Origin of the sequence: Asticcacaulis aquihabitans (genome assembly GCF_032490435.1) — a bacterium.
In the GTDB taxonomy this organism is placed as follows: Bacteria; Pseudomonadota; Alphaproteobacteria; order Caulobacterales; family Caulobacteraceae; genus Asticcacaulis.
This window is the reverse complement of record NZ_JAVGWM010000002.1, coordinates 57,672-519,044: the sequence shown is the minus strand read 5'-3', so window position 1 is coordinate 519,044 and position 461,373 is coordinate 57,672. Positions and strand designations below refer to the sequence as shown.

Sequence of the window (461,373 nt, the reverse complement as noted above, 5' to 3'; positions counted from 1 at the left end):
TTCACTATAAGACAAAAGCTGCGGCGGTACCGGCGTCGCGTAATCCTTGGTCTTATGGTCAAACGCGTCAAAGGTGAATACCCACGGCCCCTTCCCTGCCTTGATATTGAAGGCGCCTTGCAGCCCCTGGTCCACGCTTGTGCCTTGCAGAGCCAGCGTGCCCTCATACCCCTTGGCCGGGGCCTGCGACGGAATGCGGTCGTCAATGACGTTAATCACGCCTCCTATAGCGTTGCCACCGTAAGCCAGAGCGGACGGGCCGCGCAACACTTCAATACGACGCGCCTCTGTCGGGTCGCTTGGCACCGCATGGTCTTGTGACAGGGCTGAGACATCGACCATACCCATGCCGTTGTTGAGGACTAGGACACGGAAACCTTCCAGGCCACGTATAATCGGACGGCTGGCCCCGGGCGAGAAACTGGACGAGCGGATGCCAGGCAAGTAGGCCAGCATATCGCCCAATCCTGTCGGAGGCCTCTGGTCAATTTCATCGCGCGTCAAAATATCGACATGCGACATCAGGGCGTCTTTCGAAATCCGGTAACCGGTACCTGTCACGACGACAACCGTCGGGCCATTTTCTGTGGTTGCGGACACATCCTCAGCCTGCGCGCCAAATGCCATGGCCAATGACGATAAACCCGCCAGGAGCGTGGCTTTAGTGAGGGGACGGGTATGGAAAGGGAAATACATGGCGAAAACCTCGGAAATGCTGCGTCGCCACATCTGTTATGTAATAACATACATTTGGTCAAGCCGTAAAACCGCCGCAAAATTGCAATCGTGCAACATTTCGTCCGGGTGACGCCCTTGGCGTCTTTGATGTCAACTAGGTTGGCCCTATTGACCGTGGCTCTTGATGATTTCCGAAAACGCGAATGACCACGGCAAACGCCGCGGGCCGAAACCGATCAGGCAACGCGGATTTCGTTGTCGGTCAACAACCTGCTCGACACGTCATACGCCCTTCCACTTGGCGGCGTGAGCGTCGACAATTACCTGGCTTCAAACGGAATGGCGGCCTTCGCGCCGGCGCGGGGCATGGGACGATCGGTCAATCTCAGCTTCAGTCGACCATTTTGACATCTTGGCGGCGACAGGGCGTGGCTGGAGGCAACGTCCTGCCGCCGTCTTATTGACTTCCGATTTCATCCTTTGCCGTGCGCCGGCCACGTCTTTTCTGGGCGGACGCGGCGGCAGCAATCGTAGCCTGTTCGACGGATCAGGCCGTAATATCTTCCGATGGGCGGCCGATCGAGCTATAGGTAAAACCGTGCCGCGCAACCTCTTCCTTGCGGTAGACATTGCGAAGGTCGACCAGGACCGGCGTCCTGACCAGAGACCTTACCCGCTTGAGGTCAAGACCACGGAATTCATTCCATTCGGTAACGATGACAACGGCATCTGCGCCGGTCACCGCGTCGTATGCGCCTTCACAATAGGTGATCGGCGGCAGGACGGATTTGGCCTGCTCCATGCCTTCCGGATCGAAGGCGCGTACCGTTGCACCTGCCTCGGTCAGTTCCGAAACGATGGTGATCGACGGTGAGTCGCGCATATCGTCGGTTTCCGGCTTGAACGTCAGGCCCAGTATGGAGACGGTCTTGCCCTTGACATCCCCACCCAGCGCCTTGACGATCTTATCGGTCATCTTGGACTTACGGGCATCGTTGACGGCCACCGTGGTCTCGATAAGGGTGATGGGCGCGCCGAAATCCTGAGCTGTTTTCACCAACGCCAAGGTATCCTTGGGGAAACACGACCCGCCATAGCCGGGCCCAGCATGCAGAAACTTGGTGCCGATACGATTATCCAGGCCTATGCCGCGCGCCACTTCCTGCACATTGGCACCGACAGCCTCGCAGAGGTCAGCCATTTCGTTTATATAGGTGATTTTCATGGCCAAGAAGGCGTTCGCGGCGTACTTGATCAGTTCCGAGGTACGGCGCGTAGTAAACATCAGCGGCGACTGGTTGATGAACAGCGGACGGTATACCTCGGTCATTACCGGTCGGGCCCGTTCATCCTCGATACCGACAACGATACGGTTGGGGATCATGAAATCCTTGATCGCCGCGCCTTCGCGCAGGAACTCCGGATTGGAGACGACGGCCACATCAGCATCGGGGTTGGTTTCACGAATGATGCGCTCAACCTCGTCGCCGGTGCCAACCGGCACGGTCGACTTTGTGACGACAACGGTGAAGCCATCGACCGCCTGGGCGATATCGCGGGCCGCAGCATAGACGTATTTCAGGTCAGCGTGACCAGTTTCCTTGTTTGTCGGCGTACCCACGCCGATGAAGACAACGTCGGAAGCGGCAACGGCGGCCTTGATGTCGGTCGTGAAGCTCAAGCGGCCGGCCTTGACGTTATCGAGGGTCATTTCCTCCAGACCCGGTTCGAAGATCGGTATAATGCCTTTTTTCAGGCCTTCGATCTTCTCCGCATTCAGGTCCATGCAGATCACGTCATGCCCAAATTCGGCGAAACATACACCCGACACCAGGCCGACATAGCCGGAACCGATCATTGTAATTTTCATCGTTAGGCCCTCTTTGCCGTAAACTATTGCATCGCACCAAAACCCGGATTTTTACCCCAAGGCAAGCGCTTTCTCCCAAAAAATGGGTTAATTGAACACTTTAGGTTACAGGCGTTCGTCCCGCCGTAGCACTATACGGCGCCGTCGTGCTTGTCCTTGCGGCGCCGTCCCAGCAACATCCGGCTTTCCAGATGGGCCCGCAAAGCGCCGTAATAGGCACGCAGGAAGTTTTCGTCATTGGGGACGTCTTCGGGGTTTTGAGGCTCCACCCAGCCGATGCGTGTCTTGATCTTGTCGGCAACCGCCTTCATCACCGCGGGCTTGCGCTCGCGCAGAACCTGCTCAAGCACACTCAGTTCCATCTCGCCATAGGCCAGTTGCTCGGTCGTGAAGCTTATCCCTAGGCCTCGATCGCCATCCAGGTCAGCCAGGTCATAGCTCAATGCCGCTTTTGGCATGTGGACCACCCGGGTGCCTGCCAGGAAATCGCCCAAACGGGCATGCTGTTTGTTGAACAGCGGCAGTAGCAAAAGCGCCAATGCCCACAAGGCGGCCAGGGCGGCGGACCCGCTTTTTTCCCCTGCCAGAAACACCCCGATCAGGGTCACCGGCAGGTATAGCTCGACTTCCCGCAAGGCATTGCGCGTGAAAATAGCCGCCGGTGTCAGGCGCCCGCCATCGTGGGAGATGACCCGCAGCTTCATGAAACGCTTTCCGGGTGTCGCGGCCTTCGGGCCCATTTCGAAGAAGATAAAATAGCCCGAACGGATGAAAAACATGAAGAACAGCAACAGGATCTGCACGAATGAGCTCAGCGCCTTGTGTGTCTTGTCAAAATCGACATGGATGGGCAGCGCGATCCAGACGATAAAAACGATGATTGGAACGAAGACGATGATCAGCATGTCGATCAACAGCGCGCCAACCCGCTCGCCGAAGGTCGCGTTGATGAACGGCAGCACCACACCTTCGGGCGTCAGAATATCAGACGTGGTACGACCGGTTTCGCCATAGGACGCATTGGCGACCAAATCGCGCTTTGGAGCAGCCTTGGCAGCTTTCGCGGCGCGCGCCATCAGCCCCCCTCCCCTGTCGCGGGCGAACGGCCGGTGAAGGCATCCGCCGGCGTCTTGCGCCCAACGCCCAGGAAGTAGCAAGACCATATGGTCAGCATGACAAGACCGATAAGGATGCGCCACAGGCTGTCGGTGATGGTCTGGCGGCCAATGCCTTCGAGACAGCCCGCTACCGTCAGCATGATGGCGACACCGATCATGGCCGTGCCGCTGAGTAGGCCTGCCTCGGCCAGAGCCGTGCGCCGGGTGGCATCGCCGGGGAACATGAGACGCCGGGCGATGTGAAAGCCGCACGCCGCGGCAATGATGAGGGCGAAAAACTCCGTCGTGCCGTGGATAGTCAGCCACGCGACGAATTCGTAGCCCAGTCCCTTGGAGGCAAACAGCCAGATCATGGCGCCTGCGGTGATGCCGGTATAGAGGGTGATGGCGAATGTCGGTAATCCGAAGATCGCTCCCATGGCGAAGGTCATGATGGCGACACGGACATTGTGCGTCATCAGGAAGACAGCAAACGGCGACAGGGCGTGGTCTTCCGCCCCCCCCATGCTTTTGCGCAGGGACTCCACCGATGCGCCCAGATCTCGCCCTTGCGCCTGATCCGACGGCAGCAGGACATTGTACCAATTTGAATCAAAAGCGCACAACAGCCAGCCGGCAACACCGCCCACTATGAGAATGAGAAAGGTCAGCAACATTTCGCGCGCCAGCTTGCGCACCGCGTTGGGCCAGGCATGGATGAAAAAGCCGCTCAATACGTCCTTCAGCCGCGTCTGCGGGCCATAGATGTAAACATAGGCCCGCACGCACAGGGCTTGCAGGTAGGTGATCATGTTACGGTCGAGCGAAATCGACTGCGCCATAGACAGGGAAGACATGGTCGAGCGGTACAGCACCGGCAGGTTCAGCAGTTCATCGACGGAAAAGCTGCCCAGTCCCCGGCGCTCAGCCTTGTCAAGCTGACCGGACAAGGCGCGCCAATCGCCCTGACGGGCTTCGCGAAACTTCTGGCTTTTCAGGCGCAGGGCGGGCCTGGGGGCATCGGACGGGCCGGGACGATCAACCATGGGGTATCCTCTCCTACAACCGGTCGGCGCGTTTGAGCGCCAGGTATTTGCTGACGATTTCGGTCGCCATGTGCTCTGTCGGTGTTTCCAAAACCTCGACGCCCTGGCGGCGCAGCTGGGCGAAAACCTTTTCACGCTGGGCCGCCAGCCGGCGGGCGAAAACGGCGCGCGTCACGTCCTCGGGTGCCTCGGGCGTCTTCGCCATCAAGGTTTCGACCACCTCATCCTTGAACGCGACGAATAACACCAGGTGCTTCTTCGACAGACGATTGAGGCTTTCGACCATCAGGTCGGCGCTGATCTCATCGATGAAATCGGAGAACAGAATGATAAGCGACCGGCGCGCGACCTTGGCGTTCAGATCGGCGAGCGCCAAGGTATGGTTCGATTCCTCAGGCGAATCGTCCAGGGCGGACAACTGGTAGGACAGGGTATGAAAGCCGTTCGTCCCGGTGATCGGCGGGGCCGAATGATAAGGCTTGGCGGCGAAGGCAAAGGTGCGGACATTGTCCCCGACCTTCAAGGCCGTGTAGCCCAGCAAGAGACCGGCATAGATGGCGCGGTCGAGCCGTTTCAGCCCGCCGAGCGGCTCTCCCATCAGGCGGCCGGTGTCATAGGCCAGGACGATGTGGTGATTGCGTTCGGCCTGGTATTCGCGCGAAAACAGCTTCATGTGGCGCGCGGACGAGCGCCAGTCGATGCGGCGATGATCCTGGGACGCGTCGTATTCGCGCAAGGCATGGTATTCAGAGCCATTGTACAGCTGGTTCTGCACCCGCACGCCATAGATATTGTCGAGCGAAAAGAGCTCGGCAGCGTCCTGTTGCACACCCTGTATGTCAGGCGTCACCACAATTGAGATATCAAGAGGTAACTTCGCCTGGACGTAGACGAGACCCAGAGTGCCTTGCCAGCGCAGCCAGGCGGCATCAATGCCCCCTACCCCCCGGGCATCGGCCGTGAGTCTCAGGTGGCCATGGAAGACCTCCCCGTCCCGGGCCAGCCTGCGGTCGTAGACGGAAGCCGCCAGGCGCGGGTGAAGACCCAGCCGCAGCTCGATCACGGCCGGCTGACGCCACTTGGTAAACCGCACGCTGAACGGCACGTCACAGGTGCGCCCGACACCCAGAACGGGCGGGGCCTTCAGGTCGATGACAATCCCTTGCCCTACAGGCGCAAAGACGCCATCAAGCAGGGCCAGCACGAACAGCAAAAGGGCCACCAACGGCACCCAAACCCACACACCCGGCGCAAATATGCCGACCCCGAGCGCGACGATAACGCTCAGGCCCAGCAGTACAAGCAGGCGGGGGGTGGGGTAAATGGGCATGGGTTACCGTGGAATTTCGATGCGCTCGAGCAGACCCTGGAGGACGCGGTCAACGTTTTCCCCCTCGATCTCGGCCGACGGCGACAGAAGGACGCGGTGACGCATGGTGGCGGGGTATAGCGCCTTGATGTCGTCGGGCAGGACGTAGTCGCGACCATCAAGCACTGCACGGGCGCGGACGGCGCGGGCCAGCAATGCGCCCGCGCGCGGCGATGCCCCGACCGACAATTGCGGCGTCTCGCGCGTGGCGCGGATCAGGGCCACGATATAGTTGAGATTGGCGTCATTGAGCTTGACCGTCGACACCACCTCGATGGCTTCCTTTAGTGACGCGGCGCTCAATACCGGAGAGACTCCAGCCAGCACTGGATCCGTCGCCGCCGCATTGCCGGCACTGTCGACGATGCGCTTTTCGTCCTCGACCGACGGATAGCCCAGGACATGCTTGAAGAGAAAGCGATCGAGCTGGGCTTCCGGAAGGGGATAGGTGCCCTGCTGCTCGATCGGGTTCTGGGTGGCAATAACCGTGAAATGCGGCCCCAGATCATGTTTGACACCATCGAGCGTGACCGAGCGCTCCTGCATGGCTTCCAGGAGGGCTGCCTGGGTTTTCGGCGGCGTGCGGTTGATTTCGTCAGCCAAGAGGAGGTCGCAGAAGATAGGCCCCTTGGTGAGAGTGAAACTCGAGGTCTGGAAATTGAACAGGTTGGAGCCGAGCACATCGCCGGGCAGCATGTCCGGCGTGAACTGGATGCGGCCGAATTTCAGGCTCAGCGACTGGCAGAATACGCGGGCCAGAAGGGTCTTGGCCGTGCCCGGCGGGCCTTCCAGGAGGACGTGGCCACCGGAAAACAGGGCCGTGAGCAGCAGGTCGACCGTATCGTGCTGGCCTATAATGACCTTGCCGATTTCGGCGCGCAGGCGCGCGGCCAGGGCTTGAATATCAGGAATGAGCACGTTGTATCTCCGTCTTCCAGGCGTGCAGTTTGAGCGTGATGCCGATGAGTTGGTGCACGGTGAGGACCTTGGCCGAGCGGGCCTTGAGGTCGGTGAATGAATCGGTCGTCTTATGCGCCTGGCCAATGCGTTCGGCCAAATCGTCAGGCGCTTCGGCCAGGGGACCGGTATGGCGACCGGCAACATAGCCGCGCTCGCGAATGACGCTGTCGCGGATCAGATCGGCATAGGCCGGACCGAGGCGAGTTTCTTTTAGCGTAATGGCCATCAGGCGGGCCGCATTGTCGGCCAGGGTTTGCACACCGCGACCCAGCGGCGCATTCAGGGGCGCCTCACGCGCCGGTCCAAAACGGGCGAAAGCGGCCCACATGAGGCCAAGCCCCGCGATCAGCAGGCACAAGGGCACGCCAATAAAAGGCGGACGCGCTAGCGCGTGAAGCAGGTCATGATCGAAGCTGATCCCGTTGAAGGTCAGGTTGAACACGATGCGGCTTTTTGCCCCCGCAGGCGCCGCAGTCGGGGTCACCGCGTCGACCAGAGTGAGGGCGGTGACCACCTTCTGTGGGTCGGCCAGGATGAGATTGTTGAGCAGGTCGGGGTCGCTGAGCAGATAGACCGGCACCTTTGGCTGAGGACGACCGCGCGTAACGATAACGCGCGACAGGACGGGCTGGCCTTCCGGTCCGGTGAGGATGGGTTGCAGGTTGGGCCCTTCGATCGACTGCAGGGCCGTAATACGGTTGACCGCTAGCGGCGTTTTGAAGAGGGCCTGTCGGGCGGCCGGTGTCAGGGTGACGGCGCGGGACACGCCTTCGTGCGTGGTGGCGCGCTTGCCGGCCTTGCCCGTGGTGACAACCGCCTGCATGTCGCGTTTGATGGCATAGTCCGCCTTGTCGAAGGTCACCAGGCGATCCCCGCTACGCACTGTCCGTGTGAAAGCGTCCTCGCTCGGGGCCCTGGAGGCCGTTTTGTCATCCGGCGCCGGCCTGTCCGTCATGGGGGCGAGTATCTTCAACGCATCAGATATCGTGCTCGTACCGATCAGGCTTTGCCCCATAGCCCAACGCGGATTGAGCCGGTCAGGTCCGGCCTGCCACTTGGGCGCGACGATCAACACGGCCCGGCCGAGCGGCGATTGCAGGACGTGGCGGGATCGCCGGGGATCTGGGATTTGAACCGCACCGTATTGCGAGTCGACCAACGACGCGGCTACGCTGGCGGCTGAGGCGGAGGTGTCGCTATCGGCGCTGGACGGCGCGGGACCGACGGAGTCTGAGGATGAGGTTGGGGCCCCCGAGCTGCCCGAAGCGGTGTCCTCATCCTCGAAATTATAGGCATAGGTCAAGGTGCCGCCATCGTCATCCAGCGTGATGATTTCGATATCAGCGGTGTCCAGTCGCGGCCCGTCCTCCATCCGATTGACCGTGATGGTGTGCCCCCTCGCTTCGAGCAGCCGTCGCAAGCCGGAAAATCCTTGCGCCGACACGGCCGTGATATTGGCCGACTGTCCACCTTTCGGCTCCGAGTTCACGTCCAACAGGGCGATCGCCGCCATGGCGAATAGGCCCAGGCACAGGAAGGCCGCAATCGCGGGCAACCAGCCCGACGCCTTGCCCAGGCGCTCTCCCAGTGTCTTCTTCACCGCCGTCATGCGATCCCCTCCGCGGCCAGGAAGGCAACATAGGCCGCGCGGCAAGCGTCGAAACCGGCCTTGCCGACGGGAATGCCCGCAAAATAGCTTTGTTCCACCCACCGCACGATGTCCGCGAAGGCCGGACGGGCGGCTTCCGGCAGCAGGGGATGAGTGAGAATATCGCGGGCGGAATAGTGTTTGCGCACCAGATCGCGGCGGAAATTATTGATATCGGCGACCGAGCGGACAAGAAGGAGGTGGACGGCCTCGTCATACTCACCTTTTTCGGCCAGGGCATCGATATCGGCCAGGAGCGCCACGACGGCGTCTTTCGTGGGCCGCCAGGGGGGTTCGCCACGCAAGTGATCGCGGGCAAACAAACGCTGGAACCGTGACGTGATCAGCAGTCGTACCACCGGCGACAAAAGCAGCGCCAGCAGGGCAATCGCCAAGGCACCCAATATCCACGGCATGAACGGTCCGAGGGGTTTGAACAGGTGCGCCAGGTTTTGGAAAAATTCACCCACTGCATCGGCGACTTTTTTCCAGAATTTGAGTGCTTCCAGATCCGGTTTTGGTGGCGCGGTGAAGGTCGTTTGCAAATCATGCCGGGCATTGACCTCGGCAATCAACTTTTGCGCCTCAGTAGAGGTCAGGGGCGCATTCGGATCAACCTTGCCCGCAGAGTGCGCAGCCAGTGGCAAGGTGCTTGTGGCGGCCCCTGTCTGCGTCAAATTTGTACACCCCCAAAATTGCCGGCCGGTGGATGCCCCCACATCCACACACCGCTCGATCTTAAGCGGTGCTTGTCGGACCTTAGGGTGCAAAACGCACTATGGTCAAGTGTCTAAGCACATGTCACCGCTCGCGACCGTCGGTGTAGGCGCAGACGGCTCAATAAGGCCTGCCAGCCTGAGATCAGTCCAAAGGCTGGATGGAATTTGCGTTCGATAATAGGCCAGGTTCGAGGTGACGGTGTCTGGCCTGCCCATGCCCGGAATAACGCTGACCACAGAGGGATGCGCCAGCGGAAATTGCAGGGCCGCCGCCGCCATGGGAACCCCATGGGCGCGGCAAATGTCTTCAATCCGGGCAACTCGCGCAACGATTTCAGCCGGCGCAGGCCCATAGTCATAATTAGCAGGCCCGTTTCCAACGCCCTTGATCAAGATGCCCGAATTATAGGGCCCACCCAGCACGATAGAGACATTACGCGAGACGCACCGCGGCAAGAGGCTGTTTGCAGGCGCCTGTTCTAGAAGCGTATAGCGTCCGGCCAGCAGCACAACGTCGATGTCCGCATGATCGAGCACCTCGTGGCAGACCGCTTCTTCATTCACACCCAATCCGATCGCGTTCACCCGCCCAGCTGCCTTCAACGCGTGCATGGCCTTCAAGCCGCCGTCGATAAACTCACGGAAATGGCGTGGCGCCGCTTCCCCGTGGGTGAGTGCGCCGATGTCATGGGCATATATTATGTCCACCCGATCCCGTTTCAGCCGCTCTAGACTGGCGTCAAAGGCGCGCATGACACCGTCATAGCTGTAGTCGAAGTGTTCCTCGAAGGGGTCTGCATCCATAAAGCCATGGCGCAGGGTCCCCATCGGCGGGCGGGCAATCGGCGTCAAGCGTCTGCCCACCTTCGTGGAGATCACCACGTCATCTGGCAGAAACGCCCCTAGGCGCCGTTCGCTGAGGCCGTGGCCGTATCTGGGAGCGGTGTCAAAATAGCGAATCCCCAGGTCCAAGGCGCATTGCACCGTCGCCTCGGCATCATCGTCAGACACAGCCCGATAGAGATTGCCTATTCCCCCACCGCCGAAGCCGATTTCCGATATGGTGGCCTGCGTCACTCCGATCCGATTGGCCGGGATATGTGTCATTGCCCGGCCTCCGATACAGGGGAGGTTGATTCTGACGTCGCCCCGGCTTTACGGGCGTAGATCGCAATTACGGCAAAGCAAACCGCTGGCAGCACGAACGCATACTGCAGGTGACCGGTTGTCTGACCCAGCCATCCCATTGCCGGCGGAAAAATGGCGCCGCCAATGATCGCCATGATTATGTAGGAGGCGCCAATCGAGGTCCTGGGCCCCAGTCCCTTGATGCCGGTTGCAAAAATGGTCGGGAACATGATCGACATAAAGAAGCTCGTCAGACCCAACGCGATGACCGCTATTATTCCGGGCGACACGATGACAGCGAGGCAGAGTGCGATATTGAAGAGCGCATAGATAAACAGCATGCGTGTCGGGCTGACGCGAGTCATGAGCGCGGTCCCAATGAAGCGCCCGATCATGAACAGGGCCAGGCTGGCCGACAGCATGAAGGCGGCCTGTTTTTCAGAAAACTGGGGTGTCATTTCCTTGACGAAATCGACGAAGAAACTCCAAATTCCCACCTGCGCGCCCACATAGAAGAACTGAGCGATAACGGCGCCAAGCAGGTTGGTCTTGCCCGGCGTGGCGATATCGCCGCCGGCATGATCACTTTGCGACACCTTGGGAAGCTTGACGAAGGCAATCGCCAGAGCCAGTGTTATAACGACTGCGGCCAGCACAAGGTAAGGGACTTGAACCATCCTGGCTTCGCTGACGCGGAAGGCCAAAACCTCGGCCGCAGACATGGTTTTCAAGGTATCATGGCTATGCTCGACACCGGAAAATATGAATAGGCCACCAAGGATCGGCGCGAGCACGCCCCCAAATCCGTTGAACGCCTGCGCCAGGTTCAGGCGTTGCGAGGCGCGCCCGGGATCGCCAAAGGCTACGATGTACGGATTGGCTGCCGTTTCCAGGAAGGCCGCACCTGAGGCCAGGACGAACAGGGCAGCGAGGAAAACACTGTATTCACGCACAATAGCCGCCGGAAAGAACAGCAAGGCACCGCAGGCGTAGAGGGAGAGGCCGGCCAATATGCCCACGCGGTAGCCAAACCGCTTCATTAGGAATCCGGCAGGCAGGGCCATCAGAAAATAGGCCAGGTAGAAGGCAAACTGGATCAAACCCGCTTGCGCACGTGTCAGATCGAGAGCTTTCTGAAACTGTCGAATAAGGATGTCGTTGAAATTGTTGGCGATCGCCCACAGGAAAAACAACGACGTCACCAAGACAAACCCGGCGGTGTACCCGCGGGTGATAAAGCTGCCCGTCACCGGGCCAGTCCGCCCGGATTGACCGGACGAGCCTGATAGATCCACCATTTTGTCCTCCTGTATATGCGGCTTTGCCGCTTATTTTTTAGCGATCAGAATGTGGCGATCGCCTTTAGTACCGAACCCTGGTTTGCGATCAGGTCCTTGATCATGGTCGGTGTATCCATGAGATCAAAATTGTGGGTCCGCAGCATGTCGCTGGGGATGGCGCCGGAACGCAAATTCTCGATCACATATTCGAAATCCTCACGGGTCGCATTGCGGCTACCCAAAAGGGTGGTCTCCCGTTTGTGGAATTCAGGGTCGGAGAACGCGATGGTGTCCTTCACGACGCTGACCAGGACGTACCGGCCGCCGTGCGCAACATAGGAAAAGCCCTTCTCTATGGCCTTGCCATTGCCGGTGGCATCGAAGACGACGTCAAAATATTCACCGTCCGAACGGGCTTCGAGAAACGCTTGCAGCTCTTCCCCTACCTGTTTTACGTGCTCGATACCGACCTTGTCGCGCGCATATGCCAGGCGCTCCTGACTGGTGTCGATGAGCGTGACCGCCGCCCCGGCGAACGTGCAAAACAGCGCGACACCGACGCCGATGGGTCCGGCGCCGACAACCAGCGCCCTGTCCGCCTTCGTCACCTGACCGCGCCGCACGGCGTGCGCGCCAACGGACAGGAACTCCACCATGGCCGCCTGATCCGGTGACAGACCATCCACCGCGATCACGGCAGGGGCCGGAACGCAGATAAATTCGGTCATGCCGCCGTCGACATGAACACCGAGGACTTTGATGTTGACGCAGCAGTTTGGCTTTTGCTTACGGCAGGCGACGCAGGTGCCACACGGGATATAGGGATTTATGGTAACAAGCTGCCCAATCTGAAGAGGTGACCCCGCATCGACACCGGCGACCTCGCCAGCCAGTTCATGTCCCATGACGCGTGGGTAGGCAAGAAACGGCTGATTGCCTGAAAAGATATGGTAGTCAGTGCCACACAGTCCAACACGCCGAATACGGATCATCACCTCGCCGGGTTTGCGGACCGGTGCGGGCCTGTCTTCAATGCCCAGAGAAAACGGTTTGTCGCAGACGATGGCTTTCATGGCGTATCACTTCAAAACAGGAATTAAATATCATCTGTGGCAGCTGCTATCATATATAACACTTTGCACGCAAGTCAGATCAGGCGTGCGGCAAAAGAAACCAAGGAGGTCCCGTAAAAGCCGCCAGACGCCCGCGCCTAGCCTTTCACGCCATGACGTTTAACTCCTGTCTCGTCCCCAACCTAGGTGGCCGATCGAGGGCGGACTCCATGACCTGAAGGCACCGGACCAGGACACATTTCACTGGCCGGATTTGGTCGCGTCTCTGTGATGCCCCAGCCTCGGAGACGTCGTCGGGCAACCCATTCCACCCGCTTTTCATGTCGCATCTGCCCCTCACCCCGTCACCGCGTACCTCCGTTGCCAGCCACGGCGTCAAGCCTGAGATATTGTGCGGGCAGGCCGTCTATATCGACGGTGACCTGGATTTTCCCCGGCTGATTCAGGCCGCGCAGCACGAAGGCGAGTTGGCCGTGGAAGGTTGTTCGCTTACCGGACTGGAAGCTGGCGGCGTCCATGGGATTGCCGTTGCCGATACCGGCCAAGGCCGCAGCACCGGACACATGCACCGTCACCTGGCGGTCGCCATCGCGGGCGTAGATGGGCGTTCCGTCGTCATCGAGAAGTGTCAGATTGACATAGGCCAGATCCTCACCATTGGCGACGATTTGGGTCTTATCGCTGTGGAGTTGCGCCCTAACGGGATCTCCCGCCGTCCGCAATTCCCATCGCCCTGCCTCGCGCCCATCGCGGTAGCCTATAGCCACCAGCTTGCCAGGTGCGTATGCAACGGAATAGGTCGCCTTGTACTGGCTGGCCACACCTACACCTTTGCGCCCAAGGCTTTTGCCATTGAGGAATAGCTCCACCTCCGGGAACTCGGAATAGACGTCGACTTCGACCGCCTTGCCAACTTGGTCCGGCCACGTCCAGCTTGGGTGAACATCATCCAGCGACCAGTCAAGATGCGGCGGAGTGGTCGGGAAAAGACCGCGATCGGGCAGGTCCTGCGTCTCTTTTGGCTGCCGAACAAAAGCGGAGATCGGGTCAATCCCGGTTTTCCACAACACTTCGCGGTAATAGGCGGCGGGGCGCTTGCGCCCGATGGCGTCGATTTCGCCGCAATAGGCGAGATGCCAGGGATAGGGGCCTAACTTCTGCCAGTCCTGGCTATACCCCATCCATCCGATGCCGGTCTCGCCGATATAGTCTACGGCCGTCCAGACGAAATCACCGATTACCCAGGGCATGGTTTCAACCGGGTGCCAATAGTCAAAGGCATCCTTTGAGGTCGATTCTGATGTGAACATGACACGATCGGGGAAACGATCGTGATCACCCGCAAACAAATTGGCGTGGTAATTATAGCCCGCGACGTCCCCTGTTGCGAACTGCGCGTCGTCCAAAGGTGGCTCGGCATTCACCCCTTGCGTCACCGGGCGCGACGGATCGAGGCTGCGCACCACGCGCGCCAGTTTGCGGCCCGTTTCGACACCCAATGGCGTCCCGCTTTCTGGAATTTCATTGCCGATGCTCCAGAACAACACGCTCGGATGATTGCGCCCGCTGACAACGAGGCTGGTGATGTCCCGCTCCCAGTTGTCCGCAAAGAAACGGGCATAGTCCTTAGGCCGCTTGTTCTTGTTCCAGGCGTCAAAAGCCTCGTCAATCACCAGCATCCCCAATTGATCGGCGGCATCGAGCGTGGCCTGGCTGGCAGGGTTATGGGCCATACGGATAGCATTGTAGCCCGCCGCCTTCATCAGGGCCACCTTTCGCGTGTCGGCATTCGGAAACCCCGCCGCGCCCAGCATGTAATTGTCGTGGTGGATATTGCCGCCCCTAAGCCGTACCGGTTGGCCATTGATGCGAAGTCCCTTGACGGCATCCACGCTGATCGTGCGAATACCAAAACGCGTGCGGCGCTCATCGACGACGGCGCCGCCGACGCGGACCTGTTGCACCAGCGTATAAAGGTTCGGTGACTCCGGCGACCACAGGGCCGGATCGGGCACGGTCAGGTTTTGCTTATGCGCCATACGGCCCTTCGCCGGCGCCGATAGCCGGATCGCGGCGCTCGCCACGACGTCGCCGTTGGCGGCCACAACCCTATTGACCAGTTCTACGGATTTGGCGCCGGCAGCACAGTTGGCGACAGTTGTGGCGACGGAGACTTCACCGGTCTTAGGCGTCGCCACGGGCGTCGTGATCGCTATGCTATCGGGCTCGATATGCGCGCAATTCATGAGGTCGAGTGACACCGGCCTGATCAGGCCGGTTCCGGCGTACCAACGCGATGACGGGTCTTCATGATTGACACGCACCGCAATCAGATTGTCGCCGGCCCGCAACTTACCGGTCAGGTCGATGGAAAAGGCGGAATAACCGTAGCGATGGGTCGCTACCGGCTGACCGTTCACCCAAATCTGGGCGTCCATGTAAACAGCTTCGAAATTAAGCCGCGCGACCTGGGCCGCCTGGGCTGTGCTGAGACTCAGGTGCTTGCGGTACCAGACTATACCGCCCGGCAAATAACCGGAATCCTGGCCCGCCTCAGCATTGGCGTCGAAGGGCGTTCCATCCGAGCCATCCATGATAGAGGCGTCATGCGGCACAACGATACGCGTCCAGCCGCGATCATCATATCCGCCCTGATCCGCCCCCGCAGCGTCAGTCTTGTGAACAAGCCAGTCTTGCGACAGGTTCAGCTGTTCCGCTTTCGACGCCGCAGGCTCAGCCGCGATTAGACCCGCGAGAAGCAGTACGCGCGCAAAGGGCGTGAGGTTCAACATGTGTTTTCCTTCCATCGGATTTTACTTTTGCGTTGACGACGCGTCGCCCAGAGCGACGGCAGGCTGTCCGAGAGCAACGCCCCGCCCCGACGTGGTAATGTAGACCAGTCCGTACTGACGCGGATCGCCGATGACCTGACCGCCGAGACCGCCGCCATACTGATGCGCATCGTCATTGATTCGGACCCAAGACCCACCCGCGTCATCGGAGCGGAAAATTCCCCATACGCCTTTGTAGCGCCCCCACATATAAACCGCCGGATAGTCCTGTCCGGTAGTGCTTTTGCCGAAGCCTATGGCCGCCGCTTCCGAAATATCGCGCACCTGCTTGAACGGAGAGTCCGGATCAGGAGAATGGAAAAGGCCTTGCGGTGTCGGCACCCAAATGTCGCGCAGCCGGCCGGGAACAGCGCGCGGCTGGCCCAATGACCGCCAGGATTCGATCACGGGCAGGCCTCTAACGAACACCTTGAAACTCAAGCCGCCATCAGTGCTGACGGACAGGTTACCGGCACTGGCGTCATAGGCGTAGAAAACACCCTCAGTCGAGCGGTCTGAAAAAACCGGGAAGGCGCGCCCCTTCATCTGCGGGAAACCTTGCGACGGCAGCCAGGACTTACCGCGATCGAGTGAAGAATAGGCATCGCCCTTGCCTGTCACCCAGACCATAGCCGCGCCCCGCGCCGATACAGCGATGCGCCCCGGTGCGTACCAACCGTCGGCGTCATGCGTAACAATCGGTGGCGCCGATGGCATGTCCGCCCAGGTCTTGCCGTTATCGAGTGAATAGAGCGCGTGGCGAGTGGCCGCATCGCCATCGGCGACACGCACCACGAATCCCGGATTGAGCTCGGCAAAATCTATAGAGCGGTTCGACCCGGCCGCCGGCTGGAAATAGCCGCCTTCGGCGGGCGGAGACGCTTCAAAGTTCAGATACCGGAAGCCCCCGACATCGCCAACCGCCGCCATGAGATGCGCGCCGGCGGGCGGGCTAATCAGGTCAAGCGGTGCCGTCTCTTCAAAATTACCAACCTCAAACGTCCACGTCACCGGTTTTGCGGAATCGGCATCGGCGAGATTTTGCGTCATCCACAGGCCGTCACCTGTGCCGTAGATGGCCTCGTTCGGATCGAATGGATTGATCTCTATGTCGGACATCCAGTGGCCCATGGCTTCGTGACCGTTGCGACTAAGGCTCATCCACGGATAGCCGTTGGCATCATGCTTTGACGTCGCTCCGATGTCGATCCAGTGTGCGCCGCCGTCCGTGCTGCGGTAAGCCGTGTCGCCGCCCCACCAACGGTCCAGCGTCGTTACAACCAGGGTGCCGGGCACACTTGCCGCAGCGCTTGCCCCGGCATAACAGAAGCTAGGGCCACCGTGGCCCGGCTTTTGTGGCGTAATATCGGTCCAGCTGCCGGCGACCGTATCGTAGCGATAGACCGCGCCATCTTTGCAATCATTGGGGCCGGGCGTGTCCGAAAAGGTGACGTAGAGACGCCGGCTGTCGCCATCGAACACGCCATGGTGCGCCATAAAGCCTTTCGGGGCGCCCTTGACCACCTGCCAGGAGACGCCGCCATCGTGGCTGACGTAGAGGCCGGCGTTTTTCGCCTTCACGCCGGCATACAGTGTGGGTGTCGGCGCTCCCCTCTGACCCGAATCCCGATCGAAGAGCACGAAGGTGACATAGGCTTCCGGAAACGAAGAAACGGCGCTCCAGGTCTTGCCGCCGTCGGCGCTTTTGAGCAGCCCCCCCGTCGTCGTACCCAAAAACAGAATATCACGCGCATTGGGATCGACCTGCAATCGCTCGCCGGTGTTGCGCCCGTCCTCATTCCCGCCCAGCTTGACCGGCAGATCGGTCTTTCGCCAGGTCTGACCCTGGTCGTCTGAACGTAGAACCGCCCCGTTGCCGCCCCATTGGCTGGTATAAAGTCCCGCCGCGACATAAACCGTATTCGCATCCTGCGGATCGACAGCCAGGCTGAAAATGCCTAAGCCATCGGCGCTGCTCGCGCTATCGAGTAAAGGCATCCAGAGCTGCTCAGCCGCGTCCCAGCGGTAAGCGCCGCCAACATCCGTACGGGCATAGAGTAGCCCTTTCTTCTCGGGATGATAGACGAAGCCATCGACAAATCCCCCGCCGCCCATGGGCGCCGTCGCCCAAATATAGGGTTCACTTTTTACCGGGGCGGTTTGTGCCAACGCCTCGCCGGCCATTAAAACCGCTACAATAGCGCCCAAAGCAGCGCCCATGCCCCTGTGTTTCATCATCTGTCTCGTTACTTTATTTATTTTTAGCCGAAGACCTGAGACATGCCCATTTCATCCCCGCCTATTGTAAAAGGGTGACCTTGGATTCTATGGCCTTAGGCCATTTCCAATTGATCATCCGGTCAACGCACGTCGCAACCAAGATGGCACAGTAGGTAAAAAATTCAAAAGTAAAATTTATTTTTAAATGCAAATCCCCGATGTCGTTGAACGGCATGGCAATTCAGTTTCTCCCTTCGCCTGCTATACGTGTCGCTGTTTTTGCTTTTCATATATGGTGGCGATTGGTAAGACTTAATTCAAATCAGCAGGGACGCTGCTAAACGGCCGCGACGGGATCGCCCGCCGATGAGCGGACGCATGAAGGCAAGTTATGGCGAAACCAGACGTATCCGTTCAGGACGAAATAGACGAGAGCGAACTCAAGTATCGCGCGCCTGCGTTGGAAAAAGGACTGGATATTATTGAGCTCCTGGCGACATCGCCCAAACCCATGCCACCAAAGCAAATCTCTGAGCACCTGAACCGATCTGTCAGTGAATTGTTCCGCATGATTGCCGTTCTGGAGCATCGCGGCTACGTGATCATGGCTGAAAATCAGAACGGTTACGAACTGACGAACAAGCTGTTTTCGCTGGGCATGTCGCGCGGCATCAGCAAAAATCTGCTCGACTACGCTATTCCGGCAATTCGGACGCTCAGCGACGAAATTCTGCAGGCGACGCACATTGTCGTTGCTTCGGACGATCAGGTGGTCGTGATTGGCCAGATGGACGCGCCCGCCGCTCCCAGCTTTCACGTCCGCGTCGGATATCGTCAGGGTATAGTCGAAGCGATCGCCGGCACGGTTTTATACGCTTTCCAAAACCCGATGAGTAAAGCCGCCTGGCGTAAAGCCCTGCAACCCACCGTATCTGAAAGCGAATGGACGCGCTTTGAGCAACAGGCCATACGCGCACGTGAAAACGGCTACCTGATCGCTCAGAGCGCCTATTCGGAAAGCATTACCGACATTGCCTGCCCGGTCTTCAACGATCGCGGCCTGGTCGCCGCCATCACTATACCCTACATTCGTAGCAAGCTGAGCATCAGTGTCGAGGCCTGCGCTCACGCCCTTGTAGACACCTGCACCTCCTTGTCAAATGCACTCGGCGCGCAGCCGCGCGACGCTTTCTAACCCGTCGTTTAAGGGCGGCACTCATAGCGCACAGGCAGAACATAACAGCGGCGAAGATGGCAATTGCCTGGCGCTGAAAGCGTGTGGTCACCACAATCCGCCAGTTGATCGTCGAAATAGAGAACGTCGGTGAGAGCGGGTGTGGCAGTAGATATTTTCAGGGATCAGGTCGGCAAGTACCTCGCCCCAGTCCATAACAAGTTAACCACTTACCTTATTAGCAAATTCATGAATTGATACTATTCCGGTAACATTACGCTTTGTAGACTTAGTAGGGGTAAAGGTGTTTGCCATGGGGCTATCGCGTTTTTATTCCCGCCTCAGCATCCATCTGACAGGGGCTGAACCATCCTCCACTAACATGTCGATGAAAACCAGCACAGTTGCAGACACCTTTGCTGCAGCGATGCGCACCAGCATGTGCTACTTCCTCGTCTTTGCCGCTTTCTATTTTTTTATTAATACCCTTTTCTACCGTGTCGAAGGTGATCCCGGTTTCGTGCCGGCGGTATCCTTAATTACTCTGTTTATGTGTGTGGCTTTCTGGGCGTACAACCGTCAGCGCGCGTCGGTTATCCGTCTGGAAATTACCGGCCATGTCATCGGGTTTTCTTTTATAGGCAACGCGCTGCTGGATATCTTTGCCGGATACCAACCGATCAAGCTGATGTATTTGGTCCTGCTGGTCCCAGCCTTCGCTGTGTCTGGTGTACGTCCTCGAGTCGTCTACACCACTTCGCTGGCGTCAATCACCGGCCTTCTCGCGGCGGCCTATTGGTTTGACCCAGGTCAGTTCGTAAATTGCTGCTGGGTTGGGTTCACCAGTCTGGTTATAGCCATCGGGCTATCACGGGTGACGCGCTCGGCCATGCTGCGAGCTGTCAAATCCAAGATTGACTCAGACCTTAACCGTGATCAGGCGATGTCGCTCGCCACCTATGATACCCTGACCGGACTGCCAAATCGACGGGCTTTCCTCAAGGCCCTGGACAAACACTTGTCCCACGATGCCAGCTTCTATCTGGGCCTCGTTGATCTGGATGGATTCAAGCCGATCAACGACATCTACGGACACAACGCTGGCGATCAAGTCCTTATCGAAGTTGCCAGACGCCTGAGCGTGGCCTGCGGCGAGGCGTCAACCGTTGCCCGTCTGGGCGGCGACGAGTTCGCCATTATCTTGCTCGAACTCGACGAACCCGGCTTACGCATAGTGGGTGACGCCATTTGTGCCGCTTTGGCCGAACCCTACAGCCTGGATAACGAAACCGCCTATCTGTCGGCGTCGGCAGGCTTCACCGAACGCACCTTGGGTGAGCGCAACCCATCCAAGCTTCTGGAACGATCAGATTACGCTCTTTATGAGGCCAAGGAACGCAGTCGCGGGATCGCCGTGCTGTTTGATCGCGGCCACGAAGAACTCATCCGGTCAACAAAGGCCGTCGAGCAGGCGCTGCGTGGCATTGACCGGGAAAGGGAACTCACCCTCGCCTTCCAACCGCAATACGACTTGAACGAAAACCGTATTGTTGGATTTGAAGCCTTGGCGAGATGGCATAGTGACAAACTGGGGCGCGTGGCGCCGGATGTGTTCATCCGCGCTGCCGAGCGGTCTGGCTTAATTACAAGCCTCACGCACACGCTGCTGGAGAAAGCCCTAGGGGCCGCGGCCGCGTGGCCAAGCGATATCCGGATATGTTTTAACCTGTCGGCGCGCGACCTGCTGTCGCCGAAGTCCGTCGACAGAATACTCGAGGTCGTTCGCGAATCCGGCGTTGCTGCGGATCGGATTGAGCTGGAAATCACCGAAACGGCGATGCTCACTGACTTCACCCAAGCCCTGAGGTCAACCTCGCGCCTCAGCGGCATCGGTTGCCGTATTGCCTTGGATGATTTTGGATCCGGGTATACGAATTTCAGCTACTTAAATCGCATCAAGGTCGACACGGTGAAAATCGATCGCTCATTTGTTTTGGCGCTTGGGCAAAACACCCACGCCAAAAAGATTATCAAGTCGATGATCGAGCTCGCCAGTAATCTGGGCATGGAACACGTCGTGGAAGGCGTGGAAACCGCAGAGGAACTGGCCGAAGTCCGGTCGGTTGGCGCCACGATGATTCAAGGGTATATCTTCGGCAAGCCAATGCCGGCTGACGACATTGCTGCCTACCTATCTAAGCATACCCCCCAGAAATGCGAGTCCCTGGCTCCGAAGCGTATCCAAGAGCTTGTCTCCGATATGGCCGGCTAGACCGCGTCCCCACCTGCTGGCGTCAGATCAGCGCTCTGCACGGGCGTCCGGCCGACGTTTTATGGGTAGTTTCCGAGGATGGTGAAGTCTGCCTGCGTACGATAGGGTTTAGGACGTAAAGCCTCGCCTACCAGCCTCGTTAGCCGCTTATCCAGGCAGCCCGTATCCGTCCGGATCCCGTCGGTCATTTGTGGTCGCGGTTCGCCCGCTTCAAAAGGACCGCAGATGCGGAAAATATTGATCGTCGAAGATGACCTCATGATTGCCGATATGACCGAAGAATTCCTGGTCGCGTCGGGTTACGAAGTTTGCGGCATTGCCCGCACAGTCGACGAGGCTATTGGACTGGCAAAATCCGATGTCCCCGACCTGGCTATTATAGATTTACGTCTGGCGGGGGGTGGATTTGGCACCGATGTCGCGCTAGAGCTGCAAAAAATTAAACGGATAGGCATCCTGTTTGCCAGCGGCAATATTTCACAGTTCAATCTGACATCAGACGACGGCGATGGCTCTTTGGTGAAGCCATATCTGACAAAAGATCTGCTCTGCAGCCTGAGTATCATTAGCGACGTCGTCACCACAGGATCAAGCGACCTGCCACACCCGCGCGGCTTCAAACTTTTGAAGCCCCCCACCCCTGATCGTAAGACCTTGCATGCCCGATAACAACGTCGCCCGAATACATAAGCTTCTTCGACAGCAGGCGGCGATCGCCAGTTTTGGCAGCTTTGCGCTGCGTGAGAACGACCTGCATAAGGTTCTAACCGAAGCCGCCCGGGTTTGTGCATCCGGACTTGATGTGCCTTTCAGCAAGGTCTGCCGCTATCGATCGGAAGAAAATGACCTGCTCGTGGAAGCTGGTTACGGCTGGAAGCCCGGCGTTATAGGCAATGTGGTGTCACGGGCCGATGAAAGTTCTCCACAGGGGCGCGCGTTCATCACGAAAGAACCGGCCATCTCCAAAGATTTGCGCACGGACACCACCTTCGTGCTGCCGGCGTTTTACGCCGACCATGGCATCATTTCGACCGTCGACGTCGTGATCCATATCAAGGATAAACATCCTTATGGCGTGCTTGAAATCGACAACAACGTCCAGCAGGACTACGACCAGCACGACATCGACTTCTTGACGGGTTTCGCCAACGTCCTGGCCGAAGCCGTGGCAACCTCGGCCAGAACCGAGCTGCTTCAGGCGACAATCCAGGAGATGAAGATCCTCGTCGAGGAAAAAGACCGGTTGCTGGATCAGAAAAAGGTTCTTGCTGAAGAACTGCAACATCGGGTCCGAAACAATTTGCAGCTCATCTACGGGATGCTGACCAAGCAATTGGATGACACGAGCGACGAATACGGTCAGCGGGGTTTGAGAGCGATTGCAAGGCGCGTCTTTACCCTGGCAAAGGTCTATGAGAACCTGCTGGGTACCGAGATGACCCATACAACGGATTTCGGCATCTATATGAAATCGTTGTGTGTGAACCTCGCCGAAATCCAGGACGGCAATACAGACAATATCGACCTGACTTGCGAGAGCGCGTCCATTACCCTTGATCTGGATATGGTGACGGCACTCGGCATTATCGTTGCTGAGCTGGTCACGAACAGTTTTGACCACGCCTTTCCTGCGGGAAACGGTACAATAGCCGTTTCCCTGATCATCGGTGCGGACACGCCTGAGACAGCCCGCCTGACGATACGCGACGATGGCACCGGCTTCGTTGAAAAGATCGGCAGTAAGCGCCACGGCGTGGGGCTGGTTCGGCGCCTTGTCCAGCAGATTGGTGGAGACATTAATCTCGCTTCAGACAAGGGCACACTCTGGACGGTGACCTTCCCCGCAATACCCGCATCCGGACCGGATCTGCCAAAGGCAGCTTAAAGCAAACAAGTAGAGTGCCGATCTGATGTAGTCAGATCGAGATGCGCTCCAATGCCGGCGCGGACGCCGGTCACGCCTCTTTTTCCGCGTCGGGTCTCATGACAATTCGTCCCAGTTCCGGCAATGACTTGGCCCCCAGTTTTCGCATAATCGATGCCCGGTGACTCTCAACCGTGCGCTGACTGATGCCGATATCGGCGGCTATGTTCTTGCTGGGACGCCCCCCCACTACAAGCATAAGGATTTCTTTCTGGCGGGGGGTGAGCTTGGCAATATGCTCAGCCGCGGACCTCTGCTCGTCATCGCGTTCATTGATTTGGCGAGAGGCCGTGACAGCGACTTTTACGGAATCGACCAGACGACGGCGCGTCACCGGCTTTTCAAGAAAATCAGACGCGCCGGCTTTCATGGCTTCGACAGCCATTGCGACATCGCTATGCCCCGTCATCATAAGGATGGGTATCCTACTGCCGTTTTTGCGCAGCCAGCGCAGCAGTTCGATTCCACTCATGCCCGGCAAGCGGGCATCCAGTAGCAAACACCCACCCTCGCCGGGTTGATATGTCATCAGAAACGCTTCGCTATTATCATAATCTTCGACCGCCAACCCTTCCGCCTCCAGCAAGCACCGTAGGCCGTCGCGGATCAGTAAATCGTCGTCGACGATGTAAACAATCGGGCGTTTGTCAATTGCATCCGAAGGGGGCGAGATCCCAGGCGCTAACATGTTAGCCGATGACAACCGTGCTGACGACGAACAGACTTTGGGCGGAGCGTGTGAAGCCGTCTGTACCAAGGAACTGCCGCTTCTGCCATTTCAACGAACGCACATGCGGCCGGGATATCCGACGGACAGAGGTGAGCCTGCGTATTTTCCGAGTCTATCACAATTTTCGCCTTCTGAGATATATATTGACTCCTGACTCTAGGCGTTTTGCAAAATAAAAGCTGACGCTCTAAAGTTATTCGGGCCGACTTCGTAATTTTTCTAAAGTCATGGAGCCCCATCATGCGCCTCGCCAGCTTCATTCGTGAAAATATAGCGCCAATAGTTGCCGATTGGGAGAGCTTCGCAATAACCTTAGACCCTTCCGGCGCTCGAACCGAGTCTTTAGTGATAAGAGATCACATTCAGGAAATTCTCGAATTCATAGTGGCGGATATTGAAACCACGCAGACAGACGGCGAGCAGGTTGAGAAATCTCGCGGTGAAAAACCCGAACAGCACTATCCCAGTGCTGCGGAGGTTCACGCGTCATTGCGTTATGATGGGGGCTTCAACATGGAGCAGATGGTCTCAGAATATCGCGCACTGCGGACAAGCGTTGTTCGGCTGTGGAAAGCATCGGGCATCGCGCTGAACATGCCGGACTTTGACGATCTTACCCGCTTTAACGAGTCGATTGATCAGGCGCTAAAGGAATCGATTTCTGACTATTCAAAAAAACTTGAACTATCCCGCAACCTGTTTCTCGGTATTCTCAGCCACGATCTGCGCAACCCTTTGGGCGCCGTATCAATGTCAGCCGAGCTGACAATGAAAATCGGAGAATTAAGTGGCCGACAACTTATGCTTCAGTCTCAGATTGTCGAGAGTGCAAGCCGGGCCAGCGAAATCGTCGGCAATCTTCTGGACCTTACGCGCGCCCGGCTGGGCTCTGGCTTACCGATCATTCGCCACGTAATGGACATGGGCTTTGTCAGCCGCCTGATCGTCGATGAGATGCGCGCCATTCATCCCCATCAGGAGTTTCTGTTAAACGTGTCAGGCGACGTGAGTGGCCTGTGGGACAAGGCCAGGATCGGCCAGGTGTTTTCGAACCTGATCGGCAACGCCGTCCAGTATGGGTTCAGGACCACACCGGTTGCCATACGCGTGGAGGGCGCGCCAAACGAGGTCGTCCTTTCTGTACATAACGAAGGCGTGCCGATTGGTGCAGACGCTCTGCCTACTCTGTTCAACGCCCTCACGCGGGCCCAACCAAACGACGACACAAAAAGCCGGCCGCTATCGGGGAATTTGGGCCTGGGGCTTTTTATTGTTAAGGAAATAATCACGGCGCATGGCGGAACAATCAGCGTATCATCATCCGAAAAAGACGGAACATGGTTCAGGGCGCGCTTCCCGCGAACGGACAAGGTCGTAGACATTAAAAGCAAGACGCTGGGCACCAAACCTGACTCGGCCGCACAGTTATCAGACCGCGTTCCGGTCTGATCGGATCGAAACAGGCGCTAGTTCTTAATGAGAGTGCGGGGTGTATTTTCGCCCTTCCACCACAACTCCATAGCCTTGCCCGTCAGCACCACGTGCAGCCTGTCAACGCCGTCTACCGCAAAAAGATTTTCGGTATTTAGCGCCCGCATTTGACAGGGGCGCGGCCAGAGCGGGTGGCCTGGACGGGCCAGCCACAAAGCGCCGTCCTGATAGGTGACGATATATTTGTCATAGACGCCGGTCAGAGTTTGGGCGACCGCCGGCGACACGGTGACGGGATGCAGGCGCGCCTGGACTTCAATTTTCGCCCACGCATAGTCGGCCCGTTGCTCAGGAGACGCCGAAGAGATATCCAACCGGCTAAGGGCAAGCGCCTGCGCTGCGTCCAGGGCCTGCGCGGGATCGACCTCTATGTCCGGGGTTACGCCGACGCCCTCCCAATTGCTCTGACTTATCGGATGTACCGGACGGCCATATGAGACGCTCAGCATAAATCCCGGAGCAATCGGGACGAAGCTATTGTTATTGGCCGCGCCTGCCGTTTTTGCACCAACCAACTGGCCAAGTTTGAACTGTTGTACATCATAGGCGAACCCTTCCGCCGCCGAGCCGACAGCGCTATCGACCAGCACGTAAAGCGGCTTGCCTATCATCCGTCCCGCGGGGACATTGTCCAGGATGTGCACCTGCATAGGTGTTTCATTGCCCTGCAGGAAGGTGATTTCGAGGGTGCCCGCCTTCATGAAATGACTGACCAGATAGAGGACAGCCTGGCCCGATCCGCCGCCATTTCCGCGCAGGTCGATGACGACGGCATCGCCGCCTTTCAGGAAGCGCATTGCGTCGTCATAGGCCTGACCGGTTTCATCATCGACCCATTCAAAGCCGTCGATTTTCAGGTAACGGATGTTGCCGGGCAGGATGCGCAGGTCGGTTAGACCGAAATTATCATGCCGAGCCTGCGCCGCATCATAGGCCGCCAATTCATCATCCCCACCCGCCTGTGCCGGTTTTTGGGCGGCGGCGTATCTGGCGGGATCGTAGGACAGATAGGCGTGACGATCGTGACTGCTATCACGCAGGTCGGCCGTAATAAGAGCGGCCAACTCAGACGGGCTATCGACATCGTAGCGGCCAGACGTCAGGGACTGATCAAGCTTGGCGATTATGGCGGGCACCGTCTCGGGAAAGACGTAGGTCTTTTGAAACTCTGCCTTTACAGCCGCAATGGCTCGGTCGCGATCCGCACGGGTTATGGCGCCCGCTGCCTCGCCTTGCCTACCTGTCGCGATCTGGGCGTAAGCCGGGGCTGTCCCGATCAGAAGACAGACACCCAAAATGACGGACAATAGGGGCTTTAGGCACGTGACTATGGACTGTGTCATCCCACTTTTCCATTGCCGACGCCCTCAAGCAGCTTGAACCAAGGCGAGACAATACCGTTATCGGTGTTCGCCAGCATTACGACTTCCACATCATCCTGCGGAAATCGCGCGACAATGCTGTTATATCCGCTAATGCCCCCGTTGTGACCGATAGAGAGGTGGCCATAGGCTGTTGTGCTCTCTAGTCCGAAACCGTAGCCATGCGCTGTAATAAAGGCGGGCGGCTTGCCAGGCGGGCCGCCAGACGGCCACCAGATGGACGTGTCGGCAAGTTGGCCATCATTTAAACGTGCCGGCCTTGCCATGGTTGCCAAGTCGGCCTTCGGCAGCAAAGTGCCATTCCATAGTGCGGTTTGCCAAACCATCATGTCGCGCAGACTGGACCGGATTGCCCCGGCCGAAAACGGCAACATACCGTCATCTGCCGCGGGGCTTAGCTGCCCTCCCACCAAGTTATAGCCGATGGCGCGATTGTCCACCTTATCACCCGTGTGGTCGATGACCGTATCCGTCAAGCCGAGGGGCGTGAAAATATGACCCGCCATATAGCGCTCAAGCGGTTGACCGGAAACCTGCTCAATGATGGCGCCCAACAATACGTAGCCTGAATTGCTATAGCTATAATGTGTCCCCGGATCGAAGTCGTAGAGTGTCTCGACCTTCAATAAACGGTCAATGAATTCATCTGCGGTCGTCCAATGCGGACTGGAACCTGGCGGAAAGCCCCGCACGAAATCGTATATACCGGCTGTGTGACTGAGCAACTGAGCCAGTGTGACGTCGTGCCCACGTGGGAATGACGGAAAATAAAGGCTTAGCCGGTCATCCAGTTTGAGCTTGCCCGCATTTTTAAGCTGGATGATGGATATTGCGGTGAAGGTCTTTGTAATCGACGCTATCCGAAAAACACTCCGGTCCGTCACAAGGGTCTTACTGGCCACATCGGCAAGACCATAACCCTTGCTTAGAATAACCTGCCCTTTGTGTTTCAGGCCCACGGCAAGGCCTGCGCACTGACCACTGCTGATTTGTTCTTGCGCCAAACGATCCACGAAACTGGCGCCATGATCGCCCGACGCGGCCAATGACCGAGTCGCCAAACATACCGTTCCAATTCCGGCGCCGACGATTAAATTGCGTCTCGATAACATGGCGTCTCCCGTCCCCATTTCCCGTCCTCCATCTATGTTGGCGACGATATACGAAATCCTTCGTATGCCAAGTTAACTTTCTGACAGGGTATCGTTGCAACGGACAGGCGCGCGTCTAGAACCTTTAACCTCTCAAGTCCTTGATGGCGCGCGCCAAGACTGCGTCTCTCTCCGCGGCGATGTCCTCAATCGTCGAGAAAACAAAAACGTCGGGCAGGAGTCCAGTGTCCAGTTGTGGCGTTTTGGGGTATTGACCGATCAATGGTAGATCAACCTCCAATCCTGAGTTCTTCAGGCGCAGGAAAAAGAAACAGCCCCCATTTATACCGCGCCGGTTTCCACCTGTCGGTTCGCCGTAGATAGAGGCCAGCTTCAAATCGCGCATGACCTGGATAAATTGAAAGGTGGCTGAGCTATTTTGTGCGCTGCTGAGAACGATGACCTTGCCCTTGAAACGCGGCCCTTTGGGCTGGATCGGCTGTATTGCATCACTGTCGTCTGCCAGAGCGAAATAGCCGTTTCCGAGATCTGTCGCGCCTTCGCCCAGATGGTGGAAGCTACGGTCCCATGTGTCCAGACAAGGCCGCAAGTCCTCCGGAGTCGACCGGAAACGAACCAGCCTGTCGATATCAGTAGCCGGCGACACCGGTTCATCGATCAGGTGCGCCAGAATTTCACGGCCGCAGTCCAGACCACCTTCGTTTTCCCGGATATCGATAATCAGTCCCGTGACAGACGTTTCAGCGATCTTCTGGAACATATCGTCGATCTTTGCCCGCCAGTCCCACTTGGCGTCGTAAAGCGCCCAGCCGGGCATTTTGATGACGGCTATGCCAGGCATCGGGAATGAGAGCGTCCAATAGTCGGGGCTGTCACGTGTTGTTTTTTGCGGTGACGCCTTCAAACGTGCGGCGCGGTCGATAGGTTCAATGTTCAGAGTCCGAACATCGCTCTCCGGACGCTTGCGGACCCTCAGCCTAAGTGTGGAGCGGCGGGGCGGATAAAGCAGGCTATGGAAAACATCGAAGGTTTCGAAGGCATCGGCGCCCTGTACATCCAGCAGTTTACGCCGCTTTGCGTCGTTTGAGCCATCAGCCCTCAGGTAGGGCAGCAGTGTGCTCTGAATGTCCGAGACCGGGACGCCGTCGATCGACAGGATTTCACTGCCTCGGACTATTCCATCGACGCCGAGCGGATTGTCGGTTACGACCATACGCGCGCCTGTCCAGGTGAAGAAGAACGGCAGCCGTGTCTTGCGCTCGAAAAGCTGTGCCGCGACACCATCTGACTGATTGTAAAAATTGCCGTAGGTGTGTCCACATTTGATCGCCGCCGTTAGCCGGGCGATGTGCAGATATTGCGTATCTAAGGAGGCCGGCGCCTCAAGCACACTAGCCAAATCGTCCAATCCCGCATTGAATTGTGCCGGCGTCTGATAGCGATAAATGCCGGGATGCAGCAGGGTGTAGGCCCGTCGCAGGGTTGGCAGGTCAGCGCGCAAAGCGGCCGGATCTACTTCTCCCGCAATAGCGGGCAAGGCTGGGTTAACAGCCAGCGCAGCCATACCTGTTAACCAGGACCGACGATTAATGTTATGCATGTGATGCCTCCTGACGCACGGCCAGACACCGCAAATCCGGAGGATTGTCGCCTCATTGGCCGCCTAAATGCGCGATTGGCGGAATCTGCGCCGCCTTGACCTGCCTATAGGCAGAGGGCGTCATGCCGGTAACCGCCTTGAAAGCACGGTTGAAATTAGCCTTGGAGGCAAAACCAGCCTCCGCCGCCAATGTGAGAAAATCGCTTGTTGCGCCGGCATCCAGCCAGTTGGTAATTGCGCGAACCCGGTACGCATTGATAAAGCTACTGAAGCTCTCTCCCGAGCCTTCGCGCAGACCACGCGACAGAGTGCGTTCTGACACGGCCAGACGCTTAGCCAGACTGGGCAATGACAGCGCCTCATCCCGCCACCATCCCTCAGCCTCAATACGGAGGCGCCATTCTCTCACCAGAGCCGAATAGTCTGTTCGCTGCGCCGGCTCCGGCGTCGTGTAGGCATGTGGCCAGTTCAAACCACTGTAACGCCACCCCATAAGTCCCAGGATATAGACCAGCAGGCAAAACGCGATCATCACGGGAAAGCGTTGGAAATAATCGAGGGGATGAACCCACCAATGCCACGCGGAAAATCCGATTGCCATCAGCCAGTACACCCCGATAGTGCCCAATATGGCACCGAGCCAGGCGGTGCGTGGCCGCGCGTCTCCGAACCGTTGGACCAGCCACGCGGTATATGCGAGGTAGGCGCGACCCGACAAAGCCAGGTAGACGCCCAATTGAATGAAATAAAATCCCTGGACGAAGGGGGCGACAAGATGTCGGTCCGTCCCGGTAAACCAGGCCCACTTTTCAGGCATAGGCAACGCGAAACACACGACCTGATATGCCAGATGCATACCCAGCGGCGCAAAATGAAAGCCAAGTCCGTTTGGGCGTACGCCCGTCGTCAGGCAAACAACATAGATCCAAAGCAAGGGGCCGAACGAGAGTGACCAATCGAGCGGGCAAAAGGTGAGCCATGGCCATCTATCATAAGCGCCTGCGTAGCCAATGATGTAGACGACTACGCTCAGCAGAACGGCGCCCAGAAGCATCGACAGCGCGGCATTGGCGAAACGGTTATGTCGACTCCGCAGGATGAGCGCCGCCAAGACCGCGCCATTTGCCGCGCCGATAGAGAGAATTACAGAATAGAGAGTCATAGCCCTACCCGGCCCCTACGGATTAATAGACTTACCCCTACCACCATGCATCAGATTCTGAAATTCGGACGGACCTTACCTCGCGCAGTGATATAAATCCCGTCTACTTCGGTAAGGCGATCCAAACCTTGGCATTGGGGTAGTCGATTATGAGGGTGGTGCGGTAAAAATAGTCCAACCCCACAATACCATCTATCTGGCTGCCGGCAGCGGTACTGATGCCGGTCAAACTGTCCGTTATGGTCACGTTTTTCAGATCGAATTTGACCGTTCCCACGGCCAGGTTTGCATCCGCGCGCTTAACGGTCACCGCCCCGCCCGCACCACCGAGGACGCCTTCTCCTGTGGGCGTAATGTGGGCGCGGGCGGCGGTCTCTGGCGACAGGCTGGTCACAGTGGCGCCCGTGTCTATTTCAAAGGTGAATGGGCCCTCTCCGTTGACCTTTGCCTGGACGAGAATGATCGGCTTTTTTGCCGCCAGGGTGAAGGCGATGGCCTCCCCCTCGGACGGTGCGGACGCCGACAGATCGATCTTGCGCATGGGGTAGTTGATTGAAAATCTGCGATCGCGAAGGAATTGGTAGCCTATGATGGCGTCTACCGGACGCCCTATCTGGCCCGCCATATCGTCGATCATAGGCAAGACGGCAACAGGAGTATGAACCAGTTTCACCGGTCCAAGTGAAAAAAATGGCAGGTCAGCCGTTCGGTAGCCCTGGCGTTTGCTTCCGACCGCGGTCGACGTCTCCGGAACTATTTCATCGGACAGTGCAAGCGACAATGATTTTGCCACCTTAGTGCTCAAGAAAAGCGAAAAGGGCGCACCCGCGCCCGTATCAAGCACGACCGACACCGGGGCACGGCTCTCGCCCAGTTGGCCCTTGACGACGAGTAATGGCGCTTTGGCGGACGCGTACTCAAAAGGAAGGGTATCAAGCATTTTCTCTGGCTCCCGTGCGTGCTTATTTCGCGACCTGTATCCAGGTCGAATTCGGTTGGGTGAGGATTGCTTTGAGGATGGCCTCCGAGCGCTTCTGCCCGTAGCCCTTTCCATAGGCGCTCGATGTGATGGCGACGACCAGGTGACGACTGGGCACAATATAGATCTTGTTGCCGCCGTTCCCTGACGCAAATGATACGGTGACCGGTTGGCCGTCGATTTGCTGGTTTTTGGCGTACCAGAAATAGCCGTAGCCATTCGCATAAGGATCAGTATCCGAAATGGTGACCTTGGGCGATAAGGCGTCAGCAAGCCAGGCTTCGCTGACAATACGGCGGCCTTCATAAACGCCCCCTTCGCGCACCATCTCCCCGATCTTGGCGAGATCGCGCGTCGTCAGCAACAGATTGCCCTGTCCTTTCGTATAGCCAGACGCATCCGATGCCCAGTGCCAGCGGGTGATGCCTAGCGGCGCGAACAAAGCGGTACTGGCGAAGCTTTCCAATGACCTGCCGGTGGCCTTGGCGACCACAACACCGGCCGTGTATGCCGTGACGGAATTGTAGCGATAGCGCAGCCCCGGCGGATCGGCGCGCGGGACAGACAAGACGAAGGCAAGCGGGTCGGCAGCATCATCCATCCTGTCTTCGTTACCCGGCGAAGCCGGGTCCTCATCGAACGCAGCCAGGCCTGAGCGCATGGTGAGAATGTCCCTGAGCGGCACCTCTCCCACCGGGCGGCTCTTCGCCTCAGGCCAGTAAAGGGAGACCGGATCGTCTATGCCGTGGATCGCCTTGCGATCGATAGCGATACCCACCAGAAGCGAGGTGATGCTCTTGCCCGCCGAGCGGATGTCATGCAGCGCGTCTGGCGTTTCACCGTTGTAATAGCGCTCAGCGACGATGTGTCCATCGCGCAGTACCACGACACCCTTTAGGTCAGAATGTGCGTCCTGATCGAAGTGCGTCAGCACGGTGTCAAGCGTGGTTTCACTCCTCGACACAGCCGGCATAAGGCTTGCCACTGCCAATAGGAACACCAGGGCAATCCGGGTCTTCATTGCATTGTCCGATCCCTATTATCGCTCAGGGAACGAATAGCGCCTCCATCTGACCAGCCGTCAATTTAACATTAGGTAATTTTCAAGCGACGACCCGGACGTAAGGTTCAAATTCAGACCTCCCTTGCCTCCCTATCGATCTTGGTCGCTACGTAGTGAACGCTGCAGAGCCACCACAGCGCTGTCTGGAGTCGAGATAACGCGGCGATGGGTGGCGCGTTCTACCGCCCGGTGCGCACGAGCCATTGAAAACTGTCCCAACACGACCGCGTCAACATCTCCAATGCGCCCCGCCGCATCTGCAACGAGACGGTCATGGAGGTCCACATCGCCAGCCTTGAGGGCAGCCAAAGCGCCTTCCGCCAGGACGGCATTGACCTCTAGTGACCGACCACGCGCCTTCGCCATATCAACCAGTTCCCGCTTCAATGCAGCCAGCGAGGGACCGAAGGTTACGATAAGGCCTATGCGGTCGCCTGCCTCAAGCGCCGCTTCAAAAGCCGATTCATTGGGGCGCAAAACCGGTACGGGGAGTCGCGCCTTGACCGCATCAATGGCGGGACCAAAGGCCGAACAGGTGAAAAGGATACCTTGGGTTCGCCCGCCCTTGCCTTCGCTGGCCAAGGCATAGTCGGCCAGAATTTGAAAACGATCCATCATGGCTCTATCCAGCGTGCCGGTGTGCGCGAGATCGACTGCCAGTGAGGTATCGAGCAAGTCGAAGGTATACGCCTCAGGCCATAGCCTGGCGAAGGCTTCGCGGATCGGCAGGACGGATTCTTCCAGCGCATGAATCAGCGCGATGCGAACCGGTTCGTTCATGACAGGTTGACCTGAAGGATGCGGATCAGTGCCGCATCGCGCTCGGCCGCCAAAGCTTCGATATTGCGCCCTCCGGCCTCGTCAGCAATGCCATCTATCAGCTTTTTACAAACGTCCGGCGTCAGCTTGGGCGAGCCCAGCATGACCCAGCGTCGTTCCTGACTGGGACCGAGGTGCTTGAGATAGGCCTCGATGCCACCATCGCCGCCTCCGAGGTGATAGGCCATATGCGCGCCAATCACCGACCAGCGCAGGCCGGGCCCATGTACAAGCGCCGCATCGACCGCGCTGACGTCGGCGATATCCTCGGCGACAATATTGACCGCCTCGCGCCACAAGGCTGAAGCCAGCCGGTTGGCGATATGCCCCACCGCGTCGCGTTTCAGAACCACCGGCTGGCGGCCCAAGCCAGTGTAGAAGGCAAGGCTCAGCGCGCGAATTGCGGCGTCTGCGGCGTAGATTTCGACTAGCGGCATCAGGTGTGGTGGATTGAATGGATGCGCGGTGATCAGACGCTGCGGCCGCTTCATTCCGACTGAAAGTTCTGACCAGGTCAGGGACGAGGTGCTGCTGGCAATGATAACGTAATCATCGATAGCCGCCTCTATCTGCGCGTAAAGTGTCTGCTTGAGTTCCAGCTTTTCCGGCGCATTTTCCTGTACCCACGTCGCGCCAACGAGCGCTGTTTCCAACTGATCGGTGAGGGCCAGGCAACCGGTATCGGGTCTCCCCGTCGGCATCAGTTGCCACACCTGCTTGCGGGCGTTTTCGACTCGTTGCTCGAAACCAGCCAGCACTGTCGTAGATGGGTCCCAAGCCACGACGTCGTGGCCATGAGCGGTCATTAGGGCGGCCCAGCTCTCACCGATCAGACCGCAGCCGATGATGGCTATCTTTTGCCGAAACAACCCCTCTGTCATCGGACCAGCGCGCCTTCCAGCACATCCAGCCCTTCATCGATCAGGGCATCTGAGATCGTCAAGGGTGGCAGGAACCGCAGGGTTTCACCAAAGACCCCGCAGGAAATTTGGATCAAGCCCCCCTCAAAGGCCTTGCCGATGACGGTCTTGACCGTTGCTGCATCCGGCAGGTCAAAGGCGTTCATAGCGCCCAGGCCGCGTATATTCGTGACCGGTTGGAGATCGTTACGCTGCGACCATTGCGTAAAGCGACTGCGCAGGCGCTCACCGATTTCAGCGGCACGCGCCACGAGGTCTTCTGCCTCGATAACATCCAGAACGGCCAACGCCGCCGCGCAGCTGAGAGGCGCGCCGCCATAGGTCGAGCCCAGGCCGCCACCATCCACCGTATCCATGATCTCCGCCCGTCCGACGACCCCCGAAATCGGGAAACCACCACCCAAGGCCTTTGCCATGGTCATCAGGTCGGGTTCGACGCGACTGTGCTGCATGGCGAACATCTTGCCGGTGCGTGCAAAGCCGGTCTGCACCTCGTCGGCGATCAGCAGAATGCCATGCTCATCGCACACCTTACGTATGGCCCTGAGCAGTTCCGGCGGGGCGATATGAAAACCGCCTTCGCCCTGCACCGGCTCTATGAGGATCGCCGCCACCTGATCGGGATCGGCGTCGGTTCGCAGGATACTGTCGAGCATCTTGAGACTGTCTTCAACAGTCACGCCGTATTGTGCCACCGGAAAAGGGACGCGCCAGATCTCAGCAGGCAGGGTGCCGAAGCGTTTTTTATAAGGCACCACCTTGCCGGTCAGGGCCGTGGTCATCAGGGTGCGGCCATGGAAGGCACCGGAAAAGGCGATGATGCCTGTGCGGCCGGTGGCGGCGCGGGCAATTTTCACCGCATTCTCAACTGCTTCGGCGCCGGTATTGAAGAAGATAGTCTTGGTGGGGGCCGCAATAGGGGCGATTGCATTCAACCGTTCGGCCAAGGCGATATAGCCTTCATAGGGCATAACCTGAAACGCGGTGTGGCTGAAGGCCTTGAGCTGTGCTTCAACCGCTGCGACCACCTTCGGATGGCGGTGGCCGGTATTGCAAACGGCGATGCCGGCGGCGAAGTCGATATAACGACGGCCTTCGATATCCCATATCTCGGCGTTCTCAGCGCGTGCCGCAAAGACTTGAAGACCGTTGACCACGCCTTTCGGAATGGCGGCGATGCGGCGGCTATATAGTTCGGCATTGGTTGTCATGATGTTTTTCCTCAGGCCGCAGCCACGGTTTCGATTTCAATGCACCAGCGGGCGTCGTAGAGCCCCGCTAGAACCACGGTAAAAGCCGGCTCTGCACGCATGCCTAACACGTCATTGCGCACGGCGATCATCTCGGGAATGTATTGCCGATCGGCCAGGTAGACGCGTACGCTGACCAGGTTCTCCAGCCTCAGACCGGCTGCCTCCAGTTGATGAACGACATTGGCCCAGGCCAAGCGGCACTGGTCGCTAATGTCGGACGGAACTACGCCATCCCTGTCCTGCGGCACCTGACCGGCGATAAACACCAGGCGTTCGGCCTGGTCGACGGCGCAGGCCTGGGCCCACCCCGTCCCACTTGGGTTGATCGGAGTCTTTTTCATTTCAATTTCCGTAACTTAAGACGTTAAATGCCCCCAAGGGCGAGGTATTTGATCTCGATAAAGTCTTCGAGGCCGTATTTGGAACCCTCCCGGCCCAGGCCGGATTCCTTCATTCCGCCAAAGGGGGTTGCGGGGTTGGAGGTCAGGACTTCGTTGGCGCCTAGCAGGCCATATTCCAGCGCTTCACCCACGCGGAAGACCCGACCAATGTCGCGCGTCCAATAATAGGCGGCCAGGCCATAGGGCGTGTCATTGGCCAGTGCGATAACCTCGGCCTCGGTCTCGAAGGAATACAGCGCCGCCACGGGTCCGAAAATCTCGGTGCTGAATATGTCCATCTCCCGCGTGGCTCCCGTTAGCAAGGTCGGCGCAAAATACTGGCCGCCGCGTTCATGCAGGCCGCCGCCAAGCGCCAGATAGGCCCCCTTCTCGACTGCATCCTTCACCAGACCACCGACCTTATCGAAGGCTGCCTGATTGATCAGCGGCCCAATGCGTGTGCCAGCTTCCAAGCCCGGCCCGACCGGCATTTCCGCGATAGCCGCCTTCAGGCGCGCGGCAAATTCCGCCATGACACCCGACTGGACGTAAATACGGTTAGCGGCGACGCAGGCCTGACCGGCATTGCGGAACTTGGTGATAATCGCCCCCGCCACCGCTGCGTCGAGATCGGCATCGTCAAAGACGATGAAGGGGGAATTACCGCCCAGTTCGAGCGAGAGCTTCTTCACTGTGCCTGCACACTGCTGCATCAGCAGCTTGCCAACACGAGTCGAGCCGGTGAAGGAGATTTTGCGCACGTCCGGGTGCGTCGTCAGCACACCGGCAACGTCTTCTGCGCGTTTAGCGGTCACGACCGACAGGACACCGTGCGGGAAACCGGCGGCCTCGGCCAGCATTTGCAGAGCGAGCGCCGACAAGGGCGTATCCTCGGCCGGCTTGATGACGATGGTGCAGCCCGCCGCCAGCGCGGGCGACACCTTGCGCGTGATCATCGAGCTTGGAAAATTCCACGGTGTGATGGCGCCCACCACGCCGATCGGCTGTTTCAATACCAGGCAGCGCTTGTCCGGCGCATGGCTCGGGATAATGTCGCCATAAAGGCGCTTACCCTCTTCGGCGAACCACTCGATGAACTGCGCACCGAAGACGATTTCGCCGAGAGCCTCGGCCAGCGGCTTGCCTTGTTCCAGAGTGAGGAGTTCGGCTAGCGCATCCTTGTTTTGCAGGATCAGATCGTACCAGCGGCGAAGTATATCCGCCCGGGCCCGCGCCGTCAGGGCGGACCAGTCGGCAAGGGCTGACTTCGCGGCGAATACCGCCGCCTCGGTTTCCGCCACGCCCATGTCGGGTACATCGGCGATATGGCTACCGTCAGCCGGATTGGTGACCGCGAACGTGGCCGTGGTGCGATGTCTCAAGCCCAGCTCCTCGGCAAAGGCTGAGGTCTCGAACAGCAGTTTGGCGCCAGCGGAGGACAGGTTATGCGGGGACGTCATATCAGATATATCCAAGCTTTTGGGCCGTGGCATCAAGCGCGCGCGTCAGGATGGCAACCATGTCGTTGATTTCGTTCCGGGTGATGGTCAGGGGCGGGCTCATCACCATGGATTGTCCGACGGCGCGAGCGATAAGCCCCTTGTCGTAACAGGTTTCGCGACAGAAGATGGCGGCGTTGTCCTCCGGAGTGCAGACCTCGCGCGTCGCTTTGTTGCGCACCAGTTGCAGGGCCGCCATCAGGCCGACACCGCGGCGTTCGCCGACCAGCGGATGGCTTTGCGCCAGGTCTTCCAGCCGGGATTGGAAATAGGGGCCGATATCGTCACGCACACGCGCGACCAGATTTTCACGTTTAATAATGGCGATATTTGCCAAAGCCACGGCGCAGGCCACCGGATGACCGGAATAGGTATAGCCATGCGGCCACAGGCCACCCCGCTCAATGACGTCGAAGATGCGATCATGCACCCCCACCGCCGCCACCGGGATGTAGCCGGAGGACAGGCCCTTGGCCATCGGCATAAAGTCAGGCTCTATGCCGATGGTCTGCGAACCGAACCACGATCCGGTGCGCCCGAAACCACAAATGACCTCGTCGGCGATCAGCAGGACATCGTATGTCTTGCAGATGCGCTGAATTTCCGGCCAGTAGGTCTCTGGCGGTACAATCACGCCCCCTGCCCCTTGTATCGGCTCAGCAATAAAGGCCGCCACCGTATCGGCACCTAGCTCCAGGATGCGCGCTTCCAGTGCCTGTGCAGCCTTCAGGCCATATTGCGCCGGCGTCAGGTCGCCGCCATTCACATACCAGTGCGGATGTTCGATGTGCGTGATCTGCGGCAACACACCGCCATCATTGTCGTGCATCAAGGGCATGCCGCCGAGACTTGAGGTCGCCACCGTCGAGCCGTGGTAGGCCAGGGTCCGGCTGATGATGGTGCGCTTGTGCGGCTGGCCTTTCAGCTGCCAGTAGTAGCGCGCCAGGCGGATAATGACTTCATTGGCTTCCGAGCCCGAATTGGCGAAGGTGAAGTGATTGATGCCATCCGGCGTCAGTTCGGCCAAGACCTCGGCCAGTGCGATCATCGATGGCGTAGCGCTCTGGAAGTGGTTGTTATAGTAGGGCAAAGCCGTCATTTGGGCGTGAGCGGCATCGGCCAGCTCAGGGCGACCATAGCCGACATTGACGCACCATAACCCCGCCATGCCGTCCAGGATGCGGCGGCCATCGCTTTCGATGACATGGCACCCCTCGGCCCCGGTGATGATGCGCGAGCCCTTGTCACGGATCACCGCCGGATCGGTAAACGAATGAAGATGATGGGCGCGGTCCGCCGCCTGCCAGTCAGCGGTGGTGCGAGGCGCTTCGTTGCGCGGCCAAGTTTCGGTCAGCGTGTCCATGATTTCAGCACCTCTACCGTGGAATTGAAAAAATCGTTGTCGAGAATGGCCTCGGCGCCGCGCGGCTTGGCACGCGAACTCAGGACGGCGATCAGCACATCCTGCGCCGGATTGAGGTACATGTACTGGCCGAAAATGCCACGCGCCGCATAGGCGCCGTCGGCCAGGGACCCGTTGATGTCGGGGACGGTCCACCACATGTAGCCATAGTCGAGCCGTTCACCGCCAACCATGCGCGACGCTCCGGCCTCGGCCATCCAGCCCTCGGGCAGCACGGACTCACCATCGATGACGCCGCCGTTCATAATGAAACGGCCAAAGCGGGCATAGTCGCGCAAGGGTGCGCATAGCCCGGAGCCGGCGACTTCAAGACCGCCCGGCGCCTCCAGCCACCAGTAGGCGTCCGCCTCCATGCCGAGGCGAGACCAGATGCGTTCCGACAGATAATCCGACAACCACCGGCCCGTCGCCGCCTTCACCAGGGCGCCGACCACATGGGTTTCGCCGGTCGAATAGTTCCACAAGGTGCCAGGCTCGGCAACGCGTGGCAGGGAGGCCATCAAACGCATAATTTCACCCGGCTTTTGCGCCACCTGCAGGGCCAGCATTTTCCGGCGCTCGGACGCCGGATTGACCTGAGTATCGTCCCACTTCACGCCGGAGGTCATCTGCATCAGGTGACGGATGGAAACCCCATCATAGGCCGAGCCGGCCAGTTCCGGCAGGTAGCGGGTCAGCGGCTCTTCGACGCTCTGGATATAGCCATCATGAATGGCGCAGCCGACAAGCGTGGTCGCCACCGACTTGGCCATCGACATCGACACCCAGTGCTCTGATGGTGCATTGCCCAGTTCGTAGCGCTCATGGACAATCTCACCGTTCTTCATAATCAGCAGCCCGGCCACGCGGTTGCGTGAGACATAGTCATAGAGGTCATAGACGGCTTCACTTTTTGGGCCATTGGCCTGAATTGGAAAATCCTCAATCTGGTTTGCAGCATAAGACAGGGGCCTGACCGGCCCACCACGGCGGATCACCCGCGTGGCAAAGGCGCGATGGGTGTTTTTCAGGGTATGCGCCTGGAAATCCGGCATGAGCTGCCCGGCATATAGCTCGGTCATGTCACCGACATCGCTGCCGGTAATGCCCTCTTCGATCGGGGAGACCATCGCCGGCATTCCCGGCATCTGCAAACGTGACAAAAGCGATCCCCTCTATGGTAGTATTGACGCCTAATCCCTACGCCCAAAGCCCCCTTGAGCGAAGGTGCGAACCATGGAAAGGGCGGTGCGCCCAAAACACCACGGCAAACAATATGCCTTATAATGCAATAGCTTATGCCAAAAAAAAGCGCTTACGCTGCCGGCCGGTTAAAGCTGGCCAGTTCCTTATTGAGTTCATCAAGCAACCAGCGCCGATAGCGCCGTATCAGCGGCGTCTCCCAACGGTCCGCGCGACCGATGATCAGATATTTTCCCTCGGTATAGGGCTGGAAAGCCGGATTACCCCGCCCGATTTCCACCAGTTGTCCCGACTTGAAGAACGCCTGCCCTACCAAAGCATTGACCAGTGCCACCCCGCGGCCGTGAAGGGCGGCATCGAGTGTCAGATGGCCCTGCCACAGGCGTGGGCCGGTCAGGTCCAGTTCGTCATAGACCCCGTGAGCGGCCAGCCAGTGCGCCCAGCTGTCGAAGTCCATCTCATGCAGCATCCTCTGGTGAATGAGGTCGCGCGGCGTCTCGATGGGTCCCGCCTGGGCGAGATATTCCGGCGAGGCCACAGCCATGACAGCGACGCTGGCCACTTCCTGGGCGCGCATTTCCGCCGGCAACTTGACCGTGACGCGGTAGGCAGGAACAAAACGGATCTCGATGTCGGACTCGTTGAGTCCCGCCAGGGCGTTACGGTCAAGCGAACGCAGTTCGATATCGACATCGGGATGCAACTTCTCGAACATGCCGACCCGGCGCGACATCCAGTGCAGCGCAAAGCCGGGCGAGCAGGCAATGTTGAGATGATTGTGATAGCCACGCCGCATCAGGTCGATGGTGGAGGCGGCAATAGCATCCATGGCACTGGCGATATCCTTATGGTAGCGGCGCGCATCCTCGGTCAGCACCACCCCGCGCGCCGTGCGCTCGATCAGGCGCGCGCCGGTCCACTGCTCCAGTGTTTTCAGGTGGCGGCTGATGACCGCATGGTCGCGGCCGAGGCTCCTCGCTGCTTGGCGTACCCCGCCGAGACGCGCCACGGCATCAAAGGCGCGCAAGGCCTCGAAGGGCGGAATGGTCTTGCGTGACGGCGGATTATAGGCGGCGCCGCGATCCTCTTCATGCGTATCCATCCGGCACTCCAACTATACGGGCTTCGGCAACAAGATGCGGCGCAGCGGCGCATAAAGTGCGAGCAATATAAGCGTGCCCGCCAAACCAATCCCTGCATGTAACAACCAGAATAGCGGTGGATGCAAGGGCTCGTAAAAGCGGCCGAGCCAGCCTGAAAAAATACCGGCAATGAACAGGCCAATATAGTAACCGCCGACCATCATCGATTTGACCTGAACGGGCGCACTGCGGGCGACCAAAGCCAGAGCAACCGGTGAACACAGCAAATATCCCGCGCCGATGACAAAGTGAAAGACCAGCGGCCAGACCACCGCCACCTTGCCACTGCCAGCCACCCACTGGCCCACGCTGAGCAACAGACAACCGCCGCCGAACAGGGCGCAGCCAATGGCCAGCTTGACGATATCGGTGGGCTCCAGCCCACGCTTTCCCAACGCTTTCCACATAGCCATAGTCACTGGCGTCAGGGCCAATACGGCGAAGGCGTCCAGCGACTGGAACCATGTAACAGGTATGCTGAGGCCAAAGCCGATACCGAGGCTGACATCATCGCGCAGCCATACCGGATAGGTGTTCCATATCTGGGATTGTACCGTCCAGAACAGCGAGGTGATCAGGATCAGTCCACACAGCACCCCAATTCGCCCCCACTCGGCGCGGGTCATGCGTGCCAACTGCGCTTCTGTTTTCTTCGCGGGCTCCTTGAAATGTTTCAGGCCGCGTAAATAAATGCCAATACCAACCAGCATGCCTACACCTGCGGCTCCGAAACCATAGTGCCATCCGTAGAGCTCGCCGAGCGTGCCGCAGACGAGCGGCGAAACAAAAGCCCCGACCACCACTGACGTAATATACAGGGTGTACCCGTCGTCGATGCGGCGATCGCCCTCTGGATAGAGCGCCCCGACCTGTGCCGCCAGATTGCCCTTGAGAAGCCCAGCCCCGCAGATGATGCAGCCGAGAGCCGGCAAGAAGGCCGGTTCGAATGCCATCAGAAAATGCCCGATGGCCAGCAGCAGCGCCCCCGTCAGCACCGCCGGAGTGCGCCCAATAAGACGGTCACCGACCAGCCCACCGACGACAGGTCCGAAATAGACCAGGGCGACATAGATGCCGAATATTTGCGCCGCCAGCGCCTGCACTGACAACGGCCCAGTGACGCTTTCAACCAACGATTGGAAGGTACTGAATCCCCAGACGTGATCAACCACGCCCGGCTTCAGCAGGCGGCCCGTCATATAGAGCATAAGTAACGCCTGCATGCCGTAGAAGGAGAACCGCTCCCACGCTTCGGTAAAGGCGATATAGGCCAGGCCTTTGGGATGCCCCATAAAATCGTCTTTGCTCATCAGGCACTCCACAAAAAAATTGGCCCGCCACAATAAAGCGGCGGGCCGGTACAGGTATCAGAAGGTACGCGACAGGCTGACACCGACGGTGCGCGGCTTGGTGCGCGACGACTGCTGCCAGGCGTCGTAAGGATCGACCAGCAGGTTCTCATTCGTCAGGTTGGTGACGTAAAGTTCCGCGGTGATATCGGACCAGGTCACGCCGATCCTGGCATTGAGCAGGTTGATCCTGTCGGAGGCCTGAGTGCGCGGGACGAGGATGGAATCGTCGGTCGCATAGGTCTTGTCACGATAGACGTAATCGACGTGAACGAAGCCCGGCATATTGGCCGCCCAGTCGAAGCTGTAATCCGCCGCGATGGTGGAGGAGAATTTCGGCGCATAATCCAGGCCGTCACCGACCTGGAAGTTGGTCGTTTCCCCGGCGGCCAGATTGATCTTGGTGACCTCGCCATCGATATAGGCAGCATTGGCAGAGAGCGTCAGGGCCGGGGTCACGCGCCAATCGATCGTGCCTTCCAGTCCCTTGATCTCCATCTCGCCGATATTGCGCGTATAGCTGACATAGCCGGCCGGGAAGTTGAAGAACTGACCGGTGCGCAGGGCGTCGTCATACTGGCTGTAATAGGCCGCGATATCGAAGCGCACCTTACCGTCGGCCACAATCCCCTTGGTGCCCAGTTCGTAGTTCACAAGTTTTTCGGGATTGTAGGGCGGCAGGCCGGCGCCATTGAAACCGCCCGACCGGAAGCCTTTGGAAATATTGCCATAGAGGTTCCACTTCTGCGTCAGGGCATAGGTGAAATAGACGCGCGGATCGGTCGAATCGAAGGTCGCCTTCTGCACGGTGCCCGCCAGGTCGGTGGCGGTTTCATCATCCTTGAAGGACCGAATACCGACACCGACGAGCAGCTTGTCCGTGACCTTATATCCGATATCAGCAAAGGCGGAGACCGATTTGGACGTATCGTACTTGCGGTAGGTGAAGGGATAGGTGCCGCCGGCATAGTAGGAGATACCCCGGTCGTCGAGATTACCCTGCGCATCCTTGTAGAAGGCGCCAATGGTATATTGCCACGGACCTGTGCCTTCGGAGGTGAGGCGAATTTCCTGAGTGAACTGCTGGGCGCGATCGGTAATGCCGTCGAAGCCCTCGTTCTCGATGCCCGCCGACGTCGTCTTCGGCCCGGCGATGTAGGTGGTTGTGTAGTCGCGGTCGAGCTCGACAAAGCTGGTTGAGCTGGTCAGGCGGCCAATGCTCATCTTGTAATTGGCTGTGACGTTTAGGATCTGCGAGCGATCATGGCGTGGCGGTAGCAGGTCATAATCCGGACTGACCGGCACAGGGCGAGTACGGTCCGGATTTTCGTAGTCGAGACCAAATTTGCTCTTCATCGAATAGGTTGTGGCCGTGGCGGTCAGGTCGAAATCGTCGGTCGGCTTCCAAAGCAGTTTGGCGCGGAAATTATAGATGTCCTGATTGTTGCCGTCTTTGATGCCGAGGCCGGGCTGGTCGATCCAGCCGCCGCCGGTTTCATAGTCGCCCGCCAGACGCAAGCCCAATGTGCCCTTGATCAACGGCAGGCTGACGGCGCCAGACACCTTGGTATTTGTGTCGCCCTTGTCAATCGACGAGACATCGCCCTTGATAAAGCCGTCCACGCGGTTGAGGTTCGGACTCTTGGTGATAAACCGCACTGTGCCCGCCATGGCCCCCTGGCCATAGAGCGTGCCCTGCGGCCCTTTGAGCACTTCCACCCGCTCGAGATCGAGTGCGCGCAGGTCGACCTGGCGGAAGCCGCCGGTCAGGGTCACCGGTACATCGTCCATATAAGACGAGACCAGGGCATCGGACCCGCGAATATTGGTGGCGCCACGCAGGAAGATCTGCGAGGAGCCCGGACCGTCGTAACGCAGAATCAGACCTGGCACCGAATAGGACAGGTCCTGGACCGTTTGGATATTGCGCTTTTCCAGCGTATCGGCGCTCAATACATTGACCGCCACAGGCACGTCGATCTGGCGCTGACGGCGCTTCTGCGAGGTTACCACCACTTCGATGACCTCATCCGTCTCCGGAGCGGCCGTTTCCTTGGTCGCTTCCTGAGCCTGTGCCACCGCCCCAATTCCACTCAGCACACCACTTACCAGCAGGGCCGACAGGAGTGCGCGTGCCGACACACCCCCTTTAGCCGTCTTGAAAAATCTCGATGTCATTTCTTGTTATCCCCTTCGTGTGTGTGGATATCCACGGCATCAGATTGTTTTTGTGACGGTCCTGTGAATAGGCGCGTAGCCGGTCCAGACCGGTGCGCGCCACGCACCAAACCGCCTACTTTTTCGCCTTCTGCTTGATCCCGGTCTGTTTCCACAGGCCCGGATTCATAACAAGCGTGCCGGACTGGTTGAAATCAAGCACCGTTGGGTAGCGGCCCGGCACGGCGAAGGTGCCGGGCCCCGACGGCACCAACTCGACCGCCTGATCAAGCGGCACATTGAACGCCTTGCGCGCACCGGTGGCCCGGCCGAACAGTTTGCCGTCCTTTTCGGTCACCGAAACGGTGACAAAGTTTGAGAACCGGTAGTCGCCTGCGTAACCCGCCAAGGCTTTTGCAGAAACAGCTGGCTGCGGCGTGATGACCGGCAACGGGTCCTGCGCCGGCACAGAATTGAGGATAGCATCCCACATAAGATCGGAAGCGATGGCGCCGATTTCGGTGCTGTCGGCAATACCCTTCTCGGCCTCAATTTCACCGGTGGATACGGCATAGAGCGCGTCGCCGTCATTCATCGTCGAGAAGGGCTGGATGCCGCGCGCCATGGAGGTATGAACCTGGATCGCCAGACGTTGAAGTTCCGCCGCATCCATCTTTTGATTTACGACCACTAGGCTGATCGTGGTGTTATGCATCGGCCCGCTCGGCGTGGCCCATCCGGCCTTGCGGCTTTCCGGCAGGTTATGCATCAAATCATTGACCGTTATATTGGCTGGCCAGCCGGCATCGTTGTAACAGGCGGCCAACTTGCCGTCCCGGTTAACCACCACGCCGTAAGGGTTGGCTACGGTAAAGACAGCGATCTTCAGGTCGCCAATCTGGCGAAACGCGCCGCCCTGCCCGGAGTGCGCCTTGCAACCGAAGAAGTAACCGGACATGGTCATGCGTCCGGCCCCGGCCGCGCCGTTGCGGAAAACGCCCGGCTGAGCGGCGCGGTAGGCCGCTTGAGCCAGTTTTTTGTCGGGGTAAATTTCATTGAGGCGCCGGTCGCCATAATCGAAAATGATAGCGCCCAATGCCACCGCGATGGAATCCCAGTTGCCGGTATTCCTGCCGTCATCCTTGAGCGCGCTGGCCACCGCCGTAGTGCTCTCCAGGCCGTAGGCCGAACCGCCGGCAAAAACGACCGCGTCAAAATCCGAGGTCGGATAGCCCAGCCGCGCCAGATCGGTATTGACGGTGCCAGGTGCTCCGCCGCGCACATCCACAGCCGCCATGACCTTCTTGTCGAAACTGAATACCGTCACGCCGGTCGGGCCTTCGCTATATTCGCCGGTGCCGATCTTCAGCATCGGCCAGTCGAAATGCAGTTCCTTGCCGCCGGAATTGATCAGCGGCTTGAGATTGGCCTGACTGTCCGGCGGGGTCGGTGCTGGCGTCTGGGCCACGACGGGGCCGACCGTCAGCGCCAAAGCAAAAGCCGAGGCTGAGACAAGAAGCAGAAAAGACTTGGTCATGTGTATATCCTCGTGGACTGATTAGACTGGGGCCAGCAGCAGACTATGCCGCATTGCAAAAAATGTCGCGTGTGGTGCGCCAGAGTCACCACCTAAGCCACATGCGCGGGCAATATTGGGAATAGAACCGAAAATGCGTCGGGCGTGATGGCCGATGAAGTCAAGCTAGATCAAGGATTTGTGACTGTCAGGATGCAAAGACCGGAGGCAGCGGTGACGCAGGCTCACCACCAGCGCTGCCTTTTATGGGTGTTGCCCGTCAGGAGGCGTGGGTATGATTACCGGCCGTCTGTGTCTTTTCCGCACGCCGAACAGTCAGGAAGAAATATGAGCCCCAGCCTTTTCCGCGCCGAACCCTATATCGCCGCCGACCCCGCCGCCATAGTGCGCGACTACCCATTCGCGACCCTGATCCTGCCAAACCTGTCGGCCACTACCACAGCCATCGTTTTCGAGACGGACGACAGCACCCGAACCTTGATAGGGCATATGGCCGGACGCAATCCGCAGGCCAAAGCCATGCACACAGGCGACAAGGTCCTGACAATTTTCACCGGACCACATGCCTATATTTCGCCCCGCTGGTATGTCGAAAAACCGGAGGTTCCGACCTGGAACTATATCGCGGCCCACGTGCGCGGCACACTGGAAGTGATCGAGGACGACGCCGGCCAAACCGAGGTCTTGCGCCGAACAATTGAAGTCGCCGAAGGTGGATTTGACGATCCTTGGACGATCGACATGGCCGCCGAAGGGCGGGTGGCCTTTCTGCTGCCAAAAATACGATCCTTCCGCATCCATATCGACACTATCGAAGGCACGACCAAGCTCAGCCAAACCCATCCGGAGGGTGACCGACATCGCATCATCGCGGGCCTGAAAGATCGCGTCTACCCGACTATTTCCGATCTGATGACATAACCGAGCGACCTCCTGAAAGGGAAGGTCAGGCTCAGTTGGCGAGATTTTCAGTATCGACGTGCGCTTTGCTTGAAAAGCCACACCTGACCGATTGCCCTTCGCGCGGACAGCACTTGCCATCCTCGTTCTGCGGCAACGTCCCGGCCCTATGCTGGCCTTACCGCACCAGTATGACCTCCGAGACTTACAGAAGCGATTGCAAAATAATATATACGGTATACGTTAATTTCTTCCGATGTGGATTGGGAGGAATGGACTATGAAAATTGCAATCGCCATCGCGGCCTTGCTAGCCACCAGCCTGAGCCTGGCATCGACCGTTCCGGCTGTTGCCGCGACCGCACCGGTAAACCGTAACGATGCGGCCTTTCAGTCCATTTGGAAATCGGAATGGAAATGGCGCAAAGCGCTGACCGGTGACAATGACGACGACAGCGGCGAAGACGCTATCCGATCGCACTTCCCGGATGTGTCTAAGGCGGCGCAGGATGCCAAGCTGATGCGCTGGACCGACACCTTGAGCCAACTCGATAAAATCGATCTCCAGGCCCTGTCGCCGGAGCAGCAGGTCAATTACACGGTCTATCGCAACCAGATCGAGACCCTTGCGGCGCGGCAGACGTTCCGCAGCTACGAAATGAGCTTCGGTTTCTGGAGCGGCCTGAGCTATGCCGCGCGCAAGCCGATGCGCACCGAGCAGGATTACCGCAACTATATTGCCTACCTGAACGACGTGCCGCGCTATTTCGGCCAGAACATTGATAATATGCGTGCTGGGCTCAAGCGCCGCTTCACCCCGTCCCAGGTCTCCCTCCAGGGCCGCGACTCGTCAATCGCTATTACTTTCGAGAACAAGACGCCGGAACAGACGGTCTTCTATACGCCGTTTCAGAACATGCCTGCCTCAATCCCGGCTGACAAACAGGCGCAATTGCGCAAACTGGGCACGGAGGCTATCGCCCAAAGCGTCATCCCCGCGCACAAGACCCTGCTGGCCTTCGTGCGTAACGAATATATCCCTGGCGCACGCAAGACCATCGCCGCCTACGACCTGCCTAACGGCAAGGCCTATTACCAGTCGCTGATCCGCGAATATGTAACGCTCGACCTGACGCCTGACCAGATTCACCAGATCGGTCTGGACGAGGTGGCAAAGATCCGCGTCGAAATGCAGGCCGTTATGGACGAGGTCGGTTTCAAGGGAACGCTCCAGCAGTTCAACGACTTCCTGCGTACGGATCCGCAATTCTACGTCACCACGCCACAAGCCTTCCTTGATCGTGGTGCCTGGATTTCCAAGGAATTTGACGGCAAGGCGGCGCAGTATTTCGGACGCGCGCCGCGCATGCGCTTCGCCGTGGTGCCAACGCCCGACGCCATCGCGCCCTACAACACAGGTGGCAATGGCGGCCCCGGCGTGCTGATCCTCAATACCTACGACCTGAAATCACGCCCGCTCTATACCCTGCCCGCCCTCGTGCTACACGAAGGCGCCCCCGGCCATGCCTGGCAGATGCCACTGGCTTTGGAAAACAAGACCCTGCCCGATTTCCGTAAGTCGACCTATATCTCGGCCTATGGCGAAGGCTGGGCGCTATATGCCGAGCGCCTCGGCGTTGAGATGGGCATGTATCACACGCCCTATGATCGCTTCGGCATGCTGACCTACCAGATGTGGCGCGCCTGCCGATTGGTGGTCGATACCGGTATGCACGCCAAGGGCTGGACACGCGATCAGTCGATCGCCTTCCTGCGCGATAATACCGCCCTTTCCGAGCACGAGATCACCACCGAAACCGACCGCTATATCAATACGCCTGGCCAGGCGCTTTCCTACTATATCGGCGAGATGACCATCTGGAAGGTGCGCCACAAGGCCGAGGCCGCCCTGGGCGATCGGTTCGATATCCGCCAGTTCCATGACGCCGTGCTCGACCTAGGCTCCGTGCCCTTGCCGGTGCTGGAAGCGCGCATCGACCGTTTTATCGCCGAGGGCGGTAAAGGCCCTTACGCCGAGCAATAGGAATTTTCGCATGATCCGTTACAGCGCACCCCTTACCTTGGCGGCTCTCCTGCTGACTGGTGGCATGGCCCAAGCCGCACCGGTCACGTCTGCCGTCGCCTGTGCCAGTGCGTCCGATTCAAAAATGATGACCCTGGTGGCGGATTTCGAAGCCTTGTCGGCCGCGCGCGATCCCGTCCGTGAAAGCGGCAACGGCAACCTGGCGGCACTGGCGCAATGGCCGGATGACAGCACCGCAGCCCTGAAAGCCTACCGCCTGGCGCTGAACGGTCTGATGTCGCGCCTGAATGCTATCTCCACCACCGGCCTTTGTCCTGATCAGGCCCTGAACCAGGCCCTGATCAGGGACCGCCTCGCCCTGGAAATCGATGGCCTGCGCTTTGACGAGGCCCGCCTGCCCTTCAATACGGGCGATGGTTTCTACACCGTGCCTGACTATGCCGCCGCCGGCGTCGTCCTGCGCACAGAGCCCGAGGCCCGCGCGTGGATCGCCAAGCTGAAAGCCCTGCCCGCCTACTACGCCACCGAAACGGAAAACATGCAGCGCGGGATCGCGACCGGCTTTATGCGGCCAAAGCGGGTCGCGACCAAGGCGCTCGCGGTGATGGAAAAACACGCCGCGCAAGCCGTGGCCGAGCATAGCCTGCTCAATCCGTTGAAAAACCTGCCGGACAGCCTCCCGGCCGCCACGCGCGCCCAACTCGTGGCCGAAGGCACGCAGGTCATCGCCACCCAGGTGCGCCCGGCGGAGGACGCCCTCGTGGCATTTTTCAAGAACGACTATGTGCCCAGGGCGCCGGAAAGTATCGCCATCGGCGATCTGCCCGACGGGCGGGCCTATTACCAGTACCTGATCCACCGCAACGCCTCTACCGACATGACGCCAGAGGCCATTCACGAACTGGGCCTCAACGAAATGAAGCGTATTCGCGCTGAGATGGATGCCGACATCAAGGCCAGTGGCTTCAAAGGCAGTTTCGCCGAGTTCCAGACCTTTATCCGCACCGATCCGCAGTTCATCGCCACAAGCCCTGAAGACTATTATGCGAAGGTCAGTGCGGTGCTGATCCGAGTCCAGGGCTTGCTTCCGCTCTATTTCCGCAACCTGCCGCGCCAGCCGGTAACGGTCCACGAAGTCGATCCGCAGCTCAAAAGCTCGTCGTCTGGCTATAACCCCGCCAGTCTTGCCCAAGGCTTGCCCGGCACGGTGGTCATCAATACGGACCATCTCGATCAGAGTCCGACTTCGGGACTGACCGCCTGGACGCTGCATGAGGGCCTGCCGGGTCACCATCTTCAGATCGCGCTGGCCCAGGAAAATGACGCCTTGCCGAAATTCCGCCGCCGTGACGACATCAATGCCTTTGTCGAGGGCTGGGCGCTCTACAGCGAACATCTGGGTGTGGAGATGGGCATGTACCGCACGCCATATGAGGATTTCGGCCGCCTATCCTTGGAGATGTGGCGTGCCTGCCGACTGGTCATCGACACGGGCATGCACGTCCAGGGCTGGACCCGTGATCAGGCCGTGGCCTGCCTGCGCGACAACACCGGCCTGAGTGACCGCGCTATCCAGAACGAGGTTGACCGCTATATCGGCTGGCCGGGCCAAGCCCTGGGCTACAAGATCGGCGAGATCCGCATCCGGCAACTGCGGGCCAAGGCCGAAGCGGCGCTGGGGCCGAAGTTCGACCTGCGCGACTTCCACGACCAGGTCCTGAAAAACGGCCCCGTGCCGCTTGATATCCTGTCGCAGCAAATCGACACGTGGATCGCGCATCAATAAAGAAGGCGATGCGTCAGCAATAAGGCCCGAAGATTGACCGGCGAGCCCTATCTTACTGGCCAGCCGGCTCATCAGGCCACCGCCTTCGTACGCTCGTCAATAATCCTTCCCTCTATGCTTCCCCAGGCACTTGGAAAGGAAACCCCGGTTGCGCGATTCCGAACTTAACCTTGCACTCAACTCGCCCGAAATCGACATTATTTAGTGGAGGTGTGTCAAGGCTTCTGGACTCGGTTAGTGATTGATATTGGCGTGACAGCGTAAGCCATGATGTACAGATGTGGCATCTATTTACCCAAGGTTAAGTATGCGCGCGATTTGTCCAAAAAACATAAATTGAAAATTAATCTATCCACGACATGTCTTAATAGTTTTCAATAAAAACCCAATGGCAAACATAGATAAGTAGGAGTCATGCAGTGGGAAGCTGGAATATGTTCACAAAGGTTGGATTTAACACGGCACAGGCAAAACTTGACGCTCTAAACCGGTCTTTAGCTACCATAGAATTTGCTATGGACGGTACGGTTCTTGATGCCAATGAAAACTTCCTGCGCGTTATTGGATACGATCTCGGCGAGATCAAGGGCAAACATCACAGTCTCTTTGTCGATCCTGCCTTCGCAAAGAGCGCCGAGTACGAGCGCTTCTGGCAAGATCTGAGACGTGGCACGTTCGCCTCTGGAGAGTTCCTGAGATTTGGCAAAGGCGGCGCAAAGGTTTGGCTGGAAGCAACCTATAATCCGGTATTCGATGAGCATGGAAAGCCTGAGCGGGTAGTTAAGTTCGCCTCGGATATCACGGCCAAGAAGAATGAAACCAGCCGCTTGATGACCATGATTGACGGCATGCCGGTGGCCGTTATGACGGTCGATCCAAAGAATGATTTCCGCATCAATTATCTCAATGCCACCTCTGAGAAAACCTTGGGCGCGATTGAACAATATCTGCCGGTCAAAGTGGCGGATATGTTGGGCGCCTCGATCGATATCTTTCACAAGAACCCCTCGCACCAACGACAGATGTTGGCTGACGATCGACTTCTGCCGCATAAAACAAAGATCAGGATTGGGCCTGAAGTTCTCGAACTACAGATAACAGCCATCAAAGGGCCCGATGGCGAGTATATTGCGCCAATGTTGACCTGGGCGATCATTACCAACCAGGAAAGTATTGCCACGGACGTGTCACAGGTCGTCGCCGCTGTGTCCCAAGCGGTTGACGATATGCAGCGCTCCGCCGACGGTTTGGCGGGGGCTGCCGAGAATGCCAGCGAGAAAGCGTCCTCGGTAGCGACCAGTTCCGAACAGATGACCGGTGCTATCCATGAAATCTCCGGACAGGTAAGTCGGGTATCGGATCGCGCGCAGCAGATTGCGATACAGGCCGCAACTACGGATACGACAGTGCGCTTGCTGGCTGAAAATGCACGCAAGGTTGATGCCGTTGTCGCTATGATCAATTCAATTGCTGCACAAACCAACCTTCTCGCCCTGAACGCAACCATCGAATCCGCACGTGCGGGAGAGGCTGGCAAAGGGTTTGCCGTAGTCGCTGGTGAGGTTAAGGCCTTAGCCGGACAGACAGCCAAAGCGACCGATGAAATCACGCAGCAGGTGAGCGCAATTCAAAAATCGACCGAAGAAGCCGTTTTGGCCATCGGAACCATTACCCGGGCGGTGGATGAGCTGTCGAACCTGACAACCGCCATGGCCGGCGCCGTTGAGGAACAGGCGGCGACCACACAAGAAATGTCCACCAATATTACCGGTGTTTCCACCGCCGCCGCAGCGACAGGAGAGCTTGCTGGCAGCGTGAGCGCAATCGCCTCCGTCTTGGCGGGACACTCTGACGGATTGAAGGGCAGCGTTGAGCGTTTCCTGAAAGCGGGTTGATGGCCGTGCCAGGAGGAGAAAGCGTATGAACTCACTTCGTTTATTTTTTTGGCTTTCGCTGTGCTGGCCCTGCCGCTATAAGGTTATGTCGAGGCTCGCGGGCTTATAACTTAACCTACGTTCATACCATGCTTAGAACATGACAAGCAATCCGCGCACAGTCTAACAGAGTAGGCGAATTTTTTCCGCCGCGTCTGTTTGGGTCCTGAGTTGTATCACCTTGACGGCGCATCCGAAAACGACCCTGTCGGTGCCGATTACATGATCGTATTGATCATGCAATCGGCATTTGACATACACGCCGGTTTGATCTCTGTGCCGTAAGCGCCTATTCGGTACGATCTGTCGACCTGCGGAACGGCCCGGCATAGTCCGGACGGGTTTTGCGTCGCCGGTCAGGACCGGTATAGCTCGGAATGGCAATCCATTCCCGCTTGCTTCTCATGACGCGCTGGACATGGTCCATGAGGACCTGAGCCGTAAACGGCTTGGCGATGATTTCGTTTACGCCAGCGTCACGTGCCTTGGTGACATTACTGCGAACCGTGTGCCCGGTAATCATGATGATCGGCAGAGTTCTATTCGGGCTGTCGGACCCCTGACGTAAAAGTTTCGCGGTCTCTATACCATCCAGTTGATCCATCACCAGATCCAGGATCATCAGATCCATCGGAGACGTTTTAAGAATTTCAAATGCATCGACACCGCTTGAAGACTGTTTGACGTTCCTGACTCCCATGGTCCGAAGGATTTCCGAGACGATTTTCCTGATGTTGTGACTGTCATCCACGACCAGAACATTCAGGAGCGACAAATCGATAGGCCCCGTCGCTTCCGCTTCCCTCTTTTTCATCAGTGTAGTCCTCGAACGCTGCTAAGTTACTGGTAGTTCCTCTCAGGCAAGTCTTCGTGCGGGCGAATAGATGACGCAGAGTGACAGTCGACCAAGAGCCTGCTTTTGTCCGGCGGTTCCAAATCGCCTGCACGTGACCCAGACTGAACCCTGACTATTCACGGAAGGTTAAGACGACCGGGCGCGTTACTCTATGCATTCCCATATCCGAGCCCATATCCGAGCGCTGACCATTACGCCTGAGTGGGTAAATGTGGCTAATGCCGGCGCGGGAGCGCCGGCGGTTCACCCTTATGCCGCCCTCACCGTTGCCAGGAACTTGTCCATTTCGTGGTGCAGCCTTTCCGCCTGCTGAGCCAATTCAGCCGACGCATTTAATACCTCGGTGGCCGAGGTGCCGGTCTGCTCCGCCGCCAGCGCAACGCCGGTAATGTTGGAGGTCACTTCCTGAGTGCCAATCGACGCCTGGTTGACGGCTTGAACGATTTCCTGCGTTGCCGCCGTCTGCTGCTCGACGGCCGAAGCGATTATTGTGTTGGTCTGATTGATGTTCTGGATCGTGCCTGAAATATTGGCAATAGCCGAGGCTGCCTTGGCGGTGGCTTCCTGGATGTGCGCTATCTTGGCGGATATCTCGGTTGTCGCACTTGCTGTCTGTCCGGCCAGAGCCTTGACTTCAGACGCAACAACAGCAAAGCCCTTTCCGGCCTCTCCCGCGCGCGCCGACTCGATGGTGGCATTCAGTGCCAGCAGGTTTGTCTGGCTAGCTAGCCCCGCGATCAGATCGACCACGCCGCCAATACTGGCCGTCACTTCGTTCAATTCCTCCACGATTTTGACAGCTCCGCTCGCTTCTCGGACGGCTTCTGATGAAATGGTTGCCGACGTCTCGACCTGGCGGCTGATTTCGTTGACCGAAGCGCCAAGCTCCTCTGCCGAGGATGCCACAGAGGTGACATTTGCCCCCGCCTCTTCTGCCGCCGCCGAGACTGCGATGGATTGAGCCGATGCCTGTTGCGCCGTTGTGGACAGCTGTTGAGCGGAGGCCTGCATTTCTGTGGCCGCGCTCGACACCAAGGTCACGATGCCACCCACAGAACGTTCGAACTCGTTCGCCAACTTCAGCATGATCTCGCGGCGATCCTGGTCCTGCCTTATACGCTCGGCCTCGGCGCCCGCGGCTTTCTGAAGGGCTTCCTCTTCCGTCACGACGCGAATGCGATCCACCGCACGTGAAATGTCCCCAATTTCGTCACGACGCTCAGCCCCGACAATTTCACGCAGTTTTTCACCCATGGCCAGCCGGCCAAGCGCTTCCGTCAGGCGCGCGATAGGGTTGGCGACATTATTTGCCATGATAGCAATAACGATGACGCCCAGCACGGCCACAATCCCAGCGCAAATCAGTTCCCAAAGGACATCGCTGCCACCCCGCTTTTTGAGCGAATTCGACAGCCTGTCGGCATCCGCCATGACGACGGTGCGGGGAACAGAAATGATGACCGACCAATACTGCCCGCTACGCCCCAGCTGCACCGGCGCGTAAACCCGCATATCATCGTGCTTTTTGTCAAAGTTCACGGCAGATTTGCCCGCCTTTATGACATCTATAGCATTCCAGGCCAGGGGATCGAAGGGTTGAATGGACTTGCCTATCGCCTCTGGAAAAGCGCTGGATGCGACAACAAGACCGTCTGAAGTGACAATCGTTACATTGCCCTTGCCATCGTAAATCGACTTCTTGACGTCCAAGGCCAGGGCCTGAACGAAAGACAGATCAAAATCGGCACCCGCCACACCTTTGAATTGGCCCCCTATCATGATGGGAACCGACATGGTGGCGAGGAAGACGTTACGACCTTGCACAATGTAAGGCAGAGGCGCCAGGATGCTTTCATGTCCGGTCGTTTCCGGCCCGATAAACCAGCCTCCCTTCACCAAGCCGTTGGAATGGAGGTCTTTACTGTCATATTCCACCAGGGGCTGGATGGCGATCTGGCCCTGGCCGTTGCGCGTCCAATATGGCAAGGCCCGCCCCGTTGCGTCCGAACCGACATCTTTTCGGTTCATATATGCGGCGTCTGCGCCATCGATCGCATTTGGCATCCATGCACTGTAGGTGCCGTTGAAGCGCGGGTTGTCCTTGAGAACGCTGACCAGAATGTCATTGAGTTGGCGGCGCCTCTCCCCCTTCGGGGCGCCATCGGGACCGGCGACCACTTCTAGACTGCGCGCCATATTGCGAGCCGAGGAGAAGGCTGTGTCGACTTCCGTTCCAACCTTACCCGCCTGAGCAGAGGCCAGCCGGGTAAGGGACTCGCTACTACTGCGGTCAAGCAATCCCTGGACGTTTTCGTTTACAAAATGTGTCGTTTTTCCTGACGAAAAGACACCATACCCGACCAATGCCCCCGTTGCCGTTAATAGGCATAAAGCGGACAGGGCCACGATCTTGGTTTTTACAGAGTGAATGTTCATTTGCTCCTCCAGCCGCCTAACAAGGCGTGGAGAAACCCTCAATCCCACAAAATTAATATGGTCTTAAAAAGACTTTCTTGGCTATAATAAAAGTATCCAAAATACTTGTAAAATTATCGCATTGACGCAATTTGCGACAAAACACCAAATATCAATTTCAGTAAAATGTTACCAATCCATGTGTAAGCGGCAAATTTATATTATATAGAAAAGAAAAATATTCATCATATAACCAATAACAAACTGCCAAATATTGAGAATGTATCAAGATGGAACAGATATCAACTTATGCGTGCAGAGCAATAACGTCGAAGAAAATTGCCCAAACCTTCACTACGTTTTTAAAAGAAATGAATTATTAGCTTTTTCATAACATCGTTAGATCACTACAGAGGTTGAGGAATTGAGCATGTTTAAGAGTTCGCAGGCAGAGGCGACATTGTCAGCCTTTTCCAAATCGCAGGCGCTGATCGAATTTGCCATGGACGGCACGATCCTGACGGCCAACGACAATTTCCTGACGGCCATGGGATATAGGCTCGACGAAATCAAAGGCAAACATCATAGCCTGTTCGTATCCGTCGCCTATGCCCAGACGGAAGACTACAAGCAGTTCTGGCGGCGATTGAACCAGGGCACATTCGATACGGCTGAGTATCTGCGCATCGGCAAGAATGGAAAGGAGGTCTGGATCCAGGCCTCCTATAATCCGGTTCTCGACAAGCGCGGCAAACCGTTCAAGGTCGTCAAAATCGCCACCGATGTGACTGCGCAAAAGCTGAAGACGGCCGAATTCGAAGGCCAGATTGCCGCCATAAACAAGGCTCAGGCGGTTATCCACTTCGATCTGAACGGGGTCGTTCTGGACGCGAACGAGAACTTTCTCACAGCTCTGGGGTACGATCTATCGGAGATCAAGGGGCGGCCTCATTCGATGTTCGTTGACCCCGCCTATCGCGACAGTGCCGAATATAAGCAGTTTTGGGACGCGTTGAGGCGCGGAGAATTCCAAGCCGCGGAGTATCGGCGCATCGGCAAGAATGGAAAAGAGGTCTGGATCCAAGCCTCCTATAATCCCATATTTGACGCCAAGGGCGTTCCTTTCAAGGTGGTGAAGTTCGCTACCGATACGACCCCGCAGGTTCACGAGCGCATGCGCCGCGAAAAAATTCAGGTGGGCATCAGCCGCGACCTGGGTGAAATAACGGTCGCCATTACCGACGTTGCCAAACTCGCGTCGGGAACGGCCACGGCCTCTACCCAAACCTCTTCAAACGTACAAGTCGTCGCCGCCGGGGCGGAGGAACTGGTGGCATCGGTTTCCGAAATCAATCATCAAGTCCACATGGCTCTCGAAGTGTCTCAGGCGGCTGTGCAAAAAGCGACAGATACGACCGAGATCGTGTCGGGCCTGTTCGAAGCAACGCAAAATATCGGCGAGTTTGTGGTTCTCATCAACCATATCGCCTCGCAAACAAATCTCCTGGCCCTAAACGCCACCATAGAGGCGGCTCGGGCCGGAGAGGCCGGCAAGGGATTTGCGGTTGTCGCTTCTGAAGTCAAAACTCTTGCCTCCCAAACGTCAAAAGCTACCGACGAAATCCGCAGCCAGATTGCCGGCGTTCAAAACTCCACACAAAGTGCAGTTGATGCGATAAGTCAGATCACCGACGTGATTGGCCAGATCAATAACATTTCAACAGGGATCGCTGGCGCCATGACCGAACAGTCGGCCGTTGTGCGGGATATCGCCTCCAACATGCAGTTGGCAGCCGATAGCGTGGAGACCATCACAAATAACGCCACGACCATTGCCAGCGCCGCTGCGCAAGTCGACCAATCCACCCGGAGTGTGAGCGAAGCGGCCCGAGCATTAGGCTAAGCGGCGTCAGGTGTCTAATCTTACCGTAAAAATGTCCAAAGCCTGCCGTCACTTCCTTCAAAAATAGGGAAGTGCTCGCATAACGGCTGAAAAATTTACCGCCGCTTAACTATATAATACGATTTTTGAGGAACGGCGGCATCTGGCCGCCGTTTCCGTCGCTATCAGGACCTTCGCCTCCCTATGTCAGACCTGTTGAAGCTTAAAGCACAACGTGACCGGTTTCTGGCCTTCGCAATGGCTGCGGCGGATATATTGGTAGAGGTTGACCACGACTCAAGGACGCTATCGACCTTCGGCGCCACGCAGACCCTGCTGCAGGGGGACAGCGCGGGGGAGCCCTTCGCGGACCTGTTCGTCGAGCAGGACCGCCCCCTTGTGGTCCGCTTGCTGGCCAAGGCCTGGGATAGCGGGCGCATCGAACCCGTCGTTGTCAGGCTCCGACAGAGCAATGGTAACGCCCTTCGGGTGAATATCGGCGCCTGTCATTTTCCCGGAGGGAAAACCCTATTCATCACCCTGACCTTGTTGTCGGCCCTGCTCGCCCGGCTGGTGCCCCAAATCGATCCCGTCACAAGCCTCCTCTCCCTGGAGGAATTTCGCGAACTCGCTTCCGTCGTTGTCGGTCAAGCGGCCGATGACGCCGCATATCCGAAAGCCATGCAGCTTATCGACCTTCCGGGACTGGCCAATGTTCTGGAGGGCCTGCCCGCAACCAAATCGGCACAGGTCTTGGCGGAAGTCGGCGCTGTTCTGCGCGCCAATGCGCTAAGCGGCAACCTGGCGGGTCAAGTCGGTCCTGATCAGTTTGCCGTTGTAACCTCCGGCACAACCCCATCGGATGCTGTCCAGCAGCGGCTGGATGTCAGCGTTTCCGACGCCCTGAAAATGGCCGGCACAAAGAAAAGCGTCACATCGCGCGTCGTGAATATCCAGATCGATGCCGGCGATCTGACGCCGGAAAGTGCGTTCAAGGCCATTTCTTACGCCCTGCAAAGCTTCGCGACCGGCAATGAGGCCGACCTGAAAAGATTTCAATCGGGCCTTTCTGCCGCCCTCGAAGCCACAGTCGGCCGATACAGCCATACGCGGGATCTGATTACGCAACGTCGATTTGAACTGCATTTCCAGCCGGTCGAGGACCTGCTGGCGCGTACAGTCCATCATTTCGAGGCCTTGGTACGATTTGACAATGGCCAGTCCGCTTACGAGACGGTGCGGTTCAGCGAAGAAATCGGCTTGGTCCAGGAACTCGATCTCGCAACAACCGAACAGGCGATAAGGGCTCTTGAGGGACGTTCAGACATCTCCCTTGCGGTAAATATCTCCGGAGCGTCGATCGAAAACGATGGCTTCAGACACGCCTTGATGAGTCGACTGGCAAGCGCGCGCGCGCTGAGCGAACGGCTGCTCTTCGAAATAACCGAATCAAGCCAGATTACCGACTTGGACACGGCTGCCGCGTTTCTTGGCAGCGTGAGGCGCCGCGGCTTCAACCTCTGCCTCGATGACTTCGGTGCGGGGGCAGCTGGCTATAACTATTTGCGCGCCCTTGAGGTCGACTATGTCAAGATCGATGGCAACTTCCTCCAGGCTGCCGTCACGAATGAGCGGCAGCGTGCCCTCATACACTCGATCAAGGTTCTGTGCGATGACCTTGGCGCCAGCATAATAGGTGAGATGATCGAAACGGAAGAGATCCTGCAACTGGCCAAGTCCATGGGGCTCAGGTACGGGCAAGGCTATCTTCTGGGTAAGCCGCTGAAAGCCATTCCCCCTCGGGCCATGCCTCCGCCAGCCAGGCGCCAGGGATACAAAGAATCCTGGGGATGACTGCGGTGCAGTTTTACTGACGGTTTTTCGGACAAGCCTTTTGCAACTGAGTTTCTGCAATTGGCGCATCCGAACCCAATAGTGCGTGTAAGCGTTTAATTTGCTCTGAAACCAGGTGGCTGGCGCACGGCATTGTCCCGCGTTTTGCTGCACCTCCATCTATCAAGAGAGACTACCTATGAGCAGGTCAAGAGCCGCAACCAGTGTAGCCCCCAGAAAGCTGGGGCGCGATTTGCGCAGTCTCGTCAATCTCGGAGAGACAGCGTCCACCAGCCGCGTGTTAAATCTGTCCCAGATACACCTCGCCGCCGCCAATGAGTCTGATTACGCTAGACGGCCGTTTTTCAGGGACTCGCGGCTTAACAAAGCGATCCTCATAAAGCATACCCTGCGCACCAACGAGCTGGAGATATTTCCCAGACCCCGGCGCACCGCGACAAAAATTATTCTGCCCTTTGATCCGGCCGACCTCAAACTCGGGGGGGCATCGGTTTTCGTCGGCCAACGCGGCTTTGACACCTTCTGCAAGTCGCAGCTGTCCTCGAATTCAGATATGGCGGTGAATCCGGATGTCCAAATTTTGGGCCTGCTCGACTCAATTCCCGCTCTCGATCCCTTCCTGGTGCGGGAACTACTGGCTCGTAATGGCTTTAAGCCCGCCCATTGCTACCTCAAGATTTCACCGGCCGATATCCAGCGGATGATCGGCTTTGCCAACGCGGAAATTGAACGGCTGGTGAAACGCGCGTTCGGATCGACCATTAATGGGGCGTCCCTAAAGCTTGCCACCAAGATCTTGTCGAACGAGCTCGACCAGGAATTGACCCCCCTAAAACATACCCTGCGTCTGTCGGATGCCGAATTCTCCGAAGGTATTTTTTCGTGGCGCGGCTTCCTCTATTTCAAATGGCGGTTCTTTGAGCTTCAGGAAGAGATGCGCGGCGTGATTGCCGGCCTGTCAACCTACCAACCGGCGGGCAAGCCCGATGATGCGGTAAAAGCCTATCTGGAGGAAGCTCGCCCACGCCTGGGGCGCAGCATCGGCCAGACCATGATCCATGTGGGACGCAGCCTTGCGGTCTATGACCAGGCCTATGCCGGATTGGTCGACCGGGCCGACCCGTCACGGTTCAGAACCTTTCTGCTGGATGGCCCAAAATTGTTCTACGCGCTGGGCGAAAGCATCGCTATCCTCGGCCACATCGCCTCCTTCTGGCAGTATCGCATGGGTCAAACCGATTTAAAGTCGCGCCTTCACGTCGAAGACTATGCCGACATACTCATGGACTTCGAGGATAGCCTGTCGAGCCTGGACGGCGAAGAATGAGCGGCCACCGTCCCAAAGGCAACACGCGCGAATTCCGCAACCTCGCCAATATCGCCGAGACCGCCTCCACGTCCCGCATACTGAATCTCGCCTACGTCCATCATCACGCCAACGAAGAACCTGAGTACAAAAAGCAGCCATTTTTTCAGCATCCGACCTTAAACAAGGCAATACTGGTCAAGCACACACTGAGACCGAATGAACTGGAAGCCTTTACGCGAGATCGCCGTACCGCCACAAAAGTCATTCTGCCCTTCGATTCAACGGATCTGAGATTAGGTGGTGGCGCACTGTTTGTCGACCAGGTCGGCTTCGAACGCATCCTCAGGGAGGTGTGCGGCGGAAGCGCGATGGACATTCAGAGTGATCTACGCATTTTGAAGATGATCGACGCCCTCCCCTCCCTTGACCCCTTCATACTCAAGGAGTGTCTCGCCAGACAAGGCGTCCATCCGGCCGGCTGCTATTTCGTCATATCGAAAAGCGACATTGCTTCGATGATGTCCTTCGCCAATGACGAAATCGACAAACTTGTACGGATTGCATTCGGCGACTCGCAGAGCACCGCGTCGATGCAGTTTGCCAGCAAGATACTGTCTGACAACGTGGACAGTGAGCTTGATCCGCTGCGCGCCACCCTTAGGCTCAATTCAAGTGAGTTCTCGGAAGGACTGTTCTCCTGGCGTGGATTTCTGTATTTCAAATGGCGATATATTGCTTTGCGCGAAGAATTAGGACGCGTGATCGAGGGCCTGGCCAAATATCAACCGCGGGGTTTCACCGACGCTGATCTGAAGGAATATATCACCACCGCGCGGCCCCGCATTGCAAAGGACATCATGGCGACACTGGCCAGTGTCGGCAAAATCCTGGAAAATTACGATTCCGCCTTTGCCGCCCTGACGAAGGACCTTAACCCAACGCCGTTTCGGACCTTTTTGATCAATGGTCCGGCCATGTTCTTTGAACTGGGCGAAAACGTTGGTGTCCTAAGCCATATCGCGTCGTTTTGGTCCTACCGCATGGGCGGGAGTCGCACGCACCGCCTGTCGTTGCTGGAGTTTGCGGAACTGCTGATCGATTTCGAAGAGAGTCTGGCCTGCGTATTCGTCGACAGATAGACGCAACAAGCAAATCAATGCTTGAACCTTCCCAAACCCGCTCACTCAACGCTTGGGGCGTATAATGGACCGAAACGCAGCCCGTCAGCGATGAGCTCTGGCGAATTCGGCATGGAAATCGTCGAGAGAAATTGTGCCGTGGTCGGCATCGGTAAAATTTAATTGCAAGGCCTGCGAAGTCAGGAAGAAGTCTTTCGGCGACGACGCGTACAAGGGGTCAACCACGCCCTTCCAGATTTCGGCAACCAACTGGTCCCCTTCCATTCGGATTTCAAAATCACCGAGATCGGGAATAGTGAATGTACCGGCAAATGGAGCCAGTTGAGATGTGGGCAGCGTAACCGCCCGCCGCTCAATTGAATGAAAATCCGGCCAATTATATGCAGCCGCGACACTTCGCAAGATTTCGTTTCCAAGTTGGAAACCCTGATCGCCATTAGTCAATATCACCGCGCCGTCACCGCTGTAGGCGTACCCAACGATTGTGGCCTTGTAGCCGGCATTTGAGCCATCGTGATAAAAATACGGACCCTTGTCGCTTCCGCCTATCCTGAAAGCGAGGCTGGAATCCCCCTTGCCCTTCTTCAGCATTTCGCGAGCCATCGCTACAGAAAGCACGTTAGATTTGCCATTCAACGCCTTTTGGACCTCCAGAACGTAGGCCGCGAGATCCGGGGCCGTGGTCCACAAACCGGCCGCCGCCATCTCCGGGTAGCTATGTGCGCCGCCGGCAATCGCTACACCTTTATTGTCGAACGGTTGAGCGACATTTTGGAAGCGTTGGTCAAGCGGCTGGCTAAAGCTGCTGTGGCTCATGCCAATGGGCTTTAACACTGTCTGATCCAGGATATCCGGAAATGTTTTACCCGTTGAGTCGATCATCATTTGCTGAACGATGGCGTATCCCCCACCGGAGTAGCGGTAGTTTGTGCCAACCGGTTGATCTACGACGACGGGCGGCGAATTTGCTGGGGGTATGCCATTAAGCACGGACACCAGTGGCGGTACCTTTTGGTCGGCCGCATATCCCTGAAAACCATGCACGGTCGTGCCGGCCGTATGTGATAAAAGCAGCCGCAAAGTGACGGGCGTAACCTTGGTGAACGCGTTGTCCGGCAGCTTCCAGCTTTTCAGCGTGTCGTTGACCGGGGTGTCGAGGCTTAGCTTGCCCTCATCTACCAGATGCAACGCCGCCATGGCAGCAACTGGCTTACTCACGGATCCTGCTTGGAACATTGTCTGCGAGGTAACGGCATGACCGCTCGGCCCAGCGATGCCAAACCCCTGGCTCCAGGCCACCTTGCCATCGTGAATAACCGCGATGCTGACGCCCGGAACATGCAGTTTTCGCATCTCGTCGGTTAGGGTGTAGAGTGTGGGAGGCGCCCCTTCCAGAGATACTGCCGGTCGCAGACCGTTGATCACGGCTTCGACCTCTTTCGACTGAGCATGAACTTGAGTCGTGGCGGCACCCAATAACAAGGCCACCAAAAACGATAGGGGAAGGTTCTTCATCTGAAATCTCTGTCCTAAACGTCCATAACGACACGTCATCTTCGTCGTTCGAAGGCGTAGCCGTTACATGGCAAATCAAGGATATTGCTATGTCACCTCGCTCTTATGGCAAGTTAAGCTTTGGTTATGTTTGCCGACGATTTTGGGATGATTAGCCGCCTCTTACGAAAACGTCGACTTTGCGCACAGGTCCTCTTCTCGCTGCTTTGCCGGCATGACCGCGGGTAGGCTCGGACGCCGCGCTGATCGCCATCTGCGCGATTCACAACCTAACCGCCCGGTGAGCCCGGGACGGTACACCTAATCCAAATTGCGCAGACACCTGCCCCGACTGTCGCTACCCCTGTCGTGACGCGCGCGCAAACGCTTTCCGTATGGGACGTTTCGACAGCAACCTGAGGCTTGCCAACCGGCTCGAGCTGTCTATCGGATAAAGACTGTATCGGCTTCAATGCTGATCATGGCGTTCATTAGTTTGGTGTCCAACTCTTTGCAGAGATGTTCCAAATCAACCAGCTTGAACGGTTTGGCGAGTATGTAATCGACATGAGCCCGGCGGGCGCGATTAATGGCATCGCTAATGCTGCCGTTATCTGAATAGTCCCCGGCCGTCATGACGGCAATGTTAAGATCCGGCTGCAACGCCTTATACTCGTGCAGGTGATCCAAAGAATTGTCTTCCTCCAGAAAAATATCCAGAAGGAGCAGATCGAAGACGGAGGTCCTTAGTTTTTCATAGGCCTCCGCATGGGATGCAACACTCTCGGCATGCGCGCCAAGCTTATGAAACATCGCGCCAATCGCGTGGGCTTGGGTGCTGCTGTCTTCTACGATCAAAATAGTCTTTGTCATGTCACTACTCACTAAAAAAACGCTATAAACCGCATGCTGGCACTATCGGTGTACAGCGTTCGCTCTTTACGCCGCCCTAACGGTGGCCAAAAACTTGTCCATCTCGACGTGTAATCGCTCCGCTTGGGTAGCCAATTCGGCGGAAGAGCTAAGCACCTGGGAGGCCGCCTCTCCCGTTTGCTCAGACGCCTGGGCCACGCCTGTGATATTGGACGTCACCTCCTGCGTGCCAATCGAGGCCTGATTGACGGCCTGGACGATTTCCCGAGTGGCGGCGGATTGCTGCTCGACCGCAGAGGCAATCATCGTGGAGGTGCGACTGATATTCTGGATCGTGCCCGTGATGTTCTGAATGGCGGAGGACGCCTTGGACGTCGCTGCCTGTATTTGGGTAATCTTGTCCGATATGTCCGTCGTTGCCTTGGCGGTCTGCGCCGCAAGAGCCTTGACCTCAGAAGCGACAACCGCAAAGCCCTTGCCGGCCTCGCCGGCGCGTGCCGATTCAATAGTTGCGTTGAGGGCAAGCAGATTGGTTTGCCCTGCCAAGCCAGCGATCAGATCGACCACACCACCGATCGAGGACGCAACCCCATCGAGTTCCGCGACGATACGCACCGCCTCATCGGCTTCGCGCACGGCCTCCGAAGAGATAGCGGCCGACGTTTCGACCTGCCGTCCAATTTCAGCCACCGAGGCGCCCAACTCCTCGGCTGACGACGCCACCGACGTCACATTGGCGCCCGCTTCTTCTGCCGCAGCAGACACTGCCACCGACTGGGCCGAAGATTCTTGCGCGGTCGCGGTAAGCTGTGCCGCCGCCGCCTGCATCTCGGTCGCCGCGGACGAAACCAGGGTGACAATCCCGCCGACCGACTTCTCGAAATCATCGGCCAACTTCAATGTTGCCGCCTTGCGCTCGGCTTCCGAGCGCTCTTTTTGCTCCGCGGCCTGACCACGCATAGTTTCCGCGTCTGTAAGGCCCTTACGGAATATTTCCACCGTGCGCGACATTTCGCCCAATTCGTCCTTGCGATCCTGTCCTGGAATGCTCACCGAAAGCTGCCCCCGCGCCATGCCGGTCATCATATCGGTCAGGCCACGCACCGGCTTAACAATGCCGGAGAGTGTCAGCCAGAAGGCCACAGCCATGACGGCAAGCAAACCGCCTACGACCGAGGCATAGGTGAGCCAGATCGTAGAGTGCGTTTGAGCCGTTGTGGCTGCCGCGAGCTTGCCCAGACTGGCTGTAAGCCCGTCATTAAAGGCTGTGATCTTGGCAGAGACACGCGACAACGCTGGCTCGCAGATATCCAGCATGCCCCTTGCCGCCTTTACGGAATCATTAGGGTCGGTAGAATGCGCCAGACGCAGCGTTTCCGCACACGCCCCAGACAATGCGGTCTCAAAATCATGCTTTATGGCCGCAACCTGATCCGCTTCCTGTGGCGCCGCCTTGGCGGCTGCATCGAGCTTACCAAGTGTGAGGTCACGGGATGCGGAAAATGTTTTGTCCGCCTCGGCAATCGCCTGTGGGTCCGTCACAAGCGCCAGACGAAAAATATCGCGAGAGACCGCAATTACACCCCGGTTGGCACGGGCAGCATTTAGAATAGCGACCTCAGGCCCCGTAAGCACGGCACTATAGCGCGTGTCGATGTTGCGCATGTTGTTCGTCGCAAACACGGTTGCCGCGATCGAGACCATGCCCAGAGCCACCAATAGTGACAAGGATTTTGCCAGGATCGGCCAATTCTTGTAATTCATTTGCTCAGTTCCACATTCTGACGATGAGTCATTGTTCTTAACCCCATCATTTCGGTATCGCCCATGAGGTTGATGACGCGGGACTGGGACCGCACCTCTTCCAGTTTCAGAATGTCCTCACAGAAATCGACGATTGCCTCCTCAGGCAAAATGTCCGGAAAATCGTCAAAGATGCCGTATTCAGCAAAGACATGATCCTGCTTGGGCGAGCGCACTGCGCCCCCCATGGCCCAAACGGTAAAGCGACGTTTGGCAATTCTCGAACGCGCTATAACCGCAATGTCCGTATGACGGGTATCGCGCTGGAGGCGTTCGAAGATTGTATCGATGGCCAGGCCATTTCCTTCAAGGACTTGGATAAAATTATGCTTATCGAAGAACAGAAAGCCGGTGACATGATGGACATAGTTGTTGGCGCGCGAGCTTTCCATAATCCCACGAAAATCACTGAGCGGCCCCCGGTTTCCCGGTACATAACGACTCGTATATATCAGTCTGCAAAGCATCTTATTACCTTTATCTCTTGCCCGCCTGGCCTTACACCCGGCGATAACCAAATCGCCTCCCCTGCCTCAGGGGCGCCGACGGACCAGCGTTTCTTTACGAAACTTTATAACAATGGCTTTAACTCGACATTTAGAGATCGTTACAACATCGTAACAATTATCATTTAAACTCACCGTTTCTTTGATACGTACGTATCATTTTCCGCGTCTCGGGTGACCAGTAGGGGAATGGCTGTCAGGGCGTTTGGCGCTGCCAATCAGCGATGGACCTTACCAATTGCGATAACACTCGGTTTTAGGTGTAGCTGTAACTGAAGATCGGCGCCCAAATGATCAGCCCCATTCAGCCACTGGACAAAGTCACCCTCCTCGTAGTTGACGATACGCAGGACATCCGCGATTTGCTGGAGGCCGCCCTGTCACGACGCGGCTTTCATGTGCTGACTGCCGATGGCGCGGCCCAGATGGATGCAATCCTGCATAACCGCAGAATTGACCTGATTATCCTCGACTCCATGATGCCGGGCGAGGACGGACTGTCGATATGTAAACGACTGACCCAAGCCAAGGGCCCGCCGATAATCATGCTGAGCGCACGCGGCCAAGATGTGGACCGGCTGGAGGGGCTCGAATTAGGCGCCCAGGATTACGTCGCCAAGCCCTTCAACGCGGATGAATTAGCAGCGCGCATCCGGATCGTTTTGGGCCGGCAAGCTGTTTTTGGTGCCGTTTCCGCAAGTGGGACAACATTACATTTCTTTGGCTGGGCGCTCGATAACGTGTCACGGCGGCTCACAAGTCCATCTGGCCATGAGCTGATCCTGTCCGAAGCTGAATTCGCGCTCATGTCCGTATTTCTAAGATATCCCGACCGAGCGTTGCAGCGAGAGCAACTCGTAGCCAAGATGTCGGAGCTTCACGAAAGCACTACGGAGCAGGCCATTGATACGCTTATCTCGCGATTGCGCCGCAAACTTAAAAACGCTTATCCCGATGGCGATGAATGCGAAGAATTGATCCGAACCGTCTACGGGAAGGGCTATATGTTCAGACCTGAAAGTGGCATCATCAAATGATAGTCCGAAACGTGCGCCTCTCCTTTCGCAAGGCGCTTCAAAGGCAGGCATGGAGACCTTAGCGTACAGTTCATCAGCCAATTCGGATGGGGACGACTTCGAATTCGCCCCCTGTGGACTCGTCGCCTGCGACACATCCGGGCATATACTGCGCGGCAATGCCGCTTTTAGAGGTTTGATCGGATATTCAGCCGAAGCCATAGCCGGCCAGACCTTCAAAGCTTTGCTAACGCCAGGCTCAGCCGTTCAACTGGAATGCGCCCTATTGCCGGCCTTGGCGACACACAGCCAAGCCAGCGGGTTTTGGCTCGACCTGCGCGGCGCAGATGCGGGCGTGATCCCCGTCATCATCAGCGCCAACCGAAGGCAGACATCAGACGGCGAAGCGAGAGACTTATTTTCCATAGTTGCGGCCCCTATTCGTACTCTACCGTCCGCAGACGATGTCATCCAACGTGAACGTCAGGAGCGCTCAGAGGGCTATCTGGCTCTGGTTGAAAAACTGGCTCGCGTCGGTCATTGGCATGTTGATCTCAAAACAAGAGAAACTTACTGGTCGCCGGAAGTGTATGCCATACACGGTTGCGACCCGGCTGCGGGCAAGCCCCAACTTGACGAGGCGATCAATTTTTACCACCCCGACGACCGCGACTCTGTGGTCTTGGAAATTACAGAAGCGCTCCAAACCGGCGAACCGTTTGGTTTCCGCAAACGATTGATACGCCGGGATCGCGGGGATATCCGTATAGTCGATTCCGTTGGTGTCGGCCAATTCGATGCCTCGGGAACCCCCGTTGCACTCTTCGGGGTGTTTCGGGATGTCACGGACACGGTCGAGGCTTACGAAAAACTGGCGGCGAATGAAGCTCGCATACGCCTCTTGGCGAATAATATGCCTGGCTTGGTCGCATTCTGGGATGCTGATCTTATCTGTCGATTTGCCAATAAGGCCTATGAAGAATGGTTCGGCCGCTCCAATGACGAGATGATTGGCCTGACCATTCAGGACCTGCTGGGGCCTGAGCTATTTGCCCGCAATGAGCCCTTCATTACGGGCGCCTTAAAGGGGGAGAAGCAGGCATTTGAGCGAACCCTTATAACATCGTATGGCGAGACCCGCTACACTTGGGCCCAGTATCTGCCTGATATTACCGCCAGAGGCACTGTCCGAGGCTTCTATGTGCTGGTGACAGACGTAACCACCCTGAAGCTTAAAGAACTGGCTCTGGAAACGCTGAATACCGAACTCATCGCAGCGCGCGAGAGAGCTGAGGTTGCCGCAGAAGCCAAGGCGCGTTTTCTGGCCACGATGAGCCATGAAATCCGCACCCCGCTTACAAGCATCATCGGTTTCTCCGGACTTTTGTCCGAGAGCAATCCGGCTGACAGCGAAGACGGACGCTTCAGCCGCAAGATTCAAACGGCCGGCCAGCACCTCCTCGCCTTGGTCGATGATATTTTGGACCATGCCAAACTGGATGAAAGCCGCTTACGCTTGGACCTCGCCCCTTGCGATCCGGCCGCCATAATCCACGAGGTAAAAGATCTTCTCGCTATCCAGGCAGAGGCAAAACACATCGACTTGAGTGTCGACATTGTCGGCACTCTACCCAAGTCCATAATGCTTGATGATACCCGCTTCCGGCAGGTTCTTCACAATCTGATCGGGAACGCGATAAAATTCACCGATAAGGGTCATGTCCGGATCATTGCCGCCTCAGTCCGCAGACTGGGCGGCGAACACCTGGACGTCTGCGTCGAGGATACAGGGCGAGGCATCAGCCCGGAAGGCAAATCGCAACTGTTCCAAAGATTTTCGCAGGTTGACAGCGGCGCCGGTCGGTCACGCGGCGGCACAGGGTTGGGCCTTCTTATATGCAAACAACTCATTGAGCTCATGGGCGGAACGATTGACGTCGAAAGCGAACTCAACATAGGCACGCGCCTGTCGTTCTCCATTCCCGTTTACGCCGTATCTGTCGTCACTGACGTGACGTAAATGTGTAAAAAACGGCAGGAGCCGCTGACACCGCCGCAGCGCTTTCATTAGATAGTTTATAGCACGTCAATACACACATTTTCGAACTACACATGCAACAACTGCTCCGTTACAGTAAAAACAACAGTTTTATAGCGATAAAATTTAATACAGATAGAGATATTTGGGCAAAATATATGGTAAATCCATAATCCGTTTTGCAAAAATACTTACAAATAATGTTGGATTAGACGCGACAATACGCCTATAATGTGTGCTTTCGATCACTGAACCGCCAATATGCCCTCATACGTCCGTTCCCGTTTGCTAAACGCGCGCGAGTTTACACAGGCTGAACTGTTCCATCTGAAACAGAACGACCCGGTTTTCAGATCCACCGTGATCGAAGATCTTCGCAGTGTTATGAAATTTGAACACTATCTCTTTGCCGGCATCGACCTTCAAAGCTGCGAAGCTGACAAGGGCTTCGTGCTGGAAACGGATATGCCCAGGGCGCTCACGGATAGTTATCAGCAACAGCAGCTGTTCGACGTGGACCCATTGATGAAGGGCCTGTCAGCGGACCGCCCCACCCTATCCTGGTTCGATATTCCCGATGCGGCCGCCGAAGCCGCCACTGTAAAACCCCTGATGACGCTGCTCGACCTGTACGCTATTGCGCCTCGCACGGTCGTGTCATTTTGGAATGACAAGAACCAGCTGTATGGATGCGCCATTTTTACGCGATCCAGCCGATTCAATGCACACGAGCGCAGCCTCCTGCAATGGACAGGCAAACGCCTTCATGACGACATGTCAAAGCCGATACTCAAAGCCTTCAACGCTCAGGTCGGCCTGAACGCAAATGAGTCCCGATGCCTGCAATTGGCGTCTTTTGGCATGACGAGCGAGGAAATCGGCCTGGAAATGGGATTTCCGACCGAAACAATAAACACCTATATCAAACTCGCTACACGGAAACTGGGGTCCAAAAATCGCAGCCAGGCGGTAGCCGACGCCCTTAGATTAGGCATTATACAATGATTTTCCGGAGCACAGCTAAGTGTACTGGCGCGCACTACCGAACGGCCTGATGCGAGGTCGTGAACCCCGGCGCAGATTGGAACCTCCCCTTCCTCCCATACGGTCTTTAACCGTCGCACGTTGACCGCAATGCTTTGCCCGCGAAGAGTCTAGACGGTATTCGCGACAAGGGATAAGCATGGAAGGGTGAACACGGTTTTCTCCTCTATCCGGATTGGGCGATATGCGCCAGACCTGATCATGGATGCGCACGTCCATGACGAGGTTAGCTTTTCGCTTGTTCTGGCCGGCGGTTATGAAGAAACGATACGTGGCCGCAGCGAAACCCATGTAGCGGGGACACTGCTGGTTTGTCCCAGTGATGAACCGCATGCGCAACGGTTTGGACGCGGCGGACTGTATAAACTCGTCTTTGATCCGACGCCCGAAACCGTCGCGCGCGTCGAAGATATGACTAGACTGGCCGACGCGCCTATCTTGCGCTCGCTGGCCGTGGCTGACGTCGGACGCCGCATCCTCAGCGAATTACAGCGCGACGATACGTTTTCGCCCCTGGTGATTGAAGGGCTATCGCTTGAACTCATCGGTCAGTTCGCGCGCGGTCATGCCACAGGCGCTGGCAGCGCCCCCCGATACCTTAAGGCGGCAATGGAGTATATGCGTGAGGCGGAGACCGCGTCGCTCAGATTGGCAGATGTGGCGCTGGCTGTCGGTTGTGACCCTGCCAAGCTGTCGACTACATTTCAGCATCACCTCGGTTGTACATTGGGGGAATATCAGCGGCGCATGCGCGTCGAACGGGCGGCGGCCCTCCTGGCAACCGGGCGTTTGCCGATCAGCGAAATCGCGCTGATGTGCGGTTTCAGCGACCAACCGCATTTGAACCGGGCCTTCAAGGCTCAGATCGGCACCTCACCGGCGGCCTATCGGCGCAGCCAATCCTGATATGTTCAAAATCCGCAATCTGTTCAAGACAGCCGATAGAACGCGAGCTTAATAGGCCCTGTAATTCGCCGCGAGAGGGATGAGGCATGCGCACGCGCCATTTTTTTAAGCAGATGTTTGTTTCCGGCCTGGCAATGGCTCTGCTGGCATCGGGCTCAGTGCAGGCCGCCACGACAGCGCCCTACGATCCTGCGGCCTGGAAAGCCGACTATGCGCAGCTTAAAAGCGTTCTCGAAAAGGAATATGCCAACCTGGCATGGTTCGGGTCCTTCGAAGGCGGTGCTGATTTGCCTTGGCTCGACAAACGCACTCAGGCTGCGCTTGCAGCCGCGCGCACAGATGATGAGGCACGCCTGGCGCTCACTCAGTTTGTCGCCAGATTTCATGACGGTCACTTTTCGGTCCTGCCGACCCTGACCCCTGCCGCGACCCCGCCGTTGACGGTGAGCCGACAAGACTTCGATCCAAATGATCCCGTAAGTACCTGCGCGGGCCTGGGCTTCCTGCCCTCCAGTGCCATCGCCTTTTCCATGCCTCTGGAAGGGCTCCCGGGTTTCAAATTGCGCTTTGACGGCATGAGCTCCGTCTATCGCGCTGGCATCGCCACAACCGCGGCAGGCATCAAAATCGGGGTGATCCGCATTCAGAACTTCCGTATGCGCGCCTTCCCTGGCGCCTGCACCCTGGCATGGGCCAAGCTGGTGCGCGATCAGAAGCCGATCACCTCCGAAAGCGTGCGCGATGCGGCCTATAAGCTCTGGTTTGACGCATTCCGCGACGAAATGGAGGCCTTGCGCGCCGATGGCGCGTCGATGATACTGGTCGATGTCGGCAATAATAGCGGTGGCGATGATACCGGCGATTACTTTCCGCGTATGCTGACGGATAAGGCCGTGAAATCGGCGCCGCTGCGGGTGGTCGCCTCCCCTACCGGTACCCAATATCTCAATGAGTCTATCCGAGATATCGATGAAGCGCTTGCCGACACGCTATCGCCGGCTGCCCACGATGCGTTTGTCGAAGCACGCGCCTACTACGCTCATGCCAAAGACCAGGTAGCGACCAGTGCGTGCGACATGTCGTGGGTCTGGCGCGACCGCCGCCACTATCCTGCCATTGCCTGTACCCGGACCGTCGCCGCGGGCTATGCCGGCGGTTACTTCGCGGGTTTGCCGAAAGGCATTTACGGTGACAAATCGGCGTGGCTGTCTCTGCCGTCGGAAATCGAGGATCGCTGGGGGACGTGGACGGGTCCGGTATACGTCCTGACCGATGGTAAATCCTATTCGTCAGCCGAGATGTTTACTGCGGTCGTGCAGGACAACCATATCGGTAAGACGGTCGGCCAAAAAACAGGCGGTGACGGTTGCGGCTTCATGGTCGAAGCAGAGCCTGTGACACTCACACATTCGCGCCTGCGCCTGCGCATACCTAACTGTATGCGCATACGAGCCGACGGTCGCGATGAGGTGGCGGGGATAAGTCCTGACCTGCCCATCCTGCCGACCGAGGGGGAAGACGACCGCCAAAGGGCCGCGCGTATGCTGGAAACGATCGCTGCGGATGCGGCGAACCATCACTGACTGCGAGTAGGTTATCATGCCAAAGCGCTTGACAAATAGCGCCTCGGTTTGGGCCTGGGCCATGAAGACATTGAGGTTTGCTTCACCACGCCCGTACAGTGCGATGGCGCCCATCTTGAAGTCATCAAACTCTTTACAGCTGTACAGACGTACTCAAGGTGCAACGTCGACAAAGTTGTAGGTACACGCAATGCAGGTCGTCGCGAACCAAAATAATGGGCCAGTTCTGCGTTAAGTGACGTAAGGCTTATGGTTTGCGGAAGATCACTGCTTGAGACCGGCCATACATTGTTTGAAACCAAACAATATTCGCCTTTGCTTGGCGGCGGACATTTTTTCTCACGCCCGATAAAAATCGCCGAACAGGCAGCCGCAGGCGTCCGTCTTGGTCTTACAATCGTAGAACATCGCGCCAGAATCCAAAATATATATTTAAATTCAGCATCTTAAGATATTTTATCGCGCCATAATCAAACCGTCTGATCACCTATTTGCTGACGTTTTCCCGAATCATTGACTTTTGTCGCGTTAACGATGAATTAACCTTATTGTTCGATTGAACGATTATATGCGGCTTTTAATGACAAAAGCTTCAATATCAGTGCCGGAGGCGAAATTGAGTTCAAATCAACGGAACGATGGTGAAATTGGTGCAACACAATTTGCCGAGGCTGAACGCATAGGTCAACTCGCCGAAGCCGGCGAACTTATGGTCGAACGGTTACGCAAAACAGCCTTCCTTCCTGGCGAAATCAAAGGGCTCAATGTCCGTCTCGGCGTGGCAGAAGCAGCGCAGTTGCTCGGGTGCTCTACAAACCGCATCCGTATGGCGGAAGATGATGGACGTTTGCCGGCGCCCCCCGAAAGTGAAACCGGCCGCAGACTGGGTTACGATATTCCGGCGCTTCTGAACATGCGAAAAGTGCTGGGCGCCTCTCCGCAGCGCGCGCCAGAAGACCCGCCCGCAATCATTACGGTTCAGAACTTCAAGGGCGGCGTCGGCAAATCAACCGTCACGACACATCTGGCGCATTATCTCGCCGTTCAGGGCTATCGGGTGCTGGTGGTAGACTGCGATAGCCAGGCCACAACCACGACCCTTTTCGGCTTCAACCCTCATTTCGCCATTACGCGCGAGGAGACCCTTTACCCATACCTGTCGATCGAGCCGACCCAGGACGATCTGAGCTACGCGGTAAAACACACGGCCTGGCCCAATGTCGATCTTATTCCCTCTAACCTGCAAATGTTCGATGTTGAGTACGAATTGGCAGCCACAGGGACCGGCGGCGGCAATGTTCTGGCCTCCCGCTTCCGCAAGCTGCGTCAGGGTCTCGCCGAACTTGCGCAGAATTACGATGTTGTCCTCCTCGATCCGCCGCCCGCCCTGGGCACGATTTCGCTGGCGGTCATGCAGGCGGCCAATGCGCTTTTGGTGCCGCTCGCTGCGACGACGCCGGACTTCTGTTCGACGGTGCAGTTTCTGTCGATGCTTAACCAGGTGATCAATCAGTTGAAAGAGGCCGGTATTCGCGTCGAATATGACTTCTGCCGCCTCATCTGCTCAAAATTCGCCACCAACGATCCGTCCCATGCCCTGATCCAAAGCTTGATGGAAAAGACCTTCGGCGGCGCACTGTTGCCGGTACCTATGCTGGAATCCGCGGAAATCAGCCATGCCGCGCTACGCATGATGACCATTTATGAGCTCGAAAAGCCCGTCGGTACGCCGAAGACCCACAAGCGGTGCCGAAACAATATCGACGAAGCTATGGGGCAGATCGAACAGCTGATCCGCCGCCGATGGGGCCGGGTTGAGAGCGAACCGTCCGCGCTGATGATGGCGGCGGGCTGAGGAGCGCACGATGTCAAAAAAGCAGTCTGATTACCTGTCCTCATTGCTCGGCTCGGACGCAACGCCCCCCTCCCCTACTCCGGCCCCGGCACCTACGCCCTCGGCACCCAGACCGACCGCGCCCGCGGAAGCTGGCGCGCGCCCCGCAGCAATGAACCTTCTGGCGCGGGACTCGGCGTTATCCCGGGTGGCGAGTGGTGAAGTCCGTCAAGTTACACAGCTGCTTCTTGACCCGGCGCGCGTGCGTATCTGGCACGGCAATGCGCGGCATCAGGCGTCGCTGACCGAAGACACGGTTCGCGATCTTATAGACGCCATACTCTCGGAAGGTGGCCAGAAGGTCCCGGCGATTATCCGGCGCGTCCAGGATGACCCAAAATACGATTACGAAGTCATTGCCGGCTCGCGCCGTCACTGGGCAATAAGCTGGCTTCGCGCCAACAATTATCCCGACATGATGTTCCTCGCCCAGGTTCACAGCCTCGATGACGAGGCGGCGTTCCGGCTGTCGGATATCGAGAACCGGGCTCGTAAGGATGTCTCCGACTTCGAGCGAGCCAAGACCTATGTCGAGGCCCTGCGGCTGCACTATAACGGCAAGCAGGTCCGCATGGCCGAGCGTCTGAAGCTATCTGAAGGTTGGCTATCGAAAATGCTGAGCGTTGGCGCCCTGCCCGACTGGTGTGTCAATGCGTTTGCGAGCCCGGCTGACATCCAGCTGAAGACGGTGTATCCGCTGGCAAAGAGGATACAGACGGCCCTGATAGCTGAGCCTGAACTGGTGAAAGCCATGAAGGCCGTCGCCGCCAAGTTGTCGGCTGATCAGGCGCAAGCCCGTGCAAACGGCAAGACGGCCGTTCTGGCTATCGATGTTGTCAAGCAGCTGATGGATGCGGGTTCGGATGTCGAGACGACTGAGCCGTTTATCAAGTTCGACGCACCGAGCGGCAGGACAGCGCTCAGTGTGTTGTCGTCTAATCGGAATGGTGTTTCGGTGCGGGTGCATGCCGGCTCCGGCGCCACAGAGGCCGAGCTGGTGGCCATGTTCCGCTCAGCGCTTCACGCGGTGGAAAAGCAGGGCAGGGGCCAACGCGGCTGATATCTTTCCCCGGGGAAAGTGGTTAACGCAAATTAAGCCTTCTATTTCCTTCGCGGCCAGCGGCGTCAAACATGAGCTCATGCAGCGGTATGGCTGGCGGCAACACTGATCATCTTTCCCCGGGGAAACTGGTTAACAGACTATGGATGACCGAGGCGGACCGGGGCTTCGGGGACGCCCGACTTCGCTTTAGCCAGAATCGTTGTACGGTCTTCTTTCCCCGGGGAAACTGGTTAATTTCGCCGTGTAGAAGGAAGACGGTTAATGGAGCCCTCAGAGAAAAAGGACCAGATCGACTTGTTCTTGCCCTATCTGGCTGACCTCAATCTAAGAGATCAGCGGGAGGTAATGGAACGGCCGTTTTTCAGCCTGGCCAAGTCCAAGCGGCTTAAGCCCATTGACTATACCTCGCCAGACGGCAAGACCTTTGTTCACGTCTCGGCAAACCCGGACTATGGCATGGCCACCATATGGGACGCCGATATCCTCATCTACTGCGCGAGCGTTTTGAACGACCTCAAACAGCGTCGCGTCAACGACATTCCACGCACGCTCAAGATCATGCCCTATGATCTTCTCCGTTCCATTGGCAGACCCATCTCCGGACGTTCCTACGATCTTCTGGGCGCGGCCCTCGACCGACTGCAATCGACCACAGTCAAAACCAACATACGCGCTGAGAAACGGTTTGAGGCGACCTTTTCCTGGCTGGATAACTGGAGCCAGCTCGTTGACGCCAAAACCGAAAGATCCAGAGGCCTGAGCATCTCGCTCTCCAGTTGGTTCTACGACGGCGTTCTGATGAACGGCGGAGTGCTGTCTATCGACCGCGCCTATTTCGACATCACGGGGGGCCGGGAACGCTGGCTTTACAAGGTGGCTCGCAAACACGCCGGCGGTGCCGGCCCCGAAGGCTTTGCGATCGCCTTGCCGACCCTGTTCGATAAGTCCGGAGCAGAAGGGCAGTATCGTCGCTTCAAATTTGAAATCGCGGCGATCGTGCGTCGTAATGATTTGCCTGGCTTTGAGTTACGGCTGGCCGACGCGGTCACGACCCGTGAACCCCTGTTGGTCATGACCCGCCGTCAAGACGTCGCGATGGGTGACGGGGAGGGCGCACAGGCTATGGCGCCGGTGAGTTTCGATGCCGCCAAGTCACCGGCCCCCGTTTCAAAGACAGCTTCAGCCAGCCATACCGGCGAGCCAAGGAACTACCTGACAGACGACACCTTGTCATACCTGCGCAAGCACTACCACGGATGGGACTTTCATGCCCTGCATGCCGAGTTCCGGGGATGGTTGGCCGAAAGTGCCGACCGTAGCCCGGAACGGTATCAAAGTGCTTTTATCGGCTTTGTGAAACGCTATCACGAAAAGAACCGACATCAGCTGAGGGCCTGACTGGCCCAAGCGTTCCCGAAATGACAGCACTGAATCAGTGCCAAGCTGTGATTCGTGAATAACTGAGGAAAGATGAATCGTTTTGAACGAGTTTCCAGCATAATGCCCCGAAATAGATTCAATAGTTCCACCTTATCCACAAGGCTTCGACACATCAGGAACGAGCTTTGATCCATCAGGGACAATCCCCTGATACATCGGGAACGGCCCAATTGATCCATCGGGAACAATCCCCTGATACATCAAGAACAGCGTGGCCTCGCAGATCCTTTGTTACAAAGGGAAATTTAAGGGTTAGGCCACGCTTAACCTTCTAAAGAGTCTTATTTAACCCTCTAACAGGCGTCTGATATTTAAAGATATTTTTGAAGGACAGGTTTAAGCGCGTTCCACCCGGGCCACGCCCCTTAGGCATAAGGACCATCTTTCTTGGCCCCTTGAAAGGAACGCGCGATAGTCTCACCAACTAAGGCATACAGACATTCAAGACAGGCCGTTTCGCCGTACGCAAAAGTGCAGAGCGTGTGAGAACTGAAGAAGACGCTTGGCCGATGGCTCAATATACGCGCCCTGCCTCGTAGCACCGTAAGCGGAAACCTTGTGGATGCGCCATCCGTAAATAGCCAAGATGACAGGTTCGTACCCGAAGGTCGGAATTCGACTTTTAAAAATCGCCAGCACTTAGGGGAAATATAATCGCCCCGTAATGGATTTGGCTGGCCACAAGTGATTATCTGCGTCGTACCAGGTCTTAAACTACGGTAAGTAATTGATAAATTTAATTAATAACGAATTTGTATTGATATTTGTGCTTTCGCTAAAGGACACAAAGCCAGTGGCGCCGCATATATCCTAACGGACACACATTTTGATACCGAAGGACTTAGTTGCCCTTCACCATTCAACTGCCTGCTGGCGGCACTGTAAGCCGTCTGTGGCAGGTACAAGGTGTGGAGAGAGGGCAGTTGACCGGAGCGGCTATAATGGCTGTAAACGCGTCCGGCGACGCTTGTGAATAAGCGCTTGAAGCTACGGAACGCTAGATACACAGCCCTCTATTCTCGTAACCGTCAGGGTTCATAGGGCTTTTTGACCCACAGACTGACCTATTGCGCCTGTTTTAGGTGCGCCCATGGTTAAGAACCACAAATTTGCCACACCATAACAAAAACATCTCACAAAATCTCACATTTACGCCCCTAAAATACACATCTGTCACAAACCACCGGTAAACGACCCTCCGTGGCCGGCCGCGGGGGGCATCTTCCGTGCATCGCGATCGCCCCGCACGATCTTATTTCACGGAGAGTTTTTATGAAGAAAATGCTCATGACGGGCGCGGCCGCAGGCGCGCTTTTCTTTCTCGCCGCGTCATCTTACGCGCAAACAGCTGCCTCGACCGAACCCCAGGGCAGCCAGGCGACGACGGACGGCCAGATCGCCAAAGAAGATCAAGCAACTGAGGTCGTGGTCACCGGCTTTCGGAAATCGCTTAGCGCTGCCCGCGATATAAAGAAGCGGTCCGTAATCCAGAAAGACGTGATCGTCGCCGAAGATATGGCGAAGTTCCCGGAACTGAACCTGGCCGAGTCGTTGCAGCGCCTACCGGGTGTGCAGATCACGCGTGAGGCGGGCGAGGGCCGGCGTATCTCGTTGCGCGGCCTGGGTCCGGATTTCGCCCGCGTACAACTTAACGGCATGGAAGTGCTGGGCAATGTCGACTCTGCCCAGGACAGCCGTGGCCAGCGCTCACGCGACCGGGCCTTCGACTTCAACATCTTCGCTTCGGAGCTGTTCTCGAAGGTAGAAGTCGAAAAGACCTTCCAGGCGGCCCAGAACGAGGGCGGCATGGCCGGTACGGTCGGGCTCTTCACGGGCAAGCCTTTCGATTACGGCCCCGGGCCGAAGGCCGCCGTCGTGGCAAAGCTTGGCACCAACCAATATACCAAGGACGCGCAGCCACGTATCGCCGCCCTGTACAGCTATAACTGGGATAACAAGTTCGGCGCGACCGTATCCGTTGCCTATACCAAGCGCGAGACAACCGAACAGGGCCACAATACCTATAACTATAGCCAGATAGGCAAGACCGATTTTTCCGATCCAACCCATCCAAAGGGTAAGGCGTATGATCTGGTGGCCGCCGGCCTGGATATCTCCCATCTGAGTGCCGCCCAGCAGACCAGGTTCTTGGCTGGTGATCTGTATTTTGCTGACGGCAACCGCATTTCCTCTTGGGATGCGAAACTGGAACGCCTTGGGGTGACGGGCGCGTTGCAGTGGAGGCCCACGGAAAATCTCCTGCTGACGCTGGATGTTTTGCACGGAGAGGTTACCACCCACCGCGACGAGCTGCACCTGGCCACCCGGCCGATTAAAGGCCTGGGCTCTACAACGCTTGATACCAAGGCGGGCGGGGTTTGGCCTGCTCAGTTCCAGACGGGCTCGGTCCTCAACGACTTCCGGGTGGACAGCAACAACTATGTCACGATGACCAATGTCAGCAATGCGACCTTTGGCAGTGAGCACCGCCGTGAGTTGAACGAAAACCGCTTCAACCAGGCGGCGCTGAGCATGAAGTGGGACGTCTCCGATCGCCTGCTTATCGACGGCCATGTCGGTTACGAGAAGTCGACCTACAAGACCCCCTACGACGACAAACTCTATATGCGCGCCAAGGGCAATCTCATCGCCGACTATGGCACCGACGGCCAGTCAGCATCGTTCCAGTATCCGAATACCGACCTGACGAATCCGGCCAATTACGCGATGGATAACTTCTACTATCGCGCCTTCCATAATGGCTCAACTCTGCAAGAGGGCGTGCTGAACCTGTCCTATAAGGCGAACGATGTGTGGACCCTGCGCGCCGGCGTAGCCTACCACAAGTTTTCGCAAGATGGCGCCAGCTATTATTATGATGGCGGCGATAACGGGACGACGGGCAAAACGCGGGGAACGTCCGTTGCCGATATCACCTCCGTATTCAGCAACAGCTTCGGTTCCTGGCTGATCGGTGACTACGACAAGGCGTTCGCCAAGTACAAGGAATATCATCGCCTGGTGCCAAACACCGACGGGACGGGCGGGGTCATCAAAGATATCGAGAACGTCTACAAGGTCATGGAAGCGACGAGCTCGGCCTTCGTTCAGGCCGATTGGGATAGCGAACTGTTCGGCAAGCGCTTCCGCGGTAATGTCGGCCTGCGCGGCTATAGCACCGATACCCGCAGCACCGGCTGGATTCAGGGTGACAGCTACGCATACCTGGGGACAAGCGACGTGAAGGGCAGTTATTCCGGAGTTCTGCCGGCCCTGAACACCGTACTGGAAATGACGCCGGAGGTCTTGGTACGCTTCTCCGCCACACAGAACCTGAACCGACCGGGGCTGAGCTCGATGGCCGCCCAAGGCAGTGCCTTCCAGAACAATACCGACAAGTGCGATTGGTCCAAGCCCGCAAACAAGGACAACTGCTATGTCTCGGCATCCCGCGGCAATCCGGACCTTAAGCCGTACAAGGATGACACACTCGATCTCGCGGTTGAGTACTACTTCGACAAGGTGGGCCTGCTGTCAGCTGGCGTATTCCAGAAAAAAATCACCAACTTCATCGACAGCCTGACGCTCCACGATATCCCCTTCAGCCAGACAGGGGTTCCAGTCGGTGCCGTTCCGGGCGCGAATGCAAACACCAACGTCACCGACTTCTCGATGCCCATCAACGTCTCGGGCAGCAAGACTCTGACAGGTGTGGAACTGGCGGCGCAGAGCCAGCTATCATTCCTGCCGGCACCGTTCGACAAGCTGGGCATTTTGGCGAACTACACCTATGTTGACACCCCTCCGGCACTCACCGGCATATCCAAGACCAGCTATAACGCCACCGTCTATTATGAAACCAAAACCTGGGGTGCCCGCGCGTCCATGAGCCACCGCAGCATTTGGTACACGGGCCACAACAGCTCTGTCATGAGTGCCGATACCCGTGGCTTCCAGGGCTCCACATATGTGGACGCTGCAGCCTTCTACAACGTGACGCCGAGGCTCCAGCTTACCCTGGATGCGATTAACCTGACCAACCAAAAGGATACACAGTTCTGGGGTCAGAGCGAGTATCTCTACAACCAGAACCAGAGTGGCACGACCTACATGGTCGGGCTCAGCTACAAGTTCTGATAGCGACGCGTAACCGACTGAGCGCTCCCACCCCCGTCAGGGCGGCGGGAGCGCGTTTCCCGTGTATAGGACCCTCGTAAAGCCGTGCCCCAGCCGTGATTGTTTCCCATCGCCACCGTTTCATCTTCGCTGCTGTACCAAAGACGGGCACCCATTCCGTCAGGCAGGCCCTGCGCGAACACATGGGCGATGAGGATGCGGAACAGGTCGGGCTGTTCGTCAACAAGCGCTTCCCGTGGGAGGGGCTTGCGGCGATCCGTCATGGCCACCTGTCTTTGCAACAGGTGCGTCCGTACCTGGGCGACGACGCCTTCAACGGCTATTTCAAGTTCGCCTTCGTGCGCAATCCCTTTGACCGTTTCGTGTCCTACTGCGCCTTCATGCTGCGTGACAGCGACACCTTCCAGCAGCGACCGCGCGAGGTGATGCGCCACTTTCTTTTCGAGGCGCCGCCAGAACAGCATATTCTGTTCCAGCCCCAAGCCTCATTGCTGGCCAGCGTTGACGGTAAGACGCTCTTGACGGACACGGTCGGCCGGGTCGAGGATATGCAAGCCTCCTATGATGCGATCTGCGCCCGTATCGGTATTCCGTCTCGCCCCCTGGACCGCGTTAACGGCAGCCGGCATGGCGACTATCGCGACTACTACGACCAGTCCTTGATCGATGGCGTTCGCGCACGTTACGCCCAGGATCTGGACGTGTTTGGCTATAGCTTTGAAGGCCTGCGATGACCGCCCTCTCAATCGAGCCTGTCGCCAATCCGCGCAAGACCTCAAGCGTTCGCCAGCTTGGCCCCGTCGATATCGCCGTGTTGCGCGAAGCCGTTCTGGCGATACCGGAGGACGTCTGGGAGGCGGAGAATGCCAGCAAGCCAAACAAGTTTGAGGTACTGGGCTGTACCCGCCACATCGTCTTCCGCTTCATTGATAGTCCCCGCGATTGGCGCAGATCTCATGATCGTTCGGCCTGGCCGCAATGGCGCAGCCTACTGGAGCCGGTTTTGGCCCAGGCTGTTCGTGACTACGGATATGCGCGCGGGGTGTTTCCTCGGGTGATGCTGGCCAGACTGCCGGCAGGCGGGATCATCCACCCGCATATTGACGCCAACCCGGCGGCGAAGTGGCCGCACAAGATTCATGTGCCGGTGTCGACCAATCCCGGCGTGGTGTCTTTTTTCGGCGGCGCGGACCACCACTTCCCGGCGGGCCAGGCGGTGGAAGTCAACAATCTCGGTCCGCATTGGGTGCGCAACGGCGGCGACAGCGACCGTGTGCATCTGATCTTCGAATATTATGACATCGATCAGCCGGACCCAAGCTGGCTGGAGCCGTTCCTGCTTGCCGGAGCGCCAAGATGACGTCGGCTGCCGATTCCGAGGATCGTGACGCCGGGTTACGATCCGCCCGACATCTGCGTTTGGCCCAGCGCGTGCGGGAGGCCCTGACCGTACTCGACCGTTTGCAGGCGCACTATCCCCAATTCAGTCGGTTGTACCAGGAACGGGGGCACTGTTACATCCAACTGGGGGATGCACCGGCGGCGATCGACGCGTTGCGGGAGGCGGTCCGCCTAAACCCGACCTTGCCGGCGAGCTGGGATATGCTGGAACAGCTTTACCGTATGCTCGGCGACACTGATCAGGCGTCCGTTGCAGCGCAGACCCTGGCGGTTCTGAGGCAATTGCCCCCTGAGGTGGTGGTGGCGAACAGTCTGTACGCCGATGGCGACCTGTCGCCGGCAGAGGCTGTCTTGCGGGACTACCTCAAAAGGGATGGCGGGAATGTCGGCGCGCTGCGCCTGCTGGCGCGTATATGCACGGACACAGGCGCGCCGGAGGAGGCTGAAGCGCTGTTGACATCGGTGCTCGACCGGGCGCCGGACTACCATGCGGCGCGCCTTGACTACGCCATGGCCCTGTTGCAGCAGCAGAAGCCCCTGCAAGCGCGACAGGAGGCCGAGCGCCTGCTTGGGCACGATCCCGATAACCGCGACTACCTCAAGCAATATGGCGCCGCCTGTGTGGCCTTGGGTGACCACGAGCCGGTGATCGATCTTTACGAGCGGCTCTTGACGGGCGAGGGTCAGCTGGGGGGAGGGGAGGCCGCGTCGGAGACCGCCGACCTACGCGTATGGCGCGCGAACGCCCTGAAGATCACCGGCAGGCAAGCCGAAGCGATTGCCGATTATCGAACCGCCCTGGCAGCGCGGCCGGAGTATGGTGTGGCCTGGTTCGGCCTCGCCAACCTCAAGACCTATCGGTTCAGTGATGATGACATCGCACACATGGGTGCCGCCGAAGCCCGGCCGGATGTTCAGGACATGGACCGCGTCTACCTGTGCTTCGCGCTTGGCAAGGCGTTTGAGGACCGGGGCGACTATGCCACCTCGTGGCAATATTACGCACGCGGTAATGCGGTGCGGCGTACCACCAGCCGCTATCGCCCGGAGGTCGCGGATGCCTGTGCAGATCGCCTAAAGCAGGTCTTCACCGCCGAATTCTTCGCTGCGCGCGAAGGTTGGGGGGCGGCCGATCCGGCGCCTATCTTTATCCTCGGGCTGCCGCGTTCTGGCTCGACATTGATCGAGCAGATACTGGCCTCCCATGCCGCCGTAGAAGGCACACAGGAACTGACCGAAATCAGCCGCTATGCCGGCGAACTCTGCGGCCTGGATCCAGATTGCGGCCTGCCGGTGAAGATTGAGGCTGTGACACGGCTGAGCGCCAGCGAGGTGCGTAGACTGGGCGAGCGTTTTCTGGCCGAAACCCGTGCCTATCGGCGTCTGGGTCGGCCGTTTTTCATAGACAAGATGCCGAATAATTTCTGGCACATCGGTCTTATCCATCTGATTTTGCCGCGCGCGACACTCATCGATGTGCGCCGCGAGCCGATGGCCTGTGGCTTCAGCAGCCTCAAGCAACTGTTCGGCACAACAAATCAGGAATTCTCTTACGGTGTCGATGACATCGCGCGTTATTACAGAACCTATCTCGGTCTCATGCGGCATTGGAACGATGTGCTTCCCGGCCAGGTGCTGCGCGTTTCCTACGAGGACATGGTGGAGGATCTCGAAGGCGGCGTCAGGCGGCTTTTGGCCCATTGCGGATTGGACTTTGAGCCCGCATGCCTGCGGTTCCACGAGACTCGGCGCAGTATTCGCACCCCCAGCTCTGAGCAGGTACGTCAGCCCATTGGCCGGGAAGGGCTTTTGCAGTGGCAAAATTACGCCCCCCGGCTTGGTCCCTTGCGAGAGGCGCTGGGCGATTCATTGACTGACTACAGGTATTGACCCATGCGGCTGTCGCGTCCCTTCTTTCAACTCCCCGTACTTTTCGACGTGGACCGTTTGCAGGCTGAGGTCGCCGCCTTGCCGGCTGAGGCATGGGTGGCACACCCTGACCAGGTACCAGGCAACAGCGCCGCGCGGCTGATTAGCGCCGGTGGTGAAGAAACGGATGCGCACCAGGGACAGATGTTGCCGACGCGCTGGCTTTCGGCCATGCCCTATTTGCGCCAGAGTCTCGCGGGCTTCGGCGTCGTCTGGAGCCGCTCACGGCTGATGCGTCTGGCGCCGGGCACTGGCGTTCCGGAGCATGCCGATATCAATTACCATTGGCATAGCCGGGTGCGGCTGCACATCCCGATATTCACGCGACCGGAGGTGCGCTTTCACTGCGACGGGCAATCCGTGCATATGGCCGCCGGTGAAGCCTGGATCTTCGACAACTGGCGTCGCCACCATGTGGAAAACCGGTCCGATGTCGAGCGTATCCATCTGGTCGCGGATACGTCGGGCACGGCATCGTTCTGGCAGTTCGCCTGCGGGGAGGCGCCGCCACGCGCGCAATGGCCTAGGGTAGGGTGGGACCCGCAGGCCCGTTCACAGCTGCTCACCGAAGGCGACCAGCGTGCGCCTGTGATGCCCCCAGCCGAAGTACAACTGCTTGTCGATGATCTGCGCGCAGAATTGGTGGTCGCGGAGGCAGCTGGTGGTGCCCGAAGCGCCGACGGTCAGCGCCGTGCGGGGCGATTCAATACGCTGCTGGAAAGCTTTGTGCAGGACTGGCGCCAATTGTGCGCGCTGCATGGCACGGGCGGGGCCGCGCGTGCGGACTTCCAGCGCCTGGCCGGCGCCGTGCGCGAGGCGGCCGAACCCCTCGCCGATGGGCTGGTCATGCGCACCAACAACGCGAGCGCCTGGCTCGTCCTCGAGAAACGGGTTTTGCAGCATCTGGTCGCGGACGCTGCCGCGTCTCAGCCGCGCGCAAGCCTGTCGGGCGGGGCCGACCGCGCGCTGGAAAGGCCGATCTTCATCATCGCGGCGCCGCGATCCGGGAGCACACTGCTTTATGAGACATTGGCCTGCACGCCAGGCTTCAACACCTTCGGTGGGGAAGCGCATTGGCTGATCGAGGACCACCCCGCCTTGCGCCCTGGCGCACCCGGCGTGGATTCCAACCGGCTCACCGCCGCAGATGCCACGGTCGAAATTTGCGCCGCGATCCGGCAGTCCGCCGTGTCCAGGCTCCAGGGGCTGCTGGGGCATCCGCCGGCCGAGGGCGCGCCACTGCTGGAGAAGACACCCAAGAATTCCCTGCGCATACCTTTGATCAAGCAGGTGTTCCCGGACGCCCGGTTCATCTTCCTGTGGCGTGATCCGCGCGAGAACCTGAGCAGCATTATCGAGGCCTGGCGCGCCGGCGGATGGATCACCTATCGCGCCTTGCCCGGTTGGGAAGGTCCGTGGTCGCTGTTGCTGCCGCCGGGCTGGCAGTTCCTGCAACATGCGCCTTTGGAAGCCGTCGCGGCGTGGCAATGGCGGTGCGCCAATGACACTGCGCTCGATGATCTGCGGCAACTACCGCCCGAAGACTGGACCAGCGTCAATTATCACGATTTCCTGGCCGATCCTGCCGAGGCGGTGCGCCGCCTGTGCCGGTTTTCCGGCGTAGCCTTTGATGCGGCGCTTCAGGCGCGTACTGCGGGCCAGTTGCCGGCGTCGCGTCACACCCATACCCCGCCGTCGCCTGACAAATGGCGGCGCAATGCGGACGCCATTTTGCGTGTCTTGCCGGGCCTCGACGCCACATGGCATAGGCTGCGTGCTCTCGGCTGACCTTAGGTTTAAGGTCAGTTGGCGGGAAAATCCACAAAATCCAACTTAGAACTAATAAAAAGGCACAAAACGCCACATATGCTGCCCAAATCTACACAAATTTGTCACAGGCAGAGGGTAACCGTCCGTTGAGCGGCTTGGGCGTCTTCGGCACTTACTGTGTCGATCATAAGGCCTCTCAATTCATATTTGCAAGCGCCGCTATCTGATCTTGTCCGGTCAATCTGACCGCTCGACAAGACGCAGGGCGCTAACCCTAAGCGACCGAATGAGGAGCCCGTTATGCCAGGACGTGACCGCCGAGAGTTCATAAAGGCTCTGCTCAGTGGTGGCGCAGCCGCCGCGTTGTATCCCTCATTGGCCCGCGCGTTTGAAATTCCCGCTCATACGTCTACCGGTACTATCCAAGATGTTGAACATGTCGTTATCCTGACCCAGGAAAACCGCGCTTTCGACCACTATTTCGGCGCGCTGAACGGCGTGCGCGGCTTTGGCGATCGGTTCGTCATTCCCGCGCCAGACGTGGGGCATCAGGTCGGCCGCACCGTCTTCGTCCAGCCCAATGAGGACGATACCGAACCTCATCTGATCGCGCCGTTCCGGCTGAACACGCGGCAGAATTTTGCCGTTGGTCGTCACGACGGCACGCCGCACGGCTTTACCGACGGTCAGGCTGCCTGGGACAACGGCCGGATGGGCCAGTGGACGCGCAGCAAGCATAACCATTCCATGGGGCACTTTACGCGCGAGGACATTCCGTTCCAGTACGCTCTGGCCGAGGCCTTCACCCTGTGCGATGCCTATCACAGCGCCATGCACCTGTGCACCAATCCCAACCGACTCTACATCTGGACCGGGACGCACGATCCCTTAGGCCAGCATCACGGGCCGGCGATTGACAATGCCTACGACAGCCTGGACGCCGACGGTTACGGTCATGGCGGCTATACTTGGACCACCTATCCCGAACGCCTTCTGGCCGCTGGCGTCAGCTTCCAGATTTATCAGTTGATGGAAGACAATTTCACCGACAACCCCGTTGTGGGCTTCAAGGTCTTCCGCGATGCTATGGCAAGCCGCCCACGATCGCCCGCCCAAACGGCGCTGGTCGAGCGCACGCTGACCACGCGCGGCCTTGACCGGTTGAAGTCGGATGTCATGGCCGGACACCTGCCGCAGGTGTCGTGGATCGTTGCGCCGGCGGCCTATTCCGAACATCCCGATCCCTCGTCGCCGTTCCAGGGCGCGGAATATACCGCACAGGTCCTGGATGCACTGACTGCCAATCCGGCCGTCTGGGCCAAAACCGCGCTGATCGTCAATTTCGACGAAAATGATGGTCTGTTTGACCATGTGCCGCCACCGGCGCCGCCGGCGCGCGATCCGAAGGCCCCGGAGCGCTATTTTGGCGGGTCGACCGTTCCGGTCGACGATGAATATCATGTCAAAAGCCAGAACGCCGAAGACGCCCAGTACCTTAACCGGCCGTACGGCCTGGGCCCGCGTGTGCCAATGTACGTCGTCTCGCCGTGGAGCCGGGGCGGTTATGTCTCGTCGGAAGTGTTCGACCATACCAGCATTCTGCGCTTCCTCGAGCTGCGGTTTGGCGTTGCCGAACCCAATATCAGCCAGTGGCGCCGCGCGGTCTGCGGCGATCTGACAAGCTGCTTCAATTTCCGGACGCCGAATGATACGGCCTTCCGCGACAGGCTGCCCGAAACACGCACCCTGTCCGATCGCGCAGGCGCCCTGCCGCGCACCCGTCCGTTCCCGCCGGAAACCCTAACAGCGCCGGTCCAGGAGGCCGGTCCGCGGCGCCGGCGTGCTACGCCTTACCGCCTCGACCTGACGGTCGCGCCCGGACGCCTGACGCTGCGCAATGACAGTCGCGAACGCGCTGCGGTTTTCCACGTTTACGACCTTGATCGGCTGACCGCTAACCCGCGACGTTACACGGTCGGTGCGGGCCGGTCGTTAGATGCCGATCTGCCTGATCTGAAATCAGGCGCCGACTTGTTTATTCTGGGGCCGGGCGGATTTCATCGCCGATTCACAGCGACCGCCCTCCGTTTTACGGCATCCGTCGTGCAAGACGCGGGCGGGGTTTATTTGCGCTTGACGAATCTGGTGTCGGCACCACTCACCGTTCAGATTCTCGACCTCAGCTACGGCCAGCCGAGCCGCTCCGCCGCGCTGGAAAGCGCCGCCGTCACGCTTCCGCTAGACCTGTCTCAAAGCCACAATTGGTACGATCTCGAAGTGCTGTGCGACGGTCAGGTTGTCCGATTGGCGGGCTATGTCGAGACGGGCGGGGAGGGGGTCAGCGATCCGGCCGCCTTTGGTCCGGCCCTGCTGAACCGCGAGACGAAGGGCATGATCCTGTCGCGAACCTGAACATATCCGCTGCCGGGCTGACGTGCCCGGACATATTGACTTCTCGACTGACTAAGTGAAGCATGGCCGCCGCACTCGGCTCGGGCGGTCTATCCAACAGGTTTTTTCAAACGCATGCTACAAGAAACGCGACAGGCTGAAATCCTTAACCTTTTGCAAGTGCACCGCAGCCGCCAGATATCTGAACTGGCAAAGCACTTCGACGTCTCGGAAGAGACGGTGCGCCGCGACGTCCGGCATCTCGAAGATGAGGGGCACGCTCACCGCGTGCGTGGAGGCGTAAAGCTAAGGGAGACGGCGTTTGAGGCACCGTACATGGTGCGCCGTAACGAGAACGCGCCCCAAAAGCGCGCCATTGCGCTCAAAGCGGCGACCCTGGTTGAAGACGGTATGACAATACTCATCGATTCCGGCTCAACCGCCTACTGGCTTAGCCGGTCATTGGCCAAACGGCGCAACCTCACCGTCATCACCAACGCGCTGGAAGTCGCGCGCGAAATCGCTGGCAAGAACAATTGCCGTGTGTTCTTTGGCGGTGGCGAAATCAATCACGACTATCAATCGTGTTTTGGCCAGGAAACCGAAGCCTTTATGAGCGGGTTTACCCCCGAGATCGCCTTCTTCTCGATTTCCGCTGTCGATTCCCAGCGCGGTTTGCTCGATGTCCATTATCCGGAAGCGACTCTCAAAGCCAAGCTTGCGCCGCTGGCCTCCAAGGTTGCGGTCCTGGCCGACTCGACGAAATTCGAGCGCCAGGGCATCGTCAAGACGCTCGACTTCGACCAGATCGACTGGTTCGTCACCGACGCCGAGCCTGGCCCCGACCTGCTGCGCGCCCTGGCCGATGTCGAGCTTCTGATCGGCTGACCTGTCGGCGCCTTTTTTCAGTTGCCGTAGATGCGGCAGAGCAAATCGATGACCTGACGGGCGGCGTCATCGGCCAGCCGGTAATAGATGGTCTGCGCGTCGCGTCGCGTGTCAACGAGGCCCTCGGCGCGCATCTTTTGAAGGTGCTGCGAAGCCGCACTCTGGCTCAGACCCACAAGATCAGTCAGTTCACCCGCGCTTTGTTCGCCTTCGCTCAGCTTGCACAGGATCATCAGGCGCTGTTCGCTGGCCATGAGTTTTAAAAGGCGCGTCGCCTTCTGGGCATTGGCCGCGAGCACTGTCGCGGATGCGTCTTTCATCATGAGACCTTGCCTTTGCTGTCGTGACCGCCACGCATGACGATATAGATGGCCGGAATAACAAGTACAGTCAAAAGCGTCGAGGACAGAAGCCCAAACAAAAGCGAAATCGCCAACCCTTGGAAGATGGGGTCGGTCAGGATAACACTGGCCCCGATCATGGCGGCCAACGCGGTTAGCAGGATAGGCTTGAACCGCGTGGCGCCGGCATCAAGCAGGATATCCTGGAGAGGTCTTCTGTTGCCGTCGGCATCATGCGTGTCGGCATGACGGATAAAATCGACCAGAAGGATCGAATTGCGCACGATAATCCCGGCAAGCGCAATAAACCCAATCATCGAAGTCGCGGTAAACGGCGCACGGAACAGGATATGGCCGATGACGATACCGATCAGGGTGAGCGGTACCGGTGTCAGGATGACCAGTGGCAGCTTGAAGCTTTTGAACTGGCCGACGACCAACACATAGATGCCGAGCAGAGCCACACCAAAGGCGGCGCCCATATCCCGGAACGTGACCCAGGTGATTTCCCATTCGCCATCCCAAAGGACGGTGGCCTTGCTCTCATCGGCGGGCTGACCGTTCAGACGGATGGCAGGCGTGGGGAGATTGCCCCAGTCGGCAGTCTTGATCGCGTTGTCGACGGCGAGGATGCCATAGATGGGGGCTTCATACTGGCCGGCCATTTCGCCCAGAACCATGTCCACGTCACGACCGTCGCGGCGATAGATATGTGTCGAAGCGGTCGCTGGGGTGGCTGTCGTAACCTCTCCCAATGACACCAGCCGTGTGCCGGTCGCTCCGGTTGAGGTCGCCACCGGCATGGCCTGGAGCCCCTGGTCGAAGGTGCGTTGCGTTTGTGGCAGGCGCAGAGAAATTTCCAGCGGATCGCGGCCGTCGCCGCGATCCGAGTAGCCGAGCACCTGGCCATTCATCAGGGCATTGACGGAAGCGTAGACCTGGCCATCGGATAGGTTTAAGGCTTCGAGACGTTGGCGATCGGCGACGATAGACAGTTTGGGCGCCGGCACACCATAGCTGTCATCGACATCGACGATATAGGGTATGGATTTGTAGATGGCCTTGACCTTGTCAGCGACGGTCCGACGTGTGGCGGCGTCTGGGCCATAGACTTCCGCGAGGAGCGTGGCCATGACGGGAGGTCCCGGCGGGGCTTCGACGACTTTCAGCACACCATTGGCGGGGAGGGGGATAGCCTTCAAGCGGTTGCGCAGGTCGATGGCGATGGCATGACTGGCGCGCGAGCGCTTGTCCTTTGGCGCCAGCAGCACGTTGAGATCACCCTGTTCGGGATTGGTTCGGAAATAGTAGTGCCGGACCAGGCCGTTGAAGTTGAAAGGCGTGGCGGTGCCGGCATAGGAGTCGATGGCCTCGACCTCCTCCATTTGGGTTGTGATCTGGGCTGCCTGATTGAGGATGCGTTGCGTCGCTTCGAGCGACGTGCCTTTGGGCAGGTCGGCGATCACCTGAAGCTCCGACTTGTTGTCGAAGGGCAAGAGTTTGACCGTCACCGTCTTGGTGGCGAACATGGCGCATGACACCAGGGTGGCGACGCCCACGCCCGCCAGGAAACGGCCGGCGCTTTTCTTGTCCTTAATGATGGTGACCGCCACCCGGCGATAGACGGCGCCGATGAAGCCTTCGTGGTCGTGGCCATGTCCGGACTCTTCTCTGGCCTCTTCGCCGCTCTTTAGGGTCTTGCGGGCAAAACGGATCATCAGCCAGGGCGCCAGGATAACAGCGACAAAGAAGGAAAAGATCATGGCCGCCGAGGCATTGACCGGGATCGGCGCCATATAAGGCCCCATCATACCCGAAACGAACAGCATGGGCAAAAGGGCGGCGACAACCGTCAAGGTGGCGATCACGGTCGGATTGCCAACCTCCGCCACGGCGTCCACGGTCGCGGCCAGGCGAGTCCTGCCATCATTCATTCCCCAGTGTCTCGAGATGTTCTCGATCATGACGATGGCATCGTCGACCAGTATGCCGATGGAGAAGATCAGGGCGAATAGGCTGACCCGGTTGATGGTGTAGCCCATCAGGTTCGAGGCAAACAGGGTAAGCAGGATCGTGGTTGGAATAACGACCGCCGTAACACCGGCCTCACGCCAGCCGATGGCAAAGCCGATCAGGATGACGATGGAGACGGTGGCTAACCCTAAGTGAAACAGAAGCTCATTGGCTTTTTCGTTAGCGCTTTCGCCGTAGTCGCGTGTGACCGACACCTGGACGTTGCCAGGAATCAATGACCCCTTCAGGCTTTCAACGCGCTGAAGGACGGCACCTGACAGAACCACCGCATTGGCGCCCTTGCGCTTGGCGATGGCGAGCGATGCGGCAGGGGTTTGCGCCCACGCGCCGTTGCCGAGTTGCGAATAGCGGAAAACACGCGACTGGTCTTCACGCGGCGCCTGAATGACATTGGCGACGTCGCGGACCAGCACAGCCTGGCCGGAGACGGATGGCACCGTGATCACGCCGATATCTGCGGCTGTTTGCAGGGACTGACCCGCCGTGACGGTAACGGCCTGAGACTGCTGGCGTATGGTTCCGGCCGGAAAGCGGGTATTTGCACCCTTGATGGCCGTCATAAGCGCGTCGAGCGTGACACCGCGCGCCGTCATGGCGGCGGCGTTGGGTTCGATGCGGATTTCTTCGGGGCGTCCGCCAACGACAAAGGTCAGGCCGACATTGTCCACCTTGGACAACTCGGTTCTCAGCTTCGTCGCCAGATTATAAAGGGCGGTATCGTTCAGCCGATCGCCGGATCCGGGTTTCGGGGACAAGGTGATGATCATCGCGGGTACGTCATTGATGCCGCGCGTCTGGACAAGCGGCGCCTGAATGCCGACGGGGAGTCGGTCCATGTTGGCGTCGAGTTTCTCATGAATGCGGATGGCCGCGTTATCGGGATCCGTGCCAACCTTGAACCGCGCGGTTACCAGCACGTGGTCGTCATCGATGAAGCTGTAAACATGATCGACGTCATCGACACTTTTGACGATGGTCTCGAGCGGCTTGGCGATCAGTTGTTCGGCGTCGACCGCTTTCAAGCCGGGGGCGTCGACGCTGATATCGATCATGGGGACGCTGATTTGGGGCTCTTCTTCGCGAGGGATGGACAGAACGGCCAGCAGGCCGACCAGGATAGCCACGATCAGGAACAGGGGCGTGAGCGGTGACCTCAGGGTCGCCTGGGTCAGGCGTCCCGATAGACCCAGCGACCTGAAGTCAGGCATGTTGTTTGAGGCGCTCACTTGGCAATTCCGTACGCTGCTACGCGGTCACCGGCGGCTAGCCCGCCAAGGACTTCGACTTCATCGGGGTCTGCGGTTGGCGCCGTCTGGACAGTTGTCTCAAGGACGCTTCCCGTTTTTTGCACGATCCGCACATAGTCCAGACCATATCGCGTCACGATAAAACGCTTGGGGACAATGACAGCCTTGCGCTGACCGACGCCCACATAGGCGACGACTGTCTGACCGATGGCCACGTCATCCAGACCGGCGGCCGTGACGTCAGCCACGATCTGACCTGCGGTGACGGACGGGTATATTTCAGTAATCGTGCCGGTCGCCCGTGTTCCATTCGAGTCGAGGGTTATAGACTGCCCAATGCTCAGGGTTCGACCCTGGCCTTCAGGTAACTCGATGCGTACGACACGGTTCCCGGCAGTGATCGTCGCGACCGACTGACCGGCCATGACAACTGACCCCACGGGCACGGTTGCATGGATGACCCGTCCTGAGCCGGGAGACAGGATGGCGCCTTGGCGCGCCCCTTCACCACTGGCTGCGGCCTGCGCCCGCGCGGCGCGGACATTCGCGTCGGCGGCCGCGGCGGCCGCCTTGTCCTGATCCAGCTTGGCCTGCGCGTAGATGCCCTTGTTGAACAAGGTCTGCGTCCGGCCCAAGGCCGCACGCGCAAGGCTGGCCTGTGCCTCCGCCGCGACAGCCGCCTGATCGTAGGCGCCGGTTTGAAGATTGAGTTTTTGATCCTGCACGAAACCGATAATCTGGCCCTGTGTCACGACATCGCCCTCACGGACTTTCAGGGCCGTCAGGATCCCGGAGACGCGCGCGGTCGCTTCACTCATCTGACGCGTGGTCAGGGTGGCGGCGAGCGGTTTCATATCAGTGATCACCTTGGGCGCCACTGTCAGCGTTTCGCCCTTGAAAGCCACCGCCTGTTCAGGCGTATCCGAGGAGCCGCAGGCGGAAAGCCCCGCGCCGGACAAGGCGAGGACAAGAACAAGAGGGGAGATTTTTGACCGGAGCATGCGGGTTTCCTGATGGTCTTTTCCTGATGGTCTGGGCGTTTTCACAGACGCTCGTTATCGGATCGTCGGCAGGCCGCTGGCCTTCCAGGCGCCGATCCCGCCCGCCAGGTGATGGTCTACCTTCAGGCCACGCTTGCGGCATATGCCGACCGCTTTGGCGGACCGAACGCCCCCTTGGCAATGCATCACCAGCATCTTGCCGTTAGCATCCGGAAGGGTTGCCGTTTCCAACTCGGAAAGCGGAACATTGACGGCATCCTTGATGCGTTCGGCCTTGTGTTCGTGGGCCTCACGCACATCAACGAGGACGATTTGCCCCTGTTCCATGCCCGATTTGACCTGTGCGGCCGAAAGGTTTTTGACGGAAAACGCGCTGAACATGGCCTCTGCCCCAAGCTATAAAGGATTTGGTTGTATATTCGAAAAAACGAATATAAGGAAATAAAGAATAAATGTCAATACCCGTGGTGAAGACGACCTTTTAGGACGGGCAGTCTGTTCTTGTCTTCAACCGGTCCACACGTCCGGCAGTTGCTAGCTACACACCGGCCACCTGCGGGACTCGTAAACCTGTCTGACGCTCGCCATTCATACCCGGCGTGCACAGGACGACAGTTGGCGGCCGATCCAGCAATGCACGCGTTCGGCACGTCTCCGTAATGGTGCAACGGTTGCACACCAAGCGTTCGGCCTTTTTCAGGTTGGTTATCGCCACGTGATTGCCCGTAACCACGATGCCGAAGGGTTTGAGTTTTTTGAGCGAGCGTGAAAAGGTTGCCAACTCCATATGAAGCCGGGAGGCAATCAGGGTTTTGGAATAGGGCAGGTCGAAGCTTCGCGGGTCGAAACCATAGGGTACGCATAGGCTCTGAAGGTAGCAGGCGATCAGCTGGGGCGCCGACAGGGTGGAGAAGTGTTCGGCGTCCTTGAGAGCGCCGCGCAGCCGATCCGCGAGACCGACCAAAAGACGTGGGGCCAGCCTGGCCAAGTCGTTCATATTATCTCGCATCCAGTGGATGGGCAATTCCAGGATGATAGCCTCTTCGACAATGCGGGTATTCGCCGTGTGCGCGGTATCGAGGGCGATGATTTCTTCGGCATTGACGCAATCACCAGCAATCAGGATATCGCTGGTTATCTCGTGACCATCGGGTGTGCCCCGGTAGACTTGAACCGTGCCCTTGCAGACAACGTAAAAATTCTGGATATCGGCGCCTTGCCGGAAAATATAGGCGCCCTTCGGATAGGCTCTGACGCGGCTGTTCTCGGACAAGAGCCGACTTTCAACTGGGCCTATATCTCCAAATAGGGGCAGGGTCGCCATCGGGTCGATGAACATATTGCCATTTCCTAACGTCAGGCCAGTCCTTTTGGACATAAGACAAGGCATGCGCTTAAGAACCGTAAGAGCTCAAATCGCATACGCCTAGGCTCGGAAAGTACTCAATTGGTTATGGTTGAACGAATTTATGGCGGCGTCCCACCTCGGCGCTTATTGCGATGTTTGCATGCCAACGTTCGAAATCATCATACGCCTCATTCATAAAATCTATCATCTTTTCAAAAATTTGACTGGGGTCAAAAGAATGGACGGATATCGCATTTAGTATTGGATCTGCGGACACGAAACCGAAATTAGCAGGAATTCAGGAATGACCCGAGATGGCTAGGCTGCGGCTTTGGCTCGACTATCGTCACCGGTCTCGCGATTGCTAAGTAGGCCAGCCTAGAAAGAGATAAGATGTCTACCCGTCGCGAACTGATGGCCTTGGGTGCGGCAACTGCGTTGTCGGCCTGCGGGGCCTCCCGAAGTCCTTCGGCCTATGATCGACTGGCGGAGACGATTCGTAAGCCATTAGGCCCTCAGCCCGATTTGCTCGAATTGGTTCGTTTTGCGGCTCTGGCCGGCAATGGTCACAATACCCAGGCCTGGCGCTTTGCCGTCGCCCCTTCACGGGTCAGCATCCTGCCTGATTTCAGCCGGCGGACGCCGGTTGTGGACCCGGACGACCATCACCTATTTGTCAGCCTGGGCTGCGCGGCCGAAAACCTTGTCCAGGCTGCCGAAAGCACAGGTCGCCCGGCGAAAGTCGCCTTTGTCGAGGAAGGGGAGGGACGGCTCGATATCGACCTTGGATCGTCGCGATCAAGTCCTGCCAATCTGTTTCAGGCCATCCCGCTGCGCCAATGTACGCGGTCGGAATATTCAGGCGCATCGGTTCCTTTGGCCGATATCAAACGCCTGGAAACCGCAGCGGCTGCCGATGGCGTTTCGGTATTCATCCTGACGGACCGCTCAAAGCTAGGTACGGTCAGGGATTTTGTCGTTCAAGGGAATAGCCGGCAGATGGAAGACGCGGCGTTTCGCGCTGAACTGAAGCGATGGATACGCTTTAACGACACGGACGCCATCACAAAACGGGATGGCTTGTTCACGGCCGCATCCGGCAATCCGCAGCTTCCCACCTGGGCGGGCGATGCTATCTTCCCGTTTGTCTTTACGGAAAAATCTGAAAACGACACATATGCCAGGCAGATGGCGTCCTCGTCGGGTGTGGCCGTATTTGTCGGGGACAAAGCCGACCACGCGCATTGGATCAAGGTCGGTCGCTCCGTCCAGAGGTTTGCTTTGCAAATCGCGGCGTTGGGTATGACATATGCCGTCATTAATCAGCCGGTGGAGGTTGCGTCTGTGCGCCGTGCCTTCGCCGGCTGGCTGGGTATCGACAAGGCGCGTCCGGATTTCGTGTTGCGATTTGGCTACGCCAAAACGAACCGAGGCTTGCCGAAGTCTCTGCGCCGTCCTGTCACCGACATCGTCATCCAAGGATGAGCTATGATATCGTCCGTCTGGACGGCGTTTGAGGCGGTGGTGACCAAAGCCATCATTTGCGCGTCCCTTCCCCTGGCCCTTTCCCTGGGGTGCTTTATTTCGCAGGATTTGATCACAGACAAACCCAGCTTTCCCCATTGGCCTATGCTGCAATGGGTCAAATGGGATGAAAATTATGTCTATAAAGTCCATTCTGTGCGTTTTCAGCGGCAATGCCGACGAGGACACAGCGCTGAGCGCGGCCTTCAATATGGCCTACACAGCAAAGGGCAGTCTCCGGGTTTTGCATATAGCTGCGCCGCCCATCCTTTATGGCGCCGCGATCGGAGCGACCTATGCGTCCGGGCCATACCCCTCCGGCGACCTGGCCAGTATTCTGGAAAAAGATGCCCGTGAATTGACCGAAACGGCGCTTAAGGCGGTCATCCGCCTCTCAAAGACGCATATGGTCAGCTTGGTTGAAGACGGTATTCAGGCCACAGCCGGTCGAGCACAGGCTAGCTTCCGAGCCTTGGTTGGGACGGTGAGCGAATGCCTGCCCAGCGAAGGACGTTCAGTCGATTTGGTCGTCGCCGGCTATGACAATAGCTATGGCGGTAACTTTGAGACGATATTGGCGGCGCTGTTCAAGACCGGCAGTCCGGTATTGGCCATCCCGCGACTGTCGGATGTCGTTGTGTCCGAGACAGGATATGCCCGCACGGTGGCAGTTGCCTGGGATGGCAGCTTGGCCGCGTCGCGCGCCCTTCGGGCGGCCATGCCCTATCTGGTGCACGCAGAAACCGTCTATCTGGTCAGTGTCGAGGGCATGAACGACCCGGTCGATACGGTCGGTAACCGAGACATTATCGGCTACCTGGCGGTTCATGGCATTTCTGCTCAGTTCATCCATTGTGAACGCGTCGCACACAGCATTGGGCATATCCTCCTTGAAAAGGCCGATGACCTGAAAGCGGATCTTCTGGTGACGGGAGCCTATGGCCGCGGTCACATTGGCGAGATGATTTTAGGCGGGGTGAGCAATCATCTCCTGAAGCATTCGCGATTGCCGCTTTTCTTAGCCCACTGAGGCCCCTTGGTTATGACGGCACCTCGTTCAGACGAATTGGGATCACATGTGTCCGTGAGCCAGGGCGATAAAAGCCTATGCCCGAAACCGCGTCTAAGCGTTACTGACGCCATCTACGCCCAACAGACGGTGTTTGATTTTCAGCCACAACCGGTGCCCGTCGTGTCGATACATGCGCTCCTCTATGCGGCTGTCCAGGCGCCGACGGTCCAGTCCTCCGAACAATATGCCTTTGCAATTGTCCAGGGCCGGCAAGCCCTGGCTGAACTGTCGGACTGGCGGGCGCGGCCGTCTAGTGCCCTTGTGGATCAAACACTTGAAACGTCTTCGCCGCCGGCTGTGGGATACTTGGCGGCGGATGACCGCAACATTTTTTTCAACGCCGGCACGCTGATCGTCGTCTATGGGGCGTGTGCTGCGACACTCGCCCTGCCTGACGTCTGGCTGGCGGCGGGCAACCTCACCCTGGCCGCCTGCGGCATGGGTTACGGGACGCGTATTGTCGTTGAAGCGATAGAGGCGTTGAATTCGCCGGAATGGCGGCGACGGCTGAAGGTGCCGCCGCATTTATGTGCGGTCGCGCCGATCATAGTCGGGGTCGCCGCAGGTGCCCGGTCGGAGACCTCGCGCAAGGCGCCTGATATTGTCAGCTGGTCGACATAGGGCTCCGCTTTTTCGCGTCAGGTCCTAAGCTCGCCATAGCTGTACGGGTATCATACCGGAGCCCGACGACTCCAGTCGATAACGTTTGCAAGACGCACAGCCATCTGATCGGGGCGGTTTCGTCCCTGAAAATCGGACGTCATCCAGTGGACAACCATGCCCACAATGCCGCTGATCAGAAATACAGTGGCATCGGTTTCTTCCGCGTCGCCGCGTGAGGCGCGGACGGTGCGGTGGGCGACGAAGGGCAACAGGTCTTCAAAGATGTCCAGCGAACCAACCCCGGCACGCACACGAAGATAAAAGTCTTTGTGCGCCTTCAGATGCTCAAAGATCGGCAACGCGCGGGCGACTATGTCATCTTTTATGCCCTCCGTACCCAAGGCGGCGAGGGCAATCGGTTCGACGGGCGGAAAGGCCGCACTCAGGCGTTTGAGGGCCGCCGCCTTTGCCGCCGTCTGCAAGTCCGGGAAGTGCTGGTAGAAGGTGGGACGGCTTACGCCTGCGCATCTGACCACGTCTGTGATTGAAATCTCGCTTAAGGCCCGTTCGTCCAGTAGGTCCGATATGGCTCTGATCAAAGCCTCAAACGAGCGCAAAAAGCGGGGGTCGTCTGTATTTTCTGCCAATGGCTTGCCTCTCAACTCGCATCGCTTATTTATTTTACGTTTGTTAAATAGCTTTTTATCGTTAACATAGCTTTGGCCTGTCGCAAGGGCGCGTGCAAGTAAGGTGTTTGTCATGTCAATATCGTCCGTTGTCCCCCGCCCCCCTTTAAAGCCGATTATCGGCAACCTGACTGAACTCGATGTCGACTCCCCTGTCCAAAGCCTGATGGCTTTGGCCAAAACCTACGGTCCCTTCTTTAAATTGACGATCTTCGGCCAGGATATCTATGTGGCCGGTTCACAGGCGATCGTGAATGAACTATGCGATGAAAGCCGTTTCCACAAAGCCATTCATCCGCCGCTGGCGGAATTGCGCTCTGTCGGCGGAGATGCGCTCTTCACTGCCCATGACCACGAGCCGAATTGGGGAAAGGCGCACCGCCTGCTTATGCCGGCCTTTGGGCCGATCGGCGTGCGCGGCATGTTCGATAAGATGCTGGACGTCGCCGAACAGATGTTCGTGCGCTGGGAGCGCTTCGGACCCGGTGCGGTCATCGACGTCGCGGACAACATGACCCGCCTGACCCTCGACACCATCGCCCTGTGCGGCTTCGATTATAGATTTAATAGCTTCTACCAAAACGAGATGCATCCCTTTGTTGCAGCCATGGTCGGGACTTTATCAGAAGGGGGGCGCCGCGCCCGTCGCCCAGATATGATCAACTCGCTCCTTTGGGCGAAAAGCCGACAATATGAAGCCGATCAAGCCGTACTCAGGGACGTCTCCCGCCAATTGATCGCAGAGCGCCGCAAAGACCCGTTGGGCGCTGAGAAAGACGATCTTCTGAACATCATGCTGAACGGGGTCGATCCGGTCACCGGCGAGAGACTGAGTGACGAAAATATCGGCTATCAGATGGTCACCTTTCTGGTCGCCGGGCATGAGACGACCAGTGGCCTTCTGTCATTTGCCACCTATCTGCTGCTTAAAAACCCTGACGTGTTACAAAAAGCGCGGGCGGTCGTGGATGAAGTGCTCGGCACCGACACGCCGCGCATCGATCACCTGGGGCAGTTGCGCTATATCGAGCAGATACTGATGGAAACGCTGCGCCTGTGGCCGACGGCGCCGGCCTTTGGGGTGCGCCCCCGCGAGGACACTCTACTGGCCGGGCAATATCCCTTGTCGAAGCGGGATACCGTCATGGTCCTGGCCCCGATCCTACATCGGGATCCGGCCGTGTGGGATGCGCCTGACGCTTTCCGCCCTGAACGCTTCTCTCCGGAAAATGCCGAAAAGCTGCCCCCTAACGCGTGGAAGCCGTTCGGCAATGGCATGCGCGCCTGCATAGGGCGTCCCTTCGCCATGCAGGAGTCTCTGCTCGTTCTGTCGATGATGCTGCAACGCTTCGACTTTGTGCTCGACAATCCCGCATATACGCTGGAGGTCCATGAAACCCTGACTCTGAAACCACAAGGACTGACCATCCGTGCCCGTGCCCGCGGTGATCGCAGCCCCCCTGTTCGTACGCACATTCCGACTGCGCCGCAAAAACCGCTCACGCGCCCAACGGCCCCGGTGGTTCCGGGTGAACAGGCCACGCCGCTGCTGATCCTGTACGGTAGCAATACGGGATCGTCAGAGGCTTTCGCCCGCCGCATCGCGGGCGATGCCCCCGCCCAGGGCTACACGCCACAGGTGGCGGCCATGGACGACTATTCTGGCCGGATGCCAGACCAGGGTGTCGTCATCGTCGTCACCGCTTCGTATGAAGGCCAGCCGCCCGACAATGCCCGCCAGTTTGTTGCCTATGTCGAAAGCCTCTCCCCTGGCGCTCTGACAGGCTTGCGCTTCGCCGTGTTTGGATGTGGCAATCGTCAATGGGCGCGCACCTACCAGGCCATACCCAAGCGGGTGGACACGGCATTGGCGGCGGCGGGCGCTGAGCCAATCAAAGAGAGAGGCGAAGCCGATTCCGGTGGTGACTTTTTTGGCGCCTTCGACGCCTGGTACGCGACGCTGTGGCAAGATATAGCCAAGGCGCTCGGCAAGTCGGCCGTCGAAACGGGAGGCCCAGTGCCTCTGGCGATCGAGTTCGTCCCGTCAGGGCGTGAAAACATCCTGCGTCTGGGCGATCTTAAGCCCGGCGTGATCGTGGATAACCGCGAGCTGGTGGATATGACGGCGGCCGGCGCCAGATCAAAACGCCATATTGAAATTCGCTTGCCTGACGGGATGTCATATCGTAGCGGCGACTATCTGGCCGTTCTGGCACGAAATCCCCAATCAAATATCGAGCGCGCCTTACGCCGTTTTGGTCTGGCGGCGGACACCCATGTGGTCGTCCGTAAGGGGGGCACGGCATCGAACACCCTGCCTACGGACATACCCATAAGCTGTGGCGACCTGTTGGCGCACTATGTTGAGCTGAGCAGTCCCGCAACCCAAACTCAGGTTGCCCGGTTGGCCGGGGTCACAGCCTGTCCACCGGAAAAAGCCGAGTTGCAACGGCTGTGCGGCGACGCCTACGCCGCCGAGATCCTGGACCGTCGCGTCACCCTGCTTGACCTGCTTGAACGATTTCAGTCCGCGGGTTTGGAGTTTGCCGAATATCTCGCCATGTGTCCGCCCATGCGGGCACGGCAATATTCCATTTCCTCTTCGCCGCTTTGGAAGCCTGATCATGTCACGCTTACGCTTGCGGTCGTCGACGGGCCGTCCCTGTCAGGTCAGGGGCGTCATCTGGGTATCGCTTCGACCTATCTCGCCAATCTCAAGCCCGGCGATCGGGTGTCCGTCGCTGTACGTCCATCGAATACGCGCTTCCATCCCCCTGAAAACCCCGCAACCCCTATTATTATGATTTGTGCCGGTTCTGGACTTGCCCCTTTCCGCGGCTTTCTTCAGGAACGGGCTTTGCAAAAGGCGGCCGGGCAAGCTGTCGGGCCCGCTCTTCTGTTCTTTGGTATCGACTCACCGGATGTCGATTACCTCTACCGCGACCAACTGGAAGCCTGGCAACTGGCCGGTGTTGTCAGCGTACGTCTGGCCTGCTCGGACGCGCGAAAGAGGCGGTCAGAAATGGGGCCAGAAACCGGGCCAGAAACGGGGCCAAAAACGGAGCAAGAGACGCAATATGTGCAACATCGCGTCTGGTCAGACCGGGCTGAGGTTGCCGATCTTTTTCGTCAGGGTGCCATTGTCTATGTCTGTGGAGATGGGCGCCGCATGGCGCCGGCTGTCCGCGAAACACTGATCGATATCTATCGAGACGCCACACGTGCGGACGACGACGCGGCGCGCAAGTGGGCCGACAGGATTGAGCACGAGAGGGGACGGTATGTCTCCGATGTTTTTGCATAGGAGCATTGGTTCTTTAAGGCAGGTATCGACCCTCTCTCTATTTCACCCGAAAATCACGAATGTTAATCTTGTAGCGGTTGACCTTGTCGTAAAACGTTTTTCGGGGAAGCTTGAGGCGCTTCATCGCCTCCGCTGCGCTGCCCTGGCAGCTCGCCAAGGTTTCACGAAGCAGGGCCGCTTCGAAGGCGGCAACGCGTTCAGGCAGGCCCTGATCTGCATCGACCAAACCGGGTTCAGAGACCGTCGCCACATCAAGCCCCAGGGCGTATCGTTCGGCATATTGTTCCAGTTCTCGCACATTGCCGTGCCAGTCGTGCGCTTGAAGGTGCCGCGCCACGTGCGCGGTGAGCGAGGGGACGGGGCGTTTCAGGCGGGAAGCGGCGGCGACGAGAAAATGTTGAAATAACAAAAGAATGTCTTCCTTTCGGTTTCTGAGCGGCGGCACTTTGAGCGTCACGCCACTCAGGCGATAATACAGGTCTGCCCGGAATGTGCCGGCGTCTACCGCCTCGCCGAGATCGCTTCGGCTCGAGGCGATAATGCGTAGCTCGATGGGGCGGGGCTCATCAGCGCCCAAAACCCACAGTTCCCGGGCTTCGACCACACGCAAAAGCTTGGCCTGAAGCGGCAGGCTTAGACCTTCGATATCATCCAGGAACAGGGTGCCCTTCTGGGCCTTTTCAATTTTACCCACGCTTTTTCGCGACAGCGGCGCGCCGGCGTCCAGCCGCGTACCGGTTTCTACACCAAAGAATTCGGCCGCGAAGATCGCGTCGGGAAGCACCGCGCAATTGACATGTACGAACGGCTTGCCTCTTCGGTCGCTTTGGCGATGGATGGTGCGTGCCACCCGTTCCTTGCCGACACCGGTTTCGCCGGCAATCAGGATGTCGACATCCGCCTCCGCGATCTGCGCAATCGTCTGGCGCAGGTGCTGCATGGCGGAACTCTCACCCAGGAGCCGATCATCGTCTTCGCGAGTGGCGGCGTAAAGCGCGCGTAGCTGCCGGTTTTCAAGGGTGAGGCGACGTGCCTCAAGCGCCCGGCGCAGGGCGGCGGTTAGGGTATCCATAGCGAAGGGTTTGGTGAGGAAGTCGTAGGCGCCGTCCTTCAATGCCTTGACCGCCATGGGCACATCCCCATGACCGGTCATGAGAAGGACGGGAATGGCTTCGTCTATGGCCTGGATGCGTTTGAAGACCTCAAACCCGTCCATGCCGGGCATCCGCACATCCGTAACGACGACGCCTGTGAAATCTGGAGTGAGCGTCTTCAGGGCGTCGTGTCCACCGGCAAAGGCTCGCGTTGCGAACCCAGCCAGTTCGAGACCCTGCACGTGCGCGGCGCGCAGATCGTCGTCGTCGTCGATGAAGACGACGGTTGTGGACGAGAGGGCGTTCATGTGGATGCCTTCCGTAGCGAGACGATAAAGCGCGCGCCGATCGTGACATCAATATCCGCCATCAGTTCCCCACCGAAATCGGACACGATGTCACGGGCAATGACGAGGCCCAGTCCCAATCCTTTGGGCTTGGTGGTCTTGAAGGGAATGAATAGCGCGGTTTTGATTGCGTCAGGCAGCCCCGGACCATTATCTTCGACGATCAGGCGCACGATGTCCTCCTGATCCTCCAGGCGCAGAGTAACTGAAGGATTGGCCGCGGTCTCCACCGCTTCGAAGGCATTTTGCAGCAGGTTGACGAGGACCTGCTCCAGCCGGACCCGCTCCCCCCATACGCGAAGACCCGCATCGATCTTGGGCCGCTGAAAGCGAACCTTGTGAGACTTAAGGCGACTGTGCGTCAGAAGGATAGAGCCTTCGACCGCCTCGCTGAGAGAGGTCGGTTGGCTTTCGCCCGTCGCTTTCCGGGAAAAGGCGCGTAATTCACCGGTGATGTGACCGATGCGATCGCTCATGCGCACGATGGTTTCAAGGTTGGCCTTGATCCCAGCGGGTTTCAAACCGCTCAAGGCGTTATCGGCAAGAGCACGAATCGTCGCCAGTGGCTGATTGATTTCATGCGCCACGCCCGCGGTGATCTGGCCGAGTTGCGCCAGCTTATTGGCTTGAACCAAATCGGCCTGCAAGGCGTTGAGCCGTGCCTGAGCGTTGCGTCGCTCCTCTATCTCCTCGGACAGTTTGTCATTGGCGTAGCGCAGGGCATGGGTGCGCTCGCCGACGTCGCGCTCCAGACGGGTCAGGTAAGCCTGATCCGACTGTGCCTTGAGCCGCAGGTTCTGGCGCCGCCGCAGGGTCCAAACGATGGCACCGGCCAGCAAAACTTCCAGAAGCAGCAGAATGGCCGATGCCGCCAGACCGGCCGCGCGGGCTGCCTCGGCGGACCGGTACACGTGAAGTTGCCACCCGTTCATGCCTTTGATGTCCAGGGCTTGACTGACCTGGTCAGGGGCGGCCACCGGCGGGCTTTTGAAACGCCAGGCGTCATGCGCCGTCACGATGACCTTGTGGTCGCTGTTGGTTACGAAGGCCGTATCTCTCAGGCGGCTCCAGTCGGTCTCAAGCGCATCAAACTCAAGCTTGACCACGACGACGCCGATGACATGGCGGTCCGCCACAACGCTGTGCGACAGGAAAAGGCCCGGACGATGGCTGACCGTTCCCAAAGCAAATTCGGCCGCTTCCGTCTGCCGGACGGCGTCGGTGAAATAGCGACGAAAGCCGTAGGATGAGCCTACGAAGCTTTCTGGCTGGGTCCAGTTGCTGGCGGCAACCGCCACCCCCTTTTTGTCGAGCAGATAGATGACGGCGCCATGCGTTTCGTGACGCAGGTTTTCAAGTTTGGCTGAGATGCCGTTCAGGCGCACCGGATCCGGGGATTCGAGAGCCGCTCGAACGTCACTGTCGGCGGCAAGGACGGCGGGGACGGCCCGCTGTTTATCGATTTCACTTTGCAGCGCTGACGCCCTGAGCTGCGCCGAGGTGTGTACGTCCTGCCTCAGGCCCTCCAGCGCCTGATTATAAACGAGATGGAAGGTCGCAACCACAAGGCCCAAGCCCACGACAGCAGCGAGCGCTGAAAGCGCCTGAATGCGTCGCGATAGCCGCGCGAAAGCCGCGAAGACAAATAGAGACTCGGTCATACCAGCCACTCGACCTGTGTGAAAATTCGCACAAATAAGGCATGTAGCTGTGTGGATATCAATACAAATATGCCTACTTCCTGTAGATGCGTCTAAATTTTCCTCATAAAATCAAGATATTGCCTCCTGCAAAAATTCCGTTGTTTTCGTGGCCCTTTGCCGCAAATACTCATCCCCCAGAGGCGCGGGTAAAAAGGCGCCAGACGAGGAAACGCGGCAATGCCCCCTTCGGGACTTGCGGCTCAGCAACAGGAGACAGGCATGGCCTATAGTTCATCCGTATCGGCGCCCGGTGAGGCGGCCAAGAAGGGCAAATGGTATAGCCATCTTTATCTACAGGTCATCGTCGCCATTACCGCCGGTGCCCTGATTGGCCATTTTTACCCGCAGACCGGTGAGGCGTTGAAGCCGCTGGGCGACGGCTTCATCAAGCTCGTCAAAATGATCATCTCGCCGGTGATCTTCCTGACCATAGTCACGGGCATAGCCGGCATGGGCAGCCTCAAGGGCGTGGGCAACGTGACTTGGAAGGCCTTCACCTATTTCTTCACCTTTTCGACCCTGGCCCTGATTGTCGGCTTGATCGTCGCCAATGTGGTCCAGCCGGGCCACGGCATGAATATTGACCCCAACACCCTGCACAACGAGAAGGTGGCCGAATATGCCGCCAAGGCGCATGAGAGCACGATTACGGGCTTCCTGATGGGGATCATTCCGGACACCTTCGTGTCGGCGTTCACCCAGGGCAATATCCTGCAGGTGCTCTTCGTCGCCATTCTCTTCGGCATTTCGCTGATCCTGATCGGTGACACGGCCAAGCCGGTGGTCAGCCTTCTGGAATCGGTCAGCCACGCCATCTTCCGCATGGTGAACATCTTGATGAAGGCGGCCCCCATCGGCGCCTTTGGTGCCTTCGCCTTTACCATCGGCAAGTACGGTATTGCCTCGGTCGTGAACCTGGCGGCGCTGGTCGGTACCTTTTACTTCACCTCGGCTCTGTTCGTAGTCGTGGTGCTGGGCGCCGTTGCGGCTTTCAATGGCTTTTCGATCTTCAAGCTGATCGCCTACCTTAAGGCCGAACTGCTGCTGGTGCTGGGGACGTCGTCGTCGGAATCCGCCTTGCCCAGCCTGATGGAGAAGATGGAAAAAGCGGGTTGCGCCCGGCCGGTTGTTGGCCTGGTAGTGCCGACCGGCTATTCATTCAACCTCGACGGCACCAATATCTACATGACGTTGGCGGCTCTGTTCATCGCCCAAGCCACAAATATCCACCTGACCCTTGAACAACAGCTTCTGCTCCTGTCAGTCGCCATGTTGTCCTCTAAGGGCGCGGCTGGGGTTACTGGTGCCGGCTTCATCACGCTGGCGGCCACCTTGTCGGTGGTGCCCACCGTTCCCGTGGCGGGCATGGCGATCATCCTCGGTGTCGATCGCTTCATGTCGGAATGCCGATCGATCACCAACTTCATCGGTAATGCCGTTGCGACTGTCGTCGTCAGCCGCTGGGAAAAGGCCATCGACATGGATGTCTTCAAAGCCGCGCTCAATGGTGAGCCGCGCGCCATTTTGCCGGTTACCCAGGTCACCACCCTCTCGCCGGGTCTCCAGGCCGGTGAACAGAGCGCCGACTAGACCGGCAAGCCTCTGACGCCCAAGCCCCGCCGATTTCGCCACATAACTCGGCGGGGCTTCTTTATCTGAAAACAAAAACGCACAACCCACGGAGACGACATGTCGTACACCGAACCCCTTCGTCTGGCCGGAATTCTGGCCGTTATCATCTGCGCAGCGTCGGCTCCGGCCTATGCCGAAGCGGTCGAACCCAAGCTATCCGGCCAAATTACCCTTCTGTCCGATGGCATTTATCGCGGCGTCAGCCAGACGGACGGACAGCCACAATATATTGCCGGTTTGCAGCTCGCCTATGGCAAGGTCTTCATTGGCACCCTCTTCAAATCCATGCGCGATCGCACGACCGGCGTCGACAACCAGACCCAGGCGCTGATCGGATACAAGACCGCTTTCGACGGCTATGACGTCACGGCCCGTGCCATCTATAAGCAATATAATGGCACCAAGCCTGGCATCGACAACGCGTTCATGGAATATGAGGTCAATGTGGCGCGAAAATTGGCGCCCAACACGACGGCGCGCCTAAACCTGGCCTATACCCCCGACAATTACGGTAAGGCGAAGGAAGCCACATACGCCGAAGTTGTTCTCGAGCAAAAGATTTGGCCCAGCTTCAGTTTGCAAGCCGGCACGGGCTTTCGGCATAATTCGGGCAGTGTCGATTACAGTACCGTCCTGTTCGGCGCGACCTACACGACCAAGCACAAACAGAGTGTATCGCTTACCTTCACAAACACGGATCGCGGCGCGCTTGGCGACAAGTATGGCGACAGTCTGTTCCTTACGGTTTCGCAAAAATACTGAGCTGTGTGTGAGAATTAGTGGATTAATATGGTCGTTGGCGGCGGAGCAATTGTAGTCCAAAATTTAGGGTTCAGTGAAGGATGGCCATAAGGCTGATAAAATTCTAAGGTCTCCCTTCCGTGGGTCCAGGATACAAACTGATGAGCAGTCTCTACTCTAAAAAGAGTTCCTCCGAATTTTCCGGTGACTATACCATCGAAGACTCCGGGCCGCAGGGACGCTTGGCCGGCTCGTTTGCGCGCCGTTTGGCGATCGATATTCTGAGCGGGGTTTACAAACCCGGTGACATATTGCCCCATCAACTCGATTCAAGCGAAGCCTTGCAAATATCGCGGACGCCGTACCGCGAGGCCCTGAAGATTTTGACCGCAAAGGGGTTTGTGGAAAGTCGCCCAAAGCGAGGAACCCTGGTTTGCGAGCGGCTCCGCTGGAACCTGCTCGACCCGCAGGTTATGGGCTGGATGTTCGAGACCACGCCATCGAAAGAGTTCATCGATGGCTTGTTTGAACTGAGACTAATAAACGAACCGGCGGCTGCGGAGTTGGCCGCCGAGCGCCGGTCTGATGACGAGGTCGCTCGGATGAAAGTGGCTCTCGATGTCATGGGGGCCGAGGGCCTGTCGTCCGAGGTCGGGCGTCTCGCGGACCTGGAGTTTCATCGGATTCTTATCACGGCGACACGCAATGAAGTCCTGGCCTCGTTGAACAGTTCCATTGCCGCTGCCATCGCCTGGACGACGCGGATAAAATCCAATGATCCTCAGGATGCCCGGAACAGTTGGCCGGACCACGCACGCGTTTATGAAGCCATCGCCGACAAGAACGCGCGGGGCGCACGATGGGCCATGGAATGTCTGGTTCGTTATGCGCTGGATGATACACATCGCTCGCGCGCGCAAAACCTCTAGGCGATCTAAAAGCCGGGTGGGTTCGCCGCGCAGTATTTTGCGATGTAGTCGTTGTGACTGGGCATCGCCGCTACGGCCGCAGCCTGTACGGAGGCGATGTGCTCCATGTGCTTTTGCGCCTGTGTCGGTAAAACGCCTTCAGCGAGCGGGTCATAGGCTTGCGGCACCAAACCTTGCCCGTCCATGACCGCAAGCCAACTGGTTTTGGAGAACAGGTCATCGGATTCGCGAAAGACACGTCCGGAATGGCGATAAATGTCTATGCGTTCAGCGAGCGTATCCGGAATCGACATATCCGCCAGCGATCGCCAATAGTCTGTGTCGCGTCGTTCCGTGGCATGAAAATGCAGAATGATGAAGTCGCGAATGCTTTCATATTCGTTGGTCATCAGGCGGTTGTAGCGCCGAACATCTGCGGGTTCGCAGCTTCGATTTGGAAACATCTCCAATAGGCGCGCTATTCCGGCTTGCACCAGGTGGATGCTGGTGGATTCCAAAGGTTCCATAAAGCCGCTTGCCAAGCCTAGCGCCAGACAGTTTTTAATCCAAAACTCCCGTTGACGGCCTGTGCGAAACTTGATTACGCGCGGCTCCGCGAGAAGATCACCGGTGACATTTGCAGTGAGCAGATCCAGGGCCTGCTGGTCTGAGGCGTGATGGCTGGAGTAGACGTATCCATTTCCCGTGCGATGTTGCAGCGGTATGCGCCACTGCCAACCGGCCGTACGCGCCGTGGATGTCGTAAAAGGCGTGGGCGGTGCCAGGTTTGTGGAGGGGGCCGCAACCGCTCGATCATTGGGTAGCCAGTGGTTCCAGTCTTCAAACTTTACCCCCATGACTCCGCCCAGGAGCAAGGCGTTAAAACCCGAACAGTCGATGAAGAAATCCGCTTCGATACGACGACCGTCCTGGGTGCGAACCGCTTCGATGAACCCGTCGTCCGGCCGTTGTGAGGTATGGGCTATACGACCCTCAATACGTATCACGCCTGCCGCCTCAGCGCGTTTGCGCAAGTAACGGGCATAGAGCGTGGCGTCGAAGTGGTAGGCATAGGCCAGGTGCGCCAGAGGACCGCCTGCCCCGGCGGGTCGCATGAAACACCCCGCGGCGGCGGCTCTTGCGCAGACGGAGAAGTCATTTAAAGGACGGGAGGCGCCAAGATGGCGGCTGCGTTGCCACAGAGCTTCAAAAGGTACCGCTCCGGCATCGACGCCATAAATTCCGAACGGGTGAAAATACCGATGTCCGATGCGTAACCAATCGGCAAACTCAATGCCGAGTTTGAAGGTTGCCTGCGTCTCCCTCATAAACTCGACTTCATTGATGCCGAGCAAGGCATTGAAGGCAAGAATGGGCGGTATTGTCGCTTCGCCGACCCCGACCGTGCCGATTTCCTCGGATTCAATAAGGGTGATGGCCGGGCCGGACTTTCCCAGCACTTTCGACAGTGCGTTTGCGACCATCCATCCGGCTGTTCCCCCGCCCACTATGACGATTGTTCTCAAGGGACCCGTCGTGGCCATTTCGATTCCGTTCAAAGCAAAAAATGCGGTGCCGCAACCAGATTTTGGCGTTGTCATCGCCATGTCAAGTCGAAGAAAAAAGCCGGCGCCGTCCTAAAAGGCGGCGCCGGCAGGTGAGGAACAACCAAAGGGAGTTAGTAGGTCGCTCGTACAGATATGCCGAACCGACGATCGTTCATCGTGTATTGGAGGGGTTGACCCGGGGTGTCGATATAGGTCACGCCCAATCGGTTCAGCAGATTGACACCGTCGATAGACACAGAGATGTGCGAGTTGACGTTGACGGAGATCGAGGCATCCAAGGTGGCGTAGGGGGCCTGATACTGCATGGTTCCGTTGGCGCCACTTCCGGTCGTTGTATCGAAATATTTGCCGCGCCAATTCCAGGCCAAACGACCGGAAAGGGGTCCTTTTTCATAAAGGGCTACGAGGTTATAACTGTCACGTGACAGCTTTTCGAGCGGCAAAGACTTGGTGACGGGCGCGCCGTTGACGGTCGTCGTAAAGGAGGTGTCGCTGTTGGCGTAGGTGTAGTTCGCCTGGACACCGAGACCGTTAAACGGTGAGGGCAGGAAATCGAAGAACTGCTGGTAGGCAACTTCGAAGCCTTTGATGGTGCCATTGCCGGCATTGGTAGACGTCGCGGTATCGTAAGTCCGCCCACCGAATGTCCGGGGTACATTATCGCCATAGATGAAACCGTCGGTCTTTTTCAGGAAGACGCCGCCGGTCAGAGAGCCATTTTGCGCGAAATACCATTCCGCCGTCAGGTCGTAATTATCGGACGTGATCGGCTTGAGATAAGGGTTGCCTTGGCTTGCGCTGGCATGACCTGTTTTGGGGTTGATCTGGTTGGCTGCGCCGAGCGACAAATTGGTCGAGAGCTGATCGAAATTCGGTCGGCTAATAGCGCGCGAATAGGCCGCGCGGAATTGCAGAGTGTCGCTTGCCTTTACCCGGACGTTGAAGGACGGCAGGACGGACGTGTATTTGTTGGTCGTCTGAATCTGCTCTGTGGTGCCATCCGCGTTAAACTGAGTGCCGACCGAGGCCAACTTGGTTTGGACAACACGGACACCCATATTGCCGTCGACCGGGAAGTCGCCGACCTGGAAACCGTAGTCGGCCGAAGCAAAGCCGCCAAAAGTCTTTTCGTTCAGGGTCGTTATATCGGCCGGGTTGAAGGAAATCTGGCGTTGCGCACCGACCAGCGCGTAGGTCGCGCCCAGGCTATTCCACAGGCCCGAACCACCGACGAACTCCGGATAAAGGACACCACCTGGCAGGGTCTTCTTATCGAAGAAGTCGGGTGAAGGTCCGAACTTATACAGTTGTGGCCACTGGCTAAGCGCTGGCAGCGCCGTGCCGTTGGGCTGAGAGCAACTCGGATCCGCCCCGTTGGCGTAGAGACAGACACCATGCCAGGTGCCGCGCAGGTCGATATCGCTGTCGGTCGCGCGCAGGCCGCCGTGGAGCTTTTTCAGGAAGCTGCCTTCCATTTCATATTCGACATCGTAAGCCGCAGCAGTCTGATCCGCCGTATTTCTCGTCAGCGAGTCAGCGATGTAGGTCACAGTATATTTCGAGACGTCGGTGAAGGCGGCCGGATTGTCCACGTTCCACACCGGGTTCTTTCCGCGCAGATCGAAAGTCACGACTTCCTGGTTGGTTGCCGTGTTGGGATTTTCACCGGCCACCTTGTGCTGCGACAAAACAAGACCGTTGCGATCAGCATCATAGACCGACTGCAGGTATTGAAGATCGAACTGCATTTTCAGGCGAGAACTGACCTGCCACTTAGCATTCAACGTATAATTTCCCGTGTGGGTTCTCAGCTCCTGGTCAAACCGGCCCGATTCATACGTTTGCTTGGCAATGGCGCCGCTCGTTGCATAGCCCTCGTCGTTAAAGGTCCATGTGGCACCCGGTTGAGGCGTGGGAATGGCCTCGTTCGTCGTCGGGTTCATCAGGTAATTGTCGATCGGATAGAAGTAAGCCCCGGTCCGGTCGAACTTGTAGTCGGTATATTGCGCTTGAGCCGTAATGAGCAGCGTGTCGGAGGGCCGCCATTGGAAGGCAGCGGCAAGGCCCAGTCTGCGACGGTCGCCATTGTCATCGTAAATCTGGAAGCCGAGTGGAATTTTGCCGTTAGCCGGAAGACCGGAAACCGTGCCGGCTGTTGGAGCGACCTGTTGCCCAACGAGGATCGCATCCTGACGGTAATCGCTCTTTCCGTAAACGGCGTTGATCAGCACGCCCATTTCACCCAGGTTCGTGTTGAACCGGTTGCTGTACAAGCCCGATATTGCGCCGCCGTATTTATCAGCGCGGTCGTAATAATTGCCCTTTACCGTGGTGCTGATGACCTGGCCCGGAGCATCGAAGGGCAGGCGGGTGCGCAGGTTGATCGCACCGCCGACGCCGCCTTCGACGATGTTGGCAGGGGGGTTCTTATAGACGTCGATGCCGGCGAGCAATTCAGGCGGAATGCCTTCAAGGTCCAGCGCACGACTGCCGGCAGCGGAGAACACCGCGCGGCCGTCGAGAAGGTTTAGAGTCTGGGTCAATCCTCGGATCGTCACTGCGGGTTGCGTGCGATGGTCGAAATCCGTGGCGCCTTCGCCGTAGCGACGTTGAATCTGTATGCCTGTGATACGCTGCAAGGCCTCGGTTGTGTTGGCGTCGGGCAGTTTGCCGATATCCGTCGCCTGGACCGAGTCGACGATTTGGTTCGAATTCTTCTTGATTGCGGTGGCTGACCTAAGCGAAGCTTTTACACCCGTAACGACCACGACCGTCGCATCGGCTTTATTTGGCGAGGGTTGCGGCTCGGCGCTTTGCGCCTGAGCGATGAGCGGCAGCAGCAGTGCAGCGGCCCCGGCAGTCCCCATTAAGAGTGTCCTGTAGGCTCTGAATTTAGGCATAAATTGTCCTCCTGTTGTGGCATGGGCTTTTTTTCCCACTTATTGGCCCGTCCGCCTGAGCGGTGGTAGTAGAGCCTGGCAGCCCGTATAAATCGCACTTATTATTTTGGCAACAAGGCAAATGTATTATAATTCAAACTTGCCATCATTTTGTCTGAGTGTTGCCAATTGTACACATTCCCGTAAGTGGCCACGCTCATTGACGTGTTGAGCGCCTTTTAGATTTGGTGATCCTTTGCATTGCGCCGTAGGATGGAGCGGAAGCAAGTTTGAGCTTTTTAATCATACATAAAATGAATTTTACAAGTGATGGGTGCCGCTGCGAAGCAGGGCTGCAGCTGTCCTTTCAGATTGGGGCTTGGCTCCGACTTCCGGGTATTTTGCCTAATTTAATGGTCTTTTTTGTACTCCCGCCGACTATCGCACCGTTTAGCGCTTACGCTAGAAGGGGCCGCATATTGAGTCATTTGGGCAGTCTTTCTAATGTGATTAAATGACCGGATAACGCGGGCTGTAAATCGGCGTCGCCTGATATGGACTGGTGCTGTCGATCGCGCTTGGACGGAAGTATGTAGATTTGCTCACGTCGTTGGTACAGCCGCGACGAATCCGGTTCGGACGATCAAATCGCGCGCAATTTCTCGAGATAGATTCAAACTACAAAGGGATTGCGCTTTTTAATAATCATACATATTGTGCGTGTGCAGGGCAGTGGATATGAAGGATGATACATTGTCATCCTCATTTTCGGCGAGCCATACCCGCCTCGTCCGGGCGCGAAGGCTGCCATGCTGCTTTTGGTCGGGACCAATCAAAAAAGCTGTCGAACGACCGAAGGCGTTGTTCGTATGGAGGAAAACATGAAAACTCAGTATAAGGTCTTGGCAGCTGTGCTCGGTTTGGGGGCATCTCTGGTCGCGTCTTACGCCGTTGCGGCCTCTCCGCTGGTTTCCGATCGGTTTAATGCGGATCCGTCGCCACATGTTTTTGACGGCCAGGTCTATCTATATGCGACCAATGATCAGGATAATTCCGGCAAGTATTGGGATTCGACGGATTGGCGTTTGATTTCGTCATCCGATCTCGAGCACTGGCGCGATGAAGGGTCGTTCCTTAGCGTAAGCGTGTTCAAATGGGCCTCGACGACCGCTAAGGCTTGGGCACCAGACGTCAGCGAGAGGAATGGCAGCTATTATTTCTATGCGCCGATTGGGGGAGATCGCATCGGGGTAGCGGTTTCCAAATCGCCCAAGGGGCCTTTTACGGATGCGCGCGGAACGCCATTGATCGATAAGGCCCGCGACGTCAATGTGGGGGATGAGCCGATAGACCCGGCAGTACTTATCGACGATGATGGCCAGGCCTATTTGATGTTCGGGACGCGCGTGCCCAAGATCGTCAAACTCAAACCAAATATGATTGAGATGGATGGCCCGATACAGGATGTGAAGATTAACGGCCTTCCAGAGGGGGAAAAGAAGGTCGGTTACGGCGAAGCACCTTATCTCAATAAATTTGGCGGGCTATACTACTTCACGTTTTCGACGGGGTGGCCGGGACAAATTGTGTATGCGACTTCCAAGTCGCCCACCGGGCCTTATGATTACCGTGGAGTCGTGCTGGATTATCTGAAGATAAGCACGAACCATCAGGCCATCATCGATTTCCACGGCAAGACCTGGCTGTTCTATCACGACAAACGTCTGCCCGGTGGTGGCGACTACAAGCGTTCGATCACATATACGCCCCTGACGATCCGGTCAGACGGCACGATCGACCAGGTGGTTCCCTAATACCATTCTAATCGGCGTTTGACCTCACGTGTCGGCGAAAGCGCCGCTTTCAGCAAGGAAGGTTTTGACGTTTTCAATGTGCTGCCACATGGCCACATAGGCCGCGTCGCCGTCCCGTTTGCGCAAAGCTTTTAGAATTGTCTCGTGATCGGTAACCCAATTGTCCCGGTAATTTGCCTCTTTCACGCGTTCATGAAGATTTCGCCACATGGGACTGTCATCGCGTCTATGCCATAACTGATTGACAAGCAGGGCCAACTCCTTGTTTTGCGTCGCCTGAGCGATGGCCATGTGGAACTGTATGTCCAGGGCTTCCTTGGGTTCTGCAAAGTGGGCGCCGCGATGGTTGGTCCAGGCCTGCTCGATTGCGGCAAGGTCGCTGTCCGTGGCGTTTTCAGCCGCTAGTCTGGCAATGTGACTTTCAAAGATCTGACGGGCTTCGAGGAGCTCGAACGGAGCTGCCGGGGGTTTGCTCTCAATCGCGCTTGAAGTCTCATACAAACTGTCGTCGGGCACAATGGATTGGTAGGCCGTGCGGGTGATGTAGATTCCGGAACCTTGCCGCGGGTCGATGAGGCCTTTGACGTCCAGCATGACCAGGGCATCGCGAATGACGGTTCGGCCCACGTCGTACCAGGCCGCCAGGTCTCGCTCAGGCGGAAGCTTGCCTGTCGAATGAAACTCGCCAGCTCTTATTCGTTGGACCAGATCGTTTCCAATATCCTGGTAAGCGCGGCGTTCCTTGAGGGCGGTACCTGCTTCCGGTGCCGGCTCGTTTGCGCTCGAGGCAAGTTTATCCATTTTAGTTTCTGTTCGAATGTGGTGAAGAGACAATATGAAGCGTTGGCATGTCCGGCAGATCAGGGGCCCGATGGGTCGGTCCGGACGGCCCCGTAATGGGGTTGAGCGCCATCCAGATCTATCTCTATTCGGTCGATGGTAAGGCCAGGATCGGCCGGATAAAGCCTCAGAATATGCTCCCCGGCGGGCAGGGTTTTGAAATTGAAGCCCTGTATCGAGCTATTGGCCAGGACGTTGTCGCGCCACTGATCGCTGCGGCCCGTAGTCGAGAAATCAAGAGGCTGCATGGGGCCGTCATCTAGGCTCACCATGCCGCCGAGCCCCTGGATGGGCGTCGCCGGATGGGTTGGCAGGGCCACTATCTTGACCTTACCGCCGGACGCGGAGGATGTCGCAAACCGGTAGGTGAGGGGCGTACGCTGAATGGCCTCTTGTACCGGGACGGACGAGAGCGTCAGGCGGGACCGCAAAACGCTTCCGAAACTGCCCAGTCCACTGACGGTTTCCCAGTCGCGACCCAAATCTGCGACATCCGGTCCAAGCGTCAGCCGTTTGTTGTCCTCGCTTGTCAACGAAGAGGGCAGGGGCGGAAGAATGCGGACATAGAGATGATGTTCGGCGCCACCGCATCTCAGAACAATGTCCCTGTCCGCAGGAGGCGCCAGGCCGTCATAGCGCAAGGTGAGCTTGGCCTCGTAATTATGACTTGCATCCAGGACGCCTGCCTCGCGGCTTAGGGTAAGTCCACCCCCCGGGCTTTGGTTTTCAATAGACCAGTCCGACGTGGCCGGCTGATGGGCGAATAGGGTCACCGGTCGTGTTTGGGCACGCCCGGAAACGAAGGTGAGCGTGTTGTGATCATTGATCCATTGTCCGGACAATGACAGGTCGCATCCGCTGTTTTGAGAGGTCGACCACTGCGGCCAGACGGGTTCGTCGAATACGGGCAGGCGTCGGGGCGCCATATCCATCATGCCCTGCCATTTGCCGTTAAGAAGCGCATTATAGCGTTTGGTATCTTCCACCAGCGCCGTGTGAGCGGCCTTGGCCTGATCGACATAGCTGTTTGCGCTCGCTCGCTGTTCGCGGGCGTAAAACTCCGCCAGATCGAGACTGAGTATCCGGATGTTGAGTTCGGCACTTGCGCGCACGGGATAAAGAACCAACTCGTAGAAAGCAGCTTGCCGATCTTCCGGCAGTTTTGCGGCGATGGCCTCGGCCTGTGCAGTGATATCCCGATAGGCGCCTATGCGGTTGAGCGCTTCCTGATCACCTGAAGTGACGTAGCGCGTCGGGCGGTTTGGCGTTACCCATTCTGTTTGTCCAAACCCCATGAACTCAGGCTTGCGTTCGAAGGACAGATCATAGTAGCGCCGCATTAGGGCCGTCAGGGGAGCGGCATAGTCCGGGCCAAATTGCTCACTCATGAACACCTGCAGGTGGTCGTCGGCCGGCTGATGAAAGCGGTTTGCATCAAAAGCCAAATCGAGGAAATACTCGGTCAGATATTCTATGGGCTTTATGTCACCGACATTTACGATCCACATTTGGCGCACATTGGCGTCGAACGCTCGTCCCATTTCCTCCCGTATCAGGCCTGGGTGGGTGGTTCCGAGCCAGAGATAGTCATGAGGGCGACCCCAATAGGACAGGTGGTAGTAAATCCCTGCTCCGCCGGCTCTCTTTTGCTCGACCGGCCCTGACAGATGCCGCAGATAGCCGTAATTGTCGTCGGTCCACATCAGTGTCACATCATCTGGGACCGACAGGCCAGCGTCATAGGCCTCCTGAAGCTCGTGATAAGCGACATAGACTTGGGGGATCGAGGCCACAGGTTGCTTCAGGCTCTTTGTCAGCAAGCGTTGTTGCAATCCGATGACGTCTTCCAGCACCTGACGGCGGGCCTGAGTCGTATCGGCACCCTGCATTGGTCCGTCGTGGATACCGCGCAGACCGACCGTGTAGATGTTTTCATAGGGCTGGCTCTGCTGAATGCGCTCAGACCAATATCGGGCGATTTCGTCGCGGTTGCGCGTGAAATCAAAGGGCCCCCGCCGGGTTTCATCCCATTCACGCAGGTTATTGCGCATCATTGGCTCGGCATGGGAGGTGCCTATGACAATCGCGTAATTATGCGCCAGGGCGGGGCTGGCCGGATCGCTGTAAAAGGGGGCCGACACCGCGTGCATGGCCGGCCAAAGCGTGTTGGCTTTCAGGCGCCACATAAGTTCAAAAACGCGGGCATAGGTTTTGGGGCCTATATTACCCTTGGACGCATCGAGCGTCTTCGCGGCCCAGGGCTCAAGGCCCCAGTCTTCATCGTTGAGAAATATGCCGCGATATTTAACGGACGGCGTCGTTGACGTGAACAGGTCCTCGGACACGGTCAATCGAGGCTGGTGTCTCGGGGACACATCCGCCCACCAAGACCAGGGGGAGACGCCAAGACTTCGCGTGAGGTCCACCACGCCGTAGATGGTTCCGCGAACATCGGATCCGGCAATAACGATGTAGGTCGCCTTTCCCTCGTGCACGACAAAGCGACGATAGACTTCCCATTGTCCCGACAGGTCGTCCACTTTGACGCCAGCCTGTGCGGCCAATTTACGGATCTTCGGCGCGCTTGCCAGGCCCAGCAGGATACAGGTTGACCGACAGGCTGCAGGCTTTGCCACGACGACCGGCATCTGGCCCGACAGATCGTGTAAATCCGCGGCCAGCATGGTGGAGGCAAGCTCAAACGTCTTGCCTGCGCCGCTATCGTCGCGGTGGACTTCAGCAATCGTCTTGCCGTCAAAAATGGAGATGTCGGCGTGGGCGTGAACCGCGCACACGAAGCCCGTCAATGACAGGGCGGCAGCTAAGAGCCGACTTCCTAAGGACGTCACGGTTCGTTATCCTCGTCTGTAGAAAAAGTATCTGTCGCGGATCAAAACCACGGTTTCCATGCCGATCAATTTTGGTCAACCATTTGTGGATTTAAATGCGATGTTGCGGACAAATACAACAATAAATCTCAATAGGTTATCCGCCTGTCACTTGGGGCAAGCGGCTTAAGGACCGAATTTTGCCACGCTCAAGGGTTGAACTCCTTTGGGATCATGTTGAAATTTATAGACAAATTTTTGCAATCTTGTATCGTTTCTGTGACTTCGCGACGCTGCTGATCATAGCAAAATGGTCGTTTGAGGATCGGGGAGGACACCAATGCCGCAAGGGGCCATTAAGAAGGTTGTTATCGCGGGCGGAGGCACGGCGGGGTGGATGACGGCTGCCTGGTTTTCCAAGATACTGCGCGATGACTTTGACGAGATTGTCCTGGTTGAAAGCGAGGAAATCGGCACGGTCGGCGTGGGCGAAGCGACAACACCCTACATCCACATCTTCAATCGCTGTCTCGGTATAGACGAAGACGCCTTTGTCAGGTTTACCAAGGGCACGTTCAAGCTCGGGATTGAGTTTGTGAACTGGGGCCGCCAGGGCCACGCCTATCACCACTCCTTCGGGCCTTACGGCCGCGAATATGGCGCCTTGCCGTTTCATGCGATCTGGCTGCGGCACTACTTGGCAAATCCTAAGGACCGCCTGGAAAATTACAGTCTGCAGTCCCTCGCATCTTTAAATGGCCGGTTTATGCGGCCAACGGGCGCAAATTCGCCTTTGGCGGAGATCGCCTACGCCTACCATTTTGATGCGTCCCTGTATGCGCGCTTTCTGCGCTCGATTTCAGAAGCGGCGGGCGCCCAGCGCATTGAGGGGAAGATTCAGACGGTTAAGCTTGACGCGCAAGGCGCGATCGAAAGTCTATGCCTGACGGACGGCCGTGTTGTGGACGGTGACCTCTTTATCGACTGTACGGGCTTTCGGGCGCTTCTGCTGGGCGAAGCCTTGGGGGTTGGCTATATCGACTGGTCCAAATACCTCCCTTGTGACCGCGCCATTGCCGTACCGACACGACGTGACGGTGCGCCGGCCCCTTTCACGAGGTCCACGGCGTTGAGCGCCGGCTGGCAGTGGCGCATTCCGTTGCAGCACCGGGATGGGAATGGGCATGTCTTCTCCAGCGCCTTTATGGATGAGACCAAGGCAATGGAGGATTTGTTTGCTAATCTCGGTTCAGCTCCTATCGGTGACCCGCGGCCTATCCGGTTTACGACGGGACGCCGGGAGACATTCTGGAAAAAGAACTGCATAGCGGTTGGTTTATCCGCGGGGTTCCTTGAGCCATTGGAATCCACCTCGATCATGCTCATTCAGAACGCGATACTGCGCCTGCAATACCTGTTTCCGGATAAGGGCTTTTCGGCGGCAGACACAGCAGCTTACAACGCCGCTATGGTGCGTGAGTACGAGGATATTCGGGATTTCCTGATACTACACTACAAGGTAGGTGTTCGCCAGGATTCGGAATTTTGGCGCTATTGCCACCAGATGGACATACCTGACGGATTGCAGCATCGCATCGACCTGTTTTCGAGCCGAGGCCGCATTCCCGAAGAACGTGGTGAGCAGTTCCGTACGCCCAGTTGGCTGGCGGTCATGGTGGGGCAAGGACTGTGTCCGGCGGCGCCAGATCCGCTTACTCTGAGCATACCGTCAGATCGCATTGAGACCTGGCTGTCCGATCTGCGCAGCGTCATAGGCAACTGCCTCGATCGTATGCCCATGCATGCGGACTTTATCGCGCGCCATTGTCGGACCGATGGGCTTGAAGTGGCCTGAGGTCACAGAGTTCTAAAAATTACGGCGTTTCACAATTACAGGGTCACCTGCGTCGGTTCCGCCCGTAAGGCTTATTCGCCTGCCGTCATCGCCATAGATGGGGGGACCGAGTATTGCGCAAAAAAGAGGCCTGACGGTTGAACCGCCAGGCCAGGAATCGCGCACAGGGAGACTTTGTCGCGGATGAAGACTCGGTTGCCGTGAAAGAGGCGCGGCCCGGGGGAGCGGGACACGCCTCAAAGGTTCCGGCAGGGTTAGAAGGTCGCCTTGACCGTAACCGTATAGGTGCTGCCGTCGTAATCGATCCAGCGGACCAGCTTCGTGTCGTTTTCATATTCGAAACGCTTGGAATTGGTCATGTTATACGCATCAAAGGCGATAGTGACTTGGTCGTTGATATTATACGACGCTGACATATCGAGCTGACCGCGCGCCTGAACCGAACGGGCGCCGCCGCTGTAGGTGCCGTTCGCGTTGAGCGGATAATCCGAACGCCAGTTGTAGGTGGCGCGGATACCCCACTTTGCCGTCTCATAGTATCCGATATAGTTATAGGTATACTTCGAGATACCAGGGAACGGTGCGAGAGACGGGCTCTTGGCCTGAGTGAAGGCGTAGTTGAAGTTACCGCCGAAGTTCTTCCAGAAGCCGGGCAGGAAGTCCAGATTCTGTTGGATGTTGAACTCCAGGCCATGCACGTAGGTCGGCTTGTCGAGGTTGTAGCTGCCGGAGGCGAAGATATATACGGTTTTCGAGCTGGACCCCAAGCTGGTGGCGATACAGTTCGTGCCGTTCCATGTCAGAGCGCCATAGCCCCAGTTAGAGCCGTCAGACGGGCACAGGATGGCCGGGTCGCTGGTGCCGGCAATGCGTCCCGTGATCTTCTTGTCGAAATAGGCAATCGACATCAGGCTGTTGGGGCGGTTGTACCATTCCAAGGACAGGTCGTAAGAGTCGGCCAGGTAAGGATGGAGCTTGTTGTTGCCGATCGTGACGGAGGCATTATAGACCTGCATCGACGGTGTTGAGCTGCTCCCGTCCAGCGTAGGCTGGCCGAAGATCGACACAGGCGAATATTGACGCGCTTGCGGTCGGACGTAGGTCTTGTAGTAAGCGCCGCGCAAAACCAGGTCATCACGGATGTCGGCCGCAAAGATGGCGGACGGCAACCAGTAATGGTACTTGTTGTCTATCTCATGTTGCGAATAGTTTGACAGGGCACCAACGCCGTCTGCGAAGGCACTGGTTTGGTCGAGTGTCTGGATCTTGTTGTCGGTCGACTCATACCGCACTCCGAAATTACCCCGTACGCGATGCCCGATCAGCTGGGTGTCATACTTGGCCTGGATATAGGCTTCCGTCAGGTCGTTGCTGTTGGTGTAGTTGTAATTGGCAAAAGCCCCGTCGGCGTAAAGGATATTCAGCCCGACGCTCGACAGCCCGCCGTTATTGTACAAGCTAACAGGCGTCACGGCACCCAGGAACTTCTCGACGTCAATAACCTGCCAATTCTTGGAAATGGACGCGTTACCACCCATGAAGTCGTTTATTGATGGCGCCGCGATCAGCATGTCTTGCGTGATCTTGCTCGTGTTCAGGCCATAGGCCATGTTGCGGAAGCCTTTTGACTTGAAGCGGTTTTGCTCCAGTCGAACGCCGCCTTGGATGCTGGTGATAGGGCCGAAGTCGATATAGCGTTCAAGGTCGAATTGGGCCGAGTTCACCTGATTGTAGGCGTAGCTTTCAGAGCCAGAGGCATTCAGATTGTAAACGCCATCGGCTGTGTACAGGTTTTCCGGATCGCATGACGTCCAGTTCCAGGCATTCGCCACATAGGTCGGCGAGGTCTGACAGCCGCCCGTCGAAGCTGTCGCGTTATAGAACGGATAGTTGAAAATCGCGTTCTGGGGCGATGGTGTGACGTTGTAGGCGAAATCGCCAAGCTTGCCGAGGCCGGTGTTGAAATTGGCCGTAATACCGTTCGTGCCTGTGGACGACGGATTGGTCTGCAAGTCGATTTCGGTTTCAAGCGACGAACTCATGCCGTTCGAGATCGACAGCACTGCCGCGGCGCGCCACTTGTCGTCATGCCAGTCGGCATTGGCGACAAGGCCTTTGGACTGCTGGTGCTGCGAATAGAGACGCGTCGACGACTTTGCCGGGAAGTTGGTCATCGTAATGTTGGGATACAGATAGCGGCCGTCAGACGTCGCGACGGGATCGCCGTTCGTCGCCACCGTACCCGCACCATCCCACATGGAGTTGATCAGGAAATACTGCGTCGTCTTGGGCAGGTTACGATCGGTGTAGAAGCCGACAACGCCCAGTTTGGTATTGTCATTGGGCTTCCACTCGACGCCTGCCGACCCGGTCCAGAGGTTACCGACGTTCATACGCGTATATTGACGCAGAGCGCTGTCATACCAGGCGCCGGCGGTGCCTTTCGAGCCAGTCGTGCTGTTGATATAGGTGGCCGCTTGGGCATCAGTCACACCCAGCGCACTTGCCAGAGACTGACAGAAGGCGGTTCCTGAGCTCGTGCAGGCGGTTGGCGAGTAGAATGCACCGTACTTCGACGCGAAATTGGCCGCTGACAGACCGGTGTTTGTGGCGTCGAGCACGCTGTAGGTGTTGAAGCGCAGGGTGTCGCGACGGAAATTTTCGTGTTTGTAGGCGATGGTGCCGAAAACAGCGAGGGTGGGGCTTATGTGCTTATTGTAGCCGAGTGTATAGGCCGGTGATGACAGGTCGCCCAAGGTGTTATATTCGTACGACGCCTTGGCGAAGCCACCGTCCTTGCGGGATAGGGCTGGCGCAATCTGCATGTCGACATTACCGGACAGGCCGCCCGACTGGGCGTTGGCCATCGGCGACTTTTCAATCATGAAGGCGCTGAAGATGTCGGAATTGAATGCACCCAGCGGCCCCGACGAATCGTTGGACAGTGCGGGTGGATCGGCGAAGGCCTGACCGTTCAGGGTCGTGCGGGCATAGGAGCCAGGCATGCCGCGCAAATTGATGGTGGCGTTCCGCCCTTCGGCCTCCCGGTTGATCTGGACGCCGGGAACGCGCTGAAGTGCTTCGCCGACATTGAGGTCAGGAAAACGTCCCAGGCCATCGGAGGAGATGCCGTCGGTGATCTCGATATTGTTACGTTTGGACCGCACCGCGTCCGCATAGCTTTTCTTGAAGCCGGTAACGATGACTTCGGTCGCGGCGCCGTCTGTGCTGGCCGCCGGCGTTCCTGTAGTTGAAGCTGCGTCCTGAGCCCATGCGACTCCGGTCGCGCCGCTCATCAATATGGTGGCGCAAAGCAGGGCTTTTTTCAGCCCGCGTCGCCCGGTTGTAGGCATCGTCATATAGTTTCTCCTCTGAGACCTCCAGTCGGCTTTGCCGCCGGGGTCATTGTCTTTCCCACTTATAAACATGGATCTAGCTTATTGAGCGCTTGACCTATTAGGGTTTGAGAGTTTGATTGGCCAACCAATTGTCCCAAAAAAATTACACCATAAACCGGTGTGGTTAACCTCCCGCAGAAGTCTGACAATCCTCACAGCTATATTTTGAGGTTATCGTATTCAGGAGAGATATATCTGATGAATTCTTCAAGTCCCCGATATAATTCTAGCAGATACCGCGTTATAGTTGAGTTTGCTTTAGGTATAATGTGGCGGATTACATCGAAAGGTGTCTCAACTGTGTTCGTACTATGAAACGATGATGTCAGAAGTCAACGACAATTCGACGTTTTGATGATGTTTCCATTTCATTTCGATTGCAATTTTGTTTTGCGCTGCACCGATTTTACCGGTCGGAAAGTTACAGCCATATATAAAACTCAAATTATTTCAAAGGCATAATTAGTAGACAAATCAAGAATGCGCTGGCGAAGTGGTGGACCAGTTCCCTGCGCAGCTGTGGCAATTGAACCACACCCTCGAGACGCCTAATCTTGTCTGCGAGCGTCTTGGCACGTCATTTTTGGCTGAAGGTTTTGTCTTGACAGACGTCTCAGCGGCGAATCTGGTGCTCAAAGGAGATCTACCTGATCTTGCAGACAGTTCAGCTTGGCGTGGTTGCTTGCGTGCGACGCACGGAGTCGTTAGTCTGAAAACTGTCGGCGGCGAGCGCGCTACGCGGCGGGCGCTTTCGTTCATGTGAATGTCAATTTTGATCTCGAAATGAAGTGGCCAACGGACGCGTGGCTCCAGATAGGAAAATCAACCGCATGGCATCATCTTCGCCAGCCTTGGGTAACCGGATCGATTCCGATAAAGACGTTCGCGCCTATCGCACTGTGGGAGAGTCTCTGCTCGAGCGTATTCGCAAGGGCGAGTTCCGAATGCTGGGGAAGCTGCCGACGGAACGTGAATTGGCCGAAATGTACAATGTCGGGCGTGCGGTCATCCGGGACGCTTTGGTCATGCTGGAAGTCAAGGGTCTGGTGCAATCGCGCCAAGGGTCAGGCATATATATTACCCGGCGTGCGTACGAACTTGAGACCGCGGACACAGGCGAGTCGGTAAAGGCGCGGCCCTGGGACAGCTTGGCCCCCTCCGGCCCGGCTGAATTTCTGCAGGCTCAGCAGTGGTTTGAAAGCCATCTGTCTCGTCTGGCGGCGCTTTCTGCAAGCGAAGATGACTTGCTTGAGTTAGAGCGCTTGAGCGAAGAATGCCGCACGGCTCCCCATGCAGGATCTCGCGCCTATACGGAAATGCGGTTTCATCTGCGTATCGCCCGCGCGACGCAGAATCCGGAATTGATCAGCCTGGCGCATCACCTCTGGCAAAGACGTGACAACAGTCCCTTGTGGCATAACTTTAATGGTCCGGCGACGGAGCTGAAAGGGGATCGCTGGACGGCCGCGCGTGACAAGCTGGTTGCGGCGTTCCGCAGACGCGACGGGGACGCCGCGTTTGTGGCGATGTGGCAGTATATAGAGGAAATCGGGACCTTCCTGACGCATGCCAATGCCGTTGCACCGGACTTGGCCGGTCAGGGTGGGGGCGAGCCCGACTCGGATCAGGCGTAAGCACACCAATTTTGGTCGACGCGCCGTGATTTTGGTGCGCCAATCTGGATGGGCCAGGTGTGAACGTTCGGCACGAGGTTGGGTGCACGTCGTTGATGGGGGCGGCCTCAGCTATTTTTTTGTAACATATTGAAAATATTTAATAAATAATCGTCGTCCTTGAGGCTTCTTCGCAAGGGAGGCGTGGGCTTTTATCTGTGGCAGTCGGATCCGGGGTGGATAGCATATAGGCGGATACGAAATTGACAGGCCAATTTTAGCTGTTATAGTCCATGTCATGGCAATTGGTGCACCAATGTAAAAATTGGTTCTATTGCCTTGAGATGAGGTCCACATAGTGCGGATGTGGATTTGCAAAAGAGTTTGCGCCTTGAATCTAAGGTTGCCCCCATTGGGTCGGGCGCCTTGTATTTACTCTGGAGTCACGTGTTGCCGCACCTAAGCCGCCGCCATTTCCTTGCAACCAGTCTCTCTGTCACTGCCGTTGGCCTTGGGCCGGCTTCAGCCTGGTCGTCGATTGTTCATTCCGACCCCTCACGTAGTGCACATGCCGTTGCGACCAGACTTCTGGGCAAGCGCGCGCACTCTGTTGCCTTTCAACTGGTGTCATCGCCGGATGACGCGCCTTGGTACGCCGTTAAAGCGGAGCAGGGGCGGTTGACGGTGACGGCAAATAGCCCGGTCGCGTTGACGCGTGGCCTCTACAGCTATCTAAAAGATGAGGGCCTGGCCGATGTGAGTTGGGAAGGCGATCGCGTAGACCTGCCGCGCCACTGGCCCAACGCCGTCGGCGCGCGCGTCAAAAGCCCTTTCCGGCACCGTGTCTATCTGAACACCTGCGCCTTTGGATATACCACGCCGTGGTGGGGATGGCGCCGGTGGGAGCGTGAGATCGATTGGATGGCTTTGCACGGCATCGACATGCCGCTCGCCATGGAAGGCCAGGAATATGTCTGGCAGGCCTTGTGGCGCGAAAACGGTCTGAGCGAGAGCGAACTTCAGGCCTATTTCTCCGGGCCGGCCTTCACGCCCTGGCAGCGTATGGGCAATATAGAGGGCTATGACGCGCCCCTGCCTCAGGCCTGGATTGTCAAGAAGCGCGATCTGCAGCAGCGTATTCTGGGTCGCTTGCGCGAGCTCGGTATGACGCCGATCTTGCCTGCCTTCGGCGGTTATGTTCCAAAAGCCTTTGCCGAAAAGCACCCGGAAGCCCGCATCTACAAGATGCGCGCCTGGGAAGGGTTTCACGAAACCTACTGGCTTGACCCTGCGGATCCTTTGTTCGCCAAATTGGCCGGCCGGTTCATCGCGCTCTATACCGAAACCTATGGCGAAGGGCAGTACTACCTCGCCGATTCGTTCAATGAGATGCTGCCGCCGATCGCGCCCGATGGCTCAGATGCCGCCAAGGCGACCTATGGTGACGCAACCGCCAATACCAAGGCGGTAGCCGACGTCGATCCGGCCGTGAAGGCGGCGCGTCTGGCGGCCTATGGCGAAGCCATTTATGCGTCGATCCGTCAAGCGCGGCCGGATGCCGTCTGGGTCATGCAAGGCTGGCTTTTCGGCGCAGACCGTGCCTTTTGGTCCAGCGATGCCATCGGCGCATTTCTTAGCAAGGTGCCTGACGAGAAGCTGATGGTCCTCGACATCGGCAATGACCGCTATCCCGACGTCTGGACGCGGTCCGATGCCTTCAAAGGCAAGGCGTGGATCTACGGCTATGTCCATAATTACGGCGGCTCCAACCCGGTTTATGGGGATCTCGACTTCTATCGCAGCGACCTCAAGGCGATTACGCAAAGCGACGCGAAGCGCAACCTGAAGGGCTTCGGGCTGTTCCCCGAGGGTCTGCACAGCAACAGCGTCGTCTATGAATATGCCTATGACCTTGCCTGGGGCGACGTGCCGGTTTCTGATTGGCTCAAAACCTATACCCGTGCCCGATATGGCCAGACATCGCCAGCCTTGTTATCGGCGTGGAGCGACCTGCAAAAGGCAGTGTACCAAACACGGTACTGGACGCCGCGCTGGTGGAAAAGCCGGGCCGGGGCATATCTTCTCTTTAAGCGCCCCACGCTCGATGCCACCGAATTTCCAGCCCTGCCGGGCGATCGGGACGGTTTGAAAACGGCCGTGAGCGCCTTGTTGGCCCTGGCGCCAACCTATGGCGCATCAAAGCTGTTCCGTAACGATGTTGTCGATGCGACCCGTCACTACACAGCCTTTGAACTCGATGCCTGCATTCAGGCGGCGATCGCCGCCTATCAGTCTGGCGATCTGACCAAGGGCGACGCCGACGTCAAGCGCCTGACCGATCTGGTCTTGCGCCTGGACGCGCTTCTGGGTGCGCAACAGGAAACCCTCTCGAGCTGGATCGACGACGCGCGCGCCTATGGCGACACGGCGGCGGAGAAGGTCTATTACGTCGAAAATGCCAAGGCGCAGGTGACGGTCTGGGGCGGTAAGGGCAACCTCAACGACTATGCCTCCAAGGCGTGGCAAGGGCTTTATGCCGGCTTCTACCTGCCACGCTGGACGCGCTTTTTCGCGGCGCTGCGTCAATCGATAATTGATAAGACTCCCTTCGATCAAGCCCGCTTTACGACGATCATCACCGACTGGGAACATGAGTGGGTGAAGGCGGATCAGTTGTTTGCTCGCCATGTACCGGCCGATCCGATGGCGGACGCCAAAGCTCTGCTGGAGGCCTGTCGATGAAGGCTGCGCGTTACACGTCCCTGGATGTATTCCGCGGCCTGACCGTTTGCGTCATGATCGTCGTCAATACAGCCGGCGCCGGGGCTGAGCCCTTCGCCACGCTGCAACACGCCAAGTGGTTCGGCTTCACGCTCGCCGATGCGGTGTTTCCGGCCTTCCTGTTCGCGGTTGGCAATGCCATGAGCTTCGCCATGAAGCCGGGCGTGAGCCATAAGGATTATCTGCTGAAGGTGCTTAAGCGCACCGCCATCATTTTCCTGCTTGGTTACCTCATGTACTGGTTTCCCTTCGTACATCAGACGGCTGACGGCAGCTGGGCGCCAAACCCCATTGGGGACACCCGCATCATGGGAGTACTGCAACGCATTGCCCTGTGCTTTGGGGTGGCCGCGATCGTCTGTCGCTATCTGTCGGTCAAATATCTGATCGCCTTGTGCGTGGGGCTATTGTTTGGCTATTGGGCTATTCTTATGACGTTCGGCTTGCCTGGTCAGCAGCTTACGCCTTTGGGCAATGCCGGCGCCTTGCTTGACCAGGCGATGTTGGGGATCAACCACATGTACCGCAAGGGCCATGGCTACGACCCGGAAGGTCTGCTCAGTACACTGCCCGCTATCGTCAATGTCATTGCCGGCTTTCTGACGGGTAGATACATTGCCCGTAGCGCCAGCAAACCGGCTCTGGTGCGCAACCTGCTTATCGGCGGGGCGATCCTCATAGCCGCCGGCCTGCTGTGGAGTCTCGACTTCCCGCTGGCCAAGCGTATCTGGACGAGTTCTTTTGTCCTGCTGACGATCGGTATCGACCTGGTCATCCTGGCCGGGCTCATCACCTATGTCGAGATTGCCGGCCAGACGCGCGGCACCCGGTTCCTTGAGGTCTTCGGTCGCAATCCGCTGGCCATCTACCTGTTCTCGGAACTGTTCGTCACGGTTCTGCAACTCATCAAGCTGAACGGGGAAGGGCTGTACGATTGGGTGGGTATCCATGTGTTCCAAGCGCTCATGCCGGGCGCGATAGGTTCGCTCGCCTGCGCCATTGCCTACATGCTCGTTTGCTGGCTCGTAGGTTACGGGCTCGATCGCAAGAACATCATCATCAAGATCTGAAAGCGTCTCATGGCCAGTCCGCCCATTTCCTCCCAACCCACCCCGCTCGATGCCCAATCGTCGCGTCTGGCGGTGACGATCATAAGCGGCCTGTTCTTCATCTTCGGGTTTGTCACCTGGCTGAACAGCCCCCTGATCACCTTCGTAAAGCTTGCCTTTACGCTCGATGATGTCTCCGCCTTCCTCGTGCCAATGGCATTCTACATGTCCTACTTCTTCCTTGCCTTGCCGTCTGCGGCCATCCTGAGGAAAACGGGCATGAAAAAGGGCATGGCGATCGGCTTGTTTGTCATGGCGATCGGGGCGGCCGTTTTCGGTCAGTTCACCACCTTACGCCTCTTTCCCGGCGCGCTGACCGGCCTGTTCATCATTGGTGCTGGGCTGTCGCTGCTGCAAACGGCCTCGAACCCTTACATATCTATTGCGGGCCCTATCGAACGCGCTGCCCAGCGCATCGCCATTCTCGGCATCTGCAATAAGATCGCCGGCGCGCTGGCGCCGGTCGTCTTCGGGCTTCTGGTCATGCAGGGGGTCGGCGAACTGGACGCCAAGGTTCAGGCCCTGACCGATCCGGCGGCGCGTGAAGCGCTTCTCGATGCGTTCGCACACAAGGTCTATGGACCCTATATGGCTATGGCCGTCCTTCTGGCTTTACTGGCCTACGGCCTCCTGAAGTCGCCCCTGCCGGAAATCAGCGATACCGTCAACGTGCCCACGACCGGCGAGACGGACAAGCGCAGTCTGTTCAGCTTTCCCAATCTGTGGCTGGGCTTTGTCTGCATCTTCTTCTATGTCGGGGTTGAGGTGATGGCCGGCGACGCCATTGGCACCTATGGACATGCCTTCGGCCTGCCGCTCGACGAAACCAAGTTCCTGGGCACCGCCACCATGGTCGCCATGCTGATTGGCTACATCCTTGGATTTGTCACAATCCCGCGGTTCGTCTCACAGGAACGCTATCTGGCCCTCTCGGCCATACTGGGCGTGCTCCTAACCGCCTGCGCCTATCTGACAAAAGGGTATGTGTCAGTCGGTTGTGTCGCTGCCTTGGGATTCGCCAATGCCATGATGTGGCCGGCTATCTTCCCGCTTGGTATTCGCGGGCTGGGGCGATTTACGGAAACCGGCGCTGCGATCCTGGTCATGGGGATCGCCGGCGGTGCGGTGCTGCCCCAGCTGTTTGCCTACTTCAAGGCGCATTACGACTTCCAGCTTGTCTTTCTGCTCATCATGGCGCCCGCCTACCTGTATATTCTCCTCTTCGCCCTTTTCGCCGGTCGTCAGACCAAGCCTGCCGCCTAATCTTCAGAGTTCATGTCCATGTTACAGGCCAATAAGCCCCTCTATTATATCGGTATCGACGGCGGCGGCACCAAGTGCCGAGCCCGTCTGAGAAACCGCGCCGGCCAGCTGCTGGGAGAAGGGTTGGGCGGCCCATCCAATATCCGGCTTGGGTTGGGCGAAGTTTGGCACAACATTATGATGTCAGTTGACGAAGCCTTGTCCGCAGCCGGTCTTACCCATGCGGATCTCGAGGATATTCATCTCGGGTTGGGCCTTGCGGGGATTACCTCTTCGACCAGCGCTCAGGTGACCATTGATTCCGGTCCGGGCTTTGGCGCCATCTACGCGTCCAGCGATGCGCACGCGGCGTGCCTTGGCGCCTTTTCCGGCGATGACGGTGCCATCCTAATTACGGGCACGGGCAGCGCAGGTTATATTTTTTCCAACGGCGTGGGGCAATCCATCGGCGGATGGGGTTTCGAAGTCGGTGACGATGGGTCTGCGGCGGGTCTGGGGCGGTCAGCCTTGCGGGCGGCCCTGCGCAGTCACGATCAAATTGCGCCTGTCTCCGATATGACGCGGGAGATAATCGCCGAGCTTGGCGGTCATACCGCCGACGTCATTGCTTTCGTCACGACGGCGACCCCGAGTGATTTTGGCGCCATGGCGCCCATGATCATGCGTCACGCCATGAATCGAGATGCGGTGGCCTTGCAGCTGGTACAGGATGTGGCGGACGAAGTGGGCCGCTATATCGCCAGGCTGCGCGACATAGGCGCTGTGCGCATTGCACTGGTCGGAGGACTGGCCGAGCCCATCCTGCCGTGGCTCAATCCGGCCGTACGGTGTCTCTTGACGGCGCCCGAACAGGACGCAGTCGAAGGCGCTATTCTGTTGGCGCAGGGGCTGGGCAGTGGGTTTAACTCTCTGAGTGAACTTGTATGAGGGCGCCGCCGGAAGATAGGCCAGCCGACCATAAGGCCAGTTTTATGGAAACGATCGGTCCGCTCATCTCGACCGACACAACGCCCTTATATCTGCAGATTCAGGCCAGGCTGCGTGAAGCAATTGTCAGCAAGGTTTTTATGCCGGGCATGGCCCTGCCAACCGAACGGCATCTGGCTGAGGGTTTCGATGTCTCGCGCATCACCGTCAGAAAGGCTTTGGAAGGCCTGATGCTGGAGGGGCTGGTTACGCGGCGGCGCGGTTCTGGGACATTTGTCGCTCACCGCCTGGAAAAGAGCTTTTCCGCCTTGTCATCCTTTTCCGAAGACATGATTTCTCGGGGACGTCGACCGGAATCACGCTGGCTAAGCAAGACGGAAGGCGTCGTCACCCCTGAAGAAGCGCTGGCGCTGGGTTTATCTCCCGGCGCGCAGGTGTGCCGGTTTCAGCGTCTGCGCATCGCAGACGGCGCCGTGATGGCCTTGGAGTATACCACCGTCCCCAGCTTTTGCCTGCCTTCGCCCGGTCTGGTGCGGGAGTCGCTTTATGCCGCCTTGGAAAGCACGGGTCATCGCCCGGCGCGGGCCCTGCAAAGACTGCGGGCCCTCGCTCTCGATGCGCGCCAGGCTGAAAAATTGGGTGTCGCTCCGGGGGATCCGGGCTTGTTTATTGAGCGCCGCGGCTTTCTTGCCGATGGGCGGACCTGTGAGATCAATCACTCCTACTACCGCTGCGACGCCTATGACGTCGTTGCGGAAATCAATCAGATCGGCGGCGTTTAGGCCCATTTCCAGGATCGATTTATGCCCAAACCTATCTCCACAGACGCGCCACCCCACCTGCTAAAGGTCACCGAGACCCTGTGAGTTCAAGACAGCTATGACAAAAAGCCTTTGCTTTACCAACGGACACGTTCTTACGCCGCACGGTCGCGAGCACGCCCTCTATGTTAACGAGGGCCAGATTGCCAGCTACGTCGCTGCGCCGGCTACTGAGACCATTGATTTGGAGGATGGCTTTCTTGTGCCCGGGTTTCTGGATACGCAGGTCAATGGCGGTGGCGGAGTTCTATTCAATGACTCACCGGATGTGCAGACGATCGCGGCGATCGGCGATGCACATGCGCAATTCGGTACGACCGGCTTTCTGCCGACGCTGATCAGTGACCGGCCAGCGGTTATCGACCGGGCCATGCGCGCCGTTGAGGCCGCCATTGCGGCGGGTGTTGCAGGCGTGCTGGGTATTCACATCGAGGGCCCGTTTATTGCCGAAGCGCGAAAAGGAATTCACGATCCGGCCATGTTCAGAAAACTGGATGCCGAGACGAAGGCCCTGCTTGGCAGCCTGAAGCACGGGCGCACCTTGGTTACACTGGCGCCGGAAACATGTACCCCTGAAGATATCGCAGACTTGACGGCAATGGGGGTGACCGTGGCTGCCGGTCACACGGACGCCAGCTATGAGAATGTCCGCGCCGCCCTCGGTGCCGGGCTAACCGGGTTTACGCATCTTTATAATGCCATGTCCCCGCTTCAGCATCGCAGCCCCGGCGCCGTGGGCGCGGCTTTGGAAGATGAAGCCAGCTATTGCGGGCTAATTATGGACGGGTATCATCTGCATCCTGCGGCGGCACGGGTTGCCTTACGCTGCAAGGGGCCTCAGCGCCTGATGCTCGTGACGGACGCCATGCCAACGGTCGGTGCGGACACGGATCGGTTCCTCCTTGGTGACAAGCTCATTACCGCCGTAGACGGCAAGTGCGTAGACAATAATGGAACCTTGGCCGGCTCGGCCCTGGATATGATCTCGGCCGTTCGCAATGCAATGCGCGATCTTCGTATTGGGCTTGAGGACGCCGTCTTTATGGCGGCGTCCGCGCCGGCGGCCTTCATGGGCGTGTCAGATATAACGGGCAGCCTGAAGCCGGGACTGCGGGCGGATATGGTCTGGCTGAATCGGGAGTTTTCCGTCCGTGGGGTTTGGCGAAACGGATCCAGATACGGGTTGGAAGGCTCGCTACGCGCGGCCTGAACTCATGGCATTTTACTCAGTCGGTCTTCCCAATTAAGCGTTGAGTTCCTCCCCGAACTTTGGAAGGCAGGCCTTGGGCGCTCACATCGTCGCTAGGTGAGCGCCCATTTTTTTGCCGTATGCGGCCCGATTTAAAGCAAGGCCGCTCCGGGCTAGGCCGTCAAGCCCTCTCCCATGATTTTCAGCGCCGGTGTGAAAGACGGGCGGGCGCCGGGCAGCTTTATCGTCAGGCCACCCATGCCGAGCTCGAAGTCGAGCGCTTGACCATGCCCCAGCAGTTCGACCCGATCGATCCGGCCCTTGCGCTGTGGCCTGCCCGACGCCATGCAGGTCAGGACGAGGAAGCCACTGTCAGGCCAGTCTTGGGCGATTGCGTAAAGCGCGCCGCCCTTGGTGGTATAGCGGATATCTTCGTAGGTAAACGGCTTGGCGTCGCCTTCATTCATCATGCCTTCGACCGGCAGGAACGGGCCTTCGCCATAGATGTCCCACGGACGGGTAGCAAAGATCGCGTCTCCATTGATCGCCAACCACTCCCCGACACCCGTGACGATCTTCTCCTCTTTTTCATCAATAGACCCGTCGGCGCGAACCGGAATGTTGAGAAGAAGATTGCCGTTTTTGGATACCACGTCACACAGGCGTTGTATCACCTGCTTGGCGGTTTTGTAGCCGTCCCGTTCATATAGTGGGCGATCATAATGCCAGTTGCCGATGCAGGTATCGGTTTGCCAGGGCAAGGGGCGTAAATGGTCTGAGAAGCCCCGTTCAACATCCTCGACAATGGCGCGGCGTTGCAGCTCGTCGAGTTTCTTGCCGTTGATGACGACATCCACCTTGCCGTGCCAGTCGAGGCTGCGATTATAGAAATAGGCCGCTGCGTCCAGACCCGCTTGTTCTAGCGGCAGGCCATAGTCGTCAAAATACAGAAGGTCTGGCTTGTAGGTGTCGATCATGTCCTGGGTCCGCGCCAGCCACTTTTTGACAAAATAGGGGTCGTGGGGTGGGACGGTTTCAAGCCATTGGCCCGAATGCGCCTCGTGGTAGGCGCCCATTGCCTTGATTGTATCTATGCCTTCGGGCGGCACCATATCGCCTTGAGGACCGGTATAGAGTTCCTGCGGATCCAGGCCGTCCCACCACAGACCCCTGCCGTCAGCTTTTTTCAGACGGTAGGCGTCATAGCGCAATCCCCGGACTGGGCCTTCGGGATCATAGCCATAGGCGGTCTGCCACCAGTGCCAGGCATGTGAGAGGTGGTTGGATAAGCCAAAGCGCAGGCCGTGATCCCGGGCGGCCTTGGCCCATCCGGCCATGGTATCGCGCTTGGGACCGACCTTGGCGATGTTCCAAGCCTGGTACTTGGAGTCGAACATATCGAAGTTGTCGTGGTGGCCGGCCATGGCGACGAAATATTTGGCACCGGCCTTTTTATAGAGGCCAACCAGCCGGTCGGGGTCCCAGGCGTCGATTGTCCAGTTCTTGAGGAGTTCCATGAAACCGAACTGGGCCGGATGACCGTATGTCTTGACGTGATGATCGTAGGCTCTGTCACCCTGTAGGTACATGCTGCGCGCATACCAGTCGCCGAATTCCGCAATACACTGCGGTCCCCAATGGGCCCAAAAGCCAAGCTTGGCATCGCGAAACCAATCCGGCGTTTGATAGCCAGACGCCAGCGACGACCAGGCCCCCGTAAACCGCCGGCCTTTTGACTGGGCGTTAGGGGCGATTACGCTGCTGGCGGTCGCCGCCGCGATTACTGAACGCCTTGAAATCTGCATTACATTCTCCGAAAAAGTATGACAATTTAGGCAATCAGTCGGCGTGCGCCGTCAAGCTCAGACGGGCGGTGGGCAGACCGTCCGTAGAGGCTGTTATGACGACAGGCGCGGGTGAGGCGGCGCGTCGCGCACGCACAACCGCCTGGGCGAGACCGTTGAAAAGATGGCGGGACGAGGCTTGGTCGGCTTCCAGACTGGTCGGGTTGCCATTGCCAACACCGGCAATCCGTGCAGGTCCGGAGACAGCAAACTGTATCAGGTTGTCGGCGGTAGGCAGCGGCGTACCATTTTGGTCGAAAAGTTCAGCTCTCACCAACACGATATCTTGTCCGTCGGTACGCAACTCTGCCCTGTCCGAGGTGATCGTCAGTCGGGTCGCGAGCCCCGCAGTCCGGCGGGAGGTCTTCATGACCACCTTTTCGCCCTTGAAACCGTAAGCCACGAGTTCGCCCGGTACGTAGGGCACCGTCCATTGGACATGCCCGTCCTTGGGTACGGTCTGGACACCGAGTGAGCGTTTATTGAGGAAGAGTTCTACGCGGTCCAGATTGCTGTAAGCCCAGACGTCGATTGGCTGACCCTCGCGGCCTTGCCATGTCCAGTGCGGTAGCAGGTGGAGCACCGGTGCGGACTGCCACCAGGCCTTATAGTAATAGTAGATATCTTTTGGGAAGCCGCAGGTATCGAGGATGCCAAAGTGTGATGATATTTCCGGCCATCGGTTAAAGGGCGTCGGCTCACCGCGATAGTCGAATCCAGTCCAGACGAGCCCGCCGGACAGGTAGGGTTTGGCGTTGTATAGCGACCACCACGCGCTGGCGGTCAAGGCGTAGGACGGCGCATCCAGATCATAGGCCCTGACATAACCCTTCACCTCATCGCGGACATATTCGCCACGCGTGGATACGGCGCTGGCTGTTTCGGTCCCGATGATGGGCATGTCCGGATACAGCTTCCGGAAGGGCTCGATACTCGATTCATGATAGTTGAAGCCCATGACGTCCAGGGCAGGCGTAATCCCTTGGCCCTGGTAATGGTTCATGGCGGCCGTAATCGGGCGGGTAGGGTCGAGGGACTTGATAAGCCGGCGCATTTCCGTGGCGATCTTGAGCCCGCGTTCGGTACCTTGCTGGGCGGTTTCCTCGTTACCGATCGACCAGAGTATGACACTGGGATGGTTGCGGTCGCGCCGGATGAGCGTTTCCAGCTGGCTCAGGCCCTCAGGTGTCGCGGTCATGAGGCGGGTTTCGTCGATGACAAGCATACCCAGTTCGTCGCAGGCGTTTAAAATGGCCTCTGACGGCATGTTGTGCGCGCACCGCCAGGCATTGGCGCCCATATCTTTCAGTTCTTTGACGCGCCAAAAATGCAGGGCGTCGGGAACGCCGGTACCCACGCCGGCGTGGTCCTCATGGTTATTCGCGCCGCGAATTTTCAAACCCTTGCCATTCAGGAAAAAGCCATCCTTGGCGTCGAAACGGATGTCACGAAGGCCGAAGCGCGCGGTATAGACATCCAGACACTCCCCCTTTTCCCAAATCTCGCAGCGCGCTGTATACAGATGCGGATCGTCCAGATTCCACAGCTTCGGATTGGCTACCGCACAGGATTGGGCGACGCGCCCCTCGCTGAACGCGGGCACCTCCAGCGATGAACTGACCTTGGCCGCAGGGCGCCCGGCGCCATCATATATCTGGCTGACTAGGTCCAGGGTTCGGGCGGTTCCGGAGGCATTTTTGATCGCCGTCTCCAAGGCTATGGCGCCGGACGTTTCCCCGCGGACGCAGACGCCCCATTGGGGAATATGGACCTTATGTGTCTTGACGAGCCAGACGTGGCGATAGATGCCGGCGCCCTCGTAAAACCAACCTTCACCCAGGCTGGCGTCGGTCCTGACCAGCAGGATGTTTGGGCCGCTGGTATTGATATAGCTGGTGATATCGACATTGAACGGCGTGTAGCCGCTCTCATGGCGGGTCAGGATATAGCCGTTGAGAATAATTAGGGCGTCCCTGAAGACGCCGTCAAATTCAAGCGTCAGGGTTTTGTTGGCGTCTGCTGCCGTCAGGTCAAACACCTTGCGATACCAGCCGATGCTGTTTTCGGGAAACCGGCGGCCAATCGCCTTATAGCCATGACCCGCGCCAGGGTCGCCGTCTTCCGGGTTTTCCGGCGGAATGAAATAATCGTTGCGCGCGAAGGGCAGGGTCACGGCCCAGTCGTGCGGGAGGTCCACGGCTTGCCAGAGGTGCGCATCGAAGTCGGCGCGCGCGGGTTCGGCGATTTCGTCTTTGCCTTGCTTGGCATAGGTCTTCTGGTCGCGCCCGAAACCGAAGTCCCTGTTGACGTCGGCGGCGTGCCCCAGGGCAAAACGCCAGTCGAAATCGAAGAGTATCCGCTCCCGCGGCGCCAGCGCGGTTGAGGCCTGAGTGGACGACCCGCTGCCGGCTTTGCTTTGCGCCGCGAAGACAGGCAGCGGCAAGGCGGTCAATGCGGTGGCGGCGTATATGACCGCGCGTCGGTCTGGATTTTTCATAGACGTTTCCATTTTCGAACCCCCGTACTCAGGCAGGCGCGCGCGTGAGCTGGCGGGCAATTGGTTTGCCAATATGGGCTAGACTACATGGCTTTTTGCGAATGGATAGCGAAAAAATGCGCAAGCAGTCGCTAGATTATCACCTTTGGCGCACTTTTCGGCTGAAATAGACGCTTTAGCGGCCAAAAAACACAATATTGGCGGGCCAATATTTGATATCTAGGCAATGCTCGGGTAAAAATTCGTTTGCCAATTTTCATTTCGAATATAAATTAATCAGACAATTTAGCGTGACGGAGGATGATGTGGGATTGGTCGGTACACGGTTTGGGAAGACGCTCGTTACTTTTGCCATGGTAGCCTTCGGGGCCACCGTCTCCGTCCCCGCCTCAGCAGGTACGCCGATTTCTCAGCGTTTTACAGCCGATCCGTCGCCGCACTATTTCAATGGCCGGTACTATCTGTATGCCACCAATGACCAGGACAACTCAGGAAAATATTGGGATTCCACCGACTGGCGTGTTTTCAGCTCGACAGACCTGCAACACTGGAAAGATGACGGCTCTTTCTTATCTGTGTCCGTGTTCAAATGGGCGCGTCCGGATGCCAAGGCTTGGGCGCCAGAGGCGGCCAAGCGCAATGGTAAATACTACTACTACGCACCCGTCGGCGGGGACAAGATCGGGGTCGCGGTCAGCCGAAGCCCTGAGGGGCCATTTGTTGACGCTCGCAGCGACGCACTGATTGACAAGGCCAGGGATGCCAATGCCGGCGCCGAGCCCATTGATCCGGCCGTGCTGATTGATGATGACGGGCAAGCCTATCTTGTTTTCGGGACGCGCGTGCCGAAAATCGTTCGGTTGAAAAAGGACATGATCCACACTGACGGGCCGATCGAAGACCTCGTCATTAGGGGCTTCCCGGCGGAGGACCCTAAGAAAAAATATGGTGAGGCACCGTTCCTGCATAAGCACAACGGGCTCTACTATTTCAGTTTTTCGACGGGGTGGCCGGGCCAGATCGTCTATGCGACGTCACGATCGCCGATGGGACCTTATGCTTATCGGGGCGTGATCCTCGACTACCTGCCAATTTCGACCAACCACCAGGCGATTATTGAGCATAAGGGCAAGTCCTGGCTCTTCTATCATGACAACCTGCTTCCCGGCGGTGGCGATTTCAAGCGGTCCATCGCCATAGAACCTATGACCTATAATCCTGACGGAACAATCAACCAGGTTTACCCGACGAAATCCCTTGGCTCGCCTACGCCTTAAACCTTTTGTCGCCTGGGGCGATCACCATAAACTCAGGACGGGGCCGTATCAGGAGATGGAAATGAAGATCGTCGGATGTCGCCTTCTGGCGTGTCTTTTACTGCTGGCTCCCATGTCTGCCGGGGCAGGGCAGCCACTTTACCAATATGTGAACCCGATGGTGGGTGTGGGTAATGACAATCAGGGTGACACCGTGCCCGGTCCCGCCTTGCCCTCAGGCTCCATACATCCCAGTCCCGAAACCCTGACCGGCAGCAACGCCGGCTACGACCCGGCGGCCCCGATCAGCGGCTTTGCCCAATTGCACACCCAAGGGGCGGGCGGGGTGACGACCTATGGCACATTTCTGGTTTCGCCGCAGATTGGCATGCCGGTATTCGATGAAGCCGATCACCTGTCCGATAAGCAGGACGAGCGCGCGGCCGCCGATATGTACGAGGTCACGCTGACACGGTATCGGACACATGTGGCGGTAACCCCCGCCCACTATGCCGCCATCTATCGTTTCTCCTTTCCGCAGAGCGACCAGGCGCAACTCGTGTTCGACATCACCCGCAAGATTAAGGGGCTTACCGCGTCTGATCTCGCTGACCTCACTCTCTATCCGTCCGAAGGCAAGATCATTGGCCACGTGAAGGCGAAAGGGTATTGGAATCCGGCCCTGGTCGACATTTGGTTCTGCGCCAAGGTGAACCAGCCGCCCAAGACATGGGGTATCTTCCAAAACGGCCAGAGTCTGGCTGGGCAGACGACAGCCCAATCGACCGCAGACCAGCGATTAGGCGCATGGTGGACCTTCGACACACAGGGTGAGACACCCGTCTTGATGAAGATCGCCGTCTCCTTTACCTCGGCCGCCAAGGCCCAGGCCTTGTTGGATGAGGACATTCCGGGCTGGGATTTTGAGACGGTGCGCGAGGACGCGCAAAAGGCCTGGGATAAAACGCTTGGCCAAATCGAAATTTCAGGCGTGCCGGACCCTGACCTTACGCGGTTCTATACCGCGCTTTATCATACGGCCATCCAACCGCGTGACCGCTCGCGCGACCAGTCAAGCGCCAATCTCGGCACGCCGCACTGGGATGACTATTATACGCTATGGGATACATATCGCACTGAGTTTCCATTGATGTCGTTGATCCGGCCGCGCGACTATGCCGGCAATATTGCCTCTATCGTGCGGGCATTTGATCAATATGGTGCGTTCGACACGGCTTTTATCGCCGGCCACCCTTATCACGTTGGCCAAGGGGGTGACGAGGTCGACAATATCATTGGCGAAGGTCTGATCCGCGGTGTGCCGGGCGTCAATTGGCGTGAGGCCTACCGCGTTACGCATTTTAATGCCTTCCAACGTCGCAGCCCGCGCTATCAAAGCCAGCAATATTTCGCGGTTGGCGACAGAAGTCCGGAACCGGACAATCAGCGCGCACGCTCTGGCTCATCCACTATCGGCTTCGCGTTAAATGATTACTATGCCGCCAAGCTGGCCGCGGCCACCGGACATAAAACGGAGGCGCGTCTGCTGCTATCGCGTTCGAAAGCGTGGCGTCAGGTCTGGAACCCAAAGGCGGAAAGTGACGGATTTCAAGGCTTCATCCAACCCAAATATCCAGACGGCGGTTTTCAGCCGATAGACCCGAAGCTGGGCTGGGATGGCAAAACCTATAACAATGTCGGTTTTTACGAAGGAACGTCGTGGATCTATTCTTACGACATGCTGCACGACATTTCCGGAATGGTTGCCGCCATGGGCGGACGCGAGATGTTCGTCAAGCGTCTGGACCATGCCTTGTCGTCCGGCCTGATCGATATTACCAATGAACCCTCGTTCGCCACGCCCTGGCTCTTTAGTAATGTGGGGCGGCCGGATTTGAGCGCCTATTGGGCCGATCAGGTTTTCAAGAAATTCACAGCCGATGCCTATCCCGGAGACGAGGATAACGGCGCCATGAGCTCACACTACGTCTTCAACCGCATCGGTTTGTTCCCGAAACTGGGAACCGACCTGTTCTATCTGCACGGTCCTCACCAGCCACAGACGGTTATTCATCTGGAAAACGGCAAAACCTTTACGATTATCGCGCGCAATGCGGGACCGGAAGCGATCTATATTCAGAAGGCGCTCTTGAATGGCGTACCCGTATCCGCCCCCTGGATATCGCAGGCTGATATCATGAGGGGCGGCAGGTTAGATCTGACACTCGGTGTGCGGCCGGGGCATTGGCTAAGCCAATCTCCAAGCAAATAGGCTTGGCCGGCACCTAAAGGCCTGATCCAGGCAGATCCCAGATCTGCTTGGGGCTGGCGGCAAGGCTGCGATCGGCACCGGGGTGCAGATCGAGAACAATCACCTCATTCTCACCAGTCTTGAGCCAGCTTGCGGGCACGAACAAAGCCTGTTGGGGCCCAACCGACCAATAGCGCCCCAGATTGTGGCCGTTTATCCAAACGTGACCCTTACCCCAGCCGCGCATGTCAAGGAAGGTGTAGCCGGTTTCTGCCAGGGTGAAGGTGGCGCGATAAAACGCTGGGCCGGTGCTGGGGCCGGTGGAAAAGGCCAGCTTCGACACATTGTCGAGCGGCAGAGAAAAATGGTCCCATCCCGTGAGCGCCGCGTCACCGAGCTTCGCGTCGCCAATCAACCCCTTTTGGTCCTTGCCGATATTGGCGCCGTAATTGCAATGCCCCATCGTATCGACGAGAATGTCGAGCCGGTCGCCCGCCTTGACCGAAACATCCATGCCGGTTTCCCTGTAGCGGCGGTCAAGCGCTCCCAGCGCCCGGCCGTTTACCCCAACGATTGCGTAGTCACGCACATCGCCAAAGCGTAGCTTGCCCTCTGCGGCGGTTTTGGACGTATGGCGATATAGAACGAGGCCGTTGTTTTGTCCGAGGGCTTCCAGCGTCTGTGGTGATGTGGATGTTACGGGGGCAGGCAAAAGCTGATCCAAAGCCGCGCCCTGCGTCAGGCGGAACCGGGGCAGGCTGATGGCTTTCTCAGGCTCGGGCATGGGCGCGAACGTGTCTGCGGGCAGATAGGCTTTGAACAAGGCCTGGACCGCCAGGTATTTGGGCGTTGGCCGGCCGGCCTCGTCCAGGAGCGCGTCATAGTCGTAACTGGAAATCTGCGGCTGATATCCATCCTTGTTCCAATTGGCGCCGGCCGTAAAGCCAAACGATGTGCCCCCGTGCAGCATGTAGAAGCTGATGGAGTACTTATGCTCCAGCATCCATTTCAGGCTGTCGATCAGGGGTTGGGTGGGCATGGTCTCATGGATACGGCCGAAGGAGTCGAACCAGCCGCCCCATAGCTCCGAACAGAAATAGGGGCCCGTTGGCCGAACCTTGGCGCGATCGGCAAATTCCTTTTCCGCCTTGGCCATGGTGCCGAAATTGATACCGCCCACCAGGCCAGGGATTGAACCATTGGCAAAATATTCCGCTGGATCCGCCGTATAGAGCATGCCGGCAAAGCCCGCCGCGCGGAGCGCCTTCATTTGCTGGGCCAGGTAGTTTTGGTCCTTGCCGAAGGCACCATACTCATTTTCGACCTGCGTCAGAATGATGGGGCCGCCCTTGTCGATCAACAGGGGAGTGAGTTCCTGGCCAAGCCGTTTCAGCCAGGTCTGGACCGGTTTGAAATATCGGGGATCGGTGGAACGCGGTTGAATGTCGGGCGTCGGGAGCAGCCATGCGGGGAAACCGCCGCCATCCCATTCGGCGCAGACATAGGGGCCTGGGCGCAGATTGACCCACAAGCCTTCTTCCTGCGCCATGCGGATATAGGCGGCGATGTCGAGATTATCTGAAAAATTATAATGACCAGGGGTCGGTTCGTGGGCATTCCAGAAGACATAGGTCGTCAGGGTATTGAGCCCCATCGCCTTCAGCTTACGCATGCGGTCGCGCCAGCACGCCCGTGGAATCCGCGGATAGTGCATTTCTCCCGCCAGAATCTGAAAGGGCTTGCCATCCAGCAGGAACTGGGACCCGTCCGCTTCGAACCGCGCCGTGGCGGCAAGCGCCGGTGCCACGGGCGTCAGGATGCCGGCGGCGACAAGGGTGGCTGAAGATTTCAAAAACGAGCGTCGGCTGTCCATTTATATATTCCATAATAGGGTAAGCGCTGCCCGGCGAGGGCGGCGTGCGGCTTTCCTGGCATTTTGTAAGACAATTAAGCGTCAGGCAATATGAAAAGCGATACCCGATGAAGCGCGTCTACCTTGTAGACAGATCCAATGTTAAACGCTTCGAAGCTCAGAAAACGACTAATATGCTGAATAGATATATGTTTTCTTCCCCGTTGATCTATCTGTCCGGTCAGTAATTGGTCGCCAACCTATCAAAATAACACAAAGGTGATCGACAAATGACGGCATGAAGCCCCCCTGACGAGCCATCGCTTCAGATGAGGCGCGCCAGCGAGACCCCTCTACTGGAGCGAATACCTAGGTGCGCGGGGCAGAAGCGCTTCATTGGTATTCTCTTTTTCAGCTCAAGCGCCGCATAGGCGATGGCGGGCAGTTGCCCTTGCCAGACGTCATGCCAGAGCAAAAAGACGGGTTCGATTATCCACGACCAAGTGGCGATCCCACTGCAGGCGGTCTTGATTTAGTGCGGCTAGTTCATGTCGTTGGGGCGTTTATGACAGAGACTCGTGGAGAAGCTTATTTTTTGCCAGCGACCGTGAGCAGGGCGTCCAGAATGTCCTGATCCTTGACGGCGAGGGTGGTTCGATCGATTAGGCTCCCGGTGTCCCATAGGAAGGGCATTAGACCGTTTGCCAGAGCTTGTTGGGCGACATATTTGTTCCAGTAGGTCACTGAAGCATTGTGCTTTACCAGGTCCAGCGGCGTGGTTTTGCGCCAGCAGCCGAACTCCCCCATGATGACCGGGATGCCCTTGTCGACGAAGTGCGTCTTCATCGCTTGCATCTGCTGGTCGACATAGTCCTCCTCACCCCATGTGGCATTGCGGTCAGGCTCTATCGTCGAGTGGTTGTTTTTACCCCAGTAGTAGAACATCTTGCCCCAGGACTGATCTGTGGTGATGACTGTAAGCTGGGAAGGCGCATAGTAGTGGATTTCGAACATTAGACGATTTGCCGCTGTATCGGTGGGCATGTTTGTCCACAGAGAGACGGCATATTCTGTGTTTGTGCTTGGCGCCTGAACGACCAGAACACGGTAGGCGTTTTTGCCACCGGTCGCCCGCACGGCGTTGACAAAAGTCTGGTGGTAAGCGTTTAGGGCGTTCATCTGCGTGGCCTTATCGGCCGCGGGTTCATTTGCACTGGCGAATATCAAACGCTCATCAAAGTCGCGTAAGTGTGTGGCGATCTGCTCCCAGAAAGCTTTTTGCTTTGCGGCGACCGCGTCCTTGCTGGCATCATCGACGTGATTTTCCAGCCACCCGCCGTCCCAGTGGATATTGAGTACGACGTAGAGGTCGGCATTTATGCAGTATTGCACGACCACCTTCACGCGGTCGAGCCAAGTGGCCGAAATCTTGGCCGTCGTCTTATCCGCATACTGATCCCATGAGCAAGGCAGTCGGATGGCGTCGAAGCCCAATGACTTATACTTGTTCACCAGATCCTGGGTGATCATCGGATTGCCCCAGGCGGTCTCCCCTCCCGTGGCTTCCAGTGTATTTCCAATATTGACGGCCAGCTTGATCTTGGCGGCGACACCGACTGCGGTGGTGGTCATGCCCGCCGAATCCGCGGGAATTGGGCTCGTATTGTAGCTTGGGTAAAGCCACGAGGACGAAGAGCTTGAAGACGATGAGGAGGATGAAGACGACGACGATGACGACGATGACGACGATCCGCCGGATGAACCCGATGATCCTGAGGTGCCGCCACCCCCGCCACCACACGCGCTGCAGGTGCCTGCGATTGCAGCTGTCGACAATAGAAACTTACGCCTACCAATCGTCATGGGCTTTTCCTTAGTGTTTTCTTTTATCGGCAGTAAGGTCTGCGCGTTCGTGTCCGGATATGGTCTGTGCCTGCGAGGCACCGGAACGGTCACATTGTATTTAAAATTCAAATTTGCAAATAAAAATTATAACGATAAATAATTTTCGGAAATCTGATGCAATTTCGGCGCAGTTTCAAAATAGTTTTTGTTATCAAAAGGGAATTTCGATATTTCGGAATGTAGGCTGGCTCAATAATAATTTATATATAAAAATAATGCTTCGATTTCGCGTTTATTCAGGGTTTCTAAGGGGGCTGCTTGACCTGGCGGGTTCGACCAGAGCCGTGTGAATTACCAGCGTGCCGAAGGCGATGAGAAAGGTGCTGGCGCTCGCAAGAACGAACGTCGGCCAGGCGGGGCTTACATGCAGGGCGAAAGTACCAAGCCACGAAAAGGCGACAAGCCAGGCCAGCGGCCCAGCCACAATGTTCGCTATCACTAACGGACGCAGATACGGTTTTAGCCGCAACCCAATCAGATCGGCCTTGCTGGCGCCGAGGGCGTTTCGGATCGCGATTTCCTTACGGCCCGTCCTGTAAATGTGGATGGAGAGGCCTATCAATCCAAAAATGGAAACAGCCACCCCTATAACGGACAGCAGCCCGAACACATACCATTGTTGATACATATCGGCATATTCGGTGTGAACGTAATCGGAATAAAACCGGGCATCCATTGGACCCGCTCTCGGATAAGTCTGCAGCCAGATTTCGCGAATATGGCCGAGTGCTGACGCTTCGGCCCCGGGCGTGAGTTTGACACTCAAGCGGTTAAAGAATGCAGACTGGTTGTCGAATATCATTGGTGGTGCGGGGTCGCGAATATTGGCCAGGCGTATGTTATCAACTACGCCGATGATTTTTGACGAGAGATCTCCCGTGTCGCGCGCGAGATTTATTTTGGCTCCGATGGCGTCGTGAGGTTTACCAAAGCCTAATGCTTGCAGGGCCGCCCGGTTGATAATCACTTCGCGAGGGGGCGTAAGCGACGGACTGATGGTTGTGAAAGTGCGGCCAGCCAAGGGTTTGATGTCGTAAAAATCGAAAAAATACGGATCGACGGATTGTCGCTGGGCTTGGATGATCCGCCCATCGCCTCTGCGTATCCAATCAGGCCAAATGTCGCGTTGCTCCGGAAGTCTGCGAGAATAGGTAGCGTTTTCAACACCCCTTACGGAAAGCAGGGGGTGTCTCAGGCGTACATCGGCCGGTACGTCTGAGGCGGTATTTATGAGCAGGACGCGGTTTGCCTGATGATTTAGCCCGTCGCTCGTCGCGAACCGCCATTGTCGATAAACGGTATGGGATGTCGTTAACAATAAGATCAACAACGAGAATCGCGTGATCGTCCAAAGCGAGCGCGACAGGGATGCGCCGCCAATTGAAGGTGTAGGATTGCGGCTATGACGCGGATGCGCCGAGGCCAGTGCCAGAGCGGGATAGATGGCGCCCAGCATAGCTAGGCTGAACCCGACCGCCAGGCTTCCGAGCAGAAACCAGACCTCAGACCATGGCGACCGGCCAACGCGCATTATTGGATCGAGCATGGGCAGAAAGCGCTCTACCCCGGCTGCAGCGAGCGTCAGGGAAAGGCAGACCAGGATGCCGGCTTCAACCAAGATTTGTAAAAAGATATGATGAGTTTCAGCACCTAAGGTCTTGCGGATGGCCATCTCGTGACGACGTTCGTCAATTTGTAGCGTCATCAGCTCGCTGAAATTGACAACAGCTAGCACGACGATGAGAACGGCGACCGCGATCATGGCCACAATTGTGTCGGGGTGACCGCGCGCCGCAATGGGCGAATCGGCCCGGGGCAGAAAGTGAAGCTGGGTCAACGGAACGATTTCAAATTTCGTTGGATGTTCGCGAGAGGACACACCGTTGCGTGATGCCAGCAAGGTTAAGGACTTTGTCGACAGCGATGTGCCAGGCTTAAGGCGCACAAATGTCAGGCACGAGGTCCAGTTCCACTCCGGATGAGAGTCGAGAATGGAAATCATGCTGTAGCTGGACTCGCTGGAGATGAAAATCTGGTTTCCGAAGCTGGTATTGTCCGGAAAATCAGCGAGTACCGCCGTAATTGTTACCTTCAGCCAATCGCTCAAGACTACCGTCTGCCCGACGACGTCTTCGCGTCCGAAAAAGGTGCGTGCCATTTTCTGCGTCAGCACCATACTATCCGGTTTCTGCAGGGCTTTGCTCAAGTCTCCCTTCACGGCGCTGAATCGAACAACATCGAAAAAATTTGAATCTGCCCAATAGAAGGACTGTTGCGTGACGATGTGTGGCGTTCGCATCGGCCACTCGGCTGTTACAAGGCGCGATACGGCCTCTATCGAGGCGCTGTCGTGCTGCGGCCATTTCGCCATGCCTGCTGGCGATTGGTCGCTGCTTATCTGGTCGCCGGCATCGGGTGTATAAAGGGTTCTGAGAAGGTAAATCTGATCGGCGCCGGGAATGAAGCGGTCAAAGCCCAGTTCGCTTCTGACCTCCAGCGCAACGATGAATGCGGCGGCGAATCCGACAGCAAGCCCAAGAATGTTCAGCAGGCTCATACTCCAGTAACGGCTCAAAATCCGAGTGGGTTGCCATAAGCTCCGCACCAAGAGAATCATGACAGGCGCCGGCGCGTGAATTGAATTCTGCCGTCCAGCATTTCCACGATGCGCTCGGCCTGATCGGCCTGGGCTGGGGAATGGGTAACGATGACTAGCGTGCAGCCTTCGGCGTGAACGGCTTGCAGGATATTGAAGATTTGTGCGGCATTCTCCGAATCCAGATTACCGGTCGGTTCGTCGGCCAGAATGATGGACGGCTTTCCAACTATGGCACGCGCGATGGCGCAACGCTGCTGCTGACCGCCGGAAAGCTGATTGGGGAGATGGCGCGCCCTGTGCGCGATACCGACAAGGTCCATAACCTCTTCAACGCGCTCGTCAACATCGATGTCCGGCCGGCGGCGGTACAGCAGGGCCAGCTTGATATTTTCATAAACGCTGAGGCTGTCGATCAGGTTGAAACTCTGAAACACAAAGCCGATATCAAGCGCACGCAGCCTGGCAAGGCTGCTGGAGGTGGCGTTTGCCATGTCCTGGCCACGAAATGACAGGCTGCCGGTTTCCGGACGATCGAGCGTGCCCATGACGTTGAGTAGGGTCGACTTGCCACAGCCTGACGGGCCGCAAATGGAAACGAACTCACCGCGCTCGACGTCCAGGGTGATGTCGCGAAGCGCTTTAACGCGCCGCCCCGCCGTTTGGTAGGTGAAATTGACTCCCTTTAAGCGAATTAAGGGTCCAGTCGAATGCGTGGTAAAGCTTTGTGGTGGCAAATGGAAACCCGGGGGAGAGCGCGAGGCGCATGGCGTCGCCAGCTTAGTACAGGCCTTGCAGTAAGTTAAGCCACCAATGCATGTGTGATGGCGGACGCGCTGAGGTGCTTCGCGGCAGCCATCATGGCATCACGGCATTGTTCAAGGGGGGGCGCGCCGCGGCGCTTTATGTAGGGCGCGATGAGCAGCGCAACCTGTTCGCCTGCCTGGAACACCGGCGCGTAGAAATCTATCACATCTGGCAGGGAAGGGTTGGGTTGTTGACCCGCTTGGGCAACACCGTCGACGGTTGCTGGAGCTTGATATACGAGACCGACAGGCATGTTTACGTAGAATGAAGTCGATGGCGCGCTTTGAAAGACGACGCGGAAGCCATTCTCCTGGCGCACGGCGAGGTGGCAGGATTGTTGCAGTTTTTCGGCCAGCTGGTTCAGGACCAATGTAGCGGTTGCCGCCATGTCCTTATCAGCCATACGAAAGAAAGCGGTGTGCCTTTGGGCGATTGTCATGTGATGCTTCCTGCCGACGATCTGTTTTATCTCTTCTTTTTTTACAGTTTAGCCGATTTTGACAAATTTGCTAACCGGCGAAATTCATTTGACTTTTTGTCATATTGGGTGAACTTTCAGGCCCCAGTTGTCCGAACTGTCCGGAATCGTACATGCCCGAAGCGCGCAAAACTCTGCTTTTTGTCGATGATGACGCCGACATTCTCAAAACGGCCGACCTGTTGCTAAGCAAGGCAGGCTATGGCCTGCTTACCGCGTCCACGCCGATGCAAGCCTACGCGCAGCTGTCCGTCCAAGCCGTCGATCTGATCCTCCTCGATCTAAATTTCTCCCACGCGCAGACCTCCGGTGAGGAAGGTCTGGTCTGTTTGCAGGAATTGCGAAAGTACGCGCCGGATGCGCCGGTGCTGGTAGTGACGGGGCACAGCGGATTGACCGTCGCGGTCCGCGCCCTAAGGGCCGGTGCCAAGAATTTTATCATGAAGCCGTGGAGCAACGACAAGCTGATCGCAGCGATAGAAGACGCGATCGCCCAGGGGCGCCAGCCACCTCCCGTTAGGCCAGGTTTGACGTCAGAAACGTCGCCGGTTTCAGATGCGGAATTCATTATTGGCGATACCGAGGCAATGGTGCGGATTAAGGCCCTGGTGGATCGATACGCACCCCTGACGGTTCCGGTGTTTCTGTCAGGTGCGTCGGGAACGGGCAAGTCCCACATCGCCCGCGCCCTGCACAATCGGTCCGGTCGAGCCCATATCAAGGTTGTTGAGGCAGCATCGGTATCGACGATCAACATGGATATGCTGACAGACGCGACCCTCATTCTAGAGGCAATTGAGCGGCTCGATGCCGAGTTTCATCAGGTGTTGCTGGATTGGCTGCCAATTTTCGAGCATCGCAATGTGCGAGTCATCGTGACTTCAGGGCGCGCGCGCGCGGATCTCGATTTGCCGCGTGGATTGATTTATGCCCTCAGCACGCTTGAAATCAACATTCCGACATTGGCAGAACGTAGTGGCGATGTCGGTGTTTGGGCTGAGCATTTTGCCAGCCAGTGCGCGTACAGGTTAAATCTGACGCGTCGCACCTTGACCCCGGAGGCGATCGCACATCTGAAAGCCGCCGTATGGAACGATAATCTGCATGCGCTGCGGCAAGTCATGGAACGGGCTGTTATAGAAACTGACGGCCCTGTTCTTGGCCCTGGTGATCTGTGTACGCCCACGACTGATGATGTGGACCCCAAGATTGCCACCTTGAGTTTGGAAACGACAGAAAAGTTCGTGGTCGAGTCAGCTCTGAAGCGCAACAATTTCAACGTATCTAAGGCTGCCGTGGAATTGGGCGTGACCCGGCAGGCCCTCTATCGTCGCATGAGTCGTCATGGTCTATAGGCAGGCTATCATACGGCTGGTCTGTGTATTAGGTGTGGCGGTGGCCGCCATCTTTGCCTTTTCGTCGGCGCGCGATCAGATGTGGGCCAACATGGCCTTAGGTCTTTTGGGGCTGGCGTTGAGTTCCAGTGTGCTTCTGATGACTGGCGAGGATAGGGCGCGCCATGACGCGCCCATCGTGCCGCTTAGCGTCCGGCCTGAGATACAGCCGCAACCCTTCTCTGCCATGTTGGATCAGGTCCCGATCCCTTTACTTAGGTTTATCGAGGGTGAGGGCTTTTACGCGTTAAACCTTGCGGCCAGGCGCCTTTTGAGCGTCGATGATTTTATCAGCGAGCCTCCGGCGGCGCTTATGACGGCGGTCACGCGCGCCGAAAGGGGTGCTCGTGCGTCAATCCCGCTTTTTGACAGTGTTTACGCGTTGGGCATAAGTGAAGTGTCGTTTGAGGGGCGCAAAGAGAGATTTATCAGTCTGACAAACATCCAGGCCGAGGTGCGTATTGCCGAAGCGACGGCACTGGGCGACACCCTCAGGGTCATCAGTCACGAGATCATGAACTCACTGACCCCTGTTGCCTCCCTTGCTGAGACGGCTCAGCACTATCTTGAAGATGAAACGTCCGAAGGCATTCAATCTGCCAGAGAGGCGCTAGCCTTGCTGGACAGACGGGCGAAGGGCCTGAAACGTTTCGTCGAAGGATACCGTTCACTTGCCCGCTTGCCGCAACCGGTGCCACGATGGGTAGATGTCAAAAGCTTCGTCATGGATGTGGTGCGTGTCTTTGAGCGAAGTGCCGTGGCCCAAGGCGCTGTCATAAGCCTGCAACTGGAAGAAGGAAGCTTCGCCTTCGATATGGACGAAGCTCTTATGGCGCAGGCTATGATAAATGTCCTTACCAATGCTGCCGAAGCGACGCGCGAAAACAAGGGGCCGCGTCGTGTCCACGTCACCCTGCAGCGCCTGGAACATGATGTGGGTATAACGGTAGCGGATAATGGGATTGGGATAGAGGCCGCGATGCGTGAGCGCATTTTCCACGGCTTCATAACCACCAAGCCTGAAGGCGCCGGTATTGGCCTGTCCCTCGCCCGCCAGATTGCATTGGCTCACGGAGGGGATCTGCGTCTTCAGGATCGGACAGCGGATTGGAGTTCGGCATTTTTGTTCAAGTTGCCGCTAAGGGGCCGTGAGGCCGGGGGCGGGACTCAATTGGCACCCCGCGATGAAAGCCGCTGCGAGTAATAAGGCCGATAGACGTATGTGCTCGTATGTCGCGGGGTGCGACCCAAACTACGTCTTTCAGCCGGCCTTGGTCTCCTTTCGTAGAGAGCGACACAAGCATAGTACCATGCGCGGCTTTTAGGGCCAGCGCAGTTATGCGTGTCACGGCAGATATTCAGGTCGCGTAAGTTAGGTAACCCCTCAGAACGCGTCTTCCGGGTGCCCTAAAAGCCGCACACGGTGGTAGGCGTTGGAGTCCCGGCGCGAGCGACCATCATCCTGCAGACCTGGCCTTTGCCATCCTATCCAACCAGATAATCGCCAGACCAGAAGCTGACGTGCGCAATCCGTCATGCGCCAGTATCTGTTTGCAATATGTGGCGCGCCTGGATGATGGACGGAGGGTTTCGAATGGAAGTCGACACTGCTGCGGTCGATATGTCGGAAAAGCAATAAATTCCGATCGTGTCGAACTTGACACCAAAAGATGATATATATATTACATATGTAGGGCGGGTGTTCGAGGTCTGGCGCCGCTTTTGTCAACTTCAAGCCAATCGTTAATTGGTAAATCAAAGAGAGGGAGAGATATGCGGAATAAATTTCTAAAGGGGACGAGCGTCTTGGCGGTTGCTGGTGCGTTGTCATCGGTGGTCGTCCCAGGTATTGCCAGCGCGCAGGCACAAACGCAGGCGCCGGCCAGCGATGATCAAGCTGTAGAGGTGGTCGTTACAGGTATTCGCGGAAGTCTCTCCGCTGCCGCCCGTAACAAGCGCCAGGCCGTGGTGAGCCTTGATTCCATTACGTCTGAAGATTTGGGCAAGTTCCCGGACGGTAACGTGGCAGAATCCTTGCAGCGTATCCCGGGCGTATCCATCGACCGCAGCCTGGGCGAAGGCTCGAGCGTAACTGTTCGCGGTTTTGGTCCGCAATTTAACAACGTCCTTCTCAATGGTCGCAGCATTGCAAACGACGGTGGTGGTCGCGGCTTCGGCTTTGATAACATCGCTGCCGAATTGATCAGCGGCGCCGATGTTTATAAGACCTCGCGGGCCTCGATCCCCGAAGGCGGTATCGGTTCAACCATCAATCTGAAGACGCCGCGCCCGCTTGATATCGGGGTAACGAAGGGTGTGGTGAGTCTTAAGGCGCACAACGAAAGCCTCAGCGGCAAGACGACGCCTAGCGCCTTCGCACTCTACAGCACCACCTTTGATGACGGTAAGATGGGCCTGATGGTGTCCGCCTCCTACCAGCTGCGTGACGCCCGCGAGGATTCGTTCAACGTCAGCGGATATGTTCCCAATGACTCTATCGGAACCCAGGCGGGGCAAACCAACGGTTATGGTCCCAACGTCAATCCGAACGTTCGTCTATTCACCAATGTTCGCTTTCCCCGCAACTATAACCTCAATCTGAGTGAACAGCGCCAAGAGCGGACGGGCTTTACGGCCACTTATCAGTATCGGCCCAGTGAAGACCTCACCTTTACCGCAGACGCCCTTTTCAGCCGTTACAACATCAAGCGGACGGTCGCCACGGGCGCCTTCTTCTTCCTTGAAGACCAGGTCCGCACGGCGGCCATTGACGCTAATCGTGATGTGGTCGAGCAAACAGAGAACGGCCAGTGGGACATGGTTATGCAGGCCTATCCCCGCAAATCCGACACAACGGCCTTCGGTGTAAACCTGGATTGGCGGCCCAGCGACAAGCTGACCGTTGTCGGCGATTTGTCGACCTCAAAGGCAAGCAACACAGGCGGGTCCGGCTCCTACTATGTTGTCGTCGGCATCCCGACCAATATTAGCTGGAAGCAGCCGGCGGACGGCAGCCTGCCGCAACTTGAGGTTCTGGGTGCCAGCATCTCGGACCCAAGCAACGCCCGTGCACACTACGCAACGCGCGGCGGCAGCAACACCTCGACCTCAGTTGATGAAGGGCGGCTTGACGCAACCTACGTCGTTGACCGCGGTGTGTTCAGCTCGGTCCTGTTTGGCGTGGCGTTCAACAATACGCGCAAGGACAACGAGTCTTACGGCATCGGTGACGCCTATTGCACCTATTGCGGCTATCCGGTGGTCTTGCCGCAACGGTTCCTCACCCCTCTCGACTTAGGCAGCGATTTCCTGGGCGGAGGCCTTGGCGCCAATGCGCCTTTGAAGTTCTTCTCCTTCGATGGTTTGAAATTGTTGGATTATCTGGGTTCGCCGGAAGCCTTGGCGCAACTGGATACCTACTACGGTCGCGCGCCGGGTTCGGTGGCGGCTCAACTTCAGGCGAATGGCGGCTACACGCTTAAGCGTCAGCCCAGTTCCTACTGGGTCGAGGAGAACACAAAGTCCGCCTATATAGAGGCCAACTTCGCGGGTGAGGCGGCGGATATGCCTTGGTCGCTTAATGTCGGTGGTCGCTATATCAGCACGAAGGTGCGCGCGGCGGGATCGGACCGGCAGCTTGTCGATATCAATTGGATATCATTAGGCAACCAGACCCCTGTCTATGCCAGTGCGACACCCGTTGAGCGCACGGTTGAGGCCAGTTACAGCAAATTCCTGCCCAGCCTCAATTTCAAGCTCAACATCACCTCACACCTGCTGGCCCGTTTCGGCGCTTCGGAAACGCTGACGCGCCCCAGCCCCAGCGACATGCGTCCGAACACTTCGATCGATGACGCCCGTCAGGGGAACATGCTCGCCAGCGGCGGCAATCCGGCGCTGAAGCCTTACCTGTCCAAGAATCTGGACCTGTCGCTTGAGTGGTACCCGAAGAAAAACTTCAATATGGCCATGGCGATCTTCAGCAAGGATGTCACCGACTTTATCGATTACGGCGTCGCGTTGGAATCCTTTACCATCACCAATGCACAGCGCCTGGATACGACGAGTGTCATTAACGGCAATACCCACCTCGCCGACCCGGCCTTTACGGCAACAACCGCCAGCTTCCTGACCCGCCGGCCGCGCAACCTGGCCAATACTCGGGCGGAAGGTGTGGAACTGTCGGGGACCTATAGCTTCGACTTCTTGCCAGGCTGGTGGAGCGGCTTTGGTGTGACCGCGAACGCGACCTTGGTTGACAGCAACGCCAAGGTGTCGAGCGCGTCACAGGTCGCCGGGCGTACCTTTGCCCTGCCGGGCTTGGGTAACTCGTATAACCTGATAGGATTCTATGAGAAGGGCCCGATCTCGGTTCGGTTGGCTTACAACAAGCGTGACCGCTTCCTGTCCAGCCTCAGTGGCGATGGCTCCGGCGGGCCGGTCTTCACCCAGGGATACGCACAGTTCGACATGCGTGCCTCCTACCAGATCAATGACCGCGTCGACGTCTTTGTCGAAGGCACCAACCTGACCAAGGAGCACCTTATCCAGAAGGGATATTACGACGCGGAGCTGCTCAGCGACAATCTGGATGGCGCCTTCTACAACGTCGGGGTCCGCATGACCTTCTAATACCCTTCGTCTACTTCTCCTCCCGTGACGACTGTACCTCGCGGTGCCCTAACAGGCACCGCGCTTTTTTTGAGGGCAGGCCGTCTAAGCCGCTTGATTTCGCGAAATTTCTGAGTTTGGCATTTCTATCATCAGCCAGGTCTGTTACGAGTCACGGTCCGGCTGTATGCTGGAGATTGCAGGATTTATAGGCACGACATATGCGAGCAAGGCTGACCCCAACCAACCTGACACAGTCTATCGTTCAAGACCTGGGTGTGGAGATTGTCACCGGGAAGTACCGTGACCAGGTGTTCCCAAAAGAGGTTGAACTTTCGCAGCGATATAACGCCGCACGGACGGTGACGCGCGAGGCGGTCAAGATGCTGACGTCGAAAGGCCTCTTGTCGGCGCGCCCCCGTCAGGGCACCCGTGTCGAACCGGAAGACCACTGGAATCTTCTGGACCCGGAAGTTTTGCGCTGGCTTCTCGAACGTAATTTTTCTCTGGGTCTGCTGATAGAGTTCACGCAGATTCGGTTGAGCGTCGAACCCGGCGCCGCGGCCCTGGCGGCCAAGGTGGCAACAGGCGAGCAACGGGCGGCGATCAACAGCGCCATCGGCCGAATGTTCGCGGCGGAGCGGGGCGAAGATGATGCCTTGACGTCGGATATCGACTTTCATGTCGCCGTCCTCCAGGCCAGCGGCAACCGCTTCTACCGTCAGATGCGTGAGATGATTGAAACCGCCTTGCGTTTCAGCATCAGAAAAACCAATGATTTTAAAGGTGTGCGACTTGCCAGCGTCGTCGACCACAAACGCGTCGCCGATGCCATCTTGGCCGGTGACAGTGCCGAAGCTGAAACCCGGATGCGGGATCTAATTCAAGGGGCCCTGGACTTAATGATTAAGGTTCAGGCCGATCAGAATCCTCAGCGCTAGGTAGCATTGCTTCCTAGGGCCGCACGCCCGATAAGGGCCATGGCCCGCCTAAATCACATTCACGACGCCGACAACGCCCGTATCGGACGGCGCTTAACTGCGCCTTCGGTTCAGGTGCGTGCCATGCGCCGACCGGCGCCGATTAGGTCGTCAAACCTTCACCTTATCAGTCTCTATTCGGGCGTTCGCTGACACCCGCGTCACATTTGTGATTGACAAGGCGTGGAGACGTCTGCACATGTATATGTAATATAAGTATTAATATTTAACTGCCGCCCTTTGACCAATTGTGTTCGATATGTGTCGCGACGCCGGCCCGCTTCTGCAACGTGACGCCATGCGTCCAAATTCCATCAAACCCGTCTCTACAAGGCGTAAAAATGACTGTTGAACTTGCTCCCGTGTCTGCTCCTGATTTCGGGCTGCCGCTCGCAAAACCGTCCATTCCAGTAGAGACCTACGATTCGCGGTGCCGGGACGCCTATGTGCGTGCGGCCTGTGATTGGGTTGCGGTCTATGCGGATCGTGAACACTTTTCCAACATCGCCTATCTGTGCGATTTCGAACCGCGATTTGAAGAAGCGCTTCTGATGCTGGGGCCAAATGATTGCCGGGTGATCATCACCGGCAATGAATGTGTTTCGTTCGCGCAGGCCGTTACGCGCCTCTCGACTTTTGACGTGAGGCTTTGCCAGGCGATGAGCCTGCCGGGCCAGGATCGCAGCCAAGCGCCAAGTCTGACGGCCGTGTTGCACGACATCGGTATCCGTTCCGGACACAGCATAGGGCTTGTGGGGTGGAAGCCGCCTGCCACGGAGGTCGGGGAAGATGCCGGCTTTTTCTTCCCGTCTGTCTATGTCGATGCCTTGCGCCGGATAGCGGGGGATGCCTCGGCAGTTGTTGACCGAACCGATGTCCTGATGCACCCGGAACAGGGGCTGCGGGCCACCGTAGACGCCGACCAAATCGCCGCCTTCGAGTGGGCGGCTTCCCGCGCGACAGCGGCCGTTTGGCGCATCGTGACGAATGTGAGGGAAGGGGATAGTGAATTAGAGGCTGCTGCGCGGATGGCCTATGCGGGTGAGCCGCTCAGCGCGCACGTCATGCTGGCTTCGAACAACGTGTCGGGGCCGGTGGTCGGATTGCGCAGCCCCACGGCGCGCCGGCTGTCGCGGGGGGATGGCGTGACCACGGCCGTCGGCTACTGGGGCGGCTTGTCCGCCAGGGCCGGTTTGATCAGCGACGGGGACGATGCATTCCTGAAGACGGCGTCCGCCTATTTCAAGGGATTGGTCGCCTGGTATGCGGCTGTGGATGTCGGCGTCGCCGGACGCGACGTATTTTCCAAGGTTGGTGACACCTTGGCGCAGGGGGGCTTGGCCTCGATGCTCAATCCGGGACACCTCTGTGGTCACGAGGAATGGATCAATACCCCTATTCGACCGACGGGGGATTACCGTCTGAGATCTGGGATGGTTTTTCAGGTTGATATTATCCCGACCCCCATGCCGTTGGGATGGGCTTTGAACTGCGAAGATCCGGTCGTTCTGGCAGACGCCGACCTTCGGGCCGATATCGCCGCCCGTCATCCCGATGTTATGAGCCGGATCGACGCCCGGCGGACCTTCATGGCTCAAGCCCTCGGCATAGACTTAAGCCCAGCCATTCTCCCGCTCGGCTCGACGCCCGGATGCCTGCCGCCGTTCTGGCTAAAATCCGGACATCTGCTGGTAAATGCATAGGGAGGGGGCTGTGGGCGCGCATATTCCACCGAAAGGCCTTGTCCTCGGTCTGCTCTGCTCGGTTTTGAGCTGGCTCTGGCTGCCGGGCGTCAGCTCGGCTGCCATCCGCAATGTGACCATCACTCGGGATGACTGGGGCATCGCGCACATCCACGGCAAGACTGATGGTGATGCTGTTTTTGGCATGATGTACGCGCAAGCCGAGGACGATTTCGGACGCATCGAACGAAATTATCTCCAGGCGCTGGGGCGCACCGCAGAAGTGGACGGCGAGGCGGGCATCTGGACCGATCTACGTCAGCGTATGTTCGTAGACCCGGTGGCGTTACAGGCTGAATATAAGCGCAGCCCCGCCTGGCTACGCGCGCTCATGGAGGCATGGGCCGACGGCTTGAACACATATCTGGCCAAGCACCCGCAGGTCCATCCAAAAGTCCTGACGCATTTCGAGCCGTGGATGGCCCTCAGTTTCTCCGAGGGCAGCATTGGCGGCGACATCGAACAGATTCCGCTGAGCCGGCTGCAAAGCTTTTACGGTGGGACGCAATTGGCCTTGTCGGATATGGAGCGCGGCATTGCCTATCATGAGCCCACCGGTTCTAATGGGATCGCCTTGGCGCCGTCGCGGACGCGCGACGGTCATGCGCTTCTGCTGATAAACCCCCACACCAGCTTCTTCTTCCGCGCGGAACAGCAGGTGACGAGCGATGAGGGGCTGAACGTCTATGGCGCGGCGACCTGGGGGCAATTTTTTATCTATCAGGGGTTCAATGCATCGGCGGGATGGATGCACACCTCAAGTGGCGTTGACGCAATTGATGAATTTGCCGAAACCGTCAAGGCCCTGCCGAATGGTCGCTGGGCGTATCTGGATGGAAAGCGCTGGCGTCCCCTTGAGCGCCGCCGCATTACGATCACCTACCGCCTTCCCTCCGGCGAGAAGGCGGATCGTGCCTTTACCGTTTATAAGACCGTCAATGGTCCCATCATGGGGGCCGTGGAAGGCAAGTGGATAGCGGTAGGGCTCATGAACCGTCCCCTTGAGGCGCTTCAGCAGTCTTTTTTGCGCACCAAGGCGACGGATCTGGATAGCTTTTTAGGCGTCGCCAAGCTTCGCGCCAACTCGTCCAATGACACCATCTTTGCCGACCGGAAGGGCGAAATCGCCTATCTTCATCCCCAGTTTGTTCCCCTGCGCGACGATCGCTTCGATTACACCGGGCCCGTTGACGGTAGCGATGTGGCGACGCGTTGGAAAGGCCTTCATGATCTCGAAAGCCTGCCGCATGTCTATAACTCAAAAAGTGGCTACGTGTTCAACACGAACAACTGGCCATGGACGGCCGCCGGCGACGACAGCCCGCGCGCCAAAGACTATCCGCGGTACATGGACCAGGCGGGTGAAAATCCCCGAGGCCTCCATGCGGTGAAGCTCCTTCAGACGGCAGATAAGGTCTCACTGGAGGGCCTGCGAGATATCGCATACGATTCGTGGCTGCCCACCTTTGACAGGCTGTTGCCCAGCCTAGATAACGCTTTTAACGCTTTGGCACCGACGGACCCGCGCCGCGCCCGTTTGGCGGCGCCGATAAAGCTTCTGTCAGATTGGGACCGGCGGTGGAGTAGCGGCTCGCAGGCCACCTCCCTGGCCGTTTTCTGGGGCGAAGCGCTATGGCGCCGGGCGGCCACGCCCGCTGCTGCGTCCCGCATCAGCGTTTGGGACTACATGGAGCAGCGCAGTTCAGCCGAAGATCGGCTGGACGCCCTGTCCGAAGCTGTTGCCAAGCTGGAAGCGGATTTTGGCACATGGCGAGTCGCCTGGGGGGATATCAACCGCTTCCAGCGTAATGATGGCGAGATTGAACAAGCCTTTGACGACAGCAAGCCGAGCTACCCTGTGCCCTTCACCTCTAACCAGTGGGGGGCGCTCGCCTCATTCGGCGCCAAGGCCTATCCCGGCACGCGTCGCTATTACGGGACATCGGGAAACAGCTTTGTCGCCGTCGTGGAGTTTGGTCCGCGGATACGTGCCTATGCGATCAGCATCGGCGGCCAAAGCGGGCATCCCGACTCTGTCCATTTCTCGGATCAGGTCGATCGGTATGTCGCGGGTAACCTGCGTCCGATCTATTTTTATGCGGATGACCTCAAAGGGCATGTGGAGAAAATCTATTCACCATAGGACAAAATTGCCCAGATGGTTATAAATAATATAAATAATGTCGCAGCAAGGCGTTTGCCGTCAGAAAAAGGGCAGTATCGTATAGTATATGTTTAAAATTATTTTCCGGCTAAGTGTTTGCATTGATAGAAATTTGGGAAATATAAGCGCCAAAAGGCCGGAAGATATAATTTTATAGAATATTTTATTACGGCAAAGATTGATCAATGGGAAATGTATATACCCATTATATTTAAAATTTTGATGTCATTTATTTCTGTTAAAGCCGGGAATTTGTTGTTTATATTTAAATTTTTTCAACTGTTATTCTATATTCTTGGATTTCAAAAATTGCGACTGGTTAATGTCCGACGAGCGTCATTTATAATACATATATTGACGTTTGACCCGCCACATAATATTTGTTGATGGGCCAGGCCGCGTACAACGGGTGGAATGAAATGCGAGTTTTTTATGCTGAAATATAAGCAAAGTGCTGTTGCGGGGGAGACTGACATGGAGCGATTACAGGCCACACACCGGTCAAAAATCGTCCGTATCGAGACGTTCCCGGTTCCCCCGCGCTGGATGTTTGTGCGGGTTGAAACCGATGACGGTCTCATCGGTTGGGGAGAGGCCAGCCTTGAGGGGCACACAGAGGCCGTGGCAGGCGCCTATGCGGCCTTGCAAGACCGCTTTCTGGGCTTCGATGCCGACCGTATTGAGGACGTGTGGCAGACGGCTTATCGCTTAGGCTTTTATCGCGGCGGGCCGGTGCTGATGTCGGCCCTGTCGGGCCTGGATCAGGCCCTTTGGGATATAAAGGGAAAGCGGCTAGGCGTGCCTGTGCACCGGCTTCTCGGCGGGCAGGTGCGCGACCGGGTCGCCGTCTACGCCTGGATCGGCGGCGACCGCCCGTCGGATGTCCTTGATGCGGCGCGCGTGCGCATGGAGCAGGGGTTCAAATCGGTCAAGATGAACGCAACGGAAGACGCCGCCTGGCTCGACAGTCCGCGATCGTTGGACGGCGTTGCGCAGCGGCTTGCTGACGTCCAGTCACTGGGGCTGGACGCGGGCCTGGATTTCCACGGGCGGCTCCATAAGCCCATGGCCAAGCAACTCGCGATGATCCTGGAGCCTTTGCGCCCGCTGTTTATCGAAGAGCCGCTTTTGAGCGAGCATCCCGAGGCGATCCGGCAATTATCGGCTTTGACCCGCATCCCCATCGCCATGGGCGAGCGCCTCTATTCGCGCTGGGATATCAAACCCTTTTTGGAAGCGGCAAGCATCGATATTCTTCAACCCGATGTCAGCCATGCCGGCGGTATTTCCGAGGTCAGGCGCATGGCCGCCATGGCTGAGGCCTATGATGTGGCTCTGGCCCCTCACTGCCCCTTGGGGCCAATCGCTTTGGCGGCCTGCATGCAAATTGGCCTGGCAACCCCCAATTTCGCCATTCAGGAAATGTCGCTCGGTATTCACTACAATACCGATGGCCATGACCTTTTGGCATACCTGAAAAATCCTGAGATTTTCGATATCAGGGACGGTATGGTCGAGGCGATTTTGGGCCCAGGGCTTGGCGTTGTTGTTGATGAAGAGAAGGTCCGCGAGCTTAGCCGTGACTGTCCGCCGTGGCGTAATCCCGCCTGGCGGGGCCCCGATGGCTATGTGCGGGAATGGTGAAGATTATGCGATTTGCAGATAAGACGGCCATTGTGACGGGCGCGCTAGGCGGCATCGGACTGGCGTGCGCGCGGCGTTTGTCGGCCGAAGGCGCCAGCCTGGTTCTCGTGGACAGGGTGGTTGAGGGCGCCGAGACCCTCGCAGAAGAATTGCGCACCCTGGGGGCGCCCAAAGTCGTTTTCACGCGCTGCGATGTCGCGGCGGAGGACGATGTGGTGGCGGCGTGCAAACTGGCCGTGGAGCAGACCGGGCGGCTTGACGTTGTGATCAATGTCGCCGGCATGATGATCTATAAGTCGATCGCGGATCTGACGGCAGCGGAGTGGCACGAACTATTGGGTGTAAACCTGGTGGGGGCGGCCCTTTTCACGCGCGAGGCGTTCCGCCTGATGTCGCCGGGTGGGGCTATTGTAAATATCTCCAGTATTCACGCCGTCCAGACCTCGCCACTCGTGGCACCCTACGCGGCAGCGAAGGCGGCCCTTGCGTCTTTGACGCGATCCAGCGCCATTGAAGGCGCATCGCTCGGCATACGCGCCAATGCCATATTGCCGGGGGCCATCGATACGCCCATGCTGTGGGCCAGTCCAAATCTCAAGTCCGGTGCGGAAGTGCTGGAGGAGGGTGATGTCGGCTACCCGCATGATATTGCTCATGCTGCTGCCTTTCTGGCGAGCGATGAGGCCGCCTTTATAACGGGGGCCAGCCTAAATGTGGACGGCGGCCGGTTGGCCAAGCTGTGACGTCGCCTGTCTTTTTCGGTCGTCTGGCCGATGGCCAGGTGGTCCACAGCCTGACGTTAGCGGCGCCTGGCGGGCTGCATCTGGAGGTCATGACCTATGGGGCGACGATACGCAGCCTGAAAACCCCATCCGCCACGGGGCTTGTCGAGACCCTTATTGGCTTTGAGACCCTGTCCGACTACGAAGCGGATAAGACCTACCAGGCTTGCATTATCGGGCGGACGGTAAACCGCCTGCGAAAAGCCGCCTTTACACACGGGGACGGGGCGTGGCGGGTTACGCCAAACGAAGGACCGAACCATCTGCATGGCGGTGCGTGTGGCCTGAGCCGCCGAGTCTGGCAGGCCGATGCCCGGCCTTCGGATGAGGCGCCAATCGTATTGCGGTACGTATCACCGGCGGGGGAAGAGGGGTATCCGGGGAACTTGGCTGTCGAGACGACCTTGTCTCTGCCATTGCCGACAACCCTGCAGATTGACTATAGGGCCGTGGTCGATGCGCCGTGCCCCATTGATCTGACCCATCATCTTTATTTCAATCTCGACCAGGCCATGGGTGGCGATATCTCGAGCCATGTTCTGGGCATCCAAGGCGATGAAGTTCTTGAGGTCGATGACGCGTGTCTGGCGACCGGCTTGCGGTTGCCGGTCACGGACACGCTCTTTGATCTTCGCCATCCGACAGCCCTATCGGACGTGCTGGCGCAACAGCACCCGCAATTGACGAACATTGGCCTGAACCAGAGCTGGGTTCTGGAAAGGAGCGCCGCGCCCGCCGCCACATTGTACGCGCCGAAAGCGGGTCTCGGACTGGCGCTTCACACCGACCAGCCCTGTCTGCAAGCCTATGCGGGACTGTCGCGCGATGTCGCCGCGCACGGGGCGATCGCGCTCGAACCGCAAGGTTTTATCGATGCGGTAAACCAGCCGGCATTTCCGAGCCCCTGGCTCGCGCCCGGCCAAGTCTATCACCGTACCAGCCAATATAGATTTCAACATCCCAGCCAAGATTGATTGGCTGTGCCGAGTTAGCGGACCGCCCTCTACTTCGGTGTCAGAGGGCAGTCCACCTTTGCGGGCTATCGCTTTCCGGTCAGGCTGGCTTCAATCTCTTCCAGGGTTCTGCCCTTGGTTTCCGGAACGAACAGCGCGATAAAGATCACGCCCAGCAGACAGAAGGCGCCGTAGCACCAGAAGGTTCCCGCCGCACCGAGATGCTTATTCAGAATCGGGAAGGTGTAGGTGACGGCAAAGCAGGCAATCCAAAGCGCCGATACGGCAATCGACATCGCCAGGCCCCGGATGCGGTTGGGGAAAATTTCCGACAGCAGCACCCAGGTTATGGGGGCGAGAGAGGTCGCATAGGCGGCAATCACCGCAAGCGTGAGCCCCAGGATCAGCGGCCCCTTTATTCCCAGGAAGAAGGCGACACCGAGCAGGCCGTGTATCACGGTGATGATTGCCGTGCCCCATAGCATGAGCGCACGGCGCCCGAGGCGGTCCACCGTGAAGGTCGCGACCAGGGTGAACAGCAGGTTGATCGCGCCGGTAATCACAATGTTGAACATCACGCCGCTGAGGTCGTAGCCGGCGCCGCGATAAATTTCCTCAGCGTAGTTGAAGATGACATTGGTGCCGCTCCACTGCTGCAGCACCGCCAGGCCAATCCCCATCAAAACCAGACCGAAGACCAGTGGCTTGAAAAGGTCTCGCCAGGCGCCTTGTTCCGAGCGTTCGCGCGCAAGCATGCTGTCCACATCGCGTATCTCGTCCTCGGCATAGGCCGCGCCACCGATGCGCGTCAGGACGGCCTTGGCTTTCTCGGTCTGGCCCTTTTTCACTAGCCAGCGTGGGCTTTCCGGCACCAGGAAGGCGCAAAAGAAAAAGGTCAGGGACGGGACGGCAACCGCGGTGAACATCCAGCGCCAGCCGTATTGTCCTTGCCAGGACTCGCGGATCGTATCCGCCGTCGCGCCATCGGCAATATGACCGGCGATCAACAGATTGACGACCTGGGCGGCCAGTATGCCGACGACCACGGTGAGCTGATTGAGCGTGACCAGGCGCCCGCGCCATTGCGCCGGGGCGATCTCGGCGATGTAGGTGGGGGAGACATTGGACGCGATGCCGATGGCGACGCCCCCCAGAATGCGCCAGAGAATGAAGGTATCAAATGTATGTGCCCAGCCCGTTGCCACGGACGATATCCCGAACAGGGAGGCGGCGGCGATCAGGAGCTTTTTGCGGCCCAAGCCGTCGCTAAAAATGCCGGAGCAGATGGAACCGATCAGGCAGCCCAACAGGGCGCAGCTATTAGCCCATCCAATTTGCGCCTCTGACGTCAGGCCGAAATAGGGTTCATAAAATGGCTTGGCGCCGCCGATAACCACCCAGTCGTAACCAAACAAAAGGCCGCCGAGTGCTGCAATCGAAGAGATCATCCAGACGTAGCCCAGATTGAACTTGTAAGGCGATGTTGCGCCAACGGCGCGATCGTCCTTGGACACTATGTGCATATGCGCTGTAATCCCTGCAGAAGTTATTTATAAGTGGCCGCCGTCAGTGGTATGATGCGGCCTGCGCCACCCACCTTAGGGTCGATGCACTACAACGTCAATATATAATACATATATAGCGGTTGTCGCTCGCGCCATTTCAGGCAAGGCTGCGGAACTGGATCACAATCTATTGTGATTTCCATTGTGAATGAAAGACCTTCATTTTCCATGCCGACAGCTATTGACCCGTCATTTCACCTCTGCAATAGATATATGTAATATAAATAGGAGGATGCTATGGGTGTTTCGGTTATAAGCAGGCGAGCCACATGCCTCGGGCTCATGGGAGGGCTGGCGGTTGCGGCCTTGCCTATGCGTTCAACGGCCAGCGCAGGCTTTGACGCCGCCACCCGGGTGTTCCGTCTGGATGGCGATGGCGTAACCTATGCGTTCGGGATCGATAGCGCAGGCCAGGTGCAATCCCTGCATTGGGGTGGGTCGCTCGCTCTGGACGACCAGATTGCCTCCGCACCCAAGCCCTCGGACTATTCCGGCTTTGATCGTGCCAACTCCATCACGCCTCTTGAGTTCGCCGCCTTCGGTGGCGGCCTGGTGGTCGAGCCATCGCTTAAAGTCGCGTTCCCCAATGGGGTGCGCGATCTGGTCCTGAAATACCTGGATCATAGCATAACTGCCGACGGCATTACCCTGCGGATGAAGGACATAGCGGCCGAGGTATATGTCCAGCTTCGATACGGTATGGACAAAGCCACGGGTATTTTGTCGCGATCCGCTGTCGTGGACAACAAGACCAAGGATTGGATACGGGTTGACCAGATGGCGGCCGCCACGCTCAACCTGCCGTTCGGCGAAGACTACGAACTCAACTACCTCACGGGCCGCTGGGCGGCGGAATGGAGCCTGCAAAAGCGCCCGCTCGAAGCCGGCACGACCGTGCTGGAAAGCCGGTTGGGTATGACCGGTTCACAGAATAACCCCTGGTTGGCGGTCAGTCGCGAGGGGCTGACGGACGAAGACAGCGGTCCCGTATGGTTTGGCGCGCTGGCCTGGAGCGGCTCATGGCGTATCACGGTGGAAAAGGACATTGTCGGGCATCCCCGCATTACAGCGGGCTATAATCCGTTCGACTTTGCCTACCGCCTGAAACCCGGCGAGCGCCTCGAAACACCTGTCTTTTACGCCGGCTTCAGCAATGGCGGCATGGGTGGTGCGTCCCGCCGCATGCACCGTTTTCAGCGGACGGTTATCCTGCCGGGGGCGCCGGAACCCAAATTGCGCCCCGTGCTGTACAATTCCTGGGAGGCGACGGAATTTGCCGTCGATGAAGCGGGGCAAATCGCCTTGGCCGAGAAAGCCGCGACCCTGGGTGTCGAACGTTTCGTCATGGATGACGGCTGGTTCGGCCAGCGCAACAATGATCATGCCGGCCTTGGTGACTGGACCGTCAACCGGGACAAATTTCCCAATGGTTTGGCACCATTGATCAGCCGCGTTCGCGCACTGGGTATGGAGTTCGGCCTTTGGGTCGAGCCCGAAATGGTGAACCCGGATAGCCAGCTATACCGCGCCCATCCGGACTGGGTCATCAATTTCAAGGGGCGTCCGCGCACCGAAGGACGCAACCAACTGGTCCTCAACCTGGCGCGCACCGACGTGCGAGACTATGTGCTGAAATCGCTTGATCTGCTTCTGCGAGACAATGACATCGCATTTTTGAAATGGGATCATAACCGAAGCTGGTCGGAGCCGGGATGGCCGGAACGCGCGCCTGAGGATCAGCAGAAGCTTTACGTCGACTATACCAAAAACCTCTATTGGATACTGGCGGAACTGCGTCGTCGTCATCCGAAGCTGGAAATCGAGTCATGCGCCGGCGGGGGCGGCCGGGTCGATCTGGGAATCATACATTTGACCGATCAGATCTGGCCCACGGACAACACCGATCCGTTTGACCGGTTGAAAATGCAGGACGGGTTCTCGCACGCCTACATGCCGGGGGTGATGATGGCGTGGGTGACGGCGTCGCCGAACTGGGTCAACAAGCGCTCCACCTCCCTTGAATACAGATTCTTATCCGCCATGCAGGGGTGCCTGGGCATTGGCGACAATCTCAATCATTGGAACGCGGACGACTTTGCGACGGCGAAGCGTTTGGTCGCAGAATATAAGTCGATCCGTCAAACCGTGCAGCGGGGCGACCTCTATCGTCTCATTTCTCCGCAAGGGGGCTCTGAACGCTCGGCGACCCTGTCGGTAGCCGAAACGAAACGCCAGGCTGTCCTGTTCGCGTTCCTGCATTCCAGTTCCACATTCGACGAGACGCCGCTGATCCAGTTGCAGGGGCTCGACCCTGACCGCCGCTACACAATGCGTAGTATTGCCGGCGCGGTGGATGATGATACGCCCAAGGTCGCGAGTGGGTCCTATTGGATGAACCGCGGTGTTCGTATCCCCTTGAGAGGGGACTTCCAAGGCGCCGCGCTTGTATTTGAAATCGTCTGATAGAGGAAATTAGAGTTGACTATCCCCTTTGATGCCGCACGGTTTGCCCAATCTTTGGACGGCGCCGTTGCTGAACTGGATCGCGCCGCCGCCTACGGTTTGGCTGTCGCCACGGAGATTGACCGAATTTATTTTGTGGCGCCGGGCGCCCCGAACCGCATCATGCAAGGCCTACGATATTGGATCGAAAGCTTGAGCGCGAACGTCGAGGTACGCTGTTACTATCCTGCGGAATTTATGGCGATGAACCCGCCGCGCCTCGACGAACGCACGCTTGTCATTATGGCTTCGAAGTCTGGAAAGACGATGGAATCCGTTGCGGCGGCCAAATTTTTACAAGATAGGCCGTGTCGCAAGCTTGTGATTACCCAAGCCACTGACCGCCCTATCGCGCAATATATCGACACGCAATTTCTGCTCGGCGAAACACATGAGCCCTTCTATGGCGTATTCATGATCCTGCAGGCGCTGATTGGGGGCATCTTGGCGGGCAAGGACGCCTGGCCACACCTGCCTGCGCTGCTCAGCTCCCTAAAAGCGCTGCCGGCCGTGCTTGCCGATACGGTCGTCGGGCAGGACGCCCGCGCTGCCAAGGAAGCGGAAGCCTATAAGGATGATAGGCTTCTGTATCTTTTGGGGGCGGGGCCCATGTTTACAATGACCTATTATGTTGGGGTCTGCATTCTACAGGAAAGTCAGTGGATGCACTGTATTCCAGTAGAAGCCGCTGAATTATTCCATGGACCTTTCGAGGCCATAGATGAGACCGTTCCGGTTATTCTTATGCTGGGGGAGGACGCAAGCCGGCCGATCATCGAACGGGCTCTGGCGTTTTGCCAGAGATACACCCCCCGAACGATCGTGTATGACTCGCGTGATCTGGCCATGCCCGGTATCGATCCGATCATCCGCCCAATAGTGGCGCCCTATGTTTTGGGCATTGCGGTCGAACGCATCGCGGCGCACCTGGCGGAATTGCACGGGCAGCCATTGAGCACGACACGATATATGGGCAAGGTTCCCTATTGAATGCCACTGTGTTGACAGGTCTCATATTCCGGAATGATGAATCCGATACCGCAGAAATCTAGACTTGACCATATGAGGAGCCATAGGACTATACCTTAAGGGTGGCCTTGGCTGGCCCTGAAAGGGAGTCTTGCATGCGTTTGACATGGGTGTGGTTGGCGATCGGGTTAGCTGGAGGTATTGCCGGCTGTCAGCGGAGTGAGGTCCCGGGGAAGAGTGCCGCCGTTCAGGAGATTGCCTGGCGTGAGGGCGACGTCGACGACGCCCTTGCGGAGGCTAAAGAGAGCGGCAAGCCAATCTTGCTCTATTGGGGTGCCAAATGGTGCCCGCCCTGCAACCAACTCAAAACCACCCTGTTTAAGGACCCGGCCTTTATCGCCCAGACACGGCGGTTCGTCCCTGTCTATCTCGATGGCGATACGACAGGGGCGCAGCACTGGGGCGAGCGGTTTGGCATTCGCGGCTACCCGACCATAATTGTCCTTCGCGCCGATGGATCCGAGATCACCCGTTTGTCAGCGGCGGGGCGTCTTTCGGAAGTGTTGCGTGTCGCGGCGGGTCGCACGACGTCGATAGACAGCTTATTCAGCAAGGCAGAAAAGACGCCTTCGGCGCTATCGCAGGATGAGTGGCAACTCCTGGCGGCCTTCGATTGGCAGAACGATCCCAAGCATTTCAGCGATCATGCCCATGCGGCCTCATTACTGGGCAGCTTGGCCGAGGCGGCGCCGGAGGGGCCTCTCAAACGACGGTTCGCAATGCAGGCCCTGATTGCCGCCGCTGAGAAAGGCGCGGACGGAAAATATAGGCTCAGTCCGGCTCAGCAGACGCAGATCGAGCAGCTTCTGCCCGCTATTCTTTCCAATCCGGGGGAGGTGGCGTCTAATCGTCAGGATCTTAGCTATTGGGTGCCCTCACTCATTGCCGCCGTGCCGGACAGTGCGCAACGTAAGGCTATGGGAACGTCCTTGATCAACGCGCTCGATCGCGTCTATGCGGACGACAGCCTGCCCCTGCCAGACCGGCTGGAAACGGTCAATGCGGACATCATACTTGATAAGGCCAGTCAGGATACACCCCGTCATGGAGTGGCTTCAAAGGCGGTGCTGAGCAAGGTAAGAGCGCGGGCCGCCTGGGCGGATCGGGTGGCCAAGGACCCCATGGTACGCCAATCTGTCATATCGAATGCCGCCGATCTGCTTCATGAGGCGGGTGATAATGCCGGTGCCAGGGCCTTGCTCGAAGGTGAGCTCAAGCGCTCTGCTTCGCCCTATTATTACATGCTGGAACTTGCCAGCCTGTCTGAAGAGGAGAAGGATGCGAAAGGGGCAATTGCCTGGGCGCGCAAAGCCTTTGAGGCGTCTGAAGGGCAGGCTACCCGCGTCCAGTGGGCTATTGAATATTCCGAAACCGTCATGCGCCAGGCGCCCGGGGACAAGGCGGCCGTAGAGGCCAGCGCACAGGCGGTGATTGACGCCTTGGGCAAGAGCGGCGGCGGTTACTATCAACGAACGCGCGTCAAGGTCGATGCCTGGGGCAAGCTGGTGCGCAAATGGAGTGACGCCCATGATGGCGGCACCGTATTGGCGCGCCTCAATACGCGGATGGCCAGCGTTTGTGCGGGGCAAGGGGAAGCGGCTGCCAGTTGCCGCGATTGGGCACAGGCATGATGGGTACAGCAGGCAGGTGCTGACCGCGACCTTGAATAGGTAATTTAGGGTGTGGTGACGTCCCTGTCGGAGAAAGACTTGAGCGCTAGTCCGAGGACGTCGATAAATTTCTCAAACACCTGCTCGGCCAGCCCCTCCAGTGCTGCCTTGAGTACAGGCAGGCCCTGCGCGTCCCTTAAACGGGAATTAGTTTTTTCTTCATTAGCCTTGATGCTGGCCAGGCTGGCGGTCGGCGAACAATGGGGGCAGAGCGCATCGTCAATCGAAGACCTGCGCCGCATCGTCCGGCCGCATCTTGTCGCGACTGAGGCGCAGGCCGACATATACGGCAGCGGTAAAGATCATTCCGGCCAGAGACGACAAGCCGTTGCCTAGACTCATGATCAGGGTGTCGGCGAGGCCTCCCGGCATCGGCAAGGCGCTGCCAAGGCCTGCGCCCAGCACCTCCAGCAGCTTGTCGAACAGGTTTGAGGCGATGCCGTTGACGACGCTCAGGCCGAACAGCGTCCAGCGGTGGCCGCGCGTCAGGACGAACGAGCGTTTGACGCTTCCCCACAGGCCCAGTCCCTGTTCGCTGACATAGGCGGGAATGGCGACATACGCCGCCATCAGGAACATGAAGCAGGGAAAGACCAGCAGCAGAAAGGCGAATCCGGCGACAACACCGGTCATAAGCAGAATCAAAACCAGCGGAAGGGCGTTAAAAAGCGCATGGCCCAGCACACCCGGCACGGAAACGGGCTTGCCGACGGCGCGCAGGACAGCGACCTCGGTGATGGCCGACAGATTGATCATGTAAAGCAGCAGGGTAATGAGGCCGCTACCTGCCAGCCAGGCTTGGGCCGATCCGGATGCGCCTTCCCATTTTTCCACCCAATTGGCGGGTTGCAGTCCCAGGCCCGCGTACAGGCCGTAATTGATCGCCAGCGTCGGCAGCACGGTCAATATCAGGCCCAGGATGAAGAACAGGGCGAAATTGTCGCCGATCAACCGGAAGAAACGGTTGTAGGCCGAACCGAAAGAGAAGGGCATGGTGATCCTGTTCTAGCGTATCCGCTTAGCCTATGACCGCATGCCGGTTCTGCCAAGGCCTATTTTGTCTTGCGTAAGGGCGCCGTTGAGGCCCGCAGGACGACATCGTGCTGCAGCACGACATGGGGCGCCGGGTTAGGCCATTCGACGCTGTCGGGGCTGCTGCTGAGCGGTGACAGGCGCGTAAACAGCAGATCCCCCGCCGCCGCCCCCAGACGCGTCACTGGCTGACGTACGGTGGTGAGCGAAGGCCACAGCATTTCCGAAGTCGCAATGTCGTCGAAACCCACGACCGAGCAGTCGTCCGGCAGGGTGAGGCCCAGCTCATGGGCCACGCTGATCACCGCCGCCGCCATTTCGTCATTGGATGCAAAGATCGCCGTCGGTCGGTCGGGGCGTTCCAGAAGGTTATGCGCACTCGGTAGGGCCGAAAAATATCGGAAGCCGCCATCTTCTATGAGGCTTTCGTCGATCGCCAAGCCCGCTTCGCTCATCGCCTGCTCGAATCCTTCCCACCGTAGTAGGGTGGCAGAGTGTCCGGGCAGCCCCCGGATGAAGCCTATACGTGTGTGCCCGAAGGCGATCAGGTGCTGGGTCAACTGGTAGGCCGCGCGTTTTTCGTCAATGCGGACCGATGGCAGGTGGCGGGCCTCGGTCACGGGGGCAACCCGGACATAAGGCACGCCGGCTTCGTCAAGAACGCCGAGCACCACCTCATTGTCCGTCAGGGGCGCGGTCAGAACCGCACCGTCGAGCTTCAGGCGCCGCACCAGGTCTTTGGTACGCCGTTCGATATCCGGGCTTTGGTAGTCCAGCTCCTCGACGACCAGGTGATAGCCGAAATAGTGGCAGCGGCTAAGCAAGCCGATCTGGATGTCGCTGGTGTAGGCGCCACCCGGATCGCCGTAGAGCTGGGCTACCACATATGACTTATCGGGTGTCTGGGATCGCATCCCGCGCGCTGATTCATTGACCTCGAAGCCGAGTTCGGCGACGGCGGCGCGAACTCTGGCCCGCATATCGGCGGACACGTGGCGTTCATTATTGATAACGCGTGAGACGGTCTTGATCGAAACACCGGCGCGGCTGGCCACATCGATAATGGTCGGCTTACGTATATCGCTTGGCGGCATCAGTGCTTTACCGGCAGGAATTTATCAGCGTGCGGCATTGCAAAACTGTCGTGGCGGGGCGTTGTGGACATGCAGACCTGTCTCGTGACGGGAGGCTATGGGTAACGCTAACACGCGGTTGGAAACACGGCAAGCTTGCCCTTGGCGAGGGACAAGGCGCAGGAATATGATTTTATTGATATTTTTGTAATCTCTCAAAGCAAGTGACGCGATTTGGCCTTACGCTATTGTCAGCATTTCAAGACAGATTTTGAGACTTGGCGATCGGCGGATAAATTTTTTTGCACTAATTTTCAGTAAAAATATATTATATATCAATATCTTGTATTTTGTCGGCCAGGAATTATCTATCTGACAACCTTGTCAGCCTAGGTTTACATATGGTGGGCTTACGCGTACGAAGGCGACGTCACGCATCCGGCGAGGAATGGCTGTGATTGCAACGTCTCCCTGTTGCAATCAGTTCGCGCAGGACAATCACGGCCCTCCCGGTTCCCGAGACTCGGAGGGCCACTTTATTGTTTCTGATAAACCCGAACATAGTCGATTTTGAACTGCCAGGGCAGGCTTGAGTCGTCCACACCTGTCTTGCCGCCAAAATCGCCGCCGACGGCGAGGTTCAGGATCAAGTTGTGCGCGCGGTCGAAGGGCCAGGTGCCCGTGTTGCCCTTGCCGTCATTGCGAAAATGGAAATAATACCGGCCGTCAATGCCTTCTTTGATCTCATTAGGCGTCCACAGAAGACTATAGGTATGCCACTGGCCGCACACCGCTGGCATAGCCTTCAGAATGCCTTTTTGCGTGCCCTTTACGTGGTTATACAGGCCGGTATGGATGGTGTGATAGATGACATCCTTGTCCCATCCGACATATTCCATGATGTCGATTTCGCCGTCGTCGGGCCATTTCAGCCTATCGGTTGCCGGAAGCTGCCAGATGGCGGGCCAGACACCCAAACCGCATGGCAATTGGGCGCGTACCTCGACATAGCCGTATTTGTAGGTCTTCTTCGATAACAGGCGCGCCGAGCTATAGTGCTGGCCGCCCCAATCCGATTTGTCCTTAAGGTCTTCCTTACGCGCCTCGATGATGAGGGTGCCATCCTCGACTCGCGAGTTCTCTGGGCGGGCGTTGGCGTAATATTGCCGTTCGTGGTTGGCCCAACCGGTCTTGTTGGCCTTGGTGTCGTATCGCCAGAGCGCGGGATTGGGCAGGCCCGGCGTATCGAACTCATCGGACCATTTCAGCGTGTAGCCGGTGGGCACACCGCCCGGTTCATCTATGGCTAGGGAATCTTTGGCGGGCGCAATCGACGGGTCGGCGTTGGCGGCCAATGGCATAAAAAGAGCCATGACGACCAGGCAGGATATATGGGTGTGGGACATCACGGGACAGGCTCCTTAAAAAGCGTTTCCAATCGTTTCGCGGGCGCCTTTGCGGCTTATAGTGCGAGGCTAGCAGAGTGGCGGGGCCTAGGCAAACCAGACAACGATGGCACCGGTTAAGATTAGGAGGGCGACGGATAGAATGCGGTAGTTCTGATACCATTTCACCTCCCTGAGATGGTCGGTTTCGGCTTTCCAGACATCCTTGGCGAACATCAGGTGGCTGACGGTCGCTGGGTCCGGGGCCGGGCGGAACAGGCTGCCTATAAGGAGGGCGGCGCCGGCGATGACGAAAATGACCACGGCGGCGACCAGGAAGTGCAGTGGAAAGACGTGAAACTGAAAGGCGTCGACGAACAGAACCAGACTGGCGGTCGTCCCGACGATGAGGCCGGCTGCTGCGCCGGCCGTATTGACGCGCTTGATGAACAGGCCCGCCAGGAAGACAGCGGCGATTGGGGGAACGAAGTAGCACAGGACCGCCTGGAGATATTTCCACAGCGTGTCCTGGAAATGGATGATCTGAGGCGTCCACAGAACGGAAATGACCATTAGCGCCACAATGACGATCTTGCCAGTGCGCACCAGTTGTACGTCCGTCATGCCGGGACGCAGTTTGCGGATAAAGTCCATCGTCAGCAGGGTCGAGGTCGAATTATAGACGGCAGACAGATTAGCCAGGATTGAAATCAGGCAAGCCGCGAGGATAAGTCCGATGAGGCCGTGCGGCATGACCTCGAAAACGATGTGCGAAAACACCTGGTCGGGCTGGGCGAGGTGAGGAAAGAGCAACACCGCTGCGGCGCCCGGCAGGATGACCAGGAACAGATTGGTCAGTTTCAGCGCGCCGCCCATCAAAGAGCCCCAGCGGCCGTGGTCCAGAGACTTGGCGGCCAGAACGCGTTGGACCATGATCTGGTTTGTGCACCAGAAGTAAAAGCCGATGAGCGGCACGCCCGTCAGAAGGCCCGTCCATGGCATGTCCTTGTCTGAAGCGGGCATGACCAGCTTCAGATGCGCGGGGTCCAGTTGTGACATGACGTGGTTCCAGCCCCCGGCGGCCTGAAAGGTGAAGAAGGCGATGCCGGATGCGGCAATGACCATGACCAGTCCCTGCACACTTTCGACCATAATGACCGCCCGCAGGCCGCCGGAGATCAGGAAGGCGCCGGCCAGTAGGGCAAGCAGGGCGCAGACCTGCCAAAGCACCCAGTCGGGAAAGAGGATCTGGAACAGGACGGCCCCGGCGAACAATCCGCCCGCGGCATCGAGGAAAATACCCAGAACGACCGACAGGGCCGAAACGTAGGTGCGCACGAACTTGCCGTAACGCAGCTCCAGGAACTCCGGCACGGTAAAGACCTGAGATTTGATATAGGTCGGCAGGACGAAGGCGCAGAAGATGGTTAGCACGACCGCGGCCATCCATTCGTAATTGTAGACAGAAATGCCGTGCGAATAGGCGGCTCCGGTCAGTCCGACCAGGGAGGTTGCGGAAATGGTCGAGGCATAGAGTGCAAATCCGATGCGTGGCCAGGAGGCCGAATTGCCGCCGAGAAAGTGTTCGCGCGCCTTCATCTGGCGCCGACGATCCAAGACACCCATCAGGATCAGGCCGCCAACGTACAGACCGAACACACCCAGATCGAGCCAGCTCAGGTTTTGGATCAAAGGCATGTTGGCGTGTTCCCCGTCTTTTTTTCAGGGTATCGGATTTCGCGCGGGGTGCAAGCCGCCTTGCATCGGCGGTCTGACCTCCCACATGCACACCATGTCCAAACTCGATAAATTTGGCGCCTTGCCAGACGATCACGTGCCCGACCTGTTGGGGCCCGGTTTGAAGCTTGTTTTCTGCGGCACGGCTCTGGGGCGCGTTTCGGCAGAGCGTCGCGCCTACTACGCCAATCCGGGCAACTTTTTTTGGCGAACCCTGCACAATACCGGACTGACGCCGGGCTTGGTCAGGCCGCAAGACTATGCGCAGTTGCTCGACTACGGCATTGGCCTGACCGACCTGTGCAAGGCGCACTATGGCAATGACAACCAATTGCCCGCCGGTGCGCTCGATGCCGAAGCCCTGCGCCAGAAAATTCTTCGCTATCAGCCGGCTATCCTGGCCTTTACCAGCAAGACGGGCGCCAGTGTGTATCTCGGGCGAGCGACCGGTGACATCGCACTCGGCTTTCAACCGGAAAAAGTCGGGGATACCCGAATTTATGTCTTGCCTTCGCCGTCAGGTCAGGCCCGTATCTTCTGGAATCAACAGGCCTGGCAGGATCTGGCCGACACCGTGCGCGGTGTGTGACACACCGGTAGGAGACCCCATGTCCGAGTATGATTTTGCCGTGATCGCCAGCCCCTTCGCCCCGGTGACACCGGGCGAGCTGGCCCTGATCGAAACCGTCGGGATGCGGGCCGGTGCAATCATATTGGTTATCGAAGGGGCGGATATTGCTCCGTCGGTGCAGATGCCATGGACGGCGGAGGAGCGTGAAAGTTTGCTGCGCGCCGGCCTGGGGGAGGAAAGCCAGGGCGTCTTGATTACTTCGGTTCGTGATCATCGCTATCGCCCGGACTTGGCCGCCGCCGCCTTGCGGTCCGCGGTCGAGGCGATTGCCGGGCCGCAAAGTCGTATCCTCAAGGTCGGCGGTATTGACGTCGAGGAATGGGACTATAGCGAGGCGCCCGACTTCTCCGCTGACGCAGAAGACATGCGCGGGGCCTTTTTCAATGAGGGCCCCGAAGCCTTCGAAAGCGAAGTGCCTGACGCCATGGCGGATATACTGATGTCTTTTGATGGTACGCCGGGCTACCTCGCGCTATACGAGGAACAGGTCTATGTCGAGGCCTATCGTGACAGCTGGGAAGCGGCGCCCTATCCGGCTACGCTCGTCACCGTGGATGTCATCATCATAGCCTCTGACCGGATTTTGCTGGTCAAACGCGGTGCTATGCCGGGTAGGGGGCAATGGGCCTTGCCCGGGGGCTTTATCGACGTTGACGAAACCCTCGTCGAATCGGCCCTGCGCGAGCTTCAGGAAGAAACGGGCCTGGACCTGACGGAGGTTGCGTTCGAACTGGTGGCGCGCGAAGTGTTCGATGACCCGAAAAGATCCTCCCGTGGCCGCGTGATCACCCATGCGTTCGTCTTCCGCCTCGACGGCGAATTGCCGGACGTCGCGGGCGCCGACGATGCCGAAACCGCGACATGGCTACCGCTCGTCGAACTGCCGGCACTCCGCGGCCACTTCTTCGAGGACCACGGCGCCATTCTCGACCATTTCGGTCTGTTGCCACCCGATTGATCGGGCTTAAGTGCCGTGCCATGGTGCCGTTTCATATGAAATGAGGCTGTCATGCGTAACCCTGCACCCCGTCTTGTCCTACACCTCCTGACCACGCCCTTGGCACTTGTGGTGGCGTTGCCGGCGGCAGCTCAGGTCGCCGCGCAAACGCCCGACGACCAGTTCAGGGCGATCTACACGGCGGAATGGACCTGGCGCCAATCCCTGCTGGCTAGTGGCGAAGACAATGTCGATACTGGGATTGCGCCACATCTGCCTGATGTCAGCGCCAAGTCGCAAGGTGAACGGCTGGCCTATTGGCAGGGTGTCGAGAGCAAGCTGGCCGCCGTCGACCAGACCGCGTTGTCGCGCGAAAACCAGATCAATTTCCAGGTCTATAAGGGCCAGATCGACGCCTATGTCGCCGAAGGGCGGTTTCGCGAATATGAAAAACCGGTCAATTCCGACAGCAGCTTCTGGAGCGATCTGGCCTATGTCACCGAAGCCAATTTTCATACGGTTCAGGATTACAAGAACTATCTGAGCCAGTTGAACGACATGCCGTGGTATTTCGATCAGCAGATCGTCAATATGCGGGCCGGGCTCAAGCGCCATTTCACGCCCCCGCAAGTCACCCTGACAGGCCGTGAGGTCTCCGTTCGGACCGTCATCGACGCCAAACCGCAGGATAGCGTCTTCTACAAACCGTTTCTCACCATGCCGGCGACCATTCCCACCGACGTCCAGGCCGACCTGCGCGCCCAGGCGGTCAAGGCGATCACCACGTCGGTGGTGCCGGCGCATAAGACCCTCTACGCCTTCCTGACGACCGACTATATCCCGCACGCGCAAACGGCGCTCGGCGCCAGCCAATTGCCGGACGGCGCCGCCTATTACCAATCCAAGATTCGTGAATACACCACGCTCGACCTGCCACCGGCGCAGATACACCAGATCGGCCTTCTGCAGATGGCGCTTATCCGCGAGCAGATGCTGGACGTGATGAAGTCCGTACATTTCGACGGCGACCTGCCGGCCTTTCTGGCCTTTTTACGCGCCGATCCGCAATTCTACGCCAAGACGCCGCAGGACCTGCTCGATCGAGCCGCCTGGACGGCCAAACGGTTCGACGGCGTTGCTGGCAAATGGTTCGGCCGCCTGCCGCGTCAGCGGTTCGGTATCGTACCTGTCGCCCCGGAAATCGCGCCCTTCTACACCTCCGGGCGCGGTGGGCCGGGCACCTACTACGTCAATACCTATGATCTGAAGTCGCGGCCCCTGTTCCAGCTGACTGCCCTGACCCTGCATGAATCGGCGCCGGGTCATGCCTTCCAGATGCCGTTGGCCCTGGAAAACAAGACCCTGCCGGAATTCCGTCAGAAAACCTATATCTCGGCCTATGGCGAAGGATGGGCGCTTTACTCCGAATATCTGGGCGTTGAGATGGGTATGTATGAAACACCCTATGACCGGTTCGGTTATCTCAGTTACCAGGCCTGGCGGGCAGCCCGACTGGTCGTTGATACCGGCATCCATGCCCAGGGGTGGACGCGTGCCCAGGCCCAGGCCTATCTGCGCGAAAACACCGCCTTGTCCGAGCATGAGATCGAAACCGAGGTAGATCGCTATATTTCCTGGCCGGGCCAGGCCTTAAGCTACTATCTCGGCGAAATGGCGATCCGAGATGCCCGCGCAAAGGCGGAGCAGGCGCTGGGCGAACGGTTCAATATCCGCGCCTTTCACGACGCTGTTTTGGAACTGGGCTCGGTCCCCTTGCCCGTCCTGACGGCCCATATTGATGCCTTTATCGCCAATGGCGGTGTCGGGCCCTACCCGGACGAGGAAAAGTAATCACCCCCGCTGACGATAAAGCGAATGTCTGCACATCTGGCTCGCTAAAGCGACCGTGTCATCGCTCCAGCACCACCATAGATAATCCACGTTCGCTATGAGACCGCCGAAATATCTCAGAGCAGTCTAAGGAGGTGCGGGGTACCGGGTGGGAAACAGCGCGTGGCGACATAATATGCCTGCGGTAACGGGATATTTTATGGACTTGCCCTGAATCGAACCGATAACGTGATCTTCGGCAGGTTACTGAGGTATCCTTTTTGGTTAACACATTGATATTGTATCTCCAAAAAAAGCCCTATAGAGGGAAAACCTCTCTTTTTAGGCGATTCCAGTGAGCAGCGCACCAAGACATCCCACAAGTCCATTCCATCAGATTGCGGTTGATCGATTGATAGAAGCGCGAATAGCCAAGTCATGGAGCCAGTACGACCTGGCAAAGGTATGGAGACGCCATCAGAGTATAGTCGCCAAGGTTGAAACCTACCAACGCAACCTGGAACTGATTGAGTTCCTCAACCTATGTACCCTCCTGGATATAGATCCGGTGCCTTTGGTCGCCCAGATTCATAAGCAGATTAAGGTTGAACAATCGGTTTCGCCGGCACCTAAGGCTATTCCCAAGGGAAACGTCCGCCTAAAATAGCGCGATAATGCCGCCGTTCGGCCCCCGTAAGCGGCCTCTCTGCAATGATGCGGCGTCTGCCATCGCGAATATCGGCCCACTTCAACGTCATCAAGGCCGGTGCCCTACAAATGAACCTGAATGTCATCGGGCGGTTTTCAATCGCATCGCTTACCAGAACCGTTTCGAATGCGGCCCACATGTCTTTGCCGAGCAGTTGATTGAGATAATCGGTGTATGCGTCAGTCCCCACATCCGTGCCATCGGAGGGGAGGCCAAATTCGATCTCGTAAATCACCCGACATATCTTTCAACTGTAAAATACCGGCCGTTAATCTAGCGTTAACCGGCGCCCGCTTTAATTCGATTATCGAATTAGGCGGTAGGCCATACGTCTTTTTCGCGTGACGATTGTGTCTTTGGCCGACCTGCCGCTACCGCCGGGCGGTCAGGCCACGTCTCTCACCAGAGTGCATGCCGTCCGCACGGCCTGTCGTGTGCATAGTCCCTCTGTGTGGTGAGGTTTAACTTCCAAGCTTCGGGGGTCGTTTAGCAGTCTTATGGTCATTCCTCGGATAGCTATCGGTGATAGGCCGCGTGCGCCTTATCGCGTCAAAATAGATATTGGCGATGCTGACAAACTCGTGAGCTTCCGCCTTATGGGAAGGGTTCCCGGCTGGGTGTTCGCCCGTCACTTTCTCGAAACGTCACAGAAACTGAAGGGGACGGGGCTATATAATATACTCATCGATACGCGCAGGCTCGATACAGTTTCTGACTACAGGGGTTATCAGTTTCTGGCGCGTAGATGTTTACACCTACTCACCCAGACGGCACCCGCCCGCAAGTTGGCCGTGATCAGCCCCGCCATGGATGACCGCGTCCAAGGGGGCGTCCTGGCGGAACTCTATCCCGCCAAAACCATGAGGACCTTTCCCGCCATCGACGAGGCCCTGGCGTGGTTGAGTCCGGGCGACCTTGACTGAAGCTGTCTCTTTTATTCTGGGCGTAAGTGGCCGGCGGCATCTTCGCCTTAAAGGCTATGCCTCGGAACTTCGCGCGGAGATGCAACATGCCTTATAGCCGCAAACTGACCTCACTGCATGTCATTTCGATCATGGAGCAGGTGGCAAAGCTGGGGCGGATTGAAATTTCAATCGCCAGTCCGGAAGAACCGATTGTTTTTTCAAACGGGCTGAAGCACCTTCTGGGGTTAAGTGACACCGAGCCTATGGCCCTTGATGTGGTGTCGCGTGCCATTCATGCATCGGATCGAGCCTTGTTCATTGAGGACATGACGGTCATTCGTCGGGGGCATGAACCGCCGCCCAGGACATATCGCCTGGGCGGGGCGATCGCGCAGGCACGCTATATATCTCTGAAGTACCAGGCTTTGCTGGGAGGGGACGGGCGCGTTCAGAAGATTGTGGCCCTCGCCCAAGACGTAAGTGCCGAAGAAACGCTGCTGCGTTCAAAAACCTACAACGCCCGTCGCGTTGACGCCCTGATGGCATATTTTGGCGTTGAGTGCATCTGGAGTGCAGACGCTGGCGGTCGTCTATTTGAACATTTTACGACGGGCAATCTCGAAGGGGTGGTGCCGAATTTCGATCCTCTGTCGGCCGACTCCATTCATCCGGGTGACCGGGAGGTGGCCCTGTCGGCCATAGCCCGCGCCATGTCGGCCGGGGAAGATTTTTCGGTCAGCATGCGGATATTCGGTGCGGACGGCGTGCCACGAAAATACCACAAGAAGGGCATGGTCATCCGGGAAGACGGTCGCCCGCTTGAATGGTGGGGTGTAATAATAGAAGACCGAGCCCTGTCGGCCTTGCTACCGGCCGAACTGGATCACGCCATCAAGCTTGCCACGGGAGCGACTCTGAGAGCGCTATGCGGTATAGTCGGCTATACGCATGACGAACTGGCGCGCCACACGGGTATTTCGCGTACAACCATTCATCGCATGTTCTCGTCTGATGAACCGCTATCCGGTCAATTCAAATATAAGACGGTTGAAGCCGTCATTCAAATATTCACGCAGCACGGAATTCGATTTTTCGTGGATCCAGAGGGTGTGCTCGCCTTCTCGCACAGAAAAGATCGAAAATGAGGCATCAAAATTCATCTCTTTAACAGTGCAGAACTATTTTTAAGTGCAACTTTTGAAACTTCAATTTTTTGAATGTGGCAGTAACTTCAAATTTCTCTCCTAAATGGCGATTAGTTAAAATGAAACACTGGGCACACTTTTGCACCTTAATTTTCAGTTTGAGCCGAAATTGGCTATAAACGTGTCAATTTGGGAGACGTCTTAGGGTAGCATAAGCCCGCATAATTAAATTTCACCTCACCAAGTTCATTCACCATGATCTGGCAGGGCCTGGGGGTCGTGCACCGGCACGGCGGCCGGGTTCGGTCTATCTCGAATTCTGGAGAGTGTTTATGAACTTTAACAATATAAAGATTCAGGCAAAGTTGCTGATGCTTGTGGGGGCCATCAGCGCGATCACGGCATTTATAGCCTATTTCGGCGTCACCAATTTTAATCACCTGGCGGCGACGCTGGCGGAAGTTGACCGTGTGGACACGGCGGCGACGGTCGGCGCGCGCATGTCACAGGACGTGATTATGGCGAACCGTTCAGAATATCGGATTGCCGCTAGTCCAACGGAAAAGACGATCCAAGAGGCCAGGGAGGTAAGTGACGCCGCCAACAAACGTTTCCTGGAGCAGGCGGAACAGACCGCTAAGGTGGCGAATGCGCAGGAAAGCGCGCTGCTGGAGTCCACAAAACAGGCCTATAAGGAATATCGGGAAGGCTTGGAGGATGTTTATGCGTTGGCTGAAGACGTCAAAACCAAGGCGCATCTGGATGGAGAGCAACAACGTCTTTACCAGGCCGTAGCTCAGAACCGTGCGCGGGCCAATAAGCTGGCCGATCTTGTCAAGCAATATGAAACCACGATCGATCAACGGGGAACGGCAACGGCAGATAAGGCTGTAGCGGAAAGCAAGAAGTTAAGCCTGATCATGATCGTAGTTGCCATATCCGGTGTGTTGGCGGGCCTAGTCATCGGCTGGCTTATGGCCACGTTCGGCATTGCCAAACCGATCGCGCGTTCAGTTGAGCAACTGCGGGGTCTGGCCGATGGCCGGCTAGAGACGGTTGTGACGGGTGCGGAACGACACGATGAATGCGGCGACATCGCCAAGGGACTGGCCATCTTCAAGGAGAATGCGCTGAAGGCCCGCGAATTGGAAGCCTCCGCGGCTGAGCTTAAACAAAAGGCCGAAGCGGAACGCCGCCAGGGTATGCTGGACCTGGCCAATGAATTCGAAAAATCAGTCGGCGGGATCGTCACGACCGTGTCAGGCGCCGCGACGGAGCTTCAAGCCGCCGCGCAGCAACTAAGTGCCACGGCCCACGAGGCTTCGGCGCAGTCGCTGGCGGTATCCTCGGCAGCGGAAGAGGCGGGCTCGAATGTGGCGTCGGTTGCGGCTGCCACTGAAGAACTGGGCGCGTCTGTCTCGGAAATCGGCCGTCAGGTGGAAAACTCGGCTCAGATTTCGGCAACTGCCATGACGGAGGCCGCCGAAGCCGGGCGGATCGTCGAACAACTCAATGAAGCCGCGACCAGCATCGGCGGGTTTGTGGATATGATTTCGGGACTGGCCAGTCAGACCAATCTTCTGGCTCTGAACGCCACCATAGAGTCGGCCCGCGCCGGGGAAGCCGGTAAGGGCTTTGCTGTGGTGGCCTCTGAAGTCAAGGCGCTGGCCGGCCAAACGGCCAAGGCGACGACCGAGATTTCCGAAAAGATTGCTCAAATTCAGGAATCGACGAGCCGTGCCTTCAAAGCCATGCAGAACATCGGCGGCACTATCAACCACATCAACACCGCGTCGACAGCTATCGCCTCGGCCGTTGAGCAGCAAAATTCGGCGACCCAGGAGATCGTACACGCCGTCAACCAGGCCGCTATGGGCACGACCGAAGTGACGTCTAACATCGGCGGTGTCGCCGATGCAGCGGAGCAGACCGGCAGTGCGGCAGCCCAGGTCCTTAGCTCGTCCAGCGAACTGGCGCAACAGGCAGAGCGCCTGCATCACGAGATGGACAAGTTCTTGGCGAACGTGAGGGCGGCCTGATGGACCCAGCTATGACGTCAGGGCGGATTACGGTTCATCCGTCTGCCCTGACCCAGGCGGGCGTCACCCGCCTGGCCTCACACCTCTCGGCTGAAAGCTTGCGAGATGAACGATTGACCCTGGTAACGATGACGCAACTGAAGTTTGACCTGTTGCGTCAGGAATGCCTCGACCTCGGTCGTGTCATGGCGGCCACGCAGCCCGAGGCCGTTCAGATGATGATGGAAGGTCTTGAGATATTCACGGAGAATTTCCTGAAACTTGCTGAGCAAGTTGATGCAGCGATTGCAGGAAACGGAGAGGAGGGCGGTATGGGCAGCCCGTCCGAAGCGTAGCGTAAACAGTAAGCGTAGCGTCTCAGTAATGTCCGAGTAGCGTTCCAGTAGCGTCTCAGTTGGTAAGCGTACACTTCTCCGGCCGATGGCGGTCGTTAGCGATCGTCATCGGCTCGCCCATTGTCACTTGGAGCCTTATCATGAAAGTCACAGATATGACGCTTCAAGAGAGTACAGACCTGTCCCGACTCGCGGTTTTGATCGTCGACGACAGCCACAATATCCGTAAAATCGTCTGCGAGATCCTGCGCAGCAACGGCTTCAAAAATGTTAAGGAAGCGGCGAGCGGCATAGAGGCCTTTGAAGTTCTTAAGGTCGCGTCCATTGACCTCATGATCCTGGATCTGGTGATGGATCAGCTGGACGGTATCGAAACCGCAAAGCTTTTGCGTCGCGGCTCTGACAGCCCCAATAAGACCCTGCCCATCATTATGATTACGGGCCACACGGTTCGCAGCAATGTCGTCAAGGCGCGCGACGCCGGCATAAACGAGATCATTGCCAAGCCCTTCACGGCGCAGGTTCTGATTGACCACCTTAAAACGGTAATGAGAAGCAAGCGGCAATGGATAGATGTCGCAACCTATACGGGGCCCGACCGGCGCCGACGAGCGTCCGAGGCCTATGCTGGCCCCATGCGCCGGGCAAGCGATGGCCTGAGTGCAGAGTCGGCCGCTGATGTTGACGGCCCGTCTTCAGCCGTAGGCTAACTGTTGCTAAGCCCTTGTTGGTTGTGGTGAACGCCAATGTCGATCCTAGCATAGCGGTTCTCAGTCATTGAGGGCGTTTGCAAACCGATGAATGAGGCCACCTATTGCAGCGCCGCGGCCAGCTTGGCCGTCATACGCGATATTCCCGCTTCATCAGAAATCAGATCATGTCTCAATTCGATGAGAACCGCTGGAATGCCGCGGTCATCTCCATGAACTGGCACGCCGTAATCTTCTTCCCGGCTTGTCTGATAGGGAACATTGGCTTCTATTTTGAAACCGGGCTCACGCAGCCGATCGAGCAACTCAAGCCCGAAAGTTTCCGCCGCGCCGAATAGCACGCCGGCATGCCACGGTCGGACCTCGTTCAGATAGATCGGCGTGAAACTGTGAATGCTGACCAGACGCGTGGGGCGTCCAGCCTGCTGGCGTAGGTCGAGGGCGGCCGTGACCGCGTCCTGATAGGGCTGGAAAATTCGTTCGATTCTGCATAGGCGTTCTGCGGGATCGAGCGCCAAATTGCCGGCAATATCGGTAGCCTCCGACCGTGTAACTATACTGCTTGGTGCTTCGACCGGCCGGTTCAAATCGATGAGCAGGCGCGAATAAGTGCCGAGGAATGCCAGAGCGCCCAATGCATCCGACAATCGCCGGGTCACTTCCGCCGCACCTAGATCCCAGGCTATGTGGCGGGTGAGGTCATGCGGCGTCAGGCCCAGTCCGCTGTACTCCGCGGGGATATGGTTCGAGGCGTGCTCACATAGCAAGACAATGTCGGAAGCGCCGTCGGCATTGCATATCTCGACAGGATTGGGCCAGTTTACGCCAGTCATGTCACCTCTTCCGTCACGACAACAAATTCACTCAGGACCGCCGGGCCGAACTGGGTCGAGATCGGCACGTCGGTGGCGTCGCGGCCGATCGCCATTAGGATGCGACCGACGCGTGGCGTGTTGTGGCGGGCGTCGGCCGTGTACCAGTGTCCGCCGAGATAAACCTCGAACCAGCCGGAGAAATCCATGGGCGATGGGCTCTTTTCTACTTTTATATCGCCAAGATAGCCGGTGCAGTAGCGCGCCGGGATATTCATGCAGCGGCACAAAGTCAGAGCCAGGTGAGCGAAATCGCGGCAGACTCCGACTTTTTGCATATAGCCGTCAAAGGCGCTGCGGGTCTTGTCGGCCAATTGGTAATCGAAGCGAATGTGGTTGTGCACGAAGTCGAGGATGGCCTGGACACGTGGCCAGCCGGGCTGTGTCTGGCCGAACATTTGCCACGCGATGTCGCCTAACTTGTCGGTTTCGCAGTAGCGTGAGCCTAACAGGAAGATGAGGACGTCATCGGGCAGGTCGCGGACCTCATGTTGCACGGCATCGAACGGCACGTACTCGGGCAGGCCCGAGTCGTAGACGATGAACTCCGTGGAAATCGTCGTTTTTCCGGCAGGCGCGGTTATACGCGTGCAGGTATTGCCAAAGCTGTCGGTGTAATCCCAAGCCTTTACACCGTGCGAAAACGTCAGCTCCTGTGGTGTCAATAAATCAGCTCGGCGTGACGGGTGAATATTGAGGCACAACAGCATCGGTGTGGGAACTACACAGGTGTAAGTCAGCGTGTAGCCGGCTTTAATTTGCATGGGGAACGCTCACAATATCGGGGGTAAGGGTGTGTCTGAGGTGGTGACGTTGACCTGGACAGTCATGCCCAGATAGTCGTGGCGTGTGCCGGTATGGGTGCCCCACAGGGGAAGTGCCTGGCGCGGATCGCGCGTGACGCCGACACGGATCAGGTCGCGATTGCCAATGATGCCATTCGTGGGATCGAATTCGACCCAACCGGCGCCGGGCAGGAAAATCTGCGCCCAGGCATGTGTGGCGCCCCCGCCCAGGTTTTCGCCCGTGTCACGGGCCGGGGAGTAGATGTAGCCTGTCACGAAGCGCGCCGCGAAACCGAGGGCCCGCGCCGCTTCAATCATCAACAGAGCGAAATCCCGGCACGTCCCGCTTAACGAATAAAGCGTCATTTCAGGGGTCTGAGTACCGGGATTGCTGCGGCGATTATATTTAAATTCGGCTTTGATGGCGTAGGTCAGGGTTTCCAGCAGCATAGCCGTATCTGTCTTCCCCGCCGGATTGATAAATTTGCGTGCCCAGGTTTCGGTCGCGCCATCGTCTGGATACTGGCGTTTCAAACAAGGGGCCAGGTCGGGAAGATCCTCTTCGTCATAACTGAACGGCCAGGTCCGTGCGTCCGCATCCATACGGAAATGCGGACCGAGCTGAGGCGTGTGATCGAGGAGGATATCGGTCTCAAAGCGGAGCTGGTCGGCGGCCTGATCAAATTCCGCTACGGCAAGGCAATTGCCAAAGACATCATGGACCCAGAAAAGGTCGCTCGGCAGCGGCGAAATGTTCAGGGTGGCGTCCAGCAGACGCTGGTCGTAGCTGTCGCGGGGCCGGAACATCAGGCGATGCTGGCCAAAGCCTACCGGCTGGCGATAAGCGTAGGTGGTCAGGTGATGAACCCTAAGTATCGTCACGCGTACGCCCCTCATTGATTGAAAAGCCATAGCGGACGCAGACGTTTTTTTTGGATGTGTTTATTGGAAGATTTTGCAAGATTTTCGATAGGGAGGCAGGGCTGGAATGGCCAATCTGATGGGTCTCTACTTACGCGCCGCCTTTCGTCGCTGTTCCAAAGCCAGGTTACGGCGAGGAGACTGGTTGGGTGCGCGAGACGGAACTATTTGCTTTTCCAAGTCATATATCGAAAAGGGCCACCCGGACGGGTGGCCCTTTTCGATTTAACGGGCGATCATAATCGTATTTAAGTAGCGCTATCCTAAACCGGTATCTGCGCAACCTTGTCTTTGAAGTCTTTCTTCGGGTCCGAGCCGAACAGCAACTTTACGCCGGCGAGAAGGCTTGATGCATCTACCCAGACCTTGGCTTCGGTCGCGTCAAAGCGTAACAGGACAAGATTTGGGTCATCTTTTCCGCCCTCGTACCAGGCGGCGATAAACGGATTCCAGAGACGGTCGATAACGCCGCGATCATTGTCGATGGATACGGTGCCGTCGATACTCGCGAACAGGTCATGGCCCTTCGCCGAAAACGCCAAGCTCGCCTTGTCGCCCGGTTGCAGGGTGGAGACCGCCAACGTTTGTTTGCTGGTAAACAGCCAGAATGGCCCTTCGTCAGAATCTCCGTCAATAAGGACGGTCATCGGCTTTGAGCCTGGAGTGCCCTCCAGCCAGAACATGGCAGTCCGGTCGCTGCGGATCGCGTGCCAGAATTTACGCTCTATGTCGTTTGTATCGGTCATGTAAGTCTCCTTGGTTGTCGCGCCGCAACGCACGGCGATCGGGTGTAAATTTGGATTGGAAAAACGCGGGCCGGCGACGCCGTTGCCCTGGTCAGCAATGTCTATGAGTGCACCCGTTGAAACGGGCATTTCCAGTCGGCGCCGACGTGGCGCCCACTATACTGGCTGGCTTCCGATGTTTCGCCGAACCTCGCCAGCATCGGGTTCTGGACGCCAGCCAAGGCGACGTCACGCTGAATGATGCTCTCGCGCAAGGTTTCGTATTTGCCTTCCGTTCTTAGCCCCTCAAACTGGTCGTGGGCATTGAAGACCACGGCCGGCATGTCGAACTTTCGGGCAGGGCGGCTGGCTTCGGGATGAAGGCCAACAACAAAGAAGGCTTCGCCGGCGAAACTGAGCGAAAAGTTATTATCATCGACATCGGCGCTGACGCGCGGGTCGTAGGCATGGCCGGCCTGGGCATCCAAGCCTTCTAATGCCTGGAGTCGATTCCACAGGGCCGACTCGAACTGCTCTTCGGTCAACCGTCCTGCGGTGTTGAAGATGACAACGAAACTTTGGAACGGGCCTGGCGCCGCCTGGTAGGCGCGTGCGAAGTCGCAGAGGCTGTTATAAATGGCAGTATCGTCGCGCGGGCAGCGGATATCACCGACCGTCAAAAATTGCATGCGCTGGCGGGAGAGGGCGGATTTCGCGCCGACACACGGAAAGGCCTTGTCTTTGATCTTGGCTTCGAATTTTTCGACGAGTTTTGCGTCGTTTTCACATTCTTGCTGAACGTCAACTTTTATAAACACTGTACACCTTCCTGAGTTGGCGCGCAGTGTATCGTCATGGGGATAAGGAGGCGGCCCGCTTCAGGTTGGCCTCGCACAAGCATCGGGTAAAATACTTCCGAAACGACAAACTTATAAAATAGCCCAAAATAACAACATATTTGCGCGTTTATTATATTCTTGGCGCATTTCGATATCTCAGAATCTTGTCCAGTTTCCTACTGTCGGCTCTGCACACAGGGAGCCCCCGCATGATAACCGAAATTTCGCCCCGGTCCGGAACCGCCTTCAGCCTGAAAAAAGGTCAGCGCCTGCGCGTGATTGACCCGATGGGCGAGCAGGTATCCGACATGCTGGCTTTCAACGCCCAAGACACCGATGAGGTGATTTCGTCAGGACGGACGCTCGACTATGCATCCAAATTGTTCCTAAGCGTCGGTGATCCCCTCTATTCGAACCGGTCCAATGTCATGCTGCGGATCGTAGAGGATACGGTCGGTCGGCATGACTTTTTACTGACCCCCTGTTCGAAGGAAACGTTCCAGATCATCTATGGGGATGAACATCCGCACCACGGCTGCTTCGGCAACCTGTCTCACGCGTTGGCGCCCTACGGCATCAAGCCGGATCAGATTCCTGTGGCGTTTAATATTTTCATGAATGTTCAGGTCAATGGCGAGACGGGCGAACTTAAAGTCGATCCGCCCCTGAGCAAGGCCGGCGATCACGTCCTGTTCGAAGCGGAGATGGATCTGATTGTGGCCTTGACGGCCTGTTCGGCGCTTCAGTCGAACAACTATGCGTTCAAGCCCATCCACTATGCCGTCGAAGAACAAACGGTCGATCTGATCGCAGGCGCAGACATCTGATATGCGTGACGTTTGCTGTGCGACCTGTGGCAACAGGCCTTATTTGGAAAACCGCAGCTGGCCGACGTGTGGTGCGAGGCTGGCGTTTGTGACCGAAACGCAAAGCCAAACCGACTTCTCGAAGGTCGTTTCCGCATGATTGCCGCGCCAGACATCGCATGCCAAAGGCTCAAATGGAAACGTTCCGAGATTAAAGTGCACCCGTGCCAAAAGTAGCGGAAATTCTTATCGCGCGTGGCGAAGGGTTTGTCACGGAGGTTACCGGCGAGGTGATGCTCCTGTTCGGTGGTTTTGCGGGTGACCGGCATTTCAGCCTCACGCGCGCATCATGTTCGCGGACACCGTGGCATCCGCGAGGGACCCCAATTGCCAATACGCGACAAATCTCCATCGTGTCCGTAGAAGAGTGTGCTCTGGTGGCTGCGGCCATGGGGGTGTCACGGATCTATCCCTCGTGGCTTGGCGCCAATTTGGCGACGAAGAATATCGCCGAGCTGTCAACACTGCCACCCTCGACCCGGATCATATTCCCGTCCGGCGCTACCTTGTTCATCACTGAAGAAAATGTGCCCTGCAAACATCCCGGCAAGGTCATCGCTCAGGAATATGGCCATCCCGAGTTGGCCGGCGAATTCGTCAAAGCGGCGTTGCATCGTCGAGGTCTTCTTGCCCTTGTCGAACGGGAGGGGCTGATCAATACGGACGATCGTCTGAGACTCGTCATTCCTCGCCGCCGGGCCGAGTGACGCGAGCCCTCAATGCTCGTCGTCTTGGGGGTGTTTTTCCCGGGTCGTAAAAAATTGAATAAGGCTACACAAACCATCGCCGATTACTTGATTTTCACCACTTAACCTCCATATACCATCCATGTGGATGGTATATGGAGTGTGATTATGCCGACTGGCAAACCGAAGCAACCGGACAATGAAAAGATTACGATCAATCTCGGCTATGTCGATCTTGGCCAGATCGATCTTCTTGTGTCGGAAGGCTTTTATGCCAACCGGAGCGATTTCATACGGACGGCCATTCGCAACCAACTGGATCGTCAGCAAGACGCAGTGCGTCAATCCATCGTCAGGCGTCAGCTAGATCTTGGCATGCGGATCATAACCCGTGCCGATCTCGAAGGCTGCCGATCGCGCAACGAACGGCTGGACATAAAGGTCGTCGGTCTTGCGACCATCACCAGTGATGTCACACCTGATCTTGCCGCCGCCACCATCGCGTCGCTCGAGGTCCTCGGCGCTTTGCAGGCATCGTCCGAAGTCCGAGCGGCCTTACGTGACCGAATACGCTGAGTAACGGTAACCCAAAGCAAGAGTAACCCAGAGTAAGAGTATGAAAATGAACATAGACATGGCGGAAGTGACGCGTCTTACGCGCCTTGGCAAGTTGACTGAGGCTATGGCCGTACTCCGAGGCCACGGTGGGCCAAAGGTCGGTGCCGGCAATATGACGATGACTGCTGAGATCGAGATGCGGCAGACGGCGGATGGCGCCTGGTCCGACGCTTCGGACGCTGCGTCTCCCCCTCAGCCGGACCGCGCGCCGCCACCCGTCAAACCGCGAATTGACCTCAAGGACCTGGTCGGTAAATTCCGCGCCCCGCTGCAGGCGGGTGCGCATGGCCGAAACCGCCCGCCAATGCCACCCGGCGCCCACTTTTCGGAGCACACTTTCGGGCAGGGCTACACGGCCCGGCGCTACAAGCTATATGTTCCAAGTAGACGTGCCGGAGGGCAGCCTGCGTTGGTTGTGATGTTGCATGGCTGCACACAGTCACCCGATGACTTTGCTATCGGTACAGGCATGAACGACCTAGCCGAAAGAAATGGCTTTCTAGTCCTCTATCCCGAGCAGTCGGCGGCGGCGAACATGAACCGTTGCTGGAACTGGTTCAACGATACCGACCAGCGCCGAGACCATGGCGAGCCGGCACTCCTGGTCGGTATGATCCGGCATATCATCGGCGTGCACGCGATTGACCCTCAAAAGGTGTTCGTCGCGGGTCTGTCGGCGGGCGGCGCCATGGCGGCTATACTGGGGGCTCGGTACCCGGAAGTCTTTTCCGGCGTTGGCGTTCATTCGGGCCTGGCGGTGGGTGCCGCTCACGATATGACGTCCGCCTTCGGTGCCATGAGCCAGGGGGGATCTCAATCCGGGGTACTGGCCGGGGTAGGCCGTGTGCCGACGATCGTGTTTCACGGCGATCGAGATGGAACGGTAAACAGCCGCAATGGCGACCAGGTCGTCGCGCAGGTTGTGAATGGTCGCGCACTTACGCGAACAACGACGTCCGGCCAAGCCGTTAGCGGGAGGGGATATGATCAGACCCTGTACTCAGACCCGAACGGCACGACTGTGGTCGAGCACTGGGTGATACACGGCGTGGGGCACGCGTGGTCGGGAGGGCATCCCGAGGGTTCATACACCGACGCGCGCGGCCCAAGCGCCAGCGAAGAAATGGTTCGTTTCTTTCTTCAGGACCGTGGACTCTAAACCGTATCGCGCCCGCGTCTTGCCTAGCCGATGCAAGACACGGTGATCTGGATGATTTAGGGCGCAGAGCACCCTCAAACGGCCCTACTGGCTTATGGGCAGCTTACAACCCGTTCGTACATTGCCGACTGAAAACCACACCTCGTGGGCCTTAGATGCCAGGCAAGCTTCGGCGGCCCGGGACCTTATGATTGGTCCAAGCACCGTTGCACATCTCCATCTGATCTCGACGGCCGTGGCCGGGAAAGTACCGAGGCTTGCTTGAATCCTATTTATGACTGCGCGATAATCGGCGGTGGCCCTGGCGGTCTGACGGCAGCGCTATATCTCGCGCGCTTCCGGCGCAATGTCGTGGTCATCGATGCCGGCGACAGCCGGGCAAGCCTCATTCCTGTCTCTCACAATTTTCCGGCTTTTCCTAACGGTGTGACGGGGTCGAGTCTGCTTACCCGGCTGCATGAGCAACTGGCGCCGTATGATATTGAAACGGTTACCGGCACTGTGATGGCGCTAACCAACCGTGGCGGCGATTACGCCATAGACCTGGAGAGCCAGACCCTGGCGGCGCGCTTCGTGATCGTGGCGACGGGTATTGCCGATCATGGCATGTCAGAGGCGAACTGGCGAGCAGGCATTGAGGCCGGTGGATTGCGACTATGCCCCGTGTGTGACGCCTACGAAGTCATAGACAAGGCGGTCGCGGTCATCGCCCGCACGGAACATGCGGCGGCTCATGCCGCGTTTTTGCGGGACTATACCGATCGGTTGACACTCTATCATGTGGGCGACGCATCCGCCTTCAACACCAACGATACTGACGCGCTCGAGCGTTTGAATATTCAGATCATCCATGCCTTAGATGCCCGTGTCGAGGTCACGGCAGATGGGCGCGCCGGCATACGCCACGCTGGCCGCCTGAACCCGTTCGACGCTGTCTATCCCATGTTCGGATGCCATCCGCGCAATGATTTGGCCAAGACGCTGGGTGCCGACTGCGATGAGGAAGGAAAGCTGATTACCGATATTTACCAGGAAACCACCGTACCCGGTTTGTTTGCTATCGGCGACGTCGTGAGCGGCTTGAACCAGATCAGTGTTGCGACGGGGCAGGCGGCAATCGCCGCCACCCATGTCCACCACGCTCTGCGAACCTGAAACCGACCTTCGTACAGGCGCAAAAGGCTCAACCGGCAACCGACACCACCCCGATCATGATGGCAGCATAATGGGCGGCCGCGCCAGCCAAAACGTGTCCGTGCCATATGGCGCGCCGGAATTTGTGGTGTTTCAGCATGAACAGGACCGCGCCCAGTGTATAGAGCACCCCGCCCGTCGCCAGCAGGATCAAAGCGGGGAGGGGGGTCGCATGGACGAGAGGTTTGATAGCGACCAGAATGACCCAGCCAAGGACCATATAAAATCCGGTGATAGCCAAGTCGCCGATGCGGGGTAAAAACAGCCTGGCGAGTACTCCGGCGGTGGCGAGGCTCCAAACGACGGCGGTCATGGCTATGCTCCAGACTCCATGGAGCAATTGTGTGGTGAATGGCGTGTAACTGGCGGCGATCATAAGGAATATGCCGGCATGGTCGACGCGATACAGATAGGGTTGCCATCGCGCGTGCGCGAAATTGTAGGCGGCTGAAAAAGACAGCATGGCCAATAAGCCCATCGCGTAGATAGATACGGCGGCGACACGTCCCACCACGCCATGGCTGACCGCAAGACCTATGGCCACCCCTCCGCCAACGAGTGCGAGCGTAATGGCAAGAATATGAATGACGAGGTCGGCGTTGCGCGCGGAAGCTGTCGGATAATGCGGCTCCGGGCCTGCTATCCAGTCTGCGCGGATCGGCGTTGGGACAACTGGGGATCCGGGGCGGGAAGGTAGGACTGTCATGACGTATAGGACTCACAAAGGGCTCTAAAGTCGCGGAGCCTAAAGCCTGAATCGAGCCAGATTGGGGGCTTGTCGTCAGAGGGTCAGCGCTGTTCGTTCACCGCACAGCTCTACGATAACGCGCCGTAAAAAATCGATCGTCATTGCAGGCATGGGACTGGCGCGGGCGGGGGGTGGCGATTCCAGGAAAGGGAAAATGATCCGCGACGTCTCGAATATGGGGATGCGCCGTCTTTCGCGCCAGGCCTTCCAGCATGAGCACGCCTATAGCCTACTATACCTTCAGGCGGCACAAGCGCAGGATTTCGTCGACAACCGCTTCCCTACGGCTGGCGGCGTGAGTCACATCTCCCATGTCGTGCTCAAGCAGGTGTGCGACGGTCCATCGGTTCGACACGTTGTAGAAACAGAGCGCGCTGATCGAGGTATGCACGTCGATCGGACGCACGTCCTTGCGAAACACGCCACTGTCCGCCCCGCGTTGCAAAATCCGCGTGAGTTGCTGAAGGGCAAACAGACCCCGTGTCCTGGCTTCTTTCAGATACCGCATGTGCTCGCCCTGATGAATATTCTCGACCATGACGAGGCGAACGAACTCCGGATGTTCCATATGGTAGGTGAACTTCAGGCGTACCAGTTGGGCCAATGCCTCTTCAGGCGGCAAGTCCTCGACACCGATGGCTTCTTCGCGCGAGCGGATGTCGGCGTAGCACCGCTCAAGAACGGCCCGGTAAAGGCCTTCCTTGTTCTCAAAATAGTAGTAGATCATACGCTTGCTGGCCGCCGTCAGTCCGCCGATGTCGTTGATACGGCTGCCCGTCAGGCCATCGCGGGCGAAGGCGTGTGTCGCGATCTCCAGGATGTCTTCTTTTGTGCGCTCCGGATCATTGATCCGCGCATTACTGGCGGGTGTGGACTTTTTGCGGGGCTGTACAGCAGGCGTTTTCATCGGCGCGTTTCAGGAATCCTGTCTTCGGAGCGGTATCAGGCTGTCATTGCGCCGGGCCTGCGGTCAACAAAAAAGCGTATGCCCGATCAATCCGCGATGGCGGAATACTGTTCGAAAGCCGCCATAGCGTCTGCCGCATACATCAAGGACGGTCCACCGCCCATATAGATGGCTAGGCCGACCACGTCGCGAAACTCATCGCGCGTGACGCCGAGTTTTATGAGGGCCTCAGTGTGGAAGCCGATGCAGCCGTCGCAGCGTGTGCTGATGCCGATACCGAGCGCAATCAGCTCCTTCGTTTTCTTGTCAAGTGCGCCGTCACGCAGGGCGGCGCCCGCAAGGCCTGAAAAGGCCTGTGTCACCTCGGGTATTTCCTTACGCAGGTGCTTGAGGTTGGCGGAGAGATTGCGGGTGATATCGGGATAAGACTTGTCCATGGGGTGTGTCCTGTACATGGAAGACAAAAAAACGGTCAGCGTGGCGGGCAGGCCTTGAGGGCGTCGGCCAGATCGCGGCCACTGGCCACTTCGGCGACGATCCGTGATTCCCAGGCTTCGCGCGCCTCGGCGTGATCTATCGCAGCTTTGGCGTCGGCGGCGGGCAGTATGAAAACCCCGTCAGCGTCGCACAGGACGAGGTCGCCCGGTGTAACGACGGCGCCGCTAATGCTGACGGGTGTGTTGAGGCGGCCACCGAGGTTCAGGCGGCGCGTCGTAAGCGCACTGACGCCTCGGCTCCATACCGGCAGCCCGACCGCCAGGATCTCGGCTGTGTCCGTGATGGGACCGTCGACGACAACAGCGGTCACCCCGGCGCGCTTCATGGCCAGTGCGACAATTCCGCCAATACAGGCGTAGAGGTCGTCGTGCAGGCGGTCGATCATCACCACGTCGCCGGGCCGCACCTGTGCCAGCATCTGATGAAGCAGAGTGGAGTCGGGGCCGGGCAGGGCCACGGTGACCGCCGTACCCGCTACGGCACTGGCAGCGGTTAAGGGACGGATATCGCGTCGGCAGAACCCCCACAGGTGCGTGTGACCGAAGGTCGAGGTATGCAGACGCGACAGGCGCGTCACCAGATCGGCGGGCGCCTGTGTCGGCATCGGGTGGATCTGATATCTATCCATTCGGCATCTTCGGATCGCAGGTTTTGAAATGCGTCAGGAAGTCCGCCACATAGGCCGTCAGCCACTCGGTCATCGCCGCCCCGGCGGCGGCTGTGCTGAGGCGGGCATCGCCGCCGCCGACGCCGTCCGGCGCCACCTGGGTCACATCGAGTGGCACATCGATCTGACTACCTTGAAACAGCAAGTTGCTAAACTGGCCGGTGATGGGCAAGCCGAATGCGGTCTTACGTTCCGCCGCACTCAGCAGGTCCGGACGCATCAGGTCGGGCGTCAGGTGCATGGCGACCGAGGTCAGCGGATCGGCACCGTGGCCACGCGCCTGAGGCGCGTTGGCGCCGTGAATATCCTGCCAGACGGGGTCCGGCATCAGCCGCCACAGGTTCAGGCTGGGCACCACAACGCCCCATTGCCGGCGGATTTTGTGCGTCACGTCGGCGATCAGCGGCGCATTGGTCGAGTGGCCATTGCAGATGACAATATGGACGATGTCATGATCCAGAAAGGCGGTCAGCATGTCTTCCAGCACACGGCTGAACGTGTCGGCCCTGAGTTGAATGCCTCCGGCCATACCGCGGAAGAATTCGGCATAGCCGAAGGGCAAGACCGGTGCGCAGACGGCGTCCGCCCGTTCGGCGGCGGCCAGGGCGATGCGCTCGGCGACGACATAGTCACCCATGGGGGCGTGCGGCCCCTGTTCTTCCTGTGAGCCAAGGGGGAGAAGAATAACCGGGCGGTCGGTTTGAAGGCGCTCAGCGAACTCGACCCAGGTCAAGTCTTGCAGGGCGTGGCGGCGTTTGGTCATAGCGTGTCCGCCGTATGTAATATCTTGTTTTGCCCCACCGGGATCTGTTGGCGCACGCGGTCGGACAGAGCCATGTCGATCGGCGCGCTGACAAAACCGGTGCCTTCGGCGGCGCGGGCGACGACACGACCCCACGGATCGACAATCATCGATTGGCCGAACGATTGGCGCGGACCGGCAGGCGTGTCGTAGCCGCCCCATTGCGCCGCCGCCAGGAACCAGGTTTCGGTTTCGATGGCGCGGGCGCGGATCAGCGGCTCCCAATGGTCCTGGCCGGTAAGCTGAGTAAACGCGGCCGGCAGGGCGATCAGATCGGCGCCGCGTTTCATCAGCGCTTGGAACAACTCGGGGAAACGCAGATCGTAGCAGATGGCGCACCCGACCCGAAGGCCTTCGCAAGTATAGGTGACGATATCGTCGCCGCGCAGCACGGTGGCGGATTCGTGATATTGCGCGCCGTCGGCGGTCGTGACATCGAACAGATGTATCTTGCGATAGCGGGCGACTTCGTTGCCGGCGCGGTCGAAGACGACCGTGGTGTTGTAGGCCTTTCCGGGAATGGCGGACTGTTCGTAAAAGGAGCCGCCGTGGATCCAGACCTTATGGGTGCGGGCGAGATCCTGTAACAGGCGGTAGGTGTCACCTCCGCGCGACGGTTCGGCCACGGCGGCCGCACCCGAAGCGCCGCCCAGCCATTCGCAGTGTTCGGGTAGCAATATCCAGTCCGGCTGATCGGCCTCGACGGCGGCGGTGACCAGATCGCGGATTTGCCGCAAATTGGCTGCCTTGTCGTTACGGCTGTTCATCTGAATGACGCTGGTTTTGAGCATATCTGTTACTTCTTACGCGATAGCGCGCCGTCGTAGAGCGCATTGAACATGAGTTTGAAAGCGCCCTGGGTCTGGGCGCGCAGGGCCACCTCCGGCCCGAACAGGAAGACACGTCCATTGCCATAGGACAGGTCAACCACGGCGGCTGTGCCCTGAAGATAGTCCGTGCCCAACGCCCAGCCGCTGTGGACGATGTCCTTGCCTTCGAAGCGGATCGGCGTGTGCGCGTCTGTCGCTTCGGGCCTCAGGCGAAAGACCGGACTGGAATCGAAGAACAGATCGACCTTGGGCTCCAGGCCGTAGCCAAGCGGGGTGGTCGTGTCGGTCGTGGCGGTTAGAAGCGCACCGGGCACATAGAATTGGGTGCGCGGCAAGACCTGTTCCTGGCCGTCCACGACACGGGTCGTACCGTTTTGCACCGGCAGGCCGAACGCATCGATAATGCCTTGCGACGTACTGCCAATCGCTATGAGCGCGCCGCCGTTTTTCACAAAATCCTGCAAGGCGGGAATGGTTTTTTCCGTCGTGATTGTACCCAGCCAGTCGCGATATTCGGCGGGAATTCGCGACGGATCGGGCTGCTTGTTCTCGAAACGGCCGCGGAACATGCCGCCGCCCTTGCTGGTGAAACGGTTCGGCAGGAGGCTGTCAGACATCAGGACGATATCGTATTTCGCGTTCAGACGGCCGCGATCGAGCGCCTGAGGATGGACAATGGTGTAAGGAAATTCGAACTGTTCGAAGATCCAGCGCGTCCACCCTGACGGCATGACGCCGCCATAGACGTCGACCAGGGCGATCCGCGGCGCCTTCAGCGCGGTCTTGGGTGATTTGGGGGTGGTGTCGAGTGCGTAGGCGTCGATGCCGAGTTCAGCGCTGGCCGACCGGACGATGGCGCTGGCCTGCGGCGTGTTGGGTACCCAGATGGCGCCCGATTCCGGTTTGCCGTCGCCCACTGCCGTGGGGGCCCTCAGCCAGAAGGCCTGTTGCCGCGCCTTCATCAGCCGGTTGGTCAGGATAAAGCTGTTATTGGTGGCATGGCTGATCAGGAAGCCGGCCTTGCCCGAACCCACAACGCGACCCGGATAGGGTTTCAGTAAGCCGTCGACCGTCTCTGTGGCCACGCTTACGGCTTCGAGCGCTCTGTCGTAATGGACGCCCATCTGGTAGGCGAGGGTATAGCCGGAAGCATCGGCCGGGGGGATGGGCGGGCCGCCGGGATATTCGAAATTCTCGGCATAGTCCTGGGGCTCGAACATATCGCGCAGATGCGGACGATAGGCCTGCGCTGCCTTGACGATATAGCTGCCGGCCGGGTAGGCCTTGCCCTCTTGTGTGAAGGCGGTCCGGGCGCGTTCGACCGTGACCCCCATCTTGATCAGGGCATTGAGGAAACGCACGGCCGTCGGGAAATCGTGCTGGTCGGGGCTGATGATGTAGGCGCGGGCGTCGCGGTAAGCCGGATCGTGCAGGACATCGTCGTAGAAACGCGAGTCGATGGAGCTGGAGCCGGTGGTACGCGTCGGCACCGGTTTCTGCCCGGCGGCCAGCGAAGCGGCGTGCATGGCGGCGATCCGGTCGGGTGTGACGGTCCAGCTGTCGCGATTGCCGGCGTCGATGCTGTCTTTGCCCATGCGGTAGATGTTGTAGAGCACCTTTTCGCGATTGGCGGCCGCATAGGTCAAGGTGGCGCGGTTGATCGCCACGCTATAGGCCACCGATTGCGCCATGGTCCACATTTGCGGCGCGACAGGGGCGGGCTGGTCGTTTTTCGGCAATTGCCGTTCGGGCACAAGCTGGATAGGTTCGGGCGTTACGCCGCCGATGATTTCGACGAGCAGGCCGATAGCATTGTGGAAATAGGTCGAGGTGCGCAGATTGCCGTTGGTCCAGGTGTCGTAGTGGGCGTCCGAGCGCGTGACGGCGCCGACCTTGCCTTCGGAGAGCAAGCGGCTGTTGAGCGCCGCGCCGACCTCTTCCAGGCTGGTGATGGCCAGCGGGTGGTAGTTATAGTTGAAGGGATCGCGGAACGGCGGAATGAAGACCACCGTGCCAGCGGGGCCGACCTGATGCTGGTTGAGAATGATCTGCGGTCGCCAGTCATGGTACAGGACACGGGTAATGTTCTGCGTCTCGGCCATTTCCGCCATGTAGAAATCGCGGTTGTTATCGTGGCCGATATAGGGGTGGTAGAGCTTGGGCAGGCTGTCGAAATTGGTCTCGCGGTCGGCCGGGTTCTTGAAACGCATGTACCAGTCGGCGACATATTCCTGGCCATCGGGATTGTCGGCGGCGAAGAGGACGATGACATTGTCGCGGATTTTCCGCGCCTCAGCATCATCGCTCGATACGATGTCATAGACCTCCTGAATAAGGGCATGATCGGTTTCGACCTCGCTGGCGTGGATGCCACCATCAACCCAGACGATCGATTTGCCCTTCGCGGCCAGATCGCGGGCTGCGTCGTCGCTCAGGCCTTCGGCCCGGCCGAGACGGACGGAAATATCCTTGTACTGGTCAAGCAGGGCGAGGTTTTCCGGCGAGGAGACAATGGCCATGATCTGGCGTCGCTTTTCCGTGGTCGGGCCGATATCGACCAACCGGATGCGGTCGCTCTGGGAGGCCAGAACCTGCCAGTATTTTATCGTGTCGCTGTAATTGGGGACGTAGCGGTTTTCGCCCATGACGTGACCCAGAACCGCTTCGGGGGGGCTTACCGTGGCACCAAGCGCCGTAGTGGCCATGAGCAGGGCGACAAACGCTGCGGTTAAGGCGGGAATGGGGGTCATAGGGACGGGTTCCGGAAACGATCGGGCGTGAAAGCGATAACGATGAATGAGGTAAGGGCTGCCGCCATGACGTAGAGGGCCGGCGCGATATTGGAGCCGGTCTTTTGCACCAGTAAGGTGGCAATGAAGGGTGCAAATCCGCCAAAGAGCATGACGGCGCCGTTATAGCCGATCGACAGGGCCGTGTAGCGTATACGGGTGGGCAGTTGCTCACACAGGAAGGTCGGGCCGACACCGCTGAACAGGCCGCTGAAGACCCCCGCCACCGCGGTGGTCAGGATGACCGACGCCCCGGTGCGAGCATGGTCCATATAGGCAAAAAGGGGATAGGCCAGGATCAGAAAGCCGCCAGCGCTTGCCATCAGGAACGGCTTGCGGCCAATCTTGTCCGACAGAAAGCCGGCCAGCGGAATAACGAGAATGTTGGCCAGTGCGCCAACCAGCGTGCCGGTATAGGCGATACTCGGCGCCACCTTGAGAATGCGGATGGCGAAGCTGACCAGAAAGGCGCCGAACGTATAGCCGGCCACGGTCCAGATGATCACGCTGCCGAAGATGGTGGCGATTGCCCCACCGTGACGACCCAGGGCTTCGCGCAGCGGCCGGACGGGCGCATCACTGCCTTCGGCGGTGTAATGGGGCGTGTCCTCGACATGGGCGCGCAGATAAAAGCCGACCGGTGCGACAAGGAAGCCGAGCAGGAAGGGGATACGCCAACCCCATGCGTCGACCGACGCGGCCGGCAGGACGAGATTGAGCAGGAGGGCGGTCAACACCGCCGAGACGACGGCCAGCGAGGTGCTGAGTTGCTGCAACGCGCCGAACAGTCCACGACGGTTGGGCGGGGCGTATTCGACGATGAAGGTGGTTGCACCGCCCCATTCGCCACCCGCCGCGAAGCCTTGCAAGAGCCGGCAGATCACCAGGATGATCGGGGCGGCATAGCCGATATGGGCGTAGGAGGGGATCAGTCCGGTTATGCCGGTCGATGCGGCCATCAGGAACATGGTGATGATAAGCGAAACCTTGCGGCCGAAGCGATCGCCCAAACTGCCCAGAACGATGGAGCCGACCGGGCGCATGACGAAGCCGACGCCATAGGTGGCGAAGCTGGAGAGGATCGAGGTCAAGGCGTCCGCCGCCGGAAACATCGCCCGGCCGATCTGCGCAGCGAAGTATCCATAGATGATGAAATCGAACAGTTCGAACCAGTTGCCGATCATCGCCGACCCGAGGGCCTTTGCTACGGCCGTCTTGGAAGGGCGGGGCTTGTCGATGGACGGGCTTTCAGAGGTCGGCACAGCAGATGTCACAACGCAACTCCGGTCGGCATGAGAAAAAGATTATTTGGTGGATTCGGGCGGTGACGGCTTGAGCAGAGGCTGGGCGACATGTCGCGGTGTCACCACCTGGCCATTTTCAACGAACAGGATGCCATCCTTAAACACCAGGTCGACCTTTTGCAGATCCTCCAGCGACTGATCCGGGTTGCCGCGCACCACAAGAATATCCGCCAGCTTGCCCGCTTCCAGGCTGCCGATCTTGTCATCCATGTCGAGCAGGCGCGCATTGACGATGGTGGCAGCCTTCAGAGTATCGGACAGGCTGTAGCCGCCTTTGACGAACCATTTCAATTCGGCGAGATAGACATTCGGGACCATCTTGTTGGCGTCGCCGATGGTGTCCGTGCCGACGCCCATGACAATGCCCGCCGCCTTCATCTTCTTGAACAGGTCGAAATCGTCCTGGCTGGTCATGGCAAAGCGGCGTGAGGTCGAGCCATAGAAGCCGCCATTGCGGTCGATGACGTTTTGATAGACCTGCAAGGTCGGCACTGAGGCCGTATGGTTTTTGGCCATAAGGGCGATGGTGGCGTCCGTTCGAGGCAGGGGGTGTTCGATCATGTCGATACCGGCCTTGACCGCCATTTCGGTGTAGATGCCCTCGCAGTCACAGGTAACCTTCAGGCCCAGCCGATGCGCTTCATCGACCGCGGCCTGAACTTCGTCCGGCGCGAAATGGCTGGCGATCTTGATGACGCTGGCGCCGTCCTTGAAAACCCGGCGGACCGCGCCGCGCCAGGCATCGGCGCCGTCAACCTCAATCGCATAATCGTGGCCATGCGTCGGGGTGAGGGGGCGTTCGGTGGCGTGGCCGCCCGTTCCGGTAATGATATGGCCGGCGGTGAAGACGCGTGGAGCGGGTATGGCATTGTCAGCGCTCCATTGCGCCAGCACGTAGGGCGCCTCACCAATGCCATTGAGATCGCGCACGGCCGTAAAGCCGGATTCGATCATCCAGCGCAGGTTACGGCTGCCGCGCATGGCGCCGTCGACGGCGCTGCCCTGTTCGTCGATATTGGCGTCAGAGTCGGGATAGGTCAGGTGGACGTGCATGTCGATCAGGCCCGGCATGACCGTTTCTCCGGTCACATCGACGATCCGGGCGTCGGCCGGCCAATCCGCCGCGCCAGCTGGCAGGATGGCGCGGATATGGTTGTCTTCGATCACGACGGTGGCGGGACGTGTCGCCGCACTGACCGAGTCAAAGACCCGTCCGCCCCGCAGGACAGTGATCCGGCCCTTTTCGGCGGCGGGTTTTTTGGGAATACGGCGCGGGTCGTCAACCGTTTCAATCCCCTTCAGAACAGGCCTGCGGTCCTGGAGCGTGACTTGCGCCTGGGCCGTGGCGCTCAGAGCCGTCAGCGCCAGAAGGCTGGTGGCTGCAATGCCCAATGCCAGGCGGCGCGACGGATTTACGAAAACGGACAGGGACATGGCTCGGCCTCTTGGGAGGAAGGGGGACAGTGACCCCGTTTGATCACTGTCCTATACGCTTTACAGGTCTGCTTTACACGCCTAGCCGATGGCTACTTCTTCCACGACAGGCGGGCATAGTAGTAGCCGCCATAGCCGCCGAAGGGGGAGTAGGCCGCATAGGGTGAGCTGCCGATGGTGTTGGCGATCGTGTTCTTGTCCGGATAGACATCGAGCAGGTTATAGGCGCCAATAGCAAAACGGTAGCCGTCGCCGAACTTGCGCGACAGTTCCAGGTCGGTGATGTACTTGGCGCCGAATTTTTGATCGGTGGCGCTGGTCGCTCCCAGCAGATTGAACTCGCCATACCGGGTTTCCTTGATGCTTACCGCGTAAGCTCCGGCGGTCCAGTCTGCACCGAGGATCACCTTGTCCTTGGGTTGCAGTTCGGTGATATAGCCCTGGGTTTGGCGATCGAACAGGGTCAAGCCCAGGCCCGCCAGGGCGGCCGGCGTGTCCGCGATGTGGCGGATTTCGGTTTCGTTGTGGTTATAGCCAAGAGTCGTGCGAAGGGTGCCAAAGCGCGCGGTGGCAAGTGTGTAGGTCGCCACAAGATCGACCCCCTTGGTCGTCGTATCTATGGCGTTGGCGAAGTATCGGACATACTGATTGCCGGAGAAACCGTTGGCGATCAATATCGTCTTCACGCCCGCGCTGGACAGAAGGCCAGTGAGCTGTATCCGGTCATCAAGCTCGATCTGATAGGCATCGAGGGTCAGGGTAAAGCCGTGGCCGGGCGTCAACGCGAAGCCGCCGCTGTAGTTGCGCGATTTTTCCGGCTTGAGCGGCTGAGCGCCGAGCGCAACGCCGACGGGAGAGTCGGTCTTGACGATCTTGGACTCGATCAGCTGGTAGGTGGTGCCGACCAGGTTGAACTGGGTGCCGGTCTGCGCATATCCCATTTGGGCCAGGGACGGCGCGCGGAAGCCGGTGCTGGCGGCGCCACGGACCGTCAGCCAGTCGGTGACCTTGTAGCGGGTCGAGATCTTGCCGCTGACGACATCGCCTGCGCTGTCGTCATAGGTTTCAAAACGGGCTGCGGCGGTAACCAGCCATTTCGGCGTTACATCAAGCGCCAAATCGACATAGGCAGCCGTAACATTGCGCGAAATGTCGGCTTCGTCGCTTGGCAGGACGATAATGGCACCTTGAGCCCCCGTCAGGGCCGGCTTTCCGGCATTGGTGCCGCTGGTGTAATAGTAGCCGCCGTTGACATAGGCTGCCTTGTCGAGCGCATGGGTCTGGTAGTTCTCGTGACGGAATTCTGCGCCGGTCGACACCTGGAGCGCCTTGCCGCCGAACACGTCGAAATGCCGCGTCAGGTCGAGATTGGTCGTCCACTGATCGAACTGGGAGCTGTAGGTTTCAAAGCGGGTAGGGCTTGCCGCGCCCAAAGACGCGTTGATGGAACTGTCGGCGCCGTTGATCACATGGTCGCGGCCGAACGTGGTCCCCAGATTGCTGTCCCAGCCCTTGAAGGTGCCCTTGACGCCGGTCGAGACCTGGAAGTCATATTCCTTCATCGTATAATAGGGCGTGAAGCCGTTGGGATAGATGGCGGTGATATTGCTATTGGCGTTGGGCTTGCGGCCGGCCTGGCCCGCGCGGCCATCGCGCGTCGTAACTGTGGTGACGGCATAGAGCTGCGCATTGTCGTTCAGCGGAAGAATGGTGTTGGTGACAAGATCCAGGCTGTGCACCTCGGGCAGGCCGCCCTGATAGGTGCGGCGATTGGCCGAGGCTTCGCGCGGGTCGGGCTTGCCGCCGATCGTGTCATAGAACGTACCGGTGACGTCTGAATTTCGCACGACCTTGTCGGCCGACTTCAGCGCCAGGGAGACGGTTGTCGAGCCATCGTGCGGCAAGGCGAACCCTTGCGAAGCCTGCACGGAAATCGTGGTGCCGTCACCTTCGAAGCGCTGGCCGACTTCCACGCTGCCAGCGCTGCCGGACTTGTTCGACTTGAGGATAATGTTGATGACGCCGGCGATGGCGTCGGAACCGTACTGAGCCGCGGCACCGTCACGCAGGATTTCAATGTGGTCGATGGCGCTGGCCGGGATCAGGTCGATATCCACCGGATTGGCGCCGGCGGACACATTGCCGGAGTTGAGATTGATCAGCGAGCTGTTGTGGCGGCGTTGTCCGTTGACCAGAACGAGGACGTGCACGCCAGACATGCCGCGCAGACCGGCCGGGCGGACAATGCTGTCCTGGGACGAACTGCCGACCGACATAGACTGATAGGACGGCACCAGTTGGGTCAGGACGTCACGCAGTGGCATGCTGCCGGCCAGTTTGCCAATCTGGTCTGCGCCGATGATGTCGATGGGCGCCGGGCTGGACGTGACCGTGCGAGGCTTGCCGCGCGAACCGGTGACAATGACTTCGGTGGTGGTATCGGAAGTGGTCGCCGATTGGGCCATGACCGGTGCGGCGATGAGGGCGGTGAGAGCTGACGCGGTCAGCAAGGTGGTGCGTAAAGACATGTTATCCCCTTAGATTTAACCTAGAATGCAATGGATGTAAGGGACTTGGGAGCGCACCTTACGGCCATTTTTAGTGTTACGTGCAGACACATTTTTATTATTCAGTAGCGTCAGTGTTCCAAATGGTACACTGAACATATAGAAAATCCCCACCAGATCAATTTAGATTTATTGACATGAGGGTTTAGGCGTCAGGCGGCGCTGGCATCCCGGTCTGTGACCAGGCTTCCCAGATTCAGGCTTCCCAGGGCCTGGTCAAGATCGGCAATAAGGTCGTCAACATTTTCCAGGCCGATATGCAGCCGGATCAGCGGTCCGAGCTCGGACTTGGAGCGGCAAACACGTTGGGTCAATTGGGGGTTGGCATTGATGGCAAGGCTTTCGAAGCCGCCCCACGAATAGCCCAGTCCGAACACCGACAGCCGATCGAGGAAGGCCTCGACCTGCGGCGCGAACCGGGGCTGGAGCTCCAGACCGATCAGTCCATTTATGCCGCTGAAATCGCGGGCCCAAAGAGTGTGGTTCGCGTCATCAGGCAGGGCGGGACACAGAACGGACCGCACCTGGGGCTGTCCTGTAAGCCACTTGGCGACAGCCAGGGCGGAAGCTGCATGATGTGTCATACGTGTGTGCAAAGTACGCAGGCCGCGGATCGCCGCATAGGCGTCGTCCGGTGACACCATCCAGCCGACTTCCCGATATGCGGTCTTGAGCCGGGCAGCCGCGGCACCGGTCGCGGCCGCGCATCCCATGAAGACATCGGAATGACCGCAGACATATTTGGTAAGGGCTTGCACGCTGACGTCGACGCCGTGATCCAGCGGTTTGAACAAAAGACCGGCGGCATAACTATTGTCGATGACCGTGAACACGCCGGCATCGCGTGCCAGGGCGGCAATGGCGGGCACATCCTGTATTTCGAAGGTCAGGGAACCGGGCGACTCCATGAATATCACGCGGGTCTTCGGCGTGATAAGACCAGCGATATCGTTTGCGCCCGCGGTGGGCGCGTAATAGCGGGTCGTAACACCCAGGCGCGTCAACATGCCGTCGAGAAACCGACGCGTCGGGCCATATACCGTGTCAACGGCCAGAACCTCATCACCGGCACTGGTCAGGGCCAGCAAAGCACCGGTGATGGCGGCCAGGCCGGAGGGATAAAGGGTAACGTCTTCGGCGTTTTCCAGTTTTGCCAGCATGTCGCGTAACAGGGTGTGCGTTGTCAGGCCGCCACGTCCGTAGGTCTGTTGCGATTTGTCATAAATCTCGCTGGCTGACGACAAAAGGAGGGTCGAGCCCCGGTGTACCACCGGCGCGGCAGTCTGGCGTGCTGCGCGGCCGTCGGAATGACTGCTGATCAGCCGAGTGCTAAGAGACAGGTTGGGTGAGGACGACATACGCAGGACCAGATTCCATGTGGGTGTGAGAGAACCCTAACACGATCCATCGAAAAAAATCTCCACCGTTTTTCAGACGAATTTGCCAAGATTGTGGTATGAATGTTCTAGAAAATGGTCAAAAATGCAAAAATAAATGACTAAAGTACATTTTTATCTCTGTTCCATTTGGTACACTTTTACAATCACGATGTCGCCTTGAGGGGAAGGGCGGTCGTATGCTTGATCTCTTCCATGGCGAATGCGGAACTGACGTCGGTAATCCGAACCTGAGAGATGAGGCGCTTGTAGGCCCGGTCATAGGCGGCCATGTTTTCCACCTTAAGCTTGAGCAGATAATCGACTTCACCGGTCATGCGGTAAAACTCGACGACTTCCGGCATTTTGTGGACGACCTCGGCAAAGTGGCTGAGCCATTCCTCGCTGTGCTCGCTGGTCTTGATGCTGACGAAGACAATCAGGTCGATCCCCAGCCGCGCCGGGTTCAGAAGCGTCACCCGGCGGCTTATGACCCCGTCTTCTTCCAGGCGCTTCATGCGGCGCCAGCAGGCGTTCTGCGATAGGTGGACGATCTCGGAGACCGCCGCGACGGACAGTGTGCCATCCTCTTGCAAGGCACTCAGAATGCGAACATCGGCGTCATCGAGGGCAACACGGTCTGACATGTAACGTTCCTGCAAGAGATGGAATGATTGCTTCGGCATATCCGAGGGTGGTAAATAAAAGTTACGCGGCCCACTCTCCTGTGTCGAGACTGGCAAGTGTATTTGTTCAGCCTCAGTTGCGGCATTACCTAACGGGCCAACGACTGACAGTGTCGGCAAATGCGGGTCGAGGGGACTAAATCCCGGATGTTGGACCTCGCAACCATTGCGCATCAGAGCGCGTGTAAATACGCCCTGAGATTGAACTGCGTAGTTTTAATGATGTAATTTTACAACATTTGTGAAATTCCCAGAGAGCCGACACTGAATTGGCCACTGAGATGATTGACAGCGTGTAGTTTAAGTAACTTAACTAATGTAATTACGCTACATGGCGTGATCTCACTCATAGGGAAGATGAATGCGATGAAAAGGATTTTGCTGGCTGGGGCTGCAATGGCCACGCTAATGCCTATGGCCGCGATTGCCCAAACGGCCGCACCCGGTGCGGCATCAACCAATGCGGCCGATCCGGCTACAGAAGTCATTGTGACGGGTATTCGCGCCAGTTTACGTAATTCACTTCAAGCCAAGCGCACGGCTGAGGCGGTGGTTGATTCCGTCACCGCGGAAGACGCCGGCAAATTCCCGGACACAAACATTTCTGAATCTCTGCAACGCGTACCCGGCGTGGCCATACAGCGCAATGCCGGGGAAGGGCAATTTGTCTCCGTGCGCGGCTTGGGGCCAGAATTTAATAATGTCCTCGTCAATGGTCGCACCATCCCGACCGACAATCAGGGCCGCGAATTTTCATTCGATGTCTTGTCCGCTGATCTTATCTCGCGCGCTGACGTCTATAAGACGTCATTGCCGGAGTTGCCTGAAGGCGGCATCGGGGCAACCATTAACATCCAGACTGCAAGGCCCCTGGATACACGCGGGACTCATGCAAGCGTTAATGTCTTTGGCTCGTATGACTCGCTGACTAAAGATTATTCGCCGAATATGAGCGGCATCTTTTCCTACGCCAATCCGAGCCACAATTTCGGCGTCGTCGCCTCCTTGTCCTACACCGACCGGGAATCCAAGCAAAATTCAGTTCAAACAGATGTCTGGGTGTCTCGTCCGGCGACGGTCATTACCGGTTCGGAATCTTCAGTCGGTCTGCCGGCCAGCGCTGCGACGACTCAGACCTTCCTTATGCCGAGCAATCTGGGCTTTCACCAGCAGGAGGCCTCGCGGAAGCGTGTCGTGGGTAATCTTACCTTCCAGTTCAAGCCGAACGACGACTGGCTGATCACGATCGACAGCCTTTATTCGCGCCTTGACCAGAAGATGACGGATTCGATTTACAGCGCCTACTTCAACCCTGCCTTCATTAATCCTGTGATCGCGTCGGACGGCACTGTCCAGAGCTTTACCCGCCCGGGAACGACCTTCGTTGCCAATAACCCCGCGTTGGCGTCACAAGTGGGCGCGTCTCAGAATGACAACATCGTCACGACCAATAATCGCCTGGCCAACACCTACGTCTTTGGGGTCAATTCAAAGTGGACGGTATCCGATACGCTCAAGGTTGAAGGCGACCTGTCCTTTTCGCGGGCGACAGGCACTGGGGTGAATCCGTATATCGTCATCGGCGAGCAATCGGTTAATGGCCAGACCTTTACTCTGAACGCGGGCGGCAAAACCCCAATCCTGACTATCCCGGATACGGTCACCGACCCCAGCCTGATGCGCTCGCACTGGTCGGGTATCAGCGGAAGCAGTGTCAATGACAATATCCTGGATGGGCGTCTTGAGGCGAAGTGGACTCATCACAAAGGCTTTTTCAAAGGGTTGACCGTTGGTATCGACTACTCCGACCGCGAAAAAACAGACGCTTATTCGTCTTCGCCTTATGGATGTGCCTACTGCGGCTACCATTATGCTGCCAATCCGGCTTTGCTGCAGCTGCAGTCGTTCAACAACTTCATAAGTGGTGTCCAGGTCCCCGTGGCGGCACACTTCACCTATGATCCCAATGCCGTTGTAGCCTGGCTGCAAGATCCATCCAATCTGGCGCACTCTAATGATCCGGCGACGGCGCTGTCCTTCCCGGGCGGTCCCCTTACGCCCGTGCCTCAACCCTCCGGCACCATCGACGTCACTGAAAAAGTGACATCGGCCTATGTCGATAGCAACTGGTCGGGTGACAACTGGTCGGGCAATATCGGCCTGCGCTATGTCAACGTAAAATCGCAATCGGTAGGGTACGGCACGCCCTTGCTCACAGCCATAACCAACTATCCGGCCGATTCAAACTACCAGTTTACTTACGGCACGCCGACCCGCCTCACGAGCTCCAATAACTACTCGGACTTGCTGCCCTCCGCCAATCTCAAGGTCAGTCTGACCGAAGACATGCTGCTCCGGTTTGGCGCGTCTCGCACACTGACGCGGCCCACGCTCACCGACCTGGGTATCAGTAATACCTATGGCGGCTACTATGGCGCCCCGACCTCGTCCGGCGGCAATCCCGACCTGAGGTCGATGCATTCGAACAATTACGATGTGTCCTGGGAATGGTATCTGTCCAAAATCAACTATCTGGCCGTGGCCGCGTTCCACAAAGATGTGACCGATTTCATCGAGACGACAACGGTTTTACAAACGGAACCCGTCATTCCCGAAAAGGTCTATGATACGCGTCCGCGCAATGGCGCCAAGGGGACTATCAACGGGTATGAAGTCTCCGCTCAGTACGCGCTTGATGAGACCGCCGGTTGGGCGTCTGGCTTCGGCGTGTCGGCCAACTATACCCATGTCGATGCGACGGCGGTCCGATCCGATACCGCCAACACATGTGGCTATGACGGTTTGTCTCCCGATTCATATAATGTGGCCGGCTTCTACGATAACGGCACCATTCAGACGAGGCTCGCCTACAACTGGCGATCTGCCTTCCTCGTGAACTGCTTTGGCTCTGGCGTCCTGCCGAGAAACCGTGCGGCCTACGGTCAGATGGACTTCAGCCTTCGCTACAATGTCACCGGTCAGATTCAACTCTATGTCGATGGTGTCAATCTGACCGACAGTCTTGTTAAAGAGTATGAGGTGGATAAATCGCACTTCCTCCTGCTGGAACAGGATGGCCGACGTATTAACTTCGGCGTGCGCTACAAGTTCCAGTAACATAAGCAGAATAAAGGCATCCGGACCGGCAATCCCGGCCCGGGTGCCTTTTGTTGACATGCATGCGGTGCGTTTTTAAGGCCGGCGACAGGGCCATCCAAATAGGTCAATCAGCACGTGTCAGACTATTGACACCCATTTTATGTGTAGTTTATATTGTGTAGTATAACTACTTTTGCGCAAACGGGTGGGTACTGATTATTGGGTGCCGCCTGGAACTGGAGACACTATGACCATCACCCGAATTGGCGATCCAAGATCCGGCAGCGGGGGGCAGATGCTCCCGTTTTCGCAGGCGACAGAGGCGGGCGGCTTTGTTTTCGTCTCCGGCCAGGTCGGTTTTGACGCCAGCGGTGAGATCGTACAAGGCGGTATTGTTGCGCAAACAAAGCAGACCATGGACAATATTGTGGCTATCCTTGCCAAGGCCGGATGCACCTTGGCCGACGTCGTGAAGGCCAACGTCTGGCTTGACGACACGCGCGATTTCCAGGCCTTCAACCGCGTCTATGCCAGCTATTTCGATGGTCAACAATTGCCCGCACGCTCTTGCGTCCGGTCGCAGATCATGATCGACGCAAAGGTCGAGATCGACGTCATCGCCTATAAGGCAAAGTAAATGGTGGCGGCTGTCTATGCCTATCCATGGAATTTTCACGATCTCGACGGCGCGGTTTCACGCGTCCGGGCGATCGGAGCCGATGAAATAACGCTGGCGGCCAGCTATCACGCCGGCAAGTTTTTGCAGCCCGGAGATGTCAAGGCTCGGGTTTATTTCCCGGAAGACGGAACGGTCTATTTTCGCCCCCGCAAGGCGTATGGATTGGTCCAGCCGAAAATGTCTGCCCTGACGACAGAGCACGATATATTGGCAGACCTGTGCGCACGCGACGATATCGCCGTAAATGCCTGGGTCGTCCTCAATCATAATACGCGGCTGGGCATGCTTCATCCGGAGCTTACGGTCCGCAATGCCTTTGGCAACGGCTATCCGTATAGTCTGTGCCCGTCTCAAGCCGAGGTGCGCGCCTACGCGGTGACCCTGTGCAGCGACATGGTGGAAAATTATCGCTTGAAAAGCCTGTTGCTGGAAACACCCGGTTTCCTGACCTATGGCCACGGCTTTCATCACGAGTTCGCGCAGGTCGAACCCAATGCCTGGCTAGATGCTATGCTTGGCCTGTGTTTTTGTCAGTCATGCCGTGCTGGTGCCGAGCAGGCCGGGATTGACGCCTCGGGCCTGGCCCATCGCATATGTGCGGCGGTGGACGGTTGGTTGGCGGGGGCAGAGGCCTCGTCGCTTGACCATTGGAACGAAAACGATCCGGATCTGGCCGCCTATCATCGCTTCCGCTGTCAGGTCGTAACCTCTTTGGTGGCTGATATTCGCGCCGCGGTTACGCCGACCGTGCGCGTCAAGGTGATTGCCACCTGCCAGCGGCCGCACGCCACGGCTTATCTCGAAGGCCATGACCTGACCTTACTCGACGCGGTCAGCGATGGTCTTGAGCTGCCGCTATACCAGTCTTCGCCTGAGGCTGTGCTGGCGGACGGGCGCTATGTTCTGGGGCGCGTGCCGCCATCCCGTACCAGTGTCATTCTGCGGCCGGGCTATCCGGACATGACTCGGGAAAGCGATCTGACTGAAACGCTTGACGGCCTGGAAGCTCTGGGGCTGTCAGATTTTGCCTTCTACAACTTCGGCATGTTGCGTGAAATGAACCTGGACTGGCTCAAACGCGCACTGACAAAAAAGGTCCATTATGTTTGATTTCAGCGGAAAAGTCGTCCTGATCACCGGGGCGGCCGGCGGGATTGGCCAGGGTTTGTGTGACGCCTTCCTGGGCTGGAATGCCACGGTGCTCGCGCTCGACCGGGATGGCGACGCCTTGGCCCGTATGGATACGCGCCTGAAGACTGTCGCGGTCGACCTGACCGATCTGACGGCGACCAAAGCGGCGATAGACGGCCTGATGGCCCTGAGCGGTCCGGTGGACATTCTGGTCAACAATGCCGGCGCCGCCGCCGCGACCTCGCTGGCAACCCTGAAGCCGGAAGACTGGACACACGATCTCGCGATCAATCTGAGCGCGGCGTATCACTGCGTCGAAGCCGTGAAGGCGGCGATGTTCGCACGCAAGGCCGGCGTGATTATCAATATCGGTACGGTCAATGCGGGTCTCGCCATAGGTCACCCCGCCTACAGCGCGGCCAAGGCGGGCTTAATAAGCTATACCAAGGCCTTGGCCGTGGAATATGGCCCGCTGGGCATACGCGCCAATCTCGTCGCCCCGGGTACGGTCAAGACCCAGGCCTGGGCGGATCGCGCGGCGAAAAAGCCGGAAGTCTTCGACGATCTCAAAAAATGGTATCCGCTGCGTGATTTCGCAGATCCGAAGGACATCGCAAATGCGGTCGCCTTCTTGTCCAGTGATCTTGCCCGCATGATTACGGGCGTGGTTCTGCCGGTTGACGCAGGCCTGACTGCTGGCAATCCCGTGCTGGCTGCCGAGCTCACCCTGGAGCGGTTCTGATGATCCTTGATCTTGAGCCAATCCTCGATTTACGTCTCAGCGGGGGGATAAAAGGGCTGCCGGCATCGGCGGACGGGCTGAGGCTAGGTGAGGTTGGGGCACGGGGGTGGAACCTGCTCGACGGTTCAATTCCCCTTCCGGCGGCGATTGTACGCAGTCGTGTACTGGCGGCCAATCTCCATGTTTTTCAGGCCTATATCGATCAGGCGGGCGCTAAATTGGCGCCACACGGCAAAACGAGCATGTGTCCGCAACTGTTTGATCGGCAACTGGAAGCCGGCGCCTGGGGGATGACGGTGGCGACCTTTTCCCAGGCAATGACGGCTTTGACTTACGGCGTCAAACGGCTGCTAATCGCCAATGAGTTGGTTGGGGAGGCGGAGATCCGGGCGCTTGCGGCTCGTCAGGACGCTGCGCCTGATAGCTTGATAATAAGCCTGGTCGATAGCCTGGCCGGCGTCGAACGGCTTGAAGCCATTTTGGCGTCCGCGGGGGCCATTCGGCCGTTCGAGGTGCTGGTTGAACTGGGGATTCCCGGTGGCCGGACGGGTGCGCGTACGCGCGACATTGCTCTCGCCGTTGCGCGCCGGGTGGCGTCGTCGCCTATGCTCGTCCTGCGCGGCGTGGAGGGATATGAGGGCCTTATCGTCTCAGGCGATGCGGCGGAGGATGCCATCAAGGTCAATGCCTTCCTCGATGACCTTTTGGGTGTCTTCACCATCTGCCGGGAGGAGGGTCTGTTCGCGGGCGAGCCCATCCTGAGTGCGGGGGGATCAGCTTATTTCGACCTGGTGGCGCGCGGTTTGAAGACCGACGGCCTCACGCCGCTGCTGCGCAGTGGCTGCTATCTGACCCACGATACCGGCTTTTACAACCGATTGCTCGCCCATGTCGGTGAACGCGGTGTGCTGGGCCAAGCACCCGCTCTGAGGCCCGCACTGGAAGTATGGGCACAGATTGTCTCCCATCCCGAACCGGATCTGATCATCGTCAATGCCGGTCGTCGCGATTTGTCAGATGACGCGGGATTACCGAAGGTCGAATATCACGCAACCCCAGGCCCGGGCGCGTCTGCACAGCCTGTCGAAGGCTGGTCGTTTTTCCGTATGAATGATCAGCACGGCTATATTCGTCTGCCCGCCGGCGCTTCAGCGCGCATTGGCGACTATGTCGGCCTCGGTATCTCTCACCCCTGCACCACGTTCGACCGCTGGCCTGTTCTCCTTGAAGTCGACGACGCCTATGCCGTGACCGGCGCCCTCAAGACGTTTTTCTAAAGAGTCGTTATTTTCATGTCTCCAATTCCCGCCGATATTCTCCTGCTGAACGGCCTCGTCTTCGACGGTGGCGGCGATGCCCCCTATGTCGCGGACATCGCGATCCGTGACGGTGTCATCGCGGCCATAGGCCAACTCGGCGAATTGCCATCGCGCCAGCATTTCGATCTTGCGGGCAAGGCGGTCGCGCCTGGATTTATCGACGTTCATTCTCACGATGACTATGCCTGTATCCGCCAGCCGGAAATGACGGCCAAGATCAGCCAGGGCGTGACCACAGTCGTGGTCGGCAACTGCGGTCTATCGATCGCCCCCTTGCGCTTTCAAGGTGCGCCTGAAGAACCCTTCAACCTGCTGGGGGACGACAAAGCCTTCTCGTATGCCAGCTTTGCCGACTATGCGAAAGCTATCGATCAGGCCCGTCCGGCCGTGAATGTGGCGGCATTGGTCGGCCATACAACCCTGCGCAAGATCTGCATGGCCGACCTGGGCAAGGCTGCGAGGCCAGATGAGCGTAGGCACATGCAGGCCTTATTGGCCGAAGCCTTGGAAGCTGGCGCCACGGGCCTAAGCTCCGGCGTCTATTACGCCCCGGCTGCCGCCGCGGATGTCGATGAGCTTACAGCTCTCGCGCGCACCGTCAGTGACCACGGCGGTGTCTATGCGACCCACATTCGCAGCGAATATGACGGCATTGCTGAAGCTTTAGAGGAGGCGTTTACCACCTCAAGCCCGGCGCAGACGCCGCTGATCATTTCGCACCACAAATGCGCGGGCGTGCGCAACTGGGGGCGCTCGGCCGAGACCCTGGGCCTGATCGACAGGGCGGCCAAAACGCAGCCAGTGGCTATGGACACTTACCCCTACACGGCAGGCTCCTCGGTGCTTAATCCCGACCTGTGTGATGGTGAGATCAAGGTTTTGATCAATTCGTCCGAAAGCCATCCGGATCAGGCTGGACGTTACCTGAGTGACGTTGCCGCAGATTGGGGCATAGATGAGCGAGAGGCGGCGAAACGCCTGCTCCCCGGTTATGCCTGTTATTTCCAGATACACGAGGACGATATGCGCCGCATCCTGGCGCACCCGCTTTGCATGGTGGGGTCTGATGGGCTTCCCAATGATCAGAATCCGCACCCGCGCCTGTGGGGCACCTTCCCGCGCGTGCTCGGCCACTATGCGCGCGACCAGAAACTGTTTTCGTTGGCCGAAGCCGTCGCCAAGATGACGGCGCTACCCGCGCGCCGCTTCGGTTTTCATGACCGCGGCCGTCTGGCCGTGGGCATGGCCGCCGACGTCACTGTCTTTGATATGGACACCGTGGCTGATCGCGCCACTTTTGAAAAACCGATCCAGATTTCAGCCGGTATCGACGAGGTCTTCGTCAACGGCGTGCACAGTTGGTCGCACGGAGAGGGGCTGGCGCGTGCCGGCGGTTTCCTGTCGCACAGGACAATTCCAGCTGAGGCTGCCGCCGTCGCTGGTGAATAACAACAAAATAAAGGGAAACAGAGCATGCCGACACCGGGACAATCGTCTGGACAATCTTCCGCAGGGGCGGCGCTTGAGACCACGCCCTGGGGCTCTGTTTTCATGTTTTGCGGCCTTTTCGCCATCTTTGGCTTTGTGACCTGGCTCAACGGGCCGCTGATCACCTTCTCCAAACTGGCATTTTCTCTAAGTGACATCGAAGCCTTCCTGGTGCCGTCGGTTTTTTATCTCTCTTATTTCTTTCTCGCTTTGCCTTCGGCCTTTATCCTGCGCAAAACCGGCATGAAGACCGGCATGGCGCTAGGCTTGCTGGCCATGGCTGTTGGCGCAGCCGGTTTTGGCCAGTTCGCCTCCATGCGTCTATTCCCGCCGACGCTCGTTTCGCTGTTTGTTATTGGCGCCGGCCTGTCCCTGCTGCAAACAGCTTCCAACCCCTATATTTCCGTCCTGGGTCCGATCGAATCCGGGGCGCAACGCATCGCTCTGCTCGGCATTTTCAACAAGCTGGCAGGGGCCGCCGCTCCGGTGCTGATCGGCACATTTATTCTCAATGGGATTGGTCATATGCAGGCCCAGGTGGATGCCGCCCCGACCGCTGCCGCGCGCGACCTGCTGCTCGATGCCTTTGCCGCTCGTATTCATCTGCCGTACCTTTTGATGGGTGCGTTCCTGGCCGTCATTGCCGTCTTGGTCTATAAATCACCCTTGCCCAATATCAGTGATGACGCCAACCCCGGATCGGGCAAGAGCTTTGTCGCCGCCATCCCGCAGATGTTTTTCGGTTTTCTGGCCATCTTCTTCTATGTGGGCGTCGAGGTCATGGCTGGTGACGCCGTCGGCACCTATGGCAACGGCTTCAATCTGCCGCTCGACCAGACCAAGTTCTTCACCAGCTTCACCATGGTGACGATGCTGATCGGATATCTCTGTGGTTTGGTCGCCATTCCGCGGTTTATCAGCCAGGAAAAGTATCTCACCTTCTCGGCCGTGCTCGGTATTCTGTTTAGTGTCGGCGCCTTTCTGACCAAAGGCTATACCTCGGTAGCCTTCGTCTGGGCGCTTGGCTTTGCCAATGCCATGATGTGGCCGGCTATCTTCCCGCTGGGTATCCGCGGCTTGGGGAAGCTGACCGAGTTCGGGGCGGCTTTTCTCGTGATGGGTATCATTGGCGGCGCCGTCATTCCGCAACTGTTCGCTCATTTCAAGGACCAGTACGGTTTCCAGCTCGTCTTTCTTTGTCTGATGGTCCCCGCCTATCTGTACATCTTCCTTTTCGGTTTGTTTGCGGCACGGCTGGCCAAGCGGGGCTAACAGTCTGTTGTAAAGGAATGCAATTTTGCTACAACGAACAGCATGACCGTATTGAATGACATCCTCACGACCATTCGTGACCGCGCCCCGCATGAAGATGGCGTAAATCTGAAAATAGGCGAAGAGATCCTGCGTGATCCGGCCGCCGTCGTTGATGTCAGTATAAAAAGCTTCGCTAACCGCATTGGGGTTAGCGAGCCTTCAATCATACGCTATTGCCGGTCCATAGGGTGCGAAGGCTTCAAGGAATTTAAAAAATATCTCGCTCAGTCTCTCGTTCTTGAACAAAAATTTTCCAAGGCGACAGCGGCAGAAGCGGGCGGTGATACGGGCTTGCAAGGCGGGGATGAGCGGTTTGACCGCCTCAGCACCAGTGTGGCCATCGCCTTAAGATCGGTGAGTGAAACCGAGCATTTTGAGCAAATCGACGCCGCCGCGAAAGTGGTGATGGCGTCATCCATGATCGCCGCTTTTGGCGTCGGCGGCAGTTCAGCCATACTGGCGATGGAAGCACAAAACCGCTTTTTCCGGCTGGGACTGCGGGCGGTCGCGCACATAGACAGTTATATGCAGCGGATGACAGCCGCGACCCTGAAAAAAGGGGACTGCGTGCTTATTGTATCGTCGACGGGACAACCTGATACCCTGGCGGAAAGCGCGCGCATCGCCCGAAGCTACGGCGCGACCTGTATTGCCATGGCCCCGCTGAATAGTCAGCTGGCGGGTGTGGTTGATATTCTCATCCCCATAGAGCTCGCCATGGATATTCCGTACCACCAACCAAATCCGGTCCGGTTCGCGCAACTGTTTGTGCTCGACTGCATCGCTGACCGCGTGGCGCTCATGATCGGCAAGCCGGCAAGTGAGACGCTGAGACGCGTCTCTTCGGCCGTCTCGCTGCAGCAACACTATCTGCCTACGGGTGACTAGCCGGCGTCAGTTCGAGTGTTTTCACCTCAAATGGCTTGAGATGAAGCGTGACGGGCTGTCCGGCATAAAGGGTCATATCCGTCGCCTTGGCGCCTTGCCAGGGCGTACGTGCGTCATAGACCTTGGCCGCGTCCGCAGGCAACTCCAGAGCAAGGCCGATGTCGAGGGCAAAGTCCTGGCTCTTGTCAGAAGGATTGCGCAGGGTGATGATGCCCTTCTGCGGTGCCCAAGCGGCCCAGCCATAGACCTCAAGGCGACCGGGATCGCCGCCAATCCAATGGGTGTCCTTTAGAACCTCGGCATTCGCCCGGGACCATTTTGCGCCTTCGGCAAGAATATCCCAGTCCGAAGCGCTGAGTAGAGACGGCGTGATATACATTTCCTGCAAGGCCGTTCCGCTGCCGAAATAGGAACGCACCTCGTCGCCAAATTCGTGGTTTGGGTCCGTGTCGAGACCCAACGCATGCTGGGCGTAGATGACGCCGTGCAGCATGACAGAGTTTAATGGGAACAGAGGACCGCCGATCACAATATTTTCGTATTCTTCGCGATCGCGATAGGTCATCCAGCGCTGACGTGGGGTACCCACGCCGGCAAAGGCGTGATCCTGACCGCCGCGCCAGATCGAATCGGCATAGTGCAGCCAGGCTGGCGACGGGTATGTACCGGTCGTGACATTGATGAACAGGTCCGGTTGCGCGGCACGCAAATCGTCGATCAGGTGAATGGCGGCGTCAAAATCACTGTTGAACCGGCTACCGGGAAACACCTTGTCCGCATTACCGGTGCCGTCCAATTTGAACTGGTTGACGCCTTGCCGCGTCACGAGGTCCAAGGTCGCCTTGCGGAAATCGTCGTAGTATTTCGGACCTGACAGGGCAAAGCCGCCCTCGACGATCTCGTAGCCTGTGGTTTTACCCTGGGCGACGCGTGCGGCCTTGCCCGTATTATAGCCGCCCCACGGCGATAGCCAGACACCGGGTGCTGCGCCGTACTTGGCGGCGGCATCGCGCAAGGGGACGAACCCGCGCGGGAAGGCTTTGCTGAAGTTCCAACTGCCCGACAGGTCGTCCCATCCATCATCAAACAGGAAGGAATCCAGCTTCACACCGCGTTTGACGGCCAGTTCGGTGCCGAAGGCATTGATACGGTTTAACGCATCGGCTTCCGTGTAGGCAGAATCATACCCGATATCGTACCAGGAATTATAATGCAGGAACGTGCGATAAGGATGCGCGCGTTCGGCTTCGATATAGCCGAGAAAGTCCCGGCGCAATTGGCCGGGCGAACTTACACCGATCACCGCAGAAATTGTCAGGCTCTGGCCCTTACGCAGGGGTAGAGCGTTATCGAGCCAGACGGACACCTTGTCCTCTTCGACTATGGCCCGACTATTGGCCAGCGGGTTTTCGAACATGATATAGTCATTGCCGGCAATGACGGGAGACCCCGCCACCTTGCCGGACACCTCTGCGCCCGGTGCTATTGTTTCCAGCAGACTCACCTTGGGAATCATCTCGTCCCGGGTCAGGGCGGTAATGGTTACGACTTCGCGCAAGTACTTGGCATTTTCGGGCTGCACCAACCGCCAATCAATACGCAAGCGACCGTCCTGAGTGGTGAAAGTCCCCTGGACCTGTTGCTGCGGCCTTGTGTCTGACAGCCGTGACGCCTTCGAATCACCCGGTACAGTGAGCAAACGCAAAGAACCGGTCAGCTGAAGATCGGCCAATGTCACCGTCGAACCATCGCTTAACGAGAGTGAGACCGGGGAGGGGACGCTTAAGGTCCTGCCGGTCAGCTTGTCGATAAAGCGAACATCCGAGACGCGATTGTCACGGATCGTCCATGTCAGGCCGCTGGTGGCGTTGCCAAGAGATTGTACAGGTTCTTCCGCAGCGGCGGTCCCTATTAAAGTCGCCGCCGAAAGGATTGCCAGGACAGAGGCACAGATGTTTCGCGCTGACATGCAAGTCTCCGTATATGTAGCGTTGCTACACAATATGCGCTACAGTTTTTGGGTAATGTCAATTCCTAAATACGGCATATCGCAAGGCGACCGTGTCGGTTGGTTATTGAGCCAGGCTTTCTTTATGCCGCTCAGCAAGCCCGGGCCGGAGCCTGAATACCCAGAGTTGCCAATCTGCAACAGGCCCATCTCAATTGTAATATAATTATAACAAATTTTTAACAGGGTTTGACATTTGTAGCGAGTGTAGCATTATTCGTGTAGCTTATGTAGCTAGGCCAACGACAAGAAGAAGGGGTGAAGAAGGATGAATAACTCGAAGAAACAAGGCGGTGTATCGCGAGCCGCACTTGCGTTTGCGCTGTTTTGCGGACTTTCAGGAGCGGCGGGGCAGGGGCTTGCCGCGCCTCAGGACACCAAAGCGACTGCAGATACCAAAGCAGACGAGGGCGATAAGACGCTAGACACGACCGTTGTCGTTGTCGGCTCCCGACAAGCGCTCAAAACGGCCCAACAAACCAAGAAATCAGCCGATACGGTTGTCGACTCGATCACCGCTACGGATATAGGCGCCTTTCCGGACAAATCGGTTGCTGAGGCGCTGCAACGGGTGCCGGGTGTGACGGTCATGCGGTCGGTCGCGGGCGGGGACGTCATGCACTTTCCGGCCGAACCGACGGGCGTCATTATTCGCGGTCTTCAGCAGGTGAAATCGGAATTCAACGGTCGCGACATCTTCAGTGCGGGGTCGGCATCGGGTCTGAGCTGGGAGGATATCTCACCTGAAATGCTGTCGGGTGTTGACACGTACAAGAATCTTACCGCCGATATGCTGGAAGGCGGGGTTGCGGGTACGGTCAATTTGAAAACGCGGCTCCCCTTCGATCAAAAAGGCCAATTGGTTTCGGCGACGTTGGAGGCCGACTATGGCGATCTCAGCAAGAAATGGACGCCGAATGGTTCCGCGCTGTATTCCAACCGCTGGCATACGGAGTTGGGGGACTTCGGTTTCCTCGCCGATATCGCCTATTCGCAAATTGAAACCACCAGCCAAGGTGCGATTCTGCCGCGCATGATGCCATTTGCGGCTGGAACCTATACGAGTAACATGAACTTCATCCCGTCGGGGATCAGCTACAACGACACGGTTTATGACCGTACGCGCAAAGGCGTCTCGCTGGCGGGCCAATGGGCCAGTACGGACAACCATTTCAAGGCGACACTCCAATACAATAAGTCGACCTACGAAAACACCTGGAACGAAAATCAGTTGCTCAGCTACTGGGCCTGGGTTGATCCCGCAACCACGAACGAATCGACGGTCTGGACCGATGGCTCGCTTATCGCGCCACCCGATGCGCCTGGGCTTGGCATCAATCAGGCCGGGGGCGGCACGCCATTCACCTTCGGCGCCGATGGCTTATTCCAGAAGGGTGTCATAACAGCGTCCGCAGGGGGCTGGGGCTATGGCGCAATTGCGGACTGGGGCGCGGACCCGGTGTCCTATGCGGCGGGATCGACCGACCAGTACGGCACCTATAGCCAATACGGCATCAACAAACCGGTCTATCAACCCTGTCTGAACTCAGGGGTGACGCACGCCAACCAGCCGTGCCGATTGGCCCCGTCTGTCAATCTGGCCACCCGCTACAGCACGGAAACCCGGACGGTCGAGGACACCGCGCTTAATTTCGTCTGGACGCCAACCGACAGGTTAAAACTGACCTTCGATGCCCAGCATGTCCTGTCGGTCAATACCCACTACGACATCACCTATCGTAACGGCACCTACGCCAATCTGGCGGTCGATCTGACGGGTGATTTGCCAAGGCTGAACTTTGAACTGCCGTCCGGGTACAATGTGGTCGGCACAAATCCGTTGTCCGACTATCGCAATTATTTCAATGAATCGATCATGGATCACCTTGAAGACAGCAAGGCCTCCATGAATGCCGTTCGGATCGATGCCGCCTATGCCTTCGACAATCCCTGGTTCAGCGAAATCAGAGCCGGTGTTCGTATGTCCGAACGTGACCAGCTCAACAAATGGTCGGCTTATAACTGGCAATCAATCTCCAGCAACTGGGGCGCCAATCCGGCCGATTCCTTCCACCTTGATGCTCCGGCGACGGCGAACTTCGCCGGCTATCCCGGCACCTACTGGCAGACGACCGCGTTTGGTACAGACGGCCTGCTTAAAGGCCTGATCGGGCAGAACACGTTTGTGACCATCAAGCCGGATTACCTCAAGGACATCAACCTGATGGAATCAACCTTCGGGATGACGGCGCAATCGGCGAACGGAAAGACTCCGTCTTCCAACTGGGATCCGATCTGCATGCGCGCCGCCAATATCTCCGGCACTTGTTTCCAGCCGGGTGAAATCCTGAATGTAAAGCTAAAGCAGGATTCCGCCTATGTCATGATGAAGTTCGGCGGTCCGGAAGCGGTCGTATTCGGAGACATTACCTTGTCAGGTAATATAGGTGTCCGACTGGTCGAGACGAACCTGACCAGTGTCGGGGCTGTCAATTTCGCCGTCCCGTTCACCAGTGAGGAATTGACCTGCCTGCCACTGAGCCCGGAACAGATCGCGGCCCTTGGGCCCAATCAGTACGCCATCTCACCGGGGTGCCTGGCCCGGAATTCCCTGGCGGATCAGTCCTTCTCGAACGGTGGCTTTGCTAGCTCGACGGTCAAGACCAAGCATACCTATACTCTTCCCAGCCTCAATCTGAGGTTCTCGCTGCCGGACGGTTGGATTGTGCGGTTCGCCGCCTCGCGCGGCATGTATATGCCTGACATAGGCCTTCTCAAAAACTATACAACATTGCAGCGTAGCTACGTGCCGCAGTCGGCCATTGCTGTTGGTAATCCCAGCGTCGTTCTTAACAGCGCCGGCCAGCCGGTGAGCTATATCTACGGCTATTCAGGCAGCACGGGTAATCCCCGCCTGCGGGCAATCCAGGCAGATCAGTTCGATCTGTCGGTCGAACGCTACTTCGCCGAGGTTGGGTCATTCAGCTTCGATATCTTTAGCAAAAAGTTCTATGACTACATTCAGAACGGTACGTTCGTGGTCCCCATGACCAATAATGGCGTCACGCGCAATGTGGCTGTCAATGGTCCGGTGAACGGGGATGGCGCCAGCGTAAAAGGTTTTGAAGTGGCTTATCAGCGCTACTTCACCTTCCTGCCCAAGCCGTTTGACGGCCTAGGCATCCAGGCCAACTACACGCACCTGCACAATGAAGGTGTCAAGAACGCCAACCTGACGCTCGACACGGCGGATGGTTCCACCATTACCCGTTCCGCTCAGGAAGGCATGATCAATCCCGGACGCCTGGAGCAGCTTTCAGATGACTCCTACAATTTGATCCTGATGTACGACAAGGGCCCCTTCGGTGCCCGGCTGGCCTATAACTGGCGATCGAAATATGTCAATTCGGTCAATGATTGCTGCATCGGCTTCCCGGTTTGGAATGCGGCCGAAGGCTTCCTGGACGGGTCGCTGCGCTATGCCCTCAACACGCATACAGAAATCGATCTCCAGGGCACCAACCTACTCGATACCCGGCCTAAGATTTATCAGGAGGTTCTGGGACCAACGGCCGCAAACCCAAACCAGGCGCCTCTGTTCCTACCGGCGGGGACGTTTGCTTTCGATCGTCGCATCCAGGTCAGCATACGCCTCAAGTACTAGCTCCCACCAGCGTCGGTGGGGGAAACCTTCTCCTGGTCTATGCCGCCTCCCTTTTCACGGCATGACCTGACTCAAGGCGCGCAGCGGATTTGCTGCGCGCCCCTTTTCATCATAACCCTTCAGGGACACTGCCGATGAGCGAGTCTGACAAGACATCAAGACGTGTTGTAATCGTCGGTGGTGGGACAGCCGGATGGATGGCCGCGGCCTGTCTGTCGAAGGTGTTCGGAAGTCAAAACCTGACGGTGACCCTCGTCGAGTCGGCGGAAATCGGAACCGTCGGCGTCGGCGAAGCGACGATTCCGATGATCAATATGTTCAATATGATCCTCGGTATAGACGAGGCCGACCTCGTGAAAGAAACCGAGGCGACATTCAAGCTTGGCATTGAATTTGTCGACTGGGCTCAGTTGGGCCAACGCTATTTTCACCCGTTCGGCAATTACGGGGTCAATATGGAGGGCATCAACTTCTTTCACTATTGGTTGCGCCTGGCCAAGCACGAGGGCGCGCGAGAATATGGGCAATTCAATCTGGAAACCCTGGCGGCCAGTCAGGGGCGATGCGGGACAACCGCCGATGACACGCCACAGCTGAAACTCAACAAGGCCTATCATTTCGACGCCCGGCTTTACGCGTTGTTCCTGCGAAAATATAGCGAAGCCCGCGGCGTCCATCGTATCGAAGGCAAGGTTTGCCACGTCGAACTGGATTCCGAATACGGCCACGTGCGTCATCTTGTGCTCGAAGACAATCGCATCGTAGCCGGCGATCTGTTCATCGACTGCTCCGGCTTTTCGGGTTTGCTCATTGGCAAAGCCCTCGGCGTACCCTATGTGGACTGGAGCCATTGGCTGCCCTGCAACCGCGCGGTGGCGGTAGCGTGTGAAGCCGTTGAGGCGCCTTTGCCCTATACCCGTTCGACCGCGCGTGAGGCGGGGTGGCAATGGCGAATCCCGTTACAACACCGCACGGGCAACGGCTACGTCTTCTGCGACGCCTTTCTGCAAGAAGACAGGGCGGCGGAACACCTGCTTTCGCATCTGGACGGGGCGCCACTCGCCGAACCGCGACAGCTCAAATTTACCACCGGTCATCGGTCCCGCATGTGGGAAAAGAATGTCGTCTCCCTCGGACTCGCATCCGGATTTCTGGAGCCATTGGAATCGACGTCGATCTACCTGGTCCAAAGTGCGCTGGCCCGCCTTATGGCGCTGTTCCCGGCCGGCGACGTCAATCCGAATATCCGCGCCAAGTTCAATGACGACATGAACAGTGAATACGAGCGGATCCGCGATTTCCTGATCGCCCATTACAAATTGACCAAACGTGATGATAGCCCGTTCTGGAACCAGTGCCGCACGATGGAGGTGCCGGACAGCTTGACGGCGCGGCTGGATGCCTTCGAAAAGGAAGGGATACTCCTCGAATATCCCTTCGACCTGTTCAAGGAAACAAGCTGGTTTGCCGTTCTGGTAGGGCAGGGGCTCTTTCCAAAGTCGTATCATCCGCTGGCCGACGCATTGCCGCGGGACGCGTTTTTAAGCCGTATGACGCAGGTGCGATCGATGATTCTGAAGCGACTGCCAACTCTGCCATCCCACGCCCAATACATAGCACGCATTAAGGGGGCGCAATGAGCACCTTCGCGACTCCTTAAGGCGATCTGCCAGCCTATTGAAAGGCCAGGATCAAATCCCTCGACGGCCGATCAAATAAACCCCTTGCAACTCAATGAAAGCACTACAGATGAGGACATGTTTTTTGCCATTGGTTGCCGTGATGGCCTTCGTCACGGCGACACCCGGCCTGGCCCAGGCCAAGCCGCTCAGGCATAGTGCGGTGTCGTCGACGCTCTCCCCCTCTTTGGTGGGCCACGGCGTGTGGCTTGGCGCACCGGTGGGGGCGGCAAAAACGCCGCCCATGGGATGGAATAGCTGGAATGCGTTTCGCACCGAGGTTGATGAAGACAAGGTCATGGGTGCGGCCAAGGCCCTGGTGGATGAGGGGCTGGCGAAGCTGGGATATGTCTATGTAAATCTGGACGACGGCTGGTGGCGCAAACGGCGCCTGTCGGACGGCCGCATGATCGTGAGAACCAGCATCTTCCCGTCCGCAGCGACACCTGACGGCAACACCAGTTTTCGCCCGTTCACGGATCGTCTGCACGCCATGGGTCTGAAGGCTGGGATTTATACGGACATAGGGCGCAATGCCTGCTCCCAGGCCTTTGATCTGCATTCACCGAATTTGCCGGAAGGGTCTGCCGCTGAGCGCGAGGTCGGGCTCGACGGGCATGTCGAGCAGGATATCGGCCTCTATTTTGGTGAATGGGGCTTCGACTATATTAAGGTCGACGCCTGCGGATTGGCGGATTACGCGCCAGGATCGGCTCTGGTCAAGGACAATGGCTATATCGGGTTAAAGCCCGAAATCTATCGCGATGCCATCAACCGGACCGACGATGCGGCGGTGAAAAAGCGCTATGCGCGGGTCGCGGCGGCTTTGAAAGCGGCGAACCCGGACCAGGACTATGTCTTTTCTATTTGTGACTGGGGCATGGCCGATGTCCGGTCCTGGGGCAAGGACGTCGGCAGCATGTGGCGCGCCAGCAGCGATATCACCCCGAACTGGAGCAGTATGCTCCACAACTATGACGCCGTGACCAAGCGCGCGCTCTACGCGGGTCCCGGCCATTGGAACGACCCTGATATTCTTTACATTGGCCAAGGTGAATTTGACGCCGATCATTTGACCGAGGCCAGGACGCACTTTTCGCTCTGGGCAATGATGAGTGCCCCGCTGTTGATCAGCTACGATCTAAGGGCGGCCCCGTCATCGCTTTTAAGTATCTGGAGCAATGCCGATCTCGTTAAGGTCGACCAGGACCTCGCCGGCAATCAGGCGACCATTGCCTACGATTCTGACGACGTCCAGGTGTTGGTGAAGACCATGGCGGATCATAACAAGACCGTGGCCGTGTTCAACCGCACAGCGTCACCGGTGACGGTCGCCCTTCTGGCCAGCCAATTGAAGTTGCGCGACGATGCGCCGGTCGAACTTGTGGATCTTTGGTCGAAGAAGAAGAGCCAATTCAAGGGACAATTGAGCATCACCCTCGCGCCCCACGAAACGCAGGTCTTTTCAGCGAGCGGCGAACGTGAATTGGCGGATGGCGTCTATCTGTCCGAAATCCCGGGCGCGATCAATGTGGCGGATGACGGCGTGAAAACACCTGCCCCCGACCCAACCATTCACCGCATGATCGATCCCTGGGCAGGCACCACATCCGGCAGCGTCCATCCGCAATATGCGGGGTGGGGCGGGGCCCAGGCCGACGCGACCCCTTACGGCCAGGGCTTTCAAATCGCCGGGGAAGCCTTTCGCAGTGGCATTGGCGTGCTGAGCAACTCGTTGTTGCAGGTGAAGACCGACGGCGCGTACAGGACCTTGCGCGCACGGGTTGGCGTGGACGATTCAACACCCAATCCAGGCCGCGCCGTGACCTTTTACGTCTATGCGGATGGCAAGCTTATTACTCAGACGCCGCCCATGAAATTCGGCGACAAGGCCCGTGAGATTACGGCCGATATCAGAGGACGCCACGTCATCGAATTGGTCTCAAGCAGCGCAACAGCGGCAAACGAACAGCCTGTTGTCGTTACCTGGGGTTCGGCCCAGCTGCTGAAATAGACAATGCAGTCCTGTAAAAGCGCTTACGACGTAACCGTTGAGGCTTTCACGTGCGACATTGCACCGGTCAACGAACCAGTGGTGTTGCGCGGGCTGTGTGCCGACTGGCCATCTGTAAAGGCGGCGCATGAGGGAGATTCTCAGATCGCCGCCTATCTTAAATCCAGGGCGGTGAGCGGACCGATTGAATTCCTGACGGCGCCACCGACTATCAAGGGCGAATTCTTTTATGGAGATACGCTGCAAACGCGCAATTTCCAGAAGGCGCGCGCCCCCTTTGGCGACGTGCTCGACCAGTTGCTGGCCTTGGCGGCAGAGGCCACGCCCCCCGCCATCTACATTCAGTCAACGCCTGTAGATGGCTGCCTGCCCGCTTTCAGGGCCGGGAACAGTATGCCTCTGCTGCCCGATTCCGTGAGCCCCCGCGTTTGGATCGGCAATACCGTTCGTATCCAGACCCATTATGATCTATCGGACAATATTGCGGTGGTCGTAGCGGGGAAACGGCGGTTCACCCTGTTTCCTCCCAATCAATTGCCGAACCTGTATGTGGGGCCGTTCGAACAGACGCTTGCCGGCTCGCCCGTCAGTCTGGCCGACATTGAAATGCCCGATTTTGCCAGGTTCCCGCGTTTGCGAGATGCGCTTGAAACCGGGCGCGTGGCTGAGCTTGACCCGGGTGATGCCCTCTTCATTCCGTATGGTTGGTGGCATCATGTCCGGAGTCTGTCGGCGTTCAATGTCCTGGTGAACTACTGGTGGAACGAAAGTCCGTCACACCTGCAGGCGCCCTACGGTGCGTTGCTACACGCGATGCTGATGGTGCGTGACATGCCTGAGCGCCAACGCGACGTCTGGAAAACGATGTTCGACCACTTTGTTTTCGGCGCGCGCGGTGAAGCGGGCGCCCACCTAAAGCCAGAGGATCGGGGCATGATGGCAAGATTGACCGCAACGGGGCATGAAAGCGCCTTCAAGACATTCGTCAACGGTCTGGTCCGTCAGGTGCAGTCGTTACGTTGATAAAGCGAAACCGGATGGTTGGCTGAGAGCGCCTTCATTGCTTCACCGAATTTCAACTCTGGTTCCCAAGCTGAAGCCGCCCAGCGACGGGTTCCAATTTTGCATCTTCGCGGCGTCGTCCGCATTAGCAAAGCGGATGGAAAAGCGTGAATCTTTGGCCAACCGACTATCGGCATCAGGCAGCGCCAGCCAGATTTCCTGTACGCCTGTCGGCAAATCCTTTGGAATCACTATATCCAGCATCGCGGCGCTATCGGTATCCGGCAGCCACTGTCGTGGGTCCGCGCTGTGTGATGTGATCCTGTGTACCGCACCGGATACTGGATCTCTAAGCACAACCTCCACGGCCCGGGGGTTGTAGAGCCGCGCCCAGCCGGAATTTCGCACCACAATCGATATCGAAAGCGGTCCTCCCCTTGAGGCGTTGGCCGGATGTGTCGCACTGACCAAAGCAAACCGGTAGCCCATACGGCGGCGGACGTCGGTCATGCAGCCGTCTTTGATCCAATTGTCGTGGAAAAGCCGGCGATAGTAGTCATCGTTAAGATAGGTGAGATTGTATCGCGCCCCCTCGCTCAAGATATCGCTGCATGCCGTGCGCGGCTTGGCGTTTGGGTCATCCGCGGGGTTACAGGTTTCGCCACCAAACGGGCCCAGGTCGCCAAGTTCGTCGGTGAATGTCTGCTGTTCCGCGCGCAAGGCAGGCTCTTCATCATATGTGCCGACGTCCGTCTGGCTCGCCAGGAAGCAGTCATTGTGGAAGCCTAATCGAAACGCACCGCTTAGGGCTGCGGTCAAAGGGGGCAGATGTGGTGACCAGTCGCGAATGTAAGGAGGATAGCGAAATTGAACGAACCGCGTGTCCGGGACAGCGTCGAGAAGTGCCGTCTTGATTTGGTTGCGATTTTCCGGTGACGTGAGGTCGTTAGACGAGGTATGCCACTCGCCCCATGCGCCTATAAAGCCGGCTTGTACAAAAGCGATGACATCCGAATTCCGGCGCAGCACAGGCTTGAGTTGGGCCAGATGATCTTTCACGCGCGCAATGGGCGCATCCTGCGCGTCACGATATTCGGTTTCGCCATTTGGGTAATTATAGGTCGCACGAACAATCAGCTTGACGCCGCCGCGACGCGCCGTCGCAAACCCTGCTTCAATTTTTTTGAGATAGGATTGGGGAAGGTCGGCGTCACGATAGGCGGCAAGATTAATCCTGGCATAGATCAGTCGATAGCCGTCGGCGTAGGCCTTGGCCACTTCATCAGCGCCCAGTTTGTCAAGGTCAGTAGACGCGGCCCGGTAGAAACCGCGCTCCGGATTTTCAAACTCAGCGTCTGTGGGCGTGAAGGTCGCTTGGGCTATGGCGATGTGTTCGCGATCCGCCACTGCTGCTCCGCCAGACGTTTGTGCCTGGGCGTGAAAGGGCGCACTCGCCAAGAGGACCACGAGGGCCATCAGATGAGCCGAATCGCGTAGAGATCGCCGCATATTCATCGTCGCAAGTGTCATTATTTGACCTGTTCTGGCTTGGCGATTTTCACAAACCGTATTGGTGTATAGGCGCGCATTCAAATGCACCCCCCACCGATCGCCGTCGCACCTGTCGTATGAACGCGATCGGTGGGGGATGCCTTAAGCTAGAATCTATAGCTGACGCCCAGTTTGACCGAGGCGCCATAGCGATAATAGCCCTGAGGCAACAAGCGATTGCCGTTTATGCTATAGGTATTGGCTTCATTGAGGAGGTTTTGGCCTTCAAGTGTGATGTCGGTCCGGTCATTGATCTTGTAGGACGCATGCGCCGTTACCCAGGTGATCGGATCGGCCTGTTCGTTATAGCCTTCGCCCAATACGTTGATCGCCGTGACGAAGCCATCGGTGTGGTCGCCGGTAAGACTAAGTGAGACGCGGCCGTGCTCATAGAACACGCCGAGCGAGTAAACCGATGGCGCAATGCCTTCTAGCGGACGCTCCTCATCGCCGACCCAGCTTTTGGCCCAGTTGCGCGTATATTGTGCGCGCATGCCAAGGCCATTTTCGAGGAAGTGTTGCAGGCCGATTTCGATACCTCTGACCTTCGCATGATCCCCATTGATAGGACGGCTGATATTGAACAAATGGCCGGGTACGCCGATGTCCTGACCCGGTTCCCAGCTGGTCGTGATCTGGTCCTTAATCTGCTTGTCGAAAACCGCGAGATTGAATATCGAATTCTTGCCGAAATACCACTCAAGTGACGCATCGAACTGATCGGCGGAATAGGGCTTAAGCGCGGCGTTGCCGCCGTAAACTTGGGTAAAATCACCCCATGACACGCTCTCTGTGGTGCTAGTAGGCGCGAGCGTTTCTACCGAAGGGCGGGCCATGGTTCTGGCAGCGCCCAGGCGCAGGCGAAGTTCCTCCGTAATGCGGTAGTTGAAGTTCGCAGACGGAAGGACGTAGGTATACTCATTGTCCTGACTGACTGGCGTGGGCGCCGCATAAACGGCCGTATAGTTGAACGCGCCGTTTTCGATGATGTTCAGAATCTTCGCATCCCAGGCTTGAGCGGTGGTGTTCGTCCGTACCACGCGAAGACCGGCATTGCCGGTCCAGCGTTCGCCGGCAAGATTGGCCTGCACATAGCCGGCCCAGGTCTTTTCCGTTACGCGATAACTCTGAAGCGGGTTCCATACGGGGGCCGCAGAGGCGTAGGTATAGACCTCGCCGGGGTCTCCACCCGCCCGGGGATGTCCGTCATAGGCCGCGAGAGCTTTCTGATAATTTGCGACATCGAAGGCGAGGAAAGTGTGCGGGAAATCGGCATTCACCCCGTTCATGAAATTAGGCAGCGTAAAGCTGTGCGAAACAACGTTGCCAGTAAGATCGCCGACATTGATAGCGTGGTCGCCCGAATAGTAGTCGGCACCGCCCGTCAGCGAGTTATTGATCAGATCGCGTGACTTGCTGCGGTCGGTATAACTGACACCGAACTGCAGGTTATCGACCCAAAACCGACCAACCGCCCACTTGCCTGAGACCGTCGCCCCGTTAATGGCATCGTCGATATTGTCGCCGGAAAGAGAGAAGTAGTGTGTGTTGAAATCGGCATCGGTAAACTGCCCGTTCGCCAGGCCGCTGGCCAATTCGCGCCCATCGTCGAAGTTGACGGTCACGTTCGGCACCGCCGCGCCGGTGAGGGAGATGTGGGCTGAGTTGGGCTGGTTCATGCGAAGCACAACATAGCTGTCTTGCCCGCCTGAATGCCGGGACGATGTCGAGCGATATATGTCGCCGGTCAGGGTAAGCGTATCCGACACGCGCCATTCGGCATTGGCGCCATAGAGCTTCGTCTCGACGACGCGATATGTGGTTTGATTGAGCAGTTCCGGATTGAGCCGCAATTCCGGATCGGGATCAGTCATGTCGAAACTGGTGACGATGCCGTTTTGGATCACCATGTTGGACCAGCGTCCCGGCGCATAGAGCGGATAAAAGGACTGCTGATAGCCGACCTGGGGAGAATCGAGTTTCGTTGTCAATCCATCGATAACCAGGCGGAAGTTATCGTTGGGGCGCCATTCGACCTTGGCCGTGTAGGCAGACCGTTTTTTCTTCTCCAGGATAGAGCCCACGCGGAATTGTCCCGGGCCAATCAAGCCATATTCGTCCGGGTCAAGTACCCCATTGTTATTCGGGTCGATGTTGCCGCCCCATGCATTGCCATAGAGCCAGCTTGGGTCATTCGGGTCCGGATTACGCGTCCAGCCGCCATCGTTTCCGGCCTCATCCGTACGATCATTGCGGTTTTCCAGAACAATGCCAAAAAGAACGCCCAGCTTATCGTCGGCAAATGTATTGCTGTAGACGCCCGAAAACTTCTTGCCATCTAGCTTCGACATCAGATTTTTGTCGCCCTCTAGGCGTAAAATCCCATGTTGTCCCCGTTTGTCGAACGGACTGGCCGAGCGCAGATTGATAAGGCCGCCAATGGCGCCTTCCGTCAGCGACGCCTCAGCCCCCTTGATCACATCCGCGCCGCTAATGACGTCGGACGGCAAAACATCATAGGCAAAATCGCGGCCTGCACCGTCGGTGGCAAGGATGCGGCCGTTGAAGGTAGAGAGGGTGTATTCGGGGCCAAGTCCCCGCACACTGACCTTTTGCCCTTCGCCGCCCGCGGTGCGAGATATCGACACGCCGGTGATGTGGCTCAAAGAATCGGCGACATTGTCATCAGGGAACATGCCCAGTTCAAGGGCGCTGATCGAATCCTGGACAGTCGTGGCATCCCGTTTCAGCTTGACCGCGCGCGCGACACTGCCGCGTACGCCCACGACGACAACTTCCTGCGTGGGCGGATCGACGGCATCCTGCGTCGGCGGGGTCTCCTGGGCATAGGCCAACGACGCGGCGAAACTGAGCGTCACGAGTGCAACGCCCGAAGTGAGCCATTTTTGATATCGGGATGTCGTTGGCATGAGTCTGTCTCCTTAAACCGCGAATGAATGAGGTGGATGGTTCCCTTATCTTGCGATTTATGTACGCCTTCACTTTTATGTCTACATAAACTTTCGTTATATATGCAAAACGAAAGAAAAAGGTAGTAAATTTGACACATTTTCGGATGTCATCTCATATACATTGGGCGCTACAGCTGCCTGATCGGATGGCGCGAAACTCGATAATGGCCGCTGGCGGCCCTTTATGCGTGGCCGCTATCTGCGGGCGCCAGGTCGAGCGAGTAGGCGAAGGGCTCGGGCAGCCCTATCAATTTACGAGTGCTGTCTAAAAGCGCGTCGCCACCCTGCGGATATGTGGCTACATGTTTTGATGAATATGTAGGTACGTGACTACAATGATGCCATATTGCAACAGGGAAAAAATCAATAAAGATAATGGGTTAGTATTTCATATTTTCTCGCGAGCCGGGATTGCGGCAGGTAGAATCCGTCGATAGCGTTTTCATCCTGACCGGAAATATTCGGCGAGGGGAAACGCACATATGAAGAAGATAAAGAGCATTTCGCTCTATAGCGGCCTTTTGACGGCTGCCCTGATGGCCACGACCGCTTGGGCGGAACCCGTCATTTCTAGCGTGCCGACGGCGCAGGCCGACGAGAACGCAACGGAAGTCATTCTTACAGCCCGCAAGCGCTCGGAAGCCATCCAAGACGTGCCGTTGTCGATCAGCGCGATCAGTGGGGTCGATCTGGAACGTCGCGATGTTCAGGACGTCAATGCGCTTTACGGTCAGGTGCCTGGCCTGTTCACGGCGCCGGGCTCTGTCAGCAACTCGAGCGATCTGGCCTACCTGACCATGCGCGGTGTCGGCTTTAATGCCGGCCTGGAACCGGCTGTCGGCGTCTTTATCGACGGGATGTATCAGCCGCAGATCGGTTTCGATACCGCCATGCTTGATTTACAACGTGTCGAGATCCTGCGCGGGCCGCAGGGCACGCTGTTCGGACGCAATACGCAGGGCGGCGCTGTCAACATGATCACGCGCAAGCCGGGCCCAGAACCGCATGGTCGTCTGTCGGTCGAGGGCGCGACTTTCGGCACGATTCGTGCGCTTGCCACCCTTGATGGTCCGATCGCAGCCAATCTGTATGGCGGACTGAGCGCCTCTTACGGCCGATCCGATGGCTTCATCTACAATACGGTTCTGGGCCAACATCAGGACAATTACGAACAGAGCGCCGTTCGCGGCACGCTGCGCTGGATACCGCGCGAAGGCCTCGACCTCACCCTGATGGCCGACGCCAGTCGCCGCCGTTACAATGAGGCCGTTCGCGGTGTGCGCCTGGCAGGCAATCACCGCCAGAGCCCGATCGATCAGGATCGGCCGGATGCCAAGCACAATCATGGCCTTCAGCTGAACGTCACGGGTGACCTCACCGATCATCTCACCTTCACCTCGATCACTGGCTATCGGTATTCGGATTCCGACAATCTGCTCGATATGGATAATCGCGCCAGCACGGGCGGCACGGCGATCCTGCCGGCCTATCTGGGGTTGGCACCGTCTCCGGTGGCGGTGCATGGCGCGACATTGGCAGCCCAGGTCGATCAGGCCTTTACAAGTCAGGAATTCCGTCTCGAAGGCAGCAGCGAAAAAGTGAACTGGCTGGCGGGATTATACTATTTTGAGCAGGACCAAAATCAGGCGCGCCAACGCCAGGCGGGGCCCGGAGCGGCCCCGACCGTTCCGGCAGCATTCTATATAAACGAACGCTTCAAGGACGTCCGCAAGGGGGCTGCGGCGTTCGGTCAGTTCAACTATCGTCCGGCGCCAGAGATTGAACTGACCGTTGGCGCGCGCTATTCGCAGGAAAAGGTCGACGGCACCGGTAGCAAGGTCTCTGTATTCGGTGCGCCCCTCAACCGGGCCAGCCCTCTGGTGCGGGACGGCCATCCGGATTTCGATAATCTGTCATGGATGGCGTCGGCCGCCTATAAATTAGCGCCGGACGTATCCGTATACGCCACTTACGCCGAAGGCTGGAAAGCCGGAGGTGTGGACCGCTATCCCGGCCGCGCCGACAATCTGGTCTATAAGGACGAAAATTCCCGCAATTACGAGCTCGGCGTGAAGTCGGTGTTTCTCGATCGCCGTCTTGTCCTCAATGCGTCCGCCTATCATATCGACATCGAAAATCAGCAACTGAACAATGTCATTCCCGATCCGCGCGGTGGTCCCGTCCCAATTACAGTCATTCAGGATGCCGCCCACAGCCACGTCAACGGTTTCGAAGCCGAACTGACCGCCCGCCCGCTAAAGGGTCTGCGTATAAATGGCAGCCTGTCCTATTCCGACGGCGTTTTCGACGATTTCGTGCGGACCTTTTCGCCGACCGATATATTCGACATGTCCGGCACACCCTTTGAAAATGTACCGAAGGTGACGGCCTATGCCTCTGCGCAATATAGCCGCAATCTTCCTGGTGGCCGCACGCTCGATCTCTTTGCCGAATATAGCCACGTCGGCAAGATCATTTTCCAGGACAATACCCGTATGTCGAAGGCGCGGGACCAACTGACGACCCCGGCCTATGACCGGGTCAATGTCAGCGCTGCTGCCACCCTTCGGTCGGGGCTGCGTGTCACCCTCTACGTCAATAACCTGCTCAATTCTTTCGACTACAGTTACGCCTCCAGCGACCCGTTCCTGGGCGGAGATGTCTTCGTCGTACCGCTTGCGCCGCGCCAGGTCGGCCTGCGCCTATCCAAGACATTCTAAGGGGAGGCACGGATGTCCAGACAAAAGGAAAAAACCTACATGCCGGGTCCGGTGGTCATCGCGGCATGGCCTGAAGGCGTCTCCGGCAATATACTGAACGGGCAGGGGGAAAAGGCGTTTCGTCAGGCATCACCGATGTTCTGGCACCCACCAACCCAGCATCCCTTCGGCACCTTGCAACAGATCGCCAGTGACGGTTGTCGTGTGACGCCCGAAGCCGTAGCGGCGTTTCTGGCAGCCCGTGATTATCCGCCATTGGTGCCTATTTGTCCGGAACGGATCGAGCGGACACCGCAGGAATGGACGGCGATGGCGCGCGAATTTGCCCTGGCCAACGAATCCGACCTTTTCGGCGCCACGACCGTCAAGACCCATTATATTGTCGAAAGCTATGCAATCGACGTGCCCAATGTGCTGATGCTGGGGTTTGCCCACGATTACGACAATCTAAAGCAGGTTCCCAGTTCTCCCGAAAATGGCGCCGGCATAGCCGAGGTCGGCCGCCAGTATGCCCGTTGCACCCGCGCGTCCTACAAGCTGGCCAATTGGATCCGCCAACAAGGCTTCTTCGGTTATCCGTACCCGGGCCCGCGCGCCGATGCCTTGCTTTTGATACCCGCAGCGATCGACGCCGGCCTTGGGGAGTTGGGCAAGCACGGCTCGCTGATCAATCGCACCTATGGTGCCAATCTGCGTCTGGCGGGCGTGACGACGGACATGCCGTTGGTCTTCAATAAAGAAGATATTTTCGGCTCGGATGACTTCTGTCTCAATTGTCGGGTGTGCGACGACGCCTGCCCCCCGGGCGCCATCACCGATCACAAGCAATGGGTAAGAGGTGTCGAACGCTGGTATGTCGATTTCGACAAATGCATTCCCTATTTTGCGGAAAACGCCGGATGCGCCATCTGTCTGGCGGTATGTCCGTGGTCGCGTCCAGGCGTGGCTGATAATCTGGTGGTGAAGATGGCGCGTCGTCGCGAGGCGCAGCTGGCGGCCGAGGGCCATGATGCTAAGAGGCAGACATGACCGTACCTGCCAAGCATGCGTCGCCAGGGCTTGTCTTCTGCCTGTGCTTTATTGCCGGGTTGTGCGAAGGATATGACCTACAATCGGCGGGTATTGCAGCCCCGAAATTTGCTCCCGTTTTTCATCTCGATCCAACGCACCTGGGTTGGGTATTCAGCGCCAGCACCTTTGGCCTGTTTGTCGGCGCCTTGGTCGGCGGGCGCCTGGCGGATCGCGCCGGACGACGTGGCGTTCTTATTGCGTCCATGGTCACATTTGGCCTTTTCAGCATCGGCACGGCCTTGGCCAGCGATACCGCTGGCCTGCTGGTCATGCGGTTTTTGACCGGGCTTGGGCTTGGCGGAGCCATGCCCAATCTGATCGCTCTGACCGCCGAGACGGGCCGACCAGAACGGGCGGCGATGCGCGTCACCATTTTGAGTTCAGCCATGCCGTTCGGCGGCTTCCTGGTTGGAGGGCTAAGCGTTGCCCGTCCGGACATTGACTGGACAAGCATATTCTGGATCGGCGGCGTGGTGCCTGCGATCGTCGCTGCATTTATGGTGTTTATCCTGCCGGAATCCGCCGCCTTCCGCGGCGATCGCACGCGGGGTATACGGGCCGGCATTAATGACGTGTTGGCGGCGGAGGCGCGCCTGACGCCTACCTTACTCATGTGGACAAGCGCCTTCTTCACGTCACTGGCGCTTTATCTCCTTATTAACTGGCTACCTTCCCTGCTGGTCGAAAAGGGATTTCTCAAGACGGACGCGTCGAAAATAGCTATGGTTCTAACCCTGGGTGGCGCGGCCAGCGGCTTTGTCTTTGGTGTCTTGGTTCGATTAAGACACCGGACCTGGCTCTATGGTCTCACCTGGCTTGGCATGATCCTGAGTGTGGTCGGTATGGCAGCGACGGGGCATGATCTTCTGCAGGCCTGTATCGCCGGGTTCGGGATGGGCTTTTTTCTCAGCGGCGGCGGGTTCTTACTCTATGCCCTGGCGACGGAAGTCTATCCATCATCCGGGCGGGGCACGGGCGTCGGATTTCTGGTCGCAGTGAGCCGCCTGGGCGCCGTAGCTGGACCTTTGTTGGCGGGCACGCTGCTGACAATCCACCGCACGGCCGCCGAGGTCATGCTGGCCCTAGTGCCGTTAATTAGTATCGCATTGATATCGGCTCTGGCACTTGCGGCAAACAAACCCGCTCTGGTCCGGCAAGGGACCGGGTGAATATGCCTCTTTCGATACGGCGTCTGGGCTGAATTGAGCGCGTTACCCTTTGCCAAGCGGTAATGGGGGGCCATCGGTATTTGAGGCATCGCGCTTTGCTGTCGGCAATAGCGCCTCGGTGCGCCGACGCCATCGCCGGGACCGCCAGGGACCGGCGGCCTGTCCGCGCTGAAACTGGAGGAGGGGGCGGCGGAGGATATCACGCAGGTGAATTTGCAGCCAAACCGACACGGAGGACAGAATCATGCCATGAGCGCCACTTATCAGGGCTTTGCGCTGCGTTGCCCGATAGCACCTCGTCGCCAATTTTTCGAACCTGCGAAGGCCAATCCGAATGTCTGCTCACGCCCCGTCAGTACCTTTTTCCGACCTGTCTCCGCGCATCGTCGTGTTCGGCGTCGGGGGCGCCGGTGGCAATGCCGTGAATAATATGATCGAGTGCGGGCTTGTTGGGGTTGAATTTGTGGTGGCGAATACCGACGCCCAGCACTTGGAGCGGTCCGGGACGAAAAACCGTATCCAGTTGGGCGCCCTTGTCACGCAAGGCCTCGGAGCGGGCGCCAATCCCGAAGTGGGCCAACGGGCGGCCGAAATATCGGAAGCCGAAGTCGCTGAGTTCCTCGCTGGCGCGCATATGGTTTTCATCACCGCCGGCATGGGCGGCGGTACGGGCAGTGGCGCGGCGCCTGTCATCGCCAGAATTGCGCGCGAGCGCGGTATCTTGACCGTGGGTGTGGTCACTAAACCTTTCACATTTGAAGGACGGCACCGGATGCGTTTGGCGGATGCCGCCATCGGTGAACTGGCGTGCTATGTCGACACCCTGATCGTGATTCCGAACCAGAACCTGTTTCGGGTCGCCACGGAGAAAACGACCTTTGCGCAAGCGTTCGGCATGGCAGATGACGTTCTGCGCGCCGGGGTGCAATCCATCACCGACCTGATCGTCCTGCCTGGATTGATCAATCTCGACTTTGCCGACGTGCGGGCCGTGATGGCCAATATGGGCATGGCGATGATGGGAACCGGCGAAGCGACCGGTGAGGGCAGGGCGTTGCAGGCCGCCCAGAACGCTATTCAGAATCCCCTGCTGGACGAAGCCTCCCTGCACGGCGCCAAGGCCATCCTGGTCAATGTGACCGGCGGGCTCAATCTCAGCCTTCACGAAATCGATGAGGCGGCAAATGCTATTTCGCAATGGGTGGACCCTGAGGCGAATATCATCTTCGGCGCGGCGCTCGATCGTGACATGGGCGACCTGATCCGCGTCTCGGTCGTTGCCACCGGCATGGATGTCAGGACCGCCGCCGCTGTGTGAAACGGGCCTACGCGCTGATACGAAACGCTCCGGTTGTATTTCGATATGCCTATGTGTTTTCGGTTTCCCGCATTCGGCCTTGAATTGTGTCTCAATCGAAACAAAAAAAGCGACAAAGGTTGCGCATTTTTCGTTTCCTAACCGGTTTTACTTTCCGCTGTTGAGGTTGCAAGGTTGAATTTGTGCCCCGTTTGGGAGATAAGCGAAAGCTAAGGCGGGCGGGATGCCTGCGACCAGGGCTGAGACTATGGCGGAAGACACTGTGAAGCTGACGCGCGACACCTCCGAGCGCCGGCGTGAGATTACATCCATGCTCAAGTCGCGCGGCAGCGTGCAGGTTGTGGCGTTGTCCGAACAGTTCGGCGTTTCGATGCAGACGATCCGCAAGGACCTGCATTATCTCGAAGAGCACGGCATAGCTACGCGGGCCTATGGCGGGGCGATTTCATCCGAAGTGGTGACGGTGAATGCCGAGCCTCCCATCGAAACCAAGCGCGTTATTCATACTGAAGAGAAGGAACGTATCGGTCAATTGGCAGCGGCCATGGTCGAGCCCGGCGATTCCATCATGCTGGATTCGGGCACGACTGCCCTGCAGATCGCACGCTTTTTGCCCGATGACGAAGACATTACGGTCGTCACCAACGACTTCGGTGTCCTGTCGGCCCTGACGCAAAAGCGAAAAATAAAGATCATCATGCTGGGCGGTGAATTGCGCCGCAAGAACATGGCCTTCTATGGCGCCCAGACGGTGGCGGCGCTTGATGAACTTCTGCTCGACAAGCTGTTTCTTGGTGTCGATGGGTTCGATGTCGAACGCGGCATCACGACGCATCATGAGCCTGAAGCGCAATTGAACCGTAAAATGGTTGAGACGGCGCGTCAGGTCATCGCCATCACCGACTCGTCGAAGTTCGGCAAGGTGTGTCTGCACCGGATCATCGATATCAGCGAGATAAACGCGTTGATTACCGATTCAGATGCGCCGGACTATATCCGCGATGCCGCCGACCGCTTTGGCTTCACCTTGCACCTCGCGTGAGCAAGCTGGCTACTGCCTCATAAATCGCGGCGCGCGTTCTTGTAATAGATCTTGTCCATTACCGCCTTGGGCAGGGCAAGCCCCTGTGCGTTGGTGTCAATATCGGCGATGTGCGGGCTGCGCGCTGTCGCCAGATAGGTCCAGTCTGACAGCCAGTCGTCATGCGCTGACGTCTACACCGTCAGCCTAATGTCATCTTTAAAAAGCAACGAAAACGAAATTTAATGTTTCGTTTTGATGTCTTTTTGTTTGCCTTTTTAATTTGACTTATGCAAGATTAAAACGAACCCTGTCGCCAACGGCGGGCGATAGCGGAGGGCAGACCATGACAAGCCAACCATCAACCTCCCCAAAAACGGCAACGGCCCTGCATCGCCGGGGGCTGCTGAAACTGTTGTCGGGCACAATGATCGCCTCCGGTTTGACGCCACCGCCCGTCTTTGCCCAGTCCGCAGCAATCGCCACCGTCGGCGATAGCGCTATTTCGGTTGAGTTCGACCTCGGGCTCAACAGCCGCATAAGCCTTGATCCGACCGGCAATAGGATCGGATTAACGGAGTTCGCGCCGTCAGAAACCGTTACACTCTCCGACGGCCGGGTCATTGATCGTTTTTCCTTCAAGGAAAAAACGCAGAAGAAAATCCGGGACGAACACGGGGATGGGACCGTCTTCGTTATACGGGGAACGTCGGCGGAAGGCCTGGAAAAGGTCGTGCAGATTAGGCTTTACGACCGCTTTCCGGGCTTTGCTCTGACGCGCGTAACCTACCGCAACACGCAAGCGACCCCGGTGGCGGTCACGCGCTGGACCAGCCACGCACACACCCTGAAAGGCACAGCCTTCTGGTCCTTTTCCGGCTCTTCGCACGATGACCGAAGAGATTGGGTTCAGCCGGTCAAGGCTGGATTCGACCAGCCGAATTTCATGGGCATGAATGCGTCAGACTATGGCAGCGGCACACCGATTGTGGACGTCTGGCGGCCCGACGCCGGGCTGGCGGTGGGCCACATAGAATTAACACCCAAACTGATTTCCCTGCCGCTGGTCGCAACGCCGGCCGGGGCGGGCGTTGCCATCTGTCGGGATCACCCGGTGACCCTGACGCAAGGTGACGAACTGACCACGCTCGATACTTTCGTATCGGTTCACCAGCGCGACCATTTCGCGACACTCGACACCTATCGCCGGGTTATGGCGGATCGCGGGCTGGCCGCGCCAAAACCGCCGGCCTCGTCCTATGAGCCGGTATGGTGCGCCTGGGGCTATCAGCGCAATTTCACGGTTGAGGAAATCGAGGGCACCCTGGCCAAGGCCAAGGCAGTCGGCCTGAGTTGGGCGGTGCTCGATGATGGCTGGCAAACCTCCGAAGGCGACTGGTATCTCGATACGAAGAAGTTTCCGCATAAAGACGCCGACATGGTTGCCTTCGTGCAATCGATCAAGAGGGCGGGACTCAGGCCGCGTCTGTGGCTGGCGCCACTCGCGGTCGACCCAGGCACGGATCTTCTGCACGATCATACCGACATGCTCTTGCTCGATCAAAACGGCGCAGTGCAGAACGTCACCTGGTGGAACGCCTTTTATCTATGTCCTGCCTATCGGCCGACCCAGGACTATTACCGCCAGCTTGTTCGTAAAATCATCTGTGAGTGGGGCTTCGAAGGGCTCAAGCTTGACGGCCAGCACATGAATGGCGTCGCCCCGTGCTACAATCCGGCGCATAATCATGCGCATCCGGAGGATTCGGTCGAGCAACTCCAGACCTTCTGGAAGCTGATTTACGACACAGCCAGGGAAGCGAATCCGGACGTGGTCGTGGAATTCTGTCCGTGCGGCACGTCGTATGCCTTCCATAACCTGCCATATACCAACCATGTGCCCGCCTCCGATCCGCTAAGTTCGTGGCAGGTGCGTCTGAAGGGTAAGTCATTGAAAGCCCTGATGGGCGGGGACGCCGCCTATGCCGGTGACCACGTTGAACTGTCCGACGGCGGGGATGATTTCGCCTCAACTGTTGGGATCGGCGGCATTGTCTCGACAAAGTTCGCCTGGCCGGGGCCGGGTCACGAAAAGGGAGAAAACTATCAACTCACGCCGGAGCGCGAAGCTCTTTGGCGCAAGTGGATAGGCCTTTACAACACCAAGCGGCTTGCGCAGGGCCAATATCGCGGTGATCTCTACGATATCGGCTTTGACAAACCCGAAGCCCATGCCGTCGAAAAGGACGGCAAACTCTATTACGCCTTCTATGCGTCGAAATGGGCGGGTCCGGTGGAACTGCGCGGCCTGACGAAGCGGCGCTATCGGCTCGTTGACTACTATAACAATACCGGGTTGGGCGAGGTCACCCCCGCTAAGAACCGTCTGGCGGTCAGGTTCGACCGTTTTCTTCTTATCGAAGCCATACCTGTTTAGGGCCACGCCATGAACGAACCCGTGCCTGAACCGTCCGTCAATACCGCTGTGGCGGGCAAACGCTGGCTTATCTATGCCTTGGGCGTCGTAGGCCTGTGGGGTGTGTGGGGCGCCTTTACCGGCATTTCGGCCCAGAAGGGGTTTCCCGAAACCCTGACCTATTGCGTCTGGGCGGTCACCATGATCTTGCCGGCCCTCTATGTCTTGGCAAAGGCCGGATGGAAGCTCGATCATAGTCCACGTGCCGTCCTGTACGGCCTGATTATCGGCCTCCTGGGGGCTGGCGGCCAGATGGTGTTGTTCTATGCGGTGAATACCGGCCCGGCCTATCTCATCTTCCCCATCATCTCCTTGTCGCCGCTGGTGACAATCCTGATGTCAGCGATCTTCCTGAAGGAACGGACCACGCGGCTGGGGCTGTTGGGCGTCGTTCTGGCGTTGATTGCCTTGCCATTGTTCGACTTCTCACCGGAAAAAGGCTTTTCCTTCATGAATGGCGGAGTGTGGTTTCCGCTGGCCCTTGTGATCATGGCCTGCTGGGGCATTCAGGCCTATTTCATGAAGCTTGCCAACCATACCATGACGGGCGAAAGCATCTTCTTCTACATGATGGTGACGGGCCTGATGCTTGTTCCCGTGGCGCTGGCTATGACGGACTTCGCCAAGCCGATCAATCTGGGCCTGGAGGGGCCGTGGCTGGCGTCCGGCATTCAGATTCTCAACGCCATCGGCGCGCTCTGTCTTGTGTTCGCCTTTCGATATGGCAAGGCCATTGTCGTCGCCCCGCTAACCAATGCCGGTGGCCCACTGGTTACGGCGGTGATCTCGCTTGTCGTCGCCAATGTGATTCCGGGCGAACTGAAAATTGTCGGGTTGGTGCTGGCAGTCATCGCCTCGGCGCTGCTGGCGCTGACCGCCTGAGGCGACGATCCGAAATCTCAGATCTTGTCCTTCACGCAGCGGAACCCGATGGCGCCTGACCGGTCGATGCTGGGCGCCATCAACAGGTACTTGCCGTGCTCGGTCAGTTTGTAGGCCTGCGGAAAATACCAGCGTGAGCCCTGCGGCTTATAATGACTGCCGCCCTTGACGATGGCGGCGCGGGTGTGCGTGTCGCGATATTCGTCGGTCCATTGCCAGACATTGCCGACCATGTCGCGGACGCCGAACGGACTTTCGCCCGCAGGATGGGCGGTCACATCCGCGGCGGCCGCCATGTCGCGACCCGTATCCGGCGTAGGGACATGCCCGGCGATCCAGTCGTTCCCCCACGGATAGGTTCGATCGTCCTGACCCTGGCCGGCATATTGCCATTCCCATTCGTGAGGCAGCCGCTTTCCGGCCCAGGCTGCGTAGGCACGCGCGTCTTCGATGGAGACCCAGGTCACGGGCTTATTGGCCCATCCGGAGGGGTAGGTGCCGTTGACCCAGTCCTTGAGGAGGTTATGCGCATCGGCGGGCGTATAGTGTGTGGCATCCATGAACTGCTTGAACTGAGCATTGCTGACTGGATAGCGGTCCATGTAGAAGGCATCGATGCGCATGTCTTGCGTGTGGTAGCGCCGCGCGGATGCTTCCCATGGGTACTGGACGTCGACACCTTCATCATTGACGCCCTCGATCATGATGCCGCCGACCTTGAAGGTGTAATCACCGGCCGGGATGAGGACCATGCCAGTGGGCGCGGTTTTTACCGGAGCTGTCTTGGGTATCTCCACCAGCGACTGGGTCGCGGTGACCCATTGGTCGGAATAGCTGGCCAGCGGGCGGACGCTGGCAGTTTTCATGATGGACAGGAAGGGCGCCAGTTCATCATCGGGCTGAGCGGTCTCAAGGATGGCGGCATAGCCCTTGGGCTCCATATCGAAGGTCAAGACAGTCTGCTTGCCGTCGGTGCGCGGCGTGAGCGCGTCGCCTGTCCAGAGATTGTAATAACGCATGCCCGGTTTGGTCGGCACAACCATCTGGCGGCCGGAGACGGCGTAGGCGTTGCGGTTGACAATGGTCCAAAGCGTTTCGGTGCCGGTGTCGGACGGCCATTTGCTGGCAAACACCCCGAACGTTTCCATCGGCGCATGAGGCTCCCAGTCGCGACTAACCAGAAGACGGCCATATTGCCGTTCTATAAGCGAAATCCGGCGCAGGGCCTCGGCGTCGCGATCGGGCAGCTGGTTCCAGATGCCCCAGACATTTTCCCAGCTTTCATAGCCGGTGCCGTTGAAAAAGGCAGATTGCAGCAGATCGCCGTGGGTGTGGGCCCAGCGGTCGTTGACGTGAACCATATGACGGGGTTCGAGCCATTTGTATCGGCTGACCGAGGGTACGAAGTCAAACCGCCAGTATCCCCAGGTCATGTGATTGTAATTGATCATCTCGTCCGAGCCCAGACCGATTTCAGGTTCGAGCGCCAGGGGGTGCCCCAGCGCATCGGAGGCCTTGCGAAAGGCATAGGGCAGTCCATCGAGGGTGTCGCCATTGATCCCGTCCGCCCCGACCGCCGCCAGGTCACGCGTCAACGCTTCGGTATCGGGTGCGCCTTGATCACGCGTGCCGCGGTCCCAGACCATGACGGGGAACAGAACCTTGACGCCCGCCTTATGAAAATCGGCAATCATTTCCTTCACCGCCTCGCGGCCGCCAGGCAGGTCGTTGAACAGGTCATAGGCGTTGCGGCTGTCCACGCCCAGGTTCGGATAGGTATGCCATAAAAGCACGCTATCGACGCCGCCATAACGGCTTTTCAGATCGGCGAGGTATTTTTCAACCGTATATGTGCGCGACACCGGATCGTAAAAAAATCGGTCGTGGACCATGGTCTGGGTTTGGACGAAACTCGACTGCGTCCAGGCCAACTCCGGTCGCGAGTATTCAGCCGAAGACAGGCCAGTCCGCGCCCGGCGTTCGTCCCGCCAGTGGCGGATGTCGGCGAGCCACGCCGCCCGCTCGGCTTCGGAGCAAGCATATCGGCGATCCTCATTCCAGGCCGGCGGTGTATTGCAGGCCGGACCGGAGATCTGCTGCGGCCAGATTTTGGCGGCAACGTCTTGAGAGTGCGCGGACGCACTCCAGAAGCCAAGCAGACTTAAACCGATAAGTGCGCGAAATTTCATGTCTATTCCCTGATATTTTTGTTCATTATCCGGTCCGCACTGCATCTAAGACGCAAGGCTGCCGGATTGTCTTCGTTAGATGCGCCTTGCGGCATTTACGCGTTTGGGGGGCTGCCGCGACGCTTATACCCTCGCATGGTTTGCCTTATCGCCTCAGCTCAAGATCAGCCTCGGTGAACGCATTGCTCTTCAGCAATAGATTTAGCTTAACCCTGTTCATCCCTTTGAAACGTTTCAAAATCGGGTAACTGCTTACATTTTTCAACTGAGCTGTCAAGCCTGCGGGGGACAGACCGATCCGCGATGCACAAGGCGCACAGGCAGTTGCAGGGTTTCCGGCGCTACGTCGGGCGCCTCCATGCGTGCGAGCAGGCGGCTCAATCCCGTTCTGCCGAGCGTATAACCCGACTGGTCCACCGTCGTGAGTCCCGGTCGGGTGATGGCGGCGACATCCAGGTTGTCAAAGCCTATGACCGAAACGTCGGCGGGGCATGACAGGCCGCGCGCCTCGAGCGCCGACAGCACGCCCAATGCCATAAGATCATTGCTGGCAAATATGGCCGTGGGTGGGGCGGGCAATGACAGGAGGCGTTGTGCCGCCCGCCGCCCGCTGTCGATGTCAAAGGCACCCTGCTCGATGTAGTCGTCAGGCGTATGAAGACCGCTGGACGTCAGTTCGGACAAGAAGCCCCATTGCCGATCAAAGGCATTGCTGAATTGATCGGGCCCCCTGATGATGGCAATTCGGGTGTGGCCCGCTTGTAGGAAATGCCGGGCGACGAGCCGTCCGCCTTCCGCATTGTCGGACACGATGACATCGCCGTCCCAGTGCACAGGCTTCCGGTCAAGGCACAGGGTCGGAATGCCGCTTAGCCGCCCGTCATGCAAAGGGTGGTTCTGTTCGTCACCGACTGACGGGATGATCAGGAGCCCGCTCAGTGAATACGACGCCATGGTGCGCAGGTAGGCGGCTTCCTTGACGGGGTTATTATCTGTGTTGCAAAGCACGACCTGAAGGTCGTGTTCGAAGGCGAGATCTTCCGCGCCGCGCACAACCGACGGAAAATAGGGGTTCGTGATGTCCGGAATGATCATGGCGATCATGCGCGTCCGCTGTTGCCGTAAACCGCGAGCCACCGGGTTTGGCGTATAGCCCAGATCGGCAATGGCCCGTTCGACGCGCGCCTTGATATCGGGGCCGACGCCCGCGCTGCCATTTATGACATGAGACACCGAGCCCACCGACACGCCGGCGTGTTTGGCGATCTCCTTAATCGTCACATTCGCAGACAAGGCGTCGTCCCCCAGAAAAGGTGCCAAAAAGGAGAATGGATATATCACGACCTGCGGGGCCAAGAGCGGCGACGTCTATGGCGGTGGAATCACAGGAGACTATTTCACAGGCAGCCGGGATATCACAGGCTGATCTTCTGACCTTAGCGGCCGTCTTGCCGGATTGCATTCGTGCCAATCGAATTTCTTTTTATAACGTTTCCGCAGCGGATTTGCATCTATGGAGCTTTTTTTCAGTAGAAATTGTAAAAACTACCGTTTTATATGTTTCGTTTTCATTGTTTTGATTGCGTTCCTGCCGGCGAAGCGCTAGGGTTTGGATGAACGCCATCCCTATGGAAGGAAATCCCATGAAGACCATGCTCGATCTGGTTGCCCGTCATAAGGCGGGCAGGGCCGTGGGCATCACATCGGTGTGCTCGGCTCATCCCTTAGTCGTCGAAGCGACGTTTGCGCATGCGCTCAAGGTGGGATCTGACATCACCCTGATCGAGGCGACCTGCAATCAGGTTAATCAGGACGGCGGCTACACGGGCATGACGCCGGCCGATTTCGTTGCGTTCGTCCATGCCATTGCCGATAAGGTCGGATTGGCGCGCGATCGCATCGTGCTGGGGGGCGATCATCTCGGGCCCAATCCCTGGACACACCTGGCGGCCGAAGCGGCCATGGCCAAGGCCGAGGTTTTAGTTGCGCAGTATGTCGCCGCCGGCTTTCGCAAAATTCATGCGGACTGTTCTATGTCCTGCGCAGACGATCCGGTGCCGTTACCCGAGGCGGTGATTGCGCGTCGCGCTGCCCAACTGATCGCCATTGCCGAAAAGACTCACCAGGGCGTGGGGGGGGAGGCGCCTGTCTATGTGATTGGCACGGAGGTGCCCGTGCCCGGGGGGGGGCATGAGGATTTGCCTGAACTGGAAGTCACGACGCCCGATGCGGCTTTGGCGACGATCGGCACGCACAAGACCATCTTCGCCGAACTGGGTCTGAGTACTGCCTGGCCGCGTGTTATCGCTACTGTCGTCCAGCCGGGGGTCGAATTCGACCATCACAAGGTCATCGACTATGATCGCGCCAAGGCCGCCAAACTCAGCCGGGCACTGGACGGGCAGGCGACCCTTGTCTTTGAGGCGCATTCGACCGATTACCAGACGCCCAAGGCCCTTAGAGAACTCGTTGAGGATCACTTCGCCATCCTGAAGGTGGGGCCAGGCGTGACCTTCGCCTTGCGCGAGGCGCTCTGGGCGCTTGACGCCATCGAGCGAGAATGGATAGCACCGGATCGTCAGTCGCATTTTCGCGATGTCGTGGTAGAACGCATGACCGCAGACCCCAGAAACTGGGCCAAATACTATCACGCCACGGGCGCTGATCTGAAATTCGATCTGCAATATAGCCTGTCCGACCGCATACGCTACTATTGGCCGGATAGCGAAATCACCGCTGCCCAGCGTACCTTGTTCGACAATCTGGCCGAACAGGTCCCGCCTTTGGCTCTGATCAGCCAATATCTGCCTGACGCCTATGCTATCATACGCGATGGCGGGCTTGAGCTGACACCTGAAAATCTGGTCATTGCCCATGTCGGCGCGACCCTCGACGCTTACCACTCTGCCTGTACCCCCGCCCTGGAGTTGATTGATGCCTGAGACCGTAGCCCATTTGGGCCTAGACGAGACCGCCTTGGAAAAGCTGGGCGGATTATGGACCGCGCGTGAAATCGAACAACAGCCGCGAATGTTGCGTGAGACGCAAGCCCTGCTGATGGCCAAGACGGATGTGATTGACGCCTTTCTTCAGCCCCTTCTGGCCCGCAAGGTCCGTATCATTCTGATCGGTGCGGGTACGTCGGCCTTTATCGGCGAATGTCTGGCGCCGGCGCTGTCGGCGCGGTTGAAGCAGCGCGTCGACGCCATTCCAACCACCGATCTGTCATGCGCGCCGCAGCTCTATTTCGAAAGCGACACGCCGACGCTACTGGTGTCTTTCGGGCGGTCGGGCAATAGCCCGGAAAGCGTCGCCGCGGTCGAACTGGCCGACCGTTTCGTCACGGATTTGCACCATCTGGTGGTCACCTGTAACGCCGACGGCGCGCTGGCCGCTTACGGCAAGGCGCCAAAGGGCCTGACACTTCTTTTGCCCGAAGCGACGCATGACCGAAGCTTTGCCATGACGTCGAGCTTTTCATGCATGATGTATGCGGCCCTGACCGTATTTTCAGGCATTCCCGCCATGCAGGCTCGCATTGGTCCCATTGCGGAGGCCACACAAGGCGCGCTTGAAGACTATGCAACCATGATGACGGCGCTGGCCTCCGAAGGGTATGAGCGTATCGTCTATCTCGGCAGCCATATTTTTCAGGGCCTGGCGCGCGAATCCGGGCTCAAGCTGCTCGAACTCACCAATGGTGCGCGCGTTACGCTGTTTGACTCACCACTCGGATTCCGCCATGGCCCTAAGACCATCGTCAACGCCAAGACCCTGGTGGTCGTCTTTTTCTCCAACAACGCCTACACCCGGTGTTACGACTCCGACCTGCTCGATGAATTGCGCCGGGATAATGACGCGGCGCGCGTAGTGGCCATCACCGCCCAGGACGGGGTAGGGCTTGAAGCCAAGGACACCGTGCGTATTCGCGGGCTGGAAACAGCCGACGATACCGACCTTTTGTTCCCGTACATCGTCGGCCCGCAAATCTTCGCCTTCCAGGAAGCCTTGAACCACAACCTGACGCCGGATAAGCCTAACACGTCGGGCACGGTCAACCGTGTGGTGCAGGGTGTGCGGATTCACGAACTGGGATAGGCTTGGACGGGGAAGACTGCGATGGGCTATCTGCTCGGCGTCGACGGCGGCGGAACCAAAACCGAGTTTGTGCTGGTCGACGAGGCGGGGCATGTGCGCGCGACCTGCCAGTCGGGCACAAGCTACCATATTCAGATTGGCTTTGACGGGTTGCGCAACTGTCTGTCGTTTGGCGTTCAGTCCGTGCTCGATCAGGTCGGCGCAACCGCCGCCGACATTGCCTATGCCTTTTTCGGACTGCCGGCCTATGGTGAAGACTCCGCCGCCGAAGCCATGCTTGATGTCCTGCCTGAGGCCGTGCTTGGGCACAGGCGATACGCGTGCGGCAATGATATGATTTGCGGCTGGGCCGGCTCGCTGGGTGGCCAGGACGGCATCAATATCGTAGCCGGGACGGGCTCGATCGGTTATGGCGAACACCAAGGCTCTTCGGCGCGCGGCGGTGGTTGGGGTGAGGTGTTTTCCGATGAAGGCTCCGCCTACTGGATCGCCATTTCCGGCCTGAACGCCTTTTCACGCATGGGGGACGGACGCCTGACCAAGGGGCCGCTCTACGACATCTTTATGCAAGCCATGGCGCTCAAAATGGATCTGGATATTTGTGGCCACGTCTTTGGCCGCGAAGCGCCGTCGCGCGATCGTATCGCGGCTCTGTCGAAATGGGTCGCCGAGGCGGCCGCGCAGGGCGACCGGGCGTCCTTACGCATTTTCGAGTCCGCAGGCTTTGAACTGGCGATGATCGTCGATGCCATTCGCCTCAAATTGAACTATGCGCCCGACGCGCCGGTCAACCTATCCTATTCGGGCGGTGTATTCCGCTGCGGAAGTCTTATCCTTGATCCCCTGCAGCGCCATCTCGAGGCTGCTTATCCGGCCTATCGGCTTGTGACACCCCTCTATGCGCCCAGCATGGGCGCGGTCCTGTATGCCGCCCGGCTTTTGGGGCGGCCGTTTCCACCTGAGGCGATGCGGCGTTTTCCTACGGCGTGACAGCCGGCCGACCAACGCGTACTTAGCGGAACCGATCCTGGGATAGTAGGGACGATATTTGCTGAAATTTTACAAAGATTTGCGGCTTATGCAATCTTTATCAGCCAACCGCGGCAACGATATTTCGTCCTTGCGGGCACGCTCGCATCTATAGGCTCGATGCAGGGGAGCGCGGCCGCTCCCTTATCCTGCGCAACTGGGATTGTCCGCGGGATGAGAGCATCTGGAAGGGGCTATGTCGTTGAATTCCAATTACTGCCGCGTACTGTCGGTCGGGTCGTTGTCTTGTGCTGCCTGCCACTTTGGCGTCGGCGTCAGCGATCAATTCTGCCGCCACAGCTTTCAAGCCAACGTGCCGGGTCCAAAAATTTCCGCCTATATTGTCAGAGTACCAGAATGAAGAAAGTCCTGTATGAGCACACCAGCGTGAAAGACCGTCAGATCGAACTGACGAGTTTGCGTAATCTGAAAATGGCCCGTTCTGCACACGCCTATGTACGCGGCAATACGGCCAAGTTCTACGAATGGCTGGCCGGCAAGGCGGAATTGACCGTGCCGGAGGGGCCGCCCGTCTGGATTTGCGGTGATTGCCATGTCGGCAATCTTGGGCCCATTGCGAATGCCAAAGGCAAGATCCAGATTGAGATTCGTGACCTCGACCAGACCGTAATAGGAAATCCGGCGCATGACCTCATCCGCCTGGGCCTGTCTTTGGCCAGCGCCGCGCGCGGTTCTGATTTACCCGGCATCATGACGTCTAAAATGATGGAGCAATTGATCGAAGGCTATGAGGCGGCTTTTTCCAAAGAAGAAGAGAGCGGTGATATGCCCATGCCGGAAGCCGTAGAGGCCGCCATGCGCCACGCGATCGGCCGGAAGTGGAAGCAATTGGCACAGGAGCGGATCAAGGGGGCATCGCCGTCCATTCCCTTGGGCAAGCACTTCTGGCCGTTGACAAAAGCCGAACGCGCAGCCGTTGCGGACCTGTTCAACGAAGAAAAGACCCGCCGGCTCGTTACATCCTTGCGCTTCCGCGATGATGACGCGTCGATCGAAGTGCTTGACGCAGCGTTCTGGGTAAAAGGCTGCTCTAGTCTCGGCAATCTGCGTATAGCCGTGCTTGTCCGCGTCGGTGGAAGCAAGGGTGAACTGTGTCTTATGGATATTAAGGAGGCTGTCGACCCGCTCGCCCCGAAATATGGCGATGTCGCCATGCCGAGAAACAACGGGGAGCGGGTGGTTCAAGGGGCCTGGCATTTGTCGCCAGCCCTGGGCGACCGCATGATAAATGCTGAGCTTTTGGGGAAAACGATCTTTCTGCGCGAACTTCTCCCGCAGGACCTCAAGTTTGAAATTGAACATCTGACGCCCGAAGAAGGCACCAAGGTTGCCAAGTTTTTAGCCCATATTGTCGGCAAGGCGCATGCACGCCAGATGGATGCGGATAGCCGGGCCAAATGGCTGTCGGAATTGAAACGGAAGCGTAGCAAGACGCTGGATGCGCCGTCATGGCTATGGACGAGCGTGGTCGATCTGGTGATGATGCATGAAGGCGCCTATCTCGATCACTGCCGCAAATATGCTCTGCTGGAAACCGGATAGGCAGGTCTCAGATTCCGGATAATCCAGTCCTTCTGTGGCCCGGCCGCGAAGGCTTGGGTTTCAGGCATGACACGTTAAATTCAAGCGTGACACGAAATGGCCGATATATTGCCTGCGATACGCTTTAGCCGCGAAGGGGTCTGTCGGTTCGCTGACTCGTTTTTCCCCAAGAGCGCCATGTCCCAAAAGCCATCTATCTTCATCGCCACGCCTTGTTTCGGTGGTCAGGTCACTCAGACCTATATGCAGTCCATCATCAGCCTGATGAGCTACTGCTCCACACGTAATATAGATCTGACCTTGGCCATGCTCGGGCATGATTCCTTGATAACACGCAGTCGCAACACGCTTGTATCGGCATTTCTGGAGACTACGGCCACCCATATCCTGTTCATAGATGCCGATATCGGGTTCGCGCCGGAACAGGTGGAGCGTATGTTACAGGCGCAAAAGCCGTTGGTCGCGGGGATTTATCCGCTCAAGGTGCGCGACTGGAGCCAACTCGCTCCCGAAATTGCTCCAGATCAGGCCACACTGCATTATGTCGGCGAACCGTTGAGTGACGGAGAGCGTGACGGCGACTTCGCGACGGCCAACTATGCCGGCACAGGCTTTATGCTCATTCGGCGGGACTGTGTCGACGAAATGCGGGCCTCTTATCCGCACCTGACCTACAGCCATGTCCATTCCTTTCCGCGCCCTAAGGTGTTGGGGACACAGCACGTCGCCCTATTTGAGTGCCTGATCGAGCCCGGGACGGGGCTCTATCTCAGCGAAGATTTCGCCTTCTGCTATCGGTACCGCGCTATTGGCGGCCAAGTATGGCTCGATACGCGCGGAAACCTGACCCACGTCGGTAGCCACGATTTCGTTGGTCATCCTCAGGCACGATTTGGAAAATCGTTGGATATACTGGACTTGAGTCCACATATGGCGGGTGCATGACCTATCAGATACGGTCGCTTTACAATTGATGGCTGTTTCCTTAGTCCCACACTATTCTTTAAGGCGTATGACCTCCTGTCTAACGCGGGGCGGGACGATCCGAGTCTTGTGCCCGGGCCATTCAGAGGTATTTAATGTCACTCTTTGTCAAAGACGGTCTCACCCTGTTGCCCGAGCTTATGGACAATGCCACGCTTAAGTCCAACGTGTTTCATAGGCCGGTGGTCGGCCGAGATGAGATCGGGCGCGTGCTTGGCGCCTTTGAGACACTGTACCGCGACGTCGTGGATATCGAACGCGCCACGACCCCTGCGCGCGAGCTGATTATCAGTTGCGCCACACTCCCGAGCGGTCAAAGAACCACGATCACTATTGTGGGACTGCGCGACAGCGAGGGCTGGATACAAACCGTATTGATGACCCATGAACCGCAACCGGCCGTCGATGAACTGGCACGCGACACGGCTCAACTGATCTGAAAGCCGGCTGTTCGAAATAGCTTAACAGGCGACCCGCCGCAACTGACCGATTTGGGGATGAACGCGCCAATGATATAATGATATAAAGATATCTTTATATCATTATTGACTGCGGAGTGCGGCTGACCTATGGTCATCTCGTCGTGGTTCCATGCGCTTTCGGGTGTGTGGCTAAGAGGGAAGCCGGTGCGCCGTTGAGGCAAGGCCGGAGCTGCCCCCGCAACTGTAAACGGTGAGCTTTTGTCCATTTGCCATTGGAGTGTAACTCCGAGAAGGCGGACAAGGGTGGTGACCCGTGAGCCAGGAGACCTGCCATAGACCTCATATCCATCTCGGGCGGGGTGCTCCGGTGATGCGTTGCCGCCTTGCCGACGACCGTCTGCGAGGGCGGTGGCGTGCACCTGGTTTTCCCGCTCACATCCAAGAGGAAAATCGTGTCAAACTCTCAAATTCCCATAGCCACCCTGGGCACACCGCGCATCGGGCTGAAACGCGAGCTGAAATTTGCCCTCGAAAGCTACTGGTCGGGCAAGTCCAGCCAGGCGGAGCTATTGCAGACGGCCAGGCATTTGCGCGCCGTCAACTGGGCGCGCCAAGAGGCGCGGGGGGTTGATATCATCCCGTCCAACGACTTCTCGCTTTATGATCAGGTGCTTGACACCAGTTTCATGGTCGGCGCCATTCCCGCCATCTATGGCGAACAGGTCGATCTCGATACCTATTTTGCCATGGCCCGCGGGTCCCAGACCTATGTCGAACTCGATGTGTGCGAACATGGTCATGCTCACCATGTCCACGGCGTTCCCGCTCAGGAGATGACCAAGTGGTTCGACACCAATTACCACTATATGGTACCCGATTTTGCAAAGGATCAGGTGTTTAAACTGACCTCGACCAAGCCTGTGGATGAATTCCTTGAAGCCAAAGCGCTTGGCTATCACACCCGTCCGGTTCTGGTTGGCCCCGTGACCTTCCTGCGTCTCGGCAAGAGCCGTGAGGACGGCGTCAATCCGTTATCGCTGATCGATCGCCTGATTCCCGTCTATGTCGAGATTTTGACCCGGCTGCGCGATGCCGGCGCCGATTGGGTTCAGATCGACGAGCCCGCCCTCGTCCTCGATGGCAATGCCGAAACGCGCAAGGCGCTGAAAACCGCCTATGCCGCCTTCAATGCGCAGGTGCCTGGTCTCAAGATCCTTGTCGCCAGCTATTTCGGCGGTCTGGAAGAAAACCTCGATGTCGCGACCTCGCTGCCGGTTGCCGGCCTGCACATCGACCTCGTCCGTGCGCCTGAACAACTCGAAACCGTCCTGGCTGAAGCCCCCAAGGACCTCGTCCTGTCACTCGGTGTGATTGATGGTCGCAACATCTGGCGTGCTGACTTAGCTCGCATCGTCGACCGATTGGAACCCGCCATCGCCGTCCGCGGCAAGGACTTGATCCAGATCGCACCGTCCTGTTCCCTGCTGCACGCCCCAATCGATCTCGACTTGGAAGATGCGCTTGATGGCGACGTCAAGTCTTGGCTGGCCTTCTCAGTTCAGAAGATGAGTGAACTCTCGGCCATTGCCGGCGCCCTGAGGGATGGCCGGGGCTCGGTCAAGACGGCCCTGGATTCGGCAACCTCAGCTGCCGCGGCCCGCAAGAACTCCGGCAAGGTGCACAGCTTCGCTGTAGCCCAACGTCTCGACGCCGTAAGCGCCGCCGACAGTCGCCGCAAGAGTGCGTTTACCGCCCGGGCCGCCCTTCAGCGCACACGCTTCAACCTGCCGACTTTTCCTACCACCACTATCGGTTCATTCCCACAGACTTCGGACGTCCGCCAGGCCCGCTCCGCCCACGCCAAGGGTAATCTCTCCGATGCGCAGTATGAGGCCTTCCTTCAGGAAGAAACCGCGCGTGCCATCAAATGGCAGGAAGAGGTGGGCCTTGACGTTTTGGTTCACGGCGAGTTCGAGCGCAACGACATGGTGCAGTATTTTGGCGAGCAATTGTCGGGCTTTGCCTTCACCAGGCACGGCTGGGTGCAATCCTATGGTTCGCGCTATGTCCGCCCGCCGGTTTTGTTCGGCGATGTGTCGCGTCCGAACGCGATGACCGTCGCCTGGTGGCAGTATGCCCAGTCGCTCACCGCCAAGCCGATGAAGGGCATGCTGACCGGCCCCGTTACCATTCTCAACTGGTCGTTTGTTCGTGACGATGTACCGCGTTCGCTGGCCTGCCGTCAGATCGCGCTCGCCATCCGTGATGAGGTCGGCGATCTGGAAAAGGCCGGCTGTCAGATGATTCAGATTGATGAGGCCGCTCTGCGCGAAGGTCTGCCGCTACGCAAGCGGGATTGGCAGACCTACCTCGACTGGGCGGTCGACAGCTTCCGGCTCTGTTCTTCGGGCGTCGCCGACGAAGCCCAGATCCATACCCATATGTGCTACTCCGAATTTAACGACATTATGGACGCCATTGCTGCCATGGATGCCGACGTCATTTCCATCGAGACGTCGCGCTCGAAAATGGAACTGCTCGACGTTTTCAAATCCAGCAAGTATCCGAACGAAATTGGGCCGGGCGTCTACGACATCCATAGCCCGCGCGTTCCCGACATCGGCGAAATGGTCGAACTAATGTCGCTTGCCCGTCAGCGCCTGGACGATGCTCAGCTTTGGATCAACCCCGATTGCGGCTTGAAAACACGCAAATGGGAAGAAGTCCGTCCGGCATTGGTAAACATGGTGGCCGCCGCTGAAAGGTTGCGCGCACCTGCCTGACTGATTGGCCTAAATAACCCGGCGGCAAGGCCTGATCTTGCCGCCGACGCCAGACGCGACGACCAAACCTTGCAGGCAGCAGCGCTGACTTACCCGTTCCTTACAGCGTAACCCCTGCGCCGCATTTCCTGTTTATCCGTGGCGCCGCATCGTCCGTCGGCACGACATGGGAACCGTCTCAGTCGTATCGGCTTTCCGCGATCTCAGCGGCGCAAAGGTGGTCTCGTGGCAAAAAAATCGAAGCCGGTCACGCAGGTGCCAGGATTTTCGTCGGAAACCCTGGCGGTGCGCAGGGATCTGGCTGAGGCACCCGCGTCGATAAGAACGTTCACCATCGCAGACGTGAGCGTGGATGTCTGTCCCGGACGGGATACGGTCTGGGTGATCGTGCGCCGGCCTGGCAAGGGCGGGGTTGTTTTGCGGACAAACCCGTGGCCGGGCCCTTATGATCTCACAAGCAAGACTCAGGAAGCTGCGCGGGGTGTTTGGGAGGTGAGGGCCAGCGTTGGGACCTGGACCGTGGACATCGCCGTCCTTGACGCGCGCGTCTTGCGCATCAAGCTTAGCCTCATGCCCGCGACGGATTTGCTGCTCGCCTTCTGGCCACGCGACCTGTATGTGCTCGATGAAAATGATGATCCCACCCGGGCACTGGGAGAGGTCGAGGCGGCGCAGCGTGGTGTTAATGGCGGCCTGTGTTATTTTCATATGACCGAGCCTGGCTTCGGCACCGTTTTATACGCGCAAAACCTGACAGCGCTGAATGAGTACTTCAAGGCGACAAAAACGAAGCCCGATGGCGTTGTGGGTGGGCGGTGGCCCTCGCTGGGATATCAGCCACCGACATCGCCCATGGGATATGCGCCCCCGGAATCGCCGTTGTCGGCAGGGCAGGAGATCGTACTTTCGGATGCGCTCCTCTCTTTCAGGGAGGACGAAGCCCCCGACGAAATGAAAAGCGCCAGGCTATTCATAGAAATGCTGGCGGATATTTACCCCCACCTCGACAAGCCTGATGTGAAATTTCACGACTGGATTGACCGCGCCGAACGAACCCTCAAGGATTTGGCGCACGCGCCCCAGGCCAGCCTCACACACTATGGCCACACCTATCTCCATGCCTATACCGACGCGGAATATCCCGACAGCATGGTTCAGATGTCGGTCTTGGCGTCCTTGCGTGAGTGGGAACTGGCTGAAGGCCGAAGCGAAACGTTGTCGCACGATTTGGCGGCGGGAATAGGCCGGTTTTTCGATGCGGATCTCCGAACCATCCGACGCTATTTGCCGAACGTAGGAAAGGACAAGAATCCGGATGCCGTCGATTCCTGGTACCTGTTCCATCCGTTGATGAATCTGGCGAGGCTTGCCAAGGCCGGCAATGCACAGGCAGAAAAACTGTTTCGGGAATCGCTGGATTACACAGTGAAGTCGGCACGGCATTTCCAATATGTCTGGCCGATACAGTTCAACATCGCTGATTTTTCTGTCATCACGCCGGCGCGCAGTCCGCAGGGCAGGGGACAGACAGATGCCGGCGGTCTGTACGCCTATGTCATGCTGCTAGCCCACGAATTGACACAGGATTCGCTATATCTGGAAGAGGCGAGGGCCGCTCTGCATGCCCTGGAGGGCAATCGTTTCAATCTGGCTTACCAGACCAATCTGACGGCCTGGGGGGCGGTGGCCTGCCTGAAGCTGTGGCTGATGGAGCGCCAGTCGGGGTATCTGGACCAGAGCCTCGTTTTCGTTGCCAGTTTTCTGCACAATTGCGAACTGTGGGACTCAGACATTGACAACGCCCGGCATTATACCAATTTTTTCGGTGTCACCTGCCTGCATGACGCGCCGTACATGGCCGCTTACGAATGCTTTGAAACCTTCGCGGCCTTCGATGAATACCTGCGCCTGGGCTATGACGATATCCCGCCAGCGGCCAAGCGATTGTTATGCGAATATCGTCGCTTCGCGCAGGATTTGACCTGGTATTTCTACCCTGACGCCTTGCCCGAGGATGCAATCGCGAAGGATAATGTGCGCAACGGCTACATTGACCGCAACCTGTCCTTCCCTCTCGAAGACCTGTACGGCGACGGGCAGCCGGCCGGTCAGGTCGGGCAAGAAATCTATGGCGCGGGCGGGGCATTCATCTTTGTGGCCCGTGCCTTTAATGCCTGTGGCGACAAGCCGTTTCGGCTGTTTTGCGATTTCCCGATGGATGTCTCGCATGAAGAGGACGGCGCGGTGCGTGTAAAGCTTCAGGGACCGGTCGGGCAGGCCGGTCGTTTTCGCATTTTGAAAAAGGGGCGAAAGCACCTGCCCCCCATAGCGATGACACTGGCCGAAACACAGATTGTGGTGGCGTCGCGAGCCTCCACGGGGCAGTTCCACGACTACGAGGTGCCCGCGGATTGCATGCTGATTTTGCGTATAGGTGACTCCGGGAAAAAATGACCACCTAGCGGCGACAAAAATCGCGAGGAGACTAGTGGAACTTCTTCTGGATGGTCCGATTGCCGCGCGGTCCGGTATGTTGTGGCGTGCTCTCGCGGTTTTCATCGAACAGTTTTCGCCACCTCTCGACCCTGGCCGCTGAAACGCTGCCTGTGGCGATCGCGCTGCGTACAGCGCACCCGGGTTCATGCGCGTGTGTGCAGTCGCGGAACTTGCAGGTGCCCGCCAGTTCGACGATCTCCGCGAACAGGGTGTCTATACCGTCGGAGACTCCGCTGACATGCAAATTGCGCATGCCGGGATTGTCGATGATCCAGCCGCCGCCAAAAATAGGGTGCATCGACCGCGAGGTGGTGGTGTGACGCCCCTTGGCATCATGCTCGCGGATATCGCCGGTTTCTTGCGAAACGCGCCTGGCGGTGCCTCCCAAGGCGTTCACCAATGTCGATTTGCCGACACCTGAAGATCCGGTCAAGGCAATCGTCTTACCATCGACGCACCACGGCGCCAGAATGGCGGGCGCGTCCTGCGCCAAGGCATTTAGGGCAATAACGGCAAGGTTGCGTTGCAGGGCCTGCGCTTCATCGACAAAGGCGTCGGGCGTTTCGGCTATATCCGCCTTTGTCAGGATAATGACGGGCGACGTGCCCGCTTCATTGGCCATCGCCAGGTAGCGTTCCAGCCGGGCCGGATTGAAATCGGCATTGCAGGAGGTAACAATGAACAAGGTATCGACATTCGCCGCCGCGAGTTGCGGTTCTGAGCGGCCTTCAATGCGCCGTTGCAACAGCGTATTGCGGTCGAGGCGTCGGATCAGGCGATCCGATGACGCTTCCACCAAAACCCAGTCCCCAACGGCGTAATCGGCGGTTTTGAGCACAGGCGGCAACACAAGAGACTGAGTGCCGGATACCGACAGGGAGACAAGGCGGGTACGGTGAACCTCTATGATACGATGCGCCGCGAGCGCCGTTTCATCTTCCGAGACCTGACTGGCGAAAAACGCTGTCCAGCCCAGATGTGCCAGTTGTTCAGAATGCGAAATCGCTTGGTCGACTACAGGCAAGACGGTAAAACAGTCGGCATTGGCGGGCTCCGGCGATCTGTGAGGGGCTGATGCGGGGCATGATCCGCGCCCGACTGGCGCTGATATAGCATCATATCAACGCCAGTCGCAGGGAATCGTAACCGGTCGTGGCCTTATCTTCAGACGCCTGATGTTCAGACGTTGGTGCCGCTGTCTTCTTCTTCGAGCGTTACGGCGACATCGGCATTGGCTGACAGGCGTACCTTATCGCCTTCAATATCGGCAACCAGACCCAGACTGATAAAGTGATGGTGGGCTTTATGGGTCCCCATGCCGCTGTCGAGCTTCCTAAGCTTGATGCGGTTGCCTTCCACGCGGTCGACTGTGCCCACGTGGACACCATCTGCGCCAATGACTTCAGCGTGTTCCTTGATCTCTGCGGCGTCTACCATATCTGTCTCCTAGAAGCGTGCCCATATGAAAAGCAATGGCTGGTCAGATCTGTCGGGCAACGAACAGCTGACCTGTCCGGTTTGGCGCATGATTGTGTAAAGTTGCAATGTGGAGGTCGGGCGGCGTTAAGCGGTGCTTTTTTACATCTGGTCGGCTAATCTGGCGTCAATGAAAAATGACCTCCCCAAAACCCAGCCGCAAACCGCATTCACCGTCCAGACGCGCTTAATCTCTGTCGCTGCCTTAGCGATGTTAGCCGTAACAATATTTGCCATGTACAAGATAAATCTGTCTGTAGAGGCCAATCGTGTGATGGAGGGTTTTGCAAACGCCCATACGCTGGACGCTTCGGCACCATAGCAACTTTCAGTTGTACGCTTCGACCATTCGTCGTCAGGTTCCTATGCGATGATGGGTTGCGGGGTTGCGCCGGGGCGCTAAGCCGCCATATTGAGTTCTCTTGAGACAAAGCTGCACAGCTCCGGAGATGACGCATGGCTGACAACGACCCCGCCAATAACCAGCCAGCGGGATACGTCCCGCCCAAGGTCTGGCAATGGGACAGGCAGAACGGCGGCCAGTTCGCCAATATTAACAGACCGATTTCCGGCGTCACACACGATCAAACACTCCCGGTTGGCAAACACCCCTTGCAGCTCTACTCGCTGGGTACGCCCAATGGCGTCAAGGTGACGATCATGCTTGAGGAGCTGTTGGACGCCGGTCATGCCGACGCCGAATATGATGCCTGGCTGATCAACATCGGTGAGGGGCAGCAGTTCGGCAGCGATTTCGTATCGATCAATCCTAATTCGAAAATACCGGCGCTGATGGATCATTCGACCCAGCCAACCACGCGAGTGTTCGAAAGCGGATCAATCCTCTTCTATCTGGCGGAAAAGTTCGGCGCCTTCCTGCCAACCGAACACTATCGGCGGGCAGAAACCATGAACTGGTTGATGTGGCAGATGGGATCGGCGCCGTTTGTCGGCGGCGGATTTGGACACTTCTACGCCTATGCGCCGTTCAAGATCGAATATGCCATCAACCGATATGCCATGGAAACCAAACGCCAGCTGCACGTTCTGGATACGCAGCTTTCCAGGACCGAATATGTCGCCGGCGATGACTACACCATTGCCGATATGGCGATCTATCCTTGGTATGGTGGTATTGTGAACGGCGCCTATTCTGCGGCCGAATTCCTCTCAGTTGGGGACTATGGCCACATCCGCAGATGGATGGACATGCTGGAGGTCAGAAACGGCGTTAAGCGCGGCAGGCTTGTCAACAAGATCACCGATGGATTGCGGGAACGGCATGACGCAAGCGATTTCAACGCGTTGCCAGGCTTCGAAATCTGACCGCGGGGCGAATTGCGCTCGCCTTCTCCCTAAAGGGTTCGCGCTTTCGCGCGTAAGGATATGGATATTGCGCCTTTACGATGAGGGATCGCTCAACTCATCATGCGAGCTTCCGAAAGATCCGCTTCGCGAATAAGCTTCTTGACGGCTTCAGAACCGACACGACCTTCGTCACCCAGACGCACGATTTCGCGGCGCTCCGCCACCAGGCCGACCTTGAGGAGTTCACGCTCGACCTGGCGCAGATGACGTGAACTCTCGGGATTGTCGAGGGTTACGATGACGGCATCTATCCGGTGCCGGTAACGCGCCATGACGCGTAAGCCCGCCTGTGCATAGATGTCCGCGTCCGCCCGCCCGACCGCCAATGTATGCTGGGCTTCTTCGATAGCCTTGATCGCGGCTTCGGCGGCGGCGACACGGGCGATGTCCTCTTCGGATTCGGAGGTTTCCGCTGGCACGGACAGGTTTTTCAGCACCAAAGGCAAGCCGATGCTGGCAATGATCAGGGACAGGACAATGACGCCGGCGGCCAGGAAGATCGCCAGGTCGCGGGTGGGAAAGGCCGTCCCGTCCGTCAGCGCCAATGGCAGGGTCAATATGCCCGCCAGGGTGATGGCGCCCTTTACGCCCGCCAGCGACGTAGCCGCGACAAGGCGCAGATGCGGCCGCTGTGGTGTTTCACCCCGCTTTCTGGCGCGAAACATCGTAAAGCGCAGGGATATCCACACCCACAGGAAACGCGCGGATATGAGCACCGCTGTTATAATAACAACGTCGAGCGGTAGCCACCAAGGCTCAGGATGTCCGATTTGCCGCGCCGTATCCATCGCGCCTGCGAGAATCTTGGGCAGTTGTTCCCCAAGCAGGATGAAGATGGCGCCATTGGCGACGAACTGCACCATGTCCCAAACGACGTCGCGCCGAATGCGACCTATCGCCGGTGAACTGGCGGGATTTTCAACAAAGCTCATGGTGAACCCCGCCGCAACAGCGGCCAGGATGCCGGAGCAATGAAAATGTTCGGCCAGTAGATAGGCAGCAAAGGGAATGAGCAGGCTGATCAAGATGAACGAGCCCGGATCGCTGCCAAATCGCTTCGAAATCCAGTGCTTGCCGCGTCCGGCGCACCATGACACGGCAAAGCCGATGCCGAGCCCGCCGATCGCCAACCAGGCAAACGTCGTCACGGCGCCGACGAGGGAGAAGGCCCCCGTCAAGGCGGCGGCGATCGCCAGGCGAAGACAGACAAGCCCGGAAGCGTCGTTCAAAAGCGCTTCGCCTTCCAGAATATGCATCAGACGCTTGGGTATGGGAACGCGCGCGGCGATAGCTGACACGGCAATTGGGTCGGTTGGCGCAAGCACGGCGGCCAGGGCGAAGGCGACCGGCAACGGCATGTCCGGTATCAGCCAGAAGATGAAAAAACCGATCCCGATAACGGTAAAAATCACCAGCCCGAGCGCCAGCTCCAGAATGGTGCTGATGTCTCTGAAGACGCCTTCCTTAGGGATGCGCCAGCCGTCGAGAAAGAGAAGCGGCGGCAGAAAGAGCAGAAAGAAGATTTCCGGATCCAGTTCCACGCCGACCGTCAGAACGGTCGCCATCAATGCGCCAAGCCCGATCTGAACAAGCGGAAGGGGAAGGTTGAACGGCAGTACGCGATTGATGAGCCCGCTGACGACGACCGCGAACAGCAGGATCAGGATTATGGAAATGGTCTCCAACGAGAAGGACCCCTTTTAGGTGTGCACATAGATTTAGAAACGACTGAACGCGTGCCGAATGGTAGCGGACTCAGTGTGGTGAACGACCCAGCCTATCAATCGTGGGCGGACGCATCACGCGGGAAAGTCAAAATCGCTATCGAAGCGACGTGATTCCGCGCGTTGACCTATACCTAACCCGCCTATCGCGTGAATGACAACCACTTCTGCGTCTGCTTCGGCAGATAGGCGATACGTCTGGCCGTGGGGGTGCTGTCTATATGTGTGCGTATCTAATCGCGCGAATTAGAAATTCTCTCTAACTCATACTAATTTAGTATGGTATTTATGCAGCGCCTGGCAACCGGACACACCGTGACGATGGCTCGTCATTTACGGAGTTACCCATGTCCCCGTCCAAGCTGTCACGTCGTTTCGTTCTCTTCTCCCTGTCCGCGGGTGTAGCCGCGACCGCTGTGGCGTGCAGCCCTAAGGCGGGCAAGTCCGGCGGGGATAACAAATCCCGCACATTGACGGCTACCATCGGATATCCTGAGCCCCACACCCTGTTTGCGCCCGGCGGCGGCGGCGGCGGTCCTGGCTTTACCGGATCCAAGGTTCTTGAACGGCTGGGCCGTTTCAACAAGGACCGGAGCTTTTCGCCCGTATTGGCCGAAAGCTGGGTCATCGCGCCGGACAAGAAAAGCGTGACCTTCACGCTGCGCCGGGGAATCAAATGGCACGATGGCAAGGACTTTACCGCCGATGACGTTGCTTGGTCCGCAAAGGAATATTGGAAGCCTTTCTATCCGCAAAGCATCCTCGACTATCTCGATGGCGTCGATGTGGCGGGCTCCCATGAGGTGACCTTGCGTTTCGACCGGCCGGTGCCGGAATTCAGCCTGCAACTGCTCTTCTCTAATGGCCCGAACTATATCCTCCCCAAGCATCTATATGCTGATAAGGATATCCTGCTCAATCCGGTCAATGCCGCCCCGATAGGGACGGGGCCTTGGCTATTTTCCAAATGGGTGCGCGGCAGCCACGCGGAATTTACCCGCAATCCATCCTACTGGCGGGCTTCCAAAGGCAGTATAGACAAGCTGATCATCCGATGGTGGCGCGAACCGGCCTCGCGGGCCGCCGCCCTGGAGACGGGAGAACTGGATGCAGGGTTCTCGAACCCGGTTCCACTCAACGATATCAAACGTTTACAGGCCAATCCGAATCTAAGGGTGCAGTTTGAGGATGAAGGGCTGGCGATGTCGGTCTACTTCAACGTCAAAAATCCGGTTGTATCCGATGTGAAGGTGCGCCGCGCCCTGGCCCATGCCATCGACAAGGACTTCATCGCCAAGACCATATATTACGGTTACGCCAAACCAGCCATCAGTCCCATTCTGAGTACGAACGACCTGTACTTTACCGACGACGTGCCCAAATATGCCTTTGATCCGTTGCTGGCGGCAAGGCTTCTGGATGAGGCGGGCTATCCGGTAAAGCCCGATGGCAAGCGGTTTGCGATAAAGCTTTTGGCCAGCGGCTGGTCGGAAGAGAACGGCAAGGTAGGCGCCTATCTCAAGCAGGTTTTCGCCGATCTGAAGATTGACGTAAGCTTGCGCGTGCCGGATCGCCCCAATTCCCTGAAGGCGCTCTACACCGACTACGATTTTGACGTGGCCTATAGCCAGGGCGGCGGCACGTCCGATGATCTGCGGCCTGAACTGGTGCAGTTATTCACGACGGCGGGTATCAAAAAAGGACTCATTTTCCGCAATGCGTCGCGATATTCCTCGCCGCAGATGGATGCTTTGGTCTCGCGCATCACCATCGAGATCGACCCTGAGAAGCGTAAGGATCTTATTCAGCAATTTGCCCGCTTGGCCCTGACGGACCTGCCGATGCTACCTGTTGTCGAATGGCCCAGCCACGTCATTTTCCGCAAGACCGTGCAGTTAAATACGACCGCTGCCTATCAATCGACCGACTCCTGGGCCGACGCGGAAAAAGCGTAACGAGGCGGTTTGTATCCGCTGAGTGGAGTTGGGCAGCTTAGCTAAACCTATCGGATAGGATTTTTGTTATCGCAGGTGCGGAATTGGCTTTGACACAAATTCATATCAATTTAATATGAATTAAAGGCATGACGGACCACCGGCGCCTTTGGGTGCGCCGCCAGGGGTGGCGCAATGCAGTATCTGGCCGAGGAACGGCTGAGGCTGAGCCCATCCACACTTTCATCATTGGTATTATCCGCGCGGGTAACTCGCTGAGCGGGCGCGCGAACACACTGGAGAACTCTTTTGCGGGGCATTCATTCCAAGGCGCTGGTATCGACCGGCGCCCTCATCCTATCCTTGTCGTCTATATGGGGCGCGGCCGTTGCAGGCGTCGCTCCTACGGCGGAAAATTCTGACGTAGCAAAAAACGCGGCCGATTCGGCTGGTGACAGCGCCGAATCCGAGCCGATCGAAGTGACGGTCACGGCGGAGTTTCGTCGCACAAATATCCAGAAGACGCCGGTGGCTGTCACGGTCATCAATGCCGACATGCTGCAAACAAAGGCCGTGGAAAATCTGCGTGACGCCAACACCCGCATCCCCGGCCTTTTTGTGGCACCAACGGCGCTGACTTTTTCGACTGGAAGCTATTATATCCGCGGCATCGGCGAAACCGATTCCATCGCCAACCAGACCGTCGGCACCTATATCGACGATGTCTATATCTCGCGGCCCATCGGCGGCACGTTTGACTTTAATGATGTGCAGGACGTCGAAGTGTTGCGGGGGCCGCAAGGCACCCTGTATGGCCGAAATTCGTCGGCGGGCGCGATCAAGATCACCACGAAGACGCCGGGGAATGATTTTGGCGCCTTTGGTGAAGTCAGCGTCGGCGATCATTCAACATCCATCTTCCGGGCCGGTGTGAGCGGGCCGCTGGTCGAGGACAAGCTGGCCGGTAGTTTGGCGGTCGTAAAGCGCTATCGTCAGGGGCTGGTATTCGACAAGACCCTGGACACCTATGTCGGAACTGTCGATACGCTGGGTGTGCGCGGCAAGCTCAACTGGACACCGACAGCCAAGTCCGCCTACCTGTTGACCGGTGAGATTTTCGAAGACAAGGGAGATCCGACCCCGCTGATACCGCGCATCCAGCCGGGCGGGGTGATCGACCCCAACACCAACTATTCCGAACAGCTTATCTCAAACCATACCAAGCTTTGGGCCGGGTCGCTGCGCGCCACCTGGGATCTCACGGACAAAAGCAAGCTGAAATTCATCAGTTCGGTGCGCGCCTTCAAACAACCGGGCTGGTACGACCAGGATAGGATGGCAGTGCCCTGACGATCAACCGCACCTATTCCAATCACCGTGACCTCAACTGGACGCAGGAACTGCAATACCTCTATGACGGCGACCGCATTCATGCCGTCGTTGGCGCCTTCGCCCTTTATGACAATTTCCGCTCTTACCGGACCAACTATTCACCGCTGTCGAACGCGGCGCTGTTGCCGGATCGCACCTATCTTCAGGACTCGGGCGAAAAGACCAAGAACTATTCCGTCTACGGCCAGGTCACCTATGATCTGACGCCGCGCCTGCATCTCATCGCCGGTGAGCGCTATACCTACGAAGCGCACAACTTCACCTTTACCGGCAATGAGCAGAATGCCTCCAAGCAGTATCTGCCCGTCTATTACACCATCAATAAGCCCTATCAGCACTGGACGTCCTGGACGCCGAAGCTGGGCCTGAACTACGAATGGACGCCCGCGATTGCCACCTACGTCACCTATGCCGAAGGGTTCAAGGCTGGTGGCTTCGACGGCCGCGCCACGTCAAAAGCGTCGGCGGGCCTGCCCTATGATCCGGAGACCGTGACGACCTGGGAGGGCGGCGCGAAGGCCGACGTCCTTGGTCATACGGTGCGCCTGAACCTGTCCGTCTTCCATAACGATATCGAGGGCTACCAGGCCTCGGCACTGGATGAAAACAACATCTCCCACCGTATCAATCTCGGAAAGGTGCGCACGCAGGGCTTCGAACTGGAGGCCCGTTGGCGACCGATCGCTGGCCTGACCTGGCAGAACAATATCAGCCTTTTGGAAACCAAGGTCTTGTCGGCGGGTGGTGCTGCGTCCAATGCGGCGCTCTACGATGGCAAGCAGGTGCCAAATGCGCCGCGCTGGCAGTATTTTAGCGCCCTGGATTATGAATTGCCGTGGCAGACGAACGGCATTTGGAAGGTTGGCGCGGAATACTATTTCCGTACCAAGCAATTCAGCGATCTGGTCAACACGCCGGATATGATCGGTGTGGCGCAGGAAATCGTCAATCTGTCGGCGAGCTTCAAACTGAACAATTCGCATTTCGCCTATTCGCTGACCGTCCGCAACGCCGATGACCGCCGCTACGATCAGGGCGGCACGCGCGGCAACGGCGTCACCGCTATCAACGCAGCGACCTACAATGATCCGCGCCTTGTCCTCTTCCGCGTCCGCTACGACTACTAGGAAACAGCCATGCAATATACCCGACTAGGGAAAACAGGCCTCAAGGTCTCACGCATCGCCTTCGGATGCTCAAGCTATGGCTCAACCGATTGGATGCCGTGGGCGCTGCCGGAATCCGAAGCCCTGCCGTTCTACAAGCAGGCGCTCGATGCCGGCATCAACTTCTTCGACAATGCGGATTCCTATTCGACCGGTCTGGCCGAAACGATCCAGGGCAATGCGTTTGAAAAAATTGGCGTCCCGCGCGATCAGGTGGTGTTGGCCACCAAGGTATTCGGCCCGATGGGCAAGGACGTGAATCAACGAGGTCTGAACCGAAAACACATCCGTCACGCAATTGATGACAGCCTGCGCCGTCTGAAGACCGATTATATCGACCTGTATCAAATCCATCGTCTCGATCCGACCACGCCGCCGGAAGAAACGATGGAGGCGCTGCATGAGGTGGTGACATCGGGAAAAGCCCTCTATATCGGCGCCTCCAGCATGTACGCCTGGCAATTCGCCAAGCTCCAGGCCATAGCCGAGAAAAACGGCTGGACGAAATTCGTCTCGATGCAGAACCGCTACAATCTCCTCTACCGCGAGGAGGAGCGTGAGATGATCCCGCTCTGTATCGATCAGGGCGTCGGCGTCATTCCGTACAGTCCCCTGGCGCGTGGCCTCCTGACCGGCAGCCGCCGGCGCGGCACCAAGCGTTCGGAAGTGGTCAAGGATTTCGCCCGCCCCGAGGACGAAGCCGTCGTCGACCGCGTGCTGGCTGTGGCCGAAGCGCGCGGCGAGTCCGCCGCCAAGGTGGCGCTGGCCTGGCTGCTCACTCGTCCCGGCCTGACCGCTCCAATCGTCGGGGCGACCAAGATCAACCATATAGATGACGCTGTGGCGGCGCTTGACCTCAAGCTGTCGGACGAAGAAATCCGCCTGCTGGAAGAGCCCTATGTCGCGCAACCGCCCCAGTTCGGCCGCGAGACGGTGCCATCGCACAATGTCGCGGCGGCGGAAGCTTTCGCGGCGGCGCGCGGCCAAGACACAACGGTGTTTTGATGTCAGGCGGTCGCAGTCTCCCCAGCCCCTACACCGATCCACTGCGTTTCGATGGAGCGGTGAAACGGCGGGCGTCGCGCCCGCTGATCCTGCTGCGGCGACTGGCCTTGCGGCTTCTGACCCATGTTCTGCCGCTGATGCTGACCATTATCGTCGGCACGTTCATTCTAATCCATTCGGCTCCGGGCAGTTTTGTCGAAATCATGTCGTCGGAAATGCAGTTGTCCGACCAGGCTATGATTGACCGCCTCAACGTCACCTATGGGCTCGACAAGCCGCTATACGTGCAGCTCTGGAAATATCTCGAAGCCGTGGGGCGGCTCGATTTCGGTTTTTCCTATCGTCAGAATATTCCCGTCACCGAGGCGATTCTGCATCACTTGCCGGCCACGCTTATCCTCATGCTGTCGGGATTGGCGGTTGCCCTGCTGACGGGCGTCGCATCGGGCATCGCGGCCGCGAGCCATCATAACGGCATCGTCGACCGTATTCTGTCGATGGTGGGGGTTTTCTTTTTTGCCGCTCCGATCTTCTGGGTCGGCATCATGTTGGTGATCCTGTTCGCGGTGAAGCTGGACTGGTTGCCGATCGGTGGCATGACGACCATCGGGGCCGATAACGGCATCTTGGGCAATCTGTTCGATCTCGGCGCCCATTTACTGATGCCCGCGATTGCCCTGGGCCTGCATCAGTCGGCCATCTATATGCGTGTAACGCGCAACGCCATGCTCGATGCCGCCCAGGCGGACTATGTCCGCACCGCATTCGCCAAGGGACTGTCAAGTATCGCGGTGACCGTCCGGCATATTTTCCGCAACGCGCTCCTGCCTGTGGTCACGGTGCTGGGTCTGCAATTCGCGGCCGTACTGAGCGGTAGCGTCGTCGTTGAAGCTGTCTTCAACTGGCCGGGGCTAGGCAGCCTTCTCTACGATTCCGTGGTGGCGCGTGATTATCCGGTTATGCTGGGAATCATTATCTTCAGCTCGCTCCTGGTCATGGTCGTCAACCTGATCATCGATCTTGTCTATGCGTGGCTTGATCCGCGCATCGTGCTGGAGTAGAGCGATGACCCTGATCCATAATTTTAGCCGTAATCCCATGGCGCTGACAGGTGGTCTGCTGCTGCTGGTCGTTGGCTTGACGGCGCTCGCCGCGCCGATTGTCTTTCCATCCGATCCCTTGCGCATTGTGGCCCCCGCCTTGATCGAACCGTTCACCAATGGCCGTTATCCACTCGGTACGGACGGCATGGGGCGCGATATGCTGGCCATGATCGTCCATGGCGCTGGCACCACCCTGGCTATAGGCATATCTGCCGCGGTCACCGCCTTGCTTATAGGTGTCACCATCGGCGCAGTCGCCGGATATTACGGCGGGTGGATAGGCAATCTGTTCGGTCGGCTGATCGAACTGTTCCAAACCATACCCGGCATTGTTTTCATTCTTGCTCTCGTCTCCCTGTTTGGCGCGAACATGGTCTTCATTGTTCTGATCATCGGCCTGGTATCGTGGGAATCCATTGCCCGGCTGACGCGGGCCGAAGTCATGGCTTGGAAAAAGCGTGATTTCATCCTGGCCTGCCGCGCAACCGGCATGACCGATATCGCCATCATCTTCGGCGAAATCCTGCCCAATGCGCTGGCGCCGGTCATTGCCGTGTCGACCCTGTCGATCGCCGGCGCGATCCTGGCGGAATCGGGCCTGTCTTTCCTGGGGCTCGGCGATCCGAATATTTCGACCTGGGGACGCCTGGTCGGCGAAGGGCGCAATATGATCACTTCGGCCTGGTATATCAGCGCCATCCCCGGCGTCGCCATCGTTATCACCGTGTTCGCTCTTAGTCTGGTCAGTGATGGGCTGGGCGAGGTGCTAAATCCGAGGCTTCGCAGATGAGCCGCCTTGTTCTCGATGTCCGAAACCTGTCCACTGCGGTCAGCACGCGCAAGGGCGACCTGACCATAGTCGATGACCTCAATCTGAAAGTACGGCGGGGCGAAACGGTTGCCATTATCGGGGAGTCTGGTTGCGGCAAATCCCTGGCCGCCCTGTCGCTCATGCGCCTGCTGCCGAAGGGGCGGGCCCGTATTCGCGACGGGGAAATCCGTCTCGAAGGCCGGGACCTGGCGACTTTACCCGAACGCGACATCGTCCGCTTGCGTGGCCGCGATATCGCCATGATTTTTCAAGACCCGATGAGCGCCCTGAACCCGGTCATGACCATTGGCCGCCAGCTCGAAGAAGCCATTCGCGCGCATGTCGACCTGAAAGGGGAGGCGCTGAAAGCGCGTTGCATCGAGTTATTGCGTCTGGTGCACATCCCCGATCCGGAAACACGACTTAAGGAATATCCGCACCGTTTGTCCGGCGGCATGTGCCAACGCATCGCCATCGCCATGGCGATTGCCTGCGATCCACGCCTGCTGATTGCCGATGAGCCGACGACCGCGCTCGATGTCACCATTCAGGCCCAGGTGCTGCAACTGCTTCAGGAACTGAAGGCGCGCACGGGCATGGCGCTGTTGATCATCACGCACGACTTTGGCGTCGTGGCGGAGATGGCGGACCGGGTGGTCGTCATGTATGCCGGCCGCAAGGTCGAAGAAGGCGTCGTCCGAGACATTTTCCGTGATCCGCGCCACCCTTACACGCAAGGTCTGCTAGCCCTGACCCTGCACCCCGGTCAGTCAAGGGCCGCACGCCTGCCGGAAATCCGGGGTGTGGTGCCGCCCTATGAAGCGCGCGGTGCAGGCTGTCCCTTCGCCGATCGGTGCGACAAAGTCCTTGATGTCTGCCGCCGTCAAGCCCCGGCCACGATTGCCCTGACCGTTGATCACGAAGTCGCCTGCTGGGCCGCCGAGCTGGAAAGTGAGCGCTATGTCGTTGCTGTCGATAACTGATCTGACGGTTCATTTGCCGACCGGCGCGGGTATCGTCCATGCGGTCAATGGCGTGTCCTTCGCCATCGCCGAGGGCGAGACGGTGGGGCTTATCGGTGAGTCGGGCTGCGGCAAGTCTACGCTCGGCCGGGCACTTTTGCGTCTGTCGCCTGTTACACGCGGTGGCATCGAGTTGGATGGCCAGGATATCACCCATCTCAATCAGCGCGACCTGACAACCGTCCGTCCCAAGATCCAGATGATTTTCCAGGACAATGCCGGTGCGCTCAATCCGCGCCACAGCGTCGGCAAAAGCATTGGCCAGCCGTTACGTCTGGCGGGCTGGAGTGCGAAAGACGCCAAACGACGTGTCCATGATCTCCTGGTACAGGTGGGCTTGCCTGAAACGGCTTATGACCGGTATCCGAACGAGTTCTCCGGCGGTCAGCGGCAGCGGATCGGCATAGCGCGTGCCATCGCGCTCAATCCGAAACTCATCGTCTGCGACGAACCGGTATCGGCCCTGGATCCGTCTGTACGGGCTCAGATCATCAACCTGCTCAACGATTTGCAGGCCAGGCTCGGCATCTCCTACCTCTTTATCTCGCACGATCTGGCGGTTGTGGAACATATCGCCGACCGGGTGGTGGTGATGTATCTGGGCCAGATCATGGAGCAAGGCGCGCGCGACACGTTCTGGAAGCAGCCCTTGCACCCTTACACCCGGGCGCTTCTGGCCGCCGTGCCAAGTGCCGATCCGGACGCGGTGCGCGTCAAATCCGTTCTCCAAGGCGAGTTGCCGAGCAATCTCAACCTGCCCGCCGGCTGTCCGTTCCAGGCGCGCTGCCCCATGGCGACGCAGCAGTGCCGCGAAGAAACGCCGGCGCTTCGCCGGGCAGGCAGCGGCAATGATGTCGCTTGTCATCTGGTCGCGCCTGATACCGGCGCCACTGCATCACATACAGTAAAGGAAACCGATAGATGCCCAGCACCCTGATCTCAACCCGCGCCGGCTGGATCGACAGCCCCGCCGCCGTCTTCGATGCCGTTCAGACGGCCCTGACCGAAAGCATCGGCACGCCAGCTCATGCCCGTCATATTCGGTTGGTGCAATATCCGCCCGATCATTTTACGTCTGGCGAAGGCGAGGGTGAGCGCTACACCAATGTTGAAGTCACGCTCTTCAGCGGGCGCACCCCCGAACTGAAACAGGCGTTGTTTGCAGCCGTGAAACGCAATCTCGGCGCCCTCGGCGTGCCGGAACAGGACGTGAAGGTCATCCTCATCGAATCGCCGAAAGAGAACTGGAGCTGATGACAAACGATTTACTGCCGGCGGAAAAGCACGACCCGGCAGCCGCCTTTCGCCATCATGAATACCGTCTGTTTTACGGTACGCGGCAGTGTAACATGTTCGGCACCAATATTATGATGCCAACCCTGGGCTGGCAGATCTACACCCTTACCCACGATCCGATGTCGCTTGGCCTGATCGGGCTGGCGGTATTCGTGCCCGTCATGCTGGCGACCCTGCCGTCGGGGCAGACCGCCGACCGGTTCGAACGCCGTAACGTCTATCGCGTGTTTCAGCTTGTTCTGACGACTACGGCGCTGATCTTCTGCGGGCTTACCGTGACCGGGGTTACCAATCCGCTGTTCTTCTACCTGGCGGCGGGGCTTTTCGGCGCGTCAAAGACGTTTTCGGCCCCCTCCGCCGCCGCATGGATGCCCCATCTGATCCCACGCAAGGACCTGCCTAATGCCGTGGCATGGAATGCGTCGGGCTTTCAGCTTACCAGTGTGATTGGGCCGGCCGTTGCTGGCCTGACACTGCACCTGTGGGGTGAGGGCGCAACCTATGCCCTGGCGGCGGGGCTTTATTTTACCGGAGGGGTCGGTGCGACCCTGATCCGGACACGCAGCAAGGGCGGGGACAGGCGGCCGGTCGGCCTGGCGCATCTGCTGGGCGGCCTCAACTATATTCGCCATAACCGCCTGATCCTGGGCGCGGTGACGTTGGACCTGTTCGCCGTCCTGCTGGGTGGTGCCATTGCACTCTTGCCGATCTACGCCAGCGACATCTTGCATGTCGGTTCCGCCGGATTTGGATTGTTGCGCAGCGCGCCGGCGGTTGGCGCGGTCCTGACGGCTCTTTTTCTGGCCATCCGGCCGTTTCGCCGACATGTCGGACTGTGGATGTTTGCGGCGATTTCCGTCTACGGTCTGGTCACTATCGTCTTCGGTCTGTCCAAGATCTATTATCTGTCGCTGGCCTGTCTTGTCGCCCTGGGCGCCGCCGACATGGTCGGAAACTTCATTCGTCAATCATTGATGCAATTGTCGATGCACGACGATATGCGCGGGCGGGTCAGCTCCGTCAATATGATGTTCAATAGCGCATCGAATGAATTGGGCGATATGGAATCGGGGTTTGTGGCCTCCTTGGTCGGGGTTGTGCCGGCCGTGGTGATCGGTGGGATCGGCACCCTTGTCGTCGCCGGTTTGTGGGCCTGGAAATTCCCCGGCCTGCGGCAGATCGACAACCTGCTGAGCCTAAAGGCCGATGCCGGAGCGGAGGCCGCACGCATCGAGGCGGTGGCAGAAGATGAGGCGTTAAAAAAATCCGCTTGAATCTCACTTTACCACAGGTCTTACGCGCGCCTATGCTTGTATCGATATTGGCCTGCCGCATGCCCAGTCTGCCCCCTGGCTGACCGGCCGGGCCGGCGAAACGTGTAGGTGGATGGAATACGATGGCGAAGACAGGCGATAAGGGACCTTCTGACGATAACGACAGCCCAGGCAAGCGGGCGGCGCCGGACGGCGCCAATCGTCGCGAACTTCTGGGCGGTCTGGGCCTGGGCCTGGCGGGCGTCGCAGCCGGTTTGCCGTCGCAAGGTTTGGCCAAGGGGGCGCGGCCGGGCGCGTCGGCTAGGGTCACGGATGCGCAACTTCAGCGCCACATTCAAAATGTGGTGGTGATCTATGCGGAGAACCGCAGCTTCAATAACCTGTTCGCCGACTTTCCGGGCTTGGAGCAGCCTGTGAAAAGCCTGCCGCCCGAGCGTTATCTGCAACGCGACCGGGACGGCAGCGTCCTGTCTGTCCTTCCGAAAATCTGGGGTGGGCTTGTCAAGGATGCACAGACCGTCAACCACCAGAACTATCTCATCGGCGAAGCCGACATTACAGGCCTGCCGAACAGGCCCTTTGCCCTGTCGACGCCCGCCGGCGATCCGTTACCGCAGGGTGTGGTGACGCGTGACCTTGTTCACGCATTTTATCAAAACCAGAAGCAGATCAACGGCGGCAAGAATGATGGTTTCGTCGCTTGGGGGGACACAGGGGCCATGGTTATGGGCTATTATGCCGATAACCAGGTCAATCTCAGGCTCTGGAAGATCGCCCGTGAATATACGTTGTGCGACAATTTCTTCATGGGTGCGTTCGGCTCATCATTTCTCAATCACCAATACCTTGTCGCCGCCACGGCGCCCTATTATCCGCATGCCGATGAAAGTGTCGCCAAGAGTCGCATTGCCGTCGTCGATGGCGACCCGAAAGGCATCGGCCTAACACCGGTTCCGGATATGAAACCGAGCGCTCTGGACGGACCCGCCCGGTTTGGCGGCGGCGCGCTGACGCCGGACTTCTATGCCGTCAACACGATGAGCCCGCCCTATGCGCCAAGTTCAAGTCGCGATCCCGCCAACCTGGCTTTTGCCGATCCCAATCATTCCAGCACCCTGCCGCCGCAGACCCATGGCACGATCGGCGATCGCCTGTCGGAGAAGGGTATTGAATGGGCCTGGTACAGTGGTGGCTGGAACACCGCCTTGACCCGGGCGGCGGAGGCAACCGATCCGTTTCCGTCACGTCCGAATTTCCAAAGCCATCATCAGCCCTTCAACTATTTTGCCCGGTTTGCACCGGGCACGCCCGATCGGGACCGGCATCTGCGCGACGCCGGCACCGACGAGACGTCACGTACCAATCATTTTCTCAAGGCAATCGAAGACGGGATGCTTCCCGCCGTTGCCTATTACAAGCCGCAGGGCAACCTGAATATGCATGCCGGATATTCCGACGTCGACAGCGGCGACCGGCATATCGCCACGGTGATAGATGCCCTGCAAAACGGTCCTCAGTGGAAGAACATGATGATCGTTATCACGTTCGACGAAAACGGCGGCTGGTGGGATCATGTGGCGCCACCGAAAGGGGACCGCTGGGGGCCGGGAACGCGCGTGCCGGCGATTGTTGTCTCGCCCTTTGCAAAACGCGGCCATGTCGAACACACGACCTACGATACTGGATCGATCGCCCGTTTTCTGCGCCGCCGCTTCGGTCTGGCCGACCTGCCGGGACTGAAGGAACGCGAGGACGCCATGCTGGCTAATGCTGGGCTTCGCCCTGGCGATCTCACAGAGACATTGGTGTTTGAACCGTCATAGAGAGCTATCGCCTTTTTTCTGGAGCTCGGGGCGCATAGTCGAAAGGGGGACAGGCCGAAGCCGATGGTTCCGCACATTAGAGCGACATGTATCGGTCACATGACGGCATTACCGTCGGCGTCTCATTTCCCCGGCTGCGAAGGCCCCTAGGGGCAAGAGCGCGCCTACAATGCTGACTGTAGCCCAACCGCCCAGCGTCCATTCTATGACGGCTATGGCCGAGCCTATGGCGCCACCGAGAAACATGGCAGTCATGAAGATCGCGTTCAGTCGGCCCTTCGCGGCATGGTCCAGGCTATAAATGATATGCTGATTGGCGATCAAGCTGACCTGGACGCCAAGATCGAGCAGGATGACACCGACGATCAAGCCCGTGAGGCCGGGCCAGAACCCAAGCACGATCCAGGACAGTAGGGCGATGCCACCACCAATCGTGACAATCCGTGTGGGGCCGACCTTGTCTGTCAGTCGTCCAGCCAATGGCGCCGCCAGAATACCCACGGCGCCGACGATGCCGAACAGCCCTGCGACATCCGCTCCCATGCCGAACCGCGGAGAGGCCAAATAAAAGGCAAGAACGGTCCAAAACGTGGAAAAGGAGGCGAAGAGCAAGGCCTGGACAATGGCTGCCCCGCGTAGGCTGGGATGGCGCTGCCATAGCGCGAGCAGGGACGCAATCAAGCTCCGGTAGGACGCGGGATTGGATACAGGCCGCGCGGGCAATACGAACGCCATACGCAGTCCGGCTAGCAGGATGATCGGGATGGCCAACCAGAACATCGGGCGCCAGCCGAGATGTTGGGACACCAGGCCTGCCACCGTCCGGCTCAGCAAAATACCCGATAGCACACCGGCCATGACCGTGCCTATGGCGGCGCCTTGTTTGTGCGGAGGCGACAAAAGCGCGGCCAGCGGGACGATTTGTTGGGCAACGGTGGATGCGGCGCCGATGGCAAAGGAGGCCAAAAGCAGGATAACAGGGGAGGGCGATATCGCGGCGATAGCCAGTGCTGCGCACAGCACAAGCAATTGGTACATGATTATGCGCTTGCGGTCGAACTTGTCCCCAAGGGGTAGAAGGAAGAACAAACCTGCCGCATAGCCAAGCTGCGTCAAGGTCGGCGTAAGTGCGATGAGGGAGGAATGCGGAAATTCGCGCTCAATTATGCCCAGCATGGGCTGGCTATAATAGATATTGGCCACGGCGACCCCTGAGGCAATGGCCATGGACAAGAGAGCGGGTTTTTTGATGTCTTGCGACGCGGATAGGGGGGGCATGAGGCGAGGCTTTCGTCTGATAGGCCGCAGCTTCGTCACCGTGTCTGGCTGGGTGAGGCGCGTGCCTGATGTGGGGTTGAGTAAGCAGATGTTGAGGGCGATCTTGGCCCTTATTCTGTAAGGATTTCAATAAGCTCGAGCACCTTACGGCGTAACCGCGGCTCAATGCGCGGGACGGTATGGGCAAGGGCCTTTCCCTTGTCGGAAAGCCAAAAAGAGGCCGGTGTGATGTCGCCGACGGGCTCGAGGCTATCGAAGAAATAGCCGATAGGTGCGTCAAGCACCCGGGCGATGTCGAAAAGCGTGGTGGCGCTTAAGCGTGTGATGCCGGATTCGTATTTCTGCACCTGCTGAAAGGTCACGCCGATCCGGGCGGCGAGCATTTGCTGGCTCAGTTTCAGTTCTTTCCGACGATCGCGAACGGCCTGGCCGATCTGGCGATCGATGTGACCGCTTTCCGTTACAATAAAGGTTTCCATTGTGCGCTCCTGCTAGCCTGGCCATATTCAGGCTGCGGAGACAGGATAGGCCTTCGGGTCGGGTGAACAATTATACGACCGGTTTGAAACCTATCCGTTGGCTTCGGGGTCATGATACCTTGGTATATGTTGTGACCTGGATCGGCGGTTGGGCTCAGCCGGCCGTGATTGCACGTTCGATCAATGAAATCATGGTCGTGCCGTCACAGGGCTTGGCGAGGAACCCGATAGCGCCAGCCATTTCCGCGATCTGGCGGATCTTGGGATCGTCAAAAGCCGTCATAAATATCATTGGCAAGGAGCGTTTTTCCGCCTGCAGATAGGCTTGCAGATCGATACCTGACATCTCGCGCATCTGGACGTCCGTGATCACGCAGGCTACCGCATCCAGGTCGGCAAGGGCGAGGAAGTCCTCCGCGCTGGCGAACGTGATGGCTTTGAGGTTCAGGGACAAGACGAGATTTTCAGTCGCTGACCGAACATCTTCGTCGTCATCGATGATCGCAATCACCGGGGTATGGGACACAACTACATTCCTTCCCGCGCAGGCGGACATTCGCGATTTCGCGTGAGGTTCGTAAAATGACAGTTCTGCGCGCCCGCGCCTATCTATACTCTCGTATATTCGGCGGTTTTTCCGGTGAGGCGCGATCAGCCGTCGCTATGCAGCCCGAGGCTTTGCGCCATACGGACCAGATCAGCCAGAGAGCCGGCGCCCATTTTGCGCATCATATCGCCGCGGTGGATTTTAACCGTGATTTCGCTCAAGCCCATCATGCCGGCGATCTGTTTGTTCAGAAGCCCCTTGGTGACCAAGGCCATCACTTCCGACTCGCGGGCGGTCAGGCTGGCGTAGAGGGAGGTAAGCCCCGACTTCGCCTTTCCAGCCGCCTTCAAGAGCTTGTCACGCCCGATGGCAACAGTGACGGCATCCAGCATGTCCTGATCGCGAAACGGTTTGGTCAGGAAGTCAATCGCGCCGCCCTTCATGGCGCGCACTGACATGGGCACATCGCCGTAGCCGGTAATGAAAATAATCGGCAATTCGAAGCCCGATTTCGTCAGGTGGTTCTGGAAATCGAGGCCGCTGACACCGGGCAGGCGAATGTCAAGCACAAGGCAGCTGGGCGTATCTGGCAGACGCGCCTGCAACAGCTCATCGGTTGAGCCGAAAAGCAGCACGTCCAGGCCAACCGAATGGAACAGGTTACTCAGGGCGTCCCGGAGTTCCGCATCATCATCAACAACGATTACTGTAGCAGCAGATTGGGATGTCATGTCTAGGCGCTTAAGGTTGGCAAATGGATGGAAAAAGACACACCGCCGCCGTCCGCTGGGGAAAATACAATCTCCCCCTCGTGAGCGTCAATAATCGTACGGCAGATGGACAACCCCATTCCCATACCGGTGGCTTTGGTACTGTAGAATGCGGAAAAGATCTTACTGGCAGACTCGTCCGATATGCCTGGGCCGAAGTCACGGACGGAAATGACGATACCGTCCCGGCCGTCTGATGTCTGGCGGGAGGTCGAAATGGCAAGAGCGCGGTCTTGCGCCGGCGTGGCTTCCATGGCTTGGACGCCATTCATCACCAGATTGATGACCACCTGCTGCAACTGAATGGGATCGCCCATGACCTCAAGGGGGGCGTCCGCCAGGGTCAGGTTCAGACGCACCTGGCGGCTCGAGAGTTCATGCTGCACCAGCACGAGCACATCTTCGACAAGCGCATTGATCTCCAGGCGTCCATGTTCCGGGCTCGATTTACGTGCCAAAGCACGCAGTCGCGTAATGACCTCGCTGGCGCGTCGACCGTTGCTGATCATCTTTTCGACCGAGGTCAGGGCGACGGCGATATTGGGTTCATCCCGGTTGAGCCATCTCAGGCAGGCTTCACCGTTAGTAACCACGGCGGCGAGGGGTTGATTGACCTCGTGCGCGATGGAGGCCGTGAGTTCACCCAAGGTCGAGATGCGAGTCGCATGCGAAAGGGCTGCCTGGGTTTGAAACAAGGCCTCCTGTTCGCGCCGCCGCTCGGTAATATCGCTGTTGGTTTCCAGAATGGCCTTCGGCTGTCCGCGCTCATCAAGCTGACAGGACCAGCGGCTGGCCACCACGACCTGCGTGCCGTCGCGACGGGTGTGAATCAGCTCGCCCTCCCAGCGGCCGGCGGAGAGCATGGCTGAGCGGACATCTTCAAACGGAATTGGAAAGACGGTCTGAAGAAGGACAGACAGGTGTCGGCCCTTTACGTCTTCTGCAGGCCAGCCGTAGAGGGCTTCGGCGCTGCGGTTCCAGAAGGTGATCGTGCCGTCCAGTTGGCAGGCAATGATGGCGTCGTGCGAACAGTCGAGGAGCTCCGCTTGGTCCTTCAGTCGCTTGAGAGCGGCTTGCCGCCTTACGGCCATGAAGGTCGCCAGCGCAATGGCACATAGACTGACGGCGCATCTTACGACTGAGTCCACCGTATAGGCGCCTTCGTGGCCGAAGACAAAGCTCACCAGTGTAAGCAGGATACAAACACCTGATACGGCTAGCAGTCGATTGCGGTTCAGGACAGTCGCCGAGAGAATGACGACGAGCGCATAAAGCACCGCAATGGCGGCGCCTAGGCTGGTCATGGTGTCGATCGCGAAGATCACGATGCTCAGCAAGACGGCGGCCACACCGGCGCCCTGAATCGGGGAGGTACTGGACACCGGCGCCCGTGCCGGCTCTTGCGTCTTCACTATCGACCCCCTCGTTGCGTTTCGACAGGCTCGAAACCGCATGACACTGCGTTTGTCCAGACAGGTCTGGCTTGCGGTGCAAGCTATACCCGAACCTGAACGCCATCCCAACATATACCTTGGTTTGGGTACGGATCAACATAAGCGCGTCCGTAGATTTGTGCGACACGGAATGTTCGGCGAAGGCGAGGGTGTCGGGGGGCTGTAGACCTGTTTTCAATCCATCTGGCGCGCAAGACCTCGCCAGTGACGCGGCGTTTCACCGACAATGCTTTTGAACACCGTCGTAAAATGTGCCTGAGTTTGGAAGCCCACGGACAAGGCGATTTGGACGAGGCTGTCGGAGGTGTCTCGCAACAAGCTCTGCGCCCTTTGAATGCGTTGGCGCAGGACAAATTCATGCGGGCGGTAGCCAGTTGCTTGGCGAAACTGCGCGGCGAAGTACATTCGGCTCAAACCGGCGCAGGCGGCCAGGTCTGCGAGTAAAATCGGTTCGCTGAGGTTCGCGTCGATAAAGGACAGGACCTTCTTTAGGCGCCATTTGGCAAGACCGCACACCTCGTCTTGCTGTGCGGTGGTCTTGGCGCTCTCGGTCTGAATCCCCAGCCAACGAGCGATCGCTGCCAGCCGTATCTCAGTTGTATCGTGAGTTGAATACAAGTCCTGGGCAGCCAGCGGGCCGTGAGGCCCCTGGGCCCGCAACAGTTCTTGTTGCAGCAGGTAATCGACATATTCCAGCGCGCCATGTGGGTCGCTCACGCCGGCCAGAATGCCGGATGCGATAAGTCCATCGGGAATGCGGTGACTATTAACAGCGTGAAGGGGCATGGATGAACCTTTCTGAGACTGGCGTGACCTGTTCGGTGCAAACACAATCTACGGTTCTCGATCGCCCGTTCCCATTATACCGGCGCATAGTCGGGCATATTCAAGCATGGTATCAGGTAAACCAAAGTATAGGTGCACGTCCGCATCAGTCGGGAGGGACGCGCGAAATGCAGGCGATCGTTCGCTTTCGAAAAAACGCGGGCGAAACCGGAAGATGGTGCGACCGGCAAACGGCATCCTTTGGGGCAGGTAAACACATTTCCAAAGGAGCCTTACCATGACGTTTCAAACCCCTAACGCACTTGCCGCCAGCGACTTTTTGCAAACCCCAACTGGTCTCGATCAGGCGGCGGCTGCGGATATTTCTGCGCACCTGACACGCCTTCTGGCTGATGTCTTCGCTATTTATTTAAAGACGAAGAATTTTCACTGGCACATGAGCGGTCCGAAGTTTCGTGATTATCACCTTCTGCTGGATGAGCAGGGCGACCAGATCTTCGCGATGACCGATCCGATTGCCGAACGGGCCCGCAAGATTGGTGGCAACACGATCCGTTCAATCGGTCATATCGCGCGCCAGCAACGCATCAAAGACAATGACGACGATTTTGTTTCCGCCGAGGTCATGCTGAGCGAGTTGTTGCGTGACAATCTGACCCTTAGCGCTGCCTTGCGTGAAACTCATACCGTTTGCGACGACGCTGGCGATGTCGCCACCGCCAGCCTGCTTGAAAACTGGATCGACGAAACCGAGCGCCGGACCTGGTTCTTGTTCGAAATCACCCGCAATCCCGGTGGCGTCAATCTGTGAGCGTCTTGTCTCATTTGAAAGGTCCAGACCATGTCAAAATCTCCCCACATCATCTCCCTCGCTAAACGTCCGCCGGCCTTCGAGGGGCCGGCAGGCACGATGGCCGAAGTGAACGCTTCGGTCTTTCCGATCCTGAACCGTTTGTCGATGAGCCGGCTCATTCTGGCACCCCTGGGTGTGCGTGAGCCGCACTGGTACGCCAACGCCCATACCCTGGGTTATTGCCTGCGCGGGGAAGCGCTCATGACCATCGCGGGCAATCACAGCGCCCGCGACAGCTTCACCCTCAAGGCCGGCGAAATGTTCTTTGTTCCCTCCGGTGCCATGCAGCATATCGAAAACACCGGTGATACCGAAGCCGAATTCATCATGGCGCACACGCACCAGACCCCGGAACAGTTCGGTATTTCGGGCGCGTTCCTGGCCATGACGGATGCGGTACTCGCAAACACATTCGACTTGAAGGCTGACGCGTTTTCACATCTGAAGCGTACTGCGGGAGAAGCCCATATCGGCTTTCGCGCGGACAAGGCGGTGATCGAGGCGGCCGAGCGACACATCAATCCTTACAAATATAAGGTCGAGGCTACGCCGCCGCAGATCGACACGCCATCGGGTGTCGCCCGTCTCAGCAAGTCGGATATCTGGCCGGCGCTAAAGGACGTGTCGATGTTCTCGATCAATATCCGCGACGAAGGCATGCGCGAACCGCATTGGCACCCCGGAACGGCCGAAATGGGCTATGTGACGCGCGGCACCGGCCGCATGACGATCCTTAATCCGGATGGTCAGGCCGATACCTATGTGATGACCCCCGGCGATGTGTATTTCATCCCGCGGGCCTATCCTCATCATATAGAGGACATAGGCAACGGGGATCTGCATGTTCTGGTCTTCTTCGATCAGGCGCTGCCGGGCGATATCGGGTTCAAATCCCTGGCAAGCTGTTATTCGCGCCAGATCCTTGCCTCCGCCTTCGATGTGGTGGAAGCCGATCTCCCGAACTTTCCATTCACTGACGTTGATCCGCTCATTGTTCCCCGCGGCAACCCGATCGACGCGGTAGGTGTGCAATGAGCGCGGATGCTGTTTTGAGCCGCCCGGTCGGCGCTGACGATCATCGTCAGGGTCCGGACACCGCTCCCGTGACCCTGGTTGAATATGGCGACTACGAGTGCGTCTATTGCGGTGAGGCATATCCCGTGCTGAAAGCCGTGCAAGCGGAACTTGGCGATAAGCTGAGATTTGTCTTCCGCAACTTTCCGCTCGTGGATCTCCATCCGCATGCTTTCATCGCCGCCGAAGCGGCAGAGGCATCAGGGGCACAAGGCAAGTTCTGGGAAATGCACGACATGCTCTATGAACATCAGTCCGACCTGTCCCCGGCGGCGATCGTCGACTATGCCGAACGGCTGGGGCTGGACTTGGCGCGCTTTGTTCGCGAGGTAAATAACCAGACCTACGCCAAGCGCATAGAAACGGCGTTCCAGGATGGCATAAAAAGTGGTGTTACCGGCACACCCAGCCTGTTCATCAATGGCGATCGCTATGACGGTGCGCGCGATACCGCTACGCTTGTTCGGGTACTAAAGGCCGCGTTCACCTGAGGACATAGGGCATATGCGCAAAAAGCCGCCGTCACCGAAAAGGTGGCGGCGGCTTTTTGCGTTTCTGATGCATGGCCGCCATGAAAATCACATGCGACACCTGGCTTGGTGCCGGCAAAACGCATGCGGTAATGTCGAGCTAGGGCAGGCCTGAGATAGGAAAGGTCTGAGATAGGGAGGCCAATGACAAATCGCCGGAGACGTATCCCGACCAGGCGCCGTGAGGTGGGCATACATCCTGCGGGTCGCACGACAGGCTGGCGCAGACAAAAAATGCACGGTTCACTGTGGAACCGTGCATCGCCTCAGCAACGGAAGTCGTCAATCAGCCTGTTATGAAGGCCAGCAGATCGGGATTGATAACATCGGCATGGGTGGTGCACATGCCATGCGGGTAGCCCTTATAGACTTTTAGCGTGCCATGCTTGACCAGTTTGATGGCCTCTAGCGCGGCGGCTTTTATGGGCACGATCTGGTCGTCGTCACCATGCATAATGAGCACAGGCACGTTGATGGCTTTCAGGTCGCCGCTCTGATCGGTTTCCGAGAATGCCTTGATGCCTTCGTAGTGGGCTTTTGCGCTCCCCATCATGCCCTGGCGCCACCAGTTGTCGATCACGCCGTCGATGGGTGTCACGCCTTCGCGGTTGAAATTATAGAAGGGCAAGGGGACTTCACGGTAAAATTGAGCGCGATTGTTGGCGGTCTGGTCCCGGAAACCGTCGAAAACACTGATCGGCAGGCCGTTGGGGAACGCGGCTGTCTTGACCATGATGGGTGTTACGGCGCTGATCAGAACGGCCTTTGACACACGGCCATTGCCACCGTAGCGGGCAACGTAGCGGGCAACTTCGCCGCCGCCGGTCGAGTGGCCGATATGGACGGCGTTTTTGAGGTCAAGATGCTCAACCACCGCATTGGCGTCGGCGGCATAGGTGTCCATATCGTGGCCTTCGCTGACCTGGCTCGACCGGCCATGACCGCGGCGGTCATGGGCCACGACGCGGAAACCCTTGTTGACGAAATACATCATCTGGGTGTCCCAGTCATCGGACGACAAAGGCCAGCCGTGATGGAAAACGATCGGCTGAGCCGTCTTCGGACCCCAATCTTTGAAAAAGATTTGGGTGCCGTCCTGGGTGGTGACATAGCTTTGATTGGACATGGTCTTAACTCCTTGCTGGGTGGGGGTGGTGTGTGAGTGCTTAGATTTGCCGGGCGCCGCCTGTGCAGCGAATGGGACGATTGCAGTGGCCCCAACGACAAGGGTTCCGCTCAACATCTGTCGACGTGAGGTCAAACCTATGGATGGTGAATGGGCCTCTGGATGTGTTTGGTCTTTGGGCATGTGTCGGCCTTTTCGCTGCGAGGTGGTATGAAAACGGTAGTTTGTTTTCGCGGGGACAGGATGCCGCCATCGCACCGGGCGATCTTTCGGTATTGCCGCATATTTGCCAATTCGAACGATAGGCATGCGCGCGCAAAAAAGGCCCGTCCGGATGGACGAGCCTGATAAGCGTCAACCCAGTTGTCCAAGGATCACGCCGTGCCGGCACCAGCCACGGGCATGGCCTCAAACAAGGCATCGCAGCAGACGATGAAATCACAGCCGTCGCTCAGCCCCTGGACCCAATGCGGCGCGCCAGTAGGAAAGAACCAGGTGTCACCGGGGTGAAGAATTTCAGATACCGGCTGGCCTGTCCTATCGACGCCGGTCAGTGTCATTTTACCGGCAACAACCATGCCGAATTCGGCGCGTGAATGCCAGCACAGGTCTCTTGCCTCATTGGGCTCCAGCCGAAGGCTGAAGCTCGAAAGGCTATGTATGCCAGGTATGAAGGCGTCTGCGTCCAGATAGATATTTGTGCGGTCCATGTTTGAGATCCCCAATTTCAATTCGGTGCCTGTAAAATGGATCAACCCAGGCGATGAATCTTTTCGGATCGCCCGGCCGCTTTCGAAAACGCACGTGCCACTATCGGAAATGACTGGTCGTGGAGACGGAGCGCCTAGCGGGAGACGATCTCCTGTGCGCACGCGTTGTCAGGCAGTGTCGGATGGAAATCCTAGTTTTGTAACTTGCCATATACCCCATGGGGGTATATGGATCAGATTCTGTATCCATTGGTGTCATCATGTCGCAGCATCCTTCCCACCTTGAACAAATACCGCGCTTAAATCGCGCGGCGGGTCAGATTGAGGGCATCAAGCGCATGGTGGGTGAGGGGCAGTACTGCGTCGATATCCTCACCCAGCTTCGTGCAGTGCGCAGCGCTATCAAGACGATCGAGTTGAGCGTTCTGGAAACCCACATGAAATCCTGCCTCGCCAAATCCTGCCAATGCGGCGACGACGCGACCCGCGACAAGCAGCTTGCCGAGATACTGGGGCTTCTTAAGAAGTACGAATAGGAGGCGACAATGTCGCACGAACACTCGACCGGTTCAGAGTCTGATACCCCGAAGGTGTCCTGTTGTCACGGCGGCACCCCGGAAGCGGCGCCAGACTCCAGGAACGACGATGCGAAGCCAGGCACCGGCCTTTACACCTGCCTTATGCACGCGCAGATAAGTCAAGACGGTCCGGGCTCATGCCCGATCTGTCACATGACCCTTGTGCCGGCGGAGGGTAAAACGAAGGATGGAGGCGTGACGGAAGCTGTTGCTGCCGCATCCTGTTGCCATTCCGCCGCCAAGAGGGTTCACAGTAACGATCAGGACCACTGCGCCCATCATAAGCCTTCCAATCCCTCACCCATGCCGCAGGCGGGCGAAGCCGTCATCTACACCTGTCCCATGCATCCGCAGGTCCGCCAAGACAGTCCTGGTTCCTGTCCTATCTGCGGCATGGCGTTGGAGCCAGAACGCATTACGCTCGAAGCGCCGGAAAATCACGAACTGAAGGATATGTCGCGGCGGTTATGGATCGCGACAGCCTTGAGCGTACCGGTCGCGGTCCTTGCCATGGGCGCGCACTTTGGCTTGTCGAAATACATTCCCGACGGGATATCGGTGTGGATCCAGATGATCCTGGCGACGCCGGTGGCCATCGGCTGCGGCTGGCCGTTTCTGGTTCGTGGATGGGAGTCGCTGAAGACGCGGCATTTCAACATGTTTACCCTCATCGCCTTGGGCGTGTTGGTCGCATGGGTGTACTCGGTCGTGGCGGTTCTGGTGCCGGGCGTCTTCCCTCATCCCATGGGCATGGGACCCGAGGTTTATTTTGAAGCCGCAGCAGTTATCACCACGCTGGTTCTCGTCGGTCAGGTGCTAGAGTTAAAGGCGCGCGCTCAAACCGGTAATGCGATACGGGCCTTGCTCAAGCTCGCGCCCGCCACGGCGCATCGCCTGACCGGCGAAGACGAAGAGACCGTCGACCTTGACCAGGTGGCGGTCGGCGATCTCCTGCGCGTGCGCCCGGGTGAAAAAATCCCGACGGATGGTGAGGTGACCGAAGGGACAAGTCACGTTGATGAATCCATGCTTACTGGTGAAGCCATGCCGGCGAGCAAAGGTCCCGGCGATAAGGTTACGGGCGCCACGCTCAACCAATCGGGCGGGTTCATCATGAAGGCCACGCGGGTCGGCAGCGATACCTTGCTGGCGCAGATCGTCGCCCGCGTAGGTCAGGCTCAACGCTCGCGCGCCCCCATCCAGCGCGTCGCCGATGTCGTATCCGGCTATTTTGTGCCGGCCGTCGTCGCCGTGTCCGCGGTGACATTTGTTGCTTGGATGGTTTGGGGGCCGGAACCTAAACTTGGCTACGCTATTCTGAACGCCATAGCCGTCTTGATAATTGCGTGTCCCTGTGCGCTCGGGCTCGCTACTCCCATGTCCATCATGGCTGGCACCGGTCGCGCCGCGAAGGCTGGCATTCTTGTCCGTGATGCGGCTGTTCTGGAAGCCTTTGAAAGTATTGATACGCTCGTCTTCGACAAGACTGGCACGCTGACGGAGGGGCGGCCAAAGCTGATAGACGTCAAGACTATCGACGGTTTCGATGCCATTAGGCTTCTGTCCTTGGCGGGGTCCCTCGAAGCCGTCAGCGAGCATCCGATCGCCGATGCCATCGTCAAGGGCGCCAAGGATAAGGCGGCTAGCCTTTTTTCGGTTTCTGACTTCAAGGCCCCGTCGGGCAAGGGTGTAACCGGACACGTCGACGGTGTCGACATCGCCCTTGGCAATGCCGCGCTCATAAATGAAGACGGTCGGCTGTCTGCACTTGCCCAGCCCTATCGCGATAAGGGGCAAACCGCCATCTATGCGTCGGTCGATGGCAAGCCCGTCGGTATCATCGTCGTGGCCGACCCTGTAAAGGCATCGACCGTGGCCGCCCTGACAGCGTTGAAGGGCGAGCACCTGCGTTTGGTCATGCTGACCGGAGACAATGGCGTTACCGCGAAAGCGGTCGCGAAAGACTTGGGCATTGATGAGGTAGAGGCGGATGTTTTGCCAGAGGGCAAGGCCGACGTCATCGAGCGCCTGATTAAGGCCGGCCGCAAGGTGGCAATGGCCGGAGACGGCGTGAATGACGCGCCGGCCCTTGCTGCCGCTACGGTGGGCATCGCCATGGGCAACGGAACCGACATCGCCATGGAGAGTGCCGGCATTACCCTCGTCAAGGGCGATCTTGGCGGCATCGTCCGAGCGCGTGTCTTGAGCCGCGCCGTCATGCGCAATATCAAACAGAACCTCATCTTTGCCTTCGCCTATAACCTTATCGGTGTACCAATCGCGGCGGGCGTCCTTTATCCGGCGTTCGGTCTGCTTCTGTCTCCGATACTGGCCTCTGCCGCCATGGCGTTCAGCTCCGTGTCCGTTATCGGCAACAGCCTGCGCATTCGCAATGTGGATTTGGAGGTGCGTGATCGCAAATGACCGCGTCAGCATTTCGGATATGTCAGCAACCGCCTGAATTTATGGTTGGTGTTCGTAGCTGTTGACGAATTAGGACAATTGTCCTATGGCCAAGTATGCAGGTCGTTGCCGTTAGGTCATGATCTTGGAGACCAGAGATGAGTGCGGGTGAAACCCGACAGCAGATTGTCAACGTCGCCAACCGGCTTTTTTATGAGCGCGGTTTCGAGGCTACGTCCTTTGCCGATATCGCGAAAGATGTCGGTCTCTCGCGCGGCAATTTCTACTATCACTTCAGAACCAAGGATGAGATCCTGGACGCTGTCATCGCGCAGCGCGTGACGGATACCGGGGCGATGCTTGAATCTTGGGAGACGGACGGGCCGTCGCCTGCGGAACTGATCCGCCGCTTTATCCATATCCTCATAGCAAACCAGTCAAAGATCATGGCGCATGGCTGCCCCGTGGGTACGCTCTGTAACGAATTGGCGAAGCTCGACCATGCCGCCCAGACTGATGCCGCCGGCCTGTTCGTCTTGTTTCGCCGATGGTTGGCACGACAATTCGTCGCCCTTGGCCGCGCGGCTGATGCCGATGCGCTGGCCCTGCACATACTGATGCGCAGCCAGGGCGTAGCGACACTTGCCACCGCTTTTCGCGACGAAGATTTCATCCAGCGCGAGGTGGCGGATATGGAGGCGTGGTTGTTCACGCAGTCCCCTGCCGCCTCCAGCCTAGATCACAACCAACCTGCCTGAGGCGCCGTTATGTTCGTTATTACCCTTCGGTTTGCCGACAGGACAAAGGCCCCGCAATGGATGGAGGGCCACAATGCCTGGATCAAGAAGGGCTTCGACGACGGGGTGTTCTTGTTGGCTGGCAGCCTCCAGCCGAATGCGGGAGGGGCGATTTTGGCCCACAATGCGGCGCTCGCCGATATCGAAGCACGCGTTCAGGCCGATCCGTTTGTTGCCGAAGGCGTTGTTAATGCGGAAATCCTGACCATAACCCCCGGGCGCACAGACGAGCGCTTCGCCTTCCTCAAGGTCTGAACCATGAATGCGACATTGCCTGGCCCTGACGGGCGTCTCCGGTGCCGCTGGTGCGCGGCGGCGCCGGAGTTCCTCCTCTATCACGACACCGAATGGGGGTTTCCGGTCGATGACGATCATCGCCTGTTTGAGAAGCTCTGTCTCGAAGGCTTTCAGTCGGGGCTGAGTTGGCGGACAATCCTGGCCAAGCGGGAAAACTTCCGCGCCGCGTTTCATGACTTCGATTTCGATCGGATCGCTGCATTTACTGATACGGATGTCGAACGACTGCTGACGGACAAGGGCATTGTTCGTCATCGCGGTAAGATCGCTGCCGTCATCAACAATGCGCGGCGAGCGCAGGATTTGGTGAAACAAGAGGGATCGCTTGCCGCCTATGTCTGGCGTTTCGAGCCAAAAACGAATGACTTGGCCGAACCGCAGACCGCGTCGATCTCTGCTGCGTCGATTGCGCTGTCGAAAGACCTGAAAAAGCGGGGCTGGTCCTTCGTTGGTCCGACGACGGTTTACGCCTTCATGCAGGCGATGGGCCTTATCAATGATCATGCCGACGGGTGCATTATTCGCGAGCTCGTGGCCCAAGCCAGAGTGGCGTTCAAACGGTAGCAACTCACGCGTTCGCCCGGTCTTTGATGAGGTCTGAAACCTTGTCAGCCTTGTCCTATACTGGCGCGATAATAGGCCACCAGTGCGTTGGCGTGCCCGTGCCCCATGGCATGCGCCTCTTTCAGGAAGGTGACCATTTCGCCATGCTTCAAATCTTTCAGGCCGGCCAGAACCTCGAGCCACTCACTGATCGGCTTGCCATATTTCTGCTCAATGGAAGGAAAATAGGATGCAGGTCCCTTGACCTTTTCTGTCGACATTCCGTCTCTCCGCGTGACGTCTATTGGCTTGGCCCACCTTAGGTGGAGGTGGAATATACATCTATCATTTTTTTCTACGCGGCTGCGCCAAAGCGCCCTTCTTACGCGCCCCATCCAAACAGGATCAGATATCCAACGCCTGCCCCCACAGCTAAAAAGGGCAGGCTATAAAGGTGAAAGATCGCGTAAGCCTTTCGATCGTTCGCCATCCGGAGCGCGATCAGGTTTGCCAGCGACCCGATTAATATACCGAAGCCGCCAATATTGACGCCGTAGGCCAGCGCGCGCCAGTCCTTGGCGTAGCCCATAAGCGCAATGGTTGCCGGCACATTGCTGATGACTTGTGAAGCGCCTATCCCAGCCCAATACAGATGAGTTGCCACCTCCAGGTGCCAGGCTCGCAAAAGGCTCTCCACAGCGGGAAGCTTTGATACTAGGCCGAGATCGACGAACATCAACAGGAATGTCACCAGCAGGCCCCAATCCAAATGGATAAGTACGGATCGTCGAAACCACAGGAACAGAGCGGCCATTATTGCCACGGCCCACAAGGCTTCGCCGAAGTTGGTGGCCACCAGGAAGGGCAGAAACAGAGCCAGCGCCAAAATGCACAATGGGCGGTCAATGCCTGCCGATGGTGCGTCCGGTGACGTTTTGATTGTGACTGCTTGGCTTGAGAACGTCAGTGCGGTCAGACCCAGCAAAACGATACCCAAGACCAGAACGAGCGGCAGCATATGTACCATGAAGTCCGCGAAGGAGACTTTGGAGATTTGCCACAGGTAGAGGTTTTGCGGATTGCCGATCGGAGTTAGTGCCGAGCCCGCGTTGACGGCCAGGGCTTCGAACACAATCAGACGTGTCGCGGGCGTTCCGGTTGACCGGGCCAGCGCCAGGGTCACGGGAACAACGACAAACAGGGCCACGTCATTTGTCAGCACCATCGACAGAAGACCTGCCATGACGACAAGGGCCAGAGCCAGCCGTCTCTGATCAGGCATCCGCGTGGCGACGATTTCCGCAAGCCAGTGCAGTGCGCCCGACATATCCAATGCCTTGGTGAGCATGAGCAGACCGCAAAGGGCCGCCATCGTTGGCCAGTCGATGAGAGACGGAATCTGCGGCAAACCTGACGGGAGCAAGCACAGCAAAACGCCGAGGACAACCAGCAAGGCCAGAAGCAATTTGTCGCGCACCAACACAGGCAAGACGCCTTGCAGCCAGCCATATACACGTGTCGCCATGCCAATTTTTTCCGTTCAAAACTCGAGTGGATCGGCCTCTTACCGTTTTTGCGCGGCGATGGGTATGAAAAACAATGGTTCGGCGGCGCCACAGGCATCAGCGGCGCCGCCAGATATCCGGGGGATATTATTGGTTGCTGGGCGGCGCCGGCGGCCTGGCCTCGGGCTGTGCCAACGGTGGGGGCGGCGGGGGTGGGCGATCGGCTTTTCCCTTGTGCGCCCTGTGCCGCTCGCCGCGTGCAGGGCCCTGTGCCGGAGGTGGCGGAGGCGGAGGGGCTTTATCCGGCCGACCGGCTGTCACCGGGGGGGGCGGTGGAGCCTCAGCGTCACCAACGGGCGGCGGCGGTGGCGGAGCGCCGTCTTCAGCGGGCGGTGGGGGTGCGGTCGTCGCGGCTGGGGGAACGGGTTGGGCAAACCCCGGGGCGACGGCGACGGCCGTCGTGATCACCGCCAGGGTAAGCGTGAGTGCGACCCGTCCGGCGTGTTTAATAGAAAGGTGTGTCATGGATGGCTCCTCTAGGAAGACGCTATGAACAGCGTCTAAGGCTCATCGTCGTTGTGTCTGGTGGCACTCGAAAGGCGAAGGGCGTAACGAAATGTAAGCCGTCGCGCCGTTTTGTACCGAACTGTACCGAGGCGGGGTAGGCATACAGTTTGGTACAATAAATTTACACCATGCTCGTTGGGGCCGGTTTATATTAATGCGATGGACAGTCAAATTTCAGTGCTTGTGGTTGATGACGACCACGATATTCGAACGCTTCTGCGCGACCATCTTGAAGGGAACGGATTCACCTGCCGCATAGCGGAGGATGGCCGCGCCATGATCAAGGCGCTTGAACGTGACACCTATGATCTGGTCGTTCTGGATTTGAATTTGCCAGGTGAGGATGGCCTTACCTTGTGCCGAAACCTCAGGGCCAAATCCGAATTGCCAGTAATCATGCTGACGGCGCGAGGCGATCCGATTGACCGTATCGTGGGTCTGGAGATGGGTGCGGACGATTACCTGACCAAACCTTTTGAGCCCCGCGAACTGACCGCAAGGATACGCAATGTGTTGCGCAGGCAGCAGAGAAGCCAGTCACAACTCGAACAGGTTCAGGCTCGTCGTGCCCATTTTCAGGGCTGGACCCTGGATCTGGAGCGTCGCCATCTCATCGATAGTGCCGGTCGCGTCATTATGCTGTCAGGCGCAGATTTCCGGTACCTCAGAGCCTTAACGGACAATGCCAACATCGTTCTAAGCCGGGAGCAACTGGCGAGGGCCGGGGGGGCCAAGCCGGGCGAGTTCATTGACCGTGCCGTGGACCTCCAAATCAGCCGTCTGCGTGCCAAGCTGGGTGACGATGCCCGCACACCCAGCCTCATCAAAACCGTGAGGAGCGAAGGTTACGTTTTGGCGTGCCCTGTCGAACACGAGCTATGAAGGGCGGGTTTGCCTTTAAATCCATGGGCGTGCAGGTCTTTGCCTTGCTGGCGATCGGGATGTCGGTCGCTGCCATTCTGGCTTTTTTTTTGGCAGATTATGACCGGCGCGATAGCGCAAGGCGCGAATACGAGGAGCGGGTCGCCGACAGAGTCCTCGACGTGATTGCACGGCTTGACCGTTCGTCGGCGGATCAGATGGCGGGTATCCCTTCCTTAGAAGGGAATGGGCCTGGTTCCGTGGATCAATGGCCCATCGACGAGCGCGTCACGAAACGAGTCAGGGCGCGCCTGGCGTCCGACGCGCCAACCGTGACCGTTTACGCAGCCCCGGACGTTTGCACGCCTGCTCCCGTTCCGCCAAGGCGGACGGGGGAAAAGACACCGGCGATGGGACTACCCGCCGCACCCCCGAGACCTTTAGGACCGGGCTGCCGAGTGGCTGCCTTGCAATATCATGCCGGACCGCCGGTCCTTGTGCCTGTCCCCACGCCTCCGGTACCGCCCAATGACCGCCGCGCCTTCGATCCACTTATATTGCCGTTGATAGTCCTTGCGGCCCTCGGGCTGGCCTATTGGGTGTCGCGCAAAGCCACCTATCCGATACGCCGTATGGCAGAAGCCGCTGCGGGGCTAGGCGTCAATATCGACAGAGCGCCGTTGATCATTGAGGGGCCGACAGAAGTGCAACAGGCCGCAAAGGCGTTCAACCTGATGCAGATGCGGCTTAAGACTCAGACCGAGGAGCGCACACTCATGCTGGCTGCCATCACACACGATCTTCAAACACCGCTGACACGTCAGCGTCTCCGCCTTGAAAAGGTGCAGGACAGCGTTTTGCGGGAGGAACTTCTGCAAGACTATTTTGCGATGCAGGAATTGATTCGAGATGGCTTGGAGCTGGCACGGATCGGCGCCGCGACGGAAGCTTTGCAGCCCCTGGATATAGGCTCCCTACTGGAAAGCCTGTGCCAGGACGCGCGTGACGCGGGTCAACCAGTCACTCTTGGGCCCGTAGTTGATGGCACAGTGGCAACCCATCCGGCCGCATTAAAGCGTTGCCTGTCCAATCTTATCGATAATGCACTCAAATATGGTGGCTCGGCCGAGGTGTCAGCTCTGGCACAAGGCGATGTCATTTACATTCAGGTGACAGATAACGGGCCCGGGATACCCGAAGCCGACAGGGAGACGGCGATGCGCCCGTTTGTCAGGCTGGATCGATCCGTAGACAGCGGCACGGAAGGCGCGGGGCTCGGTTTGACGATCGCCCGTATGTTGGCAGAGCGAAGTGGCGCTGTCTTGGTCCTCGATAATGCGGAGATCGGTGGCCTCGTCGCCTCTGTGGCAGTGAAGCTTTGGAAGTAATTTTATAGCCCGCCAGGTCCACCCGTTTTAAGACGGGCCTTGGGCCGGAGCGGTTTCGGGGAACCGGGCGCCGACCGTGGCACCCACCGGGAACGCGTCTTCCAGTTCAGCGATGATGTCGGCATCGAGGACCAGATCGTTTGCTGCCCAGTTCGATTCCAGGTGCCGGACATGGCGCGTCCCGGGGATAGGCACCACGTCCTTGGACAGCACCCAGGCCAGGGAAACCTGAGCCGTGGTAGCGCCAAGGCGTTGTGCGATGTCGTCGACAATGGCGCGGCGGGCAGCATTGATCTGTGCGGCGTCGCCCTGGAAGCGCGGATGGCGATGACGGACATCCTTATCATCTTCGGGTGCGGTCGCGCCCGCCAGGAAGCCACGGCCAAGCGGACTGAATGGGACGAAGCCGATACCCAATTCGCGGACGGTCGGCAGGATTTCCGCTTCGACATCGCGTGTCCATAACGAATATTCGCTTTGCAGGGCGGTGATCGGGTGTTCCGCGTGGGCGCGCCGAATAGTGTCGGCCGTGGCTTCGGACAGGCCGATGCCACCGATCTTGCCTTCGGCTTTCAGGCGTGCCAGTTCGCCGATGGTCTCTTCTATGGGTACCGTCGTATCGATGCGGTGAACGTAGTAGATGTCTATCTGTTCAACGCCCAGGCGTTTCAGGCTGCCGTCCAGTTGGGCGCGGGCATAGGCGGGATCGCCGGCAACGCGCTTGCCGTTGGCGCCCTCGGCCGAAACGCCGCCCCCGACAATGCCGAACTTGGATGCAATGACCAGGCCGTCGCGTCGGTCCTTTATGGCCCGGCCGACCAGCTCTTCGTTGTGGCCGTTGCCGTAGACATTGGCGGTATCGATAAAGGTGATGCCTAGCTCTAGGACGCGGTTAAGTGTGGCCAGCGATTCAGCTTCGTCGGCGTGGCCATAGTTGTGGGAGAGGCCCATGGCGCCAAAGCCTTGTCGGGTGACGGTGAATGTGCCGATCTGAGGCATGTCGATATCCTTGATTGCAGTGAGTCAATTCATACTCATATGTATTTAAAAATGCCCCCTGTCACGTTAGAAAGTCTAATTTGTTTGACGATTTAATTCATATTGACCTAGTATGATATTGGATTTATGCCAATGATAATGACGCCCAGCGTACTGACGCAGGTGATCCCTATTCCTCCCTGAAATTCAGAGGCCCAGCCATGTCATTGTCGTCCGGTCGCGCCGGTAACCCGCTCAAATTCGGTTATGTTTTTTCGCCTAGGGACGTTAGCAATGCGTTCGATCCCGATCAGTTGACCGCGCAGGCACAATTGGCCGAAGCCGGGGTTTTTGATTTTATCCGTTTTCAGGAACGCGCTCTGTCGGGCGTCAATAGCGATGCGCGGACAGAACCCTTCACTACGGCCTCCTTTCTGGCCACCAGAACGCGTCGTATCGGCCTGATCGCTCAGGCATCCACGAGCTATTATGAGCCTTTCAATCTGGCGCGGCTAATCGCCTCTCTTGATCATGTCACGCATGGCCGAGCAGGGTGGGAGTTGGTGACGGGCGCCGAGCGCCCCGCCCATAGCCATTTCAGCCAAGCTCAGCGTAGTGCAGAGGCCCATTATGCACGGGCCGAAGAGGTGGTCGAGATATTGCGCAAGCTATGGGATAGCTGGGAAGCGGGCGCCTTTGTCCGCAACAAGACGACGGGCGAGTATGTCGATGGCGCGAAAATTCACGCCATCCATCACAATGGCGATCTGTTCCGCATAAAGGGGCCTCTGAACGTGGCGCGGTCGCCGCAAGGTCACGCCGTTGTGGCCCTGACCGCGCGCGACGATATTTCCACAGATCTGGCGGTGCGCGAAGCCGACCTTATTTTCCTCGATGCCAGGCCCGCGGTGGACCTGCGCAGTCAGGCCGATCAAATCCGCACCCGTCTGAATAGCGCGGGCCGTACCGCACGGGTATTTGCAGACCTGGCGCCCGGTGATGGCGAGCCCGGAATTATCGCCGATCGCATCGAAGCTCTGGCGGAAACGGTGAAACTCGATGGCATTAACCTGCATTTTGGGGCGCCCGGCGCCTTGGCGGCTTATGTCGGTGGCGTCGTCCCCGAATTGCAGGCGCGCGGATTGCTGGCTCGGGACTATACCGGCGTCACCTTGCGCGATCATTTGGGCTTTGCAGAGCCCGCAAACCGTTACGCAGCTTAGGAGGCTCTTCATGTCCGATACACGCGAACTCCACTTCGGCCTGATGTTCTGGGCCAATGGCACCCATCCGTCCGGCTGGCGTATGCCGACCGCGCACGAAACCGCACCCTTCGATATCGAATTCCTGCAGAAGGTGACGCAGATCGCCGAGGGCGCGAAGTTTGACTTCCTGTTTCTCGGCGACCGCCTGGCCTCCGATCCGGCTTTGCAGACGACCAATCCGTCTCAGATGTCGCGTTTGGAGCCCTTCATTTCAGCGTCGTCTCTGGCGGCGGCTACCAGCCATATCGGCATCGTGGTCACGGCCAATCCAACCTATTATGATCCGTACAACATTGCTCACCTGACCGCTTCCCTCGATCATCTGAGCGGCGGTCGCGCCTCATGGAACCTCGTCACCGGAGCTGATGAGATCGCCGCCGCCAATTTCAGTCGAGACGAGCACTGGGACACCGAAAAACGTTACGACTGGGCCGACGAATTTGTCGAGGTCGCGAAGAAACTCTGGGACAGCCGGGACGGCGGCGATGTGCGCGACGTCGCCCACCGCGGTCGCTATTTTTCAATCGACGGCGCGCTGGATGTCGAGCGTCCGCCCCAGGGGCACATCGTCATCCTGCACGCGGGGACGTCCGACCGCTCCCGCGAACTGGGCGCACGTGATGCCGACGTCATCTTTGCGGCCGGACCCAATATCGCCGTCGCGAAAGCCTATTACGGCGATATCAAAACCCGCGCGAAAAAGTATGGCCGCAGCGAGAACGACATCGCCATTCTGCCGGGCTTGCAGGTCATCGTTGCGCCGACCACGGAAGAGGCTGTGGCGATCTACGATCAACTCAACAGCTTTGTCATTCTCGATTCCGAGGATACGCCGGAGGAACATAAGCGCTATGGTGCACTCGGTGGCAGGGGCAAACGTAATCTGTCCAATGTGTCGCGTACGATCGGCGTTGATGTGCGGGACCATGCGCCGGATGATCTGGTCGATCCCCAGGTGCGGGCCGACGCCAATGAGGATGGCCAGCGCCTGTTTGAGGCGATTACGCGACTGACCCGCCGCACCGTTACCGGCAGTGCCCGTATCACCTATCGAGACCTTATCCTGGCCGCCTCTGGCCAGATTGGGGGTGTGGTCGGCAATCCGGTCGAGGTCGCCGATCATATTCAGCACTGGTTCGAAGCCAAGGCATGCGATGGCTTCAATATTTTTCCGGCGTACAATCCCGATACAGTAACGGCTTTTGCTGATTTGGTCGTCCCGATTCTTCAGGAACGGGGCTTGTACCGCAAGGAGTATAGCGGCCCGACCTTCCGCCATCATCTTGGCCTCAAGCGCCCCGAAAATACACTGGCCCGTCCGTCTGTCGCCGCGGAGTAAAATGGCCATGTCTCGTCAGGATGTTTTGATCTCGGCCACGGACCTCAATGCGCAACTGGATTCGGTTGTGATCCTCGCCGTCGGTATTGTCAGCGAGGGTATTCCGGGCGCCGTCGCGGTAGAGCCTTCCGCCTTTGCGGGTGCCGGTGGCGGATTGCAGGGGGCGCGTCCTCTGCCGTCCATAGAAGATTTGCAGTCTAACGTGCGCTCGTGGGGTATCAATGACGATACGCCGGTTGTTCTATATGACGCCAATGGCAACCTGTCGGCGGCGCGGGGCTGGTGGACATTGAAATGGGCGGGCCTCGCAAACGTCCGACTCCTCGATGGCGGCCAGGCGGCATGGGAGGAGGCAGAGTTGCCGTTCGCGCCACTTCAGCCGCGAAACGCGACGGGCTCCGCCACACTCAGCGCCGGACACATGGCACAAATCGACGCCGATGGCGCCGATGCCTATGCGCGCCATCATATCCTTGTCGATGCCCGAAATGAAAAAGCCTTTGGCGGTGGGCATATTTCCGGATCGCGTAACCTGCCGGCGAGTGGCAATCTTGATGAAAACGACCGCTTTTTACCCGATAACGCGCTGCGGGCACGATACGCGTTCCGCGATGGGGCGCATATCGGCGTCTCTTGCGGGAGCGGTGTCTCGGCAGCCCATGATATCGCGGCCTTGGCCATTATAGACATTCCGGCGGCCTTGTTTATCGGGTCCTGGTCCGCCTGGAGCGCGGATGCAACCCGGCCGGTGGCACACGCGTCCGCATAACAGCGGTTGGCAGTTTGGTGCCAGAAGCCTATAGACAGTTGAGTCTCACAAGGTGCCGATGCCTCAATGATTTCCCAACGCTGCCGCTATGCGCTGAAGGCCATGCTCAATCTCGCACGTGACTCGTCCGGCATCCCAAAACAGGTGAGTGTTCTGGCTAGCGAGGAAAACATTCCGCGTAAGTTTCTCGAAGGCATCATGTCGGAATTGCGCCAGCATGGCTTGGTCGAAAGCGCACGCGGCAAAAGCGGGGGATATCGCTTGTCTCGCCCCGCCGAATTGATCACATTTGGCGACATCATGCGCCACATTGACGGGCCGCTGGCCCTATTGGCCTGCGTTAGCCAAAACTTCTACAAGCGTTGCGACGATTGCAAGGACGAGAAGGCCTGCGAATTGCGGCGGGTCATGTCGCGCGTGCGTCGCGAAGCCTCGGACATACTCGATCGCACGACACTTTTCGATGCCGTTCAACAGCCCACACTCGGCGTGCTTTAGATTTTGTGCCGGCAAGGACGAAATTTTCTCGATTGAAATCATACTGAATTAATAGGAATAAAGGCTGCCGTTTTGAGAGTCAGCCATGAACCAGCCTGTTATTCCGCTTGTACCATCCGACACCGTCTGGTTGACCCGCGGCCCCTTTCCGACGGGCACCGCCATCGGCCTGAAACAGGGCTGGTTTGAGGCAGCGTTCGCGCCGTACGGCTATAAGGTCAGCACCTTGCAGGATAGTCGCCAGCCGGCACTGAGGTCGCAGCATTTCTATCACGGTATCAAGACGCTGATCCGAGAAGGCGGGAATGTGCATCCCTTATGGACGCGCGCCGACAATCTGAAACGTGACGGCAGGGACCATACAGTGGTCGTTGGTTTGACATGGCTGGATGAGGTTCAGGTTCTGCTGGCCCGTCCGGGAGAGGGGGAGAGCCTGCAAGGCAAGCGGTTGGGCCTGTCCAAAGCGGCCGGGGAAATAGATGTCTGGCGAGCGATGGCGCTGCGCGCCTTCGATACGGCCCTCGCACGGGAGGGCCTGACCTTGGATGACGTGACCTTGACGGACGTCGTCGCGCCACCGCTGAATTGGCAGAACCAGAGCCGCATCGGTGGTACAGGTTCGCAGGTCACCGAAAGGGCGCTGCTCGCCGGTGAGGTCGATATTATCTACGCCAAGGGATCGAACGCCATTTTGTTTCAGCAGGCGCATGGACTTGATGTCGTGCTGGATATCAACAGCATCGACGATCCGACCCTGCGCGTGAATAACGGTACGCCGCGACCTATTACCGTTCATCGCCACTTGCTTGACGACCATCCCGATCTGGTCAAGGCGCACCTTCAGGTTCTGAATGCGGCCACCGACTGGGCGGTGCGTCATGCACCGGCGGTCGCGGACGTGATCGCGGTTGAGACCAGTACCACACCCGAAAGTGTCCGCCGTGGCTACGGTCCGCGTCTGTCGAACAGTTTTGACGTCAATTTGAATGCGGCGCGGGTTGATGCCTTGCAAAGCCAGGCAGACTTTCTGTACCGTCATAATCTGATCGACGCCCGGGTGGACGTCCACGACTGGATCGATTTCGGTCCGCTGCTGGCGGCCAAGGCGGAACAGATTTCGTTTTCCGAACTGGCGAGGACCGCGTGACGACCAGTTCGCCCTTTATCGTGGGCTTCGGCGGCACAACCCGCGCCCATTCGACCTCCGAACGATTGGTTGGCGCCGTCTTGACGGAAGCGGAGCGGGCCGGCGCGAGAACTCGCCTGTTCGGGGCCGACCTGCTGGTGAGCCTGCCGCACTACGCACCGGAAAATCCTGTGCGCACGCCGGCGCAACAGGCGTTCGTCGAGGCCGTGAGGATCGCGGACGGAATCGTAATCGGCACACCCGCCTATCATGGCGGTGTGTCGGGTCTTGTGAAGAATGCCATTGATCTGACAGCCGACCTTCAATCGGACACCCGTGTCTTTCTCGATGGCCGCCCCGTGGGAATTGTGGTCGCCGCAGGCGGCTGGCAAGGGGCGGGGGCTACCTTGTCCGCCATGCGTGACATCGTCCATGCCCTGCGGGGCTGGCCGACACCGATGGGCGTCGCCGCGACCAGCAGTTCCATCTTCGATAATGAGGGGCAGATCCTGGACGCCAGTTTGCGAAGTGCCGTCGCTACCCAAGCCCGGCAGTTGGTGACATTTATTCAAGCCCTGACGCCTGCCTGACGCTGACCTGATCTTTGTCGCCGTCCGTGATATATGAAAAAAACAGCCGACACCATCGGTGCCGGCTGTTTTAAAAGCCTGGAGTCGGCATCCGTAGGGATGCGCGAAATTAACCGTTCAGCTTGTCTTTCAACGCCTTGGCAGCCTGGAAGCTCACCTTCTTCGAGGCGGCGACCTGAATGGTGGCGCCGGTCGCCGGGTTACGGGCTTCGCGCGCCGGCACGTCCTTTGTCTTGAATTTGCCGAAGCCGGGGAAGTTGACTTCTTCACCCGCGACGGCGGCGTCGGTGATGGCCTTCAAAACGTCGTCAACGATAGTTTTCGCGTTTGCCTTGGTGAGGCTGTGTGCGGCGGCGAGCTTTTCAACGAGATCGGTAGTGTTCATGAAAATATCCTATGGTTCAGCACGCCGGGCGGCGCGATCTGCATGAACTTACGTGAGTCGGATTAAATGGTCCAATCTCGATAATCTGACGCCTAAAGGCAGGCGCTGAGAACAAAGTCTGCGGATTGATGCGCGCAGCCCTACGCCTCAGTTCTGGGATCGGGTTATATCAAATTTTTATGACAGATGGGGGTGTCACGCGCGCGTCGCATCTAACCTTTAGATGCCAAATTTTGAAGTCATTGCGAAGTGTAATCCCATGCAGCCGCTCAGCGACGGACGTGCCTTGTGGCTGGCGCGCCATGTGGTGCCGCATGAGCCGGCCCTGCGGTCTTGGCTGAGGGGTAAATCCGTGGGCGTCGATATCGACGATATCGTACAGGAAACCTATGCGATCCTTGCGGCAAAGGACAGCGTGGACGCCGTACGGAATCCCAAGACCTATAGTTTCCAGGTGGCCTATTCGGTCGTTCTTCAGCAATTACGCCAGTCGCGAGTTGTTCCCATAACCGCCGTCGCCGATGTCGGCATGTTGGAAGCCGCGCATGACGATCCGTCACCTGAAGATACGGTGCTGGCGCGTGACGAACTGGCGATGATCCGCACCGCCATAGACGCCTTGCCGCGCCAGACCCGTCAGGCCTTTATCCTGCGTCGCGTCGAGGGGCTGTCGCAGCAGGACATTGCTCGCCGGATGAAGCTGTCCGAACATACGGTCGAAAAACATATCTCGCGGGGCATCAAGCTCTTGCTCGCGCAGTTTGGGCGGGGCGGACAGCTCCAGAACGCCGCCCGAAAGACAGTGTCCATCAGCGGCACCCCCAGGCAGGACAAGGAACCGGATGCGCGTGACGCCACTACACCCCATCGCTAACGCCATTGATGACCAGGCGGCCGAATGGGTGGCGCGGCTGGATGCCAATCCGGAAGATACGGACGCATTCCACGCCTGGCTGGCCAGCGACCCGCGCTGTTTCGGCGCCTATGCCCGTGCGCGCGCCATCTATCTTAGCCCGCAGGTCAGCGACGCCCTGCAAGCGCGGCGCCTGCCACAGGCAGGCGAACTGACCCGGCGAAGGGTGATGGCCGCCATGGCCGCAAGTGTGATCGGGGGGCTGTTCTTTTTGTGGCCGCGCGCCAAACACGCGCCAGCACGACTATACGAATCCGTTCTTGGCGAGGTCCGCGTAATCCCCCTTGAAGACGGGTCACGCATCACGCTCAACACCGACACCGCCTTGACGGTTGACTACGGCAAGACGGCCCGACGTATTCATCTGCTGCGGGGTGAGGCCTATTTCGAAGTCGCCAAGGCGCCGGATCGGCCTTTCGTCGTCACGGGTCCAATGGCGCAGGTGCGAACCGTCGGCACAGCCTATACCGTTCGTTTGGTCGATGCCACCGAAATGAAGGTTCGCGTCACCTCGGGGCGGGTCGCGCTCGAAAGCCCGCCGTCCCGGCTGGCGCAGTCACTCACGGCCTTGACCGATGCCTGGGGCGGTTTTGGCGCGTCCGGCTCTTGGTCCAGCGAGAAAAGCGGCGTGTTCGTCGATCCCGACCAGGAGGCGATCATCCGGCTGGCGGACGCAAAAGGCGATAGTGGCCAGGTACTGATCAATATCTCCACCCTGCCGTCGGAGGCCATTCAACAGGCTCTGCTGTGGCGGGAAGGTCAATTGTCATTTGCAGGTGACCGCCTGGCGGACGCCGTTGCTGAATTCGCCCGGTATTCACCCCGGCGGATCGTCATTCAAGACAAGGCCTTGGAACGCGAGCGCATTTCCGGACTATTTGCGGCCAAGGATGTCGAAGGCTTTGCCCGCGCTGCCGCGGTCAGTCTCGGCGCCAGTATAAAGATGCAAGGTGACGTATTTATTCTGTACAAATAAAGAATTTAGAAAATTTGATCTTATGCCTTCAGTTTATATGAAATTTTTTTGACACGTGGCGGAGCCGGTATTCCTTTTTTCTCTAACACAGGTAGGCAGCGATGTTCTTGTCGCGGCCGAAAGACTTTCGCTTAGAGATCATATGGGGATATTATGATGACCACCAAGCTTTTACGACGTCTACTCATGTGCGGTGTTGCCGTCGCGGGCCTTGGCCTCGCCGTGCCAGCCTTCGCGCAAAACCGGACCTTCGATCTGCCGGCCCAATCGGCCGTGAAGTCCATTCCGCAATTTGCTCAGCAGGCCGGCATCCAGATCATGGCTCCGGCGGACGCCCTGGCGGGTATCCGCACGCCGGCCTTGAAAGGGAGTCTGGAGCGCCAGCAGGCCCTGAAACAACTCCTGAAGGGGACCCGCCTGGTCGTGGCGTCCGATGACGGTCATACCGTCGTCCTGAAGGTCGGCGAGGTAACTCCCGCACCTGCCAAGGTGGCGCCTGCATCCGTGCCGGCAACTGAACTCGTCGATGACGTGGCGACGGAAGTCGTGGTCACCGGGTTCCGATCCTCGTTGGGGCGCGCACAAGATATCAAGCGCCGCGCCGTCGGTACGCAAGACAGCATTGTTGCTGACGATATAGCGGCCTTTCCCGACCTGAACCTGGCCGAGTCTCTGCAACGCGTGGCGGGCGTCGCCATTACCCGCGATGCCGGCGAAGGCCGCCAGATTTCCTTGCGTGGTCTGGGACCGGACTTTACGCGCACCCAACTGAACGGCATGGAAGTGCTGGGCAATACGTCTTCCGGCTTTGACAACCGCGGCTCCGTCAGCCGGACCCGCAGCTTCGACTATAGTCTGTTCGCCTCTGAACTGTTCAATCGCGTGACTGTCGAGAAGTCCTATGCTGCCGAGCAGGACGAGGGCGGCATCGGTGGCACCATCGGCCTGCGCACCGCACGTCCCTTCGACTACCGGGGCTTCAAGGCCGTTGTCAGCGCCAAGGCCCAATCCAATTCGAATACCGACACCGTCACGCCGCGTATCGTCGGGCTGATTTCCAACCGCTGGTCCACTTCGGCAGGGGAATTCGGCGCGCTGTTGTCGGTCGCCAGTTCGGAAAACGACGTCAACGAATACGGTTATCGCAACTGGAACTGGACGAAGATCAACGTCAACGCCGCCAATATCGGTTCGGGCGTTTCCGCAGCGGACGCCCTGCGCCTGTCCACCGCCACTGGCATGGACCGCATTTCCGCCCCGCAGGCGGCCACCTATTCGACCTGGTATGACCACCGCAAGCGCCTGGGCATCACCGGCGCCTTGCAATATCGCCCCAACGACCGCGTCGAAATGAGCCTTGACCTCCTGTATGGCAAGCTCAGCAACGATCGTAACGAATATTCGATGACCAATGCCGGCGTCAACGCCCTGACCGGCGATGTCAAGGGTACCCAGAAGCTGCAGGAAGCCGTGATCCAGGGCGACACCCTGGTCTACGCGAAATGGACCGGCGTCGATACGCGGTCGGAAGCCAAGCATTCCTACGATGAAACCACCTTCACCCAGGCGGTCTATACGGCCAGTTATCAGGTGACGGATGCGCTGAGTTTCAAGGGCTTGCTGGGCTATTCCAAGTCCGAGTTCGTCGAGCCCATCTTTGACAAGGTGTTCCTGCAATCGGTCAATCGTGGCGTGTCCTACGATTTCCGCAGCGGCAATCCGGGCAAGAATACCTATGACTTCGACATCACCAACGCCGCCAATTGGGGCTTGATGCGTGCCGACGCCCGCGAAGACTACATCATGAGCGAGTATAAGACCGCCAAGATCGACGGCCGCTATGATTTCAGTCCTGCCCATACCGTGAAGTTCGGTATTGAGTACAAGGACTTCGGCAACGAAGGCTGGCAGCGGTACCAACGCGTCGACTGGTATAACAAGCCGGTCGTGCCGAAGGCGGTAACCAAGGTATTTGATTACAAAACCCTGGCCCCTTACGTTGTTGCCGATGTGGATGCCACCTTTGCCGCCACCGGTCAATTGCGCGACCTGACCGGCGCCAACGATCAGGCCGGCACAAACTTCCAGCTCAGCGAAAAGACGACATCGGCCTATGTCCAGTATGATCTGGACACCACTGTGTCCGGCATGGCGCTGCGCGCCAATGCGGGTGTTCGTTACTATTCAACGGACCTGACATCGGCCGGCACGCTGGCGACCAATAACGGCCTGGTGCCCGCTGTCATCAAAAGCCATTATGACGGCATCTTGCCGGCGCTGAATATTGCGCTCAACCTCACACCCGACATGATCGTACGTCTGGGGGCCAATCGCAACATAAGCCGTCCGTCCTTGGGCGACCTGAAGGCCGCGGGTTCGGTCAGCTTCACCCCGTTCGGCGGTTCGGTCAGCGCCGGCAATCCCAACCTGCACCCTTTCCTGGCAGATTCGATCGAAGCCTCCTGGGAATACTACATGGGCCGCAAGGGCTATGTCTCACTGGGCGTCTTCCACAAGAAGATGGATTCCTTCATCACGTCGGAAACCGCGTCTGTACCCTACGGCTCTACCGGCTATCCGCTCTCGCTGGTCGGTCCAGGCCAGGATGCCAACACCATCTATAGCTTCTCGCGGCCGGTAAATGGTGCGGGCGCGACCATCCAGGGCGCAGAACTGGCCGTCCAGCGCGATTTCGACTTCCTGCCCGCGCCATTTGACAAGCTGGGCTTCACCGGCAATGTCACCTATGCCACGGGTGAGACCGACGCGAAGGTCGATGGCGTGACCTATACCTTCGACCTGTCCAACCTGTCGAAATGGTCGTCGAACGCCACGATTTATTATGAAACGGCGACATGGGGCGCACGTATTTCCAGCGCCTACCGCAGCGGCTACCTCGACGGCATCGGCGGAAACGGCAATATCGGTTCCGGCTTCCAGGCCACCAACAATGTCGATTTCGCCGCCCATTACAATGTCACCTCGGCGCTGAAGATCGTCGTCGAAGGGCTGAACCTCACCAACGAACCGATTGACCAGTACACCGATCGGTATTCGCAGCGTTCGACATCCTACACCAAAAGCGGCCGCACCTTCACCCTGGGGGCGACCTACGAGTTCTAGACCGTCGGCAGCAGGCGATAGCGTTGCCTGCGCCCAACTGGCCGCCGCGGGGTTCACTGCGGCGGCATTTTTTAAAAAAGATGATCCGATGTCGATGCATAAAACCCTTACCGCTGCCGGACTCGCGGTCCTCGTGTTGATCGGCACGCCTGCCTCGGTCTTCGCCTGGGGCGACGGCGGTCACCGGATGGTCGGTGAAGCGGCCCTGCGCGCCTTGCCAGCCAGCATGCCGGCATTTTTGCGCTCACCGGCGGCTATTTTGGATGTCGGTGAATATTCGCGTGAACCGGATCTGTGGCGCGGGTCCGGTGTCGTCCATGACGCCGAACGCGATCCGGCCCATTTCATCACGCTGGCAGATGACGGCCTGACCCTGGCGGGCGTTACGCTCGAAAATTTACCGGCGACGCGGTCGGATTATGAAGCGGCCCTGCGCGCCCGTGGCATTGTTCCGGCCAAGGCGGGTTACTTGCCCTACAGCACGCTTGATGCCTGGCAGCAGATCGCCAAAGACATGGCCTATTGGCGCGTTATTTCCCTGGCCGAAAGCCGGGAAACCGATCCGGCGCGAAGGGCCTGGCTGGCGGCCATGCGTCTGCGCCGGGAAAACCTGATGCTGCGCGATATCGGCCTCCTGTCGCATTATGTCGGCGACGCCACCCAGCCGATGCATCTGTCGCTTCACAGCAACGGGTGGGGTGACTACCCCAACCCGGCCGGCTTCACGACCGCGGCGATCCATTGGCCGATCGAAGGTGTATATACCCGCGATCATGTGACGGCAGAGGCCGTTCAGTCGAAGATGTCGGCCTATACTGCGTGCGACACCACGCAGGCAACCTGTATTGCCCGGCGCCTGATGCGTAATTTCGCGCAGTTGGAGCCACTGTACCGGCTCGAAAAGGCAGGCGGCTTCAAGGGCGCGGACCCGCGCGGTCCGGCCTTTCTGACCGGCCTACTGGCGCGTGGTGCATCCGACCTGCGCGATGATCTGGTCGATGCCTGGACCCAGTCCGTGAGCGTCGGCGTCGGTCATGAGCAGGTTCCCTGCGCCGATCTTCTAAGCGGCCATGTCGATCTCTATGCCCTGCTTTACGGGGACAGCTGAGCCGTCTCTAGTGTTGCCAGCCACCGCCCAGGGCCAAAAAGAGCTGGACCTGATCGGCGGCCAATCGGGCATCGGCGCCGGCCAGGGTCTGATCGGCCTGGACCACCGCCCGGCGCGCGTCGAGGACGGGCACCACACTGACGCGACCGGCCTTTTGCAGGCGTTGCGTTTCGCTCAGGCTTTCCACCGCGTGGTCGTGTGCTGCCTGTAGTTCGGCGCGCTGGTCGAGGTCGCGGGCATAGGTATTGAGCGCAGTTTCGGTTTCACGCAAGGCCCCGAGCACCGTGCCGTCAAAGCGAGCAGACGTCTCGTCGATATAGGTTTGCGCCGTGGCAACGGCGGCCTTGGCCCGCTTCCGATTGGGGAACTCCCAACTAATCAGCGGGCCCAGGCCGTATTTCATCGTGTCATACCGCAAAAAATCGCTGGCTAGCCCCACCGATCCCACCGAAGCGCCCAGCGCAATATGCGGGTACAGCGCCGCGTTGGCGACACCTGCGCGCGAGGTCGCCGCTCTCAATTCGGCTTCCCGGGCTCGGACATCGGGACGGCGCTGAAGCAAGGCGGCGCCGTCGCCAACAGGTATGGGTTGGGACAGATGAGGCAGGGTGTTGCAGGTGCCGATATCGGTGGGCAACTCCGCCGGAGTCCGGCCCGTCAGGGCGGCCAATCTATAAAGGGCCGCCTGATGCGCCGCCAAAAGCACGGGCAGGGCGGCACGCACCTGCGCCTCCTGGCCGCTGGATCGGGTAACATCGCTGGCGCCACCGCGCCCGGCCGCCACCAGACGGCGAGCCAGTTCGCTGCTCTCCTGCTGCAAAGCCAGGGCTTGATGAGCGATGTCGATCTGGTGGCCGGTGGCGCAGGCATCCAACCAGGCGCGCGTCGTGTCGGCGACGACGCTGATTTGCACGGCGTCATAGGTGGCCTGGGCTGCGGAGACGTCGGACCGCGCCGCATCTATCGCCGATTTGACCTGTCCGGCCAGATCGACCTGATAGGATACGCCAGCGGAGGCCGTGTACAGAAAATCGCTCGGCAAATGTTCGCCCAACAGCAGATACTCCTGCGCCGCCGGCTGACCGTATTCAAGGCCGGCCGACAGCTCGGTCTTCACACCGGCGTCATCCTTGGCGACATCGAGGCCGATGCGGGCACGCGCTATATGTGTACTGGCGGCGCGCAGGTCGGTATTTGCCTTGAGCGCGTCCTGGATAAGGCCGTTCAGGCGGGCGTCGTCATACAGCTTCCACCATTCACCTGGAACGGCGTGGGCGGCGAAGGCCGGATTTTCGCCGTTGATGAAGGCGGTGCTGGCGGTCGGCCGGTTGATGGCGGCTTCATCCGCGCGCCTATATACTGGCGCGCTGGCGCAACCGGCTAACATCAGGCTCAACAGGCCGAGAGCAAGGCGGCGCATCAGCGGCTTCCCTTGCGCAGAACCTCTACCGTGGCCGTGCGACCGGCGACGAGGGTGACAGCGGCGGGCAAGGTATCTATATGCACCCGGACCGGAATCCGCTGGGCCAGCCTTACCCATGAAAAGGTCGGATTGACGTTGGCCAGCAGGGTTTGTCCCGTGCCGCCGTCCCGTTCGTCGATGCCGCCGGCAATACTGTCGACATGGCCGCGGATGACGGCATCATCGCCCATTAGCCGCACGCGCACCGGGTCGCCAAGCGCGATGTGTTTTAGCTTGGTTTCTTCAAAGTAACCGACGACATAGAGTGACCGGCTGTCTATGACGGCGAATTCGGGGTGGCCCGCCGTGACGTAGTTGCCGGGACGTAGGGTCAGATTGGTAACGGTACCGTCTATGGGCGCGCGGACTTCCGTCCGGGCCAGGTTTAGACGTGCCGTCTCCAGCGCCACACGCGATTGCGCCAAGGCCGCCGTCAACTGGGCGACCTTGGCGTCCCCCGCCTGAGTGGTTTCGGTAGCGACCAGATCGCCCAGTGCATGGTTGCGGGCAGACTCAAGCCGGGCTTCGGCAATCGCCGGCATCTGGGCGGTCAGGGCGGCCTGGGCCTGATCTACGGCCAGCTGATAGCGCGGACGGTCGATGGTGAACAGCAGGTCGCCCGTCTTCACAGGCTGATTATCGCGCACCGCGATGGCTGTGACCAGGCCGGAGACATCCGGTGCGATACGCACGATATCAGCACGAACACGGCCATCGCGTGTCCAGGGTTCGTCTTCGAAATGATGCCACAGGGCGCGCGCCACAAAGCAGGCGGCGACGACCGCGATGACGGTCGGAACCAGGCGGATCAGCAGGGATTTATCGACGTTTGGCATAGCACACACACATCAGGTCAAGGTCAAAAGGTAGGCAAAACCGCCCCACAGAATGATGGTCAGGGCAATATCGAACAGGCCGCGGTGCCAGACCCAGCGGTAGACGCCCAGCACTTGCAGGCCCCATTCCAGCAGTCGGGCCGCGATAAAGGCCATGATGGCGGCGGCAAGCAGAGGATGAATATAGACACCGGCGATATTCAGTTCTTCGGTCATGCGGTCATCTCAGGCAGGGGCGGTGCAGCGTCGGGAAACAGATTGCGGCGAAGGCCTGTCAAAGCTACGAGGGTGGGCAAAGGACGCGGCTCGCTCAGCGCCTGGTCGATCCGAAGGCGCAGGTCGCTGTCCGGTTTCACGCCTTCGTCGCGCTCCAGGGCGGCAAAATGATGGGAAACATCGGCCAGAACCGCGTCGATATGATTGTCTTGAGGCCCATCCAGATCCTTGAGGATCAATAGGTTCAATCCGATCCGAAGATCGCGTAGCGCGTCCGACGCTGCCAGCCGGTCATGTGTCGAGGCGCCGGACAGGCGGGGCGCCAGAAGCTGTATGCGATCCAGCATCAGGCCGGTCCACTCCCCGGCGCTGATCCGATAGCGAGCGGCGGCGATGGCCGCCAGTTCGCGCCAACCCGCCCGCAAGACGCGTCGGGCCACCGTGTGAGGCCCGACCACCCGCAGTAATCGTGTGGCGAATATGGCCGCGGCCACACCTGTAATCTGAGCGAAATTGGCGTTAAGAAAGGCGGCGAAATCTGCCGAGAACGTGTTCGTCAGTGCCAGGCCCGTGGTGAAGCCCATGACCATCGGCATCATGCGCATGTACCATTTGGGCGAGGGCAGCAAGGCGCCCATGATCAGCAAAGGCGGCGCCAGCACGACGCTCAGCATGATAAAACCGTGCACTGCAGGCAGCAGCGCGAACTGATAGAGGGCGATCAGCGGCAGGGAGGCGACCGTCCAGGTCAGGAAACCACGCTGGGCGATTGTCGGATCGTCCATAGTGGCAAAAAAACAGCACATGACGGCAGCGATCATCGGAGCTATGGCCCCTTCGGGCCAACCGGTCATGATCCAGAACAGGCAGCAACCGACAGTGGCCGCGAAGGTCGCCAAGGTCGATAGCAGGGCCATGCCGTAATCGACGTGCAGCGGCCGAGCGATGCGCTGGCCCACAAGCGTCTGGGCTTCGGGGCTAAGCGCGGCGGCTGGCTTGCTTAATGCGTCGCTCAGTTCACGCGACAGTCGCAACAGGTCAATCAGTTCGGTCAACCGGGCGAGCAAATTGTGGGTCAGCAGGTTCGACCAGCCCTGCGGCGGGGTTTGTGCGCTCAACTGGTCGATTTCGGTGCGCAACGCCACCGGATCCTCACGCTTGTCAGCGGCCACCCAGGCGCGCAGACCCTCCAGCAGGGCGGTCAGCGCCGGTGTCAGGCCTTGTACCTGCTTCAGGCTTTGTATTCGGTCCTCCAGCGCTGAAATCAGGGGCACCAGCAGCATGAGGCGATCCTGCAACGCGGCGAGCGCGGCCCGCGTCGGGCGTTGGGCGTCCGTATCGTAGGGCACATGGGTGGCCAGCATGTGCAATTCGGTTATATCGGCCGCAATGGTGCGGCGTTGCGGCGCGGTCATTGGCAGGACATGACCTGACAGCGCGTTGATGATCCAGGCCTGGGCATCGGCGGATATGGCCTCAAGCTTGGCCGTCAGCACGGTGGCGACGCTGCGTGGAAAGAAGACGGTATGGACCAAGGACGCGCACAACACGCCGACGCCTATTTCCTGCGCGCGCAGCAGGGCTACGGAAAAAATCTGGTCCGGATGATCGACGCTGGGAAAGCCGATTAGGGCGGCGGTGTACCCGGCCAGCATGAAGAGGTAGCTGCGTGGCGTGCGGTCGAGCAAGGACAGGAATTGGCAGGCGCATACCCAGAGCGCCAGCGCGATCGACAACAGAACAGGCGCATTGGATAGTGACGGCACCAGCCAGACCGAAGCCGCCGCACCGATAAGCGTACCGCCGAAGCGATAGGCCGCCTTGGAGCGGACCGTGCCGGTAATCGGTTGGCTGACGATGTAGACAGTCGCCATGGCCCAGAACGGCCGCTCAAGACCGATGACCAGGGAGATATAGAGGGCCAGCATCGCCGCCAAGAAGCTGTTGGCGGAGAACAACCATTCTCGCAGGCGCATCATGGGCCTAACTCGTGCTTTCCATATTGTCCCGAAACCGGCCGAGCACGCGCACGGCGATGTCCAGGTCTTCTACACTGATGCCGTCGAGAAGGGCTGAGCGCACCCGTTCCGCGGCGGCTTCGGCACGCGCCGCCAGTTCGCGGCCCGCGGGGGTCAAATGCAGGGTCTTCGCACGTTTGTCTTCGGCACAGGCGTGGCGTTCGACCAGGCCGGCACGTTCAAGCTGGTCCAGCAGCGGAACCAGAGAGGGTGGCTCAATACCCAATGCCTCAACAAGCCCACCCTGGCGTACGCCGTCGCCCAGCCGGCCGAGCAGCATGACGGGCAGGCCGAGCGTATGCGACACGCCGAGACTGAGGAAGGCCCGGTCGATCTGTTTGCGATAGGCGCGTGTCAACGGCGGCAACAAGGCCGTAAGGGTGCGTTGATTTAGCGTGTGCGGCGACAGCATGGGGCAGGGTCCATTTAATTAGTTAGAAAACTAAATAAATGGACCGGCTATGTCAATGCCGACTGTCGTATATTTTGTGGCGGGCCGACGGATGCCGGCAGCTCTGCCGAAATGCTGTGTACGCCCAGGATACAAGCGGGCGCAGAAAAGACGCCGCGTTTCTCGGGCGCGGCGTCTTCACTCGATGTAGGGACAATCTCGGGAGAAGATTATTCTACGCTGAAATCTTGCTCCAGCTTTTGAATAATGTCAATTCAACATATTGATTTTATTTAATATTTCTGCAATCGACACACGCCCGCCCATCGTTTTTACCCCTAGTATTTCAAGCGGATACCAACTTGGTAGCGCCGGTCGTTTTTATACCAGGCATAGGGCAAATAGACGGGTGTCGCACCGGGGGTGCTTGGCGAATCACCGAAGACCTGCTGACGCAGGACGGTATCCGCGCCGGTCAGATTGCTGCCTGAGACGTTGATTTCGACATGATCGTTCACACGGTAGCGTAGGCTGCCGTCCAACTGCCCCATCGCCTTCTGCCAGATGGGTAAGCCGACACAGCAATCAATCGCCGTAACCAGATAGGTCGAGCGCCAGCCATAGGCGAGGCGAGCCGCCCATGGGCCCTTTTCATACATGCCGATCAGGGTATAGGAATCCTTGGATAGGCCTTCGAGCGCGTGGGGATTGATGGCGTCAGTCTGGCCATTGCCGGACGTGCCGGCGCTGCCGTCACCTGAGTTCGTCGTCAGGTTCGAGTTGCTGATCCCGCTATTGACGACATGGGTGTAGTTCGCCTGTACTCCAAGGCCGCTCCAGGCACCCGGCAAGAAGTCGAAGAAACGCTGATAGGCGACTTCGAAGCCCTTGATCGACGCGCCGTCGGCATTGATAGGACCGGTAACCTTCACCTGCTGGGTCACGCCGTTATTGGTGAAGGTGCGGTAGTAGGTGCCGCTCTGGATATAGTCATAGAATTTTTTGTAGAACAGATCGAAGGTGAAGGATCCGACCGAAGAGAAATAGTTTTCGATGGATATATCGAACTGATCAGCCGTCGTCGGCTTTAGATATGGATTGCCGGCCTGGGCCGTGTACTGGAAGTTATAGCCGTTGACCTTGCCCGATGAGTCGTACGTTACGTAATTCGAGGTATTGGACACATCGATCGACGGCGAAGAAATCGAGACATAGTTTTTGAGCAGCCCGATATCCGGCCGCGACATGGCGCGCGAGGCGGCGAACCGCAGGCTCCATTGGTCGTTCAGGCCAAATTTGACGTTGAAGCTGGGTAGCCAGTTGATATGTGCCTTATGCGTATCGCTGAGAGCCTGGGCGCCGTCACTGAAATTCGTGACGTCCGATCCGATCCAGCAACTGATATTGGTAACGGCCGGCGCGATAAGCGGCGCATTGCAGCTTTGGGTCAGGTAGGATTGATACCAGTTCGAGGTGGGGTAAGAAATCCCGCCCGAGGTTTCATCGACTGTCTGAACCCAGCGCAGGCCTGCGTTCCCTTTCACGGTGATGCCGTTGAATATGGTCTTGTCAGCGCCGCCGAATTTCAGCATGGCGTAGCCCGCCAGGGTCTTTTCGCTGATGCCCATAATTTCAGCCTGGCGGAAGCAGCCGTCCACCACGTCGCTGCGTTCGCAGACCGGTGTCCATGACCCGATGCCTGTGGTTGGCGCGCCCAAGGCAGCGGCCAGGGCATTCTGGTCTTCCAGGACGCTCATCTTCATGAAGACGAATTCATTTCGGTTGATGACGTTGGTGCTGCCGCCAAAGAAGCTGTTGCCAAGCGAATTCGTCTCATAGAGGCCGCTGGTATAGGCGCTGCTGTCGATATTGTAATAAGAGGCGTTATTGCTCCAGGTGTTGGCGATATTGGCCCAGTTATAGGCGGACCACCGCACGGTCTGCTCGCGGTCGGAATAACGCGCGCCTACCTTCAGGCTGTCCAGCCAGCCGCCGTCATCGAAACTGTATTCCGCATCGAAGCGTGTTGCCAGTTCGTGGCCGTCGCTATTTTCGATGTGGTCCATGACATCGTAGTAGGAGTAGTTGTTCGCATTGCTCAGGCCGCCGGCCGACTGATTGACGTTGGTCGGCGTCTCAAGGGTCATCACCGGATACTCGCCGCTTAGGTCAAGACCCATATTGGCGTAGGAAGCCAGGCTCACCGATATGTCGTAGTTCTTGACGTGCGACTTGACGTACTGGATATCGAAGTTGGTACGCAGGCGGTCGGTTACGTCCCATTTGAAGTTGAATGACAGGTCTTGCGTATATTCTTCATTTTTCGAATAGCGTGTCGTGGTGGTTAGTGCCGCCGCCTGCTGAGCGGGCGTACATCCGTTCCAGCCATAGCAGGCATTGACCATCGCTTCGCCGCTGGCGTTTGCGGCCACCAAGGCCGAAGCCGCATTATCACTGCCCCACCAGCCGATGGGCGACACCAGGGTGCCGCTGGCGAGCAGGCCGTTATTGCCGAACGACAATTCCGTGCCGTCGGCCGCTTCCACGGTCGTGCTGCTTGAATTGGGATCGTAGACCGACTTGCCGTACTCGCTGAAGGCAGACATGCTGACGGTTCGTTCGTGGAACTGGTTGTTATAGCGCGTGTCGTTGTATTGCAGGGTGGCCAGCATGGTATGGTCATGGTTTTGCCACTGCGCGGCCAAGGCCATGCCGCTCCGTTCCCGATCATAGGAGTTGCTGGAATCCGTTGCTGTGGAGGGGATGAAGGCCCAGCTGTCGGTTCCAAACTGTGAGCCGTTACATACGCTCGGGTTGGTCGCCGAGATGTTGTTGCAGAAGGTTCCCATCCGGCCGAGCTGGATGCCATTGGTTTCAGTAATGACATGCGAATAGGCGTAGTTGGCCATGACGCCGAACTCACCGATTGACGTGTCCCACCGGTTTGAATAGATGCCGGAAATGTCCGGCGTCGTCTTGTTGGCGACGTCGCCGTAGGAGACATCGGCCGACAGGGCGATGAGCTGCCCCTTGCTGTCGAACGGCAGGCGGGTCCGCAGATTGATTGAGCCGGCGATGCCGCCTTCGATCATGTCGGCGGTCTGATTCTTGTAGCTGTCCACGCCCGACATCAGTTCAGGCGATACGTCGCCCCATGACAGGCCACGCGATGAGTTGGCCGTAAATGTGTCGCGGCCGTTGAATTCCGAGCGGACCTGCTGGAGGCCGCGGACAAGGACTCCGGACGGTTCGGCGGAAAAGTGCGCGGTGTCACCCGTGGCGGCGAAACGGGACACCGTGATGCCCGCAACGCGTTGCAGCGCTTCGGCTACAGATTTGTCCGGGAAGGCGCCGATATCCGTGGCCGTGATGGAATCGACGATCGTATCGGCGTCGCGTTTGATCTGTTGGGCGGTTTTTAGCGACTTGCGCACGCCAACGACGACGACTTCCTTGGTGTCGGATGACGATGCATCGGGCTTCGCGCTATTGCTTGTGGTGTCTTGCGCCAGAACATGGCCGGCAATGCTGGATGTGAGGGTGGCCAGAACGATCAGGGAAGCGGCGGATTTCAGGTGTGAGGGGGCCTTGCGGCGCGGGGTACTCATCTTCTCTCCCAGTCTTGTTTATAGTCCGGTAACGGGCCGGGCTGTGTTTATAAGGTGCGATCTAATCTTATTCGCTGAAGCAACAGGGTACCTGGCGCCGGCGGGGAGGCCGGCGATTGTGACGGGATGCTCAGTTGCGGAATAATAATTATTTCAAATTGTCTTATAGCGCCGCGCCGGCGAGAGCGGCTAGATCAATTTGCATATTTCGAGGTAATGACAGTGACCTCGTGTGATTAATATCGCAAGTTATTTCAAGCACGTAACTAAAATTTCAGGGCGGATAACCAGCGACCCTTTTGCCATTTTTTGCACATATATAACGTCGTCTTCGAATGGGCCTTTGAGTAAACGGCGCAGATTGGTATATACCAAAATACCTGCTTGCGTGTGATGCCGCCACGAGTCGGCGGTTGACAGGCCGACAGTCGAAACGTTGGATGATCTGGTATCGGCAAAAGTGAGGGCGACTGCCGATCATGACCCGCGAGCAGCGAGCATTGCGCACGACTTTAAAGGGTAATATATCAGATCGCGCCTGCTTGGTTGCGAGCTTCGCCACCTCGTGGCGCTTCGGGAAATGCGGGTTCAAATTAAATATATTTAACCTAAAAGTACTTTACACAATAAAGTATGGTGGCATATCTGTATCGATGTGTTGCGGCGCAATAATTTGATGGGGGTATACCATGCGCACTACGAACAACCGGCTTATGACCGGCCTTTCTAGTCTGGTCCTGTTGGGCGCCGTCGCTGGTGCCGCTCACGGGCAGTCGGCTACGGCGCCAACCACTCAAGCGGAGACCAGTCAGGCGCCTGCACAGTCAAGTGATGCGAAGGACGGCCAAACAACAACGGTCACCGTCACCGGCCAGAAGCCGGTCAATCGCATCGACCGTCAAACCTACGACAACACGAAAAATATAGATGCCACGACAGGCAATGCTGCGGATGCCCTGAACAAGGTGCCGTCGGTCAACGTCGATCCCCAGGGCAATGTTACGTTGCGCGGCAATTCGAACGTGCAAATCTATGTCGATGGTAAGCCATCGACAATGATGAGCGCCGACAACCGCGCGGCCGCCCTTCAGGCCATGTCGTCTGGCGATATTTCGTCGGTGGAGGTTATGACCAACCCTGGAGCTCAGTACAGCTCGGAAGGCAGCGGCGGTATCATAAATCTTGTCATGAACAAGAACCGGAAACCCGGAGGGTACGGGTCGATCACCGCGTCGGTTGGAACGGACGGTCGGTACAACACGAACCTATCGGGCTCCTATCATAAGGACAAGCTGACCTTAAACGGCGGCTTCAGCTATCGTAACGACATCCGGGGCGGCAGCGTCGGCACGCGCCTGCAACGTCTGGACAGTAATGGTAACGTCACAAGCACCACAGATACGGACGGTATCGGCATTGGCACGGTTCGCAATCTATCCAGCAATGTCTCGGTTGATTACAATGCGACCACGAGTGATAGCCTGAGTGCAAGCCTCGCCTATTCCAACCGCCAGTTCAACATCCGCGGCGACTCTAACAATGCGGCTTACAACGCCGCCAATGCGCCAACGGCATTGTATGGCCGTCACACCTATGTTCAGCAGCCGAATGAAAACACCTCAGGCGCGTTCACCTGGAGCCATACGGGCGATACAACCGGTGAAACTCTGAAGGTCGACTATCGCATCAGCCGCTCTACCGGCACGGGCGCGACTGAAAATACGACCACCTATAGCTTTCCCGCAGCGCTGACGCTCACCGACGTCCAGCGTAAAAGCACCGATTTGCACAATCAGGTCCTAAGTGTCGACTATAACCGCCAATTGGGCAGCGACCAGTTATCAACCGGCCTGCAAATCACCCGTGATGATAGTCAGACGATAAACAACTCTATCGTCAATGGCGTCGTCAACCCGCAACTGACGTCCAATTTTGCCTATGTCCAAACCATCAGCGCGGCCTATGCCACGCTCCAGCACCAGATTGGCGAAAAGTGGACTGTTTTAGGCGGGTTGCGAGCCGAATACCTCAACCTTAGCACGGACTTGATCAGCTCGGGGACCGTTGGTCAGCTTGATTATACCAAGCTGTCGCCCAGCTTCTTTGCAACCTACGCCATAGATGCAAAGTCCAAACTGCGTTTCAGCTATTCGCATCGGCTGCAGCGGCCTCAGCCGAGCGACCTGAATCCGTTCGTGACATATCAGGATGCTCAGAATGTGATTGCGGGTAATCCGAACCTGAAGCCGCAGGAAACCGACAAGATGGACCTAGGATATGAGGTCACCGCCGGGTACATCAGCTATGTTCTGCGTGGATATTACCAACAAGATGCCCACACCATTACAAGCTATAGCACCTTCTTGCCCGTCAGCACGCCCGGTGGTCAGGCCGTTATTCTGACGACCAAACGTAATTTCGGCAGCGGCAAGGCGGGGGGACTGGAGTTCAATTATCAGGGACCGCTGAGTAAAAAGCTGATCCTGAGCGCCAATGGCAATTTGGCCTATAAAGAGCTGGACACTTCGACCCTTGGCGGCACGCAATCGGCAACCACCTTAAGCGGTCGCGTCATGTTGATGTACAAGGCGACACCGAAGGACGGGATGCAGTTCACTTATTTTACGTCGGGTAAGCAACTGACGGGGCAGGGCTATGTGACGCCTTTCTCTATGGGCAACTTCTCTTGGAAGCACAATTTCACGCCAAAGCTCGCCTCAGTCTTCGTGCTGAACGATCCGTTCCGGTCGAGCAAGGTCAAGATGGTGACGGATACGGACCTGGTTCATTCGGTGTCGACACGGGGTCAGCAAGGCCAGGTTATCTATCTGGGTCTGACATATAATTTTGGTGGTGCGCCCAGCGCCCAACAGGGGCAGTCGCGCATGCCTGGCCAGGGGGCACCCGGCGGACCCGGTGGCCCTAGCGGGCGACCCAGCGGCTACTAGTCGCCTGTCTTTTTGCGACGACGGGCCCCGTTTAGTTGGGGCTGGTCGAGGTCGCCATTGTGCGGTGGACGCGAGGCAATATTCTTTTTGACCCTCGTACGTTTCCTCGGAACTCGGTGTGTGCAAAGGGACCTGTGGCAAAAATACGTACCGACGTTATTCCCGCCACGGGCTAGATGGATTTGGCGTTGCGCTTTGGTTAATATTTGTTAACTCTAAGCGGTCGAACGCCAAACCGGTCGTTCGCTTCTACGGGGGTAGATCTTGGGCTCGCTGTTACCTGACTCAGTCGATGTGGCGGCGGGGATTGTCTTCGTATATCTGCTGATGAGTCTGCTCACGACAGTTGTGCGCGAGGCCATCGAAGGCTTTTGTAAAAGTCGCGCCACGAACCTGGAAAAGGGTTTGATCGAACTTCTGTGTGATCATCCGCCAGAACACCCCGCCAATACCGGTGCCAAGGGCTCGTCGAAGGCCTCCGCCTACGACATGCTGAAGACATTTTACGATCATCCCTTGACCATGACGCTCTACCGCGGCCGCTATCAGACGCCAGATAAGCGGGGATTCCTGGGCGCTGGCAACCTTCCGTCCTATATCCCAAGCAGTCACTTCGCCTTCGTCGTGCTCGATATGCTGGCTGAACGCGGTGGCCAGGCGGAAGACGGACGCCTGGATTCCAATGCCATTTTGGCGGCGACCAAGGGCTTGCCCAATACCCGTCTGGCCAAGATGGTTTCCTTCGCCATCAATAACTCCGGCGGCGACCTCGACAAAGCGCGGTCGTTCATGGAAAATTGGTATAATGCCACGATGGATCGAGTGTCCGGCTGGTACCGTCGCGAAACCCAGACCATCATTTTCTGGTTGTCCTTGGTTATCTGCGTCATCTTGAACGTCAATACCGTCGTCATCGCGCAAAGCCTGTACCTCAGCCCGTCCTTGCGCAAGGCCGTCGAGGCGTCGTCGCAGGAATATTACAGCCAGCACGTCAACGCCGATCCGTCGAACTTAATGCCGGCGAACGGCACCAATCCGCTGGCGGCGCTAGACCTACCTCTCGGATGGAATGACACCACCCTTAATACGATGAACCACCTCTTCCAGTTTTGCGGGGAAAAGAACACCAAGAAGTGTCCGCCTGTTACCCCCGTCGGGACGCCTATGCCGGATTGGTCTCACGCCCGCCCGGACCAATGGATGGCATATCTGGGTCAAAGCGTAAAAAACATCTCTGAGCATGCCACCCATCTTTACCAGGGTAATCCGTCGCTGGGAGACCACACCCTGTTTAACATACTGCCGCTCATCTCGCTGATTATGGGCTGGTTGATGACGGCATTCGCCGTCACGCTGGGCGCCCCCTTCTGGTTCGATGTTCTGTCCAAACTGATGACCGTGCGATCCACGCTCAAGCCCAAGGATGGTGGCGGCGGTGTCAGCGGTTTCGACGGTCTGAGCGCGATCACCGCGGCCTTCTCCGCCCCTCAGGTGACGGAGACGACAGCGCAGCTGACCTATCAACCCAGCCTGGTGGCCTCTTCGGCTCCGGCTGCCACGCCTCATGATGATGCCGACATGGCCTTTCTGGCCGGTTTGGACCCGACCATGCGTCCGCGCGACAACTGACGACGGACGGGGGCGGTCGTGGCAATCATTACTCCAGAGCGACTGAAGACCTTGGCGCCCACCATCCGGGACGACCGCGCCACCGCCTATGCGCCCGCGCTCGAAGCCGCCTTGCCTTTGGGTGATATTACGACCCGGCTGCGGCTGGTTCATTTTATGGCGCAGATGGGGCATGAAAGCGGTGGGTTCAGGGCGCTGGTTGAAAACCTGAACTACAGCGCCCAAGGCCTGCTGACGGTCTTCCGCAGCCGTGTCCAGACGCTGGATAAGGCCAAGGAACTGGTGGCTGCGGGTAAGGAAGCGATCGCCAATTTCGTCTATGGCTACCGGCCGAGCCTTGGGAACGTCAATCCGGGCGACGGTTATAAATATATTGGCCGTGGCTTTATGATGATTACCGGGCGAGCCAACTACGAACGATATGCCGCCATGATTGGCCAGCCCCTGATAGAACAACCCGAATTGCTGGAAAACCCGGTCTACGCCGCCCAGGCCGCGGCGGCCTTCTGGAGGGTCAACAACATCAACGCCAAGGCTGATCTCGACGACATCGAAGGGGTGACGCGACTGGTCAATGGCGGCACCATAGGATTGGCGGACCGTCAAGCGTGGCTTGATCGCGCCAAGACGACCTTCCCGCCGTTGCCGCCAGCGCCCGCAGCCACATCCACGGATGGCTTCAGCCAGTACTTCACGTTGGACGAACTAACCCATACCGACAACCGGACCATCGACAATACACCGCCATCCGAGGTTGTTGCCGTGCTCAAACAGACGGCCGCTCAGATGGATCGCGTGCGTATATGGCTGGGCAAGCCGATACGGGTGAACAGCGGTTATCGGTCACCGGCGCTGAACAAGGCGATCGGCGGGGCACCAAATAGTGCGCACTGCCTGGGTTATGCGGTGGATTTTGTTTCGCCCGCCTTCGGTACACCGCGCGACATCTGCAAGAAAATCATCGCCAGCGATATCCGGTACGATCAGCTGATATATGAAGGGACCTGGGTCCACATCTCGTTTGACCCGCGCCTGCGTATGCAGACCCTAACGGCGGCGTTCACGTCGACCGGCACGGTCTATTCAGACGGCATAACCTGAAGCGGCATTGATGGGTTGGGGCCAGGCGCAAGTCGGTGTTTGTTTTTGTCGAACGAAACCGATATAAGGCGCCTATGACTCTGATGGCGATGCTTTTCGAACGGCTGGCGGCGGGGGGGCGTATATTGCTCTGTACGCTTCTTGTCGTCGGCGTATTGAGCAGCCAGTCGGCCGGGTTCTGCACGCACGAGCTCCAAAGCCAGGACGGCGGGGCCTATAGTCATGATGACACCGCGCGCGTCGACAATGACCGTGACGGCGGCAGTCTTCTCGATATTTATCACGTCCTGCACAATTGTGCCTGTCATGCGCATAGTTCCGCGACGGCATCACCGGACGGCGTCCCGGCCGCGACGCCCCTCTTGACGCTAACGGCCACGCGCTTTGCCCTAACCGACGCCCGTCGCCGCGACGACCCCGGCGCATCGCCCGACCAGCCCCCCAAACCGTTCATAGACATCCGTACCGTTTAACGGCCCGGCGTCCGTGATGCATGAGCACATGGCTTGTCCGGCCATGTCTATCCTCATGTCATCATGGATGGCTCATGCCCCATTTACATATACGATCTTCCGCGTCCGCAATATCGGCGCTCATAGCGGCGCTGTGCCTTGGCGCCGTGCCCGCATCCGCTCAGCTCGTCTCAACCGAGCACGAAAACCTGGCCCCGCCTTTCGCCACCGTGTTGGTCCGGGCGCAAACCCAGGCCCCGCGATTGGCCGAAGCCCGCGCCCGCGTTGATCAGGCGCGCGGCCTCGCGACGCAATCGCGCGCCTGGTCCAATCCCACCGTCTCCCTCGAAAGCGAGAATTTCGGTGGCCGCGCGCCGTTCAACGGCTTTGGCGCGGCGGAAACAACGCTTAGCGTCGAACAACCGCTTGAACTGGGCGGTAAGCGTCAGGCACGCATCGCGGCCGGCGACGCCGCCCTGCAATCCAGCACGGTGCGTGCGACACAAACCCGTGGCGACTTCACCTTCGATCTTGCCCGTGCCTATGTCGATGCCGAAGTGGCTGACCGCAGGTTGCGGCTGGCCGAGGAAGCCTTGAGCCTGGCTCTGGACGATGAACGTGTTGCCAAGGCGTTGGTTGACGCCGGCAAGGAGGCCGACCTGCGCCGCCTTCAGGCGCAAAGCGGCGTGCAGGCCGCCCGCGCCGGGCTTGATGAGGCGCGCGCCGCCCGCATCACCGCCTTGACCACTCTCAGCGCCCTTGTCGGGGAGGAAACGCCCTATACGGCCATGCCCGCCGACCTGCTGCCGCATGCGGACCTGGGCGAAGCGGTCATCGCGCCGGATCCCCTGCAAAGCCCGGCCTATCTGAGTGCCGAGGCGGAGCGGGAAACGCTGGCAAAGCGGGTGCGTGTTGAACGCACCCGTGCCGCGCCAGATGTCGCGCTGTCCCTGGGCGTACGCCGGTTGAACGGCGACGATCGCACGGCCTTCGTGGGTGGCGTGTCGCTGTCCTTGCCTTTATTCGACAAAAATCGCGGCAACATTTCTGCCGCCGAGGCCGATTTGACGGCCTCACAGGCGCGTTTGACGGCCGCGCGTCGCGATGCGGAGGCGCAGTCCATGGCCGCCGTATATCAGGCGCGGGCGGCATCAAGTCGCCTGCTGGCGGCGCGTGACACCGAACGAACGGCCGAGGAGACCTACAGACTGACCCGGTTGGGCTACGAAGGCGGAAAACTGCCCTTGTCCGAAGTGGTCAGTGCCCGTCGCGACCTCATCGAAGCCCGGCGTCAGAGCCTGGATGCCCGTATTGACCGCCTGATGGCCGAAGCGCTCATCGCCCGCCTCACCGGTGCGGTGCCTTTCACTCACAAGGCCCACGGAGAATAATCATGAACCGCACTATACTCTATATCTCCGCCGCTGTTTTGATAGCTGGCGGCCTGGGTTATGGCGTCGCCAAATGGACAGCGCCCAAATCGACCGTGTCACCGGTGGCCCAGCCGGACGACGATCACGCTCCCGAAACAATAGCCCTGAGCGATGCCGATGCCCAAAAGACAGGTATCGATCTGGAAACCGTTCAGTCCGGCGGCCTGGCCGGTGAAATCCTGGCCCAAGGCACCATAACCGCCGGTCCGGAAGGGCAGGCCGTGCTCACGGCGCGTGCCGACGGTACGGTGACGCGTCTCTACAAGCGTTTGGGGGATCCGGTTAAAGCTGGAGAAACCGTAGCCTTGGTCGAGAGCCGGGAAGCGGCGCAGATTCTGGCCGACCGTCAGTCGGCCGAGGCGCGCGCTGATCTGGCGCGAAAGACCGTTCAACGCGAACGCCGTCTGTTCGACCAGGGCATTTCTCCCCGCGTCGATTATGAACGGGCTGAAACCGAAGCGGCCGCAGCGGAAGCCGAAGCCCGGCGATCGCGCACGGTTGCCTCCAACACCCAGGTCAGCGGTGACGGGCGCAGCGTTATCGTCACTAGCCCCATTACGGGTCGCATCAGCGCCGCAACGGCGAGTCTGGGGGCCTTCGTCACACCGGAAAGCGAAGTATTCCGCGTGACCAATTCAGATCGTCTCCAAGCCGAGGTAGCGGTCGGTGCCGTCGATAGCGGCCGCGTGAAGGCCGGAGATCGCGCCACCATACTGGCGAGTGACGGTCGCACGATTGAGGGGCGTGTCCGCTCGATTACGCCGGCCCTGGACGGGGAAACCCGGTCGGCGACGGCAATACTGGACCTCGCGGGCGGCGGCTTGCAACCCGGGCAATCCGTCCGGGTCAGACTGTTCCCCGAAGTCACATCGTCATCCACCGCCATCGTCGTGGCGGATCAGGCGGTGCAGACTTTGGCGGGCAAGGCGGTCGTGTTTGTCAAAACGCCGTCGGGCTTTACGCCCGCAGTTGTCACCTTGGGACAACGCAGCGCCGGACGGGTTGAAATCGTCTCGGGGCTCAAGGTTGGTGACATCGTGGCCGTTCACAATGCCTTCCTTCTCAAGGCCGAAATGGCCAAGAGCGAACACGGAGAGCATTGATGATCGCCCATCTTATCACGCAATCGATCCGGCTGCGCTGGATCGTCGTTACACTGGTTGTGCTCATCTCGGCCGTTGGCTTGTGGCAATTTACGCGGCTGCCCATCGACGCTGTGCCGGACATCACCAATAATCAGGTGCAAATCAATACGGTCGATCCGGGCCTGTCGCCGCTGGAAATGGAAAAGCGCGTCACCTTCCCACTCGAAACGGCTCTGTCGGGAATACCCGGGCTGGAGACGACGCGGTCACTGTCACGTAATGGCTTTTCACAAGTCACCGCGATCTTTTCCGAAAAGACGGACCTCTATTTCGCACGCCAGCAAGTCAATGAACGCATCGCCCAGACCCGCGATGCCTTGCCGGAAGGCGTACAGCCGCAGATCGGCCCCGTCACCACAGGACTGGGTGAGGTCTACATGTACGCGGTCGATTATGGCCCCAAACGGCCGGTCGCGGCGGGCCAGCCCGGCTGGCAATCCGATGGCAGCTACCGGACGCCAGATGGTGACTGGCTCGATACCGACGTCGCCCGCGCCGCTTATCTGCGCACGGTGCAGGACTGGATGATCAAACCACAACTGCTGCCGGTCAAAGGTGTCGCCGGTGTCGATTCCATCGGTGGCTACCAGAAACAGTATGTCGTCGAGCCCGATCCGGCGCGCATGGCCGCTTATGGTGTATCTTACGCCGAATTGGCGCAGGCACTGGAAAAAGCCAATCTGTCGGCCGGCGCCAACTACCTCAACCGGGGCGGCGAAGCCTTTCTGATACGCGCGGATGCACGCATACGCGGTATCGGAGAGATTGGCGAAACCGTGGTTACCACACGGGGCGGGATTGGCGTTTCGGTCCGTGACCTGGCGCAGGTCCGTGTCGGTGGCGACCTGCGCACCGGCGCTGCCAGCCTAAACGGTCATGAGGTCGTTATCGGTACGGCCCTCATGCTCATAGGCGAAAACAGCCGCACGGTCGCCAAAGCCACCGGCACGCGGCTGGAAGCGATACGCAAATCTCTGCCGCCTGGTATTGTCGTGACCCCGTTGCTGGATCGCTCGCAACTGGTCAATGCCACGGTTGCGACCGTTGAACGCAATCTCGCCGAGGGTGCACTTTTGGTTGCCGCGACGCTGTTTCTGCTTTTGGGTAATGTCCGCGCGGCGATCATTGCCGTCCTGGTCATTCCCGTCTCGTTTCTCATGATGGCGATCGGCATGAATGGCCTAAAGGTGCCAGGAAATCTGATGAGCCTGGGCGCGCTCGACTTCGGCCTTGTTGTCGATGGCAGCGTCATCATCATAGAGAACAGTCTGCGGCGGCTGGGCCATCGTCAACAAGCCGAGGGGCGGCTTCTGACCCTGTCGGAACGTCTGGCCGAAACGGGGCTGGCGGCACGGGAAATGATCAAGCCAACCGTATTCGGTCAGGCGATCATCTTCCTGGTCTTCGTGCCCTTGTTCACCTTCAGCGGCGTCGAAGGCAAGACATTCGCACCGATGGCAACGACCCTTATGCTGGCGCTGGCGGCAGCCTTCGTGCTGTCCTTGACCTTCGTACCCGCCATGGTCGCGCTCCTGGTCCGGGGAAAGGTGGTGGAAAAGGAGGTCTGGCTCATCGCCCGAATTCGCACCGCCTATGAACCGGTGCTCCACCGTCTGGTGGCGCGGCCGTGGCCGTTCATCGCCGCCGGTGTGGGTATTGTCGCCCTGTCCGGACTGGTATTCAGCTTGCTCGGGCAGGAGTTCATCCCGCAGCTTGACGAAAAAAACCTAGCCATGGCCTCATCACGTGTCCCGTCGGTATCGCTTGAACAGTCCTTGATCATGCAGAGAGGCGTCGAAAAGGCGGTGTCCGCCTTGCCGGAAGTCGCCTTTATGTACTCCAAGACAGGTACGGCCGAGGTGGCGACCGACCCGATGCCGCCCAGCATTTCGGATGGCTTTATCATCTTGAAGGACACGTCAGACTGGCCGAAAGGGGTTACGAAGAAAGCCGATGTTGTCCGGCGTGTAGAAGCCGTGTCCGCAAAGGAACTGGGCCAGGCCTACGAACTCAGCCAGCCGATCGAGCTGAGGTTCAACGAACTGATCGCCGGCGTGCGCGGCGATGTCGCGATCAAGCTTTATGGCGACGATCTCGATACGCTCGGTGCGACGGCGGCGCGAATGGTCAGCGTTTTACAGGCCATCCCCGGGGCGGCCGATGTCAAGGCCGAACAGACCGATGGCTCGCCCACGCTCGATATCCAGTTCGATCGCCTGGCTATCGCGCGTTACGGCCTGACCGTCGAAGAGGTGGCCGATACTGTCGCCGTCGCCATGGGCGGGCGGGAAGCCGGTCTGGTGTTCGATGGCGACCGGCGTTTCCCGATCATGGTTCGTACCGCGGCCGGCGCACGTGAAGACCTGGATGCCCTTGGCGCCTTGCCCGTCATGCTGCCCGAAGAGAGCGGACATACTCGCCGGTCAGTCCCCCTGTCGCAGGTCGCCTCTTTCCGGTTCGGTGAGGGGCTGAACCAAATCAGCCGGGAAAACGGCAGCCGTCGCGTGGTCATCCAGGCCAATGTGCGCGGCCGCGACGTCGGTTCCTTCGTTCGCGAGGCCTTGCCGAAAATAGACGACGTACCCTTGCCGGCCGGTGCGCACCTTCAGTGGGGCGGCCAGTTTCAGAACCTGAAGGCGGCGTCTGACCGGCTGGCGATCGTCGTTCCTATTTGCTTCGCCGCCATTTTTGCCCTGCTTTATCTGGCGCTCGGCGGCTTTCGCCGGGCACTGGCGGTTTTCGCCGCTATTCCGCTGGGTGTCGCAGGGGGCGTCTTCACGCTATGGATGACCGGCATCGCCTTTTCGGTGTCCGCGGCCGTCGGCTTCATTTGCCTGTCCGGTGTTGCCGTTCTGAACGGTCTGGTCCTGATGACAAGCATCCGCGAGCGCCTGGATGCTGGCATGGCCGTGTCGAAGGCGATTGTCGAGGGAACCCTGATGCGGATTCGCCCGGTCATCATGACCGGACTGGTCCCGGCCATCGGCTTCATTCCCATGGCCCTGGCGCACGGAACGGGGGCGGAGGTCCAAAAGCCGCTTGCTGTCGTGGTCATAGGCGGGTTGGTCGGGGCGACTTGCCTGACCCTTCTGGTCCTGCCTGCGATCATGCAGGTCATCCTTAGGGCAGTAAGAGCAAAGTGATCCGTCGTCGAACCTGAAAAAGGGGGGCGCTGGCTATGGTTAATTCCTCCTAGCCGGCGCCCCAGATCATGCGACAATGACCGGCGTGCGGTGTCTTAGATGAGACTCCCGCAGACAGCCAAGCGGGACAGCCCTCTTCACAAGCTCGCGATCCGGGGAGACTGATCATGCTGCGCCGACATATTTTGCTGTCCAGCCTTGCCATAGCCTTGAGTCCCTGTGTCGCCAAGGCTGAGCCGCAGGATTTGCCGCGACTGGTGCCCAATGTTGGCAAGGTGGGGACCGGCCGGTTGTCCGTGCTTATGGTGCCGGTTCTGGACCTAACTCTTTACGGGCCGGGCGGCACCTGGTCGGATGAGCGGCCGTTTGCCCTGCATATAGAACACCTGCGCCATCTCGACAGCCAGGGGACATCGCGGCGCATAATTAGCGAAATACGCGCTCTGGGCTTTCACGACGAGGCGCGGCTCGCCGCTTGGCAACACGAGTTGATGGCGATCTTACCGGACATCAAGACGGGCGATACCAGTACCTTAGTCCGCACATCGACCGGGGCTACGGCGTTTTACCACCGCAACCGGTTCATCGGCCAGATTGCCGAACCGGCCTTCAGCGCCAACTTCTTCGCCATCTGCCTGAGCCCGAAAACCACTCAGCCCGCCTTGCGTCGCAGCCTGCTAGGTGAGGCATAACCGGAGATCAGGCGGCTCGGCGGCCGAGGTCCAGTACGTCATCCACCTGACCTTCGGCGTCGAGCCCTAAGACGTGGCGCGTATGCCAAAGCGCATAGAACAGGAGGCTCCAGGCGGCCTGTGGGTGCCGCGCCGGGTCCTCATACACGCGCTCTATCGTAGGCTGCAGCGAGAGTTCACGCATGGCCGGATGCGCCAGCAGAAGCGGCTTTATGCGAAGTTTGTAAGGTTCGATCCATTGCCCGATCGGTGGCACGAAACCCTGCTTTTTCGACCAGGCGTCGACGCCCGGCGTGTTACGCGATACCCAGTCGCGCAAAAGCCATTTGCCTAACCCGTTTCGGACCTTAAAGGCCTCTGGAAGGTCATAGGCGAACGGCGACAGGACGGGGTCCAGGAAGGGCGTGCGCCCTTCAACGCCATGCGCCATCAGGCAGCGATCCAATTTTAGCAGGAGATTATTCGGCAGCCATTCGGCGCAATCTATCGCCTGGAGCGTCTGCATGGCAGAAATCTGCGCGACGGATTCCAGTTGCTCCGTCCGCGCCAGTCCATCTCGCCATGCCTGCAAAGCCGTGGGGGGAAGCAGCGAAGAGAAGACACCCCGTGTACGGGTCTTCTGACGCCAGAGACCGAAGAACCAGGCGGCGCGCCGATATCGTTTGTAGCCACCGAACAACTCGTCTGCGCCTTCACCGCTCATTACCACCTTGAGGCCACGGGCTTTGGCGGCTTCGGCCAGCATGAATAATGGCAGGGCTGAGCAGTCAGCCGACGGATCGTCCAGCGCGGCGGCCAGCTTCGGGGCGCAGCGGAAAAAGTCTGGCGCGGTGATATCTACAAGCTGATGATCGGCGTGCGCTGCACGGGCGACGGCTCTTGCCTTGTCGCTTTCATCCTTGGCTGCGCCCGGAAAGGCCGCTGTGAGCGCGACAACCGGCTGTGTCGAACGCTCGGCCATGAGGGTTAGCAGGGCAGATGAATCGATGCCGCCAGACAGGAACAGGCCGGTCGGCGCGTCTGAGCGCAAATGGGCTTCGACACTATCGCGTAAACGCCTGGCCAGCTCACGCGAAGCGGCTTCGTAGTTCGCGACGGGGGCGCGCACGCGCAGGGTATCATGGGGTCGTTGACGCGCGCTTTCGACAATCTCAGCGTTTTTGACCACCAGGGTTTGCCCGGGCAGTATGCGCTTGATGTCGCTGAAAATGGTATCTGCGCCAGTCGTGAATTGCAATTGGAGCATTTCTGCGCGCACGCGTGGCGTTACTGTATTGTTAGCAAGTCCCGCGGCGATAAGCGCCTGTGCTTCGGAGGCAAAGGCGAAATAGGCCGGGGTGATGATATAATAGAGTTGTTTGATACCGTACGGATCGCGGCTCAGAATCAGGCACTCGCCCGACGCATCGTAGATCGCCAGCCCGTACATGCCACGCAAATGGTGTGTGAACCTAAGTCCGTGGCGGCCATACATATGTAGTGGGGTTTCGCAGTCGGAATCGGACTGAAAATCGATGTGTGTCAGGGTGTTACGCAGGTCTAGGTCATTATAGATCTCGCCATTGCCGACGAGAAGGCTGCCGTCCAGAGCTCGAAAGGGCTGCTGCCCGCCTTCGATGTCCACTATGGCCAGGCGGGTATTGACAAGGCCGACGGACCGCCTGATCTCGATGCCCGTTTCATCGGGTCCGCGATGGTTCAGTGCACGGGCCAGTTTTGCAAGCACCGCCGGGTCGACGGCTTGATTGTCACGCATCATGATGCCTGCTATGCCGCACATAGATCTTCCCGCTTTCCGCAAAATCCCAAATGCGAGACACCACGCGCGGGGCGAAGTCGTACCTCTCCAACCAAAAAAGTGCGCATTTGTGAAAAAAAAGCTCGGGTGGCTGTGCGATCATGATGCGTTGGAGGTGTCATGGCTAAATACTGGCAATTCGCCATATGCGACTGACATACCCATGACGGAACGTACAAATTTAAGTATTTGCATTATTTGCAAGAATGAGGTGGACCGTATCGTTGCCTGCCTGGATGCCGTCTCAGGACTGTCTGACGACGTGGTCGTGGTGGACAGTGGCTCGACGGACGGCACGGTGCAGAAGGCTGAGGCCTGGGGGGCGCGCGTTTTTTTCAATCCGTGGTCCGGATACGGCCCGCAAAAGCGCTTTAGCGAGGACCAGGCGCGTTATGACTGGATTTTGAATCTCGATGCTGATGAAGTTCTCACTCCAGGCCTGCGCGATGAAATCAGGGCGCTGATGCAGTCGGATCCCTCGCTTCCGGCCTACCGCGTCAGGATAATGACCATCTACCCAGGCAAGGAGTGGCCGCGATTGTGGGCGGACTTTAACAACTATGTTCGCCTGTATGACCGGCGCCGCGTCAGGTTTGCAGAGAGTCCCGTCCATGACACGGTAGATACCGGTCCCTATCCGGTGGGGCAGCTCACAGGCCAGGTCCTTCATTTTTCGGCCCGGTCCTATGAACATATCCGGCAAAAACTGGCTGCCTATACGGATCTGCAATCGCGCACGCTTCGCAAGCGGCGATGGGTCATAGCTGTCCGGCTGCCATTCGAATACATATTTGTCTTCGTACGCTACTATCTGGCGCGGAGACATTTTACAGGTGGCTGGGATGGTATCGTCAGTTCTCATCTTGCTGCCGAGTCGCGATTTAGTCGCCTGATCAAGATGTGGCGCGTTGCGGGCGCGACCTAGCTGTCTAGATGATCGTCTGCAAGGCTTGCACCAAGCGGGCGCGACCCGCAGCGAAACCATAGGTATCGATAGCATGCTCCTGCGCCACGTCCGCCGTTCGTTGCAAGGCGCCGGGTTCGTCGAGAGCCTGTCGCAAGGCTTCGGCGAGGGCTGCAGGGTTTTGTGGCTCGAACAGGCGACCAAATCGGCCCTGGGCCAAAATCTGACGCGGTCCTTCCAAATCGGCAGTCAGTACGGGCACCCCTGCTGCCATGGCCTCTATAACCACCAGTCCGAACGGTTCGTAGCGGGACGGCACGACGAACAGATCAAGCTCCTTCAGGAAACGGGCGGCCGGTGCCTGCCAACCACAAAATGTCACTTGGGAATGCAGGTTGAGTTGGCGGACCTGATTGGCAAGGGAAACCGCTTCGGGGCCATCCCCCGCGATACGCAGGTGAAACGCTACGCCTGCATCACGCAACTGGCTGGCGGCCTCCAGCAGAATGTCGAATCCTTTCTGGTCATGCAGGCGACCCAGTGCGCCTATGACCGGAATAGTGCCGCGCGACGTCTTGACGGGGTAAACCTCAAGCGGCGCAAAATTGCCGATCTCGAGCGCGAGCGTTTCGGGATAGGCGCTCCGGACGTGCGACAACACGCTCTCGCTAACACACAGGGCCGCACGCACGTGCGTCAGATGCGGCTTTGAAAAGGCGTTGTGCATCACTTGAACCGTTTTGTCGCGCAGGCCCATGTAAGGCAACGTGCACAGTCGTGCGGCCCTGTTGCCGTGGGCGAGAATAAGGTCTGGACGAAAACGGCGGCAATACATCTGCAACTGGATGGCGGCGATGGGATCGAAATCAATTCGTGCTGCCAGGGGTGCAAAGCCCTTGGCGGGCACCTCACGCGCCAGGACGCCGCGCGGATGGCCGAGACTTAAGACCTCGACGCCTTCGGCCGAGAGAGCCTCGTGATAGTAGGCAGCCATTGATTCGACGCCACCCCTGGCCTTGGCCAGCATTATGTTCAAAACGCGCATTGAATGGGGTGGCATATCACTTGTCGGGTTAAACAGTTCGTGGCGCGTACACGACGCTCAACATAATGACACCGCCAGCGATATAAACTCGCAAGCCCTTTATTCATAGTCATTCCAGTGGATAGACACTGCCTCAATTTGAACTTTTTTTGGCGGCACGGATGTCACCCCAATCACACCTATCCCAGCTTGTCCCCGACCGTGCCAGACGCCTTGCTGCAAGCCTATCTGGAAAAGCGCGCGATGCTCGTACGCTATTTTACAGCGCGTGCGCGCGACGCCGCGACGGCGGAAGACGTCGTGCAGGAAATCTATCTCAAGATTGCGGCTTTGGGAGCCCACTATAGCGTTGAAAATCCGACCGCCTTCCTGTTTACGACCGGCAGCCATATCTGGCTGAATCGAATGCGGGGGCAAGGGCGCCAACGAAGCCGCGATGGTCAATGGCTGTCAGCCAACCACATGGACCTGGCCGGCGAGATGATTGCCGACGTCCCCTCCGCTGAAAACGAAGTCATGGCGCGTGAGCAGTTGGCGCTCATCACGGCGGCCCTGCAAGAGCTTCCGGAAAAGACGCAGGAAATTTTCCGGCTTGGCAAGTTTGAGGGGATGACCCAGGCCCAGGTGGCCGCGCATCTTCATATCTCCAAGAGCTCCGTTGAAAAGCATCAATACACCGCACTGCGGCATCTGTCAGATCGACTGAAAGGGGCGGGGGGGCCGTGAAGCCAGACACCCAAACACAAAGAAAACAAGATTTGCGACTCTGACACCCGGGTGGTGTCACCCTATCAAAAGGACAAATGCACGAGATGCCGACTGGAAATCAGGATATAGCGATGATCGCGCAGCAAGCCAGAGACTGGCTTGTGCGCGTCCACGCGCCTGATGTTACCGATGCGGACATTGAGGGACTGACGGACTGGCTAAACCAGTCAGAACAGCATCTTTCGGCATTCGACGAGGCGGAACGGTCGTGGTTCGAACAGTTCACTCACGAAGCTGCGCCTTATGACCTGCCTGTGGCCGAGAGGACCTCGCCTCAGCCAGCGACGGAAAATCCGCAGGTTGAACAGGTCGTCATCCCGTTTTATGCGCGCAAATCGCGTCGCCCTGCCGGGTCTGTATGGACCTGGGGTGTCGCTACGGGCATCGCCGCGGGTCTGGCGGCGGCAATTGTTTCGGCGGTTGTCATGGTCCAAGCCGCCAAGCCGGTCATCTACGAAACACGTAAGGCCGAAACGAAAGAGGTTGTCCTCGAAGACGGGACCCGGCTGCATTTGAACACCGATACGCACCTGTCCGTCCGCCTGACCCGAAACGCTCGCCAGATTCAGCTCGACAAGGGTGAACTGGCGGTGACAGTCGTCCATGACGCGTCAAGGCCTTTTTCCATCCAGATGGGTGACCAGACGGTCAGCGATGTCGGAACCGAATTCAATGTCGCACGGCTGGATGGGGTTATCCGGATCAATGTGCGGGAAGGCGAGGTAGCGGTTGCCCCCACTGGCCGTCCCGCTGACGTGAGGGCCGTGCTCAAATCGGGCGACGAAGCCGTGCAGGTCGAGGGCAGTCCGCAGGTCAGGGTTGTCAAGGCCGACCCTTCCGTAGCGTTCGCCTGGCAGCAAGGCCGCGTCATTTACCAGGACCAAACCTTGGCGTTTGTCATAAAGGACCTCAACCGTTATATGAGGACACCCCTTGTGACGGATGCCGCGACAGGGCAACTGAGGGTGACGGCGGTCATTGTTGTTGATTCGGAGGCTTCGGTTGTTAAACGGCTGGAAGAATTTCTTCCCGTGCAAGCCACCACGACGGCTACGGCTGTCTATCTGCACCGCCGTCCTTAGTCTTGCTGCAGGCGCGGCCACAGCGGCGGAAAGCCACTATGCGGTCGATATACCGGCCCAGCCGATGGGCAACGCGCTTATACAGTTCGCGGTGATCACCAATATATCGCTTGGCGGTGTAAATCCCAAGTCTTGCGGCGTTCGGGCGCGAGCGCTTCACGGTGTTTATACGGTCGATGCCGGACTGAAGGCGCTTCTCAAGGCGAGTGCATGCGAAGCCGTACGCGTCGATACGGCGAGTTACCGTCTTCAGGTCCGCCGTATCTCGCCGCGCGGCTTCTCTTGGCCCGTTGCCGATGCCTCGGCGCCCATGGAGGTCGTTGTTACGGCGAACCGGCGCCCCCAGTTACTTGGCCGGGCGCCAACATCCGTCAGCGTAATTTCGGCGGCCAGGCTGGGGGCGAGCGATGGCAGTCTAATGGACGTGGCGGCTGGTGTACCCGGCATGATGATGACCAATCTTGGGCCGGGACGGGACAAGATTTTGCTACGCGGTGTATCGGACGGTGTATTTACCGGCCGTACGCAGTCAACGGTCGGTCTATATCTGGACGATGCGCCGATCACCTATAATGCCCCCGACCCCGATTTGCTTCTCGTGGATATGGCGCGTGTGGAGGTGCTCAAAGGGCCGCAAGGGGCGCTGTACGGCGAAGGGTCGATTTCAGGCGTCGTGCATCTGATCACCAACCCGCCCGACCTGTCGCACACCCAGGGCAATGTAACAGGCGGACTTGGCCTCACCGAGGGCGGGGAGTCGTCTTCGCGTGTCTCGGCAGTGGTAAACCTGCCGTTGTTAGCCGAGCGGGTCGGTGTGCGCCTCGTCGCCTATCGCGACAAGAGTGGCGGTTACCTCCATTACGCCAACGACCCGGAATACAAGGGCAATGGCACAGTGCGCGACGGCGTGCGGGCTGCCGTGTCCTGGAAAATCAATGATAATTGGACCCTGACAGGCAGTCTGGCGCAACAGGATATCGAGACCAAGGACAGCCAGTACATATATGGCGGGCGAAAGGACTACATTCGCGCGCCCGGCATAGCTGAGCCCCACGACAATGATTTCAGCGAAACCGCTGCACGTCTCACCGGGGAAACCGCGGTCGGCGCTGTGAAGCTAACGCTCAATCACCTGCATCATGATATCTCGAGCCGGTACGACGCCGATCCGTTGAGCGCCGTGGTTGCAGCACCCAATTCCGGACAGCTTGTCTACGACGAGATTCAAAATGTTGAATTGACCACGATAGAAGGCCTTGTGACCTCGCCCACCGAGCGGCCTCTGCGCTGGCTTGCAGGTGTTTTTGCCTCTGATGGTACCGAAAAATTCAATCCTCGCCTAATTGATTACAAGACGGATGGGGCAATCTTTCGGGAAACCCGCAAGGATCACATCACCAACCTGGCTGCATTTGGCGAACTGTCTTTTGACCTGTCGGCGAAATGGATGTTGACCGCCGGTCTGCGACTGGCTCAGAGTGAGCATAGGGTTGCCAGTGACAGCCGTGAAACGGGTAATCCGCAAGATAGCCTCTCGTCATTCAGCGGCCGAAAACACGACATGCACGTATCGCACAAGTTGGTCTTGACCTATGTGCCGGACTCGAGATTGCTGTTTTATCTCCAGGCCTCGAACGGATACCGCAGCGGTGGATTCAACACGACGGCGCTCTCCGAAGGGCCGGCGCCTGTCGCGCGCTACGACGGGGACCGTCTGGACAGCTATGAACTCGGCGCCAAACTGACCTTGCCGGACCACAGGCTCAGGCTGACCGTCGACGGGTATGCCATTAGGTGGAATAAGCTTCAAAGCGATCAGTTGCAGGCCACAGGTCTGCCGGTAACGGTCAATATCGGTGACGGCCTTGTCCATGGTCTGGAGTTTGAAGCGGACTGGCGCCCGTTTGACATCCTCGACCTGCATGCCGCGGCCTTGTTCGCCGCGCCGGAACTCAAACACGCAAATCCGTTATACAGCATAGATGACGATCGAGGCATGCCGTACATTCCCCGGCAAATCTACAGTGTATCGGCGAATTGGCACGCACAGCTCTGTGCCCATCCGCTTGATATCATGACGACTTTTGCCTACCGGGGAGAATCGCATTTGAATTTTGGATCTTTGCAGACCGTCAGGATGGGCGGCTATGGCCAAATGGATGTCGACGCAGCCTATCACGTGGGAGCAATGACGTATGGGCTGCGCGTCACCAACCTGACGGCGGCGCGCGGTAACAGCTTTGCGTACGGGAATCCCTTCAAGATTGCAGCGGGTAATCAGGTGACCCCGCTGCGGCCGCGCACCGCGTGGTTGACCGTCAGCCGGGATTTTTAGAGCTATAAGGCGCGACTGTGTCTGCGCCAGGCGCGGTACCAGTCGAGCGCCTCCTCGGGATGACCGCAACGGCCTTCGATACGATGGCGTCGTCGCATCATGCCGCATTGACGGTAGGTGATTGCAATGGCGCCAGCCTCAATAGCCAGGTCGCGCTTGTGAAGGGGAATGTCGTAGTGATCGCCCTGATGCCATTCCCGCTTCATGCCTATTGCTTGCGCCAAGGCATGGAGTTCGCCTTCCGTGTCGGCGATAAGGTGAGACATCTGCATGCCGCGGAAATGGCCGATGGCGTGCCGATACATGTCATCGATGAATACGGCCATTTCGTGTATCTCCCATCCGCCGCAGTTCTTGGATCTGGATGGAAGATGGGGCAGGGCGGGTGGAAAGCAAGAGGGCGGGACCCTATCGCGCCGACAGCCGGTCGCGCATCCAGCTTGCCGCATCGTTGAACGCCGTTTCAGCAATCCGGGAGATAGATACGGCTTCGAGGAAGCTGTGCGAAGCCCCGGCGTAGACGATGGCGCGTGTCTCGACGCCAGCAGCGTGCAGGCGCGCGTCCAGAGCCATACTTTGTCCGGTCAAAACATCGCATTGGGGCACGCACAGGAAAACAGGCGGCAGATCGTGTAGATCGGCCAGTAGGGGCACCGCCCGGGGGTCGGACTGGTCTTCGGGCCGGGCCAGATACTGCGACCAGAAATAGGCCATTTCGTCCGCTGTCAGCATGTAGTCAGGACCACCGTAACGGCGAACATCGTCCGCCGACAGATCGATTCCAAAGGCGCCGTAATTCAGGATCAGGCCACTCAGCACGCTCCCTTGGCCGGCATCGCGCAAGGCAATCGCGGTACTGAGCGATAGGTTCGCCCCGGCGGAATCGCCCCCGATCGCCAATCGTTCGGAATTAATGTTCAAGTCGGCGGCGTGAGTCCGCAGGTGTTGAACGACCGCCATGATTTGTTCCAGGGCAACCGGAAAGCGGGCTTCCGGAGACAGGGCATAGTCGACGCCTACGACGCAGACGCCGGCGCGGCTTGCATATTCCCGCATGATACGGTCGTGGGTATCCAGGCTGAACATGACCCAGCCGCCGCCATGGATATAGATCAAGGCGGGTTTGGCGCCGGCGCCGTCCGGATCATATACCCGGATACGGACACCGCCATGCGGCGTCGATACCGTGTGTTCGGTTACGGCATGCATGACCGGCCCGCCGGTGATCCAGGGTGCCCGCACTTTTTCGGCGATCTGGCGCGCGTTTATCGTGGTGCGCTCAAGCCCGCTGCCGTGCGTGAGATAGGCTTCGCCGGTGATGCGGATAAAGTCGCGCACACCTGGATCGAGCTCTGCGCCGGCGGGTATCGAAGAGGAGTTAAGCACAGATGGCTATCCTGTCACACGATCTGGAGCGTCCTGGCGAAAAGCGGAGCGCTTCCCGGAAGACCCTGATGCAAATCAAAAAGTTTGAACGAAACGGCGGTGTCTCTAATGCGTCCCGCTTCAGGCTGGGTTTTAGCGGCAAGGCCACGTACCGGACTACGACATGCGGATCGAATAGTGTCTTGAACGGGCCAAAACATCCGTCTACTTCGCCGCCGTGGCCAGATAGGCAGCCGCCGTCGTCGGTCCCTTCGTCACCGTGTCGGTGTGTTGGGTAATATATTTTCGGATTTCAAAGAAGAAGTTGGAGCCAGAAGGCAGGCCGAGTTCGTCCCAGGCCTTGTCGAGCGCGGCGGCCTTGTCTTCCGGCACATTGGCCGGCTGGATCAGCATGAAATCCCAATCCGCACCGTCGCTGTGGACATAGAGCTGGCGTGGGGGCAACCCGGCCATCTCGTTCGCCTTGTCGCACTTGGCGATGAATTCCAGAAATGCCTGATGCTGCCCGGGCGCGATGCGGTATATTTCCACCTGGGTACGGGGCACGGGTGCGGGTGAGCTTACCGGGGCGGGTGCGGAGACGGGCTTTGGTGCCGCCATAACCGAGGTGGCGGCCATAAGCAGGCCTGCGGCGATCAGGATGGCTTTCATTTGGTGTCTCCCGTGGGTGGAATATCGTCGTTGAACCAGGGTGTGGCGGCCTTTTCGGCGTTCGGCCAGGTCTGGCTCAAGTCCGCCGCATCGTAGAGATGGCCGTTCTTCATCACCTGGTCGATGTCCAGTGCGTGGGTGATATCGGTGCGCGGGTCGGCGTTGAGGATCAGCAGATCGGCGAACTTGCCAGGAGTCAGGCTACCCAGCTCTCCGCGGCGTCCGATGGTTTCCGCAGATCCCAGGGTGCCGGCGTGAAGCGCTTCTTCGGGTGTCATGCCGCCCATGACATGGGCCTCCAGTTCCCAGTGGAAGCCAACGCCGGGTGTATTGCCATGGGCGCCAATGCCGATAAGCCCGCCCGCGCGCTGAATCGCGGCTGATCCGCTGGCAACGATGGGGAAAGCGTATTCGGACAGGGGCAACCATTGATCCAGCCGCGTGGTCATCTGCACCAGGGCGAAATGCGGCGTGAAGTGGCGATACTTGGCGTCAGCGGCCGGGTTGTCCCGCGCGATGAAGTAGTTTTGCCCGGTCGCGCCGCCATTGGTTATCTGAAGCGTCGAGGTATAGCTTGTCCCACTTCTCGCCATCAGCTGAATGACATCGTTGTAGACGGGCAGGGTGACCAGGGCATGTTCGTGTCCGGAATAGCCGTCCATGACCTGGGTCATATCCAGCTTGAACGACAGGGCGCCTTCGGTGGTCGGCTGGAGGCCCAGATCGATGGCCGCCATATTGATCCATTGGCGGACCTTACGGTCGCCGGCACGATAGGATTTGATGTTATGCAAGCCGTAGGCGTCGCGATAGCGGCTCAGTACCTTGCGCGTCTCGGCCAGGGAGGCAAAGCGGTTGAAGGAGAAAATGGCCGTTCCGGTTGATGGCAGGCGTGGTCCCATCATCAGGCCGGCATCAAGCATGTCCTTGTAGGCGATTTCATCTATGGTCAGGGTCGATGGATCGAAACTGGTGGTGACGCCATAGGCCAGGCGTTCGCGCAATGCCCAGTCCTCTTGGTCCAAAACCTCGCGCCGCACCGTGCCGATATGGTCGTGGGTGTCGATGAAACCCGGCATGACCGTCTTGCCGGTCACGTCACGGATCGTCGTTCCGGCGGGCACGTCGAAGCTGCCGCTCGGTCCGATCCGGGCGATCCGATTGCCGGCAATGAGAATATCCGAATTGGGGATCGCGGGCGCGTCGATGGGCAAGGCCAGCCCGCCACGCAGCAGGAGCCGACCTGTGGGTACGTCGCGTGGAACCGTTACGACCGCCGTCACCGCTGCCGGATGTCCGGGATCAGCGGACCCGTCGGCGGCGTCAGTAAAGGCGATATCCTTCAGGCGGCGTTGATAGACCGTGCTGCCCAGGGCGTAAAAGACGGACTGGCCGTCAGCCGACCATTCGACGAAATCAGCGCCGACATCGGTGATGCGGCGATGTTTTACTCCCGGGTCGGACAGGTCTATAAGCTTGCGACCATCCGTCGGCACGGCGGCGATGTGCAACTGTTGCGCTACAAGGGCGGCAACCCATTTGCCATCTGGGCTCAGGCGCACGACATCGACCGGGACGGGGCCGTCTTGGAAATACCAGCCAGGACCGGTGACCGATAATATATCGGTTTGTGCGCCGGTGGCCAGATCGATGCGGGACACGCCCCCGCCGGTTTGCAGATAGGCGACGCCAGCTTCTGACGTAAACGTCGCTCGCTGGCCCATGGCCATACTGGCGATATCGTGGCCGTCCCCGCCCGTGGCGGCGAAGCTCACCAAGGTGGCGGCCCGGAGCGTGCCATATTCCATGTAAAGACGCAGCCGGTCGCGTTGTGGCGACCTTTGGGCAAGGATGCGCGTGCCGTCTGGCGTGAACACCGGATAGGTATAGTAGTCCGTTGTCGGGCTGATTTTCGTTGCGGCGCCTCCGGCGGCAGGAATGGTCCAGACGTCACCGCCCGTGCGCGCCGACCAGGTTACGAAGGTCAGCGTCTTACCGTCCGGAGACCAAGACGGTTGCCAACCTTCGGTCAAGGCACGCGGTGTGCCGCCCGACATCGGCATGACGTAGATCTTGCCAAGCGCCGAAAACACGAGGCGCGACCCGTCAGGTGATACAGCCGGCGCCTGGAGGATATGGGCGCGGACTGGGCCGACGTCTTCGGTAATAACCTGTCGGCTTAAGGCGCCCAGGGCCAGTTGCACGTGGGCGGTGAAGGGAATGGGAGTGGCCGTGGCCGTGCCGTCAAGCGCAATCCGCTGGATCTTACCGCCGACAGTAATAAAGATCGATTGGCTGTCCGGCGCAAATGCGTAGCGCGGCAGAAGGTCAAACCAGCTATTGGCCTGGATCTGGTCGTGGGTGACCGGAAACGCCAGCCATCGGTCCGCATCGGTGCGCAGGTCGCGCAGGCGCAGGCCCGTCTGATTGTCGTACCGTGTCGCATAGGCCAGATATCGGCCGTCCGGAGAAATCACGGGACGGAAGTAGGCGCCTGGATTGCGCGCATGGCCGGATCCCCCGGGCTCCGCGATCAGTGTTGTTTCCGCCCCCGTTGCGATCTCGCGTTTGACAATGGTCCATTCATCGCGCTGGTCGGGATCGGTGCTGCCGACGTGACGCGCCAGATAGAGATATTTGCCGTCCGGCGATGGCACCGCACCCAGCGTACTGAGCCAGGCGTCACGGCTTTGATCGGCGCTTGCCTTGACCGGAATGATCAGCGTTTCCTTGCCATCCAGCCCGTACTGCCACAGTTCGTAGGCATTGTAGCTCGGCCGGTAGCGCTCCAGATATAGACTTTGCCCGTCGTTAGACCACTCCGGCGACAGCAATACGGTGTCGTCTTCACCCAGGCTCACCTGACGGGCGGCGGTGCCGTCGGCCTTCATGACCCATAGATTGTCGGCACCCGAAGCGTCGCTAATAAAGGCGATCGTCTGGCCATCCGGCGAATACACCGGCTGCGACTCGAACGGCAGACCGGTGCGCAGGGGCTTGGCCGTCCCGCCCGAGGTGTCGAGTTGGTAGATGTCGCCCAGCATGTCGAAAACCAGATGGCGGCCGTCTGGGGCAACCGCCAGCGACATCCATGTGCCTTCGTCAGTCGTGAAGGCGATTTGGCGCGCCGCCTTCATTGGCAGCGTCTGGCCCGGTGCCTGCCGGGGACGAACCGTGTCGACCGCGCCTTTGCCGTCGGCGATCCAGCCCACCGCATTGCCCATTGGTAGGGGCAGATCGTCGTCGTGGGCACGGGCGGCCGGGGCCAGGCACAGCGCCATAAGGGCTAAAAGCGGCAAGGTCTTCATTTGGTGTAGACCTTCGGCAGTGGCGACGGTTTGGCATAGCGGTCACGCAACAAGGTCTGGCGTGTCTCGAGCGATGCTTCGCGGCCTTGGACGAAGACCTTCCAGGGATAGGTCGCCGGTTCGAGCGGATCGCCATCCCAGATCACGATGTCGGCGTCCTGGGTGGCGCTCAGCGTGCCGTAGTGGTCATCTATGCCAAATATGCGCGCAGGACCGGCTGTAATCGCCCGCAGAGCGGCTTCGTAGGGCAGGCCGTTACCGACCGCCATGCCTGCCGCCTGCCGCATAGCCTCGCCCGCGTCATAGCTCAGATAGATGGTATTGCCTGACGCATAGATCGCGATTTCCACGCCGGCGCCGGCCAGGATCGCGGCATTGTCGAGGCGCGCGCCGACCTGATCGAAGCTGACGGGCAGGTTGTCCATGGGGTCAAGGATCACGGGAATTCGCGCGGCGGCCAGTTCCGGCGCGCAGCGCCAAGCCTCGTCCCCGCCCATTATCGCGATACGGAGATGGAAGTCCTTGGCCAGGACGATCGCCTGACGAATATCGGATTCCCTCTGGGTGAGAATGACCAGCCGCTGCCCGTTCAATACTTTCTGCAAGGCTTCGGCGTCGCCCCGGTTCAGGGGCTGATCCGCCTTGCCGGGACGATAGAGTTTTGCATCGGTCAGTGCGTTGCGCAGCAATTGCCACTGGGCGCTGCGCGAACCACCTGCCGCCGCCAAGGAAGCGCTGCCGATCTGAACATAGAGTGCGGCACCCGCGCGTTCCAGGATGTCGTCGTTTTCCTTTAGATGGATCAAGGCCGCCTGGCCCATGAAGGGGGCGGCACCAGCGGAGCCCGGATAGCTGACCGCACGCGTCAGGCCGTCGGCGCGCGCCACCGGCAACAGGACGCTGTTGCGGTTGAGGGCATATTGAATATCGAACGAAGCCCCCAGGGAACTGTTGCTGACGGATTGGTCGTTGGTTTCCGACGCCGCGCCGGTTTCGACCAGGCCGAGTTGGGTGGCGGCGTTCATAAGCCCCGGCGTCACGGTTCGGCCCTGCGCGTCGATAACGGCCAGGCCCGGGGGGACAGGACCGCCGGCCATCAGCGAAACGATACGTCCATCCTTTACCACGATGGTGGCGTCGGCGACCTTGCCTACGCCGGTCATTGGCCAGGCGTCGGCATGTTGGATGGCGAAGTCCTGAGCGGATGCGGTGACGGGTAGAAGGCACAGGCAGAATATGAACGCGCGTATCATTGGCCGATCCCCCCGGCCTTGCGGCCTAACTGGAAGTCGCTTACGGGCTGGTAGGCGGGGTCGGCACGATCATAGGCGACAGCCCCGTCGATGGTGACCAGATCGGCCTGCGCGTAGACGCTGAACGGATTGCCCGACCAGATGACGATATCGGCATTGTAACCGGGCGCCAGGGTGCCGATGCGGTCCTGCAGGCCCAATACCCGGGCCGGATTGCTGGTGATCCAGGTAATCACATGCTCGGGCGGCTCCGCTAACCCCATGTGGCGACCAGCCCCTGCCGCTTTGGCGGCTTCGATATTGAGGTGCTGGCCGATGACCGGCGAGTCCGAGTGCAGGGTGACGCACACCCCGGCCGCATCCAGGATGGCGGCATTTTCACGGATGCCGTCATTGGCTTCCATCTTGAACCCCCACCAGTCGGGCCAGACGACAGCGCAGGTTCCCGTTTTGCGGAACAGGTCCGGGGCCTTGTACCCCTCGACGGCATGGTGAAAGGCGGTAATCTTGAATTTGAACTCGGATGCCAGCGCCTGCATCTCAGCCATGTCGTCGGCGCGGTAGCAGTGAATGTTGACGAGCAGGTCGCCGTCCAGAACCGCCGCCAGGGTGTCGAGCTTGAGGTCACGGGCGGGCGGCGGCCCCTTTGGATCGCGTTGATAGTGACGCCAGCGTTGGCGGTAGGCGTCGGCCTGATAGAATATGTCTCGCAGGTTGGACATTTCGCCTTGGCGGCTGGTCGGCTTTTGGCCCTTGCCGCCGAAATAGCCTTTGGCGTTCTCGCCGCAGGCCATTTTTAGCCCCTGTGGTGCACCGGGAAATTTCATGGCGGCGACGGTCGGGGCGGGAATGGTATGTAGCGTCACGGCGCGGCCGCCGATCTGGGGTGTCGAACCGGGCAGGACCTGAAGGGTGGTTACGCCGCCTTTCAAGGCATATAGGAAACTCGCATCCTGGCTGTTTATGGCGTGTTCGATCCAGGTATCGGCAGCGATCGGGCTGCTCAATTCAGAGACGTCCGATGACTCGTTGTCGATCGATGTGAGAGGCATCGAATAGGTACCGTTATGACTATGCGGATCGACTATGCCGGGCGTCACCCAGCGGTTTCGGGCGTCGATGACGCGGGCGCCGCCCCCGTCAAGTCCGGATCCGACCGCGACAATCTTACCGTCCCGGACCAGAACGTCGGCATCATCGAAGCGATGTCCGGCGCCATCCAGAACTGTGGCGTGGGCAATCAGAAAGTCCTGTCGCGGCAAAGGTTTATATGTACTGGGATCGCGGTCCGCCGTGAAGGAAACGGTAGGTGGCGGCCCGTCGTTCGGCATGGCGGGAGCCGTGTTTGCCACGGGGCCAGGCTTGCGGCCCGGCGGATCGTGACGGCCGGCAGCGTGCGGTTGGGCGATCACTGTGGGCGGCAACATACAGGTTGCGAGTAAGAGGCCGCATGCCACGATTTGAAGGGTCTTCATTCGCCGGTCCTGCATTTGAAGGTGCCGGCACCTCCGAGAGGGAAGTGCCGGCGAGGGGTTAGAATTTACGCGTCAGCGTAGCCGTCCAGCTCTGGCCTGCGCCGTAGGTGCAGCCAACCGCGCCGGAGCAGCGGGCGACATATTTGACGTCGGTTATATTGCTGCCATTCAAGGCCAGGCGCCAGTCTGGTGTGTCGTAGTGCACGGCTGTATCCACCAAGAGGGATTGCTGGCCATAATAGCCGCCGCCGAAAGAGCCGGCGCTCTTGGAGGTATAGCGGACGCCCAGGCCGAAGCCCAGACCGCCCAGGCTGCCGGATTTCAGCGTGTAGTCGGCGAAGATCGACGCCTTGTCCTTGGGGGTGGTCGGCAAGGGACCGCCCACTTCCGCTGGGCTGTTGCTCTTGAGGACCTTGCTGTCGGTGTAGGTATAGGACCCGTTGATCGACAGCTGTTCATTGATCCGGGCCACGAACTCAGCTTCGAAACCCTTTACCTCGGCTTCGCCGACCTGGGTGCTGGCAAAAGCAGGCGAATAGACCGTGGAGACGATATTGGTCTGCTTGATATCGTAGACCGCCGCCGTGGCGAAGATCTTCACGCCGTTGTCCAGGGTGCGGCCGTCGTATTTCACGCCGCCTTCCCACTGCTTGCCTTCGGAGGGTTTGAAGGCGTTTCCGGTTGAGGTGTCGGTACCGACGACGGGCTCGAACGATGTCGAATAGGACACGTAGGGCGCAAAGCCCGACTCCATTACATAGTTGGCGCCGAGACGATAGGTGAAGGCATCGTCCTTGGTCTTGCTACCGCCCGAGAGTTGTTCGATCTCATCGGTATCGTAGCGCCCGGCCGCTGTAAGGAACAGTTTGCCGAAGCCGATATGATCCTGGACGTAAAGCCCGGTCTGCTTCAGGCGCTGATTGGCGTAGGGCACCCAGGCCGGGGTTACGATGGCCGAAGGGTTAGTGCTGTAGACCGGCGCGAACAGGTCGATATCGCTGGCCGAGGCGAAGCCGTATTGGGCGAAATTCTTGACGTTGCGATAGTCGATGCCGGCCAAGACCTTGTGTGTAACGGCGCCGGTATTGGCGTTCCATTCCAGCCGGTTATCGATGGCCAGGCTTTCCACCTTTTCTTCATATGGGAAGTTATAGCGATGAACCGTGCGGTTATCCCCATCAAGCCAGCCGCCGTAGATGACCAGGCTGTGTTCGTAATAATCGCTAACCTTGGCGTTGGACGAGAAGGTCAATCCGTCCGCGATCTTGTGAGAATAGTCGTAGCCGACGCCGAACTGGCGACGCTTGTAGCTGTTGTATCCGGGTTCGCCCAGATTGGCGTTTTCCGGCACTTCGCCGTAAGGGTTGCTTTCCAGCGTGCCCTTGACCGGAAGGAAGCCGTTGGTGTCGCCCAGCACCTCGTCATATTGATAATAGGCCAGGCCGGTCAGGCGGGTGTCGCTGCTGATCTTCCAGGTCGCGGTCGGTGCCAGAAGCGTCCGCTTGGCCGAGACGCCGTTGCGTTCGGCGCCGCGATCCAGATAGAGGGCCGTCAGGCGACCCGAAACGGAATCGCTGAGCGCGCCCGTTACCGTGCCCGCCAGCGACTTGTAGTCATACGAGCCAAGCTTGGCCTGAATTTCGCCGCCAAAAGTGCTGGAAGCGCGACGGCTGGTTTCATTATAAAGGCCGCCCGGCGGCGTGTTGCCGTACAGAACCGAAGAGGGCCCCTTGAGAATATCGGCGGACTCAAAGGCGTAAAGATCGACGCCGACGCTGGAAATAGTTGTCGTAACAGGCGCCGCCAGGCCGTCTATATATTGTTTGGGTGTAAAGCCACGCACCGTGACAAAGTCGAAGCGCAGGTCGGGGCCGTAGTTTTCACCGAACGCGCCCGATGTGTACCTGACCGCCTGCTGCAGGTCCGTGAAGCCCAGCAGATCGATTTGGTCGCGGGTAATGACCGACACCGATTGCGGCGTCTGGATCAGGGGAATAGCCGTCTTGCTGGCCGAGATGGCACCTTGTGGCACAAAGCGCTTGGATTTGACGATGACGAGCGTGGAACCGCCGACGGTTTCGCGGGTCGTCTGGACGCCGCTGTCCTCCTGGGCGACGGCGATGCCCGCCAGGCAGGAGGCCGCGCTGGCCAGTAGCATGGCCCGGGTGAGAGTTGTCTTCAATGAAGTCCGTTGGGTCAGCATTTCAATTCCGCTCCTTATTGAATTGCCCATGAAAAGAAAGTGTCGCGTTAACGTAATGAAACTGTAACTCTCTTTTTTTTCCGCCCGATGTTTTGCGGAGGACAGTTTGTATTGCGATCAGGCCGCGTAAAGTGGATGACGATGCGCGTGTGGCCAAAGTGCTGCAGTTTACCCCTTTAGCCGTGTCAAATCGGGTCAGGATGTAAAATGTTTTTGTGCGGCGCAACATTTTATTTCTGGCATGTATGATTATTGCTTGATGGGTTGTTTCATAAGGCGTTTGCGCGTCCACCACAGGCTGATACCCAAACCGATCATGGAGGTGAGCCACAGGCCAATGAGCAATTGCACAATCCGGCCCGCAACCCCGCCAATTTGGCCTGTATGCAAGGGGTACAGGGTGTCGAGCAGCATTCTGGCTGGACCGTGGGTCTGGCGGGCGTCGTAGGTATTAAGAACGTGCCCATCCCCGGCGTCTATATAGACAGTTGTCATGCCCCATATGCGCGGCATTTCCCCAGCGGCCCGTAAGCGCACGCGGTACCAGGGCGCTTTGTCTTTCGGCGTGGAAAATCCCGAAAGCGTAGCGCCGGGATAGGTGTCGAGGGCAGCATTCAAGGCCTGTGACGGCGCGATTACCCGTCCAACTTTATCTTCGAACACGGTCCGTGGGGTTTGCGGTTGCGGTATGTCCGCTTTCAATAGGCTGGCCAGGCCGTCATCGAAGGCCAGAAGAGCGCCCGCTGTCACCGTAAGGATGGCCGGCACACATAGCCACAGACCCAGGGTTCGGTGCCAGCCATATAGCAGCGGCATGGCGGTTTTGCCCTTTGGCGCGCGAAGCGCCTTCATCCACTGGCCCGCGCGCGGCCAGGCCAGTTTTAGGCCAAGCGCCAAATTACTCAGTAACAATAGTCCACTGAAACCCAGAAAGGCGCGGCCGGCATCGCCCAGCATAAGCGCCATATGCAGGTCGCTCAGCCGGTCGTAGATATTGCCGTCCGACAAGGTGGCGTTGTTTCGGTCACGTAAGGTCTTGCCATGGCCATCAACGCGCAACGTCCGGTCCTGTCCCGCCCGTGAATAAAAGATGTCGAAGCGGTCGCCCCGGCCCGTCGCCGCCCAGACGGATGAGACCTGTGTATCCGGCTCCGAGACCAGCGCGTCGAGACGTGCGCCCATAGCGTGGCGGTCGAATGTCACGTGTTTACCCGGGACACCGGCGTCATCCAGCTCCCAGCGAAACACGATCAGACATCCCGTGAGGGCCTGAAAAGCCCACAGGGTGGCAAATATAAGGCTTATATAGCGGTGAATGATCTTGATCTGCATGTCATCCACTGTGCGATGATATTGTGGGGGCGTCTGTCTTTTTTGGGTCAAGTAGCGTTTATTCAGGGACATCCGGCATTCCGGGGTCCATCCCCCAACCTTCTTACCGTAATCTCGCTGGCTTCGATGGAACCTTGCTCCCGGACGTCCGATCATTTTATCGACGCTGTGACTGGCGCGCTACAGCGAATGGAGCCGAAATCCTCTATAACGGGCCACATGGTGACACGCAGCACGCATGGTGAAGACTATCAACGGGTCAACCGCCCTATTGGGGTGCTGATCGACGAATATGCCCCGGACTACGTCGATCCGCCGCACAGTCACGAGCGGGCGCAACTGCTGTACGCCACAGCTGGCGTGATGTCAGTCATAACCGACGAGGTTAGCTTCACCATCCCGCCGCAGCGTGGCGTGTGGATGCCGGCGGGTGTGCGCCACGAAGCCCATTGCCGGGGGCATGTCTCGTTGCGGACGCTTTATGTTGAACCAGACGCTGACTCTCGTTTGCCCAAGCAGTGTCAAAGTCTGAAAATATCGCCGCTCCTGCGCGAGCTGATTATCGAAGCGGGCAACCTGCCCATAGAATATAGTCTCAATGGTCGCGAAGCGCGCATTATGGCTTTGATTCTGGATGAGATCGCCGAGGCGGTTGAGCATCCGGCATCGGCGCTCAACATCCCCATGCCCCTGGACCCGCGTCTGGTGCGGATTTGCCGCGCCATTATGGCCGATCCGGCCAGTGAGGACGATCTAGACCATTGGGCGGACGTCGCCTGCATGGGGCGGCGCACCTTCACGCGCGCCTTCCGCCGGGAAACGGGCATCAGCTTTTCGGAATGGCGTCAGCAGGTGCGACTGGCCGAAGCCGTATCCATGCTGGCGTCAGGTAAATCGGTGACTGCGGTTGCCTACGAAGTGGGCTATAATAGCCCCAGCGCCTTCGGCACCATGTTCCAGCGTGCTTTTGGCACGCCGCCCAGCCAATATTTCAGCCACCTGGCAAAAACCACCGCGACTTGAGTCTTACCGATGTGGATTTTGCCGCCGCATGGCCTCGGCAAGGTCGGTCGCGCTGTCGCGATCCAGGGCGGTCAGGATTTCGCGATATTCGCGGTCGGCTTCGTCCTGTCCGAGCTTGAACGACGCCTGGCTATCGACAATATCCGCCCGGAAACCGATAACGCCACGCGCCAGCCGCGCCGCGCGCTCGCCCATATCGTCTAGCGACCAGGCCTGCTCGCGCCCGGCTTCCTGTGTATCGATAAGATCACGTAGCAGGGCTTCGATGCCGGAGGCGTCCTCGATCAGGTGAATGTCACAGGCGAAGGTTACGCTGGCATAGTTCCAGGTCGGTGCCTGTGTGCGGTCGCTCAGCCAGGACGGTGATATATAGCCGTGCGCACCTGTGAACAGCAGGTGTGCACGAGGATGTGCGCGTAGCCGTTCCACCTGCGGGTTGTGGCGGCCAAAATGCCCGATGAGGGCGACCAGGCGGCCGTCGGCGACGTGCGGCCGTATAGGCAGGGGAGTGGCGTTGAATGCGGCTTCGCTGGACACGATCCAGGCGAATGGAAAACGGGTGACGAGGTCAATGACATCGTCTTCGGAATTCGGGCCATATTTGGCGGGTTTCGGGTCCATGGCCCGTTCTAGCGCGACGGTTCCCTAGGCACAGCCGGCAATTAGGCCGAACACTGCCGTTTTCGGGCCAAGCGTCGTCCAACCGTGCCGCAATAGTCTAAACCGGCAAGGACAAGGTATTCTTGACCTCCTCTAGGACGGCATAGGTCCGCGTCTCGCGTACGCCGGGCAGGCTGACCAATGTGTCGCCCAGAAAGTTGCGATAGGCCGCCATATCCTTGACACGTGCCTTGATCAGATAGTCGAAACCGCCGGCGACCATATGGCACTCCATGATTTCCGGATGTCGGTTCACCGCGCGGGCAAACTCTTCGAACAGGTCGCCGGTTGTCCGGTCGAGTAACACCTCGACAAAAATCAGCAGGGCCCGGTCCAGCTTGACCGGGTCCAGAACCGCCATGGTCCCCAGGATAAAGCCTTTGTGTCTCAGGCGCTTTACCCGGTCGAAACAGGCGGCTGCGGAGATATGGCAGGCGTCCGCCAGGGCCTGATTGGTAATGCGTCCATCCGCCTGAAGCAGGCGCAAAAGACGCCGGTCCGTATCATCCAGCATGAAAATATTCCTCAAAATTTACCGCCTTGTGGCGAATATTATTCGGATAATGCGCCCTAAATACCAAGCACATTTGGCCAATCTGCGCATATACAGGATAAATACCTATGGGAGACACTGTCAATGAAGATGGAAGGCGCGCTCACCTTCGCTTGCTCGCAGATGGCGGCACTGTTTCGGGCCGATGAGGCGGAGGTCCTGGACGGCCTGCTGCCAGCGGCAACCCTTGACACCGACGGGCGCGACCGCATCCTGACCCAGGCGCGCCTGATCCTGAACGATTTGCGCGCGGCGCAGGACACGGGCTGGATCAACCGCTTTCTGCATGAATACCGCCTCAATACCCAGGAGGGCATAGCGCTTCTGTCCCTCGCCGAAGCCTATCTGCGCGTGCCGGACAGTGGCACCGCCGATCAGTTGATCCGCGACAAGTTGGGTGACGCCGACTGGCGCGCGCATTCGGGTCAATCGTCATCGACGCTGGTCAATGCCGCCACCTTCGGCTTGGTGCTCACCCGGGCTCTGGTGGCCGATGTGGACGCTGGCGTCCTGAAACGCCTGCTGGCGCGGGCAGGGGAACCCTTTGTTCGTGCCGGGGTGGCCACCGCGATGCGCATGATGGGCTCCGTTTTCGTTATGGGGCGAAACATAGAGGAGGCGCTTGCCCGCGCCGCCCGCCCGGAAAACGAAGGCTTTAACGCCAGTTTCGACATGCTCGGGGAATCGGCCCGCACCTTCGTCGACGCTGACCGCTATTATCAGTCCTATGCCGATGCGATTGCTGCCGTGGGCAAGGGCGACGGCGGGAAGGGGCACAATATTTCGGTCAAGCTGTCCGCGCTCCATCCGCGGTATGAAGTCGCGCATGCCAGGACCTGCGTGCCGGAACTGACCGAAATCGTCCGCCAACTGGCCCGCCAGGCGGCCGGGCTTGGTGTTGGGCTGACCATCGATGCCGAAGAAACCGAGCGGCTGGTCATGTCCCTAGACATCATCGAAGGCGTTGCCCGCGATCCGGAACTGGCCGGATGGGACGGGTTCGGCATGGCCGTCCAGGCGTATGGCAAGCGGGCCCGGCCCGTGATTTCCTGGGCTCAGGCCTTGGGGACGGCCACGGGTAACCGCCTTATGGTCCGACTGGTCAAGGGAGCCTACTGGGACAGCGAAATCAAGCGCGCCCAGGTCGAAGGCCTCAGCGGTCATCCTGTGTTTACGCGCAAGGCGGCGACGGACGTATCTTACCTGGCCTGCGCGCGCGACATGCTCGACGCCTCGCATATCTTCCCCGCCTTTGCCGGCCACAATGCCCTGACCGTAGCCACCCTGATCGATTGGGTAGGTCCGCGCCGCGATTTCGAATTCCAGCGCCTTCATGGCATGGGCGAAGGCCTGCATGAACGTCTGGTCCGTCAGGAGGGTTTCCACTGTCGGACCTATGCGCCGGTCGGCGGCCACCGCGAACTTTTGGCCTACCTCGTGCGGCGCCTGTTGGAAAACGGCGCCAATAGCTCATTCGTACATCAACTCGCCGACACCAGCCTTTCAGAGGATACGCTCTTGGCCGATCCCGCCACCCATATACGTAATGTCGGGGGGCGTCCCCACCCCGCTATTTCGGCGCCTGCCGATCTTTTTCCCAGCCGGCGCAATTCGTCGGGTCTCGACCTGAACGATGCTGAAACCCTGTCCGTCGTCATGAACGCGATGCGCTCGGCCGACGGCCTGCCGGTCCGGGCTGCGGCCATCGTTTCCGGGCAGCGCGTAACCGGTGACGCGGTTGCGGTGCGCAGTCCGGCCGATCCGACTGTTGTCGTGGGCTCCGTAATCGAAGCCGTGTCCTATGACGTGCGCCGGGCGATTGCGTCGGCTACGGCGGCTGCCCCCGCGTGGAACGCCCGGCCAGTGGCTGAGCGGGCTGACTGCCTGGACAGGCTGGCGGATTTGCTTGAAACTCATCGGCTGGAGCTGATGCGCTTGGCCGTACTCGAAGCGGGCAAGACCGTCGGCGACGCTGTGGCTGAAGTCCGCGAAGCGGTCGATTTTTGCCGGTACTATGCCGTGCACGCACGCGCCACCCTTCGGTCCGAATATCTGCCGGGCCCGACAGGCGAAAGTAATGAGCTGCGCCTGGTAGGCCGTGGTGTCTTTGCTTGTATCTCGCCGTGGAATTTCCCCCTGGCCATCTTCCTGGGCCAGGTAACGGCGGCCCTCGTTGCCGGCAACGCCGTGGTGGCCAAGCCAGCGCCGCAGACACCGCTGATCGCGTTCCGGGCTGTCGAACTGGCGCATCAAGTTGGCATTCCATCCGACATCCTGCACTTCCTGCCGGGGGGCGTAGAGGTCGGCGACGCGCTCATTTCAAATCTTCAGGTCAATGGCGTGGCCTTTACCGGGTCCATGCCGACGGCCCGGGCGATTGCGCGCAACCTGCTCAAAGATGACAATCGCCCCATCGTGCCCCTGATCGCCGAAACCGGTGGCCTGAACGCGATGATTGTCGATTCTTCAGCCCTGCCGGAGCAGGTTGTCGCCGACGTCGTGACCTCTGCGTTCCGCAGTGCCGGCCAACGGTGTTCGGCGCTTCGTCTGCTGCTGCTTCAGGAAGACATCGCCGAAACCGTCCTGACCATGCTGGCCGGCGCCATGGACGCGCTGGTCGTGGGTGACCCATCGGACATCCGTACAGATGTGGGTCCCGTAATCGACACGGCCGCACGTGACCGGTTGGAAGCCTATCGCCAGTCGGTTCGAGCGGATTGGGTTCACACGCTGAATGTGCCTGAGAGCGACGGAACCTTCGTGGCGCCGACCCTTATCCGGCTGCGCAGCCTGGATGACCTGGGGCAGGAATGGTTCGGGCCGCTTCTGCATGTGGCGACGTGGAAAGCGGGCGAACTGCAAGACGTCGTCGCGCGCATCAACGCCAAGGGTTACGGCCTCACCATGGGCCTGCACAGCCGCATAAAGGCAACGGCTGACATCGTGGCGGCGTCCGCTCGCGTCGGCAACCTCTACGTCAATCGCTCAATGATCGGCGCTGTGGTGGGGTCTCAGCCCTTCGGTGGCGAAGGGCTGTCGGGGACGGGGCCAAAGGCAGGCGGTCCGCACTTCCTGATGCGCTTCGTAACCGAACGCACCGTCAGTATCGACACGACCTCGGCTGGTGGCAATGCGGGTCTGTTGTCCCTGGCCGAGACGGACGTCTGATCGGAAGCGCTGGATTGGCTTAGGCGAACAAGGTGCTCAGGCCGACCATCTCCGGCTCCTGGGTCTGTACCAGATAGACAGGTATGTCTTCGAGATAGGCCGTCAGGCGGCCCTTGGCGCAGAACCGTCTGGCAAAGTAGGCTGGATCGAACATATCGCCCAGCAAGTCGAAAAAGGACCCTGCCAGGAATACGCCACCGCGCGCACCGGTACACAGCGCCGTATCGGACGCCGTGGCAGCCAACCAGCCCGTCACCAGAGTGATGGCTTCCTGCGCCAGGGCGTCGGCATTGCGCGCCAGTTCGACAATGCCTGCTGCATCCGAAGACCAGTTTGACTGGCCGTCGATGGTGTTCAGGAGATTGTATACCTCGACCAGGCCTGCGGTCGAGACGGCGCGCACGCGCGACACATGACCGTATGTCTGGGCCATGCGGCTGACGATGGCGAATTCCCGTTCGGTGGTCGCGGGCAGGTCGCTATGGCCGCCGGCACAGGGCATGGCGACCGGATTGCCCATTTCGTCGGTGAATATGCAGGTCGTGCCTAAACCGCGTCCGATGGCGATCATGGCTTTCATCTGGGTCGGGTCGTCCTTGCCGCCACAGATGACATGACGCTCCGGACCTTCCAGGCGTTCTATGGCCAGCGCCGTCGCTACACAGTCATTGACCAGGTGTAGGCGACTGATATTGAGCCTGTCCTTGAGCCAACTGCGTTCGATGCGATAACTGTGGTTGGGCATTTCAAAGGCGCCGTCACGTTCCCACCCGCACACCGACAACGCGGCGGCCATCAGGTCCGGCTCTTCGGCGCGCGCTAGAAAATCTTGAAGCGCGGTGTCGAGTTCGCCCAGGGAGGCGCATTGGTAAAGATTGGCGGGCGGCGGGCGGCGGCCCGGCTTTGCCATGGTTATTCGGACGCTGTTGTCACTGCTGAAGTCGACGAATAAGACGTGTTCGCTCATAAGAATCTATAGCCCCATCGCGGTCTGACGCCGCGTGCTGAAAAGATAGTTTCAAATGGTGGCTAAAATTGATTAACAATTATTGCATTGCGATGATGCGCCTGCCGCGATGCCTTGTTTATCGCGTGGCGACTTCCAATGAGGTCGCGATAGTGAGGCCTTGCTTAAGCGTTTTTGTCACCGGCGTGCGTTCTGTGACCTGAAGCAGGCGTTCACGCTGGTCAGCGGTCAGATCGCCGTCAACGGTCACCACCCGGTCGATAATTTCCTTTTCGCCATCGCGATAAAAATGCAGGGCCACGTCAACGGATGTAACGGGCCAGCCCTTGTGATTGGCATACATGCGCAAGGTGATGGCTGTGCAGGAGGCGAGGGCTGACAACAGAAAATCGTAGGGCGCTAGGCCGGCATCCTGGCCGCCATTGGCGACCGGCTCGTCGGAGACGAGGGTGCGGCCGGCGACGTGAAGAGTGGTGGCATATGTCTCGGTGCCGATGTGAGCAGTGGCGCGTGCCATGTCAGTCTCCCAGAAAATAAGAAAACGGGCCGCCTGAGCAGGCGGCCCGTCAGGCTTAGCCGTGCAGCTTGATCGCCGTTTCGGCTATCTTGCGGCCCTGGTAGCGGGCGCCCATCAGTTCGTTCTCGCTCGGCTGACGCGATCCATCGCCGCCCGTAATGGTGGTGGCGCCATAGGGCGAGCCTCCGGTCACTTCGTCCAGCGTCATTTGGCCGGCATGTCCGTAATCGAGACCGACAACCGTCATGCCGAAGTGCAACAGGGAGGTGATGATGGAAAACAGCGTCGTTTCCTGGCCACCGTGTTGGGTGGCCGTCGAGGTAAAGGCGCCGCCCACCTTGCCATGGAGCGCGCCGCGTGCCCACAAGCCGCCGGCCTGATCGAGGAAGGCCGCCATTTGCGACGCCAGGCGGCCGAAGCGGGTGCCGACGCCGATCACGACGGCGTCATAGTTTTCCAGGTCGGCGATGGTGGCGATCGGCGCCTCTTGATCCAGTTTGAAATGGGCCGCCTTAGCAACCTCCAGCGGCGCGGTTTCGGGAACACGCTTGATATCGACCTGAGCGCCCGCTTCGCGCGCGCCTTCGGCGACGGCCTTCGCCATGGTTTCGATGTGACCGTAGGAGGAATAGTAGAGAACGAGAACCTTAGCCATTTGCATAATCCTTAGTTGCGTTTGGGGTTGGGGAGGAAAAAAGGGTACGTCTGTCAGATCCGGCCCATCCGGCCCGCATAGTAGTCGCGGACTGTCTGTTCCAGTTCATCGATGGTATTCATGACGAAGGGGCCATGACGAACGATGGGCGCATCGAGCGGATCGCCACCGACCAATAGAATTTCACTGTCCTGATCGCTCGTCAGGGTTAGCGTGTCGCCGGGCCCCAGGCGGACCAGTTCACCCGGCGCGATGCCTTGTTCGTCGATGAGAGCCAGGCCGGTCATGGTGTAGACGGCCAGTTCACGGGCGGCGATGCCAAGCGTGATTGACCCGCCGGCCTTCACCGAAGCATGAACCACGACCGGTGCGCCGGTGCTATTCAACGGCCCGGTCACGGCGTTGACGGTGCCGGCAACGATCCGCGCCGACGCCTTGTCGCCATAAATCACGGTAATGTCGGCGGCCAGGAAATGACGATAAAGCGGGTCGCCATGCTTCTGACCCTTGGGCATGTTCAGCCACAGTTGAATGCCGTGATTGCGGCCGCCTGTGCGTTGAATATCTTCATCGGGACCTTCATCATGAATGATGCCGCGCCCCGCGCGCATCCATTGGACCTCGCCCGGCTGCATGACACTGGTGTTGCCCAGGCTGTCCTTATGTACGCTACGGCCTTCGAGCAGAAGCGTCAGAGTTTCTATACCTGCGTGCGGATGGGCGGACGCGCCCTTGGCGTCGCCGGGCAGAAATTCGATGGGGCCGAAATGGTCGAGAAAGATGAACGGCCCCACGGCCTCGTAAGCCTTCGACGGAATGGCGCGGCGCACCTCGAACCTGTCGCCTTCCAGGGTCCGGAACGCTGCGTGCCGGCTGATGATGGCACGGCGGGTTAGAGCGGTTTTTTCAGCGATCACGGCTGTCATCGGAAACTCCTGGACGATGAAGCGACAATAATCGAAGTAGATTGTTCCGAAAATCCGTATAATGTCGAAGAAACTTTTCGGATAATTTGAAATGTCAAATCCCGGTACACCGACCTTCGATCAGCTCCAGGTCCTGCTTTGCGTTGTCGAGGCGGGCAGCTTCGCAGCGGCGGCGCGGCGCCTGAATCGGGCGACGTCGGCCATTACCTACGCCATAGATAATCTTGAGGGACAACTCGGCGTGTCCTTGTTTGATCGGATCGGCACGCGCAAGCCAGAACTGACTGCGGCGGGCAAGGCTGTGCTGTCCGAAGCGCGGACCGTGACCCACGGGGTCGATATCTTGCGCGCCCGAGTCAAAAGTCTGCGTGAAGGCCAGGAGGCCGAAGTCTCCATTGCGGTAGATGTCATGCTGCCGACCGCCCGGCTGGTCGATGCCTTGCAGGCCTTTCAGGCCTCATTTCCGATCATACCTTTGCGCCTGCACGTCGAGGCACTTGGCGCAATCGCCCAGCTGGTTGTTGCAAAAAGCGCGGTCGTAGGCATCAGCGGGCCGTTGAACACGTCGATCGAAGGCCTTGACCGGCGGCACATTGGGACGGTGCGATTAATACCTGTCGCCGCGCCGTTTCATCCCTTGGGGCGAAAGGGCCGGAAATCGCCGGGGGAGGCTCGTAATCATATTCAGCTCGTCCTCACCGACCGCTCACCGATCACGGCGGGCCAGGATTTCGGGGTGATAGGCCTCAAGACGTGGCGTCTGGCGGATCTCGGCTCTAAACATGCCCTATTGTTGGCAGGGGTGGGGTGGGGCTCCATGCCGGAATTCATGGTGCGCGGCGATATTGAAGCCGGTCGTCTGGTGGCGCTTGATCTGCCGGACTGGCATGTCAACCTCTACGATATGCATGCCATCTGGCGTACCGACACGCCGCCAGGACCGGCCGCCCAATGGCTGATCGACAGATTCGCCCAGCAGATATGAGCGCTCCACGCTTCCTGCCCAAGCGTTGCTCCCAAAGCACACTAGGTGAACACTAAAAAAGTTATAATAAACAGTTATCTACGGCTTGTCTTAAAAGCTTCGCCTGGCCGACACGCAAACGACGAAAAACGGTTTTCAAACTGTCACCCAAGCCCGCTAGGTGCGCTTAACCATGAGGTCATTTCGGCCGCATGTCATGTCGCGCACTGGCTGCCGGCCACTCCCTGGGCCGAGGTGCGCAAGGGGATAGATTATGAAAATCACGCTGTTTACGTCCGTCGCGGCCGTTTCGCTGCTGAGCGCAGGTCTGGTCCACGCGCAAGACGTTGCCGCCTCGTCTGCGGCCACGCCGTCGGCCGATACAGTCACCGAAGTGGTGGTTTACGGTCAGGGCCAGAGCCGCCAGACCCAGGCCATCAAGGCCGACGACATCACCAAGGTCGCGCCCGGCACCAGTCCTTTGAAAGTGCTCGACAAGTTGCCCGGCGTCTCGTTCCAATCCTCCGACCCGTTCGGTGCCTATGAATGGTCAGCCCGCATATCGGTTCGCGGTTTTAATCAAAACCAGATGGGGTTTACGCTCGACGGCGTTACGCTCGGTGACATGAGCTATGGCAATTACAACGGCCTGCATATCTCGCGCGCCATCATTAATGAAGACATCGCCAAGGTTGATATGGCTCAGGGCGCCGGTTCGCTCGATTCGGCGACCTCGTCGAACATGGGCGGTACCTTGAAATTCACGTCGCGCAATCCGTCTAAAACCATGGGCGGCGAATTGGCGGCGACTGTGGGCTCCGATTCGATGCATCGGGTTTATGGCCGTTTCGAAACAGGCAGTATCGACGCCCTTGGCGGTTTGCGCGGCTATATTTCAGCGGTCGACCAGAAAACCGATAAGTGGAAAGGCGGCGGCCAACAGAAAGCGCAACAGTTCGACACAAAGTGGGTGCTGCCGCTTGGCGACACAGGCTCTTTAAGCGCTTTCGTAAACCACTCGGAACGTCGCGAGCAGGATTATCAGGACATGTCGTTCGAGATGATCAAGCGCCTCGGCTACAACTGGGATAATTTCCAGCCGAACTACGCCAAGGCTATTGGCGTTGCCTCGGTTCTCAACAACCCGGCCAACTACCTCTCCGGTCAGCTTGATCCGGCCAGTGGCTACTGGGCGGGTGTGGGCACCAACCCTTATGCCACCTACGGTGTAGCCACCCCTGATGACGCTTATTATTATGGCGCGGGTATACGTAACGATACGATATCGGCGGTTAAGTTCGACAATGCCATAACCGACAAGATCAAGATCAACGGCACGCTTTACCATCACGACAATAAGGGGCAAGGCCTGTGGGTCACACCCTATAATGCCTCGCCGAATTACGGCATCGCGGGGGCTACGACCGACAATGCCCCCCTCTCTGTGCGCACGACTGAATACAATATCAATCGTACGGGCGTCATTGCGGGTGTTGCATTCGACCTGGGCGCCCATCAGGTTTCGGCCGGCGTCTGGACCGAAGACAATAACTTTCACCAGGCGCGCCGCTATTATGCGGAAAACCTGACCGCGCCAAAGCGCGATCCGCTCGGCTTCCAGTCGAACCCATATTTCACAAAGTGGGAATACGCATTCAACACCAAGACGACCCAGCTCTACGTCGAGGACATTTGGCAGGCTACCGACGCTTTGAAGGTCAACTACGGCTTCAAATCACTTGAAGTCACCAACAAGGTAAACCAGGTTGTCGGTGGCACGCTGGTCGCAACGCTCAAGTCCAAGGACACGTTCCTGCCGCAGGTTGGTGCCGTCTATAAGCTGAATTCGCACTACGAACTGTTTGGTTCGTATGCCGAAAATATGGATGCATATGTTTCCGCGGCGACGGCGGGCCCGTTCGCCTCGCAATCGCAGGTCAATGTTGATTACGTAAAGAACAACCTGAAGCCTGAAACCTCCAAGACGCTGGAAGGGGGCTTGCGCTTCCGCTTCCCGCAATTCCAGGGCGTCGCGGCGATCTACAGCGTCAAATTCGACAATCGTATCCTGGCCGTGAGCCAAGGCGCGGGTATATTAGGCAATGCGCCCGTTCTGTCTAACGTCGGTGGCGTGAAGACCAACGGTCTCGAATTGGCGGGGACCTATCGGTTCACACCGCAATGGCACCTGTACGCCGCCTACAGCTACAACGACTCGACCTATGAAGACGATGTTGTGGCCGCCGACAAGACAATCCTTGCCCACACCAAGGGCAAGACGGTCGTCAACACACCGAAAAACTTGCTGAAGACCGAACTTGGCTACGATAACGGCACGCTGTTTGGCACCTTGGGTGTCAACTACACCGACAAGCGCTACTACACCTATGAAAATGTCGGCGGTGAAGTGCCTTCGAACACCTTGACGGATCTGACGGTTGGCTATCGCTTCCAGACGATTGGTACGACGCTGCAACTGAATGTCACCAACTTGACGGATGAACGCTACATCTCGACCATCGGGTCGAACGGTTTCGTCAATTCCGACGCTTCGGGCACCAGCCAGACCATCCTGCCTGGCGCGCCTCGTCAAGTCTTCGTCAGCGTCAAAAAGGCATTCTAATTTCTCGAGCATAGCTTTCGGCCAGCCGCACATGCGGCTGGCCTTTCTTTTTTCTCTGAGGCCGTTACCATGCATCTGACCCGCCGCCGCCTTATTGGAGCCGCAGCAGCCACCATGGCTTCCGCCACACTTGCCTACGCCGCCACGCCTCGAAAGCCACTGATCGTGGGTCATCGGGGTGCGCCCGGCTATCTGCCTGAACATACGATACCCGGCTATGAACTGGCCATAAGGATGGGCGCCGACTTTATCGAGCCGGACGTGGTCTCGACCTCGGACGGCCATCTGATTGTGCGCCACGAACCCCTTCTGTCCGTGACGACCGACGTCGCGGAGCGTTCAGAATTCGCCGACCGCAAACGCACCCGAACGCTGGACGGCATTCAGACGACAGATTTCTTCACCTGCGATTTCACCTTGGCGGAAATCAAAACCTTGCGCGCCAAACAGGCCTTTGCTGATCGCGATCAGAGCCACAATGGGCAATATGGCATCGTCACCCTGCAGGAGGTGATTGACTTGGCCCAGGCGAAAACGCGCGAAGTCGGCCGCGTCATCGGCATCTATCCGGAAGTCAAGCATTCGACATTTCATCGCGAGCTCGGCCTGCCAATAGAGGATAAGCTGCTGGATATGCTGAGACATGCTGGCATGGAGGCCAAATCATCGCCGGTCATCATCCAGTCGTTCGAAACGGCCAACCTGAAATATCTCCGAGCCAAAACCCAGGTGCGGCTGATGCAATTGGTCGATGGGTCCGATACCGACGCTAAGGGGGACATGGTTCTGACGCCGCCGTCCGACAAACCCTATGACTGGGTAGTGGCCGGCCGGGCAGGCAATAACCTGGACCAGCTAACGCCGCGTGGCTTGGCCGACATCGCCGCTTACGCCGATATTGTCGCGCCGTGGAAACGATATTTGATCAGTTTTTCCGACGGCAAGCCGCGTTTGAACCGTAAGCTGATCGAAGACGCGCACGCCTTAGGTCTTCAGGTCCATACCTGGACAATGCGCAATGATCGCCTGGATCCGTTCTACCATGGTGATCCTGTGGCCGAGTATCGTCAACTCTTCGCCATGGGCGTAGACGGCGTATTCACCGACTTCCCGGATACGGGTGTGAAGGCGCGCGCCTAAGTCTCACTAAGCTATCACCAGGTGTCCTCAGTCGATGGTTTTGGGTAGAAACGCGGCGACAACGGCGATGGCGGGCAAAAAGGCGCATAGCCCGTAAACCGTGTCCAGACTGGTCCGATCAGCCAGAAATCCGAGCGCTGCCGCGCCGAGACCACCCATGCCAAAAGAAAACCCGAAGAACAGGCCTGAGATCATGCCGATCTTGCCGGGGACCAATTCCTGGGCGAACACAACAATCGCCGGGAAGGCCGAGGCCAGGGTCAGGCCGATGATGACCGTCAGGGGGCCGGTCCAAAACAGATCGACGTGGGGCAGGAGAAGCGTGAACGGCAGCGTACCGAGAATGGAGAACCAGATCACGTACTTGCGTCCGAACCGGTCGCCCAGTGGCCCGCCGGCGATGGTGCCAACGGCGACGGCGGCCAGGAAAACGAACAGGCGCAACTGGGCCTGTTGGACCGAAACACCGAAATGCTCGATCAGGTAGAAGGTGAAGTAGTTGGTAATGCTGGCCAGATAGACGTACTTGGAAAAGATCAGGACGAGCAGGATTACGATCCCGGTGAGCGCTTTTTGCGGCGGTAACTGACTTTTGGAAATTTTGCGGGCGCCCGTGATCAGGCGATTTAAGCCATGATGCTTATACCACACGCTGACGTTCCACAAAATGGCGCAGGATACGAGAGCCAGCAGGGCGAGTGCTGCCAGACTACCCTGGCCCCAGCGCATGACGACGAGCGCCGCAATCAGCGGGCCGAGCGCTGAACCGGCGTTGCCACCTACCTGAAACAAAGATTGCGCCAGGCCGGGCCGTGGTCCGGCCGCCATACGGGCAACGCGCGACGATTCCGGGTGAAACACCGACGACCCTACGCCGAGCAGGCAGGCGCCCAACAGAAGAAGGGGATAGGCGTGGGCAATAGACAGGACCATCAGGCCCGCCAGGGTAAACAGAGTGCCGCCTGGCAGGGCCAGAGGTGTCGGCCGTTTATCAGCATAGAGCCCGATCAGGGGCTGAAGCAATGACGCCGTAATCTGATAGGCCAGGGTGATGACGCCCACTTGTCCGAAGGTTAGACCGAATTTCGCTTTCAGGTCGGGATAAATGGCGGGCAGAAGCGACTGCATCATGTCATTGAGCATGTGGCAAAAGCTGATTGCCAGAATGACGGTAAAAATCGTCCCGGCTGGATCGGGAGACTGGGCCTCTGGCTTCGGCGTGGCGGCGATACTGGTCATGGCAATATCCTTTCAATTGGCCTGATACGCCATTGCCGCCTGTCCTGCATTCGCGTATGGGGTATTCAGTTTTGCGAATGGGACAATTATGCGCAATGTCAATCCGGACGATGTGGAGGCGACGCCGCGACCGGCCGTGGCCATCGGCAATGACTATCCGCCGCAATTTGAACTGGCGCGTCACAGTCATCGGCGCGCCCAACTTCTATATGCCGCTGAAGGTGTCATCACGGTCGATACGGAGCACGGGGCGTGGGTTGTGCCGCCGGAGCGGGCGGTCTGGATCCCCGCCGGCGTGCCGCATTCGGTTCGTATGGTCGGGGCCGTCAAAACTCGCAGCGTTCTGATTGAGCCCGCGTGTTGTCCCGCGCGCGCGGCTCAATGTGAAGTGATCGTGGTGTCCGCTCTTTTGCGCAGTCTGCTGGTCGAGGCGGCGGAGAGCCCGCCGGAATATGACATCGACGGGCGGGATGGGCTGGTCATGGCCCTTCTGATGGCTGAAGTGAACCGGGCGCCAACTATCCTTCTGGCCGTGCCATTTCCCAAATTGCCGGGGCTCGCTGCCAAGTGTCACGCCTTTTTGGCAAGACCCGACGCGCGTGTGACGATTGAGGACTGGTGCCGCGATCTGAATCTTGAGCGTCGGACCTTTACGCGCCTGTTCAGGCGTCAGACAGGCATGAGCTTCGCGGCCTGGCGGCAGCAGGCCTGTGTCCTCACAGCCTTGCCCCGGCTTGCTGGCGGCGAGACGGTGACGGGGGTAGCACTTGACCTTGGCTATGACAGCCCGGCGGCCTTCGCCACCATGTTCAAACGCTGGCTGGGTGTTCCGCCGAGCCATTACCAGAGTGAGACGCAAGCTCACATATAATTCCTGGATTCATGGCCTTAACAACACGCAGATTTAGGCTTTAAATTCAATATAGTTGGCCGAAATTCCTTATGGGTCTGCGCGCGTCCAGGTTTGACGGCCCACTTCGCCATTGAACAATAAAAGGTTTGCCGGTTTGGAGATGACAAGGCGATTGCGGCCGTCCATTCGCAGGTTCAGCCCGCTATATAGCCGCCCCTCTTCAGGGTCGTAAATGCTGCCGTTGGACCAGCCAGCAGCCGTCGGGGCAAAGCCATTGAGAATTTCAAGGCCAAGCACGGCGCGGGCGCGCAAGGCAGGGTTCGGATTGTGATCGTCACGCGCCTGGGCTTCGGATGGATCGAGAATCGTCGCAATCCGGCCGCACAAGTTCGCCGGATGGTTGGGGCAGGGCTGGATGTGAATAATCGCGTCCTTGTCCGCATTCATCCAGTTGCCGACGGGTGATGTGCCCCCGATCCCCGCCATAAGCATTACCAGGCTCAACATACCGACCTCCGATCACGACCCATTTTGCCTTCAGACACCATAAATTTGGACAAAATTAGGCAATTCGCCTTGCTTCCGCCACGTGTTTGCGCCACACCATCCACGTGGGAATGCGATAGCTTTTTAAGACTGCGGACGCGGCGGCAATGCCCCGTGTCTAGATCGGAAGCAAACTCATGACGCCCATGCAAGCCCCCGAAGACGTTCTCTACGAGGTGGTGGCCAAGGAAATGAACACGCCGGAGGCGACCGTTCGCCAGGCCCAGACCTTGGAAGAACTCAACATTGATTCTCTCGAAATGATCGAGATTGTGATGACGCTTGAAGACCGGCTGGGGATCACGATTGACGATCGTCAGTTGCGCGAGGTCAAATCCCTTCCCCAGTTGCTGGCGCTCATCGAGACGTCGCCAAAGAAGGCGGGTTGAGATGCGCCCGCCGCGCGTGGTTATCACGGGATATGGGCTTAGAATTCCGGGCGCCAACACTTTGCCCGACCTCGTGTCTCTTTACCGGGGCGGTCAGGCGGCAACCGCGCCCCTGGAAGGGGCTCTGTCTGCCTGGGCCGGCGGCCGGGTCGATGATCCGTCGTTAGATGCGTTACGCGACAAGCAGCGCGACCTGTGTTCTGTTCTGGCTCTCGCCGCGGCGGGCGACGCCATCACCATGGCGGGGCTTCAACCGGGGCCGGCCTTGCAAACAGCAGGTGTCTATGTCGGGTGCGGGGGCGGAGGGCTATCGTCCATCGAAGATAGCGTGCTTGATCTGCATATCAAGAATGAGGTCAAGAGCCCGACCCTGGTCAGGTCGATGACCAATGCACCTTGCGCCCAGATTTCCATAGCCTACGGGTGTCAGGGGCCGAGCTTGACCTATGCCATGGCCTGTTCTTCTGCCAGCCATGCCGTCGGTGAAGCCATGACCTTGATCCGGTCGGGCCGCTGCGAGCGGGTGATAGCCGGGGGAGTAGAGGCGCCGTTGACCTTGACGATGCTTCGGATCTGGGCTGCAATGCGGTTGCTGGCGCCGGGGACCGACGCGCGGGTGCGGCCCTTTTGTTTTGAGCGCGGCGGCCTCTTGCTGGGCGAAGGAAGCGTGTTCTTCGTCCTGGAAAGTGAAGCGGCAGCTTTGGCGCGTGGTGCTGAACCGCTTGCGGAATTGACGGGCTATGGCGCCCGCTCCGATGCCAGTCACATGACGGCCCCCAACGCCGATCTGCAGGCGCAGACCATTGGCCAGGCCGTGGCCGGGGCCGAGTTGACGCCGCAGGACATTGGTCACGTCAGTGCGCACGGCACAGCGACCCTGGCCGGAGACGTTTCAGAGACACGGGCCATCAAGACGATATTCGGCAGTCACGCCTCGGCTTTACCTATTTCAGCGACCAAGAGTTTTCACGGTCATTTGCTGGGTGCCGCCGGCGGCGTCAGCCTGCTCGCCAGTCTATTGGCAGTGCGGACGGGCTTCGTGGCGCCGACAGTCAATTTCGGCACGCCCGATCCGGAGTTGGATATTGATTATGTGCCGAACACGGCACGCGAGGGCTTGGACATTCGCCATAGCCTGTGCAATGCCTTCGGCTTCGGCGGCAGCAATGCGAGCCTCATCCTGTCTCGAATCGGGTAGGGTTACTGTATGCACCTTCTGCTTGTCGAAGATGATGTGGGGCTTGGCGCCGGGCTGAAGGCAGCGCTGGAACGCCTGGGATACAGTGTCATGTGGGCGGTAACGCTCGAAGATGCACTGCAAGCTCTCGACTATACCACGTTTTCGGTCGCCTTGCTTGATCTGGGGCTGCCGGATGGCGACGGCCTGAACTTCTTGCGCACCGTCCGCAAGCGCGGCAATGGCCTGCCTATTCTGGTCATTACGGCCAAAAGCCAGCGCGAAACCCGGCTACTGGCGCTCAATAGCGGCGCCGACGATTATATCGTCAAGCCCTATGATCTTGATGAATTGTTGGCTCGTGTGAAAGCCGTGATCCGTCGAAGCACGGGCGAGGTCAACGGCGCCTTGCGATTCGGCATATACGAACTGGATATGGCTGGCCGGGTCGTTCGATGTGAAGGCAAACCTGTTCACCTGACGGCGCGCGAATTCAAGGTTTTGTCGGTGCTAGTGACCCGCTCTGGCAGGTGGGTGTCGAAGTCGGATATCGAAGGCAGCATCTATGATGACGACACCGGCGTGGAGAGTAATACGGTGGAAGCGGCAATCTACGGCTTGAGGAAAAAACTGGGCGTGGAATCAATCGTAAGCGCCCGCGGTCTGGGCTACATGGTGGTGCGTTGAACCGGCGTTTTCCAAATATTCTGCGTTTACTTCTGACACCGAAATCCCTGTCGCGCGGCCTATTCGCACGCATGACCCTGGTCATGTTCCTCGCTGTGCTGGCGATCCTGGGAATCGCCAGCACAGCCGTTCGCGCCGAAGTCGATCAGATATTCGACCAGCAACTGGTGCTGGGCGCAAATCTCCTTGTCAATCTTATGGGAGAGGAACTGAGCGATATCCGCAAGGCCGGCAGCAGTTCGGTCATGGAAGTTGACGACATGCCCGTTTTGTCGAACGAGGACCGGCAGGCGTTCGACGCCTACGCCGACTGGCGGATGTTCCGGATATGGTATCGAGGAGAGTTGCGCTTAAAGTCCGATACCGGCCCAAGCCTGGCTGTACCAAAATCGGCAGACGCGTCGACCTTCCACGTCGTGAAAGAGGATGGTCAGGCGTGGCGGATATATACGCTGGCGGCCACCGGTGGCAATGTCATGGTCCAGGTCGGGGAGCGGCTGGGTGTCCGTGATGAACTGGTGCGTAATATTGCTCTGGAACTGGCCGCGCCTTTTGTCGGCATTGCCATCGTCCTGCTTGTCCTGATCTGGGTTAGCCTCAGAAGTGGCCTGCGCGACCTCGATGGTTTTAGCGCGCGACTGGCCGAACAGCGGGGCCGGCCGCCATTCACCTCGGTGCGCTCGGAGGATTGGCCAGCAGAGCTGGATCAATTGACCAGCGTCATCAATGGCCTCTTCCGCCGAATCGAAGACAGTTTGCAGCACGAACGCACCTTCACGGAGATGGCGGCGCACCAATTGCGCACCCCGCTGGCGGCGCTGAGCCTCGAGGCGCAGCTGTGCGCGCGTATCGACGATCCGGCTGAGCTGAAAACGCGACTTATAGCGCTTACCGCTGCGACTACGCGCATTGCCAAACTGGCCGATCAACTGCTGGTGCTCGCCCGGTTGGGGGCGGTTGAAGACAGGGATGTCAACATCTGTATGCATGCGCTGATCGGACAGTTGCTGGCGGAAGTCGCCCCCGTGATCGCCCAAAGACGTATAGATGTAGCGCTCGAAGGGGAAGACTTTACCTTTGAGGGCGCCGAAACGGCCTTGCGCCTGGCGCTGTCGAACTTAATCGAAAACGCGTTGTTCTACACTGAGGCGGGGTCCGAGGTTGTCATCCATCTGGCCGTTGACGCCGCGACCAACAGCGGCACCATAGAGGTCCGTGATCGCGGACCAGGCATGTCGCCTGCCGACCGGTCGCAAGCTTTTAATCGTTTCTGGCGCGCGCCCACCAACAAATCGAACGGCTCGGGCCTGGGGCTGGCGATCGCGCGCGACGCGGCCCAGGCGTTGGGCGGGCGGATCAGTCTACGCGATCGCGATGATGGTCTTGCAGGCCTGGTCGCGGTTCTGATCTTACCCCAAAGATTTCCAAACTGAAATTTTGATCACGTCGATCAGTTTCGCGTCAGCCATCTCATCTAGACCGTAGGCCGTCCGCTTCGGCCTAATGAGGATGAATGGGAATGCGCGTTTATTGCGATTTTGACGGCACCATAACGTGTCAGGATACCACTGATCAGGTGCTGAGCCAGCGTGCTGCGCCGCAGTGGATGGACATTGAAGCCCAATGGTCGAGGGATGAAATCACGGCGGCCGAGTGCATGCGCCGCCAGATTGCGCTTATAGACACGGACGAAGCGGCACTGGATGCCGTGCTTGATGCCTGCGAACTGCGCCCGGGCTTTGTTGAATTCGCCAACTGGTGCGACAGCGAAGCGATCGCGTTGACCATTGTCAGCGACGGCGTTGATCGCTTCATTAGACGCATACTCACCCGCAATGGACTGGCGCATTTGCCGGTCATATCGAACCGCCTCGCGCTGGAAGGCTCCGCCTATCGCCTGGAGCAACCCTCTGCCCGGACAGGCTGTGCTGCAGGCTCTGGGGTCTGCAAGTGCGCCGTAGTGGGTGAAGCGGCTGGGGACGGCCCCATGGTCTTTATCGGCGATGGGCGGTCCGACTTCTGCGTCAGCGCGCGTGCCGACATTCTTTTCGCCCGCGACCGGCTGGCTGGCTACGCCCGGGAGCGCAAACAATATTTCACGCCGTTCGACACCTTCGACGACATACGCCTCGCCTTGGCCAGCCTCCATGCGCAGCGGCAAATAGCCTGAATTCAGGGAGTTTATTTATGTACGATCCTCATACCTTGTCCGAAGCCGACCTTTTGGCGCTAGAGGCGCAATATTGTTCGCATGGCGATACAGTTCATTACATGGACAAGCCCCGCATCTTTACGGGATGCGAAGGCTCCTACATGTACGACGCGGGTGGTCAGGCCTATCTCGATCTGCAAATGTGGTACTCAGCGGTCAATTTCGGCTACCGTAACCCCCGTCTGAACGCAGCGGCGCATCGCCAGCTCGATACCCTGCCTCAGGTCGCTTCTCAGTATCTGCACCGCGAAAAAATCGAATTGGCTGCGCTGATCGCCCGCGATATGGAAGCGAAGTTCGGTGAGAAAGGGCGTGTTCATTTCAATGTTGGCGGCGCCCAGGCCGTAGAAGATTCTCTCAAACTGGTGCGTAATGCCAGCAACGGCAAGAGTCTGATGTTCGCCTTTGAGGGCGGGTATCATGGCCGTACCCTTGGCGCCTCGGCAATTACCTCATCCTATCGCTATCGCCGGCGTTTCGGCCATTTCGGCGATCGCGCTCAGTTTATCGAATTCCCGTACCACTTCCGCGGCCCCAAGGGCATGAGCAAGGAAGAATACGGCCATGAATGTGTGAAGAAATTCAAGCGCCTGTTTGAAACCGAATATAACGGTGTCCTCGACGTCAAGACCGGACAGTGCGAATACGCCGCCTTTTATATCGAGCCCATCCAGGGTACGGGCGGCTATGTCGTTCCGCCCATGAATTTCTTTAGTGAATTGAAAGCGGTACTGGATCAGCACGGCGTGCTTATGGTTGTCGATGAGATTCAGATGGGCGTCTACCGTACCGGTAAACTGTGGGCCATCGAACATTTCGGCGTCACCCCCGATATACTGGTATTCGGCAAGGCGATAACCAATGGCCTGAACCCGCTGTCCGGCCTGTGGGCAAAAGAGGCGCTCATCAATCCGGGAATTTTCCCACCAGGATCGACGCACTCTACATTCAACGCCAATCCAATGGGCACAGCGGTCGCGCTGGAAACCCTGCGCATGGTGTCGGAAGAAGACTACGGTGCCAAGGTCGCCCGCAAGGGGGCCTATTTCCTGGAAGGGCTCAAGGACTTGCAGAAGCGCTGGCCGCAAATCGGCGATGTCGATGGTCTTGGCCTGGCGCTCCGCTGTGAGATTTGTCAGGACGACGGGTTCACGCCGAACAAAGCGTTGCTCGACGACATGGAGGCGGAGGGCCTGAAGGGCGGAATCGAGATCGACGGGCAAACCTACGGCCTTATTCTCGATGTCGGTGGCTACTACAAGAATGTCATCACGCTCGCGCCATCCCTGGAGATCACCGAGTCCGAAATAGACTTGGCCATCAAGCTGATCGACGCCCTGTTGCGTCGCTGCGTCAACCGGTAAACACCATGGCCACCGTGATCCTGGACCTGGATGCGGCGTTGGACGCCCAGGCGCACATGCTCGAAGAGATCGTGGCTGACGCCACACGTGTGCCCGCGCGCGATCTTGGGCCGGCGCTGCGGCTGTGGTCACGTCCACCGTCGCTCGATGCGCTGGATCTGCGCACACGCGAAGCGACGAAAGGACTGGGGCCAATCCTGGTCTATGCAGGCTCGGGGGACTTTCACCATGTGGCCGCCCTGTTGATCCGTCGCGCTGTGGACCAAGCACCGGAGCGTCCGATGACGGTCCTCCATGTCGACAATCATCCCGATTGGGTCAAGTTTTCACCGGGCATGCATTGCGGAAGCTGGGCGGCGCGGGTCGCCCGGTTTAACGGGGTACGCCAAATCATATCGATCGGCATGTGCAGCCCGGACATGTATGACAGCGCCCGCAAGGGCGCCGATCTCAGTGTTGTACGCGAGGGACTTCTAGTTCCATTCCCCTTGCGTACGCAAGCCAAGGAAGAGTGCATCGTCGCTGGCCGTCGCATTCCCACAATTGAGACGTTGGGCGACGCACTCTTCCTTGATCAACTCGATCAACTGATCGGGACCGACGACCTGTATGTCACCATCGATAAGGATGTTTTGTCTCCGCTCGACGCGGCGACCAACTGGGACCAGGGCGAATTGCGTCTGTCGCGGCTTATCCGCTGGCTCAATCATCTGATCGATGGCCGCCGCTTGCGCGGCGCAGATATCGTCGGGGATGCCAGTGATATGGTTTACGGTCCGGGACCGTGGGCGACCACGCTGAAGTGGATTGAATCCTGTCTCGATCAGCCTCGCCAAGGTGATCTGGATACGGAGGCGATGTGGATCAACGCCACGGCCAACCGCGCCCTTCATCAGTGCCTGGCGCCACATCTCGGGAGCCGGATTTCGTGACGGCTTGGGTGCTTCTTCTGGTGTGTGTCATGACGGAGACCTGCCTTGAACTCTGCTACAAGGTGGCGAGCAATCGCGCGTCCGCCGGCGGTGGAGGGGTTGTGGCGGCTTTGCGCCAACCTATGGCTTGGCTCGGCATCGCACTTTGGGCGGTTGAAAGCGTCGCCTGGGTTCTGGCCTTGCGCACACTCCCGCTTAGCCAGGCCTATCCGGTCATGTGTTTGACCTACCTGACCATTCCGCTGGCGTGCCGCCTTCTTCTGCGTGAGGGGCTGTCGGCGCGCAAACTGTGGGCTTCGGCTCTGATTGCCATGGGCGTGGCGCTGATCGCGGGAAGGCAGGCATGAATATGGTATCTCTTCAGGCCGCACGGCCGGTTGTCCCCGGTCGTGAATTGGTCATTCTTGTCCACGGGCTGACAGGCGCGCCCGATGAAATGCGCTTTGTCGCCAAAAAGCTTCGGGACAGAGGCTACGATGTCGCAACCCCTTTGCTGGCCGGGCACGGCCAAGGATATCCAGAACTCATCGCCACGGGTTGGCGGAACTGGCTGGCAAGCCTGACGGCGCTATATGATGATCGCGCCCCGCACTATCAGCGTGTGCATGTGGCGGGCATCTGTGTGGGAGGGCTTCTCGGCTTCATGTTGGCCCAGTGCCGAAACCTTGCCAGTTGTACCGTCTACGCGCCGCTTTTCGCTTTTGACGGCTGGGCCATGAAGCGCCACTACGGCCTTCTGCCGCTGGCTTTGCCGCTTATGTATTTGCCGGGCTTGCGAAGCCACATCGTGCCCGAAGCCCATCCCTTCGGTTTGAAGGATGAACGCCTGCGGGCTTTGGTTGCAGCCTCCCAGGAGTCGCTAATCGAAGGGGCGCTGGATGGCATGCCGTATAAATGCCTCGCCGACACCTATCTTCTGGGGCAGGCGGTACTCAAGGCCGCACCCGCAAACCGGACGCCGTTGACGCTTGTCCATGCGCTTGAAGATGACATCTGCTCAGTTGGCAACGCCGAACGGCTGATGAAGCGGGCAGGCGGAGACGCCCGGCTGGTCATTCTCGAGGACAGCTATCACATGGTGCATGTTGATCGGGAGCGAAGCAAGGTGGTGGCGGCAACCCTTGAGGCGATAGGTTATCGCGAAGAGGTCGCGCGTCATGCTTGAGGCCCGTATCTTCGACAATATTGCCTCGATTGACGCGTCAGACTGGAACGCATGCTTTACACGGCCTGTGGAAGATCACGCCTATCATCTGGCTATCGAAGCCAGCGGACTCGTGGGCTTTGGTTTTTTCTACGTCACCATTTTTGACGGTGAGCGCCTGATCGGTGCGGCGCCCGCCTTTACCACGCCCTACGACCTGGAAACGACCTTAGACAACGCCCGCCTGCGCGAGATGATTGCCGGCTGGAAAAAGCGGGCACCGGGACTTCTGCGCGTCTCCTTGGCCGCGCTGGGCTCGCCGTGCACAGAGGTGGCGATGCTGGGCATTCGCGACCAGGGCCGTGCGCGCGAGATCGCCAGTCTTATGCTTGATACCTTCTTTCGCGTCGCCAAGGCGAAGGGAGGCGCACTCCTGGCCGTAAAGGATTTAGCCGAGCACGATCGCGCATTATGGCAGCCGCTGATAGAGGCGCAGGGGTGCGGGCTCGTCTCCGGCCTGCCGGTAGCACGGTTGCCCATCGATTTTGCGACGATCGACGAATATCTCTCGCGTCTGTCCCACGCGACGCGCAAGGACATGCGCCGCAAATTGAAGGCACGCACAGAGGTGCGGCTTAAGCGTGTCAGTCGGATAGAGGGCTATGAAGAGGCCATCATGGCGCTCTATCGCGATACGCGGGCACGGGCGGAAATGGCGTTCGAGGAACTGACGCTCGACTATTTCAACGGCGTTCTGGCGCGCAGGCCAGGAGGCGCGTTCTGCGCGCTTTATCTAAAGGACGATCGGCTACTGGCGGCCAACCTGCTTTTGCGTGACGACACGACATTGATCGACAAATTCTTCGTCATGGGAGCGGAAGGGCGGGCGAACAACCTGTATTTCACCTCCTGGTTCGACAACATCGCCTATTGTCTGGACCAGGGCCTGACCCTGTTTCAGGTCGGGCAGGCGGCCTACGCCAATAAACTCCGTCTGGGGGCGCAGCTATTGCGTACGGACATGGCATTCAGGCATCGTAACCCGGCGATTTCGGCCGGACTCAAGGTCCTGTCGCCTCTGTTTGCAGCCGATCCCGTCGAGGAAGCCGCATGATCCCCCCCGCGATACCGCGCAGCCGATGGAGCCTTGGCGCCTTACTGGTGGCCCAGCCGCTGTGTCTGGTTGTTTTTCAATACCTCGCCAAATCGCTCGGGGATCGATTGACGCCGCCAGGAACGGAAATATGGACGGCATTGGACCAGGTGATTACCGCACCAGCGTTCTGGGGCATGATCGCGATCGAAATTGTCAACCTGGTACTCTGGTTGTCGATTCTCAGTCGCATTGACCTGGGCAAGGCCTTTCCGCTTACCGCCATAAGCTACTGTCTGGTTATGGCCATTAGCGTCTTCGTATTCCATGAGGCGGTCGACCTCATAGCCATCGGCGGGTCGGTGCTTATCTTAGGCGGCATTGCGCTGCTGGCTACAGAAAAGGAAGCGGCATGATCGCGCTCGTGACCGCAGAACCGCCGGACGCCGCAACCGCCAGCATCGCCATGCCGGCGCTGAACTGGGCCAATATCGACACCCTCGTGTCCTCCGGCATCAGTGGCGACCTAGGTGTAATTCTGCGCAGGCGTCCGCAACATATCGGGGACAGCAGGGCAACAGATGAGCTCTATCCCGTCATTGAGTTGAAGGTCGGGGATCGTCTGCAGGCCAGCCTGGATGACGGCATCAAATGGACGGCTATAAAGCGGGGAAAATGGAGCTTGGGGCCTGTGCTGGAGTACCGGCAGTCTTTCTCCGACAAGCTGCCGCGCGGGGCGCACAAGATGCCGGATGCATTTGAGGCAGGCGGCTTTGCCGTCTATAATAGCGACGTTGGTGATATTGAAATGCGGTTACGGCGCGCCATCAACAGCTATCAGGGATGGTCGGGCGATGTCGCCTATGATGGCGGCATTAAATTGAGCCAAAAGACTGCCTTGGGTATCGAGGTGCGGGGGTCTTGGGCAGATTCCAACTTTTCCGAACAGTTTTTCGGTTTGAGGGGCCGTCACTCTCACGATTTCGACCTGCCCAGGGTTCTAAAGAACAACTATTTCAGTGCGGGCACCGAACTCACCTTGGGTCATAAATTGGACGACGGAACGTCTGTTTTCGCCCAGGCCAGCGCTGATCGAATCTATGGGGAAGAATGGCGCAGCCCCATCCTTAAATCACGTAACATTTTCATCTTCAGCTTGGGAATGACGCGCCATTTTGGCGCGCCGCGCGCGGATTGACCGAAATGACCAAAAAACCAAACACACGCCGTATTTTTGCGACCAGCGCCTGGGATGCCGTGCCCGCCGCACTGGTCGTCGTTCAATTCTTGCTGATTGTCGCCTTTGCGCTCAGTTGGTGGCGTATGACCTGGCTGGAACGGGTATTGGGCTTATGCGTCTACGCCTTTAGTGTCGGTTGGAACCTGAACTCCGTTGCGCACAACTTTATCCACAACCCGTTCTTCGTGTCAAAAACCGCGAACCGCGTCGTGTCCTACCTGATTTCCTGGAGTCTTGTCACGCCGCAGACCATGTATCACTACGTGCATCTGTGGCACCATGCCGGCAATGGCGATTATCCTGACGATACTGGGCACACCCTCGATCCGCTGTCCATTTATCAGTTTGGGGCGGACCGCAAAGCGGAACCTTTATTGTCCTACGTCTTTCTTCAATATTTTCGCGATGACGATCCCTTCACGCTGGCGAAAAAGATACGTAGCCGACGGTCCCGCGACGCCGATCAGGCCATGCGTGAGTTCTGGTCGACTGTCATTGTGTGGATACTCTTCCTGATTATCGCCTGGCCGTTTGCCCTGCTCGGTATTGTGGCGAGCTATCTGGGGCAGTGCTTGTCCAACCTGTCCGGCTATTATGAGCATCTGGGCGGCAATCCCGACGAACCGATTGCATGGGGCGTGTCGACATACGCACCTATCTACAACTTCGTTTTCATGAACAACGGCTATCACGCCGAACATCATTTCCGGCCGAAGCAGCACTGGACGCGGATGAAGGCATTGCGGGATACCATCATCGATGCGCAGCGCGAAAAGGGTGTGTTCGTCATTGGTCCCGCCCACATCCTGGGCTTTCTGGAACCCAAAACCTGGACCATCCCGGTAGCGAAACGGGCCGCAAAAGCGAAACCGGATCAGCCGTCCGGCGGACAGGATGTTTAGAGCCTCGCGTTTCTGGCGGTCTCGGCCTGGTCAGAAGCAGCAAATTGGCAGCGCCGCTGTCACTGGGCTACAGGTCTTAGCGGCCGGTGGCGCATGAAGACCGGCGACCAAAGGACATCTATATCTTTACAATCCAGTTCTGCCGGCGCAGATATTCGACGCACATCCATATGAACAGGATAAACAAAATCACGGGTATCAGGGCTGCGATCGGCTCATAAATCCAGCCGCGTAAGCCAAAATAGGGCAGTCCGAATAGAGACCAGGTCGGAAGCTGATACCATAATTCATCCAGGACATAGGCGACGATGGCGTTTATGCCGAATGCCATCGGGAAAAGTGCCGCCCAATGGGGGGCTTTGCCGCGGTCGAGGACGAAGTGCAGGCTTGCCAACACCAGGGTTGTCAGGCCGCAGGTCACCAGGACGAAGCTGCTTGACCAGATATCCTTGATGACGGGGAAGACGAAGCCCCAGCCGATACCGACCAACAGCATAACCAGTCCGGCAATCGCCAGACGTCCGGCGGCGGATGGTCCGCGGTTGCGGCTGATGAATTCTCCAACCGCCACGCCGATGAGCCCGTGGGCAATCGCGGGCAAGGTGCCGAGCAGGCCTTCTGGGTCATAGCCTTCGGGCCCCTTTACATAGTTGTGATGGCCATCACCCAACCACACCCGGTCGACGGAGCCGATGAAATTATGTCCGCGCACCCAGATGTCGCTCGGGCCGGCATCGAGTTGCGGCAATAGGGCGAGCGGCCAATAGAAGATCAGTAGGCCCGCAGCAATTCCCAGACGTGTCTTCGGCCCGCACGTTAGGAAGAGAAGGCCGCAAGCACCGTAGACCAGGCCTGTACGCTGCAGCACGCCGAACAGGCGCCAGGTGTTCGTGGCAAAATTGGCGAAATAGTCGATATTGACCAGGATGAAGCCCAGGGCGACGAGCCGGATAGCCCGCCAGATGACCTTGGACAGCACACCTGCATCGACAGCCCCTGAGGCTTTGATCTTGCCCAGAGCCAACGGCACCGAAACGCCGACCATCATCAGAAAGGCCGGAAAGACCGTATCGGCGAGATGCAGGCCTTCCCAGCGCTCGTGGAGAAGCTGGGAGAAGACCTGGGCGTGGAAGCCTTCCTTTACGCCGTCGGTCGCATTGGCCAGGATCATGCCGATAACGGCAAGGCCTCTCAAGACGTCGAGAGAGATAAGGCGTACCGGTCGCGCCGGCGGCGTAGCGGCTTCGGTTATCAAGGCTGCTTTCCTCAGGTGTGTTGCGACGTCTGAAAGACCGTCTGATTCTTGACGAGGGGTTTGGCGTAAATGCCGATAACGAACAAAAAGGCCATAAATGCGAAGACCAGCAAGTAGGCCAGTCTAAGGCCCAGATGTTCGCCGACGGCGCCAACAAGCAGGGGGCCGAACGCGCCACCGACAATGCCCGAGCAAAGGATACCCGACAAGGCGCCGTGATTATTGGGAATTGAATTCAGGCCGAGCGAAAAAACAATCGAGAACATCACAGACAAGAACAGCCCGCACAGCGGAAATGCCACCAGGCTGACCTGCGCGGTCCCGAAAAGCGCCGCCGCCAGCGATAGGGCGGCACAAATGACGGCGCCACATAGCACGACCTTCGAATCAAACAGCTTGAGCAGCCCCAGCCCGATCAGGCAGCCCACGGACATCAATCCCCAGAAATTGCCCACCTCTTGCGCGCCGACGGTCGTTGGATCGATCCCATCATAGGTCTGAAGGAAGGCAGACATCCAGTTGGCGATGGACTGCTCCATGGCGACGTAACAGGCAATCCCGAAGAAATAGAGCAGAGCCGTAGGGTTGCGCATAAGGCTCAGATAGACGCCGACCGGTTCTGCGCGTTCGTCGGCGTTGAGGCTGAAGGACTTAAGATTGATGGCGAATGTCAGCCCGATCGTCAGCAGGAACAACACGGCGAACAGCCAGTAGAGCAAGGCCCAGTGTGGCGCATGAAACATCGTGGTCAGGGCCGTTAGCGCGCCTGGTAAGGTCGCGTTGTGGTTCATAATCACCGAAAAAACTGCGGGACTGAGGTAGGATGCCAGGCCGAACACCAATTGTCCCAGTACGGAGTAAAACGCAAAATGCGTTTCACCGCCGGCCATGCGCATCAACGGATTGATGATGACTTGCAGCATGGCCATGCCAGCGCCGATGATGAACAGCGCCGCCACACCCGCCAGGTATGTGGGGTGAAGGGCAAAGATCAGGGCACCGGCCAAGTTGACCGACAAGGCTGTCAGTAACGAAAAAGATGGGCCACGGGTCTCGATCAGGGCGCCGGCTGGTATCGAGACCAGGCCATAGGCGAGAAAGAAAGAGAAGGGGAGGAATCCCGCTAAGGCAAGGTTCAGGTGAAAATCGCCGATCAAGACTGGCATCAACGGGCCAATGATGTTCGTCACGAAAGAGATGACGAACCATACGCACAAAATGTAGACGACTGTCAGACCCCGGTTGGCCATGCTGTTTCCCCTATTGAAACGCCCTGTTTAAGGCTTGCCGACGCCAGATTTCGTGGGAACCGAGCGATGATTTCGGTCGCCGTCTCGCAGCCAGCCTTGAGCGCGTCCATTAAGCCAAGACCGCCATTGCGTGCGGACAGATAGCCGGCATTAAAGGCATCGCCTGCGCCGACTGTATCGAAAATGTCGGAGCGTGCCGCTGGTACGTAGTGGCCGGATCCTTCCGGCCCCATACCCGCAGCACCCCGGGGACCCAGTTTGGTGACCAGTGTCGCTGACGGTGGCAGGCGCTGTGCCAACAAACGCATGGCATCATCGAGGTTATTCGTGCCCGCCAGGCTGGTGACTTCAACTTCGTTCAGCAGAAGATGGTCGACCAGGCCCAGCCAACTCTGGACCTCGGCCACGACGCTAGGTGTCCAACCCTCCGGCGGCCAACCGGTGTCCAGCGCGATGACGTAACCGAGGCCGCGCAGGGAGTGCAGGATTTCCATATAGCGGCGGCGCAGCCTTGGGAGCAGAAAAACGCCGGTGAGCAGCGCGATGGCACCTGGTCGGGCTGACGGCGCAATAGCCCGGGCCAGAGGTGCCCACTCCTGCTGGTCCAGATGGCCGACGGTTGTCAGAAAGGTGCGTTCGCTGGAGGGATCCAGGACAGCCACCGTTATTGAGGTCGCCGCTTCGCATAGATCGATGGTCGCGGTGCAATCGTCGAACTGTTCCCGCAGCCACAGCCCCATCGAATCATTGCCCACCGAGGTGAACAGGTCGACCCTGGCGCCGAGGGCCTTCAGCGCCAGTGCGACATTGCCGGCGGAGCCGCCCGGGCGCATTTCGCTGCGCGGCAGGATGGCTTCCGTGCCGACTGCCGGCCATTGGGCGAGCGGCCCCATAACCATATCTATATTGATGTCGCCAATGACGGTGACGGCCGGTAAGGTGCGATCGGCAGAAGCCGACGGGGAAGGGATATTCATAGTTATGACCCGGGCCAGGAGGGGGGTGCGTTGCCCCGTGGTCGCGGTCCGCCCTGACCGCCCCATATCGAAACTGCGTGAGCGGGCCAAGAATGTCAATTAATAAATCTATTGGATGTGTTTAATTGCGTCTTATGATTAGATGCGTATATGTACCGGTTATGCGAACGGGCGCGATCCGTTCGGCCCCTTTTTGATGGATCCGGAGCAGACAAGGCCGATGGTGAGCCGAGGCACGACACAACAATCCAGCGCGCCATTCAATCGACGCATTGTGCTGGACATTATCCGCCGCCAGGGCGAGGCGTCGCGCAAGGATATCATGGACATCGTTGGCCTCAGCCCTCAGACGATCGTCAATATTACCCAGGATCTCGAAGACCTGAATCTGATCGTTTCCAAGCGCCTAAAGGGCGAGAAGGGGCGTGGCCAGCCGCCGATGGCCTTCCAGCTAAATCCGGATGGCGGCGACGCCATAGGTATCAGCCTGTCTTTGAACCAGATGTCGGCGGCGCGGGTCAATCTGGTTGGTGAAATGCGTGGCCGCCGCGACCTGGAGATCGATTTGCGCGATCCGACTACGGCGCTGGTAGCGATGATCAAGCAGGTCAACGCCTTGCGTGACGCGGCCGGAAGTGCCGACCGTATCTGGGGGGTAGGGGTCGCCATGCCTGGGCCGTTTGATGCTCCCGACCTGAGCTTCAAAGGGCCAACTGTCTTTGAAAAGTGGCGTGGGCTGGAGATTTTCACGGCCCTGGAAGAGGCTGTGGGGCTCCCGGTCTTCTATAATGTCGACAGTGTCGCTGGGGCTGTGGGGGAATCACTATTCGGTGCCGCGCGTGACACGAATCGCTTCTTTTATCTGTACATGGGGGCGGGGCTCGGCGGCGCCTTGATGCTGAACCGCGCGGCCTACCAGGGTGCCAACGGGAACGCCACCGAAGTCGGCCATATTCCCGTCGAACGTGGCGGCCGGTTGTGTTCCTGTGGCAACCAGGGGTGCCTGGAAACCTATCTGTCGCTTCACGCCTTGTCGGAGGCGCTTGGCTGCGACGAGATAATCACCGCTGACCAGGTCGCGCGAAGGTTACAGGATCGCGATGAGGCTATTACGCAATGGTGTCGCGATGCCGCGCCTTATCTGCGTCAGGCGATCTGCACCATTGAGAACATGTTCGATCCCGAAGTGATCGTACTGGGCGGATCGGCGCCTCCCGCGCTCTGGGAAATGTTGATCGATGTCGCTGTGCCGTGGTTGCACTCCGTCCGCAGCGGCCTGAGTATTCACGATCGCGATCGCGTGGTCTTGTCGCGCCAGGCCGGTGACAGCGCGCTTCTGGGCGCGGCGGTGTTGCCGATCTACGAAAAGCTTACCCCTCGCATGGACGTGCTTGTCCAGGGGCGACCGGATAGCGACGACGTCGTGCAGCAGAAAAAGGCCCGCCGCGTCGGGTTAAACTGAACCGGCTTGATTTTACGGTGTCGCGATCAAACTGACGCCAAATTGTCACACTCATTTCTGATTAATTACACCCAGTAGAAGTATATATTGACCATGGTCGTTTCCTGCCGCAACTCTTCTGCCCGGAAGCCAAGTCGGGCTGGTAGGAGCAATTCATGAGACGTGCGATTTCACACCAAAAGCATTCCCTTTTGATGCTTACGACGGCCTTGGGCCTGGGGGGCGCCTTTGCCGGCACCGTGCCTGCCGCCGCGTGGGCGCAAACGGCGCAACCAGCCGCGGCCTCCGCCACTGACAAATCGGGTGATGCCATTCCCGAAGTGATCATCACCGCATCCAAGCGCAGTACCAAGCTGCTGAAGACGCCGCTGGCGGTGTCGGCCCTGACGCAGGATGCGCTGACCAAGCAGGGGATTGTCGACATCAAGGGATTGGCGACGTCGGTCCCCAACCTGCAGATGGGTTCGAACGGCGATTCCAGCACGGCCATTACTATGCGCGGCGTATCTTCGACCGATACGACAGAAGTCGCGGAAGCCGCCGTGTCTATGCACCAGGATGGCTTCTATTCGCCGCGCCCCCAAGGCGCCCTGGCGCTGATGTATGACGTTGAGCGCGTCGAAGTATTGCGGGGACCGCAGGGGACGCTATTCGGCATGAATTCGCCCGGCGGTGTAATCAACGTCATTCCGGCCAAACCGGTCTTCGGCCGCTACTTTGGCAAGGCCGACGCCTCCTTGAGCTCGTATAACGGTCGCGACCTGCACCTGACCTACAATTTCGGGCTGGCGGACAATTTTGCCATCCGCGTCAACTACATGGCGGCGAAGCGCGATGGTTATGGTCAGCAGGTTGAAGACTTCACCGACCTGGCGTCACCCGCCAACGGCATCGTCAAGGACGGTATTCCCGACGTTTATCAAGGCTATAACCACGCCGTCTCGCCGAAGAACTATTACAACAACCAGAACGAATGGGCGGCGCGGGTTATCACGCGCTGGCAGGTCAATGACCGACTGGAGCTGTCGCTGACCTTGTCGCGTTTTGCTGATAACGGGGCGGGCGACCACGACTATGTGGACTGTAAGTCGGCGGTGGGTACGGCGGCGGCCTGTGATCATCAATTGCGCTATCTGCTGGTCAACGTCCCGGGTTATGTACGCATGACGCTGGATGACTACCAGTTCAAAGCGACCTATAACGTCAACGACAACATGGTTCTGGAATATCGCGGCGGCTTCGAGGACGAGCGCCGGCATCAGCTGACCGACAATGACGGTGGCGCCTATGCGCCTGCAGCCTGGTCGTCGATCGGCGAAGCTATCACACCCGAACAGCAGGCAACTGAATACTACCCCGTCGAAGATACCGACAGCCTGACCGCCAGCAGCAACTACCGATCGATGACGCACGAAATCCAGTTGAAGTCCAACGGCGATCACCGTCTCAGCTATGTGCTGGGCGCCTTCTATCTCTACGAGCACAAGCAGATCAATTACGAGCAGAACTCTTACGAGAACAAAACCTATGACGCCGCCAGCGGGACGCCGGACGGTCTGCCCTGGGGCGTCTATTACGACCAGCGCAACCGAACGACCGAGTCGAAAGCCCTGTTTGGGCAGTTTGACTACAAGATCACCGACACACTGACCGCGACCATCGGCGGGCGCTATTCCTGGGATCGTAAGGGGGATCACGGCGGCCTGGAATATGGCTTCTTCAGCGGGGATCCGTCCTGGTACAATGGCCAATATACGTCAGGCTTCCCGCGGGCGCACCAATCCAACAACCTGACCCCGACCATGGGAACGGGGGCCGTTCCTGGCACGGCACTCCCACTGTTCGACGTGACCGATTCCGATATGAAATGGAATGTCGGCACCTATCGCCTGGGTCTGCAATATAATCCATCGACCAACCATATGTTCTATGGCGCGATCGCCAGCGGTTACAAGATGGGCGGGATGTACGAGACGGCGGACTTCTGCAACAATGGCTGTATTCAGCTTCTGACCTATCGGCCCGAGCACGTGACCAATTACGAAATTGGCTATAAGGGCAAGCTGTTCGATAACCGGCTGCAACTGTCCACGGCCTTCTTTTTCGAAGACTATCATGACATGCAGAACACCGGCGACAAGGTTATTGGCACCAACACCGATCCGTCCAGCCCACTCTTTGGGCGCCCGGTTACCGCCTGGACCACAGACAATCTGCCAAAGGCGCGCATCGACGGTGTGGAAGTCGAGTTCGAATCCAAGCCCTGGAAAAATGGTCACTTGAACGGCTACGTCTCATGGCTGGATGCGACGGTGGTCAAGGGAACGCTGATCGACGAATATGCGTGCGGCGAGCGCCAAATATTCAACCAGGCGCAGTGCGGCCCATCGGACCAGCCGATAAGCATCAAGGGCAACCGTTTGCCGTTCGCGCCGGAATTCTCGTTCTCGGTCAATTACAGCCACGATATCCGGCTGAACAATGGCTATTTGATCCAGCCTTATGTTCTGGTCCACTGGCAAAGCAAGATGTGGCTGGATGTGCGCAACTATGACGGTGCGCATCTGGCGCAGTCGCAGGCCGCCTATAGCAAGGTGGACGTCAACCTGCGCGTCACCCCGCCGACCCAGAAGGTCTTCGTTGAGCTCTATGGCCAAAACCTGGGCAATGTCGCCACCAAGAACTTCCAGTTCCTGGATCAAGGTCATTTACGCGCCAGCTACGATGCGCCACGCACCTTGGGCATTCGCGTTGGCTCTGACTTCTAAGACTGGAACTGCACATTGGTTTGACGGACATCGAGAAACGGTGTCCGTCACATTAGGGTTGAACCGCCCCGGATTTTGCCGGAGGCGAGTTTATTAAAGTTGCGCGACCATCTCTTCGGTGTCGAGAGCGGGAAAATACATTTCCTCAGCCTCGGCCAGCGGTATCTTGCCGATGGCTCAAGCCGCCGATGATTCAACCTGCCTACTCACTCAAGTGAGTTAAACACAATGGTGGCGGGTTTAGGCTGTTGGTAATCGTCCATCCAACAACGAAAATACGTGGGCGTTCGGCGCCGCAACCGGTCTTGCTCTTCGGGCGCGACGGTGTTCCACTCGTTTTGGCCCCAAGCGGACGCATAGCCCAAAATATTTAAGGTAGAACGCTCAAATCCGCGGAAAATTTAATATTATTAATCAGTAGGTTGCCATTCTTTTCTCAAATTATTACCGCATTGTGGCAATTGATAAACGCTGAATTAAGTGCCCTCAAATATAATAATGTTATTCTAATTGACTTTCCTGCCTCACCCTTGACGGTTCCAGTCGCAAATACCTTAAGCGCGCTGATCTTGGGAATTTGTGCCAAGAGTTGGGCACAGCCAATGAACGGCGGAATTCACATAGAAGTCGGTAATATATGTCTCCGCTTGTGAGGCCAGTCTTTAAACACTCTGAACTCCCTTGTCGGTAATATGCTTGTTTTTGACAGTAAAAAGCGACGTAATATTTAAGCGGCGATAGGGTAGTAAGATGAAAAGCATGAATTACACGTTTAAAGAAAATGCTCTATTTCAGTCAAAATTGATTGATATCGCCTACAAAAATCTCCTACCCATGTTATTCGTCAATGTCGCTGCGGCTTTTGGTGCCGCCTGGACGGTTGCGAGTGGGGGCCATGTATGGGCCTGGGCTTGGCTTTGTCTTATGTGTGCTTTGAGCGCTATCCGGCTATTCGACTGGGTGCGCTACAGATCGAGTACCAAGTCGAGGTCGCCTACCGGTCCTTCAAAATTGGCCTATTGGCAGCAAAATTACGGAGTAGGATTGTGTGCATCGGCCATCCTGTGGGCGGTTTTAGCGTGCGGTGTCATCGATAGAGAAGCCTCGTATTCCGGGAGCGTTGCTAGATACACCCTTGTTATCATTATTTCCGCCCTGGCGGGGGGAGCTACCGGCGTTACCGCCGCGATGAAATCTCAGGGACGTCTCTATATAACCATCTTGTTGTTGCCAGCCTCGTTAGCCCTGGCAATATTTAGCTCAGTCGATGTCATAATCGCAGCGCTCGGTCTTATCTTCTTGGTCGTTATGCTGGTGACGCATTCCAACAACCACAATGTCCTGCGCCAAAGTCTGGATCTTGAGCATGATAATATAAGTCTTATCGCAGACCTTAAAGATCTCAATGGGACACTGGAGTCGAAGATTCTTGATCGGACCCGTGCCCTAAAAGAGATTGCGCACAACGACGTCCTGACCAATCTACCGAACCGGCGCGGTCTGATGGAGTGGGCCAAGGCTCTGATGAAAGATCATAGCAACCTCTCCGTGGCGGTGATGTTTCTGGATCTTGACCGCTTCAAGCAGATCAATGATGCGCTTGGGCATGATATTGGTGATCGTGTTCTGGTCAATGTGTCGGGGCAAATCAATAAGCAATTGCCGCCGGGGGCAATCCTGGCCCGCTGGGGCGGAGATGAGTTTGTTGTAGCCATGCCCTTGGCTGCGGCTGAACCGAATATTGTACAATATCTGTGCGATAGGATTATTGGCGCCGTGAATCATCCGTTTGTGCTCAACGGTGAAACCATCCGATTGGGGGTGAGCATCGGTCTTGCGTTTTATCCGGATGACGACAAATCTTTCACAGATGTTATTCATGCGGCGGATCTCGCCGTAACCGAGGTAAAGCGGACCGAACGGGGGCGTGCGCTTTCCTACAGCGAAACCTATGCGGAAGTTCAGCGTCGCCGATATGATCTCAGTCGATCTCTCGCTCAGGCGATTGGGACAGATGAATTAACTTTGGTTTATCAGCCCGTCATTAGCGCCACCACCGGTCGAGTGGTTGCTCATGAAGCCCTGGCTCGGTGGAACCATCCCTCTCTTGGCGCCATAAGTCCTGAAGAATTCATAAAACTCGCCGAGGACACCGATAAGATTGTGGCTTTGGGCGAATGGGCTTTGTACCAGGCGTGTAAAGACGCGACAGGCTGGGGGAAGGGCGGAGCGCAGATCAAGATAGCGGTCAATGCATCGATCAAGCAACTCGTTCATAGTCAATTTGATTTGAAGGTCATTCAAATTCTAAATCAAACCGGCCTTAGTCCAGCGCGGCTTGAGATTGAGGTCACGGAATCCCTGTTCGATGACGAATATTTGGAGCCGGTTCTTCGTTGTGTCAAAAACCTCCGTGAGCTTGGCGTTGAGGTCCACATCGATGATTTCGGTACGGGGTATTCGTCATTGTCGCGTCTGCACAGATTTCCGGTGACGGCGATCAAGGTCGATCGGCACTTCATAAATGACATCGATGCTGATGGACGTGTGATCGTTGAAAGCGCTGTCATGATCGCGCGAAGATTTGGTTTTGAGGTCATTGCCGAGGGCGTTGAGACCATTGAGCAGGCACGGATCCTGTATGAGCTTGGCGTTGACAAGTTTCAGGGCTATTATTTTGGCCGGCCTCAAGCCGAGGCCAGTCATCACAGTTTTGACACGCTATGGGTCTCTGAAACAGCCATCGCCCAGGCCATGTGATTGTATATACCGCCTATGCCATTGGGCGGTTGAACAACTCAGCACATCCGGCAAAGATTGTGGAAAAAACAGCTTCGCAGGTCTTATGGCCTGCGAAGCTGTTTCCCATCAGGTTAGAACTTGTACATCAACGCGAGGCGATAGTTCCGACCAAGGAGCGGGCGTGCGATGAAGGTATTGGCGCCGGCATCGGCCGAAGCCAGTTCACCGGCACGTGGGTTGCCTTCGGTCAGGCCCAGCGAGTTGGTCGCATTATCGATATAGGCATATAGCGACATGTCGTCCGTGACCTTGTACCGGGCCGACAGGTTGATGGCGGTATAGTCGGGCAGCTTGACCGAGTTGGCTGTGTCGACGAAGCGCTCGCCTTCATACTCGACGGCTGCCTGCAGGCGCAGATGATCATCCAGCAGGTTGAAGCCGGGGACGACGCGCAAGGATGTTTTCGGGACGCGGATGAGTTGGTTGCCGTCATAGTCCTGCAGGTGATTGGAACTGTCCGTATAGGTCAGGCCCTTGTACTGCGGGTCTTCGAGAGTCGCTGTGGCGGTTACGTCGAACCAGGCGAGTGGACGCCAAGCGGCTTCCAGTTCCAGGCCGAGGGTCTCGGTATTGGCAAAGGCCGCTTCCGAGGTCGAGACGCCAGTGATTACGTCGAACTTGTAATTGCTGAAGGCGACGTTGTGGTACTGCGTCCAGAACAGGGTGGCGTAGAGATCAATGGTGCGGCTGCGAAACTTGTAGCCGGCTTCGCCAAGGTCCATGGTCTGGATTATCGGCTTGGCCGTGGCACTGGTGACGTAGTTGCCGAGGCTTGGCATGCGCGCCGCCGACGTATAACGGGCGAAGAGGCCAGAGCGCGTGTCGAACTGGTAGTTGGCGCCTAGGGTCCAGGTGGTGTGGTCGAAGGTCTGGTCATAGGTGGCGAAGGTGCCGTTACCCATCAGGATCTGCGAGGTGGTAAGGGTGCCGAGATTGACCGTCTTCTTCTGCTCGACACGGCCGCGCGCCGTCATGGTTTCCCAACGCAGGCCGCCATCGACGCGCAGGTCAGGTGTGATCTGCCATTCGTCCGCCAGATAGGCGGCATAGGTGGTTTGTTCGCCGGACGCGTTTTCCCATTCATAGCCGTAGCGCCAGACACCGTTCTCGGTAAGCGCCTTGATCAGGTTGCCGCTGCCGTCGACTGCCACCAGATTGAGCAGTCGGGCATTGTCTTGGACGTCGGTGACGTAGCTCGACGAGTAACGGCTGAAGCTTTCGTCGATATGGGCGAAATAGGCGCCGAAGGTCACGTCATGGGTTTGCGAGCCGAGATCGAAGCGGTGCGAGATCTGGTTGTCGCTCATGACTTCCTTGACCGGCATGGTAATGCCGCGCAGACCCGCGACGGTGACAAGGCCGTTGCCGTTCTGCATCAGCGTGTCATAGGTCTGGGTCGGCGTTGAGTTGTAGCGCAGTTGCAGGGCCGTCGCCCCCGGTACCGTGGCTATAAGCGCTTTGTTTTGGTCCAGGAATTTAGCGGCGCTCAGCAGGGTGTTGGGGTACATCCCGTTGCGCTGCGTGGTGGTGTCATTGTAACGCAGCGTCGATTTCAGCTTCCAGCCCTCTGCGACCTCGAAGTCGAAATGGCCGGTGAGTTGCGTGCGCTTCACCTGGGTGCCGACTGTGTTGTCGTAGTGGTAGGTAGAACCATCGCCCATCTTCATGTCGGCCATCGAGGTTTCGGGGCCGGTCAAGGTGCCGTAATTGCCGTCAAAGCCAGGAACGGCCTTGATGTCACCGTTCGCATAGGTGCGCATCGGAATGCCGGTATAAAACACGACGGTGTCGTCCAGGCGCTTCACATCGAAGGAAAGGCTGCCACGGTCGAAATCCCGGCTGAGCGTGGCGCGGAGCTGGCCGCCCTTGTTGCCGGTGAAGCCCGGGTCGCGGACGCCGGTTTCATTGCGATAAAAGCCGCCGATCGAGGCTTTCCAGTCGCCAATCGGGGCGCCATACCAAAAGTCGGTGCGGAACAGGCCGTCCTGACCCACCGTGGCCTTGACGAGGCCCGACGCTTCGGCGCCGACCTTGCGTGGGATGAAGTTGACCGCGCCGGCGGGGGCGTTCGAGTAGAAGACGGCCGAAGGGCCGCCACGCACCACTTCGATACGATCGATGGTTTCATCGACGCGGAAAACCTGATCGACATTGAGATAGCCGAGCGCCGGGTCGTGGGCAACGGCAATGCCGTCTTCCAGCAGGGTGATGGAGCCGTAGCCATCGACCGGCACGCCGCGGGCGCGGACATTACCCGAGGCCTCGCCGCCGGAGGCTTCCACCCAGAAGCCGGGGACCGATTTCAGCGCTTCAGTGACGCTGGTCGGCGCCTGCAGGCGCAGGGCTTCTTCATTGATGTTGGTAACGGAATAGCTGGTTTCCGCCTTTGTGCGCTTGCCGGTGCCGGCGCGGCCGGTAACGATGACTTCGACGGCTGGGTCGGGCGCTGCGGCAGTGACTTGTGTATTGAGCTCCTGGGCGAAGGTCGCGCCGCCATAGGTCAGCGCGACCATTGCGACAGATGTGAGTAGAGTAAATTTGGACTGAAAAGACATGGTTATCCCTTGTGCGCTATGTAAAAGCTTCGCTATTGCTTGGTGCAAAGGCTGCGCGGGCAGGATAAACTAAGTATATTTCAGTATTATGATTGTAGATTTATTTTTTATATATGTTGAAATATATCGGGTTGGATATCATTTTAATATTTCCATCCTGGTCGTGTATATTTACGCGCACCCACTGGGCGCCGGGGCCCTTCGGGGTGACATGAAAACTAACAGTGGCCTGTTCGGATTCCACAGACAGAACCTGCGGCAGGGCTTTACCATTGAAAATGAGTTCGGCGTGACTTCCTGCTTCGCCTTTAATTTCGACTTCTACTAAAACGTTGCTTTTAGCGCGGACCGCCAAAGTTTCGCCCATCACCGCCATTTTTTTTTCACCTCGGCCTTCAACGCTGGCTTTGAGGTCCAGAATGCGATCGGCACCGACCCCCATATCGACAAAGACGCGGCCTTTTTTCAGGCCGTGGAGCAGGTCGGCCTGGGAGAGGTTTTCGGCGTAGATGACAGTGGTTGGCAGGCCAACCGGGCTGCGATGGTCAGGCGTGTCCGGAGCATCGTGATTGTCGCTGCCGCCGATGGCCGTGAGATGATAGCCTTCGTTCAGGCGGGCCTGCCAGAAGGGAATGCCGTCGGTCGGGCCTTCAACATCGTGCTGGGCGAAGACCGAACCGCCATTGACCACTTCCACGGCGTCGATATCGGTGTAATCGGTTGGGGCGTCCCAGCCGCAACCCATACAGGCTTCACCGGTTGGTGCCATCGGGTGGTTGATTGAGATCAGCGCGCCCTTGGTATGGACGATCCCTGCCAAGGTCTTGACGTCGGGCAGGTCCTTCGTACCAAGGCGGAAGGGGACGAATTCGGTCGTGCCAAAGATATTGGCGTGGCCGTGGAAGGTGGTGATTTCACGCGCCGGTATCAGCAGCAGGGTATCGAAATACGGTTGTAGTTCGCGCTCAGCGTCATATTGCGAAGTCGAGTTGTGATCGCTGAGCGCAATGAAGTCGAGACCGCGCGCCTTGGCGGCCTGAAGTGTCAGAAACACTGGACACGGTACGGTCCGGCCGCCGAGGGACAAGCAATTGCCATCGGAATGGGCGCTATGTGAATGAAAATCGCCGCGATACCATCCGGCCTTGTCGTTCAATGGCTTGTCGGTGAAGGCCGAGACAGCTGCCTTGTCATTGACATGGCCAAAGGTGATTGCGGCCTCGTACTCTGAGGTCGCAGCTGGCCGCATATTGGGTACGCCCATGACCAGGTTCCAGGTGCCGGCGATAATCGGGCCGGGTAGGTAAGAGGGGGTGGCATCAGTGGCGGACAGGGTAAATTCTGACTTGTTGCCGCCGCTCCAGCCGCGGAAGCCGTTCGGGTCATTGAGGCCCAGGTCGATGGTGCTTTTCTGTTCGCGGCCGGTATAGTGGAACCTGACGCTAATACGGTTGACGCCTTCGGGAACTAGGAACGGCAGGTCGATATAGGTTTGGTGCGTGGCGCCGGTCAGTCGGCCTTTCAAAACGACATCGGGGGCCGCAAGGGCCGCCTTCGCGGATGTTAGGGCGCACACGGCGGCGAGGGCGGTGAGGCCCAGGATTTTCAGGGACATATGGCTCTCCAATTAAAGTCTAAAGGACAGGGCCGCGCGGAAGCTGCGGCCGAATATCGGCCGGGCGGCAAAATAGGTCTCGCCGGTGTCACCGCTGACGATCTGACCGGCGCGCGGATTGCCTTCTGTCAGGCCGAGGGTCTGACCGAGATTGTCGCCGGTGAGGATAAAGGTCAGGCGTGGCGTCAGATCATAGCGCAAGGCGACGCCGAGTGTGGCATAGGCGGGTAGGCGCGCGGTATTGGCGGCATCGGCGAAACGATCACCGTAATATTCGATCGGGGTTTCGATGCGGCCACGTCCCTTGGCGAAGCCATAACCAGGCGTCAGGCGAACCATAATTTCGGGGACACGCAGCAAGCGGTTGCCGCTGAAGTCGCGGACCATCGCCGCACCATTGACCAGTTCGGTATAGCGCAAGGTCTCGAAGCGTGGCTTTTGCCAGGTCGCACTCAGGGCCAGATCCGGGCCGTTGCGGTCGCGGTGCGCGCGCCACAGTGCCTCGACCTCCAGGCCAACGGTCAGAGTATCGCCATAGGCGGCGCGTTGCGAATAGGCGTTGGTCTTGGCGTCAAAGACGTTATCGGTGACACGATAGGCGGAAAAGGCGGTCGAGAAGGCGACAATTTGCAGGTAGCTGCCCGGGGTCGCATGCTTGAATCCGAACTCGGATAGGGTGACGGGTTCGGTGTGGATGTCGCCGGCGGGGGGCGAGGTCAGGTCGGTCAGGTTGGGCAGGTACCGGGTGCGCGTAAGGCGACCATAGATCTGGGTTCGGTCATCTATCGGCCGGGTCAGTCCAAGGGACAGTGTCTGGCCGTCGAACTCACGTGACAGAAGACTGAACTGTCCGGTGCCGCCCAGCACCGTATCGTCACCGATATGAAGGGTATCCGGTCCCTGAAAGGCTTGGCTTTGTTCGACATTGGCGGCCAGCTTCAGTTGTTCCAGCCGGATGCCGATGTCGGCGCGCCATTTGCCGAAGGTCCATTCGTCGGTGCCGTATATTGCGATCGATCGCTCAGTGCCGGAATAGTTGTCAAACTGAGCGCCGTAGCGGGTAAAGCCATCCTGGGTCATGGCGCCTAAGGCATTTCCGACGGCATCGTAGGCCACGATATCCAGGCGCCGCGCCTGATTGCGCACTTCCAGTAGAGTGGTGGCGGTCAGGCGTTGCATCGACATGTTCATCTGGGCCACATAAAGGCCGGCGGTGAAATGATGCCCGCCTGCTTGACCTTCAAGCTTCGTGTCACTGATCAGTTCGCTGAGCGGGATGCGCACCGAGGACAGGGTGGCGTCGATAGCCAGTCCGTCCCCGGCGAAACCCGTACCGTCGGCATAGCTCAGCCCGAGCTGCGTGGCTTGTGGGTAGATGGCCTGCGCCGCCGGTAGGTAGGTCTTCAGTTTTTCGCTGGCCGTATTGGGGTAGCCAGGGAAGAGCCCGTTGCGCCAGGTCGATGAGCGGCGCCAGCGCAGGCTTTCATTCAGAGTCAGGGAATTGCTCAGTTCATAACGAAGCTTGACCGTATATTGATCCAGCAGGACCTGGGTGCCGCGGCTCAGATCGAACGGGTAGGGCTGCCCTTTTGCATCAAGCATTTTCGCCGCGGCGGTATCCGGGCCGGCCAGCGTGCCATAGAGCGCATCAAAGCCGGGCACGGGCTTGATCTCACCGTCGGCGGTCACTTGCAGCGGCACGGGCAGGTAGAAGGCAACGCGGTCGTCGAGATGTTTGTAATCCAGGGAGAGTTTGACGTGGTCCCATTGGCGTTGAGCCCTCAGCCGCCATTGTCCGCCTTGGTCGGCGGTATAGCCCGTCGGTCGCAGGCCGTTGTCGGCACGATAAAAACCGCCGGTGGCCACGCGCCACTCACCCAGAGGCCCGCCGGTCCACAGATCGACGCGCCGGTAATTGCCGTCGCCGGCTTGCAGTCGCAGACGCATTTCCGGCCGCATCGGCGCCTCGCGCGGAATGAGATTGATCAGGCCGCCCAAAGCATTTGAGGCGAAGACGGAGGCCGGGCCGCCGCGCACGACCTCGACCGCCTGGAGGGTGTCGTCGATCCGAAAGGACTGGTCGGCATTGAGATAGCCCAGGCCGGGGTCATGCTGAACCGGAAGACCGTCCTCCTGGACGGCAAGAGACGAGAAGCCGTCACGGGGAATGCCGCGGGCGCGGATATTGTTTGATGCCTCGCCGCCGGAGGATTCCACCCATAAGCCGGGCACAGCCTTCAGCAGGTCGGCGGCGCTTAAGGCGCCTGACATCTGGATAGTATTGGCCGTGAGGCGTGTGACGGCATAGCTGGACTCAAGCGGTGTACGCGACAGTGCGCTCACGCGGGCTGTGACGATGACCTCTTGAGGCGCCTCGTCGCTCTGGATAGCGGAGGGTTGCGCGGATGATTGTCGTGAAAAGGTCTTAACCCGGCGTCGGATCACGTAGGTATCGCCGGCCTGAACGACTTCGAAATCCTTGCCCGCGGCGCGCTGGAGGGCCGCCTGCACGGCCATTGCGCCGGAAACCGGGTGGCTGTTGCGCCCTCTGACCTCGGCGCCAACGAAGATGATTTGGATGCCTGCCTGATCGGCAAGCTGCGACAGAGCGGCCGCCAATGGACGGGCCGGCACACTGAACGGCTGGATAGCCTCGGCATGTACTGTCTGGGCCGGCAAGATCGCAGCGGCAAACAGCAGACACAAGGCCAGGGATATAGTCCCCGGTCCGCCCTTTACCCTGTTCCGCCTGAACCCACTTTGCGCCACTTAAGTCCGCCCGTGCCGTGTTCGTAACAACACTCTAAGCCCTCTGTAACGCGGTCTGATGACGGGGCCGCCAGTTGTCACAAACTCTTCACGCTACACGGGGTAGAGGCTGTCAAAGCTAGAAGGCAGCGTGACCTTTTTGCGAAATTTCTATGACATTGTCGTGGGTTTGGACCTGTACCGGATAGGCGAGACCGAGCGCCCTGGCAAAGCTGTCTGAGGCGCCAACGCGGTAGACGCCGCTGACCGGCATGTCAGCGATGCCCGGCGTGGCGATGACCAGGCGCGTGCGGGTATAACGATTCATGTCGGCGACCGCGTCACGCAAGGGGGTCTCATTGAAATAGACACGTCCGCGCCGCCAGTTGCTGACCCGGTCGATGTCGGCCACGCTGCGCTGGCGCACCAGGCCGTGCTCATCGAGTGTCACGGCCTGGTTGGCAGTGAGTATAGCCGCGCCGGCCGGGTTAGTGGCGGCATGAGCACCGGCCAGGACACGGCCTTCTTCGACATCGACCCGAACGGAATTCGTGTCGCGCCGAACGTTGAAATGCGTGCCGGTGACGCGGACTTCGCTCGCACCACTAACCACCACGAAAGGGGCACCTGCCAGCTTGGCGACATCGAAATAGGCTTCCCCGCGTTCCAGCGTTACGCGCCGCTGTCCGCCATCTATGTGGACAGATATCCGGCTGTCCGTGTTCAGTGTGACCTGGCTGCCGTCAGCCAAGGGCACCAGGCGTTGTTCGCCAACGCGAGTGACATAGGTTTGAGGTGACAGGACCAAGGCCAAAGCGACCGCAGCGATCGTCGCGCAGGCGGCCATGCCCGCACCCAGGGTTTTTATGCCGTCGGTGCGCTGCCAGAAGGGCGCGCGATAAGGGGTGCGCAACTCAGCCATGATGTGGGGGTCGGCCCGCAGTATATCGAGCGCATCCCATGTCTCGGCAATCGCCGCTTCGTCTTCGTTGGTCGAAGCCGTCATATCTTTAGAGGCGAGGAGGCGCATAGCCGCAGCGTCCAAACGCTTCCGCTGGTCCTTATCCCTCATGTTCTTTTCGGCCATCCGGCCTCCTCCAGGGTAATGCGGCACGCGACGAGGGCGCGGCTAAGGTGACGTTCGACGGTACGCAGCGGCACGCCCAGTTCCTGGGCAACCTCCGGCAGGCTCATGCCGTCGAGGCGATGCAACAGAAGGACACGGCGTTGCACCTGAGGAAGTTTGTCCAGTGCCTGCCGGACTCGGTTCAGGTTTTGCCGCCAGTGCAAAGTGTCAAAAGCCGAAGGGGTTTCGGCGGCGACATGGTCTTCCAGTTCAATATGCGAATCGTGATGGCGCACGCGGCGTCGGCGGAAGTGGTCGCGGACAATGGAATCGGCGGTTTTGAAGATGTAAGCGGCCGAAAGTTGCGCGGTCGGATCGGCGCTGAGGATGCGTGTCAGGCGACCATAGACGTCTTGCCGGGCATCGGCGATATCGTCCTGCGCTAAGCGGCGGCCCAGGTACCGCCAAAGCCGTCGGTCATAGGCCTCAATTACGGCTGCCAGAGCCCGCGTGGTCGCGGCACTGGCGTGTCCCTCGGCGAGGCGGCCAGGCAGGTGAATAATATTTTCCGGTTCCGGCATTCAGTCAGACTTCGAACTCTGGGCACAGTGATTACAAGGCGCTAACGGATAAACGCAGTCTGGCCCAGACCCCGCCACGTGAATTTTTTATAACGCTGGCGCTGCCCCTATCATTTGCCGTCCCTCGCCGGTGCGGCATGATAATTTTTGCGGATATGGCCGGCATGTTCTCCACCAGCTTTCAACGGAGCTAATGCTAATAAATAAAATTAAATCAATTAATACAATGTGTTGATGGTCGAATTATTTTCCCAAATAGCCGGCAAACGGCGGGTATATCTCCAACGCTTTCCCCAGTTTACCGCCTAGCGTTTTACAATTGACACGACGTATCACCAATGATACGAATGTTGACAAGGCCATAAAGAGCCTGCTGGAGGAAATAATGCTCAAAAAAGGGAATGCGCGCGGACACCGTGCCGCGCTGGTGAGTTCGGCCGCCTTATCGACAGTGATCGGTAGCCTGTTGATCTGCGGGGCGCCGGCAATGGCGCAATCGTCAGATACGAACAACAAAAGTGAAAAAGCGAAGGACGACGATACGACGGTCGTCGTCGTCACCGGCTATGCCGCCAGCGTGCAGAAAGCGCTGCGCAACAAACGTGCCGCGGACGTCATCAGCGACGGTATTGCATCTGAGGATATCGGCAAATATCCCGAACAGAATATCGCCGAATCCCTCCAGCGCGTCACGGGCGTGCAGATTTCCCGATCGTTGGGTGAGGGGCAGTTCCTCAGCGTGCGCGGTCTTGACCCCAAGTTCACCAACACTTTGTACAATGGTCGTCAGTTACCCAGCGCTTCGGGCACACGTGCCTTCGACTTCCAGGTATTGTCGTCGAACTTCGCCAACCGCGTCGACGTCTACAAATCCCCGACCGCAGACCTGATCGAAAGCGGTCTGGCAGCCACGGTCAATATGCAGACCATCGATCCCCTCACCATCGGTAAGCGCCGTCTCTCGATTAGCGCAGAGGCTGGTGTCGAGGAGCAGCGTTCAGGCAAGGTCAATCCGCACATTTCGGCCCTGTACAGCGATGTCTTCCTGGGTGGCAAGCTGGGTGTCAGCGTTGCCATCGACAGCAATGATCGCGCGTTTGACAGCCAGAATTTCAGCACTGACGGCGTCCTGCAGGATTCAAGCTATACGGCCGGTACGGCCTATCGCGTTTACGGTATCCACCAGAACGATCTGATCGGTACGAACAAGCGTCGCAGCGCCACCGCTACGATCCAGTACAAGCCGACGGAAAACCTCGAACTGCGACTGGATTCGATCTTCTCAGATCTGAAACAGCGTTACAACATGTTCCAGGGCAATAACTGGTATGTCGGCGCCGGCGCGCTCGGCTTCTCGCCGACCAATTCAGTGACGGTCGATGGCAATGGCGTAGAGACGGCGTGGTCCGGCTCCAATGTCTTTGCGTGGCTGCAAGCCAACCGTTACGAATTCGATCAACAGATGCAATCTACGGCTCTGTCTGCCCGCTATACGTACGGCGACTGGGACCTGCGTGGCGAATTTTCCTATGGCCGCGCTATTGAGCGCACGACCCAAGCCTATATTTCCTGGGCAACCCGTTCACCTGGTGCAGACATATATTATAACACGACTGACGATCCAAAGGGGCCTTTGACCTTCGGCTTCAATAACGGTTTTGATCCGAAAGATCCGTCGCATTACTACTTCTTCGGTGTTCAAGGCTCCTACCGCCAGCCGACGACAGATCGTATCGCCAATGCTAAGTTCGACGCCACGCGACACCTCGATAAGGGCTATCTGAAGGCGGTACGGTTTGGTGTCAATCTACAGGATCGCACTCTAGCCACAACACCGAACTATATGACCAATTCGTCAGCGGGCCTGCCGTCGGACATGAGTTCCTATCTGTTTGTTTATAACAACCCGGATTATTTCAAGAGCTATAACGGCGGCGCTAATTTCCCGACCAGCTTCCTGACGGTAGATCTCGATCGGTTCCTCAGCGACTTCCCGTTAGCGGAGCTGACTAAGTCGAATCCTCCCGTCCAGTCCCTTACGACGACCACTGAGGTACAAGAAAAGTCGCAGGCGGCCTATCTGCGATTTGATTTTGCCGATAGCGCCGATCTGCTGCGCGCCAATCTGGGCGTCCGAGTGGTCAAGACCGACGAATACTCGTCGGGCTATGTGCCCTCGCCCGGCGCCTATCTGATCTATGGATTGTTCGGCGGTTCCAATTCGCTGAGCTATAGCGATGCGGCCGTCCAAGCCCAGAAGTCCAGCAACACCTACGTGCTTCCCTCACTCAACGTTCGTTACCAGCTTGGCAACGACATTCTGATCCGGTTTGCGGCAGCACGCGTCATGCAGCGTCCGGATATGAACCTGCTGGCTGCGGCCAGCAGCCCAAATGCCTCTTCTGGGCCGCCACCTTCATCGACGGATACTTGGCGCGGCACACTGGTTCAGGGCAACCCAGACCTGAAGCCGTTCCTGTCCGATCAATTCGACTTGTCATTTGAATGGTATTTCAATCGTCAGAGCATGTTGGGCGCGGCGCTGTTTAGCAAAGATGTTCAGAACCTCGTTCTCACGAACTACAGTACCCAAGCCGCCGACGTCCATATGAATGGCAGCAACGAAATTCGGCAGATAACCTTGTCGGTTGCTCAGCCGGTCAATTCGGAATCGACCAATATCAAGGGCATTGAAATCGGTTATCAGCAGGCATTCGACTATCTGCCGGGGCTATTGAAGCACACCGGTGTGCGCGCCAACCTCACGCATATCTGGTTTGGCAAGGTGGTGTTAAACCAGGGTTCCGACCCGCTACCGCTGACCGGTATTTCTAAGGATACCTACAATCTTGGCGTCTACTATGATGACGGCAAGTTCAGCTTGCAAGCTGGCTACAACTATCGTGGTCGCTGGGTGCAAGACCCGCTGAGCTTCTTCGGCGATGGCATATTCACCGAAGGATATGGCCAGCTTGACTTGGCCGCAAACTACCGGGTGAACGAGCGTCTGAGCTTCAATGCCTGGGTCGTGAACGCGACGGAGTCGGCCATGCGCCAAACGAACAAGTATGGCGTCACACGCCTCTATGCGTTGGACGGCCGCCGTTACTCGATCGGCGCCCGGATAACCTTCTGATCCTGAGTACCCGCCGTCGACGGCCGCCACAAGGTGGGCGGCCGTCGATCCGGCACATATGGAGATGTGTAATGCCTAATATTATTGAACCGGACATGGGAGATCCTGCTGAAGCCATTGCGGGCGACGGCGGCAATCTCGTCTTCGTCACTCTAGTCTGCCTGGTTTCAGCGATCGGGGGGTTTTTGTTTGGCTATGAGACGGTTGTGATTGCTGGCGCCCTGTCGCTGGTTACGGCGGAGTTCCATTTTTCGGCCGTGATGGAAGGATGGTTTGTAACCTCCGGCCTGTTCGGTTGCGCTGGGGGTGTATTGCTCGCAGGACGCTTGTGCGATGCTATCGGCCGCAAGAAGGTCATGTTGCTGTCGGCGTTTTTATTAGGGCTGTGCGCGGTCGTTTGTTGCGTTGCAGCGACGGCGACATGGCTCATCGCCGGGCGTATTATCGGCGGACTTGGGGTTGGGATCGCGTCGGTGGTATCTCCGCTATACATTTCTGAATTGGCGCCGCCCAAGGTGCGCGGACGCCTGGTGTCTTTGTTCCAGCTGACAATTACCCTGGGAATCGTTTCGGCGATGATCACAAATGCCGGGGTGCTGGATTTCGCGCAAGGCGCAGGCGGCGCCGCGCTGACCGGTCTCTGGCATTGGTTGGTCGTCCAGGAAACTTGGCGCGCCATGTTTCTGACCCAGCTTGTGCCCTCCGTCGTTTTCTTTCTGCTGGCGCTATGCGTGCCGGAAAGTCCCCGCTGGCTGAGCCTTGCTGGCAAGCAAGAGAAGGCGCGCGCCGTACTTCTCCGCCTGCGGGGCAACGCTGATATTGCCGATGCGGAACTGACGCAGATCGCGCGCTCGGGTACGAAGGTGAAGGGTGAAGCCATATCCTGGTGGAGTGCCGCCATTCGCCGTCCGTTGTTCCTGGGTATCTTCCTGGCTGTTTTTTCGGAACTCAGCGGCATAACTCTGGTGATGTACTACGGTCCTGTCATACTGGAAAAGGCAGGCATCTCGGTGGGTTCATCCCTGGGCGGCCACGCGGTGATCGGTATTGTGCTGGCTTGCTTTACCGTCATTTCCCTGTTCGTGGTTGATCGCTTTGGCCGCCGACCGGTCCTGCTGACGGGTGTGGCCGGCGCCTGCATCGCTCTGGCGGCGACTGCCCTGTGCTTTGCTTATGGCGTCAGTGACGGCGCCCTGATCATTACCCTGCTGTGCCTGTTTGTCGCCTTTTTCGCCTTCTCTATCGGGCCGATCAAATGGATCGTCATTTCCGAGATATTCCCGACCCGCGTGCGCGCTCCGGCCATGGGCGTGGCAACCGTGGCCGTGTGGCTCACCGATATGGCCATCAACCAGGCCTTTCCGGTAGTCCGTGACACCCTAGGCGTTTCGGCCATGTTCCTTGCCTGTGCCGCCTTCCTGGCGATCCAGTTCTGGGTGGTGCTGAGCAAGTTGCCGGAAACCAAGGGACTGCCGCTGGAAGATATCCTGTCACTCTGGAGCAATCAAAATATGAAGAGGGTGAAATGAGTAGTGATAAAACAGGGCCGGATTTTACAGGTAAGACTGTTATAATCACGGGCGGCGCCGGCGGTCTTGGCAAGGCCTTCTCGCTGGAATTTGCCCGGTTGGGGGCTCAAGTCATCAGCAACGACATTGATCCAGCAGCCGGCGACAGCCTGACCCACGAAGCCGAAGGCTTGTCCGGACGGATTCACTTCGTCGCTGGCAGCATGGGCGAGGCTGAAACTTGCGACCGGTTGGCTGCAAAGGCTGCCGAACTGGGCGGCACGGACATCCTGTGTAACAATGTGGGTATTCAACCGGCTGCCAGTTACGTACCGGCGCACGAGCTGGATGACGCGTTGTGGGACGCCATCCTCACCGTCAACCTGAAGTCTTTCTTCTGGATGGTAAAGCGCTGCGTGCCGCAAATGAAAGCACGCGGCAAGGGCGCAATCATCAATACCGCCAGCGTGCAGGGCCTCCAGTCGCAGCGCGGCGCGGCGGCTTACGCGGCATCCAAGGGCGGCATCCTGTCGCTGACGCGGCAACTCGCCCTGGAATATGCCGAGGACAATATCCGCGTGCTGGCCATCGCACCGGGCACCTTTGATACGCCGCTGCTGCGTGATGTAGCAGCGGGCATCGACGACAAGACCTACATGGAGCGGCTGCGTAAAGCCTATCCGATGAAGCGATTCGGCAATCCGGAAGAACTGGCGCGCGTCGTCAGCTTCCTGGCCAGCGACGGGGCTTCATTCATGACCGGCGAATGCGTGACGGTCGACGGCGGGATCATGGCCCAGGGCGGCTGGGCGCAATAAACAATTAAGGACTTATCAAAAATGGCAAATGTGACACGTAAGACCTTCCTCCTCAGTGGCCTGTCGACGATGGGGTTTCTAGGCACGGTCGCCGGCGCTCCGGCGGCTGCGAAAACTGTAAAGCCGGTCTTCATGGCTTCGGGTAGCGCGTCGGCCGGAACCTCTGTGGCTTCTCTCCGCGACGCGGAATTGATCCCCCAGCTTAACCCAGTGATCCGGCTCTATCCGGCAAAGGCCCTATCACGCACGGGAGAATTCCGTTTCGGACCGGGCGAACTGGAAATGATGTTGCCTTTTCTCGGTGCGGGGGAAATCGCTTGGACTGTGAACGCGCCCGAAGCCGGCAAATACAATGTCGCCCTGTGCTATTCGACGACCGAAGCCGGCACCCCGATCACTGTGTCGGCGAATGGCGAGGCCGAACTGCCTTTCGCCGCGACTGTCACCGAGGGTTTCTTCTATCCGCATCCGAATGGTCCGTCGGCCAATCCGGGCGATCCGGACTCGGATACCTTCTGGACGCTGCGCCAATATTATATGTTTGAGCGCGTTGCCATCCAGGGTGAGCTCAGTCTGGTGCGTGGTGTAAATATCGTCAAGCTTGCCGTAAAGGGCGAAAAGGGGAGGGAAATCTTCCGCTTGCGCTCGCTCGAACTGACTCCGGTGAGTCAGGTCGATGCTGTCGCTGCGGCCGACGCCCGTGCCAAAGCCAGCCGGTCCAATACCGATTGGTTTGCCAACGCGGGTTACGGCATGTGGTTTCACTTCCTCGATCTGACAACGCCGCCGAAAGGCCCGCGTATTCCGTACAAGGATGCGGTGAACGCATTGGACGTGAAGAAGTTGGCCAAGATGGTCGATGACTGCGGCGCCAGCTATCTGATCTTTACCGTCAACCACGGCAACCCGACCTGCCCGGCGCCGATCAAGAGCTGGGAAGCGCTGCACCCCGGCTGGACGACCGAGCGAGATCTGATTGCAGAACTCGCCGACGCGTTAGGCACCTATGGCATCCGGCTGATGCTGTATATGAATTGCCCAGGTGTTGGCAAACTGGTTCAGATGCCGGGCACCGCTGTCGATCTTCCGACCTATAGCGAGGCGGAATATTCCCGCCAGTTGATCAGCGTGTTCGAGGAATTCGGTCGGCGCTACGGTGAGAAGCTGGCGGGCTACTGGTTCGATTCTTGGTTCCAGACTCTTGAAAGTTACCCCAATCTGCCCAACGAACGCCTCTATACCGCCATGAAGACGGGACACCCGAACCGCCTGGTATCTGTCAATCACTGGTCTTTCCCTACGGAGGTACAATGGCAGGACTACTGGTGCGGTGAAATCACCGACTTGCCAGCCAAGCCGTTTGGTGCGCGCTACATCAAACGCGGCGCAGGCGCTGGCCTTCAGGCGCATGCCTCGATCTACCTCGACGCGCCGTGGTTCCATATAACCGAAAACAAGGAAATGGAGCCGCCGCGTTATTCCGCCCAAGTGCTGGCGGACTATATCCGCACCTGCCAGAAGGACCAGGCCCCCGTCACCATCGGTGTCGGCATCTATCAGGATGGCACAATCGGGCCGAATTCTTTCACCGTTCTGAAGGAACTGCGCGGCCTCATCCGTACCGGCCGCAAACGCAAGGCGTGATCCGCCTGAATTCCATCCTAAACAAAGTGAGACCATGACTGTTCAAGAGTCTGTAGCGTCCGTCAGGGACAATACACCCGGCCATAAGCCGCCGGCGATTGTCCTGTCGCCGGCCGACAATGTCGCCGTGTGCCGACGTAATGTGCATGCTGGGGAAATCCTGCTTATGGAAGGAGAGGAGGCGGTCGCCTGCACCGATGTCGCCCTGGGGCACAAGGTGGCGCGCCGCTTCATCCCGCAGGGCGCGGAGGTGTTTAAATACGGCATGTCGATCGGCTCGGCGACGGCCGACGTGCAGCCCGGCGAATGGGTGCACCTACATAATCTCAGGAGCAACTACATCTCTACCCATACGCGCCAAACGGAGGCACGCTCATGATCATTACCGATGGTTATCTTCGTTCGGATGGCCGCAAGGGCATCCGCGATGTGCTAGCCGTGATCTATCTCGTGGAGTGCGCGCATCATGTGGCGCGGCGGGTGGTGGACAGGGCCGACGACGAGGACGTTCATCTCCTCGGCTTCTCTGGCTGTTATCCCAACGACTATGCGCTACGCATGATCAAGGCGTTGGCCACGCATCCCAATGTCGGGGGCGCGATCCTGGTGTCACTGGGCTGCGAGGGCTTTGACCGCGAAGGGTTGTCCGCCTTTATCGCCGCCAGTGGTCGCCCGGTCGAGACCGTGGTCATCCAGGAAGCCGGCGGCACGCGTTCGGGTGTTGAGGCGGCGCTTGATGCGGTCCGGCGCGTGAAAGTGCAGATGAATGCGCAGGCCACGCGCGTGCCGATGGATATTTCCGAGCTATCGATTGGCACGATCTGCGGCGGTTCGGACGGAACGAGCGGCATCGCCGCCAATCCTGTAGTGGGCAGGGCGTTCGACCGCCTGATCGATGCCGGCGCCACCTGCATTTTCGAGGAAACGGGGGAAATGATCGGCTGCGAGGGCGCCATGAGCATCCGTGCGGCGTCGCCCGACGTGGCCGAGGCGATCAATGTCTCAATCCACAACGCCGAAACCTTTTATCGCGCCATGGGCTATGGCAGCTTTTCGCCGGGTAATGCCGAGGGAGGGCTTTCCACCCTGGAGGAGAAGTCGGCGGGCGCCTATGTAAAGTCAGGCAGCCGCGCCATTAACGGCGTCATACGCCCGGCGCAGCAGCCGGACGGGCCAGGGCTCTATCTGCTTGACGTCGTGCCGGATGAGGCGCCGCGTTTCGGATTCCCCAACACATCCGACAATGCGGAGATCGTTGAGCTAATGGCCTGCGGCGCGCATATGACCCTGTTCACCACGGGGCGCGGCTCGGTCGTCGGATCGGTGGTATCGCCAGTGATCAAGATCACCGGTAATCCGGAAACCTTCGCTCGCATGCACGAGGATATGGATGTCGACGCCGGCCGGGTCATGCAGGGAGAAGCCACGCTCGACCAGATCGGCGACGAATTGTTCGACCTCGTGATCGATGTTGCCCGCGGGCGCCGCTCTAAGTCTGAGGCTCTCGGGCACCGCGAATTCGTTCTCAACTACAAGTCCATCGACGCCGTCGGTCCGGCCTGCCATCCGAGGCGCTTATGAATAGCCCTGCGAACAACATGACACATCCACTGCCCCGCCCAGCGGGTTCGGGCAGGCTTGCCGGCAGGACTGCGATTGTTACCGGCGCGGGGCAGGGGATCGGCCGGTACGCCGCTGAACTGTTCGCCGCCGAGGGCGCCGCTGTCTGGGCCTGCGACCTCAACTCGGCGGCGCTGGAAGGCCTGGTAGGCTGCCGGGCGCTGGCGCTGGATGTCACCGACGCCGCAGCTATCGTCAAGCTACAGGCCGAGGCTGGACCAATAGATATCCTGTTCAACTGCGCGGGCCTCGTGGTGCCGGGGACCGTTCTGGACTGTTCGGAGGAGGACTGGCAGAGGTCCTTCGATGTTAATGTCACGGCCATGTTCCGGCTGATCCGAGCCGTCCTGCCCGGCATGCTGGAAAGGGAAAGGGGCTCTATAATCAATATGGCGTCCGTGGTCGGCGCGCCGAAAGGCGCCCCTGACCGCTGCGCCTATGGCATGTCGAAGGCCGCCGTCATTGGCCTGACCAAGTCGGTCGCGGCCGATTACGTGAAACGCGGTATACGCTGCAATGCTATCTGCCCCGGCACGATCGAGACGCCGTCGCTGCACGCCCGCCTGGAAACCACCGGCGATTTTGAACAGGCCCTTGCGGCTTTCAAGGCGCGCCAGCCGATGGGACGCCTGGGCCAGCCCGGTGAGATTGCTGCCCTGGCCCTGTATCTTGCGTCCGACGATTCCGCCTTCATGACCGGCCAAAGCGTCATGGTCGATGGCGGCTGGTCGCTTTGATATCAACTTCATAATGGAGAGCGCCATGTGCCTTGTCCAGTTCATCATTCGTATCCTGCTGGGCGTGGCCTTGGCAATTCTTCCAACTGCCCCTGCCTTTGCGGCGGACCGCGATTTGAACGTAAAGACCGACTGCCAGGCGAAGGGCGACGGCGTGGCCGATGACACGGCGAAGATCCAGGCATGCATCGACAGGGCGGCGCACAGCCAGCAGGCGGTCTACATCCCCACCGGCCAGTACCGCATTACGGTGGCGCTGAGGATCGCCAACCACGACACGACCGTTTACGGCACCAGCAGCACCAACACGACCCTCATCCAGAGCGACGCCGTCCAGCCGGTCTTTCATATCGCCAACGGTGGCACGCCCATCGACCGGGTCACTTTGAGCAATCTCGAACTCTACTATTCGGCCAAGTCTCCGACCGGCTTCGCCGTACTGTGCGAAAACTGCTGGCGCACCTATTTCCGCCAGATGAATTTCGGCCGCGCCGGCGGCGGCGCTAACCTGGGCACGGCTCTGTGGGTGACCGGCGGCAACCAGGTATTCGTCCAAGACAGCGTAGTCACGGCGGCCACAGTGCAGGGCATGTACTTCGCCGAGGTTGGCGATGTCTTCCTATCGAATGTCGAGGTCAATCAGGTCGACACCAGCACCCGTTCGGTCGGCGTAGTCTTCGATACCGGCGTGGGCGGCATCTACGCGACCAACGTCAATGTAACGGGCGGCCACACCGGTTTCCTGTTCGAGAACACGTTGAAAAAAGTGCCGCCGAACTTCGGCTTTTTCACCAACTGCTTAGCCGACACGCTGAACGGCGTTGGCTGGAATTTCGACTCGGCATTATCCATGCGCTTGACCAACAGCTGGTCGGCCACGGCGGCGGTGCACGGCATCATTGCTCGCGATGTCGACGGCCTGAGCATTACCGACTCGCGTATCTACAACAACGGCGAGATCGGGGTGCTGCTTCAGGCGGGCGCGCGCAATGTCAGCATTAAGGATTCAACCATCGCCGGCAACTCGCGTCGGGCCAAACAAAGGTATCCCGGCATATCCGTTGAAGCCGGCGTCAGCGACTTCCAGATACTGGGTAATATGATCGGTGGCGCCGACGGTTTTGGTAATTATCAATCCTATGGCGTTCAGATTGCTGATGGCCCTTCCGACAACTACATGATCGTTGGCAACGATATGCACCGTAACCTTGATGGGGGCCTGCGTGACGGCGCCGCCGCGACCAAAAAGGTCGTCGCCAATAATATGTAATCAGGAGGTCGCCGATGCAGATTATCGATACGCATGCCCATTTCTGGGATGTCGATACGATCGACTATCCCTGGATCGAAAAGGGATCATCGTTTGATCGCAGCTTTCATCTGGCAAATTACCAGGCAGCTTCGGCAGGGGTGCCAGTCCACCGCATGGTTTTTGTGGAGTGTGACGCCCACGCCCGCCATTCACTGACCGAAGCGCGTTGGGTGGCTGGACTGGCCGAACAGGATCCGCGCATCCAGGGCATCGTGGCGCGCACATCATTCATGAGCCCGCAAAGTGATGAGACGCTGGAAGCCCTGACGGCCATGCCGCTGGTGCGCGGTATCCGCGATAATATCCAGAACAATAAGCCAGGCTTTGCCCTTCAGCCGCGTTTCGTGGAAGGTGTCCGTTCCGTGCATCGGCTGGGCCTGCATTTCGAGCTGTGCCTTAAGCACCACCAACTGGAAGAAACAATCGAATTGGTCCGCCGGTGTCCGGATGGACAGTTCGTGCTCGATCACTGCGCCAAACCGGACATCGCGGCGGGTCTGCGTGAACCTTGGCATATGCGACTACGGGAGCTGGCTGCCCTGCCCAATGTCGTCTGCAAGATTTCAGGCCTAGTGACCGAAGCTGACTGGATGCATTGGCAAGCTGAGGACGTGCTGTGGTATGCCCGTAGCGCCGCCGAAGCCTTTGGGCATACGCGTATTCTTTTCGGCAGTGACTGGCCTGTGAATGAGGTGGCCGGCGGGTACATGGCTTGGTTTCGTCTGGCGCAATCGCTGTGTGTGGACTGGAGTGAGGCAGACCGCGATCGTTTCTTCCGGCGTAATGCTGAAGATGTATACAGACTAGGTAAGGGATAACCACGCCATCATAAACGGCAACGGAACATGCCACTGTTGAACTTGCGCGGCGGATAGCGAAATGTGTATGAGTTCGCGGAATACGTGATTTAGCATCACGCAAGAGCAGACTGAAAGATCAATACAGATGCCCAAGCAAAAAGTCGGCGCCTCCACAGCAACGGCATACAATGCCCCTGCCCTTGAAAAAGGGCTAGATATTCTCGAACTGCTTTCTAGCGTGAGCCAGCCGATGAGCCTGGCCGAAATCTCCCAGGCTGTAGCGCGCTCCAAGAGTGAAATATTTCGCATGCTGCATGTTCTTGAACGCCGAGGTTATCTGGAACGGCCGGCGGGCAGTGACCATTACCGATTGACCAATCGCCTTTTCCGGCTTGGGATGGAGCGGCCGCCGCTCAAGGGCTTACTGGACATCGCCATGCCGCTGATGCACCAGCTTTCAGACGACACCCAGCAATCTTGCCATTTGGTGGTGCCATCCGAGGAATTCATGGTGGTGATCGCGCGCATCGATCCACCCGCGGATCTGGGCCTGGTCGTGCGCATAGGTCACCGTCGCCCGATTCTGTCGGCGACATCGGGGCTGGTCTTGACCGCCTTCCAATTGGAGTCGGTCCGCGAGCGTTGGCTGACAGACTATATCAAGGTTTTGCCGACCAAGGAGCGGGAAGGATTGAGGGAACGGGTGGCGGGTATCGCCTCTAAGGGTTACGCCGCGATAAGCAGCTTGGTCGTGCCGGGCATTACCGATGTTTCGGCGCCCGTGATGCACCAGGGCGTCGCCGTGGCTGCCGTCACCATTCCGTACATGAAGCGTTATGGTGTGGAGGTTTCCCAGAAGCAGGCCACCCAGATGCTGCTTGGCGTCGCCAAGACCATAACCGGCCGTCTCGGATAGAACAGAGGCAGCCGAAACCGCCTCTGTTCTGCAGTCTTAGGCGCGCCACACCCAAGACGGGGCGGAGCTGTAATTGACCGCGATAGTATCGCCTGGCTCTAACACAACAAAGCCGCTGGCGATGCCATAACCGAAGCCGTTGATGCTGATCGAACTGACGCTGCCGCCCCAGATGGCGACATTGATCGGTTGGGCATAAGGGTTGGTGATGGCCGTACCAGAGGCTGGCAGGGTTGGCGAGGTGATCGACAGAATGCTGCGCGTCTGCAACACCAGGCCGGTGACTCCGTTCAGGAAGTTGGCCAAGGTACCGCCCGCCGTCGGCGCCGGAGTCGGATTGATGATGAAAGTGGAAACACCTGCCACGGCATGAATGCCGTTGGTCGTATACGACCAGGTGCCGCCGATGAAGGTATTGGCGCTTATATTTCCGCTGGCCGCCACCACGCAGGTATTGACGTTTTCCATGTCCAGGCAGTTGAAGACGTTTGAAGCGTTAACGCCGTCCTGCATGCGAATGGCGGTGTCGGCGGTACCGACCGAGCCGAAAAAGTGACTGAATTGGCACTGGCGCAGCACCAAGGCCGTCCCCAGTCCGCCATTTTCACCCGTGGCGCCACCGTTCGCCTGGATATCGAACCAGCCGCCGACCACATAGTTCATCTTGATGGCGACGCAGCTTGCTGAGCTGTTGAAGTTCTGCACCGTGACGTTCTGAAAGCGCGGCATATTGACTGGATCGCTGAAATCGTCGGCGCCGAGTTGGAGTACCGTGCCGGCGACTTGACCGATGACGCCTAGGTCGCGCAGGGTCAGGTAGTAGTTATCCTTGGCCGTGGGTGGGCTGACCGTGCAATGGACCTGCAGGTTTGGCGAAGTGGTAACGCTGCGCAGGTCGAGGATGGTGCGTTGCTGGCCATCGCCATAGATCAAAAGGCCTTCGGTGCGAAAAGCATCTACCTTGATTTCCGGTGCGGCGGTGAAGCCGTAGCGGCCCTCCGGGATATAAAGCGGGGCGCCCAGGGCACCGCACAGCGCCAGTGCGTTCTGAAACTGAGTCCAGTTATTGGTGGTTGGGGTGTAGACGGCGTCTGCGCCAAACCAACGGAAATTGGCGCCGCCGGTGAAGTCGCGCCGCCAATAGTAGCCCGAGGTGCTGCTAACTACGAAGATGGCTTCCTGCGGGTCGGAAACAGGTGGTGTGCCTGTTTGCAGGATGAAGGTGCCTTCTCGTCCGCTTTCGGTTAGAACAGCTGCGGCAGTTGTCGTTGTGCTAAGGGCCTTCAGATCGGTGCGGGTTGCAACCGAAAGTACTTGTAAAGACATGTTAACTCCTTGATTGTTTTGGCATTATTTGGCCTCATCAGGATACGCTACGTGTGGGGGACGGTGATGTTATTTTGAACGTCATGCGCGCGTCCCCCGCCGCCGCCGGTGGAGTCCGGCAGTCGTAAAGAGGTGTATAGGTTAAGGCCTGAGTTCTTTAATTTGGGATCAGGTGCCGCACACCTGCTGGGTTTGCTCACCCAGTTTCTCGATGCCCAAGGCGACGCGGTCGCCGGGCTTGAGAAACCAAGGTGCGGGGGATTGGCCCATGCCGACGCCGGGCGGCGTGCCGGTTGTGATGATGTCGCCCGGTAACAGGGTCATGAACTTTGAGATGTAAGATACCAGATTTGCGACGCTAAAGATCATAGTGCGCGTATTGCCGGTCTGGACGCGGCGACCGTTGACGTCAAGCCACATGGCCAAGTCCTGCGGATCTGGCACGTCTTCGGTAGTGACTAACCATGGACCGACGGGGCCGAAGGTAGGGCAGGCCTTCCCCTTGTCCCAGGTGCCGCCACGTTCGAGCTGGTATTCGCGTTCGGACACATCGTTGACGACGCAATAGCCGGCGACATGGTTTAGCGCGTCGGCTTCGCTCACATCATAGGCTTTTACACCGATGACGACGCCGAGTTCAACCTCCCAATCGGTCTTCTGCGAGCCGCGCGGAATGACCACCGGGTCGTTTGGTCCCTGAATGCAACTGACCCCCTTGGTGAACAGGATCGGTTCGGCCGGAATCGGCATTTTGGCTTCGCGCGCGTGGTCGCTGTAATTTAGACCCACAGCGATGAATTGGCGCGTACCGGTTACCGGCGGTCCGAAGCGGCCGGGCGTTTCCACCAAGGGCAGATCAGACGGGTTGAGCGCCTCGAGCCTGCTCAAGCTGTCTAGTGTCAGGGCATCGGGCGTCAGGTCAGTCAGGATAGCCGACAAATCACGAACCCGCCCCTGCGTGTCGAGCAGACCCGGTTTTTCGGACCCTGACGGCCCATAACGGCAAAGCTTCATATCATTCCCTTTTTCAATTTGCGGGTTCGTGGTGATGTTCACAACCTGCGGTGTGGCATTCCGCGTAATTTTTCAGTCTTGATGCGCCGCCGATGCCGGCATTAAAACGGTTCTGCGGATCGAGCTGACGGTAAAATTCCGCCAGCGCGTCCTCGGCGACATAGTGGTTTCCGACGTTGTGCTCGGCCGGATAGCGCGCGCCGCGCTCGTCCAGCCGCAACAGCATGTCGTGCTTGATCGCAGCGCAGTTCTGGCCGCGCGCGACAACATAATCCTGGTGCAGCACGTGGCACAAGAAATGGCCGTAATAGATACGATGCAGCAGTTTAGAATCATATTCAGCAGGCAGGTGTTCGAACCAGTCGCGATCGTTCCGACGCAAGGCGATATCCAGCGCTACAATGCCTTCGACCGCTCGTGGATGAAGAGCCTGGTAGCGCACAGCCGCGCCTGCGATGACAAAGCGGTGTAGAAAGGCGCGGGCGGCCTCATCGGGCGTACAGGTGAAGTAACCCGCTTCGCCGGCGCTCCATTCGTCGAGCAGGCTCTGCGTTTCCGCCGCTTCAGAATGTGATACCTTTAGGAGCAGGTGGTGCTCGTAGCGTGATCGCCATTGACGCATACGTGGCGGTAGGTGATCGGGGAAAAGGCGGCTCAGCCCATACAGCAGCCGGTCGATCAGGTTTCGAGGCAGGAGATCGTCGAAATGACTCTTCAGGGCGAAGAATTCCGGCAATCGATCTGTACCGACAAAACGGATGGTCAAGAATTGATCCTTTCCGTAGCAGTCGGCCAAGTCGAAGGCATCACGATGCAAATATTCCGCGGCTATGGGAACCGCGCCGATCTGGGTCAGCAGGCGGCGGCGAAGATCTGCGAGGGCACGGGTATCGTTGCTGCCAATGTAAAAAGTCTGGCTTTCGTGCTCTAGCGCGAAGGTATCGAGCCGAACGGCAAAAACCATCAGCTTACCGGCACTACCTGCGGCTTCGAACAGGCGTCGTGGGTCGGCATTGAAACGGGCGGGTGTATCGGCGTCCACATTGCGCACATGGGTCGCATACTCGCTGTCACTCGCAGCCCTAGCCAGAGTGGCTGGAGTTTGTATGCCGAAGTCCCCGCGTTCCAGGCGGAGTAGAATCTCTTCAGGTGCATCCCCCAGCTCAAAGCCCAAATGGTTGATCAAATGCAGGTGGCCATCAACATCGACATGAGCGAAGACCGCCATTTCCGTGTAGGCGGGCCCGCGACGAACCAATGCACCGCCAGAATTGTTGCAAAGGCCACCAATGACTGATGCGCCGAAACAAGAGGAGCCAATTACGGAATGGGGTTCGCGTCCAAGAGGTTTTAGCGTTTTTTCGAGCTGATGCAGTGTGGCGCCGGGCAGGCACACCACCTGACGGCCTTCTTGGATCGGAAATATACCGTTCAATCGTGCCGTGCTGATGATGACGACGTCACGATCATAGCCGGAGGCAGGTGTGGAGCCTCCGGTCAGACTTGTGTTCGACGCTTGCGGGAGGACGATGACATCGGCCTCTACGCAGGCCTTGAGAACACGCCATTGTTGAACAAGCGTGGCGGGACGGATCACAGCCAAGGCGGGTCCGCCTGGTGTTCTGAAGCCGTTTCGATAGCGGCGTGTAGCGGCACTACTGGTCAAGACATGGTTGCCACCCACGATATCGCGCAGCGCCTGTAAGAGGTTCGCCTTGCTATCGGCTTGGGCAGTCATGACGTCCTCCGCGACAGGTCCGACCTTTGTTTTACTGCGCCGGATCACATTTTCATGGCGTTATATATATGGAATGATGTTTTGTCAATGGAATGAAGTCGGACGGTTTGCACAATTACTTTTTATGCCTTGGTGCCCGGAAAAGCCCGCCGCCGGCCGATATCAATTTGCAGCGCGGCTTGCTGAACCACCGTAGCGAGCTGCTCAAGAGCCTGGACCGTGCGACGAGCATATGGAATTGCATGCCGTGATTGCAACGAACTATGGCCGAACTTGGGATCATGAAGTGGTGTTTGCCGTCCGGAAGATCGCCGGGACCGGTCTGGGTGAAGCACTTTGTAAGGTGCCTGGACGCTCGATTGGGGCGCCATAAGGCACACCGCCTATGTCGATGTGACCTAGGAGACTAATGCGCTCTGCGGCAGCCACACGCGACGCGTTCTAAAGAGTGGCGACCCAGGCTTTTTCCGCCAGACCGAAGGTTTCGCCCGCCTTCACTTTAAAGAGCAGGCCGAGATTGCGTTCCCCCATGCCCGGCGGCAGTTTCGCTTCGAATGGGCTTTCGGCCTCGGTCGTCTTTTCAGCGATCAGTTTGCCGTCGACAAATGCCTGGACCTTGCCCTTTATCTTCGGGAAGATGAGCTTGCCACCTTGTTTCTGCACGCGGGTATAGGGTGTCCAATCCACAACAGCCAGTTGATAGCTGTCCTCGCTCGGCCCTTCATTGATAAAGCCTGGATAGATACGGCCCCACAGTTCAATCTTTAAAGGGTCGAGGTTTCGCGGAATTTCAACCGGAGGCGTGGAGGTCGCCGGGGCAATCGCCAGCACGGGAATTGGCTGTACCGGCGCGCTGACGGTTTGATAGGGCCACGGTTTCGCGGCATTGATCTTAACCGTTGCCACGGCGGCTTTAAGCCCATCGGCTTTCGCTGTGAGGGACATTTGACCGGTTGAGCCTTCGGTTGACCTGACGATCACCTGTGCCAGGCCGTTGAACAGCTTGCGTCGGTTGCCTTTCTCGGCTTCTGACGCGTTCGAGTCGCCATTGCCAAGTCCGATGATTTCGCCGTTGGTAATCTCGAACGTGCAGTGGTCCTGCGAAAATTGGCTGTAGCGGCCCTTGGCGTCCTGGGATTCGATCCTGAAGGTGATGACGTCGATGCCATCGCCCTGAATGGTTTCGCGCTCCGGCGTGACCTTGAGCCGTACCGGATCGGAGGTCGTCTCGACCTTGGTACGCGAAACCGCCTTGCCGTCAGTATAACCCACCGCCTCGATGCGGCCGGGTGCGAATGGCACATACCATGTGTTCATTTCGTATTTGGTGCGCGGTTGCTTGCCTGCTGACTTGCCATTGACGAACAATTCAACCGCTTCACAATTGGTACAGGCGACGACACGGACTGTTTCGCCCGCCTTCCAATTCCAGTGGGGAATCAGCCACAGCACCGGCCGATCCTTTACCCATTGGCTCTGGTGCATATAGAAGGCGGCCTTTTCGAAACCGCACAGGTCCATAATCCCAAATACAGAGGAATTGGCAGGCCAACTCAACGGTGTTGGTTCGCCATGGTAATCGAAGCCGGTCCAGACAAAGCCGCCGGCGATCCATGGCCGTTCGTCGATGGCTTTCCATGCGGCGAGGTGCGTTTCACCCCAAGGGGCTGCCTCATCATCATAGGAGGCGATGACATGTCGGCCTTCGCGGTCCGAGACATATTCACCGCGCGTCATGAAGGCCGAGGTGTCTTCCGAGGAATAGAGCGGGATGGTTGGGTTGGCCTTATGGAAGGCGTCATATTTGTCTTGTTGGTAGTTGAAGCCCACGACATCGACGGCCTGGGTTACATTCACCGGCTCGAACATGCCACCATTGATCGCTGCCGTGACCGGACGGTTGGTATCGAGTTCCCGTACCGCTTCGCGCATCCGCCGCACCATTTCATAGCCCTGCGGCGTACCTTGCATCGGCTCCTCGTTGAAGACCGACCACAGGTAAACGCACGGATGATTGCGATCCCGTCGAACCATCCATTGCAGCTGTTCCATATAGGTCGGGGAGGGGTTGAAGAGGCGGTTCTCATCCATGATGAGGAAACCCATTCGGTCGGCCAGCTTTAGCACATGCTTATTGGGAGCATTGTGAGCGGAACGGATGGCGTTGACGCCTAGTTCTTTTAGGCGCTTCAAGCGGTATGCCCACAAGGAATCCGGTACGGCCACGCCGACGCCGGCGTGATCCTGGTGGACGCAAACACCCTGGACCTTGATCGGCTGGTTATTGAGGAACAGCCCCTTGTCGGCGTCCCAGCGTGTGGTGCGAAAGCCGGTCTCGTAGGTATGTTCATCGATCAGCTTGCCGTTTTGCATCACCTTCGTATGGATAGTGTAGAGGTTAGGCTGATCGACGGACCACAGGTTTGGCGCGTCATAATCCAGGCCGAAGGTCGCCACCGCGTGTCGCAAGGATGGGACAGTGGCGGTCGCCCGAGCGCTCTTGAGGACGGCACCGGAGCCGTCCTTCAGTTCGCTAATGAGCTCAACCGGCGCGTCTGTGTGGTCGATATTGTAAAGCGTGACTTCCACCGGGATATGCCAGCCAGAGTTGGTTTTTACTGGAAAACCATAGACGCCATCCGTGATGATATGGACCGGATTGCGCGTGACTACCCAGGCGTGACGATACAGGCCGCCGCCTTCGTACCACCAGCCTTCCATCGACTGCGCGTCGACCCGTATGTCGAGTGAATTGGGCGTATCGCCGTAGGTGGCGAATGCCGTTACATCGATATAGGAGGAAGTGTAGCCGCTGAAAGAGTGCCGTACGACTGTGCCATTGAACCAGATGGTGGCGTTGGTGGCGATACCGTCGAGCTGAATCTCGATGTGTTTGCCGCGATCAGAGTCTTCGAAGCGCAACAGGTTGCGATACCAGCCGATGCCACGCTTACGGAAGCCTTGCGCGACGTTGCGGCTTTTTTCGATCGGCTGGAAGCTGACGAAATCGTGTGGCAACTGGACTGTTGGCCATTCTGTGTCGTCGAAGTTCAGATTCGCGGCGCCGCCGGCGGCACCGGTCTTCGTCGAGTCATAGGTTTCCGCATTGCCAATAGGGGTAGGGAAGGGGATGTCGCCTTCGAAGAAGCGCCAGCCTTTGTCGAGCGAGCGTACATCTCTCACTTCGGACGTCGGGGCCGCGTCAGAAATTTCAGCCCGTACTGCCTGTGAGGCCAGGCTGGCGGGCAACACGGACACAAGGGCAGCGGCGCTGCCGCTCTTGAAAAGCTCTCTGCGGTTCATACGGACGTCTCTTTTTTTTGTGATCAAAAATGCCCGCCCATCGGAAGACCTAGGGCGGGCTCAGTTCAGACCTGTTGTGGGAATGAACAGGTTGAGGTAGGGTTCTGGACCCTCGAAACTAGTACTTTACACGGCCACCGAAAATGTAGCGCGTGCCGGATGTGCTGACGTTAATGAGGCGTTCTTCATAGGTATTGTAGCTGCGCAGGACGTTGTTGGTCAGGTTGACGCCCTGGAAGAAAAGCTGGAAGGTCGGGTTGATGTCATAGGATGCGCTGATATCGACCTGACCGTAGGAGTCCTGGTACTCCGGGTTGGAATCTTGGCCCGAACAGGTAATCAGATATTTCTGACGCCAGTTATAGGAGCCGCGCAGCGACACACCGTACTTTTCGTAGAACAGGGTGGCATTGTAGCTGTTTGGTGAATCGCCTGGGATGCCTTTGCAGCCAACAGTGTTGTTGATGTAATCGGCCTGATCCTCGATATGGGTCAGGTTGGCGGAGACACCGAGGCCGGACCACATGCCAGGCAGCCTGTCGAAGCTATATTGCGCGGCCAGTTCAATCCCGACCAGAGAGCCGTTGAGCGCATTGCGGATGCGGGTATCCTGGAAGTCATAACCAAAGCGTGTCACCGTTGTAGTGTCGGTTTCAGCGAAATTGGTCAGCTTTTTGTAGAAGACTGCCGCGCTGAGATAGCTGACCTGGTTCAGATACCATTCGTACGAAGCATCATAATTGGTAGATTCGTACGGTTTGAGGTTGGGATTCCCGCCGCTCGAATAGGCATCGGTCGCGCGTCCGCCGTAGCTGTTGTTGGTGCCGAGCGAGGTCAGGGTTGGCCGCGTCACCGTCTTTGAAACGGCCAGGCGCAGGTCCATGTCATCGGTCAGTCTGTAGCTCAGGTTCGCCGAGGGCAGAATGTCGGTGTAGTGGTTGCGGACGGAAACGATTGTCGCAGGCCCCAGATCGAAAGCCAAGGCGTCGGTGCCGCCGCCGGACAGGTGAACACCGATGAGAGGTGCATCAAGTCCGGATGAGATTGTATTGGTGTTGACGATACGGGCGCCGAAGTTGAGCTTGATGTTTTCAAAGCTCCAGTTGGTCGTCAGATAGGTGGCCCACACATCTTCGCGGACCTTGAAGCCGGCGCCGATATTTTCACCCATCCCCCAAATGCCGCCGCTGGCTAGAATCTTGTCGGCCTCTGTACCGGCGGTATCAGCGGTCCAGCCATTTGTGGCCATAAGGCCGTTGATCAGATTTTGGCGGTTATTCATATTGGCTTCGAGCTTGCTCAGGTCGGCCGCCAAAATGTAGGGCTGGACAGAGTTTGCACCCGACGCGCCGTCGAGATAGTTATCAAGTGAGCGCTGCGAATAGACGCTGGGGTCCGCTTTAACGACGCTGGAACTGCAATAGGCGCAGGCGCGTTCATAGCCGTCCGCCGTTGTATTGTCATAAGCCAGCTTCGATTTTTCGCGGCGGGATCCATAGATGCCGAATTTGATCGATTTGACGAAGGAATCGTTGGCGGGCGTGAACTCGCCGTCGGCATGCAGCTCCGTGCCCTGATCGTTCACCTTGTTGAGGCTTTTCGACGTGTAGCCAAAATACTGTGCGTTGGGATCGCTACGCTGCGGACCGATCCCGGTTATGGTCGGTACATCGTCGCCGGGATTGAGATTGTAGGTGACGTTTGAAGAGGATTGGGCGTAGGAGACAAAGAAGTAGCTGGTCTCGTTCTTCTTGGCCTGGGTCGTCGACAGGTCAAAGTTCAGCTTCAACTGGTCGTTCACCGTCCACTTCAGGTTTGTCCCCACCTGATAGGACTGGGTGTGGCGATAATCGGGATTGAGCACATTGTCGGTCTCTTGCCCCCTGATGGCGGACCCAAGCGCCGGGTTGGCGGCGACGAAATCTGTCCCAGGGTGAACCCAGCTTGTGGCGGTGTTGTTACCGTTCGTTTGCAGATTGAGAACGGCGCCATAGTTATAGACATTATACCAGGCCGTATCCTGGTCATTATCGTATTTTGAATACACCCCATCGATCGTCCAGACGATGTTTTCGGTCGGCTTCCACTGGATCGCGCCGCCAAAATTGGTACGCTTGTTCTCCTGGTAGGTGCGCGCAAAATCGAAAGAGCGTGCCGTCGCTGCCGTCGTGGTGCCCAAGGCGGCTGGAGTGAGGCCGGTCGAGTTACCTGTGCCGGAAAGTGTGCCTTTTTCCGCATCCCACCCTTCGGAGGAGACAGCATCGGTCACACTTTTGCGATCTGAATAGGACGCCGATAGAACAACACCGAATGTGCGGTTATCATTAAGCCAGGAGACAGTGCCTGATCCTTCTGGCGTGGCCTTCGAGCGTTCAGATTCGTTAAAGCCGCCGAAGGTGCCCGCGAAGTGGAAGCCCTTCTTCTGGTCAAGCGGGCGGGCCGTAGTGATGTCCACGGTGGCACCGATGCCGCCTTCCTGTAGGTCGGCCGTCGATGTCTTGTAAACGGTCGCGCGTTGGATCAGGGTTGACGACAGGGTGTCAAAAGAGAATTCGCGGCCGTCGTTGTCTGTTGCCATAACGCGACCGTTAACGAGGACCGTATTGTACTCAGGTCCAAGGCCGCGAACTGTAATGAACTGCCCTTCACCGCCATTGCGGCTGATCGATACGCCGGTGATCCGTTGCAGGGATTCGGCAATATTGGCGTCGGGAAACTTGCCGACGTCTTCCGCTGTAACGGCGTCAACGATCTGATCGGCTTTGCGTTTTATGGCTTCGGATGACTTCAGGCTGGCTCGGATTCCGGTCACGACAACCTCGACCGGCTGCTGAGTCCCGTTCACTGCCGGCTGGGTGTCTTGTGCGAAGGCTCCCACCGCCATCAGAGAAATCAGGCTGACGCCAAGTGATAGTTTCAGTTTCGATGTTTTCTTCATGTTTTGCTCCCTGACGGCCGTTCATGCCTGTTGCAATAAAGATTGTGTGAAATTGCATCCTATTCGACGATAATCATATATTATTTTGATGGTCAACAGGTAACTGGGCTGAGTGTACCGTGTGGAGCCGTGGGCGGCCTTGTATGCAAATCACAGGGTGTCGAGCGACGAACGCCTGAGTATTTCTTCAACGATTTTGTGAAATTGTCCAAACTGTTATGGAATTGGTAAGTCCAGTTATTTCAGGTGAAATATCAATCTAATTCATGATTTTATAGCCGGAACACGTATCTTTCCGACTTCAAATTTCTACGTGTGGTGCATAATTGATACATTTTGTGACAGCGCCGATATGAAGGCGCCTCTCGGCTTCGCTCGGTGCGCGTATGAGCGGTTGTGGAGGGATATTTAATTGAAAAGTATCTTGCCAACCCGTCATCATCATATATGATATTCCTATCGCCCGCCAAAAATAGCCTTCAGGGAGGCACGATGCCTGTTACGTCTCAGTTTCGCCAAATCCACGGTCGCCGGTTTTATCTGAAATCCGCCGTGGGTATGGCTTTGGCCTCTGGTTTGACCGGTATGCGTGCCGAAGCGGCGAAGGTGTATGGAGAGACGGCGGCTCAGGTGGAAATTGCACCCTCGATCAACTTTCAGTCGCGTGTCTATGGTTTCGAATGGCAGGCTGAAACGGACAGTTTTACTGTCCGAGATGCGCTAGGACGTAAGGTGGCCTCGGCGACCCTTCAACCGAGCCTGATCCTCAATATCGGCGGACGTCGGACGGAAGTGGCGGGCCATCTGGAATTGGCCCGTCTTGAGGGCGGGCTGGCCCGGTTTGTCTATCGGCGCGCCGATATCGACGGTGCAGTCTCTTTAACGCTCCGTTTCGACGAGGCGCAGATCTGGTTCGATCCGGTCGTGGTCGAAGGGCGTGGGGCAGGTGATGTGGTTGAGCTCCGCTGGTTCCGTGCGGGGGATGAGGGCGATATGCAGCCCTCGCTATCGCATAGCTTTCTGGTCGCGCCCGGGCTGAACATGAGTACGGGCGTAAGTACGATTATTGCCGGCAATGAGGGTATTGACGCGACTTTCTGGCTGGGTCGAGGCTCTGTTTATGAGCCGAACGAGATGTTTCAGCAGTGGGGCCTGCCTGCGCACTTTTTCTGCGGTTATAATGTCGATATAGTCAGTGACACGCCCTATGCGAAGGCGCGTGGGATCTATCCGGACCGGATATCCGACGCCTTCTGTCTCGGGCTGGTTGAGGCGCCCAGCGGCGATCATCTGATGCATACCCAAGGGGGCCGATCCAGCGTTATCTTCCGTTATCGCAGTGATCTATGGGGCAATGCCCGATTGCCGGGCAAGCTAACCCTTGGCGCCGGCATGGTTATGACCTTTGGGCGGTCTGACCGGGACGCGATCAAGGCCTATTACCGGCTAATGGAGGCTAAGGGCCTAGCTGGGGTGCGTAAGCCCAGCGCGAAAAAGCAGAAGGCTATGACGGCCAGCCTGTTCAGCCAGTGGGGCGCGCAACTGGCCCAGGGTATGCAGGGGCACCGCAATAGTCAATCGCATACGGAAGCCACCTATGACGCGTTGAAGCGGGCCGGTTTCAGGTATGGCGCCTTTGGTGTCGATGAGGCCTGGGACACGGCCGAGGGGAGCCTGATTGTCAATCCCGCGACCTTTCCCGATCTCGATGGCTTCGGGGCGCGTCTGCGTAAAGATGGCCTCAACTTGGCCTTGTGGGTGGGCGTGATTCTGTGTGAATCGCCGCAAACCATAGGTCTTGAAGACCGTCATATGCTCCGTGACAAGGCGGGGCAAGTGGTCCGCCACCCCATGTGGGATCGGCAGATCGCTTATCTGGATATCAGTCAGCCGGAGGTCCAGGCCAATGTTCGGCGCCGTATTGTCGCCATGATGGAAGCGCACCGGCCAGAATTCATCAAGTTTGATTATGGCTACGGCCATCCATCGCTAGATGTGGCCTGTCCGGCCGACAGCCGATTGGCTGGCGAAGCCTTTTTCTTGAAGGCCGCGGAGTTGCTCGCTGACGCGGCGCGCTCGGTCAATCCGGATGTGGTGATCATGTACTATGGGCTGACGCCCCTGATGACGCTCCACACGGATATTCTGGGCGAAGATGATCCGTGGGCGTCCTACGGTGACTACGATATCGAGATCAATCGCCGCGTCTATTTTTCGAGTATTCTTGGCGAAATCGGTATGCCGACCTTTGGATCGGGTGGGTATGATTGGGCGACCATGCCGTCAATCTGGTTCGATACGGTACTGGCCGGTCCGATGGGCGGGATCGCAGACCCGTCCGGCGATGAGCGTGGCCAGACGCCGACGCGGGAGATGGTCGCTCGGTTCAACGGTCTGTCCCGCATTGCGCGGCCGACGACTCGCTTCACGCTCGACGTAACGACCGCCGATCCCATCAGCGTCATAAAGGGGGCGCACTCCCCGTCATGGATTCGGCGTGAAGAGGGAAAGATCATAGGGCTGGCTCTGCGCTGCTCGGACTGGTTCGGATCGCCAGGCACCAAAGAGCTGCGCGGCATAATCGAGACTGAAATTGATGTGGTGATTGTCGCACAGGACGAGCTTGGTTTGTCCCAGTCACGACGATTGGGAATTGTGCCGATCCAGTCTGGTCGCCTCACCCTGGTGCCAGCGCAGAGGCGCGGGACAGTGACCATGACCGAGCACTATGCCGACGGATCTCGGCGGGTGAGTCGGCAAAACCTGAACAACGGCCGTCTGACCCTGTCCTTGCATACCCATTCGGCAGCGGGCGTGCCGCTTGAATGGTGCGAGGTCAGTCAGGCGTAAACAGCGATAGATGGCATAGGCGTATGAAGGGTAAGGTATGAGTAGCGAAGCATCACACAGGCGGCTGGCCGGCGAAGTGGCCGTGATTACGGGTGCCGCGCGTGGCATAGGGGCGGCCACGGCGGCCCGTTTTGCCAAGGAAGGCGCCAAGGTCATCTGTGTTGACCGCAAAAGAGAAGAGGGGCAGGCGGTTGTCGATGGCATCGTCGCAGACGGCGGTGATGCGCGGTTTATTGCCGGCGATCTGGCGGACGAGGCTGGCGTAAGGGCGATCTTTGCCGGGGTCGACGCGCATTTCGGAACAGTAAGTATCCTTATCAACAATGCCGGTATCGCTGTTTTTGACTCGCCGGTAGCTTTGACACTGGCGAATTGGCACAAGTGCATGTCCGTAGATCTTGAAGCGGTCTGGCTGTGCACGCGGGAAGTGTTGCCCGGAATGTTGGCGCTTAAGCGAGGCGCTATCGTCAATATCGCCTCGGTCCATGCGTCCCAGGTGCTTAAGGGCAGCTTCCCGTACGGCGTGGCCAAGCATGGTGTGCTGGGGCTGACACGCGCCCTTGCCATCGAATATGCAGCGGAAGGCATACGCTGCAATGCGGTGTCACCGGGCTATATCGACACACCCATTACCCAGGAGGTGATGCCGGACCACCCAGATTTTGCCGGCTTTGTCGCCCGCATGGCGCAATTGCATCCGCCGGGGCGTGTGGGCCAGCCGGAAGAGGTCGCCAATGCCGCCCTGTTCCTTGCGTCCTGTGAAGCCAGTTTTGTCAACGGTACAAACCTGGTCGTCGATGGCGGCCGTTCACTCATCTATCATGATTAAGGACGAAGTGGTGGTCGATTATAGACGCGAAACCCTTGATATCGCGGTGGCCTGTCCATCGCGCGACAAGCTGGGCGAAGGTATTTTCTGGAGTCCGGACGATCAGGCCCTTTATTGGGTGGACGTGCCAATGCCGTCCTACATCCATCGCCTGGAACCGGCGACAGGCGACCACCGGAAATGGCCGATGAGCGAAATGGTGATGTCCATGGCCCGGCGCGGTGACGGCACCTTGCTGGTGGCCTCTCACCATGGCCTGAATATCTTCGATCCACGCAAGGGCACCTTGAAGCGTGTCCTGGCGCCGGAAGCCGACAAGCCGGACAATCGGTCCAACGATGGCGCACCGGACGCGAAGGGCCGTTTCTGGTACGGCACCATGTGCAACAACATTGCCGACGATGCGACCTATTACGATCTCGGCCGCTCAACCGGGGCGCTGTGGAAGGTTGAGACGGACCTTACGGCCACAAAAATGTGGGAGGGTGTTGGGATTGCCAATGCGACGGCCTTCAGCCCCGATAGCCGCACCTTCTATTTCGCCGATACCGCCCGCGAAACCATATTCGCCTGGGATTTTGACCTCGAACAGGGAACCCTTTCCAACCAGCGTGTTTTCGCGAATCCCTCCGGCCTTGGCTATCCCGACGGCGCCTGTGTCGATGCGGAAGGTTACCTTTGGAACGCCCGCTGGGACGCAGCCTGTGTTGTCCGGTTCGCGCCGGATGGAAGAATAGACCGCGTCATCGATATCCCGGCGTCGCGTCCGACCTGTTGCGCCTTCGGTGGCCCCCATCTGGATTCCCTCTATGTCACCACCTCACGGCTGCATCTCAGCACTGACGACATCGCCCAATACCCGGACTCCGGGTCTGTTTTTGTACTATCGCCGGGCGTGACAGGTCTGCGCCGCCCGAATTTTGAAGGATAAGATCTTGGCTGATCAATTTACCGGCCTAAAGGCCGACCCCCAACTTGACGACAGCGGATATACAAGGCGTCAGCCCCTGGAGGGTATTCGCGTGCTGGACCTGACCTTGGCCATGGCAGGACCGCTCACGACCCAGAGACTGGCGGATATGGGCGCGGAGGTCATCAAGATTGAAGGGCCGTCTCGACCGGACTTCACGCGTGATGCGGCGATCCTCGATGTACGCTTGGGTGGGGAAACCATCCCTTACCTGTCTCTCAATCGGAATAAAAAGTCGCTCGCACTCGATCTGAAATCACCAGACGGCATCGCCGTGATGCATCGTCTGGTGGCCAGCGCGGATGTGGTTGTCCAGAATATGCGCCCCGGTGTGGCCGAACGACTGGGGATTAGCTTTGACGCCTTGAAGGCGGTCAATCCCAAGATCGTTTACGTATCGATTTCGGGCTACGGTGACAGCGGACCGATGGTGGCCCGGCCAGGCCAGGACCTGCTGGTTCAGAGCTTTTCCGGTACCACTTTTAACGCCGGCACAGACGAACGACCGCACCCGTCACCGATCTATCTGGTTGATGTGGCCGCGTCGCATAATGCTTGCGAGGCGGTGCTGGCTGGACTGATCCAGCGCGATCGTGATGGTCAGGCGGTTGAGGCTAAGGTCACGCTGTTGCAGGCAGTCCTCGAAATCCAGATTCAGGAACTGACCACCTTCCTGACTACCGGTAAATACGCCTTGCGCGGTCAATCGCCTTCGGCGTCGGTGTGGATGGAGCCGCCCTACGGTATCTACAAGGTCAGGGATGGCTATCTAGCCATCGCCCAGTCGAGCCTCAAGGTTCTTTCGGAAACGCTCGATGTGCCCAAGATTGCTGAATTGAACGATAACAAGCCCGATGGCGAACTTGAGCCTGAGATGGTGGCCTGGAGGGACGCGGTTTATGATGAGGTGCAAAGGGCTTTGATTGGCCGCGATCTGGAACCGACCATAGATTTGCTTACGGCGGCAGGCATCTGGTGCGGACCGGTGCTGGATTATAATGGCCTGATGGCGCATCCCCAATCGCAAGGCTTGTTTAGTCATTACGATCACCCGATTGCCGGACGTATCGATACCCTGGCGCCGGTTATCAACTTCACGACTTCGCCGCCGGCGCCGCTGCGCCACGCCCCTTCGTTGGGGGAACACAGCGCCGAAATCCTGGGCGAGATCGGCTTTGCCAAGCATGAAATTGCCAGTCTTCAGGCTCAGGGAGTGGTCATATGAGCGACCATATTGTTGTCACCAAGGCCGATGGCGTGGCGGAAATTCTGCTCAATCGGCCGGAAAAACTCAATGCGATGACGCCGGACATGTTCAGGGCCCTGCGCGATGCGCGCCGCGACATAAACGAAGACGATGAGGTGCGTGCCGTCATCATTCACGGTGCCGGTGACCGCGCCTTTTGCGCGGGCACGGATTTGAAAACGTTGGATGATTACCCGGACAACTGGGCCTGGCGGAACCGGATCGACTATGCCACCCAGCTTCGTCGCATAACCAAGCCGACAGTGGCCGCGCTCAAGGGGTGGACCGTCGGCGGTGGGCTGGAAATCGCCCTCAACTGCGATATCCGCATTGCCGCGCGTTCGACCCGGATCAGTCTGCCGGAAGTCAAACATGGCTGGCTGGGCGGTGGCGGTTCGACCCAGATGCTGACCCGCCTGGTGGGCTATGGCAAGGCGATGATGATTTGCCTGACCGGAGACACCTTCGATGCCGAAGAGGCTTATCATATGGGGGTTTTTGAACGTCTCGTTGATGACGGACAGGAACTGATTGTCGCGCGTGATTATGCGCGGCGAATGGCCGAATTCAGTCCGATTGCCACCCAGACTGTCAAGGAAGGTATCCGCGCCGCCCTCAACGGCACTCTGGATGGCGCCTCGCGATATGAAAATGACCTGATGGTCCTTGCCTTCGCGCTCGGCAATCAGCGCAAGGGTATCGACGCCTTTGTCGCGCGCAAGGATAGGCCCGCAGCGGAAGTTTAGTCGGTGGACATGTTCTCTATACCGCCCAGAATATGGGCGCGCATGGCCGAGGCGATGAGGTAGCGGTTGCCCGACTGCAAGGCGACGATGATGCCGTTATGCTCTTCGATGATCTGTTCGCTGTTTGGCACGCCCGTGCCGTACTGAGTGCGGATGACCCGCTCATGATACCCCAGCCGGTTATAGGCATCTATGATGAATGGGTTGTCCGACAAGGCGACCAATGTGATGTGAAACTCTTGATTAAGGCGTATAAATTGACGCACCGCTTCAGGTTCCACTGCCGGAGAAATGGCCTTCAGGGCGTCATTAATGCTCTGAAGACGTGTGACGGTCTCATCGGAAATGTTTTCAAGGCCGCTTTCAACCGCGCCGACCTCCATGATCAGGCGTGCCTGGAAAAGCTGTTTCATTTCAAGGGTATCGGGCTTGCGTGCCACCCGGTAACCCTTGTTGCGTTCAAAGGTCACAAAACGTTCGGCGCTCAGACGCACCAGAGCTTCCCGGATCGGGATCAGGCTGGTGCCGTATTCACGGGCCAGCCGGTCAATGACCAGGCGCTCCCCCTCCGCCATTTCACCGGAAGCGATGCGCAACTGAAGGTCGGCATGGGCCCGGTCGACGAGGCTTTTCGGAGAAGAGGCAGGCTTTGCCTCGCTTTCGCTGCCCTGGGTTTGATCTAATACCATCTCTCAAGCATCCATGGCGATTTCAAGGATATATGAAGGTTTAAGCACATGAAAACAAGACATAAATTGCGGGGGCTCTCGTGGGGACACCGCCGTGCCTCCGGCGCGCTTGGGCGCTTGACAGAGGCATTTACCGCGCAATATCCGAATGTCGATTTGATTTGGGAGGATCGCACGCTTGCCGGATTTGAGCATCATGATCTGGGAGATGTCGCGGCACAGTATGACCTGATTATCTATGACCATCCCTTTTCCGGTGATGTCGCCCAAAAGGCGTTGTTTTTGCCATTGAGCGATGCCTTGGGCGACCTTGCGCGGGCATCACGTTTTGTGGCGAACAATCTGGAACTCTATCTATATAAAGGTGTCCAATGGGGGCTGCCGATTGACGCAGCCAGTCAACACGCGCTCGTCCGTCATGACCTCCTGCGCACGCTCGGCGAAGCTGTTCCCCGGAGCTGGGCGGATGTCCTGGCGCTGGGCAAGCGGCTTCGTGCCGAGGGGCTTTATTTAGGGTCAGCCTTTATCAAGCCGCATGGGGGATTGATCATTGCCGCCTTGATGGCCAATCAGGGTGCGCCATGGTGGAACGTGGCGCAGCAAAGGGTGCAAATAGACCAGACTGTCCTGCGTCGGGCCCTGCTTCAGCTTGCCGAACTGGCCGCTTTGTGTCCGCCGCAAGCGCTGCAATGGGACGCCATAGATCTGCATGAAGTCATGGTGGCCCGCGACGATATTGTTTATGCGCCTTGCGCCTATGGCTATGCTACCTATGGTGAGGCGGACCAAAGGCGCCGGCTGGGCTTTGCGCCTTTCGCCGGACCGATAGCGCCTTACGAGGCAGGTACTGCCATTGGCGGCACGGGGATTGCCGTGTCCGCTCAGGCGCGCGAACCGGACGCGGCCTTGGACTTTATCCGGTTTATGGCATCCGATCTGGCGCAGAATGAGATTATTCCCGCTAACCACGGACAACCCGCTCTGGCGATTGCGTGGAACAATCCGCATTGGGATACGGTATATAACGGCTATTTCTCCGCTATCCGATCGAGCCTGGAAATGGCAAATGTGCGCCCGCGCATTCCGGGCTATATCCATTTTCAGGACAGGCTGGGGGGACTGGTTTCTGGGTGGCTGGAGGAGCGGTTGACAGAAGATGCTGTATGCGCGGCCATTGCCGAGGCGGCAGCCGTCACGGTTGAAACGGCAAGCGCGTGACTAACTCCTTTTTCATGGGTGGCGATTGTCTGTCCCTCAGCCTCGATCTGAGGGCGGGGCATTTGATGGACGTTACCTTTATGGACCAAGGGCGGCGGCTCAAGCCACTGTACGCCGCCCCATGGGCCGTGGACGATTTACCAGACAGCGAACCCATGGTCGTGCGCCGGCTTTCGGGCGACTTCTTCTGCGCCCCCTTTTGCCAACCGGACGTGGAGCCTGCGCCGTGGCATGGATGGACGGCCAATGCGGCCTGGCATCCAATCGATGCTGCCCAGGCAGGGCAGGGGGACGCTGTCTATCGGTTCGAGCTTGAACGTACGGTTATGGGCGCCCGTGTTGAGAAGCAGCTTAGACTGGTCAACGGGCAGCCCATTCTTCACGAGCGGCATATCTTTCATGGCGGTGAAGGGGCCTTGCCCGTTGCGCATCATACGATGTTGCGCACCGATACGGGACTTAAGCTTTCGTTTTCGCCCAAGCGATTTGGACTGACGCCCGAACACGGCGCGGCCGAAGACACGGAAAAAGGCGCATCCGTCCTCGCATATCCGCAAACATTTACCGACCTGAGCCAATTACGCCTGCGCACAGGCCAAACAGTTGACGCGACGCGTCATCCCTATTCGGCAAAGACCGAGGATCATATCTATCTCTTTGAGGCCCCCGACGCGACGATAGGGTGGTCAGCCGCGGTCAACTGCGCCGAAGCCTATGCCTTTTTCGCCTTGAAAGATCCGCGTATCTTGCCGACCACCTTACTGTGGGTATCCAATTACGGCCTAGACGCGTTCCCTTGTGCGGGCCCATTTGCGGGCAAGCATGGTGCTTGCCTCGGGGTAGAGGAAATATGCTCTAATCTTGCGGCGGGTCATGCGGCGTCGGTTGCTGCGAACGCCCTCAGCAATCAGGGGATTCCGACCGCGCATAGCCTGAATAGCGAGGGTGCTCTGGTCATTGATTACGTCTTTGGGTGCGTCGCGGTTGATCCGGATTGGCGCGAAATCGTCGCAATCGAGCGAGACGAAGAGTCCATCACCCTTAAGGATGCGGGCGGCGCGCAGCGCCGGCTTGCGGTAACATTACCTTTTTAATTCGCTACAGACAGACGTCGAAATCGTGCAACTTATAAAAATTGAATTACAGGAGGTTCAGTATGGCGGGTGGGTCGCAATCCAGTGAATTCGGTGGCAGGCATGGTCCGGGCCTGGACGAGATTAACGGACCGTTTGTTTTGCTTTTGTCCGCCATCGGCGCGTTGGGCGGGCTTATGTTTGGCTTCGATATCGCCATCATCACCGGTGCCGGGCCTTTCATCGAACAGCAGTTCCACCTCAATCCGGTCGAATTGGGGGTTGCTTTCAGTTCCCTGCTGTTCGGCTGTGTCATAGGCTCTGCTCTGGCCGGCTTTCTGGCGGATATATTCGGCCGGCGGGCAGTGATGATCGCGGTGGCGCTGGTCTTTGCCGCCACAAGCGTGGCCACCGGCATGGCCGATACGTTTCTGAACTTCAATATTGCCCGTTTTCTTGGCGGGATAGCCGTGGGCGCCGTTTCGCTGGTGGCGCCGATGTATGTTGCTGAGGTCGCACCCGCCTCCTTGCGCGGGCGGATGGGCGCGCTCTATCAAACCGCAATTGTCATTGGTATACTGGTTTCCTATTTCATCAACTATGCCCTGCGTAACGGCGGGCCCGATGCATGGCGCCATATGTTCTATACGGGCGCCATCCCGGCCGCCATTTATCTGGTGCTGATGCTTATGGCTCCGGAAACGCCGCGATATCTTGTTCGTAAGGGCAAGAGCGACAAGGCCAGAAATATACTTGTCCGCACAATAGGGGAGCGCGCGGCCATTGCGGAGACGCAGGAGATAGAGGCCTCCCTTCAGGAAGGGCAACCACGCCTGGCCGATATACTGAAGCCGAGTGTTCGCATCCCTATCATCATCGGTTTTTGCTTGGCGATCCTTATCCATTTTTCCGGCGTCAATACGGTCATCGATTACGCGCCGATTATCTTCAAGTCGGCCGGTTTTAATATCGACGCGGCACTTTTATCGACCTTCGTTGTCGGGATCGCCAACCTGGTCTTTACCCTCATTTCCTTTTGGGTCATCGACCGCCTCGGTCGCCGGCCGCTCTATATTTTTGGCTCCATTGGCATGGGGCTGACCCTTGTCGCGCTGGTGGTCGCCGTCTTGACCGGGCACTTCACAGGCATGGTCGTGCTCATCCTTGTGGTCGCCTATCTGATGTTCTTTGCGTCCTGCATCGGCCCGGTTTTTTGGACCCTGGTGCCGGAAATCTTCCCAAATCAGGTCCGCAGCAGCGCCATGATCGTGCCGGTGCTTGTGCAGTGGTTTGCCAATGGCGTGGTCGTGTTTATCTTCCCCTCCCTGTTTGCCGGTCTTGGTCAGGCTATCACTTTTGGCCTGCTGGCTGCCGCCTGCCTGCTTCAGGCGCTGTTCGCTTTTCTGTTTGTCCCGGAAACCAAGGGCCGCAGTCTTGAAGAGATTGCGCAACAATGGGGACGTAAAGAGGGGTGAGGAGAAATTTCAAAGGAACAATTTGTCGGTCCTAGTACTTTTCCACTCGCTTTGGCTCTGTGACGTAGAGGTTCCCAATCACATGTCATTGTTTGCGTTATGAGTCACGTAATGGTGAAGCCAACGACAAAAATGACACCGGTTGACATCCTTATACAATAAGGATTACCCATCGTCTCAGACTTGAGAAAAAACCGGGTCACCGGCAGGTAAGGGATGGGAACGCAATGACATCGAAACAGCGCGCGCGAGCGTTTCAGCGCCGGATAGGATTGGCTTTATTGAGCCTTTTCAGCTTGGCGTGGGCAGGGCAAGGGGACGCAGCGGGAACGGGAGCGGACAGCAGCGGCCTCTTATTCCATCTGTCCGCCGACAAGAGCCTGATTGCCGATTTCGCCCGTGGTGACGGCGTGCCGAACTTTGCTGACAAGGTGGCCATCGTGCCGAACGGTATTTCCGGCGGCGCGCTTCAGACGAACGACGATAATGTCCTCAGTTGGAAAGCGCCAGGCAATATCTACGCCCAGCGCGGCACGGCGTCCTTCTTCTGGCGCTCGCGCACACCCGTGGGCCGTGGGCCCTTTGTCATCTATCGCGTTGGTTATGCCGATCATACCAGTTGGGACATGGTTTGGTTGCGTATCGACTGGAATGGCCACGGCTACGATGCGTTTGTGACAGACAATAACCTGGCGCGTATTCGCGTGTCGTTCAAGCTCGATCAGTTGCCCGCACCGGATGCCTGGACGCATCTGGCCTTCACGTGGGATGAAAACACCGGCGTAAAACTGTATGTCAACGGCAATGCCGTCGCCGCCAAGTCCCAGGTGGCCGTACTCGACAGCGGCCTCGACCAATTTGGCATGGCCGCGCGGGCGGTTTCGCCGCACCAGGTCATGAGCCGCTATAACTTCATGCGCGGCAGCGACTATGATGAACTGCGCATCTACGATCATGGGCTCGATGACCAGCAAATCGCGACGCTGGCGCGCAATCAGGCGCCCGACGTGCCGGCCCAGCCCGCGGCCAGTCTGAGCGATGCAGCTACCCGGGCCGAGTGGAACCTGCGGTACGGCTGGAACCGGCCCGGCGATACGCCGGTTGCCCTGAGCGCGCCGGTGACATCTATCCGCAAGGTCGAATTCGCCGATACCAAGGATATAAAGGCCTTTATGTATAAGGCGACGGACGGCATCAGCGAAACGACCTGGCCCGGCGTCTACAATCGGTCCCGGCTGCCCGGCCGCAATGATTATTTCCCTTTGCCCGACTGGAACACCTATGTCGACGGCGGCAAGACGCTAACCCTGACCTTACCGAAGGAGCCTTGGAACCACCTTGAGATTCAAGGGGCGGCCTATGGCAGCCTGACCTATGCCGCTGACGCGGAGGGTAGGCCCCGCCAGATCGCGACGCGGGCCAAGGATCAGGAACGGACTTTCAACCAATTTGCCGAACCGATGACCGGTGGCGTCCTGCGCTTTACCAATATCGCCCAGGAAACGCCGATTCAGGAGATAGCAGCCTACAATATTACGCCGGGTGCGGTGCCAAAGGGTACAGTCACACAAACCTATACGGTAAGAAGCAACGCGTTGCCCGATTCCCCCAATTTGACGGAACTGAACACCTTCATCGCGGGCCGCTATACGCCGGATGCGCGCACAACCGTGGTCGCTTTGCCGGATGCGGCCCCTTCAAGACCCGCACCAGCGGCCGATGGGCGCCGGCTTCCGCTAGTGCATGTTCTCATTCCCTATGAATACGGCGCCTCGCCCGCCAATTTGATGCTCTATCGTTCGTGGGGATATGGTTGGGAGAACATGCATGACGGCCTGGACGGAATCGCCATCGATCTACCCGCGCTGAACGTCAAGCCTGGGCCGGACGGTCTTTATCCGCTCAATATCCAGGTCAAGGACCCGATTTGGCCGGAACGCAATATGTTGGATATCACCGTATCAGTTAAGCCAAACGAGGCGCGTACCCTGTGGTTCGACCTGCGCGACCGCATCCTGCCCAACAAAAGCCTGTACCTGACCTTTGCCGGTTTCGATCAGGACTTCGACGCCGCTGCCCTTAACGGCACGAAGATACGTCTTGTCTTTAAGGATCGGAAGGCGGCGTTGACCGAACACATTGCGGATCGCTTCAACCAGGTGAAGGACAACTGGGGCTTCCTCGTTGAGGAACATACGGCCAGCAAGCGTGAACGCCTTTATGAACGGGTCGTCGCCGATGCGACCGACTTGCTGCGTGTCGATCCCGATAATCTGCTGGCAAGGGAATATTGGGCCGATATCACCTTCGGTAGCCAAGGTGTCCTGCCATTTACCCAGCCGACACCGCCCGCCGGCGTACCGTTATGGGCCTTCCGGCAGTTGGAAGACTTGAAGGGCGTGCGCCAATTCGTCAACTGGTGGATCGACAACCGCCAATCCGATTTCGGCGACTTCGGTGGCGGATTGTCCGACGATTCCGACCTGGTCGGACAATGGCCCGGCCTTGCGCTCATGGGCGTCGACAGTGAAAAAATCCGCGTCTCCCAGATGCGCGTGGCTGACGCCATATACCGTAACGGTATGATGACAAATGGATTGTCGACCATCATGACCGACGAATTGCACGTCTATGAAGAAGGCATCAATACCAATAGCGGCGCGATGTATCTGAACTATGGCAACCCCAAGGTGGTCGAACGCCTGATGACCACGGTTGCTGCCTATGACCGTATCATTTCAGTCAATAGTGCCGGGCATCGGCACTTCAACACCAATTGGTACAGCGGGACGGATAGCTACCGCGAAGGGCCGTGGGAATGGGGTAAATACTATTCGTATCTGGTGCTTCATCCCGGCATTCTGATGGGCGAATTCAACGGTGATCCGACCAGCAAGACGGTTGTGACGGGCTTAGCTGACGGTATCCTGGCCCACGGCAAACCGGACGCGAAGGGCATCATGACGTTTCCAGATGAAATCAATTGGCGGACGGATGCCACGCGCGGTGATTTACCGGCCGGGTCCGCACCGATGCAGATATTCTGGACTGCTTATCGCTGGACCGGTGACAAGGCGTATCTCGCACCGATTTTTTCATCCGTTGAAAAAGCCAATAAATCCGACTCCTTCACGGTCGGCGGTGCGCGCATCGTGGCTGAAGCCGACAACATACGCCCCATCGCCAGCCTGAACGAAGATCTGGTCAATGTGCTCCACATGCAGGATAGTTGGGGCGCGGCGGCGGTGCGCAAGGCAAAGGCTGGCGGCGGCAACCTGGAAAAATTCGTTGCCTGGGAAATGACGGGCGACAAGACTTACCTGGAAGACCTGTATGCCGCCGAACTGAAAAAACAGGGGACTACCCTGTATACACAGACCGAGGGGCATTGGTGGACCGACCGCGTCGAGGCCGACAGCCAGTATCTGCAACGCTCGCGGCTGGGCGGCGTCGCTACGGTGCGCGGCAACATATACCCCGGCAACACAGTAAGCTGGGCCTTCGCTGAGCCGGAGGACGCGGTGAAGGTTGCCATTCTGATGCCGAATGCAGCGCGCGACCAGTTCAAGGTCATCGCTTACAATACCAGTGACCGCCCGGTCCGGGCAACTTTGACGGGATGGAATGTAACCGCCGGCCAATGGCAGGTGACATCGGGGTCCGGCGATGCCAACGATAACCTGACCGGGGTAACGGACACGGCGACGATCGCGTTCGAAAAGACAGTTGGCGTGGACGTATCCTTCCGCCCGGGCCAGACCACGGTGTACGAGTTCAAGCTCATGACCCCCACAGACGCGGTGGAAGGCCGGCCCGACCTCGGCATAGGCGTGGATGACGTCGACGTGAAGCGAGGACGCATCAGCGTTACGGTTCATAGCCTCGGCATTCAGGCTGCGCCGGCGGGTTGGGTCGAAGTGATCGATGCAGGTGGCCGAGTGCTGGCGCAGGCGAAGACGCCACCCCTGCCAGGGTGTGCGGACCTCAAGCCTCACACTGCCAGGGTCGAACTCAAGCTGGCGAACCGTACGACCGTGGCAGGCCTCAGCGTTCGGGTACGGCTGGCCGACGGCAAGGAGATCACGCAACTAAACAACGTCGTCACCCTGCATTGACCCCGGGATTCAAAAAGGTCTGACGCAGGGCAGGGCTGGTATGACTGCCTGTGGTCAACGCTAGACGTCCAGGTTTTTCCTGAACCGGCGGCTGCCCCGAATCTGGTGACCGGTCTTGAGCGTCACGGTGAAATCACCCGATGGCGCCAGGGCGACGTCACTTAGAAACAGGCGGTTGATCATATGGGACCTATGGATGCGTGTAAAAGTACTGGCGGGCAATCGCGACTGAAAGGCGCCGAGACTGTCGCGAACGAGCCAGGGCCGTTCGCGGCCACTGACGAACAGTTCAATGTAATTGCCGGCGGCGGATATCCATAGAATCTGGTTTTGCGCGACGTAGTGTACACGGTTGTCAATCTTGATGCTGATATGTCCCGTCGGGTCTGACGGCGTGTCCTTTCGGCGGGTGGCGATTAAGCAATCGGAAATCCAGATCATACCGACGATCACCGCGTAGGTCAGGGCATCCTTGCGTGCCTCATAGATGAGTTGCAGCGACAGGTTGCCGGTCGAAAAATCGTAGGGCGTTCCGCCGACCGAATAGATTAATTTGCGAAGGGCTACCATGATCCCGACGTGCAGCATGCAGAAAACGCAGGCCGCCAAAACGTGTAGGATCACCAGCCGGCTTCTTGGCAAGGCGCGCTGCGATAGGCGCCGATAGAACCGGAAGATCAGAGGACACAGGACAAGAATGGCGGCCGCGCTGCTGCCCCCGTTCATGGCGGGCCACAAGGACACATCCCCGGTTCTCAACAGGCCGTCGATCCATTCCGACGTGATGTTGGTTGCGACGACAACCGATGTCACAGCGCCAACCATGATCAGCAATGGCGTCAGACGCAGCCCGTGAGTATCCGCCAGCCACCCGCCGGACAGTCTCGATGCCATCTTCATAACCGTTCGTCCCTTGTCCGCAACCGTCTGCGTCATCGCAATTAACGGGATGGCGGCGCCTGTGTTTATCCGTCTTTTTAAGCACGCTGTCGGTCAGCGCCGCAAGGGTCAAACCGTGGTCGACGCACGTGCCCTCTCTCTTTCGAAGGCCGTAAACCATCTATGTCACTTGCCTTTCTAACCCTGCTCTATGAATGGCGGCGCTACGTCACCGCCATTGTTGCCCTGGCTGTTTCCGGCCTGCTTGTCCTGTCGATGGTCGGCATGTTTGTCGGCATGGGAAAATCCAATACCGCGACCGTTGACCATTCGCCCGCCGAGGTGATGATCCTGTCGCCGCAATCTGAAAGTCTTTACAATAATGGCTTCAGTCAGCCCCGCCGGCTCATACCGATGATGTATAATCACCCCCAGGTGCTTGAAGCGCAATCCTTCGATACGGGGTGGGCATCCTGGGCCAACTTCCCAAAGGCGGGGCAGCCCTCGAAAAGCGAAGGCGTCCTGATTGCCATAGTGGACCCTGTGGAAGGGTCCGTGACCTTGCCGACGGACTTCAGCGCCCAGGCGGTTGACGCGTTGAAGGCGCCCTATTCGGTTCTGATCGATAAATCTGCCCTTGCCCGCCTCGGCGTCGCGAAAGGAGACGCGGCGAAGATTAACGGACGGCGTGTCCAGGTCAGCGAAATTATCGAAGGCTATCCGGCGCTGTTCAATTGCACGATATATATGTCGCGGCGTACGGCTGAGCTGCTGCAGATTTTTCGTGAAAGCAACCGCGTCGGCGCCATTATGGTCAAGATCAGGGACCCGCAGCTTGCCCGGCAGGTAGCGGCGGAAATCAACGCCATGGGGGGCGGGGAATACCGCGCGTGGACACGCGAAACCCTATCGGAGCGCAGTCAGATCGCCCTGCTCAAGGAAGGGGGCATTTCCATAATTCTGGGCTTCAGCGTCGTTGTTTCGACCTTCATAGGCGTGGTGATTACCTGGCAAATTCTCCAGGGCGCTATTACGGCGAGTATCAAGGAGTTTGCCGGCCTGCGCGCACTGGGCGTGCCGATGTCAAGCCTGCGTCTCATTGTGATGGAATTGAGCCTATGGGTCGGCATTCTGGGCTTGGGGCTGGCGGGTGTGTTTACGGGGCTCGTCTGGTGTCTGGCCGGGTGGATCCATGTCCCCATGTCCTTTCCGCCCTATGTCACGCTTCCGGTCGGCGTGGGCCTGCTGATGATCGCGGCTGTATCCGGCTTTTTTTCCCTGGGCGTGCTGAATAAGGCGCAGCCGGCGGATTTGCTCCGATAACAATTTAGGCCTCGGCGAGACGGCTTGCCGAGCGTGGAAGAAAGCGGGGCTCAACTGAGGCTGATATCCTTTCCATTAATGAAGACAAAAAGAGTGTAGATTTAAAGAACAGCCTTTACGTTGCGCGCCTGCATCCGCTACAAACCGCCCTTGTCTTCTTAGGATCAGATCGTGTCCCTGATACAATTAAGCGATGTGGCCAAGCGGTTTGCCTTGAAGGGGCGTAGCCAGGATGCCTTAGCAGGTGTCAGCCTCGGCATTGCGCGCGGTGAAATTTTCGGCGTTATCGGCCCGTCGGGATCGGGCAAATCGACCCTTATACGGCTTATCAACCGTCTGGAGACGCCGACACGCGGCACCGTCGAAATCGATGGCGCAGATATTGGCAAGCTGAGCCAGGCGCAATTGTCGGTACTGCGTCACAAGCTCGGAATGATCTTTCAGTCATTTGGCCTGCTGTCTTCTAAGACGGCGCGCCAGAACGTCTTATTCGCCCTGCAACTGGCCAAAAAGACCATCACCGCCGACGATCAGCGCCGGGTCGATGACCTGCTGGCGCGGGTTGGGCTTAGCGAACATGCCGATAAATATCCGGCCCAGTTGTCGGGCGGCCAGAAACAGCGTGTCGCAATTGCTCGCGCTTTGGCCAATGCGCCCGATATCCTGCTGTGCGACGAAGCAACGAGCGCGCTCGATCCTGAATCGACGCAGGGCGTGTTGACCTTGCTGGCGGAATTGAACCGCGATCTGGGCCTGACCATCGTTGTGGTTACGCATGAAATGGATGTGGTGCGGCAAATCTGTGATCGTGTCGCGGTTTTGGACGCCGGCCGGATTGCTGAGGTCGGATCGGTAGCACAGGTCCTGTTCGATCCGCAAAGCGAGGCTGCCAGGGCCTTGGGCCGCCATCTGTTGCCACATGCGCCGGTCGTGGCCGGTGCGACGGATACGCGTCTGCGTCTGACCTATTTCGGCGATGTGGTGACCGGCGACGCCCTGAGCGCAGCCACACAAGGCGTCAATGTGCGATTCAGTATTCTGGCGGGGCAGGTGTCTGAACTCAAGACGGGGCCCTACGGCCACCTGATCGTCGATATTTCCGGGTCTGACCGCGAGCGGGTGATTGAGCGGCTCGCCGCCAGCGGCGTTCGCGTGGAGGCGCTGTCATGACCGAACTTAGCCAGTTTTTCAGTCATATAGACGGCATGGAAGTCGCCCTGGCCAGCTGGCAAACCCTGGCCATGCTGGCCGGTGCGCTGATATTCAGTGTTATACTTGGGCTGCCGGTAGGCATCTGGTTGTCCGTGACGTCGCCAACCGGCCTGGCGCCGAACAAGTTCAGCTACGGGCTGCTTAGCCTCGTCGTCAATGTGATGCGCTCGATCCCGTTCGTTATCCTCTTCATCCTCCTCATTCCTGTGACCCTGGCCCTGGTCGGTACCTCACTTGGCGTCAAGGGCGCGATCCCGCCGCTGGTCCTGGGGGCCGCGCCGTTTTTCGCGCGCCTCGTTGAAACCGCCCTGCGCGAGGTCGAGCACGGCGTGGTCGAAGCGACACGGGCCTTGGGCGCCAGCAAACGCCAGATCATCCTCCACACCCTCCTGCCGGAAGCTATGCCGGGCCTGATCGCCGCGGTGACCATGACTGCCATCGCGCTCGTATCCTATACCGCCATGGCGGGCGTTGTCGGCGCCGGCGGATTGGGCGACCTGGCCGTGCGCTACGGCTATCAACGGTTCCAGACCGATGTCATGGTGGTCACGGTTGCGCTCATTGTCTTGCTGGTGCAGGGCCTGCAGATGCTCGGCGATGCGCTGGTTTCGCGTTTTCATAAAAGATAGGAATACGGTCATGATCTCTCGTCGTTTGTTCGTCCTGTCGGCGCTGGCCGTCACCGCCTGCGCCAAACCGGCGGCGAAGGCCAATGTGCTGACGGTTGCCGCGACGGCCGTGCCACACGCCGAAATCCTGAAGGCGGTCGTGCCGGACCTCGCGGCCAAAGGCATCGATCTACAGATAAAGGTGTTCAACGACTATGTTCAGCCCAATCTGCAGGTCGACCAGAAGCTGATCGACGCCAATTACTTCCAGACCTTGCCGTACCTCAATGCCTTCAACGCCGAACATGGCACACACCTCGTGCCCGTTGTCGGTGTTCATGTCGAGCCGTTCGGCGCCTATTCGCGCAAGGTCAAATCGATTGCCGATCTGAAACCCGGAGCCGTGATCGCTGTGCCCAACGATCCGACCAACACCGGTCGCGCGTTGATCCTTTTGCACAAGAATGGCCTGATTACCCTGAAGGACCCCGCCAATATCGCCGCCACGCCGAAGGATGTCGTAGGCAACCCGAAAGGCTTTGTATTCAAGGAACTGGAGTCGCCCTCCTTGCCACGCGTCCTGGGCGAAGTTGACCTTGCGCTCATCAATACAAACTACGCGCTGGATGCAAAGCTTGATCCGCAAAAGGACGCCCTGATCATCGAAGGGCCAGATAGCCCCTATCTCAACTATCTGGTTGCCCGGCCGGACAATAAGGACGACCCGCGCATCAAGGCCCTGGCAGATGCGCTGACGTCACAGAAGGTCCGTGATTTTATAGCGGCCACCTACCATGGCGCGGTTATCGCCGCCAAACCGGTTTAATCCAACGCCTTACAAACTACCTGCCTGAGGCAGTCGGACGCATAGCGTACCGACCCATTAAGCATGTCCGTTCATGCGCCCTTAAATCATTCGCGTAATAGTGTTATGCAATCGATTGTAAGGTCGATGAAAAGTTGGTGTGTCGCGTAACATGTGTACCTGTGTATCATCGGGCCGTGTCTTACGTTGAGAAAGTAAGGTGCGAGATGTGGACCCAAAAACTGGACCTGACGGGAGATGCAGGTCATCTTCCGGTCGAGAGGCAGTTGAACCGGTCACCCGACCTGGTGCTGGTATTCGGCCAGACAGACGGCCTGAGCGCTCAAGCAGCATCACGAAGCCTCAAAACGGCGTATCCGGATGCCCACATCATGGGTTGCAGCACGGGTACGACCATTGTCGGCAACCAGTTGTGTGACGACGGGATGGTCGCGATGGCCGTGGGATTCGACCACACGCGTCTGCGTTCGACCAGCGTGCGCTTTGACGACGCCGAAGATTGCCGCTCCGCCGGACGTGAACTCGGCAAAATACTGATCGATGCTGACCTGCGTGCGATCTTTCTTTTGGGTAACGGCTTGAATATCAATGGCAGCGCCGTCGTTCATGGCCTGACCGAAGTCGTCGGACCACAGGTCAGCATCAGCGGCGGTTTGGCCGGAGACGGCGCACGGTTTGCCCAAACCCTGGTGCTGGATGGGGGAGTCCCCAGTTCCGGCGCAGTGACGGCCTTGGGATTTTACGGCGGGGCGCTCCGTCTGGGCTACGGCACCGCCGGTGGCTGGGACGTCTTTGGGCCGAGGCGGCAGATAACCCGATCTGAGGGCACAGTTTTGTACGAACTGGACGGCAAGCCCGCCCTCGATCTCTATGAAACCTACCTGGGCGACGAAGCTGCAGACCTGCCGGCATCGGGCCTCTTCTACCCCCTTGAAATCAGTGATCCGGCGCGTCCGGACGAAAAGCTGGTGCGTACGATATTGGCTGTGGACCAAGAGGCCAGAAGCCTGACCTTCGCCGGTGATATTCCACAAGGATGGAACGCACGGCTTATGCAGGGAGACCCCAGCCATCTGGTGGCCGGTGCCGAGGACGCCGCCACCCAGGCGCTTTGCGATCTGCAAAATGGCGACGACAGCATTCATCCGACCTTAAGCGTGTTGATCTCCTGCGTCGGGCGACGACTGCTTATGGGGCAACGCGCCGGTGACGAGGTGCGAGCCGTAACCCGTTTGCTCGGTGAGCAGGATGGCCAGATCGGCTTCTATTCCTATGGCGAAATCTCGCCCTATCCCAATTCCATCGTGAGCGGACTGCACAATCAAACCATGACTCTAACCTTGCTGGCAGAGGTGGCGTAATGGACAAGCCTCTGCACAGTCTCCTTGCCCAACAGCTCGGCGATGCCAGCGAGTCTGGCAGTCTAAACCTGGAACAGTTTCTTCAGGCCATAAATGAGGCCTATGCCGAAACGGATCGCCAACGCGTTCGGACAAGTCGCGCGAACCGCCTGATGGCGGAAGAAATCGAGCTTCAGACAGACAGCCTGCGTGCGGCCCTGCGTACATCCGATATCCATAAAATCCGGTTTGAAGCCGCCCTCGACGCCATGCCCCAGGCTTTGAGCTTGTTCGACTCTGGTGAGTGTCTGGTGGTGTGCAACAAGATGTTCAGGCAACTCTACGCGCTCCCGGCCGACTTTAAGCCGGAGGGGCGGCGGCTGACGGATATCCTGGCGCACAGCCTTCTAGGCGATGGGGCCGGCACGATGGACGCGGCGACGCGGTTGCAGGGGCAACTGGCCATGATGGCGCACATTGGCATACCCGTGTCCATCGCGGGCAAAATTGAACAAACCTGGCCGTCGGGTCAGGTGATTCGTATTTCACGTAACCCTGTGGATGACGGCGGATTTATTGATCTGACAGCCGATATAACCGAGAGCCATTCTGCCTCGGCGCGCATCGCGCACATGGCCCACTATGACACCTTGACGGACCTGCCCAACCGGACCCTGTTCCACGAGCGGCTGGCGGCCGCCGTCAATAGATGTGGGCGGAGTCGCAATAGGCGATTTGCTTTACTGTGCATGAATCTGGACCGCTTCAAGGTGGTGAATGACACGCTTGGCTACCCCGTCGGTGACGCCCTTTTGATCCAGGCGGCCGAACGGCTGCGCTCACTTTTGCGTGTCGATGATCTGGTCGCGCGGCTCAGCGGTGACGAGTTCAGCTTGCTGGTCACCAATGTCAAACGCGCTGGAGATGTGCACAGACTCGCCGATCGCATCATCAGCCGCTTAAGTGCACCCTATCATATCAAAGGGCACCAGGTTGTGGTCGGCGTCAGTATCGGCATAGAATTCAGTGACGATGCTACCCTGTCTGCGGACGACTATCTGCGCAATGCTGATCTGGCTTTGAGCCAGGCAAAGGCGGAGGGGCGGGGATGCGCTTGCGTGTTTAAAGATCACATGCATGAGACCGTCGATCGGCGGCGTCAACTGGAGCTCGAACTCCGTCATGCGCTTAAACGCAACGAATTTGTTGTCTGGTACCAACCGCAATTTTGCGTAAAACAGGGCATAATCAGCGGCTTTGAAGCCCTGGTTCGCTGGCAGTCGCCCCGCCGGGGTCTCGTTTCTCCGCTCGAGTTTATCAGCCTGAGCGAGGAAACGGGCCTGATCGATGAATTGGGCGCTTGGGTCTTGCGCCGCGCCTGCGCCGATGCCGCGGCCATGCCCGAGCACCTCTCCATCGCAGTAAACCTGTCGCCGGTGCAGTTCCGTTCGCGCGGCATTATAGACACCGTAAAATCAATCCTGAGGGAGACCGGCCTGGCGCCGCATCGCCTGGAACTGGAAATTACCGAAGGCATCATGATTGCGGATGCCCAGGAAGCCTTGCAAATCCTGCGTGCGCTTAAGGCGCTCGGAGTCAAGATTTCTCTCGACGATTTTGGTACGGGCTATTCCAGCCTGAACTACATTCGCACCTTCCCGTTCGACAAGATCAAGATCGATCAGTCCTTTGTTCGCGATCTGGGGCATTCCGACGATAGCCTGGCCATCATAAGAGCTGTATCGGGTATCTGCACCAGCCTGGGTATATGCTCCGTCGCCGAAGGGGTTGAAACCGACGACCAATTCCAAATTCTGAAGACGGAAAAATGTGACAGTCTTCAAGGCTACCTGTTCGGGCGTCCAACGCCGGTCGAGGCGACTAGGAAGTTTTACGAAGTGGCGCTTCAAAACTACGGCTAGCGGCATGGCGTGATCTCCGCCAAAAATCGTCGCAGCCCATTACGAGTCCGTTCCATGGATGGTGTCTATCCGGCAAGTGGCCAGCACAGGATGGACAATGCCCCGGATAGATATTTCATTAGCACCGAAGACGCGAACACGTCCGACGGCGAAACAGATGCGTGGCCTTGCTGCGGCTTGCCTGGCGTTTGCCGGCAGCCTGATGCTGGGCTTCAACCCGGCGCGGGCCGCCGACGGCCCTATCGACCTCAGTGCCTATAAGGGCAAGGTGGTTTATCTTGATTTCTGGGCGTCCTGGTGTGGTCCCTGCAAGAGCTCCTTTCCGTATATGGAAAATCTGAAGGCGACGCACGCCGGCGACGACCTGGTTATCATTGCCGTGAATCTCGACCATTCCCGCCAGAAGGCCGATGCCTTCCTAAAGTCGCTCAATAGCGACTTGAATGTGGTTTACGACCCCAAGGGATCGCTCGCCAGCACCTATCGCGTTAAAGACATGCCCACCTCATTGCTTATTGGGCGCGATGGTCGGGTCCGGTACGTGCACAACGGTTTCTTCCCGGCCCAGACGGCCGAATACCGCGCTCAAATTGAAAGCCTGCTTCGTGAAAAATAGATGTCAATCGATGCGCCGGGCCGTTGCCGCCGGTGCCGTATTCACCTTGTTATGCTTGAATGGACTGACGGGCTGTTCATCCCTTGGCGTCAAGCCTTGGGACCGTGATTTGCTCGCCACCCGTGCCATGGCCTTGAACACTCACCCCCATATCACAGCTGCGGATGATCACATCTATTTCAGCAAGGAAGGCTCGACCGGCGGGCGTGGTTTTGAAGGGGGAGGTTGCGGATGCAATTGATCCAATCGACGCCCGCTGCTCTTACACGCACACTGGGGCTGCTCACGGCTTCGCTGTTCGCCGCAACTGGCCTTCATGCCCAGGATCTGTCGCCGGCGGCCAGTCACAGCGCCTATGGGCCATCGCCTGACGCGCGCACGCCGAGCAGCGATACCAATAGCGATCTGGGCCTGACACGGGTCGATACGGCTATCTTGTTTTATCAGGAAGCCGGCGGCCGGGTTAAGGCCACCGAACCGGTTACCTCCGTTACCTTTAACGGCTCGGACGGCGAAATCCTGAGCGTCAAGCTCACCGCCGATTCGCTCACCGGTGCCACGCCGAACGGTGCAGCGCCATGGAAAGCCACCCAGACCTTCATCTCCCCCAGCAAAAGCAAGGGCGTGCAGACGACCACGACCAGTGCGTCGGGACACAGCCAGACAGTTACCTTGCCCGGCACCGATATCGTCGCCAGCCAGTACACGGCCGATCCGCACGTCTTGCCGCTGGATTATGGTTTCAAAGACACGCGTTATGCGGTGGATCTCGGATATTCCACGCCGATAGACTCCGTCACGCGTCTATCGTTCGGCGGCGGGTTGTCGACCGAGCGGGATTTCAAGTCGCTGTCGGGATCATTCGGTCTGGCGCGCGACCTGTTCGACAAGAACACGACCGTATCGGCGGCGGTTAATCTGGAATATGACACATCGAACCCGTATTTCGGTACGCCCCAGCCGCTGACCGAGATGAGCGCGCTTGAAAAGGGCGCTAACCAGACGAAAACGGTCATCAATGCCGTACTGGGGGTGACTCAGGTGATGAACCGTAACTGGCTGGCCCAGGTGAATTACAGCGTAGGCAGCGCCAACGGGTATCAAACCGATCCCTACCGTCTTATCTCGGTCGTTGATGGTACCGCCGGCGCACCCGTCAGATACCTTTATGAAAGCCGCCCCAAGTCCCGTATCCGCCAGAGCCTATATGTTGGCAACAAGATAGCATGGGGGCCTACGGTCACGGATATTTCGGGCCGGTTGTATCACGATAGCTGGGGGATAAACTCTGTAACGGCAGAAATCGCCGAGCGGGTAGCCATCACCAGCGCTTTATATGTCGAACCGCACCTGCGGTACTACAGCCAGTCCAAGGCGAATTTCTTCCGGGATTATCTCGTCGACGGTCAGACGCTGCCGGACTACGCGTCTTCGGACAGCCGCCTTGGCAAGTTCACGGCAACAACCGTGGGACTTAAGGTGGGTTTGAAAGTGACGGCAAACGGCGAACTCTATGTGCGTGCCGACTCCTACAATCAGGTGGGCGCGGCACATCCGGCGACGGCCATAGGCGACCTGAAAACCGAAAACTTGTTTTCGGGTATAAAGGCCACCAGCGTCATCGTCGGCTACACCTTCGCTTTCCAATAGGCGGACGCGTGTCTTACACCGCAGTCTTACGGCCTCAGGGCCTGCTCGCCGCAGCGGAAAATGGTTTCGTCTACCGGTTCGCTGCCATGGGCTCTCCGTGCGAAGTTCGCATGGAGACTCGTGATGCAAGTCTTGCGCTCAGCCTCGGCGAGATTGCCGAGGCTGAGGCCCTGCGCATCGAACAGAAATATAGTCGCTATCTCAAAGACAGTTGCGTGTCTCAGATCAATCAAAGCGGCGGCAAAGCTGTCGCCTTGGACGCCGAAACGGCCGGTCTGATCGCTTACGCCGACCAGTGCTATACCCTCAGTGCGGGACAGTTCGACATCACCTCCGGTGTCTTGCGTCGGGTCTGGCGTTTCGACGGCTCTGCCAATATTCCTTCGCCGGAAGAGGTGGAAGCCGTACGTGATCGTGTGGGCTGGTCTAAGGTCGGATGGCATCCGCCTGAAATTTCACTGCCGCCCGGCATGGAGATCGACCTTGGGGGGCTGGCCAAAGAATATGCGGTGGACCTGGCTATTCAGCAATTGCGGACGGTCAGCGATACACCCGCCCTTGTTAATTTTGGTGGCGACCTGCGTGTCAGCGGTCCACGCGCCAATGGCGGCCGGTGGCGCGTGGCCATTGAGTCCGTCGAAGATGACAGCGGGACGGAAGGGGTTATCGAATTGTCCGATGGCGCCATTACGACCAGCGGCGACGCCCGCCGTTATCTTTTCAAGGAGGGGGTGCGTTACGGTCATATCCTGGATCCGCGAACCGGCTGGCCAGTTCGCGACGCGCCTCGGTCGGTGACCGTCGCCGCACCGACCTGCGTTGAAGCGGGCATTTTGTCCACCCTTGCCATGCTGCATGGGCGGGACGCGTTGACTTTCCTAAAATCTGAAGGTGTAAAAGCATGGGTTCTGTCCTGAAGGCGGTGATTTACGCCCTCGCATTGAGTCTTGTGCTTCCAATAGCGGCGCAAGCCGCGACAGACGATGACGCTATCGCGATCACCCTTACGGCGGCGCATGATGGTATCGCGCCGGGCGGTGAGCTTGGTCTTGGTGTGGTCCAGAACCCTGCGCCGGGCTGGCATACCTATTGGCTCAATCCTGGTGAGACTGGTGCGCCTGCGGAAGTCACCTGGCAATTGCCGGCGGGCGTGACGGTTGAACCGATCCAGTGGCCGACACCGCGCCGGCTGGAGTTCAGCGGCATGGTGACCTATGGCTATGAGGCGCCGTCGACGCTCATTACGCGATTGCACGCGGCCAATACTCTTGCCGCGGGCACGCACCTGACGATCAAGGCGCACATCGACACACTGGTTTGCCGCGACGTATGCGAACCCGTTAGCCGCGACCTTTCTATAATAGTCCCCGTTATGCAGTCGGCACCCAAGGGAGACCGGCTGGCGGCAGCGATGGCTGGGTTGCCAAAGCCACTGTCGTTTAACGTAGCGGCGACGCAGCGGGATGGACGTGCTGTTTTTGATTTCACGGCACTCGAAGGCAAGCCATCACTGCATCTGTCCGACGACCAAGTTCGCGGCGCCTATTTCTTCAACGAATCAGCCGATGTGATGGCGCCCGCTGCGAAGCAGTCGATCACCGCCTTGCCCACGGGCTTCAGGGTGACAGTGGCTGCGCCTCGGCCCACCGTAGCCGGTCCCGCCATGGCCGGCATTTTGACGCTCGGCGACGGGCAGAGTTTTCGCATCAAAGCTTCGGCAGTGCCCGCGCCTCCGAGGTCGGCGGGCCTGTCATGGGCCGCGCTCGCCCTGGCCGTTGGGCTGGCGTTCTTGGGCGGTCTCGTCTTGAATCTTATGCCATGCGTTTTTCCGATCCTGTCGATGAAGCTTCTGGCGCTGACGCGCACTGGCCGCGAAACCTCTGCCGCACGAACCGAAGCGCTTCTGTATGGCGTGGGCGTCATGCTGAGTTTTCTCTCATTGGCTGCCGTGCTGGAAGTCGCCCGCCTCCTTGGGCATTCGCTGGGTTGGGGGTTCCAGATGCAATCGCCGACGGTCACGGCGGCCTTAAGCCTCATCCTGCTTCTGGTCGCGCTGAATATGTCGGGCCTGTTTGAAATTGGACAAGGCTTGCAATCCGTTGCCGGCAATACGGCCGGTCGCATGGCGCGCCTGTCACCCTCCGCCAATGCGTTTTTGACTGGGGTATTGGCCGTCGTCGTAGCGGCCCCTTGCACCGCTCCGTTCATGGCGACGGCTGTTGGTGTGGCCCTGGCACAAGGGGGAGGTGTGTCGCTGGCCATTTTCACGGCGCTTGGCCTGGGATTCGCGGCCCCGTTTGTAATCATGGCACACCTGTTGACCCGTATCCCGGCCGTGACGAAATATCTGCCTAAGCCAGGGCACTGGATGAGCCGCCTGCGTCACGCCCTGGCCGTGCCCATGTATACTGCGGCGGCGTGGATGGTGTGGGTGTTTGCACAGCAGGTCAGCCCGACCGGTGTCTGGTTGCTGGCCTTGGCGCTGGTCAGTATTGGCGCAACACTGATATTTTCCCGGTCGTCACCCTGGATCAAAGGGGCGGGGATGGGATTGGGCGTCCTGGCGGGAGTTTTCGGCGCGCTGCAAGCGCCGGCCGCGGGAACGGCATCGGCAACGCTCGCCACCATTCCCTATGAGTCTTTTTCTGCGTCGCGCCTGACAACCTTACAGGCACAAGGCCGACCGGTTCTCGTCGACCTGACGGCGGCCTGGTGCATCACCTGCAAGGTCAACGAACGCTCAGCCCTGTCAGATGGTAAAGTCATAACGGCGCTGAAAGCGTCGGGGACTGTCTACATGGTGGGGGACTGGACGCGCCAGGATTCCGGTATCACGGCCTACCTGCATACATTCGGGCGCTCGGGGGTGCCGCTCTATGTCTATTATGCGCCGGGCCGCGCGCCTGTCATTTTGCCTCAGGTGCTGAATGCCGGGGCTCTGGTCAAAACCCTTGCGCCAAATGCCGTTAAAGGAGACGCCTGACGAAAGGTCCTGGCCAGGTGAGGCAGGCGGGGCCTTTCGCCGGGGTGAAGCAGCTAAGACTTCATAGACGCTTGGGCAGCTGCCGACAGCGTAACGAGTGTAGCCGGTCCACGACCGCCTTGCGAAGCTTGGGCTGCGCCGGAACCACCGGCATGATTGTCACCGTCGTGATCCGGATCGGATACCTTGGGTACGCTTTGTACGGATGACGCAGGTGAATAGGCGCTTATCGCGCTGATAGAAGTCATGACCTTGTCTTTCTGATAAGGAATAGCGACGCTGAATCAGGGCCGTTCGTCTGGTCCCGGCGGGATGCGTTGGAGCACGGTCCACGAAAAAATCCTGCGCTCGCAGACTTAACAATACATTTAAATATCAATATATTAGCCGGATATCCGTTGTCACATTAAGGTGTTGTCAAAATGGCGGTTTATGACGCTGACGGGGGCGCGGTGTCAGTCTCATGAGCCAATGTTATTGAGGGTATCAGGCGTAGGGGCGGCGTTAGATCTGCCGCGTCATGACGCGGCCGGCTAATACCTGTGTCAAAACCACTTGCCACGGCCGCGTGACTACGCGTACGGTCAAACCGTGCGAACTCAAAGCTTTGCTTAGTATGTCCCGACTGAAAATGGCCGATATTGCCAGGCTGGCAGACGTGTCCGTTTCGACGGTATCGCGGGCGCTTGCCGGCAGCCCAAGAGTGCCCGACGCCCTGCGCAAGAAGATTGAAGCCATCGCCGAATCGCAAGGCTATGTCGTCAACCGTGCCGCCAGTAATTTGCGCCTTCAGCGGACCCAGACGATCGGGTTGGTTCTGCCGATGGGCCACGAGACAGGCCAGCAACTCACCGATCCGTTTTTGCTTGAAATCATTGGCTTCTTATCCGAGGAAGTCATTAAGCGCGACTATGATATCCACTTGACCCGCGTAAAAGCCCCCGGAGAGGGATGGTTGAGAGCCCTTATCCAGTCCCATCGATTCGATGGCATGCTGATGCTCGGGCAAAGCGACCAGCATGCCGCGATCAATGACGTGGCCCAGCGCTATCGTGAGATGGTGGTCTGGGGGGAGCGGCTGCCAGATCAGCTTTACTGTTCCGTAGGCGTGGACAACGTGTCGGCGGGGCGCATGGCGACGGAGCATTTGATAGGCCTGGGCCGTAAGACCATCCGGTTCATGGGGCCACCCCGAGTCCCGGAGGTCGATAGTCGCTATCGCGGTTATCTCGATGCGATGGACGCCTCGCCTCTGCGCGGAGCGACGGACCTCATCGAGGCCCGATTTACCTATGATTCAGCCTATGAAGCCACCCGCAAACTGCTGCGTGGCCGCGTCAGGTTCGACGCCCTGTTCGCCGCCTCCGATGTCATTGCCCATGGTGCGATGACCGCCATCGCCGAAGCCGGTCTGTCTGTGCCGGCTGATATAGCGATTGTCGGGTTCGATGACGTTGCCATGGCGCGTTCGCTCAACCCGCCTTTGACGACCATCCGTCAGGACCTGCCTTTGGCAGCCAGCCTGATGGTCGACCTATTGTTCAAGCGCATGAATGGCGAAATGACGTCTTCGGCGCAGATCCCCGCAAGCCTTGTTGTCCGCGGCTCCAGCGGTGCGCTTTAGGCGCTGGCGGCCAGCGCGATGGCGCCGAGAACGCCCGCACGGTCGCCCAAAGCGGCTGGTACGACGTAGCTGTCAATCGATTCCATCGTGCTCAAGGCTTCGATATAGCCGGCGAGGCTGGCATGAAGGGTCGTGCGCGCTTGGGCGAGAACGGCGGGCTTGAGCCCAACGCTTCCACCGATGATGACGCGCTGAGGGGAGGCAACCAAGGTGACGGAATGGAATAGCTGGGCCAGGTAGTTGCCGACAAGCCCCCAGACCGGGTCCGTATCCGGCAGGTGTTCGCCGCGTTTGCCGGTACGCTGTTCGACCGCCGGTCCGGACGCCAGACCTTCGAGGCAGTCTCCATGAAACGGACAGCAGCCGGTAAAAGGATCTCGTACCGGATCGCGCCGGACCAGGATGTGGCCGGCTTCGGGATGGAGCAAGCCGTGCGCCGGTCGGCCATTCATGATCAAGCCCAGACCTATGCCCGTGCCAACCGTTACATAGGCGAAGCTATCCAGCCCCTGCGCACCACCGAAGGCGCCTTCACCAAGGGCGGCGCCGTTCACATCGGTATCGAAGGCAATCGGCAGGTCGGGAAAAGCGGCAGAAATTGGGGCCAGAAGATTGTAGTGGCTGTAACCGGCTTTCGGTGTCAGGCCGAAAGAGCCATAGCGCGCATCTGCTTTATTGACACGGATGGGGCCGAAGCTGGCTATGCCTATGCCGGCAACGGGGCCGTGCTGAGCCATCAGTGCGTGCACGCTGTCTATAACGGCAGAGAGCGTTTCATCCGGATGCCCCGTCGGCACGCGTATGGGAACGCTCAGGTCTTCAGGGCCGGAGCCATGCGCCAATACGACCTTGGTGCCGCCCATCTCTATGCCGATAAATCTCTTCATGGCATCATCATCCAGACCAGGCCATAAGGGGGCAATGTCTGAACAGTCGCGTTGGTGATCAGGTCGTGTCCGTGCAGGCTGGGGGGCATGAAAAGGGGCCTATCGCTCATATTGGCAAGGCAGCTAAATGTGCCCTCAGGGAGGGCGCGCTCGACGCACAGAATCCGGTCATCCCCGACGCTGTGGCTTTTCGCCGGTGCGCTGGACGACCAGTTCGCAATATTGGCGACGATGTGGTTCAGCTTCAAGAGGTAAGTGAACATGACGCCTGCGTCCGTATCGGGCGCATGACGTGTCTCCGCCAACGCCCAATCCATTTGCGGGCGATGCAGCCAGCGCAGTTCCTGCGCCTTTTGCGGATCGTCGCGGAAATGCGCATCGTTTCGCATTGCCAGTTCGTCGCCCATATAGATCATCGGGACGCCATCCAGGGCATAGGTCACCCCATAGACCAGCTTCAGGCGGTCCAGGCCAAAGATATCCTTGCCGACGCCACAGAGGCTGGCAGCCATCCCACATGTCGATGGCGCCTGCCCGGTTGGCGCCTGAAAGGCCAGACCGTCCGCAAAGCCGTCGCCTTGTCCAGCATAGAGATTAGACCAGTGCCACAGCCGGTCCTGGCTGACCCATCCATTCAACGCCTGCCATATTATATCGTCGTGGCATCGGACATAGTTGAGCCAGGTACCGTGAGGCGGCTTTTGTTGGGTCAGGCGCAGAGCGTCGCTCATGGCGCCGGCGTTTCCTTCCGCCAGAGCGCCCCAAAGCGCCGTCATCGGCGTATTGTCATATGCCAGATCGCATTCGCTTTGCGAGGCGTCCGTCCCGAAATAGCCGAGCACTTCGTCCAGTCCTTCGATGGCTTCGGCCAGTAGAAAAACGCCGGGGGCAGCGACCGACAGGTAGCTGCGGAAGGCCTTCAGGATATCATGTGCCTGTGGCAGGTTGCGGCATATCGTGCCTTTGATTTTCCACAGATAGGCCGCCGAATCCAGGCGAAAGCCTTCCACACCCGAATTGGCCAGGTCTAGCAGAACATCCAGCATAGCCAGAAAGACCTTCGGGTTGGCGTAGTTTAGATCCCACTGGAAAGGGTAGAAGGTGGTCCACACGAACGCCTGCACATCCTCATCCCAGCTAAAGCTGCCCGGCGCGGTATCGGGAAACACATCCGACAGATGGCGATTCCATTCGTGCATTTCTGTGCCTGTTTCCACCTTGATGTAAAAATCGGCATAGGCTGGGTCGCCGGCTACCCAGCCCTTGGCCCAGGCATGTTCCTTGGCGGTGTGGTTGCATACGACATCGAGGACAAGTGAAATGTCATTGGCGCGCAGGGTGTCGGCCAGGACGACCAGATCGTCGAACGTGCCCAGTCTCGGATCGACCTCATGATAGTCCATGACCGCGAAACCCCCATCGCTGTTGCCCGCGCGGGGCTTCAGCAGCGGCAGGGGGTGAAAAAGGCCTACGCCCAATGCCTTGAGGTAGGGAATGGTGTCGATGCAGCCGGTAAGCGTGTCCGAAAAGCGGTCGATATAACAGCAGTAGGCGGGGCGGCCGGGGCGCGCGAACCATTTTGGCGTATTGAGACGCGCCGAATCGAGCGCTTTCAGGTCGTCTGGCCTTACGGCCTGTGCCTTGCGCACCCGGGATTCGATCTCGGCGACAATGACCTCGAAATCGGCGCGCTCGCCGTACAGATTGCGAAGGCAGGTTCTGGCAAGGCTCAGCAGGTCGTGTTCCCGCATTGTTTCGGAGGCGATATGTGCCGAAGAAAGGTGGGCCGTATCGGCAACCATCAAAGTCTCCTGGAGTGTAATAGGCCCGAAAAAGACCGTCTCCTACGCCGCCAGGCGAGCGAAAGAGACGGGGAAGACAGGCTGTTTGAAGGGCGATGACGCGAAATTCATCGTCCATGACGGCTATACCAATTCGTACAAACGTTTGCAAGATTTATGTGGAATTTGCAGCGTGCAGATCTATAAATGCACCCACGCGGGGAGAATTAGCGACATTTTAGCCACTTTCCGCGGCCAATGCACGGACGAGGCCGCATTTTTATTGCAAACGATTGTACAAAGGCCTATCGCTGTTATCAACAGGCTCATCACGCAGCGCCGGAAAATGTCCCAATAGAAGGCAATCCGTTTCTGCATATAGGAAGCACCAGGATGAACAGTTCAAAAAATACCCATGCACGTCTGGTTAAGGGCGTCTCTCTGGCCGTGCTGGGCGCGGCCCTGGCCTGTGGTCATGCCTTGGCCCAGGATGAGGCGGCTCCCGCTAAAGCAGCGCCGGCCGACGACACCGCCACCACCGTGATCGTCACGGGCGGGCGCAATAATAAGACCAAGATGCAGACCTCTATGTCCATCTCGGCAATTTCCGCCCAGCAGATTCAAGACTTTACGCCCCGGTCGGAAGCCGAAGTCTTTCGCCTGATCCCGGGCATCCAGGCTCAGGACACAGCGGGGCCGGGCGGCAATTCGAATATCGGCGTACGTGGCTTGCCGGTGGTTACCGGCGGGTCGGAATTTGTACAGTTGCAGGAAGATGGCCTGCCCACCGTTTTGTTCGGTGACATGAATTTTGGCAATAACGACTACTGGACGCGTTATGATGCGACGGTTCAGCGCGTCGAAGCAGTTCGCGGCGGCGGGGCGTCCACCTTCGCCTCTCAGGCGCCGGGTGCCATTATCAACTATATCAGCGACACCGGTACGCGTGACGGCGGCATGGTTGCCTTGTCGCGCGGTCTGGGCTTCGATGAAACCAAGATCGATTTTGCTTACGGCGGCCACATCAGCGATACCCTGCGCTTCCATGTCGGCGGGTTCGTCAAGAACGGCAGCGGCCCCACCCATATCGGCTACAACGCCGAGCAGGGATATCAGATCAAAGGGAACATCACCAAGGAGCTGGATGGTGGAAAAGGCTATATCCGCCTGACGTTCAAGCGCCTGGACGATAAGGAGCCGACCTATACCACCATGCCCTCGATCGCGACACTTTCGGGCAACACCATCACCGGCTTCAAGCCCATGCCGAATTTCGACGCCCGCACGGACGGTAACCAATCCATCTATAACCAAACCTTCCAGGTCCTGAACAATTCAGGTCAGCTCGAAACCGTGCCAATGGAAGGTATTCACGTCAAGTCAACCGCTATCGGCGGCGAATATCAATACGATTTCAGCGAAAATCTGTCCGTTCACGACGCTCTGCGCTGGACCGAACAAAGCGGCACGTTCCGCACGCAGTTCCTGAACGTAGCCACCACCGCCAGTGTCATCGGCTCCACCGTTAATGGCCGCACTGTCGGGTCCATCCTGTATGCCAACGGTCCCAATCAGGGCAAGGCCTATACCGGCACCTATCTGAACAACAATCCCAATATCGACACCAATATGAGCGATATGGGGTCTTTCGTGAACGACCTGACCCTGACCGGAAAGCACGAATTGAGCTTTGGTACGCTCACGGCCAAGGCGGGCTGGTTCTATATGCGCCAGACAATCGCACAGGACTGGCATGTCAACCGGTCCTATGCCGAACTGAGCGGTGACAATCCGGCCCAACTCGATCTGTTTACAGGGCCGAACGGTACGGGCACACAATTGACCGCCGCGGGCCAGGCCGGATTTAACGACAACTGGGGCAGCTGCTGTTCGCGGGCCTACGATCTGACCTATGTCGATGACGCGCCGTATCTGTCGCTCGACCTGGTCACCGGGCCTTTCGATATCGACGCCAGCATCCGTCAGGACTCGATCAAGGCAAGCGGCAGCGCCTTAGGCGGTGTTACCGGCCCGAACACGACGGTGACCGATGCGCTCGGAACCGCTGTTCTACCCTCCCTGATTGCAGGCGGAACGCCCGAAGTTCTTGATTATACCAAGAAGTATACTTCCTGGTCGATCGGCGCCCTCTACAAACTGACGCCGAACACAAACCTGTTCGCCCGCGCCAGTCGCGGTGGCCGATTCAATGCCGACCGGCGGATTCTGGGCGGCAATTTCAATGCTGACGGCAGTTTGAACGCACAGGGCGAGACCACTGCGGTCAATTTCGTCGAACAAAAGGAAATCGGCGTCAAGCGTCAGGCGCGGTTCCATGATGTGGCCTACGACTTTGAAGCCACCTACTTCACGGCCGACCTGACCGACAACAATTACGACTTTACCCGTATCACCCTGGGCCTGGACCCGGTCATCAGCGAGCACTATTCCGCCCATGGCTTCGAATTGTCCGGAAACCTGCGCTATGGTCACTTCAGCCTGTACGGTGACGGAACGATCATCGACGCCAAGGTCAAATCCACCGGCATCGCGCCAGGAGCCTTACCGGACTATACCTTCCTGCTGTCTCCATCCTACACGGTCGGCAAGGTCTCGGTCGGTGTCAGCATTAACGGCCAGGGCAAAAGTTATGCCTCCAGCGGTCAGCACGTCGACGGTCAGACCTTCGTCAATGGCGTGTTGAAGTTCCGCCCGACCGACGGACTGGAATTGGCTTTGAACGCCAATAACCTCTTCAATACGCTTGGTTACCGCGGGAGCGGCAATCTCCTGCAAACCAGTGCGACATCGGGAATTTTCTCGAATTCCGCCGTGCTGGGGCGTACGGTCACGGCGTCGCTACGGTACACGTTCTAACAGACCCTGATCCCGGTTCTCACCCGCCGGGATCGGGCTGAACGGACACTGTCCGCTTAGGCAGTGTCCGTTCTTTCCTCTTTTTCAGGCATCTCTTTTTCTTCAGGCGTCCGCCCATGACCGCGACAGATCGCAGCATTCGCAAGATCGTTATTGTCGGCGGTGGCTCCGCTGGCTGGATGACGGCGGCGGCGCTCAGCAATGCCTTACAGACCGGCTGCCAAATTACGCTGATCGAATCCGAAGAGATCGGCACGGTCGGTGTCGGCGAAGCCACCATTCCTCCTATCAAGATGTTCAATCAGACCCTGGGGCTGGATGAGAATGCGTTTCTCAAGCGGACCCAGGGCACCTTCAAACTTGGCATACAGTTTGTTGATTGGGGGCGCCGCGGCCATAGCTATTTTCACCCCTTCGGCACCTATGGCCGGCCGTTCGATACGGTCAACGCCCATCACTTCTGGCAACGGGCGTTTGAGGCGGGTAGGGCTTCCAGCCTGGATGACTATTGCATGGCGTGGGCCGCCGCGTCACGGGGACGGTTCGCGCCCCCCTCCGCCGATCAGCGCAACGTCTTGTCAACCTACGATTACGCCTACCATTTCGATGCCGGGCTATATGCGCGTTTCTTGCGTGAATATGCCGAGGCTCGCGGGGTTCAGCGTTTGGAAGGTAAGGTATCGGACGTCGCACTGGACGCCATGTCCGGTCATGTTACCTCCGTTCAAATGGACGACGGTCGCCGCATTGACGGTGAGTTGTTTATCGATTGCTCAGGGTTTCGCGGCCTGCTTATCGAAGGCGCGTTGAACACCGGTTATTGTGGGTGGACGAAATGGCTGCCCTGCAACCGCGCCGTGGCCGTACCGTGCGCCGCCACGCCCGAACCTATCCCCTATACCCGCGCCACTGCGCGCGAAGCCGGCTGGCAATGGCGCATCCCGCTCCAACACCGGACCGGCAATGGTTATGTCTATGCCGCCGATCACATCAGCGATCAGGCTGCGGCAGACGACCTCATGGCCAATCTGGACGCCCACACCCTGGCGACGCCTCGCTATCTGCGTTTTGTTACCGGTCGCCGCCGGTTGTTCTGGAATCGTAACGTCATCGCTATCGGTTTATCGAGCGGTTTCATCGAGCCTCTGGAATCGACCAGCCTGCACCTCATACAAGCCGGCATCGCCAAATTGCTGGCCTTCTTTCCGGATCTGGATTTCGATCCGATGACGAGAGATGAGTATAACCGTGTGTCGATCAACGAGATCGAGCGCATTCGCGATTTCATCATTCTTCACTATCGCCTGACGACCAGAACGGACAGCGCGTTGTGGCGCTATTGCGCCGCCATGGACATCCCCGACACATTGACGGAAAAAATCGAGCATTTCCGCCAATATGGCCGGTTGATCCAGCGTGATTTCGAACTGTTCGGACCGGCGTCATGGCTGGCCGTGCAGGTCGGACAATTGAATAGGCCCCAAAAGGCCGACCCGCTCATGGCCTATCGAACGCTGGATGCCGCGCCCTGGCTCGACAAGCTGCGCGAGGCCATGGCCGCGGCCGCCGCCGGGTTGCCAACTCACAGGGCCTATATCGACCGCTATTGCAAGGCTGAACAGGAAGCACTCTCATGTTGAAACTCTTGATGAAGGTGCTGTTTGCGGCGTGCCTTTTCGTTCGCGTCGTCAGTCCCGCCTACGCCGAAGACGGCGTCCAGCTCCATGTCCCCGATAACGGCCTGGCACGCACGCCGCCTATGGGATGGAATTCCTGGAACAAGTTCGGGTGCGACATCGACGAAGATAAGATCCGAGCTGTCGCCGATGCCCTTGTGGCCTCGGGCATGAAGGCAGCGGGGTACACCTATGTGGTTATCGATGATTGTTGGCAAACCGGGCGTGACGCCAACGGAAATATTGTTGCGGATGTCGTTAAATTTCCGTCGGGAATCAAAGCTCTCGGTGACTATATTCATGCTAAGGGTCTGAAGTTCGGCATCTATTCGGATACCGGAATTGCGACCTGCCAGGGCCGGCCCGGCAGCCGGGGGTACGAATATCAGGATGCGCGTACCTATGCCGGATGGGGTGTCGACTATCTTAAATACGATTGGTGCAATACGGCGACGCAGGATGCGCGGTCGTCCTATATGCTGATGGGCGATGCCTTGGCGAAGTCCGGTCGGCCGATCCTGTTCAGCATATGCGAGTGGGGCAAGCATGACCCATGGGAATGGGGGCGTGCGGTCGGTGGCAATATGTGGCGCACCACAGGCGATATCTGGGACAACTGGGAAGGGGAAGGCAACCATGGCGACTGGTTCGGCGTGCTGGACATTCTCGACCGCCAGGCCAATCTGTACAGCCATGCCGGACCCGGCGGCTGGAACGATCCCGACATGCTGGAAGTTGGCAATGGCGGCATGACGCCGGACCAGTATCGCGCACACTTTAGTCTGTGGGCCATTCTGGCTGCCCCGCTGATCGCCGGCAATGATCTGGCCCATATGGACGCGGGGACGCTTGATATCCTAACCAACCACGATGTCATCGCCGTCGATCAGGACGTGTTGGGCGTCCAGGGGCGCCGAGTGTACCGGAATGGCGACCAGGAGGTCTGGGCTAGGCCGCTGTCCGACGGCGGCCGGGCACTCGTGCTCTTGAACCGTAGCAAGACGGCGCAGACGATCACTGCCGCCTGGACCGATATCGGCTATCCGTCGCAGGCGCGCTTGCAGGTTCGCGATCTGTGGCTGCATAAGGAAATGGGTGCGTTTACCGGCCAGTACAGGGTGACCGTCCCGGCCCAGAGCGCCGTCATGATCCGGCTTCATACCTAAAGAGATAAAGGCGATTACCATGTCCACCTCTCACGCTCGGCCGGAACAGGCATCTTTGCGCGCCATCCGAATATTGACCTATCTGATGTTCATGATGTTTGCCATGACCACTGATAGCGTCGGCGTCATCATTCCCGAAGTGATCAAGGCTTTCAACCTGACCATGGCCGAGGGTGGCGCCTTCCAGTATGCCACTATGGGCGGTATAGCCTTGGCCGGACTGGGCTTGGGCTTCCTGGCCGATCGGCTGGGGCGCAAGGGCACCATCATGCTGGGCCTGGTTTTGTTTGCCCTGAACGCCTTCCTGTTCGCTGTCGGCGACCGCTTCGGCTTTTTCCTCGTGCTCCTCTTTGTTTCCGGGGCGGCGATCGGGATTTTCAAAACCGGCGCCCTGGCCCTGATCGGCGATATATCCTCATCTACGGCCAGTCACACGCGGACCATGAACATGGTCGAAGGCTTTTTTGGCGTGGGCGCCATTATCGGACCCGCCCTTGTCACGCAACTGCTTCATGCCGGCTTGTCTTGGAAGTGGCTGTATGTGATCGCGGGCGTCTTGTGCTTGCTCCTCATCGTCGTGGCCCAGGTTGTGAAATATCCGCACAGCGTCCGTCATGCGGATGCGCCGCCAAGTCTGGGCGTCACTCTCAAGGTGCTGGCCGACCCCTTCGCCCTGGCATTCAGCGTCGGTGCCATGCTTTATGTCGGCGTGGAGGCGGCCATCTATGTCTGGATGCCGACCCTGCTTAAGGCCTATAGCGGATCGTGGCTGTTTCTGGCGACCTATGCCTTGTCGATCTTCTTTATCCTGCGGGCGGCAGGCCGTTTCCTGGGGGCGGCCATGCTCGCCAAACTCAGATGGACCAGCGTCTTAGTTATATGCTCCGCCGCCATCTGCGTCTGTTTCTGCGCCGCGATCATCGGCGGCGCGTCGGTGGCCATTATCAGTCTGCCGGTGTCGGGCCTGTTCATGTCGGTGATCTATCCCACCTTGAACTCGAAGGGGATAAGCTGTTTCCCCAAGCAGCAGCACGGCGCCGTCAGTGGTGTAATCCTGTTCTTCACCTGCCTTAGTGCGGCGGTCGCCCCCTTTGTCATGGGCGCGGTCAGCGATGCCTTTCACAGCCCGTGGTACGGCTTTGGCGTCGCCACCGCCCTGTCGGCTGTCCTGTGCCTGATCATGATCGCAAACGCGGTGAGCGGATTGAGCGACAAACGTCTGGCCCTGCTGGATACGTCCGAATATTCGTCCTGAGGCGATGACAGGGCTATGGGCTCACTTGTGAGAACTGAACGCAGAGGCATTCTCAACTTATTGATCACATTGATATTTTTTATGCCTTTGGGGCTGGGGAGGCTTGTCAGGCCGTCATTGGCATTCTAAGTTGATCTCCACACTTTGGAGGTGATCATGGCCGCTAAGCATGCCGCTCACGAAAGGCATTTCATTTCCAGGGTTGGCTGGCTTCGTGCCGCCGTGCTGGGTGCAAACGACGGCATTATTTCCGTCGCCAGCTTGATTGTCGGTGTCGCGGCAACGCAGTCGGATAAGGGCACCGTCGTTCTGACCGGTCTGGCGGCATTGGTCGCCGGTGCTCTGTCCATGGCGGCAGGAGAATATGTCTCCGTCAGTTCTCAGGCCGATACCGAACGGGCGGATCTGGAGCGAGAGCGTCAGGAACTGGTGGATTTCCCGGCTGCCGAATTGGAAGAGCTGACCCAGATCTATGTCGGGCGCGGATTGACGCGGGAACTGGCCGAAGTCGTTGCGACCCAGTTGATGGCCAGCAATGCGCTGGAGGCCCACGCGCGGGACGAACTGGGCATTTCCGAACACATGCAAGCCCGCCCGGTCCAGGCCGCGCTGACATCGGCCGCAACCTTCGCCTCTGGTGCCATATTGCCGCTGGTCGCCCTGCTTTTAAGTCCGCGCCCGCTTGCGGTATGGACGGTTACGGCATCTGCGCTTGTCTTCTTGGGTCTACTAGGGGCGCTGGGAGCGACAACTGGTGGCTCCAAAGTGACAAAGGCCGTGGTGCGCGTTGTCTTCTGGGGCGCAATCGCCATGGCGGTGACGGCCGGGGTCGGTCATATCTTCGGCACGACGCTGTGATTGGCGCAATGGTGTAAACTCGCAGCTACGTGTTCGGCGTGGACGTGGCGCTGCGCGGTTGACGAAATTTCCAGATCATGGCCGGCAGGACCAGAAGACTCATAAGGGTGGAGGTAATCAGGCCGCCCAGGATCACAATGGCCATAGGACCTTGGATTTCCCGGCCCGCTTGTCCGGTGCCGAAGGCGAGGGGCAACAGGCCCAAGGCCGTAACCAGTGCGGTCATCAAGATGGGTGTGACCCGTTCCTGGGTCGCCCGAACGACGGTTTGCAGCGACCAGTCGTGACCGTCTTCAGCCAATTGCTGGACATGGGCCAGGAGCAGGATGGCATTGCGGGCGGCCACGCCGATGAGGGTCACGAATCCGACGAGCGAACCCAGCGACAGGCTGGCGCCTGTCAAGGCGACGGCGGCCACGCCACCGACCAGAGCGAATGGCGCCGAGGCGACGACAAGAGCCACGGCGCGAGCGCTGCCGAACGCCAGGGTCAGAAGGGCGATGATCCCCACGATCGCCATGGCGGTATTCAACAGCAATTCGTTGCGGGCTGCATTTGCGTCGTCGGCGACGCTGACATATTCGACATAGACGCCTGGCGGTAGTTTGACATGCGCCTCTATCGCGCGCTGCGCGTCCTGGGTAACGGTGGCGACGTCGGCCGGGGCCGGATTGGCCGTAACCGTCTCAACCAGCCGGCCGCCGTTGTGTGAGATGATCGTCCGGCTTTCGCCCAGCGTGACCTGGGCAATATCGCCGAGGCGCGCGACCGATCCGTCAGGCCCGCGCACCAGCAACTGGGCCACGCCTTCCGGGCTCTGGCGCAATTCGTTGGGCAGGGTGACGGCGACATCGAGCACCCGGTCATTGCGGTAAATCTGAGCGGCGGTCGCGCCTTCATAGGCGATTTGCACCGCCCCCAGGAT

341 protein-coding genes, 2 pseudogenes and 1 riboswitch (2 of these 344 running past the window's edge) are annotated in these 461,373 nt (G+C 58.4%); of the genes and pseudogenes, 200 read left to right on the top strand and 143 right to left on the bottom strand.

Annotated features, from left to right (window positions below; genetic code table 11):
- The 13 genes from RCJ00_RS09050 to RCJ00_RS08990 form a co-directional block, all read right to left on the bottom strand.
- Nucleotides 1-600: the 5' end (the start) of a TonB-dependent receptor gene (locus RCJ00_RS09050; RefSeq protein ID WP_316221486.1), read on the bottom strand. The gene continues 1,332 nt to the left of window position 1, outside the view; only the first 600 of its 1,932 coding nucleotides appear in the window; it begins with the start codon at nucleotides 598-600; its stop codon lies off the left edge, out of view.
- 625 nt (nucleotides 601-1,225) lie between these two features.
- Nucleotides 1,226-2,548: a UDP-glucose dehydrogenase family protein gene (locus tag RCJ00_RS09045; RefSeq protein ID WP_316221485.1), complete on the bottom strand. Its 1,323-nt coding sequence runs from the start codon at nucleotides 2,546-2,548 to the stop codon at nucleotides 1,226-1,228.
- A 131-nt stretch (nucleotides 2,549-2,679) separates the two neighbouring features.
- Nucleotides 2,680-3,624, bottom strand: a complete 945-nt coding sequence (locus RCJ00_RS09040; protein WP_316221484.1) for an RDD family protein — start codon at nucleotides 3,622-3,624, stop codon at nucleotides 2,680-2,682.
- Nucleotides 3,624-4,691, bottom strand: a complete 1,068-nt coding sequence (locus tag RCJ00_RS09035; RefSeq protein ID WP_316221483.1) for a stage II sporulation protein M — start codon at nucleotides 4,689-4,691, stop codon at nucleotides 3,624-3,626. Before RCJ00_RS09035 ends, RCJ00_RS09040 begins: the two co-directional genes overlap by 1 nt.
- 13 nt (nucleotides 4,692-4,704) lie before the next feature.
- Nucleotides 4,705-6,021, bottom strand: coding sequence for a DUF58 domain-containing protein (locus RCJ00_RS09030; protein WP_316221482.1), 1,317 nt, complete (start codon nucleotides 6,019-6,021; stop codon nucleotides 4,705-4,707).
- Nucleotides 6,022-6,024: 3 nt separating this feature from the next.
- A complete protein-coding gene (locus RCJ00_RS09025; protein WP_316221481.1) occupies nucleotides 6,025-6,978 on the bottom strand; it encodes an AAA family ATPase in 954 nt (317 codons plus the stop codon).
- Nucleotides 6,965-8,629, bottom strand: coding sequence for a hypothetical protein (locus RCJ00_RS09020; protein WP_316221480.1), 1,665 nt, complete (start codon nucleotides 8,627-8,629; stop codon nucleotides 6,965-6,967). The genes RCJ00_RS09025 and RCJ00_RS09020 overlap by 14 nt, the downstream gene beginning before the upstream one ends.
- The gene (locus RCJ00_RS09015; protein WP_316221479.1) at nucleotides 8,626-9,345 is read right to left on the bottom strand and encodes a hypothetical protein; all 720 of its coding nucleotides are present in this window, start codon (nucleotides 9,343-9,345) and stop codon (nucleotides 8,626-8,628) included. Before RCJ00_RS09015 ends, RCJ00_RS09020 begins: the two co-directional genes overlap by 4 nt.
- A 105-nt stretch (nucleotides 9,346-9,450) precedes the next feature.
- A complete protein-coding gene (locus tag RCJ00_RS09010) occupies nucleotides 9,451-10,494 on the bottom strand; it encodes an aldo/keto reductase (RefSeq protein ID WP_316221478.1) in 1,044 nt (347 codons plus the stop codon).
- Nucleotides 10,491-11,813, bottom strand: coding sequence for an L-fucose:H+ symporter permease (gene fucP, locus RCJ00_RS09005; RefSeq protein WP_316221476.1), 1,323 nt, complete (start codon nucleotides 11,811-11,813; stop codon nucleotides 10,491-10,493). The genes RCJ00_RS09010 and fucP overlap by 4 nt, the downstream gene beginning before the upstream one ends.
- A 44-nt stretch (nucleotides 11,814-11,857) precedes the next feature.
- Nucleotides 11,858-12,868, bottom strand: coding sequence for a zinc-binding alcohol dehydrogenase family protein (locus RCJ00_RS09000; RefSeq protein ID WP_316221475.1), 1,011 nt, complete (start codon nucleotides 12,866-12,868; stop codon nucleotides 11,858-11,860).
- A gap of 344 nt (nucleotides 12,869-13,212) precedes the next feature.
- Nucleotides 13,213-15,660, bottom strand: coding sequence for a glycoside hydrolase family 2 TIM barrel-domain containing protein (locus RCJ00_RS08995; protein WP_316221474.1), 2,448 nt, complete (start codon nucleotides 15,658-15,660; stop codon nucleotides 13,213-13,215).
- A 21-nt stretch (nucleotides 15,661-15,681) separates the two neighbouring features.
- Nucleotides 15,682-17,937, bottom strand: coding sequence for a beta propeller repeat protein (locus RCJ00_RS08990; RefSeq protein ID WP_316221473.1), 2,256 nt, complete (start codon nucleotides 17,935-17,937; stop codon nucleotides 15,682-15,684).
- Nucleotides 17,938-18,310: 373 nt separating this feature from the next.
- Between RCJ00_RS08990 and RCJ00_RS08985 the strand changes: the two genes are divergently transcribed.
- The 4 genes from RCJ00_RS08985 to RCJ00_RS08970 all read left to right on the top strand — a co-directional run bounded on the left by RCJ00_RS08985 (nucleotide 18,311) and on the right by RCJ00_RS08970 (nucleotide 23,250).
- Entirely contained in the window at nucleotides 18,311-19,114 is an 804-nt protein-coding gene (locus tag RCJ00_RS08985) for an IclR family transcriptional regulator (protein WP_316221472.1), read from the top strand.
- A gap of 292 nt (nucleotides 19,115-19,406) precedes the next feature.
- Entirely contained in the window at nucleotides 19,407-21,365 is a 1,959-nt protein-coding gene (locus RCJ00_RS08980) for a putative bifunctional diguanylate cyclase/phosphodiesterase (RefSeq protein ID WP_316221471.1), read from the top strand.
- Nucleotides 21,366-21,590: 225 nt separating this feature from the next.
- Nucleotides 21,591-22,034, top strand: a complete 444-nt coding sequence (locus tag RCJ00_RS08975) for a response regulator (RefSeq protein ID WP_316221470.1) — start codon at nucleotides 21,591-21,593, stop codon at nucleotides 22,032-22,034.
- Nucleotides 22,024-23,250 carry a histidine kinase dimerization/phosphoacceptor domain -containing protein gene (locus RCJ00_RS08970; protein WP_316221469.1) on the top strand — a complete coding sequence of 409 codons (1,227 nt, stop codon included), beginning with the start codon at nucleotides 22,024-22,026 and terminating at the stop codon, nucleotides 23,248-23,250. The genes RCJ00_RS08975 and RCJ00_RS08970 overlap by 11 nt, the downstream gene beginning before the upstream one ends.
- 70 nt (nucleotides 23,251-23,320) lie before the next feature.
- Here the strand turns inward: RCJ00_RS08970 and RCJ00_RS08965 are convergent, their stop codons facing one another.
- Nucleotides 23,321-23,977, bottom strand: coding sequence for a response regulator transcription factor (locus RCJ00_RS08965; RefSeq protein ID WP_316221468.1), 657 nt, complete (start codon nucleotides 23,975-23,977; stop codon nucleotides 23,321-23,323).
- A gap of 282 nt (nucleotides 23,978-24,259) precedes the next feature.
- Here RCJ00_RS08965 and RCJ00_RS08960 point away from each other — a divergent pair, with 282 nt between their 5' ends.
- Nucleotides 24,260-25,468: a sensor histidine kinase gene (locus RCJ00_RS08960; protein ID WP_316221467.1), complete on the top strand. Its 1,209-nt coding sequence runs from the start codon at nucleotides 24,260-24,262 to the stop codon at nucleotides 25,466-25,468.
- A 17-nt stretch (nucleotides 25,469-25,485) separates the two neighbouring features.
- On the opposite strand, the gene RCJ00_RS08955 is transcribed toward RCJ00_RS08960, so the two are convergent.
- The 17 genes from RCJ00_RS08955 to RCJ00_RS08875 all read right to left on the bottom strand — a co-directional run bounded on the left by RCJ00_RS08955 (nucleotide 25,486) and on the right by RCJ00_RS08875 (nucleotide 46,469).
- Complete coding sequence (locus tag RCJ00_RS08955; protein ID WP_316221466.1) at nucleotides 25,486-26,853, bottom strand: S41 family peptidase; 1,368 nt, start codon at nucleotides 26,851-26,853, stop codon at nucleotides 25,486-25,488.
- Nucleotides 26,850-28,004: a serine hydrolase domain-containing protein gene (locus RCJ00_RS08950; RefSeq protein ID WP_316221464.1), complete on the bottom strand. Its 1,155-nt coding sequence runs from the start codon at nucleotides 28,002-28,004 to the stop codon at nucleotides 26,850-26,852. Before RCJ00_RS08950 ends, RCJ00_RS08955 begins: the two co-directional genes overlap by 4 nt.
- 124 nt (nucleotides 28,005-28,128) lie before the next feature.
- The gene (locus tag RCJ00_RS08945; RefSeq protein WP_316221462.1) at nucleotides 28,129-29,604 is read right to left on the bottom strand and encodes a S41 family peptidase; all 1,476 of its coding nucleotides are present in this window, start codon (nucleotides 29,602-29,604) and stop codon (nucleotides 28,129-28,131) included.
- A 52-nt stretch (nucleotides 29,605-29,656) separates the two neighbouring features.
- Nucleotides 29,657-30,766: an AraC family transcriptional regulator gene (locus RCJ00_RS08940; RefSeq protein WP_316221461.1), complete on the bottom strand. Its 1,110-nt coding sequence runs from the start codon at nucleotides 30,764-30,766 to the stop codon at nucleotides 29,657-29,659.
- Between the two features lie 103 nt (nucleotides 30,767-30,869).
- On the bottom strand, nucleotides 30,870-31,706 hold the full coding sequence (locus RCJ00_RS08935; RefSeq protein WP_316221460.1) for an aspartyl protease family protein: 837 nt from the start codon (nucleotides 31,704-31,706) through the stop codon (nucleotides 30,870-30,872).
- Nucleotides 31,707-31,728: 22 nt separating this feature from the next.
- The gene (locus tag RCJ00_RS08930; protein WP_316221459.1) at nucleotides 31,729-32,766 is read right to left on the bottom strand and encodes a serine hydrolase domain-containing protein; all 1,038 of its coding nucleotides are present in this window, start codon (nucleotides 32,764-32,766) and stop codon (nucleotides 31,729-31,731) included.
- 132 nt (nucleotides 32,767-32,898) lie between these two features.
- Complete coding sequence (locus RCJ00_RS08925; protein ID WP_316221458.1) at nucleotides 32,899-33,588, bottom strand: aspartate/glutamate racemase family protein; 690 nt, start codon at nucleotides 33,586-33,588, stop codon at nucleotides 32,899-32,901.
- Nucleotides 33,585-34,508 carry a 3-hydroxyacyl-CoA dehydrogenase NAD-binding domain-containing protein gene (locus tag RCJ00_RS08920; RefSeq protein WP_316221457.1) on the bottom strand — a complete coding sequence of 308 codons (924 nt, stop codon included), beginning with the start codon at nucleotides 34,506-34,508 and terminating at the stop codon, nucleotides 33,585-33,587. Before RCJ00_RS08920 ends, RCJ00_RS08925 begins: the two co-directional genes overlap by 4 nt.
- Nucleotides 34,505-35,758, bottom strand: a complete 1,254-nt coding sequence (gene gabT / locus RCJ00_RS08915) for a 4-aminobutyrate--2-oxoglutarate transaminase (protein ID WP_316221456.1) — start codon at nucleotides 35,756-35,758, stop codon at nucleotides 34,505-34,507. The genes RCJ00_RS08920 and gabT overlap by 4 nt, the downstream gene beginning before the upstream one ends.
- Nucleotides 35,759-35,769: 11 nt before the next feature.
- Entirely contained in the window at nucleotides 35,770-36,141 is a 372-nt protein-coding gene (locus tag RCJ00_RS08910) for a RidA family protein (protein WP_316221455.1), read from the bottom strand.
- 23 nt (nucleotides 36,142-36,164) lie between these two features.
- Nucleotides 36,165-37,640, bottom strand: a complete 1,476-nt coding sequence (locus RCJ00_RS08905) for an NAD-dependent succinate-semialdehyde dehydrogenase (protein ID WP_316221454.1) — start codon at nucleotides 37,638-37,640, stop codon at nucleotides 36,165-36,167.
- Between the two features lies 1 nt (nucleotide 37,641).
- Nucleotides 37,642-39,042, bottom strand: a complete 1,401-nt coding sequence (locus RCJ00_RS08900) for an aspartate aminotransferase family protein (protein ID WP_316221453.1) — start codon at nucleotides 39,040-39,042, stop codon at nucleotides 37,642-37,644.
- Complete coding sequence (locus tag RCJ00_RS08895) at nucleotides 39,030-40,244, bottom strand: serine hydrolase domain-containing protein (protein ID WP_316221452.1); 1,215 nt, start codon at nucleotides 40,242-40,244, stop codon at nucleotides 39,030-39,032. Before RCJ00_RS08895 ends, RCJ00_RS08900 begins: the two co-directional genes overlap by 13 nt.
- Nucleotides 40,245-40,396: 152 nt before the next feature.
- Nucleotides 40,397-41,386 (bottom strand): LysR substrate-binding domain-containing protein, encoded by a 990-nt coding sequence (locus tag RCJ00_RS08890; RefSeq protein WP_316221451.1) that lies wholly within the window; start codon nucleotides 41,384-41,386, stop codon nucleotides 40,397-40,399.
- A 12-nt stretch (nucleotides 41,387-41,398) separates the two neighbouring features.
- On the bottom strand, nucleotides 41,399-42,736 hold the full coding sequence (locus tag RCJ00_RS08885) for a peptide MFS transporter (protein ID WP_316221450.1): 1,338 nt from the start codon (nucleotides 42,734-42,736) through the stop codon (nucleotides 41,399-41,401).
- Between the two features lie 57 nt (nucleotides 42,737-42,793).
- Nucleotides 42,794-44,953, bottom strand: a complete 2,160-nt coding sequence (locus RCJ00_RS08880) for a TonB-dependent receptor (protein ID WP_316221449.1) — start codon at nucleotides 44,951-44,953, stop codon at nucleotides 42,794-42,796.
- Nucleotides 44,954-45,068: 115 nt separating this feature from the next.
- Entirely contained in the window at nucleotides 45,069-46,469 is a 1,401-nt protein-coding gene (locus RCJ00_RS08875; protein ID WP_316221447.1) for a P1 family peptidase, read from the bottom strand.
- A gap of 327 nt (nucleotides 46,470-46,796) precedes the next feature.
- Between RCJ00_RS08875 and RCJ00_RS08870 the strand changes: the two genes are divergently transcribed.
- The 4 genes from RCJ00_RS08870 to RCJ00_RS08855 all read left to right on the top strand — a co-directional run bounded on the left by RCJ00_RS08870 (nucleotide 46,797) and on the right by RCJ00_RS08855 (nucleotide 53,093).
- Entirely contained in the window at nucleotides 46,797-47,390 is a 594-nt protein-coding gene (locus RCJ00_RS08870; protein ID WP_316221446.1) for an FMN-binding negative transcriptional regulator, read from the top strand.
- A gap of 258 nt (nucleotides 47,391-47,648) precedes the next feature.
- The gene (locus RCJ00_RS08865) at nucleotides 47,649-49,412 is read left to right on the top strand and encodes a DUF885 domain-containing protein (RefSeq protein WP_316221445.1); all 1,764 of its coding nucleotides are present in this window, start codon (nucleotides 47,649-47,651) and stop codon (nucleotides 49,410-49,412) included.
- A 10-nt stretch (nucleotides 49,413-49,422) separates the two neighbouring features.
- Complete coding sequence (locus RCJ00_RS08860) at nucleotides 49,423-51,198, top strand: DUF885 domain-containing protein (RefSeq protein ID WP_316221444.1); 1,776 nt, start codon at nucleotides 49,423-49,425, stop codon at nucleotides 51,196-51,198.
- Between the two features lie 434 nt (nucleotides 51,199-51,632).
- Entirely contained in the window at nucleotides 51,633-53,093 is a 1,461-nt protein-coding gene (locus RCJ00_RS08855; protein ID WP_316221443.1) for a methyl-accepting chemotaxis protein, read from the top strand.
- A 328-nt stretch (nucleotides 53,094-53,421) separates the two neighbouring features.
- Here the strand turns inward: RCJ00_RS08855 and RCJ00_RS08850 are convergent, their stop codons facing one another.
- Together RCJ00_RS08850 and RCJ00_RS08845 are read right to left on the bottom strand one after the other, a co-directional pair.
- On the bottom strand, nucleotides 53,422-53,946 hold the full coding sequence (locus RCJ00_RS08850) for a response regulator (RefSeq protein ID WP_316221442.1): 525 nt from the start codon (nucleotides 53,944-53,946) through the stop codon (nucleotides 53,422-53,424).
- Nucleotides 53,947-54,237: 291 nt separating this feature from the next.
- Nucleotides 54,238-56,424 (bottom strand): methyl-accepting chemotaxis protein, encoded by a 2,187-nt coding sequence (locus tag RCJ00_RS08845; RefSeq protein WP_316221441.1) that lies wholly within the window; start codon nucleotides 56,422-56,424, stop codon nucleotides 54,238-54,240.
- A gap of 409 nt (nucleotides 56,425-56,833) precedes the next feature.
- On the opposite strand from RCJ00_RS08845, the gene RCJ00_RS08840 reads away from it, so the two are divergent.
- The 4 genes from RCJ00_RS08840 to RCJ00_RS08825 all read left to right on the top strand — a co-directional run bounded on the left by RCJ00_RS08840 (nucleotide 56,834) and on the right by RCJ00_RS08825 (nucleotide 62,587).
- Nucleotides 56,834-58,306: a methyl-accepting chemotaxis protein gene (locus RCJ00_RS08840; protein ID WP_316221440.1), complete on the top strand. Its 1,473-nt coding sequence runs from the start codon at nucleotides 56,834-56,836 to the stop codon at nucleotides 58,304-58,306.
- 183 nt (nucleotides 58,307-58,489) lie between these two features.
- On the top strand, nucleotides 58,490-60,139 hold the full coding sequence (locus tag RCJ00_RS08835) for an EAL domain-containing protein (protein ID WP_316221439.1): 1,650 nt from the start codon (nucleotides 58,490-58,492) through the stop codon (nucleotides 60,137-60,139).
- Between the two features lie 178 nt (nucleotides 60,140-60,317).
- Nucleotides 60,318-61,466, top strand: coding sequence for a hypothetical protein (locus tag RCJ00_RS08830; RefSeq protein WP_316221438.1), 1,149 nt, complete (start codon nucleotides 60,318-60,320; stop codon nucleotides 61,464-61,466).
- Nucleotides 61,463-62,587, top strand: a complete 1,125-nt coding sequence (locus tag RCJ00_RS08825) for a hypothetical protein (protein WP_316221437.1) — start codon at nucleotides 61,463-61,465, stop codon at nucleotides 62,585-62,587. Before RCJ00_RS08830 ends, RCJ00_RS08825 begins: the two co-directional genes overlap by 4 nt.
- 84 nt (nucleotides 62,588-62,671) lie before the next feature.
- On the opposite strand, the gene RCJ00_RS08820 is transcribed toward RCJ00_RS08825, so the two are convergent.
- The 4 genes from RCJ00_RS08820 to RCJ00_RS08805 all read right to left on the bottom strand — a co-directional run bounded on the left by RCJ00_RS08820 (nucleotide 62,672) and on the right by RCJ00_RS08805 (nucleotide 67,275).
- On the bottom strand, nucleotides 62,672-64,102 hold the full coding sequence (locus RCJ00_RS08820) for a serine hydrolase (protein WP_316221436.1): 1,431 nt from the start codon (nucleotides 64,100-64,102) through the stop codon (nucleotides 62,672-62,674).
- A gap of 423 nt (nucleotides 64,103-64,525) precedes the next feature.
- A complete protein-coding gene (locus RCJ00_RS08815; RefSeq protein WP_316221435.1) occupies nucleotides 64,526-64,954 on the bottom strand; it encodes a response regulator in 429 nt (142 codons plus the stop codon).
- A gap of 66 nt (nucleotides 64,955-65,020) precedes the next feature.
- Nucleotides 65,021-66,718: a methyl-accepting chemotaxis protein gene (locus tag RCJ00_RS08810; RefSeq protein WP_316221434.1), complete on the bottom strand. Its 1,698-nt coding sequence runs from the start codon at nucleotides 66,716-66,718 to the stop codon at nucleotides 65,021-65,023.
- A complete protein-coding gene (locus RCJ00_RS08805) occupies nucleotides 66,715-67,275 on the bottom strand; it encodes a BLUF domain-containing protein (RefSeq protein ID WP_316221433.1) in 561 nt (186 codons plus the stop codon). Before RCJ00_RS08805 ends, RCJ00_RS08810 begins: the two co-directional genes overlap by 4 nt.
- A gap of 278 nt (nucleotides 67,276-67,553) precedes the next feature.
- Between RCJ00_RS08805 and RCJ00_RS08800 the strand changes: the two genes are divergently transcribed.
- The 15 genes from RCJ00_RS08800 to RCJ00_RS08730 all read left to right on the top strand — a co-directional run bounded on the left by RCJ00_RS08800 (nucleotide 67,554) and on the right by RCJ00_RS08730 (nucleotide 90,763).
- The gene (locus RCJ00_RS08800) at nucleotides 67,554-68,300 is read left to right on the top strand and encodes a response regulator (protein ID WP_316221432.1); all 747 of its coding nucleotides are present in this window, start codon (nucleotides 67,554-67,556) and stop codon (nucleotides 68,298-68,300) included.
- A 49-nt stretch (nucleotides 68,301-68,349) separates the two neighbouring features.
- Nucleotides 68,350-70,299, top strand: a complete 1,950-nt coding sequence (locus RCJ00_RS08795) for a PAS domain-containing protein (RefSeq protein ID WP_316221431.1) — start codon at nucleotides 68,350-68,352, stop codon at nucleotides 70,297-70,299.
- A gap of 279 nt (nucleotides 70,300-70,578) precedes the next feature.
- A complete protein-coding gene (locus tag RCJ00_RS08790) occupies nucleotides 70,579-71,322 on the top strand; it encodes a helix-turn-helix transcriptional regulator (RefSeq protein ID WP_316221430.1) in 744 nt (247 codons plus the stop codon).
- A 186-nt stretch (nucleotides 71,323-71,508) separates the two neighbouring features.
- On the top strand, nucleotides 71,509-72,267 hold the full coding sequence (locus RCJ00_RS08785; protein WP_316221429.1) for a helix-turn-helix domain-containing protein: 759 nt from the start codon (nucleotides 71,509-71,511) through the stop codon (nucleotides 72,265-72,267).
- An 86-nt stretch (nucleotides 72,268-72,353) separates the two neighbouring features.
- Nucleotides 72,354-73,850, top strand: a complete 1,497-nt coding sequence (locus tag RCJ00_RS08780) for a S41 family peptidase (protein ID WP_316221428.1) — start codon at nucleotides 72,354-72,356, stop codon at nucleotides 73,848-73,850.
- Nucleotides 73,851-74,466: 616 nt separating this feature from the next.
- A complete protein-coding gene (locus RCJ00_RS08775; RefSeq protein WP_316221427.1) occupies nucleotides 74,467-75,705 on the top strand; it encodes an AAA family ATPase in 1,239 nt (412 codons plus the stop codon).
- Between the two features lie 10 nt (nucleotides 75,706-75,715).
- Nucleotides 75,716-76,804, top strand: coding sequence for a ParB/RepB/Spo0J family partition protein (locus RCJ00_RS08770; RefSeq protein ID WP_316221426.1), 1,089 nt, complete (start codon nucleotides 75,716-75,718; stop codon nucleotides 76,802-76,804).
- Between the two features lie 264 nt (nucleotides 76,805-77,068).
- Nucleotides 77,069-78,205: a replication initiator protein A gene (locus tag RCJ00_RS08765; RefSeq protein ID WP_316221425.1), complete on the top strand. Its 1,137-nt coding sequence runs from the start codon at nucleotides 77,069-77,071 to the stop codon at nucleotides 78,203-78,205.
- Between the two features lie 1,314 nt (nucleotides 78,206-79,519).
- Nucleotides 79,520-82,384, top strand: a complete 2,865-nt coding sequence (locus RCJ00_RS08760; RefSeq protein ID WP_316221424.1) for a TonB-dependent receptor — start codon at nucleotides 79,520-79,522, stop codon at nucleotides 82,382-82,384.
- A 95-nt stretch (nucleotides 82,385-82,479) separates the two neighbouring features.
- Nucleotides 82,480-83,118, top strand: coding sequence for a sulfotransferase family 2 domain-containing protein (locus tag RCJ00_RS08755; RefSeq protein WP_316221423.1), 639 nt, complete (start codon nucleotides 82,480-82,482; stop codon nucleotides 83,116-83,118).
- On the top strand, nucleotides 83,115-83,744 hold the full coding sequence (locus tag RCJ00_RS08750; RefSeq protein WP_316221422.1) for an aspartyl/asparaginyl beta-hydroxylase domain-containing protein: 630 nt from the start codon (nucleotides 83,115-83,117) through the stop codon (nucleotides 83,742-83,744). The genes RCJ00_RS08755 and RCJ00_RS08750 overlap by 4 nt, the downstream gene beginning before the upstream one ends.
- Nucleotides 83,741-85,675 (top strand): tetratricopeptide repeat-containing sulfotransferase family protein, encoded by a 1,935-nt coding sequence (locus RCJ00_RS08745; RefSeq protein WP_316221420.1) that lies wholly within the window; start codon nucleotides 83,741-83,743, stop codon nucleotides 85,673-85,675. Before RCJ00_RS08750 ends, RCJ00_RS08745 begins: the two co-directional genes overlap by 4 nt.
- A gap of 3 nt (nucleotides 85,676-85,678) precedes the next feature.
- The gene (locus tag RCJ00_RS08740) at nucleotides 85,679-87,502 is read left to right on the top strand and encodes a sulfotransferase (protein WP_316221419.1); all 1,824 of its coding nucleotides are present in this window, start codon (nucleotides 85,679-85,681) and stop codon (nucleotides 87,500-87,502) included.
- A 282-nt stretch (nucleotides 87,503-87,784) separates the two neighbouring features.
- Complete coding sequence (locus RCJ00_RS08735) at nucleotides 87,785-89,896, top strand: phosphocholine-specific phospholipase C (RefSeq protein ID WP_316221418.1); 2,112 nt, start codon at nucleotides 87,785-87,787, stop codon at nucleotides 89,894-89,896.
- Nucleotides 89,897-90,010: 114 nt separating this feature from the next.
- The gene (locus tag RCJ00_RS08730) at nucleotides 90,011-90,763 is read left to right on the top strand and encodes a DeoR/GlpR family DNA-binding transcription regulator (protein WP_316221417.1); all 753 of its coding nucleotides are present in this window, start codon (nucleotides 90,011-90,013) and stop codon (nucleotides 90,761-90,763) included.
- Between the two features lie 17 nt (nucleotides 90,764-90,780).
- Here RCJ00_RS08730 and RCJ00_RS08725 read toward each other — a convergent pair whose 3' ends face one another.
- From RCJ00_RS08725 to RCJ00_RS08705, 5 genes are all read right to left on the bottom strand, one after another.
- Nucleotides 90,781-91,086, bottom strand: coding sequence for an ArsR/SmtB family transcription factor (locus tag RCJ00_RS08725; protein WP_316221416.1), 306 nt, complete (start codon nucleotides 91,084-91,086; stop codon nucleotides 90,781-90,783).
- Nucleotides 91,083-94,346: an efflux RND transporter permease subunit gene (locus RCJ00_RS08720; protein WP_316221893.1), complete on the bottom strand. Its 3,264-nt coding sequence runs from the start codon at nucleotides 94,344-94,346 to the stop codon at nucleotides 91,083-91,085. The genes RCJ00_RS08725 and RCJ00_RS08720 overlap by 4 nt, the downstream gene beginning before the upstream one ends.
- A gap of 14 nt (nucleotides 94,347-94,360) precedes the next feature.
- Nucleotides 94,361-95,386 (bottom strand): efflux RND transporter periplasmic adaptor subunit, encoded by a 1,026-nt coding sequence (locus tag RCJ00_RS08715; protein ID WP_316221415.1) that lies wholly within the window; start codon nucleotides 95,384-95,386, stop codon nucleotides 94,361-94,363.
- Between the two features lie 54 nt (nucleotides 95,387-95,440).
- Nucleotides 95,441-95,767, bottom strand: a complete 327-nt coding sequence (locus RCJ00_RS08710) for a rhodanese-like domain-containing protein (protein ID WP_316221414.1) — start codon at nucleotides 95,765-95,767, stop codon at nucleotides 95,441-95,443.
- A gap of 157 nt (nucleotides 95,768-95,924) precedes the next feature.
- Nucleotides 95,925-96,725, bottom strand: coding sequence for a Crp/Fnr family transcriptional regulator (locus RCJ00_RS08705; RefSeq protein ID WP_316221413.1), 801 nt, complete (start codon nucleotides 96,723-96,725; stop codon nucleotides 95,925-95,927).
- Nucleotides 96,726-97,127: 402 nt separating this feature from the next.
- On the opposite strand from RCJ00_RS08705, the gene RCJ00_RS08700 reads away from it, so the two are divergent.
- From RCJ00_RS08700 to RCJ00_RS08690, 3 genes are all read left to right on the top strand, one after another.
- Nucleotides 97,128-98,219: an Acg family FMN-binding oxidoreductase gene (locus RCJ00_RS08700; RefSeq protein WP_316221412.1), complete on the top strand. Its 1,092-nt coding sequence runs from the start codon at nucleotides 97,128-97,130 to the stop codon at nucleotides 98,217-98,219.
- A 175-nt stretch (nucleotides 98,220-98,394) separates the two neighbouring features.
- Nucleotides 98,395-99,288, top strand: a complete 894-nt coding sequence (locus RCJ00_RS08695; protein WP_316221411.1) for a universal stress protein — start codon at nucleotides 98,395-98,397, stop codon at nucleotides 99,286-99,288.
- Nucleotides 99,289-99,300: 12 nt separating this feature from the next.
- Complete coding sequence (locus RCJ00_RS08690) at nucleotides 99,301-99,951, top strand: nitroreductase family protein (RefSeq protein WP_316221410.1); 651 nt, start codon at nucleotides 99,301-99,303, stop codon at nucleotides 99,949-99,951.
- Between the two features lie 50 nt (nucleotides 99,952-100,001).
- On the opposite strand, the gene RCJ00_RS08685 is transcribed toward RCJ00_RS08690, so the two are convergent.
- Nucleotides 100,002-100,580 (bottom strand): TetR/AcrR family transcriptional regulator, encoded by a 579-nt coding sequence (locus RCJ00_RS08685; protein WP_316221409.1) that lies wholly within the window; start codon nucleotides 100,578-100,580, stop codon nucleotides 100,002-100,004.
- Nucleotides 100,581-100,692: 112 nt separating this feature from the next.
- Between RCJ00_RS08685 and RCJ00_RS08680 the strand changes: the two genes are divergently transcribed.
- Nucleotides 100,693-103,923, top strand: a complete 3,231-nt coding sequence (locus RCJ00_RS08680; protein ID WP_316221408.1) for a bifunctional cytochrome P450/NADPH--P450 reductase — start codon at nucleotides 100,693-100,695, stop codon at nucleotides 103,921-103,923.
- Nucleotides 103,924-103,960: 37 nt separating this feature from the next.
- On the opposite strand, the gene RCJ00_RS08675 is transcribed toward RCJ00_RS08680, so the two are convergent.
- Together RCJ00_RS08675 and RCJ00_RS08670 are read right to left on the bottom strand one after the other, a co-directional pair.
- Nucleotides 103,961-105,325, bottom strand: a complete 1,365-nt coding sequence (locus RCJ00_RS08675) for a sigma-54-dependent transcriptional regulator (protein WP_316221407.1) — start codon at nucleotides 105,323-105,325, stop codon at nucleotides 103,961-103,963.
- Nucleotides 105,322-107,025: a sensor histidine kinase gene (locus tag RCJ00_RS08670; RefSeq protein WP_316221406.1), complete on the bottom strand. Its 1,704-nt coding sequence runs from the start codon at nucleotides 107,023-107,025 to the stop codon at nucleotides 105,322-105,324. The genes RCJ00_RS08675 and RCJ00_RS08670 overlap by 4 nt, the downstream gene beginning before the upstream one ends.
- 261 nt (nucleotides 107,026-107,286) lie before the next feature.
- Between RCJ00_RS08670 and RCJ00_RS08665 the strand changes: the two genes are divergently transcribed.
- The 3 genes from RCJ00_RS08665 to RCJ00_RS08655 all read left to right on the top strand — a co-directional run bounded on the left by RCJ00_RS08665 (nucleotide 107,287) and on the right by RCJ00_RS08655 (nucleotide 110,369).
- Nucleotides 107,287-108,657, top strand: coding sequence for a dicarboxylate/amino acid:cation symporter (locus RCJ00_RS08665; protein WP_316221405.1), 1,371 nt, complete (start codon nucleotides 107,287-107,289; stop codon nucleotides 108,655-108,657).
- Between the two features lie 99 nt (nucleotides 108,658-108,756).
- Nucleotides 108,757-109,461: a TorF family putative porin gene (locus RCJ00_RS08660; RefSeq protein WP_316221404.1), complete on the top strand. Its 705-nt coding sequence runs from the start codon at nucleotides 108,757-108,759 to the stop codon at nucleotides 109,459-109,461.
- A 140-nt stretch (nucleotides 109,462-109,601) separates the two neighbouring features.
- On the top strand, nucleotides 109,602-110,369 hold the full coding sequence (locus tag RCJ00_RS08655; RefSeq protein ID WP_316221403.1) for a FadR/GntR family transcriptional regulator: 768 nt from the start codon (nucleotides 109,602-109,604) through the stop codon (nucleotides 110,367-110,369).
- Between the two features lie 5 nt (nucleotides 110,370-110,374).
- On the opposite strand, the gene RCJ00_RS08650 is transcribed toward RCJ00_RS08655, so the two are convergent.
- A complete protein-coding gene (locus RCJ00_RS08650; protein WP_316221402.1) occupies nucleotides 110,375-111,949 on the bottom strand; it encodes a tryptophan halogenase family protein in 1,575 nt (524 codons plus the stop codon).
- 77 nt (nucleotides 111,950-112,026) lie between these two features.
- On the bottom strand, nucleotides 112,027-114,783 hold the full coding sequence (locus tag RCJ00_RS08645; RefSeq protein ID WP_316221401.1) for a TonB-dependent receptor: 2,757 nt from the start codon (nucleotides 114,781-114,783) through the stop codon (nucleotides 112,027-112,029).
- An 893-nt stretch (nucleotides 114,784-115,676) separates the two neighbouring features.
- Here RCJ00_RS08645 and RCJ00_RS08640 point away from each other — a divergent pair.
- Nucleotides 115,677-116,609, top strand: a complete 933-nt coding sequence (locus RCJ00_RS08640) for a family 43 glycosylhydrolase (RefSeq protein WP_316221400.1) — start codon at nucleotides 115,677-115,679, stop codon at nucleotides 116,607-116,609.
- A 24-nt stretch (nucleotides 116,610-116,633) separates the two neighbouring features.
- Here RCJ00_RS08640 and RCJ00_RS08635 read toward each other — a convergent pair whose 3' ends face one another.
- Both RCJ00_RS08635 and RCJ00_RS08630 read right to left on the bottom strand, forming a co-directional pair.
- Nucleotides 116,634-117,410, bottom strand: a complete 777-nt coding sequence (locus tag RCJ00_RS08635) for an FCD domain-containing protein (RefSeq protein ID WP_316221399.1) — start codon at nucleotides 117,408-117,410, stop codon at nucleotides 116,634-116,636.
- A 59-nt stretch (nucleotides 117,411-117,469) separates the two neighbouring features.
- Nucleotides 117,470-120,298, bottom strand: coding sequence for a glycosyl hydrolase 115 family protein (locus tag RCJ00_RS08630; protein ID WP_316221398.1), 2,829 nt, complete (start codon nucleotides 120,296-120,298; stop codon nucleotides 117,470-117,472).
- A gap of 319 nt (nucleotides 120,299-120,617) precedes the next feature.
- Here RCJ00_RS08630 and RCJ00_RS08625 point away from each other — a divergent pair, with 319 nt between their 5' ends.
- Nucleotides 120,618-122,132, top strand: coding sequence for a tryptophan halogenase family protein (locus RCJ00_RS08625; protein ID WP_316221397.1), 1,515 nt, complete (start codon nucleotides 120,618-120,620; stop codon nucleotides 122,130-122,132).
- A gap of 254 nt (nucleotides 122,133-122,386) precedes the next feature.
- Here the strand turns inward: RCJ00_RS08625 and RCJ00_RS08620 are convergent, their stop codons facing one another.
- Nucleotides 122,387-125,491 carry a TonB-dependent receptor gene (locus RCJ00_RS08620; RefSeq protein WP_411267528.1) on the bottom strand — a complete coding sequence of 1,035 codons (3,105 nt, stop codon included), beginning with the start codon at nucleotides 125,489-125,491 and terminating at the stop codon, nucleotides 122,387-122,389.
- Between the two features lie 869 nt (nucleotides 125,492-126,360).
- Between RCJ00_RS08620 and RCJ00_RS08615 the strand changes: the two genes are divergently transcribed.
- From RCJ00_RS08615 to nagA, 7 genes are all read left to right on the top strand, one after another.
- Nucleotides 126,361-127,164, top strand: coding sequence for a GntR family transcriptional regulator (locus RCJ00_RS08615; RefSeq protein WP_316221396.1), 804 nt, complete (start codon nucleotides 126,361-126,363; stop codon nucleotides 127,162-127,164).
- A gap of 426 nt (nucleotides 127,165-127,590) precedes the next feature.
- Nucleotides 127,591-129,885 (top strand): alpha-N-acetylglucosaminidase, encoded by a 2,295-nt coding sequence (locus RCJ00_RS08610; protein ID WP_316221395.1) that lies wholly within the window; start codon nucleotides 127,591-127,593, stop codon nucleotides 129,883-129,885.
- The gene (locus RCJ00_RS08605) at nucleotides 129,882-130,994 is read left to right on the top strand and encodes an acyltransferase family protein (RefSeq protein WP_316221394.1); all 1,113 of its coding nucleotides are present in this window, start codon (nucleotides 129,882-129,884) and stop codon (nucleotides 130,992-130,994) included. Before RCJ00_RS08610 ends, RCJ00_RS08605 begins: the two co-directional genes overlap by 4 nt.
- A 9-nt stretch (nucleotides 130,995-131,003) precedes the next feature.
- Complete coding sequence (locus tag RCJ00_RS08600; RefSeq protein ID WP_316221393.1) at nucleotides 131,004-132,296, top strand: sugar MFS transporter; 1,293 nt, start codon at nucleotides 131,004-131,006, stop codon at nucleotides 132,294-132,296.
- 18 nt (nucleotides 132,297-132,314) lie between these two features.
- A complete protein-coding gene (locus RCJ00_RS08595) occupies nucleotides 132,315-133,223 on the top strand; it encodes a glucosamine kinase nucleotide-binding domain-containing protein (RefSeq protein WP_316221392.1) in 909 nt (302 codons plus the stop codon).
- Between the two features lie 44 nt (nucleotides 133,224-133,267).
- Entirely contained in the window at nucleotides 133,268-134,005 is a 738-nt protein-coding gene (locus tag RCJ00_RS08590) for a GntR family transcriptional regulator (RefSeq protein ID WP_316221391.1), read from the top strand.
- Between the two features lie 97 nt (nucleotides 134,006-134,102).
- Nucleotides 134,103-135,254, top strand: a complete 1,152-nt coding sequence (nagA, locus tag RCJ00_RS08585; RefSeq protein ID WP_316221390.1) for an N-acetylglucosamine-6-phosphate deacetylase — start codon at nucleotides 134,103-134,105, stop codon at nucleotides 135,252-135,254.
- Nucleotides 135,255-135,406: 152 nt separating this feature from the next.
- Here nagA and RCJ00_RS08580 read toward each other — a convergent pair whose 3' ends face one another.
- Together RCJ00_RS08580 and galA (RCJ00_RS08575) are read right to left on the bottom strand one after the other, a co-directional pair.
- The gene (locus RCJ00_RS08580) at nucleotides 135,407-137,038 is read right to left on the bottom strand and encodes an alpha-L-fucosidase (RefSeq protein WP_316221389.1); all 1,632 of its coding nucleotides are present in this window, start codon (nucleotides 137,036-137,038) and stop codon (nucleotides 135,407-135,409) included.
- Nucleotides 137,039-137,072: 34 nt separating this feature from the next.
- A complete protein-coding gene (galA, locus tag RCJ00_RS08575) occupies nucleotides 137,073-139,574 on the bottom strand; it encodes a beta-galactosidase GalA (RefSeq protein ID WP_316221388.1) in 2,502 nt (833 codons plus the stop codon).
- A 197-nt stretch (nucleotides 139,575-139,771) separates the two neighbouring features.
- Here galA (RCJ00_RS08575) and RCJ00_RS08570 point away from each other — a divergent pair, with 197 nt between their 5' ends.
- Together RCJ00_RS08570 and RCJ00_RS08565 are read left to right on the top strand one after the other, a co-directional pair.
- Nucleotides 139,772-140,851, top strand: coding sequence for a family 43 glycosylhydrolase (locus RCJ00_RS08570; protein WP_316221387.1), 1,080 nt, complete (start codon nucleotides 139,772-139,774; stop codon nucleotides 140,849-140,851).
- 61 nt (nucleotides 140,852-140,912) lie between these two features.
- Nucleotides 140,913-143,102: a GH92 family glycosyl hydrolase gene (locus tag RCJ00_RS08565; protein ID WP_316221386.1), complete on the top strand. Its 2,190-nt coding sequence runs from the start codon at nucleotides 140,913-140,915 to the stop codon at nucleotides 143,100-143,102.
- Nucleotides 143,103-143,115: 13 nt separating this feature from the next.
- Here RCJ00_RS08565 and RCJ00_RS08560 read toward each other — a convergent pair whose 3' ends face one another.
- From RCJ00_RS08560 to RCJ00_RS08540, 5 genes are all read right to left on the bottom strand, one after another.
- Nucleotides 143,116-144,954, bottom strand: a complete 1,839-nt coding sequence (locus RCJ00_RS08560; protein ID WP_316221385.1) for a beta-galactosidase — start codon at nucleotides 144,952-144,954, stop codon at nucleotides 143,116-143,118.
- Nucleotides 144,955-145,521: 567 nt separating this feature from the next.
- Complete coding sequence (locus RCJ00_RS08555) at nucleotides 145,522-146,565, bottom strand: glycoside hydrolase family 5 protein (protein ID WP_316221384.1); 1,044 nt, start codon at nucleotides 146,563-146,565, stop codon at nucleotides 145,522-145,524.
- Between the two features lie 505 nt (nucleotides 146,566-147,070).
- A complete protein-coding gene (locus RCJ00_RS08550) occupies nucleotides 147,071-149,395 on the bottom strand; it encodes an ABC transporter permease (RefSeq protein ID WP_316221383.1) in 2,325 nt (774 codons plus the stop codon).
- A 56-nt stretch (nucleotides 149,396-149,451) separates the two neighbouring features.
- Entirely contained in the window at nucleotides 149,452-150,171 is a 720-nt protein-coding gene (locus RCJ00_RS08545; protein ID WP_316221382.1) for an ABC transporter ATP-binding protein, read from the bottom strand.
- 65 nt (nucleotides 150,172-150,236) lie between these two features.
- Nucleotides 150,237-150,680, bottom strand: coding sequence for an IclR family transcriptional regulator (locus RCJ00_RS08540; RefSeq protein WP_316221381.1), 444 nt, complete (start codon nucleotides 150,678-150,680; stop codon nucleotides 150,237-150,239).
- 152 nt (nucleotides 150,681-150,832) lie between these two features.
- Between RCJ00_RS08540 and RCJ00_RS08535 the strand changes: the two genes are divergently transcribed.
- The 9 genes from RCJ00_RS08535 to RCJ00_RS08495 all read left to right on the top strand — a co-directional run bounded on the left by RCJ00_RS08535 (nucleotide 150,833) and on the right by RCJ00_RS08495 (nucleotide 165,010).
- The gene (locus RCJ00_RS08535) at nucleotides 150,833-152,074 is read left to right on the top strand and encodes a sigma-54-dependent transcriptional regulator (protein WP_316221380.1); all 1,242 of its coding nucleotides are present in this window, start codon (nucleotides 150,833-150,835) and stop codon (nucleotides 152,072-152,074) included.
- Nucleotides 152,064-153,317: a sensor histidine kinase gene (locus RCJ00_RS08530; protein ID WP_316221379.1), complete on the top strand. Its 1,254-nt coding sequence runs from the start codon at nucleotides 152,064-152,066 to the stop codon at nucleotides 153,315-153,317. The genes RCJ00_RS08535 and RCJ00_RS08530 overlap by 11 nt, the downstream gene beginning before the upstream one ends.
- Before the next feature lie 569 nt (nucleotides 153,318-153,886).
- Complete coding sequence (locus RCJ00_RS08525; protein WP_316221378.1) at nucleotides 153,887-156,745, top strand: TonB-dependent receptor; 2,859 nt, start codon at nucleotides 153,887-153,889, stop codon at nucleotides 156,743-156,745.
- A gap of 200 nt (nucleotides 156,746-156,945) precedes the next feature.
- Nucleotides 156,946-157,665, top strand: a complete 720-nt coding sequence (locus RCJ00_RS08520) for a FadR/GntR family transcriptional regulator (protein ID WP_316221377.1) — start codon at nucleotides 156,946-156,948, stop codon at nucleotides 157,663-157,665.
- Nucleotides 157,666-158,045: 380 nt separating this feature from the next.
- A complete protein-coding gene (locus tag RCJ00_RS08515) occupies nucleotides 158,046-159,407 on the top strand; it encodes a M24 family metallopeptidase (RefSeq protein ID WP_316221376.1) in 1,362 nt (453 codons plus the stop codon).
- A 10-nt stretch (nucleotides 159,408-159,417) separates the two neighbouring features.
- A complete protein-coding gene (locus RCJ00_RS08510) occupies nucleotides 159,418-161,589 on the top strand; it encodes a penicillin acylase family protein (RefSeq protein ID WP_316221375.1) in 2,172 nt (723 codons plus the stop codon).
- Between the two features lie 495 nt (nucleotides 161,590-162,084).
- A complete protein-coding gene (gene dgoD / locus RCJ00_RS08505; protein WP_316221374.1) occupies nucleotides 162,085-163,254 on the top strand; it encodes a galactonate dehydratase in 1,170 nt (389 codons plus the stop codon).
- A gap of 5 nt (nucleotides 163,255-163,259) precedes the next feature.
- The gene (locus RCJ00_RS08500; protein WP_316221373.1) at nucleotides 163,260-163,997 is read left to right on the top strand and encodes an SDR family NAD(P)-dependent oxidoreductase; all 738 of its coding nucleotides are present in this window, start codon (nucleotides 163,260-163,262) and stop codon (nucleotides 163,995-163,997) included.
- Nucleotides 163,994-165,010, top strand: a complete 1,017-nt coding sequence (locus RCJ00_RS08495; RefSeq protein WP_316221372.1) for an aldose epimerase family protein — start codon at nucleotides 163,994-163,996, stop codon at nucleotides 165,008-165,010. Before RCJ00_RS08500 ends, RCJ00_RS08495 begins: the two co-directional genes overlap by 4 nt.
- A gap of 65 nt (nucleotides 165,011-165,075) precedes the next feature.
- Here the strand turns inward: RCJ00_RS08495 and RCJ00_RS08490 are convergent, their stop codons facing one another.
- The gene (locus RCJ00_RS08490; protein WP_316221371.1) at nucleotides 165,076-166,512 is read right to left on the bottom strand and encodes a sugar porter family MFS transporter; all 1,437 of its coding nucleotides are present in this window, start codon (nucleotides 166,510-166,512) and stop codon (nucleotides 165,076-165,078) included.
- A 354-nt stretch (nucleotides 166,513-166,866) separates the two neighbouring features.
- On the opposite strand from RCJ00_RS08490, the gene RCJ00_RS08485 reads away from it, so the two are divergent.
- From RCJ00_RS08485 to RCJ00_RS08475, 3 genes are all read left to right on the top strand, one after another.
- Nucleotides 166,867-169,017: an alpha-galactosidase gene (locus RCJ00_RS08485; RefSeq protein ID WP_316221370.1), complete on the top strand. Its 2,151-nt coding sequence runs from the start codon at nucleotides 166,867-166,869 to the stop codon at nucleotides 169,015-169,017.
- Nucleotides 169,018-169,032: 15 nt separating this feature from the next.
- Entirely contained in the window at nucleotides 169,033-170,046 is a 1,014-nt protein-coding gene (locus tag RCJ00_RS08480; protein ID WP_316221369.1) for an SIS domain-containing protein, read from the top strand.
- A 134-nt stretch (nucleotides 170,047-170,180) separates the two neighbouring features.
- The gene (locus tag RCJ00_RS08475) at nucleotides 170,181-171,716 is read left to right on the top strand and encodes a thioredoxin family protein (RefSeq protein WP_316221368.1); all 1,536 of its coding nucleotides are present in this window, start codon (nucleotides 170,181-170,183) and stop codon (nucleotides 171,714-171,716) included.
- A gap of 258 nt (nucleotides 171,717-171,974) precedes the next feature.
- Here RCJ00_RS08475 and RCJ00_RS08470 read toward each other — a convergent pair whose 3' ends face one another.
- The 4 genes from RCJ00_RS08470 to RCJ00_RS08455 form a co-directional block, all read right to left on the bottom strand.
- Nucleotides 171,975-172,748: a hypothetical protein gene (locus tag RCJ00_RS08470; RefSeq protein WP_316221367.1), complete on the bottom strand. Its 774-nt coding sequence runs from the start codon at nucleotides 172,746-172,748 to the stop codon at nucleotides 171,975-171,977.
- Nucleotides 172,749-172,807: 59 nt separating this feature from the next.
- Nucleotides 172,808-173,881: a LacI family DNA-binding transcriptional regulator gene (locus tag RCJ00_RS08465; protein WP_316221366.1), complete on the bottom strand. Its 1,074-nt coding sequence runs from the start codon at nucleotides 173,879-173,881 to the stop codon at nucleotides 172,808-172,810.
- Between the two features lie 515 nt (nucleotides 173,882-174,396).
- The gene (locus RCJ00_RS08460) at nucleotides 174,397-175,266 is read right to left on the bottom strand and encodes a glycoside hydrolase family 16 protein (protein ID WP_316221365.1); all 870 of its coding nucleotides are present in this window, start codon (nucleotides 175,264-175,266) and stop codon (nucleotides 174,397-174,399) included.
- Between the two features lie 87 nt (nucleotides 175,267-175,353).
- A complete protein-coding gene (locus tag RCJ00_RS08455) occupies nucleotides 175,354-176,943 on the bottom strand; it encodes a sodium:solute symporter family transporter (protein WP_316221364.1) in 1,590 nt (529 codons plus the stop codon).
- Between the two features lie 94 nt (nucleotides 176,944-177,037).
- Here RCJ00_RS08455 and RCJ00_RS08450 point away from each other — a divergent pair, with 94 nt between their 5' ends.
- The 3 genes from RCJ00_RS08450 to RCJ00_RS08440 are packed head-to-tail and all read left to right on the top strand — an operon-like array spanning nucleotide 177,038 to nucleotide 180,401.
- Nucleotides 177,038-177,571 carry a mismatch-specific DNA-glycosylase gene (locus tag RCJ00_RS08450; protein ID WP_316221363.1) on the top strand — a complete coding sequence of 178 codons (534 nt, stop codon included), beginning with the start codon at nucleotides 177,038-177,040 and terminating at the stop codon, nucleotides 177,569-177,571.
- Between the two features lie 19 nt (nucleotides 177,572-177,590).
- A complete protein-coding gene (locus tag RCJ00_RS08445) occupies nucleotides 177,591-178,571 on the top strand; it encodes an NUDIX domain-containing protein (protein ID WP_316221362.1) in 981 nt (326 codons plus the stop codon).
- Between the two features lie 51 nt (nucleotides 178,572-178,622).
- A complete protein-coding gene (locus RCJ00_RS08440) occupies nucleotides 178,623-180,401 on the top strand; it encodes a DUF885 domain-containing protein (protein ID WP_316221361.1) in 1,779 nt (592 codons plus the stop codon).
- 614 nt (nucleotides 180,402-181,015) lie between these two features.
- Here the strand turns inward: RCJ00_RS08440 and RCJ00_RS08435 are convergent.
- Nucleotides 181,016-181,324: a hypothetical protein gene (locus RCJ00_RS08435; RefSeq protein WP_316221360.1), complete on the bottom strand. Its 309-nt coding sequence runs from the start codon at nucleotides 181,322-181,324 to the stop codon at nucleotides 181,016-181,018.
- Between the two features lie 361 nt (nucleotides 181,325-181,685).
- On the opposite strand from RCJ00_RS08435, the gene RCJ00_RS08430 reads away from it, so the two are divergent.
- From RCJ00_RS08430 to RCJ00_RS08410, 5 genes are all read left to right on the top strand, one after another.
- Nucleotides 181,686-182,012, top strand: a complete 327-nt coding sequence (locus RCJ00_RS08430) for a hypothetical protein (protein WP_316221359.1) — start codon at nucleotides 181,686-181,688, stop codon at nucleotides 182,010-182,012.
- A gap of 86 nt (nucleotides 182,013-182,098) precedes the next feature.
- Nucleotides 182,099-183,139, top strand: a complete 1,041-nt coding sequence (locus RCJ00_RS08425) for a PAS domain-containing protein (protein WP_316221358.1) — start codon at nucleotides 182,099-182,101, stop codon at nucleotides 183,137-183,139.
- A gap of 332 nt (nucleotides 183,140-183,471) precedes the next feature.
- On the top strand, nucleotides 183,472-185,178 hold the full coding sequence (locus tag RCJ00_RS08420) for a methyl-accepting chemotaxis protein (RefSeq protein WP_316221357.1): 1,707 nt from the start codon (nucleotides 183,472-183,474) through the stop codon (nucleotides 185,176-185,178).
- Nucleotides 185,178-185,513 carry a hypothetical protein gene (locus tag RCJ00_RS08415; RefSeq protein WP_316221356.1) on the top strand — a complete coding sequence of 112 codons (336 nt, stop codon included), beginning with the start codon at nucleotides 185,178-185,180 and terminating at the stop codon, nucleotides 185,511-185,513. Before RCJ00_RS08420 ends, RCJ00_RS08415 begins: the two co-directional genes overlap by 1 nt.
- A gap of 140 nt (nucleotides 185,514-185,653) precedes the next feature.
- Nucleotides 185,654-186,223 carry a response regulator gene (locus RCJ00_RS08410; protein ID WP_316221355.1) on the top strand — a complete coding sequence of 190 codons (570 nt, stop codon included), beginning with the start codon at nucleotides 185,654-185,656 and terminating at the stop codon, nucleotides 186,221-186,223.
- Nucleotides 186,224-186,324: 101 nt separating this feature from the next.
- On the opposite strand, the gene RCJ00_RS08405 is transcribed toward RCJ00_RS08410, so the two are convergent.
- The 5 genes from RCJ00_RS08405 to gntA form a co-directional block, all read right to left on the bottom strand.
- Nucleotides 186,325-187,056: an N-formylglutamate amidohydrolase gene (locus RCJ00_RS08405; protein ID WP_316221354.1), complete on the bottom strand. Its 732-nt coding sequence runs from the start codon at nucleotides 187,054-187,056 to the stop codon at nucleotides 186,325-186,327.
- Nucleotides 187,053-187,859: a transglutaminase-like domain-containing protein gene (locus tag RCJ00_RS08400; protein WP_316221353.1), complete on the bottom strand. Its 807-nt coding sequence runs from the start codon at nucleotides 187,857-187,859 to the stop codon at nucleotides 187,053-187,055. The genes RCJ00_RS08405 and RCJ00_RS08400 overlap by 4 nt, the downstream gene beginning before the upstream one ends.
- Before the next feature lie 9 nt (nucleotides 187,860-187,868).
- Complete coding sequence (locus RCJ00_RS08395; protein WP_316221352.1) at nucleotides 187,869-188,762, bottom strand: transglutaminase family protein; 894 nt, start codon at nucleotides 188,760-188,762, stop codon at nucleotides 187,869-187,871.
- A 302-nt stretch (nucleotides 188,763-189,064) separates the two neighbouring features.
- Nucleotides 189,065-189,547 carry a pyridoxamine 5'-phosphate oxidase family protein gene (locus RCJ00_RS08390; protein ID WP_316221351.1) on the bottom strand — a complete coding sequence of 161 codons (483 nt, stop codon included), beginning with the start codon at nucleotides 189,545-189,547 and terminating at the stop codon, nucleotides 189,065-189,067.
- A gap of 101 nt (nucleotides 189,548-189,648) precedes the next feature.
- The gene (gntA, locus tag RCJ00_RS08385) at nucleotides 189,649-190,344 is read right to left on the bottom strand and encodes a guanitoxin biosynthesis heme-dependent pre-guanitoxin N-hydroxylase GntA (protein WP_316221350.1); all 696 of its coding nucleotides are present in this window, start codon (nucleotides 190,342-190,344) and stop codon (nucleotides 189,649-189,651) included.
- 230 nt (nucleotides 190,345-190,574) lie between these two features.
- Between gntA and RCJ00_RS08380 the strand changes: the two genes are divergently transcribed.
- The 5 genes from RCJ00_RS08380 to RCJ00_RS08360 all read left to right on the top strand — a co-directional run bounded on the left by RCJ00_RS08380 (nucleotide 190,575) and on the right by RCJ00_RS08360 (nucleotide 194,849).
- On the top strand, nucleotides 190,575-191,192 hold the full coding sequence (locus RCJ00_RS08380; RefSeq protein WP_316221349.1) for a DUF1989 domain-containing protein: 618 nt from the start codon (nucleotides 190,575-190,577) through the stop codon (nucleotides 191,190-191,192).
- Between the two features lie 203 nt (nucleotides 191,193-191,395).
- A complete protein-coding gene (locus tag RCJ00_RS08375; protein WP_316221348.1) occupies nucleotides 191,396-191,938 on the top strand; it encodes an MOSC domain-containing protein in 543 nt (180 codons plus the stop codon).
- 147 nt (nucleotides 191,939-192,085) lie between these two features.
- Nucleotides 192,086-192,493: a ribbon-helix-helix domain-containing protein gene (locus tag RCJ00_RS08370; RefSeq protein ID WP_316221347.1), complete on the top strand. Its 408-nt coding sequence runs from the start codon at nucleotides 192,086-192,088 to the stop codon at nucleotides 192,491-192,493.
- Between the two features lie 40 nt (nucleotides 192,494-192,533).
- Complete coding sequence (locus RCJ00_RS08365; RefSeq protein WP_316221346.1) at nucleotides 192,534-193,694, top strand: extracellular catalytic domain type 1 short-chain-length polyhydroxyalkanoate depolymerase; 1,161 nt, start codon at nucleotides 192,534-192,536, stop codon at nucleotides 193,692-193,694.
- A gap of 261 nt (nucleotides 193,695-193,955) precedes the next feature.
- Nucleotides 193,956-194,849, top strand: a complete 894-nt coding sequence (locus tag RCJ00_RS08360; protein ID WP_316221345.1) for an NAD(P)/FAD-dependent oxidoreductase — start codon at nucleotides 193,956-193,958, stop codon at nucleotides 194,847-194,849.
- 28 nt (nucleotides 194,850-194,877) lie between these two features.
- Here RCJ00_RS08360 and trhA read toward each other — a convergent pair whose 3' ends face one another.
- The 12 genes from trhA to RCJ00_RS08300 form a co-directional block, all read right to left on the bottom strand.
- On the bottom strand, nucleotides 194,878-195,594 hold the full coding sequence (trhA, locus tag RCJ00_RS08355; RefSeq protein WP_316221344.1) for a PAQR family membrane homeostasis protein TrhA: 717 nt from the start codon (nucleotides 195,592-195,594) through the stop codon (nucleotides 194,878-194,880).
- A gap of 274 nt (nucleotides 195,595-195,868) precedes the next feature.
- Nucleotides 195,869-196,543, bottom strand: a complete 675-nt coding sequence (locus RCJ00_RS08350; protein WP_316221343.1) for a TetR/AcrR family transcriptional regulator — start codon at nucleotides 196,541-196,543, stop codon at nucleotides 195,869-195,871.
- An 86-nt stretch (nucleotides 196,544-196,629) separates the two neighbouring features.
- The gene (locus tag RCJ00_RS08345) at nucleotides 196,630-196,980 is read right to left on the bottom strand and encodes a carboxymuconolactone decarboxylase family protein (RefSeq protein WP_316221342.1); all 351 of its coding nucleotides are present in this window, start codon (nucleotides 196,978-196,980) and stop codon (nucleotides 196,630-196,632) included.
- Nucleotides 196,981-197,015: 35 nt separating this feature from the next.
- A complete protein-coding gene (locus RCJ00_RS08340; RefSeq protein WP_316221341.1) occupies nucleotides 197,016-197,669 on the bottom strand; it encodes an RraA family protein in 654 nt (217 codons plus the stop codon).
- Nucleotides 197,662-198,471 (bottom strand): creatininase family protein, encoded by an 810-nt coding sequence (locus RCJ00_RS08335; protein ID WP_316221340.1) that lies wholly within the window; start codon nucleotides 198,469-198,471, stop codon nucleotides 197,662-197,664. Before RCJ00_RS08335 ends, RCJ00_RS08340 begins: the two co-directional genes overlap by 8 nt.
- The gene (locus RCJ00_RS08330) at nucleotides 198,468-199,301 is read right to left on the bottom strand and encodes a carbon-nitrogen hydrolase family protein (RefSeq protein ID WP_316221339.1); all 834 of its coding nucleotides are present in this window, start codon (nucleotides 199,299-199,301) and stop codon (nucleotides 198,468-198,470) included. Before RCJ00_RS08330 ends, RCJ00_RS08335 begins: the two co-directional genes overlap by 4 nt.
- 5 nt (nucleotides 199,302-199,306) lie before the next feature.
- The gene (locus tag RCJ00_RS08325; RefSeq protein WP_316221338.1) at nucleotides 199,307-202,090 is read right to left on the bottom strand and encodes a M14 family metallopeptidase; all 2,784 of its coding nucleotides are present in this window, start codon (nucleotides 202,088-202,090) and stop codon (nucleotides 199,307-199,309) included.
- Nucleotides 202,087-203,403, bottom strand: a complete 1,317-nt coding sequence (locus RCJ00_RS08320; RefSeq protein WP_316221337.1) for an MFS transporter — start codon at nucleotides 203,401-203,403, stop codon at nucleotides 202,087-202,089. The genes RCJ00_RS08325 and RCJ00_RS08320 overlap by 4 nt, the downstream gene beginning before the upstream one ends.
- Nucleotides 203,404-203,433: 30 nt before the next feature.
- The gene (locus RCJ00_RS08315; RefSeq protein WP_316221336.1) at nucleotides 203,434-204,867 is read right to left on the bottom strand and encodes an amidohydrolase family protein; all 1,434 of its coding nucleotides are present in this window, start codon (nucleotides 204,865-204,867) and stop codon (nucleotides 203,434-203,436) included.
- Between the two features lie 92 nt (nucleotides 204,868-204,959).
- On the bottom strand, nucleotides 204,960-207,395 hold the full coding sequence (locus RCJ00_RS08310; RefSeq protein ID WP_316221335.1) for a TonB-dependent receptor plug domain-containing protein: 2,436 nt from the start codon (nucleotides 207,393-207,395) through the stop codon (nucleotides 204,960-204,962).
- A gap of 191 nt (nucleotides 207,396-207,586) precedes the next feature.
- Complete coding sequence (metC, locus tag RCJ00_RS08305; protein ID WP_316221334.1) at nucleotides 207,587-208,792, bottom strand: cystathionine beta-lyase; 1,206 nt, start codon at nucleotides 208,790-208,792, stop codon at nucleotides 207,587-207,589.
- A 185-nt stretch (nucleotides 208,793-208,977) separates the two neighbouring features.
- Complete coding sequence (locus RCJ00_RS08300) at nucleotides 208,978-209,457, bottom strand: Lrp/AsnC family transcriptional regulator (RefSeq protein WP_316221333.1); 480 nt, start codon at nucleotides 209,455-209,457, stop codon at nucleotides 208,978-208,980.
- Nucleotides 209,458-209,862: 405 nt separating this feature from the next.
- Between RCJ00_RS08300 and RCJ00_RS08295 the strand changes: the two genes are divergently transcribed.
- From RCJ00_RS08295 to RCJ00_RS08260, 8 genes are all read left to right on the top strand, one after another.
- Nucleotides 209,863-212,613, top strand: a complete 2,751-nt coding sequence (locus tag RCJ00_RS08295; protein WP_316221332.1) for a TonB-dependent receptor — start codon at nucleotides 209,863-209,865, stop codon at nucleotides 212,611-212,613.
- A 229-nt stretch (nucleotides 212,614-212,842) separates the two neighbouring features.
- The gene (locus RCJ00_RS08290) at nucleotides 212,843-213,232 is read left to right on the top strand and encodes a RidA family protein (protein ID WP_031238284.1); all 390 of its coding nucleotides are present in this window, start codon (nucleotides 212,843-212,845) and stop codon (nucleotides 213,230-213,232) included.
- Nucleotides 213,233-214,384, top strand: coding sequence for a hypothetical protein (locus RCJ00_RS08285; protein WP_316221331.1), 1,152 nt, complete (start codon nucleotides 213,233-213,235; stop codon nucleotides 214,382-214,384). It begins immediately after the preceding gene.
- Nucleotides 214,377-215,147: an SDR family oxidoreductase gene (locus RCJ00_RS08280; protein ID WP_316221330.1), complete on the top strand. Its 771-nt coding sequence runs from the start codon at nucleotides 214,377-214,379 to the stop codon at nucleotides 215,145-215,147. The genes RCJ00_RS08285 and RCJ00_RS08280 overlap by 8 nt, the downstream gene beginning before the upstream one ends.
- Complete coding sequence (locus tag RCJ00_RS08275; RefSeq protein ID WP_316221329.1) at nucleotides 215,147-216,424, top strand: type III PLP-dependent enzyme domain-containing protein; 1,278 nt, start codon at nucleotides 215,147-215,149, stop codon at nucleotides 216,422-216,424. The genes RCJ00_RS08280 and RCJ00_RS08275 overlap by 1 nt, the downstream gene beginning before the upstream one ends.
- A 15-nt stretch (nucleotides 216,425-216,439) precedes the next feature.
- Entirely contained in the window at nucleotides 216,440-217,915 is a 1,476-nt protein-coding gene (locus RCJ00_RS08270) for an N-acyl-D-amino-acid deacylase family protein (RefSeq protein WP_316221328.1), read from the top strand.
- A gap of 24 nt (nucleotides 217,916-217,939) precedes the next feature.
- The gene (locus RCJ00_RS08265; protein WP_316221327.1) at nucleotides 217,940-219,226 is read left to right on the top strand and encodes a sugar MFS transporter; all 1,287 of its coding nucleotides are present in this window, start codon (nucleotides 217,940-217,942) and stop codon (nucleotides 219,224-219,226) included.
- Between the two features lie 42 nt (nucleotides 219,227-219,268).
- Nucleotides 219,269-220,156 carry a MurR/RpiR family transcriptional regulator gene (locus RCJ00_RS08260; RefSeq protein WP_316221326.1) on the top strand — a complete coding sequence of 296 codons (888 nt, stop codon included), beginning with the start codon at nucleotides 219,269-219,271 and terminating at the stop codon, nucleotides 220,154-220,156.
- On the opposite strand, the gene RCJ00_RS08255 is transcribed toward RCJ00_RS08260, so the two are convergent.
- Complete coding sequence (locus RCJ00_RS08255; RefSeq protein WP_316221325.1) at nucleotides 220,143-222,125, bottom strand: alpha-galactosidase; 1,983 nt, start codon at nucleotides 222,123-222,125, stop codon at nucleotides 220,143-220,145. The two genes, RCJ00_RS08260 and RCJ00_RS08255, sit on opposite strands and share 14 nt — an antisense overlap.
- Before the next feature lie 307 nt (nucleotides 222,126-222,432).
- Between RCJ00_RS08255 and RCJ00_RS08250 the strand changes: the two genes are divergently transcribed.
- From RCJ00_RS08250 to RCJ00_RS08235, 4 genes are all read left to right on the top strand, one after another.
- A complete protein-coding gene (locus RCJ00_RS08250) occupies nucleotides 222,433-225,828 on the top strand; it encodes a TonB-dependent receptor (RefSeq protein ID WP_316221324.1) in 3,396 nt (1,131 codons plus the stop codon).
- 134 nt (nucleotides 225,829-225,962) lie between these two features.
- On the top strand, nucleotides 225,963-227,468 hold the full coding sequence (locus RCJ00_RS08245; protein ID WP_316221323.1) for a tryptophan halogenase family protein: 1,506 nt from the start codon (nucleotides 225,963-225,965) through the stop codon (nucleotides 227,466-227,468).
- A gap of 124 nt (nucleotides 227,469-227,592) precedes the next feature.
- Nucleotides 227,593-229,521: an NPCBM/NEW2 domain-containing protein gene (locus tag RCJ00_RS08240; protein WP_316221322.1), complete on the top strand. Its 1,929-nt coding sequence runs from the start codon at nucleotides 227,593-227,595 to the stop codon at nucleotides 229,519-229,521.
- Between the two features lie 3 nt (nucleotides 229,522-229,524).
- Nucleotides 229,525-230,544, top strand: coding sequence for a cupin-like domain-containing protein (locus RCJ00_RS08235; RefSeq protein ID WP_316221321.1), 1,020 nt, complete (start codon nucleotides 229,525-229,527; stop codon nucleotides 230,542-230,544).
- Nucleotides 230,545-230,586: 42 nt separating this feature from the next.
- Here RCJ00_RS08235 and RCJ00_RS08230 read toward each other — a convergent pair whose 3' ends face one another.
- Nucleotides 230,587-231,999 (bottom strand): DUF4832 domain-containing protein, encoded by a 1,413-nt coding sequence (locus RCJ00_RS08230; protein WP_316221320.1) that lies wholly within the window; start codon nucleotides 231,997-231,999, stop codon nucleotides 230,587-230,589.
- Between the two features lie 182 nt (nucleotides 232,000-232,181).
- Nucleotides 232,182-235,004, bottom strand: a complete 2,823-nt coding sequence (locus tag RCJ00_RS08225; protein WP_316221319.1) for a TonB-dependent receptor — start codon at nucleotides 235,002-235,004, stop codon at nucleotides 232,182-232,184.
- 524 nt (nucleotides 235,005-235,528) lie between these two features.
- Between RCJ00_RS08225 and RCJ00_RS08220 the strand changes: the two genes are divergently transcribed.
- The 7 genes and pseudogenes from RCJ00_RS08220 to RCJ00_RS08190 all read left to right on the top strand — a co-directional run bounded on the left by RCJ00_RS08220 (nucleotide 235,529) and on the right by RCJ00_RS08190 (nucleotide 245,703).
- Nucleotides 235,529-237,766, top strand: coding sequence for a TonB-dependent receptor (locus RCJ00_RS08220; protein WP_316221318.1), 2,238 nt, complete (start codon nucleotides 235,529-235,531; stop codon nucleotides 237,764-237,766).
- A gap of 12 nt (nucleotides 237,767-237,778) precedes the next feature.
- Nucleotides 237,779-238,795: a 4Fe-4S dicluster domain-containing protein gene (locus RCJ00_RS08215; RefSeq protein ID WP_316221317.1), complete on the top strand. Its 1,017-nt coding sequence runs from the start codon at nucleotides 237,779-237,781 to the stop codon at nucleotides 238,793-238,795.
- Nucleotides 238,792-240,006: an MFS transporter gene (locus tag RCJ00_RS08210; RefSeq protein WP_316221316.1), complete on the top strand. Its 1,215-nt coding sequence runs from the start codon at nucleotides 238,792-238,794 to the stop codon at nucleotides 240,004-240,006. Before RCJ00_RS08215 ends, RCJ00_RS08210 begins: the two co-directional genes overlap by 4 nt.
- A 334-nt stretch (nucleotides 240,007-240,340) precedes the next feature.
- Nucleotides 240,341-241,321 (top strand): annotated as a pseudogene (gene ftsZ, locus RCJ00_RS08205) (cell division protein FtsZ); the annotation flags it as partial.
- Nucleotides 241,322-241,547: 226 nt separating this feature from the next.
- The gene (gene agaR, locus RCJ00_RS08200) at nucleotides 241,548-242,366 is read left to right on the top strand and encodes a transcriptional repressor AgaR (protein WP_316221315.1); all 819 of its coding nucleotides are present in this window, start codon (nucleotides 241,548-241,550) and stop codon (nucleotides 242,364-242,366) included.
- A 325-nt stretch (nucleotides 242,367-242,691) separates the two neighbouring features.
- Nucleotides 242,692-244,782: a glycoside hydrolase family 36 protein gene (locus tag RCJ00_RS08195; protein WP_316221314.1), complete on the top strand. Its 2,091-nt coding sequence runs from the start codon at nucleotides 242,692-242,694 to the stop codon at nucleotides 244,780-244,782.
- A gap of 9 nt (nucleotides 244,783-244,791) precedes the next feature.
- Nucleotides 244,792-245,703: an EamA family transporter gene (locus RCJ00_RS08190; RefSeq protein WP_316221313.1), complete on the top strand. Its 912-nt coding sequence runs from the start codon at nucleotides 244,792-244,794 to the stop codon at nucleotides 245,701-245,703.
- Nucleotides 245,704-245,720: 17 nt separating this feature from the next.
- Here RCJ00_RS08190 and RCJ00_RS08185 read toward each other — a convergent pair whose 3' ends face one another.
- Both RCJ00_RS08185 and RCJ00_RS08180 read right to left on the bottom strand, forming a co-directional pair.
- Nucleotides 245,721-247,892, bottom strand: a complete 2,172-nt coding sequence (locus RCJ00_RS08185; protein WP_316221312.1) for a formylglycine-generating enzyme family protein — start codon at nucleotides 247,890-247,892, stop codon at nucleotides 245,721-245,723.
- Between the two features lie 273 nt (nucleotides 247,893-248,165).
- Nucleotides 248,166-249,185 (bottom strand): LacI family DNA-binding transcriptional regulator, encoded by a 1,020-nt coding sequence (locus RCJ00_RS08180; protein ID WP_316221311.1) that lies wholly within the window; start codon nucleotides 249,183-249,185, stop codon nucleotides 248,166-248,168.
- Between the two features lie 350 nt (nucleotides 249,186-249,535).
- Here RCJ00_RS08180 and RCJ00_RS08175 point away from each other — a divergent pair, with 350 nt between their 5' ends.
- The 8 genes from RCJ00_RS08175 to RCJ00_RS08140 all read left to right on the top strand — a co-directional run bounded on the left by RCJ00_RS08175 (nucleotide 249,536) and on the right by RCJ00_RS08140 (nucleotide 261,225).
- Nucleotides 249,536-250,834, top strand: coding sequence for a D-tagatose-bisphosphate aldolase, class II, non-catalytic subunit (locus RCJ00_RS08175; protein ID WP_316221310.1), 1,299 nt, complete (start codon nucleotides 249,536-249,538; stop codon nucleotides 250,832-250,834).
- The gene (locus tag RCJ00_RS08170) at nucleotides 250,827-251,990 is read left to right on the top strand and encodes an SIS domain-containing protein (protein ID WP_316221309.1); all 1,164 of its coding nucleotides are present in this window, start codon (nucleotides 250,827-250,829) and stop codon (nucleotides 251,988-251,990) included. Before RCJ00_RS08175 ends, RCJ00_RS08170 begins: the two co-directional genes overlap by 8 nt.
- A 21-nt stretch (nucleotides 251,991-252,011) precedes the next feature.
- Entirely contained in the window at nucleotides 252,012-252,980 is a 969-nt protein-coding gene (locus RCJ00_RS08165; protein ID WP_316221308.1) for an N-acetylglucosamine kinase, read from the top strand.
- A 396-nt stretch (nucleotides 252,981-253,376) separates the two neighbouring features.
- Entirely contained in the window at nucleotides 253,377-254,582 is a 1,206-nt protein-coding gene (locus tag RCJ00_RS08160) for a DUF2252 family protein (protein ID WP_316221307.1), read from the top strand.
- A 177-nt stretch (nucleotides 254,583-254,759) separates the two neighbouring features.
- Nucleotides 254,760-255,527 (top strand): glycosyltransferase family protein, encoded by a 768-nt coding sequence (locus RCJ00_RS08155; protein ID WP_316221306.1) that lies wholly within the window; start codon nucleotides 254,760-254,762, stop codon nucleotides 255,525-255,527.
- A gap of 134 nt (nucleotides 255,528-255,661) precedes the next feature.
- Nucleotides 255,662-256,006 carry a hypothetical protein gene (locus RCJ00_RS08150; protein WP_316221305.1) on the top strand — a complete coding sequence of 115 codons (345 nt, stop codon included), beginning with the start codon at nucleotides 255,662-255,664 and terminating at the stop codon, nucleotides 256,004-256,006.
- A gap of 127 nt (nucleotides 256,007-256,133) precedes the next feature.
- A riboswitch (cobalamin riboswitch) is annotated at nucleotides 256,134-256,338 on the top strand.
- A 102-nt stretch (nucleotides 256,339-256,440) separates the two neighbouring features.
- Nucleotides 256,441-258,771: a 5-methyltetrahydropteroyltriglutamate--homocysteine S-methyltransferase gene (gene metE, locus RCJ00_RS08145; protein ID WP_316221304.1), complete on the top strand. Its 2,331-nt coding sequence runs from the start codon at nucleotides 256,441-256,443 to the stop codon at nucleotides 258,769-258,771.
- A gap of 225 nt (nucleotides 258,772-258,996) precedes the next feature.
- Complete coding sequence (locus RCJ00_RS08140; RefSeq protein ID WP_316221303.1) at nucleotides 258,997-261,225, top strand: hypothetical protein; 2,229 nt, start codon at nucleotides 258,997-258,999, stop codon at nucleotides 261,223-261,225.
- 31 nt (nucleotides 261,226-261,256) lie between these two features.
- Here the strand turns inward: RCJ00_RS08140 and rsgA are convergent, their stop codons facing one another.
- Together rsgA and RCJ00_RS08130 are read right to left on the bottom strand one after the other, a co-directional pair.
- Nucleotides 261,257-262,291 carry a ribosome small subunit-dependent GTPase A gene (gene rsgA, locus RCJ00_RS08135; protein WP_316221302.1) on the bottom strand — a complete coding sequence of 345 codons (1,035 nt, stop codon included), beginning with the start codon at nucleotides 262,289-262,291 and terminating at the stop codon, nucleotides 261,257-261,259.
- 155 nt (nucleotides 262,292-262,446) lie between these two features.
- A complete protein-coding gene (locus RCJ00_RS08130; RefSeq protein WP_316221301.1) occupies nucleotides 262,447-262,704 on the bottom strand; it encodes a DUF2171 domain-containing protein in 258 nt (85 codons plus the stop codon).
- A gap of 495 nt (nucleotides 262,705-263,199) precedes the next feature.
- Here RCJ00_RS08130 and yghU point away from each other — a divergent pair, with 495 nt between their 5' ends.
- On the top strand, nucleotides 263,200-264,069 hold the full coding sequence (yghU, locus tag RCJ00_RS08125; protein ID WP_316221300.1) for a glutathione-dependent disulfide-bond oxidoreductase: 870 nt from the start codon (nucleotides 263,200-263,202) through the stop codon (nucleotides 264,067-264,069).
- 92 nt (nucleotides 264,070-264,161) lie between these two features.
- Here yghU and RCJ00_RS08120 read toward each other — a convergent pair whose 3' ends face one another.
- The gene (locus RCJ00_RS08120; RefSeq protein WP_316221299.1) at nucleotides 264,162-265,796 is read right to left on the bottom strand and encodes a Na+/H+ antiporter; all 1,635 of its coding nucleotides are present in this window, start codon (nucleotides 265,794-265,796) and stop codon (nucleotides 264,162-264,164) included.
- A gap of 386 nt (nucleotides 265,797-266,182) precedes the next feature.
- Between RCJ00_RS08120 and RCJ00_RS08115 the strand changes: the two genes are divergently transcribed.
- The 11 genes from RCJ00_RS08115 to acpA all read left to right on the top strand — a co-directional run bounded on the left by RCJ00_RS08115 (nucleotide 266,183) and on the right by acpA (nucleotide 278,661).
- The gene (locus RCJ00_RS08115; protein ID WP_316221298.1) at nucleotides 266,183-267,790 is read left to right on the top strand and encodes an ABC transporter substrate-binding protein; all 1,608 of its coding nucleotides are present in this window, start codon (nucleotides 266,183-266,185) and stop codon (nucleotides 267,788-267,790) included.
- A 288-nt stretch (nucleotides 267,791-268,078) separates the two neighbouring features.
- Nucleotides 268,079-269,119, top strand: coding sequence for a TonB-dependent receptor (locus RCJ00_RS08110; protein WP_316221297.1), 1,041 nt, complete (start codon nucleotides 268,079-268,081; stop codon nucleotides 269,117-269,119).
- Nucleotides 269,116-270,288: a TonB-dependent receptor gene (locus RCJ00_RS08105; RefSeq protein WP_316221891.1), complete on the top strand. Its 1,173-nt coding sequence runs from the start codon at nucleotides 269,116-269,118 to the stop codon at nucleotides 270,286-270,288. Before RCJ00_RS08110 ends, RCJ00_RS08105 begins: the two co-directional genes overlap by 4 nt.
- Nucleotides 270,289-270,297: 9 nt before the next feature.
- Nucleotides 270,298-271,332, top strand: coding sequence for an aldo/keto reductase (locus RCJ00_RS08100; protein ID WP_316221296.1), 1,035 nt, complete (start codon nucleotides 270,298-270,300; stop codon nucleotides 271,330-271,332).
- Nucleotides 271,332-272,393: an ABC transporter permease gene (locus tag RCJ00_RS08095; RefSeq protein ID WP_316221295.1), complete on the top strand. Its 1,062-nt coding sequence runs from the start codon at nucleotides 271,332-271,334 to the stop codon at nucleotides 272,391-272,393. The genes RCJ00_RS08100 and RCJ00_RS08095 overlap by 1 nt, the downstream gene beginning before the upstream one ends.
- Before the next feature lie 4 nt (nucleotides 272,394-272,397).
- Nucleotides 272,398-273,225 (top strand): ABC transporter permease, encoded by an 828-nt coding sequence (locus RCJ00_RS08090; RefSeq protein WP_316221294.1) that lies wholly within the window; start codon nucleotides 272,398-272,400, stop codon nucleotides 273,223-273,225.
- Nucleotides 273,222-274,229 carry an ABC transporter ATP-binding protein gene (locus tag RCJ00_RS08085; RefSeq protein ID WP_316221293.1) on the top strand — a complete coding sequence of 336 codons (1,008 nt, stop codon included), beginning with the start codon at nucleotides 273,222-273,224 and terminating at the stop codon, nucleotides 274,227-274,229. The genes RCJ00_RS08090 and RCJ00_RS08085 overlap by 4 nt, the downstream gene beginning before the upstream one ends.
- On the top strand, nucleotides 274,207-275,205 hold the full coding sequence (locus RCJ00_RS08080; protein ID WP_316221292.1) for an ABC transporter ATP-binding protein: 999 nt from the start codon (nucleotides 274,207-274,209) through the stop codon (nucleotides 275,203-275,205). The genes RCJ00_RS08085 and RCJ00_RS08080 overlap by 23 nt, the downstream gene beginning before the upstream one ends.
- Nucleotides 275,190-275,522 carry a tautomerase family protein gene (locus RCJ00_RS08075; protein WP_316221291.1) on the top strand — a complete coding sequence of 111 codons (333 nt, stop codon included), beginning with the start codon at nucleotides 275,190-275,192 and terminating at the stop codon, nucleotides 275,520-275,522. Before RCJ00_RS08080 ends, RCJ00_RS08075 begins: the two co-directional genes overlap by 16 nt.
- Complete coding sequence (locus RCJ00_RS08070) at nucleotides 275,522-276,838, top strand: MFS transporter (RefSeq protein WP_316221290.1); 1,317 nt, start codon at nucleotides 275,522-275,524, stop codon at nucleotides 276,836-276,838. The genes RCJ00_RS08075 and RCJ00_RS08070 overlap by 1 nt, the downstream gene beginning before the upstream one ends.
- A gap of 122 nt (nucleotides 276,839-276,960) precedes the next feature.
- Complete coding sequence (gene acpA / locus RCJ00_RS08065) at nucleotides 276,961-278,661, top strand: acid phosphatase (protein WP_316221289.1); 1,701 nt, start codon at nucleotides 276,961-276,963, stop codon at nucleotides 278,659-278,661.
- A gap of 108 nt (nucleotides 278,662-278,769) precedes the next feature.
- Here acpA and RCJ00_RS08060 read toward each other — a convergent pair whose 3' ends face one another.
- From RCJ00_RS08060 to RCJ00_RS08035, 6 genes are all read right to left on the bottom strand, one after another.
- Nucleotides 278,770-279,939, bottom strand: a complete 1,170-nt coding sequence (locus tag RCJ00_RS08060; protein ID WP_316221288.1) for an MFS transporter — start codon at nucleotides 279,937-279,939, stop codon at nucleotides 278,770-278,772.
- Between the two features lie 110 nt (nucleotides 279,940-280,049).
- Nucleotides 280,050-280,418 carry a helix-turn-helix domain-containing protein gene (locus RCJ00_RS08055; protein ID WP_316221287.1) on the bottom strand — a complete coding sequence of 123 codons (369 nt, stop codon included), beginning with the start codon at nucleotides 280,416-280,418 and terminating at the stop codon, nucleotides 280,050-280,052.
- Between the two features lie 154 nt (nucleotides 280,419-280,572).
- Nucleotides 280,573-280,944 (bottom strand): response regulator transcription factor, encoded by a 372-nt coding sequence (locus RCJ00_RS08050; RefSeq protein WP_316221286.1) that lies wholly within the window; start codon nucleotides 280,942-280,944, stop codon nucleotides 280,573-280,575.
- A 125-nt stretch (nucleotides 280,945-281,069) separates the two neighbouring features.
- A complete protein-coding gene (locus RCJ00_RS08045) occupies nucleotides 281,070-281,696 on the bottom strand; it encodes a response regulator transcription factor (protein WP_316221285.1) in 627 nt (208 codons plus the stop codon).
- Nucleotides 281,697-281,698: 2 nt separating this feature from the next.
- A complete protein-coding gene (locus RCJ00_RS08040) occupies nucleotides 281,699-283,147 on the bottom strand; it encodes a sensor histidine kinase (RefSeq protein ID WP_316221284.1) in 1,449 nt (482 codons plus the stop codon).
- A 216-nt stretch (nucleotides 283,148-283,363) separates the two neighbouring features.
- Nucleotides 283,364-283,975, bottom strand: a complete 612-nt coding sequence (locus RCJ00_RS08035; RefSeq protein ID WP_316221283.1) for a helix-turn-helix domain-containing protein — start codon at nucleotides 283,973-283,975, stop codon at nucleotides 283,364-283,366.
- 277 nt (nucleotides 283,976-284,252) lie between these two features.
- Between RCJ00_RS08035 and RCJ00_RS08030 the strand changes: the two genes are divergently transcribed.
- Genes RCJ00_RS08030 through RCJ00_RS08020 form a run of 3 tightly spaced genes read left to right on the top strand, consistent with a single transcriptional unit; the run spans nucleotide 284,253 to nucleotide 286,393 of the window.
- On the top strand, nucleotides 284,253-284,786 hold the full coding sequence (locus tag RCJ00_RS08030) for a Dps family protein (RefSeq protein WP_316221282.1): 534 nt from the start codon (nucleotides 284,253-284,255) through the stop codon (nucleotides 284,784-284,786).
- Between the two features lie 30 nt (nucleotides 284,787-284,816).
- Nucleotides 284,817-285,863 carry a cupin domain-containing protein gene (locus tag RCJ00_RS08025; protein ID WP_316221281.1) on the top strand — a complete coding sequence of 349 codons (1,047 nt, stop codon included), beginning with the start codon at nucleotides 284,817-284,819 and terminating at the stop codon, nucleotides 285,861-285,863.
- Nucleotides 285,860-286,393, top strand: a complete 534-nt coding sequence (locus RCJ00_RS08020; RefSeq protein WP_316221280.1) for a DsbA family protein — start codon at nucleotides 285,860-285,862, stop codon at nucleotides 286,391-286,393. Before RCJ00_RS08025 ends, RCJ00_RS08020 begins: the two co-directional genes overlap by 4 nt.
- A gap of 325 nt (nucleotides 286,394-286,718) precedes the next feature.
- Here the strand turns inward: RCJ00_RS08020 and RCJ00_RS08015 are convergent, their stop codons facing one another.
- Both RCJ00_RS08015 and RCJ00_RS08010 read right to left on the bottom strand, forming a co-directional pair.
- Nucleotides 286,719-287,558 (bottom strand): alpha/beta fold hydrolase, encoded by an 840-nt coding sequence (locus tag RCJ00_RS08015; RefSeq protein WP_316221279.1) that lies wholly within the window; start codon nucleotides 287,556-287,558, stop codon nucleotides 286,719-286,721.
- A gap of 374 nt (nucleotides 287,559-287,932) precedes the next feature.
- The gene (locus RCJ00_RS08010) at nucleotides 287,933-288,268 is read right to left on the bottom strand and encodes a cupin domain-containing protein (RefSeq protein ID WP_316221278.1); all 336 of its coding nucleotides are present in this window, start codon (nucleotides 288,266-288,268) and stop codon (nucleotides 287,933-287,935) included.
- 260 nt (nucleotides 288,269-288,528) lie between these two features.
- Between RCJ00_RS08010 and RCJ00_RS08005 the strand changes: the two genes are divergently transcribed.
- The 5 genes from RCJ00_RS08005 to RCJ00_RS07985 all read left to right on the top strand — a co-directional run bounded on the left by RCJ00_RS08005 (nucleotide 288,529) and on the right by RCJ00_RS07985 (nucleotide 292,907).
- Nucleotides 288,529-288,804, top strand: coding sequence for a metal-sensitive transcriptional regulator (locus RCJ00_RS08005; protein WP_316221277.1), 276 nt, complete (start codon nucleotides 288,529-288,531; stop codon nucleotides 288,802-288,804).
- 144 nt (nucleotides 288,805-288,948) lie between these two features.
- Nucleotides 288,949-291,270, top strand: a complete 2,322-nt coding sequence (locus RCJ00_RS08000; protein WP_524524938.1) for a copper-transporting P-type ATPase — start codon at nucleotides 288,949-288,951, stop codon at nucleotides 291,268-291,270.
- Between the two features lie 137 nt (nucleotides 291,271-291,407).
- A complete protein-coding gene (locus RCJ00_RS07995; RefSeq protein WP_316221275.1) occupies nucleotides 291,408-292,007 on the top strand; it encodes a TetR/AcrR family transcriptional regulator in 600 nt (199 codons plus the stop codon).
- Nucleotides 292,008-292,016: 9 nt separating this feature from the next.
- The gene (locus RCJ00_RS07990) at nucleotides 292,017-292,301 is read left to right on the top strand and encodes a YciI family protein (RefSeq protein ID WP_316221274.1); all 285 of its coding nucleotides are present in this window, start codon (nucleotides 292,017-292,019) and stop codon (nucleotides 292,299-292,301) included.
- A 3-nt stretch (nucleotides 292,302-292,304) separates the two neighbouring features.
- Nucleotides 292,305-292,907: a DNA-3-methyladenine glycosylase I gene (locus RCJ00_RS07985; RefSeq protein WP_316221273.1), complete on the top strand. Its 603-nt coding sequence runs from the start codon at nucleotides 292,305-292,307 to the stop codon at nucleotides 292,905-292,907.
- Nucleotides 292,908-292,951: 44 nt separating this feature from the next.
- Here RCJ00_RS07985 and RCJ00_RS07980 read toward each other — a convergent pair whose 3' ends face one another.
- Complete coding sequence (locus tag RCJ00_RS07980) at nucleotides 292,952-293,167, bottom strand: DUF4287 domain-containing protein (RefSeq protein ID WP_316221272.1); 216 nt, start codon at nucleotides 293,165-293,167, stop codon at nucleotides 292,952-292,954.
- Between the two features lie 101 nt (nucleotides 293,168-293,268).
- Nucleotides 293,269-294,411: an SLC13 family permease gene (locus tag RCJ00_RS07975; RefSeq protein ID WP_316221271.1), complete on the bottom strand. Its 1,143-nt coding sequence runs from the start codon at nucleotides 294,409-294,411 to the stop codon at nucleotides 293,269-293,271.
- A gap of 706 nt (nucleotides 294,412-295,117) precedes the next feature.
- Here RCJ00_RS07975 and RCJ00_RS07970 point away from each other — a divergent pair.
- Together RCJ00_RS07970 and RCJ00_RS07965 are read left to right on the top strand one after the other, a co-directional pair.
- On the top strand, nucleotides 295,118-295,840 hold the full coding sequence (locus RCJ00_RS07970; RefSeq protein ID WP_316221270.1) for a response regulator: 723 nt from the start codon (nucleotides 295,118-295,120) through the stop codon (nucleotides 295,838-295,840).
- Entirely contained in the window at nucleotides 295,837-297,207 is a 1,371-nt protein-coding gene (locus RCJ00_RS07965) for an ATP-binding protein (RefSeq protein WP_316221269.1), read from the top strand. The genes RCJ00_RS07970 and RCJ00_RS07965 overlap by 4 nt, the downstream gene beginning before the upstream one ends.
- 27 nt (nucleotides 297,208-297,234) lie before the next feature.
- On the opposite strand, the gene RCJ00_RS07960 is transcribed toward RCJ00_RS07965, so the two are convergent.
- Nucleotides 297,235-298,206, bottom strand: a complete 972-nt coding sequence (locus tag RCJ00_RS07960; protein ID WP_316221268.1) for an aldo/keto reductase — start codon at nucleotides 298,204-298,206, stop codon at nucleotides 297,235-297,237.
- A 200-nt stretch (nucleotides 298,207-298,406) separates the two neighbouring features.
- Here RCJ00_RS07960 and RCJ00_RS07955 point away from each other — a divergent pair, with 200 nt between their 5' ends.
- The 6 genes from RCJ00_RS07955 to RCJ00_RS07930 all read left to right on the top strand — a co-directional run bounded on the left by RCJ00_RS07955 (nucleotide 298,407) and on the right by RCJ00_RS07930 (nucleotide 303,772).
- The gene (locus tag RCJ00_RS07955; protein WP_316221267.1) at nucleotides 298,407-299,408 is read left to right on the top strand and encodes an LLM class flavin-dependent oxidoreductase; all 1,002 of its coding nucleotides are present in this window, start codon (nucleotides 298,407-298,409) and stop codon (nucleotides 299,406-299,408) included.
- Nucleotides 299,409-299,418: 10 nt separating this feature from the next.
- Entirely contained in the window at nucleotides 299,419-300,789 is a 1,371-nt protein-coding gene (locus RCJ00_RS07950) for an NtaA/DmoA family FMN-dependent monooxygenase (RefSeq protein ID WP_316221266.1), read from the top strand.
- 7 nt (nucleotides 300,790-300,796) lie between these two features.
- On the top strand, nucleotides 300,797-301,558 hold the full coding sequence (locus tag RCJ00_RS07945) for a sulfurtransferase (protein WP_316221265.1): 762 nt from the start codon (nucleotides 300,797-300,799) through the stop codon (nucleotides 301,556-301,558).
- 66 nt (nucleotides 301,559-301,624) lie between these two features.
- Nucleotides 301,625-302,056 carry an RrF2 family transcriptional regulator gene (locus RCJ00_RS07940; protein WP_316221264.1) on the top strand — a complete coding sequence of 144 codons (432 nt, stop codon included), beginning with the start codon at nucleotides 301,625-301,627 and terminating at the stop codon, nucleotides 302,054-302,056.
- Between the two features lie 85 nt (nucleotides 302,057-302,141).
- A complete protein-coding gene (locus RCJ00_RS07935) occupies nucleotides 302,142-303,203 on the top strand; it encodes an ABC transporter substrate-binding protein (protein ID WP_316221263.1) in 1,062 nt (353 codons plus the stop codon).
- Entirely contained in the window at nucleotides 303,200-303,772 is a 573-nt protein-coding gene (locus RCJ00_RS07930) for an NADPH-dependent FMN reductase (RefSeq protein WP_316221262.1), read from the top strand. Before RCJ00_RS07935 ends, RCJ00_RS07930 begins: the two co-directional genes overlap by 4 nt.
- A gap of 109 nt (nucleotides 303,773-303,881) precedes the next feature.
- Here RCJ00_RS07930 and RCJ00_RS07925 read toward each other — a convergent pair whose 3' ends face one another.
- On the bottom strand, nucleotides 303,882-304,157 hold the full coding sequence (locus RCJ00_RS07925) for an HU family DNA-binding protein (RefSeq protein ID WP_023457115.1): 276 nt from the start codon (nucleotides 304,155-304,157) through the stop codon (nucleotides 303,882-303,884).
- A 259-nt stretch (nucleotides 304,158-304,416) separates the two neighbouring features.
- Here RCJ00_RS07925 and RCJ00_RS07920 point away from each other — a divergent pair, with 259 nt between their 5' ends.
- The 4 genes from RCJ00_RS07920 (at nucleotide 304,417) to RCJ00_RS07905 (ending at nucleotide 310,277) form a co-directional block, all read left to right on the top strand.
- On the top strand, nucleotides 304,417-305,031 hold the full coding sequence (locus tag RCJ00_RS07920) for an RNA polymerase sigma factor (RefSeq protein WP_316221261.1): 615 nt from the start codon (nucleotides 304,417-304,419) through the stop codon (nucleotides 305,029-305,031).
- Nucleotides 305,006-306,046 (top strand): FecR family protein, encoded by a 1,041-nt coding sequence (locus tag RCJ00_RS07915; RefSeq protein WP_316221260.1) that lies wholly within the window; start codon nucleotides 305,006-305,008, stop codon nucleotides 306,044-306,046. The genes RCJ00_RS07920 and RCJ00_RS07915 overlap by 26 nt, the downstream gene beginning before the upstream one ends.
- A gap of 153 nt (nucleotides 306,047-306,199) precedes the next feature.
- Complete coding sequence (locus tag RCJ00_RS07910; protein WP_316221259.1) at nucleotides 306,200-309,169, top strand: TonB-dependent receptor; 2,970 nt, start codon at nucleotides 306,200-306,202, stop codon at nucleotides 309,167-309,169.
- A gap of 88 nt (nucleotides 309,170-309,257) precedes the next feature.
- A complete protein-coding gene (locus tag RCJ00_RS07905; RefSeq protein WP_316221258.1) occupies nucleotides 309,258-310,277 on the top strand; it encodes a hypothetical protein in 1,020 nt (339 codons plus the stop codon).
- Between the two features lie 7 nt (nucleotides 310,278-310,284).
- Here the strand turns inward: RCJ00_RS07905 and RCJ00_RS07900 are convergent, their stop codons facing one another.
- The 6 genes from RCJ00_RS07900 to RCJ00_RS07875 form a co-directional block, all read right to left on the bottom strand.
- Nucleotides 310,285-311,697 carry an efflux transporter outer membrane subunit gene (locus RCJ00_RS07900; RefSeq protein WP_316221257.1) on the bottom strand — a complete coding sequence of 471 codons (1,413 nt, stop codon included), beginning with the start codon at nucleotides 311,695-311,697 and terminating at the stop codon, nucleotides 310,285-310,287.
- Nucleotides 311,697-312,575, bottom strand: a complete 879-nt coding sequence (locus RCJ00_RS07895) for an efflux RND transporter periplasmic adaptor subunit (protein WP_316221256.1) — start codon at nucleotides 312,573-312,575, stop codon at nucleotides 311,697-311,699. Before RCJ00_RS07895 ends, RCJ00_RS07900 begins: the two co-directional genes overlap by 1 nt.
- A gap of 12 nt (nucleotides 312,576-312,587) precedes the next feature.
- Nucleotides 312,588-312,791: a DUF1656 domain-containing protein gene (locus RCJ00_RS07890; protein ID WP_316221255.1), complete on the bottom strand. Its 204-nt coding sequence runs from the start codon at nucleotides 312,789-312,791 to the stop codon at nucleotides 312,588-312,590.
- Nucleotides 312,788-314,770 carry an FUSC family protein gene (locus tag RCJ00_RS07885; RefSeq protein WP_316221254.1) on the bottom strand — a complete coding sequence of 661 codons (1,983 nt, stop codon included), beginning with the start codon at nucleotides 314,768-314,770 and terminating at the stop codon, nucleotides 312,788-312,790. The genes RCJ00_RS07890 and RCJ00_RS07885 overlap by 4 nt, the downstream gene beginning before the upstream one ends.
- A gap of 4 nt (nucleotides 314,771-314,774) precedes the next feature.
- Entirely contained in the window at nucleotides 314,775-315,221 is a 447-nt protein-coding gene (locus tag RCJ00_RS07880) for a MarR family winged helix-turn-helix transcriptional regulator (RefSeq protein ID WP_316221253.1), read from the bottom strand.
- 317 nt (nucleotides 315,222-315,538) lie between these two features.
- The gene (locus RCJ00_RS07875; RefSeq protein WP_316221252.1) at nucleotides 315,539-318,808 is read right to left on the bottom strand and encodes a TonB-dependent receptor; all 3,270 of its coding nucleotides are present in this window, start codon (nucleotides 318,806-318,808) and stop codon (nucleotides 315,539-315,541) included.
- Nucleotides 318,809-319,497: 689 nt separating this feature from the next.
- Between RCJ00_RS07875 and RCJ00_RS07870 the strand changes: the two genes are divergently transcribed.
- The 8 genes from RCJ00_RS07870 to RCJ00_RS07835 all read left to right on the top strand — a co-directional run bounded on the left by RCJ00_RS07870 (nucleotide 319,498) and on the right by RCJ00_RS07835 (nucleotide 331,351).
- Nucleotides 319,498-321,756, top strand: a complete 2,259-nt coding sequence (locus RCJ00_RS07870; RefSeq protein WP_316221251.1) for a TonB-dependent receptor domain-containing protein — start codon at nucleotides 319,498-319,500, stop codon at nucleotides 321,754-321,756.
- A 264-nt stretch (nucleotides 321,757-322,020) separates the two neighbouring features.
- Nucleotides 322,021-323,385, top strand: coding sequence for a hypothetical protein (locus RCJ00_RS07865; RefSeq protein WP_316221250.1), 1,365 nt, complete (start codon nucleotides 322,021-322,023; stop codon nucleotides 323,383-323,385).
- 18 nt (nucleotides 323,386-323,403) lie between these two features.
- Entirely contained in the window at nucleotides 323,404-324,486 is a 1,083-nt protein-coding gene (locus RCJ00_RS07860; protein WP_316221249.1) for a D-Ala-D-Ala carboxypeptidase family metallohydrolase, read from the top strand.
- A 74-nt stretch (nucleotides 324,487-324,560) separates the two neighbouring features.
- Nucleotides 324,561-324,959: a hypothetical protein gene (locus tag RCJ00_RS07855; RefSeq protein WP_316221248.1), complete on the top strand. Its 399-nt coding sequence runs from the start codon at nucleotides 324,561-324,563 to the stop codon at nucleotides 324,957-324,959.
- A 74-nt stretch (nucleotides 324,960-325,033) separates the two neighbouring features.
- Nucleotides 325,034-326,329 carry a TolC family protein gene (locus RCJ00_RS07850; protein WP_316221247.1) on the top strand — a complete coding sequence of 432 codons (1,296 nt, stop codon included), beginning with the start codon at nucleotides 325,034-325,036 and terminating at the stop codon, nucleotides 326,327-326,329.
- Nucleotides 326,330-326,331: 2 nt separating this feature from the next.
- Nucleotides 326,332-327,474 (top strand): efflux RND transporter periplasmic adaptor subunit, encoded by a 1,143-nt coding sequence (locus RCJ00_RS07845; RefSeq protein WP_316221246.1) that lies wholly within the window; start codon nucleotides 326,332-326,334, stop codon nucleotides 327,472-327,474.
- Nucleotides 327,474-330,659: an efflux RND transporter permease subunit gene (locus tag RCJ00_RS07840; protein ID WP_316221245.1), complete on the top strand. Its 3,186-nt coding sequence runs from the start codon at nucleotides 327,474-327,476 to the stop codon at nucleotides 330,657-330,659. The genes RCJ00_RS07845 and RCJ00_RS07840 overlap by 1 nt, the downstream gene beginning before the upstream one ends.
- A 167-nt stretch (nucleotides 330,660-330,826) precedes the next feature.
- The gene (locus RCJ00_RS07835) at nucleotides 330,827-331,351 is read left to right on the top strand and encodes a chalcone isomerase family protein (RefSeq protein WP_316221244.1); all 525 of its coding nucleotides are present in this window, start codon (nucleotides 330,827-330,829) and stop codon (nucleotides 331,349-331,351) included.
- A 7-nt stretch (nucleotides 331,352-331,358) separates the two neighbouring features.
- Here RCJ00_RS07835 and asnB read toward each other — a convergent pair whose 3' ends face one another.
- Nucleotides 331,359-333,131 (bottom strand): asparagine synthase (glutamine-hydrolyzing), encoded by a 1,773-nt coding sequence (gene asnB, locus RCJ00_RS07830; RefSeq protein WP_316221243.1) that lies wholly within the window; start codon nucleotides 333,129-333,131, stop codon nucleotides 331,359-331,361.
- A 181-nt stretch (nucleotides 333,132-333,312) separates the two neighbouring features.
- Between asnB and RCJ00_RS07825 the strand changes: the two genes are divergently transcribed.
- Nucleotides 333,313-334,074, top strand: coding sequence for a glycosyltransferase family 2 protein (locus RCJ00_RS07825; protein WP_316221242.1), 762 nt, complete (start codon nucleotides 333,313-333,315; stop codon nucleotides 334,072-334,074).
- Between the two features lie 4 nt (nucleotides 334,075-334,078).
- On the opposite strand, the gene RCJ00_RS07820 is transcribed toward RCJ00_RS07825, so the two are convergent.
- Nucleotides 334,079-335,080, bottom strand: coding sequence for a glycosyltransferase (locus RCJ00_RS07820; protein ID WP_316221890.1), 1,002 nt, complete (start codon nucleotides 335,078-335,080; stop codon nucleotides 334,079-334,081).
- Nucleotides 335,081-335,299: 219 nt separating this feature from the next.
- On the opposite strand from RCJ00_RS07820, the gene RCJ00_RS07815 reads away from it, so the two are divergent.
- The 3 genes from RCJ00_RS07815 to RCJ00_RS07805 all read left to right on the top strand — a co-directional run bounded on the left by RCJ00_RS07815 (nucleotide 335,300) and on the right by RCJ00_RS07805 (nucleotide 339,283).
- Nucleotides 335,300-335,824: an RNA polymerase sigma factor gene (locus tag RCJ00_RS07815; protein ID WP_316221240.1), complete on the top strand. Its 525-nt coding sequence runs from the start codon at nucleotides 335,300-335,302 to the stop codon at nucleotides 335,822-335,824.
- Between the two features lie 113 nt (nucleotides 335,825-335,937).
- Nucleotides 335,938-336,948, top strand: a complete 1,011-nt coding sequence (locus RCJ00_RS07810; protein WP_316221239.1) for a FecR family protein — start codon at nucleotides 335,938-335,940, stop codon at nucleotides 336,946-336,948.
- Nucleotides 336,869-339,283 (top strand): TonB-dependent receptor, encoded by a 2,415-nt coding sequence (locus tag RCJ00_RS07805; RefSeq protein WP_316221238.1) that lies wholly within the window; start codon nucleotides 336,869-336,871, stop codon nucleotides 339,281-339,283. The genes RCJ00_RS07810 and RCJ00_RS07805 overlap by 80 nt, the downstream gene beginning before the upstream one ends.
- Before the next feature lie 2 nt (nucleotides 339,284-339,285).
- On the opposite strand, the gene RCJ00_RS07800 is transcribed toward RCJ00_RS07805, so the two are convergent.
- The 8 genes from RCJ00_RS07800 to RCJ00_RS07765 form a co-directional block, all read right to left on the bottom strand.
- On the bottom strand, nucleotides 339,286-339,609 hold the full coding sequence (locus tag RCJ00_RS07800) for a DUF4031 domain-containing protein (RefSeq protein ID WP_316221236.1): 324 nt from the start codon (nucleotides 339,607-339,609) through the stop codon (nucleotides 339,286-339,288).
- A gap of 82 nt (nucleotides 339,610-339,691) precedes the next feature.
- A complete protein-coding gene (locus RCJ00_RS07795) occupies nucleotides 339,692-340,669 on the bottom strand; it encodes an alpha/beta hydrolase fold domain-containing protein (RefSeq protein WP_316221235.1) in 978 nt (325 codons plus the stop codon).
- Nucleotides 340,670-340,873: 204 nt separating this feature from the next.
- Entirely contained in the window at nucleotides 340,874-341,320 is a 447-nt protein-coding gene (locus RCJ00_RS07790; RefSeq protein ID WP_316221234.1) for a DUF4148 domain-containing protein, read from the bottom strand.
- Nucleotides 341,317-344,628 (bottom strand): amidohydrolase family protein, encoded by a 3,312-nt coding sequence (locus tag RCJ00_RS07785; RefSeq protein WP_316221233.1) that lies wholly within the window; start codon nucleotides 344,626-344,628, stop codon nucleotides 341,317-341,319. Before RCJ00_RS07785 ends, RCJ00_RS07790 begins: the two co-directional genes overlap by 4 nt.
- The gene (locus tag RCJ00_RS07780) at nucleotides 344,625-345,881 is read right to left on the bottom strand and encodes an amidohydrolase family protein (protein WP_316221232.1); all 1,257 of its coding nucleotides are present in this window, start codon (nucleotides 345,879-345,881) and stop codon (nucleotides 344,625-344,627) included. The genes RCJ00_RS07785 and RCJ00_RS07780 overlap by 4 nt, the downstream gene beginning before the upstream one ends.
- Nucleotides 345,878-347,356 (bottom strand): amidohydrolase family protein, encoded by a 1,479-nt coding sequence (locus RCJ00_RS07775; RefSeq protein WP_316221231.1) that lies wholly within the window; start codon nucleotides 347,354-347,356, stop codon nucleotides 345,878-345,880. The genes RCJ00_RS07780 and RCJ00_RS07775 overlap by 4 nt, the downstream gene beginning before the upstream one ends.
- Before the next feature lie 58 nt (nucleotides 347,357-347,414).
- Complete coding sequence (locus tag RCJ00_RS07770; RefSeq protein ID WP_316221230.1) at nucleotides 347,415-349,559, bottom strand: TonB-dependent siderophore receptor; 2,145 nt, start codon at nucleotides 349,557-349,559, stop codon at nucleotides 347,415-347,417.
- A gap of 249 nt (nucleotides 349,560-349,808) precedes the next feature.
- The gene (locus RCJ00_RS07765; protein WP_316221229.1) at nucleotides 349,809-350,963 is read right to left on the bottom strand and encodes a PepSY-associated TM helix domain-containing protein; all 1,155 of its coding nucleotides are present in this window, start codon (nucleotides 350,961-350,963) and stop codon (nucleotides 349,809-349,811) included.
- Between the two features lie 147 nt (nucleotides 350,964-351,110).
- Here RCJ00_RS07765 and RCJ00_RS07760 point away from each other — a divergent pair, with 147 nt between their 5' ends.
- Nucleotides 351,111-351,914 carry an AraC family transcriptional regulator gene (locus RCJ00_RS07760; protein ID WP_316221228.1) on the top strand — a complete coding sequence of 268 codons (804 nt, stop codon included), beginning with the start codon at nucleotides 351,111-351,113 and terminating at the stop codon, nucleotides 351,912-351,914.
- 3 nt (nucleotides 351,915-351,917) lie between these two features.
- On the opposite strand, the gene RCJ00_RS07755 is transcribed toward RCJ00_RS07760, so the two are convergent.
- Nucleotides 351,918-352,535, bottom strand: a complete 618-nt coding sequence (locus RCJ00_RS07755; RefSeq protein WP_316221227.1) for an FMN-binding negative transcriptional regulator — start codon at nucleotides 352,533-352,535, stop codon at nucleotides 351,918-351,920.
- Nucleotides 352,536-352,632: 97 nt separating this feature from the next.
- The gene (locus RCJ00_RS07750) at nucleotides 352,633-353,088 is read right to left on the bottom strand and encodes an Lrp/AsnC ligand binding domain-containing protein (RefSeq protein ID WP_316221226.1); all 456 of its coding nucleotides are present in this window, start codon (nucleotides 353,086-353,088) and stop codon (nucleotides 352,633-352,635) included.
- A gap of 123 nt (nucleotides 353,089-353,211) precedes the next feature.
- On the opposite strand from RCJ00_RS07750, the gene putA reads away from it, so the two are divergent.
- Nucleotides 353,212-356,295: a bifunctional proline dehydrogenase/L-glutamate gamma-semialdehyde dehydrogenase PutA gene (gene putA, locus RCJ00_RS07745; protein ID WP_316221225.1), complete on the top strand. Its 3,084-nt coding sequence runs from the start codon at nucleotides 353,212-353,214 to the stop codon at nucleotides 356,293-356,295.
- A gap of 19 nt (nucleotides 356,296-356,314) precedes the next feature.
- Here the strand turns inward: putA and RCJ00_RS07740 are convergent, their stop codons facing one another.
- The 4 genes from RCJ00_RS07740 to RCJ00_RS07725 all read right to left on the bottom strand — a co-directional run bounded on the left by RCJ00_RS07740 (nucleotide 356,315) and on the right by RCJ00_RS07725 (nucleotide 359,360).
- Nucleotides 356,315-357,262 (bottom strand): glucokinase, encoded by a 948-nt coding sequence (locus RCJ00_RS07740; protein WP_316221224.1) that lies wholly within the window; start codon nucleotides 357,260-357,262, stop codon nucleotides 356,315-356,317.
- A 118-nt stretch (nucleotides 357,263-357,380) separates the two neighbouring features.
- Nucleotides 357,381-357,779 (bottom strand): OsmC family protein, encoded by a 399-nt coding sequence (locus RCJ00_RS07735; RefSeq protein ID WP_316221223.1) that lies wholly within the window; start codon nucleotides 357,777-357,779, stop codon nucleotides 357,381-357,383.
- A 55-nt stretch (nucleotides 357,780-357,834) separates the two neighbouring features.
- Nucleotides 357,835-358,434 (bottom strand): NAD(P)H:quinone oxidoreductase, encoded by a 600-nt coding sequence (gene wrbA / locus RCJ00_RS07730; RefSeq protein WP_316221222.1) that lies wholly within the window; start codon nucleotides 358,432-358,434, stop codon nucleotides 357,835-357,837.
- Between the two features lie 53 nt (nucleotides 358,435-358,487).
- Nucleotides 358,488-359,360, bottom strand: a complete 873-nt coding sequence (locus tag RCJ00_RS07725) for a pirin family protein (protein WP_316221221.1) — start codon at nucleotides 359,358-359,360, stop codon at nucleotides 358,488-358,490.
- Nucleotides 359,361-359,451: 91 nt separating this feature from the next.
- Between RCJ00_RS07725 and RCJ00_RS07720 the strand changes: the two genes are divergently transcribed.
- The 3 genes from RCJ00_RS07720 (at nucleotide 359,452) to RCJ00_RS07710 (ending at nucleotide 364,087) form a co-directional block, all read left to right on the top strand.
- On the top strand, nucleotides 359,452-360,345 hold the full coding sequence (locus RCJ00_RS07720) for a LysR family transcriptional regulator (RefSeq protein WP_316221220.1): 894 nt from the start codon (nucleotides 359,452-359,454) through the stop codon (nucleotides 360,343-360,345).
- Between the two features lie 253 nt (nucleotides 360,346-360,598).
- Complete coding sequence (locus RCJ00_RS07715; RefSeq protein ID WP_316221219.1) at nucleotides 360,599-362,947, top strand: TonB-dependent receptor; 2,349 nt, start codon at nucleotides 360,599-360,601, stop codon at nucleotides 362,945-362,947.
- Nucleotides 362,948-363,016: 69 nt separating this feature from the next.
- Nucleotides 363,017-364,087 carry a glycerophosphodiester phosphodiesterase gene (locus RCJ00_RS07710; RefSeq protein ID WP_316221218.1) on the top strand — a complete coding sequence of 357 codons (1,071 nt, stop codon included), beginning with the start codon at nucleotides 363,017-363,019 and terminating at the stop codon, nucleotides 364,085-364,087.
- Nucleotides 364,088-364,114: 27 nt separating this feature from the next.
- Here the strand turns inward: RCJ00_RS07710 and RCJ00_RS07705 are convergent, their stop codons facing one another.
- Complete coding sequence (locus tag RCJ00_RS07705) at nucleotides 364,115-365,326, bottom strand: MFS transporter (protein WP_316221217.1); 1,212 nt, start codon at nucleotides 365,324-365,326, stop codon at nucleotides 364,115-364,117.
- A gap of 88 nt (nucleotides 365,327-365,414) precedes the next feature.
- Between RCJ00_RS07705 and RCJ00_RS07700 the strand changes: the two genes are divergently transcribed.
- The gene (locus tag RCJ00_RS07700; protein ID WP_316221216.1) at nucleotides 365,415-366,197 is read left to right on the top strand and encodes an AraC family transcriptional regulator; all 783 of its coding nucleotides are present in this window, start codon (nucleotides 365,415-365,417) and stop codon (nucleotides 366,195-366,197) included.
- Nucleotides 366,198-366,266: 69 nt separating this feature from the next.
- On the opposite strand, the gene RCJ00_RS07695 is transcribed toward RCJ00_RS07700, so the two are convergent.
- Nucleotides 366,267-366,686, bottom strand: a complete 420-nt coding sequence (locus RCJ00_RS07695) for a DUF2147 domain-containing protein (protein WP_316221215.1) — start codon at nucleotides 366,684-366,686, stop codon at nucleotides 366,267-366,269.
- A 176-nt stretch (nucleotides 366,687-366,862) separates the two neighbouring features.
- Between RCJ00_RS07695 and RCJ00_RS07690 the strand changes: the two genes are divergently transcribed.
- The 13 genes from RCJ00_RS07690 (at nucleotide 366,863) to RCJ00_RS07630 (ending at nucleotide 377,865) form a co-directional block, all read left to right on the top strand.
- Nucleotides 366,863-367,114: an acyl carrier protein gene (locus RCJ00_RS07690; protein WP_316221214.1), complete on the top strand. Its 252-nt coding sequence runs from the start codon at nucleotides 366,863-366,865 to the stop codon at nucleotides 367,112-367,114.
- Nucleotide 367,115: 1 nt separating this feature from the next.
- On the top strand, nucleotides 367,116-368,312 hold the full coding sequence (locus tag RCJ00_RS07685) for a beta-ketoacyl-[acyl-carrier-protein] synthase family protein (RefSeq protein ID WP_316221213.1): 1,197 nt from the start codon (nucleotides 367,116-367,118) through the stop codon (nucleotides 368,310-368,312).
- Nucleotides 368,313-368,321: 9 nt separating this feature from the next.
- On the top strand, nucleotides 368,322-368,978 hold the full coding sequence (locus RCJ00_RS07680; RefSeq protein ID WP_316221212.1) for a response regulator transcription factor: 657 nt from the start codon (nucleotides 368,322-368,324) through the stop codon (nucleotides 368,976-368,978).
- A complete protein-coding gene (locus RCJ00_RS07675; RefSeq protein ID WP_316221211.1) occupies nucleotides 368,975-370,411 on the top strand; it encodes an ATP-binding protein in 1,437 nt (478 codons plus the stop codon). Before RCJ00_RS07680 ends, RCJ00_RS07675 begins: the two co-directional genes overlap by 4 nt.
- Before the next feature lie 80 nt (nucleotides 370,412-370,491).
- Nucleotides 370,492-371,148 carry an MtnX-like HAD-IB family phosphatase gene (locus tag RCJ00_RS07670; RefSeq protein ID WP_316221210.1) on the top strand — a complete coding sequence of 219 codons (657 nt, stop codon included), beginning with the start codon at nucleotides 370,492-370,494 and terminating at the stop codon, nucleotides 371,146-371,148.
- Nucleotides 371,149-371,165: 17 nt separating this feature from the next.
- Complete coding sequence (locus tag RCJ00_RS07665; protein WP_316221209.1) at nucleotides 371,166-372,554, top strand: aspartate aminotransferase family protein; 1,389 nt, start codon at nucleotides 371,166-371,168, stop codon at nucleotides 372,552-372,554.
- Nucleotides 372,555-372,559: 5 nt separating this feature from the next.
- A complete protein-coding gene (locus RCJ00_RS07660) occupies nucleotides 372,560-373,486 on the top strand; it encodes an arginase family protein (protein WP_316221208.1) in 927 nt (308 codons plus the stop codon).
- Nucleotides 373,487-373,515: 29 nt separating this feature from the next.
- Nucleotides 373,516-373,833 carry a DMT family transporter gene (locus tag RCJ00_RS07655; protein ID WP_316221207.1) on the top strand — a complete coding sequence of 106 codons (318 nt, stop codon included), beginning with the start codon at nucleotides 373,516-373,518 and terminating at the stop codon, nucleotides 373,831-373,833.
- Nucleotides 373,830-374,651 (top strand): alpha/beta hydrolase, encoded by an 822-nt coding sequence (locus tag RCJ00_RS07650; protein WP_316221206.1) that lies wholly within the window; start codon nucleotides 373,830-373,832, stop codon nucleotides 374,649-374,651. Before RCJ00_RS07655 ends, RCJ00_RS07650 begins: the two co-directional genes overlap by 4 nt.
- Entirely contained in the window at nucleotides 374,644-375,744 is a 1,101-nt protein-coding gene (locus tag RCJ00_RS07645; protein ID WP_316221205.1) for a GNAT family N-acetyltransferase, read from the top strand. Before RCJ00_RS07650 ends, RCJ00_RS07645 begins: the two co-directional genes overlap by 8 nt.
- Entirely contained in the window at nucleotides 375,741-376,139 is a 399-nt protein-coding gene (locus RCJ00_RS07640) for a DMT family transporter (RefSeq protein ID WP_316221204.1), read from the top strand. Before RCJ00_RS07645 ends, RCJ00_RS07640 begins: the two co-directional genes overlap by 4 nt.
- Complete coding sequence (locus RCJ00_RS07635) at nucleotides 376,136-376,921, top strand: MipA/OmpV family protein (protein WP_316221203.1); 786 nt, start codon at nucleotides 376,136-376,138, stop codon at nucleotides 376,919-376,921. Before RCJ00_RS07640 ends, RCJ00_RS07635 begins: the two co-directional genes overlap by 4 nt.
- A 5-nt stretch (nucleotides 376,922-376,926) precedes the next feature.
- Nucleotides 376,927-377,865 carry a fatty acid desaturase family protein gene (locus tag RCJ00_RS07630; RefSeq protein ID WP_316221202.1) on the top strand — a complete coding sequence of 313 codons (939 nt, stop codon included), beginning with the start codon at nucleotides 376,927-376,929 and terminating at the stop codon, nucleotides 377,863-377,865.
- Nucleotides 377,866-377,983: 118 nt separating this feature from the next.
- Here RCJ00_RS07630 and RCJ00_RS07625 read toward each other — a convergent pair whose 3' ends face one another.
- Genes RCJ00_RS07625 through RCJ00_RS07615 form a run of 3 tightly spaced genes read right to left on the bottom strand, consistent with a single transcriptional unit; the run spans nucleotide 377,984 to nucleotide 381,347 of the window.
- Nucleotides 377,984-379,120 carry an acyltransferase family protein gene (locus RCJ00_RS07625; protein WP_316221201.1) on the bottom strand — a complete coding sequence of 379 codons (1,137 nt, stop codon included), beginning with the start codon at nucleotides 379,118-379,120 and terminating at the stop codon, nucleotides 377,984-377,986.
- Between the two features lie 11 nt (nucleotides 379,121-379,131).
- Nucleotides 379,132-380,370 carry an MFS transporter gene (locus tag RCJ00_RS07620; RefSeq protein ID WP_316221200.1) on the bottom strand — a complete coding sequence of 413 codons (1,239 nt, stop codon included), beginning with the start codon at nucleotides 380,368-380,370 and terminating at the stop codon, nucleotides 379,132-379,134.
- A complete protein-coding gene (locus tag RCJ00_RS07615; RefSeq protein ID WP_316221199.1) occupies nucleotides 380,352-381,347 on the bottom strand; it encodes a carbohydrate kinase family protein in 996 nt (331 codons plus the stop codon). Before RCJ00_RS07615 ends, RCJ00_RS07620 begins: the two co-directional genes overlap by 19 nt.
- Before the next feature lie 142 nt (nucleotides 381,348-381,489).
- On the opposite strand from RCJ00_RS07615, the gene RCJ00_RS07610 reads away from it, so the two are divergent.
- From RCJ00_RS07610 to RCJ00_RS07600, 3 genes are all read left to right on the top strand, one after another.
- Nucleotides 381,490-382,809, top strand: coding sequence for an ROK family transcriptional regulator (locus RCJ00_RS07610; protein ID WP_316221198.1), 1,320 nt, complete (start codon nucleotides 381,490-381,492; stop codon nucleotides 382,807-382,809).
- A gap of 155 nt (nucleotides 382,810-382,964) precedes the next feature.
- On the top strand, nucleotides 382,965-385,577 hold the full coding sequence (locus tag RCJ00_RS07605) for a TonB-dependent receptor (protein ID WP_316221197.1): 2,613 nt from the start codon (nucleotides 382,965-382,967) through the stop codon (nucleotides 385,575-385,577).
- 750 nt (nucleotides 385,578-386,327) lie between these two features.
- On the top strand, nucleotides 386,328-388,337 hold the full coding sequence (locus tag RCJ00_RS07600) for a putative bifunctional diguanylate cyclase/phosphodiesterase (protein ID WP_316221196.1): 2,010 nt from the start codon (nucleotides 386,328-386,330) through the stop codon (nucleotides 388,335-388,337).
- Between the two features lie 113 nt (nucleotides 388,338-388,450).
- Here RCJ00_RS07600 and RCJ00_RS07595 read toward each other — a convergent pair whose 3' ends face one another.
- The 5 genes from RCJ00_RS07595 to RCJ00_RS07575 form a co-directional block, all read right to left on the bottom strand.
- The gene (locus tag RCJ00_RS07595) at nucleotides 388,451-390,934 is read right to left on the bottom strand and encodes a TonB-dependent receptor (protein WP_316221195.1); all 2,484 of its coding nucleotides are present in this window, start codon (nucleotides 390,932-390,934) and stop codon (nucleotides 388,451-388,453) included.
- Nucleotides 390,935-391,034: 100 nt separating this feature from the next.
- A complete protein-coding gene (locus RCJ00_RS07590; protein ID WP_316221194.1) occupies nucleotides 391,035-392,549 on the bottom strand; it encodes a CehA/McbA family metallohydrolase in 1,515 nt (504 codons plus the stop codon).
- 12 nt (nucleotides 392,550-392,561) lie between these two features.
- A complete protein-coding gene (locus RCJ00_RS07585) occupies nucleotides 392,562-395,255 on the bottom strand; it encodes a TonB-dependent receptor (RefSeq protein ID WP_316221193.1) in 2,694 nt (897 codons plus the stop codon).
- Between the two features lie 181 nt (nucleotides 395,256-395,436).
- Nucleotides 395,437-396,384, bottom strand: coding sequence for a FecR family protein (locus RCJ00_RS07580; RefSeq protein ID WP_316221192.1), 948 nt, complete (start codon nucleotides 396,382-396,384; stop codon nucleotides 395,437-395,439).
- On the bottom strand, nucleotides 396,366-396,944 hold the full coding sequence (locus tag RCJ00_RS07575; RefSeq protein ID WP_316221191.1) for an RNA polymerase sigma factor: 579 nt from the start codon (nucleotides 396,942-396,944) through the stop codon (nucleotides 396,366-396,368). The genes RCJ00_RS07580 and RCJ00_RS07575 overlap by 19 nt, the downstream gene beginning before the upstream one ends.
- Nucleotides 396,945-397,329: 385 nt before the next feature.
- On the opposite strand from RCJ00_RS07575, the gene RCJ00_RS07570 reads away from it, so the two are divergent.
- From RCJ00_RS07570 to RCJ00_RS07525, 10 genes are all read left to right on the top strand, one after another.
- Entirely contained in the window at nucleotides 397,330-400,080 is a 2,751-nt protein-coding gene (locus RCJ00_RS07570; protein ID WP_316221190.1) for a TonB-dependent receptor, read from the top strand.
- 71 nt (nucleotides 400,081-400,151) lie between these two features.
- A complete protein-coding gene (locus RCJ00_RS07565) occupies nucleotides 400,152-401,609 on the top strand; it encodes a sugar porter family MFS transporter (protein WP_316221189.1) in 1,458 nt (485 codons plus the stop codon).
- Nucleotides 401,606-402,406 carry an SDR family NAD(P)-dependent oxidoreductase gene (locus tag RCJ00_RS07560; RefSeq protein ID WP_316221188.1) on the top strand — a complete coding sequence of 267 codons (801 nt, stop codon included), beginning with the start codon at nucleotides 401,606-401,608 and terminating at the stop codon, nucleotides 402,404-402,406. The genes RCJ00_RS07565 and RCJ00_RS07560 overlap by 4 nt, the downstream gene beginning before the upstream one ends.
- Before the next feature lie 21 nt (nucleotides 402,407-402,427).
- Nucleotides 402,428-404,050 (top strand): alpha-L-fucosidase, encoded by a 1,623-nt coding sequence (locus RCJ00_RS07555; protein WP_316221187.1) that lies wholly within the window; start codon nucleotides 402,428-402,430, stop codon nucleotides 404,048-404,050.
- A 34-nt stretch (nucleotides 404,051-404,084) separates the two neighbouring features.
- Nucleotides 404,085-404,429 carry a UxaA family hydrolase gene (locus RCJ00_RS07550; RefSeq protein WP_316221186.1) on the top strand — a complete coding sequence of 115 codons (345 nt, stop codon included), beginning with the start codon at nucleotides 404,085-404,087 and terminating at the stop codon, nucleotides 404,427-404,429.
- A complete protein-coding gene (locus RCJ00_RS07545) occupies nucleotides 404,426-405,631 on the top strand; it encodes a UxaA family hydrolase (RefSeq protein ID WP_316221185.1) in 1,206 nt (401 codons plus the stop codon). Before RCJ00_RS07550 ends, RCJ00_RS07545 begins: the two co-directional genes overlap by 4 nt.
- A 17-nt stretch (nucleotides 405,632-405,648) precedes the next feature.
- A complete protein-coding gene (locus tag RCJ00_RS07540) occupies nucleotides 405,649-406,407 on the top strand; it encodes an SDR family oxidoreductase (protein WP_316221184.1) in 759 nt (252 codons plus the stop codon).
- 25 nt (nucleotides 406,408-406,432) lie between these two features.
- Nucleotides 406,433-407,677 (top strand): glycosyl hydrolase family 28-related protein, encoded by a 1,245-nt coding sequence (locus RCJ00_RS07535; RefSeq protein ID WP_316221183.1) that lies wholly within the window; start codon nucleotides 406,433-406,435, stop codon nucleotides 407,675-407,677.
- 14 nt (nucleotides 407,678-407,691) lie between these two features.
- Complete coding sequence (locus RCJ00_RS07530; protein WP_316221182.1) at nucleotides 407,692-408,537, top strand: amidohydrolase family protein; 846 nt, start codon at nucleotides 407,692-407,694, stop codon at nucleotides 408,535-408,537.
- 127 nt (nucleotides 408,538-408,664) lie between these two features.
- Nucleotides 408,665-409,435 (top strand): IclR family transcriptional regulator, encoded by a 771-nt coding sequence (locus RCJ00_RS07525; RefSeq protein ID WP_316221181.1) that lies wholly within the window; start codon nucleotides 408,665-408,667, stop codon nucleotides 409,433-409,435.
- 36 nt (nucleotides 409,436-409,471) lie between these two features.
- Here RCJ00_RS07525 and RCJ00_RS07520 read toward each other — a convergent pair whose 3' ends face one another.
- The 5 genes from RCJ00_RS07520 to RCJ00_RS07500 all read right to left on the bottom strand — a co-directional run bounded on the left by RCJ00_RS07520 (nucleotide 409,472) and on the right by RCJ00_RS07500 (nucleotide 419,754).
- Complete coding sequence (locus tag RCJ00_RS07520; protein ID WP_316221180.1) at nucleotides 409,472-410,761, bottom strand: hypothetical protein; 1,290 nt, start codon at nucleotides 410,759-410,761, stop codon at nucleotides 409,472-409,474.
- A 168-nt stretch (nucleotides 410,762-410,929) separates the two neighbouring features.
- Nucleotides 410,930-411,775 (bottom strand): fumarylacetoacetate hydrolase family protein, encoded by an 846-nt coding sequence (locus RCJ00_RS07515; RefSeq protein ID WP_316221179.1) that lies wholly within the window; start codon nucleotides 411,773-411,775, stop codon nucleotides 410,930-410,932.
- A 13-nt stretch (nucleotides 411,776-411,788) separates the two neighbouring features.
- Complete coding sequence (gene dld, locus RCJ00_RS07510) at nucleotides 411,789-413,513, bottom strand: D-lactate dehydrogenase (RefSeq protein WP_316221178.1); 1,725 nt, start codon at nucleotides 413,511-413,513, stop codon at nucleotides 411,789-411,791.
- 441 nt (nucleotides 413,514-413,954) lie between these two features.
- Nucleotides 413,955-416,816 (bottom strand): beta-galactosidase GalA, encoded by a 2,862-nt coding sequence (galA, locus tag RCJ00_RS07505; RefSeq protein WP_316221177.1) that lies wholly within the window; start codon nucleotides 416,814-416,816, stop codon nucleotides 413,955-413,957.
- A 118-nt stretch (nucleotides 416,817-416,934) separates the two neighbouring features.
- Nucleotides 416,935-419,754 carry a TonB-dependent receptor gene (locus RCJ00_RS07500; RefSeq protein ID WP_316221176.1) on the bottom strand — a complete coding sequence of 940 codons (2,820 nt, stop codon included), beginning with the start codon at nucleotides 419,752-419,754 and terminating at the stop codon, nucleotides 416,935-416,937.
- 492 nt (nucleotides 419,755-420,246) lie between these two features.
- Here RCJ00_RS07500 and RCJ00_RS07495 point away from each other — a divergent pair, with 492 nt between their 5' ends.
- From RCJ00_RS07495 to RCJ00_RS07475, 5 genes are read left to right on the top strand one after another with little or no spacing between them, the layout of a single operon-like run.
- Nucleotides 420,247-422,604, top strand: a complete 2,358-nt coding sequence (locus RCJ00_RS07495; protein ID WP_316221175.1) for a TIM-barrel domain-containing protein — start codon at nucleotides 420,247-420,249, stop codon at nucleotides 422,602-422,604.
- A gap of 37 nt (nucleotides 422,605-422,641) precedes the next feature.
- Nucleotides 422,642-423,433, top strand: a complete 792-nt coding sequence (locus RCJ00_RS07490) for an SDR family oxidoreductase (protein ID WP_316221174.1) — start codon at nucleotides 422,642-422,644, stop codon at nucleotides 423,431-423,433.
- A 10-nt stretch (nucleotides 423,434-423,443) separates the two neighbouring features.
- Nucleotides 423,444-424,364, top strand: coding sequence for an SMP-30/gluconolactonase/LRE family protein (locus RCJ00_RS07485; protein WP_316221173.1), 921 nt, complete (start codon nucleotides 423,444-423,446; stop codon nucleotides 424,362-424,364).
- 4 nt (nucleotides 424,365-424,368) lie between these two features.
- Nucleotides 424,369-425,628 carry a CaiB/BaiF CoA transferase family protein gene (locus tag RCJ00_RS07480; RefSeq protein WP_316221172.1) on the top strand — a complete coding sequence of 420 codons (1,260 nt, stop codon included), beginning with the start codon at nucleotides 424,369-424,371 and terminating at the stop codon, nucleotides 425,626-425,628.
- Nucleotides 425,625-426,395 (top strand): enoyl-CoA hydratase/isomerase family protein, encoded by a 771-nt coding sequence (locus tag RCJ00_RS07475; protein ID WP_316221170.1) that lies wholly within the window; start codon nucleotides 425,625-425,627, stop codon nucleotides 426,393-426,395. The genes RCJ00_RS07480 and RCJ00_RS07475 overlap by 4 nt, the downstream gene beginning before the upstream one ends.
- Here RCJ00_RS07475 and RCJ00_RS07470 read toward each other — a convergent pair.
- Nucleotides 426,392-427,084 (bottom strand): GntR family transcriptional regulator, encoded by a 693-nt coding sequence (locus RCJ00_RS07470; protein WP_316221169.1) that lies wholly within the window; start codon nucleotides 427,082-427,084, stop codon nucleotides 426,392-426,394. The two genes, RCJ00_RS07475 and RCJ00_RS07470, sit on opposite strands and share 4 nt — an antisense overlap.
- Nucleotides 427,085-427,132: 48 nt before the next feature.
- On the opposite strand from RCJ00_RS07470, the gene RCJ00_RS07465 reads away from it, so the two are divergent.
- From RCJ00_RS07465 to RCJ00_RS07450, 4 genes are all read left to right on the top strand, one after another.
- Nucleotides 427,133-428,302, top strand: coding sequence for an ABC transporter substrate-binding protein (locus tag RCJ00_RS07465; protein WP_316221168.1), 1,170 nt, complete (start codon nucleotides 427,133-427,135; stop codon nucleotides 428,300-428,302).
- Nucleotides 428,299-429,396, top strand: a complete 1,098-nt coding sequence (locus RCJ00_RS07460; protein ID WP_316221167.1) for a hypothetical protein — start codon at nucleotides 428,299-428,301, stop codon at nucleotides 429,394-429,396. The genes RCJ00_RS07465 and RCJ00_RS07460 overlap by 4 nt, the downstream gene beginning before the upstream one ends.
- A gap of 62 nt (nucleotides 429,397-429,458) precedes the next feature.
- A complete protein-coding gene (locus RCJ00_RS07455) occupies nucleotides 429,459-430,850 on the top strand; it encodes a sugar porter family MFS transporter (protein ID WP_316221166.1) in 1,392 nt (463 codons plus the stop codon).
- A gap of 281 nt (nucleotides 430,851-431,131) precedes the next feature.
- Nucleotides 431,132-434,965, top strand: a complete 3,834-nt coding sequence (locus tag RCJ00_RS07450) for a LamG-like jellyroll fold domain-containing protein (RefSeq protein WP_316221165.1) — start codon at nucleotides 431,132-431,134, stop codon at nucleotides 434,963-434,965.
- Between the two features lie 60 nt (nucleotides 434,966-435,025).
- On the opposite strand, the gene RCJ00_RS07445 is transcribed toward RCJ00_RS07450, so the two are convergent.
- The gene (locus tag RCJ00_RS07445; protein ID WP_316221164.1) at nucleotides 435,026-435,859 is read right to left on the bottom strand and encodes a LytR/AlgR family response regulator transcription factor; all 834 of its coding nucleotides are present in this window, start codon (nucleotides 435,857-435,859) and stop codon (nucleotides 435,026-435,028) included.
- A 168-nt stretch (nucleotides 435,860-436,027) separates the two neighbouring features.
- On the opposite strand from RCJ00_RS07445, the gene RCJ00_RS07440 reads away from it, so the two are divergent.
- The 11 genes and pseudogenes from RCJ00_RS07440 (at nucleotide 436,028) to RCJ00_RS07390 (ending at nucleotide 448,324) form a co-directional block, all read left to right on the top strand.
- Nucleotides 436,028-437,167, top strand: coding sequence for an ABC transporter permease (locus tag RCJ00_RS07440; RefSeq protein WP_316221163.1), 1,140 nt, complete (start codon nucleotides 436,028-436,030; stop codon nucleotides 437,165-437,167).
- A 177-nt stretch (nucleotides 437,168-437,344) separates the two neighbouring features.
- Entirely contained in the window at nucleotides 437,345-438,337 is a 993-nt protein-coding gene (locus RCJ00_RS07435) for a methionine ABC transporter ATP-binding protein (RefSeq protein ID WP_316221888.1), read from the top strand.
- The gene (locus RCJ00_RS07430; protein WP_316221162.1) at nucleotides 438,334-439,008 is read left to right on the top strand and encodes a methionine ABC transporter permease; all 675 of its coding nucleotides are present in this window, start codon (nucleotides 438,334-438,336) and stop codon (nucleotides 439,006-439,008) included. Before RCJ00_RS07435 ends, RCJ00_RS07430 begins: the two co-directional genes overlap by 4 nt.
- A 10-nt stretch (nucleotides 439,009-439,018) precedes the next feature.
- On the top strand, nucleotides 439,019-439,813 hold the full coding sequence (locus RCJ00_RS07425; RefSeq protein WP_316221161.1) for a MetQ/NlpA family ABC transporter substrate-binding protein: 795 nt from the start codon (nucleotides 439,019-439,021) through the stop codon (nucleotides 439,811-439,813).
- 206 nt (nucleotides 439,814-440,019) lie between these two features.
- Nucleotides 440,020-441,174, top strand: a complete 1,155-nt coding sequence (locus RCJ00_RS07420) for an FIST signal transduction protein (RefSeq protein WP_316221160.1) — start codon at nucleotides 440,020-440,022, stop codon at nucleotides 441,172-441,174.
- Entirely contained in the window at nucleotides 441,174-443,075 is a 1,902-nt protein-coding gene (locus RCJ00_RS07415; protein WP_316221159.1) for a putative bifunctional diguanylate cyclase/phosphodiesterase, read from the top strand. The genes RCJ00_RS07420 and RCJ00_RS07415 overlap by 1 nt, the downstream gene beginning before the upstream one ends.
- 247 nt (nucleotides 443,076-443,322) lie before the next feature.
- Nucleotides 443,323-443,691: pseudogene (locus tag RCJ00_RS07410) on the top strand (TlpA disulfide reductase family protein); the annotation flags it as partial.
- Nucleotides 443,600-443,932, top strand: a complete 333-nt coding sequence (locus RCJ00_RS07405) for a DUF4266 domain-containing protein (protein WP_316221157.1) — start codon at nucleotides 443,600-443,602, stop codon at nucleotides 443,930-443,932. The pseudogene RCJ00_RS07410 and the gene RCJ00_RS07405, both read left to right, overlap by 92 nt.
- The gene (locus RCJ00_RS07400; protein ID WP_316221156.1) at nucleotides 443,923-445,341 is read left to right on the top strand and encodes a DUF3570 domain-containing protein; all 1,419 of its coding nucleotides are present in this window, start codon (nucleotides 443,923-443,925) and stop codon (nucleotides 445,339-445,341) included. The genes RCJ00_RS07405 and RCJ00_RS07400 overlap by 10 nt, the downstream gene beginning before the upstream one ends.
- A gap of 8 nt (nucleotides 445,342-445,349) precedes the next feature.
- On the top strand, nucleotides 445,350-446,258 hold the full coding sequence (locus tag RCJ00_RS07395; RefSeq protein WP_316221155.1) for an FAD:protein FMN transferase: 909 nt from the start codon (nucleotides 445,350-445,352) through the stop codon (nucleotides 446,256-446,258).
- Complete coding sequence (locus RCJ00_RS07390; RefSeq protein WP_316221154.1) at nucleotides 446,243-448,324, top strand: protein-disulfide reductase DsbD family protein; 2,082 nt, start codon at nucleotides 446,243-446,245, stop codon at nucleotides 448,322-448,324. Before RCJ00_RS07395 ends, RCJ00_RS07390 begins: the two co-directional genes overlap by 16 nt.
- Before the next feature lie 53 nt (nucleotides 448,325-448,377).
- Here RCJ00_RS07390 and RCJ00_RS07385 read toward each other — a convergent pair whose 3' ends face one another.
- Entirely contained in the window at nucleotides 448,378-448,572 is a 195-nt protein-coding gene (locus RCJ00_RS07385) for a hypothetical protein (protein WP_316221153.1), read from the bottom strand.
- 368 nt (nucleotides 448,573-448,940) lie between these two features.
- Here RCJ00_RS07385 and RCJ00_RS07380 point away from each other — a divergent pair, with 368 nt between their 5' ends.
- Complete coding sequence (locus RCJ00_RS07380) at nucleotides 448,941-449,948, top strand: LacI family DNA-binding transcriptional regulator (RefSeq protein ID WP_316221152.1); 1,008 nt, start codon at nucleotides 448,941-448,943, stop codon at nucleotides 449,946-449,948.
- Here RCJ00_RS07380 and RCJ00_RS07375 read toward each other — a convergent pair.
- Both RCJ00_RS07375 and RCJ00_RS07370 read right to left on the bottom strand, forming a co-directional pair.
- Nucleotides 449,945-450,835, bottom strand: a complete 891-nt coding sequence (locus RCJ00_RS07375) for an ROK family protein (RefSeq protein ID WP_316221151.1) — start codon at nucleotides 450,833-450,835, stop codon at nucleotides 449,945-449,947. The genes RCJ00_RS07380 and RCJ00_RS07375 overlap by 4 nt on opposite strands.
- Complete coding sequence (locus RCJ00_RS07370; protein ID WP_316221150.1) at nucleotides 450,832-452,637, bottom strand: alpha-amylase family glycosyl hydrolase; 1,806 nt, start codon at nucleotides 452,635-452,637, stop codon at nucleotides 450,832-450,834. The genes RCJ00_RS07375 and RCJ00_RS07370 overlap by 4 nt, the downstream gene beginning before the upstream one ends.
- 372 nt (nucleotides 452,638-453,009) lie before the next feature.
- Between RCJ00_RS07370 and RCJ00_RS07365 the strand changes: the two genes are divergently transcribed.
- From RCJ00_RS07365 to RCJ00_RS07345, 5 genes are all read left to right on the top strand, one after another.
- Complete coding sequence (locus tag RCJ00_RS07365) at nucleotides 453,010-455,493, top strand: TonB-dependent receptor domain-containing protein (protein WP_316221149.1); 2,484 nt, start codon at nucleotides 453,010-453,012, stop codon at nucleotides 455,491-455,493.
- 116 nt (nucleotides 455,494-455,609) lie between these two features.
- Nucleotides 455,610-457,133: a tryptophan halogenase family protein gene (locus RCJ00_RS07360; protein ID WP_316221148.1), complete on the top strand. Its 1,524-nt coding sequence runs from the start codon at nucleotides 455,610-455,612 to the stop codon at nucleotides 457,131-457,133.
- The gene (locus tag RCJ00_RS07355; protein ID WP_316221147.1) at nucleotides 457,127-458,335 is read left to right on the top strand and encodes an alpha-galactosidase; all 1,209 of its coding nucleotides are present in this window, start codon (nucleotides 457,127-457,129) and stop codon (nucleotides 458,333-458,335) included. Before RCJ00_RS07360 ends, RCJ00_RS07355 begins: the two co-directional genes overlap by 7 nt.
- Before the next feature lie 13 nt (nucleotides 458,336-458,348).
- On the top strand, nucleotides 458,349-459,590 hold the full coding sequence (locus RCJ00_RS07350) for an MFS transporter (RefSeq protein WP_411267533.1): 1,242 nt from the start codon (nucleotides 458,349-458,351) through the stop codon (nucleotides 459,588-459,590).
- A gap of 156 nt (nucleotides 459,591-459,746) precedes the next feature.
- On the top strand, nucleotides 459,747-460,448 hold the full coding sequence (locus RCJ00_RS07345) for a VIT1/CCC1 transporter family protein (RefSeq protein WP_316221145.1): 702 nt from the start codon (nucleotides 459,747-459,749) through the stop codon (nucleotides 460,446-460,448).
- Between the two features lie 25 nt (nucleotides 460,449-460,473).
- On the opposite strand, the gene RCJ00_RS07340 is transcribed toward RCJ00_RS07345, so the two are convergent.
- Nucleotides 460,474-461,373: the 3' portion of an efflux RND transporter permease subunit gene (locus RCJ00_RS07340; protein ID WP_316221144.1), read on the bottom strand. The gene runs 2,208 nt beyond the window's last position; the window shows 900 of its 3,108 coding nt (coding positions 2,209-3,108); its start codon lies off the right edge, out of view; the stop codon is at nucleotides 460,474-460,476.

Bases quoted from the DNA above. Each gene is read 5' to 3' on its own strand.
- RCJ00_RS09045 (WP_316221485.1), bottom strand. From the start codon at position 2,548: ATGAAAATTACAATGATCGGTTCCGGCTATGTCGGCCTGGTGTCGGGT.
- RCJ00_RS09040 (WP_316221484.1), bottom strand. From the start codon at position 3,624: ATGGCGCGCGCCGCGAAAGCTGCCAAGGCTGCTCCAAAGCGCGATTTG.
- RCJ00_RS09035 (WP_316221483.1), bottom strand. From the start codon at position 4,691: ATGGTTGATCGTCCCGGCCCGTCCGATGCCCCCAGGCCCGCCCTGCGC.
- RCJ00_RS09030 (WP_316221482.1), bottom strand. From the start codon at position 6,021: ATGCCCATTTACCCCACCCCCCGCCTGCTTGTACTGCTGGGCCTGAGC.
- RCJ00_RS09020 (WP_316221480.1), bottom strand. From the start codon at position 8,629: ATGACGGCGGTGAAGAAGACACTGGGAGAGCGCCTGGGCAAGGCGTCG.
- RCJ00_RS09010 (WP_316221478.1), bottom strand. From the start codon at position 10,494: ATGACACATATCCCGGCCAATCGGATCGGAGTGACGCAGGCCACCATA.
- fucP (WP_316221476.1), bottom strand. From the start codon at position 11,813: ATGGTGGATCTATCAGGCTCGTCCGGTCAATCCGGGCGGACTGGCCCG.
- RCJ00_RS09000 (WP_316221475.1), bottom strand. From the start codon at position 12,868: ATGAAAGCCATCGTCTGCGACAAACCGTTTTCTCTGGGCATTGAAGAC.
- RCJ00_RS08995 (WP_316221474.1), bottom strand. From the start codon at position 15,660: ATGTTGAACCTCACGCCCTTTGCGCGCGTACTGCTTCTCGCGGGTCTA.
- RCJ00_RS08990 (WP_316221473.1), bottom strand. From the start codon at position 17,937: ATGATGAAACACAGGGGCATGGGCGCTGCTTTGGGCGCTATTGTAGCG.
- RCJ00_RS08985 (WP_316221472.1), top strand. From the start codon at position 18,311: ATGGCGAAACCAGACGTATCCGTTCAGGACGAAATAGACGAGAGCGAA.
- RCJ00_RS08980 (WP_316221471.1), top strand. From the start codon at position 19,407: ATGGGGCTATCGCGTTTTTATTCCCGCCTCAGCATCCATCTGACAGGG.
- RCJ00_RS08975 (WP_316221470.1), top strand. From the start codon at position 21,591: ATGCGGAAAATATTGATCGTCGAAGATGACCTCATGATTGCCGATATG.
- RCJ00_RS08970 (WP_316221469.1), top strand. From the start codon at position 22,024: ATGCCCGATAACAACGTCGCCCGAATACATAAGCTTCTTCGACAGCAG.
- RCJ00_RS08965 (WP_316221468.1), bottom strand. From the start codon at position 23,977: ATGTTAGCGCCTGGGATCTCGCCCCCTTCGGATGCAATTGACAAACGC.
- RCJ00_RS08960 (WP_316221467.1), top strand. From the start codon at position 24,260: ATGCGCCTCGCCAGCTTCATTCGTGAAAATATAGCGCCAATAGTTGCC.
- RCJ00_RS08955 (WP_316221466.1), bottom strand. From the start codon at position 26,853: ATGACACAGTCCATAGTCACGTGCCTAAAGCCCCTATTGTCCGTCATT.
- RCJ00_RS08950 (WP_316221464.1), bottom strand. From the start codon at position 28,004: ATGTTATCGAGACGCAATTTAATCGTCGGCGCCGGAATTGGAACGGTA.
- RCJ00_RS08945 (WP_316221462.1), bottom strand. From the start codon at position 29,604: ATGCATAACATTAATCGTCGGTCCTGGTTAACAGGTATGGCTGCGCTG.
- RCJ00_RS08940 (WP_316221461.1), bottom strand. From the start codon at position 30,766: ATGACTCTCTATTCTGTAATTCTCTCTATCGGCGCGGCAAATGGCGCG.
- RCJ00_RS08935 (WP_316221460.1), bottom strand. From the start codon at position 31,706: ATGCTTGATACCCTTCCTTTTGAGTACGCGTCCGCCAAAGCGCCATTA.
- RCJ00_RS08930 (WP_316221459.1), bottom strand. From the start codon at position 32,766: ATGAAGACCCGGATTGCCCTGGTGTTCCTATTGGCAGTGGCAAGCCTT.
- RCJ00_RS08925 (WP_316221458.1), bottom strand. From the start codon at position 33,588: ATGAACGAACCGGTTCGCATCGCGCTGATTCATGCGCTGGAAGAATCC.
- RCJ00_RS08920 (WP_316221457.1), bottom strand. From the start codon at position 34,508: ATGACAGAGGGGTTGTTTCGGCAAAAGATAGCCATCATCGGCTGCGGT.
- gabT (WP_316221456.1), bottom strand. From the start codon at position 35,758: ATGACAACCAATGCCGAACTATATAGCCGCCGCATCGCCGCCATTCCG.
- RCJ00_RS08910 (WP_316221455.1), bottom strand. From the start codon at position 36,141: ATGAAAAAGACTCCGATCAACCCAAGTGGGACGGGGTGGGCCCAGGCC.
- RCJ00_RS08905 (WP_316221454.1), bottom strand. From the start codon at position 37,640: ATGACGTCCCCGCATAACCTGTCCTCCGCTGGCGCCAAACTGCTGTTC.
- RCJ00_RS08900 (WP_316221453.1), bottom strand. From the start codon at position 39,042: ATGGACACGCTGACCGAAACTTGGCCGCGCAACGAAGCGCCTCGCACC.
- RCJ00_RS08890 (WP_316221451.1), bottom strand. From the start codon at position 41,386: ATGGATACGCATGAAGAGGATCGCGGCGCCGCCTATAATCCGCCGTCA.
- RCJ00_RS08885 (WP_316221450.1), bottom strand. From the start codon at position 42,736: ATGAGCAAAGACGATTTTATGGGGCATCCCAAAGGCCTGGCCTATATC.
- RCJ00_RS08880 (WP_316221449.1), bottom strand. From the start codon at position 44,953: ATGACATCGAGATTTTTCAAGACGGCTAAAGGGGGTGTGTCGGCACGC.
- RCJ00_RS08875 (WP_316221447.1), bottom strand. From the start codon at position 46,469: ATGACCAAGTCTTTTCTGCTTCTTGTCTCAGCCTCGGCTTTTGCTTTG.
- RCJ00_RS08870 (WP_316221446.1), top strand. From the start codon at position 46,797: ATGAGCCCCAGCCTTTTCCGCGCCGAACCCTATATCGCCGCCGACCCC.
- RCJ00_RS08865 (WP_316221445.1), top strand. From the start codon at position 47,649: ATGAAAATTGCAATCGCCATCGCGGCCTTGCTAGCCACCAGCCTGAGC.
- RCJ00_RS08860 (WP_316221444.1), top strand. From the start codon at position 49,423: ATGATCCGTTACAGCGCACCCCTTACCTTGGCGGCTCTCCTGCTGACT.
- RCJ00_RS08855 (WP_316221443.1), top strand. From the start codon at position 51,633: ATGTTCACAAAGGTTGGATTTAACACGGCACAGGCAAAACTTGACGCT.
- RCJ00_RS08850 (WP_316221442.1), bottom strand. From the start codon at position 53,946: ATGAAAAAGAGGGAAGCGGAAGCGACGGGGCCTATCGATTTGTCGCTC.
- RCJ00_RS08845 (WP_316221441.1), bottom strand. From the start codon at position 56,424: ATGAACATTCACTCTGTAAAAACCAAGATCGTGGCCCTGTCCGCTTTA.
- RCJ00_RS08840 (WP_316221440.1), top strand. From the start codon at position 56,834: ATGTTTAAGAGTTCGCAGGCAGAGGCGACATTGTCAGCCTTTTCCAAA.
- RCJ00_RS08835 (WP_316221439.1), top strand. From the start codon at position 58,490: ATGTCAGACCTGTTGAAGCTTAAAGCACAACGTGACCGGTTTCTGGCC.
- RCJ00_RS08830 (WP_316221438.1), top strand. From the start codon at position 60,318: ATGAGCAGGTCAAGAGCCGCAACCAGTGTAGCCCCCAGAAAGCTGGGG.
- RCJ00_RS08825 (WP_316221437.1), top strand. From the start codon at position 61,463: ATGAGCGGCCACCGTCCCAAAGGCAACACGCGCGAATTCCGCAACCTC.
- RCJ00_RS08820 (WP_316221436.1), bottom strand. From the start codon at position 64,102: ATGAAGAACCTTCCCCTATCGTTTTTGGTGGCCTTGTTATTGGGTGCC.
- RCJ00_RS08815 (WP_316221435.1), bottom strand. From the start codon at position 64,954: ATGACAAAGACTATTTTGATCGTAGAAGACAGCAGCACCCAAGCCCAC.
- RCJ00_RS08810 (WP_316221434.1), bottom strand. From the start codon at position 66,718: ATGAATTACAAGAATTGGCCGATCCTGGCAAAATCCTTGTCACTATTG.
- RCJ00_RS08800 (WP_316221432.1), top strand. From the start codon at position 67,554: ATGATCAGCCCCATTCAGCCACTGGACAAAGTCACCCTCCTCGTAGTT.
- RCJ00_RS08795 (WP_316221431.1), top strand. From the start codon at position 68,350: ATGGAGACCTTAGCGTACAGTTCATCAGCCAATTCGGATGGGGACGAC.
- RCJ00_RS08790 (WP_316221430.1), top strand. From the start codon at position 70,579: ATGCCCTCATACGTCCGTTCCCGTTTGCTAAACGCGCGCGAGTTTACA.
- RCJ00_RS08780 (WP_316221428.1), top strand. From the start codon at position 72,354: ATGCGCACGCGCCATTTTTTTAAGCAGATGTTTGTTTCCGGCCTGGCA.
- RCJ00_RS08770 (WP_316221426.1), top strand. From the start codon at position 75,716: ATGTCAAAAAAGCAGTCTGATTACCTGTCCTCATTGCTCGGCTCGGAC.
- RCJ00_RS08765 (WP_316221425.1), top strand. From the start codon at position 77,069: ATGGAGCCCTCAGAGAAAAAGGACCAGATCGACTTGTTCTTGCCCTAT.
- RCJ00_RS08760 (WP_316221424.1), top strand. From the start codon at position 79,520: ATGAAGAAAATGCTCATGACGGGCGCGGCCGCAGGCGCGCTTTTCTTT.
- RCJ00_RS08750 (WP_316221422.1), top strand. From the start codon at position 83,115: ATGACCGCCCTCTCAATCGAGCCTGTCGCCAATCCGCGCAAGACCTCA.
- RCJ00_RS08745 (WP_316221420.1), top strand. From the start codon at position 83,741: ATGACGTCGGCTGCCGATTCCGAGGATCGTGACGCCGGGTTACGATCC.
- RCJ00_RS08740 (WP_316221419.1), top strand. From the start codon at position 85,679: ATGCGGCTGTCGCGTCCCTTCTTTCAACTCCCCGTACTTTTCGACGTG.
- RCJ00_RS08735 (WP_316221418.1), top strand. From the start codon at position 87,785: ATGCCAGGACGTGACCGCCGAGAGTTCATAAAGGCTCTGCTCAGTGGT.
- RCJ00_RS08730 (WP_316221417.1), top strand. From the start codon at position 90,011: ATGCTACAAGAAACGCGACAGGCTGAAATCCTTAACCTTTTGCAAGTG.
- RCJ00_RS08725 (WP_316221416.1), bottom strand. From the start codon at position 91,086: ATGATGAAAGACGCATCCGCGACAGTGCTCGCGGCCAATGCCCAGAAG.
- RCJ00_RS08720 (WP_316221893.1), bottom strand. From the start codon at position 94,346: ATGCCTGACTTCAGGTCGCTGGGTCTATCGGGACGCCTGACCCAGGCG.
- RCJ00_RS08715 (WP_316221415.1), bottom strand. From the start codon at position 95,386: ATGCTCCGGTCAAAAATCTCCCCTCTTGTTCTTGTCCTCGCCTTGTCC.
- RCJ00_RS08710 (WP_316221414.1), bottom strand. From the start codon at position 95,767: ATGTTCAGCGCGTTTTCCGTCAAAAACCTTTCGGCCGCACAGGTCAAA.
- RCJ00_RS08705 (WP_316221413.1), bottom strand. From the start codon at position 96,725: ATGTTCATCGACCCGATGGCGACCCTGCCCCTATTTGGAGATATAGGC.
- RCJ00_RS08700 (WP_316221412.1), top strand. From the start codon at position 97,128: ATGTCTACCCGTCGCGAACTGATGGCCTTGGGTGCGGCAACTGCGTTG.
- RCJ00_RS08695 (WP_316221411.1), top strand. From the start codon at position 98,395: ATGTCTATAAAGTCCATTCTGTGCGTTTTCAGCGGCAATGCCGACGAG.
- RCJ00_RS08690 (WP_316221410.1), top strand. From the start codon at position 99,301: ATGACGGCACCTCGTTCAGACGAATTGGGATCACATGTGTCCGTGAGC.
- RCJ00_RS08680 (WP_316221408.1), top strand. From the start codon at position 100,693: ATGTCAATATCGTCCGTTGTCCCCCGCCCCCCTTTAAAGCCGATTATC.
- RCJ00_RS08675 (WP_316221407.1), bottom strand. From the start codon at position 105,325: ATGAACGCCCTCTCGTCCACAACCGTCGTCTTCATCGACGACGACGAC.
- RCJ00_RS08670 (WP_316221406.1), bottom strand. From the start codon at position 107,025: ATGACCGAGTCTCTATTTGTCTTCGCGGCTTTCGCGCGGCTATCGCGA.
- RCJ00_RS08665 (WP_316221405.1), top strand. From the start codon at position 107,287: ATGGCCTATAGTTCATCCGTATCGGCGCCCGGTGAGGCGGCCAAGAAG.
- RCJ00_RS08660 (WP_316221404.1), top strand. From the start codon at position 108,757: ATGTCGTACACCGAACCCCTTCGTCTGGCCGGAATTCTGGCCGTTATC.
- RCJ00_RS08655 (WP_316221403.1), top strand. From the start codon at position 109,602: ATGAGCAGTCTCTACTCTAAAAAGAGTTCCTCCGAATTTTCCGGTGAC.
- RCJ00_RS08650 (WP_316221402.1), bottom strand. From the start codon at position 111,949: ATGACAACGCCAAAATCTGGTTGCGGCACCGCATTTTTTGCTTTGAAC.
- RCJ00_RS08645 (WP_316221401.1), bottom strand. From the start codon at position 114,783: ATGGGGACTGCCGGGGCCGCTGCACTGCTGCTGCCGCTCATCGCTCAG.
- RCJ00_RS08640 (WP_316221400.1), top strand. From the start codon at position 115,677: ATGAAAACTCAGTATAAGGTCTTGGCAGCTGTGCTCGGTTTGGGGGCA.
- RCJ00_RS08635 (WP_316221399.1), bottom strand. From the start codon at position 117,410: ATGGATAAACTTGCCTCGAGCGCAAACGAGCCGGCACCGGAAGCAGGT.
- RCJ00_RS08625 (WP_316221397.1), top strand. From the start codon at position 120,618: ATGCCGCAAGGGGCCATTAAGAAGGTTGTTATCGCGGGCGGAGGCACG.
- RCJ00_RS08620 (WP_411267528.1), bottom strand. From the start codon at position 125,491: ATGACGATGCCTACAACCGGGCGACGCGGGCTGAAAAAAGCCCTGCTT.
- RCJ00_RS08615 (WP_316221396.1), top strand. From the start codon at position 126,361: ATGGCATCATCTTCGCCAGCCTTGGGTAACCGGATCGATTCCGATAAA.
- RCJ00_RS08605 (WP_316221394.1), top strand. From the start codon at position 129,882: ATGAAGGCTGCGCGTTACACGTCCCTGGATGTATTCCGCGGCCTGACC.
- RCJ00_RS08600 (WP_316221393.1), top strand. From the start codon at position 131,004: ATGGCCAGTCCGCCCATTTCCTCCCAACCCACCCCGCTCGATGCCCAA.
- RCJ00_RS08595 (WP_316221392.1), top strand. From the start codon at position 132,315: ATGTTACAGGCCAATAAGCCCCTCTATTATATCGGTATCGACGGCGGC.
- RCJ00_RS08590 (WP_316221391.1), top strand. From the start codon at position 133,268: ATGGAAACGATCGGTCCGCTCATCTCGACCGACACAACGCCCTTATAT.
- nagA (WP_316221390.1), top strand. From the start codon at position 134,103: ATGACAAAAAGCCTTTGCTTTACCAACGGACACGTTCTTACGCCGCAC.
- RCJ00_RS08580 (WP_316221389.1), bottom strand. From the start codon at position 137,038: ATGCAGATTTCAAGGCGTTCAGTAATCGCGGCGGCGACCGCCAGCAGC.
- galA (WP_316221388.1), bottom strand. From the start codon at position 139,574: ATGAAAAATCCAGACCGACGCGCGGTCATATACGCCGCCACCGCATTG.
- RCJ00_RS08565 (WP_316221386.1), top strand. From the start codon at position 140,913: ATGAAGATCGTCGGATGTCGCCTTCTGGCGTGTCTTTTACTGCTGGCT.
- RCJ00_RS08560 (WP_316221385.1), bottom strand. From the start codon at position 144,954: ATGGACAGCCGACGCTCGTTTTTGAAATCTTCAGCCACCCTTGTCGCC.
- RCJ00_RS08555 (WP_316221384.1), bottom strand. From the start codon at position 146,565: ATGACCACCACCGCAGTCGGTGTCGCCGCCAAGATCAAGCTGGCCGTC.
- RCJ00_RS08550 (WP_316221383.1), bottom strand. From the start codon at position 149,395: ATGAGCCTGCTGAACATTCTTGGGCTTGCTGTCGGATTCGCCGCCGCA.
- RCJ00_RS08540 (WP_316221381.1), bottom strand. From the start codon at position 150,680: ATGACAATCGCCCAAAGGCACACCGCTTTCTTTCGTATGGCTGATAAG.
- RCJ00_RS08535 (WP_316221380.1), top strand. From the start codon at position 150,833: ATGCCCGAAGCGCGCAAAACTCTGCTTTTTGTCGATGATGACGCCGAC.
- RCJ00_RS08530 (WP_316221379.1), top strand. From the start codon at position 152,064: ATGGTCTATAGGCAGGCTATCATACGGCTGGTCTGTGTATTAGGTGTG.
- RCJ00_RS08525 (WP_316221378.1), top strand. From the start codon at position 153,887: ATGCGGAATAAATTTCTAAAGGGGACGAGCGTCTTGGCGGTTGCTGGT.
- RCJ00_RS08520 (WP_316221377.1), top strand. From the start codon at position 156,946: ATGCGAGCAAGGCTGACCCCAACCAACCTGACACAGTCTATCGTTCAA.
- RCJ00_RS08515 (WP_316221376.1), top strand. From the start codon at position 158,046: ATGACTGTTGAACTTGCTCCCGTGTCTGCTCCTGATTTCGGGCTGCCG.
- dgoD (WP_316221374.1), top strand. From the start codon at position 162,085: ATGGAGCGATTACAGGCCACACACCGGTCAAAAATCGTCCGTATCGAG.
- RCJ00_RS08500 (WP_316221373.1), top strand. From the start codon at position 163,260: ATGCGATTTGCAGATAAGACGGCCATTGTGACGGGCGCGCTAGGCGGC.
- RCJ00_RS08490 (WP_316221371.1), bottom strand. From the start codon at position 166,512: ATGCACATAGTGTCCAAGGACGATCGCGCCGTTGGCGCAACATCGCCT.
- RCJ00_RS08485 (WP_316221370.1), top strand. From the start codon at position 166,867: ATGCGTTCAACGGCCAGCGCAGGCTTTGACGCCGCCACCCGGGTGTTC.
- RCJ00_RS08475 (WP_316221368.1), top strand. From the start codon at position 170,181: ATGCGTTTGACATGGGTGTGGTTGGCGATCGGGTTAGCTGGAGGTATT.
- RCJ00_RS08470 (WP_316221367.1), bottom strand. From the start codon at position 172,748: ATGCCCTTCTCTTTCGGTTCGGCCTACAACCGTTTCTTCCGGTTGATC.
- RCJ00_RS08465 (WP_316221366.1), bottom strand. From the start codon at position 173,881: ATGCCGCCAAGCGATATACGTAAGCCGACCATTATCGATGTGGCCAGC.
- RCJ00_RS08460 (WP_316221365.1), bottom strand. From the start codon at position 175,266: ATGTCCCACACCCATATATCCTGCCTGGTCGTCATGGCTCTTTTTATG.
- RCJ00_RS08455 (WP_316221364.1), bottom strand. From the start codon at position 176,943: ATGCCTTTGATCCAAAACCTGAGCTGGCTCGATCTGGGTGTGTTCGGT.
- RCJ00_RS08450 (WP_316221363.1), top strand. From the start codon at position 177,038: ATGTCCAAACTCGATAAATTTGGCGCCTTGCCAGACGATCACGTGCCC.
- RCJ00_RS08445 (WP_316221362.1), top strand. From the start codon at position 177,591: ATGTCCGAGTATGATTTTGCCGTGATCGCCAGCCCCTTCGCCCCGGTG.
- RCJ00_RS08440 (WP_316221361.1), top strand. From the start codon at position 178,623: ATGCGTAACCCTGCACCCCGTCTTGTCCTACACCTCCTGACCACGCCC.
- RCJ00_RS08430 (WP_316221359.1), top strand. From the start codon at position 181,686: ATGGGAAGGGTTCCCGGCTGGGTGTTCGCCCGTCACTTTCTCGAAACG.
- RCJ00_RS08425 (WP_316221358.1), top strand. From the start codon at position 182,099: ATGCCTTATAGCCGCAAACTGACCTCACTGCATGTCATTTCGATCATG.
- RCJ00_RS08420 (WP_316221357.1), top strand. From the start codon at position 183,472: ATGAACTTTAACAATATAAAGATTCAGGCAAAGTTGCTGATGCTTGTG.
- RCJ00_RS08415 (WP_316221356.1), top strand. From the start codon at position 185,178: ATGGACCCAGCTATGACGTCAGGGCGGATTACGGTTCATCCGTCTGCC.
- RCJ00_RS08410 (WP_316221355.1), top strand. From the start codon at position 185,654: ATGAAAGTCACAGATATGACGCTTCAAGAGAGTACAGACCTGTCCCGA.
- RCJ00_RS08405 (WP_316221354.1), bottom strand. From the start codon at position 187,056: ATGACTGGCGTAAACTGGCCCAATCCTGTCGAGATATGCAATGCCGAC.
- RCJ00_RS08400 (WP_316221353.1), bottom strand. From the start codon at position 187,859: ATGCAAATTAAAGCCGGCTACACGCTGACTTACACCTGTGTAGTTCCC.
- RCJ00_RS08390 (WP_316221351.1), bottom strand. From the start codon at position 189,547: ATGACCGATACAAACGACATAGAGCGTAAATTCTGGCACGCGATCCGC.
- RCJ00_RS08380 (WP_316221349.1), top strand. From the start codon at position 190,575: ATGATAACCGAAATTTCGCCCCGGTCCGGAACCGCCTTCAGCCTGAAA.
- RCJ00_RS08370 (WP_316221347.1), top strand. From the start codon at position 192,086: ATGCCGACTGGCAAACCGAAGCAACCGGACAATGAAAAGATTACGATC.
- RCJ00_RS08365 (WP_316221346.1), top strand. From the start codon at position 192,534: ATGAAAATGAACATAGACATGGCGGAAGTGACGCGTCTTACGCGCCTT.
- trhA (WP_316221344.1), bottom strand. From the start codon at position 195,594: ATGACAGTCCTACCTTCCCGCCCCGGATCCCCAGTTGTCCCAACGCCG.
- RCJ00_RS08350 (WP_316221343.1), bottom strand. From the start codon at position 196,543: ATGAAAACGCCTGCTGTACAGCCCCGCAAAAAGTCCACACCCGCCAGT.
- RCJ00_RS08345 (WP_316221342.1), bottom strand. From the start codon at position 196,980: ATGGACAAGTCTTATCCCGATATCACCCGCAATCTCTCCGCCAACCTC.
- RCJ00_RS08340 (WP_316221341.1), bottom strand. From the start codon at position 197,669: ATGGATAGATATCAGATCCACCCGATGCCGACACAGGCGCCCGCCGAT.
- RCJ00_RS08335 (WP_316221340.1), bottom strand. From the start codon at position 198,471: ATGACCAAACGCCGCCACGCCCTGCAAGACTTGACCTGGGTCGAGTTC.
- RCJ00_RS08330 (WP_316221339.1), bottom strand. From the start codon at position 199,301: ATGCTCAAAACCAGCGTCATTCAGATGAACAGCCGTAACGACAAGGCA.
- RCJ00_RS08325 (WP_316221338.1), bottom strand. From the start codon at position 202,090: ATGACCCCCATTCCCGCCTTAACCGCAGCGTTTGTCGCCCTGCTCATG.
- RCJ00_RS08315 (WP_316221336.1), bottom strand. From the start codon at position 204,867: ATGTCCCTGTCCGTTTTCGTAAATCCGTCGCGCCGCCTGGCATTGGGC.
- RCJ00_RS08310 (WP_316221335.1), bottom strand. From the start codon at position 207,395: ATGTCTTTACGCACCACCTTGCTGACCGCGTCAGCTCTCACCGCCCTC.
- metC (WP_316221334.1), bottom strand. From the start codon at position 208,792: ATGTCGTCCTCACCCAACCTGTCTCTTAGCACTCGGCTGATCAGCAGT.
- RCJ00_RS08300 (WP_316221333.1), bottom strand. From the start codon at position 209,457: ATGTCAGACCGTGTTGCCCTCGATGACGCCGATGTTCGCATTCTGAGT.
- RCJ00_RS08295 (WP_316221332.1), top strand. From the start codon at position 209,863: ATGAAAAGGATTTTGCTGGCTGGGGCTGCAATGGCCACGCTAATGCCT.
- RCJ00_RS08290 (WP_031238284.1), top strand. From the start codon at position 212,843: ATGACCATCACCCGAATTGGCGATCCAAGATCCGGCAGCGGGGGGCAG.
- RCJ00_RS08285 (WP_316221331.1), top strand. From the start codon at position 213,233: ATGGTGGCGGCTGTCTATGCCTATCCATGGAATTTTCACGATCTCGAC.
- RCJ00_RS08280 (WP_316221330.1), top strand. From the start codon at position 214,377: ATGTTTGATTTCAGCGGAAAAGTCGTCCTGATCACCGGGGCGGCCGGC.
- RCJ00_RS08275 (WP_316221329.1), top strand. From the start codon at position 215,147: ATGATCCTTGATCTTGAGCCAATCCTCGATTTACGTCTCAGCGGGGGG.
- RCJ00_RS08270 (WP_316221328.1), top strand. From the start codon at position 216,440: ATGTCTCCAATTCCCGCCGATATTCTCCTGCTGAACGGCCTCGTCTTC.
- RCJ00_RS08265 (WP_316221327.1), top strand. From the start codon at position 217,940: ATGCCGACACCGGGACAATCGTCTGGACAATCTTCCGCAGGGGCGGCG.
- RCJ00_RS08260 (WP_316221326.1), top strand. From the start codon at position 219,269: ATGACCGTATTGAATGACATCCTCACGACCATTCGTGACCGCGCCCCG.
- RCJ00_RS08255 (WP_316221325.1), bottom strand. From the start codon at position 222,125: ATGTCAGCGCGAAACATCTGTGCCTCTGTCCTGGCAATCCTTTCGGCG.
- RCJ00_RS08250 (WP_316221324.1), top strand. From the start codon at position 222,433: ATGAATAACTCGAAGAAACAAGGCGGTGTATCGCGAGCCGCACTTGCG.
- RCJ00_RS08245 (WP_316221323.1), top strand. From the start codon at position 225,963: ATGAGCGAGTCTGACAAGACATCAAGACGTGTTGTAATCGTCGGTGGT.
- RCJ00_RS08235 (WP_316221321.1), top strand. From the start codon at position 229,525: ATGCAGTCCTGTAAAAGCGCTTACGACGTAACCGTTGAGGCTTTCACG.
- RCJ00_RS08230 (WP_316221320.1), bottom strand. From the start codon at position 231,999: ATGGCCCTCGTGGTCCTCTTGGCGAGTGCGCCCTTTCACGCCCAGGCA.
- RCJ00_RS08225 (WP_316221319.1), bottom strand. From the start codon at position 235,004: ATGCCAACGACATCCCGATATCAAAAATGGCTCACTTCGGGCGTTGCA.
- RCJ00_RS08220 (WP_316221318.1), top strand. From the start codon at position 235,529: ATGAAGAAGATAAAGAGCATTTCGCTCTATAGCGGCCTTTTGACGGCT.
- RCJ00_RS08215 (WP_316221317.1), top strand. From the start codon at position 237,779: ATGTCCAGACAAAAGGAAAAAACCTACATGCCGGGTCCGGTGGTCATC.
- RCJ00_RS08210 (WP_316221316.1), top strand. From the start codon at position 238,792: ATGACCGTACCTGCCAAGCATGCGTCGCCAGGGCTTGTCTTCTGCCTG.
- agaR (WP_316221315.1), top strand. From the start codon at position 241,548: ATGCCTGCGACCAGGGCTGAGACTATGGCGGAAGACACTGTGAAGCTG.
- RCJ00_RS08195 (WP_316221314.1), top strand. From the start codon at position 242,692: ATGACAAGCCAACCATCAACCTCCCCAAAAACGGCAACGGCCCTGCAT.
- RCJ00_RS08190 (WP_316221313.1), top strand. From the start codon at position 244,792: ATGAACGAACCCGTGCCTGAACCGTCCGTCAATACCGCTGTGGCGGGC.
- RCJ00_RS08185 (WP_316221312.1), bottom strand. From the start codon at position 247,892: ATGAAATTTCGCGCACTTATCGGTTTAAGTCTGCTTGGCTTCTGGAGT.
- RCJ00_RS08175 (WP_316221310.1), top strand. From the start codon at position 249,536: ATGAAGACCATGCTCGATCTGGTTGCCCGTCATAAGGCGGGCAGGGCC.
- RCJ00_RS08170 (WP_316221309.1), top strand. From the start codon at position 250,827: ATGCCTGAGACCGTAGCCCATTTGGGCCTAGACGAGACCGCCTTGGAA.
- RCJ00_RS08165 (WP_316221308.1), top strand. From the start codon at position 252,012: ATGGGCTATCTGCTCGGCGTCGACGGCGGCGGAACCAAAACCGAGTTT.
- RCJ00_RS08160 (WP_316221307.1), top strand. From the start codon at position 253,377: ATGAAGAAAGTCCTGTATGAGCACACCAGCGTGAAAGACCGTCAGATC.
- RCJ00_RS08155 (WP_316221306.1), top strand. From the start codon at position 254,760: ATGTCCCAAAAGCCATCTATCTTCATCGCCACGCCTTGTTTCGGTGGT.
- RCJ00_RS08150 (WP_316221305.1), top strand. From the start codon at position 255,662: ATGTCACTCTTTGTCAAAGACGGTCTCACCCTGTTGCCCGAGCTTATG.
- RCJ00_RS08130 (WP_316221301.1), bottom strand. From the start codon at position 262,704: ATGGTAGACGCCGCAGAGATCAAGGAACACGCTGAAGTCATTGGCGCA.
- yghU (WP_316221300.1), top strand. From the start codon at position 263,200: ATGGCTGACAACGACCCCGCCAATAACCAGCCAGCGGGATACGTCCCG.
- RCJ00_RS08115 (WP_316221298.1), top strand. From the start codon at position 266,183: ATGTCCCCGTCCAAGCTGTCACGTCGTTTCGTTCTCTTCTCCCTGTCC.
- RCJ00_RS08100 (WP_316221296.1), top strand. From the start codon at position 270,298: ATGCAATATACCCGACTAGGGAAAACAGGCCTCAAGGTCTCACGCATC.
- RCJ00_RS08095 (WP_316221295.1), top strand. From the start codon at position 271,332: ATGTCAGGCGGTCGCAGTCTCCCCAGCCCCTACACCGATCCACTGCGT.
- RCJ00_RS08090 (WP_316221294.1), top strand. From the start codon at position 272,398: ATGACCCTGATCCATAATTTTAGCCGTAATCCCATGGCGCTGACAGGT.
- RCJ00_RS08085 (WP_316221293.1), top strand. From the start codon at position 273,222: ATGAGCCGCCTTGTTCTCGATGTCCGAAACCTGTCCACTGCGGTCAGC.
- RCJ00_RS08080 (WP_316221292.1), top strand. From the start codon at position 274,207: ATGTCGTTGCTGTCGATAACTGATCTGACGGTTCATTTGCCGACCGGC.
- RCJ00_RS08075 (WP_316221291.1), top strand. From the start codon at position 275,190: ATGCCCAGCACCCTGATCTCAACCCGCGCCGGCTGGATCGACAGCCCC.
- RCJ00_RS08070 (WP_316221290.1), top strand. From the start codon at position 275,522: ATGACAAACGATTTACTGCCGGCGGAAAAGCACGACCCGGCAGCCGCC.
- acpA (WP_316221289.1), top strand. From the start codon at position 276,961: ATGGCGAAGACAGGCGATAAGGGACCTTCTGACGATAACGACAGCCCA.
- RCJ00_RS08060 (WP_316221288.1), bottom strand. From the start codon at position 279,939: ATGCCCCCCCTATCCGCGTCGCAAGACATCAAAAAACCCGCTCTCTTG.
- RCJ00_RS08055 (WP_316221287.1), bottom strand. From the start codon at position 280,418: ATGGAAACCTTTATTGTAACGGAAAGCGGTCACATCGATCGCCAGATC.
- RCJ00_RS08045 (WP_316221285.1), bottom strand. From the start codon at position 281,696: ATGACATCCCAATCTGCTGCTACAGTAATCGTTGTTGATGATGATGCG.
- RCJ00_RS08035 (WP_316221283.1), bottom strand. From the start codon at position 283,975: ATGCCCCTTCACGCTGTTAATAGTCACCGCATTCCCGATGGACTTATC.
- RCJ00_RS08030 (WP_316221282.1), top strand. From the start codon at position 284,253: ATGACGTTTCAAACCCCTAACGCACTTGCCGCCAGCGACTTTTTGCAA.
- RCJ00_RS08025 (WP_316221281.1), top strand. From the start codon at position 284,817: ATGTCAAAATCTCCCCACATCATCTCCCTCGCTAAACGTCCGCCGGCC.
- RCJ00_RS08020 (WP_316221280.1), top strand. From the start codon at position 285,860: ATGAGCGCGGATGCTGTTTTGAGCCGCCCGGTCGGCGCTGACGATCAT.
- RCJ00_RS08015 (WP_316221279.1), bottom strand. From the start codon at position 287,558: ATGTCCAATCAAAGCTATGTCACCACCCAGGACGGCACCCAAATCTTT.
- RCJ00_RS08010 (WP_316221278.1), bottom strand. From the start codon at position 288,268: ATGGACCGCACAAATATCTATCTGGACGCAGACGCCTTCATACCTGGC.
- RCJ00_RS08005 (WP_316221277.1), top strand. From the start codon at position 288,529: ATGTCGCAGCATCCTTCCCACCTTGAACAAATACCGCGCTTAAATCGC.
- RCJ00_RS08000 (WP_524524938.1), top strand. From the start codon at position 288,949: ATGCACGCGCAGATAAGTCAAGACGGTCCGGGCTCATGCCCGATCTGT.
- RCJ00_RS07995 (WP_316221275.1), top strand. From the start codon at position 291,408: ATGAGTGCGGGTGAAACCCGACAGCAGATTGTCAACGTCGCCAACCGG.
- RCJ00_RS07990 (WP_316221274.1), top strand. From the start codon at position 292,017: ATGTTCGTTATTACCCTTCGGTTTGCCGACAGGACAAAGGCCCCGCAA.
- RCJ00_RS07985 (WP_316221273.1), top strand. From the start codon at position 292,305: ATGAATGCGACATTGCCTGGCCCTGACGGGCGTCTCCGGTGCCGCTGG.
- RCJ00_RS07980 (WP_316221272.1), bottom strand. From the start codon at position 293,167: ATGTCGACAGAAAAGGTCAAGGGACCTGCATCCTATTTTCCTTCCATT.
- RCJ00_RS07975 (WP_316221271.1), bottom strand. From the start codon at position 294,411: ATGGCGACACGTGTATATGGCTGGCTGCAAGGCGTCTTGCCTGTGTTG.
- RCJ00_RS07970 (WP_316221270.1), top strand. From the start codon at position 295,118: ATGGACAGTCAAATTTCAGTGCTTGTGGTTGATGACGACCACGATATT.
- RCJ00_RS07965 (WP_316221269.1), top strand. From the start codon at position 295,837: ATGAAGGGCGGGTTTGCCTTTAAATCCATGGGCGTGCAGGTCTTTGCC.
- RCJ00_RS07960 (WP_316221268.1), bottom strand. From the start codon at position 298,206: ATGCCTCAGATCGGCACATTCACCGTCACCCGACAAGGCTTTGGCGCC.
- RCJ00_RS07955 (WP_316221267.1), top strand. From the start codon at position 298,407: ATGTCATTGTCGTCCGGTCGCGCCGGTAACCCGCTCAAATTCGGTTAT.
- RCJ00_RS07950 (WP_316221266.1), top strand. From the start codon at position 299,419: ATGTCCGATACACGCGAACTCCACTTCGGCCTGATGTTCTGGGCCAAT.
- RCJ00_RS07945 (WP_316221265.1), top strand. From the start codon at position 300,797: ATGTCTCGTCAGGATGTTTTGATCTCGGCCACGGACCTCAATGCGCAA.
- RCJ00_RS07940 (WP_316221264.1), top strand. From the start codon at position 301,625: ATGATTTCCCAACGCTGCCGCTATGCGCTGAAGGCCATGCTCAATCTC.
- RCJ00_RS07935 (WP_316221263.1), top strand. From the start codon at position 302,142: ATGAACCAGCCTGTTATTCCGCTTGTACCATCCGACACCGTCTGGTTG.
- RCJ00_RS07925 (WP_023457115.1), bottom strand. From the start codon at position 304,157: ATGAACACTACCGATCTCGTTGAAAAGCTCGCCGCCGCACACAGCCTC.
- RCJ00_RS07920 (WP_316221261.1), top strand. From the start codon at position 304,417: ATGCAGCCGCTCAGCGACGGACGTGCCTTGTGGCTGGCGCGCCATGTG.
- RCJ00_RS07910 (WP_316221259.1), top strand. From the start codon at position 306,200: ATGATGACCACCAAGCTTTTACGACGTCTACTCATGTGCGGTGTTGCC.
- RCJ00_RS07905 (WP_316221258.1), top strand. From the start codon at position 309,258: ATGTCGATGCATAAAACCCTTACCGCTGCCGGACTCGCGGTCCTCGTG.
- RCJ00_RS07900 (WP_316221257.1), bottom strand. From the start codon at position 311,697: ATGCGCCGCCTTGCTCTCGGCCTGTTGAGCCTGATGTTAGCCGGTTGC.
- RCJ00_RS07895 (WP_316221256.1), bottom strand. From the start codon at position 312,575: ATGCCAAACGTCGATAAATCCCTGCTGATCCGCCTGGTTCCGACCGTC.
- RCJ00_RS07890 (WP_316221255.1), bottom strand. From the start codon at position 312,791: ATGACCGAAGAACTGAATATCGCCGGTGTCTATATTCATCCTCTGCTT.
- RCJ00_RS07885 (WP_316221254.1), bottom strand. From the start codon at position 314,770: ATGATGCGCCTGCGAGAATGGTTGTTCTCCGCCAACAGCTTCTTGGCG.
- RCJ00_RS07880 (WP_316221253.1), bottom strand. From the start codon at position 315,221: ATGCTGTCGCCGCACACGCTAAATCAACGCACCCTTACGGCCTTGTTG.
- RCJ00_RS07875 (WP_316221252.1), bottom strand. From the start codon at position 318,808: ATGAGTACCCCGCGCCGCAAGGCCCCCTCACACCTGAAATCCGCCGCT.
- RCJ00_RS07870 (WP_316221251.1), top strand. From the start codon at position 319,498: ATGCGCACTACGAACAACCGGCTTATGACCGGCCTTTCTAGTCTGGTC.
- RCJ00_RS07855 (WP_316221248.1), top strand. From the start codon at position 324,561: ATGACTCTGATGGCGATGCTTTTCGAACGGCTGGCGGCGGGGGGGCGT.
- RCJ00_RS07850 (WP_316221247.1), top strand. From the start codon at position 325,034: ATGCCCCATTTACATATACGATCTTCCGCGTCCGCAATATCGGCGCTC.
- RCJ00_RS07845 (WP_316221246.1), top strand. From the start codon at position 326,332: ATGAACCGCACTATACTCTATATCTCCGCCGCTGTTTTGATAGCTGGC.
- RCJ00_RS07840 (WP_316221245.1), top strand. From the start codon at position 327,474: ATGATCGCCCATCTTATCACGCAATCGATCCGGCTGCGCTGGATCGTC.
- RCJ00_RS07835 (WP_316221244.1), top strand. From the start codon at position 330,827: ATGCTGCGCCGACATATTTTGCTGTCCAGCCTTGCCATAGCCTTGAGT.
- asnB (WP_316221243.1), bottom strand. From the start codon at position 333,131: ATGTGCGGCATAGCAGGCATCATGATGCGTGACAATCAAGCCGTCGAC.
- RCJ00_RS07825 (WP_316221242.1), top strand. From the start codon at position 333,313: ATGACGGAACGTACAAATTTAAGTATTTGCATTATTTGCAAGAATGAG.
- RCJ00_RS07820 (WP_316221890.1), bottom strand. From the start codon at position 335,080: ATGCTGGCCAAGGCCAGGGGTGGCGTCGAATCAATGGCTGCCTACTAT.
- RCJ00_RS07810 (WP_316221239.1), top strand. From the start codon at position 335,938: ATGATCGCGCAGCAAGCCAGAGACTGGCTTGTGCGCGTCCACGCGCCT.
- RCJ00_RS07800 (WP_316221236.1), bottom strand. From the start codon at position 339,609: ATGGCCGTATTCATCGATGACATGTATCGGCACGCCATCGGCCATTTC.
- RCJ00_RS07790 (WP_316221234.1), bottom strand. From the start codon at position 341,320: ATGAAAGCCATCCTGATCGCCGCAGGCCTGCTTATGGCCGCCACCTCG.
- RCJ00_RS07785 (WP_316221233.1), bottom strand. From the start codon at position 344,628: ATGAAGACCTTGCCGCTTTTAGCCCTTATGGCGCTGTGCCTGGCCCCG.
- RCJ00_RS07780 (WP_316221232.1), bottom strand. From the start codon at position 345,881: ATGATACGCGCGTTCATATTCTGCCTGTGCCTTCTACCCGTCACCGCA.
- RCJ00_RS07775 (WP_316221231.1), bottom strand. From the start codon at position 347,356: ATGAAGACCCTTCAAATCGTGGCATGCGGCCTCTTACTCGCAACCTGT.
- RCJ00_RS07770 (WP_316221230.1), bottom strand. From the start codon at position 349,559: ATGCTGACCCAACGGACTTCATTGAAGACAACTCTCACCCGGGCCATG.
- RCJ00_RS07765 (WP_316221229.1), bottom strand. From the start codon at position 350,963: ATGTCCCTGAATAAACGCTACTTGACCCAAAAAAGACAGACGCCCCCA.
- RCJ00_RS07760 (WP_316221228.1), top strand. From the start codon at position 351,111: ATGGTGACACGCAGCACGCATGGTGAAGACTATCAACGGGTCAACCGC.
- RCJ00_RS07755 (WP_316221227.1), bottom strand. From the start codon at position 352,535: ATGGACCCGAAACCCGCCAAATATGGCCCGAATTCCGAAGACGATGTC.
- RCJ00_RS07750 (WP_316221226.1), bottom strand. From the start codon at position 353,088: ATGCTGGATGATACGGACCGGCGTCTTTTGCGCCTGCTTCAGGCGGAT.
- putA (WP_316221225.1), top strand. From the start codon at position 353,212: ATGAAGATGGAAGGCGCGCTCACCTTCGCTTGCTCGCAGATGGCGGCA.
- RCJ00_RS07740 (WP_316221224.1), bottom strand. From the start codon at position 357,262: ATGAGCGAACACGTCTTATTCGTCGACTTCAGCAGTGACAACAGCGTC.
- RCJ00_RS07735 (WP_316221223.1), bottom strand. From the start codon at position 357,779: ATGGCACGCGCCACTGCTCACATCGGCACCGAGACATATGCCACCACT.
- wrbA (WP_316221222.1), bottom strand. From the start codon at position 358,434: ATGGCTAAGGTTCTCGTTCTCTACTATTCCTCCTACGGTCACATCGAA.
- RCJ00_RS07725 (WP_316221221.1), bottom strand. From the start codon at position 359,360: ATGACAGCCGTGATCGCTGAAAAAACCGCTCTAACCCGCCGTGCCATC.
- RCJ00_RS07720 (WP_316221220.1), top strand. From the start codon at position 359,452: ATGTCAAATCCCGGTACACCGACCTTCGATCAGCTCCAGGTCCTGCTT.
- RCJ00_RS07715 (WP_316221219.1), top strand. From the start codon at position 360,599: ATGAAAATCACGCTGTTTACGTCCGTCGCGGCCGTTTCGCTGCTGAGC.
- RCJ00_RS07710 (WP_316221218.1), top strand. From the start codon at position 363,017: ATGCATCTGACCCGCCGCCGCCTTATTGGAGCCGCAGCAGCCACCATG.
- RCJ00_RS07705 (WP_316221217.1), bottom strand. From the start codon at position 365,326: ATGACCAGTATCGCCGCCACGCCGAAGCCAGAGGCCCAGTCTCCCGAT.
- RCJ00_RS07700 (WP_316221216.1), top strand. From the start codon at position 365,415: ATGCGCAATGTCAATCCGGACGATGTGGAGGCGACGCCGCGACCGGCC.
- RCJ00_RS07695 (WP_316221215.1), bottom strand. From the start codon at position 366,686: ATGTTGAGCCTGGTAATGCTTATGGCGGGGATCGGGGGCACATCACCC.
- RCJ00_RS07690 (WP_316221214.1), top strand. From the start codon at position 366,863: ATGACGCCCATGCAAGCCCCCGAAGACGTTCTCTACGAGGTGGTGGCC.
- RCJ00_RS07685 (WP_316221213.1), top strand. From the start codon at position 367,116: ATGCGCCCGCCGCGCGTGGTTATCACGGGATATGGGCTTAGAATTCCG.
- RCJ00_RS07680 (WP_316221212.1), top strand. From the start codon at position 368,322: ATGCACCTTCTGCTTGTCGAAGATGATGTGGGGCTTGGCGCCGGGCTG.
- RCJ00_RS07670 (WP_316221210.1), top strand. From the start codon at position 370,492: ATGGGAATGCGCGTTTATTGCGATTTTGACGGCACCATAACGTGTCAG.
- RCJ00_RS07665 (WP_316221209.1), top strand. From the start codon at position 371,166: ATGTACGATCCTCATACCTTGTCCGAAGCCGACCTTTTGGCGCTAGAG.
- RCJ00_RS07660 (WP_316221208.1), top strand. From the start codon at position 372,560: ATGGCCACCGTGATCCTGGACCTGGATGCGGCGTTGGACGCCCAGGCG.
- RCJ00_RS07655 (WP_316221207.1), top strand. From the start codon at position 373,516: ATGACGGAGACCTGCCTTGAACTCTGCTACAAGGTGGCGAGCAATCGC.
- RCJ00_RS07650 (WP_316221206.1), top strand. From the start codon at position 373,830: ATGAATATGGTATCTCTTCAGGCCGCACGGCCGGTTGTCCCCGGTCGT.
- RCJ00_RS07645 (WP_316221205.1), top strand. From the start codon at position 374,644: ATGCTTGAGGCCCGTATCTTCGACAATATTGCCTCGATTGACGCGTCA.
- RCJ00_RS07640 (WP_316221204.1), top strand. From the start codon at position 375,741: ATGATCCCCCCCGCGATACCGCGCAGCCGATGGAGCCTTGGCGCCTTA.
- RCJ00_RS07635 (WP_316221203.1), top strand. From the start codon at position 376,136: ATGATCGCGCTCGTGACCGCAGAACCGCCGGACGCCGCAACCGCCAGC.
- RCJ00_RS07630 (WP_316221202.1), top strand. From the start codon at position 376,927: ATGACCAAAAAACCAAACACACGCCGTATTTTTGCGACCAGCGCCTGG.
- RCJ00_RS07620 (WP_316221200.1), bottom strand. From the start codon at position 380,370: ATGGCCAACCGGGGTCTGACAGTCGTCTACATTTTGTGCGTATGGTTC.
- RCJ00_RS07615 (WP_316221199.1), bottom strand. From the start codon at position 381,347: ATGAATATCCCTTCCCCGTCGGCTTCTGCCGATCGCACCTTACCGGCC.
- RCJ00_RS07610 (WP_316221198.1), top strand. From the start codon at position 381,490: ATGCGTATATGTACCGGTTATGCGAACGGGCGCGATCCGTTCGGCCCC.
- RCJ00_RS07605 (WP_316221197.1), top strand. From the start codon at position 382,965: ATGAGACGTGCGATTTCACACCAAAAGCATTCCCTTTTGATGCTTACG.
- RCJ00_RS07600 (WP_316221196.1), top strand. From the start codon at position 386,328: ATGAAAAGCATGAATTACACGTTTAAAGAAAATGCTCTATTTCAGTCA.
- RCJ00_RS07595 (WP_316221195.1), bottom strand. From the start codon at position 390,934: ATGTCTTTTCAGTCCAAATTTACTCTACTCACATCTGTCGCAATGGTC.
- RCJ00_RS07590 (WP_316221194.1), bottom strand. From the start codon at position 392,549: ATGTCCCTGAAAATCCTGGGCCTCACCGCCCTCGCCGCCGTGTGCGCC.
- RCJ00_RS07580 (WP_316221192.1), bottom strand. From the start codon at position 396,384: ATGGCCGAAAAGAACATGAGGGATAAGGACCAGCGGAAGCGTTTGGAC.
- RCJ00_RS07575 (WP_316221191.1), bottom strand. From the start codon at position 396,944: ATGCCGGAACCGGAAAATATTATTCACCTGCCTGGCCGCCTCGCCGAG.
- RCJ00_RS07570 (WP_316221190.1), top strand. From the start codon at position 397,330: ATGCTCAAAAAAGGGAATGCGCGCGGACACCGTGCCGCGCTGGTGAGT.
- RCJ00_RS07565 (WP_316221189.1), top strand. From the start codon at position 400,152: ATGCCTAATATTATTGAACCGGACATGGGAGATCCTGCTGAAGCCATT.
- RCJ00_RS07560 (WP_316221188.1), top strand. From the start codon at position 401,606: ATGAGTAGTGATAAAACAGGGCCGGATTTTACAGGTAAGACTGTTATA.
- RCJ00_RS07555 (WP_316221187.1), top strand. From the start codon at position 402,428: ATGGCAAATGTGACACGTAAGACCTTCCTCCTCAGTGGCCTGTCGACG.
- RCJ00_RS07550 (WP_316221186.1), top strand. From the start codon at position 404,085: ATGACTGTTCAAGAGTCTGTAGCGTCCGTCAGGGACAATACACCCGGC.
- RCJ00_RS07545 (WP_316221185.1), top strand. From the start codon at position 404,426: ATGATCATTACCGATGGTTATCTTCGTTCGGATGGCCGCAAGGGCATC.
- RCJ00_RS07540 (WP_316221184.1), top strand. From the start codon at position 405,649: ATGACACATCCACTGCCCCGCCCAGCGGGTTCGGGCAGGCTTGCCGGC.
- RCJ00_RS07535 (WP_316221183.1), top strand. From the start codon at position 406,433: ATGTGCCTTGTCCAGTTCATCATTCGTATCCTGCTGGGCGTGGCCTTG.
- RCJ00_RS07530 (WP_316221182.1), top strand. From the start codon at position 407,692: ATGCAGATTATCGATACGCATGCCCATTTCTGGGATGTCGATACGATC.
- RCJ00_RS07525 (WP_316221181.1), top strand. From the start codon at position 408,665: ATGCCCAAGCAAAAAGTCGGCGCCTCCACAGCAACGGCATACAATGCC.
- RCJ00_RS07520 (WP_316221180.1), bottom strand. From the start codon at position 410,761: ATGTCTTTACAAGTACTTTCGGTTGCAACCCGCACCGATCTGAAGGCC.
- RCJ00_RS07515 (WP_316221179.1), bottom strand. From the start codon at position 411,775: ATGAAGCTTTGCCGTTATGGGCCGTCAGGGTCCGAAAAACCGGGTCTG.
- dld (WP_316221178.1), bottom strand. From the start codon at position 413,513: ATGACTGCCCAAGCCGATAGCAAGGCGAACCTCTTACAGGCGCTGCGC.
- galA (WP_316221177.1), bottom strand. From the start codon at position 416,816: ATGAACCGCAGAGAGCTTTTCAAGAGCGGCAGCGCCGCTGCCCTTGTG.
- RCJ00_RS07500 (WP_316221176.1), bottom strand. From the start codon at position 419,754: ATGAAGAAAACATCGAAACTGAAACTATCACTTGGCGTCAGCCTGATT.
- RCJ00_RS07495 (WP_316221175.1), top strand. From the start codon at position 420,247: ATGCCTGTTACGTCTCAGTTTCGCCAAATCCACGGTCGCCGGTTTTAT.
- RCJ00_RS07490 (WP_316221174.1), top strand. From the start codon at position 422,642: ATGAGTAGCGAAGCATCACACAGGCGGCTGGCCGGCGAAGTGGCCGTG.
- RCJ00_RS07475 (WP_316221170.1), top strand. From the start codon at position 425,625: ATGAGCGACCATATTGTTGTCACCAAGGCCGATGGCGTGGCGGAAATT.
- RCJ00_RS07470 (WP_316221169.1), bottom strand. From the start codon at position 427,084: ATGGTATTAGATCAAACCCAGGGCAGCGAAAGCGAGGCAAAGCCTGCC.
- RCJ00_RS07465 (WP_316221168.1), top strand. From the start codon at position 427,133: ATGAAAACAAGACATAAATTGCGGGGGCTCTCGTGGGGACACCGCCGT.
- RCJ00_RS07455 (WP_316221166.1), top strand. From the start codon at position 429,459: ATGGCGGGTGGGTCGCAATCCAGTGAATTCGGTGGCAGGCATGGTCCG.
- RCJ00_RS07445 (WP_316221164.1), bottom strand. From the start codon at position 435,859: ATGGCATCGAGACTGTCCGGCGGGTGGCTGGCGGATACTCACGGGCTG.
- RCJ00_RS07440 (WP_316221163.1), top strand. From the start codon at position 436,028: ATGTCACTTGCCTTTCTAACCCTGCTCTATGAATGGCGGCGCTACGTC.
- RCJ00_RS07430 (WP_316221162.1), top strand. From the start codon at position 438,334: ATGACCGAACTTAGCCAGTTTTTCAGTCATATAGACGGCATGGAAGTC.
- RCJ00_RS07425 (WP_316221161.1), top strand. From the start codon at position 439,019: ATGATCTCTCGTCGTTTGTTCGTCCTGTCGGCGCTGGCCGTCACCGCC.
- RCJ00_RS07420 (WP_316221160.1), top strand. From the start codon at position 440,020: ATGTGGACCCAAAAACTGGACCTGACGGGAGATGCAGGTCATCTTCCG.
- RCJ00_RS07415 (WP_316221159.1), top strand. From the start codon at position 441,174: ATGGACAAGCCTCTGCACAGTCTCCTTGCCCAACAGCTCGGCGATGCC.
- RCJ00_RS07405 (WP_316221157.1), top strand. From the start codon at position 443,600: ATGGTCGGGTCCGGTACGTGCACAACGGTTTCTTCCCGGCCCAGACGG.
- RCJ00_RS07400 (WP_316221156.1), top strand. From the start codon at position 443,923: ATGCAATTGATCCAATCGACGCCCGCTGCTCTTACACGCACACTGGGG.
- RCJ00_RS07390 (WP_316221154.1), top strand. From the start codon at position 446,243: ATGGGTTCTGTCCTGAAGGCGGTGATTTACGCCCTCGCATTGAGTCTT.
- RCJ00_RS07385 (WP_316221153.1), bottom strand. From the start codon at position 448,572: ATGACTTCTATCAGCGCGATAAGCGCCTATTCACCTGCGTCATCCGTA.
- RCJ00_RS07380 (WP_316221152.1), top strand. From the start codon at position 448,941: ATGTCCCGACTGAAAATGGCCGATATTGCCAGGCTGGCAGACGTGTCC.
- RCJ00_RS07375 (WP_316221151.1), bottom strand. From the start codon at position 450,835: ATGAAGAGATTTATCGGCATAGAGATGGGCGGCACCAAGGTCGTATTG.
- RCJ00_RS07370 (WP_316221150.1), bottom strand. From the start codon at position 452,637: ATGGTTGCCGATACGGCCCACCTTTCTTCGGCACATATCGCCTCCGAA.
- RCJ00_RS07365 (WP_316221149.1), top strand. From the start codon at position 453,010: ATGAACAGTTCAAAAAATACCCATGCACGTCTGGTTAAGGGCGTCTCT.
- RCJ00_RS07360 (WP_316221148.1), top strand. From the start codon at position 455,610: ATGACCGCGACAGATCGCAGCATTCGCAAGATCGTTATTGTCGGCGGT.
- RCJ00_RS07355 (WP_316221147.1), top strand. From the start codon at position 457,127: ATGTTGAAACTCTTGATGAAGGTGCTGTTTGCGGCGTGCCTTTTCGTT.
- RCJ00_RS07345 (WP_316221145.1), top strand. From the start codon at position 459,747: ATGGCCGCTAAGCATGCCGCTCACGAAAGGCATTTCATTTCCAGGGTT.